Origin of the sequence: Streptomyces sp. NPDC007905 (assembly GCF_042959345.1) — a bacterium.
GTDB lineage: Bacteria > Actinomycetota > Actinomycetes > Streptomycetales > Streptomycetaceae > Streptomyces.
Map to the genome: position 1 here is coordinate 170,918 of NZ_JBIBKS010000003.1, position 356,493 is coordinate 527,410.

Here is a 356,493-nt window from a genome sequence, read left to right on the forward strand (position 1 = left end):
CCGATGACCTGCTGGGAGACGACGCCGACGGCGCGCCCCTCGTCGTCCACGGCCACGGCCCAGCCGGTCGGCGACAGGACGGCCCCGTCGAGCGCGGTGCGCAGCGAGTCCCTGCCGGGCACGAACGGCCGCCCGTACGGCAGCAGGCGGTCGGGGTCGATCTCCCCGGCGGTGAGGTCGTCCGGCTCGCCCCAGCCGAGGGGCTTGCCGGCGCCGTCGGTCACGAGGAGGTAGGGGGCCGCGCCACGGGAGGTGAGCTGCTCCGCGCCCGCGTCGAGGGCGACGACGGGAGCGGTCTGCAACTCCAGTTCGGTCGACGGGAAGAAGGAAAGCCGCCGGATGCCGCGGTCGGCACCGAGGAAGTCCTCCACGAAGGGGTCGGCGGGCGCGCTGAGCAGTTCGGCCGGCGGGGCGAACTGGGCGAGCCTGCCGCCGGTGCGCAGCACGGCGACCTTGGTGCCCAGTTTGATGGCCTCGTCGATGTCGTGGGTGACGAAGACGATCGTCTTGCCCAGCTCGCCCTGCAGGCGCAGCAGTTCGTCCTGCAGTCCCTTGCGCACGACCGGGTCGACCGCGGAGAAGGGCTCGTCCATCAGCAGCACGGGCGGGTCGGCGGCGAGCGCCCGGGCCACGCCGACGCGCTGCTGCTGACCGCCGGAGAGCTGGTACGGGTACCGCTTGGCGAGCGAGGCGTCGAGACCGACCCGCTCCATCAGCTCCGCGGCCCGCGCCCGCGCCTTCTGCTTGCCCCAGCCGAGCAGGCGGGGCACGGTGGCGATGTTGTCGAGGATGGTGCGGTGCTGGAAGAGACCGGCGTTCTGGATGACGTACCCCATCGACCGGCGCAGGGTGTTGACCGGCTGCTGCCGGATGTCCTTGCCGTCGAGGAGGATGCTGCCCTCGCTGGGCTCCACCATCCGGTTGATCATCCGCAGGGTCGTCGTCTTGCCGCAGCCGGAGGGGCCGACGAGGACGGTGATCGCGCGGTCCGGTATCTCCAGCGACAGCCGGTCGACGGCCACCGTGCCGTCCGGGTACCGCTTGGTGACTGAGTCTATCCGTATCAAAACGCCGCATATCCTTCGGGTTTGGCGAAGCCTGGGCCGTTGTCCGGAGAGTGTAGACCGCGAGTGTTTCCGCACTTCGGCGGGAGAGTCCCGGCCGGCCGGGCGTGACCGGACCGTGCCTGAGCTGTGGGTCGCCTGATTCTCGTGCGGCGCTCGGTGGGGGCTCGCAAACGCCCCGGACGCGGCACCGGTGATCGCTGTCGCGAACCGGGATCCGCTGTCCCTCACCCGGCCGGTGCGCACGCCTCATGACGACCCTCGCCCGACCGGTCCGGGCGGCGGCCGGGCCACGCCCTACAGGGCCTGGTGCGAAGGCGGCCGTGCCGGTGGCGTCCGCACACGGTGGGCGTCGGGCCGCTCCCCTCAGGATTCCGGCAGATCAGCCGTACGCAGCACCAGCAACTCCTGATGGCCCGGCCGCTCCACCCCGGACAGCCGCACCGCCATCCGCTCCACCATGTCCTCGAACAGCGTCCGTGCGTCCCGCCCGTTGGCGGGCTTCCGGCAGCACCTCCACGGGCCCGATGACCGCCTGGTACCCGGAGAGGGTCTTGCCGGTCCGGCGCATGACGGCGGCCGCGCCGCCCGCCAGCCGTACGGCGGCACGGGTCGGCTCGGCGCAGGTCGTGCCCTCGTCGAGGGTGGTGCCGATGCCGCCGGCGACGGTGCGCAGCGCCTCCAGCCGCATCGCGTCGCCCGCCGGCGCACCGGCCGCTTCCGCCCGACGGCGGCCGTCGGGAGACAGGGACGTGCGACGGGCCTGGATCCAGCGCGCCACACCCCTCGCCCTCACAGAGTCTCAAACCGGAGCGAGCCGGGCACCAGTCACTGGTGTCCCGGCCGCCCCTTGAGCCGCAGCGGTGTCAGGCCTCGTCGGGCTCGAGCCGCAGCGAGATGCTGTTGATGCAGTACCGCTGGTCGGTGGGGGTGGGGTAGCCCTCGCCCTCGAAGACATGGCCGAGGTGGGAGCCGCAGCGGGCGCAGCGGACCTCGGTGCGGACCATGCCGTGGGAGTGGTCCTCGACCAGTTGCACCGCGTCGGTGTCCTTCGGGTCGTAGAAGGACGGCCAGCCGCAGTGCGACTCGAACTTGGTGGTGGAGGTGAACAGCTCGGCACCGCAGGCGCGACAGGAGTAGACGCCCTTGGCCTTGGTGTCGGTGTACTCACCGGTGAAGGCCGGCTCGGTGGCGGCCTGGCGCAGCACGGCGTACTCCGCCGGCGTCAGCTCCGCGCGCCACTGCTCGTCCGGCTTCTCGACGTCGTACGACATGAGCCTCAGCCCCTTTACTGCTGCGACAGACGGTCCAGGATCTGCGGGCCCAGGACGGTCACGTCGCCCGCGCCCATGGTGAGAACGAGATCACCGGGCTTCGCCATTCCCGCGATCACCGCGGGGATCTCCGCCTTGTCGTGCACGGCGGTGACGTCGGCGCCCGCCGCGCGCGCGGCCTGGATGATCAGCTCGCTGGTCACCCCGGGGATCGGGTCCTCGCGGGCCGGGTAGATGTCGAGCACGACCGAGGCGTCGGCGAGGGCGAGCGAGTCGCCCATCTCCTTGCCCAGTTCCTGGGTACGGGAGAACAGGTGCGGCTGGAAGACGACGAGGATGCGGGAGTCGCCGGCGGCGGCGCGCATGGCCTCCAGGTCGGCGGTCATCTCCGTGGGGTGGTGGGCGTAGGAGTCGATCACCTGCACCCCGGCCGCCTCGCCCTTGAGCTGCAGGCGCCGCTTGACGCCGGTGTAGGCGGCCAGCGCGGGTGCCAGCTCCGCGGCGGGGACACCGAGGGCGGCACCGGCGGTGAGCGCGGCGACGGCGTTGAGGGCGTAGTGCCGGCCGGGCACGGAGACCGTGAAGGTCAGCTCCTGGCCGTCCAGCATCACGGTGACCCGGCTCTTCAGCCCCTGCGGAACGATGGACAGCACCCGCACGTCCGCGTCCTCGGCCTCACCGTACGTCACCGTCCGCACCGCGCCGGCCAGCCGCCGGGTCAGTTCGCGGGCGCCCGCGTGGTCGGCGCAGATCACCAGCGTGCCGCCGGGCACGATCCTCCCGGCGAAGGTCTCGAAGGACTCGTGGATCTCTTCGATCGAGGCGTAGTTGGCGTGGTGGTCCAGCTCGACGTTGAGGACGATGGCGACCTCGGGCGCGTACTTGTGGAAGCTGCGGTCCGACTCGTCGGCCTCGGCGACGAAGATGTCGCCCTCGCCGTGCAGCGCGTTCGAGCCGGGCGCGTCCAGGTCGCCGCCGATGGCGTACGACGGCCGCAGGCCCAGCTCGGAGAGGGAGACGGCCAGCATCGAGGTCGTGGTGGTCTTGCCGTGCGTGCCCGCGACGGCGATCGGCCGCTGCCCCTGCATCAGCGCGGCCAGCGCGTCGGAGCGGTGCACCACCGGGATCCCCAGCTCGGCGGCGCGGGCCAGCTCCGGGTTGTCCTCCCGGATCGCCGACGACACGACGACGCAGCTCGCGTCGTCGGCGAGGTGCTCGGCGGCGTGCCCGATGTGCACGGTCGCGCCGAGTGCCCGCAGCGCCTCGGCGGTCGCCGACTCCTTGGCGTCACTGCCGGCCACCTTGGCCCCACGCTGCGCCAGGATCTTGGCGATCCCCGACATCCCGGCGCCGCCGATGCCGATGAAGTGCGGTCGGTCCATGGCGGCAGGAAGGCCGGGTGCCATGCGTTTCTCCCCAGAGACGGTACGTGCGTGTGCTGAAGCAGGCCTAGCCTATGCGCTGGAACGGGATCACCCCGCAAGGAGCGCGGGGCGGCCGAGTCAGGGGCGCGGGGCGTATCGACACGCGGCTCCGCCGCGGGAGCGCGAGCAACCGCGACGGGCCCGCGCCCGTCGGCGCACCGCGCCCCGGCCGGCGCTCACGGCCTCCCCGGCGGGGGCTCTACGCCTTGCTGTGCGAGAACAACTTGAGCACAGGCACCCCCACCTTGTGCCGAGCCCGCGAGGCCCAGTCCCGGTGGAAGAACTCCTCCACGTAGTGAGGATCGGTCAGCACGATCACCTCATCGGCACCCACCTCGGCGACCAGCGCCTTGAGCGCGTCCAGCGGATGGTCCTCGATCAACCGGCCTTCCGCCTGGCTCCCGGCCCCCCGCAGGGCCTGCAGGGAGACCTCCAGCGCCTGCTGCCCGACACTCTTGGCCTCCTCCCCCTCGGGCGTCGTGCCCTCGCGGCGGGCCTCGTCCAGTTCGCCGAGCGCGATGTCGTCGATGGCCCGCAGCAGGCGGTCGGCCTGGTCGCCGCGCGGCTGGAGCAGGACGTGGAAGTGGACCGGCTCCTCCGCGTGCAAGGTGGTGACGAACTCCACGTCGGCGGACGTCAGGGCCTTCTCGATCATCAGAACGCTTGTGAACACCAGGCGCCTCTCTCCTCCGTGGGCCCCGGCCAGGCCCTGCGGAAACCATCCTGCCCCGTGATCGCACGGGTAGTGCCGGACCTAGTGTGCCCGCCGAAAGCTAACCGGAACGACTGATTCCGATGTGTTCAGGACCGACGGTAACGACTGAACAGAAATCCGTCCTCCTCCAGCAGGGACACCAGTTCGAAGCGGCGCGGAACGGTGACGGCGGGCCCCCCGGCGATGCGCTGCGCGTTCCCCGCCGTGAGCATCGGCGAGACGGTCAGGCACAGCTCGTCGAGCACCTCCGCGGCCACCAGCTGGCCGAGCAGCCGGGGCCCGCCCTCGGTGAGCAGCCGGACGTGGCCGAGGTCGGCGAGTGCGCGTACCGCGCGCGCCGGGTCGACCCCCATGCCCTCCCCGGCGACGACCACCCGCGCGCCGGCCTTCTCCGCTGCGGCGACCCGGTCCGGGGCCGCGGCGGCGCCGGTCAGGAGCAGGGTGGGCACCAGGGGCGAGGTGAACAGCGGGAGGGAGAAGTCCAGCTCCAGACCGGCGGTGACGATCGCGATCGCCGGGGCCTGGCCCTGGCCCGCGGCCGTCCGGGCCCCCGCGAACTCCGCACGCGCGCGTGCGGGGCGGTACCCCTCCTGCCGTACCGTTTCCGCGCCCACCACGATCACGTCCGCGAGGGCGCGGAGCGTGCCGAAGATGCGCATGTCGGCCGCGCTGGAGATGGGCTGGGAGTGCCCTTCGTGCTGGGCCGCGCCGTCGAGGGTCGAGACCATGTTGGCCCGCAGCCACGGCTGCGGGGCGCCGGCGCCGGGGGCCGGCTCCGGATAGGCGTAGGCGGCGGCCAGCTCGGCGAGGCTCCACTCACGGTTGACCACATCGGCACCGGCGGCCTCACCGGGCGCATCAGCGGCATCCGCACCAGCGCTCCCCCTCACCTCCCGTTCCTCCGGGCCCCCGCCAGAGGCCTGGGCTGCTGTTTCATAGGTCACAGGGAACAGGCGTCGCATGTCGTGCAGTCTGACACGGCGCTTAGCATGGGTAACCGTGTCGTCATCCACCGAAGCCCACGGTTCCAGCCCTCTGACCGACGCGGGCCCGCTGTCCCTGTGCGCCCGTGAGCCGCACGTCCCCGCGGACCGGCTCGTCGCCGAGATGGTGCCGCCGCCGCGCTTCGACTCGGTCCGCTTCGCCACGTACATCCCGGACCCGAACCAGCCCAGCCAGACCGAGGCCGTACGGGTGCTGGAGGGCTTCGCGGCCGGACTGGGCGGCGCGCACGCCTCCGGCGCCGGCAGGCGCGGGTTCCTCGGGTTCGGCAGGTCCAGGGCGCCCAAGGCCCCGGCCGGCCCCCGCGGTGTGTACCTGGACGGCGGTTACGGCGTCGGCAAGACCCATCTGCTCGCCTCCCTGTGGCACGCCACCCCGGCCGAGCCCGCGCTCAAGGCGTTCGGCACCTTCGTGGAGCTGACCAACCTGGTCGGCGCGCTCGGCTTCCAGAAGGCCGTGCAGACGCTTCAAGGCCACCGCCTGCTGTGCATCGACGAATTCGAGCTGGACGACCCGGGCGACACCGTGCTCGTCTCCACGCTGCTCGGCAAGCTGGTGGAGGCGGGCGTGGCGCTGGCCGCCACCTCCAACACGCTGCCCGGCAAGCTCGGCGAGGGCCGGTTCGCGGCCGCCGACTTCCTGCGCGAGATCCAGGGCCTGTCCGCCCACTTCCGCACCCTGCGCATCGACGGCGAGGACTACCGCCACCGCGGGCTGCCCGAGGCTCCGGCGCCGTTCACCGACGAAGAGGTGACGAAGGCGGCGTACGCCACCGCGGGCGCCTCGCTCGACGACTTCCCGCATCTGCTGGACCACCTGGCCAAGGTGCACCCGAGCCGGTACGGCGCCCTGACGGACGGTCTGAAGGCGGTGTGCCTCACCGATGTGCGGCCGGTGCCCGACCAGTCGACCGCGCTGCGGCTGGTGGTGCTGGCGGACCGCCTGTACGACCGTGAGGTGCCCGTGCTCGCCTCGGGACTGCCGTTCGACCGGCTGTTCAGCGAGGAGATGCTGAACGGCGGCTACCGCAAGAAGTACTTCCGCGCGATATCCCGGCTCACCGCGCTGGCCCGGGACGCGAAGGGGCTCGTCGGCTCGTAGCCGCTTCCCATTAGTCGATCAGCATTCACGGGTCAAGAGCCAGTTCGCGCCACACGACCCGCACTTTTCACGCTTCTTGCGCGCCCAACCGCCAGTTGACCCTGCAAAGGACTTTGCAGGGTTAACGTGTTTCTTGACCATCCATTGACCAAGGCTTGATGTGCACAAGAAGGCGTGAACTTCCGGGAGGAGGGCGCATGTTCCCAGGTACCGCGGCCCGGACGCTGCTCGCCCTGCTCACCGCCGCCCTGCTCGCCCTGCAACTGTTCGCGCCCGCGGGAACCTTCGCATCCGCGCACACACTCGGTCACGCCAAGGCCAAGGCCGTATCCGGAACGGCACTCACCCCGACAACCACGCGCAACGGAGCGGACACGCTCCGCGAGGGCGGCTGTTCGCAGGAGCCCGTGGGCGCCCGGCACCTCCGCGACCGGCAGCGTGGCTCCGCCTCCGGGCCGGCGGCGGAACGCCCGCTCATATCCCGGCAGGCGGCCGCTGCGCAGGTGCCGGCCCCGTCCGGTGCCCCGCACCACCGGACCACGAGATCCTCCAGAGCCCACTCCCCGGCAGCTCGCCAGGTCTTCCGCTGCTGAGAGACGGCTCCCCCCACACACACGAACGTCGTGCAAGCCCGACGCGCCAGTAAGGCGCGCCAGGAGGAGTCCACACATATGCAGCCCCTCATCGACAACGCCCGTACCTTCGGTCAGCGCCCTGAGGAGTTCGCCCAGCTCGCCGAAGGCCAGTCCCCGCAGGTGCTGTTCATCACCTGCTCCGATTCCCGGGTCGTCCCGGCCCTGATCACCGGCGCCCGCCCGGGCGAGCTCTTCGAGCTGCGCACCGCGGGCAACATCGTCCCGCCGTACGCCTCGCAGCACCCCACCGGCGAGGCCGCCACCATCGAGTACGCCGTGGAGGTGCTCGGCGTCCGCGACATCGTCGTCTGCGGCCACTCGCACTGCGGGGCCGTCGGCGCGCTGGTGCGCGGCGACGACCTGACCGCCGTACCCGCCGTGCGCGACTGGCTGGCGCACGCCACCCCGCGCCCGACCGGCGCGGCCGAGGACCCGGAGGTCGCCGAGGGCGTCCAGAGCCATGTCCTGACCCAACTGCTGCGGCTGCGCTCGTACCCGTGCATCGAGCGGAAGCTGGCGGAGGGCGCACTCGGTCTGCACGCCTGGTACTACGAGGTGCACACCGGCGCCGTACGGGCGCACCGCCCGCAGACCGACACCTTCGAAGCCCTGTGAGCGCGCCGATGCCCCGTACTCCCATATCCCGTTTCCCCCATGTGCGGCAGGACGTCACCGCCTCCCTCGTCGTCTTCCTGGTCGCGCTCCCGTTGTGCGTGGGCGTGGCCGTCGCCTCGGGGGTACCGGCCGAACTCGGCCTGGTCACCGGCATCGTGGGCGGTGTCGTCACCGGGCTGATGCGCGGCAGCAGCCTCCAGGTGTCGGGGCCGGCCGCCGGACTGACGGTGCTCGTCTTCGAGGCGGTCAAGGAGTTCGGGCTGCCGGCGCTCGGCGCGATCGTCCTCGCCACCGGACTGCTCCAGGTCCTCATGGGCGCGCTGAGGCTCGGCCGGTACTTCCGGGCCATCTCGGTCTCGGTCGTCGAGGGCATGCTGGCCGGAATCGGTCTGGTCCTGATAGCCGGTCAGCTGTACCCGGCCCTGGCGGCCAAGGCCCCCGACTCGGGCCTGGGCAGGATGGCCGGGCTGCCGGGGGCGTTCCTGGACGCCCTGGGCGACGGGAACGCGCTCGCCTCGCTCGCCCTGTGCGCGGGCACCGTCGCGGTGCTGGTGCTGTGGAAGCACGCACCGGCGAAGGCGCGTACGGTGCCCGGTCCGCTCGCCGCCGTCGGCCTCGCCACGCCGGCCGCGCTGGTGCTCGGCCTGCCGGTGGCCACCGTCGAGGTGAAGGGGCTGCTGGACTCCGTCCAGCCGCCGCCGATGAGCGCCTTCGCCGAGCTCGCGGGCGTCGGCGTGCTCGGCACAGTCGTCGCGTTCACGCTGATCGCGTCCGCCGAGTCGCTGTTCAGCGCGGCGGCCGTGGACCGGCTGCACGACGGACCGCGCACCGAGTACGACAAGGAACTGATCGCCCAGGGCGCGGGCAACACGCTCTGCGGGCTGCTCGGCGCGCTGCCGATGACCGCGGTGATCGTGCGCAGCGCGGCCAACGTGCAGGCGGGCGCCCGCACCAAGGCCTCCCGCGTCCTGCACGGCGTGTGGCTGCTCCTCTTCGCCGCCCTGCTGCCGGACGTGCTCGCCCGCATCCCGATCCCGGCCCTCGCGGGCATCCTGATCCACTCGGGTGCCAAGCTCGTGCCGGTCCGGGCGCTGGCCGTGCTGTGGCGCGAGCACCGGGGAGAGGCGTTCGTCCTGGCCGTCACCGCCGTGTCGATCGTGGCGGTCAGCATGTTCGAGGGCGTGCTCATCGGTCTCGCGCTGGCGGTCGTCAAGACGGCCTGGGAGGCCTCGCACCTGCGGCTGGAGGTCGTCGACAAGGGCGCGGGCCCCGTCGAGGCGTACCTGTCGGGCAACGCGACGTTCCTGCGGCTGCCGAAGATCCTCGACAGCCTGGAGGCGCTGCCCCAGGACCGCCCGGTCCGGCTCGACCTGTCCGGTCTGCACCACCTGGACCATGCCTGCCGCACGGCCCTGGAGAACTGGGCCGAGCGCCACAGCGCGGCAGGCACCGAGCCGGTGAGGGTGACGGCCCGGTCGGAGGAACCGGCAAGGGCGAGCGCAGCGTGACGACCGTCCACCGGCCGAGCCGTCGGGCACGCGCCGGCGCCTCGCTCGGCGGGTGGGCACAGGCCGGGTTCCCGCGGGCGGACCTCCTGTCGAGGTCGTAGTCCCCGGGCCGGGTGCCGACGCCCTTCGGCACCCCGGCCCGGCCCATGGCTTCCGCCCCAAGCCCGGCATATGGTTACAACGACAGACAAAGCAGGCCTCTGTGCGAGGAGGTCATCATGCTCCATGAGCTGCTGGGAGCCGCCGTGGCAGCGGGCTGCGTCGGCCTCGTGTACCTGGCGATGGCGGCGCGGGTGGTCAAGCAGTACGAGCGGGGCGTGCTGTTCCGGCTCGGACGGCTCGCGGGTGACGTACGCAATCCGGGCCTGACGCTGGTGATCCCGTTCGTGGACCGGCTGCACAAGATCAACATGCAGATCGTGACCATGCCGATCCCGGCCCAGGAGGGCATCACCCGCGACAACGTCACCGTGCGGGTGGACGCGGTCGTCTACTTCCGGGTGGTCGACGCGGCGAGCGCGCTGGTGAAGGTCGAGGACTACAAGTTCGCGGTCTCCCAGATGGCGCAGACCTCGCTGCGCTCGATCATCGGCAAGAGCGACCTGGACGACCTTCTCTCCAACCGGGAGAAGCTCAACCAGGGCCTGGAGCTGATGATCGACAGCCCGGCCGTCGGCTGGGGCATCCAGGTCGACCGGGTGGAGATCAAGGACGTGTCCCTGCCGGACACGATGAAGCGGTCCATGGCCCGCCAGGCCGAGGCCGACCGGGAGCGCCGGGCCCGGATCATCAACGCCGACGCCGAGCTGCAGGCCTCGAAGAAGCTCGCCGAGGCCGCCGAGCAGATGTCGCAGACCCCGGCCGCGCTCCAGCTGCGGCTGCTGCAGACGGTGATGGCGGTGGCGGCCGAGAAGAACTCGACGCTGGTGCTGCCCATCCCGGTGGAGCTGCTGCACTTCCTGGAGCGAGGCAATCAGCTGCCCGCGCCGCACGGTGACGGAGAGGCGCGGCCCGGATAGCGTCTCGGCGTGCGCAGACTCTGGATGGTTGCCGTGGCCGCGACGGCCGTCGTCGCGGGGTGCGGGGACGGGGGCGGCTCGGCCGCTGCGCCCTCCGGCCCGTCCCCCACCGCCACCGGCCGGCTCACGGTGACGAGTTCCGCCTACACCGACGGCGGCACGATCCCGAGGCGCTTCACCTGCGACGGCGAGAACGTCTCACCGCCGCTCGCTCTCAGCGGCGTACCCGCGCACACCGCTTCTCTTGCTCTCCTGCTGCAGGACCCGGACGCCCCGCGCGGCACCTTCACGCACTGGCTCGTCTGGGACATCGACCCGCACACCGGCCGCCTCGCCTCCGGTGGGCGCCCGCAGGGGGCGAGGCAGGGCCGCAACGGCTTCGGGAAGACCGGCTACGGCGGCCCCTGCCCGCCCCGCGGCGACCGCCCGCACCGCTACGTGCTCACCGTGTACGCCACCGACCGCAGCCCCGGCCTCGCACCCGACGCCGGCCCGGCCGACTTCCTGCGGGCCCTGTACGGTCACACCCTCGCGACGGGCACCCTCACCGGGCGGTACGGACGCCAGGGGTAGTGACCCGCAGGGGTGTTCACGGCTGATCGGTGGAGCATGCCGGAATTGCCGGGCGCGGCACGCCCATCCGTACGGACAGGGCACTGTCGCCTGGAGCCGGACTGATCCGCCGGGCGGACCCGGCGTGGCGTACGCCGTTCGGGGGGCGCACCATCGAGGGATCCGACGGGAAGGGGTGTGCCGTGTCGAAGCAGGGTGCCAAGGGCCTCCGGGAAGTCCTGCGGCTCCCGCCCGGTGAGGGTGTCGACCTGGCGTCGTACGACACACGGGCCACGCCCTGCGCTCCGAACGGCAAGGATGCGGCGCTCGCGGACAGCGCGCGCATGGGCAAGCGCCTGGGCCGCCTGCAGGAGCGCCTGTGGGCCGCGGGCACGGCCGGCGACCGGCGGCGGGTACTGCTGGTGCTGCAGGGCATGGACACCAGCGGCAAGGGCGGCACGGTCAAGCACGTCGTCGGCCAGTTCAACCCGTCCGGTTGCCGGATCAAGGCCTTCGAGGCCCCCACCGAGGAGGAGCGGGAACACGACTTCCTGTATCGGGTGCGGCGCGCGCTGCCGGAGCCCGGCGAGATCGGCATCTTCGACCGCTCGCACTACGAGGACGTCCTGATCGCGCGTGTCCGGCACCTCGCCGTGCCCGCCGAGATCGGCAGCCGCTACGGCCGGATCAACGACTTCGAGCGGTCCCTCGCCGAGGACGGCGTGACCCTGGTCAAGTGCTTCCTGCACATCTCCTACGACGAGCAGGGGCGCCGCCTGCTGCGCCGCCTGGACCGGCCCGGCAAACGCTGGAAGTTCAACCCGGGCGACATCGACGAGCGCGCCCTGTGGCCCGCCTACCAGGAGGCGTACGAGGCCGCCCTGGAGCACTGCGCGGCCCCGCACGCGCCCTGGTACCTGATCCCGGCGGACCGCAAGTGGTACCGCAACTGGGCGGTCAGCCGCCTGCTGCTGGAACATCTGAAGGCCCTCGATCCGCGGTACCCGAAGGGCGACTTCGATGTGGCCGAGTGCCGGGAGCGGCTGCTGAAGCGGACGTGAGGCGGGCCGGGCGGGGTACCCGGCGGCCATGCGCGAGATTCGGCAGGTCACCGATTCGTACTGGCTGCGGACCGCCCCGGGACCGGTCCACCCGGCCCTGACGGACGACCTCGACGTCGACGTGGCCGTCGTCGGCGCGGGCATGGCCGGGCTGAGCACCGCCCACCAGCTGGCCCGGGCCGGGCTGCGGGTGGCCGTGCTGGAGGCCGGGCGGGCGGCGGCCGGCGTCACCGGCTACACGACGGCCAAGCTGACCGCCCTGCACACCCTGGTCTACGACCGGCTCCGCCGTACCCGGGGCGCCGAGGGTGCCCGGCTGTACGCCCGCTCCCAGTCCGAGGCGATCGAGCACGCGGCCACGCTCGTGGACGAACTGGGCATCGCCTGCGAGTGGGAGACCCGGGACGCGTACACGTACGTCCGGGACCCGGAACGGGTGGACGAGGTGCGGGCGGAGGCGGAGGCAGCGCGGGAGGCGGGGCTGCCGGCCTCGTTCACGACGGAGACCGGGCTGCCGTTCCCGGTGGCGGGCGCGGTACGGGTGAGCGGACAGGCGCAGTTCCACCCGCTGAAGTACCTGCGGGCCCTCACCCACGACCTGCTCGCGCTCGGCGGACAGGTGTACGAGCACACACGGGTCGTCGGTCTGGCGGAAGGCGGCGAGCCCTGCCGGCTGACCACCGAGGCGGGCCACACGGTGACCGCACGGGACGTCGTCGTCGCCACCCACTACCCGGTCTTCGACCGCGCGCTGCTCTTCGCCCGTCTCTCCCCGCGCCGGGAACTGGTCGTCGCCGGGCCGCTCGCCGACGGCCCGGACCCGGAGGGCATGTACATCACGCCCGAGGAGAACACCCGCTCGGTGCGTACCGCGCCGTACGGGGACGACGGGCGGCGGCTGCTCGTCGTCACCGGCGAGCACTTCACGCCCGGCACCGGCGACACCGGCGCGGGCTTCGAGCGGCTCGCCGCCTGGGCCGAGAAGCACTTCCCCGGGGTGGCTCTCGAGTACGCCTGGGCCACGCAGGACAACGAGTCCACCGACACCGTGCCGCTGGTCGGCCCGTTCCACCCGGGCGCCCGGCACACCTATGTGGCGACCGGCTTCAACGGCTGGGGGCTGAGCGGCGGTGTCATGGCCGGGCTGCTGCTCACGGCCCTGATCACCGGCCGGGACTGCCCGTGGCGGGGGCTGTACGACCCGCGCCGACTGAAGTCGGTGGTGCGGGAGGCGCCGTCACTGCTCAAGACGCAGGCGGAGGTGGCCCGTCACTTCGTCGGCGACCGGCTCCGCCCACCGGCCTCCGTGGCCGACCTGGCGCCCGGCGAGGGTGCGGTGGTCCGCGCCGACGGCGAGCGGCTCGCCGTGCACCGTGACGAGGAGGGCACCCTGCACGCGGTCTCCGCCCGCTGCACCCACCTCGGCTGTCTGGTCGCCTTCAACCAGGCCGAACGCGCCTGGGAGTGCCCCTGCCACGGCTCGCGCTTCGACGTCGACGGCAACGTCCTGCAGGGGCCGGCGGTACGCCCCCTGGAGCGGCGCGACCTCTGAGGGGCCGCCGCGCGAGTGACCGTGACGCCGCGCCACGAGGCATATCACCCTATGAACAGTCATTCAGTTCTACCTTCGTACGGTGATCCCACTAGCACGCCGTATCACCGCCGTCTGCGCCCTGGGCGCGGCCCTCGCCGCCTGCGGTACCGCGGGCGCCCCCGGCCCCGCGCGGCCGGCCCACGCCCAGCCCGCCGCCCCCGCCTCCCCGTCCGCCTCACGGCCGCCCCTGCTCTCCCCGGGCCCGGGCGGTCTGACCCCGGTGTTCGAGCACGGCCCGCGCACCCTGGGCAAAACCGTCGCGCTGACCTTCGACGCCGACATGACCGCCGACCAGGGGCCCCGCGCCGCCTCGGGGGAACACTTCGACAACCCGGACCTCATCGGCACCCTGCGCACACTGAAGGTGCCGGCGACCATCTTCATGACCGGCCGGTGGGCCGAGCAGTACCCGGCCCAGGCCCGCTCCCTCGGCCACGACCCGCAGTTCGAGGTGGCCAACCACTCCTACAGCCACTACGCGTTCACCGGTGACTGCTACGGCCTGCCGACCGTCGGCGCCGACCGGATGCGCCAGGACGTCGAGCGGGCGTACGCCGCCCTCCGCAAGGCGGGTGTGCCCCACGCGCTGCCGTACTTCCGCTTCCCCGGCGGCTGTTACGACCGCCAGGCGCTGCGCGCGCTCAGCGGGGTCGGGGTCACCGCGGTGCAGTGGGACGTGGTGAGCGGGGACGCCTTCGCCACGGATGCCGACGCGGTCACCCGGCAGGTGCTGGAGGGCGTGAAGCCCGGATCGGTGGTCGTCATGCACTGCACCCACAGCGCCGCCCCGACGACCGAGCAGGTCGTCCGCGCGGTCGTGCCGGAGCTGCGCAGGCGGGGCTACCGGTTCGTGAAGGTCTCCGAGCTGATCGGCGAGACGAACGGCCACCGGTGACCGTCCTACGCTGGAGACATGACGGACCAGGACGACGAGGCCGACTCGACCTACTGCACGATCGCCGACGCGGCCCGGCCCCCGAAGGCCGACGGACCGCCGTACGCCGCGTGCGTGCTGTGCCAGGAGCCGACGGAGTACCCGGAGTCGTACAAGGGGATCACGCTGTGTCCGGTGTGCGAGTGGCAGGAGGCGCAGCGCACCGCCTGCTCGGGGTGACCGGCGGGCGGTGAGCACGGAGCGGGGCGGACGCTCCGGTGCCGTTCGCTCGCTCTGCGCGGCGGCCTTCCGGGCGGGTGAATCGATGCCGCCCGGTGCCCCTTAGGGTTGGCTGTTGTGAGCCAGGTTCCCACGCCCCCGGGTGACAGTCCCTTCCACTCCGAGCGAAATCCTCGTGACGAGGCGCCGCAGTTCGTGCTGCCCCTCGTCGTCCGCATCGAGCGGAGTGCTCCGCCTGCCCGCACGGATGCGCTGGAGACCGCCGCGCGTGCCGTGCTCCTGCTGCTCGGTGACGAGCGGACCACCGGGGACGGGGAGTGGGCCCAGGCCGTGCGGGACTGGGAGGATGCGCGGATCCGGAAGGTCGTGCGGCGGGCCCGCGGGGCCGAGTGGCGGCGGGCCGAGGCGCTGCCCGGGATCACGGTGACCGGCAAGTCCGCCGAGGTGCGGGTCTTCCCGCCGGTTCCGCTGGACGGGTGGCCCAAGGAGCTGGCCAGGCTGCAGGTGTCGGGGACGGAGCTGGACGATCCCGAGCCGCCCGTCGAGGCCGACCGCGGGGAGCCGGTGCTGTGGCTCAACCCCGAGCTGGAGATGTCGGCCGGCAAGGCGATGGCCCAGGCGGGGCACGGCGCCCAGCTGGCCTGGTGGGCGCTGTCCGACGATGCGCGTACCGCCTGGCGTGATGCGGGCTTCCCGCTGGCGGTGCGGTCCGCCGACCCCGCCGAGTGGAGCCGGCTGACCGGCGGCGGGCTGCCCCTGGTGCGGGACGCGGGCTTCACGGAGATCGCACCCGGCTCCTGCACGGTGGTCGCCGACCACCCCGCGCTGCGCTAGGGGTGCCGGATGACACGGCTCGACGGGCGGGTCGAACGGGGCAACCGGACCCGGCAGTTGGTGTTGCGCAGGACCGTGGACATCGCCTCCGTCGAGGGACTGGAGGCACTGACGGTCGGCCGGCTGGCCGCCGAGCTGGAACTGAGCAAGAGCGGGGTCTTCGCGCTGTTCGGTTCCAAGCAGGAGCTGCAGCTGGCCACCGTGCGGGAGGCGGCACGGATCTTCACCGAGCGGGTGGTCCGGCCCGCGAGCGAGGTGCCGGCCGGTGTCGGACGGGTCTGGCGGCTGTGCGAGCTGTGGCTCGAGTACTCACGGGGACGGGTGTTCCCGGGCGGCTGCTTCTTCTACGGGGTGATCGCCGAGTTCGACGCGCGGACCGGCCCGGTGCACGACGCCGTGGTCCGGGCCCAGCGCGAGTGGTCGGCCCGCGTGGAGCGCACCATCGAGGAGGCCCTTAGCGCCGGTGAGCTGCGTACGGGTACGGACGTCCAGCAACTCGCCTTCGAGCTGGTGGCGTTGCTGGAGACGGCGAACGCCCTGTCCGTACTGCACGACGAGGAGACCGCCTACCGCAGGGCCCGGGTGGGCATCGCGGAACGGCTGCGGGGCGTGGCCGTGGGAGAGGTACCGGTTCCCGAAATCCTTTGACAGGGGCGGCTTTTGAGGTTCGGCTCGAGCCGGTTAAACCTAGCACGATCGTTCGCACAGTTTTATGCTCGCCGCATGACGGTCACTGGTAGCGACATCGTGGAACTCGACCGCATCGCCGTGTACGAGGCCGTGCGGATGGTGGGGCTGGCTCAGGAGCCGGACTGGGAGCGGGACACCCCCTGCGCCGGATGGACGCTGCGGCGGCTCGTGGCGCACATGACCGCGCAGCACCTCGGCTTCGCGGCGGCGGCGCGGGGCGCGGGGCACCAGGCGGTGTCCTGGCGGGAGCCGGAGGACATGCGGGAGCCCGCCCGGGTGCACCGGGCGGCCGCCACCGCCGTACTCGCCGCCTTCGCCGAACCGGGCGTGGCCCAGCGGGAGTTCTCACTGCCGGAGCTGGGCGGGAGCTTCCCGGGCGGCCGGGCGATCGGCTTCCACTTCATCGACTACGTGGTGCACGCCTGGGACGTCGCCGCGGCCCTCGGGGTGCGCCTGGAGCTGCCGGAGCACGTTCTCCACGCCGCGCTCGCGGTGGCCCGGCGGGTGCCGGCCGACCCGGCCCGGCGCGGGCCGGGGTCCGCGTTCGCGCCCGCGCTCGACGTGCCGCCGGGGTCCGGCCCCCTGGACGAGGCGTTGCGCCTGCTGGGCAGGGTCCCGCAGGAGTGGCCCGTACGGCGGTGACAGCCGTGGGGGCGGGACGGGAAACCTCAAATGTTGCTCTGAAGGCGGGCCGGCGGGGATTCGGGGCCGACCGCCGGGGCCATACCCCCGTCATTCGGAGGAGGGGGTGGGGCCATGCGGCGACTGGGCACGGGAATCGGCTGGCGACCGGAGATCGCGGACGCCGTGGAGCGCATGCCGGGCATCGACTGGGTGGAGGTCGTCGCGGAGAACGTCTGCCCCGGCCACCTCCCGGAGTCGCTGCTGCGGCTGCGCGAGCGCGGCGTGACCGTGGTCCCGCACGGCCTCTCCCTCGGCCTCGGCGGCGCGCACCGGCCCGACGAGGACCGGCTGACGGCACTCGCGGAGCGGGCGGAGGCGCTGGGCGCGCCGCTGGTCACCGAACACATCGCGTTCGTACGGGCGGGCGGCGCGCTCACCGCCTCCCCGCGCCTGGAGGCGGGCCATCTGCTGCCCGTGCCCCGCACCCGGGACGCGCTGGACGTGCTCTGCGAGAACGTGCGGATCGCGCAGGAGGCGCTGCCGGTGCCGCTGGCCCTGGAGAACATCGCCGCGCTGTTCTCCTGGCCGGGCGAGGAGATGACCGAGGGGCGCTTCCTGGCCGAGCTGGTCGAGCGGACCGGGGTACGGCTGCTCATCGATGTGGCCAACCTGCACACCAACCAGGTCAACCGGGGCGAGGACCCGGCCGAGGCGCTGGCCGCGCTGCCCCTGGAGGCGCTCGCGTACGTCCATGTCGCGGGCGGCTTCGAGCGCGAGGGCGTCTGGCACGACAGCCACGCGCACCCCGTGCCGCGGCCGGTGCTGGAGATCCTGACCGATCTGGCGTCCCGGGTCGCGCCGCCCGGGGTGCTGCTGGAGCGGGACGACAACTTCCCCGAGCCTGCCGAGCTGGAACGGGAGCTGGGGGCGATCCGGGGGGCCGTGGAGGCGGGGCGGGGGTCCCGCGCGGGGCGTACGGCGCCGGGCGCCGCCGGACCCGGGGCGGGGGTCGTCGCCGTCCTGGCCCCGCCCGAGGCCCGGCAGCGGCTCGGCGTCGCCCAGGCGGCGGTGCTGTCCTCGCTGGTGGCCGGGACGCCGGTGCCGGAGGGGTTCGACCGGGTGCGGCTGGGGGTGCAGGCGCGGGCGCTCGCGGCGAAGCGGGCGGACGTGGTGGCGAAGGTGGCCCCCGAGTTGCCGGTGATCCTCGGGGAGGGGTACCGGGGGGCGTTCCTCGAGTATGCGCGGGTGCGGCCGATGAGCGGGGGGTACCGGCGGGATGCGCTGGACTTCGCGGGGCGTCTGCTGAAGGCCGGGAAGCCGGAGGACGCGCGGGCGCGGCGGGAGCTGCGGCAGTGGTGGCTGGACCGCGCGGGGCCGGTCCCCCGGTCCCGTGGGCGGGCGGTGTGGGCGAGGGTGCTGCCGCGGAGGGGGTGAGCGTGAGCGCCTCTGAGGGGCGCGGGGAATCGCGCGACCGGCTCCCACGAGCCTGCGGCTCGACGGTGCGACCGGCAACCCGGACCCGCGGCCCGGGGGCACCCACCCACCGGCGGTGTGCCCAGGCGCCCCCAACCGCGCAGTAATATGCCAAGCCCGTACGCGTAGCACCCCCGGCGTGCGGTGCAGGAGGCACCATGCGACCGCGACCCCCCATCAAGGGCCGAGGCATATTCAGCGGAACCGGGCTCATCGTCCTGGCCCTCGCGGCGACCGCCGCGGCGCTGCTCTTTCCGGTCTGGTCGTATGCCGACCGGCCGGACGCGACCGGCGTGAACGTGCTGAGCGCGCAGACCGTGACGACCCCGTACGGCCCGCTGTCCGCGCAGGACCGGGATTTCGTCACCAAGGTCAGGCTGGCGGGACTGTGGGAGCTGCCCGCAGGGCAGCTGGCGCAGCGGAAGGGGACCACGCAGGCCGTACGCGAGGCCGGCCGGCACCTGGTCGACGGGCACACCTCGCTCGACGCGCACGTGCGCACCGTGGCCTCCCAGCTCGGCGTGCCCCTGCCCAATGAGCCCAACGAGCAGCAGGGGCAGTGGCTCGCCACGCTGAACAGCGCGCGGGGCCAGGACTTCGACCGGATGTTCGCGGGCATTCTGCGGCTCGCGCACGGCCGGGTGTTCGCCCTGGTCGCCCAGGTCCGCGCCGGCACCCAGAACTCGCTGGTCCGCGACCTGGCCGACGACGCGAACGCGACCGTCCTGGACCACATCAGGGTCCTTGAGGCGACCGGATACGTCGACTTCTCCGCCCTGGCCCGGGACCTCGCCGCGTCCCCCTCCCCCGTGGCCACACCCCGGACCGTCGACCCGGCCTCCGTGGTCCCGGTGGCACCCTCGCCGTCCGCGACGTACTCCCTGCCGCCCGCCGCCTCCGGCCCGCTGCCGACGAGCGGCCGCTGACCTGCGGTAAAAGCGGAACGTCACATACCGACAACACTCGGTCCGGATGGTGAACAGGGCATGGCGTTTCCCGGGCCCCTGGCATAGAAACACGTCATGTTCTGGGTCCTTCTGCTGCTCCTGGCCTGGGCGTTCGCCGGCGTCGCGTGCACCCGGCTGTGCCTGGCCGCCGTCCGCGCGGCGGCCGTCGACGCGGGCGGCGCCACCGTGGAACGCGGGCACGATCTGACGCTGTACGAGGCGGCGTTCCTGTGCGGCGGTCCGGCGCGGGTCGCCGATGTGACCATGGTCTCCATGGCCCGGCAACGGCGGCTGCTGCTCGCGCACACCGGATGGGCCACGGTCGTGGACCCGCGGGGGCGCGACGAGATGGAGCGGTCCGTCATAGGGGCGATCGGGCCCGAGGGGCAGTCCCGGATCGCTCCGGTGCGGGCCGCCGCGGCCGGCGCCGAGGCCGTACGGCGGCTCGCCGACGGCCTGGTGCGCTCGGGACTCGCGGTGCCCGACGGCGAGCGTACGACCGTGGCGTCCGGCATCCGCCAGGTGCGCGCCGCCGCACTGGCCGTGCTCGCGCTGGGCCTGACCGCGCTGCTGATGCCCGCCCAGACCGGGATGCCGCGGCTCCTGGTCGCCCTGTGGTTCGCGCTGCCGCTCACGCTCACCCTGAGCTGCCTGGCCATCGCCCGGGTCGAGGTGCATCCCTGCTCGCGCTGGGCCTCCCCCGCCGGACAGCGGCTGCTCGGGGCGCTGACCCGGCGGCCGGCCCGCGACGGTGACGAGCGGTCCTTCCTCACCTCCGTGGCGGTACGCGGCATCCGCGCGATAGGCGAGCCGGAGCTGCGCGCGGCCTTCACCCACCGCGACCGGCCCTGGCGGGAGTGAGGGCGCGCATAGGGAGCATTGACCGCGACACACGCCGGGCGGTGCTTGCCCTCACCGGGCACCGAACGAAACATCCCTTGTGTGATAAACCGGGCCGTGGCAGCCGTGCCATCGCCGCGGTCCACCGAAGGGATACGCGATGAGAGCTGCCGCCCTGTACTCGGCCGCCGGGTCCTTGCTCGTGACCACCCTGGCCGCGGCCCCGGCGGGCGGCGCCCCCGGGGTGCCGGGCGCGGCCGAACCGCGCGGGGCCGCGGTGGCCGCCGCGCGCGCCCGCGCCGCCGGCGTGCACTTCGGTGCCTGCCCCGCCGAGCTGAACGCGCCGGCCGGCCTGCGGTGCGGCACGGTGAGCGTCCCGCTGGACTACGCGCACCCCGACGGCAAGCAGATCACGCTGACCGTCAGCCGGATGCGGGCCACCCACAAGGACCCGCACAACAGCAAGCGGAAGGTGCCCCGGCAGGGCGCCCTCGTCTACAACCCGGGCGGCCCCGGCGCCTCCGGCATGCCCTTCCCGCTGATCGGCACGCTGCCCGCGTGGAAGCGGATCGCCGCCGCCTACGACCTGGTCGGCTACGCCCCGCGCGGGGTGGACCGTTCGGCGCCGCTGTCGTGCGTCGACCCCAAGCACTTCTTCCGGGCGCCCACCCAGTCGCCGACGCACCCCTCGGAGCAGTACAAGCGGCAGCGCATCGCCGAGGCGAAGGCGTACGCGCGCGGCTGTGGCCGGCGCTCGGGCAGCAAACTGCGGTTCTACAACTCGCTCAACAACGCCCGCGACCTGGACGTCCTGCGGGCGGCGCTGGGCGAGGACCGGCTGAGCTTCGTCGGGGCCTCGTACGGCACCTACTTCGGCGCGGTCTACGCGACCCTGTTCCCCTCGCACGTGCGGCGGATGGTGCTGGACTCGGCGGTCAACCCGGACCCGGAGAAGGTCTGGTACCGCAACAACCTCGACCAGTCGGCCGCGTTCGAGGACCGCTGGGCGGACTTCCGCGAGTGGATCGCCCGGCACGACGACGTGTACCGGCTCGGCAACACCGCGGCGAAGGTCCAGCGCAGTTACGACACCGCGCGCGGCAGGCTGGCCGCGAAGGCCGCCGGCGGGAAGGTGGGCCCGGGACAGCTGCAGAACGTGTTCCTGACCGCCGGGTACTACGACGACTACTGGCCTAGCCGGGCCGCCGCGCTGTCGGCCTATCTGAAGGGCGACACCAACCCGCTGGTCCGGCTGGCCGCGCCGAGCCCGGAGACGGCCGCCGAGGCGGAGAACGGCAGCGCGGTCTACACGGCCGTCGAGTGCAACGACGCGGCCTGGCCCACGGACTGGAAGGTGTGGGACCGCGACAACACGCGGCTGGCGCGTGTGGCGCCCTTCGAGACCTGGGACAACGCGTGGATGAACCTGCCGTGCGCCTACTGGCCGGCGCGCCGGCAACGGCCGGTGGACGTGCGGACCGGACCCGGTGAGCTGCCTCCGGTGCTGATCCTGGCGGCCGAACGGGACGCGGCCACCTGGTACGCGGGCGCGCTGGAGATGAACCGGCGGCTGGCCGGCTCGGTGCTGGTGACCGAGCGGGACGCGGGCACGCACGGGATCGGGGGCGGCCCGAACCGGTGCGTCAACGCGTACCTGGACGCCTATCTGCTGGAGGGCCGCGTCCCGGGGCGGCGCGCGGCCTGCGCACCGCACCCGGAGCCGAAGCCCGAGGCCCCGGCCGGCGGTGCCCCCGGACACCCCCTGCGGGACCCCCTGAAGGGCAAGTCGGCCCAGGCGAGCCCGGTGAAGGGCAGGTCCGCCTAGGCGAGCCCGGCGACCAGCTCGGCCACCGACTTGCGGCGGCCGGTGAAGAACGGGACCTCTTCGCGGACGTGCATGCGGGCCTCGGAGGCGCGCAGGTGGCGCATGAGGTCGACGATGCGGTACAGCTCGTCGGCCTCGAAGGCCAGGATCCACTCGTAGTCGCCGAGCGAGAACGAGGCGACCGTGTTGGCGCGCACGTCCGGGTAGCCGCGGGCCATCTTGCCGTGGTCGGCGAGCATGCGGCGGCGGTCCTCGTCGGGCAGCAGGTACCAGTCGTAGGAGCGCACGAACGGGTAGACGCTCACGTAGTTGCGGGGCGTCTCGTCGGCGAGGAACGCCGGGATGTGCGAGCGGTTGAACTCGGCGGGGCGGTGCAGCGCCATGTTCGACCAGACCGGCTCCAGCGCGCGGCCCAGCCGGGTGCGGCGGAAGAGGTTGTACGCCTCCTGGAGCTGGTCGCTGGTCTCCGCGTGCCACCAGATCATGAGGTCGGCGTCGGCACGCAGTCCGGACACGTCGTAGGTGCCGCGGATCGTCACGTCCTTCGCGGCGAGCTGGTCGAACAGCTCCTGGACCTCGTCGGCGTAACCCGCGCGGTCCTCCGGCAGCACGTCCTTCAGCTTGAAGACCGACCACAGGGTGTAGCGGATGACCTCGTTGAGGTCCTTGGCCAGCTTGCCCTTGTTCGGGATCCTGCCGGACTCGGTGGTGGGGGCGTCGTCACTCATGGCCCCTATTCTCCCGCTCCGCCGTGCAGGCTCTGCACCGGGTCGGCCGTCAGCTCCTCGACACCGCGCAGGTCGCCGTCCAGCTGGTCCACCGCCGCGTACGCGCTCGCGATGCACGCGGGGATGCCGACGCCGTCGTACTGCGCGCCGCACACCGCGAGGCCGGGCAGTTCGGCGACGTGCTCGCGGATGCGTGCCACGCGCGCGTGGTGGCCCACCGGGTACTGGGGCAGGCCGTCGGTCCAGCGGGTGACGCGGGTCTCCAGGGGTACGGCGTCCAGGCCGGTGGCCTCGCGCAGATCGTGCCGGGAGACCTCCACGAGGCCGGCGTCGTCGCGACCGAGGACCTCCGTCTCGCCGTACCGGCCGACCGAGGTGCGCAGGACGACCACGTCGGGATCCTCCTCGGCGATCCAGCCCCACTTCTGGGAGGCGAACGTCGAGGCCTTGATGGTGCGCCCGTCGACGGGCGGCACCAGGAAGCCGCTGCCCCCGGGGAGGGCGAGGTCGGCACGGCGGTAGGCGAGGGTGACCAGGGCCATGGAGGCGTACTCGACGGCCGCGAGTTCACCCGCGGCCTCCGGCGCGTGCTCGCGCAGGAGGCCGGCGGCCACCGGGGCGGGGACGGCGAGGACGACGGCGTCCGCGTCCAGCACGCGGTCACCGGCCACGACGCGCCACCCGGCTGCCGGCGACCGGCTCGCGTCGCCCGGATCCGGCGTGCCGCCCCGGCGCAGCTCCCGCACCGGCATCCCGGTCAGGATCTCGCCCCCGCGCGCCCGCACCGACTCGGCGACCGCGAGCGGGAGCCTGCCGACGCCGCCCTCGATGCCCATGAACACCGGGCCGGTCTGCCGGGCCGCCGACGCCTTCGCCTGGATCTCGCGGACCGCCTCCGTCAGGGAGTCGTGGGTCCGCGCGGCCTGGAAGAGCTGCGGGACGGCCGAGCGCATCGAGATGCGGTACGCGTCGCCCGCGTACACCCCGCCCAGCAGGGGCTCGACCAGCCGGTCGACGACCTCGCGGCCGAGCCGCGCCGCCACGTACCGACCCACCGCCACGTCGTCGCCGACCTCGGTCCGGGGCAGTTCGGCGTCGCGCTCGATCCGGGCCATGCCCTCGTCGGACAGGAGGCCGGCAAGCGGCGCGGCGGTGCCGGGGACGCCCATCACATGGCCCTTGGGCATCGGGCGCAGGGCGCCACGGGTCCAGATCGAGGCGGTCGCGGTGGCCGGCGGCTGCAACTGCCCGGCGAGGCCCGCCTCGCGCGCGAGGGCCACCGCCTCGGGGCGGCGGGCGAGCATCGACTCGGCGCCCAGGTCCACCCGGACGCCCGCGATCTCGCCCGGCAGCAGCTTGCCGCCGACCCGGTCGCAGGCCTCCAGGACGGTCACGTGCATGCCACGCCCGAGCAGCCGGTGGGCGGCGGCCAGCCCGGCGATACCGGCTCCGACGACGACGACATGCCCCGTGCTCGTACCCGTTGCGCTCATGCACCCACTCTCCCAGACCCCACGGACACCCCCACCGCGGCCCGCTGTCCCGGACGAATCCGGACCGTGACCGCATCGGAACCGGCGACGGCCAACGCCCCGGGCCGCCCCGGCGTCGAAGGAGCGTCATCGGTCACCGTCACCGGGGGGTACCGCCCATGCGCACACCACGCTCCGTACGTTCCGCACGATCCGTCCGGGCCGTGGCCGGGATCCTGCTCGCCGTCTCCCTCGCGCTCGCCGGGTGCAGCGGCGCGGACGACTCGAGCGGCGGCTCCGCGAAGTCCGCCGCGGACGGCGCGGAAGAGCGGGCCGGCGGCACCGGCGGCACCGGCGGCAAGGCGGGTGACGCCGGCGGCAGGGCGGCCGACGCCAAGTCGGCCGCCAGGGCACCCGAGCCCACCCCGAGCGCCGTCATCCGCACCGCCTCCCTGACCGTCGAGGTCAAGGACGTGCCCAAGGCCCTGGACGAGGCTTGGACGACCGCCGGGAACGCGGGCGGCTACGTCGGCCGGGAGAGCACCGGCCGGGACGCCGGGGGCCACGAGCAGACCCGGGTCGTGCTGCGCGTGCCGACCGCAAGGTACGAGGAGGTACTCGCCGGCCTCCAGGGCTCGGGCAGGCTGGTCGAGCGGACGGCCAAGGCGGTGGACGCCACCGACCAGGTCGTGGACGTGGACAGCCGGATCAGGTCGCAGCGGACGAGCGTGGCCCGCATCCGGGCGCTGATGGACCGCGCGGCCAAGCTGGGCGACGTCGTCACCCTGGAAGGCGAGCTGAGCAGCCGGGAGGCGGACCTGGAGGCGCTGCTCGCCCAGCAGGCGTCCCTGAAGGACCGCACCAGCCTCGCCACGATCACCCTGTCGCTGACCGAGACGCCCGTGCGCAAGGCCGCCGGGGACGACACCCCGGGCTTCGTGGACGCCCTGTCGGGTGGCTGGCACGTGTTCGTCACGATGCTGCGCTGGATCACCCTGGCCCTCGGCGCGATCCTGCCGTTCGCCGCGCTCGCGGCGCTGTCGGCCCTGCTGTGGCTGCGGGTCGTACGCCCGCGCCTGCCGCGCCGCGATCCCGCCCGCGCGATGACGGCCGTGGGCCCGCTGCCGCAGGCCCGGCCCGCGCCGGCCTCACCCGGTGAGCCCGGCCGGGACTGAAGCGACCCCGGCCCGTAGCGTGTTCGCATGAGCGTGAGTGGTGGGCGGGGCGGCAGGGAACGGCTGGTCGTGATCGGCGGCGACGCCGCGGGGATGTCCGCGGCGTCGCAGGCGCGCCGGATGCGGGGGCCGGACGAACTCGAGATCGTGGCCTTCGAGCGCGGCCACTTCACCTCCTTCTCGGCGTGCGGGATCCCCTACTGGGTCGGCGGTGACGTGGCCGAGCGGGACCACCTGATCGCGCGCACGCCCGAGGAGCACCGCGCGCGGGACATCGACCTGCGGATGCGGACCGAGGTCACGGAGATCGACCTGGCGGGCGGTCGGGTGCGCGCGCGGGACGTCGACTCCGGGGAGGAGTCCTGGACGTCGTACGACAAACTCGTCATCGCCACCGGCTCCCGGCCGGTCCGCCCCGACATGCCGGGCGTGGACGCCACCGGGGTGCACGGGGTGCAGACCCTGGACGACGGTCAGGCCCTGCTGGACACGCTGACCTGCACGCATGGCCGTCGGGCGGTGGTCGTGGGAGCGGGCTACATCGGGGTCGAGATGGCCGAGGCGCTGATCAAGCGCGGCTTCGAGGTGACGGTCGTCAACCGCGGCAAGGAGCCCATGTCGACCCTCGACCCGGACATGGGCCGCCTGGTACACCGGGCCATGGAGGGCCTGGGCATCACCATGGTGGACGACACCGAGGTCACCAAGCTGCTCACGGACGGGGAGGGCCGGGTCCGCGCGGTGGCCACGGAGGATGCCGAGTTCCCGGCGGACATCGTCGTCCTCGGCATCGGGGTACGGCCCGGGACCGGCCTCGCGCGGGCGGCCGGCCTGCCCCTCGGCGTCCACGGCGGCCTGCTCACCGACCTCGCGATGCGGGTGCGCGGGCACGAGAACGTCTGGGCGGGCGGTGACTGCGTCGAGGTGCTGAACCTGGTCTCCGGCCAGGAGCAGTACGTCCCGCTCGGCACCCACGCCAACAAGCACGGCCAGGTCATCGGGACCAACGTGGGCGGCGGTTACGCCACTTTCCCGGGTGTGGTCGGCACTGCGGTCAGCAAGGTCTGCGACCTGGAGATCGCCCGCACCGGCCTGCGCGAGAAGGACGCCCACCGCGTGGGCCTCCAGTACGAGACCGTCACCATCGAGTCGACCAGCCGCGCCGGCTACTACCCGGGCGCCTCCCCCATGACGGTCAAGATGCTCGCCGAACGCCGCACGGGCCGCCTGCTGGGCATGCAGATCGTCGGCAGGGAGGGAGCGGGCAAACGCGTCGACATCGCGGCGGTGGCCCTCACGGCCGGCCTGACGGTGGAACAGATGACGTCCCTGGACCTGGGCTACGCCCCGCCCTTCTCACCGGTGTGGGACCCGGTTCTGGTGGCGGCGAGAAAGGCGACGGCGAAGGTACGCGCGGGCGGCTGGTAGGCGAGGGCCGGGTAGGCCGGGCCCGGCGGAGGGCCGGGTAGGCGAGGCCCGACAGACACCCGGGAAGGCAAGACCCGACAGACGCCCCGCGGAGGCGAGACCCGACAGAGGCCCGTGCGGCCCGGCCGGGCCCGGAAACGGGACGACGAGCCCGGTGACGGGGGCGGCGCAAAGGATGGCGGAACGGCGGGAGGCCCGCGCCGGGCCGGAGCAGGCGCTGGACGCGATCGAGCGCTCCCTGAACGACTTCGTCCGGGTCGCCGCCGAGGAGGGGTGCCACACGGAGGTGGACCGTACGAGTGCCAAGCCCGCCGCCGTCTTCGACGAGCGCGTCCACGGCGTGGCGGAGGAGGTCTGCCGCCGGCACACCGAGAACGGCGAGCCGCTGGTGTCCTACGCCGGGCGCGACGCCTCGGTGATCTCCACCCGGCTGCCCACCGCGATGCTGTTCGTGCCGTCCTCCGGGGGCTTCTCGCACTCCAACCGCGAACACACCGCCGACGAGCACCTGGTGCTCGGCGCCCAGGAACTGCTGGAGACCGTGGTGCGCACGGGCGAGGCGATGCTGCCGCGGCTGCTGTCCGGGGACCCGGTCGCCGCCCGACCGGCCGCCAGCCGACCGAGCCGAGACCCCGTCCGACCACGCCGAGGGCCGGACGGGGTCCGCACGTGTCGGGCCGCCCCGTACCCGGCCCGACGAGCCGTCACCGGCGGGCCCGCCTACGCCGTCCCGCTGAGCCGCGGCAGGGAGGCCACGGAGACGCTGGAGGCGACGGCGGCGGGCTGCTCCCCGGCCGGCTTGGCGTGTGCGGCGCCGGGCCGCACCGACCGCAGCCGGTGGCTCACGGCCTCGTCCAGCGTCACGGGCCGCTGCATCTGGGCGGCCAGCCGCCCCGCCTCCTGGCCGAGCCGCGCGACATCCTCCCAGGGAAGCCGTACGACCAGGGAGATCTCCGCCTCGCCGTCGGGCAGGGCATGCATCGGAGGAGTAACTCGTTCGCTCATCGCCTGATCCTCACGTCGGTTGACGTGAAATACGCACACCTGACCGGAGGCGTTCACCGATTCGCGCGCCGCATCGGGGGCAGTACTTCTGTGTGGTCATCCCCGTCCATGACGTGAACCCGGTGCGTCGGACCCCCTATGTGACGTACGCGCTCATCGCCGCCAACGTCCTCGTCTTCCTCACCACCCCCGGCATAGCCGGTTCCGTGGCCGGCGGAAGCGACCTGGCGCAGCTGTGTCATCTGCAGGCCTTCATGGACCACTACGCGGCGGTCCCCAGGGAGTTGATCCACCATCAGATGCCACGGGTGGTCCCGACGGGTGGCGTGGGCATCGGGCCGCACGGCCCGGGCTGCGTGGTGGCACCGCCCGGCTACCACAAGGACCCGGCCCTGTCCGTCTTCACGGCGATGTTCCTGCACGGCAGCTGGCTGCACCTGCTGGGCAACATGCTCTTCCTGCTCATCTTCGGCAACAACGTCGAGGACCGGATGGGCCACATCCGCTACTTCCTCTTCTACGTCGTCTGCGGCTTCGCGGCCGGTTACGGCTTCGCGCTGCTCAACGACGGCTCCGGCGACCCGCTGATCGGCGCGTCCGGGGCGATCGCCGGAGTTCTCGGCGCCTATCTGGTGCTGTACCCCAGAGCGAGGGTCTGGGTCCTCGTCCCGTTCCTGGTCTTCCTGCCGCTGCGGCTGCCCGCCTGGCTGGTGCTGGGCTTCTGGTTCGCGCTGCAGGCGGTGTACTCCTCCGGGCACGGTGTCTCGGGCGCCGGAACGGTGGCCTACGCGGCCCATGTGGTCGGCTTCGTGACGGGCATGCTGCTGGCCTGGCCCCTCAAGCCCGGCACCCCGCCCCCGCCGGAGCCGCGCCACCTGCTGTTCGGCAGGCAGGCCCGGCCCCGTCAGGTGTGGTGAACGGATCCGCTCAGCGGGCGCTGTGCGTGTGGACGTACTCCACGAGCCGGGTCAGCGCGTCCGGGTCCGTGTGGGGCAGCACACCGTGGCCGAGGTTGAACACGTGCCCCTCGAGACCGGCGGCCGCGTCCAGCACCTCGTGGGCCCTGACCTCGACGGTGTCCTTGTCGGTGAACAGGACGGTGGGGTCGAGGTTGCCCTGCAGCGCCTTGCCGGGGCCGACGCGGCGCACCGCCTCGTCCAGGGGGACACGCCAGTCGACGCCCACGACGTCCGCGCCGGCCTCGCCCATGAGCCTCAGCAGCTCACCGGTGCCGACGCCGAAGTGGATGCGCGGAACGCCGTATCCCGACACGGCCTCGAAGACCTTGGCCGAGGCGGGCATCACGGACTTGCGGTAGTCGGCCGGGGCCAGCGCGCCGACCCAGGAGTCGAAGAGCTGGACGGCCGAGGCGCCCGCCTCGATCTGCACCTTCAGGAAGGCCGCCGTGATGTCGGCGAGGCGGTCCAGCAGGTCGGCCCACAGCTCGGGGTCGCCGTACATCATCGCCTTGGCGTTCTCGTACGTGCGGGACGGACCGCCCTCGACCAGGTAGCTCGCGAGGGTGAAGGGCGCGCCCGCGAAACCGATCAGCGGGGTGGCGCCCAGCTCTGGGGTGAGCAGGCCGATCGCCTCGGTCACGTAGGTGACGTCCTCGGGGGTGAGGTCGCGCAGCCGGGCGAGATCGGCGCGGGTACGGATCGGCTGCTCGACGACCGGACCGACGCCGGGCTTGATGTCGAGGTCGAGGCCGATGGCCTTGAGCGGGACGACGATGTCGCTGAAGTAGATCGCCGCGTCCACGTCGTGGCGCCGCACCGGCTGCAGTGTGATCTCGGTGACCAGCTCCGGCCGCATGCAGGACTCGAGCATGGGGATGCCCTCGCGCACCTTGCGGTACTCCGGCAGCGAACGGCCGGCCTGGCGCATGAACCACACGGGGGTGTGCGGCACCGGCTCGCGCCTGCACGCCTTGAGGAAGGCGCTGTCGTACGTCGCTGTCGGCTGCTTGCCCGAAGGGGTGTCGTTCGCGGTCACGGGGCAAGTCTCGCACGGCCCCGGTCGGCGGAAGTCAGCCCGTCCGGCGATCGGGGACCAGGCCCGCGGGGCCGAAGCGGGGGCCCGGGGGCGGCGGCCGCCGGACAGCACGGCGACACCGGAGCGGGGTGTCTAGCAGAGCACCGAGCACCGCTTCCCCTTACCCTTCCCGCATGGCTGCGGCTCAGGGACGAATGTCGGACAGCGCTGACGGAACGGACGACGCGAAGGACACCGGGGAGGCGGACCGGCACTCCAGTACGTCGGGTCCGCCGGCGTTCCGTGCCGCGGTCGAAGCCCTGCGCGCCACCCGGCTGCGGCCGCAGGTCGAGGTGGAACCGACGCCCGCCCCGAAGCGGCTGGCGCCGTTCGCGTACGCGCTGGAGGCCGTGGTGGTCGACGGCGACCAGGACCTGGCCGACGGGCGGCTGGTGCTGCTGCACGACCCGGCCGGGCACGACGCCTGGCGCGGCACCTTCCGGCTGGTGACGCTGGTGCGCGCGGAGCTGGAGCCGGAGATGGCGGCCGATCCGCTGCTGCCCGAGGTGTGCTGGTCGTGGCTGACCGGCGCGCTGCAGGCGCGCGGGCTGACGTACGGCGAGCCGAGCGGCACCGTCACGCGTGCGGGCTCGCACTACTTCGGCGGCCTGGCGGAGCGCCCGCCCGCCTCGCAGATCGAGATCCGTGCCTCCTGGACGCCCCGCGAGGGCCTCGGCGGAGTGCCCGACACCGCCGCCCACCTGGCCTCCTGGTGCGATCTGCTGGCCCAGGTCGGCGGGCTGCCCCCGGCCGGTCCGGGCGACGCCTCGGTGGTCACCCTGCCGCAGCGCAGGGGTCCGCAGTCCCGGTGACGCGGTCCCCGATCGTTCCCGCGTAATCCTCCTGGACGTCTTGTTGACCATCTCTTTGTCGATACGGCCACTTTCCGAACTCGAATGGCATCAGCCCGAACCGACTCGATCTTCGGATGATCGATCGCGTGTCCGAATTGCACGGATTGTTACTCACTAGATCGTGATCATTCTCTAAAGGAGGACGGGTTTGCTGCCGAAGACGACTGTGACCTTGAAAGCACGGTTCGTCCCGGCTTCATCCCCACAAGCCGGCCCCGTCCCCCCACCCCAGGAGGCCTGGTGTCCGTTCTCCTCGAGCAGCCCGCAAGCCTGGTCGCCTACCGCCCGAACAAGCCGACCGCCATGGTGGTCGTGGCCGATCCGCGCGTCCGCTCCACCGTCACCCGCCATCTGTGGGCGCTCGGTGTGCGCGACGTGATCGAGGCCTCGTCCATCGCGGAGGCTCGTCCCCGCATCGGCAACCCCCGCGACATCTGCGTCGCCGACGTCCACCTGCCCGACGGCTCCGGCCTGACCCTGCTGTCCGAGACCCGCGCAGCGGGCTGGCCCAACGGGCTGGCGCTCTCCGCCGCCGACGACATCGGTGCCGTCCGCAACGCCCTGGCGGGCGGGGTCAAGGGCTACGTCGTCACCGGCACCCGTACGAACATCGGGCTCCCCGCCCGGCCCGGCGCCACCCCCCTCGGGGGCGCGGCCCGGATGCACCGCCGCCCCCCGGGTGCCCCGAGCCACCCGGGCGGCTACCGGGAGCTGTCCGGACGCGAGGTCGAGGTGCTGCGACTGGTCGCGGAGGGCCAGTCGAACAAGGCGATCGGCGTCTCGATGGGTCTGTCCGCCCTGACCGTGAAGAGCCACCTCGCCCGCATCGCCCGCAAGCTCGGCACGGGCGACCGGGCCGGCATGGTGGCCGTGGCCCTGCGCACCGGAATCATCCACTGACCCGCTGACCCACCCGCCCCGTTGACTCACTGCCTCCCCCCTTACCCCTGCCCCTGCCTCACTGATCAAGTGACCCCACTGACCCCACTGAGCCCACTGAGCCCGCTGAGCCCATCGAGCCCCTCCGCCGGACCGCCCGTTGAGCCGCTCGGCGGAATGCCCGGTTCACTCATGTGAACCGCACGTTTCACCGCCCTGACTGGTTTACGACCCTCCGGTGCCCGTCGACGGAACGTTCCGTCGACGGGCGCTGTCCACACACGGATACCCTTGACAGGTGACCGACGCCCAAGAGACCGCAGCAGACAGTTCCCTGCGCACCCCCGGAGGCACTCCTCCGGACGACGCCGGGTCTTCTGTGACCGGGGCGCCGACTCCGCTGCTCGAACCCCGCGAGGGCATTCCGCCCGTGATCGCCGACGAGGCCGCCCTCGCCGAGGTGATCGCCGCCTTCGCCGCCGGCACCGGCCCCGTCGCCGTCGACGCCGAGCGCGCCTCCGGCTACCGCTACGGACAGCGCGCCTATCTGGTGCAGCTGCGCCGCGAGGGCTCCGGCAGCGCGCTGATCGACCCCGTCGCCTGTCCCGACCTGTCCGGTCTCGGCGAGGCGCTGTCCGGTGTCGAGTGGGTGCTGCACGCCGCGACCCAGGACCTGCCCTGTCTGCGCGAGATAGGCATGGTGCCTACCGTCCTGTTCGACACCGAGCTGGCCGGCCGGCTCGCCGGCTTTCCCCGGGTCGGCCTCGGCGCCATGGTCGAGGGCGTCCTCGGCTTCGTCCTGGAGAAGGGGCACTCCGCCGTCGACTGGTCCACCCGGCCGCTGCCCGAGCCGTGGCTGCGCTACGCGGCCCTGGACGTGGAACTCCTCGTCGACCTGCGGGACGCCCTGGAGAAGGAGCTGGACCGGCAGGGCAAGCTCGAGTGGGCGCGCCAGGAGTTCGACGCGATCGCGGCCGCGCCGCCCGCCGAGCCCCGCAAGGATCCGTGGCGCCGTACGTCCGGCATGCACAAGGTGCGGCGGCGCCGGCAGCTGGCCGTCGTCCGGGAGCTGTGGCAGACCCGGGACCGTATCGCGCAGCGCAGGGATGTGTCGCCGGGGAAGGTGCTGAGCGACGCGGCGATCGTGGAGGCGGCGCTCGCCCTGCCGGCCAACGTGCACGCGCTGGCCGCGCTCAACGGGTTCGGGCATCGGACCGGACGGCGGCAGCTGGAGCAGTGGCAGGCGGCGGTCGACCGGGCCAAGGCCCTTCCGGACACCGCGCTGCCTCAGCCGGGACAGCCCGTCACCGGACCGCCGCCGCCCCGTGCGTGGGCGGACAAGGACCCTGCGGCCGCGGCCCGGCTGTCGGCTGCCCGGGCCGGGGTTTCGGCGCTGGCCGAGCAGCTCGCCATGCCCCAGGAGAACGTGATCTCTCCGGACACCGTTCGGCGGATCTGCTGGGAACCGCCCGCGGCCGCCGACGTGGCGGCCACGCTGGCGGGCTACGGCGCACGGCCGTGGCAGGTGGAACTGGTGACACCCGTGCTGGTTGAGGCGCTGTCGGCGACGGAGGCATGAAGCGGCTCACCCGGTCGCTCCTCGCGTGAAGCGTTGCGCAAGCGGAACAGGGACGTCGAGATCAGGCCAAGATCCTGGGAGGGCATGCAGCGGGGACGCGGGCGACCCGCTCCCTGCCGGCCCGGGACGACTCCCGGCCGTGCCGCCTGTCCCACCCCCTCGGGTGCCGCGCCGGTGCTGACTCCGACGGGGCCGACGGCACCGCCGGCGATGTGACGTTCACCGCTCCCCCCGGCAGGACTGGGCAGCTACGTTACTCATAAGTAGCATGGGTCCTGAGCGCGCGCTCAGCGCATCGCAGCAGTGCCATCCCGCACCTGGAGGAGAGCCATCGTGCCTCGTACCGTCAGGGACGTCGTCTTCGTCGACGGCGTCCGCACCCCGTTCGGCAAGGCGGGCCCGAAGGGCATTTACCACGAGACCCGGGCCGACGATCTCGTCGTGAAGGCGATCCGGGAGCTGCTGCGCCGCAATCCCGGCCTGGACCCGAAGAAGATCGACGAGGTCGCCATCGCCGCGACCACGCAGATCGGCGACCAGGGCCTGACCCTCGGCCGCACCGCCGGCATCCTCGCGGGCCTGCCGCAGTCGGTGCCCGGCTACTCGATCGACCGCATGTGCGCCGGCGCCCTGACCGCCGTGACGACCACCGCCGGCTCGATCGCCTTCGGTGCCTACGACGCCGTCATCGCCGGCGGCGTGGAGCACATGGGCCGCCACCCGATGGGCGAGGGCGTGGACCCGAACCCGCGGTTCGTGAGCGAGAAGCTGGTCGACGAGTCCGCCCTGTTCATGGGCATGACGGCGGAGAACCTGCACGACCGCTACCCGCAGATCACCAAGCTGCGCGCCGACGAGTACGCGGTGCGCTCGCAGGAGAAGGCCGCCAAGGCGTACGCCAACGGCAAGATCCAGCAGGACCTGGTGCCGATCTCGGTGCGCCGCACCAACCCCGAGGCCGGCGAGACGGGCTGGGGCCTGGTCACCGCCGACGAGCCGATGCGCCCGGGCACGACCCTGGAGAACCTGCAGGGTCTCAAGACGCCGTTCCGCGTCCACGGCCGGGTCACCGCGGGCAACGCGGCCGGCCTGAACGACGGTGCCACCGCCTCGATCATCGCGAGCGAGGACTTCGCCCGCGAGAACAACCTGCCGGTCAAGATGCGCCTGGTCTCCTACGCCTTCGCGGGCGTGGAGCCGGAGGTCATGGGCTACGGCCCGATCCCGGCCACGGAGAAGGCCCTCGCCAAGGCGGGCCTGTCCATCTCCGACATCGGCCTGTTCGAGATCAACGAGGCCTTCGCCGTCCAGGTCCTGGCCTTCCTGGACCACTACGGCATCGCGGACGACGACGAGCGCGTCAACCAGTACGGCGGCGCGATCGCCTTCGGTCACCCGCTCGCCTCCTCCGGCGTCCGTCTGATGACGCAGCTGGCCCGCCAGTTCGAGGAGCAGCCGCAGGTCCGCTACGGCCTGACCACCATGTGCGTCGGCTTCGGCATGGGCGCGACGGTCATCTGGGAGAACCCGCACTTCGACGGAGGCGACAAGTGAGCACCACCGCTGAACTCCTGAAGGGCGCGGCCGAGCTGTTCCCGGACGAGGTCGTCACGCAGGCGCACGTACGCCACCTCGACCTGCCGTTCGGTGCCGGGCGCTTCGCCCTGATCACGCTGGACAACGGCCTGGACCACACCAAGCCGACCACCTTCGGCCCGCAGTCGCTGGCGAACCTGAACACCGCCGTCGACCAGGTCGAGAAGGAGGCCGCCGACGGCGACATCGTCGGCGTCGGCGTCACCGGCAAGCCGTTCATCTTCGCGGTCGGCGCCGACCTCAAGGGCGTCGAGCTGCTGACAAAGCACGAGGACGCGCTGGCCATCGGCAAGGGCGGCCACGAGGTCTTCAAGCGCCTGTCGGCGCTGGCGGTCCCGACCTTCGCCTACTACAACGGCGCGGCGATGGGCGGCGGCGTCGAGGTCGGCCTGCACTGCGCCTACCGCACGGTGTCGAAGGCCATCCCGGCGTTCTCCCTGCCCGAGGTCTTCCTCGGCCTGGTCCCCGGCTGGGGCGGCTGCACGCTGCTGCCGAACCTGATCGGCGCCGACAAGGCCGTCTCGGTCATCATCGAGAACAGCCTCAACCAGAACAAGCAGCTCAAGGGGCAGCAGGTCTTCGACCTGGGCATCGCCGACGCCATCTTCGAGGGCGCCGACTTCCTGGAGCAGTCGCTGATCTGGACCGCCCAGGTACTCAAGGGCGACGTCGAGGTCGAGCGTCCGGTCATCGACCGCGGCGAGGCCTGGGACCAGGCCGTCGCCAAGGGCCGCTTCATCGCGGACTCCAAGGTGCACGGGGCCGCACCGGCCGCCTACCGCGCCCTGGACATCATCGCCGCCGTCAAGAACGGCGACCTGCAGCAGGGCTACGACGCCGAGGACCAGGCCCTCGCCGACCTGATCATGGGCGGCGAACTCCGCGCGGGCATCTACGCGTTCAACCTCGTCCAGAAGCGCGGCAAGCGTCCCGCCGGCGCTCCGGACAAGAACCTGGCCCGCCCGGTCACCAAGGTCGGCGTCGTCGGCGCCGGTCTGATGGCCTCGCAGCTCGCCCTGCTCTTCCTGCGCCGCCTGGAGGTGCCGGTCGTCCTGACCGACATCGACCAGGAGCGCGTCGACAAGGGTGTGGGCTACGTCCACGCCGAGATCGACAAGCTGCTCGGCAAGGGCCGGATCAACCAGGACAAGGCCAACCGCCTCAAGGCGCTGGTGACCGGTGTCCTGGACAAGGCCGAGGGCTTCTCGGACGCCGACTTCGTCATCGAGGCGGTCTTCGAGGAGATCGGCGTCAAGCAGCAGGTGTTCGCGGAGGTCGAGGCGGTCGCCCCGGCGCACGCCATCCTCGCCACCAACACCTCCTCCCTCTCGGTGTCCGAGATGGCGTCGAAGCTGAAGCACCCCGAGCGGGTCGTCGGCTTCCACTTCTTCAACCCGGTCGCGGTGCTTCCGCTGCTGGAGATCGTCCGCGGCGAGAAGACGGACGACGCCTCGCTGGCCACGGCGTTCGCCGTCGCCAAGAAGCTGAAGAAGACCGCGGTCCTCACCAAGGACGCTCCGGCGTTCGTCGTGAACCGCATCCTGACCCGCTTCATGGGCGAGATCCAGAACGTCATCGACGAGGGCACCCCGGTCGAGGTCGCCGAGAAGGCGATCGAGCCGCTCGGCCTGCCGATGTCCCCGCTGGTCCTGCTGGAGCTGGTCGGCCCGGCGATCGGCCTGCATGTCTCGGAGACCCTCAACCGGGCCTTCCCGGACCGCTTCACGGTCTCCCCGAACCTCGCCGCCGTCGTCAAGGCGGGCAAGCGCGGCTTCTACGTCTACGACAGCGGCAAGCCGGAGCTGGACCCGGAGGTCGCCGCGCTGCTGAAGCAGGGCGACAGCGTGCTGACGGAGGAGCAGGTCCGCGCCCGCGTCCTGGACGCGGTGGCCCAGGAGATCGGCCTGATGCTCGAGGAGGGCGTCGTCGCCGAGGCCCAGGACATCGACCTGTGCCTGATCACGGGTGCCGGCTGGCCCTTCCACCTGGGCGGCATCACGCCGTACCTGGACCGCGAGGGCGTCTCGGAGCGCGTGAACGGCAAGAGGTTCCTGGCTCCGGGCGTGGCGAGCGTCCCGGCGTAATCCGTTCCGTACGGTCGTACGATGCCCGGCGCACCGAGTGGTGTGCCGGGCATCGGCGTTTCAGTCGGCGGGCGGACGGGCGTCCTCGACATGGACGACGTGGAGTTCCGTGCCGTCCCGGTCGCGCTTGGACCGTCCATGGATCCCGACGGCCAGGTGCGAGGGGTCCTCGGACTCCTCGAGGGCGACGAAGGTGACGACGTCCGGGTGATGGCCCGTCACCAGCCAGCCCTCGCCGTTCTTGAGTTCGAGCACGCGGAAGTCGCCCGCCGGACCGCCCACGCTCACGGGGCCGAACTCGCGCAGGATGCCGGTGGCCCGATCGGCGAGCCCGCCCCCGGACTCTTCCAGCACCACACAGGTGCCGTGCTCGAAGAGCACCCACGATTTTCCGGAGCCGGTCAGGAGACGCCGCCAAGCGTTGATGAGTGTCTCGGTGTCCACAGCGGCCATCATCGCGCACTCAGAGCTGCCGCCACGCCTCCAGTGCCAGCCCCGGCTCGTCCTTCCGGCGGGTGAGCAGGAGCTGGCCGGTGGACGGTGACAGCGTTGCCGCGACCACCCGGTCGTTCTCGTCCGTCGCCAGGGACACCGACGCGTCCGCCGGCAGTTGCGGGCCCGACTCCGACCACCAGGCGCCCGCCGACTCCCGCTCGGTGGGATAGGCGGCGAAGGCCACGCGGCCGCTCGCCGAACGCTGGGCCAGCAGCGTGCAGTCGTGGCCGTCCAGGACGCAACGGACCGCCGTGACCGGGCCGGGGCCCGCCGAGGGGAGGAGGACGGCGGGCTTGCTGCCGGGGCGCCAGGCACACAGGTCGCCCGCGTCGTCGGTGTAGAAGACGGTCGTGCTGTCCGGTGACGTGGCCAGCGCGTGCAGGGTGCCGGGGCGGACCCCGGTCTCCAGGGACTCCCGGAGGACCGGCTGGGCGCCGGGTTCCTCCTGACGCCAGTACAGGACGGCGCCCGGGGCGGCCGCGTACAGCTCGACCCTGCCGGACTCCCCCGTCGCCGCCGCGAGGCCGTCCTGGACCTCCCGGCCCTTCAGGTCCCGCCAGGGCTCCCAGCCGCCCTTCTCCTTCTGCGCGAGCAGGCTCACCCCGCCGCCGCGGTCGCGTACGAAGACATGGGCCCGGCCCTGTGCGTCCACGGCGACGGCGGGCGTGCCGGTGCGGTCACCCTTCTTGTCCGGGTGGCCGATCGGGTTCCAGTCCAGCGCCGCGAGGCGCGGGCGGAAGTGGGTGGAGTGCACCAGGCCCGACTCGCCCTTCGTGGTGGGCCGCCAGGAGACCAGGTGGGCGTAGCCGTCGGTGCCCTGGCCGATGCCGAGGACGGGGTGGAGTCGCTGGTCGCCGCCCACCGTGCGCGGGTCCGTCCAGGGGCCGCCGGGACCGCGCTCCGCCCGGCACAGGACGGCGTCGCCCGACAGCTGGTAGACACTGAGCCGGCCGTCGCGGCCGCGTAGGAGCCAGTCGCCGTTCACCCGGTCACTCTAAGCCGCCGCCGGGTTCCGCCCCCGGTGGGGGCGCTGTGGGACCCTGGGCATATGAACGACTCCTTCGGCTCCCCGGACGCGGACGGCCCGCTGCTCGTGATCGTCGATGGCGCCAACGTCGTCGGGTCCCGGCCGGACGGCTGGTGGCGGGACCGCAGGGCCGCCGCGGAACGGCTGCGGGACCGGCTGGCCCGCGAGGGGCTGCCGGGTCGGGACGGCGCCGTGGAGATCGTGCTCGTCGTCGAGGGCGCTGCCCGTGGGGTGGAGTCCGTGCCGGGGGTACGGGTGGTCGCGGCGCCCGGCAGCGGGGACGACCGGATCGTGGAACTGACCGCGGAGAACTCCGCCCGGCCCCGCCTGGTCGTCACCGCCGACCGCGAACTGCGGCGCCGGGTCACCGAACTGGGCGCGGAGGTCACCGGCCCGCGCGCCGTCCTCGGCTGAGGGCCGGCCCCAGGTGTAGCGACCACGAACGTTGCCGGCGCCGGTCGGGCTTGAGCAGGGTGCGGCCCCGGTACCGGTCACCCCCCGTTCAGCGGCGCCGGGTCCGGGCGTACAGCACCGCCCCGTCCACTCTTCCCACCTCCTCGTACCGCGCGCCGAGCAGCCGGCTCAGGCTCGGGATGCGGTCGAGTGCGTACGGCTTGCCGCGGGAGTCGTCGACGACCAGGACGGGGGCGTGCGCGGCCATCTCCGCCCGGAAGACGGGCCAGGTGCCCTCGACCGCGTACTGCTCGCCGACTTGAGGGCCGTCGCGGCCGCCGCTGTAGTTGGTGAGCAGGCCCGCGGTGAGGTAGCGGGTGGCGGGGGTGCGGCCGGCCAGCCAGTACGTCTCGGGGTGTATGCCCCACACCAGGACGCGGTCGGCGGGCGCCGTGCGGTGGGCGAGGGCGGCCGCGAGGCGCTGGGCGTGGGCGAGTTCGGGGCGCGGGGCGAGCAGACCCCAGGTCAGGAACAGGGCGCAGCAGCAGACCGAGGTGAGGACGGCGGTCGTCAGCCGTTCCCGGGGCAGGATCCGCAGCGCGGCCGTGGCCAGCAGGGCCGCGGGCGGGGTGAGTTGCAGGTAGTAGTGGCCGAAGAAGTGGAAGCCGAGGGCGACGGCAGCGGCCGAGGAGGCAAGCCACAGCCACAGGTCGGTCGCTGCCGCGCGGGCGGTGCGCAGGGTCCGCAGCACCGGCGGGAGCAGGCCCGCGCACGCTACGGCGAGAAGCGCCGTGTTGGTCAGGCACCGGCCGAGGACGTGGAGTTCGGAGCCGGTGAAGGAGGCGTAGGCGGCGGAGCCGGTCACCGTCCAGAACAGGAAACCGGCGGGGTCCGTGGCCAGGGCCGCGCACCCGACCGGCACGGCGAGGCCGACCGCGAGCCGCAGCACGCCCGCACGCGGCGTGCCGGCGCCGTGCAGCAGCCACGCCACCGGCAGCAGCACCGCGCCACCGGTCTGCTTGGTGAGGAAGGCACAGGCGACGGCCGCCCCGGCCGCACCCCAGCGGCCGCGGTCCGCGCACCACAGGGCGGCGGCCGTGCAGGGCAGTATGAACACCTCGAAGGTGGCGGCCTGCGCGTCCTCCGGATTGAGCCCGACCGAGACCAGCAGGTACAGCACCCCCGCGGTGCGGCCCGCGGTGTCGCCCCAGCGGCGGCGGGCCAGGGAGGCCAGCAGTACGGCCGTCAGCGTCTGCGCGAGGACCGCCAGCACCCGGACCGGGGTGAGGGAGCCGGAGCCGCACACCGCGAACGCGGCCTCGTACAGCCAGGGCACCAGAGGCGGCTTGCGGTCCACGACCGTCTCGTACAGGTGGCCGCCCTGCGCGAGGAGGCGTGCCTGTACGGCGAGATAGCCCTCGTCGGGGTTCCACAGCGGCCGGGCGAAGGACGGGGCCCGGGTGACGCAGGCCAGGGCCGCGAGGGCGGGCAGCAGCCGCGCCCAGTACGCCGTTCGGGTGACCACGGTGCGTGCGGGGGCGAGCGGGAGGGCGAGCATGGTCGGCACGCTATCCGGCCACGCACTCCCAGCCGGGGCAGGACATACGGGACCGGAGGGAGTGTCAGGGATTAACGGGCGTTTCCGGGCGGCGGGCCCGGGACCTCACCCGCCGGCGCCTCGGCCTGCCGGGCGAGCCGGCTGTGCGTACGGCCGTAGAGGAAGTAGACCACGAAGCCGATCAACATCCAGACGACGAACCGGATCCAGGTCTCGGCGGGCAGGTTGAGCATCAGCCACAGCGTGGCGCACACGGACAGGATCGGGACGAACGGGACCCAGGGGGTACGGAAGGCGCGGGGCAGGTCGGGACGGGTCTTGCGGAGGATGATCACACTGATCGCGACGACGACGAACGCGAAGAGCGTGCCGATGTTCACCAATTCGGCCAGCTCGCTCAGGCTGGTGAAACCGGCGACGATCGCGATGACCACACCGAGCAGGATGGTCGGCCGGTGCGGGGTCTTGAAGCGCGGGTGGACGCGGGAGAAGAAGCGGGGCAGCAGTCCGTCGCGGCTCATGGCGAAGAAGACCCGGGTCTGGCCGAGCAGCAGGATCAGGCACACCGTGGTCAGGCCGATGGCGGCGCCGAAGCTGATCACGCCGGCGTACCAGGGGTGCCCGATGGACTTGAAGGCGTCGGCGAGCGGTGCCTCCACCGACAGCCGGGTGTACTTCTCCATGCCGGTGACGACGATGGAGACGGCGACGTAGAGCACGGTGCAGATGAGCAGCGAGCCGAGGATGCCGCGCGGCATGTCCCGCTGCGGGTTGCGGGTCTCCTCGGCGGCCGTGGCGACGATGTCGAAACCGATGAACGCGAAGAACACCACCGAGGCGGCGGTGAAGATGCCCATCACACCGAAGTTGGCGGGCGCCCAGCCGAACATCAGCTGGATGAGCGGGGCTTTGAGGTTGCCGCCCGCCGGCACCGCCTTCGCGGGAGGGATGAACGGCTGGTAGTTGCCACCCTTGATGAAGAAGGCACCGGCGATGATCACGAGGAGGACGACGGCCACCTTGATGGCGACGACGACCGAGGTGATCCGGGCGGACAGCTTCATGCCGAGCACGAGGATGCAGGTGAGCACCAGGACCAGGGCGGCGGCGAGGATATCGAAGCCGAAGCCGGAGGCGTTGTCCCGGCCGGCGAGGTAGTCCGGCAGGTGCCAGCCCGCGTTGTCCAGCAGCGAGCGGATGTAGCCGGCCCAGCCGACCGCCACCACCGCCGTGCCGAGCGCGAACTCCAGGACCAGGTCCCAGCCGATGATCCAGGCGGGCAGTTCGCCGAGCGAGGCGTACGAGAAGGTGTACGCGGAGCCCGCCACGGGGACCGTGGAGGCGAACTCGGCATAGCAGAGGGCGGCGAGCGCGCAGACCACGCCGGCCGCCACGAACGCCAGGGACACCGCCGGGCCGGCGTTGTTCTTGGCCACCTGTCCGGTGAGGACGAAGATGCCGGTGCCGATGATGACGCCGACGCCGAAGACGGTCAGGTCCAGGGCGGAAAGGGACTTCTTGAGCGAATGCTCCGGTTCCTCGGTGTCACGGATGGATTGCTCGACGTTCTTCGTCCTGAAGAGCGTGCTCACGTGCCTACCTCCCACGCTTGTGGGCCCCCGATATGGCTCAACATGATCGAGAGGGCCGGGGATGCGTATGCCCCGGCACAGGCAGGTTCACGCAAACGGGCCGGTTCCGCCACCGCAAGGAAGGGCGGAACCGGCCCGTCGGACCGCTTTTCGGCTAGTCGCGAGCGGACTCCACGGAGTCGACCTCGTCGGCCGTACGGTCGAACCGGCCGTCCAGCTTGGAGACCAGTCCGGTGACCTGGCGGGCGATGTCGGGTGCGGTCAGCCCGATCTCCGACATGACCTCGGCGCGCGAGGCGTGGTCGAGGAAGCGCGGCGGGATGCCGAAGTCGCGCAGCGGCACGTCCACTCCCGCGTCCCTGAGGGCCTGGGCGATCGCGGAGCCGACACCGCCGACGCGGCTGTTGTCCTCGACGGTGACGACGACCCGGTGGCGCTCGGCGAGCGGGGCCATCGCCTCGTCGACGGGCTTGACCCAGCGCGGGTCCACGACGGTGGTGGAGATGCCCTGCTTGTCGAGCAGGGCGGCGACCTCCAGGCACATCGGGGCGAGGGCGCCCACCGAGACCAGCAGCACGTCCGGCCGGTGGGTGCCCGGCTCGCGCAGCACGTCCATGCCGCCGACGCGGCCCACGGCCGGTACGGCGGGGCCCACCGCGCCCTTGGAGAAGCGCACCACGGTCGGCGCGTCCTCGACGGCGACGGCCTCGCGCAGTTGCGCCCGCACCTGCTCGGCGTCGCGCGGGGCGGCGAGCCGCAGCCCCGGCACGACCTGCAGGATCGACATGTCCCACATGCCGTTGTGCGAGGCGCCGTCGGTACCGGTGATGCCGGCCCGGTCCAGCACGAAGGTCACGCCGCACTTGTGCAGGGCCACGTCCATCAGGACCTGGTCGAAGGCGCGGTTGAGGAAGGTGGCGTAGACGGCGAAGACGGGGTGCACCCCGGCGTGGGCGAGGCCCGCCGCGGAGACCGCACCGTGCTGCTCGGCGATCCCGACGTCGTACACCCGTTCAGGGAACCGTTTGGCGAACCGGTCCAGGCCGACCGGCTGGAGCATGGCCGCGGTGATGGCGACAATGTCCTCGCGCTCCTCACCGAGCCTGACCATCTCCTCGCCGAACACGGAGGTCCAGTCGGCGCCGGAGGAGGCGATCGGCAGGCCGGTGTCCGGGTGGATCTTGCCGACGGCGTGGAAGCGGTCGGCCTCGTCCTGGAGGGCGGGCTGGTAGCCGCGGCCCTTCTCGGTGAGGCAGTGCACGATGACCGGGCCGCGGAACCTCTTCGCCCGGGCCAGCGCCGACTCCAGCGCCTCGATGTCGTGCCCGTCGATCGGGCCGACGTACTTCAGGCCCAGGTCCTCGAACATGCCCTGCGGGGCGATGAAGTCCTTCAGCCCCTTCTTGGCACCGTGCAGGGTCTCGTACAGCGGCTTTCCGACGACCGGGGTGCGGTCGAGAATGTCCTTGGTGCGGGCGAGGAAGCGCTCGTAGCCGTCGGTCGTGCGCAGGGTCGCCAGATGGTTGGCGAGCCCGCCGATGGTCGGGGCGTAGGAGCGCTCGTTGTCGTTGACGACGATGACGAGCGGGCGGTCCTTGGCTTCGGCGATGTTGTTCAGCGCCTCCCAGGCCATGCCGCCGGTGAGCGCGCCGTCACCGATCACGGCGACGACATGGCTGTCCCGCTTCTTCAGCTGGTTGGCCTTGGCGATGCCGTCGGCCCAGCCGAGGACCGTGGAGGCGTGGCTGTTCTCGATGACGTCGTGCTCGGACTCGGCCTGCGAGGGGTAGCCGGACAGGCCGCCCTTCATCTTCAGCCGGGCGAAGTCCTGCCGGCCGGTGAGCAGCTTGTGCACATAGGACTGGTGGCCCGTGTCCCACAGGACCTTGTCCTTCGGCGACTCGAAGACGCGGTGCAGGGCGATGGTGAGCTCGACCACGCCCAGGTTGGGGCCGAGGTGGCCGCCTGTCTTGGAGACGGCGTCGACGAGGAAGGTCCGGATCTCCTCTGCCAGCTGGTCCAGCTCCTCCAGGCTGAGCCGGTCCAGATCGCGCGGTCCCCTGATGCGGGTCAGCAGCGGCACCCGTGCCTCCTTGCAGTAGAGCTGATCGAGCTGTTGCCGGGCTTGTCGAGTCTAATGTTCCGGGTTTGTGGGACACGACAGTGCCCGGCACCTTTCAGGCGCCGGGCACTGTTCCGCCTCCGAGTCGCTACGCGCGACCGGCGGTCTTCTGCGTCTTGCGGGTGATGGAGTCGATGACGACGGTGGTCAGCAGGACCGCCGCGGTGATCATGTACTTCACCGGCTCCGCGATGGACTCCAGCTGCAGTCCGTACTGGATCGACACGATCACCAGCACACCGAGCAGGGCGTTCCACGTGCGGCCCCGGCCACCGAAGAGCGACGTGCCACCGATGACGGCCGCGGCGATCGCGTTCATCAGCAGGTCACCCGTACCGGCGCTCTGGTTGGCGGAGGCGATCTTCGAGGCCAGGAACAGGCCGCCGATCGCCGCGAACCCACCGGAGATGGCGAACACGGAGATCCGCACCGCCGTGACGTTGATACCCGCACGCCGGGACGCCTCCACGCTGCCACCGAGCGCGAAGATCTTGCGGCCGTACGGGGTGCGCCGCAGCACGAAGTCGGTGCCCACCAGGAAGGCGAGGAAGATCACCGTGGCCAGCGGCAGGCCCTTGTACTGGTTGTACATGTAGGCGCCGGCGAAGGAGGCCACCGCGAGCAGCGCCGTGCGCAGGACGGTGTCGCTGAGCGGCCGGGACGGGACACCCGCGGTCTCCCGGCGCCGGTTGCCCAGGAAGGAGCTGACGAAGAACAGGGCGACCACGACGACGGCCAGGCCGTAGGCGGCGGCCACGTCGGTGAAGGTGTAGGTGGTCAGCTTGCCGATCAGACCGTCGCTGTCGAGGTTGATCGTGCCGTCCTCGCCCAGCACCTTCAGCATGAAGCCCAGCCAGAACAGCAGACCGGCCAGGGTCACGGCGAAGGCGGGGGCGCCGAGGACCGCGAAGAAGAAGCCGTGCAGAGCGCCGATGGCGGCACCGACGGCGATGGCCACGAGCACGGCCAGCCACTCGGGCCAGCCCTGGTTGACCGTGAGGACGGCCGCGAGGGCGCTGGCCGCGCCGCTGACCGAGCCGACCGACAGGTCGATCTCGCCGAGCAGCAGCACGAAGACGATGCCGACGGAGATCATCCCCGTGCCGACCATCGTGACCGTGATGTTGCTGATGTTCTGCGCGGAGAGGAACTCGGAGTTCAGGACCTGGAAGATGATGCAGATGATCGCGAGGCCCAGGACGACGGGGAGGGAGCCCAGCTCACCCGCCTTGATCTTGCGCTTGAACTCGCTCCAGTAGCCCAGCAGGCCCTGCTCGCGCACCAGGAGGCGCGGGTCGACCGCGGTGACCGCGGCGGCCGCGGCCTCGGGGTTCACGACGGGCTTGCCGGGAGTCTTGTCCACGTTCGCGGAGGTCTTGTCGATACTCACTTGGAAACCTCCCCGTTCGTGCGCGCCGCACGGCGGGTCACGGCGTTGTCGGTGGCGCCGGTGATGGCGGAGATGATCTCCTCCTGCGAGGTCGTCTTGACCTCGAAGACGCCGTTGTTGCGGCCGAGGCGCAGGACGGCGACCTTGTCGGCCACCGCCTTCACGTCCGCCATGTTGTGGCTGATGAGGATGACGGCGTGACCGCGCTCGCGCAGGCGCTCCACGAGGTCGAGGACCTGGGCGGTCTGCTCGACACCGAGGGCGGCGGTGGGCTCGTCGAGGATGACCAGCTTGGGGTCACCGAGCATCGAACGGGCGATGGCCACGGTCTGGCGCTGACCGCCGGAGAGCGAGGCGATCGGGATGCGGACGCTCGGGATGCGGATCGAGAGCGTGGTGAGCAGCTCGCGGGAGCGGCGCTCCATCTCGACCTCGTCGAGGACGCCCCACTTCCGCAGCTCGCGGCCGAGGAACAGGTTGCCGACGACGTCGATGTTGTCGCACAGCGCGAGGTCCTGGTAGACCGTCGCGATGCCCAGGGCCTGGGCGTCGTGCGGCCTGCTGATCGACACGGGCTTGCCGTCCCACTCGATGGCGCCCTCATCGATGGGGTGCACGCCGGCGATCGTCTTGACCAGCGTGGACTTTCCGGCGCCGTTGTCGCCCACCAGGGCGACCACTTCACCGGCGTGGACCTCAAGCTCTACGTCGGTGAGCGCCTGAACGGCACCGAACCGCTTGGAGACCCCGCGCAACGCCAGCACGGGCGTAGCGGACACGTGAACCATCTCCTTCGCCGCCTGACCCGGCGGGAGGTTGTGCAGAAGTTTGGGGGGATTTTCCGTCCGGCGCCCCGCGCCGAGCTTGCGGGGCTGTCTGATTGCGCGGGGCACCGGAGGAGCCTTGGGCAGTCCGTCCGTTCCCGTACGGGCATTCAAGGACGAATGCCCGTACTTGGGAAGGGACTTGCTGCTTACTTGAGGCCGAGCTTGTCGCAGGCGGACTTGTACTTGCCCGTGCAGATCTCGGCGACCGTGTAGACGCCGTCCTTGATGACGGTGTCCTTGATGTTGTCCTTGGTCAGCGCGGTGACCGGGACCAGGACCGACGGGACGTCCTTGGCGGAGCCGGAGGAGACCTTGTCCTTGGCGACGGAGTCCAGGCTCTCGCCCTTGGCGAGCGCGACGGCCATCTCGGCGGCGGCGTCGGCCTCGGGGGCGTACGGCTTGTAGACGCTCATGTACTGCTCACCGGCGACGATGCGCTGCACACCGGCCAGCTCGGCGTCCTGGCCGGTGACCGGGACGTTCAGGCCCGCGGCCTTGAGCGCGGTGATGATACCGCCGGCCATGCCGTCGTTGGCGGAGTAGACGCCCGCGATCTTGCCCTTGCCGACCGCCGAGATCGCCGACTCCATCTCGGAGTTGGCGTTGTCCGGCGACCACTCCTTGGTGTCGTACTCCTTGGCGACGGTGACCTTGCCGTCGAGGACGGAGTGCGCGCCCTTCTTGAACTGGGCGGCGTTCGGGTCGGTGACCGAGCCGTTGACCATGACGATCTTGGAGGACTTGGTGGCCTTGCTGCCCAGCGCCTTCAGCAGGGCCTCGCCCTGGGTCTTGCCGACCTCCTCGTTGTCGAAGGAGGTGTAGGCGCTGATCGGGCCCTCGGCGAGGCGGTCGTAGGCGACGACCTTGATGCCGGCGTCCTTGGCCTTCTGCACGGAGTTCTGGATCGCCTTGGCGTCCACCGCGTCCAGGATCAGGACGTCCACCTTGTTGGTGATCATGGTGTCGACCTGCTGGGCCTGCAGGTTCGCGTCCTGGCGGGCGTTGTTGTACTGGAAGTCCGCCTTGCCGTTCGTCAGCTCCTTGATCTTCTTCTCGATCAGCGGCTTGTCGAACTTCTCGTAGCGGGCGGTCTTGTTCTCCGGAAGGAGGAGACCGACCTTGATGTTGTCGCCCTTCTTGGCGGACGCCGAAGAAGAGCTGTCACTGCCCTTGGACTCCTTGGCACTGCCACAGGCGGCCAGCGAGACGGCCATCGCACCAGCGGCAACAGCAACGGCGGCACGACGCATACGCGTGTTCACTCTGTTAAACCTCCCTGACGAGGCCGCGTCGTTGCGGCCGAGGTGGCTGGAAGTCAACTCGGCCACACGTGCGACGTCAAGAAGTAAATCCTTAACGAGATGGCAACGGTGCCATCCGTTCTCTAAGTGAAGGCAGGGTGCACCGTAGGCAAGACGCCGGCGACAGAACCGTCCAAGAGGGTCGAATCGCCCATCTCGCTGAGGGCGAGAGCGAGCGCTCCGAGTACCTCCGCACGGCCCCCAAGTGCTCCCGGGAGAACGGACAGTTGGCGCGCCGCACTGGGGATGGCGTAGCGGCCGACGGACTCCCTGATGGGCCCGAGGACGAGCTCTCCGGCCTCGGCGAGATCACCGCCCAGGACCACCCGGCTCGGGTTCAGAAGGTTGCAGAGGTTGGCCACTCCACTGCCGATGTGGCGGCCGACGTCGGCGATCACCCGACGACAGCCCGGGTCTCCGTCCCTGGCCAGCCGTACGACGCCCTCCATCGTCAGATCGGTGCCATGGCTGGGCTGGAGCAACGGAAGCACGTAGCGCGCGGCCGTGAAGGTCTCCAGGCAGCCACGGTTCCCGCAACGGCAGACCGGGCCGGATTCATCGAGTGTAATATGTCCGATTTCTCCAGCCGTGCCACCCGGGCCGCGATAGATCTTGCCGTCGATCACCAGGCCGGCGCCGACACCGCTGGCTACCTTGATGTAGGCAAGATCACGGACGCCCTTGCCGCTGCCCCAGACCAGCTCCCCGAGGGCGCCCAGGTTGGCGTCGTTGTCCACGTGCACGGGCACGCCGAGCCGCCCGCGCAGCTCCTCGGCGGGCTTGGTGCCGCCCCAGCCCGGCAGGATCGCGGTGGACCCCAGCGTCCCGGACTCCACGTCGATCGGACCGGGCACGCCGAGGCCGACGCCGGCCACCTTGGCCCGGTCGACGCCGGTCGCTGCGATCAGGCGATCGACCAGTTCCTCGGCCCGGTCGAAGCCCTGGGTGGAGGAGGCATCGACGTCCAGCGGCTCGGACTCCTCGGCCAGCACCTGGTGCGCGAGGTTCCCGATCGCGACGCGCAGGTGGGTGTGCCCGAAGTCGACGCCGATCACGATGCCCGCGTCCCCGCTGAGCGAGACGCTGCGGGCCCGCCGGCCGCCCGCCGAGGTGGGCGTGACCTCGACGGTCCCGCCCTCCTTCAGTTCCCGCACGATGTTGGAGACCGTAGCGGCGGACAGGCCGGTCGTCCGCGCGATCTCCGCCTGCGTGAGCGACCCGGCCAGCCGCACGGCCCGTACGACTCGTTCCAGGTTGGCTCGGTGCAGCGACGACTGCGACCCCGGAGTCTCCATCGACCCATCCACTCCCGCCATCGGCCGGGCGGCCCCTGCGCCGCCCGTGGCCCAGGTCACATCTGCGGAACCGGGCCACTTACAAGTTATGAACTCCAAGCTCGGCTGTACGGGTTACCGCAGTCAAGTCCTTGACGGAAATCGCTGTCACTTCACTCGTTCCGGTGCGGACGTCACCCGAACATGCCCGGGCCACCGGGAGCAGGGCGGAAACCGGTTCCGGCAGGCCTTCCGCCCGGGTACGCGGACTGCCGCGGCGGGGCGGAGGCGGGAGCGGGCGGTTCGTTCAGCCGCGGAATCCGGGATGCGGGTCGTGACCGGGTCGTGACCGGGTCGTAACCCGGTGGAACGCGCTCGATGTGCGAATCGCAGGTGCGAAGGGCCGTCCGGCGAAGACGGATGTGCGGCACGGCCGGGAGCGGGCCGGCCCCGGAGGGCCGTCCTCCCCCTGCGCCATGAGGTCGTCCTCGACCGCGGGAGCCACCCGGCTCAGCCACGTCTCCGCCTCGGCGGGTTCCAGGATCCGCTCCAGGCGGAGGGCCGGCGCCATACGGGTGAACACGCGCCCCGCACCCAGGCCGTAGGTGCCGTTCGGCGGGTGCACGGCGAGGACCCGCGTGCCGTCCACGGGAGCGATGTCGGCCGGGATCCCCTCGGGGTGGACGTAGGCGCCCCGGCCGTCGAAGAGCCGGAAGGCGCGGACCGCCGGGTCGGTGGGGCCGAGGTGCGGGTCGCCGTCCGTGGCCGCCGCCACCCAGGACCGGGCGGGACGGTCCCCGGCGAGCAGCCCCCGGCCGGGGTCCCCGATGAGCCGGTCGGCCCGGAGGATGTGCAGCTGGCCGTTGTCGCCGACGCCGCTCATGGTGAGGGAGTACGCCCGGCGGGTGCGGGGGTCGACGACGATCAGCGGTTCGTCGTCCAGCATGGCGGTGAGCGAGTCGGCCCAGGCGGCTCGCTGGGAGCGGTGGGCGACCAGGGCGGCCGCCTCGCGCAGCTCGGCCTTGACGCCGGCGGGGACGGCCCTACGGAAACGGGCGTCGGCCATGAGGGTGATCAGGGCCTTGAGCCAGTCCTCCATGTCGAACCAGGACATGGCGACCCGGGCCACGGCCCCCTCTTGCGACCGCCGGCGCCACCTCCTGCGCCGGAGCAGCGTGCGCAGCAGGTCCGGCGCGGACTCGCTGACCGGCTCCGGCAGCGGCCGTCCGGGTGCCGGCTTCGCCCCCAGCTCGGGCACGGCCGCGTTGCGGATCATGGCCTCCGCCGCGCGCCGGGGCATGACGTCGACCAGGGCCAGGGGCGACGCGCCCCACTCGACGCAGGCGCCCGCCAGGACCGCGGTCATGGCGAAGTCCCCGCTGAGCCCGGGCAGCCAGGAGCGAGGGCCTCCACGACGGCCGTCAGGGCGTCCGGATCCGCCGCCCGCGCCGCCTCCCCCAGCCGTGCCGGCGCGGGCCGGAAGGACCCGGCCTTCATCCCGGTGACGAGTTCCGCGACCAGGCGCGGTATGTCTGGCGTCGGTTCGCAGGGCACGGGCGGACGGTAGCAGGGGCCCGGCGGCCTACTTCAGCGCGCCCGCCGTCAGCCCCGCCACCACCTGGCGCTGGAAGACGATGTACGCCGCCAGGACCGGCAGCATCGCCATCACCAGGCCCGCGAAGAGGCCGGACCAGTCGCCCTTGTAGCCCTGGCTGACCGCCAGCTGGACCAGGCCCTGGGTGAGGACGCGCTTGTCGGGGTCGGTGTTGAGGACCGTGGGGAGCATGTACTGGTTCCACTGGCCCAGGAAGTTGAAGATGCCCACGCTGATCAAGCCCGGCTTGGCCATCGGCAGCATGATCTGGAAGAACGTACGGGTGTGCGAGGCGCCGTCGACGAAGGCCGCTTCCGCCACCGACGTGGGCAGCGTCCTGAAGAACGCCGTCAGGAAGAACACCGTGAACGGCAGCGAGTACGCGATGTAGACCAGGATCAGGCCGTGGATCGTGTTCAGCAGGCCCATGTTGTTCACGACGTAGAACAGCGGGACCAGCGCCAGCATGATCGGGAAGCTCATGCCACCGATGAAGAGGAAGTAGATGAAGCGGTTCCCGGGGAAGTCGAAGCGCGCCAGGACGTAGGCCGCCATGGAGCCGAGGACCAGGGTGCCGATGAGCGAGCCGCCCACCACCAGAACGGTGTTCAGGAAGTAGTCGCTCATGTTGGCGTCGGTCCACGCCCGCGCCCAGTTGTCGAAGTGCAGCTTGTCCGGCAGGGACCAGGGCGAGCCGAAGATGGAGCTGTCGTCCTTGAAGGACGTCATCACCGCCCACAGCAGCGGCATGACCACCATGATCGCCCAGATGACCAGGATGCCGTGGGAGAAGGCGTTGAGGACGCCGCCCTCCCTCTTCTGCCCGGAGGGCCGCGCGGCCGGCGCCACGTCGACCTTGGAGACGGTCGCTCCGGACTCGGCCGGCAGCGGCGCGGGGGTCTCGGTCGTCTTCATCGCTTCAGTACTCCAGCCGCTCGCGACGGCCCAGCCGCATCACGATCGCCGCGAAGGCGAGCGTGACGACGAGCAGGGCGACGCCGATGGTGGTGGCGTAGGCGGCCTGACCGTCCCGGAACGCCTTCTGGTAGACGTACAGGACCATCACGGTGGTCGAGTAGTCGGGACCGCCCGGCCCGGTCGTCATGATCTGTACGACCGCGAACGACTCGGCGCCGAGCGCGAGGATGCCCATGTAGACCCAGCCGGACTGCACGGTGTCCCACAGCAGCGGCAGGGTGACGCGGAAGAACGTGGTCAGGCGGCTCGCGCCGTCCAGCAGGGCCGCCTCGTACAGTTCGGCCGGGATCGACGCCATGCCCGCGGAGAACAGGACCACGAAGAAGCCGACCGTGGACCACACGAGCACCGCCATCACGCACCACAGCGCGAGGCTCGGGTCGCCCAGCCAGAGCGGCTGGACGCTGTCGAGGCCGATGCCGCGCAGCAGTGAGTTGATCGCGCCGCTGTCCGGGTTGTACGCGAAGGCGAACAGCAGCGACACGATCGCGATGGACAGGACCTGCGGGAAGAAGTAGACGATCTTGTAGAAGGAGGAGCCCCGGACCCCGGAGACCACGGGGCCGCCCCTTCTCCGCCGTCCGCCCACATTGATCATGAAGGCGAAGAACAGCGCCAGACTGATCGTCACCAGCGGGAGCACCAGGGCGAACAGCAGACTGTGCTGCAACGACTTCCAGAAGATGTCGTCGTGGAACATCCTCTTGTAGTTGTCGAAGCCGACCATCCTGAATTCGGGGCTCAGGCCGGTCCAGTCCGTGAACGAGTAATAGATGGACTGGATGAACGGCCACACCACGAAGAGCGCGTACAGTCCCAGGGGCAGTGCCAGAAACCCCACGATGAACCGGTACTTGCCGTGCTGCATCGCCACTCCGGTGCTGTAGAGGTGCTGGTTACTGGTGCTTGTAGTGCTTGATGGACGTGTCCTTCGCGGCCTCGTCGGCGAAGCCCTGGATCTTCTTGATGGCCTCGGCCGGGGTGAGACGGCCGGCCATCATCTCGCCGAGACCGGCCACACCGATCTTCTCCTTCTGCAGCTGCACATACCAGTCCTGGATGCGCGGATTCACTACGTTGGATCCTGCCTTGTCCAGCGCCGCCACACCCGACTTCAGACCCGGGGTGAGAGGGATCCCGGTGGTGCCGCCGTTGTACGCGGTCAGCGACTTCACCTTGGCGGTGAAGTTCTTCGAGGACGCCTCGGAGAGCATGATGCGCAGCTGCTCCATGCCGCCCTCGGCGTTCGCCGCCTTGGCCGGGACGATGAAGGGCTCACCGCCGGAGGCCCAGATGGTGCCGAACGGCAACTTGTCGGAGCTGTCGATACCGGTGGGCGCGGAGACCGCGAGGTTGAAGTCGGCGGGGATGACGTTGGCCGACTCGTTCTCCACCCAGGAGCCGTTCGGGATGAACAGCGCCTTGCCCTTGGCCCAGGCAGTCTGCGACTGGATGTGGTCCAGACCCGGGGTGCCCTTGAGGATGTAGCCCTTCTTGTACAGCTCGTAGTAGGCCTCGAAGCACGCCTTGACCGCCGGGTGCTTCCAGGCGTTCGGCTCCAGGTTGTCGATGGCGTCGAGCACCTCGCGGCCGCCGACCTTGCCGATCATGGGGTACAGCGAGAAGGGGATGTAGTACGGGTACTTGCCCGCGTACGTCCAGCCCGCCATGCCCTTCTTCTTGGCCTTCTCGCAGACCGCGAGCATCTCGTCCCACGTCTCGGGGTACGTGGCGTCCAGCGAGTCCAGGGCCTTCTGCGAGTACCAGACGCCGTAGACCGTGTAGGCGTAGTACAGGATCCAGACCGGCTTGCCGTCGAACTGGCCCATCTCCACGATGCCGGGGCGCAGCGTGTCGCGGACCTTCTTGCCGGGGTCGTCGTACGACGGCGCGTCCAGCAGCGGGGTGAGGTCCGCCAGCTGGTTCTTGCCGACGAGCACGCCCATGTCCATCTGCTCGGCGCCGGAGTTGTCGATGAGGTCCGGCGGGTTGCCCTGGTTGAAGCGGGGCTGCAGGGTGGACTGGATCTTCTGGGTGGCGGCGAACTTCACCGTGGCCTTGGGGAAGTCCTTCTGGTAGATCTTCACCGCGTCCTGGGCGTACTCCTTGCCGAAGCCGCCGTCGAAGAGGACGAACTCCATCTTGGCGCTCTCGTTGACGCCGAGCGGGTTCTTCGCGGTCTTCTTGCCCGCCTTCGCCTTGTCCTGTCCGTCGCCGCCGCTGCTCGCGCAGGCGGACAGCAGGCCCATTCCGGGGGCCGCCACCAAACCGAGCGCGGCCGAACGCTTGATCAGATCGCGGCGGCCGACACCTTCGCCACCGTGGTGCGCTGTGGATCCCATGCTCAAGTCCTCGCCTTCTCCAGGACTCAGGCGGTGAACCGGATCCTGCCCGGCACCGCGGTCGGGTAGTGCAGGGTCATGCGGGGAAACGCCGACAGGTATAGTCCACTTCCGGCCGACGGAGCAAGATCGAATGCAAGGTTGGCCATGGGTCTTTTCCGAGTTGAGACCTCTTGGAAATATGAGCGCCCGGTGAGCGCTCTGCGGGAAAAATTCCCGACATAGGACCCTGAATGCCGCACCCAACACCCTTGACATCATGGGCCACTTGACGCCCTACTGGTTCCTGCGTCCCGAAATTGACAACGTTGTCCAAAGCCGGCGCAGGGAGGGAATCCGTACATGCAGCGGAGAACTCGGCACAGATGCGGTCCGGCGGTCGTCCTCACGGCCGCCTTTGTCATGGCTGTCGGCGCACAGGGCGCGGCGGTCGCCCTGCCCGCGCAGGGACAGGCCCTCGACCGGGAGTTCGCATCCTCGTTCGAGGCGGGGGATCCGGCACCCGACTGGCTGAACACCGTCGACACCGGACCGGACGGCAGCAAGCGCGCCTCGGGCGTGGACGGCGGCTACAGCACGGGCATTCCGGGCAATGTCACCGACCATGTGACCGAGGTCCGGGCGAGCGGCGAGAACGCGGGCGCGGGCGAGGTGAAGGAGAACCTCGTCGACGGCGAGCCCGGCACCAAGTGGCTGACCTTCCAGCCCACCGGCTGGGTCGAGTTCGACCTCGACAAGCCCATCAAGCTGGTGACGTACGCGCTCACCTCGGCCAACGACGACGACGCGCGCGACCCGAAGGACTGGACGCTCCAGGGCTCGACGGACGGCAAGGACTGGAAGACGGTCGACTCCCGCTCGGGCGAGTCCTTCTCGGAGCGGTTCCGTACGCAGTCGTACGACCTCGCCCAGCCGGCCGAGTACCAGCACTTCCGGCTGGACGTGAGCAGGAACAACGGCGCCTCGGACATCCTGCAGATCGCCGACGTGCAGTTCTCGACCGGCGGCGGGGGCGGCCCGGTGCCGCAGGACATGCTGTCGCTGGTCGACAAGGGCCCGAGTGGTTCCCCGACGGCCAAGGCGCGGGCCGGTTTCACCGGAAAGCGGGCGCTGCGCTACGCCGGACGGCACACCGCGGCCGGCCGGGCGTACTCGTCCAACAAGGTCTTCGACGTGAACGTGAAGGTCGGCGCCGACACGCAGCTGTCGTACCGCATCTTCCCGTCGATGGCCGACGGCGACCGGGACTACGACGCCACCAACGTCTCCGTGGACCTGGCCTTCACCGACGGCACCTACCTGAGCGGCCTGGGCCCGACCGACCAGCACGGCTTCCCGCTGTCGCCGCGCGGGCAGGGCGCGGCGAAGGTGCTGTACGTCAACCAGTGGAACAACGTGGCCTCGCGGATCGGCTCGGTGGCAGCCGGCAAGACGGTCGACCGGATCCTGGTGGCGTACGACTCCCCGGACGGCCCCGCGAAGTTCCGGGGCTGGATAGACGACGTCTCGCTCGGGCAGGCGGCCCCTCAGACGCCGAAGGCACACCTGTCGGACTACGCGCTGACCACCCGCGGCACCAACTCGAGCGGCAGCTTCTCGCGCGGCAACAACTTCCCGGCGGCGGCCCTCCCGCACGGGTTCAACTTCTGGACGCCGGTGACGAACGCGTCCTCGCTGAGCTGGCTGTACGAGTACGCACGTGCGAACAACGACGACAATCTGCCCACGATCCAGGCGTTCAGCGCGAGCCACGAGCCCAGCCCCTGGATGGGCGACCGGCAGACCTTCCAGCTGATGCCCTCCGCCGCGTCCGGCACCCCGGACACCGGGCGTGAGGCCCGGGAGCTGGCCTTCCGGCACGAGAACGAGACCGCGCGGCCGTACTACTACGGTGTCCGGTTCGAGAACGGCCTGAAGGCCGAGATAGCACCGACCGACCACGCGGCGGCGCTGCGCTTCACCTACCCGGGCGACGACGCGAGCGTGCTGTTCGACAACGTCACCGAGCAGGCGGGCCTGACCCTGGACAAGGAGAACGGCGTCGTCACCGGCTACTCGGACGTGAAGTCGGGCCTGTCGACGGGGGCCACGCGGCTGTTCGTGTACGGCGTCTTCGACAAGCCGGTGACGGACGGCGGCTCCAGCGGGGTGAAGGGCTATCTGCGGTTCGACGCGGGCGCGGACCACACGGTCGGTCTGCGTCTGGCGACCTCGTTGATCAGCATCGACCAGGCCAAGGACAACCTGAGCCAAGAGATCCCCGACGGCACGTCCTTCGGCACCGTCGAGGCACGGGCCCAGCGGACCTGGGACAAGCTGCTCGGCAAGGTCGAGGTGCAGGGCGCGACCCCGGACCAGCTGACCACGCTGTACTCCAGCATGTACCGGCTGTACCTGTACCCGAACTCCGGCTTCGAGAAGGTGGGCGGAAAGTACCAGTACGCCTCGCCGTTCTCCCCCATGCCGGGCCCGGACACCCCGACGCACACGGGCGCGAAGATCGTCGACGGCGAGGTGTACGTCAACAACGGTTTTTGGGACACCTACCGCACCACCTGGCCGGCCTACTCGTTCCTGACCCCCTCTCAGGCGGGCGAGATGGTCGACGGGTTCGTGCAGCAGTACAAGGACGGCGGCTGGACCTCCCGCTGGTCCTCCCCCGGTTACGCCGACCTGATGACCGGCACCTCCTCGGACGTGGCGTTCGCCGACGCGTACGTCAAGGGTGTGGACTTCGACGCGAAGGCGGCGTACGAGGCGGCGGTCAAGAACGCGACGGTCGTCCCCCCGTCCTCGGGTGTGGGTCGCAAGGGCATGAGCACCTCGCCGTTCCTCGGTTACACCAGCACCGACACGCACGAGGGCCTGTCGTGGGCGATGGAGGGCTACGTCAACGACTACGGCATCGCCAGGATGGGCGAGGCGCTGTACAAGAAGACCGGCGAGAAGCGCTACCAGGAGGAGTCGCAGTACTTCCTCAACCGCGCTCGGGACTACGTCGACCTCTTCGACTCCAAGGCGGGCTTCTTCCAGGGCCGTGACGCCAAGGGGAACTGGCGCCTGGACTCCTCGAAGTACGACCCGCGCGTGTGGGGCTACGACTACACGGAGACCAACGGCTGGGGCTATGCCTTCACCGCGCCGCAGGACAGCCGGGGCCTGGCCAACCTGTACGGCGGCCGGCAGAGCCTCGCGGACAAGCTCGACGAGTACTTCGCCACCCCGGAGACCGCCTCGCCGGACTACGTCGGTTCGTACGGCGGTGTCATCCACGAGATGACCGAGGCACGGGACGTCCGGATGGGCATGTACGGCCACTCCAACCAGGTCGCGCACCACGTGATCTACATGTACGACGCGGCCGGCGAGCCCTGGAAGGCCCAGGCCGACGTCCGCGAGGCGCTGTCCCGCCTCTACACGGGCAGCGAGATCGGACAGGGCTACCACGGCGACGAGGACAACGGCGAGCAGTCGGCCTGGTATCTCTTCTCCTCGCTCGGCTTCTACCCGCTGGTCATGGGAAGCGGCGAGTACGCCATCGGCTCCCCGCTGTTCAAGAAGGCGACCGTGCACCTGGAGAACGGCCGGGACCTGGTGATCAAGGCCCCGCGCAACAGCGTGAAGAACGTGTACGTGCAGGGCGTGAAGGTCAACGGCCGCCCCTGGACGTCCACTTCGCTCCCCCACTCGCTGCTGGCCAAGGGCGGGGTGGTGGAGTTCTTCATGGGCTCCAAGCCCTCGACATGGGGCAGCGGCCGCAACGCGGCCCCGGTCTCCATCACCCAGGACGACAAGGTGCCGACGCCCCGCGCGGACGTGCTGAAGGGTGACGGCGCCCTGTTCGACAACACGTCGGAGACGAGCGCCACCGTCACCTCGGTGGACCTCCCGGTCGGTGCGGCCACTCGAGCCGTCCAGTACACGCTGACCTCGTCGGCCGACCACGCGTCGGCGCCGGCCGGATGGACCCTGCAGGGCTCCACGGACGGCACCGGCTGGAAGACCCTGGACCACCGCTCCGGGGAATCGTTCGCCTGGGACCGTCAGACCCGGGCGTTCACCATCGCCGCACCGGGCTCGTACACCAGGTACCGCCTGGTCCTCGACGGCCGGTCGACGCTGGCGGAGGTGGAGCTGCTGGCCTGACGCTCCGGGCACGAGGAAGGGGCGGGTCCCGCGGGGCCCGCCCCTTCGTCATGGGCGGCTCAGCCGGTGGCCAGGGTGAACACGTGCAGATCGGTGTTCTCCGGGAGCCGGACGCTCTTGATGCTCCTGCCCTCCGGCGCGCTGAACGGCTTGGTGGCGAAGACGTACGTCGCCACCGGGTCCTTGTCGGCGCCCGCGACGTTGCGGTACGCGGTCCTGGCGACGACCTGGTTGCCGTACTGGACGGTGCCGCCTCCGCCGCCGACGGTCCAGTCGGTGAAGGAGAGGTCCACGGTGTCGGTCGTGCCGTCGGTGTAGGTGACGGTCGCCTTGGTCTGCTGGTTGCCGTTGACCGCGCTGCCGATGAAGGACAACCGGGTGGCGGGGGTGGCGAGTTCGACCGTCCGACCGGCGGCCGTGGCGTTGTCGGGGCGGCCGGCCGGCGAGTTCGGCCAGGTGAAGGTGAGGCCGTCGAGCGTCCCCTGGCCGCCCGGGGTCAGGCCGGCCGCGGCGAGGGCCTGGCGGGAGTAGCTCCAGCCGCCGCCGTCGTAGTCGGCCTCGTCGTGCTCGCCCTCGTCGTCGGAGATGCCGGTGTTGTTGTAGGCGGCGAGGAGGGTGCCGGGAGCGGCCACGGTCAGCGAGACCGGCTGCTCGTAGGAGGTGTCGCCCGAGGTCACCGTGACCTTCACGGCGTAGAAGCCCTGGGTGGCGTCCTCGGCCGCGGTGAGGGTGATCTCCTGGGAGCCGTCGGTGACCGTGCCCTCGGCGGGCGTGGCCGTGACACCGGCCGGGGCCTGGACCCGGAAGCGCACCTCGGGTCCGCTGCCGCCGCTCAGCGCCAGCGCACGGATGCCGATCTCGGTGCTGTCGCCGGGTGCCACCGTGGCGGCGGTGGGGCCGACGCCGATCTGGTACGGCTGCTCGCCCTCCCGGAAGGACGGCGGCGGCGAGGCCGTGCCCCAGGTGCGGTTCGGGGTGGTGGCGAGGGTGTAGTCGAGGCGGCCGCCGTCGCGCACGAAGGAGGCGGGCAGCCAGGGCCGCGCGCTGCTACGGCCGTTGACCTTCAGGGACTGGACGTACGGCGCGTCGGCGGCCGCTCCGGTCGCGCGCACGGAGATGTCGTTGCCGTGCGGGCGGTCGATCTCGATCCGTTCGAACAGCGGTGAGGCGAGGACGAGTTCGGCGCGCGAGGGCACCTGGGGGTACATCCCGAGCGCGGAGAAGACGTACCAGGACGACATCGCGCCGAGGTCGTCGTTGCCCGGGATGCCGCCCGGTTCGGTCGACCAGAGCCGCCGCATGGCCGCGCGGACGGTCTCCTGCGTCTTGTAGGGAGCGCCCGCGTAGTCGTACAGGTAGGGCACGTTGATCGACGGCTCGTTGTCCAGCTCGGACTTGGTGCCGCCGTCGCCGGTGAAGGCCCAGCCGCCGTCGGCGGTGTGGAAGAAGTCGTCCAGCCGGGCCAGGGCCTGGTCCCGCCCGCCCAGCGCGGCGAAGAGCCCGGCCGGGTCGTGCTGGACCATCCAGGTGTACTGGGCGGCCGTGCCCTCCACGAACCCGTTGCCGGTGTCCGGGGTGAAGCCGGTGACCCAGCTGCCGTCGGCCTTGCGGTTGGCGATGTAGCCGCCGCTCGGGTCGGCCGCGACGTCGAAGTTGTTCTGCCACCACTGGGCCCGGCGGGCGAAGGCCGCCGCCGTGCCCTTCTCCCCCGCCGCCGCGGCCAGTTGGGCCAGGGAGAAGTCCGCGGTGGACATCTCCAGGGTCTCGGCGGCACCGCCCCAGGCGTTGGACACGCTGGGCATGTAGTGCAGTTGGAGGTACTTGTCGAGCGAGGGGCGCTGGCCCACCGACAGCACCGGCTTGCCGGCCGCGGACAGGTCCTGCCGCGTGGGCACGGTGGCCGCCTTGACCAGCGAGTCCAGGGCACCCTTCAGGTCGAAGCCGGTGCCGCCGAAGGCGTGGATGCCGGCCAGTGCCGTGGGTGAGGGGTCGCCGTTCATGACGTGGGTGCCGCTCGCACCGTGCAGCCAGCGGTCCCAGACGCCGCCGTTCTGCCCGGCGAGTTCGTACAGCGACTGAGCGACGTCGGAGCCCGTGCGCGGGTCGAGGAGCGTGAGCAGCTGCACCTGGTCGCGGTAGACGTCCCAGCCGGAGAAGGTGCCGTACTGGGCACGGTGGCCGCGGCCCACCCGGTGCGCCTTCCCGTCACTGCCCCGGTAGCGGCCGTCGGCGTCGCTGATGACGTTGGGGTGGAGCAGGGCGTGGTAGAGGGCGGTATAGAAGGTGGTGCGGTCGGTGTCCGTGCCGCCGCCGACGCGGACGGCGGCCAGCCGGTCGCGCCAGGCCCGCCGGGCCGCGGCCCGCACCGCCTCGAAGGAGCGGTCGGGCGGGTTCTCCGCCCCGAGGTTGGCCTCGGCGGCCTGCCGGCTGACGTAGGAGATGCCGACCTTGACGTTCACCGGGCCGGGGCCCGGCGCGAACCGCACGTACCCGCCGGCACCCTTGCCGGCGACGGGCCGCCCGCCGTGCGAGAAGCCGCCCGTGCCGCCGGACGCCTCCCGGGATCCCGGGCTCAGTGTGTCGTCCTGCCAGGTGCCGGTGGCCGTGAAGGCGCGGTCGAAGCGGGCGGTGAAGTACAGCGTGTAGTAGGAGCGCTGCCCCTCCGGGTCGAGGTAGCCGCAGAAGTTCCCCGAGGTGACCGAGCCGGAGATGGTGCGGGTCGCCGGGTCGATGATGATCGTCGAGTCCTCCGAGCCGACCTCGGAGCCGGCGGTGCGCACGAGGAGCGAGGCGGGCTTGTCCGCCGGGTAGGTGAAGCGGGCCGAGCCCGTGCGGGTGGTCGCGGTGAGGTCGGCGGTGACGCCGGAGACGAGACCCACCTTGTAGTGGCCGGGCTCGGCGGTCTCGTCGCCGTGGCTGAAGCCCGAGGCGTAGACGGCGTCCTTGGTGTCGCTCGCCGGGGAGGAGGTGACCTCGCCCGCGTACGGGAAGAACGGGATGTCGCCGCCGCCGCCCGCACAGCCCGTGCCGGACATGTGGGTCAGGCTGAAGCCGCGGATGCGGGTGGCGTCGTACTGGTAGCCGCCGGGCGCGGCGGTGCGGGTGGCGTCGCCTCTGGTGTTCTCCGGGCTCCAGGAGAGCATGCCGAAGGGCACGACGGCGCCCGGGAAGACGTTGCCGCCGTTCTTGGTGCCGATCAGCGGATCCACGTACGGGGTCGGATCCTTGACGAGCTCGGGTGGAGCTGCGGTCGCCGCGAGGGCCAGGGATGGGGGTCCCCCCGCTCGAGCGAGGCCCAGAGCGGGGGAAGTGCCGGTCGCGAGCAGCGCGGCCAGCAGCAGGGACGTGGGACGGAAACGCATGGCGCGGCCCTTCCTCCTGTCGGACGGGTCGCGCACCACTGGTCGCACAAGCCGCAGGGACAGTAGCGTGCGCCACCGGTAGCACGGAAGACCGCGTACGCCCGCGCATGCACACCCCGGGATCACCCCGTCGGGCCACCACAAGTGGGTTGACATCGTTGTCGGTTGAGGCGGTAAAGTCATGTACAGACCACTCGACAACGTTGTCGCGCCCACTCGGTCGAGGCCCGCCCAAGACCTCGACCTCACAAGCCAGCACCACCCGGGCAGGGACGCCACCCCCCTCCCCTGCCCGGCTCGCGGACCCGGTGAGCACGGCCACCGGGTCCGCCCAGAGCGACTCAACCGACCGGCTGACAAGGGGTGATGAGGTTTTTGGGAGCGCTCCCATACGGTCTTGGCCGACAAATGTGATGTCCATCGCTTGGACCGGCCATAGTCACCTGGAAACGCCGGTGTTAGAAATGTCGCATGTCGGACCGAATCGGCCGATCCGGGCACAACTCGTGTCGCTCGTTGATCGGCAAGATCCCGCGCAGTGTTGCCGGGCAGGTTTTCGTCCTGCAGGCGGCTCTGGTCGTGGTGCTCGTGGTCTGCGCCGTCTTCGCCCTTGTCCTGCAGTCGGAACGTGACACCGGCACGGAGGCCAGGCGCCGGTCCATAGCCGTCGCACAGACCTTCGCGCACTCTCCTGGCGTCGTGCAGGCGCTGCACTCGCCCGCGCCCTCCAAGGTGCTCCAGCCGCTCACCGAGGCGGGGCGCAAGACCGCCGGCGTCGACTTCATCGTGGTCATGGACACCAAGGGCATCCGCTACACGCACCCCATTCCGAGCAAGATCGGAAAGCGGTTCGTGGGCAAGATCGAGCCGTCGCTGGCCGGGAAGGTGTACACCGAGAGCGTCCACGGCCCACTCGGCCACGAGGTGCAGGCGACCGTCCCCATCTACGACTCCCACGGCAAGGTGACGGCCCTCGTCTCCGCCGGCCTGAAGGTCAAGAACGTGACCAACGAGGTGGACCGGCAGCTGCCGATCATCCTGGGCGCCGGTGCGGCCGCGCTCGTGGCGTCGACCAGCGGGACGGCACTGGTGGGCAGGCGGCTGCGGCGGCAGACCCACAGCCTGGCCCCGGACGAGATGACCCGCATGTACGAGCACCACGACACGGTGCTGCACTCGGTGCGGGAGGGAGTGCTCATCGTCGGAGGCAGCGGCCGGCTGCTGCTGGCCAACGACGAGGCCCGGCGGCTGCTGGAGCTCCCCCCGGAAGCCGAGGGACGAAACGTGCGGGAGCTGTCGGGCCTCGACCCCGAGATGATGGAACTGCTCGTCACCGGACGGGAGGCCACCGACGAGGTGCACTTCGCCGGAGGACGGCTACTGGCCGTCAACCAGCGGCCGACGGACCGTGCGGGAGGACCCCGGGGGACCGTGGTGACGCTCCGCGACTCCACCGAGCTGCAGGCCGTGTCCGGCAGGGCCGAGGTCACCCGGGAGCGGCTCGAGCTGCTGTACGACGCGGGACTGGGCATCGGCACCACCCTGGACGTGGTCCGCACGGCCGACGAGCTGGCACAGCTCGCCGTCCCCCGCTTCGCCGACTTCGTCACCGTGGACGTGGCCGACGCCGTGCTGCACGGCGAGGAACCGGCCCCCACGGCGACGGACATGCGGCGCGTCGCCGTGGGCGGCATCCGCGACGACCATCCGCTCTACGAGAAGGGCCGGCTGATCGACTTCCTGCCCTCCACCCCGCAGGCGCGCGGCTTCGACGCCGGCCGCTCCGAGCTGGTGACCGACCTGTCGACCTCGACGGGCTGGCAGGCACAGGACCCCGAGCGCACCCGGCAGATCCTGGACTTCGGCATCCACACGCTCATCTCCGCCCCGATCAAGGCCCGGGGCGTCGTGCTGGGCATGGCCAACTTCTGGCGTTCCAAGCGGGAGCCCTTCGACCAGGAGGAGCTGTCGCTGGCGGAGGAGCTGGTGGCCCGGGCGGCGGTCAGCATCGACAACGCCCGCCGGTACACCCGTGAGCACGCGCTGGCGGTCACCCTCCAGCGCAGCCTGCTGCCGCGGGCGCTGCCCGAGCAGAGCGCCCTCGACGTGGGCTACCGCTACCTGCCCGCCCAGTCGGGCGTCAGCGGGGACTGGTTCGACGTGATCCCGCTGCCGGGCAGCCGGGTGGCGCTGGCCGTCGGAGACGTGGTCGGTCACGGCCTGCACGCGGCCGCGACGATGGGCCGGCTGCGGACCGCGGTGCACAACTTCTCCACGCTCGACCTGCCGCCCGACGAACTGCTCAGTCATCTGGACGACCTGGTCGGCCGCATCGATCAGGACGAGGCCTGTCCTGAGACGGCCGGGGAGATCGTGGGCGCCACCTGTCTGTACGCGATCTACGATCCCGTGACGCGCCGCTGTGTCATGGCGCGTGCGGGGCATCTGGCACCGGCGCTGGTCCACCCCGACGGCAGCGTCACCTTCCCGGACGTGCCGGCCGGGCCGCCGCTGGGCCTCGGTGGCATGCCGTTCCGGACGGCCGAGCTGGACCTCCCCGAGGGCAGCCAGCTCGTCCTGTACACCGACGGGCTCATCGAGGACCGCACGCGTGACCTGGACGTGGGCATGGAGCTGCTGCGTGGGGCGCTGGCCGGTCACCCCGACCGGACGCCGGAGGAGAGCTGCCGGGCGGTACTGGACGAGCTGCTGCCCGAGCGGCCCGGGGACGACGTGGCTCTGCTGATCGCGCGCACCCGGGCGCTGCCGGCCGAGAACGTCGCCGACTGGGACGTGCCGCGCGACCCGGCCGCCGTGTCGGGGATGCGCGGCGCCGTGTCCGAAAAGCTCGAGGAGTGGGGCCTGGCCGAGCTGGGCTTCGGTATGGAGCTCGTCCTGAGCGAGCTGATCACCAACGCGATCCGCTACGCCTCCGAGCCGATCCATGTACGGCTGATCCGGGACCGCACGCTGATCTGCGAGGTGGCCGACGGCAGCAGCACCTCGCCGCATCTGCGGTACGCCGCGACGACCGACGAGGGCGGACGGGGTCTGTTCCTGGTCTCGCAGATGACCGAGCGCTGGGGCACCAGGTACACGCCCCAGGGGAAGGTGATCTGGGCCGAGGTGGCGCTGCCGGAGATCCCGGAGTTCCCCGCGGGCTGAGCGCGTCAGGCCGGGCTCCCCAGCGGCCGGGAGCGCCTCAGACCGGGCTCCCCAGCGGCCGGGAGCGCCTCAGACCGGGCTCCCCAGCGACCGGGAGCGCCTCAGACCGGGCTCCCTAGCGACCGGGAGCGCCTCAGACCGGGCTCCCTAGCGACCGGGAGCGCCTCAGACCGGGCTTCCGAGCGGCCGTGAAGCCCTGTGCGGGGTCGGGCACTCCGTCCGGCGGTGGTGCTCCGGCCACGGGCGTAGGCCGGCCCCGGGCGCCGGTCCGGCAAGGATCGTCGGCGCGCCGCGGGACGGCGACCCTCGTGATGGCGGACTGCACCGGTTGACTCGCGAAGGTGCCACGTTCGCGCCGCCGGCGGTCTGTGCGGCCCACCTGGGGTCCGTGCGGGTGATGCCCAGGGGAGGCTTCCGGACGGCCTCGCGGAACACAGGCGTGCAGGCGCTCGGCAGGGCCGTCGCCGCCGATCCGAGTGAGCGGGTGGTGCTGCTTGGCGACCTGAACGGCACCATGTGCGACCGCGTGTTCGACGGCATCACCTCGCAGACGCACTCGGCCCAGGACGCGGCCGGGCACGGCTTCGGCTTCGGCTTCACCTGGCCGGCGAAGTTCCCGGTGGTGCGGGTCGCCCAGATCCTGGTCCGCGGCGTGGAGCCGGACGGCTCGCGGGTGCCGCCGGCCACCGGCAGCGACCACCTGCGGGTGGCGGCCGCAATCAGCTGGTCATCGCGCGGAGCCGAGAGCTCTGGGAGGACAGGGCGAAGGGCCGCACCCCCCGGGGATGCGGCCCTCGACTGCCGTGCCGTAGCGCGTGCTGGTGTTACTTGCGGATCAGGCTGCGCAGCACGTACTGCATGATGCCGCCGTTGCGGTAGTAGTCGGCCTCACCGGGGGTGTCGATGCGGACGACCGCGTCGAACTCGACACCGGTGTCGGTGCTGACCTTGACCGTGCGCGGCGTGGTGCCGTCGTTCAGCTCGGTCACGCCGGAGATGGAGAAGGTCTCCTCGCCGGTCAGGCCGAGGGACTCCGCCGAGGCGCCCTCCGGGAACTGCAGCGGCAGGACGCCCATGCCGATGAGGTTCGAGCGGTGGATGCGCTCGTACGACTCGGCGATGACGGCCTTGACGCCGAGGAGCGCGGTGCCCTTGGCCGCCCAGTCGCGGGACGAGCCGGAGCCGTACTCCTTGCCGGCCAGGACGACCAGCGGGATGCCGGCGGCCTGGTAGTTCTGCGAGGCGTCGTAGATGAAGGAGACCGGGCCGCCCTCCTGCGTGAAGTCACGCGTGTAGCCGCCCTCGGTGCCCGGCGCGATCTGGTTGCGCAGGCGGATGTTGGCGAACGTGCCGCGGATCATGACCTCGTGGTTGCCTCGGCGGGAGCCGTAGGAGTTGAAGTCACGACGCTCCACACCGTGCTCGGTGAGGTACTTGCCCGCCGGGGTGTCGGCCTTGATGGCACCGGCCGGGGAGATGTGGTCGGTGGTGACCGAGTCGCCCAGCTTGGCGAGGACGCGGGCGCCGGCGATGTCGGTGACCGGGGTGGTCTCCATCGCCATGCCCTCGAAGTACGGGGGCTTGCGGACGTAGGTGGACTGCGGGTCCCACTCGAAGGTGTTGCCGGTCGGGACCGGCAGCGCCTGCCACTGGGCGTCGCCCGCGAAGACGTCCTGGTAGGACTTGTTGAACATGTCCTCGCCGATGGCGCTGGCGACGACCTCGTTGACCTCGGCCTCGGAGGGCCAGATGTCCTTCAGGTAGACCGGGTTGCCGTCCTGGTCGGTGCCCAGGGCGTCACGGGTGATGTCCACCTTCATGGAGCCCGCGATGGCGTACGCGACGACCAGCGGCGGGGAGGCCAGGTAGTTCATCTTGACGTCGGGGTTGATGCGGCCCTCGAAGTTGCGGTTGCCGGAGAGGACCGAGGTGACGGCGAGGTCGTGGTCGTTGACGGCCTTGGAGACCTCCTCCGGCAGCGGGCCGGAGTTGCCGATGCAGGTGGTGCAGCCGTAGCCGACGAGGTTGAAGCCCACCTTGTCGAGGTACGGGGTCAGGCCCGCCTTCTCGAAGTAGTCGGTGACGACCTTCGAACCCGGGGCGAGGGTGGTCTTGACCCACGGCTTGCGGGTGAGGCCCTTCTCGACCGCCTTCTTGGCGACGAGGGCGGCGCCGATCATGACGTACGGGTTGGAGGTGTTGGTGCAGGAGGTGATGGCCGCGACCGTCACCGCACCGTGGTCCAGCTCGTAGGTCGTGCCGTCGGGGGCGGTGACCCGGACCGGGTTGGACGGTACGGCACCGGTGCGCTGGCCGTGCTGCGGGGCGCCGGCGCCGTTCTCCTGGTGGCCGTAGGCCGGGGCGTCGGAGGCCGGGAAGGACTCGGCGCTCGCCTCGTCGACCGGGGAGGCGGCGGTGTCCGGCGACTGCGCGACGGGGGCCTCGACGTAGTTGAGGACGTCCTTGGCGAACTGCTGGGCGGCCTCGGCCAGGACGATGCGGTCCTGCGGGCGCTTCGGGCCGGCGATCGACGGGACGACCGTGGACAGGTCCAGCTCGAGCTTCTCGGAGAAGTCCGGCTCGGCCTTCGGGTCCAGCCACAGGCCCTGCTGCTTGGCGTAGGCCTCGACGAGCGCGACCTGCTGCTCGGAGCGGCCGGTCAGGCGCAGGTACTTCAGGGTCTCGTCGTCGATCGGGAAGATCGCGGCGGTGGAGCCGAACTCCGGCGACATGTTGCCGATGGTGGCGCGGTTGGCGAGCGAGGTGGCGGCGACGCCCTCGCCGTAGAACTCGACGAACTTGCCGACCACACCGTGCTTGCGGAGCATCTCGGTGATGGTGAGCACGAGGTCGGTGGCGGTGGTGCCGGCGGGCAGCTCGCCGGTCAGCTTGAAGCCGACGACGCGCGGGATGAGCATGGAGACCGGCTGGCCGAGCATCGCGGCCTCGGCCTCGATGCCGCCGACGCCCCAGCCGAGGACGCCGAGGCCGTTGACCATGGTGGTGTGCGAGTCGGTGCCGACCAGGGTGTCCGGGTAGGCCTTGCCGTCGCGGACCATCACCACACGGGCCAGGTGCTCGATGTTCACCTGGTGGACGATGCCGGTGCCCGGGGGTACGACCTTGAACTCGTCGAAAGCGGTCTGGCCCCAGCGCAGGAACTGGTAGCGCTCCTTGTTGCGGCCGTACTCCAGCTCGACGTTCTGCTTGAAGGCGTCGTTGGTGCCGAACTTGTCGGCGATGACGGAGTGGTCGATGACCAGCTCGGCCGGCGCCAGCGGGTTGATCTTCGCCGGGTCGCCGCCCAGCTCCTTCACGGCCTCGCGCATGGTCGCGAGGTCCACGACACAGGGAACGCCGGTGAAGTCCTGCATGATCACGCGGGCCGGCGTGAACTGGATCTCCTGACTGGGCTGGGCCTGGGAGTCCCAGGTGCCGAGGGCGCGGATGTGGTCGGCGGTGATGTTCGCGCCGTCCTCCGTGCGGAGCAGGTTCTCCAGCAGGACCTTGAGGCTGTACGGCAGCCGGGCCGAGCCCTCCACCTTGTCCAGCCGGAAGATCTCGTACGACTCGTCGCCCACCTGCAGCGTGCTGCGGGCGTCGAAGCTGTTCGCCGACACGACAGTCTCCTTCATTGATGTGCGCGTACCACCGTCAATCGTGCCGCCACACCGGCTTGGCCGATCCAGTGAGGGCAGGCTAAGTTAGGTAAGCCTTACCGATGTGGCGACCACGGCGCGCCTCGGCAGATATCTCGATGTCGAGATAACTCTAGTACATGGGGACCGGCTGGTCATGTCCGGCCGGGCCCGGTCCCGCCGTTTCCCGGTGGCGTCCGCCACAGCGGAGCCTCCCGCACAGGGCGGATCCGCGCACACCGGACACCACCTCGCGACCGGTCCGCCATCCCTGCGCGAGTACGGGGTATCCGAGTTGAGCGCAACCGGCCCGACCCCCACCGAAGGAGGCATCCATGCCGTTCACTTTCCGCAAGAGCTTCCGGATCCTGCCCGGCGTGCGACTGAACATCAACCGGCACTCCTGGTCGCTCACCACCGGCGGCAAGCACGGCCCGCGACACACCCACAGCAGCACCGGACGGCGTACGACATCAGTGGATTTGCCCGGACCTTTCGGATGGCGTCGCACCCGGACGACCAGGGACCGTTGACGGGGCATCACCCGAACGGACCCCCCAACGGGCGCCATCTCATATCTGAGATAACCTCAACCCCATGGCAGACGACTACCTCGTACGCATCGGCAAGCTCATCCGTGATGCCCGGCAACACCGTGGCTGGACACAGACGCAGCTCGCGGAGGCGCTCGGAACCAGCCAGAGCGCCGTCAATCGCATCGAGCGCGGCAACCAGAACATCAGCCTTGAGATGATCGCCCGAATCGGTGAAGCCCTGGACAGCGAGATCGTGTCGCTGGGCTACGCGGGCCCGATGCATCTGCGCGTGGTCGGCGGCCGTCGACTGTCCGGCGCCATCGATGTGAAGACCAGCAAGAACGCCTGCGTCGCCCTGCTGTGCGCCTCGCTGCTGAACAAGGGCCGCACGGTGCTGCGCCGGGTGGCCCGGATCGAGGAGGTGTACCGCCTGCTGGAGGTGCTCAACTCCATCGGCGTGCGCACCCGCTGGATCAACGACGGGGTGGACCTGGAGCTGGTCCCGCCCGCCGAGCTGGAGATGGCGGCCATCGACGCGGAGGCGGCCGTCCGCACCCGCTCGATCATCATGTTCCTCGGTCCACTGCTGCACCGCATGGAGCACTTCAAGCTGCCCTACGCCGGCGGCTGCGACCTCGGCACCCGGACCATCGAACCGCACATGATCGCGCTGCGCCGGTTCGGTCTGGACATCGCGGCCACCGAGGGCCAGTACCACGCGCGGGTGGACCGCACGGTCCGCCCCGACCGCCCGATCGTCCTGACCGAGCGCGGCGACACGGTGACCGAGAACGCGCTGCTCGCGGCGGCCCGCCACGACGGCGTGACGGTCATCCGCAACGCCTCCTCCAACTACATGGTCCAGGACCTGTGTTTCTTCCTGGAGGCGCTCGGCGTCAAGGTCGAGGGCATCGGCACCACCACGCTGACCGTGCACGGCGTGCCGAACATCGACGTCGACGTCGACTACTCCCCCTCCGAGGACCCGGTCGAGGCGATGAGCCTGCTGGCCGCCGCCGTGGTGACCGAGTCGGAGCTGACGGTGCGCCGGGTGCCGATCGAGTTCCTGGAGATCGAGCTGGCCGTCCTTGAGGAGATGGGCCTCGACCACGACCGCAGCCCCGAGTACTTCGCGGACAACGGCCGTACGCGCCTGGTGGACCTGACGGTCCGGCCCTCCAAGCTGGAGGCGCCGATCGACAAGATCCACCCCATGCCCTTCCCGGGCCTGAACATCGACAACGTCCCCTTCTTCGCGGCCATCGCGGCGGTCGCGCAGGGCCAGACGCTGATCCACGACTGGGTGTACGACAACCGCGCGATCTACCTGACGGACCTCAACCGCCTGGGCGGCCGCCTGCAGTTGCTGGACCCCCACCGCGTCCTGGTCGAGGGCCCGACCCGCTGGCGCGCCGCCGAGATGATGTGCCCGCCGGCCCTGCGCCCCGCCGTGGTCGTCCTGCTGGCGATGATGGCCGCCGAGGGCACCTCGGTCCTGCGCAACGTGTACGTCATCAACCGGGGTTACGAGGACCTCGCCGAGCGCCTGAACTCGATCGGGGCACAGATCGAGATCTTCCGGGACATCTGACGGCTCTGGGAAAAAGCAGCGTGAAAACCCTCCTGACCTGCGCAAATGCGGGGAAGAGGGAACTCGTAGGTGCCTCTGGGACTTGTCTGGACTTCTGGCCGGGCGCGGAGTCTTTGAGTGACATGCACGTCACGTGATCCGTCATCGGAAGGATGTCGACCTGAACGGGTCCCAGAAAATCCCTGGTCAGACTCGGTTTCTCGGCTTATCGTCCCTCGTGCAGACGCGCAGAGCGTCCAACGAGCGTCAAGGCCGAGAGTCCGTCCTGCTCAGGGCTGAGCAGATTGCGGCGACCAGCTCGCCCGGGGATCCGCCCCCATCCGCTCCGGACGCCAGCTCGCGGATCATGACCCTCGCAACGTCTCCGGCCGCCATAATGGAGTCATGCCCTCCAGCCCACAGCACCCCGCACCCGCCCCGAGGAACGTCTCGGGCGCGGACGCCGAGGACCTCGCGCGGTACCGGGAGAAGTTCCGCCGCCGTCTACCGGAGTCGCTGGACGAGCTGCACGGGCCGGCCAACGGTGTCGTGGAACTTCCGCTGCACATGGCCTGGTCCGGGATGACCTCATACGACTTGGACAAGCCGCGCCAGCGTATGGGCCTGTACCGCACCGTTCTGCACGAGGGCCTGCACGACGATCTGCCCCGCTACCTCAACCGGGATCTACTCCTCGACCTGTGGCCGGTGCTGCGCACCCTCGTCGGTCGTACCGTGCGGACCGTGTGGGAAGACGCCTTCCCCCAGCTCGCCTCCCGCACCCGGGCGGCTGCGTGACGGACATGCCGGAGCTGCACACGCGGCTCCTGGCGGATGTGATCGCGCTCGGTTCCCCGTATCCACTGGTTCTCACCGGTGGATACGCCGTGCGGGCACACCGCCTCGTGGACCGCCCCAGCCAGGACCTCGACGTCGCCACCGAGAACCCGGCGCCCATGGCCGACATCGCCGCCACGCTCCGCGCCGGCTTGGAAGCCCGCGGCTGGAAGGTGCACGCGCTGGAGACCGCTCCGCTGTCCGCCCGCTTCACCGTGTCCGACCCGGCCACCGGGCAGGAATGCGAAGTCGACATCCTCAAGGAGATCTTCTGGCGGCCGGTCGCCCAGAGCCCGTACGGGCCCGTCCTCGCGGAGGAGGACGTGATCGGGACCAAGGTCCGCGCCCTCGCCGACCGCGGAGCGCCCCGCGACCTGATCGACGTGTTCGCAGCCTCCCACCGCTGGACCAATACCGAGCTCGAGGAGTTCGGCCGCCGCCACGCCCGCGGCCGCTTCGAGCGCGAGGACCTGCAAGCGAACCTCACAGGCGCCGAGTGGACCGACGATGAAGCCTTCGCCGCCTATGGGCTCGATGACGCCACCATCACCGCTCTCCGCTCTTGGGCCGTGGAGTGGGCCGACGACCTGGCGGCCCGTCTCCTCGAAGAGGCCGATGATCCGGACATCGACTGATCACCTCCGGACCAGACCCCATCTACCAGCGGTCAGAGCGAGAGCGCAAAGGATGAGTACGCGGGAAAGCAGTCGGTCGCGGGCTTGTCCGACGACAAGCCCGCCGGGCAGGCCCTCGGTGTGCATCTGCCGGAGGCCGCCGCCCAGCCAGGCGCTCTGGCGGCGTACGGCCCGTTAGTTCTCGGCGCTGCTCTGATCCGCCCCGAGCATCCGGATGTGACGCCACACGTTCGCGTGGCTGCGCTGCGGCGGCGGTGGCTGCGATGGATGGCCGGCGACGGTCGCGGGTGTGCATGTCGTCACCGTCCGGCTCATCAGCGACAGGGGTGCAGGCCGACGTATCTGAAGAAACCACTTGCCCAGTGCGTAGCGCGTGAACGAGCCGGCTACCCCTCGGCGTCGACGCCGAGGCCGGAATGCCTCTCACTCCCCTCGGACAGGTTGCGCAGCATGCGCAGCACCGCCCTCTCGACGGGCCCGTGGGTGGCGGGGACGCCGTACGCGCCCTCGGCGCCGAGGCGGGGCAGCGCGGCGGCGACCGTGACGCCCTCCTCGTACAACTCGATCACCCGTGGGTTGATGTAGGAGGCACGGCAGACCGCGGGCGTGTTGCCGAGATACCCGGCCACCTCGCGCACCGCCCGGGCGGTGGCCCGGCGCCGGGCGCTCTCGCTACGGGCGACGGGGTGGGAGACGGCCAGTGCCACGGCGGCCATGACGGTGGCGTGCCAGGTGCGGAAGTCCTTGGCGGTGATCTCGAGGCCGGCCAGTTCCTTGAGATACGCATTGACGTCCTCGCCGGTCACGGCATGCCAGGAGCGCTGCTGCCAGTAGGCCAGGAGCCGGTCATCGCCGCCTCGGCGCCGCAGCAGCGCGATAAGGCAGCGGCAGGCGGCGGGGTCCGCGATGGTCTGGACGAGCTCCTTGCCGTGCTTGCCGGTGTAGGTGAACAGGACCGCACCCGCGTGGCAGCGGGAGTGTTCGCGGAGCAGCGTGGTGAGGCCGTAACTGTTGTTCAGTTCCGTGTAGCGGTCGCTGCCGATGCGGAAGAAACCCAGGTCGAGCAGACGTACCGCCGTGGCCAGGACCCGGTGCCGGGTCAGTCCGCGGTCATGCAGATGCCCCTCGACAGCCTCGCGTACCGCGGGCAAAGCATCGGCGACCTCGAGAACATGCTCGTGCTTGGCCTGCTCCTGCTCCGCGCGGAATTGCGGGTGGTACAGGTACTGGCGGCGGCCGGCGGCATCAGTACCGACGGCCTGCAGATGCCCATTGGCCCTGGTGCAGATCCACACGTCCCGCCAGGCCGGCGGTATGACCAGTTCCCGGATCCGAGCCAGCTCGGCCGGATCGCGCAGCGGCTCCCCTCGGGTGTCGAGGTAACGAAAGCCGCGTCCATGGCGCAGGCGGCGGAACCCGGGGTCGGTAGGACGGCAGTGGTAAAGACGCATCCAACCTCCTGAACGGACTCCGTTGCAGTGCCGGCCGTCCCGTGCACTGATGGTGCGCGGCAGCACCGTGCACACGTCGACGTGTCCTCCAGCCACAGCTCCCGGCCCGGGCTCGCGCTCAGCGCGCGGACGGCGTACTGCGACATGCCGTAGGCGTGGGTGTAACGGGTGACTCACCACCTCGACGACCGAGGAGACGTTCACCAGCGTTCCCCGCCCCTGTTCCCGCACTTACCCGAAGGGCTGTGCGGCAACCGTGCGCATGCTCCAGGCGTCCGCGTGCCTGCCCACCATCTGGTCCTCGTCCCCGAATCGGTGCCGGCCTTGTCCAGTTCCTTGGATTCCGGTGAGCTGTGTTGGAGCAGCCGGACGGAGGCGCCGAAGCCAGTCCAGGGCGACAGCCACCGCTGCCGGTGCGGTCACGGTGATTGCCTGTACGACGGCAGGGGCACCCGGTCGCTGTGGCGAAGCGACCGCGGATCCTGTTGACGGGGTGGTTCGGCTTTCTGGACGGGGAGGTGACCGCCGGGGACGTGCTGGCGCTGAACCGAGTGCAGGAGGCGCTCCGGCGGGCGGGGCTGGACCACGATGTCGCCTGGAGCCCCGGCTTCCGCCCCGAAGGACCGTCCTTGGCGCAGGTTCGTCCCGGGGACTACTCCCACCTGGTGTTCGTCTGCGGTCCCCTGCACGGTCCGCAGATCGAGGAGTTGCACCGGCGGTTCGCGCACTGCGTGCGGATCGCCGTGGGAACCTCCGTCATCGACGCCGGGAGCCCGGCCGTCGCCGGCTTCCACCGTGTGCTGGCGCGGGACGCTCCCGACACGGAGCCGACGCCGGACCTGGCGGCCGGCGCGCCCGCCCTCCCCGCGTGCCCCGTGGCCGGGGTCATCCTCACCCATGGCCAGCAGGAGTACGGAGCACGTCGGCGGCATGCGCGGGTCGCCGAAGAGGTGACACGCTGGCTGTCCGGCCTGGACTGCGCGCGCCTGGAGATAGAGACCCGGCTCGACGTGCGCGACTGGCGGCTGAGTGCGACAGCCGCCCAGTTGGAGTCGGTGCTCTCCCGCCTCGACTTGGTCGTCACCGATCGGCTGCACGGGATGGTGCTCGCCCTGCGGGCGGGAGTTCCGGCGGTGGCCGTCGACCCGGTCGAGGGCGGCGCGAAGGTGACAGCGCAGGCGCGCGCCTGCGGCTGGCCCGCGCTGGTGCCCGTCGAGCGCCTCGACGAATCCGTGCTGGATCAGTGGTGGGAATGGTGTGCGACCACCGGCCGCGGGCTCGCCCGCGAGATCGGCGCCGGATTCCGCCAGAGGGCGGTGGCGGACCGCGCCGATGAGCTTCTCCGGGCGCTGGGGCAGGGCGGCGGCGGTTATCGAGGGGTGACGGGGCACCCGCGTCTCATCCCCGGCGGCGCTTGACGAGGAGAGACAGTGACGACCGGCCCGCTCCGCGATGACGAGCAGCACATACTCTCCGAGATCGAACGCGCCCTGCGCCGCGACCGCCGCCTCGACCGGCAGCTGCGCACGCTGGGCCGGCGCCGTCGGCCCGTGCTGGCGTCGTGGCGCGCTATTACCGGCCCCGCCCATGGGCCGTCGCGGTGCTGCTGGTGGTGTCCGTCGCCCTCATGGCAGCCGGCATCACCTCGGAGCCGACGGTGATCTGGGCCTTCGCCGCCACCTGGCCCGTGACCCTTTACTCGGTGTTCCGGCTGCTGTGCCGGTGGACGGAACCGTGAGCGTGCCCGACGGGCCCGCCAGGCGCGCGACAGCCGGCGGCAGGAGGTGCTCGTGGTGCCCCGGCCCGAAAGCAGGAAGTACGACACCAAGTGGGCCAGGCTGCGCAAGGAGGCGGAACCGTCGGGAGTCCCTGACGCCAACGACGCCGCCAGGGACTTTCCGCAACGGTATCCGTAGGAGCGGAGTCGGCTGAAGCCACCGGTCGCACCCCCATGAGCGGGACCGCCCGGGACGCGGCCCCGCTCAGCCCGTGTACCGGCGAGCGGTCGACTGACGTTGGGGGTCCTCCAGGAGCCGTAGCCGGGACTCGACCTCCATCGGCAGCACCCGCCGTTCTCGCAGCACCCACGGCAGCGCGGCCGCGGCCTCGGCGAAGGCCCGCAGGGACACGGTGTCGCGCGGGACCGTGCGGGCCAGCTGCACGGTACGGCGCAGCGCGGGCCCGGCCGGGCGGCGCAGCCAGGTGAACCACAGCGTGTTGCGGATGCCGTGGGCCCGGCGCAGTGTGGGGTCTCTGACGACCGACGGTTGGTGATGAGCCGTCAGGTGGTCGGCGTACGTCAGCCACCAGCCGTCGGCGGCGAGGTCCGCGGCGAGCAGCTCCTCCTCGCCGCCGAGCCACAGCCGGGGATGGAAGCCGCCTGCGGCCCGGAAGGCGTCGGCGCGCAGCACAGTCGCCGCGGCCAGGAAGGAGCCGAGAGCCGGCCCTGGCAGCCAACTCGGCCCCGTGATGGGCGAGTTGCGCAGTTCGGTGACGATCGGATCTTCCGTGCCGTCCGGTTCGACGACGATGCGTGCCGTGACCGCGCCGACTGTGGCGTGCCGGTCGAGCAGGTCGGCGGCCCCGGAGAGGGCACCCGGCGCCCACCAGGAGTCGTCGTCGCAGAAGGCCACGTACGGCGTGTGCACGTGGCGCATGGCAAGGTTGCGGCCGATGGCGCCGAGGTTGCGGCCGGGGAGCAGCAGCTGTACCTCGGGATGGTGGCGGGCGACGGCGGCGGCGGTGCCGTCGGTGGAGCCGTTGTCGGTGACGATCACGCCGGGGCGTTCCGGCAGTTCGGCCAGGTGGTTGAGGGTGCGCAGCAGTTCGGGGCGTCGGTTGTGGGTGATGACGACGACGGTCGTGCGGGGGTCGGTCATACCGTTGCTCCCATGGCTGCGGCTGCGGTGTCAGGGTGCGAGCGGCCCGCTCGACCTACGGGGGCAGCGGCCTGCGCACCCGCAGTGCGGCGGGCAGACACGCGCGGGCCTCGCGCAGGGCGCGGCGGGCGTCGGGACCGTGGCGGCCCCTCGGCGGTCAGGTCGCGGGTTCTCCACTCATTGTCGTTCCGAGGCCAGAGGCCGACCGGCTGCGTCCAACGCTCCGGCGCGCCACGGGGCACGGATACCTGCCACGCGCGTGGCAGCGACCTCACGCCGGTCCGACGCTTGACTCCGGTGGCCGACGGGATCCCGGCCGGTCTTCCGGAAGACTCATCCCTTGTGCCTGCGATCGATCGCGCGGACGATCTCCGTCACGTTGTGGTACTCGCCGCCGTCCGGCAGCCGTCGCACGGCATCCAACGCCGCGTCCGGCGCGTGGTGCGCTTCCAGGACGTCCAGCACTGTCTGCCGGTCGGCCGGGAAAGCGGCTCGTTCGAGGTGGCGGGCCAGTTCGCTACGCAAGAATTCCGCTTCGGCATCCGCCTGAGTCTGCTCACGTTCCTCACCGGGCGGCGGCACCGGTCCGCCCGGGTCCACACGGACGTCGTCGTCCGCCGGCGGCTCGGGCTGGTACGCCTCCTCCACGTGAGTGGGCCGGCCGGACCGCAGATGACCTTCCATTTCGTGCTTCAGCTCGTCGTCCTTACGGGGACTGACGGGATTGCTGCCTCGCTCCACGTCCGACACCTTCCTCTTTCTTTCCGTACTCCGCCGTCAGACGGCAGTCGGCTCGTACGTCCAGCGCAGCAGTGCGCCCAGACCACCTGCCGGAACGTCCTCCGCGTCGTCCCCGTCGGCAGGAGGAACGATCAGTACGTCGGCGGCGGTGACGGCTGCCGCCCGGAGCAGTGCGTCGGCACGTACCGGGACCGGATCCGTCTCGCCCAGGATCCGTACGTCGCTTCGGCGCACCGCCACCTGGTCGGGCCGCTTGGCCACCGACTCGTCGTTCTGAGCGGGACCGAAATGGACGGTGGCCCACGGGCCGGCGCGGTCGGAGACCGGTTCCAGGAATGACAGCTGCACGCTTCCTCCTCCACTGGTCCCCGAGGCCGAGTGCCCGAAGGGCTACGCCGGACACACAGCAGGCCCCATGGAACATGGGCGTCATCAGTCACAGGAGCGCGCTTCCGGGTCCGGCGGTGTCCCTGGACTCTGCTGGGACGTCCCTGTTTGATGCGGGAGCCGCGGGGAACGGCAAGGGCCGTCGGGTGGCCGGCCCCGGTCCCCACACGGAGATTCCGCAGGTCAGAGCCGTGTCGGCCCCACTTCGTCCCCAAAGCGGTGATCGCTGTCGGGGCCCGTGCCGAACACCGGCAGGCGGACGGCCGGCGCGAAGGCAGGCGCGTAGGCGCATACTGGTCACAATGACAAAGCCATCTGCACCGAAGCGACACTTGCCCACCAGCCCCTTCAAGGCCCCGGTGGCGCCGCCCCCCAAGCAGTTCGCCGTGGGCGACCAGGTCACACACGACATGTACGGCCTCGGCCGCGTGATCGGCATCGAGGACGGAATCGCGGTACTCGTCGATTTCGGCTCGGTGCGCCAGCGGATCTTGAGTCCGTACACCAAGATGAGCAAGCTGTAGGACTGTTGTGCCCGGTCGCGGCACGCCGGCTCCGCTCATGGCCCGATTACGAATGGAAGACCTCTCATCGACCTGACCTCGCTGTTCTCCGCTCCGGAGGAGAAGTCCCGCTACGCCACCGCGGCATCGCCGCCTCCGGCGACGAACCCCTTCCAGGCCCCGGACTTCGGGGAGAACGAGACTTTCCTGTTCGAGGATGCGGGCGCATCCGTCTCGGACATGGGGACGGCTCACCACAGGGCAAGCTAGCTCCGACCCGTGACAGTGGCTTCGGCAGCCGGTCACGGGCCGTCTCGGTTTCCGTCCGCTTCGGTGAGGTTCACAGCCGTTCGGACAGGCCCCAGGGCAGGCTCCCCGCCCCGGGGCCCGGCATTACCCCCCTCGGGCCGCACTGTTCGAAAGGGTTGCCACCGCCGCTGGGAGCCCCCTGGGGCCTTTCCGGACTTCCGGCTGCACCAACGGGCGTGGGCGAGAAAGCACGCGTCTGCTCTCGGTCATTTCGTGGGCCAAGGCCTCGCCACGGGCACCCCTGGAAAAATACCCAGTAGGGTATGTGGCGCGGCGGCCCGCGCGAGGGCGTCTCGGTCCTCGTCGCTCCCCGTCGACCTCTCGATCCGCCGCGCTCTCCGCGGTCGACTGGACGTCGGCAGCGGTCGGCGCCGACGCGAAAGGGCCCGGCCATGACCGGCACCGCAGCGCAGCCCCGCAGAGTGGACCCACGCCGGCAACCGCCCGCGCGCGCCCTCGGGCCGCAGTCGTGAGCGCCTTGCCGTTACCGACCGCGTCGCCGCTGCTGGAGCGCATACGGCGCGGGCTCATCGGCGACGACGAGGTGCTGGACGGCCCGTACGGCCCGAAGCGGATCGTCTACGCCGACTACACCGCCTCCGGCCGCTCGCTCGACTTCGTCGAGGACTTCGTCCGTGAGCGGGTGCTGCCCGCCTACGGCAACACGCACACCGAGAGCTCCCGCACCGGACTGCAGACGACCCGGCTGCGCGAGGACGCCCGCCGGATCGTACGGGACGCGGTCGGCGGCACCGAGGACGACCTGGTGATCTTCTGTGGCTCGGGGGCCACCGCCGCGGTCAACAAACTGGTCGGCATCCTGGAACTGCGCCGCCCCGACCCGCCGCCCCCGGCCGAACGGCCCGTGGTGTTCGTGGGCCCGTACGAGCACCACTCCAACGAACTGCCCTGGCGCGAGTCCGTCGCCGACGTCGTGGTGATCGGCGAGGATCCCGACGGCCACATCGACCTCGGTGCGCTGCAGGCGGGGCTGCGCCGGTACGCCGGCCGCCCGCTGCGTATCGGCAGCTTCTCGGCCGCCTCGAACGTCACCGGCATCCTGACCGACACCGACCGCGTGGCCCGTCTGCTGCACGCGTACGGTGCCCTGTCCTTCTGGGACTACGCGGCCGCCGCCCCCTACGTTCCGATGCGGGTCGCGGCGAGCGGGCCGGGCGCGGGTGACCGGAAGGACGCCGTCTTCCTGTCCCCGCACAAGTTCGTCGGCGGCCCGCAGACTCCGGGTGTACTCGTCGTACGCCGGGACCTGATCCGCAACCGTGTGCCCACGGCGCCCGGCGGCGGCACGGTCACCTTCGTCGACCCCCTCGTCCATCGCTACCTCGACGACCCGGTGGCCCGCGAGGAGGGCGGCACCCCGGCGATCGTCGAATCCGTCCGCGCCGGGCTGGTCTTCACGCTCAAGCAGGCGGTCGGCACCGACACCATCCAGGCCGCCGAGGAACACCACTGGCGCCATGCGCTGGCCCGCTGGGACGCCCATCCCCGGCTGGAGATCCTCGGCAACCGATACGCCCGCCGGCTGTCCATCGTCTCCTTCCGCATCCGCCACGACGACGGCACCCATCTGCACCACAACTACGTCGTCGCCTTGCTCAACGACCTGTTCGGCATTCAGGCCCGTGGCGGCTGCTCCTGCGCGGGACCGTACGGCCACCGTCTGCTGGCGATCGACTCCGCCACCTCGCACGCCCTGCTCGACGAGGTCGCCCGCGGCTGCGACGGCATCAAACTCGGCTGGATCCGGCTCAACTTCAACTACTTCATCAGCGACACCGTCCGCGACTACCTCGTCGACGCCGTCGACCTGATCGCCACGCACGGCCACCGGCTCCTGCCCGACTACCGCTTCGACCCGCGCACGGGCCAGTGGCACCACCACGCCGTCACCGAGGATCACCTGCTGCGGCTGACCGAGGTGGGCTTCACCGCCGACGGACGGATCACCGGCCCGGCCTCCCACCGTCGCCGGCTCGGTGAGGAGGCGCTGGCCGGTCAGCTGGAGCAGGCGCGCGAGCTGCTGCGCTCCCGTCCGGGCCGGCTGGACGCGGGCCCCACCGGGCTGCCCGCCGACTTCGAGCGCATGCGCTGGTTCCCGCTGCCGCCGGTCTGCCTGGAGCGCACCACGAGCAGCCCGGGGACGATCCCGGCGAGGACCAGCACCCCCGCGGTGGGACGGACCTGCCGCTCCATGCTCCACGCGGCCCGGGTGGAGCAGGGCGCCGACCGCTCCAGGTCGTGGCCCGCGGCGGCCCAGGCGCCGGTGCCGCCGGCCAGGGTGGTGGTGCGGACGCCCTGCTCGGCCGGCCGCTTGCCGGCGTTCCCGGAGCGGGCTCCTGAGGCGCGCACGAGCAGGACGTCGCCGCGCTCGGCGGCGTGCCGGATCTCGGGCAGGGCGTGCCGGATCCGGTCCAGGGGGACGTTGAGGGCGCCGGGCGGACGGCCGGAGGCGTACTCACCGGGGGTGCGCACGTCGATGACGGTCAGCCCGGGCAGCCGGCCGCCGACCAGGTCGGTACGCAGGGTGACGGGGGCGAGGGGGCCGGTCATGGCAGTGTGATCCTCCATGGTCGACGCCGCCCCGAACCGGGACGTACAGTACCCCTAGGGGTATGGGTCGAGGAGCGATAGTGGAACTGGAACTCGCGGGTGCGGAGCTGAAGTCCGTCCTGAACCGTCTGCGCCGCGCGCAGGGCCAGATTTCCGGCGTGATCCGGATGATCGAGGAGGGCCGCGACTGCGAGGACGTGATCACGCAGCTGGCCGCCGCGTCACGGGCGCTCGACCGCGCCGGTTTCGCGCTCATCGCGACGGGACTGCAGCAGTGCCTCACCGACGTGGAGTCCGGCCGCAGGAACGGCGAGGATCCCGAGCAGATGCGGGCGCGTCTGGAGAGGCTCTTCCTGTCACTGGCGTGAGGGCTCGCGCGGGGCGGCGGGCGCCCGCGCATCAGACCAACGCGTCGATCATCATGAACGCGGTCACGGCCAGGAGCACGAGGGCGCAGATGCGCTGAAGCGCGCTCCCGGACCTCTTGGAGGCCAGGCGTCTGCCGTCCCACGCGCCGAGGATCGCCGCCCCGGCGAAGGGCGCGATGACGGCCCGGTCCAGCCCGTCGGCCGTACCGGCCCGCATCGCCGGCGCGGCCGGCGAGTCGACGGTGGTGGCCGGCAGGCTGGTGCCCACGGCGTCCCGCATCCGCAGGCCGAGCACGCTCGCCGGCGCGGGCACGGCGAGGAAGCCGCCGCCGGCGCCGAGGACACCGGTGACCGCGCCGAGCCCGCTCCCGCGGCCGCCGCCCTGCCCGGTCGCACCGGCACGACCGTGTCGGACGCGGGACGGGGCCACGGCATGCGCACCGCGCGTGTCGGACGCGGGACGGGGCCACGGCATGCGCACCGCGGCCACCCCCGCCACCACGGCGAAGGCGGCCGTCAGGGCGGCCGCGGGCAGCCGCCCGGCGAGCGCGCCGCCCAGCATCGCGGGGGCGGCCGGCCGCGTCCAGCAGGGAAGCGGCAACGGCGGCGCGCATCCCGCCCGCGCAGGTGCACCCCCACCTGGCCGTCGGGGACGGGGGTATGTCCAAGGGTCCCCGGTCGGCGGGCACGAAGGCGGCCTGGGGAGCGGCACGGCGAGCGGGACAAGTGCTTGGGCGGTCCGGCGCGGGCTCGACACGACACCCAGGGAGTTCCGGAGCTGGTTCCGGCACGCCGTCCAGGGGGCCGCCGCCTCACCCGGCCGGGGCCGGGACGGCGTCCCGCCACGGGATGCGGGTGGCGGCCAGGGTGACGATCAGGGCCGAGGCCGCGACCGTGGCCATGCCGAGGGTGAGGCCGCCGGCGCCCGCGACGAAGCCGATGAGGGCGGGGCCGGCCAGCAGTCCCGTCGTCCCCATCGCGGCGACCAGGGCCAGCCCGTCGGGGCCGCGTTCGGCGGCGGCGACGTACACGCAGGGGGTCACGGCGGCCGCGCCCAGCCCGACGCAGGCGAAGCCGAGCAGGGTGGGCACGACCCCGCCGGCCGGCAGGGCGAGGGCCAGGCCGAGGCCGGCCACGGCGCTGCCGGTGCGCACGACGCGTCCGTCGCCCCAGCGGCTGCGCCAGCGGTCCGCGCGGACGCGGGCCAGCAGCATCATGACCGAGACGACCGCGATGCCCATCGGCGCCACCGCCGAGGAGGCCTTGACGACGTCCTTCATGTAGAGCGTCGACCAGTCGTTCATGGCGCCCTCGGTGATGGTGCCGAACGCCATGGCACAGCCCATCAGCAGCGTCTTCCCGGAGGGCAGCGCCGGGCGGGCCCGCTTCCTCGGTGTGCCCGGGTCCGCCGCCCGGGGGGTTTCGTCGGTCAGCAGGCCCGGGCGGGCGTGGGCGAGGAGCAGCAGCGACAGCGCGGCGGCCACCGCGAAGTGGGCCGAAACGGACGGGGTGAGCGTGGTGAGGCCGGAGGCCAGGAGGGCGGCGGCCAGCAGACCCGCGCTGAACATCGCGTGCAGCTGGGACATGGCGGTGCGGCCGTACGCCGCCTCCAGGGCGGCGCCCTGGGCGTTCATGGCGACGTTCAGGCAACCGACGGCGACTCCGTCACCGCAGATGACCAGCAGGGCGAGCGGGTAGTTCGGCACCACCGAGAGGGCCGCCAGCAGCGCCGCGAGGCACAGGGCGGAGGCGAGGGACAGGCGCCGGGAGCCGAGCCTGCGCATCAGGTGGGCGACGAGCGGGAAGGAGGCCGCCGCGCCCGCGCCGCAGGCCATCAGCAACAGCCCCAGTTCGCCGGCGCCCAGATCCAGCCTGGTCTTCAGCGCGGGCAGCCGGACGGCCCAGGTGGCGTACTGGAAGCCCAGGAAGCAGAACAGGGCCGCGATCGCCCACTTGGCGCGGCGGAAACCCGTGTGGTCCGGCGTCGCGGCCATCAGCTCGCCTCCCGGTGGCCGGCGGTGACCTGGGCCGACATGTACACCGCGTCGCTGCCGTACCCCGCGGGCAGCCGGGCCTCGCGGTGGGCCCGGTAGCCGTTGGCCCGCCAGAAGGGCTCCTTGCCGCCGACGGCGATCAGCGAGAGGGTCCGGAAGCCGCGCGCCCCGGCCGCGTCCGTCAGATGGCGCACCAGTGCGCTGCCCAGGCCCCTGCGCCGCAGCGGCGCGCTGACGACCAGGTCGTGCAGGTGGAGGTTGGGCGAGTGGTGGACCACCCGTTCCGGGCGGGCCAGGTCGGGGTAGCGGAACATCGGGTAGGGCAGGGCCAGTACGTAGCCCGCGATCCGGCCGTCGAGGTCCAGGACGAAGCAGGTGCCCGCCGCGGCCCGGGACCGCAGCGCGGCCTCGCCCTCCGTCAGCGGGGTGTCCGCGTACGCCCCGGCCTCCAGGGCCGCGACCTGGGGCCAGTCGGCCTCGGTGAGGCCCCGTATGACGTCTCTTCTCATGTCGGCATTGGTCCTTCCGAGCCGCGTGCGCACACGCACGGCAGTGGGCTGATGCCGTTGAAGCCCTGTGTCGTGTAGCTGGTGGCGTAGGCGCCGGCGGACAGGATCCAGACCGGGTCGCCGGAGGCGACGGCCCCGGGGACGCGTACCGGGTGCCGGCCGCCGCCGTAGGCGTCGTCGCTGTCGCAGGTCGGGCCCGCGACGACGGCGCAGACGTACGCCGCGTCGCCCTGGTCCGCCTGGGCGGGGAAGATCAGCCGGTAGCTCAACTGGTCCATCTCGTACAGGCCGTTGAACCTGCCCACGCTCAGGTACAGCCAGCGGGCGTGCGTTCCGTCCGGCTGCGTCCGCTCGGTGAGCCGGTACACATGGGCGCGGACGGCGCCGTGGTCGGCGACCAGGTGCCGGCCCGGTTCCACGACGAAGCCGAGCGGGGCCGCCGTGAGGCCGCTCAGGCGTTCCATGCCCTCGCGGATCACGGTGAAGATCTTGTCCAGGGGCGGCTCCAGGGGGTTGCCGTACCGGTCGAGGCAGCCCAGCGCGGGCAGGCCGCCGCCGAGGTTGACGTGGTCCGGTACGATCCCCAGCCCGTTCAGCGTCCCGAGCACCCCGGCGAGGGAGTCGAGGGCCTGTTGCCAGGCCTCGCCGGTCATCTGCTGGGAGCCGACGTGCACGGACAGGCCCGCCGGGACGAGTCCGGACGCGGCGGCCGTGGTCAGCACCCGGACGGCGTCCTCGCCCGAGCAGCCGAACTTGCGGTTCAGGCCCCACAGGGCGCCGTCCCCGCTGGTGGCGAGGCGGCAGAACACCCGGGCGCCGGGGGCGTGTCCGGCGATGGCCGTCACGTCCTGCACGCTGTCGGTGGCGAAGGTGCGGACGCCGAGCCGGTGGGCCTCGGCGATGTCCGCGTCGGATTTGACGGTGTTGCCGTAGTGGATCCGGCTCGCGGGCACGCCGGTGCGCAGGGCCTGGACGATCTCGGCGGGACTCGCCGCGTCGAAGCCGGCGCCCCGGTCCGCGAGGCAGGTGAGCACCTCGTCCACCGGGCAGGCCTTCAGGGCGAAGCGGACCTGGACGCCGGGCAGCTCGGCCGCCAGACGGTCGTACTGGGCCGCGATGCCGTCGAGGTCGTAGACGATGCGGTCCGCCGGGGCGGCGGCCAGCGCGGCGGCCAGCCGCGCGCCGATCTCCACGGTCACCGGTCCTCGTGCCCGGGTACGGTGTACCGGGCCGCGTCGACCAGCGCGGGCCAGGCCTCGGTCAGCAGGGCGAAGTCCTCGATGTCGCGTCGGGCCTCGGCCAGCAACCGTGTCCGGCGCGCGGTCAGCCGCTCGGCGAACTCCTCGTACCGGCCGCCCAGTTTGCGGTAGGCGGTGTCGAGACGGTCCAGGCGCCACACGTTCTCGGCATGGTCCAGGCCGGTGCTCTCGCGCAGGAACTCCACGATCCTGTCGGCCCGTACGTGCTGCCGGTCGTCCAGGAGCCGGGCGCCCTCGGTGGCCATCCGGTCGTAGACGTGGTGGAAGTAGAGCATCGAGAGCAGGAACTTCACGAAGCGGGTCTGATAGGCCAGGAAGCCCGCGTCGGTGCGGCGTTCGGGGGTGTAGAAGTTCTCGATGTGCCGGTTGTGCAGGATGCCGGGGAGTGTGGCGTCGTGGACGAGGTGGATGAGGAAGTAGTCGCTGCCGATGGTGTCGGTGGCCGGGGGCAGCGGGACGCGATCGTAGACGTCGTGGTGGAAGGCGATGTTGCACATGTCGACCCGCATCGGGTCCACCAGGGTCAGCGTGGAGCGGTCGCCGGTGAAGGGCTCCGTCCCCGCTCCGGTGAAGGACTCCTCGACCAGCTGCCGCTTGGCCCGCGCCGGCCGGTCGGCGGGCGCCCACAGGCCGACGACCTCGTGGTAGAGATCCTCGTCCAGACGCCGTATCTCCCCTATGTCGACGGAGAGTTCGCCGATGAAGGAGGCGCCGGCCATCGACACCGGGCGGTGGGCGTGAGCCGGGTCGAGGTCCGTGCGGGTGACCGCGGCCGACGCCTCGGCGGCGGGTCTGCCCAGCCACGGCAGTTCGTGGTGGACCGGGAAGACCGGCTCGGAGCCGAGGAGTTGGTAGGTGCTGTCGGAGTCCCTGCGGTGCACCGAGTGGCAGCCGAGCGCGGCGGCCAGCAGGAAGGCGCGGTCGGTGCAGGAGCCGTAGGAGACGCCGGACGGGAGCAGGAGACCGAGCAGCCGGTCCGGGTCGGGCGGGCCGGCCCGCCGGATCACGTGGCGCAGGAAGGCGCGCTGCGGCTGTTCGCCGAGGTGGTGCACGGTGACGTTGGCCGCGCGGGGCAGCGCGGCCGCGACGCGGGCGTGCTCGGCGCGGGTGCGGTCCTCGCAGGAGTCGAGGATCAGGAGCTGGACGTCGGCGCCGAGGTGGGTGGCGGCGTGGACGGCTTCCCGGTGGATTGCGGTGATGGTGGCCGGGCAGGCCCGGTTCGTGGGCAGGGACAGGCAGATCCGGTTCACTGTGCCCCTTCCGCGGCGGCCCATGAGTCGAGGCCCAGCAGCTTCCGGCCGAGGCCGGTCAGCTCCGCGGGACCGTACCGGAGGGCCTCCGGCCGGCGCGCGTCACCGAGCAGGGTGGCGTTCCAGTCGGGCGTGCCGAGGGTGCGCCAGGACTCGACGCGCGACGTCCGCAGCTCCGTGTGCTCCTCCAGGGCGGGCATCATCGACAGGTACTGGACGGCCCTGACAGCGTTGTCGGAGTGGTTCGGTGCCACGCCGTGCGCCAGCAGCCCGTTGAAGATCAGCAGGTCACCGGCCTGGAGGTCGGGCCGGACCACGGGGAGATCGGCGCGGTCGATCGCGGGCCGGATCGGGTCGCGGCCGGCCGGCTGGGCGATGCGCCACTCCTCGAAGCGGCGGAACAGTTGCGGGGCGCACTGGAAGCCGCCGAGCTCGGGCCCGGTGTCGTTGAGGGCGATGATGCCCTGGACCCGCTGCGGCAGCACGGCGAGGGTGGTGTCGACGTCCCAGTGCAACTCGATGTCGAAGCCCTCGTCGGTGGGATCGATCAGGGAGCGCGAACGGGTGCGGACGTTGGGCGGGTTGAGGTTCAGCCGGTCGAGGGTGACCCACAGCTCCTCGCAGTCCCACACGTCCACGAAGGCGTCGTACACCCGCTGGTTCTGGCGGCTGTCCCAGATGAGCTGGTGGTGGTACGCCTCCACGAAGCCGTAGATGAACAGGTGCTGGTCGAGTTCGGAGCGGAACTCCGGTTGCTCGTACCAGGTTTCGGGGCGGTCGGGGTCGAGTCCCTGGAAGTCCCAGGCGAATTCGAGCAGGCTCTTGGCCTCGCCGGGGGTGATGGCCTCCCGGACGACGACATAGCCGTACGTCTGCCAGAAGGCGAAGTCCTCCTCGGACAGCACCCGCAGGGGCCGGGACTTCTCGAGGTGGCGCAGCGGTGTCGGGGCGAGGTAGGTCTCGCCGTCCGCGCTGAAGTAGGGGCGGTCGGACGCCGCCCGGTGGAGGTAAGGGGAGGGCTGGTGCATGCCGTCACTCCGTGGTGATCGAACAGAAGTGCTCCCTCAAGCTGGACTAGACCAATTGCGGGTGTCAACGACTACCGGTCGGTACCCCCGGGAAAGTGCCGCCCAAGTGCCGCAAGACTGCCGCCCTTTGGGCAAAGGAAACGGCCGGCGCCGGGCCTCGGGGAGGCGCTCGGTGCCGGCCGCGGGACGGGCCGTGCGGTTCAGCCCGCGACGACGGCCTCCGCCGCCGCCACACCGCAGACGCGGGCGGCGCCGTGGGTGGCGATGTGCAGGGCGCCGCGCGGCGGGGCCTGTGGTACGCCCATCTCGACCACCACGGTGTCCGGGCGGCCGGCGAGCAGGGCGTCCAGGGCGGACCCCATCCAGTCGTGCCGGTGCTCGTCGCGGACCACGGCGACGACCCGGCGGCCGCTCGCCGCCGCGAGCGCCTCCCGGCCCGCGTCGGGCCCGGTGAAGGTTCCGGCCGTGCTGCCCGGCAGCAGCCGCCGCAGCTCGGCGGCCACCCCCCAGGGAGTCTCGTCGCCGACTGCGATGTTCGGGGCCGGGTTGAACCGGGCGACGTAGACCGGCTCCGTCACCGGCGCGGCGCAGGCGCCCCGGGTCACCCTCAGCGCACGGCGGGCCGCGACCAGGCCGATCTGCGGTTCCGGTACGACGGCTTCGGCGCCGTGGCTCGCCTCGGCGGTCCACCGCGCCAGCGCCCGCACCCGGGCCGCCGCGTCGGCCAGTCGCTCCTCGGGCAGCTCGCCGGAGCGTACGGCGGCCACGAGCGCGTCCCGCAGGTTCAGCACGGTGGCCTCGTCGCTCAGACCGCCGCCGACGCAGATCGCGTCCGCGCCCGCCGCTATCGCGAGGACCACGCCGTGCTCCAGGCCGTACGTGCCGGAGATGGCCCGCATCTCCATGCCGTCCGTGACGATCAGGCCCCGGTAGCCGAGTTCGCCGCGCAGCAGATCGGTGAGGATCCGGCGGGAGAGGGTGCCGGGGCGGTCCGGGTCGAGGGCGGGGACGAGGATGTGCGCGCTCATGACGGCCCGGGTGCCGGCCGCGATGGCGGCGCGGAAGGGGGGCAGTTCGCGCTCGTACAGCGTCTGGGCGTCCACGTCGATGCGCGGGACGGCGTGATGGGAGTCGACGTTGGTGTCCCCGTGCCCGGGGAAGTGCTTGGTGCACGCGGCGACGCCCGTGGACTGCAGGCCCTCGACCCAGGCGGCGGTGTGCCGGGCCACCAGGTCGGTGTCCGCGCCGAAGGAGCGCACGCCGATGACGGGGTTGTCCGGGTTGGCGTTGACGTCGGCAGACGGCGCCCAGTCGAAATTGACGCCGCAGGCGGCCAGGCGCCGGCCCAGCTCGCGGGCCACGCCCCGGGTGAGGCCGGGGTCGTCGACGGCGCCCAGGGCGTGGTTGCCCGGGAAGGAGGAGCCGGTGCGGACGTCCAGGCGGGTGACGTCGCCGCTCTCCTCGTCGATGGCCACGAGCAGGTCGTCCCGCTCGGCGCGCAGCTCGGCGGTGAGCGCGGTGACCTGCTCCTCGGTGACGACGTTGCGGCCGAACAGGGCGACGGAGGCGAGCCCTTCGCCGAGGCGGCGGCGCACCCAGTCCGGTGCGCTGGTGCCGTCGAACCCCGGCTGCAGCACGGCGAGGGCGTCGCGGGTGAGGGTGTCGGAGCCAGTGGCAAGAGTTGTCATCGGCGGTGTCATCCCTTCACGGCGCCGTCGGTCAGACCGCTGACGGCCTTGCGTTGCAGGAGGATGAAGAGGATCAGGATCGGCAGCGCGAACAGGGACGAGGCGGCCATCGTGGCGCCCCAGTCGTCGCCGAAGGCGGTCTGGAACTGGGACAGCCACAGCGGCAGGGTCTGTTTCTCGTTGTCCTTGTTGAGGATCAGGACGAGCGGGAACTCGTTCCAGGCGGTGATGAAGCCGAACAGCGAGGTGGCCATGAGTCCGGGCGCCAGCAGCGGGAAGATCACCCTGCGGAAGGCCTGGATACGGGTGCAGCCGTCGACCATGGCCGACTCCTCCAGCTCCTTGGGCACGGCGGCGACATAGCCGCGCAGCGTCAGGATGGTCAGGGGGAGCACCATCATCGTGTAGAAGACGGTGAGCGGGACGAGGCTGTCGAGCATGTCGTTGTCGCGGACGATCATGTAGATGGCGATGATCATGACCTCCCAGGGGGCCATCTGCGCCAGCATGAAGGTCACGATGAGACCGCGCCGGCCCTTGAACCGCATCCGGGCGAGGGTGAAGGCGGCGAACAGGGCGATGACGAGCGAGAACACGACCGACAGGACTGTGACGGTGACGGAGTTGCCCACCAGGGTCCAGAAGTGGTCGGCGTCGATCGCCTTCTTGAAGTGACCGAAGGTGACGTCGGTCGGGAACCACACCGGGTCGTCGGAGATGATGTCGCCGGTCGGTTTGAAGGCCGTGGCGAACATCCAGTAGACGGGGAACACGAAGCCGACGAAGAGGACGACGGCGGTCGCGTTGGGCCAGATACGGCCGAAGACCGAGCGCTTCACAGCTCGTCCTCCTCTTGCTTGAGCACCATGCGCAGGTAGTACGAGGTGATGACGAGCAGAACCAGGACGGTCAGGAACGAGATGGCGGCGCCGACTCCGAAGTGCTGGTTGCCGACGCCCTCGACGTAGGCGTAGATCGGCAGGGTCTCGGTGAGGTGGTCGGGTCCGCCCTGGTTCATCGCGAAGATCTGCGCGAACGACTTGAAGACCCAGATGACCTCGAGGAAGGTCGTCGCGTAGAGGAACGGCCGCAGGAAGGGCAGGGTCACCGAGGTGAAGCTCTTCCATGCGTTCGCGCCGTCCAGGGACGCGGCCTCGTACAGCTCCTTGGGAATCGTGGTGGTGGCGGCGTAGAGGTTGATCGCCACGAACGGGATCGACTGCCAGACGATCAGCAGGGTGACCACGGCGAAGGTGGAGAGCTGGGTCTCGAGCCAGTTGTGGTCGGCCATGGAGTGCCGGCCGAGCTTGTCCAGCACCCAGTTGACGACGCCGAAGCGCTGGGCGAACAGCCACTGGTAGACCGTGGTGGCCGCGATGACGGGCATGGCCCAGGCGAGGACGAGCCCCGCCATCAGCAGCAGCCGCATCTTCTTGCCGAGCCGGGCCAGCAGCAGTCCGATCAGGGTGCCGAGCAGCATGATCAGGACGACGTTGGCGGCGGTGAAGACGACGGAGCGCTCGACGACGTGCCAGAACTCCGTCTCGGCCAGGACGTCGCGGTAGTTGCCGACACCGTTCCACTCGGTGAGGTGCTGGATGAGCTGCCGCGGGTTGAGGTTCTGGAACGACAGCATGCCGTTCTTGACCAGGGGCCAGCCGAGCAGGACCACTGTGGCCAGCAGCGCGGGCAGCAGGAGCAGATAGGGGGCGGTGGCACCGCGGCGGCCGGACGGGGAACCGGAGGTGCGGTCCTCACCCCCGAGCGGCGCCGGTGTCCGGGCCTTGCGGACAGCGGGCTCCCCGGCCGTGTCCGTGCCTTCGGTCTGCACTGACATGAGTTGCCATCTCTTCCGTGGCGGTACTGGCCGTACCGGCCGTACGAACGACTGAGCCGGGGGCGTCCGCCGACGCCCCCGGCGCGGGTCATCAGTTCTGCTGGGCCAGGCGCTTGTTGATCTCGCCCTCGACCTCCTTGGCGGCGGCAGCGGGAGCCTTGCCGTTGAGCACCGCGGTCATGTAGGACTTGATCGGGTTCGGCGTGTTCTCCACCGCGGCCCACTCGGGGATCAGCGGGGTGGTACCACCGGCCGCGGCACCCGGGGCGGCGGCCTCGGCGACGGCGTTGCCCTTGAGGTTGGTCTCCAGGGACTGCTTGTTCGGGATGACGCCGTTCAGCTTGGCCAGCTCGCCCTCGTACTGGTCGGAGAGGGCGATCTTCAGGAACTCCTTGGCCAGGGCCTGCTTCTTGCTGCCCTGGGCGACCGCCAGGTTGGAGCCGCCCAGGAAGACGCCCTCGGGCTTGCCGGCCGTCGCGCCGGGGATGGTGAAGTAGCCGAGGTCCTTCTCGATGGCCTTGTTGGCCTGGATCGCCGTGCCGGCCTCCCAGCCCATGCCGATGAAGGCGCCGGTCTTGCCCTTGGCGAACACCTGGGCCTGCTGCGGGGTGGCCTCGTCCTTGTCCTTGGGGGCCTTGGAGTAGGAGGCGTACTTCTTGTAGATCGTCATGGCCGCGGCGACCTTGGGGTCACCGAGGTTGGAGACGTACTTGTCGCCTTCCTTCTTCACCAGGTCGGCGCCCTGGCCGATGGTCAGGCCGTCGAAGAAGTACCAGTTCTGGCCGGGCAGGTAGAGCGGCTCGGCGTCGGTCTTCTTGCCGATGGTCTCCAGGTCCTGGAAGAACGCGTCCCGGGTCTTCGGGGTGTCCTTGATGCCGGCCTTGGCCCAGATCTTCTTGTTGTAGATGACGACGCGGTTGGCGAAGTACCAGGGAGCGGCGTACTGCTTGCCGTCGTAGACGGAGGACTGCGAGACCGACGGGGTCCAGTCCGAGCCAATCTGCTGCTTCAGGTCGCCCAGTTCGGCGAGGCCACCCGTGGCGGCGTAGGCCGGGGTCTGGGTGTTGCCGACCTCGAGGACGTCCGGCGGGTTGGACTCGGAGAGGGCGGTGGTGATCTTCTGCTGGATCCCGTCCCACTTCTGGACCTCGAACTTCAGCTTGGCGCCGGTCTTCTTCTCGAAGGCGGCCTGCACGTCCTTGGACCACTGGGGCGGCGCCGAGCCGTCCATCGTCCAGACCGTCAGCGTCTGACCCTTGAAGCTGTCCGGTCCCGCGTTCTTCCCCGTGTCCTTGCCGTCGTCGCCGCACGCCGAGACGGAGACCATCATGCCCGCGATCACGATCGCGGCAGCCAGCTTGCGCTTCACGCCACCCTCCTCAGGGATGCCACTTATCCCCCCACGCCCTCGGCGGTGACCTGCGTACGACGCTGTTGCACGTAGGGCTCGGGACCTGGCCACTAATGGTGTAGACCAGTACGGTGGAGCTTGGCCTAGACCTTTTGAGGTGTCAAGGGTGGTTCCGGAAGGCGATCCGGCCGTTACGAGAAAGTCACCGGGAGTGCCTCCGGCCCCTCGGCGGCGGCGCGCCTGCTGGACTAGACCTCCCGCATCAGTTGGACTAGACCATAGGGCAGTTGGTCGCTATAACGGGAGCCCCCACACCCTCGGCCGGGAAGGCAGGCATGGCCACCGACGTCAGCAGCGCCCAGCACCCCAAGGGGGCGCCCCGCCGCGCCGCGCGCGTGCCGAAGTACTACCGGATCAAACAGCAGGTGCTGGAGATCACGCAGGCGCTCGAGCCGGGCTCGGCCATGCCCGCGGAGCGGCTGCTCGCCGTCCGGTTCGGCACCTCGCGCACCACCATCAGGCAGGCGCTGCAGGAGCTGGTCGGGGAGGGCCGGCTCGACCGCATCCAGGGCAAGGGCACCTTCGTCGCCCAGCCCAAGCTGTACCGGACCCTCCAACTCACCTCGCACACCGAGGACATGCGCGCCCAGGGCCTGGAGCCGGCCTCGCAGGTCCTGGACATCGGCGAGGTCGCGGCGGCCGCGAAGCTCTCGGGCCTCCTCGGCATCGATGTCGGCGAACGCGTCCTGCGCATCGAGCGGCTGCGGCTGGCCAGCGGCGATCCGATGGCGATCGAGACGACCCACCTGTCGGCGCGGCGCTTTCCCGGGCTGCGCCGGTCACTGGCGACGTACCCGTCGCTGTACACGGCTCTCGCCGAGGTGTACGGCGTCCATCTCGTGGAGGCCGACGAGACGATCGAGACCTCGCTGTCGACGCCGCGCGAGGCCCACCTGCTCGCCACCGACGTGGGCCTGCCGATGCTGCTGCTGTCCCGGCACTCGCGGGACGCCGAGGGCACACCGGTGGAATGGGTGCGCTCGGTGTACCGGGGCTCCCGCTACAAGTTCGTCGCCGCGCTGCGCCGTCCGGTGGCGGGTTCGTCCGGCGGGCGCGTCCGGGAGAACGGGTGAGCGTTCCGCACCCCGCCGGGCCCGGGCCGAGCCTCGCCGTCGCGCTGGTGCGGGCGCGGGAGGCGGCCTGTCTCACGCAGGACGAGCTCGCGGTGCGGTCGGGGCTGAGCGTGCGGGCCATACGCAATCTGGAGACCGGGCGCACCGCCCGACCCCGCAGGCAGTCGCTCGTCCTGCTCGCCGAGGCGCTCGGGCTGTCACCCGGTGAGGTGCGGCAGCTGTTACGGCTGCCCCGGGGCGACCGGCCGGCCGCGTGGGCGGGGCGGGCCGTGCCGGCCGAACTGCCCGCGGCACCCCGCCGCCGCCTCGTCGGACGGGAGCGGCTCACCGAAGCGCTGACGGCCCGCCTCCCCGGACCCGGCGGACCCGCCGTCGTCGTGGGGCCCCCGGGCGCCGGAAAGACCGCGCTGGTCCTGCACACCGCCCACGCGGTGCGCGACCGGTTCCCGGACGGGCAGGTCTTCGTCGACCTGCACTCCGCGTCCGGCCTCCCCTTCACCTCGGACCTGCTGGTCCACCGCGTCCTGCGCTCCCTCGGCGACGCCTGCGCCGCGCGGGACCCGGAGGAGGCTCGCGCCCGGCTGCGGGACGCGCTCAGCAGCCGGCGGGTGCTCGTGGTCCTCGACAATGCCGTCTCCGAGGCGCAGGTCCGGCCGCTGCTCGTGGACGGCGGGCGCAGCGCCGTACTGGTGGCCGCGCGCCGTGAACTGTCCGCACTGCCGGAGCGGTTTTGCCGTCCGATCGGCCCACTGGACCCTGGGACCTCCTACCGGATGCTGGCCGATCTGGTGGGTGCCGCCCGTACCGGGGCGGAGCGGCCGGCGGCGCTGAGCATCGTGAAGTCCTGCGCGGGGCTGCCGCTGGCCCTGCACATCGCGGGCCTGTGGCTCACGGCGCGCCCGCACCGCTGTCTGGGCGACCTCGCGGACCGGCTGGCGGACGAGCGGGACCGGCTGCGCTCCCTGTGCGTCGGGGACCTGTCCCTGCTCGCCAGCGTGAGAGCCTACTACCGCTCACTGCCGCCCCCGTTACGCATCGCCCTTCGGCAACTGGCGGCCGTGCAGGGGGACTTCGGTTTTCACGAGATGACGACCCGGGTGACGCCGTCCCGGCGGCTTGCCGTGGACCTGCTCGAGGAGCTGCTGCACCGCCAGATGATCCGGGCCGGCGAACCGGACCGGGACGGGCGCATCCGCTACCGCCTGTACGACGCGGTACGCCTGTACGCGGCGCACAGCACCGCACTGCCCCGCACGCGGCACCTGCACGGCCTGTAGGGAACGTCGTACGACCTGCGCGCAGCCGCGCTTCAGTCCAGGAACGCCGTCTCGATCCAGCGGCGCACCGCCCGCGGACGCATCCGGTGCAGGCGGTCGACGGTGTCGGCCACCTGCTGCGAACCGCCCACCGAAAGGAACTTCTCCCGTACCAGGTCGGCGTGGCCCGCCCGGGTCTCGGGACCGGCGGCGCCCACCGGTATCAGCCGGGTGCGGGAGACCGTACGGCCGTCCGTCAGCCGTACGGTGACCCGGGCGCCGGTGGCCTTGGTGGACCGGGAGAAGTCCCGGTCGTCGGTCTGCAACGCGCCGATCAGGTCGACTAGTTCGTCCCCGCCGAAACCGCGCAGCCATGGCACGGCCAGCTCGCCGGCCTCGCGCACGGCCTCGCCGAAGGGCGCGTCGGACAGGAACAGTTCACGGGTCATCTCCGTGTCGTGCTCCAGCCGTATCCGCTTCGCCAGCGCCCAGCGGTCGGGGTCGTCCAGAGACGGCGGGGAGAAGTCGTCCACCGAGAACTCGCCGGTGAGCAGGGTGGTGGCGACCGGGTAGGGCACGTCCAGGACCAGTGCGCCCAGCGGGGAGCCGGGGCCGGTGACGTACTGGGCGGCCCGCTCCCCCGCGAACAGCGTGTACAGGGAGGCCTCCACGATCACTTCGGCCACGTCCTGCGGCCTGACGGCGCCGAGTTCCTTGTGGATCTCGGCGGCGCAGTCCACGGCCGCGTCGATGCCGGGGCCGCCGGGATGCATCTTGAACGACAGCGTGTCGGTGTGCCAGCGGTGGCCCAGCCCCTTGGCCACCGCCTGCGGCAGCGGCACGGTCGCGAACCGGGCCAGGAAGCCGTCGCTGTGCTCCATGATGTCCGGGGCACCGCGCAGCCCGGCGTACGCCGCGTCGCAGGCGTCCATCGCGGTGCGCACCGGGGTGAAGGTGTTGAACAGCCGGGCGTCGCTGGCCAGGAAGGCGCGCATCAGCGGCCAGTTGGGCATGGCGAAGGCCAGTCCGAAGGCGTTCTCGAAGAGGGTGGCGGGGGCCCGGTCGCAGTGCAGGCGGCCGGCGACCGCGCCGGCCAGGTGGGTGTGCACGGCGCTCTGCCCGCGCAGCGGGCCCAGGGTCGCGGAGGCGGTGATGCGGGCCGCGCACTCGTTGGCCACGACCACCGCGCTGAGCAGCGACGGTCCGTCCAGCTGGCGGGCGTAGGCGAAGGCGAGCGGGACCGCGACCGTGGAGTTGGACAGGTGTCCGGCGTACGCGGTGTCGTCCAGGTTGAGCCAGGAACCGAGGGCGGCGAAGACGCCCGCGGCCTGCCGCGGGTCGCGCTGCATGGGGTGCCCGAAGGCCGCCACCAGCTTTCTGCCGAGGGGGTGCTGGAGACCGGCCCGGATGGAGGCGATCTGCGACAGCACCTGGCTCGCGGCGAGCTTCAGCACCCGGCACGGGATGTGCTGCGGGCGCAAGGCGGCCGCCCAGTGCGAGAGTTCGCGCAGCGGGGTGTCGGCGGGCGCGCGGCCGCGGGCGGCCCTGGGCAGGGTGTGTGCCTGCTCGGCCCAGTCGGCGCACAGGGACCGGGCGACGCTCTCCCCGAGGACAGCGGTCATGAGGCGGCTACCTTCCTTGCCGTGCGTGCGTCGAGGGCGGGAACACGACTGCTCGGAACACGACTGCGGGAGCACCGGCGAGCCGGTGCTCCCGCGGTGAGTGCCGTGCTCAGGCGGCCGGGACCTTGTCCAGGAAGCCGTAGACGGCCTTGATCCTGCCCTCGTCGTCGGTGACCAGGACGTCGAAGCCGATGGCGATCGGCTCGGCACCCGGCTCGGTCACCAGGCCCCACTGGAAGCGGGCCTGGTTGTGGTGGGCGTCGACGGTGCCGTGCAGCTCGAAGGCGAGGCCCTTGAACTGGTCGCGGGCACCGGCCACCACGGCCGCGAAGCCCTCGTGACCCTCGACCGCCGCGAGCGGGTCGATGTACGGGGCGTCGGCGGTGAACAGCTCGGCGATGGCCGCGGCGCGCTTGTCGGCGTCCGCCTCGTTCCAGATGTCGAGGTAGCGGGAGACGGTGGTGGTCAGGTCGCTCATGCGGGCGTTCTCCTCTGTGACGTGCTGTGACTTGTTCTTCGGACAGGTGGCTTCGTACGGGCTTCAGGGGGTGGCCGGCGCCCAGACCGGGAGGGCTCCGGGGAGCACCTCGAAGGTGGCCGAGGCGCCGATGCCGTGCTGGTACTCGCCGTCGTGCTCCAGCGGCAGCCGGTGGCCGTCGGTGCGCTCGACGGTGATCCTGCGGCCGCGCGCGTACACGGTCGCCCGGTGGTCCATGTGCGCGGCGGTCAGGGTCAGTTCGGGTACGTCGGCCGCGGCGATCCCGCCGCCGATGACGCAGACGTCGAGCAGTCCGTCGTCGAGCAGCGAGTCCGGCAGCACCAGGAACCGGCCGCCGCGGTACCGGCCGCCGCCGACGTTGGCGAGGACCGTGGGGCCCTCGTGCACGACCCGGCCGTCGACGGTGACCCGGCCCGGGTACGGCTCGTAGCCGGCGGCCGTGTCGGCGAACGCGCGGGCGTAGCGCTCGCGTCCGGTCAGCGGCAGGCCCCGGGCGGTGATCAGCGCATCGGCGATCACGCCCGAACAGGCGCCCAGGTAGACGTAGTTGCGGGTCTCGGCGAGGCGGCCCAGATCCAGGCGGCGCAGGCGGGCGCTGCCACCTATGCCGTGGTCGGTCAGGATCGCCTTCAGGGACTCGCTCCAGGGCCGGTCGCCCCACAGCATCTTGTACCCGGAGTTGCCGGTGCCGCCGGGCACCACCGCGAGGGTGGCGTTCCCGGTGACGGGCACCAGGCCCTGCACGGCCTCGCGAACGGTGCCGTCGCCCCCGATCACGACGATCAGGTCGGGCGCCCCGGCCGGCCGCTGCAGGGCCCGGCGCACGGCGACGGTGGCATCACCCGGTCCCGTGGTGCGGTGCACCTCGGCGCGCTCCAGGTAGGAGGCGCACAACTGCCGTACTTCCTCGACCAGTTCGCGCGAGTGACTGCCGGATGCGGGGTTGCCAAGGACGAGTGCCCGGGTGGGAGCCGGGGCTGCGGTGTCTGCCATGTCGGGCGTACTCCTTCGTCGGACGGCACCGCAGGACCGGGCTGGTGCGCCCCGGCGTCGCGGCGATCCCCACTCTGCCGGGGGGCGCTGTCACGGGGCTGACGTGGTGCTGACGCGGTACGGGGGGTGGACGGGCCGGCCGGGAGGGAGGCGGGGTCGTGGTGGGGCACGGCCCTCCTGTCAGCCGGGTGGAGCGGCCGTCACCAGGTGACGGGGAGCTCCTCCAAGCCGTAGACGAGGGTGTTCTCGCGGAAGCGGACGTCCTCGACGGGGATGGCCAGGCGGAGCGTCGGGAAGCGGGCGAAGAGCCGGCTCAGGCACACCTCCAGCTCCATGCGGGCCAGCGAGGCGCCGGGGCACAGGTGTGCGCCGAAGCCGAAGGCGAGGTGGCCGGAGGCGTTGCGGTGGATGTCCAGGCGGCCCGGGTCGGGGTAGACCGATTCGTCGTGGTTGGCGCCAGGGATCGCCACGATCACGCCCTCGCCCTTGCGGATGTGCGCCCCGCTTAGCTCGACGTCGGCCACCGCGGCCCGCACCTGGTTGTCCTGCGAGATGGACCAGTAGCGCAGCAGTTCCTCGACGGCCGGCTTGAACAGGGCGGGTTCGGCGCGCAGTTCGGCCAGCTGGTCCGGGTCGCGCAGCAGGCTGAGGACGCTCAGGCTGATCTGGTGGGCGGAGGTCTCGTGCCCTGCCACCAGGAAGAACCGGGCCATGGCCACCAGTTCCTGGTGGCTCAGCTCCCCGCTCGCCACATAGCGGGTGGCCAGCCGGCTGATCAGGTCGTCCTTGGGGTCCGCGGTGCGCTGCGCGGCCAGCCGGTCCAGGAACTGGCTCATCTCCACGAACGCGCCGTACGTCTCCTCGGGCGTCGCGTCCTGGGAGAGGATGACCCGGCTCTGTTCGGTGAACGTCGCCTCGTCCTCCTCGGGGACGCCGAGCATCCGGGCGATGACCAGCGAGGGCAGCCGCACCGCGAAGTTCTCCACCAGGTCGACCGGGCGGGGGCCCCGCTCCAGCTCGTCCAGCAGCTGCTCGACGAGGAGTTCCACCTCGGGGCGCAGGGCACGGGTGCGGCGGGCGGTGAACTCGGTCATCGCCATGCGGCGCAGCCGGCCGTGCTCGGGGTCGTCCATGCGGTTGAACGACATCACGCCGGGCTCCGGCGGCAGCTGGATCCGGATCGGGAAGCCGGGCTTCTGGTCGTCCGCGCTGAAGCGGTTGTCGTTGAGCACCCGGCGAACGTCCGCGTGCCGGGTGACCAGCCACGCCTCGCCGCCGCGTATGCGCACCTTCAGCGGGGGCTCCTTGCGGAGGTCCTCGTACGCGTCCGGGGGGCCGTACGGGCAGGACCGGGGCATGGGCCAGGCTGGAAGGGGCTCGCAGGAGTCAGTCATGGTTTCCTCCGTTGGTCCGGCTGAAATGGGGCGGGTTGTTTCGGCCATCGTGGAGGAGGTGGCTGACCTGGTTCTGACGCACGGCTGACGGGCACGCGGAGGTTCCTGTTTCCGCGTGCCCGTCGTTCAGAGTTGCACTAATCGCCGTGCGTGTGAGGTCCGGTGGCGAGTGCCGGTGCCCGGGGGCCGGTGGCGCGGTCCCCCGCGCCCCTCAGCGTGTTTCCAGCGCCCCCACGCACCCGGCTCAGGACGCTTCCGTCCCGCGCGGCAGCGCCTGCACCAGTGCCGCCACCAGGACGCAGATTCCCGCCTGGACCAGCAGGCTGGTGCCGAAGGCGTGGGCGTAGGAGTGGGCGTCGACGCGGTGGCCGGCGACGCTGAAGAAGACCACGCCGATCACCGCGATGCCAATGGCATTGCCCATCTCCTGGGCGGTGGAGAAGACACCGGACGCGGCGGCCGCGTGGTGCGGGGCCACGCCCTCCAGGACCAGCGAGGTGAGCGGGGCGACGACGAAGCCCATGCCGAACCCGCCGAGCACCATGGCCGGAATGCACCAGGCGACGGAGCCGCTGGTGTCCAGGTGCCACACGGTCTCGGCCAGCGCCACGTCACCCGCCGCCAGCAGCACCGCCCCCAGGGCCAGAACCTGCTTGCCCAGCTTGGCCGCGGCCTTCGGCGCCTGCACCGAGCCGATGAAGAAGCCGAGGCCGAGCGGGATGAACAGCAGCCCGGACCGCAGCGCGGACTGGCCCCGGCCCTCCTGCAGGTACAGCGCGAGGACCAGGAAGAAGGAGGCCATCGCGGCGAAGAACACCAGCAGGGAGACCACGCCCACGCCGAACGCGCGGTCCTCGAACAGGCTCGGGTTGACCAGCGGCGACCTGCCGCGGGCGGCCTTGCGGCGCTGGGTGTACCAGAACGCGGCCAGCAGCGGCACGGCGGCGACCAGGCACTCCCAGGTCCAGGTGGGCCAGCCCTGCTCGCGGCCCTCGACCAGCGGCAGCACGACGGCGGTGAGTCCGGCGGTCACCAGGACCACACCGGTCAGGTCGAGTCCGGTGCGGCCGTCGGCCCGGGACTCGGGCACCACCTTGGGGGTCAGCAGCAGGACCACCGCGCCGATCGGCACGTTGATCAGGAAGATGGTCCGCCAGTCCCAGCCGAACACGTCCGCCTTGATCAGCAGGCCGCCGATCAGCTGGCCGAAGACGGCCGAGGCGCCGAGGGCCAGGCCGTAGGCGTTGAACGCGGCGACCCGGGCCTTGCCCGAGTAGGCCGTGGTCAGGATGCCGAGGACCTGCGGGATGACCAGCGCGGCCGCGGCGCCCTGCACCGCGCGCGCCGCGATCAGCTCGCCCATGTTGGGCGCGATGCCGCACGCCAGCGAGGCGAGCGTGAACAGGGCGAGGCCGATGGAGAAGATGCGCCGGCGACCGTAGAGGTCGCCGAGCCGCCCGCCGGTGATGAGCATGGCGGAGAGGCCGATGTTGAAGGTGGCGGCGACCAGCTGGATCTCGGCGCTGGTGGCGTGCATCCCCTGCTGCAGGGAGGGGATGGCCACGTTGACGATGAAGAAGTCGAGGTTGGTGATGAACAGGCCGGCCAGCACGACCAGGAGCGCGCCCCAGGCGGGTGCGCCCGCGGCCTCCTCGATGTCCGGTGGCGGTGCGGCCGAGGCCGCGCTGCCGGTCAGTTCCGCTTCGGTGGTCATGGACGACCCTCCTAGGTCGTTTCGCGCTGGTGGAATTGGGGCCGAGGGGGTGCGCGACGCACGGCAGGGCACGGGACGGCACCCGGTACGGCGCTCATCGGGTGACTGTCCCGCACCCTGCTGACACGGCGCTGACACGGCCTCGTTCGCTCAGCTCACGGCGGTGGCGACGACTCGCTGCAGACGGTGCGCGAAGTGCGCGGTGACGGCCTGGGCGTGGGTGTCGATGTAGAAGTGGCCGCCCTCGTACTCGTTGTGGCCCAGGTACGTGGGGGTGCGCCCGGCCCAGTGGGTCATGGCGTCCGGGGCCTCCTGGAGCGGGTCGCTGCGGCCGCCGTAGGAGGCGAGCGGGCAGCGGACGCCGGCGCCGTCGTCCTCGTACTGGGCGGCGACCCTGAGGTCGGCGCGGAGTGCGGGCACGACCAGGGCGAGCATCTCCGGGTTGTCGTAGATCTCGGCCGGGAACGACCCCAACCTCTTGATCCACTCGACCAGTTCGGGTTCCGGCATCCGGCTCTGCTCCTCCGTCGGCTGGAAGAAGCCCTCGGGCGACCAGCCGGACATCCCGACCATCGCCGGTACCGGGCCGCCCTCCTCCTCCATCCGGATCGCCAGCCGGAACGCCAGCTGGGCGCCGAGGCAGTGGCCGAAGAACGCGAACGGGCGCTCGTCGAGATCGTTGAGCACCGCCTCGTGCAGGGCGTCGAGCAGCGGCCAGAACTCCTCGTAGGTCGGCTCGTCCCGGCGGTTGTGACGGCCGGGCAGGGTGACGGCCTGCGGGGAGATGTCCGGCGGCAGCAGGCGTTCCCAGTCCCGGTAGATGATGGCGCCGCTGCCCGCATGGGGCAGCAGGAACAGCCGGATCGAGGCGTCGGGCGAGGGCTCCACGGGGTGGAACCAGTGCCCCTCGCTGGACATCTGCCGGCCGATGGTGCCGATGGCGGTGGTCACGACTGCGTACTCCCAACGGTGGTGGACGGGCCGAGGGCGCGTACCGCGGGCAGCAGCACCTCGGCGATCTCCTTCAACTGCGGCTCGGGGTCCAGGGATCCGATCCGTACGACCAGGTGCCGGGCACCGGCGCGGACGTAGTCGCCGAGCCACTCGGCGCACTTCTCGGCGCTGCCCCAGGCGTAGGCCTGGATGCCGCGCATCTGTTCCAGGGAGCGGCCGTAGTAGTGGCTGATGTAGTGCTCGAGTTCGGCCCGGGCCGCGCTCTCGTCGCCGTTGACCGTCACCGTGGCGTACAGCGCGGGGGTGACCGCGCGGCCCGCCTCCGCGGCGAGTTCGGCGATACGGCGGCGGGCGCGGGCGTAGGCGTCGACATCCGGGAGGAAGGGCAGCCAGCCGTCGTAGCGGGTCGCCGCGCGGGCGAGCACCTTGGGGGTGTCGCTGCCGGCCAGCCACAGGGGCGGTCCGCCGGGGACCGCGGGTGCGGGGAGCCGGTCCAGGTTCTCCGGCTGCCAGTACTTCCCCTGGAACTCGGTGGGTTCCCCCTCCTCGCCGGAGCGCCACGCCGTGCGCCACAGGGCGGTGATCTCGTCCAGGCGCCCGACCCGGCCCTGGAAGGAGGCGCCGACGGAGGCGAACTCCTCCTCGGTCTCGGCCATGGGGAAGCCCGAGCCGAGGCCGAGGATCAGCCGGTCGGCGGCGACATGGCTGAGGCTCGCGACCATGTTGGCGCCGATGAGGGGGTGGCGGAGGGCGGGGGTGAGGGCCGCGGTGCCGACGGTGATGCGCCGGGTCGCCGCCGCTGCGGCCGAGAGCACGACGAGGGGGTCGAGGCGGGGGCGGGCGGTCAGCGAGTCCCCGGCCCACAGGGAGTCGAACCCGAGGGCCTCGGCCTGCCGGGCGAAGTCCAGCAGGGGGGCGGCCGCGTAGGTGCCGTTGATGGCCTGCTCCCGGGTGGGGAGCAGGATGCCGATCCGCAGGGGCTCGGTGCTCATGGACAAGTCCCTCTCCAACATGGGCTTCGGGGATGACGTCATACGGTGCTCGCGAGCGGATCCCTGGCCGGTGCCGTCAGCTGATCCCGCACCGCGCGGCGCAGGATCTTGCCCGACGGGTTACGGGGCAGCGACTCGCTGAAGTGGTACGTGCCCGGGATCTTGTAGTCGGCGATCCGGCCCCGCAGGGACAGCAGGAGTTCGCGGGGTGTGGCGCTCGCGCCGGGCCTGAGCACCACCACCGCGTGCACGCTCTCCCCCCAGCGGTCGTCGGGAAGGCCGACGACGGCGGCGTCCGCGACGGCCGGGTGTGCGGCCAGTGCCTTCTCGACCTCGGCCGGGTAGATGTTCTGGCCGGCCACGATGATCGTGTCGTTGATGCGGTCGCACAGGTGGAGGTAGCCGTCCGCGTCCAGGTAGCCGGCGTCGCCCATGTGCAGCCACTCCCCCACCAGGGTGCGGGCGGTGGCCTCGGGCAGGTTCCAGTAGCCGAGCATCCGGGAGGGGGCGCGGACGCAGATCTGGCCGATGGCGCCGGGCGGGAGCGTCTCGCCGTCGGGGCCGATCACCTTGATCTCGTTCCCGGGGCAGGGCTTGCCGACGGAGGTGAGCACGGGGCTGCCGGGGTGGTGGGCCTCGGGTGGCAGGCAGACGGCCACGCTGCCGGTCTCGGTGCTCGCGTAGATCTGGGCGAACTCGCAGCGGTAGGTCTCCAGGCACTGCTTGAGCAGCGTCTCGGACATGGGCGCCGCACCGTAGGCGATCTTGCGCAGCGACGCGAACGCCTCGGGGCCCGCGCCGCGTTCGGCCGCCATCGCCTGCAGCATGGCCGGGGCGGCGAAGGTGGTGGTGACGCGGTGGGCGCGGATGAGGCGTACGGCCTCCTGCGGGTCGAACTGCGGCATGATCACGTTCGTGCCGCCGGCGTTGAAGGTGTGCAGGAACCAGCCGATGCCGGCCACGCCGAAGCCCGGCAGCGAGATCAGGGCCACGTCCTCGGGCAGCCAGTCGATCCAGTCCACGCCGTGCTCGCGGCTGGCGTGCGGCAGCGTGAAGAAGCTGCGGTGGGCGAGGACCGCGCCCTTGGGCAGGCCGGTGGTGCCGCTGGTGTAGATCTGGATGACCGCGTCGTCCGGACCGGTGCCGGGGGCGGGGTCGGTGTCGGGCTGGTCGGCGGCCCAGGCGAGCAGGCCCGCGCCGCGGGCGGGTTCGCCGTCGGCGTCGGTGCCGTCGACCCGGATCACCCGGTGCAGCCCGCGCAGCTGGTGCCGGACGGTGGCGACGGTGTCCCAGAACTCGTCGTCGACGAAGATCAGGGCGGCGCCGGAGTCGCGCAGGATGTGGTCGACCTCGCTCGGGGTGAGCCGCCAGTTGACCGGCACCAGGACGGCGCCCGCCTTGGCGCAGGCGATCATCACCAGGTAGTAGGTGGCCGACTCGCGGCCCAGGTAGGCGACCCGGTCGCCGCGCCCGACCCCGCTGGTGCGCAGGGCGTGTGCGGCGCGGTTGCTGTCGCGGTGCAGCTTCTCGTAGGTGGTGACCCGGCCCTCGCAGACGATCGCCGGGTGGTCCGGGCGGCTCCCGGCGTGGGCCCGGGCGGAGTGGTGGAGCGTCCAGCGCTCCCTCGGTATCTCAGTCATCGTGGTTTCCCGTCCCTTGCGTGACGTCACGCCGCCGGCACCGGGCCGAGCTGCCCGTCGACGAACTGGGCCAGCGCGCGGACCGTGGGGTGGTCGTGGGTGAGGGAGGCCGGCAGGGGCAGCCGGAAGGTCTGCTCCAGGGCGGCCTTGACCTGCTGGGCCATCAGGGAGTCCAGGCCCAGCGACACGAACTCGGTGGACACGTCCAGCTCGTCGCCCTCCTCCAGGTGCAGGACGGCGGCGACCTTCTCGCGGACCACACCGGTGACGGCGGCCAGGCGTTCGGCCCCGGGCAGCGCGGCCAGCGCCGTGAGGTCGAGGCCGGTGCCGTCGTCGTCGGGGGCCTGCCGGGCCAGCCGGTCGTAGAACAGGTCGCCGGTGACGCTGCCCGAGACGTAACGGTCCCAGTCGAACTCACCGACGATCCGCTGGGTGCGTGGCCTTCCCCACAGCCGGGCCAGGGTGTCCAGGGCCCGGGTCGGGGAGAAGAAGCGGACGCCGCTGCGTTCGATCTCCTGGCTGAGGTGCTCCTCCAGCCGGGCCGACATGCCGACCCGGGCCCAGGCGCCCCAGTTCACCGAGAGCCCCGGCACCCCGCGCCGGCCGCGCCACTCGGCGAGTGCGTCCAGCGCGGCGCTGGCGGCGGCGTAGTGGCCCTGCGTGGCGCCGCCGAGGACGGAGGCGATGGAGGAGTAGGTGACGAAGAACTCCAGCTCGGGGAAGGACTCCTCGGCGGCCTCGTGCAGCAGCCAGCCGCCGTAGGCCTTCGCCGCCAGCTGGGCATCGATCGACTCCCAGGTCAGCTCGGAGACCAGCTTCTTGTCGTAGGAGCCGGCGGCGTGCACGATCCCGCCGAGCGGGTACGGGCCGGCCGCGAGGTGCCGTACCAGGCGCTGGACGTCCTGCGAGCGGGAGATGTCGGCGCGTACGACGTCGATCTCGGCGTCGGCGGCGAGGTCCGCGAGGAACGGGGAGGCCTCGTCGGTGGCCCGGCCGCTGCGGCTGACCAGGGTCAGGTGCCGGGCGCCGAGGGCGACCAGTTTGCGCGCGGTGACCAGGCCGAGGCCGCCGAGACCGCCGGTGACCAGGTAGGTGCGGTCGGCCCGGAGGCCGGTGGGGCCCTCGTCGACGGGGCCGGTCCGCTCCTCGGCCGGGTCCTCCGGGAGCGTCACCCAGGCGCGCCCTGCGGGGTCGGACAGGGCGGTGCGCAGGGCCTCGCCGGTCTCGTCCAGCCGGAAGCGGGGCGCGGTGTCGTCGGAGCCGGTGGCGTGCACCACGGCCACCGCGGGGACGGTGAGCGTGGAGCGGAACGTGCCGTCGTGGCGGACGAGGACCTCGTCGCCGGCTGCGAAGCCGGTGCCTTCGGCGGCGGCGAGAACCGTGCCGCGGGCCAACCGGCCCAGCAGCGGCGCGGGTTCCTCCTGGGCCCCGTCCTCCTCCGCGCGCTCGGCGCGGCCGGTGTCCAGGGCGGTGCGGGCGTCCTCGGCGGTCAGGCCGACGGTGTGCACGCGGACCTGGACCTCCTGGGGCCCGGGCGCCCGGTCCGTGACCGCGGCGAGTGCCAGGTCGGACAGGTCGCCGGAGTCGGGGGCGCGCAGTTCGAAGCCGCCCTGCCAGGTGAGGGTCGAGTCACCGGCGAGCAGCCGGCGGACATAACGGCGGCCGGGGCGGTGGGCGACCTGGTACTCGCCGGACGGCTCGGACCGCCACTCGTCGGCGAGCGGGGCGAGGCCGCTGCCCGGGGCGAGGTCCACGAGGGTCGCCCGGTACTGCGGGTACTCGGTCAGCAGCACCCGGCCGAAGCCCCACAGGGTGGCCGCGCCGAGGTGGCCGCCGTCGCCGGCCGGGTCGCCGGGCAGCCACTGGGCGCCCTCGGTGACCAGCCAGAGCCGGGGCGGCCGGGGCGTGCCGGAGGCGTCCAACACGCCGATCAGTGCGAGGAGTTCGCGGTAGTTGTCCTCGCACTCCGCGCGCAGCCGGCCGACCGACATCGGGGCCGGGAGCTGCCGCCAGATCCGGCAGACGTCGGTGACGGTGGGGTCCTCCAGCGCCGCCTTGAGGTCCGTGAGGTCGGGCAGCCAGGTGACCTTCAGGCCGGGCTCGGCGGCCAGTTCGGCGGCCCGGACCGCGGACGGGTCGAGCAGGACGACGTGCCGGGCCGGCGCGTGCTCCTTGGCGGGCAGCGCCCGGCGCACCCAGTCGGGGCGGTGCAGGAACTGGCGGCGGCCACCGCGGCCCTCGGGCCGGGCCATGCGGACCCCGAGCAGCTCGGCGACCGGGTCCCCGTTCTCCAGCAGCAGCACGTCGGCCAGGCGCCGGTCCTGCTCGCCGCGGACCCGGGCGAGGACACGCAGGTTCTCGCCGCGCGGCTTGCGGAAGTGGCGTACGGAGGCGATCTCGCGCGGCACGAACACCGGGCCCTCGGGGTCGAGGACGACCAGGGCCTGGACGGCGGCCTCCAGCAGCTCCGCCGGGACGTGCTCGACGGCGGTGGCGTCGCGGCCGGTCAACTCGCCGGTGACCAGTGCCCCGGCAGGCAACGTCTGCCCTTCGAGGAGCGGCGTCCGGTGCGTGCTCTCGGCGTGCCGGCCGGAAGCCTGCGTACTGGACGTATTCGGGCTTTCGGCCGCTGCGGCGAGTGGGGGTGCCCCCTGCTCGAAGAGCTTGGGGGAGCGTGCCGGGCGTCGTGACGGGGCGAACGTTGTTTGTTGGGGCGCTGCGTCGGCGTGCCGGGCGGCGCGCAGCAGGAGCCGCATGCGGGGGCCCTGGGGGCGGCCGACGGAGGCGAGGTCGGTGTAGATGTCCTCGTCGTCGATCCGCTGCCCGGCCGGGGCGAGTGTTGCGTCCAGTTCGGCCAGCTCCGAGACGGGCACGAGGGGTTCGCGTTCCGCGGCGACCACGGCGGTGGCGTGCAGGTTCTCCTCGCCGCCGACGACCGTGAACACCTCCACCTCGGCGCCGCCGCCCGGCCGCGGCCGCCAGCGGGTGGTCAGCGCGGTCAGGGTCTCGGCGGGCAGCTCCAGCGGGGTGAGCAGCTTCAGGTCGCGGACGGCGGAGCGGGCGTGGCCCTGGACCGCGTCCTGCACGGCGAGCAGCAGGTCGACGTAGGCTCCGGCCGGCAGGACGGTACGGCCGCCGTCGGCGAGGTCGGCGAGCGCGCCGAGTTCCTCGGTGGTGAACTCCGCGTGGAACTCCCGTACTCCGCTGGCGAACCGCTCCTCGACGCCGAGCAGCAGGTGCCGTGCGGTGCCGTTCGCGGCGGACTTGCGGGGGGTGGCGGTGGGCAGCCAGTAGCGCTTGCGCTGGAAGGCGTAGGTCGGCAGGTCCACGCGGGCGGGCACGGGGTGGCCGGCGTGGTAGGCGGCGAAGGAGACGCCCAGCCCGGCCGCGTAGTAGTCGGCGAGGGCGGTGAGGGTGGTCGCGGTGGTGGTGTCGCGGCGGCGCAGGCTGGCCAGCCACAGGTGGTCCTCGACCGTGACGCTGCGCCGGGCGAGCGCGGTGAGCCCGGCCTGGGGCCCGATCTCGATCAGGGCGTGCCGGCCGCGTTTGGCGACGGCCCGGATGCCGTCGAGGAAGCGGACGGGTTCGCCGATGTGCCGCACCCAGTAGTCGGGGTCGCCGATCTCGCGGAACCGGGCCAGGCGTCCGGTGACGTTCGAGATGAGACTGATCTTCGGCTCGTGGAAGGTGATGCCGTCGAGGGCGGCGCGGAAGTCGTCGTAGACCTCGGCCATCAGCGGGGAGTGGAAGGCGTGCGAGACCTTGAGGCGGTCGACGCGGACGCCCTGGCCCTCCAGGATGGCGACGACCTCGTCCAGCGCGGCCGTCGCACCCGAGATCACCGTCTGGTCGGGGGCGTTGATCCCGGCCAGGGCCAGGTCGGCGTGGCCCTCCAGCAGGGGCGCGACCTCCTCGACGGGCGCGGCGACGGCGGCCATGCCGCCCTCGGTGCGCACGGCCTGCATCAGCCGGCCGCGGGCGGCGACCAGCCGTACCGCGTCGGGCAGGCTGAACAGGCCGGCCACGGCGGCGGCGACCGCCTCGCCGATGCTGTGCCCGATGAGCACGTTCGGGCGCACGCCCCAGGCCATCCACTGCTGGGCGAGCGCGTACTCCAGGGTGAACAGGGCGGGCTGGGTGTACTCGGTGCGGTCGATCGCCTCCGGATCGGCGGCGGTGCCGAGCAGCAGCTCGCGCACGGAGCGGTCCAGGTGCTGGGCGAACAGCAGGTCGCACGCGTCCACCTGGGCGCGGAAGACGGGCAGGGCCGCATAGAGGGCGGCGCCCATGCCGGCGTACTGGGAGCCCTGGCCGGTGAACATGAACGCGGTCTTGCGGATGCCGGAGGGCCCCTCGTGCTCGGCCTCGGCGGCCTTGTCCAGCAGCCGGACGAGCGCGGCGCGGTCGGCGACGGGGGCGGCGACGCGGTAGGGGTGGTGGGTGCGGGTGGTGTTGGCGCTGTGGCACAGCGCCGGCACGGAGAGGTCCGGCCGGTCGTCCAGCAACTGCCGGTAGCCTGCGGCGTGCTCCCGCAGGGCGGTGGCGTTCTTCGCGGACAGGGTGAACAGCGGCGCGGCACCGTCCTGTGCCCGCGGCTGCCCGGCCGGCTCGGGCGCCTGCTCCAGCACCACCGCGCCGATGGTCCCGGCGAACCCGAAGCTGTTGACGACCGCGCGCCTGACCTCGGCCTCCCACGGCTCGCAGGCGGTGGGGACCCGTACCGGGTAGAGGTCCCAGGGGATGCGTCCCGAGGGGGTGTTGAGGTTGATGTGCGGGTAGATCGTGCCGGAGCGCAGCTGGAGCACGGTCTTGATGACGCCGACGATGCCGGAGGCGGGCTCCATGTGGCCCAGGTTGGTCTTGACCGAACCGACCAGCACCGGCCGGTCCTTGGTGTGGGAGTCGACGAACACGTCGCCGATGGCGCCGAACTCGATGGGGTCGCCGAGCGGGGTGCCGGTGCCGTGCGCCTCGACGTACTGGATGTCCTCGGGCGCGAGGTGGGCGGCGGCCAGGGCGGTGCGGATGACCTTCTCCTGGGCGGGCCCGTTGGGCACGGTCAGGCCGGCGCTGTCGCCGTCCTGTCCGACGGCGGTGCCGCGCACCAGGGCGAGGATCCGGTCGCCGTCGCGCTCGGCGTCGGAGAGCCGCTTGAGGACGACGATCCCGCAGCCCTCGGCGCGCGCGTAGCCGTCGGCGGCCTCGTCGAAGGTCTTGCACTGGCCGTCCGGGGAGAGCATCTGGGCGTTGGAGAACATCACCGGGATGCGCGGGTGGTGCAGGGCGTTGACGCCGCCGCACAGCGCGATGTCGGTCTCGCCGGCCCGCAGGGCGTTCACGGCCAGGTGCAGCGCGACCAGGGAGGACGAGCAGGCGGTGTCGACGCTCATGCTCGGGCCGCGCCAGCCGAGGAAGTAGGAAAGGCGTCCCGACAGCGGGAACATGGTGATGCCGGAGGCCAGATGGCCGTCGAGCTCCTCGTACGGCAGCGAGTCGAGTTCGAGCGCGTAGTCGATGGAGCTGGCGCCGATGTACACGCCGCCGTTGCCGCGGCGCAGCGGTGCCGGGTCGATGCCCGCGTGCTCCAGCGCCTGCCAGGCGGTCTCCAGCAGCAGCCGCTGCTGGGGGTCCATGTAGCGGGCCTCCTTCGGGGAGATGTTGAAGAAGGCGGCGTCGAACAGGTCGATGCGGTCGAGGAACCCGCCGGCCGAGGCGCGGATCTTGCCCTTGTCGTCGGGGCCCTCGGGGGTGAACGCGTCGACGTCCCAGCGGTCCCGCGGGATCGGGACGATTCCGCTGCGGCCCTCCTTCAGGAAGGCGTCGAACTCGTCGGGCGAGCCGCTGCCGCCGGGGAACCGCAGACCGATTCCGACGATCGCGACCGGCTCGGGCGCCTGCTCTGATTCCGTACGCGGCATGGAGCGACTCCTCAAGCTTCCTGGATGGCCTGGGTCAGGTGGTCCACGAGGTGGGCGATCGTCGGCTCGTTGAAGAGCACGTTGACGTTGATCGACAGGTCCAGGAGCTGCTCCAGGCTCTGTCGTATCTCGGTCAGCCGCAGCGAGGTGAGGCCGAGATCGAAATAGCTGATGTCGAGGGGGAGATCCTCGGAATCGTCCATGAGAAGTACGGCCTTGAACTTCTCCAGGACGATTGACTCGATTTCTTCGGCGAGCTCACTGCGCGGCAGGTCGCGCAACCGCTCGATCGTGCTGTCGACAGGTGGCATGCGGTCATGCAAGCAGCGCCGGCTGACGCCCCACTGACGACCCGAGAGCGCTTCCTTGGCCGGATCGACGCGGTCAGTCACGCGTCAGCGCGGGGTCAGATTCCGCTGTCAGGCTCGCATTGCTTCAAGAAATCCACACGCCATATCCGAAAGGCTGAAGATGCTTCGCGAAGCCGCGCAGGAGGAGAGTGCTGAGGCACCTTCCGGATTGAAGAGTTACGACCTCTATATCGCGGGCAAGGACGTCGCCGGGGACGGCTGGGTCTACACCGTGAGCGGACGCTCCCTGCTGGAAGACGTGTTCACCAGCGTGAGCCTGAAGCGCTCCCTCGAACAGGACCCGGAGTCCGAGGCGGCCAAGCACCCCTACGTCGTCGGGCGCTGCGCGATCGCGGACGACGCCGCCATCGACCTGGCCACCCAGGCGGCCGCCACGGCCGCCCCCGACTGGGCGGCCGTACCGCTGGAGCGGCGGATGCGGCTGGGCACCCGGTTCCGCGAGGAACTGATCAAGCACCAGGACGAGTTCCTGCGCATGCTGGTCGCCGAGTCCCACCCCGTGAAGCTGGCCCGCTGGGAGCTGAGCTGCCTGCTGCAGATCTACGCCCCGGGCTCCCTGCGCTGGTACCTGAAGCAGATGCGGGTCGAGAAGGAGTACAACGGCCGCAAGCTGATCCTGCACCGCCAGCCGGACGGCGTGGTCGCCTTCAACCCGCCGCAGAACGCCCCGCTGCCGAGCGCCGCCCTGTGCGTGCTGGCGCTGATGGCCGGCAACGCCGTCGTGGTGCGGGCGCCCCGCAGCATCGCGCTGTCCACCATGTGGCTGCTGCGCGACATCGTCGCCCCGCTGCTGGAGGAGATCGACGCGCCGGCCGGTGTGCTCAACGCGGTGTGCTCCAACCCGAAGCAGACCATGGACCGCTGGATCGCCGACCCGCTGATCAACGACATCTTCTACATCGGCGGCAGCCAGGAGGGCCTGCGCTTCGAGCAGAGCTGCGTGGCGCACGGCAAGAAGCCGATCCTCGAACTCGCCGGCAACGACGGCATCGTGGTGTGGAAGGACGCCGACGTGAAGTGGGCGGCCGAGGCCATCACGGAGGCCTTCTACGGCTCGGGCCAGATCTGCATGGTGCCCAACTACGTGCTGGTGCACCCCGAGGTCGCCGAGGCGCTGATCGCCGAGGTGAAGGAGCAGGTCAAGGGCATCAAGCCGGGCCTGCCGGAGGAGGAGGACGTGCTGCTGTCGCCGGTCAGGCGCAGCGAGCGGTTCTTCCGGCTGCTGCGCCAGGCGCTGGACAACGGCGCCGAGCTGGTCACCGGCGGCAACCGCACCGAGGTCGACGGCACGGTGTCCGAGACGGGTGTGTTCCTGCAGCCGACGGTGGTGCGGGTGGACGGCCTGGACCGGGCGCGGACGTACGACGTGGTCCGGGAGGAGACGTTCTTCCCGCTGATCCCGATCGTGGTCCCCGAACGCGACAACGACGACGCGCTGCTGGAGGCGTTCCTGCAGTTCGTCAACAGCAACGACTACGGGCTGCGCAACTCGCTGTGGTCGCGCTCGGACCACGTCATCGAGACCTTCGTGCGCCGCGTGGTCAACGGCGGCCTGCTGAAGGTCAACGACTCCCACATCGGCTTCCTGCCGTACCTGCCCAGCCACGGCGGCACCGGCCGCACCGGCGGCGCCTTCGGCGAGGCCAACTACCCGATGCTCAAGACCTCCCACGTCCAGGGAGTCAGCATCGCCCGCGACGTGAGCCCGTACGACGCGGTCTTCGGCGCCTGACCCCCCGTCCACGTCCTCCGGAGGTTTCCCGTGCGTTCCCTCGATGCTGCCCGGACCGTCTGCGAGCGGTTCCACCCCGGACTGCTCAAGGAGCTGGAGCAGATTCCGTACACCGAGCGGGAGCGGCCCGGCAGCCCGGTGATCGACCTGTTCCGCATCCACGGCGGGGTCGGTCTGCTCATACCCGAGGCCTACGGCGGCCAGGGCGCCGCCCCGCTCGAGGCGCTGCGGGTCCAGCTGGCCCTGGGTGCCCTGTCGCCGTCGCTGGTCGCGGCCGTGTCCATGCACCACTTCACCGTCGCCATGCTGTACTCGCTGGCGGTCAAATCGGGCCGGCTCACCGGCGCGCAGACCGAGCTGCTGCACCGGATCGTGCCGGAGCAGCAGGTGATGGCCTCCGGCTGGGCCGAGGGCCGTACCGCGCAGAACATCCTGAAGCCGGCCGTGACCGCGCGTCCGGTGGAGGGCGGGTTCCTGCTGTCCGGCTCCAAGAAGCCGTGCAGCCTGTCCCGTTCGATGAGCCTGCTCACCGCGTCCATCGCCATCCACGGCGAGGACGGCGGCGAGCCGGAGCTGGCGCTCGCGCTGGTGCCCGCCGACGCGCCGGGCATGTCCGTGCACGCCTTCTGGGGCAACGACCTGCTGGCCGGCGCGGAGAGCGACGAGGTGCGCCTGGAGGACGTGTTCGTCCCGGCCGAGATGGTCGTCCGGGCCGGCGCAGATGACCCCACCCGCCTCGACGACCTGCAGTCCGCCGGGTTCGTCTGGTTCGAGATGCTGATCTCCGCCGGGTACGCGGGCAGTGCCGCCGCCCTGGTGGAGCAGGTGCTGGAGCGGCAGCGGGGCAGCGTCGAGGAGCGGGCCGCGCTCGCCGTCGACATGGAGGCCGCCCTCGCCCTGCTGGAGGGCGTGGCCCGCGGCACCGGCCCGGAGCCCGGCGACGAGGAGTCGGTGGCCCGTGTGCTGGTCGCACGGTACGCCGTGCAGAACGCGCTGCCGGACATCGTCGGGCGGGCCCTGGAGCTGCTCGGCGGCCTCGACTTCATCAGCAACCCGGCGAGCGCGCAGGCCGCTGCCGCCACTCGCGCCCTGGCCTTCCATCCGCCGTCCCGTATCGCCGCGGCCGAGCCCTTGCTCGCGTATGTCGGCGGGGGGCCGCTGGTCCTGGCGTAGAGCTCGGCCGGTTCGGCCGAGTGGGCGACCGCGGGCCGGCTGTGGCCGGTCGCGCGCACGCGGCGGCGGCCGCACATCGAGCACGGCCCCGCGCCCCTCCGGGGCGCTCCCCCACCCACCCTTTGGAGTGAGCGACACGTGACCGTCATGCAGGAGTCTCCGACGGCGACCGCCGCCGACACGGAGGCGGAGATCCTCAATCTGTACCGGGCCCACCTCAGCAAGGGCCGGGCCACACTCGCCGAGCTGTTCGGCAGCCACATGGAGGTGGCGTCCGAGGGCGCCTGGCTGACCACCAGCGACGGTGAGCGCTTCCTGAACGCCGGTGGCTACGGCGTGTTCATCATGGGCGCCCGCCACCCGATCGTGATCGAGGAGGTGGAGCGCCAGCTGCGTACCCACCCCACCGCGACCCGGATCCTGCTGGAGCCGACGGTGGCCCGCGCCGCGCAGGCCCTGGTGTCCGTGCTGCCGGCCGGTCTCGACCGCGTCCACTTCGCGCTGTCCGGCGCGGAGGCGGTGGAGACGGGTCTGAAGCTGGCCCGCGCGAACGGCCGCAAGCGGACGATCTCGATGCGCGGCGGCTACCACGGCAAGACCCTGGGTGCCCTGTCGGCGACCGCCAAGGACGTCTACCAGGCGCCGTTCCGCCCGCTCATTCCCGACTTCCAGCACCTGCCGTTCGGCGACGCCGACGCGCTGGAGGCCGAGCTGAGGGCCCACCCGGGCGAGGTCTGCGTGATCCTGGAGCCGGTCCAGGGCGAGGGCGGCGTCATCGTCCCGCCCAAGGGCTACCTGAAGCGGGTCGAGGAGCTGGTCCGCGAGTACGACGGCTTCCTGATCCTCGACGAGGTGCAGTCCGGCTTCGGGCGGCTCGGCGAGTGGTGGGGCGCCGACATCGAGGGCGTCGTCCCGGACGTTCTGCTCACCGGCAAGGCGCTCGGCGGCGGCGTGATGCCGGTGTCGGCGGCCGTCGCCACCCGCAAGGCGTTCCGCCCCTTCGACAAGGACCCCTACGTCCACACCGCCACCTTCTCCGGTCAGCCGGTGCTGATGGCCGCGGTGCAGGGCGCGATCCGGGCCGTCAAGGAGGAGCGCCTGGTCACCCGGGCCATGGACCTCGGCGCCCGGCTGCTGCCGCGGATCACGGAGGTGGCCCGCCGCAACATCCCCGAGCTGGTCGTGGACGTGCGCGGCCGGGGCCTGCTCATCGGCGTGGAGCTCGTGGAGGCCGGCCTGGCCGGCGAGCTGCTGATCGAGCTGTTCAACCACGGCGTGGTCGCCAACCACTCCATGAACGGCAGCTCGGTGGTGCGGTTCACCCCGCCCGCCGTGCTGGACGACACCGACGTGGACTTCCTCGTCAACTCCTTCGACCTGGCCACCCGCGACCTGATCAGGGGCGCGGCCAAGATGCCGGAAGGCGGTAACTGATCGTGCGGCACGTCGAACTCGATGCCCTGATACCCGCGGAGCAGGCCGAAACGGTCCTGCACGCCGTACGGCGCTGGGAGAAGTACCCGGACCTGGCGCCCCACGTGAACGCGACCACCGTGCACGCCTCCTACCCCGACCCCAAGGCCTCCTCCAGCTGGGAGCTGCACTTCCGCAGCGGCCTGCTGCGCTGGACCGAGGACGACACCGTGCTGCCGGACAGCGGTGAGATCCGCTTCGAGCAGTCCGACGGCGACTTCGACTCCTTCTCCGGGACCTGGTCGGTCCGGCAGTCCGGGGACGACGTGACCGTCCGCTTCGACGCCGACTTCGACTTCGGCATCCCGAGCCTGGAGGGCATCCTCGACCCCATCGCCGAGCGGGTGATCAAGGAGACCGTCGCCTGGGCGCTGACCGGCCTGTACCCGGCGGTGCGCATCCAGGGCGGCATCGAACTCACCGAGCCCGCCACGGTCGGCGCCCGGTAATCCGCCGAGGAGCTGACCATGGACCAGGCGAACCCCTTCGAGACACCCCGCACGTACTCGCTGCACCGCGCCGAGTACCTGGTGGGCCTCGCCGTCACCACCGGCCTGATCGTCTACCACTTCGGCGACATCCGCTGGCTGCCGGCGATCGGACTGTTCCTCTACATCGACCTGATCGGCTACGTCCCGGGCGCCCTCGCGTTCCGCAGGAGCGGTGGCCGGCCGATCCCCAAGGCGTACTACGTCCTCTACAACGTCATGCACAGCCTGATCACGCAGGGCGCGGTGGCCGCACTGTGGTGCTGGATGGTCAAGCCGGAGTGGGCGCTGCTGGTGCTGCCGTTCCATCTGTTCGGCGACCGCGGCCTGTTCGGCAACTTCATGAAGTCCTTCGCGCTGCCCTTCGAGCCGGTGCGCCAGGAGGGCTATCTGCGGCTGCTGGACGACCTGGGCCTGCCCCACCCGAAGCCGGTCGGGCACGTGCCGGACCCGGTCCCGGTCGGGCACGTTCCCGCCCGTGCCGTACGGGAGACGGAGGCCGTGCGATGACCACCGCGACCGACATACGCGCCGCCCGCCGCCCGGTCCGGCAGGACCCGGCCGAGCGCCGCCGTGCGCTGTACCACCTGGCCTCGCCGGTGTCGGTGCTCACCACCGGCCCCGAGGACCGGATGCACGGCACCACCGCCAGCACGGTGACCCTGGTCTCGCGCTCGCCCCTGCTGGTCGGGGTCGTCCTGCGGGCGGGTTCGTCCTTCGCCCGGCTGGCGGCCGCCGAGGGCCGGTTCGCCGTCAACGTGCTCGGCGGCGACCAGGCCGCCGTGGCCCGGCGGTTCGCGGACAGCGGCCGGCCGGACGGGGACGAGGCCTTCGCGGGCCTGGCCTGGACGGCGGACCGGTACGCGCACGCCCCGCTGATCGCGGGCGCGCTCGCCCACTACGTCTGCCGGTTCCACTCCGCGCACGCCGCGGGCGACAGCGAACTGCTGCTCGGCCACGTGGTGCGGGCCACCGCCGACGACGGGCTCCCCCTGTTCAGTTACGCCGGCGGGCTGTACGCCGGCTCCCTGCGCCCGGCGAAGGAGGCCGCCGCATCATGACCGCACCCGTAGCTCCCGAGGCGGACTGGGACAAGGCGCCCGGTCTGCTGGACGGCGCGAAGGAACTCACCCTCGGCCCCGAGGAGTGCGACCTCGCCTACTGGATCACCTCGGTGGCCCAGGGCACGCTGCGCGACCGCGGGGTGACCGGCCACCACGAGAGTGCCGTCACGCCCGACTTCCTGAAGGCACCCGGCCCGCTGCGCGAGGCGCTGGTGCTGGAGTTCGGTTTCCGGGCACTGGCGGAGGAGCTGGCCACCCGACTGCTCGGCCACTACGTCTCGATCGCACCCGGCATCCCCCAGATGGAGTTCTACGCCACCCAGTTGATCGACGAGGCCCGGCACGCGCGGGTCTTCCGGCAGCACCTGGTGGAGCTGGGCGTCCCGGCGGACACGCTGCTGAAGGACATCGAGGAGATGGCCCGGGACTACCGCAAGCGGGTCCTGGACCCGGTGGTGGACTTCACCCTGGACATCGTCCGCGACCAGGCCGACTTCCCCGGCGGGGTCGCCGTGTTCGCCATCATCATCGAGGGCGTGCTCGCCCCGGCCGCCGAGCTGAGCGAGCGCAAGTGGACCCCGCTGTCCCCGGCGACCGGCGAGATCTCGCGCGGCACCGCGATCGACGAGATCCGTCATCTCACCGTCGCCAGCACCATCCTGCGCGACCACCTGATCGAGCACCCGGAGTACAAGCCGCGGTTGCTGGAGATCCTGCGCTCGGGCGTGAAGCTGTGGGACGAGATCCCGGACCGGGAGTTCGTCATCCACCGCGAGGAGCTGTTCCAGGAGGGCATGCACCAGCACGCCGACCGGATCGGGGACTACGAGATCTGGCCGGGCGTGCGGCTGCTGGACACCACCGCCGAGCAGCGCTACGACATGGCCGAGCAGTGGACCGACGAGATGGCCGAGGTCCGCATGACGTACATGGGCCTGCCGGTCGAGGTGCTCGCCTCGGAGGCCGGCGCATGAGCACCGGCCGGGCCGCGGTCGTCACCGGCATCGGGTCGTACGTCCCGCCCAACGTGGTGACCAACGACGACCTGGCCGAACGGCTCGACACCTCCGACGCCTGGATCAGGTCGCGCACCGGGATCGCCGAGCGCAACGTCATCACCCCGGGCACCTCCACCGGCGATCTCGCGGTGGAGGCGGGCCTGAGGGCGCTGAAGTCGGCGGGCGACGAGCGGGTCGGGGCGGTGGTGCTGGCCACCACCACCCCCGACCAGCCCTGCCCGGCGACCGCGCCGCAGGTGGCCGCGCGGCTGGGGCTCGGGCAGGTGCCCGCCTTCGACGTGGCGGCCGTCTGCTCCGGGTTCCTGTACGGCCTGGCCTCGGCCGCGGGGCTCATCGCGGCCGGGATCGCCGACCGGGTGCTGCTGATCGCCGCGGACGCCTTCACCACGATCATCAACCCGGAGGACCGCACCACCGCGGTGATCTTCGCGGACGGGGCGGGCGCGGTGGTGCTGCGGGCCGGCGGCGCCGGGGAACACGGGGCGATCGGCCCGCTGGTGCTCGGCAGCGACGGCGAGCTGAGCCATCTGATCGAGGTACCGGCGGGCGGCTCCCGGCAGCGTTCCAGCGACCGGCCGGTCGACCCGGAGGACCACTACTTCCGGATGCTCGGCCGGGACACCTACCGGCACGCGGTGGAGCGCATGACCGCCGCGTCCAACGAGGCCGCCGAGCGCGCCGGATGGCGTCTCGACGACATCGACCGGTTCGTGGCGCACCAGGCCAACGCCCGGATCCTGGAGGCCGTCTCGGACCGGCTCGGCATCCCGGCCGAGCGGCAGCTGAGCAACATCGCACGGGTCGGCAACACCGGCGCCGCCTCGATTCCGCTGCTGCTCGCCGAGGCCACCGCCGAGGGCCGGCTCGCGGCGGGCCACCGAGTGCTGCTCACCGCGTTCGGCGGAGGCCTGTCCTGGGGCGCCGCCACCGTCGTCTGGCCGGAGCTGCAAACCATCTGACCGATCGTCAGCAACTCACATCGATCACTCATATCGATTCAGCGGTACGCGCGGCGCGTACACCCTCGAAAGGAACCGACATGCTGGAGCAGCTCAAGGAAATCCTGTCCAACAAGCTCAAGGTGTCGCCCGAGTCCATCACTGCGGAGGCAACCCGGGAGGACATAGAGCTGGACTCGCTGGCCGTGGTGGAGCTGTCGCTGCTGCTGAAGTCCGAGCTGGACCTGGACATCAGCGACGACGATCTCCTGGAGGCCGAGACCGTGGGCGACATGGTCCGGCTCATGGAGGAGCGGAGCGCGACGGTCTGATGGCCGGGATGGACATCGCCGTCACCGGGCTCGGCCTGGTCACCCCGGGTGGTATCGGGGTCGGGCCGAGCTGGGCGGCGGTCTGCGACGGCAGGCCGGCCGCCGCCCTGGATCCGGTGCTGGTCGACAACCCCGTACAGATCTCCTGCCGGGTGCCCGGTTTCGACCCCGAGACCCTGCTGAGTGCGCGGCGCGCGCACCGCCTGGACCGGTTCGTGCAGTTCGCGCTGGTCGCCGCGCACGAGGCGGTGGCCGACGCGGGCCTCGACCCGCAGACCTGGGACGGCGCGCGGGTGGGTGTGGTGCTGGGCTGCGCCGACGGCGGACCGGGCACGGTCGAGGAACAGCACCATGTGCTGCGCGAGCAGGGCGCCGACCGGGTGTCGCCGCTGCTGCTGCCCATGCAGCTGCCGAACATGCTGGCCGGGCAGACGGCCATCGAGTTCGGGGCGACCGGGCCCAACCTGGTGGTGGCCACCGCCTGCGCCTCGGGCGCGACCGCCATCGGCACCGCCCGGGACCTGCTCGCCCTCGGCCGCTGCGACATCGTCCTCGCGGGCGGCAGCGAGGCCATGATCACTCCGCTGGTCATGGCCGGCTTCGCACAGATGGGCGCGCTGTCCAAACGGCACGACGACCCAGCGGCCGCCTCCCGTCCGTTCGACGTGGACCGGGACGGCTTCGTCGCCGGGGAGGGCGCCGGGATCCTCGTGATGGAACGCGTCGCGGACGCCCGCGCCCGGGGCGCGCACATCCACGGCCGGATCATCGGGTACGGCGCCACCGCCGACGCCCACCACATGACCTCGCCGCACCCGGACGGCACCGGCATCGAGGCGGCCGTACGCGCGGCCCTCGCCGACGCGGGCGCCGACCCGGACGACGTGCAGCACGTCAATGCCCATGGGACTTCGACCCCGCTCAACGACCTGTCGGAGGCCCGCATGATCCAGCGGACCCTGCGCGGGGATCCTCTGGTCACCTCCACGAAGGGAGTCACCGGTCATCTGCTGGGCGCCGCCGGCGCGGTCGAGGCCGCGTTCGCCGTGCTGAGCGTCGAGCACGAGTTGATTCCGCCCGTCGCCAACCTGGTCATGCCCGATCCCCGGATCGAGATCAAGCTGGCCCAGACGGTCACCGGGATGCCCATCGACCTTGCTCTGAGCAACTCGCTGGGCTTCGGCGGGCAGAACACGGCGCTGGCGATCGCTCCCGCCTGACGTACGGCGCCAGAGCCAGACAGCCGTCCGCCGGTCCGCCGCGGGCGGCTGTCGCACGTTTCCCTCTCCCCAACCCCTTTGATCGGTTCAGGAGTCAGCCATGTCCACCAGTGGTTCCCCGCCCCAGTCCGGTCGGCTCGGTACCGGGCACATCCTCTTTCTGATCGTCGCCGCCGCGGCCCCGCTCTCCGCCATGGTCGGTACCGTTCCGCTCGCCTTCGCCTTCGGTAACGGCCCGGGCGTACCCGCGGCCTTCCTGTTCGCCGGGATCACCCTGCTGTGCTTCTCGGTCGGCTACGCGGTCAGCGCCCGCCGTACCGGAGGTTCCGGCGGTTTCTACGCCTCCGTCGCCGACGGGCTCGGCCGTCCGCCCGCGGTGGCCGCCGGCTATGTCGCGCTGCTCTCCTACAACTGCGCGACCGTCGGGCTGGCGGGCGCGCTCGGCTACTTCACCCAACTGGTGCTGGCCGCCCATGGCCTGACGGTGTCCTGGGAGTGGTGCGCGGCCGTCGGTCTGCTGCTGACGGCCGTGCTCGGCTACCGGGAGATCGCGCTCAGCGCCCGGGTGCTGGCCCTGCTGATGCTCGGCGAGATCGGCGTCCTGGCCGCCCTGGACGTGGCGATCCTGGCGCGGCACGGCCTGCACGCCCTGCCCGCCGCGTCCTTCTCCCCGCACATCGCGGCCGGGCACGGCGTCGGGGTCTCGCTGATGTTCGCGTTCGTCTCCTTCATCGGCTTCGAGTCGGCCGCCCTGTACGGCAAGGAGGCGAAGGACCCGCGGCGCAGTGTGCCCCGTGCCACCTACGCGGCCGTCACCCTGATCGCCGGTTTCTACGCCCTCACCAGCTGGCTGACGGTCGGCGCGGTCGGCAGCGACCGGGTGCGGGAGGTCGCGGGCAAGCAGATGGGCGATCTGTTCTTCGTCCTCGGCGACGACTTCCTCGGCAAGGCGGGCAGCACCGGGCTGCAGATCCTGCTCTGCACCAGCCTGTTCGCGGCGACGCTGGCCCTGCACAGCGCCGCCAACCGCTACGCCCAGGTCCTCGCCGAGGACGGCCTGCTGCCGGGCGCGCTGGCCGCGGAACACCCCAGGCACCGCTCCCCACACCGGGCAAGCCTCGCGCAGAGCGCGCTGACGGTGGTGGTCGTGGGCGGTTTCGCCGTGGCCGGTCTCGACCCGTACGCCGACCTGACCACCAGCATGCTCGGCCTCGGCACCCTGGGCATCGTCGCCCTGCAGGCGCTGGCCGCGCTGTCCGTGCTCGGGCTGCGGCTGCGCGGGGGCGGCCACTGGTGGCGGGAGACCCTCGCGCCGCTGCTGGGCTTCGTGGGCCTGGCCGCCTCGGTGTGGCTGGTGGTCGGCAACTTCGACATGCTCACCGGCTCCCCCTCCGAGGTGATCGCCGCCCTGCCCTGGCTGCTGCCGCTCGTCGCCCTGGGCGGCCTGCTGTACGCCGCCCGGCTGCGCTCCGCCCACCCCCTGCGCTATCGCCTGCTCGGCGCCCGGCACAACGCGGCCGCCGCCCCCGGCCTCTCCCCCGCCTCCCCCGCTCTGTCAGGAGACCGCCATGCATGATCCGAACGAGCTGATCGAGGCCGGCCCGGACGCCGTACGGCGTCTGGCCCGCCGCCGCTACGACCTCGACCTGGACTCCCTGAGCCGGGCACTGCGGGCCCGCTCGGCCACGCAGGCCGAGGTGACCCGGCTGCGCACCGAACTGAACCGCACCGCCAAGGCCCGCCGTTCCGGCCCGCCGACCGAGGCGGAGAAGGAGGTGGCCCGCGCGCTGCGCGCTCAGGTGCAGCAGGCGGAGGGCGCCGCGCGCACGGCCGCCGGCGAGCTGACCGGCCTGCTGCTGGGCGTTCCCAACCTGCCGCTGGACGCCGTACCGGACGGCGACTCGGAGAAGGAGGCGGTGGAGGTACGGCGCGGGGGACCCGCCCCGCGTCCGGCGGACGGCGCCCGGCACCACGCGGAGATCGGCGAGGCGCTCGGCATCCTCGACTCCTCCGCGGCAGCCAGGCTCTCCGGCGCCCGGTTCAGCGTCTCGCACGGTGCCGGGGCGCGTCTCGAGCGGGCCCTCGGCGACTTCTTCCTCGACCTGCACACCCGCGAGCACGGCTACACCGAGCAGTCGGTGCCGTTCCTGGTCGGCCGTGACACCATGACCGGCACCGGGCAACTGCCCAAGTTCGAGGAGGACCTGTTCCGCACCCAGGTCGGCGACCGTGAGCTGTTCCTGATCCCGACCGCCGAGGTGCCGCTGACCAACCTGGTGGCCGGACAGCTCCTGGACGCCCGGACGCTGCCGTACGCGTTCACCGCCCGCACCCCCTGCTTCCGCGCGGAGGCGGGGGCGTACGGCAGGGACACCCGGGGTGTGCTGCGGCTGCACCAGTTCGAGAAGGTGGAGCTGGTGCGGATCTGCGCGCCGGAGGTGGCGCAGGAGCAGCTGGAGCTGATGGTCGCGCATGCCGAGGAGTGCCTGCGCCGGCTGGAACTGTCCTTCCGTACGGTGCTGCTGCCCGCGGGCGACATGGGCTTCTCGGCACGGATGACGTACGACATCGAGGTGTGGCTGCCCGGCGGTGGCTCCTACCGGGAGATCTCCTCGGTGTCCGACTGCGGCACCTTCCAGGCCCGTCGCGCCGACATCCGGGTCAAGCGGGCCGACGGCCGCAAGACGCCGGCGGCCACGCTGAACGGCTCGGCCCTGCCGATCGGCCGCACGGTGGCCGCGCTGCTGGAGCAGGGAGTCCGGGACGACGGCTCCGTGGTGCTGCCCGAGGCCCTGGTGCCGTACACCGGGTTCCGGCGGATCCTGCCGGGCGGGAGCACCGAGTAACCACGCACGGAAACAGGCGCCGAACCACACCGCGACGAAGGGGCGGGAGCCGGGGATCAGGCCTCGGCTCCCGCCCCTTCGGTGATTCACGCACCCGTCATGTGCACCCCGCCGTCCACGTGGACGATCTCGCCCGTGGTGCGCGGGAAGAAGTCCGACAGCAGGGCGACGACCCCACGGGCGGCCGGGTCCGGGTCGGTGAGGTCCCAGCCGGCGGGGGCCCGTTCGGTCTCCCAGACGTCGGCCAGCTGCGAGAAGCCCGGGATGGACCTGGCGGCCATGGAGCGCAGCGGGCCGGCCGCGACGAGGTTGCAGCGGATGCCGCGGCCGCCGAGGTCGCGGGCCAGGTAGCGGCTGGTGGACTCCAGGGCGGCCTTGGCGACGCCCATCCAGTCGTAGTGCGGCCAGGCGACGGCCGCGTCGAAGGTGAGGCCCACGACCGAGCCACCGCGCCGCTCCAGCAGCGGCAGACAGGCCGTGGTGAGGGACTTCAGGGAGTACGCCGAGACGTGCACGGCCGTGGACACGTCGTCCCAGGTGCCGTCCAGGAACGAGAAGGCGCCCCGTGGGCCGTAGGCGATGGAGTGCACGACGCCGTCGAGGGAGTCGACGTGCTCGCCGATCCGCTCGGCGAGGCCGGCCAGGTGGTCCTGGTCGGTGACGTCCAGTTCGATCACCGGGGCGGGCTTGGGCAGCCGGGCCGCGACGCGCTCGATGAGGGTGAGCCGGCCGAAGCCGGTCAGCAGGACCTCGGCGCCCTCCTCCTGGGCGATCCGGGCCACATGGAAGGCGATGGAGGCCTCCGTGACGACCCCGGTCACCAGGATCCGCTTGCCTGCGAGGATGCCGCTCATGCCACCGACACCCCCTTGGGCAGGGCGCTGACCAGCGGGGAGTCATGGTCCTGGGGGCCGATGGCGCTGCCGCCGCCGGGCGAGCCGAGGCCGGCGAAGAAGGCGGCGTTGGAGGCCGCGTGGTCGTTCCCCCACTCCTCGGGCAGGTCGTCCTGGAAGTAGATGGCGTCGACCGGGCACACCGGTTCGCAGGCGCCGCAGTCCACGCATTCGTCCGGATGGATGTACAGGGCGCGTTGTCCCTCGTAGATGCAGTCCACGGGGCACTCGTCGATGCAGGAGCGGTCCTTGACGTCGACGCAGGGCAGTCCGATGACGTAGGCCATGCTCAACTCCTCGTATGGGCGGACGGGTTCACTTGACCGGGGTGCCGGTGGTTCGCTCGCCGAGGGTCAGCACGGTGACGGCCAGGACGGCCATGGCGGCGGCGATGACACCGAACAGGGCGCCGGTGCCGTGCGTGTCGAGCACCGGCAGCAGCACGAACGGCAGTGCCGCGGCGCTGAGTTTGGACAGCGAGTAGGCGGCGCCGGAGGCGGTGGCCCGGATGGCGGTGGGGTACTGCTCGGACAGGTACACGTGCGAGACGCTGGAGAAGACGTTGCTGAACAGCGTGTACGCGAAACCGCAGGCGACGATCGGCGCGGCCGAGTCCGCGTAGCCGAAGCCGAGTCCGGCCACCACCATCGCCGTCGCAGAGAGGGCGACCAGGGTGCGCCGCTCGACGCGGTCCACGACGGGCAGGGCGAGGGCGGAGCCCACCGGGTAGCCGAGGAAGGACAGCGCGGTGAAGCCGAGCCCGGCGACGATGCCGTAGCCCTTGGCGGCCACGATCTGCGGGGCGAGCGTGCCGAAGCCGTAGTAGCCGACGACCGAGAGCACGCAGAACAGCCAGAGGACGAGCGTGCGGCGGAGCATGCCGGGACGGAAGACGTCCCGCGGGCGGGAGTGCTCGGTGACCGGGTCCGTCTCGGCCGGCGCGGGATTCTCCAGCGGCACTCCGAGGCCCGCCGCCTCCGCCTCCATCCGGGCCACCAGCCGATCTGCCTCCGCGGTCCGGCCGGTCGCGGCCAGCCAGCGCGGGGACTCGATCAGCTGCCGGCGCACGCCCCACACCACGGCCGAGCCGAGCGCGCCGAGCACGAACAGCCAGCGCCAGCCGGCCACGCCCAGCGGGGTGAGCGGCACCAGCCACAGGGCGGCGAAGCCCACCGCGGGCACCCCGCAGAAGGCCAGGGTGTAGGCCCAGGCGATGAACCGGCCGCGCTTGTTCGCGGGCAGCACGTCGGCCAGGTAGCAGTCGGACAGCGCCTGTTCCGCGCCGATCCCGATACCGGCGAGGAAGCGGGTGACGATCAGCCACGTGGCGTTCGGGGAGAAGGCGCCGAGCAGCGAGAACAGCGAGTAGATGGCGAGGTTGACCAGGAAGGCCCGGCGCCGGCCGAACCGGTCGGCGATCCGGCCGAGCGTCAGGGAACCGATGAACTGGCCGACGAACACGGAGGCCAGGACGAGCTTGAGCGAGGCGGCGCCGAAGCCGAAGTCGCTCTGCAGCACCTTGCCGATGGTGCCCGACAGGTTGTTCTCGAAGGTGTCGAAGAACAGGCCGACGCCGATGACCGCGGTGAGTCTGCGGTGCAGGGGAGTGATCGGCATGCGGTCCAGGCGGACCCCGATCGGGGCGGGAGCGGTGACTCCGCCCGCCGCCGCAGTGGTCTGGGACATGGGGCTGGCTCCTTTGGGGACTCCTTGCGAACTCTTGCGTCGCTCCCGGGAAGGAACCGCCCGGGCCACCGGCGGGCCCGGGCGTGCGGCCCGGGGGCCGGGGTGTGGGGGGCGTGGGGGAAGTGGCGGTGCGGGCGAGGGGGCCGGCGGGGGTCAGGCCGCTTCCACGGCCCGCCGGCGGATCTGCTCCTCCACGTCACCGCGCCGCACGGGCGCGCTGACCTCGTGCAGGAAGGAGGCGACCTCGCGGTACGAGGCCCAGAACCCGACCTCGTGGTACGGCACCCCGCGCTCGGCGCAGTACGCGCGGGTCAGCTCCCGGGCGCGTGGCAGGCTCTTCTGCGGCATGGCCGGGAACAGATGGTGCTCCACCTGGTAGTTGAGGCCGCCGTAGAGGAAGTCGACCAGCCGGCTGGGCCGGATGTTGCGGGAGGTGAGGACCTGCCGCTCCAGCCAGTCCAGGGTCTCCTCCGCGCCGTCGCGGACCTCCATGCCCTTGTGGTTCGGGGCGAAGATCATCCCGAAGTAGACACCCAGGGAGGCGTGCTGGACCAGGACGAAGGCGATCGCGAGGCCCGGGGAGAGCACGGTGAACACGAGGGTGAGGTAGACGGCCGCGCGCAGCAGGATGAGGAACGTCTCCAGGACGGGCCGCTTGGTCTTGCCCTGGACGATCGACAGGACCGCCGTCCTGAGCATCTTGAAGCCCTCGAGCACCAGCAGCACGAAGAACAGCACGCTCTGGTAGCGCACGACGAACTTCTGGGTGCCCTTGCGGCTCGGGTACTGCTTGATGTCGAAGATGGCGGTGCGCCGGCCGATGTCCGGGTCCATGTCCAGGTGGTTGGGGTTGCTGTGGTGCCGGTTGTGGTGGTTGACCCACCAGCCGTAACTGACCCCGTTGACCAGGTTGGCGTGGATGTAGCCGACCGCGGAGGCGGCCTTCTTGCTGCGGAACATGGCCTTGTGGCCGGCGTCGTGCCACATGAACGCCGACTGGCCGCCGCACAGCCCCATCCACAGGGCCGTGAGGAGCTGCCACCAGGAGTCGCCCAGCTCGAAGAAGGCGGCGAACCCGATCAGCAGCAGGGTGGTGTTGAGGGCCAGCTTGCCCACGTAGTACCGGGGGTCGAGGTCGAGCAGGCCCTCGGCCTTGACCCGTTTGAGTAGTTCGGCGAAGGTCGCCGAGGCACCGGTGCGCTGCCCGGCGCCGGCGCCTGCACCGGCGGCCAGTGCGGCCCCGGCCTCTTGTATGTGCGGACGCTGCATGCGTTGCTCTCCTTGGGAGAAGTGCCCGGATCGGGCGGCGGCGCCGCTGCCCCGCGGACCTGCGGGCGCCGCGAGTCGACTTCAGCTCCCGCGCGGTCACCGTCGCGGGACAGGGTCCGGCGTCCGTCCGGCGGACCCGGGCGACGGGAGCACAGTGCGGTACTCCCGGGCCCGGACCGCCGGGCGAACGTGTGTCCAGCGTTCCGTGGAGCGCTGATGTGGCACTGATACCGGTCTGACCGGGTGTGCGGGGCCGCGCTCAGGCGGTCGCCTCGCCGCGCAGCCGCTCGTCGAGGGCGCGGACGACCGAGTCGGCGGCCTCGGCGACCGCCTCGTCGTCGGGGGCCCCGATGACGGCCATCAGCTGCTCGACCATGGCGTGCTGGAGTTCCTCGGTGGACTGGCTCATGTCGGCTCCTGTCGGTGAGTGGGGTCAGAAGGCGTTGCAGGCACGGAAGATGTGCGCGAAGCCCGGCAGCGAGGCCTGCGGGCCGTCGAAGGCGACGTACTCCGGAATCAGCACGTCGGGGGCCCACTTCTGCTTGTACGACAGCTGTGTCTGCGCCGGGTACAGGGCCGCGCCCTCGGCCCACAGGGCGTGCATCAGCCACTGGAACGCGGGGCTGTGGCCGTCGAGTTCGTGGCCGGCGTCCAGTCCGGTGAACGGTGTGAACCCGAAGTGCAGCCACTGGACGCCCTCGGCCCGGAAGACCTCGATGGCGTGCGCGTTGATCGCCTCCATCAGGCCCGGGGACCCCTCGGGGATGCGGCGGCTGAGGTCGTGCATCCAGCCGGCCCGGCTGCCGTAGACCGGCGAGTACGAGATGTAGGCGACCGGGGCGCCGTCGATGGTGCCGATGAACAGGCGGCGGTGCGCCTGGGCTTCGCCACCGATCTGGCCGACGAGGAACTCCAGTTGCTGGGCGCCGCCCTTGGAGCCGAGCCAGGCCCGGTCGATGGTGGCGATGGCATCCTGCACGTCGCCCGCGTCGACCTCCTGGATCGTGAGGCCGTTGCGGTGGGCGCGGGAGATCTTGTTGCGCAACTGCATGAACCTGGTGCCGCGCAGCGTGAACTCGGCGAGGCCCACCGCCCAGGAGGCGCCGAGCTGGTTGACGGTGAAGCCGAGCCGGGCGTAGCGCTCGGCGTCGGGGCGCTGGAGCTGGACGCCGACGAGGCCGAGGCCCTCGTCGCGGACGTACTGCCGGAAGGCCTCAAGGAGGGTGCCGTAGTCCTGCTCGGCGGCGAAGGGACCGCCGAACTGCACGGCCCAGCGGCCGGTGCGGCGGTAGACGACGACACCGTCCGTGCCCGGGACGGTGAAGGTACTGTTTCCGCTGTTGAGCGCCAGGAACGAACTCGGGTTCTCGCCTGCCGTGTGGGTGCGTATGGCGTCGAGAACCTGGGTGTGCGTGACAGTTTCGGTGGTGGTCGCGGTCATTCTCGTACCCCTTTCGGGAGCGTTTCCCATCGAAGGGAGTACAGCACCGAGAGGTTGCCCGGGAAAAGGGCCACAAGAAATTCATTGCCAGCGTCAGAAGCGTGTCAGCATTCCGTCAGCGGATGCTGCGACTGTTCTTCCCGTGAACGGCACGGGAAACCGGGGCCGGGAGCGAGGAGAGGTGCCCGGAGTGGCTGATCGGGGACCACGAGCACGCCTCTAGGTCGGGTCGGCGACGGCCCACGCAGGTTCGAATCCTGCCCTCTCCGCCACGGCCGGAATCACCGTCGAAGTCACCGTCGGACCGGAATTCCGTAAGCGGTGATCTCGAATTCGCTGATCCGGCGCACGGAATGAACTTTTCTCCGCCCGGTGCTGCGCCGAAGGCGCCGCAGGACCGGACGCCCCAGGAGCCGCCGGCCGCCCCCGTCCCGGCGGAGCAACCGCCCCGGCGGGCCGTCCAGAGAGCAGACGCCCGCCGGGGCGCGGCGCATTCGGCCCTTTGCCTTCGACCACGGCGCGACCGCAGAGAGAAACATCTTCGCCAGGAATTGTCATTCAAGGGGGAGAAGACATGCTGAGGTTCTCCATTCTCGGTGCACTGCAGATACTCACCGCCGTCGGCCCGGCGGACATCTCCGGCGATCTGCAGCGCACCCTGGTGCAGACGCTGCTGGTCAGCGAGGGACAGCCGGTGTCCGGGGAGAGCCTGGCCGAGGAGATGTGGGGGGACGCCGTCCCCGACAACCAGGCCAACGCGCTCCAGGCCCATGTCAGCCGGCTGCGCCGCAGACTGCGTGACCTGGAGCCGGACCGGCCGGCCTCCCGGGTGACCATCCACCCCTCGGGCTACCGGCTCGGCATCGGGGAAGGCGAGCTGGACGCGGCCGAGTTCATCAGGGCGGTGCGGCTGGCCGAGTCCGCGACGCCGGACGACGCGGCCCGCACCGCGCGGCTGCTCGGCGACGCGCTCGGGATGTGGCGGGGCCCCGTCTTCGGCGGGTTCGCCGGTGGGACCCTGTGCCAGCTGGCGGGCGCCCGCTACGAGGAGTACCGGATGCGCGCCATGGAGCTGCGCTTCGACGCCGAGCTGCGCCTGGGCCGCCATGCCGCGATGCTCGCCGAGCTGACCGAGGCGCACACCAACCACCCCCTGCGGGAACGCTTCTGCGAGCAGCTGATGATCGCCCTGTACGGCTCGGGCCGGCAGGCCGACGCCCTCGACGTCTTCCGCCGGATGCGCCGCCACCTCGACGACGAACTGGGGATACAGCCCTCCCCCGCCCTGCGCCGGGTCGAGCACGCGATCCTCTCCCACGACCCCGCCCTGACCGGTGACGCCCGCCTCCAACCGGTCTGACGGGCGGGCGAGCGAGCCCGCGTAAGCGCTCCGTCAGCCGCCGGTCAGCCCGGCTTGTCACGCTCGAGGGGCAAGCGGAATCAGCCCCCTACCTTCGGAGGCACCATGACCACGAGCCAGACCCCGGCGTACGCGGCGACGCATCCGCCCACCCGAGCCGCCGCGGCCCGCCCGTTACGGACCTTCCTCGCGCTGGACGCGGCCGTGACCGCCGCCAACGGCCTGATCTACCTGCTCGCGGCCGGACCGGTCGGCGATCTGCTCGGCCTCGGCACCGGACTCCTGCGCGGCATCGGCGTGTTCCTCACGGTGTACGGCGCCCTCGTGGCGCTGCTGGCGAGCCGCCCGGTGCCCGGCACGGCCGCCACCAAGGCGGTCGTCGAGGCCAACGCGCTGTGGGCGGTTGCCTCCGTCGCCACCGCCGTCTTCGGCTGGTTCGGCCCGAACACCGTCGGCACGGTGTGGACCGTGCTGCAGGCGGCCGTCGTGGCGGCGTTCGCCGTGCTCCAGACGAGCGGGCTGCGCCGGCTCCGCGACTGACATTCCGTCATTCCAGGGAAACAGGGGGAGACATGAGGTCCCAGGTCGAGGAACTGGCCGGCATACGCGAGCGCCTGCTCGCCGGCCCGAGCGAGAAGGCGACCGCCGCCCAGAAGGCCAAGGGCAAGCTCACCGTGCGCGAACGGATCGGCCTGCTCCTCGACGAGGGCTCGTTCCACGAGGTCGAGCCGCTGCGCCGGCACCGGGCGACCGGTTTCGGCCTGGAGGCGAAGAAGCCGTACACCGACGGTGTCGTCACCGGCTGGGGCACGGTGGAGGGCCGCACGGTCTTCGTCTACGCCCATGACTTCCGGATCTTCGGCGGCGCGCTGGGCGAGGCCCACGCCGCCAAGATCCACAAGATCATGGACATGGCCCTCGCGGCCGGTGCGCCCCTGGTCTCCCTGAACGACGGCGCGGGCGCCCGTATCCAGGAGGGCGTCACCGCCCTCGCGGGCTACGGCGGCATCTTCCGGCGCAACACGGCGGCCTCGGGTGTCATCCCGCAGATCTCCGTGATGCTCGGCCCGTGCGCCGGAGGTGCCGCCTACAGCCCCGCCCTCACGGACTTCGTCTTCATGGTCCGCGAGACGTCGCAGATGTTCATCACGGGCCCGGACGTGGTCAAGGCGGTGACGGGCGAGGAGATCACCCAGAACGGCCTGGGTGGCGCCGACGTCCACGCGGAGACCTCCGGCGTGTGTCACTTCGCGTACGACGACGAGGAGACCTGCCTGGAGGAGGTGCGCTACCTGCTCTCCCTGCTGCCCCGCAACAACCGCGAGAACCCGCCCCCGGTGCCCTGCGACGACCCGGCCGACCGGCGCTGCGACACGCTGGCCGATCTGGTGCCGGTCGACGGCAACCGGCCCTACGACATGACCCGGGTGATCGAGGAGATCGTCGACGACGGCGAGTACCTGGAGGTCCACCAGCGCTGGGCCCGCAACATCATCTGCGCGCTGGCCCGCCTCGACGGCCAGGTCGTCGGGATCGTCGCCAACCAGCCGCAGACCCTGGCCGGCGTCCTGGACATCGAGGCGTCCGAGAAGGCGGCCCGCTTCGTGCAGATGTGCGACGCGTTCAGCATCCCGATCGTCACCCTGCTGGACGTGCCCGGCTTCCTGCCCGGCGTCGGCCAGGAGCACGGCGGCATCATCCGCCACGGCGCGAAACTCCTGTACGCCTACTGCGACGCGACCGTGCCGAGGATTTCGCTGATCCTGCGCAAGGCGTACGGAGGTGCCTACATCGTCATGGACTCCCAGTCGATCGGCGCCGACCTCACCTACGCCTGGCCCACCAACGAGATCGCCGTGATGGGCGCGGAAGGCGCGGCGGGCGTCATCTTCCGCCGTCAGATCGCCGAGGCCGACGACCCGGAGGCCAAGCGTGCCGAGCTGGTCAAGGAGTACAAGGCCGAGCTGATGCACCCGTACTACGCGGCCGAGCGCGGCCTGGTGGACGACGTCATCGACCCGGCCGACACCCGCCGCGTCCTCATCGGCGCGCTGGCGATGCTGCGCACCAAGCACGCCGAGCGCCCCGCCCGCAAGCACGGCAATCCCCCTCAGTGACGGAGGTCCGCATGTCCCCCACGTCCCCCACGTCCCCCACGTCCCCCACGTCCCCCACGGCGGTGTGTCCCCCGATCCGTGTCGAGAAGGGCGAGGCCACCGAGGAGGAGCTGGCCGCCCTCGCGGTGCTGCTGCTCAGCCGCGGCGCCCTGGCCGGAGCCGGCGCCCCGGCCTCCCTTTCCGGGTCCCTCGGCTCCCCTGGCACCACCTCCTGGCGTCCCCACGCCTTCCACGCACCGCACAGCTGGCAGCGCTCCTGACGACCGCTGCCCACGCCCGGCGGCCCGGCACCCGTGGACGTGCCGGGCCGCTCGGCGTGGGGCTCAGTCCTGGACGAGGGTGATGTCCTGCTCCTGAAGCCCGTGGAAGACGGGCAGCAGTGCGATGCCCGAGACGCGCAGCTCCATGAGGGTGGCCTCGACGTGGGCCGGTCCGGCCCCGAGCGGGCCGGCCGAGACCTTGCCGGAGTTCTCCCAGCGGTGCTCGGCGCCGTCGCACAGCGCGCCGCTGCCGCCGATGCCGTGATCGACCCGGGGGTCTGCCTGGCTGACCGAGGAGCTGACGAAGACCGGTCCGGTGGCGGCGGTGCAGCGGTAGGTGCCGGAGAGGGTGACGGTGCCGTCGGCGGCGATGCGGCCGGTGGGGTCGACGGTGATGCTCTCGCCGGCGCGGGCCGTGGCCGGGCCGACGCCGGCACACAGCAGCGCGGCGGCGACCAGGCCGGTGACGAGGGCGGGGCGTACGGGCATGGGATGCCTCCCTGTTCCGTGGGGAGTGGGGGCCTCCACTGGTACCGGGCGGCCGTGCCGCCGGCCGTGATCGTCACCCCATTGGTGGCGCGTCTTGGAACGGTCCGGGAGTTGTCCGCATGGTGTCACGCTTCGCGGCGGGCGGTTCCGGCGCGTGCACAACGGGAGCATGGTCTGTTCATGCCCGGCGGCCGAGCCCGCCGGCCCCCGTCACATCAGCTGTGGAGGTGCGCCATGTGCTCCTACCAGACCTCGTGCACGGCTTTCGACGCCGGCGCCCCGCACACGGTGGCGGCCCACCCCGAACAGGGCTGGGCCCTGCTGTGCGACGGCTCGATCGTCTTCGACGACACCGGCGAGCTCCACCCGGACGGCAGCGTGGTCCCGCCGCACCGGGTGCCCGCCGAGCGTCTCGCCGTGGCGGCCTGAGGGACTACGGCAGCACGGCGAACCCGTCCAGCTCCACCAGCGCCTGCTCGTCCCACAGCCGGACGACCTCCACGACCGCCATCGCCGGATAGTCCCGGCCGGCCCGTTCCTTCCAGATGCGGCCCAGTCGGCGGGCGTGGGTGCGGTAGGCGGCGACGTCTGTGGCGTAGACGGTGACGCGGGCGAGGTCGGCGGGAGTGCCGCCGGCCGCGGTCAGGGCGGTGAGGAGGTTGGTGAGCGCCTTCTCGAACTGCTCGGGGAGCGTGGTGCCGGTGACCTTGCCGTCGGCGTCGAGGGCGGTCTGGCCCGCCAGGAACACCACGCGGGAGCCGGAGGCGGCGACGGCGTGGGAGAAGCCCGTGGGCGGGGACAGTTCCGGCGGGTTGATGCGCTCGGTCGTCACGGGCGGTCCTCCCGGGTGGCGGTCGCGTACAACTCCTTGGCGATGATGCCGCGTTGGACCTCACTGGCACCCTCGTAGACACGCGGGGCGCGCACCTCGCGGTAGAGGTGTTCGAGCAGGTGACCCCGCTCCAGCGCCCGGGCCCCGTGCAGTTGCACGGCCGCGTCGACGACGTACTGCGCGGTCTCGGTGGCCAGCAGCTTTGCCATCGCGGCTCGCTTGGGCACGTCGGGGGCCGTCTCGTCGTACGCCGTCGCCGCCGCGTACACCATCAGGCGGGCCGCGTCCGTGCGCAGGGCCATCTCGGCAACCTGGTGGGCGACGGCCTGAAGGTCCATCAGCTTGCCGCCGAAGGCGTCCCGCCCGGCGGTGTGGGCGACGGTCGCGTCGAGCGCCGCCTGGGCCATGCCGACGGCGAAGGCGCCGACGCTCGGGCGGAAGAGGTTGAGCGTGCCCATCGCGACCCTGAAACCGCGGTCGACCTCCCCGAGCACGTCTGCCTCCGTTGCGGGTACGGCGTCGAAGTCGAGGCTGCCGATGGGGTGCGGGGAGAGCATCTCCAGGGGGGAGCCGGTGAGGCCGGGCCGGTCGGCGGGCACGAGAAAGGCGGTCACCCCGCGGGCGCCGGCATCGGGGGTGGTCCGCGCGAAGACCGTGTAGAAGTCGGCCTCCGGGGCGTTGGAGATCCAGCACTTCTGTCCGGTGAGCCGCCAGCGCCCCGCCCCCTGCGGATCCGCCCGCAGCCCCAGCGCCGCCGCGTCCGACCCCGCCCCCGGCTCGCTGAGCGCGAACGCGGCCACCGCGGTGCCGTCGATCACCCCGGGCAGCCAGCGGTCCCGCTGGGCCGGGGTGCCGTGGGCGTGGACGGGGTGGGCGCCCAGACCCTGCAGGGCGAGGGCGGTCTCGGCCTCCGTGCAGGCGTAGGCGAGGGACTCCCGCATCAGGCAGAGGTCGAGGGCGCCGGCGGTGAAGAGGCGGGACAGCAGGCCCCGTCGGCCGAGTTCCGCGACCAGCGGCCGGTTGACCCGGCCCGGCTCGGCCTTCTCGGCGAGCGGGCGCAGCCGTTCGGCAGCCAGCAAGCGCAGCTCGGCACACCAGGCGGCTCGTTCCGGTCCGAGTGAGAATGCAGGCATCGCCGGTCCCCTCTCCCGTGCTGTCACCCGACCGTATCGCGGACCGTTGACTGTCGTCACCAACACGATACGCTCCTTGTGCGAGCCCACCACTAGGGCCTGTCCGACAAGCGCCGCGGGGCAGGCGGGAATTGTCCGGACAGGCCCTAGCCCACCAGGCAAGGGGGCGACATGCACGTCTCGGCCCACGTCGACACCTTCGCGCGTGACCACCTCCCGCCGCCGGACGAGTGGCCCGAGCTGTGCTTCGACCTCCCGGAGCTGTGCTACCCCGGACGGCTGAACTGCGCGGTGGAGCTGCTCGGCCGCGCCGACCCCGCCCGGCCCGTCTTCCACACCCCGGCCGGCCCCACCTGGACGTACGGCGACCTGCGCGCCCGCGTGGACCGGATCGCCCATGTCCTCACCGGCGAGCTGGGGGTCGTACCCGGCAACCGCGTCCTGCTGCGCGGCCCCACCACCCCGTGGCTCGCCGCCTGCTGGCTGGCCGTGCTGAAGGCGGGCGCGGTCGCGGTCACCGTGCTGGCCCAGCAGCGTCCGCACGAGCTGGCCACGGTGTGCGAGATCGCCCGGGTCCGGCACGCGCTGTGCGACATCCGGGCCGTGGACGACCTGGCGCAGGCCGAGATCCCGGGCCTGCGCATCACGACGTACGGCGGTGACGCGCCCGACGACCTGCTGCGCCGCCCGGCGCCCGGCACCCCGTACCCGGCGGTCGACACCGCCGCCGACGACGTGGCCCTGATCGCGTTCACCTCCGGCACCACGGGTCGCCCGAAAGGGTGCATGCACTTCCACCGGGATGTGCTGGCCATAGCCGACACCTTCTCCAGACATGTGCTGCGCCCCCACGAGGACGACGTCTTCGCCGGCAGCCCCCCACTCGGCTTCACCTTCGGCCTCGGCGGACTGGTGGTGTTCCCCCTGCGGGCCGGCGCCAGCGCCCTGCTCCTCGAACAGGCCGGTCCCCGGCAGCTGCTGCCCGCGATCGCCGAGCACCGGGTCTCCGTCCTGTTCACGGCGCCGACCGCCTACCGCGCGATGCTCGACGCACTGGACGGCCACGACACCTCGTCACTGCGGCGCTGCGTCTCCGCCGGTGAGAACCTGCCCGCGGCCACCTGGCGGGCCTGGCGGGAGCGCACCGGGCTGCGCCTCATCAACGGCATCGGCGCCACCGAGCTGCTGCACATCTTCATCTCCGCGGCCGACGAGCAGGCCAGGCCCGCCACGACGGGCGTCCCGGTTCCGGGCTGGCAGGCGCGCGTGCAGGACGCGGACGGCGCCCCGGTGCCCGACGGCGAGCCCGGCCTCCTCGCGGTCCGCGGCCCGGTGGGCTGCCGCTACCTCGCCGACCCGCGGCAGCGTGAGTACGTGCGCGGTGGCTGGAACGTCACCGGCGACACCTACGTCCGGGAGAGCGACGGCCATTTCCGCTATGTGGCCCGCGCCGACGACATGATCATCTCGGCGGGGTACAACATCGCCGGACCGGAGGTGGAGGACGCGCTGCTGCGCCATCCGGACGTGGTCGAAACGGCGGTCGTCGGCCGGCCCGACGAGGCACGTGGCCAGGTGGTGGTGGCGTACACGGTCCTGCGGGACGGGTCCCGGCGCGACCCGGAAGCGCTGCGCACCTTCCTCAAGTCCGAACTGGCGCCCTACAAGTGCCCGCGCGAGTTCGTCTTCCTCGACGCGCTGCCCCGCACGGCCACCGGCAAGCTGCAGCGGTTCCGGCTGCGCACCGGAGGTGACCGGCAGTGATACCGACGACCTAAAATGATCAATGTGTCCGAGCAGCACGCCCCCCGGTCCCTCATCGTCACGCTCTACGGCGCGTACGGCCGCTTCATGCCCGGCCCGGTGCCCGTCGCCGAGCTGATCCGGCTCCTGGCCGCGGTCGGCGTGGACGCGCCCTCCGTGCGCTCCTCCGTGTCCCGGCTCAAACGCCGCGGTCTGCTGCTGCCCGCCCGTACCGAGACCGGTGCCGCCGGGTACGAACTCTCCTCCGAGGCCCGCCAGTTGCTGGACGACGGCGACCGCCGCGTCTACCTCACCGCGCCACCCGAGGACAAGGGCTGGGTGCTCGCGGTGTTCTCGGTGCCCGAGTCGGAGCGGCAGAAGCGGCATGTGCTGCGCTCCCGGCTGGCCGGCCTGGGCTTCGGCACGGCGGCGCCGGGGGTGTGGATCGCGCCCGCCCGCCTGTACGAGGAGACCCGGCACACCCTGCGCCGCCTGCGCCTCGACCCGTACGTCGACCTCTTCCGCGGCGAGCACCTCGGCTTCGCCCCGACCCCTGAGGCCGTCGCCCGCTGGTGGGACCTCGCGGCCATCGCCAAGGAGCACGAGCGCTTCCTGGACGGGCACGCCCCCGTGCTGCACGCCTGGGAGCTCCGCACGGCCACCCCGCCCGAGGAGGCCTACCGCGACTACCTCCTGGCCCTCGACACCTGGCGCCACCTCCCCTACACCGACCCCGGCCTCCCCGCCCGCCTGCTGCCCCCCGACTGGCCGGGCGTCCGCTCGGCCGAGGTGTTCCGGGGGCTGCACGAGCGACTGCGGGACGCGGGGGCGGAGTTCGTGGGGGTGTGACGCGGGCCGGTACGGGTCAGGCGCCGAACCGGCAGTACAGCTGCGCCCCGGCCGCCTTCGCCCGGCTCGCCAGGCCGACGAACAGGCGCACGCTCTCCTCCGCTTCCGCGTAGTCGCAGGGCATCTCCTCGATGTCGCACCAAGCGAGCATCGGCACGGCGTCCTCCACGATCCCGGCGAGCGTGTCCCGCCAGGACTCCGGTATCTCCTCGAGGATCAGCCCGCTGTCCCAGGCGGTCCCGGCGAGGGGAAACGTCTCATGGGGACGGGGCACCTCGTCCGGGTCGGGCCACACCAGCCGCGGTTCCGCAGGACTGCCGGACGGTCGGCCCTCGGCGAACGAGACCAGCCGGCCCAGCACGATGTCCGCGTCCAGCCGCTTCACGTCGAACCAGTCCACCCCCGCATCGTCGCGCGGCCGCTCACCGAGCCAGTCCCCGCCCGGCCCGATCGCCCACTCCACGGCCGTGTTCCGGTCGGCCACCCAGAAGTACTCGAAGATCGTGCTCACGGTGTCTCCGTCCGCCTCACTGTCCTCACGGCTCGAGTACAGCAGACGGCACCGACGGCTCAGCCGTCCAGGGTCAACCGGGGTTTCGGGCTGTCCGTGCGGCCGGTCTGCGGGCGCCGGCTGCCCGCGCGGTAGGGGGCGGGCCAGACGACGCCGGGCCCCTCGTAGCCCTGCTCGGCCGCCGCGTGCAGCGTCCAGTGCGGGTCGTACAGGTGGGGGCGGGCGAGCGCGCACAGGTCCGCGCGCCCGGCCAGGATCAGGGAGTTGACGTCGTCCCACGAGGAGATCGCGCCGACCGCGATCACCGGGACGCGGACCTCGTGCCGGATCCGGTCGGCGAACGGTGTCTGGTACGACCGCCCGAACTCCGGCCGTTCCTCGGCCACCACCTGACCCGTCGACACGTCGATCGCGTCGGCGCCGTGCGCGGCGAAGGCCCGGGCGATCTCGACCGCGTCCTCGGCGGTGGTGCCGCCCTCGGCCCAGTCGGTGGCGGAGATGCGCACGGTCATGGGTCGCTCGCCCGGCCACACTCCGCGTACGGCGTCGAAGACCTCCAGCGGGAACCTCAGCCTTTTCTCCAGCGAGCCGCCGTAGGCGTCGGTGCGCTGGTTGGTGAGCGGGGAGAGGAAACCGGAGAGCAGATAGCCGTGCGCGCAGTGCAGTTCGAGCAGGTCGAAGCCGGCCCGGGCGGCCCGCCAGGCGGCCGCCGCGAACTGCTCGCGGATATCGGTCAGCTGGGCCCGCGAGAGCTCGCGCGGGGTCTGACTGCCCGGCCGGTACGGCAGCGGGGAGGCGGCCACCAGCGGCCAGTTGCCGTCGGGCAGCGGTTCGTCCATGCCCTCCCACATCAGCTTCGTGGAACCCTTGCGACCGCAGTGGCCGAGCTGCACCCCGATCGCCGTCCCGGGTGCCTGGGTGTGCACGAAGTCGGTGATCCGCTTCCAGACCTCGGCCTGGCGCCCGGTGTAGAGGCCGGCGCAGCCGGGGGTGATCCGGCCCTCCTCGCTGACGCACACCATCTCGGTCATCACCAGACCGGCCCCGCCGAGGGCGCGGGCGCCGAGGTGGACCAGGTGGAGGTCGCCGGGTACGCCGTCGACGGCCGAGTACAGGTCCATGGGCGACACCACGACCCGGTTGCGCAGGGTCAGGCCGTGCAGCCGGAACGGGGTGAACATCGGGGGCGTGCCGGGTGGGCAGCCGAACTCGCGCTCGACCGCCTCGGTGAAGTGGGCGTCGCGCAGCCGGAGGTTGTCGTGGGTGACACGGCGGCTGCGGGTGAGCAGGTTGAAGGCGAACTGGCGGGGCGGCTGGTCGAGGTGGCGCGGCAGGTTCTCGAACCACTCCAGGCTCGCCCGGGCGGCCCGCTGCGTGGAGGCGACGACGGGCCTGCGCTCCTCCTCGTAGGCCACCAACGCCGTGCAGACGTCCGGCTGTTCCTCGAGACAGGCGGCCAGCGCCAGCGCGTCCTCGACGGCGAGCTTGGTGCCGGAGCCGATGGAGAAGTGGGCGGTGTGGGCCGCGTCGCCGAGGAGGACGACGTTGCCGTGCGACCAGCGCTCGTTGACCACCGTACGGAAGGTGGTCCAGGCCGAGTTGTTCGAGCGCAGCGGCCGTCCGCCGAGCGCGTCGGCGAAGGTCTTGGCGCAGCGCTCGATGGACTCCGGCGTTTCGGCCTCGTCGAATCCCGCCGCCCGCCAGACCTCCTCGCGCATCTCGATGATGACGGTGGAGGCGTCGGGCGCATAGGGATAGCCGTGCAGTTGCATCGCGCCGTGCTCGGTCTCGGCGATCTCGAAACGGAAGGCGTCGAGGGCGAAGTCGGCGGCGAGCCAGATGTAGCGGCAGCGGTGTGCGGTCACCCGGGGGCGGAACACGTGGGCGTAGGTCTCGCGGGTGGTGCTGTGCACACCGTCCGCCGCGATGACGACGTCGTGGTCGTGCGAGAGCCGGTCGGTCCGCGGCGCCGCGGTGGAGAAACGCAGCTCCACGCCGAGTGAGCGGCAGCGGGCGTGCAGGATCTCCAGGAGGCGGCGCCTGCCCAGTGCGGCGAAGCCGTGTCCTTGGGAGGTGTGCCGGGTGCCCCGGTGCACGATGTCGATGTCGTCCCAGCGCACGAAGTCCTGCTGCAGGGCCTCGTAGACCACGGGGTCGGCGTGCTCGATGCCGCCCAGGGTCTCGTCGGAGAGGACCACCCCGAAGCCGAAGGTCTCGTCAGGGGCGTTGCGTTCCCAGAGGGTGATCTCCCTCGTGGGGTCGAGCCGCTTCAGCAGTGCGGCCGCGTAGAGGCCACCGGGGCCCCCGCCGATGATCGCCACGCGCATGAATTACCTCCCTCGCCACTTCGGTGGCCGCTTCGCCGTGAACGCCGCGTGGAACTCGGCGTAGTCCTCGCCGTTCATCAGGAGGGCCTGGGTCGAGGCGTCCAGCTCCACCGAGGCCGCCAGCGGCATGTCCAGTTCCGCCGTCAGCAGCGCCTTCGTCTGGGCGTACGCCAGAGCCGGACCGTCCGCCAGGCGGCGGGCCAGCTGGGAAGCGGCCTCGTCGGCCCGGCCCTCCTCCGTCAGCTCGCTGATCAGGCCGATGCGCTCGGCCTCGGGCGCCCGGACCGGCTCGCCGAGCATGAGCAGGCGCGTGGCGTGGCCCAGCCCGACCACCCGGGGCAGCAGGTAGGCCGCGCCCATGTCGCCGCCGGACAGGCCGACCCGGGTGAAGAGGAAGGCGAACCGGGCCGAGGGGTCCGCGACCCGGAAGTCGGCCGCGAGCGCCAGTACGGCACCGGCACCGGCCGCCACCCCGTGCACGGCGGCGATCACCGGGAACGGGCATTCCCGGATCGCCCGCACGACCTGCCCGGTCATCCGGTTGAAGTCGAGCAGCTGGGCGGTGTCCATGGACAGCGTGGCGCCGATGATCTCGTCCACGTCGCCGCCGGAGCAGAAGCCGCGTCCCGCGCCGGCCAGCACCAGGGCACGGACCGACCGCTCCCTGGACAGCTCGGCGAGGAGATCACGCAGGTCGGCGTAGGCGCCGAAGGTGAGGGCGTTGAGCTTGGCGGGGCGGTCGAGGGTGACGGTGGCGACCCCGTCGGCGTGCTGGACCCGCAGGTGCTCCCAGTCGGAGGTGCGGGGGGCGGAGCCGGTGAAAGGACTCATGACGTGCGGCCTCCTAGGGGGGCGGTGCCTCACGTAGCGCTACCCGAAAAAGCTATCACCTCTTTGTGACTGTCGTCATGACAGCGCGACAGCATCGTGCGGATGGCCGGGTCCCGTCACGCGCGTCACCGATCGTCCACAGCGTCGTAACAGTGGGCTCGGCCGGGCGAGGCGGGGCGTTCTCCCGGGTAGGCCGCCGGTACCGGGGCCGAGGGTCCCGCGCGGTGCCCGACGACGGTCCGAAGTGGCCGGGCCCGTACCATTCCTACAGTCGAAAGCAGGACAGCCTGCTCCATGAACGGACTCGCCTTGCACGAACGCCCCACCGAATCGGCTTCCTGGCGCATCGCGCTGCCCCACACCACCGCGGCGGTGCCCGTGGCGCGTGCCCTGGTCCGGACGGCCCTCTCCGAGGTGGGGCACGCGACCGACAGCGACACCGCCGAGCTGCTGACGGCGGAGCTGGTGGCCAACGCGGTGGAGCACACGGCCGGCCGGGGCCCGATAGAGCTGGTGGTGGAGGTGCTGCCGACCGGCTGCCGGGTCGAGGTGCACGACCCGGACCCGGCACCGCCCGGCCACCTCACGCGTCCCGTGATCGAGGAGCCCGACGTCTGGCAGGAGGGCGGGCGCGGCCTGCTGCTGATCCGCGCCCTCAGCTCGTCCTGCGGTCACCGCCCGACCGCCTCGGGCAAGGCGGTGTGGTTCAGACTGCCTGTGGTTCCCGCTCAGCGGCGTCCGGCGTGACCTCGGTGGCCGCCGTGCGGGCCAGCGTGGAGTGCCGGCGCCCGTAGGCGACGTACACGAGCAGTCCGATCGCGAGGAACACCGCGAACTGGATCCAGGTCTGCCGGCCGGTCTCGTACATCAGGTACAGGCAGAAGCCGACGCCCAGCAGCGGGCCGACGGGGTAGAGCGGCACCCGGAAGCTGCGGGCGAGGCCGGGTTCGCGGCGGCGCAGGGCGATCACGGCGATGTTGACGACGGCCATGACGGCGAGCGTGCCGATGGTGCACAGGTTCATCACGGCGTCCAGGGAGGCGAAGGCCGCCGGGACCGCGAAGACGACGGCGACGATGAGCGTGCCGGCCACCGGGGTGGAGGTCTTCGGCGACACCTTCTCGAAGACGCGCGGAATGAGGCCGTCCCGGGACATCGACATCAGGATGCGGGTCTGGCCGTACATCACGGCGAGGACCACGGAGGCGATGGCGACGACCGCGCCGAAGGCGACGACCCCGCCGCCGATGGTGGAGCCGGTGACCGCGTTGACAACGTACGACAGCGCGGCGGGCCGGCCGGCGACCTGGTCGCCGCCGATGGCGCCGATGGCGGCAAGCGCGACCGCGCAGTACAGCAGGGTGACCAGTCCCATGCAGACGAGGATCGCCACGGGGATGTCCCGGCGCGGGTTCTTCGCCTCCTCACCGGCCGTGGTGATCGCGTCGAAGCCGATGTAGGAGAAGAACGCGGCGGTGGTGCCCGCGCCGATGCCGCCGAGGCCGGCCGGGGAGAACGGGGTGAGGTTGCCGTCCTTGAAGGCGCTGTAGCCGACGACGCAGAAGGCCAGCAGGATGACGAGCTTCACGGCGGCCATGGCCGCGGTCGCCCGGGCGCTTTCGCGCACCCCGCGCACCAGCAGCACGGAGGCCATCGCGATGACGATCACCGCGGGAAGGTTCACGATGCCGCCGTCGCCCGGGCCGACGGACAGCGCGGCCGGGAGCTGGTGGCCGGTGATGTTGTGCAGGAGTTCGTTGACGTACTGGCTCCAGCCGACGGCCACCGCCGAGATCGAGACGCCGTACTCCAGCAGCAGGCACCAGCCGACCAGGAAGGCGGTGGTCTCGCCGAGGCCGGCGTAGGCGAAGGAGTACGAGGAGCCGGAGACCGGGATCGCGCCGCCCAGCTCGGCGAAGGAGAGGGCGGTGAAGACACAGGTGATCGCGGCGAGGACGAAGGAGACGACCACGGCGGGCCCCGCCTGGGCGACGGAGTCGGAGAGGCCGACGAAGATGCCGGTGCCGACGATGGCGCCGACGCCGAAGCAGATGAGCTGGAAGAGGCCCATCGTGCGCTTCAGGCCGTGGCCCTCGCGGTCGGCGCCGGATTCGGCGACGAGCAGGTGCGGGGACTTGATGCGGGGAGCGGGCATGCGGGTGGTGCTCGTTTCTGGTGGTGCGGGCGACCTTCCGGGGTCTGGAGGTCGCGGCGGCCCAGGCCGGGGTGGTGGCGGGCCGCCGGTCAGGATAAGGCCCGTCAGGCGAGGGTCGCGACCAGCACGGCCTTGATGGTGTGCAGCCGGTTCTCGGCCTCGTCGAAGACGACGGAGTGGGCCGACTCGAAGACCTCGTCCGTCACTTCCAGCGAGGTCAGGCCGTGGGTCTCGTAGATGTCCTGCCCGACCTTGGTGCCGAGGTCGTGGAGGGCCGGCAGGCAGTGCAGGAACTTCACGTCCGGGTTGCCGGTGGCGCGCAGGACGTCCATGGTGACGGCGTACGGGGCGAGGGCGGTGATCCGCTCGTCCCAGACCTCCTTGGGCTCGCCCATGGAGACCCACACGTCGGTGGCGACGAAGTCGGCGTCCGCGACGCCCTCGGTGATCTCCTCGGTGAGCGTGATCCGGGCACCGCTGGACTCGGCGAGCTCACGGGCGCGGTCGACGATCTCCTGGGCGGGCCAGTAGGACTTCGGCGCGACGATCCGTACGTCCATCCCGAGCAGGGCGCCGGTGACCAGGTAGGAGTTGCCCATGTTGAAGCGGGCGTCGCCGAGGTAGGCGAAGGCGGTCTCCTTCAGCGGCTTGGCGCTGTGCTCGGTCATGGTGAGCACGTCGGCGAGCATCTGGGTGGGATGCCAGTCGTCCGTGAGCCCGTTGTAGACGGGCACACCGGCGTGGGCGGCCAGCTCCTCGACGCCCGTCTGGCTGTCGCCCCGGTACTCGATGGCGTCGAACATGCGGCCGAGGACGCGGGCGGTGTCCTTCACGGACTCCTTGTGCCCGATCTGCGAGCCGGAGGGGTCGAGGTACGTCGTGCGGGCGCCCTGGTCGGCGGCGGCGACCTCGAACGCGCAGCGGGTACGCGTCGAGGTCTTCTCGAAGATCAGCGCGATGTTCCTGCCCCGCAGGTGCTGCGTCTCGGTCCCGGCCTTCTTGGCGGCCTTCAGCTCGGCGGCCAGCTCGACCAGACCGCGGAACTCCTCCTCGGTGAAGTCCAGCTCCTTGAGGAAGTGACGGCCGGCGAGGGCGGTCGGGACTGTCGCCATGGGGGCGCTCCAGGGGTACGGCTGCAGAGACCTTGGAATTCTATACGACGGTTAGCATGGCTATGCGGACTGAAGGCGTCCGATCGGTCACACCGCCTCGCGTTCGACGGGACAGCTCATACAGCGCGGACCACCCCTGCCCCTGCCGAGCTCACTGCCGGGGATCTCGATCACCTCGATGCCCTGCTTGCGCAGGTGGGTGTTGGTGGTGGCGTTGCGCTCGTAGGCGACGACGACACCCGGTTCGACGGCGAGCACGTTGCAGCCGTCGTCCCACTGCTCGCGCTCGGCCGCGTGCACGTCCTGGGTGGCGGTCAGCACCCGGACCTCGCCGAGCCCCAGGGCGGCGGCGATCGCGCGGTGCATGTGCTCGGGCGGATGGTCGGTGACCTTGAGCTCCCGCTCACCGACACCCGGTTCGATGGTGTACGAGCGCAGCATGCCGAGCCCGGCGTACTGGGTGAAGGTGTCGCCGTCGACCATGGTCATCACGGTGTCGAGGTGCATGAAGGCCCGCCGCTTGGGCATGTCGAGCGCGACGATCGTGCGCGCGGAGCCCGCCGCGAACAGCTTGTGCGCCAGCATCTCCACGGCCTGCGGAGTGGTGCGCTCACTCATGCCGATCAGGACGGCGCCGTTGCCGATCACCAGGACGTCACCGCCCTCGATGGTGGAGGGGTAGTCGGCCTGCCCCCGGGACCAGACACGGAACGTTTCCTCACGGAACAGCGGGTGGTGCCGGTAGATCGCCTCGAAGTGCACGGTCTCCCGCTGCCGCGCGGGCAGGCGCATGGCGTTGATGGCGACCCCGTCGTATATCCAGGCGGAGGTGTCGCGGGTGAAGAGGTGGTTGGGGAGGGGACCGAGCAGGAAGTCGTCGAGGTCCATCACATGGAACCGGACGGAGGTCGGCTCCGCGTGGGCCGCGAGGAACTCCCGCTTGGTCATGCCGCCGACCAGGGCCTCGGCCAGCTCGCGCGCGGGCAGCGTCTCGAAGGCGGCGCGCAGATGGTCGGTGGCGAGGGGGCCGTACTCCTTCTCGTCGAAGACCCGGTCGAGGACGAGGGACCGGGCCTCGGGGATCGCCAGGGTCTCGGTGAGCAGGTCACCGAAGAGGTGGACGGCGACCCCGCGGTCGCGCAGGACGTCGGCGAACCCGTCGTGCTCGGCGCGCGCCCGGCGCACCCACAGCACGTCGTCGAAGAGGAGGGCGTCCTTGTTGCTGGGCGTGAGCCTTTTGAGCTCGAGGTCGGGCCGGTGCAGTATCACGCGGCGCAGCCGCCCGGCCTCGGAGTCGACGTGGTATGCCATGCCTCCATCCTGGCCATCGATGCCCGCCTTCACGCGCTACTCGGCCGTTTCCGCCGCTTCCTGTTCTCGTCCCATTGACGCGAAGTGACCTCGCCGTTATCGTCTCAATGACGAAAGTGGCTCGCGGCACACACCCTGCACCACCGCTCGGCACGCTGCTCACCGAGACGGCCCGGCAGCACACGCCGGCCCTCCGCGTGATGGCTCCCCCGCGCTCGAATGAGCTCGCGCGGGAGGTACTCCATCGGCCGGAGCCGGAGGCGCCCTGGTGGCGGGTGGACCCGGGGCTTCGGCCTCCCTGTCGGTCACCGTGGAGTCCGGCCGGCCGATCGCGTTCGGCGACGGCAGCGACGGTGACGCGCCGCAGCTGACCTGGGGGCAGACGGTCCGGGTCGGGGTGTGCGGTCAGCGGCTCCGGCTGGTGGGTCGAGGCCTCAGATCGCGGTGCAGGGGACGGGCCAGCGCCGGATGCGCGGGGGCAGGGCCACCGCCCGGTCCGCGCTGACCCGCACCAGCCGCTCGGCGGCGAGCAGGTCGACGGCCTTCCGCTGGACGGCGTTCAGCGCGTCGAGGGGCGTGGGCTCCCTGAGCAGGTCGAAGGTGGCGAGCAGGTCGGGGTGGTCGAGGGTGAGCCTGACCGTGGTGCCGGGCTGTCTGCGGTCCATGACGGTGACGAAGCCGGGGCCGCGCCGGTGGTAGAGGATGCCGTCGGAGTAGCCCGTCGGCTCCTGCCCCGCCGGGTCCGGCGGTTCGGTCACCGCGACACCATCGGCGAGACGGACCGGCTCACCCCAGGTGGGGAGCGAGACGTAGGTGCCGCCGTCACGGAACAACAGGCCCAGCGACATGGTGTGTCGGACCCAGTGGTCGAGGGCGTCGGCGCAGATGTCGTGGCCGTCCTCCGTCAGCAGCCGGTGCAGGGCGGGTAACGTACGGCCGTCCTCCAGGCGGCGCAGGGCCCCGGCCTGCCAGCCGGTGAAGCGGTGGGTGGCGGCTGGGCGGCCCTGTCGGCGGTCGTGCACCAGCAGATCCTCGCCGGCCACCTCGAACAGCAGCCGCGAGTGCGCGTGCCCGGCCCGCCACGCGGCCACGGCCTCGCATAGCCGGCGCTCCGCCGGGCCCGTGATGCCCGCGTCCTCGGTGTCGAAGAGGTAGACCAGGTCGGCGAGTTCGTCCTCGGGCAGATCGTAGACGTGCTGGTACATCTCGGCCGGGCGGCGCTTGCCGAAACCGAGGGCGGGGTCGGTGAAGTGCGGGCTGAAACGCTCGAGCTGGATGCGGTGGGCACCGCTCGGCGGCTGGAGGTGGACCAGGGCGGGGAGCTGGTCGACGACCGCCGTGTAGTCGTCCGCCGTCTCGCCCGGAAAGCCGTAGAGGAGGTTCCAGGAGCAGGTCAGCGCGTGGTTCTCGCACTCGCGCAGGGTGCGCACGTTGCGGGCGCCGGTGACGCCCTTGTCCATGAGGTCGAGGACCCGGCTGCCCAGGCTCTCGATGCCGGGCTGGATGTGCACCGTACCGGACTCCCCGAGGAGCCGGAGCTGGCCGGGGGTGAGGTTGGACTTGACCTCGTAGTGCAGCCTGAGGTCCCAGCCGCTGTCGGCGACGCGGGGCAGGAAGTCACGGAAGTAGGCCATGTCGATGATGTTGTCGACGGTGACCACGTCGAGGATGCGGTGGCGGCGGACCAGCCGGTCGATCTCCGCCCACAGCCGCTCGCCCGGCTTGGCGCGGAAGGCCATCGCGGACCCGTTGAGCCCGCAGAAGGTGCAGTGGTGCTTCTCCCCCCACCAGCAGCCGCGGGCGCCCTCGACCACCAGCTTCGGGTGCACGTGCTCCTGCACCGGTGAGACGTCCAGGGCGGCCTGCCACTGGTCGTAGTCGGGCGAGGGGATGTCGGCGGGCGCCACGGTCCGTCTGGACTCGGTGTTGGCCCGCGACACGTGGCCGTCCCACCAGCACAGGCCGGCCACATCCGCCGGCGGGGTGCCCTCGTCCAAGTGCCGTAACAGGGCCGGGAAGGCGTACTCGGCCTCGCCGCGCACCACGTGGTCGACGAAGGGATGGTTGCGGTGCAGGGCGTGGCCCATCGGGCCGTCGCAGTTGCTGCCTCCGAAGACCACCGTCAGGTCGGGCCTGAGACGCTTGAGTTCGCGGGCGAGCGCGAGGGAGGACACGTTCTGCATGAACGTGGTGGTGAAGCCGACCACGTCCGGCCCGGCCGCCAGTATCTCCGTCGCACAGGCGGCGACGAACCCGGCGGCGTACGGGCGCATCGCGACAGCGGTGTCGATGAAGACGTCCCGGGCGGCCGCGTAGTCCCGCAGCCGGGCCAGGCCCCAGTCGGGGTCGTCGTACAGGACGCCGGAGAAGACCCAGTCGCCCAGGCCGTGGAAGATCGCGTCGCTGCCGACCGCCACACAGTCCCCCGGCCGCAGCCGGCCCCCCGAGCGCTCCAGCAGGAACTCCGCCCAGCGCAGCGAGCCGTGGAACTCGGTCACCTCGGCACCGGAACGCGCCTGCCGCACCAGGCGGTTCAGCAGGCCCAGCTGCAGCGAAGGGAGGTCGAGGGGATGCCAGGGCATCGCGACCAGGTGAACGCGCATGTTCAGCGGGTCGGCCGCTTCTCCAGGATCGCCGGCCGGCGGCTGGTGCTCCGCTCCTCGCGGACGACGACCTTCTTGATCTCCATGCCCGCCGCTTGCTCCGGCTTCTCGCTCCCCATGCCCAGCGCCCCCTCCGTGCGTACGAACACCCTTGTGCCGCACGGCTGTCCACCATATGGACAGAAGTGTGTGCGGCACAAGGGCGTTCTGTGCCCGTCTGCGGACGGACGGTCTGTGCCCGTCTACAGACGGGGGTCCACCGGCTCCGACTCCAGGGCCAGCACCCCGAACACCGCCTCGTGCACCCGCCACAGCGGCTCGCCGTCCGCGAGCCGGTCCAGGGCCTCCAGGCCGAGGGCGTACTCACGGATGGCCAGCGACCGCTTGTGGTTCAGGAACCGCTGCCGCAGCTTGGCCAGGTTGTCCGGCCGGGTGTACTCGGGGCCGTAGATGATCCGCAGGTACTCGCGGCCCCGGCACTTGATGCCGGGCTGCGCCAGCCGCCCCTGTGCGGTGCGCACCAGGGCGCCGAGCGGCTTGACGACCATGCCCTCGCCGCCCCGGACGGTCATCTCCAGCCACCAGTCGACACCGGCGCGGACCGACTCGGGGTCACCCGTGTCGACGTACAGGCGCCGGGTGGTCTGCAGCAGTCCGGTGCCGTCGTGCTCCACCAGCCGGTCGACCAGGGCCAGTTGCTCGTCGTGCGGCAGCGCGGCGAGGCTGCGCCCGCGGACGGCCAGGATCTGGAAGGGGGCGAGGCGGACCCCTTCCAGGCCGTCGGTCGTCCAGCAGTAGCGGCGGTAGGCGTCGGTGAACGCGGCCGCGTCCGCGGCGCGGCCGCGCTGCCGGTCCAGCAGCCCGCCCACGTCGGCTCCGCGGGCCGCTGCGGCCTCCAGCGCGGCGAGCGCACCCGGGAACACCGCGCCCGAGGCGGCGCCCACGGCCGCGTACTGGCTGCGCAGCAGACCCGAGGCCTTCAGCGACCACGGCATCAGCTCGGCGTCCAACAGGAGCCAGTCGGTGTCCAGTTCCTCCCACAGCCCCGCGTCCCCGACGGCCGAGCGCAGCCGGCCGAGGATCTCCTCGGTCACCTCCTCGTCGTCGAAGAACGGCCGCCCGGTCCGGGTGTACAGCGACCCCGTGGGCCCCTGCACGCCGAACCGCCCGCGTGCCGCTTCCGCGTCCCGGCACACCAGGGCAACGGCCCGCGAGCCCATGTGCTTCTCCTCGCACACGACCCGCGCGACCCCGTCCTGCGCGTACTGCGCGAACGCCTCCACCGGATGCTCAAGGTAGCTGTCCACCCGCGAGGTCGCCGTCGGCGCCATGGTCGGCGGCAGGTACGGCAGCAGGCGCGGGTCGACGGCGAAGCGGCTCATGACCTCCAGGGCCGCCGCCGCGTTCTCCTCGCGGACCGCGACCCGGCCGGCGTGCCGGGTCTCCACGGCCCTGCGTCCGTGCACGTCCGCGAGGTCCAGCGGCCGTCCGTCCTGTCCGCCGGGCGCCTCGCTGCGCAGCGGCCGCGCCGGCTCGTACCAGACCCGCTCGGCCGGTACGTCGACCAGCTCGCGCTCCGGCCAGCGCAGCGCGGTCAGCTTGCCGCCGAAGACCGCTCCGGTGTCCAGGCAGATGGTGTTGTTGAGCCAGGTGGCCTCCGGGACCGGGGTGTGTCCGTAGACCACGGCCGCGCGGCCCCGGTAGTCCTCCGCCCACGGGTAGCGCACCGGCAGCCCGAACTCGTCGGTCTCACCGGTGGTCTCGCCGTACAGGGCGTGCGAGCGCACCCGGCCGGAGGTCCGGCCGTGGTACTTCTCGGGCAGACCCGCGTGGCAGACCACGAGCCGGCCGCCGTCGAGGACGTAGTGGCTGACCAGCCCGTCCAGGAAGCGGCGCACCTCGGCCTTGAACTCCTCGCTCTCGCCCTCCATCTGCGCGATGGTCTCGGCGAGCCCGTGGGTGTGCTGCACCTTGCGGCCCTTGAGGTAACGGCCGTACTTGTTCTCGTGGTTGCCGGGCACGCACAGCGCGTTGCCCGCGGCGACCATGGACATCACCCGGCGCAGCACGCCCGGGGTGTCCGGGCCGCGGTCGACCAGGTCGCCCACGAACACGGCGGTACGGCCCTCGGGGTGCACGCCGTCGGTGTAGCCCAGCTTGGTGAGCAGCGACTCGAGTTCGGCCGAGCAGCCGTGGATGTCGCCGATGATGTCGAAGGGGCCGGTGAGATGGGTCAGGTCGTTGAAGCGCTTCTCGGTGACGACGCAGGCACCCTCGGCCTCCTCGACCCCGCGCAGCACGTGCACCTTGCGGAAGCCCTCGCGCTCCAGGTGCCTGAGCGAGCGGCGCAGCTCGCGGATGTGCCGCTGGATCACCCGGCGGGGCATGTCGGCGCGGTCGGTGCGGGCCGCGTTGCGCTCGGCGCACACCTCCTCCGGCACGTCGAGCACGATGGCGATGGGCAGCACGTCGTACTTCTTGGCCAGCTCGATCAGCTGCCGCCGGCTGTCCTGCTGCACGCTGGTGGCGTCGACGACGGTACGGCGGCCCGCGGCCAGCCGCTTGCCGGCGATGTAGTGCAGGACGTCGAAGGCGTCGCTGCTCGCGCTCTGGTCGTTCTCGTCGTCGCAGACGAGACCGCGGCAGAAGTCGGAGGAGATCACCTCGGTCGGCTTGAAGTGCCGGCGGGCGAAGGTCGACTTGCCGGAGCCGGAGGCTCCGACGAGGACGACCAGGGACAGGTCGGTGACGGGGAGGACACGTCCCGCGCGGGTCTCGGTCATGCTGCCTTCGCCTCCTTCGGGGTCTCGGTCTTCACGGTGAACACAGCCATTTGGGTGGGCGGCCCGACTTCGGGGTCGTTCGGTCCGACGGCGACGAACTCCACGTCGTAGCCGTGCCGTTCGGCGACCGTCGACGCCCAGGTGCGGAACTCCTCGCGAGTCCACTCGAAGCGGTGGTCGCCGTGCCTGACGTGTCCGGCGGGCAGGGTCTCCCAGCGGACGTTGTACTCGACGTTCGGGGTGGTCACGAGGACCGTGCGCGGGCGTGCGTGCCCGAACACGGCGTACTCCAGGGCGGGCAGCCGGGGCAGGTCGAGGTGCTCGATCACCTCGCTGAGCACGGCCGCGTCGTAGCCCTTGAGCCGGTTGTCGGTGTAGGCGAGCGAACCCTGGACGAGCTTCACCCGGGACGCCTGCCGCTCCCCCATGCGGTCCAGCTTCAGCCGCCGCGAGGCGATGGTGAGGGCCCGCACCGAGACGTCGACGCCGACCACCTCGGTGAACCGCACGTCCTTGAGCAGCTCCTGCACCAACTGGCCCTGACCGCAGCCCAGGTCGAGCACCCGCGCGGCGCCGGCCTCGCGCAGGGCGGCGAGGATCGCCTCCCTGCGCCGCACGGCGAGCGGTGCCGGCTTCTCCTCCGTCTCCGGCTCCTCCTCGACCGCGTTGTCGATCGCCTCGACCTCGCTGTCGTCGGCCTCGGCCAGGCGCACCAGTTCCAGCCGCTCCATCGCCTGCCGGGTCAGCGACCAGCGGCGGGAGAGATAGCGGCTGGTGATCAGCTTCTGCTCCGGGTGGGTGGGCAGCCAGCCCTCACCGGCGCGCAGCAGCTTGTCGACCTCGTCGGAGGAGACCCAGTAGTGCTTGGCGTCGTCGAGAACGGGCAGCAGGACGTACAGATGGCGCAGCGCCTCGGCGAGGGTCAGCGTCTCCGACTCCAGGACGAGCCGGACGTACCGCGAGTCGCCCCACTCGGGGAACTCGGTGTCGAGGGCGACCGGTTCGGCGCTCACCCCCCAGCCGAGCGGTGCGAAGAGCCGTCGTACGAGCTCCGGTCCGCCGCGGGCGGGCAGTGCGGGCACCTCGATGCGCAGCGGCAGGGGTGCGGCGGCCCGCTCCGGGCGGGCGTTGCACACGCCGCGCAGGGCACTGGAGAACACGGCGCTCAGGGCGACCGCGAGCAGCGAGGAGGCAGCGTAGGGGCGGTCGTTGACGTACTGCGCGAGTGCCGCGTCGGGTGCTCCACCGCGGCCCTTGCCCCTGCCCCGGCGGACCAGCGCGACCGTATCGACCTCCAGCAGGAGCGCGGCCGTGCAGCGCGCGGCGTCCGCCGCCGGGTAGAAGACGTGCGCGGTGCCGTAGGAGGTGGAGAACGTCTGCGCCTTGTCGGGGTGCTTGTGCAGCAGGAACCCGAGGTCGGTGGCCGGGAGGGCGGCGGTGCCGCTCGTCGATATCGTCAGGAACACATGCCCGAGTCTCCCGGTCCCACGGCCCGGTGACCACCGGTTTTCCCGCGGTGCCCCCGCAGCCTCATGACTCCTTGCCGATGATCGTCCGGGCGTTCTCGACGGCCCGCTCGTCCGCCGCGCGCATGTCGTCCAGATCCTTCCTGCGCCTGCTGATGACCGTCTTCTGAGTGCGGGCCTCGAGGTCGTGGGCGGTGGTGATGTAGTCGGTGTCGAGCTTGCACCGGGCGTCCGCGGCCGCCGTCCTCTTCTCGCGCTCCGACGGCTCCCCGGTCCGGAACCAGGCGGTGTCGAGCGATGCCTTGTCCGGGTCGGCGTAGCGGAAGCCCTTCTCCTTCATGCAGGCCGACCACGCGCGGTCGGCCCTTCTCCAGGCCGGGTCCTTCCGCGCCTCCTTGCGGGACTCGAACCAGAGGTCGAGGGCGAGCGAGTAGTAGCCGCTGAGCCTCACTCCGTCGACCTTCGTCGCCTTGGGCGGAGGGCCGTAGATCTTCCGCGCCGCCCGTCCCATGCAACCGCCGTCGGGGATGGGGTGCCCGTGGGCATGGTGGCTGTCGCCGGAGTCGAACGTGCCGGTGAGAGCGACGTACTGGTCGGCGGGCCACTCCTGGGGCTGGGAGGACTGTTCCGCATTCCGGTTGTGGTAGCCGTGCTCGGCCGCCCGGTCGGGATCGTCGACGCCGTAAGGGCTGTCGTCACCGGTCGTGCTGCGGCTCGTGAGGGTTCCCTGCCGGACCGGGTACGTCGACTCGACGGCCTTGGTGTCGAGCGTCGCGAACCCGGTGAAGCCGAGCCCGAGCATGCACCGCTTCGCGAGGATCCACTGTGCCTTGCCGATGGCCTTTCCTCCGTCCGACGACGGGTCCGGTAGGTAGGCGTGCAGCGGCAACGCCTCCATGGTGTTGAGGCGGCGGGCCCCGTCGGCGGCGTCGTCGTGGCCTGCGAACTGGCATGCCGACAGGGCCAACAGGCCGGTGAGAGCGAGAGGGAGCACTTTGCGCACCCGGCCATCCGATCAGGCCTGGATCATGTGCGCCGTGACGGAGCCCACAGTTCCGGCACACAGAGTCCACAGGTCGCGCACCTCGCCCCTGGTTCCTGTGATCTCCACCATGGCCCCCCGGGCCGGGACCTGGTGAAGTGATCCACCGTCAACTGACCACTGGCAGAAGGGGGAACCATGAGCATCAGCCGAGGAGGCGTCCGCAGCAGAGGCGTCGTCGCGGTGGCGGCCGGTGCCGTACTGGGCGCGGGGGTCCTCGCGGCCGCTCCGGCCCAGGCGGCTCCGGCGGCGCCACAGGTGTCGGCTCAGGGCGCGTACGCGATGAACGCGGCCACGGCCAAGCAGCTCTTCGGCAAGGCGCCGGACGTACAGCTGCGGACCGGTTCCACGACGAAGATCATGACGGCCCTCGTGGTGCTGTCGCAACGGAACGTGAACCTCGACAAGAAGGTGAGGATCAAGAAGGAGTACACGGACTACGTCATCGATCCGAGCACCGGCAACCAGCGGTACTCCAGCGCCAAGCTGATCCTGGGCGACTCGATGAAGGTCCGGGACCTGCTGTACGGGCTGCTGCTGCCGTCCGGTTGCGATGCGGCGTACGCCCTCGCGGACACGTACGGGTCGGGGTCGACGGCGGCACAGCGGACGAAGTCGTTCATCGGGAAGATGAACAGCAAGGCGCGCGAGCTGGGGCTGACGAACACCCACTTCGACTCGTTCGACGGGGTGTCCAACGGCAAGAACCACGCGTCACCGCGTGATCTGACCAAGCTGGCCGCGACCGCGTTGAAGAACAAGACGTTCAAGAAGGTGGTGGGCACCAAGGAGTACGACGACATGACGTCGTACCGGCCCGGGGGCGGAACGCACGCGATGGACCCCTGGGTGAACACGAACACGCTGCTCGGTTCCTACCGGGGCGCGATCGGCGTGAAGACCGGCTCGGGACCGGAGGCGAAGTTCTGCCTGGTGTTCGCGGCGACCCGGGGTGGCAGGACGGTCGTGGGAACCGTACTCGCGGACACGTCGGTGGACGAGCGGCTCAAGGACGCGAAGAAGATCCTCGACTACGGTTTCACCCAACGCTGACGAGGGGCCGGCGGGGACCGGCCGGGCAGGTGCCCGGCCGGCCCCGGCCAACCCCGTGCAGCGGCCCCCTCGGGCCGGAACGGGCCGCCGCACGCAGGTGGGGTATTACGGCAGCTGCGTCTGGACCTGGCTGGAGATCAGCTCCAGGTGGTCGAGATCGGTCAGGTCGAGGACCTGGAGGTAGATCCGCCGGGAACCGATCTCGGCGTAGCGGCCGATCTTGTCGACGACCTCGGCCGGGGAGCCGGCCAGACCGTTGGCCTTCAGCTCGTCCACCTCACGGCCGATCGCGGCCGCACGCCGGGCCACCTCCTGGTCGTCCTTGCCGACGCACACCACGAGCGCGTTGGAGTACGTCAGGTCGTCCGCTGCGCGGCCCGCTTCCTCGGCTGCCGCACGCACCCGGCCGAACTGCCGCTCGCTGTCCTCGACGGAGGCGAAGGGCATGTTGAACTCGTCGGCGTACCGGGCCGCGAGGCGCGGGGTGCGGGTCGCGCCGTGACCGCCGATGAGCACCGGGACCCGCTCCTGGGCGGGCTTGGGCAGCGCGGGCGAGTCGGTGAGGTCGTAGTAGGTGCCGTGAAAGTCGAAGGTCTCGCCGGCCTTGGTCGCCCACAGTCCGCTGATGATCTCCAGCTGTTCCTCCAGGCGGGCGAACTTCTCCTTCGGGAACGGGATGCCGTACGCCTTGTGCTCCTCCTCGAACCAGCCCGCGCCGAGGCCCAGTTCGACCCGGCCGCCGGACATCCGGTCGACCTGGGCCACCTGGATGGCGAGCACGCCGGGCAGCCGGAAGGTGCCGGCCGTCATCAGGGTGCCGAGGCGGATGCGCTTGGTCTCGCGGGCCAGTCCGGCCAGGGTGATCCAGGCGTCCGTGGGGCCGGGCAGGCCGTCCCCGGCGCCCATCCGCAGATAGTGGTCGGAGCGGAAGAAGGCGTCGAACCCGAGGTCCTCGGTGGCCTTCGCCACGGTGAGCAAGGTGTCGTAGGTGGCCCCCTGCTGGGGCTCGGTGAAGATTCGAAGGTCCATACACCTATCCTGCACGGCCCCGGTCCCGTCGACCTCCCTGGTGGCGCCGGGCACGGTCGTCCACGGTCGGGTGAAAATCGTCCCCCTGCGCGCGGGGGCCGCGCGGGCCAGTGACCGGCCCCGGCGTTGATCGTCGGCCCGTCGGAGCCGGACCGTCCGGCAGCCGCGGGGGCCGAGGGGGGCGTCATGTGGGAGGAGTCCGTACGTCGGCGGGGTGGCTGCGCAGGGCGGCCGAAAGGACTGCTGGAGCGGATGGAGGAGCTGGTGGCGGCATTGAACGCGGATCTGTCGGCCCTGGACGCGGATCTGCAGTCGGCCGGGGGTTCGGGGTGGGTGTCGGCCGATCGGGGCGAGCTCGGCCGACGAACCGCTGCACCGGGGCTGCGCCCCCGGGCCCCACTGGCGGCCTCACACGCCGGACGGACTGTCTTCCGCGCTCTCCGGTAACACCTCCTCCCGCGCCGCCAGCTTGCGCAGCATCTCCAGGACGCGGTCCCGGGACTCGTCCGCCGCGTCGATGGCCTCCATGCACTGCCAGTACGTCGTCTCGTCGGACGCGGCGCTCGCCATGCCGACCAGGGCTATGCCCACCTCGCCGAGCAGCCTGCCGAGGCACAGGAGGGTCTGCCGGGCGTCGTCCAGCTCGGTGAGCTGGGCGGCGCGCAGGTCGCCCGGGTCGAGTTCCGGAGGGTCCAGGACGCCGCAGCCCCGGCCCGCCAGCTCGGTCAGTCCCAGCGCCTCGCCCCGCAGTTCGGGCGGTCCGGACACCGCCAGGCGGCTGCCGATCGCCTGGGCCAGGGCCTGCGCCTGCCACACCTCCGCCATCATCTCGGGTATGTCGGCGCCTCCCGCCAGGGCACGCCTGCTCGTCGCAATGAGCCGCACCGCATCCATGCGCTGCCCCCGTCCGTCGCCGTGCGTCCCCGCACGCCCGCTTGAACTCCCTTGCTCACTACCCAGCGTGAGGGTCCAGGCAACGAAAAGCCAGAGTAAGTCGGAAAATTGTGGACAACAATTCGGATCCGATGGCGGGATTGACTCCGGAGGGTGATAACGGAGCGCAGGAGTCCGGACGTTGCGGCCACCGTCCGGGTCAGGGCGTGTCTTCCGTACCCGGGGCCGGGAAGCGGTGTTCGTTGCGGTCGATCTTGGCGGAGAGGGCGGTCAGCGGGTCGATGCCGAGGACCTCGCAGAGCTGGAGGAGGTAGGCGAGGACGTCGGCGACCTCGTCCGTGACCCGGTGGGCGGACTCGGGGTCGTCCATCACGCGGGCCGACTCCTCCGGTGTCAACCACTGGAAGATCTCGACCAGTTCCGAGGCCTCCACGCTGAGGGCGGCCACGAGGTTCTTGGGGGTGTGGTAGGGCTGCCAGTTGCGCGCCGCGGCGAACTCGGCCAGCCTGCGCTGGAGTCCGGCCAGGTCAGGGTGTTCCGTCACGGGTCAGGTGTACCACTGCGACACCCTCGGTCCCGGCGGCCCACGAGGGGTCGCTCACCGCGCCCACACAGCGGATGTGCCCGCGTTCGCCCATCCGTGCCGCCATCCGCAGCAGTGCCCGGCGCTGGCCCGGGTCGAGGCCACGGTCGAAGCCGTCGGCGAGCACGGTGAGGGTCCGCAGGGCGTCGGGCACCTCGCCCGGGGTGTCCACGTCCAGCACGCCGGGCCCCGTCAGCAGCACCAGCGCCAGTGCGACATAGCGCAGTTCGCCGTCGCCGAGCCGGGCCAGCTCGGTGCGGAAGCCGTCGCCCCGGTCGAGCAGCGCCCGGACGGTGCCGTCGGACTGCGGCTCGGCGACCAGGTCGGCCACCGGGCCGACGCAGCCGGCCCGCAGCGCCTCGACCAGCAGGGAGTGCCGGCGGCCGCACTCGAACCGGGTGCGCCACAGCACGTCGGCGAGGTTGTCGCAGCCCGGCATGAGCCGTCCGGTACCGGTGGGGACAGGGGTGCGCATGCACTCGGGGCGGGGGTCGCAGGGGAAGACGGAGCGCAGGGCGACGACCATCTGCTCGGCGGCGGCGAGGACATGCCGCTGCCCGTCGGTCTTGCCGGCCACCCGCAGCGGCAACAGGGCGGTGCCGAGCCGGTCGTCGGGCAGCGGGGCACGGGTGACCGGGGAGGAGCCCGCCGTGTGCCAGGCGGCCTGTACGGTCCGTCGGCCGGGGTCGCGCAGGGCCGTCTCCAACAGGACCACTCCCCGCGCCGTCAGCCGCTCGCCGACGATCCGCAGCTCCGGCTCGGCCTGTACGGCGACGTCGAGCCGGACCGGTCCCTCGGCACCGTCGGCGGTGCACCCGATCCGGAACCCCCGCCGCCCCTCGGCGTCGGGCCGCGCCCGCTCGGGCACACAGGCGACCGGTTCCGGGAACACCTCGGCGAGTGAGGCTCCTCCTCCGAGCCGCGCCAGCGCCTCGTACGCCCCGAGCGCGGTCGACTTCCCCGCCCCGCTGCCCCCGGCGAACAAGGTGACCGCCCCGAGAGGAAACGCGGCCCGCCGGTGACCGGCGAACGCGGACAGCCGCAACTCGGTGACACGGGCGCGTACGTCGACGGGGCCGGGGGCAACCGGCACTGGCACTGGCACTGGCACTGGCGGATCGGACTCGGGGGAACCTGCGTACGTGCTCCGGGCGAACTGCGCCCGTACAGCGGGCGCGGGGGACGCCGAGAGGTCGGGGGCCGCGGAGGACCCGGCGGAAGCGGAGGGCTCGGCGGACGCGGAGGACACGGCCATATGCGGACGGTAGGCCTCCACGGACCTGGTGAACCGTTTTGTCCACCGGACCTTCCTACGATCGGGGGACCGCCCGGCATGACGACGGGGGAAGGGCAGCCCGGCCGGAAGGGCGTGCGGACCCGAGGATCGGCTGGAGGAGCACGCCGACCGGGAGAGCGCCCGGGCCGCGCGACACCCCGACCGCAAGGACACGCAGACCCGGCGAACCGGCCACAGCAGCACCCCGACCAGGAAAACACCCACACCCGCGCGACACCCCGACCGCAAGGACACGCAGATCCGGCGAACCGGCCACAGCAGCCGGACCGGAAGGACCGCCGGCAGCGGAACCCCGGCCGAGACGCCGCGGCCTCAGCCCCCGGACACCCCCGCGCCCTCCATGAGCCCGCTGACCTCCGTGCCGGGCGGGGTGAGGAGGAACACGTTGCGGTCGACCCGGTGCATCCCGCTGCCCAGACCGAAGACGACGCCCGTGCTGAAGTCGAGGACGCGCTTGGCGACCTCGCCCTCCGCGCCGGACAGGTCGAGCAGCACCGGCGCCCCGGCCATCAGCGTCTCGGCGACTTCCCGGGCGTCCGCGAAGACGTTGACCCGCAGGACGACGAACCGGCGCCGCGTCTCGGTCTCCGCGTCCGGCAGTGAGCGGTGGTTCACCGCGGACGGCCAGGCGTCGCGGCCCCGCAGCGGCACGACCTGTGCGAGCCCTTCCCACTGTTCATCGGTGACGTCGTAACGGCTCACCGGCTCCCCCTGACCTGACTCGCACTCGATGCCTGCACCAGCCAATTCTTACGCCAAGTCACCCGTTCAGCCCAACAACGACACACTGCGCGACCGCCCCGGCAGCCGACTCCTCGCGGCACATGTACGAATACGCCCGCTTCTTACCTCCCTCACACCGGACTCTTCACCTCCCGCCACACCCTGCTCACCGGCTACGGTTAGCGTCCGGTGCCGTGCACTTGGCAGAAACACAGCAGGTGAGGCCTGGTCGGCGGACGCAGTCGGCGGTGTCCGCCGCTCCGGGGAGTCGCGCGGAAGACCCTCGGAGCCCGGCGCAGTGGCACCGTGTCCTGACACTGCTCGCCGACGTGAGCCTGTTCATCGGCACGCGCGCGGTGTGGACCCAGGCGGCCACGCACCGCGTCGCCCTCGCGGGAATCATCTCCGTCTGCTACGCCTCGATCCTGGTCAGCGGCGTGCTCGCCCTGACGGTCCGCCGGGCGCGCTCACTGGCCCGTGTGGACCTCGTCGTCCTGCTCACCGCGATCACCCTCACGCTGTGCACCTGGGCGCTGAACCACGCCGGCGGCGACGAGGCGGTCCTGACCACTCAGGCCACCCGGGAACTGGTCGCCGGGCACCCGGTGTACGGGCAGCCCTGGCCCTGGCTGTTCCACGGCAAGGGCGTCGCCCTGACGCCGACGGCGGACGGCGGTTACGACTTCACCTACGGCTATCCCCCGCTCGTCCCGCTGCTCACCGCACCCCTGCTGTGGCTGGGCCACGGTGGCGCCCCGGCGACCGCGGCGGCGACGCTCGCGCTGATCACCGGCGCGGCGCTGCTGTGGCGGCTGCTGCCGGTGCCGTGGCGCTCGGCGGCGACGATGCTCTGTCTGGGCTTCGGATTTCTGTCGACGTACGCCCGCCAGGGCTATCCGGCGATCCCCGCCATGGTGCTGCTGATCCCGGTGGTGGTGGGCTGGCCGCGCATCGGCAGCGGCGGCCGGCTCGGCACGTCGGGGATCGCGCGGGCCGCATGCCTGGGTGCCGCGTGCGCGGCCCAGCAACTGCCCTGGTTCGTGACCCCGTTCCTGCTGGCCGGCATCTACGCCGTACGCCGTGGCGAACTGGGCGGGCACGCGGCACGGCTGGTGGTGCTGCGGATCCTGGGGATCGCCGCGACGACGTGGCTGCTGATCAACACGTACTTCATCGTGCACGAGCCCGGCCCCTGGCTCGGCGGGATCGCCCTGCCGCTGACGCAGGGCGCGGTGCTGCACGGCCAGGGTCTGGTGGACATCTCCCTGTACTTCACGCACGGCAGCGACCGGCTCGACTGGTACGGCCACGCGAGCGTGCTGCTGGCCGCGGCCCTGCTGGCGTTGTTCGTGCTGTTCGTACGGCGGCTGGGCCCGGCGGCGACCGTGCTGCCCTGGTGCGCCTTCTACCTGGCGACCCGCTCCCAGGACGGCTACTACCTGATGATGACCCCGCTGTGGCTCGCGGCGGCGGTCACCGTGTCCCAGTCGGAGTTCGCGCACGCATGGCAGCCGCGCCCCCGGTGGCTGACGGGCCCGCGCCGCCGCCCCGCGCTGGTGGGCGTGGTGGTGCTGCTGGTCCTGCCCGCACTGGTGAGCGCGACCCTGGCGGTGTCGGGACGGCCGCCGTTGCGGACGGACATCACGGCGGCGCGGTGGACCACGGCGCACTCGCTGTCCGCGCTGACCCTGCGTGTGACCAACACCGGGAGCAGCCCGCTCACCCCCCACTACATGCTCACGACGGGCCAGGGCATGAGCAGGTACTGGTCCCTGGAGCGCGGGCCGGCCACGATCCCCGCGCACACCACGGCGACCGTCGAACTCCGGGCGCCCTCCGGCCGGTTCCCGCTGCCCGTCAAAAAGAGCGCCCACATCCGGCTGCGCGCCTTCACGGCGAGCCCGCAGACGCTCTCCACCCGGGACGTGAGTCCGGCCGAGCTGGGCCGGAAGGGCTGATGTCAGGCGGCCGCGCGCGTGAACCGCAGCGCGGCGGTCACCGTGGTCAGGCCGCGCATCATGCCCAGCTGGTTCCAGGTCACGCCGAAATCCTCGCGGTCCACGGGGAACTCGGCCTCCAGGGTGAGCGCCTCGGCCGTCGCCGAGGTCAGGCGCGCGGTGAGGGACAGCGGCCTGCTGATGCCCCGCACGGTCAGCCGGCCGGTGATCCGGACGTCGTCGCCGTCGAGGCGGTCGGCGCCGCGGACGGCGAAGGTGATCTCCGGGTGGTTGTCGGTGTCCAGGAGGTCGGCCGAGCGCAGGTGTGTGTCCCGCTTGGCGTTCTTGGTGTCCAGGGAGGCCACGTCCAGCGTCACGGTGCCGGTGGCCGAGCCGTCGGACCCGACCTCGCCCCGGCCGGTGACGGCGGTGAACGTGCCCTTGACGGTGACCAGGCCCCAGAAGGTCTTGTGCCGCAGGCCCACGGCGGACGCGGTCGGGTCGAGCTGCCAGAGGCCTGTTTCCACGGCGACGGTCATGGCCGTCCTCCTGTCCCTTGTTCAAATTTGGATGACCTCACGCTAGCCCAATATCCAAATTTGAACAACGGGTAGACTCGAAGCCATGGCCGCCCGCGACGAACCCCCCGCCGACCAGCCCCCTTGCCTCTCGGCAGCGGGCGGCGGACTGCTCCCGGGCGAGCTGCGGGCCTGGATGCTCCTGCTGGCCGCGACGGGCGGGGTGGAGCAGCGGCTGCGCTCGGCCGTGAAGGAGTCCCTCGACGTCTCGCACGACGAGTTCCTCATCCTGTGCCTGCTCGCCGAGCAGCCGCGGGGCGGCCTGCGCATGACCCGGATCGCCGAGCTCCTCGGCCGCCCGAAGACCCGGCTCACCTACCAGATCGCCTGCCTGCAGCGGGCCGGCCTGGTCACCCGCGAGTCCGTCTGCGGCGACAGACGGGGTGTCGAGGTCGCGCTCACCGACAAGGCCCGGCGACGGCTGCGCGAGGCCTCCGGCGCCTTGGCGGAGACGGTCAGGGAGGCCCTCGCCCGCTTCATCGGCCCCGAGCAGCGCGAGGCGCTGTTCGCACTGGTGCCCGGCCTCGTCGACCAACCGTAGGAAAACGGGCCCTTGGGCGCTGGGGAGGCCCAGGTCACAGCCACAAGGAGGGAAACGTCACAAGCCTCGCGCTGCACTCGATTGAGCGCACTGCCCTAGCATCCGAGCCATGACGGTCCTGCCTGACGACGGGCTCTCACTGGCCGCCGAGTTCCCTGACGCGACACACGAGCAGTGGCAACGCCTGGTCGAGGGTGTGCTGCGCAAGTCGGGCAAGGAAGTCTCGGGCGCGGCAGCTGAGGACGCCCTGTCCACGACACTCGAGGACGGGCTGCGCACCCGGCCCCTGTACACCGCGCGCGACAGCGCGCCCGACCCCGGCCTGCCCGGCTTCGCCCCGTATCTGCGCGGCGGCCGCCCCGAAGGCAACACCGCGGGCGGCTGGGACGTACGGCAGCGGCACGCGGCGCTCGCCGACGGTGCGGTCCTGGCGGACCTGGAGAACGGCGTCACCTCGCTCTGGCTGCTCGTGGGCCGGGGCGGTATCCCGGTGTCCGACCTCCCGCGCGCCCTCGACGGCGTCTACCTCGACCTGGCCCCGGTGGTCCTGGACGCCGGCCTCGACGTCGAGGCCGCCGCGGCCGAGCTGCTGCGGCTGTACGAGGAAAAGGGCGTCGACCCGAAGGCCGTGCGCGGCAATCTGGGCGCCGACCCGCTCGGACACGAGGCCCGCACCGGCACCCCGCAGGACTTCGGGCCCGTCGCCGCCCTCGCCGCGCGCTGCGCCGAGCAGTACCCGGGCCTGCGCACGCTGACCGTGGACGCGTTGCCATACCACGAGGCGGGCGGCTCGGCCGCGCAGGAGCTGGGCGCCTCCCTCGCCACCGGCGTGGCCTACCTGCGGGAGCTGACCGAGGCCGGCCTCACGGTCGCGGCGGCGTGCGCGCGGCTGGAGTTCCGGTACGCCGCCACCGCCGACCAGTTCCTGACCATCGCCAAGCTGCGCGCGGCGCGCCGGCTGTGGGCCCGGGTCGCCGAGGTGTCCGGTGCGCCGGGCGCGGGTGCCCAGGTGCAGCACGTGGTGACCTCGCCGGTGATGATGACGCGCCGCGACCCGTGGGTGAACATGCTCCGTACGACGGTCGCGACCCTCGCGGCCGGGGTGGGCGGCGCCGACTCCGTCACCGTGCTGCCGTTCGACCACGCCCTGGGCCTGCCGGACGCGTTCGCCCGCCGCATCGCCCGCAACACCTCCACGATCCTGGTGGAGGAGTCCCACCTGGGCCGCGTCATCGACCCGGCGGGGGGCTCCTGGTACGTCGAGCGGCTGACCGACGAACTCGCCGAGGCCGCTTGGGCGTACTTCCGGTCCATCGAGCGGGACGGCGGTCAGGCGGCCGTGCTGCGCTCCGGCCGGATCCGCACGGACCTGGCGACCACGTGGGCGGAGCGCTCCAAGAAGCTCGCCAAGCGGCGCGAACCCATCACCGGCGTCAGCGAGTTCCCGCTCCTGTCCGAGAAGCCGGTGGAGCGCGAGCCGGCGCCCGAGCCGCCGTCCGGCGGACTGCCCCGGGTGCGCCGCGACGAGGCGTACGAGGCCCTGCGCGCCCGCTCCGACGCCCACCTGGCGGCGACCGGCTCCCGTCCCAGGATCTTCCTGGCCACCCTCGGCTCGGCAGCCGAGTACACCGCGCGCTCGACCTTCGCCGCCAACCTCTTCCAGGCGGGCGGCATCGAACCGGTCAGCGAGGGCCGCTTCGAGGACAGCGGCGCCACCGAGGCCGTGCTGTGCTCCAGCGACGCCCTGTACGCCGAACAGGCCGCGCAGGCCGCCGAGTCGCTGCGCGCGGCCGGCGCCCGGCACGTGTTCCTCGCGGGCCGCCCGGCCGACCACTCCGGCATCGACGCCTACCTCTTCGCGGGCTGCGACGCCGTCGCCGTACTCTCCGCGACCCTCGACCGCATGGGAGTGTCCTGATGGGAATCCCCGACTTCTCCGGCATCGAGCTGGGGACGCCGGTCGCCGGCGGCAGTGCCGAGGAGTGGCGTACGGCCGTCAAGCACGCGACCGGCAGTGCAGAGCCGCTGTGGGAGACCCCGGAGGGCATCGGGGTCAAGCCGCTGTACACCGGCCGAGACCTGGAAGGCCTGGACTTCCTGGACACCTACCCGGGCATGGCGCCGTACCTGCGCGGCCCGTACCCGACGATGTACGTCAACCAGCCTTGGACGATCCGCCAGTACGCGGGCTTCTCCACCGCCGAGGAGTCCAACGCGTTCTACCGGCGCAACCTGGCGGCCGGCCAGAAGGGCCTGTCGGTCGCCTTCGACCTGCCCACGCACCGGGGTTACGACAGCGACCACCCGCGCGTGACCGGCGACGTCGGCATGGCGGGCGTGGCCATCGACTCCATCTACGACATGCGGCAGCTGTTCGACGGCATCCCGCTGGACAAGATGACCGTGTCGATGACGATGAACGGCGCGGTGCTGCCGATCCTGGCGCTGTACATCGTGGCGGCGGAGGAACAGGGCGTACCGCCCGAGAAGTTGGCCGGGACCATCCAGAACGACATCCTCAAGGAGTTCATGGTCCGCAACACCTACATCTATCCGCCGAAGCCGTCGATGCGGATCATCTCCGACATCTTCGCGTACACCTCGCAGCGGATGCCCCGCTACAACTCCATCTCCATCTCCGGCTACCACATCCAGGAGGCCGGTGCCACGGCCGACCTGGAGCTGGCGTACACCCTCGCCGACGGTGTGGAGTACATCCGCGCGGGACGGGAGGCGGGCCTGGACGTGGACGCGTTCGCGCCCCGGCTGTCGTTCTTCTGGGCGATCGGCATGAACTTCTTCATGGAGATCGCGAAGCTGCGGGCGGCGCGGCTGCTGTGGGCCAAGCTGGTCTCCCAGTTCGAGCCGAAGAACGCCAAGTCCCTGTCCCTGCGCACCCATTCGCAGACCTCGGGCTGGTCGCTGACCGCGCAGGACGTCTTCAACAACGTCACGCGGACGTGCGTGGAGGCGATGGCCGCGACCCAGGGCCACACCCAGTCGCTGCACACCAACGCCCTCGACGAGGCCCTGGCCCTGCCCACCGACTTCTCGGCCCGCATCGCCCGCAACACCCAGCTGCTCATCCAGCAGGAGTCCGGCACCACCCGGGTCATCGACCCCTGGGGCGGCAGCGCGTACGTGGAGCGGCTGACGTACGACCTCGCCCGCAAGGCCTGGGCGCACATCCAGGAGGTCGAGCAGGCGGGCGGCATGGCGCAGGCCATCGACGCGGGCATCCCCAAGCTGCGCGTGGAGGAGGCCGCCGCGCGCACCCAGGCCCGCATCGACTCCGGACGCCAGCCGGTGATCGGCGTCAACAAGTACCGTGTGGACAGCGACGAGCAGATCGAGGTCCTGAAGGTCGACAACTCCTCCGTGCGCGCCCAGCAGATCGAGAAGCTGCGCCGGCTGCGCGAGGAGCGGGACGAGACCGCCTGCCAGGACGCGCTGGACGCGCTGACCCGGGCGGCCGACGGCGACGGCAACCTGCTGGAGCTGGCCGTGCACGCGGCCCGCGCCAAGGCCACCGTGGGTGAGATCTCCGACGCCCTGGAGAAGGTGTACGGCCGGCACGCGAGCCAGATCCGTACGATCTCCGGCGTGTACCGCAACGAAACAGGGGAGTCCCCGTCCGTGGACCGCACCCGCGCCCTGGTGGACGCCTTCGAGGAGGCCGAGGGGCGCCGCCCGCGCATCCTGGTCGCCAAGATGGGCCAGGACGGCCACGACCGCGGCCAGAAGGTGATCGCCACCGGCTTCGCCGACCTCGGCTTCGACGTCGACGTCGGCCCGCTGTTCCAGACGCCGGAGGAGGTCGCCCGCCAGGCGGTCGAGGCGGACGTGCACGTGGTCGGAGTGTCCTCGCTGGCCGCCGGTCACCTCACCCTCGTACCGGCGCTGCGCGAGAAGCTCGCCGAGGAGGGCCGGGAGGACATCACGATCGTGGTCGGCGGGGTCATCCCGCCGCAGGACGTGCCGGTGCTGCTGGAGATGGGCGCGGCGGCCGTGTTCCTGCCCGGCACGGTGATCCCGGACGCGGCGTACGACCTGGTGAAGCGGCTGTCGGCCGACCTCGGCCACGACCTGTAGATCCCCATGGCAGCGATCGATCTTGACACGTATGTGAAGGGTGTGCTCGACGGCAGGCGGGCCCTGGTGGCCCGCGCCATCACGCTCGTCGAGTCCACCCGCCCCCAGCACCGGGTGCTGGCGCAGCAGTTGCTCACGGAGCTGCTTCCGCACAGCGGCCGGGCGCGGCGGATCGGGGTGAGCGGGGTGCCGGGCGTGGGCAAGTCGACGTTCATCGACGCGTTCGGCACGATGCTGACCTCGCTGGGCCACCGGGTCGCCGTCCTCGCGGTCGACCCCTCCTCGACCCGCACCGGCGGCTCGATCCTCGGCGACAAGACGAGGATGGAGCGGCTCGCGGTGGACCCGGCGGCCTTCGTCCGGCCCTCCCCCAGCGCGGGCACGCTGGGCGGGGTCGCGAAGGCCACCCGGGAGTCGATGGTGGTCATGGAGGCGGCGGGCTACGACGTGATCCTGGTCGAGACCGTCGGCGTGGGCCAGTCGGAGACGGCTGTCGCGAACATGGTCGACTCCTTCCTCCTGCTGACCCTGGCCCGCACCGGCGACCAGTTGCAGGGCATCAAGAAGGGCGTCCTGGAGCTGGCCGACGTGATCGCCGTCAACAAGGCGGACGGCCCGCACGAGCGCGACGCGAAGGCCGCCGCCCGTGAACTGTCGGGCGCGCTGCGCCTGATGCACGGCAGGGACGCGTTCTGGACTCCGCCGGTGCTGAGCTGCAGCGCCCGGGAGTCGATGGGCCTGGACGTGGTGTGGGACCGGCTGGAACAGCACCGCACCCTGCTCGACTCCACCGGCCGGCTCACCGCCAAGCGACGGGACCAGCAGGTCGACTGGACCTGGTCGATGGTCCGCGACGAACTCCTGGAGCGCCTGCACACGAACCCCGCGGTGCGCGAGACCGCCCCTGCCCTCGAACAGCGGGTGAAGGACGGCTCGTTGACGGCGACACTGGCGGCGGAACAGATCCTGCGGGCGTTCGAGGGCACCGGCCGGCCGGATTGATCACGAGCGTTCCGAGGGCACTCCGTCACGCAGTGCCGGCTCCCCCGGAGCGGCGTGGCGCGATGTGGAAGTCGAAGGCGAGCGTCCCGGGATCGAGGGCGGTGGCGCCGCCGTCGACGGTGAGGACCGCGCCGTTGACGTACGACGCCGCCGGGGACAGCAGCCAGTCGATCGCCTCCGCGATCTCACGCGGCTCACCGGGCCGCCCCATGGGCAGGAGCCTGGTCACCTCCTCGTAGGCGGCCTCCACGCCCCCGCCCCGCAGGTCCGCCTCCTCGGCGAAGCGCGCCATGCGCCGGTCGGCCATCTCGCTGCGCACCCAGCTGGGGCACACGACATTGGCACGCACGCCCTGGCGGCCATAGTCGACGGCGACGGAACGGCACAGCTGGAGCAGGGCCGCCTTCGAGGTGGCGTACGGGGCGTTGCTCGTGCCGTTGCGCAGCGCGGACACCGACGCCACGCCGACCACCGAACCGCGGCTCGCCAGCAGGTGCGGGATCGCCGCGCGCAGAAGCAGCAGCGGACCGGTGACGTTGGTGCGCATCACCTCGTCCCAGTCCGCCAACGACAGGTCACCCACCGCTCCTCCGCGCCCGATGCCCGCGTTGAGCACCAGCCCGTCGAGCCGTCCGTGCGCGGCCAGCGCCGCCCGCACGAGGCCCTCGGCCGCGTCGGGATCCCCCACGTCGGACGGATGCGCCAGTGCCCCCGTCTCCCGTTCGATCCGCCGCAGGGGGTCGGCGCGCCGACCGGAGACGACCACATGGTGCCCGCCCTCGCACAGCAGCCGGGCCGTGGCCTCCCCGATGCCCGTACCACCACCGGTCACGATGACAACCCGCTTGCCCGCCATTGCAGTTCAGGCCCTTTCCGCCGAGATCACCGAGCGCATCCGAGCCTAGGACCCGGCGATCCCCGGCAGGCGACTTCGAGCCAGGAGGTGTCCCCGGGCAGTCCGCCCCGGCCGTCGCGAGCGTCCCGGTGGCCGGGGGCGTCCCGGTGGCCGGCCCGGGCGCCGGTGTCCGGGCCGGCCGGCGAACGTCCGAGCAGGGGCCGGAACTTATCCGCCGCGTCGCTAGTTTCCACGTCGCTGTAGATACCGATGAGGCATCGGCTCGCCGCCCGGGCACACCGAGCCTCCGATGTGAGCACCTGGAGTTCTCATGGCCCTGTGGGACCGCATCAAGGAGTCCGCGTCGACGATGCAGACCCAGCTCGTGGCGAAGAAGAACGACCTCAAGAGCGGTGCGTTCCGCGACGCCGGCATGGCGATGTGCGCGCTCGTGGCGGCCGCCGACGGCACCGTCGACCCGGCCGAGCGGCAGCGCGTGGCCCAGCTGATCACCACCAACGAGGTTCTGCAGAACTTCCCCGCCGACGACCTGCGCCGCCGCTTCGAGGACAACCTGAACAAGCTGACCGCCGACTTCGCCTTCGGCAAGGTCAGCGTCCTGCAGGAGATCGCCAAGGCGAAGAAGAAGCCCGCGGAGGCGCGTGCCGTCATCCAGATCGGCATCGTCATCGGCGGCGCGGACGGCGACTTCGACAAGACCGAGCAGGCCGTCGTGCGCGAGGCCTGCTTCACCCTCGACCTGCCGCCGCACGAGTTCGACCTCTGAGCGGGGGCCGCAGGCGCGCAGGACGGGAGGCGCGCGGGGTCGGCACCGTGGAAGGACCGGCCCGGTGCTCCCCCCGAGCCACCCCAGCACGTTTCCTCGCCCAGGGCTCCAGGTTCCGGGGCTGGTACGGCCCCGGCTGGGTGCACCGGCCCTCGACTGGCTCACCGCCGCTCTCGCGGCGACCGCGGCCGTGACCGTACTCCGCGCGCCGCGGGTGCGCAGGATCTTCGGGTGCGTGGTGGAGCCGAGGACGGACTGGGCCTTTCGCCGTACACCGATCGGCGACAGCCGCTCCGGCTCGGCGGTCCGCAGCGTCTGACCCGAAGTCCGCGGCCCGGACCGGAGTCACTCTCCGGCCGATTGGTCCGACCAGGTCGGTGGGGTGAACAACACGCCCGGCAGCACCGCATGGCGGACGGTGCGCAGGGCGGTGTCGAACACCGAAGCGAGGAAACCGATCTGCGTGGGATGGAGCCTGTCCTGCGCCCTCGCCCTGGTTCCCGGAGGTACCAGGGCACGGCGGATGCGGGACAGTTCCGTGAGGATTCCGGCCGGTTCCAGCAGCGGGTCGAGCTGGATCCGTTCTCCCACCGACAGGAGGAGTCCCCGTACCACCAGCTCCAGTTCGGGGTTCTGTTCCACCTCGGCCCGGTACAGCCGGGCCCGCCCGAAGGCCACCACCCGCTCCAGTTCGGACGGTTCCATCAGGGCCCGGACACTGGACGCGGGGAGTCTGCTCCAGGGTCCGTCGGTGCGCCGCCCGTCGCCCAGCCAGGGTCTCAGCATGGGATCGATGTGGACGGCCCGCAGGGCGCGTTCCCCGATGTTGTACGCGAGGTCGACGGCGAACTTGGCCTCGTCCGGGTCGGCGGTGCCTTTGGCCGCGGCCAGCAATGTCGCCCCGAGCAGCGGCAGGAGGTCGACCTCCTTCTCCTCCCAGCGGTCCTTCATGCAGACGTCGGCCCAGTGGTGCAGCGCGTCGAGCGCGGCGTCCGACAGGTCTCCCGTACCGCCGGCGGCGAGGTGGTCCCACGCCGCCCGGACCACGCGCTCGCGGGCGGACACCTCTCCGCCGTCGTCGTCGATCACCAGGTCCGGGTCGATGCACAGCGCCCAGTAACGGTCGAAGCGAGGAGGCTGATTGCCCGCCGACATGACGACACTGGGCAGGTCGGGCACGGTTCCGCGCTGGTTCCGCGGGACGGTGCGCACCTGCATCGCGTGGTGCTCGGAGTGATCGGTCAACGCCTCGATCTCGCCGACGAGCCGCTCGTTCTCCCAGTGCTTCGACGACTTGCTGACGAAGGACACGACGAGGTCGTTGCTCTCCAACCGGGCCAGGTACTCGTACCGGCCGTGGGGTGCCCTGCGGGGCACTCCGCCGAGCACGACGAGGCGGACCGGCTGACCGATCCTCAGGTGCCTGAAGTGGCTGAGGGCCGATGCCGAGGACGTGCACGAGACGTGCCCGCCGGGGCGGATCTGGGCCCAGACCGGCCGCCCCGGCAGAACCAGGTTCTCCTGCAGCTGCGTGGTCGTCAGTTCCGCCCAGGCCGCGTGCGTCGCGGGCAGCCAGCGCAGAGCCCCCGACTCCATCTCCTGGCACAGCACGCCTGCCGGATTCGCGTCGCCGCCGCGCCCGGGTACCACGGCGAGCGGCAGGACCAGCCGCTCGGCTTCCTGCCGGACGCGCAGTCCGCTCGCCGGCGTCCCGTCGGATGTGCGGTGCAGCCACACCCTCCCGCTGTCGGCGCAGGGCCCCTCCGGTTCGGTCAGTGTGGCGGCCACCGTGTCGGCGGCCTCGGCGGGCAGACCGGGTACCAGCTGGTCGAGGTGGACGGCGAGCAGAGCCCCGCCGCTGCGCAGGACGAGTCGGCCGTCCGCCAGCCGGCCCGCGGCCCACGCCGGTACCTGCCACAGCGCCTCGGGGCCGGAAGGCAGCCGCGGCTGGGCCGAGCGGGACACCCTCAGGGTGCCGTCCGCCCCGACCTCCTCGACGGTCACGGGGAGCGCCCCCTCGACCATGGCGGGCACGGCTGCGGCCCGTTCCGGTTCCCCGGAGAGCTCCCGGCGGAGCCAGGCGTCGTCCGCCCAGCCTTCGTCGGCGAGGGCGACGGCGCGTCCGGGAACGCCGTGCACGAAGAGGACGCCGTCCGTGTCGCACCCCAGCAGGACGGCGTCTCCGCGCTCGGGGGCGCCAGACCAGTGGGCGAGGCGGTTGTCCGGAGTGAGACGCACCGTGCTGCCCTCGGCGTAGCGTGTCGCCGCCTCACGGGTGACCGGGTACTGCACCTCGCGGCCACCGCCGCCCAGACGCAGCGTGCCGGACTCCGGATCGGACCCGAGCACCGTCAGCACCGCCGGAACGTCGCCGAGAGCACCGCGCAGTCCCGGTTGCCAGTCGTGCAGGACGACACAGGCGGGCTCGGTCAGGCCCCGGTGATGGGCGGTGACCTTCACCATGTCACCCGCCCGGAAGAGATCCCAGCACAGCCCCTCCAGGGACTCCAGGACGCCGCTCTGCAGGGTGTGCATCAGCCCGCCCGGTACCTCGGTCAGACGGCCGGGCGACAACTCCAGCCACAATCCGTCGGCCCCGCCCGTCCGCGCGGAGTCCCGCACCGGGCCCGCGACGGGATACCGGTGCGCGTCGTCCGCCGTGCCCGGCGGGCGGGGCACGTTGTCGGTGACGGCCCGCCGGTCGGTGAGGTGACCGGCGGGGAAGCCGAAGCAGCGGCCCTGCCCGAGCGGATAACGCAGGGTGGGACCGGCGGCGGGGATCACCGGCGCCGCGAGGCCCTGGCGGTCCAGTTCCTCGCGCACCACCGACCGGGGAGACCCGTCGGGCCAATGCCCGGTACGGCTGTCGTGCGGCACGTCACGGGCCAAGGCGTGGCGTTCGGCGATCCACCCGGTGCCGCGGTCGGCGAAGGAGAGCTGCGCCGGGTCGATCGGCGTCGCCGGCCGTCCCCGCTCCTGTGCGTCGGGGACCACCGGGGTCAGACGCGCCTCCAGGGTGCCGGGTTCGACCGAGAGCCAGGCCACCGAGCTCTCCGCGGGTTCCGAGGCCTCGAGGACGAAGCCCTGTGGGTGGGTGCGCAGCCGCCCGGTCTTCGGATGCGGGTGCCGCATCACCCGGCCGATCCGGGCGAGCGTCGCGTCGTCGGTCTCGCCCGGGCTCGCGAAGAGTTCCGCGTTGGGCAGTCCGGAGACGATGAACAGCGGCTGGTTCATGTGGTGCGCCTCCGGCCGCTGTCCGCTCAGCAGGGGATTCTTGGGGAACACCACGGCCTCACGACCGTCGACGGCGTAGGCCGAGTCGCTGGGCAGTGCCACGCGGAGCCGGAAACGGTCGTCCTCGGTCCGGGTGACGCGCACCACGGTGCCCTGCTCCACGTCGTCCCACTCGGCGATGTCCGCGGGACCCAGGGCGACATGGATGCCCGCCCGCAGCTCCAGCCGCAGATCCGGCTCGTGTTGGGTGACCGTGGCGAAGCACGAGGGGTTGCGCGCGGTGAGGTGGCTGAGCAGCGCCTTGGCGGGCCGGGCCGGCGACTTGGTCACCCGACCTTCGAAGTTGCGGTCGTCCTGACGCCAGCGGCGCAGTTCGACCAGGTACGGCGTGCCCTTGAGGGCGCCCTGCCCGCCTTCGTCGACGATGCGGCGCAGCAGGTCCTCCCGGTGGGCGAAGGTGCGGCGGGTGACCCGGGCGATGAGTCGTTCCGGCTTGTCCACCGGGCCGAGTTCCAGCGCTAGGTCGAGAGTGACGTCGTTGCGGTGCCGTTGGATCCGCTCGGCCCACATGAAAACGTGCTGTCCCGTGCGGACGGCGTCCCGGGCCTTCGGATCGATCAGCGGCCGGACGTAGCGGAACTCGACTTCCAGGCCGTTGCTGCGGTCCCAGGCGTCCGTGTCCATCCTTCCGAGCACCCGGACGACATCGGGGCCCGAGGGGTAGTGACGCATGACGGCGGCGACGCTCCGGCGCGCCAGCCGGAGCCGGGGCGTCCACACCTCCTCCGGACTTTCACCCGTGCGCTCGTCGGCGGTGATCGTCCGGCTCAGGGATTCCACGCCGAGGATGTGCACGTCGTCGGACGCCCGGTCGAGGCGCACGGTCAGCCGGGAGATGATGCCGAGACCGGCGTCGCGGCGCAGACCGCGCTCGAGGGACCAGCGGATCGCGTTCCCGTGGAGGTTCAGCCAGAACCGGTCCTGGGCCTTGGCCTCGCCACCCCGCCGGTCCTTGGGGGTGATGGTGATCCGGGTGATCTCGTCGCCGTGGAAGAGCGGGAGTTCCCTGGCGCCGTGCAGCGGGCGGTCGTCCAGCTTCACGTCGTTCACGTGGACCCGGAGGGTACGCCCGAAACCCCACTCGAAGAGCAGCCACTCCGGCTGGGGACGCCCTCCCCGTGGCCGCTCCTGCCGTTCCGGACCTACGAAGTACAGGGATGTCTCCGTCTTCCGGCCTTCGACGATGCTCTGCACTTCCATGAACGTCTGCAGCCGCAGGGGCGGGACCCGGCGGAACGAGGCCGTGTAGGGAATGGTGCCCTCGGCCGGCGCGGGGACCGGCCGCACCACCACCCGTGCGTTGGTCCGGGAGTACGCCGCGCCCTCGACGTGCGGCCGCTCGTCCGGCTCGAGGGGCACCGGCGGCAGGCTGACGCGGCGCCTTCCCCCGTCGATCGGGACCGGGAGGAGCACGGCTTCCTTGTCGTTCAGCTCGGCGTTCCAGCCGGCCTGCTTCGTGACCAGCGGCCACGCCTTGTCGTGATCAACGTCCGTGTCGGCGGTGCGCGCCTCGGTGAGGACGAAGAGCCGGCGTACGTCGTACGACCTCGTGCCCGGCACCGGATTCAGCTGCAGGGCGACGGAATGGACCTGCCACGCCTGGTCGGTGTCGTAGGCCCGGTCGGTGACGCCCCAGGCCGAACGATCTCGGCCCAGCGTCACCTGAGCGCGGTGACGCGTGACGGGTTCCCTCGCGGCTTGCCCCACGAACTCGCTGCGGTCGAGGAAGGGGACACCCAAGGACACCTGGCCGGCATCGAGGTCGTCCGGGCCTCGTCTGCGCACCGGGGCCACGCGGGCCAGCATTCCGGGTTTGCCGTGCACCTGTCCGAGCGGACGTCGCTGCCCGGATGCCTCTTTCCCCAGGTAGGTGTAGTTGCGCTCCGGTTTTCCAGCGAGCTGCCACAGGCATCGGGCGAAGACACGGCGGCGGAGAACGGTGAAGGCCCAGTCACGGCCCGAGCGGACCGCCAGGACCTGGTCGCCGCTGTTGCGTCCGGCATCGGTGAAGGCGTCCCACGGGATGTGCACGTCGAGGACGTGGTCGCCCACTTTGAGCCACACCTGTGGCGACTGGCCCGAATACCGCGCGGGGGCCGACAGCAGCACACCGTCGAGGCAGTCCGCTCCCGCGAGCAACGTGCGGACCTCGGCGGCCGTCCGGCCCGGAACCTGGGCGAGCAGGTCGTCGGCGGAGACCGGCTGCCTCACCTGGCGGGGGTCGACCGCTCGGATATTCGCCTGGGTGACCCTGGTGACGATCGCGTCCCGGCCCCTGACCGCGCGTCGCCAGTCTTCCGTGTCCTTCGCAGGCCGCAGCATCACGGACTCCGCCTCGAGGGTGACCAGCACGTTCCCGTCGACGGTCCAGGCGTTGTACGAGCCATTGCGCGGTGGCGCCTTGACACCGCCACGCAACCGGACGACGTCACCCTTCCTCAGCCGGTGCAGTCTGCGGAACGCCTCCAGTGTCGCCTGCTGGCCATTGAGGTGCGGATTGTCCACTGCCTTGACGCGTGCCGTGCGCAGTCCGCGATCGTCCCAGTCGGTCACCGCCTGCTCGACGGAGTCCGTCAGGTGGGTCGGCATGTCCATCACGACGACGTCGGGGAAACCGGGGATGTCGTGCTCGATGCGCCATCCGCCGTCCTTCCTGATCACCTGGACGGTGTCCGAAAGGCACAGGTCGCGCCACCGCAGGTTCCGGGTGTCGAGGCCACCCACCGCGGCGTCGAAGCACTCGGTCACCGGCAGCCCGGCCGGTGGCCGGGTGATGAGGGCCAGGCGGGGCGGACCGTCGTCCTCGGCCTCGGCGACCTCCACCCAGCAGCGCAGTCCGACGGGGTCCTGCGCCTCGGCGATCTCGTCGTGCAACCGCCTCGCGGACTCCGGATCCCAGCAGCGGTCCGGAAGGAGGTACGTGGCTCCCGGGCGCAGGCAGAACCGCCAGGCGCCGGGTTCCGGATCGGTCTGCTCCATCAGGGTCAGCACCGCCACCGTCCCGCCTCCGTAGGGCAGTTCGGCGGCGAGGAACTCGGTGAAGCCACGGTCGACGGGGTGCCAGCCCTGCTCGTCGTACCGTGCCACGGTCTCGACGACCGGTACGGCTTCCTCGCCTGCCGCAGCGAATCCCCTGGTGAGGTCCGGGTCCCACTCGGAGAGTGGTCCGAAGTCCTCCCCGGTCCCGGCAGGGGCGTCCGCGAGGACAACGCCGGCCATCTCCTTGCCCGGGCGCGGCGTGACCCGCACCCGCCGTACGTCACCCGCCCGGTGCGTCACCGGAAGCTTCTGCGGCACTCCCTTGATCTCGATGCCGAGGGCCTGGGCGTGGTCGGGGCCCAGCTGGAACCGGACCGGGTCGCCGACCTCGGCCCCTTCGTAGGGGTATGCCTCCAGCGGCTGTCCGATACCGCAATTGACCAGCAGCCGCTCATCGTCCGCGGTCCGCCCGCACACCACTCCGATCAGGCTCGGGAACTTGCCCCCACGCGTCTTCTTGAGGACTTCGTCCCACCGGTCCGGCTCCCGGTACAGGTCGATGGTGTCCGGCTGGTCCGGTTCGACCGGCAGGTGGTGGAACACCGCCTCGCCCCTGCTCCGGTACGCGAGTTGGGCCACCACTGTGCGGGGGTCCGGGGCCCTGCCCTTGCGTCCCGATCCGGACAGGTGTCGCCCGGCAGTGCCGAGGGGTACCGTCTGCGACCCAAGGGCGGAGGTGAGGACGGACTTCTGCCAGGACTTCTCGACGAACTCGCGGTTGCGCCGGCTCTCCGGGGAGGCGTCCCGCGTCAGGGTCCTGACCAGCCAGTCCAGCTGGCGCCCGAGCGACTGCTCGGTCTCCCCGTACATGGCCCGCTCCCACACGTCCTGCGAGGCGCGGTCCGTGCCGACCCGGGCCAGCCGACCCTCGTAGGACAGGCTGAGCAGGCGGGTGCGCACGGTGGTGGCGGCATCGGGCGACAACCGCGACCCGACCAGCCGGCTGAAGAGCAATCGCTGGTCGGTGGGGGTGCGCAGGCCGAACTCCGTGAAGACGTCCAGCAGTTTGCCCAGCACCCGGGTGTCGTGCTCGCCGTCGTCGCGGATCACGTCGAAGATCTGCAGCATGTACCAGCGGGTCAGCCGCGCGAGGTCCTTGGGCGCGCGGACCTGGTCCATCCGGCCCACCCAGGCCTCGACGAGGTCGCCCAGCTCGTCCGGCCGGCTGTCCCGAGGCTTCGACAACGCCTGCATCAGCCGGACCGACGCCCCCGCGAGCGCGATCGCCGAGCCGTTCCGGGCCCTGGCGATCCATGTGTCGAAGGCTTTCAGATCCTCAGGAGTCTCCAGCTCGCCCGGGTCCGTGAGCAGAACCTCGTGGAAGGTCTGCGGCCTGCGGCCCATGTCGCAGTTCTCCGCCAGGCGGTCGCCTGTCACGTCCCGTCGAAGGAGCAGCCGCAGCAGCAGCAGCGCGTTGCCCACGTTCTCGCGGTGGGCCCAGGGATGGAGCCGGCGCGCGGCCTGGCTGAGCAGACGCTCGACGATCGCGGGTTCGTCGTCGAACCAGCGGCTCTGCGGGGTGCGGTCCAGTGGTCCGCTGGCACCCGAAAGTGCGTCCAGTACCGCCCGCACCAGCACGTTCAGTGCTCCTCCGTCCTGGTGGAGCAGCTGGGCCTGCCGGTAGAAGCGCTGGCTGGGGTTCCTCAGCGCCTCGGGGTCGGCACCGGCGACGGCACGATGGGCGAACACCGCGGGATGCAGTTCCGGGTAGACCCCGCGCAGGGCGTACATCCCCGTCCGGTAGGCGGAGAAGGCGAGTGGTACCAGCGCGGGCGCGACAGGAGAGTCCTTGTGCTGCTCGTCGCCATGGGCGACCTCCCGCATGTGCTGCCCGAGTCTTCCTTCGGTGAGGACCTCGGTGCCGTGCATCACCAGGTCGGCGAAGAAACGGGCCTCCTCGCCGGCGTGCCGCATCAGCCTGACCGCCGTCCGCAGGGACGACAGCAGCCGCAGGAGCACGACCTGGTCGTGCACGGCGGGGAAGCGGTCGCCTCCGCGCGCGGCGTCCCTGCCGGTGCGCGCCCGGTCCACCCAGGGCGAGAAGGCCCAGGCGGCCACGCCCGGGAGTTTCGGAGCGGCGAAGTGGCCGGTCCTGATGAGCTGCGGAGCGGGTGCGCCCTTGTGCTGCGCCGGCGCCGGCGCCACCGGACCGGTCCTGAGTTGCCACAGGTCGGTGAGCTGACGCGCCCAGACGCCGCGCTCCCTGTCCTCGACGGGACCGCTGAACCACACCGGATAGCGGGGCTGGCCGCCGGGCGCGCCCCACCGGTTGGCCAGGACCGCCGCGGCCGATGGGGGGTGCACACGGGCCGCGAGGTCCCAGAGGGCCTGCTGCCACAGGACCACGGACAGGGCGGCGGGCGCCGACTTGTCGCCGGGCATTCCGAGCCGGTCGAGGACTCGCTCCGCCGGTGTCCTGGGGCGGACGTCGCCGCTCAGCTTCCTCAGGCGGCGCAGGCCGTTGAAGATGACGGCGTCGGTGTCCAGAGCGGCCACGGTCTCTGCCGCGTCCCGGTCCGTCCCGAGGTGCAGCAGCCGTGCCGCGGCGGACATCAGGTCCGGCTCCAGATCGACCCAGCCGACAGCGGGTCTGCACAGCGACTTCAGCAGCCGGTTCCGCTCGGCCTGGCTGGAGGCGCCCTCACCGAGGGCGCGCAGGGCGAGCAGGAACGGCAACCGTCCGTACTCATGGTTCAGGGCACGGCGAGTCAGCTCCTCCAACGACGAACCGTCGCTGCGCAGCTGCGAGTTGATGACCTCGGCCGCCTCGGGGCGCTCGGCCAGGTGAGCGGTCGCGGCCAGCAGGAAAGTTTCCTGCGCATAGTGGGTGAGCTCACGGAACGGCTCCTCGGTGGTCCGGGGAGTGGCGTTGCGGCCCCACGTTTGTGCGGCGTCGCGCAACCGCGCGCTCGCGCGGGACGGGCTTTCCTCCGCACAGGCTTGGAACACCGCGGCGAGGGCCTCGGCCACCCGGCCACCGCCTCCCGTCTCGGCCACCGTCTTGAGCAGGTGCTCCATGCAGAGGTCCGCGGTGTCACCCCTGCCGGTGGCCGGCCTCAGCAGCCGGGGAACGACGTGCAGGGCGGTCCAGGGCTCGCAGCCCTCCAGGGAGTCCAGGGCGTCCGGGACCGTATCGCCCAGTTCGTCGGGCGCGTCCAGCACGTCCAGCACGGCCAGGTAGGAGTGGGCTGCGTGCGGAGTGTCACGCATCGCGGCGCAGAAGTACCAGTCCTCGATCATCGTGTTGCCTTGTCGGTCGCAGAGGAGGGTCGGAGGGTGGTCGGCGCGCGGCCCACCGCCTTCCGGATGTGTTCGGCCTGCCGGGCCGCGTCGAAGCTCGCCGGCGGCGGCTCCTCGCGGGCCAGCCCGAGGGCGTGGCGTTCCAGCCGCGGCAGCCGGAGCAGCAGGTGTACGGCCCAGGCGTCGACGCCGAAGGCGCGGAGGAGTGGCCAGGGAGCCGTGGTGGCGGGCAGTCGGCTCAGAACGTGTGCGGTCCGCCCCGGGAGCCCCGCGCGGGCCGCTGCCGGGGCACTGTCCGGGTGGACGGACAGCCAGTCCGCCAGGCCGTCCGCGTCGGGCGGCTCCTTGGCCCAGGCGGAGCAGTACTGGCGCACCAGGCGACGAACGGGAGGGGACAGGAGCGGGTCGTCCCAGGCGCGCAGGTCGGCGTCGGAGAGCTTCGAACGCTGCCCGAGAAGGGCCAGCGCGATCGCGTCGGCCCTTTCCGCGTCGACGCAGAGAGGCAGGTCACGGGGGCGGGGCACCTTCTGGTCCGCCCGGAGCGCCCCGATCCAGGCGCGGATGTCGTCGTCGTAGTCGGCGGCGACCGCCAGGGAGGCAGGACGGCCGGGCAGCCGGTCGTCGGCCGCCAGGCGCTCCAGCTCGTATCCGTACCGCACGGGGTCCTGGCGGCGGAGTGCGAGCAACGCCTGCTCGGTGACCGGCTGATCAGTGTCGTCGGCGACGGCCTCGGGGTTCCGGTCCTGGTACCGTCGGCCCGGGCGGTGGCGGCTCAGTGCGGTGACCGGCGTTCCCAGGCGGCGCTCCAGATCCTCCCGGACCCGGGCCAGGACGCTGAGCCCGTGGTCCTCGAGGACGGAGACCGGTCCTTGGAGGACCACGATGAACGGCCGGGCGAGGCTTCCCTTCGAGTCCACGAGGCGCGCCGTCCACCGGCTGATCGTCTCCTGCCAGTCGCTGGGGGACCACGAGGGCAGATGGGTGCGCAGGACCCATCCGTCGTCGGCCTTGCGCTTGGGCTCGCCCTCGGCGTCGGCCTCGGCGTCGGCGTCGGCGTGGTACTTGTCGAACCTGTCGCGGAAGTCGTTCCACTCCCCCCGGGTGCGGGTCGCGAGCGGCTCCCAGGAGGCCCTCGGCTTCGGCGGCTTCGCGTCGGTGGCGAACCAGCGGCGAGCGGGGAGATCAGCCTGCTTCAGCGGCGCGTCCCACGCCGTCTCCCAGTCGTTCAGGTCCTGCGCGAGATCGTGGCCGGGAACGTCGAGCAGGACACCGGCGAACGGTCGCCGCTCCAGGCCCCAGACGACGTCCAGGCGCACTCTCCGGCTGTCGGTCCCCCAGGTGTGCTCGACGACCTCTTCCCCGTTCTCGGTGGTCCTGCGGGTCGAGACCGTCCGATAGGCGTGCGGCGGACCGGACACCGGTGCCGGCGGGGCATCGCGCAGGCGCAGTCCGTTGCGGGCGGTGTAGAGGGCGGGGACACCCAGATGTCCGACGATGTCGGAGACCCGGGCGATCGCGCGCAGCCCTTCGGACATCGCGGAGTTGATCTCGCCGTCCCGCTTCAGGCCCGTGACGAGGCCGACCAGGAACTCTTGCCCGATCTCCTGCTCGACCGGCGCCTGCATGGCGACGACGGCGGGGATTCCCGCGGCCACCATGTGGTCCGCGGTGCTGCCCCAGCCCTGGAAGCCGTCGCCGGGGCCGGCGGTGTCGCACGACACCAGGACGACGAGCTGGGTGCCCGACTCCGCGAGGAGCGCGGCCAGTTCAGCGGCCGGGACGAAGTCCGGCGCGGGGGATCCGTGCAGGACGATGCCGCACTCACGGCCCCGGTCCGGGGACGGGGCGGTCCAACCGTGGGCGATGATGCACACGACGTGGGCGCTGGTCTCCAGCCGCTTGGTGAGGTGCTCGCGGGTGGCTGCCCTCAGCAGACCGGTCTGGCCTACGCTCTTCAGCAGCGCCTCGGCCACCTCGGCCGCCTCCAGGGCCCGGTCGACGTCGTCGAACTGGTGGGGATCGGCCGGTTCCGCGCGCTGCGGCGGTTCGGCGCCGGAATCGTCCAGGGCTTTCGCCGCCGTGACCACCAGAGATCGCGGTTCCTTCCTCTCTCCGGAGGCGACGGCGTGCTCCGACACCCGGGAGAGGACGCACTTTTCCGGGTTGCTGACGAGTTGGGCCTGTTTGCCGGATCCCGCTGGATCCGACGTCGAGTCGGGCAACCGCGTTCGGGTCAGTTCCCAGGGCAGACCGGCGAATCTGGGGTCCGTGCAGTGAATCCTCGCCTGTAACAGGGCCTCGGCTCGCAGCGCATCGAGGAAGGCCTCTTGGAGTGCCGTCTCGACGCCCTGGGGTAACAGCAAGGTGCGCAGGGCCCGGCCGATTCTCTGGCTGCCGACGTCCTCCCTGAAATCGGCGACCAACCTGCCGAGATCCTCGGCCCTTCCGTTTCCCGAGGCCGTGCCCCGTCGGCTGGTCAACGTGACCGACGCCGTCCAGATCTGCGTACCGCCCGGCCCGTGCTCGACGCTCGTGTCGCTGAGCGTCAGATCGACGACATGTGCTTCGACCACTTCGTCCTACCCCCGTGTTCGTTCATCAGCCCGCGAGGAGCAACACCACTGACTCGACAGCCAGTACGGCGGCGGCGAGCTGCCACTGGAACCTGCGCAGCCTGTCACTCGGGAAGGCCGAGGGGCGCGGTGCCGGGGCGCCACCGGTGGGTGCCGCGTTCGCCGACTGGGCGGCGTGCGCCACGGCCATCCACGCGATCTCACGCGCGGGGATCGCGAGACGTACGTAGGTGGCGGGCCAGGTGCCGTCACCCGACGCCTGGTCCTCGCGGAACAGCTCGACCGCTTTGAGGACCAGTTCCCGCCGGTCGACCTCGGGATGGGTGTTCATGGTGTGGAAGAACCCCGACACACGGTAGCCACCGCTCTTGAGCGCGACTACCACTTTGGCACGTTTACCGGCAGGGATTTCGTTGTACAGCAGTTCGTACCAGATGTCGTCGAAGCCCTGAATGCCGCCACTCGTCGGAGGACGGATCAGTCCGACGGCGAGGAGCGCCAGTGCCGTGGCGGCGAGGAGTTCCGCCGCGAGCCCGATCGCGGTGAGTTCCGGATGTGCCGCGACGTAGTGGGCCGAGTCGGTCGTCAGCCCGGTGGGGCTGGGCAGGCTTCCCGGCCGCAGTTCCCGTATGGCGATCAGGAGCGCGGCCGCGGCGGCCGTGGACAGCGCCCCCACCAGCACCACCCGGGCGGTCTCCACGAACGGGCTCTCCACTCGGGAGGGGGTTCGCCGACGGAGGCTCAGTTCGAAGGCCAGTCCCGGTACGACGAAGACCATGAAGACCAGGACCGCCGTGAAGGACGTGGGCAAATCCGACGTCACCCCGTGGAGTCGCCGGGCTGCTGCGCGGGCTGGGGCGGTGGAGGCGTCGCCGGGTTGGGGGCAGGCTCTGCGATCTCGAAGCGCGGCGACGTCTCGTTGTGCTGGAAGTCGTCCGTGGGAGGTTCGGCACGCACCACGCCGTAGTGGTCCTGGGACGGGTCGTCGGAGAGCCGGCTCGGCCGCGGGGGCACCGCAGGCGGCAGTTCGTCGTCCTCGTATGCCTCGTGGAAGGGGTCTGCGTCGGGCATGCTTCCTCACTGCGTCGGGAGGATCCTTATGACCAAATGACTCAATGCCGTGGCCAGTTGAGAGAAGGACAACATATCTCCCAGCACCGGCCCGTGTCCGGCGTGTGGGTCGACGCGGTGACGGTTCACGGCGCGGAAGCCCGGCGCGGCACCCCCGCCCGGTTCAAGGACGTTCCCGCCCCCCCGGCGGGGGCGCCGCCGGACGCCCGCCACGAGGCGCCGCCCGCGCATGCGTTCTCACGGGCCGTGTGCGCGAAGGTACGCAGGCCCCGGACAACCGCCTGCCCGCCGCCGGTCCGGCGCCTCCTCGCTATCGCGCGCGCCGGGCCTGTACGTAGTACAGCCAGGGCCGCACGTCGCCGTGCCCACTCACCTCGAAGCCCGCGTCCGTGATGAGACCGTCCAGCACGTCCACCCGGTTGTGCGCCATGGCGTGCCCCGCTCCGCCGTGCACCAGATGGCGGCCGAGCCGGCTCTTCGGTGGCCGGAACTCCACGACCAGCAGCCGGCCGCCGGGCCGCAGCACGCGGCGCATCTCGCGCAGCGCCGGGAGCCGGAGGTCCTCCGGCAGGTGGTGCAGCATCAGGCTGCTGACGACCGTGTCGAAGGACGCGTCGGGCAGGTCCAGGGACTCGGCGATGCCCTCCTGGTAGGTGCAGCAGGCGCTGCCGGTACGCCGCTTCCTGTTCCGGGCGTAGGCCAGGACCGGCGGTGAGGGGTCCACACCGGTCACCGTGCCGTCCGGGCCGACGCGTGCGGCCATGTGCCGGGTGAGGTAGCCGGTGCCGCAGCCGACGTCGAGGACGCGGTCCCCGCGGCCGGCGCCGCTCAGTTCGGCGAGACGGGTGAAGGCGCGGTCGCGGCGGCCGGCGAAGCAGACAGCGCCGAACAGTTCGTACGCGCGGGGGGTTGCGATGGTCACGCCGGGCGTGTCCGCGTGCGGTGCGCCCTGCATGAGGTGTCCGAGGGGCATGACCCTCCTCCATAACTTAGTCACGACTAAGTGCACTCGCTAACTTAGTCGCGACTAAGAAGGCGGGCAAGGGCGGCATACGATGGCCGATGTGACCGAACCCCGTTCCCGCACGCGCACCCGCCTGCCCGCCGCCGAGCGCCGCGCGTCGATCCTCGCCGCGGCCACGGAGGTGTTCTCCGAGACCGGCTACCAGCGCGGCAGGGTCTCCGACATCGCCCAGCGGGTCGGCGTCACCGAACCGGTCGTCTTCCAGAACTTCGGGTCCAAAGCCGCGCTGTACCGAGCGACCCTGGACCACGCCGTCGAGTCGGTCTCCGCGCTCCTGCATCAGGGCGCCGACACGGGCCGACCGGTCCCCGAGGTGCTGGCATCCTTCCTCGACCCGGCGCACATGGACCGCTTCCACCAGCCCGGCGCGCATGGTTTCCTCTTCGCGGACGCCACCGCCCTGGCCCACGACCCGGACCTCGGCGAGGCCCTGCGCCAGGTCCACCAGCACTTCGCGGACACGCTGGCCGACCTGCTCCGCCGCGGTCAGTCGGCCGGCGACGTCCGGGAGGACGTCGACCCGCACACCGCCGCCTGGTGGCTCGTCTCCCTCCTGGCGGGCCGTTCCTTCCGTGCGGCCGTCGTTGCCGATCGCGACCAGGTCGAGGCCGAGCTGACGGATCTGGCCCTGCGGTCGTTGCTGCCCCGGGAGGGCGGGTAACCGCAAGTCCCCCGCCCCGGCTCCGAGGAGGCACCCCGCCGTCTCACATGACGTACCGCGCGGCCCGGGTGCTGATGTGGAGGGCGTGTTCGAGCGGGCCACGGCGGAACAGACGGGTCCACAGGCTCGCCAGAAGCATGGCGGCCGCGATGAATCCGAGGAGTACCGGCAACGCGCTCATGGTGTCGCCGTCGATCGCGGGCACGTACCAGACGTCGGCGAAGAACCAGAGGACAACGATGTGCAGGACGTAGACGGTCAGCGCCATCCTGCCGACCGCCGCTACCGGTGCGGCCAGGCGGGTGAGCCGCGGCATCCGGTCGGCGACGGCGAGGCAGGCGACGAGCACCACCAGGGCGACACCCGTGTTGCCGAGGACGGAGAAGGTCGTCTGGCTGTGCGGTGCGGCCACGAGCAGCCAGGCGAGCGGGGTGTGGCCCTCGGGTGTGCCGACGGTGTCGGACCACCACGCCGAAGCCGGCGACCCACCGTCCGCGGCGGCCGCGATGGTGGTGAGAGCGCGCGGGAACATGCGCAGGGCCAGCCAGGAGCCGCCGTAGCCGAGCAGGGCGAGCGCCCCGCCGACGAGGATGAGGCGGGACCGGATGCCGGACCGGATGAGATCGAGTTTGGCGACCGCCATCCCCGCGAGCAGGAACGGCATCCAGGTGAGAACCGGATACTCCCCCGTGAACATCAGGTCGGTGATTCCGCCGGAGCCGCTGAGCCGGGCCACCGGGTCCCAGGCGGCGACGGCATCCGCCCAGTCCCCCGCCTCGATCGACTGCCGGATCACATAGAGGACCTGGGGCAGGATCAGTGCGCCGGCGGCGGCGGCGAGCGCGAGCGTCCCGGCCCGCAACCGGTACAGCGGGAGAACGGCCAGGAAGAGCAGCGCGTAGAAGCGGAGGATCACATTCACCTCGGTGTCCAGGGCGGTCAGGGCGTAGCCCAGCACCATGAGGACGGCGGCGCGGATCACGACACGGACCACGGCCTGCCGGCCGGGGCGCCCGGTCCGGGGATGCGGACGGCCCGTGATGATGACCAGCGAGAAGCCGGCGAGCAGCGCGAAGAGGGCGGAGGAGCGGCCGCGAGCCGTCTCCAGAAGGAACCCCACCGGCCCGCCCACGCTCACGTCGGGACCGACATGGACGGCGTACATCCCGAAGACCGCGAGCCCACGGGCCAGGTCGACACCGATCAGCCGCCCCGCCGCAGGCGCGTCCTCTGGGGCGGAAGAACGATCCGCCTCACGCTCGCACGGCACCTGTGTCCGCACGCCCGGCCATGCGCTCTGCGTCATGTCTCCAGCTTTCGCCGCACGCCCTCCGTGGCTCACCCGCCGTGTTTCCGAAGTCACCCCGCCGACCGGCCGAAGCCACCCCGCCGACCGGCCGAAGCCATCCGGGCCGACCGGCCGGGGCACGCCGCCAATCGGCGGGAATCGTCTGGGCCCCGCTGGGCGACCGCTCCCGGGGTGGTACGCATCGAACGAGGCATGCGACGAGCGGAGCGCACGTGATCCGGGTCCTGGTGGTCGACGACGAAGCCCTGGTCCGCACGGGCTTCACACACATCCTCACCACGGCGGACGACATCGAGGTCGTGGCGGCGGTCCCCGGCGGCCAGGCCGTCCGGACGGTGCGCGACTCACGCCCCGACGTCGTTCTGCTGGACATCCGGATGCCGGACGTGGACGGGCTCACCGTCCTGGCGGACCTGCGCCGCATGCCGGACCCCCCGGTCGTGGCCATGCTCACCACGTTCGACGCCGACGAATACGTGACGACCGCTCTGCGCTCGGGCGCCGCCGGTTTTCTGCTCAAGGACACCGACCCGGAGCAGCTCCCGTATCTGGTGCGCGCTCTGGCCGAGGGCGGGACGGTGCTGTCGTCCAAGGTCACCCGCACGGTGGTGGACGGCTATCTCGACAAGGGCGAGCGCGAACCCGCCGTACGTCTCGCGGCCCGGCTCACCGAGCGTGAGCGCACCGTCCTCGTGCTGATGGCGGACGGACTCGCCAACGCCGACATCGGCGAACGGATGCATTTGAGTGCCGGCACGGTCAAAGGCCACGTCAGCGCCGTGCTCAGCAAACTGGAGGTCAGCAGTCGCGTGCAGGCGGCGTTGATCGCCGAGCGCGCGGGCCTGCTGGGTCCAGCGCGGGACGAGGACGCCGGATGAAGCGCCGAGGGATGCCGCCGGCAGTGCTGGACGCCGTCCTGGTCCTGGTCGCGCTGGCGGACACCTGGGCCAACGTCGACTTCGGACAGCGAGCGGCCACGGCCTGCGCGCTGCTCGCCGCCTTCGCCCTCGCTCTGCGCCGCCGCCTGCCGCTGACGACCTTCGTGCTCACCCTCCCCACCGCCCTGGTCACCGATGCGGTCTTCGCCACGCTGGCCGCGCTGTACACGCTCTCCTCGCACAGCCGCCACCGCGTCCTGCTGGCCGGCTGCGCCCTGACGTACGCGATCATCGACTTCCTGCCCTGGCCGTGGACGACCCTGAGGGCCACCGAACTCGCCGGCACCCACAACGTCCTCCACCTCATCTACTCCGTGGCCACGGCAGCCGCCCCCGTCTTCCTGGGCCAACTCGTCCAGGCCCGCCGCGAACTCTCCCTCCGGCTCACCCAGATCACCGAGGCCCGCGAGACCGAACGGCTGCTGACCGCCCAGAGCGTCCTGGCGAAGGAGCGCGCGCAGCTCGCCCGGGAGATGCACGACGTGGTCTCCCACCAGGTCAGCCTCATCGCCGTACAGGCCGGAGCGCTCCAGGTGAGCAGCCGGGACACCGAGACCAGGAACGGCGCAGCCACAATCCGGCGGCTGAGCGTGCAGACCCTGGACGAACTGCGGCACATGGTCAGCGTGCTCCGCGCCTCCGGCAGCCGCGCCACGGAACTCACTCCCCAGCCGTCCCTCGCCGACCTGCAGCGACTGGTCTCCGGCAGCGGGATGGAAGCAGAACTGAAGACGGATCTGCCCGAAGACCTTCCCCCCACCGTCCAGCGCGCCGTCTACCGGACCGTCCAAGAGGCCCTGACCAACGTCCGTAAGCACGCACCGGGCGCCACGGCCACCGTCCGCATCCACCATGCGGACGGCAGCATCCGCGCCACGGTCACCAACACGGCGCCCACGCGGCCCCCGCTCCCCCTGCCCGGGGCCCACCACGGCCTCGTCGGCCTGCGCCAGCGCGCCGAACTCCTGGGTGGCACCATCACGGCCGGTCCCACCCCCGACGGCGGCTACGAGCTCCGCCTCGAACTGCCGACCGGTAACCCCCGGTGACCTCTGCGGGCCAAGGCACTACGCTCGCGGCGCCTCACCGAGAACGGGCCGCCTCGCGACGATCTCCACCGCGCTGCTCCGGTTCAAGGGCCCCTTCGGGGCGCACTGGGAGACCATCTCGGCCGGCGCGATCCTGGTGATCCTGCCGACCCTGCTGATCTTCCTCTTCCTCCAGCGCTACATCTCCAACGGCTTCGCGCAGGGGGCGGGCACGGAAAGCCTCACACCCTGCGGGAACGCGGCCGCACGGGCTCGTCCTCGCAAGGAGGGGCTCCAGCGCGTCGCTTCGGCGTCATGAGGTCGGGGGCTTCAGTCCGGCTCAGCGTGGTGCGGGCGCACCCGCACCCTGCCGCCCGTCCGGCGACGTGGCCTTGCCGCGGCGTTCGGGCCGCCAGGTCGCCACCAGCGCGCCGGCCAGCAGGAGCTCGGCGAGGTCTCCGCCGTAGTACATGATCTCCGCACCCTGCTGGACCTGGTCGACAGGAGCGTGAATGTCGACGAAGAACCCGCCGTACATGGCCTGTGCGACGAGGGAGTGCGTGGCGATCGCGATGCCCAGGTACACGAGGCGGACAGGCACGCCGGGCCGGACGGGCGCGGGGTCGGGACCGGCGATGAGGTAGGCGAACAGGCATCCCGACATGAGGAAGTGCGCGTGCAGGAACCAGTGCCCGGCGGTATGGGCCATGGCCGTGTTGTACAGCGGCGTGAAGTACAGCAGCCCCAGGCTTCCGGTACTCAGGGCGAGCGACACCGCGGGATGGGCCGCCACCCGGGCCGGCCGGCTGTGCAGCACCGTTGTCACCCGACGAGCCCGGGCTGTGGGCAGGGTGCGCAGCAGAAGGGTGACGGGCGCGGCCAGCACGAGGGCCGGCGGTGCGTACATGCCGATGAGCATGTGCTGGGCCATGTGCGCGCGGAAGTCGGAGTGCGCGGCCGGCGCCAGCGGCGGCAGCAGCGCGAGAGCGAGCAGGGCCAGTCCGGCGAGGAACGACGTCGAACGCCGGGCGCTCCAGCCCTGGACGGGGTTACGGCGTCGGGCGCGGCGCGCGGCGAGGAGGTAGCCGCCGGCCACGGCGAGCAGGAGCAGCGCGGTCAGCGCCGGCCCCAGTGAGCCGGTGGTCCCGCCGCCGTCGTGGTGGTGGTGCGTGGTGTCCATCAGGCGCGGCCGCCGACCGGTTCAGGCGCCGCGCGCGGCGGTCGGGTCGAAGGGCCGACCGCCGCGCTGGATGAAGTGGCCGCCGATCAGGAACAGGCCGCCCAGGACCAGGAATCCGGTGTCCCACCACGCCTGGTGGGGGCCGCCGTGGACGTGGTGGATGCCCAGGATCTGGTGGTCCAGGATGCCCTCGACGAGATTGAACAGGCCCCAGCCGGCGACTATCCAGCCCCACAGTGCCCGGGAGGTCCACACCGCCCGCCGGTCGTGCGTCACCCGCGAGTACAGGATCGCCAGGCCGAGTAGGACGGCGATCCAGCACACGGCGTGGAAGATGCCGTCCCACACGGTGTTCATCTCCAGCCCCGAGACGGTGTGCGGGTTGTAGTACTTCACTCCGATGCGGTCGTGATTGGTGCTGGTCAGCATGTGGTGCCATTGCAGAAGCTGGTGCAGGAGGATGCCGTCGACGAATCCTCCGAGGCCCACACCGAGAATGAGCCCGGGCAACTGCAGACTGTTCGGCACCGCAGTGAGCGGCCGGGCATTGCCCCGCTTCGCCATCACCGATCTCCGTCCCGCCGGCCGTGTGTGTCAGACCTTCCGGACACGGTTTCCCACCCGCCCCGCTTCAGTCACCCGATGCGGGCGGATTCAGCCGAGTCGCCCAGGCGCAGGCGATCCGGCAGCCCGGAACCGTTGCCGTCGGACCACCGGTGGGACGGCCGGCGGCCATGACCGATCGCTTCTCCGCGAGGGGAGCGAACGGTTGACTGCCCGTTCCCTGGCCGTCGGCGAAGTGGAGCCCTTGGGCCGGCGCACGGGGTCAGTGCCAACGTTCCCCGCTCCCGCCGTTGGACTCCGCCCGCATCCACGGTCGCGACCTGAGGGTGCCGCTGGAGGAAGGTTTTGCGGTACGGCGTCCTGATCGACGCCGGGCCATGGTGTCGGGCCGACGCGTTCCCGTGCAGCCGAAAGGCCGACGGGCGGGTGTCCGCAGAGGCCGTCGTCCGCCCGGCCAGTTCGGATACCGGGCTTGCGGATCGGCCACCCTCACCTGCCGCTCCCCTGCGGCGGGCGATTCACCAGTTCCTGGCGACAGAGCGGCGAGCGATCCAGGTGTCGCCCACACGGGCGTAGTCCATGGTCAGCTGCAAACGCCAGTCCGCGTGTGCGTCGCACACGGTTGCGTCCGTGATGATCCGGCCGACGAGGCGTGCCGTGTCGCCGTCGACCTTGACGGTCACGGTCTTCTCCTCGATCCCGTGGTAGGCGAACTGTCCGGCGCGCATCTGCGCCAGCCACTCGGCCTTCGGCTGCTCGTAGCCGGTGATGTGGGTGAGAGTGAAACCCTCGTCCAGCAGGGCGTCGAGTGCGCCGGTGTCACCGTCGGCCATCGCCTGCAGGTGGGCCCGGTAGGCGTCGATGACCTCCATACGCGTACTGACGTCGGCTGAGGCGTTCATGCTGGCTCCTGTCGTCGTGTCACTCTTGCAACGGGGGCGGGTCGCCCGGCGGGGAACTCGGCGCATGCCTGTCAGTGGATCATGATGGGTGATTCCGTCTCCTCGGCGTTCGCCGCGCCGCCACCGGAGGCAACCCACGCCGGAGTGCCGTAGCACACCGCCGATCTGCCGTCCCGGTACGTCCACGAGGATGATCCCCACGAGCGTCTGACACAGACGGAAGTCACGGTCACCTCGGCCCTGCTGCTCTTCGCCGGTCACGAGAGGACCGTCGGCCGCTCCGTCGCGGTCGCCGATCCGGCCGACATCTCCCTCCTGGTCACAGGGGCGCCCCGGAAACGGGCCTGGAAGTGGCTGTTCAACCGGACCGAGCACGCCGCGCTCCGGCCCCGGCCGGCCTTGGGCCGCCGGCACCTGCGTCGCCGCGCCGCCCGCTTCAGCACGCGTACGGCGCTGTGGCGACCGGCGGGCACCCGCCGCCTCCGTACGGGGGCCCGACGACCGCCGGGCCGACGGGTCGCTCCGGTCCCGATCGGCAGGGGCACGCGCCGGCCAAGGCACCACGAGCCCGATTCCACCCCTCGTAGGCGCCCCTGTCCTTCCGTCCTGCGCCGTGCGAAACGGGGCTGATCGGGTGACACTTGAGGTGTCCGTTCCGGTGTCACGTTCTGGCCGTTCCGTGAAGGAGGCAGACGGCATGACACATCCCTTCGAACCCTCAGGCACCGGCGCCGCAGGCAGCGCTGAGCCGCAGGGTCCCTCCCCGGAGAGCGAGGCTTTGGGCACCCTGGCGAACTACGGCTGGCAGATCCTGCTCACGCTGGGCCTGGCCTCGATCGCCCTGGGAGTCGTCGTCCTGGCCTGGCCCGGCGAGACGCTCCGCGTCGTCGGTCTGCTCTTCGGCATCTACCTGCTGCTCGGCGGCGTCTTCCAACTGGCCGCCGCCTTCGCCGCACACATCCCCGGGCATCTGCGGGCGCTGCACTTCATCACCGGCGCGCTCTTCCTTCTGCTGGGGCTGGTCTGCTTCCGGGGCACCCTGGAATCCATCCTGCTGCTCGCTCTCTGGATCGGCTTCGGCTGGCTGATCCGCGGCACCCTGATCACCGCCGCAGCCGTCTCCTCCCCGGACCTGCCGGCACGCGGCTGGCAGATTTTCCTGGGAACCATCACCCTGCTGGCCGGCATCGTCCTCATCGTCGCGCCGTTCGGCTCGATCGCCACACTGACCATGGTGGTGGCCATCATGGCCATCGTCCTGGGAGCGGTCGAGGTGTTCCACGCCGTCCAACTCCGCGCCGAGGCCGGCCGTCTCACCCGCGGTACCGCCGCCAGGAAACGGCCCCCGTTCCACTTCCGCCCGCATCCCCAGCACTGAGCGTTCCGGTCAGCGCAGAGACCCAGTCGGCCTGGCTCCTTCTTCACTGCGCTCGCGCGTACGACGACCTCGCGGCCGATCCGCTTGCCGGCGGTATCCCGGAACCGCGCTGCCTGGCCGAGAGCGTGCTACTCGGCTACGCCGTGGAAGGCATCGGCGGGTTCCATATCGAATCCGTCCACGGGGACGAGGTCTACCAGACCCTTCCGGCCTCTCGGTTCGACTATGACGGGGAGTTCCTCGCCAATGAGAGCGGGCTGCTCGACGTCAGCGACAGGGCGCACGACTTCCTGGAAGCAGACGTGGCCGAAGAAGACCTGTGGGACGAGCGGTTCAAGCCTTACACGGACGTCGAGCCCCGGGACATGACCCGCGGGTTCCGCTGCTGACGTTCGACCTCATTTCGCCCCCACCGCACGACGTCGAACGTCAGGAAATGGGGAACCAGATGGAGAGGCACTTGGCGATATCCGGTACATCGATGTTGTCCTGTGCGACTTCCTCGACGAACGGGCCGGCAACGGAGACGGGCGGCGGGACGGTACTGGCGCTCACGCCGTTGAACCGCAGGAAGACACGCATGGCGAGCCAGGCGGTGCGCTTGTTGCCGTCGATCAGCGCGCGATTGCGGGCGACGGAGTGCAGCAGTGCCGCAGCCTTCTCGTGCAGCGTGGGATACAACTCGGCTCCGAACAGGTTCGTCCGGGGTCGCTCGATCGCCGACACCAGAAGGCCCATGTCACGCACGCTGTGCTCGGTACCGTTGACCGTGCGGGCGATTGCCAGGATCTCGTCGATCTGGATGTGGCGCACGTCGGTCACTTCAGGTAGTCCAGGATCTCCGCGTCGCTGTCCATGAGCTCGGCCAGAACGTCGTCGACCTTCAGCTCGGCCCGGTTCTGGGCGTCACGGATGGCCTCAATGGCAAGTTCCTGCTTGCTGCGGCCCTCCCGACGAGCCCGCTCGGTGAGCTTCGCGTCAAGGTCGTCGGGGAGTCGGAGTGTCATCGCCATGCAGCCATGATACCGGACTGGTATCAAGACGGCGAGGTGATAGCAGCCACTCGGCCTCAGACCACGTCGCCGGGTTCTGCGGCCCGTACGGGCCTCGCTCTCGGCTCCAGGAAGCGTGAGGCCGAGACGGCAACTCGCACCGCCGCTGGGGAGACGAAGCGGGACGCACGTACCGGAGGCCCTGCCCGTGCCGATGGAACCGGTCCGCGCGGCCCGCGCCGGAGAGGTCCGGCAGGTTGAGATTCCCGCTTCGGGCGTCGCGCGAGCGTCGAGAATCTCCGGACGAGACCTTGACGGCGTCCTCCGATGCAGCGCCTCACCCACGAATGTGCAGGTCAGGAAGGCCCTCATCGTCGACGAACACACCGCCTTCACCGGCGGCGTCGGCATCGCGGAGGAATGGAGCGGCAATGCCCGCAACCCTGCCGAGTGGCGCGACACCCACGTCCAGGTGCGCGGCCCGGCCGTGGACGGCCTCGCCGCCGCGTTCGCGCAGAACTGGGCCGAGTGTCATGACGAACTCTTCGATGACCGCGACCGTTTCACGGAACACCCGCAGGTCGGCTCGTCGGTGGTGCAGGTCGTGCGCGGCTCCGCAAGCATCGGCTGACAGGACATGCAAACCCTCATCCGGGTCATGCTCACCTCCGCCGAGGAGCGCTTCCGGCTGGCCACCGCCTACTTCGCCCCTGACGCCTACTTCATCGACCTGCTGTGCCAGACCGCACGTCGCGGCGTGCATGTCGAGATCCTGCTGCATGGCCCCCGCACCGACCAGCGCGCACGCGCGGGTTCCATCGCGCGTGCGTGTCCCGCCCCCGACTGCAACACGCCTACCCTGCTGCCGTTTGGGACACCTATGGGCTGTATGGCTTCTTACGTACCAGGTCGCCTCACGTCCGGCATGCGCACGGGGCCCGGCCGTCATATCGGCCGGACCCCGTGATGAAGGCGCGCTGCGGGTCAGATCACCATCGGTACCAACGGCCTCGGCCGCCACCGGCGGTGGTGGAGCGCATGACGAAGCCGAGAAGCCACAGCACCAGGACGGCGACGGCGACCCACCAGAGGATCTTGATGGCGAAGCCGGCACCGAAGAGGAGCAGTGCAAGAAGCAGAACAAGCAGCAGGGGAACCATGTTTATCAACCTCCTGCACTCTCGTCTGCCCTGCAATTCCGTCGCCATTCACCGACTACGCTTTGTTTGTGAAAGGAACGCCGGGGCACAAGCGGGTTACCGCGACAGCGGCACACGAGCTATCAGGAGGTACTCTTCCATGACTGCCGGCGAGAAGGCCAAGGCAAAGAGCGAGCAGGCCGAGGGCAAGGCCAAGGAAGCCGTGGGAAGCGCCATCGGAAACGACCGTATGGCTGCTGAGGGGCAGGCTGAGAAGAGCACGGGTGATGCCCGTGAGGCCAAGGAAAAGGCGAAGGACGCGTTCAAGCACTAAACCTGCATTCTCCACCGAGAATTCGAAAGGGGCCTGCCCGGCCTGACTCCGGGAAGGCCCCTTCCGGCAGGTCCCCGGCGGACACGGGAACGTGCCGACGGCTCTGTTCACCACACGGTGGCTGAGAGAGGCAAGGGACCGTGGCCCCCTGTGACCGTCCGCTGACCAGAGCGGCTGCTCGAAAAGCGTGCCGGGCATGCGTACAGTGAGGGCCAAAGTGTCTCGGGCAGCAGGCACTTGGTGCGGTACCCGACACACGCGGCCGGGTGGTGTCGCACCGTATTGCTGGATGAGGCGGCCCGAGGACGGGGGTGAGAGCGTCCGCGTCATGGATGATGCAGACAGTCACACGGCTCGGTGGTGGGCGGCGCTGCGCCGGACGCCGGTGGCCGTCTGGAACGACGACGTCACGGACTGGGCCGCTGCGCTGACCTATTACGCGGTCCTGGCCCTGTTCCCCTTGCTGCTGGTGATCCTCTCGATCCTGGGTCTGACCATGCCCACGGCCAGGCCAGAGGTCATCGACCGCATGTCGCAGGCCGCTCCGGTCGCGTCCCGCGCTCTGCTGCGCGGCACCCTGCGGCAGATGGCCGGACAGTCGTCGGCGGCATGGACGTTGATCATCCTTGGAGGGGCGGGAGCCCTGTGGTCGGGGTCCAGCTATCTGAGCGTCTTCCGCCGGGCGTTGCACGCCATGCATCGGACCAGCGCGCACCGGCCGGTCTGGCGCACTGCTCCGCGTATCATCGCCACGGCCCTCGTCCTGATCTCCCTGCTTCTCGCGTCGACCCTCGCGCTGTTTCTCACTGGCAGCCTGGCCCGGCGTCTGGGCCGGGTGCTGTCTCTGGGCACCTGGCCCCAGGCCGCCTGGGACACACTGCGGTGGCCGGTCGTGGTCGCCGTCGCCGTCGCCCTGGTACTCGTCCTGTACCGTTCGGGCCCGCCGCCCTCCCGCCCTGTCGGGAAGATGGTGCCCGGCGGCACATTGGCGGTAGTGCTTCTGTTGGGGGTCTCACTCGGATTCGCCGTCTACACCTCCCATGTCAGCACCTATCACCGTCTGTACGGTTCACTGGCAGGCGTCGTGGTCTTCCTGGTCTGGCTATGGCTGTCCAACCTGTCCCTGCTGGTCGGCGCTCAGTTCAACGCAGAGCTGGCGAAGCCCGTGCACCGGGAATGAGCCGGTCTTCCAGCACCTGCGGCGGGACCGCCCGCAGCCTTCCCTTCGGCCGGTTCGCTCAGTACGGCACGCACGCGCCGACACCGCACGAACCGTGAGCAGGCCGCTCGGTTGACCTGTGGCGGTGTCTGCCCGCCGGCCGCGTGGGCGGTCGCGGCCTCCGGCCTCGCGCGGTGCGCCGCGTCTCGGGGTGGGAACGGTGCTCGGAGCGCCGTATCTGTCATCGGCCCGTACCCGATCGCGGCGAGTGTGGAGCGGACCGCACCACGCAGCCGCGGGGCCCCGCCCGATCGGCAGGACCTCGCAAAAGTGAGGCACTACACCCGACATCTCCCCCGCTCCGCAGGACGCCCGGCTGCCGTCCGGCTGCCGGGCCCCCGACCGTCAGACGGTGCTGAGCATGCCTTCACGCAGGCGGGCCAGGAGACGGGAGATCAGCCGGGAGACGTGCATCTGGGAGACACCGAGACGTTCACCGATCTGGGCCTGGGTGAGTTCCTCCACGAACCGCCAGTGGATGATCTTGCGGTCGCGTTCGTCGAGTTCGGCGATCATCGGGGCGAGGGCATGGAAGTCCTCGATCAGGCCGAGGGCGGCGTCCTCGTCACCGATGAAGTCCGCCAGCGCGGCCTCGCCGTCCTCACTGCCGCTGATCGCCGCGTCCAGGGAGGCGGACTTGTAGCCGTTGGAGGCCAGTTGGGCCTCGACGACCTCGTCCTCCGGAAGGCTCATCAGCTCGGAAAGCTCTTTCGTGGTCGGTGTCCGGCCCAGTCGGCTGCGCAGTTCCTCGTTGGCGCGGGCGAGTTGGACGCGGGCTTCCTGGAGCCGGCGCGGGACATGTACGGCCCAGGAGGTATCGCGGAAGAACCGCTTGATCTCGCCGACGATGTACGGCACGGCGAAGGAGGTGAACTCGACCTCGCGGGTCAGCTCGAAGCGGTCGATCGCCTTGATGAGTCCGATCATGCCGACCTGGACGATATCCTCCATCTCCTCCGGCCCGCGGCTGCGGAACCGGCCGGCCGCGTAGCGGACCAGGGACATGTTCATCTCGATCAGCGTGTTGCGCGCGTACTGATACTCGGGCGTTCCCTCCTCCAGGACGGCCAGCCGGTCGAAGAACGGCTTCGACAGCTCCCGCGCGTCCTTCGGCGCGACCTTGGAAGGGTCCGTGATCTCCGGCACATCCACCGTCTGCTCGGCGGTCAGCACGGTCGTCGTCGGCATCATGGCGCCCTCCCAGTCGATCAGCCTCGTCCTCGCCGGTCCATCGTCCGGCAGGCACGCGCCTACCCCGTCCGCCGATCGGCATTCCTCGAACTGTTGTCAGTCCCCGCCGGACTCTCCATGGCTGCGTACGATTTCCTTCACCTTGGCGACCGCGAAACCCCAGCCCTGCTCGACGGTCGGCTTGGCCGGGACGGCGATCTCGTCGGGGTTGGTGAGGACGTCCAGCAGGACCGGGCCCGGACTGCCCAAGGCGCGTCGCACGGCGCCCTCCACGTCGGCCGGGTCGGTCACACGGATGCCGGTGATGCCCATGGCCTCGGCTACGGCGGCGAAGTCGGGGTTGTCGAGCACGGTGCCGAACTCGGGCAGACCGGACTGCTCCTGTTCGAGTTTCACCATGCCCAGCCGGCGGTTGTCGAAGACGACGAGCTTGACGGGAAGGCGGTACGTCTTCAGGGTCATGAGGTCGCCAAGGAGCATGCTCAGTCCGCCGTCGCCGCAGAAGGCCACGACCTGCCGCTCGCGGTCCAGGCACTGGGCACCCAGGGCCTGGGGCATGGCGTTGGCCATCGAGCCGAGGTTGTAGGAGCCGATGAGGCGCCGCTCGCCGCGCATCTCGACGAAGCGCGAGAGCCACACGGTGGCCATGCCCGTGTCGGAGGTGAAGACGGCGTCATCGGCCGCGATCCGGTCGACGGCCGCGGCCAGCGCCTCGGGGCGGATGTCATGGGCCCGGTTGTCCAGCGCGGAGCGGATACGGCCCACCACGCCCTTGTCGTGCGACGGATCGGCGAGCCGGGCCTGACCGGTGCGCCACTGGTCGAAGCGTTCACGCGCCTTCTCCAGGTGAGAGCGGTCACGTGCGCCTTCGAACCCGGCGGGCGCGGCGGCGAGGTCGTCCAAGAGGTCGCGTACGGTGGCGCCGGTGTCTCCTACGAGCCCGACGTCGACCGGTACCCGGCGTCCGATATGGGTGGCCTCTGTGTCCACCTGGATGACGGTCCGGCCCTTGGGATACCAGTCCCGGTAGGGGAAGTCCGTGCCGAGCAGCAGCAGGGTGTCCGCGTCCTGGAGGGCCGCAGCGGCGGCGGGGTTGCCGATCAGCCCCGTCTGGCCGACCTGGAAGGGGTTGTCGTCGCCTTCGAAGCCCGCCTTGGCCTTGAGTGTGAGCACCATCGGTGCGGCCAGACGGTCGGCGAGGGTGAGGACGTCCTCGCGGGCGGCGCGGGCGCCCTCACCGACGAGCAGGGTGACCCGTTCGGAGCTGTCGAGGAGTTCCGCGGCGCGGTGGACGGCCGACCCGTCCGGCCGGCTCACCGGGGCGTTCAAGGAGAACCGGGCCGGCCGGTCGGCGGTCAGTTCCCGCTCGCCCAGGTCACCCGGCACGGTGAGGACCGCGACGCCCTTGCGGCCCAGTGCGTGGCGCACCGCCGTCTCCAGCATCTGCGGCAGCTGGTCGGGCGAGGTGATGGTCGCACGGAAGACGGCCGCGTCACTGAAGAGGGCGTCGTTGTCGACCTCCTGGAAGTAGTCGCTGCCGAGTTCGGCGAGGGGTACCTGGCCGGCTATCGCCAGGATCGGGGCGTGACTCTTGGCCGCGTCGTACAGCCCGTTGAGGAGGTGGACGGAACCGGGCCCGACCGTGCCCATGCACACGCCGAGGGTGCCGGTGAGCTGCGACTGGGCGCTCGCGGCGAAAGCCGCCGCCTCCTCGTGCCGGCAGCCCACCCATTCCAGGCCCTCGGTGGTGCGGATGGCGTCGGTGAGGGGATTGAGCGCGTCTCCCACGACGCCGAACACCTGGCGCACGCCGAGCTCGCTCAACGCGTCCACGATGACGCGGGCAACAGTACGGGCCACGTGAGTCCTCCGGTTCAGACGGTGAAGTGGTCGGGGTCGGCGGCGTTCCAGTCGGCCGCCCAAGAGGCCGGTGGCTCGGCGAGCAGCTGCCCGGGCTGGAGCCACTCATACAGCTCCTCGAAGGAGCGCTCGGTGCAGGGGTCGACGCGCCGGCGGAGCATGTGCGGACGCAGCTGCGCGGGATCGGTGACACCCATGGACGCCATGATCTGCAACGCGCTGGCCACGGTCGCTTCCTGGAAGCGCTGGACGCGCGTCGTCTTGTCGGGGACGTGGAGGGCGCGGGCGCGGCGGGGGTCCTGGGTGGTGACGCCGGTGGGGCAGGTGTTCGTGTGGCACCTCTGCGCCTGGATGCACCCGACGGCGAACATCATCGCCCGCGCAGCGTTGCCGTAGTCGGCACCCTGCACCATGCGTTTGACCAGGTCGGTCCCGGTGGCGATCTTGCCGCTCGCGCCGAGCCTGATCCGGTCGCGCAGGCCGGTGCCCACGAGGGCGTTGTGAACGGTGAGCAGCCCCTCGGTGAGCGGGGTACCCACATGGTCCGCGAACTCCAGCGGCGCCGCACCGGTCCCACCCTCGGCGCCGTCCACCACGATGAAATCAGGCGCCGTGCCCTCCTCAAGCATGGCCTTGCACACGGCCAGGAACTGCCGCCGCGAGCCCACACACAGCTTGAACCCGGCAGGCTTGCCACCGGACAACTCGCGCATGCGAGCGATGAAGCGCACGAGTTCGCGCGGGGTGGAGAACACCCGGTGGTACGGCGGGGAGACGACCGTCCGCCCCTCGGGCACGTCGCGGACCCGGGCGATCTCGGCGTTCACCTTGGCTCCCGGCAGAACACCGCCGATGCCGGGCTTCGCGCCCTGCGACAGCTTCAGGGACACGCACTTGACGTGATCGTGTGCGGCCTTGTCGGAGAACTCGGCTGGGTCGAAGTCGCCGTCGGGCGTGCGGCAACCGAAGTACCCGGTGCCGATCTCCCAAACGAGGTCGCCTCCCGGACGGAGGTGATACTCGGACAGCCCGCCCTCACCGGTGTCCTGGGCGAAACCCCCTGCCGCCGCGCCCCCGTTGAGTGCGAGGACGGCGTTGGCGGAGAGCGACCCGAAGCTCATCGCCGAGACGTTCAGCAGGGCCATGTCGTACGGACGGCTGCAGTCCGGTCCGCCGATCCTCACGCGCGGCGGGTCCTTCGGCACCGGGCACGGCGCCATCGACGGGACCAGGAACTCGTAACCGGGCTGGTACACGTCCCGCTCGGTGCCGTACGGCTCCTCCGCGTCGGTGCCCTTGGCGCGCTCGTAGACGATGCTGCGCACATCCCGGTCGAAGGGGCGCCCGTCATAGTTCCGCTCGATGAAGTACTGCTGCAGCTCCGGGCGTACGCGCTCCAGGAGGTAGCGGGCATGGCCGAGGACGGGATAGTTGCGCAGCACCGAGTGCCGACGCTGCACCAGGTCCCAGGCGCCCAGCACCCCCGTGAACATGAGCGGAACGGCCGCGAACCACCAGTAGGGCGAGATCCCGAGCGCCGCGGCCAAAGCCCCGAGAGCGGCCACGAGAGTCATGAGGACGATTCCAACGCGTGTCACACCTGGCGCATTGCCCGGTTGTCGATTGCCATGCGCGACAGCCGGGCACTGGACGCTCCCAGTCGCCGTGGCCGCCGGACGGGCCGCGAGCCCCCGGCCACGCTCGTCAGGGTGGTGGACCGCATGGGGCTTCTCAACCCCCTCGCCCTCAGCGCCGCGCCCACACGGGAACACGCCATCAGCCCCAGCCCGTACCGCATGGGCAAGACCCTCCCCGACACCCTCGGCCCCGACGCCGCCCTCACCGCCGGACGCGAACAGATCCTCGCCGACCCCACCGCCGTACCCCCGGGGCACGTAGCGCCGGAACGCGACGGGCGGCCCACCGGACCGAGCGCGGTCGACACTGATCTGACAGACCATCAGAGCGAGCGTCATCCGAGCGTCAAGACAACCTGCCGCCGCGCTGGCCTGCACCGAACGAGGCACAGCCGCCGTTCCCGTAGTGCTCGCAAAACAGCAGGTCAGTGACGCTCAGGCGCATCGGACGTGGTTCACGTCAGGCATTTCGGGAAACAGATCGAGCGCACCGGCCGCGCCTGAGGAATCTACAAGAGCCCGCAGGTCAGAGCCCCTTTGTAGCAGGCTCGAGAATCGCCACGCACTCCACGTGATGCGTCATCGGAAACAGATCGAACGCCCGAAGCGTCCGCACCCGGTACCCGCCCTCCCGGAAGTACCCCAGGTCACGGGCCAGCGCGGCGGGATCGCAGGCGACGTAGGCGATGCGGCGGGCGCCGAGGGAGGAGAGGTGCTGGACCGTCTTGCGGCCCGCGCCCGCGCGGGGCGGGTCGAGGACGATGAGGTCGACCTCCGTGATGCCCGTGCGCGGCAGGACCGACTCGACCTTGCCCTGCTCGATGCGCACGCGGGGGAAGTCGGCCAGGTTGTGCCGCGCGTCCTCCACCGCGCGCTTGCCGGACTCGATGCCGAGGACCGCGCCCTTCTCGCCGAGGCGGTCGGCGAGGGCGCCGGCGAAGAGGCCCACACCGCAGTAGAGGTCGAGGGCCATGTCGCCCTTGCGGGGCAGCAGGCCCTGCATGACGGCCTTGACCAGGGTGTCGGCGGCCTTCGGATGGACCTGCCAGAAGCCGCCGCTGCCGACGCGGTAGGTGCGGTCGTCGGCGCGCTCGCGCACGAACCCGCGGCCGTGGACGCGGTGGACACCGCCGTCGTTCTCGTCGACGCGCATCACCGAGACGGGCCTGTCGAGCTCGACGAGTGGCAGCCGCGCGCCGGGCCGCGGCTCCAGGATCACCATGCGGTCCTGGGAACCCGTCGCGGCGATCGCCTCGACGGAAACCATGCCGGACCAGTCCCGTTCCTCGATGCCGAGTTCGCTGACACCGGCCGCGGCGATCATGCAGTGGTCGATCGGTTCGACCTCGTGCGAGCGGTGGCGGCGCAGTCCGGCGTTGCCGTCGGCGTCCACCGCGTACTGCACGCGCGTGCGCCACTGCGGGACCTGACCGGCGGGCAGCTTGTCGCCGTCGGCCGGCACGACCGTGCCGTCCCAGCCGGCCTCCTCGGGCGTGAGGCCCGCGAGCCGCTTGAGCTGCTCGGCGATCACCTCGCCCTTCAGCCGGCGCTGGGCGCCCGGCTTGGCGTGCTGCCAGTCGCAGCCGCCGCAGCGGCCGGGCCCGGCGTAGGGGCAGGGGGCCTCGATGCGGTCCTTGGAGGGTTCGAGGATCTCCACCGCGTCCGCGCGCAGGAAGCGGGCTCCCTCCTCGCCCTCGGTCACCCGGGCCACCACCCGCTCGCCGGGCAGCGTGTGCCGGACGAACAGCACCTGGCCCTCGGCGGTACGGGCGATGCAGTGGCCGCCGTGGGCGACGGGGCCGATCTCGACTTCGTACTCCTCGCCCACCAGAGACTTGGTCGGTTCTGTCTGCATGGTGGGGTGACTCCAGATCGGGAAGGAACGCGGCAACGGAAGAGGCCGCAGAGCGGTGGGCCTGACAACAGCCCACCAGTCTACGGCCTCGCCCTGGCGCCTCAGTCCTTGGCGGCGGACTCCTTCGGACGCTCCACCGCCGGACCACGCCGGACCGCTCCCGGCGCGCTCCACTCCTGCCGCTTGCGGGCCCGCTGCTTGGCCGCCTCGGAGGACTGCAGCTGGTAGGGCACCGAGGTCACCATGACGCCCGGTGTGAACAGCAGGCGTCCCTTCAGGCGCAAGGCGCTCTGGTTGTGCAGCAGGTGCTCGTACCAGTGGCCGACCACGTACTCGGGGATGATCACGGAGACCGCGTCGCGCGGCGACTCCTTGCGCAGGCTCTTGACGTACTCGATGATCGGCCGCGTGATCTCGCGGTAGGGCGAGTCGAGGACCTTCAGCGGTACGTCGATCCCGCGCCGCTCCCACTCCTCGCGCAGCGCCTTGGTCTCCACCGGGTCGACGTTGACGGTGAGCGCCTCCAGGGTGTCCGAGCGCATCAGCTTGGCGTAGGCCAGGGCACGGAGCGTGGGCCGGTGGATCTTCGAGATCAGCACCACCGAGTGCACCCTGGACGGACGCACGCTGTCGTCGGACGGCCCCTCGGGAGCCGCGATCTCCTCGGCGACCCGGTCGTAGTGCTTCCGGATCGCGGTCATCGTCGCGTAGAAGATGCACATGCCCAGCAGGGCGACCCAGGCGCCGTGCGTGAACTTGGTGACCAGCACGACGACCAGCACCAGGCCGGTGAAGAAGGCACCGAAGGCGTTGATCGCGCGGGAGCGGACCATGTGGCTGCGCTTGGCCGGGTCCTCCTCGACCGCCAGGTGGCGGTTCCAGTGCCGGACCATGCCGGTCTGGCTGAGTGTGAAGGACACGAACACGCCGACGATGTAGAGCTGGATCAGGCGCGTGGAGTCGGCGCCGTAGATGACCACCAGCAGCATCGCCGTGCCCGCGAGCAGCACGATGCCGTTGGAGAAGGCGAGCCGGTCGCCACGGGTGTGCAGCTGGCGCGGCAGGTAGCGGTCCTGGGCGAGGATCGAGCCGAGCAGCGGGAAGCCGTTGTACGCCGTGTTCGCCGCGAGGAACAGCACCAGCGCGGTGGCGGCGGCGAGGACGACGAACAGGAAGCTGCCCTTGCCGAACACCGCCTCGGCGACCTGGGAGATCACCGGGTTCTGGACGTAGCCGGAGCCGAGCGGGCTGCCGTTGTGGATCAGGTCGGTGGCCGGGTTCTCGGCCATGCGGACGTTGGTCGACATGGCGAGGGCGATGATGCCGCAGAACATCGTCACGGCCAGCAGGCCCATCATCGCGAGCGTGGTCGCCGCGTTCTTCGACTTGGGCTTGCGGAAGGCCGGGACGCCGTTGGAGATCGCCTCCACGCCGGTGAGCGCGGCACAGCCGGAGGAGAAGGCCCGTAGCAGCAGGAAGACGAGGGCGAAGCCGGCGAGGCCCTGGTGTTCGGCCTTGATGTGGTAGTCGGCCGTCGGCGCCCGCATGGTGTCGCCGAGGACCATGCCCCGGAAGGCACCCCACGCGATCATGATGAAGACGCCGCCGACGAAGACGTAGGTCGGGATCGCGAAGAGCTTGCCCGACTCCTTCACGCCCCGCAGGTTCATCAGCGTCAGCAGGACGATCACGGCCACCGCGCAGAGCACCTTGTGCTGGACGACGAAGGGGATCGCGGAGCCGAGGTTCTCGATGCCGGAGGCGATGGAGACGGCGACGGTCAGGACGTAGTCGACGAGCAGCGCGCTGGCCACGGTCAGACCGGCCTTGGGACCGAGGTTGGTGGTCGCCACCTCGTAGTCACCGCCGCCGCTCGGGTAGGCGTGCACGTTCTGGCGGTACGAGGCGACCACCGTGAACATCAGCACGACGACCGCGACCGCGATCCAGGGGCTGAAGTGGTACGCCGACACGCCCGCGATGGACAAGACCAGCAGGACCTCCCCCGGCGCGTAGGCGACGGAGGACAGCGGGTCGGAGGCGAAGACGGGGAGTGCGATGCGCTTCGGCAGGAGCGTTTCGCCCAGCCGGTCACTGCGCAGGGCGCGCCCGATCAGAATCCGTTTGGGCACGTCGGTCAGTTTGGACACGACAGTGGATGGTAGGCCTTCGAACAGGCAACCGCCCACCCGGCATCCCGGTTCTGCCTCACGAGTGAAATCCGGGACGCCCGGAACTGCGGATTCCGTGGTCCGCGCGACCTGCGTGCCTAGATGGCAGACCCCGCCTGTCATCGCACTTCGGAGGTCCCATGCCCGCGACCGCAGAGCTGATCGGGGCCACGGTCGCCCTCGTCGGCCTCGGAATCCTGACGCTGTTCAGCGTGCGCAGCATCACTCGCCGCTCGGAGCCGTCGGCGAGTCACCGCTGAGCGGCGCGCGATCAGCGGCGCCGCTGGTCACCGCCGGTGATCGCGGGAAACCCCGGCACAGGGGTGCCCGCCCCCAACCTCGCGTGTGTAGCTTTGGGCGTCGGTCTGAGACCCTGATGCTGAGCAGTAGCTTTTGGACACCGGAAGGACGGTCGTGCACATCGTCATCATGGGCTGCGGAAGAGTGGGCTCCGCTCTTGCCCAGACCCTGGAGCAACAGGGACACACGGTCGCCGTGATCGACCAGGACCCCACCGCCTTCCGCCGGCTGGGCCCGGGATTCGGGGGCCGCAGGGTCACCGGGGTCGGCTTCGACCAGGACACCCTGCGCGAGGCGGGCATCGAGGAGGCCGGCGCCTTCGCCGCCGTCTCCAGTGGCGACAATTCCAACATCATCTCCGCGCGCGTGGCACGCGAGATGTTCGGCGTGGAGAACGTGGCCGCCCGGATCTACGACCCGCGCCGCGCCGAGGTCTACCAGCGCCTGGGCATCCCCACCGTCGCCACGGTCCGCTGGACCGCCGACCAGATGCTGCGCCGCCTGCTCCCCTCGGGCGCGGAGCCGCTGTGGCGCGACCCCACCGGCGGGGTGCAGCTCGCCGAGGTGCACGCCTCCCCCAAGTGGGTCGGCCACAAGATCAGCAAGATGCAGGACGAGACGGGCGTCCGCGTGGCGTTCCTGACCCGCCTGGGCGAGGCCATCCTGCCCACCTCGCAGACGGTGCTGCAGGAGGGCGACCTCGTCCATGTGATGATGCGCGCGGTCGACGTCGAGAAGGTCGAGGCGGCCTTCGCCGAGGGCCCGGAAGAGGAGGGCGGTCACTGATGAGGGTCGCCATTGCCGGAGCCGGCGCCGTCGGCCGCTCGATCGCGGGCGAGCTGCTGGAGAACGGCCACGAGGTCCTGCTCATCGACAAGGCTCCGACCGCCATCTCGGTGGAGCGGGTGCCGCAGGCGGAGTGGCTGCTGGCCGACGCCTGTGAGATCACCTCCCTGGACGAGGCGGCGCTGCAGCGCTGCAACGTGGTGATCGCCGCGACCGGCGACGACAAGGTCAACCTGGTCGTCTCGCTGCTCGCCAAGACGGAGTACGGCGTTCCGCGCGTCGTCGCCCGGGTGAACAACCCGAAGAACGAGTGGCTGTTCAACGAGGCGTGGGGCGTCGACGTGGCCGTGTCCACGCCGCGTCTGATGTCCGCCCTGGTCGAGGAGGCGGTGAGCGTCGGCGACCTGGTCCGGCTGCTCCGCTTCAGCCACGGCGACGCCAACCTCGTCGAGCTGACGCTGCCCGAGGAGTCGGCCCTGGCCGGCACCCAGGTCGGCGACGTGGAGTGGCCGCAGGACACGTCCCTGGTCACGATCATCCGCGGCACCCGCGTCCTGACCCCGTCCAAGGAGGACTCCCTGGAGCCGGGCGACGAACTCCTCTTCGTGGCCGCGCAGGCCCGGGAGGAGCAGCTGGAGGAGCTGCTGTCGGTGCGGCGGGAAGAAGCCTGACGCCCCCGGCGGTGCGACGGTGAAGGGCGCCCTTGGCAACAAGGGCGCCCTTTGTCCACGGCCCGGCCGGCGTTCGAGGACGAGGCCGTTCAGGCCGAGGCGGGTACGCGGGGCACAGCTCCGAGGTACGCCGGCACGCGCGTGGGGTCAGACCTCACGCCGGTGCCTTCCCGCTGCGGCCTGCCTCTCCTTCTCCGCCTTCTCCTCGGCCTCCATCTCCGCGAACACGTCGATCGGCGCGGGCGCCTTCGCGAGGAAGACCCAGGTGAGCCAGACCGCCAGCAGGAACGGCGGGATCTTCAGCGCGACCAGCACCCAGCCGAGCTGCGCCGTGTCGGCCCACCAGTACAGCGGGAAGAGGATCGCGCACTTGGCGAGCAGGATCAGGCCCCAGGCCCAACTGGCCTTGGCGTAGGCCTTCTTGCGGCCGGGGTTGCGGGTGCGCCAGGAGAGGTTCTCCTTGAAGACCGGGCCGAGGATGAGGCCGATCAGGGGGACTCCGGCGAGGGTCGTGATGATGTAGGCCAGCGCCAGACCCAGCGTGTAGAGCATGCCGGGGAGGTAGAAGTCCTTGGCGTTGCCCGTGAACATCGCGAAGACGACACCGAAGGCCACGCCGAAGACGCCGCTGAAGGCGTGCTTGACGGTGTCCTTCCTGGCCAGCCGGACCACGACCAGCACCAGGGACACGGCCAGCGCGGCGATCGCCGAGATGTGCAGGTCCTTGTTGATCGTGAAGATCGCGACGAAGAGGAGACCGGGCAGCACCGTCTCGACCATGCCGCGGACACCACCGAACGCCTCGAACAGCGCGGCCTCGGTGACCGCGCGGGCGTCGCGGGCCTCGTCCGGCTGAGTCTGTTCGGTGTCTTCGGTCGGCTTGTCGAGGGACGTCACCGGCTACTCCCGTCCGAGGGGTCGCAGTTCGTATTTCGGGTTGAAGAGCACCCGGCGGCCCCGGCTCATCGAGATCCGGCCCGATGCGATCAGCTTGCGCCCCGGTTCTATGCCCACGATGGAGCGCCTGCCGAGCCACACCACGTCCAGCGCGGCGGAGCCGTCGAACAGCTCGGCCTCCAGGGCCGGGACTCCGGCGCGCGGTCGCAGTGTGACCGTGCGCAAGGTACCAGTTACGGTGACGATCTGCCGGTCACGGCAGTCACCGATCCTGGTGCACCCCGCGGTCTCGGCGTCTTCCCGCAGCTCCTCGGACTCCAGGTCCTCCTGCGACGAGGAGAGCCGGTCGAGCATCCGCCGGAACCGGCCGACCGGCTTTTCGGAACGAGGGACAGCTGTCATATCCGAAGCGTACCGGGATCCACCGACAGGACCGTACGGCAGCTCACGTCTCGAACCGGGACCCCACCCCCGGCCAACCCCGCGGCTCACTTCTCGAACCGGTACCCCATCCCCGGCTCCGTGATGCCGCATCCCCCGGGGGGCAACCCCCGGACCCCCGGCCGACCCCCCGGCTCACTTCTCGAACCGGTACCCCATCCCCGGCTCCGTGATGAAGTGCTTCGGGTGTGACGGGTCCGCCTCCAGCTTCCTGCGCAGCTGGGCCATGTACACGCGCAGGTAGTTGGTCTCCGTACCGTACGACGGCCCCCACACCTCCTGCAGGAGCTGCTTCTGGCTGACCAGGCGCCCGGTGCTGCGGACCAGCACTTCCAGCAGGTGCCACTCGGTCGGGGTGAGCCGGACGTCCTTGCCGGAACGGTTGACCTTCTTCGCGGCCAGGTCGACGGTGAAGCCCTCCGTCTCCACGGTCGTCACATCGTCCTCGCCGGGCCCGACCGGCTCTGCCCGGCGTACGGCCGCCCGCAGCCGGGCCAGCAGTTCGTCCATGCCGAAGGGCTTGGTGACGTAGTCGTCGGCGCCCGCGTCCAGCGCCTGGACCTTCTCGTCCGAGGAGTGGCGGGCGGACAGGACCAGGATCGGCACCCGGGTCCAGCCGCGCAGCCCCTTTATCACCTCGACGCCGTCCATGTCCGGCAGGCCCAGGTCGAGGACGACCGCGTCGGGGTGACGGGAGGCGGCGAGGTCGAGGGCGGTCCTGCCGTCGGCCGCCGCGTCGACCTCGTACTTGCGCGCCTTGAGGTTGATCACGAGGGCGCGCACGATCTGCGGCTCGTCGTCGACCACGAGCACCCGGGTCATGAGGCCTGCCTTTCCGGTTCTGTGCTGTGCTCCCCGAGAGGGAGGGGCTCGGGACCCGATCCTGCCGCGCGGAGGCTGAGCACCATGGTGAGCCCGCCGCCCGGCGTGTCCTCGGCGTCCAGGGTGCCGCCCATGGCCTCGGCGAAGCCGCGGGCGACGGCGAGGCCGAGGCCGACCCCGGCACCGCGCGGGGCGTCGCCGTAACGCTGGAAGGGTTCGAAGATCCGGTCCTTCGCCTCGTCCGGCACGCCGGGCCCGCGGTCCACGACACGCACCTCGACCCGGTCGCTCATGGCGCTGGCGGACACCAGGACGCGCAGTCCGGGCGGGCTGTACTTGACGGCGTTCTCCACCAGGTTGGCCACCGACCGCTCCAGCAGCCCGGGGTCGACGGCGACCATGGGCAGCGTCTCGGGGACGTCCAGCTCGACGCTGTCCTCGGGTACGCCGCCGAGCGCCATCGGGACCACCTCGTCCACGTCGATCTCGCGGATGAGCGGGGTGACGGTGCCGGTCTGCAGGCGGGACATGTCGAGGAGGTTGCCCACGAGGTGGTCCAGCCGGTCGGCGCCCTCCTCGATGCCCTGCAGCAGCTCCGCCCTGTCCTCCTCGGACCAGGCCACGTCGTCGGAGCGCAGGGAGGAGACCGCGGCCTTGATCCCGGCGAGCGGGGTGCGCAGATCGTGGCTGACGGCGGCGAGCAGGGCGGTACGGATGCGATTGCCCTCGGCCAGCTCCTTGGCCTGGTCCGCCTCCTCCTGAAGACGTCTGCGGTCCAGGGCGACGGCGGCCTGGGCGGCGAAGGCGGCGAGCACCCGGCGGTCCTCTGCGGGCAGTACCCGGCCGGTCAGCGCGAGAGCCATGTGGTCGCCGACCGGCATGTCGACGTCGGCGTCCTCGGGCCGCACCAGCGGCGGCCCGAACCCGGCGCGGCCGGCGCAGGTCCACGGCTCGACGTCGCTCCTGCGCTCCAGCAGGGCCGCCGACTCCATGGCGAAGGTCTCCCGGACCCGCTCCAACAGCTCCTCCGGGCCGGTCTCGCCGCGCAGCACGTTGCCGGCGAGGAAGGAGAGGATCTCGGACTCGGCGCGCAGCCGGGCGGCCTGTTGGGTGCGCCGGGCGGCGAGGTCCACCACCGAGGCCACCGACATGCCGACGCCGAAGAAGATCGCGATGGCCACGATGTTCTTGGGGTCGGCGATCGTCAGCCGGTGCAGGGGCGGGGTGTAGAAGTAGTTCAGCAGCAGGGAGCCGAAGGCCGCCGAGGCCAGGGCGGGCAGCAGGCCGCCGAGCAGGGCCGCGGCGACCGTCACCGCCAGGAACAGCAGCATGTCGTTGGCGAGGCCGAGGTCGACGGTGTTCAGCAGCACCGCGAGGACCGCCGGTCCGGCCAGGCCCACCAGCCAGCCCGAGGTGATCCGGGCCCGGCCGAGCCGCCCACCGCGGGCGACGGGCAGTCCCCGGCCCTTGGCGACCTCCTCGTGGGTGACGATGTGGACGTCGAGGTCGGGGCCGGAGTCCCGGGCGACCGTGGCGCCGACGCCGGGCCCGAAGACGTACTGCCAGGCCTTGCGGCGCGAGGAACCGAGCACGATCTGGGTGGCGTTGACACCGCGCGCGAAGTCGAGCAGGGAGGCCGGTAGTCGTGTGTGGGCGACCAGCGCGGTGGCCCTCTCGGTGCGCACGACGGCCCGGAGCAGCTCCGTCACCGCATGGGCGGTCTCGGCGTCCGGCCGGCCGGTGGGCTCGTCGGCGATGAGGAGGGCGGGGCGGTTGGCGAGGGCGCGGGCGATCGCCACGCGCTGCTTGCTGGCCGCAGGACAGCTCACCCGGCCCTGGAAGCCGAGCGCCTGCCGCAGCCGCTCGGCGAGGTCGGTGCCGTAGAGGTCCTGCCCCTGGATGCGGCTGGTCTCGGCGACGTGCACGCACGCATGCGAAAGGGCCGCGCCCCTGGGGTGCGGCCCTTTCGTCGTCCCGTTCTCAGCGGACCTCGGTGATCTCCGGTCCCCGCTGCAGCTGGCCCATGCCGCCGGAGAAGCGCGAGCCCTCCACCTCCTCCTGCTGGACGCCCTCGGGGACCATCTGGGCGTCGTTCGGCAGCTTGAGGACGATCGGGTCGCGGGGCGCCATCGGTCCTTCGCCGCGGACCACGACCGTGTCCCGGAAGATCTGCTCCAGCAGGCCGGCGGCCTGCGGCTGCACGGCGCCCTGGCCGGAGATCACACCGCGCAGGAACCAGCGCGGGCCGTCCACGCCGACGAACCGCACGACCTGGAAACCGCCGGTGCCGTCCGGCAGCTGCACCGGTACCTGGGCGCGCAGCTCCCAGCCCAGCGGACCCTCGACCTCGTCGACGATGCCGCCCTGCTGGGTGATGCCGCCCGCGATCTCCTCGCGGACCTCGCCCCAGATGCCCTCGCGCTTGGGCGCGGCGAAGGCCTGGAGCTGGATGGCGCTGTCGCGCAGCACGACGGTCGCCGCGACGATCGCGTCACCGGCGACCTCGACCCGCAGTTCCATGCCGTCGACGCCCGGCACGAACAGACCGCCGAGGTCGACACGGCCCTCGCCCGGGTCGCGCACCTCGCTGCTGTCCCACGGCCCGTCGGGCCGGGGCCCGGGCTCCAGCCGGACGCGCTCGCGCTCGGTCTCCTCTTCGTCCGCCTCGGTGTCGACGCTGTCGACGACCTGCTCGGCCTCGCCGGCCGCGTCCTCGGCGGCACCCTTCTTCTTGCGACGTCCGAACACGTCACTGTCCTTCCCGGTCGGATACGACCGAAGCGTATCGATTCCCACCCGTCCGACCGCCCGTGGCGGCCTGACCGCTTGTGCCGCTTTCGCCACCCACCGCGGCATGGCCGCCGGTGGACCCGAAGCCCCCCTCGGCCCGCGCCGAATCGGGAAGTTCCGCCACCTCCTGGAAGCGGACCCTCTCGACCTGCTGGACGACCAGTCGGGCAATCCGGTCGAAGCGCTCGAACCGCACGGACTCGCGCGGGTCGAGATTCACCACGATCACCTTGATCTCCCCACGGTACCCGGCATCAACCGTCCCCGGGGCATTCACGAGGGCGACACCGCAGCGGGCGGCGAGCCCCGACCGGGGGTGCACGAAGGCCGCGTACCCCTCCGGGAGGGCGATCGACACGCCCGTGGGCAGCACGGCCCGCTCACCGGGCTTCAGTTCACAGGCCTCGGTGGTGCGCAGATCGGCTCCGGCGTCCCCCGGGTGTTCGTACGCCGGAAGCGGCACGTCCGGATCGATGCGGCGGATCAGCACGTTCAGGGGGTCCCGGCCGACGGGGCTCGTGGGACTGCCGGGAGTCACGGGTTCACCTCGAAGGCGCGAGCGCGCCGGAACCGGTCCGGGTCGCTCATGGCGGCCCGGATCTCTTCCGTGCGGCCGTGGTCGATGAAGTGGTCGACCTTCACCTCGATGAAGAGGGCCTCGGCGCGCACGGCGACGGGCCCCTCGGGGCCGCCGATCCGCCCGGTGGCGGTGGAGTAGATCTTCCGCCCGGCCACGGCGGTGACCTCCGCCTCCAGGTGCAGCGTGGTGCCCACCGGAACGGGCCGCACGAAGTCCGTCTCCAGCCGGCCGGTGACGGCGATGGTCCGCAGCAGCCAGTTCAGCGAGCCCAGGGTCTCGTCGAGCGCGGTGGCCAGCACTCCGCCGTGCGCGAGCCCCGGGGCGCCCTGGTGGGCGGGCTGGACGGTGAACTCGGCGGTCAGCGAGACGCCCTCTCCGGCGCGCGCCTCCAGGTGCAGCCCGTGCGGCTGCTGGTGTCCACAGCCGAAGCAGTGTTCGTAGTGGGCGCCGAGAAGCTCGCCGGGGGCGGGAGCGTCGGGGTGCCGTACCGGTTTCACCGCGTCGGCGGGAGGCTGAAGAGCTGCGGAACTACCACTCACGACCGCAGACCTTACCCGCGCGTCGGCGGGATGCGGACACCGTGCCAAGCTTGGCTCCATGCAGCTCTCCGCCACCCCCTACGAAGAACGCCTCACCGCCCCCCGCTCGTGGTGGCTGATCAGCTTCCTCGTGGGTGTCTCGTTCGCCCTGATACTGCTCCCCTTCGGCACTCTGCCGCTGCTCGGCGGCCTGGTCGGCGGTACGGCGGCGTCCGCGGTGGTGGGCAGCGCCTACGGCTCCCCGCGCATCCGTGTCGTGGGCGACTCCCTGATCGCGGGCGAGGCGAAGATCCCGGTGTCGGCGCTCGGCACGTCGGAGGTCCTGGACGCGGAGGCGGCCCGCGCCTGGCGGACGTACAAGGCCGACACCCGCGCCTTCCTGCTGCTGCGCGCGTACATCCCCACGGCCCTGCGGGTGGAGGTCACGGACCCGGCGGACCCGACGCCGTACCTGTACCTGTCGACGCGGGAACCGGAGCGGCTGGCGGCGGCGATCGAGGCGGCCCGGGACGAGCAGGCGTAGCCCCTCTTCCGCAGGTCAGTTCCCGAGTTCCTCGGGGAGGTCGCTCAGCTTCAGCGGGTGCTCGGGCTTCTCCAGCGGCGGGAGCTCGGTCAGCGCTTCCCACGGCACCTGGGTCTTCCGCAGATCCGTCCGGATCCGCGCGGCGAGTCTCTTGGTGTCCCGGCGGTTCATGACCGCCCCCACCGCCGCGCCCAGCATGAACGGCATGAGGTTGGGCAGGTCCCGGACCATCCGCTTCGTGATCTGCTGGCGCAGCTCGCGTTTCATCTGGCCGCCGAGCGCCGCGTCGACGGTCGCCGGTTTCGTCATGTTGATCCCGCGCTCCCTCGACCAGGAGGAGAGATACGCGGTACTGCGGGCCTTCAGGTTCCCCGGCGGGCGTACGCCGTACACCTCGTGCAGCTCGGCGACCAACTTAAGCTCGATCGCCGCGACTCCGGTGATCTCCGCGGCCAGCTCGGTGGGCATGGCCGGCGGCACCGGCAGCATCGCCGCCGCCCCGATCCCGGCCCCGACCGTCGAGGTCCCGGCCGCCGCGCCCGCCACGAGCTTGTCGGCGAGTCGCTCCGGGTCCAGGCCCGGGAACTGCCTGCGCAGCGTGGCGAGGTCGCGTACGGGGATACGCGGGGCGATCTCGATGATCCGGTCCGCGAGGTACGCCAGCCCCGTCCGAGCCCGGCTGCCGCCCCTACGGGCGCCTTCCCGGGCCAGATGCCTGGCCTTGTCCCGGATCACCGCGGCCCGTCGCCGGGCGACGGCCGCGGGCTGCTCCGCCGACGTCGGCAGGCCGCCCGGACCGGACGCCGACTCGAGCGAGGCTCCCGTACCGGCTGAGCCCCGCTCGTCGTCACGCGCGCCGTGCGGGCCGTCGTGCGGCCCCTTGTCCGCTCCCCACGGGGGGAAGCGGCGCTTCCGTGGAGGGGTCGAGCCAGTCACGGCCGACCCGTCCTCAGTCGCAGTCGCGGCAGATCGGCTGACCGTTCTTCTCCCTGGCCAGCTGACTGCGGTGATGCACCAGGAAGCAGCTCATGCAGGTGAACTCGTCCTGCTGCTTGGGCAGCACACGGACGGCCAGCTCCTCGTTCGAGAGGTCGGCGCCCGGGAGCTCGAGGCCCTCAGCGGCCTCGAACTCGTCGACGTCCACCGCGGAGGTGGACTTGTCGTTCCGGCGAGCCTTCAGCTCTTCGAGACTGTCCGAGTCGACGTCGTCGTCGGTCTTGCGTGGAGTGTCGTAATCGGTTGCCATGGTCACTCTCCCCCTCTGGGTGTCTGCGGTGTCTCCAGCGCACGTAACGCGTGAGAGGCCGGACTTGTGCCCGACCTGAGGCGGAGATTTTGCCTCACATCAAGGTCTGTTACTCAATCGACACCCAACCCGATTCCTCAAGAGTGATCGGCTTGGATGGCGGTGAGGACCGTACACGGTTCGAATGCCGCACCTCAAAGGCGCCTCACCGTGTACTTCCCGTGATCAAGAGCCCTGAAAACAAGGATTTTCCGGCTTTGCGGACCCTGTCATGATCACGGAGAGTGCAGGGCCGGAAATCCGCCCATGTGATTGATCACACAGGGGCAACCCCGAACAGTGGTCAGAAATTCCGCGCAAAGCGAACGTCCTCCGCGTGTGTCGACTCTGATCACACCGGCAGGGTGACGCGCATCACCAGACCACCTCCCTCGCGGGGCTGCGCCACGATGTGGCCGCCGTGGGCCCGGGCCACGGACCGGGCGATGGACAGGCCCAGTCCGACGCCCTTGTCGCTGCCCGTGCGCTCCGTACGGAGCCGCCTGAAGGGCTCGAAGAGGTTGTCGATCTCGTACGCCGGCACCACCGGCCCGGTGTTCGACACGGTCAGCACCGCCTGCGCGTGCTCGATCTCGGTGGTGACCTCGACCCAACCGCCCTCCCGTCGCCCGCCACCGCCCTTGTTCTGAAGCGCTTCGCGCTGCCCCTCCTCATTGGGCACGTTGTAGCGCACCGCGTTCTGCACCAGGTTCAGGGCGATCCGCTCCAGCAGCACACCGTTGCCCTGCACCACGGCGGGCCTGCGATCACCGCGGATCTTGACGCCCTTGGCCTCCGCCTCGCCGTGCACCTGGTCGATGGCCTGCCCGGCCACCTCGGCCAGGTCGACCGGTTTGCGCTCGACGATCTGGTTGTCGCTGCGGGCGAGCAGCAGCAGGCCCTCCACCAGCTGCTCGCTGCGCTCGTTGGTGGCCAGCAGCGTCTTGCCGAGCTGCTGCAGCTCCACCGGGGCGTTCGGATCGGACAGGTGCACTTCCAGGAGCGTGCGGTTGATCGCGAGCGGTGTGCGCAGCTCGTGGGAGGCGTTGCCGACGAAGCGCTGCTGGGCGGTGAAGGCCCGCTGGAGGCGCTCCAGCATGTCGTCGAAGGTGTCCGCCAGCTCCTTCAGCTCGTCGTCCGGTCCGTCCAGCTCGATCCGGCGGGACAGGTCCGAGCCGGCCACCTGACGGGCGGTGCGGGTGATCCGGCCGAGCGGGGACAGCACACGGCCGGCCATCGCGTAGCCGAACGCGAAGGCGATCACGGCCAGGCCCAGCAGGGCCAGCAGCGAGCGGCTGAGCAGGTTGTCCAGGGCCGCCTGGCGCTGTTGGTCCACGCAGTGCGCGATCGCGTCCTTGAAGTCCCCGAGGGGCAGGCTGGTGGTGTTGATCGCGGGGCAGTTGTCGCTGGAGACCTGCAGCTTCTGGAAGCTGACGATCTTGAACAGCGGCTGGTTGCCGGTGTTGATCGCCTGCGCGGCGAGCAGGTAGATGATCGACAGCAGGAGGATGCCGGCGATCAGGAACATGCCGCCGTACAGCAGCGTGAGCCGTATCCGGATGGTCGGGCGCAGCCACGGGAAGGGGGGCTGCGGCCTGCGGGGGTCCCAGGTGGGTTTCGGTGGCGCCTGGGGCGGCGCGGGTGTCGTGGCCACGGCGGATCAGATCCGGTAGCCGGAGCCGGGCACGGTGACGATCACGGGCGGCTCGCCGAGCTTGCGGCGCAGCGTCATGACGGTCACGCGCACGACATTGGTGAAGGGGTCGGTGTTCTCGTCCCAGGCCTTCTCCAGCAACTGCTCGGCCGAGACGACCGCGCCCTCGCTGCGCATCAGCACCTCCAGGACCGCGAACTCCTTGGGCGCGAGCTGGACCTCCTTGCCGTCGCGGAAGACCTCGCGGCGGTTGGGGTCGAGCTTGATGCCGGCGCGCTCCAGGACCGGCGGCAGGGGCACGCTCGTACGGCGTCCGAGGGCCCGCACCCGCGCGATCAGCTCGCTGAACGCGAACGGCTTGGGAAGATAGTCGTCGGCGCCGATCTCCAGGCCCTCGACACGGTCGCTGACGTCACCGGAGGCGGTGAGCATGAGCACGCGCGTGGGCATGCCCAGTTCCACGATCTTGCGGCAGACGTCGTCGCCGTGCACGAGCGGGAGGTCGCGGTCGAGGACCACCACGTCGTAGTCGTTGACGCCGATGCGCTCCAGGGCGGCCGCACCGTCGTACACGACGTCGACGGCCATGGCCTCCCGGCGCAGTCCGGTGGCCACCGCATCGGCGAGCAGTTGCTCGTCCTCGACGACGAGTACGCGCACGTCGCTTGTCCTTCCTGTGTCCACCCGCGTAGCGCGCCGTGAGCGCGCGCGGGCAGGGGTGTCCGTGGGATGTGACCTCCATCCTGCCCTTTTCGGCCATAAGTCGGCTGTAAGGCGGTGTCCGGGGGCAGGGATCCGGCTGTCGGCCCGGGATTACGGGATTTTTTCGGGGGGTTGAGGTTTCCGTGGAGGGGAGCGGGGGGAGGACGGCTTTACACCCCGCGATCACGCTCTGCACGTGCCGCAACACCATGCGGTACATCGCGATCCGCTTCCGCAGAGTGGGCGTGGGTGTCCGGCACAGTCGCCGCCCAGCAGGGCAGTGCTGGGCACCTGCGTAAGACGTGATCGCCCCTTCCGAACGGCACACCCCCGTGCCACCGACCCACGACCCAGGACGAGGGGGCGCAGCATGGACGCATTCACCGCAGGACTTCTGCAGCGCATAAGGGCGACCGAGTCCGACCTGTCGCGGGCTCGTGACGAGGGCGACGACTTCCTCGTCGAGGTGGAGCAGGCCGAGCTCGACGACCTGCGCCGCCTCGCCGCCGAACACGGTGTGGAAGTCGGCGCGTCACGCGTCTGATCGGCCCGAAGCGCACGAGCAGGACCCCCGGCGAATCCAGCGCCGGGGGTCCTGCTCGTTGCGTAGGGGCGACGAGGATGGCCCAGCGGGCGACGTGGGCGCTGGACGTCCCCACCTCCTGCCTGCGCCGACGCCGCCGACGGCCGTGCCGGCGGCTCAGTCGTGCCAGGCTCCGAAGTCCTCCAGCAGCCGCTGGAGCGGCTCGAAGACGCCCGGGGTCCCCGCCACCGTCAGGACCCGTGAGGGGCGCTCTCCAGGCCGTCCACCGGTCAGGGCACCGGCCTCCCGGGCGATCAGGTCACCCGCCGCCACGTCCCACGCGTTCAGTCCCCGCTCGTAGTACCCGTCCAGCCGGCCGCAGGCCACATCGCACAGGTCGACCGCGGCCGAGCCGCTGCGCCGGATGTCGCGCAGCAGCGGGATGAGCCGGCCGGCCACCGCGGCCTGGTGGGCGCGGACCTCGGCGACGTAGTTGAAGCCGGTGGAGACCAGCGCCTGGTCCAGCGGGGGCGCGGGGCGGCACGACAGCTCGCGCTCGCCCTCCCACGCGCCGGTCGCCCAGGCACCGCCGCCGCGCACCGCGTGGTACGTCTCGCCGCGCATCGGGGCCGCGACGACCCCGGCGACGGTCGCGCCGTCCTGCTCGGCCGCGATGGACACGGCCCAGGTCGGCAGCCCGTACAGGTAGTTGACGGTGCCGTCGAGCGGGTCGATCACCCAGCGGACGCCGCTGGTGCCCTCCACACAGGCGCCCTCCTCACCGAGGAAGCCGTCCTGCGGGCGCTCTCCGGAGATCAGGTCGGTGATCAGCTTTTCCGCCGCGATGTCCATCTCGGTGACGACGTCGATCGGGCTGGACTTGGTCCTGGCCACCTCCAGGTCGGCCGGGCGGCCGTCCCGGAGCAGGTCGCCGGCGCGTCGGGCGGCCTCCTCGGCCAGGTCGAGCAGGTCCCTGTGCAGGGCGTCGGTCACGGGTCTCCTCACGCGTAGGGGCTGTCGGCGCCCGCGGCGGCCGGGCGGGGGGCACGGGCGGGGCAGCAGCCGACCGGGCAGAGGTTGCGGGCGGGGCCGAGTGCGCCCAGGGCGCACGGTGCGACCTCCTGCCCCCGCTCCAGGCCTGCCCGCTCCATGATCAGGTCACGGACGGCGGCGGCGAACCGCGGGTCGGCGCCCACGGTGGCCGAGCGGCGGACCGGCAGCCCCAGTTCCTCCGCCTTGGCCGTGGCCTCCGTGTCGAGGTCGTAGAGGACCTCCATGTGGTCGGAGACGAAGCCGATGGGGGCCATGACGACGGCCGGGACGCCCGCCGCGTGCTGCTCCTCCAAGTGGTCGCAGACGTCCGGCTCCAGCCAGGGGATGTGCGGTGCGCCCGAGCGGGACTGGTAGACCAGCCGCCAGGGGTGGTCGACGCCGGTGCGTTCGCGGACGGCGTCGGCGATCAGCTGGGCCACGTCCAGATGCTGCTCGACGTACGCGCCGCCCTCCCCGTGTGCCTCGACCGGGCCGGAGGTGTCGGCCGCGGCGGTCGGGATGGAGTGGGTGGTGAAGGCGATGTGGGCGCCCTCGCGTACGTCCTCGGGGAGGTCGGCGAGGGAGCGCAGCACGCCGTCGATCATGGGCTCGACGAAGCCGGGGTGGTTGAAGTAGTGCCGCAGCTTGTCGATCTTCGGCAGCTCCAGTCCCTCGGCCTCCAGGGTGGCCAGCGCGTCGGCGAGGTTCTCGCGGTACTGGCGGCAGCCCGAGTAGGAGGCGTAGGCACTGGTGGCCAGCACCAGGATGCGGCGGCGGCCGTCGGCGACCATCTCGCGCAGGGTGTCCGTCAGATACGGCGCCCAGTTGCGGTTGCCCCAGTAGACCGGCAGGTCCAGGCCGTGCTCGGCGAAGTCCTTGCGCAGGGCGTCCAGCAGGGCGCGGTTCTGGTCGTTGATGGGGCTGACCCCGCCGAAGAGGAAGTAGTGCTGCCCGACTTCCTTGAGGCGTTCCTTGGGGATGCCACGCCCGCGCGTGACGTTCTCCAGGAACGGGACCACGTCGTCGGGGCCTTCGGGGCCGCCGAAGGAGAGCAGAAGCAGGGCGTCGTAGGGAGTGGCATCGAGCGCGTCTGGCATGTCTCGATCCTGCCACCCGCCAAGGACAGCAGGGCAACAGCGGGGTGAAGAGTCGGATTACGGGCGGTTCAGTCCAGTTTTTCCCGCCGCATTACGGCTGTGATCAGGATGCCCTGATTCGTAAGCTGTATCAGCCGCATTCGCGCCTTACTGAGCCGCTTCGGAGACCACGTGCCCAGCCCCTACCGCGCCCTGTTCGCCGAGCCCGGCACCAAGCGCTTCTCCGCCGCGGGCTTCCTCGGCCGGATGCCGCTGTCGATGATGGGCATCGGCGTGGTCACGATGGTGTCGCAGCTCACCGGGCGCTACGGCCTCGCGGGCGCGCTCTCGGCCACCCTCGCGCTGTCCGCCGCCGCGATCGGGCCGCAGATGTCCCGGCTGGTGGACCGGCACGGTCAGCGCCGGGTGCTGCGCCCCGCGACCCTGGTGGCGCTCGCGGCGGCGTCCGGACTGCTGCTCGCCGCGCACCGGCGGTGGCCGGACTGGGTGCTGTTCGTCTGCGCCGCCGGCATCGGCTCGGTGCCGAGCCTGGGCGCGATGATCCGGGCCCGCTGGGCTGCCCTGTACCGGGGTACGCCGAAGCTGCACACCGCCTACTCGTTCGAATCGGTGGTCGACGAGGTCTGCTTCATCTTCGGGCCGATCATCTCCATCGGCCTGTCCACGGCCTGGTTCCCGGAGGCGGGTCCCCTGCTGGCCGCCTGTTTCCTGGCCGCCGGCGTCTTCTGGCTGACCGCCCAGCGGGCCACCGAGCCGGAACCGCACCCGCGCGCCGACCACGGGGGCGGCAGCGCGCTGCGCTCGGCCGGGCTCCAGGTGCTGGTGGCCACCTTCGTGGCCACGGGGGCGATCTTCGGGTCGGTCGACGTGGTCACCGTCGCCTTCGCCGACGAGCGCGGCCACAAGGGTGCCGCGAGCGTCGTGCTGGCGCTGTACGCGGCCGGCTCCTGCGTGGCCGGCGTGGTCTTCGGGCTGCTGCGGTTCGCGGGAGCGCCGGAACGTCGCTGGCTGCGGGGCGTGGGGGCGATGGCCGTGAGTATGATCCCCCTCCTACTGGTCGGAAACCTGCCGCTTCTGGCCGTGGCGCTGTTCGTTGCGGGGCTGTCCATCGCACCGACGATGATCACGACGATGTCCCTCATCGAAGAGCACGTACCTCGCGCGAAGCTCACCGAGGGCATGACCTGGGTGAGCACCGGTCTCGCGGTCGGTGTCGCGCTCGGCTCCTCCGTGGCCGGCTGGGTGATCGACGCAGCCGGTGCGCGTGCCGGGTACGGGGTTCCGGCCGTGTCCGGGGCCGTCGCGGTCGCGGTGGGTTTCCTCGGGTACCGCCGGCTCCGCAGGCCGGCCGCGGGTCGGGGAGGCACCGTTGAGCACCACAGCGAGCGCAAGGAACGGCACCTGGCGTAACTGGGGCGGCAATGTCGCCGCCCGCCCCGCCCGGCAGGTCGCGCCGGCCTCGGTGGAGGAGCTGGCGGCCGCGGTGCGCCGGGCCGCCGAGGACGGCCTGAAGGTGAAGGCGGGGGGCACCGGGCACTCCTTCACGTCCATCGCCGCCACCGACGGTGTGCTGATCCGCCCTCAACTCCTGACCGGCATCCGCGCCATCGACCGCAGCGCCATGACCGTCACGGTCGAGGGCGGCACCCCGCTCAAGAGACTCAACGCGGCGCTGGCGCGCGACGGTCTGTCGCTCACCAACATGGGCGACATCATGGAGCAGACCGTCTCCGGCGCCACCAGCACCGGCACGCACGGCACGGGCCGCGAGTCGGCCTCGATCGCCGCGCAGATCAAGGGGCTCGAACTGGTCGCGGCGGACGGCTCGGTGCTCACCTGCTCCGAGAAGGAGAACCCCGAGATATTCGCGGCCGCACGAATAGGCCTCGGCGCGCTCGGCATCGTCACCGCGATCACGTTCGCCGTGGAGCCGTTGTTCCTGCTCAGCGCCCGTGAGGAGCCGATGGCCCTCGACCGGGTGCTGGCCGAGTTCGACCAACTGTGGGCCGAGAACGAGCACTTCGAGTTCTACTGGTTCCCGCACACCGTCAACACCAACACCAAGCGCAACAACCGCAGCGCGGGCCCCGAGCAGCCGATGGGGCAGCTGGCCGGGTGGTTCGAGGACGAGTTCCTGTCCAACGGCGTCTTCCAGGTGGCCCAGTGGGTCGGACGCGCAGCCCCCGCGACCATTCCGGCGATCGCACGGATCTCCAGCAAGGCCCTGTCCGCGCGGACGTACACGGACATCCCCTACAAGGTCTTCACCTCACCGCGCCGGGTGCGGTTCGTGGAGATGGAGTACGCCGTTCCGCGCGCGGCCCTGGTCGACACGCTGCGCGAACTGAAGGCCATGGTCGACCGCTCCGGTCTGCGCGTCAGCTTCCCGGTCGAGGTGCGCACCGCCCCGGCCGACGACATCACCCTGTCCACCGCCTCCGGCCGGGACAGCGCCTACATCGCCGTCCACATGTTCCGGGGCACCCCGTACCAGGCGTACTTCACTGCCGCCGAGCGCATCTTCACGGCGCACGAGGGCCGGCCGCACTGGGGCAAGGTGCACACACGGGACGCGGAGTACTTCGCCCGGGTGTACCCGCGCTTCGGCGAGTTCACGGCACTGCGGGACCGGCTCGACCCGGAACGGCTGTTCCAGAACGACTACTTGCGGAGGGTTCTGGGGGCGTAGGCGTCACCGACCGTCGGGCGCGTACCGCCGCTGAAGCCTCTGCCGGACACCATGCGCCGAGACCGTACACCCCGGAGTTCGCAGTTCAACCGGCCACACCAGAAGGGGACGTACACACGAAACCATTAATTCCGTTTCTGGGGATTGCGTGAAGTTCGCCACGTTCGTGATCACCAGAACCGGTTGCGGACGGCCAAGTCGCACCCCTTGCCAGAAGTTGGACGGCGCGCCCATCCACGCACATGGTCCAAATGGAGTACTGTTGCGAGCCCTGGGTCCGGTCTCCCACCAGGGTGTCCGCGGCCTCGCAGGACCGCCGGGAGGGGGCTAGTTGCACAGGGTGACGGAGTTTGTTACTTAGCGTTGCGAACAGGTAACCGTGCCATAACGGCGATCCAGGGCCCGTGCCCGACACGCCGGGCAACTCGGCAAGGTTGTGGCAGGCTGCACCCGGGCAGGCCACACTCGACTAGCGGAAGCAGCGACGCACGTGACGTCGGCAGGCACCACCCGGGAGGTCCCCATGCCCGAACTGCGTGTCGTGGCCGTCTCGAATGACGGCACACGGCTGGTGCTGAAGGCTGCCGACTCTACGGAGTACACGCTTCCGATCGACGAACGCCTGCGCGCCGCCGTGCGCGGCGACCGGCCCCGCCTCGGCCAGATCGAGATCGAGGTGGAGAGCCATCTCCGCCCCCGAGACATCCAGGCGCGTATACGTGCGGGTGCCACCGCGGAAGAGGTGGCCCAGCTCGCCGGCATCCCCGTCGACCGGGTACGGCGCTTCGAGGGTCCGGTGCTGGCCGAGCGTGCCTTCATGGCCGAGCGTGCCCGCAAGACCCCGGTGCGCCGCCCCGGGGAGAACTCCGGCCCGCTGCTCGGCGAGGCCGTCCAGGAGCGGCTGCTGCTGCGCGGAGCCGAGAAGGACACCGTGCAGTGGGACTCCTGGCGCCGCGACGACGGCAGCTGGGAGGTCCTCCTCGTCTACCTGGTCGCCGGCGAACCGCACTCGGCGAGCTGGACCTACGACCCGCCCCGGCGGCTCGTCCAGGCCGTGGACGACGAGGCGCGCTCGCTGATCGGTGAGTCCGACGACCTCGCCGTACCGGAGCCGAGTTTCCCGTTCGTCCCGCGCATCGCCCGGTTGCCGCGCGACCGTTCGATGGACCGGGCCCTTGAGCGGGGGGACCGGGAGCGGCCGAGCCTGCCGGCGCAGTCGTCCGAGCCCGCCGAGGAGAGCACGGGCGAACGCGATTCGCTGACCAGCCTGCTGGAGGCGGTGCCGAGTTTCCGGGGCGACATGGTCGTGCCGGAACGGCCGTCGGAGGCCATGGAGGAGCCCGCCGAGGAACCCGAGGCGGAGGAGCCTCCGGCGCCTGCGGCCTCGGCCGGTTCCGCCTACGCGGACGTCCTCATGCCCCGCTCGGTGGGCAGCCACCGCGACCGGCTCATCGGCGCCACCGACCGCCAGGCGGAGGCCGACGGCGTCCGTCCCGGCCGCCGGGCCGCGGTCCCGAGCTGGGACGAGATCGTGTTCGGGACGCGGCGCAAGAAGCAGGAGTAAACCGGTCGTACGGCCGTATGAAGTGGGGGCACGCGTGCGTGCCCCCACTTTGTCCGCTCGCCTACTGCGGGTCCGGCCCCACCGCGACCGGACGGGACGGGTCCGCCGACCACTCCGACCAGGAACCGACGTACAGTGCCGCCGGGATGCCCGCCACCGCCAGGGCCAGCACCTCGTGGGCGCCCGAGACACCCGAGCCGCAGTAGACACCCACCGGCGCCTCCTCGGACACACCCAGGGCCTTGAAGCGGTCCCGCAGGTCCGCCGCGGGCAGGAAACGGCCGTCCGGGCCCACGTTCTCGGTCGTCGGCGCGGACACCGCACCCGGGATGTGCCCGCCGACCCGGTCGATCGGCTCCACCTCGCCGCGGTACCGCTCCCCCGCGCGCGCGTCGAGCAGCACTCCCGAGCGGGCCAGCGCGGCGGCCCCGTCCGCGTCGAGCAACCCGGCCGCGCCCGGCGCCGGTTCGAAGTCCCCCTCGGCCGGAGCGTGCGCCTGCGTCGACAGCTCGCCCCGCCAGGACGGCAACCCGCCGTCGAGGACCCGCACGTCCGGGTGACCCGTCCAGCGCAGCAACCACCACGCGCGCGCGGCGGCCCAGCCCTGCCCGCCGTCGTAGACGACGACCGGCCGGGCGGCCGACACGCCCGCGCGGCGCATGGCCGCGCCGAACTCCGCGAGGTCGGGCAGCGGATGCCGGCCGTGTTCCCCGGCGGCCGAGGCCAGCTCCCGGTCCAGGTCGACGAAGACCGCGCCCGGGATGTGCCCGGCCGCGTACTCGGCCCGGCCGTCGAAGGCCGGGGCGCCCGCCGCCTTCGCCGTGCTCAGCTGCCAGCGCACGTCCAGCAGCACCGGCGGGGCCTGTCCGGCCAGGTCATGGGCAAGTTCGGTTGCGGTGATGATGGCTCTCATGACGTCCATCCTTACGCCAGGGGTGGCCGCGGCGTCCAGGTCCGGCTACTCTGCTCGGCCGGACAGGCTCGATCACGAGGCGTATGGGATCGGGCACACGCTGTACAACTGCCGGACAACCGTCGGCCATCGTCAGGAAGCGGCGAGAGACGGCACATCAGGCATCCTCCCGAAGGTGGCGCCGGGTGATCGGCGCGGCCCGGTCAAGCAGCACCTCGGGGGATGCGGGTACCGGTACGGGCGTGCACGCGCAGCGGCACACCCCTTCCGGGGAGCGAAAGCGACACGGCCACCGTGAGGGGCCGGGGAGAGAGTGATCGATGACCGAGGCACGGGAGTCGGCCGGCCCACACGCGCGTCGCGCGCCCGGCTCGCCCTGCTGGGTGAGCCTGATGGCGCACGGGCTGGCCGCGACCGAGGAGTTCTACGGGGCCCTGTTCGGCTGGGAGTTCCGGCCGGGGCCGCAGCAGCTCGGCCCGTATGTGCGGGCACTGCTCGACGGGAACGAGGTGGCGGGCATCGGCCAGCTGCCGCCGGACCACCGGCTGCCGGTCGCCTGGACCCCCTACTTCGCCTCGGACGACGTGGACCGGACGGCCGACCAGGTGCGGCTGTGCGGCGGCACGGTGGCCGTCGGACCGCTGGACGCGGCCGAGGCCGGGCGGATGGCCATCGCCTCCGACACCTCCGGCGCGGTGTTCGGCATCTGGCAGGGGCCGGCGCACCTCGGCGCGGCGATCAGCGGCGGCCCGGGCACTCCCGCCTGGAACGAGCTGCTCACCTTCGAGACCGAAAGCGTCGCCAAGTTCTACGAGACCGTGTTCGGGTACGGGGAGGAACCGGTCGTGTCCGCCGACTTCGACTACATGACCCTGGACCTCGCGGGCCGTCCGGTGGCCGGCCTGCACGGCGTGGGCCATGCGCTGCCGCGGGACCGCGGTTCCCACTGGCTGACGTACTTCGAGGTCGCGGACGTCGACGCGACGCTGCGCCAGGTCGCCGAGCTGGGGGGCCGCGTACTCGGGCCGGCCCACGACAGCGAGCACGGGCGGGTCGCCATGGTGGCGGACCCGGAGGGGGCGGTGTTCTCGGTGATCCAGAACCCGCATTGATCCGCTTCGGCCGGCCTCAGGCCGTGGACACCGGCAGGACGTCCGGGGACAGGGCCGCCGCACGGGCCGACGCGGCGGTCATCCGGCGGCGGTGGTGGCGGCGGCACAGCACCTCGTAGCCGACCTCGCCCGCGGACTGGTTGACGTCGCCGACGACCACCTGGGCGCCCTCGACGACCATCTCGCCGCCTATCGTGCGGGCGTTGTGCGTGGCCCGGGCCCCGCACCAGCACAGCGCCTCGACCTGCAGCACCTCGATGCGGTCGGCCAGCTCCACCAGCCGCTGGGAGCCCGGGAAGAGCTTGGAGCGGAAATCGGTGGTGATCCCGAAGGCGTACACGTCCATGCCGAGGTCGTCCACCACGCGGGCGAGCTGGTCGATCTGCCCGGGCGCGAGGAACTGCGCCTCGTCCGCGATCACATAGTCCGCGCGGCCGCCCTGGGAGAGGTGCTCGACGATGTAGCCGTACAGGTCCTGGCCGTCCTCGACCTCCACCGCGTCGGTGACCAGGCCCAGCCGGGAGGACAGCTTGCCCTCGCCGGCCCGGTCGTCCCGGGTGAAGATCATGCCGACGAGGCCGCGCGCGGAGCGGTTGTGCTCTATCTGCAGAGCCAGCGTGGACTTCCCGCAGTCCATCGTTCCGGAGAAGAACACCAGCTCGGGCATGAGGAGTTGAGCACCTTTCGGCGAGTGGTCGGGGCAGGGAGCTTCAGGAGCGTACTTCGAGCAGCGGGACCAGCTGCTCCGCCGGGGTCATCGAGCCGTGGTTGCCGACCAGCGCCGACTCCTTGGGCTCCCGCTCGGAGGCGATGATCAGGACGTCGTCGTGCGCGGCCGCGACCACGTCCCCGATGCGCGGATACACGCGCTCGTCGCACGCACCGGGCCGCCCGAACCAGCCCGCCGCGATCGCCTCCTCCCGCGAGGCCACCCAGAACTGCTCGCCGAGCACCTCGCGCCAGACGGTCAGGACGTCGTTCTCGGCGCCCGGCACCGCGTACACGTGCCGCGCCCGCCCCTCCCCGCCGAGCAGGGCGACGCCGGCACGCAGCTCCCAGTCCTCGTCGAAGTCGATGCGGTGCTGCTCGTCGAACGGGACGTCGACCATGCCGTGGTCGGCGGTGACGTACAGCGCGCTGCGCGGCGGCAGCTGCTCGGCGAGGCGCTGGGCGAGCCGGTCGACGTACATGAGCTGTCCGCGCCAGGTGTCGGAGGCGACGCCGTAGCGGTGTCCGGCGCCGTCCAGCTCGGCGTAGTACGTGTACACCAAGGAGCGGTCACCGGCCGCCAGTTGCTCGGCCGCGAGGTCCATGCGGTCCTCGCCGGTCAGCCGCCCGTGGAAGGTGCCGCCGCTGAGCGCGACCTTGGTGAGCGGGGTGTGCTCGAAGGCGGGCGAGGACACCTGGGCGGCGTGCACGCCGGCCTCGTGGGCCAGCTGGAAGACCGTGGGGTACGGCTGCCAGGGGCGCGGGGCGGTCCACGGCTGCCAGCGGAGCTGGTTCATCAGCTCGCCGGTGGCCGGGTTGCGGACGGCGTAGCCGGGCAGGCCGTGGGCACCCGGCGGCAGGCCGGTGCCGACGGAGGCCAGGGAGGTCGCGGTGGTCGCCGGGTAGCCGGTGGTGAGCGGGCGTCCCGAGCCGCCGCGCGAGCTGCCGAGCAGCGAGGTCAGGAAGGGCGCCTCGTCGGGGTGCGCCCTGAGCTGCTCCCAGCCGAGCCCGTCGATCAGGAAGACACAGACCCGGTCGGCCGGGGTCAGTTCCGTGATCGTGGCGGTCGTGCCGGGGACGCCGAGGCCGGCGGCCAGCGTGGGCAGCAGGTCGGCGAGCGAGCCGCTGCCGTACTCGGGCAGCGGAGCCGTGTCCAGGGCGAGCGGTTCGGGGTGGTCCCAAGGGGAAGGCTGGGCCATCAGCTCGTGATGTCCGCGGTCGCCTCGGAGATGGACTGTGCGAAGGCGAGCGCCTGGCGCACCGTCTCCGGCCCGTCCCCGGCCTCGCTGACACGCAGGCTGAGGTCGTCTGCCGTGGAGCTGCCCGTGTAGCCGTGGTCGGCCTCGCAGTTGGGGTCGCCGCAGGCGGCGGGCTCCAGGTCGATGCGGTTGACCGCGCCCCAGCCGATGGTCAGTACGACCTCGCGGGGCAGCGTGCCCGGCGTGTACTGCTCCGGGTTCGCGACGACCCGGCTGACCACGACCGACGAGATCCGGCCGAGCTTCACGGACTCCGTGGACGTCGTGGCGTACGGCGTCGGGGAGGTGCTGTCGGCGGCCTGCTCGTCGGTGTGGCTGACGATGAAGCGGTTGCCGGTGAGGACCAGGACGGTCACATGCCGGCGCACTTCGTTCTGGTCGAACGTGGTCTCCTGATGGACCAGGTACGACCGGATGGGCTCGCCGCCCACAGCGGCCTCCACCGCCTCGGCCACGAGGGCCGGGTAGTAGCCGCTGCGCTCGATCGCCACGCGCAGCCCCTGGGTCGTCGTACTGGTCTTGGCCATGGCGTCCATCCTAATCCGTGGGCAAGGGGGGTCCCGGCCAGTCGCGGGCACCGGAGGCGGCCTCCGCGCCCACGCGCGCAGGCCGCTTGACGAGCCCCGGCCGGATGTCCAGCCGGTCGGCGGCGACCGGACAGGAGACGGGTTCCCGGCCGCCGGCGTCCGCTTCGAACGCGACGACGACGGGCGGTGCTTCACCCGGGGCCCGCGCGAGACGTGCCATCTCCTCGGCCGTGGGCGCGCGGAAGTCGGGGTCCTGGAAGCTCGGCGGACAGCAGACGAAGACGGGGTCCACGAAGGCCGGCTCCAGGCCGTGGTGGTAGGTGAGGTCGTGGCCTGCTGCCAGGCGCAGCCGCCCGCCGTCCCGGACCATCACTTGCCAGTCCCGCCGGCTGCCCTCGGGCAGCCGGCGTCCGGCGATCTCCATGCGGCCCCCTCCCCTGCTCAGTACGCCGGCAGCGTGCGCGGGCCGAGATCGTCGCGGGCGGGCGGCGGCGCGAGCCGTACGGTGGCGCCGAGGACGCTCGCGCCCGCCTGGGCGACGACGACCGGTTCCAGGGTGACGGCGACGACCTCGGGGTGGTCGTCCACGAGCCGGGACACCCGCAGCAGCAGTTCCTCCAGCGCGGGTGTGTCCACGGGCGTGGAGCCGCGCCATCCGAACAGCAGGGGTGCCGTCCGAATGGACCGCACCAGCGAGGCCGCCTCCCGGTCGGTGACCGGGACCAGCCGGTGCGCCATGTCCCCGAGCAGCTGCGAGGCGGCACCGGCGAGTCCGAAGGACAGCACGGCCCCGGCCGCCGGATCGATCACGGCTCGTACGACCGTGTCGACGCCTCGGGGAGCCATGCCCTGCACGACGGGCCGCAGATCCTCGGGCTTCCCGAACAGTTCGGTCAGTTCGGCATAGGCGCGGCGCAGTTGCTCCTCGTCCGCCAGGTCCAGCCGTACGCCACCAAGGTCGGCCCGGTGCCGCAGGTGCGGGGCGGTGGCCTTGAGGGCCACGGGGTAGCCGAGGGTGCGGGCGGCCTCGGCGGCGGCGTCCGGGGTGGGGGCGGGCAGCGCGTGGCGGACGTGGATGCCGTACTTGTCCAGCAGCTCGCAGGTCTCCTCCGCCCCGATCGTGAGTCCCTGCCCGCGCTCGAGCAGCCCTCCGATCAGCTCGGCGGCCCCCTTCTCGTCGATGTCCTCGTACTCCGGCACCTTCCCGGGGTTGACGGCCTCCCGCCGCCACTGCGCGTACTTCACGGCTTCGGAGAGCGCGCGCACGGCACGTTCGGCGGCGGGGTAGGCGGGGATGAGGCGGGGGGCGGTGCCTTCGGGGCTTTCGGGGGCGGCCTTCTCAGGTGCCCGCGCCGCAGTGGGCGGTCGTTTCGCAGCGCGCTGGGGGTCCCCCCGCTCGAGCGAGGCCGGGAGTGGGGGCGATAGGGCACCGCCTGCGGCGCCCGGGGCCCCGCCACCGGCCTGGGGTGCGGTACTCGCCGCGGCCGACAACGCCTCCGCAAGCCCCCCGAGCTCCACGTGCACCACCAGCACGGGCTTGCCCGGCATCCCGGCGGCAGCCGACCGCAGCGCCTCCGCGAGCTCGGCGTCCCCCGGCGAACCTTCGCCAATGGCAGGTATGGCGGTGACCACGACGGCGTCGCACGTCTCGTCCGCCAGGGCCCGCGACAGCGCCCGGTGGAAGTCCTCCGCCGTCGCCCCGGTCGTCAGGTCCAGCGGACGCGACGGCCGCAGCCCCTCCGCGAGACAGCGGTCGTACGTCAGCACCCCCAGCGACTCGGAGTTCCCGAGGATCGTCACCCGGGGCCCCGCCGGGAGCGGCTGCCGTGCCAGCAGCAGGCCCGCGTCGACCAGTTCGGTGATCGTGTCCACCCGGATCACCCCGGCCTGCCGCAGCAGCGCGGAGACGGTCTCGCGCGGCAGCCGGGTCGCCCGAACCGCGTGCCCCTGCGGCGCCGAACCGACCCCCTGCACCACGACCAGCGGCTTCGCCGCCGCCGTGCGCCGGGCGAGGCGGGTGAACTTGCGCGGGTTGCCGATGGACTCCAGGTACATCAGGACGACATCGGTCTGCGGATCGTCGTACCAGTACTGGAGGACGTCGTTGCCGGAGACGTCCGCCCGGTTCCCGGCGGACACGAACGTGGAGACGCCGGTGACCCCGGTGATCCCTCCCCCGCGCCGGTGCAGCCGGGACAGCAGTGCGATGCCGATGGCCCCGGACTGCGCGAACAGGCCGATCCGCCCCGGCCTGGGCATCTCGGGGGCGAGCGAGGCGTTCAGCCGGACGTCGGGCGCGGTGTTGATGACGCCGAAGGCGTTCGGACCGATGATCCGCATGCCGTACGCGCGCGCGAGCTGGACCAGGGCCCGCTGCCGCTCATGTCCCTCGGGCCCGCTCTCCGCGTACCCGGCGGACAGCACCACCAGCCCCTGCACCCCGTGTTCGCCGCACTCGGCGACCACGGCGGGCACACGCTCGGCCGGGACGGCGACGACGGCGAGGTCCACCGGATCCTCGATGTCCCGCACCGAGCGGTAGGCGGGCACTGCGTCGACCTCCTTGAGGTCCTCGGGGAAGGCCTTGTTCACGGCGTACAGGCGGCCGGGGTGGCCGGCGTCCCGGATGTTCCCGAGGACGCTGCGGCCCACCCCGCCCGGCGCGCGGCCGACGCCGACGACCGCCACGGAGCCGGGGGCCAGCAGCCGCCGTACCGAGCGGGCCTCGGCGCGCTGCTCCCGCGCCCGCTGCACGGCGAGGGACCGGTCGGTGGGTTCGAGGTCGAACTCCAGACGTACGACGCCGTCTTCGAAGCTGCGCTTCTGGGTGTACCCGGCATCCGTGAACACCTTGATCATCTTGGTGTTGGTGGGCAGCACCTCGGCGGCGAAGCGGCGGATGCCGCGCTCGCGGGCGACGGCCGCGATGTGCTCCAGGAGGGCGGAGGCGACCCCTCGGCCCTGGTGGGCGTCCTGCACCAGGAAGGCGACCTCGGCCTCGTCCGCGGGCGCGGACGCGGGCATGCCGTCGGCGCCGATGCGGTCGTAGCGTACGGTGGCGATGAACTCGCCCCCGATGGTGGCCGCGAGTCCCACCCGGTCCACGAAGTCGTGGTGTGTGAAGCGGTGGACGTCCTTGGCGGAGAGCCTGGGGTACGGCGCGAAGAAGCGGTAGTACTTCGACTCGTCCGAGACCTGCTCGTAGAAGCTGACCAGGCGGTCGGCGTCATCAACGGCGATGGGCCGGATGCGCGCGGTACCCCCGTCGCGCAGCACCACGTCCGCCTCCCAGTGGGCGGGGTACTCGTGCCGGTCCTGCCGGTCCGCCGGGCTCTGCATGGGCCCCAGAGTACGGCTCGCGTCCGACAACGGCGCGAGGCAGTCTGTGGAGGACGGAAGTCGGACCGAGGCCGCGGTCCGACGACACGCCGGAGCGGGACGAAGGACCGCTCCGGGCACGCTTCACGATATGGGAAACTGGTCTAGACAACTCTGAACACCGAAGGGCAGCAACACATGGCTGAGCGCCGCGTCAACGTCGGCTGGGCCGAGGGCCTCCATGCCCGCCCCGCCTCCATCTTCGTCCGAGCCGCCACGGCCGCAGGCGTCCCGGTGACGATCGCCAAGGCCGGGGGCAACCCCGTCAACGCGGCCTCCATGCTGGCCGTCCTGGGCCTGGGCGCCCAGGGCGGCGAGGAGATCGTCCTCGCCTCCGACGCCGAGGGCGCCGATGCCGCCCTGGACCGTCTGGCCAAGCTGGTCTCCGAGGGCCTCGAAGAGCTCCCCGAGACCGTCTGAGCGGTACCGGGAGGCCGCGTCATCCTTTGCGGGTGACGCGGCTTCCGCGTTTTCGGCAGCCGCCGGAGGAATTCACGGCGGGCACGGATGAATTCATCCGGGCACGGGATGGCACGCGACGGTGAATTGTGATGGCACGCCAGAAAAAGGGCAGCGGGAATTCACGTCCACCGAATATCACTTCTTTGTATACGGCGCCCGTGTTAATGCCGCAGGCCCGACATGTTTACGGCGTGTTGCGAGTTCCTCACACGCTCCGTCCGGTCGCCTCCCGAGGCGAACCGCAGCCGGTGCGCGGTCGTCGAGCGCTCGCAGTGCAGCGCCGTGATCGCCCGTGCACGCTCCCCGTCGCCGCGCGCCACCGCGTCCACGATGGCGCCGTGCTCGGCCCAGGACTCCACCGGATTCGGCGATGCCTCGACCGCGTACATCCAGGCGATCTTGTGCCGCAGCTGGGTCAGCATCGAGGTCAGTGAGTGGCTGCCGGAGGCCTGCGCGAGCGTCTCGTGGAACCAGCCGCCCAGCGAGCGCAGATCCTCGCTGCTGCCCCGTCTCGCCCGTTCCTGGCCCAGCCGGACCAGTCCCCGCAGCACCTTCAGATGGGCCTCGGTGCGCCGCTGGGCGGCCCGGGAGGCGCCGAGCGGCTCCAGGAGCATGCGCATCTCCAGCAGGTCGGCTGCCTCCTGCTCGGTCGGCTCGGCCACGCACGCGCCCGCGTGCCGCCGGGTCACCACGAAGCCCTCCGCCTCCAGGGTGCGCAGGGCCTCGCGGACGGGGACACGCGAGACGCCGTAGCGGCGGGCCAGGACTTCCTCGGTGAGGCGGCTGCCGCGCTCGTAGACACCGGCCACGATGTCGTCCCGGATCGCCGTGCACACCGAGTGCGCCGGAATACGCATGACCGACCTCCGTCTTAATCCCCGTGAAACGTCGACGATGGACGTGTGTTCCGTGACTCTATTCCAATGAGCCGGAATTTCCGACGGCAGGCCTGAATCCATGGATATTTTTTGGACAGCGGATGCGGCGGGCAGGGCGAAAAACGGCGAAAGCCCCGGCTGGTGAGCCGGGGCTTCGGGATGCCGTGCGGTGGAGGGTCAGACGTCCACGCCGTGCTTGCGCAGATAGGTGACCGGGTCGACGTCCGACCCGTACTCGGGGGTCGTACGGGCCTCGAAGTGCAGATGCGGCCCGGTGACATTGCCCGTCGCGCCGGACAGGCCGATCTGGAGGCCCGGGGTGACCTTCTGGCCCACGGTGACGCCGATGGACGACAGGTGGCCGTACTGGGTGTACATGCCGTCGGCCATCCGGATCACGATCTGGTTGCCGTACGCGCCGCCCCAGCCGGTCGAGACGACCGTGCCGGAGCCGACCGCGTGGACGGGCGTGCCGCTCGCCGCGTGGAAGTCGATGCCGGTGTGGGAACCGGAGGACCACAGGGAGCCGCCGGTCTTGTAGCCCGTGGAGACGTACGAGTGCACGATCGGGGCGACGAAGGCGTTCAGGCGCTTGCGCTCGGCCGCGCGGGCGGCGCGCACCTTGGCCTCACGCTCCTTCTCGGCCCGCTCGGCGGCCGCCTTGACCGCGGCCTCCTCGGCCGCCTTCCGGTCGGCGGCCTGCTTCTGGGCGGCGGCCTGCTCGTCGATCTGCTCGGCGACGTCGTCGCTCACGGTGATCACAGGGGTGAGACCGGTCTGCTCGACGGAGTTCTCCGCGGCGAGCGCGGGGGTGGCCGCGAGGGTGCCGATGACACCGGTGGTGGTGAGGGCCGCGATGCCGGCCGCCTGAGCCGTGGTGCGCTTGACCCGGCCGGGCTTGCGGTGCTTCCCGGTGGCGCACATGAACGCCATGAAGTGGCTGGTCCTTTCCTTCCCTCTCGCCTACCGGGTTAGCTGACGGGTTCGGAGCAGGAAGGTCTCCTACGGACCCCCTCGCTCACGCGCGGGCGTCCGATTCACCCCAGGGACTGTGGTTGGGTCCCCGGCTCCCCTGGCTCGCGCCGTACGGGGACTCGGCGATGACTGTCCGGTGCCGCGGGCGCGGCGCACTGCCTGACGAACAGCCTCGAAGACGCTACGGTGAGCGACTTTCGATTCCCAAACGGATCCGGGCTTTTGTAGCGCATCCCACAGGCCAGACAGGCAACGTCTGCCCCAATTCGGACATCTGGAGGGGGCTCCGCACGGCAACTGCGAAGGGTCCTGACGACCCGTCGGTCGCCAGGGCCCCACGCGCGCGTGCGCGGCTTCGCTCCTACTCGGCCGCCACGACGGTGACTTCGCCGATGCCGAGCGCCTCGACCGGCGCCTTGATCTGGGCCGCGTCACCGACGAGCACGGTCACCAGCCGGTCCACCGGGAAGGCGTTGATGACCGCGGCGGTGGCCTCCACGGTGCCGGTGGCGGCGAGCTGCTGATAGAGCGTCGCCTGGAAGTCGTCCGGCAGGTGTTGCTCGACCTGGTCCGCCAGGGTGCTCGCGACGGCCGCCGCGGTCTCGTACTTCAGCGGCGCCACCCCGACGAGGTTCTGCACGGCGACATCGCGCTCGGCGTCGGTCAGGCCCTCCGCCGCGAGCGTGCGCAGCACCGTCCACAGGTCCTGCAGCGCGGGACCGGTGTTCGGGGTGTCCACGGAGCCGCTGATGGCGAGCATCGCGGCACCGGTGCCCTCCGGCGCGGACCTGAGGACCTGCCCGAAGGCGCGCACGCCGTACGTGTAGCCCTTCTCCTCGCGCAGGACGCGGTCCAGGCGGGAGGTGAGGGTGCCGCCGAGGCAGTACGTGCCGAGCACCTGGGCGGCCCACACGCGGTCGTGCCGGTCGGGGCCGATCCGGCCGATCAGCAGCTGCGTCTGGACGGCGCCGGGCCGGTCGACGATGACGACGCGACCGGTGTCGTCGGCGGTCACCGGCGGCACGGGCCGCGGCTGACCCGGCGTGCCGGACCATGCGCCGAGGGTGTCGGTGAGCAGCGCGTCCAGCTCGGTGCCGGCGAGGTCGCCGACCACGACCACGGTGGCCGTGGCGGGCCGGACATGGCGGTCGTAGAAGGCGCGTACGGCCTCCGCGTCGATCTTCTCGACCGTCTCCTCCGTGCCCTGGCGCGGGCGCGACATGCGCGAGGTCTCCGGGAACAGCTCCTTGGAGAGTTCCTTCGCGGCCCGGCGGGAGGGGTTGGCCAGCTCGTGCGGGATCTCGTCCAGGCGGTTGCGGACCAGCCGCTCGACCTCGCTCTCGGCGAAGGCGGGCGCGCGCAGGGCGTCGGCGAGCAGACCGAGGCCCTTGGCCAGGCGAGAGGCCGGGACCTCCAGGCTGAGGCGGACGCCGGGGTGGTCGGCGTGCGCGTCGAGCGTGGCGCCGGCCCGCTCCAGCTCGGCGGCGAACTCCTCCGCCGAGTGCTTGTCGGTGCCCTCGGAGAAGGCCCGCGCCATGATCGTGGCGACGCCGTCCAGGCCGGCCGGTTCGGTCTCCAGGGGCGCGTCCAGCAGCACCTCTACGGCGACGACCTGCTGACCGGGACGGTGGCAGCGCAGAACGGTCAGGCCGTTGTCCAGCGTGTCGCGTTCGGGGGCCGGGAACGCCCAGGGCTTGGCCGCACCCGGCTGCGGCTGGGGGTGGAAGTCCATCGTGGCGAGCTCGGTCACTTGGCCGTCTCCTCGTTGTCGTTACCGGCCTCTACCGTGGCCTCCGATTCCGGGTCCTCGGGGACGTCGGCGTCCTCGACGGCCTCGGGCGACTTCGGCTCGTAGACGAGGACCGCGCGGTTGTCGGGGCGCAGGCGGGCCTTGGCGACCTCCTGGACCTCCTCCGGGCTGACCTCCAGGACACGCTGGACGGCGGTCAGGGCGAGCTGCGGGTCGCCGAACAGGACGGCGTACCGGCACAGTTCGTCGGCGCGGCCGGCTACCGTGCCGAGCCGGTCCAGCCACTCGCGCTCCAACTGGGCCTGGGCGCGCTCCATCTCCTCGGGCGTGGGGCCCTCCTCGGCGAACCGGGCGAGCTCCTCGTCGATCGCGGCCTCGATCACCGGCACCTCGACGTCGCCGGAGGTCTTCACGTCCAGCCAGCCGAGCGAGGGCGCGCCGGCCAGGCGCAGCAGGCCGAAGCCGGCCGTGACGGCCGTACGGTCGCGGCGCACGAGCCGGTTGTACAGGCGGGAGGACTCGCCGCCGCCGAGGATGGTCAGGGCCACGTCGGCGGCGTCCGCGTCACGGGTGCCGTCGTGCGGGAGCCGGTAGGCGGCCATCAGAGCGCGCGCCGGGACCTCCTCCACGACGACCTCGCGCAGCTGCTCCCCGATGATCTCCGGCAGGGAGCCGTCGCGGGGCGCGGGCTTGCCGTCGTGGCCGGGGATGGACCCGAAGTACTTCTCGATCCAGGCGAGGGTCTGCTGGGGGTCGATGTCGCCGACCACGGAGAGCACCGCGTTGTTCGGCGCGTAGTAGGTGCGGAAGAACTGGCGCGCGTCCTCCAGGGTGGCCGCGTCCAGGTCCGCCATCGAGCCGATCGGCGTGTGGTGGTAGGGGTGGCCCTCCGGGTAGGTGAGGGCGGTCAGCTTCTCGAAGGCGGTGCCGTAGGGCACGTTGTCGTAGCGCTGGCGGCGCTCGTTCTTGACGACGTCCCGCTGGTTCTCCATGGACTCGTCGTCCAGGGCGGCGAGCAGGGAGCCCATGCGGTCGGCCTCCAGCCAGAGGGCGAGCTCCAGCTGGTGGGCGGGCATGGTCTCGAAGTAGTTGGTGCGCTCGAAGCTGGTGGTGCCGTTCAGCGAGCCGCCGGCGCCCTGCACCAGCTCGAAGTGGCCGTTGCCCTTGACCTGCGCCGACCCCTGGAACATCAGGTGCTCGAAAAGGTGAGCAAGGCCGGTGCGTCCCTGGACTTCGTGGCGGGAGCCGACGTCGTACCAGAGGCAGACCGCCGCCACCGGGGTCAGGTGGTCCTCGGAAAGCACCACGCGCAGACCGTTGGCCAGGCGGTGCTCGGTCGCTGTCAGGCCCCCGGAGCCTGCCTCGGCTGTGGTCGTGTGACCCATGGGCATGTACGTCCCTTCGCGAGCGGAGGCGGTCGTCGAAACCGCGGTCTTCCTGCCGTTCCTGCCACTGTATGCAAAGCGTGCGGGGCCTCGGCGAAGTTCCCGCGGGACGTACGCCCACAGCGGATCGCGTAGCCTGCGTCGCGCGTGCCGCGGGGCGGCCCCGGGGGCGGCCCTCCCGTGCCGGGCCGGTCCGGTGGGACCGGGTCGTGGCACGGCTTGTCAGTGCGTCGGTCCACAATGGTCCGCGTCAGATCCGTCAAACGCTTCAGCAAGAGCGAGCCGGAGGGGCGCGTCGGTGTCGGGAGAGCGAGCGCGCGGAGGCCCGAAGGGCTGAGCACGGTCGCTCTCCCGCCACCGACGCGAGTGCCCCGTAGGCGAGCGACAAGATCAGAAGGAGCCAGGCAGCGATGGCCCGCCGCAGCACGAAGACCCCGCCGCCCGACGATTCGTACGAGGAGCGGATCCTCGACATCGACGTCGTGGACGAGATGCGTGGCTCCTACCTCGAGTACGCGTACTCGGTCATCTACTCGCGCGCCCTGCCGGACGCCCGTGACGGCCTGAAGCCGGTGCACCGCCGGATCGTCTACCAGATGAACGAGATGGGCCTGCGCCCCGAGCGCGGCTACGTGAAGTGCGCCCGTGTCGTCGGCGAGGTCATGGGCAAGCTGCACCCGCACGGCGACGCCTCGATCTACGACGCCCTGGTGCGCATGGCCCAGCCGTTCTCGATGCGCGTCCCGCTGGTCGACGGCCACGGCAACTTCGGCTCGCTGGGCAACGACGACCCGCCCGCCGCCATGCGGTACACCGAGTGCCGCATGGCCGAGGCGGCGAGCCTGATGACCGAGTCGATCGACGAGGACACGGTCGACTTCACGCCCAACTACGACGGCCAGGAGCAGGAGCCGGTGGCGCTGCCCGCCGCCTTCCCGAACCTGCTGGTCAACGGCTCCTCCGGCATCGCGGTCGGCATGGCGACGAACATGCCGCCGCACAACCTGCGCGAGGTCATCGCGGCGGCCCGCCACCTGATCAGGCACCCGAACGCGGACCTGGACGCGCTGATGAAGCACGTGCCGGGCCCCGACCTGCCCACGGGCGGCCGGATCGTCGGCCTGGACGGAATCCGGGACGCGTACGCGTCCGGCCGCGGCACCTTCAAGATGCGCGCGACGGTGTCGGTCGAGGCGGTGACCGCCCGCCGCAAGGGCCTGGTGATCACCGAACTGCCCTTCGCGGTCGGCCCCGAGAAGGTCATCGCGAAGATCAAGGACCTGGTCAACGCGAAGAAGGTCCAGGGCATCGCGGACGTCAAGGACCTCACCGACCGCGCGCACGGCCTGCGCCTGGTCATCGAGATCAAGAACGGCTTCGTGCCGGAGGCGATCCTGGAGCAGCTGTACAAGCTGACCCCGATGGAGGAGTCCTTCGGCATCAACAACGTGGCCCTGGTGGACGGCCAGCCGCTCACCCTGGGGCTGAAGGAGCTGCTGGAGGTCTACCTGGACCACCGCTTCGACGTGGTGCGGCGCCGCAGCGAGTTCCGCCGCGGCAAGCGCCGCGACCGGCTGCACCTGGTCGAGGGCCTGCTGACCGCGCTGGTCGACATCGACGAGGTCATCCGGCTGATCCGCTCCAGCGAGAACTCCGCGCAGGCCAAGCAGCGCCTGATCGAGCGCTTCTCGCTGAGCGAGGTCCAGACGCAGTACATCCTCGACACGCCGCTGCGCCGGCTCACCAAGTACGACCGCATCGAGCTGGAGGCGGAGAAGGAGAAGCTCACCGCGGAGATCGAGGAGCTGACCCGGATCCTGGAGTCGGACGTGGAGCTGCGCAAGCTGGTCTCGGCCGAACTGGCCGCCGTGGCCAAGAAGTTCGGCACCGACCGGCGCACGGTCCTGCTGGAGTCCGCCGGCGCGCCGGTGGCCGCCGTACCGCTCCAGGTCGCCGACGACCCGTGCCGGGTGCTGCTGTCCTCCACGGGCCTGCTGGCCCGTACGGCGGACAACGAACCGCTCCCGCAGGACACCGGCGCCAAGCGGGTCAAGCACGACGTGATCGTCTCGGCTGTTCCGGCGACCGCGCGGGGCGAGATCGGCGCGGTAACCTCGGCCGGCCGCCTGCTGCGGATCAACGTGGTCGACCTGCCGCAGCTGCCCGCGGCCGCGACGCCGCCGAACCTCTCCGGAGGGGCGCCGCTCGCGGAGTTCGTCTCCCTGGAGGACGACGAGACGGTGGTCTGCCTGACCACCCTGGACGAGTCGTCCCCGGGCCTGGCGCTGGGCACCGAGCAGGGTGTCGTCAAGCGTGTCGTGCCCGACTATCCGTCCAACAAGGACGAACTGGAGGTCATCACGCTCAAGGAGGGCGACCGGATCGTCGGCGCGGTGGAGCTGCGCACCGGCGAGGAGGACCTGGTGTTCATCACGGACGACGCCCAGTTGCTGCGCTTCCAGGCCTCCATCGTCCGTCCGCAGGGGCGCCCGGCCGGGGGTATGGCGGGCATCAAGCTCACCGAGGGCGCCAAGGTCATCTCCTTCACGGCCGTCGACCCGGCGGCCGACGCGATCGTCTTCACGGTGGCGGGCTCCCGTGGCACGCTGGACGACTCCGTGCAGACGACGGCCAAGCTGACCCCGTTCGACCAGTACCCGCGCAAGGGCCGGGCCACCGGCGGTGTGCGCTGCCAGCGGTTCCTGAAGGGCGAGGACTGCCTTTCCCTGGGCTGGGCGGGCCCCTCCCCGGCCCTCGCGGCGCAGAAGAACGGCACCCCGGCGGAGCTGCCGGAGCCGGACCCGCGCCGCGACGGCTCCGGCACGTCGCTGCCGAAGACGGTGTCGGTGGTCGCGGGACCGGTGTTCTAGGCCTCGCAGGCCGCCGCGTCGGGCTCCTCCTCGGAGCCCTGTACATGGCGCAGGACGCCCCACATGCCGTGCTCGTCGGCGTGTGGGGCGTCGTTCTCACACGCCTCCAGCTCCTTGCCGAGAGCGTCCGCGTCGATGCCGCGGCCGATCAGGACGAGCTGGGTGAGGCGGGCGTCGGCCGGGGCCCAGCGCTCGGGGTAGAAGCGCAGGAAGCGCCCGACGACGTGTACGGCGTACCGGTTGCCCGTGTCGTGCGGCCCGAAGTCGATGTACCCCTTGACGCGGTACAGCCCCTCGGGACGGCTGTCCAGGAACCGCATGAGCCGGCGCGGCTCCATCGGCACGTCGGAGACGAAGGACAGGCTGTCGTAGCCCGTGTGCAGATGGCCGTCGTGCTCGCCGTCGCCGTGTTCGTGCAGGTCGTCGAAGGACAGCTGCCCGATGCGCTCCTCGCTCGGCCTGCAGTCGAAGAGGAACTCCGGGTCGATGCGGCCGTAGGTCGCGGGGACGACGGCGGCACGGTCGGTGAGCGAGCGGACGAGGTCGAGGACGCGGTCGGTGTCCGGTACCCGGTCGAGCTTGTTGACCACCACGAGGTCGGCCAGGGCGAGGTGCCGGTCGATCTCGGGGTGGTTCTCGCGCGTGCCGTCGAACTCCGCGGCGTCGACGACTTCGACGAGGCCGCCGTAGACGATGCCGGGATGCTCACTGGCGAGCACCATGCGGACCAGTTCCTGCGGCTCGGCGAGTCCACTGGCCTCGATGACGATGACGTCGATGCCGGCGGTGGGCGCGGCGAGCCGGTCCAGGTACACGTCGAGTTCGCTCGCGTCGACGGCACAGCACAGGCAGCCGTTGCCGAGCGAGACGGTCGAGTCACCGAGGGCGCCCGCGACGGCCATCGCGTCGATCTCGATGGCGCCGAAGTCGTTGACGATCGCCCCGATGCGGCTGCCACCGCTGCGGTGCAGCAGGTGGTTGAGGAGCGTGGTCTTCCCGGAACCGAGGAATCCGGCGAGTACGACGACCGGGATCTGCTGCGGACTGCGGCTGTGTGCCGTGCTGTTCGTCAGGCTGTTCCCCAACGGGCGACCTCTCTCACGCGGACGCGTACGCCGGCTCGCGGCTCGGCGCACGGACGAGGATTGACTGCGCGACCAGGATACGAGCGGGAAGAATCGCGGCGAAGTGAACGATTGTTAGCACTCCTTGCGGGGCAGACGTTGGACAGGCGCCGGGCGTGCGGCCCTCGCGTCCCACCGTGCGCCTTCTTCGCCTCCCCGCCGATCAGAGCCGCTCGGCACTGCGGGAGGCGGCAGGCGCCGCCCACCGCTCGCCGGTCCTCTCCTGTCTCCCCACGCTCCGACGACCGGCGGACGGCCGCCTGATTTTCGGGGGTTGACATGGCCACACAGAAATTTGGTGTCCGGGGGCCGGCCTGCCTGGCAGCCGCCCTCACGCTCTCGGTGGCCGGCACCGTGACCTCGTTCCTCGTCTACCACCGCGCCGTGGATGCCCTGTCCCGCGCCCGCGCCGAAGCCCTGCGCCGTCTGGACGCCCTCGAGGAGCAGCGCCGGGAGGCCTCCCGGCGCACGGACCACGTCGAATACCAGCGCGCTCACCGGCAACTCCTCCTCGCGGCCATGCGGGACCCCGCTCTGCTCCCGGTCCTGGACACCTATGAGGGTGCGCTGCCACCGGAGGTTCAGAAGCAGTACCTGTACGCCAACGCGCTCTACGTCCATGCCCTGCACGGCTACCGGATCGGGCTGCTCAGCCGGGGCGAACTGCGCGGGTACGTCCGTGTCCTCTTCCAGAGCCCGACGGCGCGGGCGTACTGGGAGGCCACCCGTCACCACCGGGCCAGCCTTCGCGAGGGTTCCGAGGAGGCCGAGATCGGCCGGATGACCGACGAACTGCTCGAGGAACTGGACGAGGCCGACACGGACGAGTGGTGGGTCGTGGGCGGCGCGGGCGACTGACACGACGTCACCGTCACGCGCTCGCCGCGAAAATCACTCACTCAGAGGGGACGGTCCAGCCCCCGCGCGCGATCTTCGCAGGCTAGTTTGTCCCCGCTGCCCCGGCGCACACCCCGACCGCCGTCCCGGCAGGCGTTCGACGCCCGTACCGCCCCCGACACACCCTCCTGGCGGCGGTACGGGCACAGCAACTGTCCACGACCAAGCAAGGACCGGGATCCACTTGAAGATCGTGCGCCGCCTCGGTGCCTCACCTCGCGAGAGAGGGAGCGTGAACGGGCAGACCTGCCCGGACATTTTCGAACTGCAGGACGGGAACTTCGCGGTGATCGGTACGGACCGTACGGAGGCCCTCGACCCCGAGCTGCCGCCCGACGCCGCCCGCGGCGGCCACGAACGAATCGTAGTGATCAGCCGCGAAACGCTCGTTCGAGCGAAGGCCGACATTCCGGACGCGTAGGGCGGCAACCGGGGAGCCCCCTCGCGCACGACAGCCCCGCTCGACCGGGGCCACGGGTTCCGAGCAAGGGCTCCCCCGGCGGGTCCCACGAGGGCGCGCGCGTCTGCTCGCACCTCAGGCGACCGCAGGCACCGCCACCGGCGGCTCCGGGCCCACGTACCTCGCGACCGGCCTGATGATCTTCGTGTCCTCCGACTGTTCCAGGATGTTGGCACTCCAGCCCACCACCCGGGCCGCCGCGAAGGTCGGGGTGAACATCTCGCGGGGCAGGCCGCACAGTTCCATGACGACGCCCGCGTAGAACTCGACGTTCGTGTGCAGTTCGCGGCCGGGCTTCAGCTCGGCGAGAATCGCCTCGACCTGCCGCTCGACCTCCACGGCGAAGGCGACGCGCGGGCCCCCGAAGTCCAGGGCGATCTCGCGCAGCATCCGCGAACGGGGGTCCTCCGTACGGTAGACGGCGTGCCCGAAGCCCATGATGCGGTCGCCCGCGAGCACCCGCTGCCGTATCCAGGAGTCGATGCGGTCCGGCGTTCCGATCGCGTCCAGGGTGTCGAGCGCGCGGCTGGGCGCCCCGCCGTGCAGCGGACCGGACAGCGCACCCACGGCCCCGACCAGGCAGGCGGCCACGTCGGCTCCCGTGGACGCGACGACACGCGCGGTGAAGGTTGATGGATTGAATCCGTGGTCAATGGTGGAGATCAGGTACTGCTCGACCGCACGGGCCCGCCGCGGGTCCGGCTCCTCACCCGTGAGCATGTACAGGTAGTTGGCCGCGTAGGACAGGTCTTCGCGCGGCTCCACCGGGTCGAGGCCCTGCCCGAGCCGGTACAGCGCGGTGAGGAGAGTCGGTACGGCCGCGCAGGCGGCCACGGTGTCCGCGCGGCGCCGGCCCGCGTCGATGTCGTACACCGGCCTGAACCCCTGCGCCGCGCCCAGCAGCGACAGTGCCGTACGCATCCCGGCCAGCGGACCCGGGATGCGGCTCGCGGCCGCGACAGCGGGCAGGGCCGCCCGGACCTCCTCGGGCAGCCGGCGCAGTCCGGCGGTCTCGGCGACGAAGGCGGCACGGCGCCCCGCGTCCGGGAGTGCGCCGTGGACGAGGAGATGCCAGACGTCCTCGAAGCCGCGGGTCCGCGCGAGTTCGACGGCCGAGTACTGACGGTAGTGGTAGAAGCCCTCGAGCCCCCGTACGTCCCCGATCCGGGTGTCGGTGACGACGACCCCCGCGAGGCCGCGCGGTACGTCGACACGGGGTGCGGTCCTGCTGATGGACATGTTGTTCCTCCCTGGACTTGACCCGACTGTCCATGCTTGATTCTCTTCCTGTCAACATTGATTAATCAATATGTAGGGATCAAGTTGTATAGAGGCGACTACGGTGACCTCCATGCGCGATCACGAACCCGCCCCCGGCCGTCCCGGGCGAAGGCTGACCACCAAGGAGACCGCCGAGGTGCTCGGCGTGAAGCCGGAGACGGTGTACGCCTACGTGAGCCGCGGCCTGCTCAGCAGCAGACGCGAACCCGGCAGCCGCGCCAGCACCTTCGACGCGAAGGAGGTCGAGGTCCTCGCCCGGCGCAACCGGCGGGAGGCCGCGGGGAGTCCGGGCACGGGCGGCGACCTGTCCGTGCGCACCCGTATCACGCTGATCGACAAAGACCGGTACTACTTCCGTGGTGTCGACGCCACCGAGCTGGCCGCCCGCCACTCCTACGAGGAGGTCGCGGAGTGGCTGTGGACGGGCCGGCTGACCCCGGGCATGACCTTCACCGCGCCCGAGGCCACCGTCGAGGTGGCCCGCCATGCCGTGAACGCCCTGCCCGAGCACACCTCGCCCACCGACCGGCTGCGGGTGGCCGCGATCGCGGCGGCGGCCGGGGACCCGCTGCGTTTCGACCTGTCCGAGCAGGCCGTGCTCAGTACGGCGCGCCTCCTCATCCCGACCCTCGTCGCCGCACTGCCGCCCGTCCTGCGTGCCCCGAGGGACGACGGCCCGCTGGCCCACCGCCTGTGGGGCCGGCTGACCGGCCGCCCCGCCGACGAGGAATCGCTGCGCGTCCTGGACACCGCCCTCGCGCTGCTCATCGACCACGATCTGGCCGCCTCCACGCTCGCCGTCCGGGTCGCCGCCTCGGCACGCGCGCACGCCTACGCGGCCGTCTCGGCCGGGCTCGGTGTCCTGGAGGGCCCGCTGCACGGTGCCGCCAGCGGCCTGGCCCACCGGATGCTGCTCGATGTCCTCGACCAGGGCACCGCGGTCCCGGTGATCGCGGACGAGCTGCGTGCGGGGCGCCGCATCCCCGGACTCGGACACCGGCTCTACGCGGGCGAAGACCCGCGCGCGGGGGTGCTGTTCGGCCTCCTGGAGCAGGTCCCGCGCGCGGAGCCCGCCCTGCTCGCGGCCCGCGACGTCGTCGCCACGACCGCGCGCCACGCCCCGCTGCACGCCAACGTCGACCTGGCCCTGGCCGTCTTCACCGCCTCCTGCGGCATGCCCGCCACGGCCGGCGAGACCATCTTCGCCGTGGCTCGTACGGCCGGCTGGATCGCCCACGCCCTGGAGGAGTACGGCGAGCGTCCGCTGCGTATGCGCCCCGTCGGTCACTACGTCGGTCCGCGTCCTCCGCAACCCCTCCCGGCGTAGGACACGGGCACGGCCGGAAGTCTCCCTGCGCAGAGTCAGGTTAGGCTCACCTCTGTGAGTAGGTGTGCGACCGTCTCCCGGAGCCTCGACGAGCCCGTTGCCGGCACGGCTGCCACGGCGACGACCTGGCTGCTGCTGGAACAGCCCGGCCCGTGGGGTGCCAAGGCGCTCACTTCGAGCCATCTCGACCCCACGCTGGGCCGTGCCCTGGAGGCCGCCGCCGAGGGGACCGGCGTCCGCGTCGCGCTCATCCGGCGCCCCGGCCGCCACGCGGACCCCGGCACGCCCGCGCCCCGGCACGTGTACGCGGCCCACACCGTCCCCGGAAACGTGTGGCTGCACAGCGCCACCACCTGCGACCCGCACCGGCTGCTCGGCCTCGACTTCGCCGCTCTCGGCGCGGGCGACCACCGGTCCTTCGGCGTGGCACTCGGCGGGCGGCCGCACACGGGCGACCCGCTCGCGCTCGTGTGCACCAACGGCAAGCGGGACCGCTGCTGCGCCCTGCTGGGCCGCCCGCTCGCCGCCGAGCTGACCGCGTCCGGTGTGCGGGGCGTCTGGGAGGTCACCCATCTGGGTGGTCATCGCTTCTCGCCCACGGTGCTCGTCCTGCCCTACGGCTACGCGTACGGCCGCGCGGAGGCGCACACGGTCAGGGAGGCCCTGCACGGCGTCCAGGAGGGGCGTGTGGTGGTCGAGGCGTGCCGCGGATGCTCCGCCTGGGAACGGCCCGGTCAGGCCGCCGAGCTGGCCGTGCGCTCGGCGGTGGGAGAGTACCGGGCGGGCGCGCTGAGCGTCGTACGGACCGAGGGCAGGGCACCTCGCTGGGAGGTCACCGTCGCCCACGCCGACCGCCGCCGGTGGCGTGTCACGGTGGCACAGGGCGCGTCCCTGCCGCCGCGTCCGGAGAGCTGCGGCGCGGCGGTTCTCGGGGCGCCGGCGCGCATGCACGTGGTGGCGGTGCGCGAGCTGCGGACGACGGCGCTGGCGAGCTGAGCCCGGCCTCTCCCGCACCGGGTTCCTTCAACAAATGGTCAAGAGATCCGTGCCACACCCCCTTCGGCGACCGCTGTCCGCGCACGTAACGTCGTGGGCATGAGCCGCACTCCCCCCGCACGCCGCCTGCGCCTCGGTCTGCCCCGTCGGGTGTTCTCGCAGGTGCTGCTGATGCAGGTGGCGATCGCCGCGGGGGTCGCGGTGCTCGCGACCGGGCTCTTCCTGGCGCCGCTGAGCAAACAGCTGGACCAGGAGGCGATGCGCCGGGCACTGGCCATCGCGCAGACCACGGCACAGGACCCGCAGATCGCCGAGGGCGTCCGGAACACCCCGCCGACCAGGAACGGCCCGGTGCAGAAGGAGGCCGAGCGGATCCGGAAGGCCACGCACGCCGAGTACATCGTGGTGCTGGACCGGAACTGGGTGCGCTGGTCGCACCCCACGCCCTCGCAGATCGGCCACATCGTCTCCACCAGCCCCGAGGACGCCCTGGCCGGCAAGCAGGTCATGGAGATCGACAAGGGCACCCTGGGCCGCTCGGCCCGCGGCAAGGTGCCCCTGTACGACGCCGACCACCGGATCATCGGGGCGGTCTCGGTCGGCATCGCGTACGACAGCGTGCGCGCCCGGCTGATCAGCGCGATACCCGGACTGTTCGCATACGCGGGCGGTGCCCTCGCGGTGGGCGCGCTGGCCGCCTGGCTGATCTCGCGCCGGGTACAACGGCAGACCCGGGACCTGGCCTTCTCCGACATCTCGGCACTGCTCGCCGAGCGCGAGGCGATGCTGCACGGCATCCGGGAGGGCGTGGTCGCCCTCGACCGCGGCGGCCGCATCCGCCTGCTCAACGACGAGGCACGGCGGCTGCTGGGCATCGGCGACGAGGCCGTCGGCAAGTCCCCCGACGAGGCGCTCGGCGAGGGGCGTACGACGGACCTCCTGGCCGGGCGGGTGACCGGTACAGACCTGCTGACCGTGCGCGGCCAGCGCGTCCTGGTCGCCAACCGGATGCCCACGGACGACGGCGGTGCCGTGGCCACCCTGCGCGACCGCACCGAGCTGGAGCAGCTGGGCCGCGAACTCGATTCCACGCGCGGCCTGATCGACGCCCTGCGCGCCCAGGATCACGAGCACGCCAACCGCATGCACACCCTGCTCGGCCTGCTGGAGCTGGAGATGTACGACGACGCCGTGGAGTTCGTCGACGAGGTCGTCGGGGACCACCGGGCCACCGCCGAACAGGTCACCGAGAAGATCCAGGACCCGCTGCTCGCCGCCCTGCTGGTCGGCAAGGCGACCGTGGCGGCCGAACGCGGTGTCGCCCTGTGGGTGTCGGAACGCACCCGGCTCCCGGACCGGCTGATCGATCCCCGAGGGCTCGTCACGGTCGTCGGCAACCTCGTGGACAACGCGCTCGACGCGGTCGCGGGCACTCCGCACGCGCGCGTGGAGGTCGAGTTGCGCACCGAGGGACGTACGGTCGTCCTCCGCGTGCACGACACCGGCCCCGGGATCCCGGAGAACCAGCGGGAGTTGATCTTCACGGAGGGATGGTCCACCAAGAAGCCGCCCGCGCACGGTAAGCGGGGCCTGGGGCTCTCCCTGGTGCGCCGGCTCGCCGAACGGCAGGGCGGGAGCGCGACGGTGGGCGCGGCGGACGGCGGCGGCGCGGAGTTCACCGTCGTGCTGCCGGAGGCGCTGACCGAGCCGGAGCTGGAACCGGCCCGCACCGGATCCGTGGAACCGGCACCTGGGAATGTCCCCGCCGCCGAGGAGGAGGCGCGATGATCGAGGTCCTGGTCGTGGACGACGACGTGCGGGTCGCCCGGGTCAACGCCGCCTACGTGGAGAAGGTGCCCGGCTTCCACGTGGCCGGCGAGGCGCACAACGCGGCCGAGGCACTGTGCCGGTTGGGGGCGCTGCCGCGGCTCGACCTGGTCCTCATGGACCACTACCTGCCCGACGACACCGGGCTCGCGGTCGTCCAGGAGATGCGCAGGCGCGGCCACCAGACCGACGTGATCATGGTGACGGCCGCGCGGGACGTGTCGACCGTCCAGGCGGCCATGCGGCACGGGGCCCTGCAGTACCTGGTGAAGCCGTTCGCCTTCGCCGGGCTGCGGGCCAAGCTGGAGGCGTACGCCGAGCTGCGCCGCACGCTGGACGGCGGCGGCGAGGCCGAACAGGCCGAGATCGACCGCATCTTCGGCGCCCTGTCCGCGCCATGGGAGCCGGGGCTGCCCAAGGGGCACTCCCCATCCACCGCCGAGCTGGTGCGCCAGTCCCTGATGAGCGCCGACGGGCCGCTGTCCGCCCAGGAGATCGCCGAGCGGACCGGGCTGAGCCGCCAGACCGCCCAGCGCTATCTCAAGCTCCTGGAGCGCGCCGGGCGGGCCCTGCTGACCCTCAAGTACGGCGACGCGGGCCGCCCGGAACACCGTTACGTGTGGGCGACCCGCGCCTGAGCGGGGCGGTGCCTTACTTGGCAGCCTCGACGAACTCGGTCGTATAGGTCTTGCTCAGGTCCACCTTGGCGTTCTTGATGTTGGGATTGAACGCCTTGAGGACCTTCTCGACGGTCTCGGGGCCGTTCGCGGGCATCACGCCGTCCTTGGTGAACATCGGCAGTGTGCTCTTGATCGCCTCGGCGTAGAGCGTCTTGTCGCCCTGGGAGAAGTCGGCGGGCATCTTGGCCGCGATCTCGTCGGCGCTGTGGGTGGACATCCAGTTGAGCGTCTTGACGAATGCGTTGGCCAACTTCTGGACGGTGTCCTTGTGTCCGTTCACCCAGTCCGTCTGCATGTACAGACTGGACGACGGGTAGGGGCCACCGAGCGCCTTCAGCGAGCCCTCGGGCGTCCGCATGTCGAGCAGGACCTTGCCCGCCTTCTTGTCCAGGATCGTGGCGACGGTCGGATCGGTCGTCATACCGGCGTCGATCGAGCCCTGCTGCAGCGCTGAGATGAAGGTCGGCCCCGCACCGACGGCGACCGGACTGAACTCGCTGATCTTCACGCCGTTCTTGACGGCGAGGTACTTGGTGAGGAAGTCGGTCGAGGATCCGAGACCGGTGATGCCGAGCTTCTTGCCCTTGAAGTCCTTCGGCGAGGTGATGTCGCCCGCCTTCTTGGTGGAGACGACCTCCACCTCGCCGGGGGCGTGCGAGAACTGCACCACGGACTCCACCGACTTGCCCTTCGTCTGCAGGTCGAGGGTGTGGTCGTAGAAACCGACCGCTCCCTGGACCTGGCCGGAGACGAGCGCGGTCTCGGCCTGGACACCGGCGGGCTCACTGAGGAGTTCCACGTCGAGGCCCTCGGAGTCGAAGTAGCCCAGCCGCTGGGTGAGCATCGCCGGCAGATAGATGACCTTGTCCAGGCCGCCGACCATGATCTTGACCTTCGTGCCCTTGCCGTCGCCCTTGCTTCCGGCGTCGGCCGAGTCATTGGCGCAGGCGGTGAGCGAGGAGAGGGCGAGCAGGCCGGAGGCGGCGAGCGAGGCGTATCTGGCGGTCTTGAGCATGGCGGTTCACGTCCTTGTGAGAGGAAGGTACGGGGAAAGGGGGGTGTCTTGGAGCGGTTGGCCTCGGGGCGGCGCCGGGCGGGCCGGACTCAGTGGTCGGAGTTCGACGGCTTCCACCGGAAGATCCGGTGCTCGGCGAAGGTCAGCAGGCCCTCGGCGACGAGTGCGACGGCCGCGAGGATGACCATCGCGGCATAGACGCCGGCGGCGTTGAAGGTGCCCTGGGACTGGGCGACGAGCATGCCGATGCCCTTGGTGGCGCCGATGTACTCGCCGACGATGGCGCCGATGAGGGCGAAGCCGAAGCTGACGTGGAGGCTGGTGAAGATCCAGGAGGTGGCCGACGGGATGGCCACCTGGAGGGTCACCCGGCGGTCGCTCGCGCCCAGGATGCGGGCGTTGGACACCAGGTTGCGGTCGACCTCGCGGGCGCCCTGGAAGGCGTTGAAGAACACCGGGAAGAAGACCAGCACCACGGCCGAAGCGACCTTGGAGGCGGGGCCCAGCCCGAACCAGATCACGAAGATCGGGGCCAGGACGATCCTGGGGATGGAGTTGAGCACCTTGATGTATGGACCAAGGACATCGGCGAGAAAGGTGATCCGCCCCAGAGCGATACCGAAGACCACACCGGCGACGACACCGATGACCCAGCCGAGCAGCGCCTCCTGGAGCGTGGCCCAGATCTGCTCGCCCAGCGAGCCCTGAGCCGTTCCGTGCATCACCCAGGTGCTGATCTGGTCCCAGATCTGCGAGGGCATCGAGAAGTTGAACGGGTCGATGATCTTGGTTCGGGAGAGCCCCTCCCACAGACCGAGCACTGCCACCAGGACGAGCACCCGTGCGGTGTTGACGACCACCTTGCGCCTGCGGGCGGCCTGCGCCCGCGACTGCGCGCGGCCCGGAGTCTTCACCGTGTCGACGACCGGCGTGCTGATGACCTCAGGCGACATTGGCGGCACCTCTCTCGCGGGTGATGCGGACCTCTTCGCCGAGGGACTCCCAGATCTCGCGGTAGATCTCGATGAACCGCGGCTCCAGGCGCACCGACTCGACCTTGCGCGGCCGGGGCAGGTCGATGTCGAAGACCTGCTTGACGGTCGCGGGCCCGGCCGTCATCACGACGACCTTGTCGGCCAGCGCGATGGACTCCTCCAGGTCGTGGGTGACGAAGACGACGGAGGCACCCGTGCCCTCCCACAGCTCCAGCAGTTCGTCCGACATCAGCGCCCGGGTCTGCACGTCGAGCGCCGAGAACGGCTCGTCCATCAGCAGGATCTCGGGGTCGTTGACGAAGGTGGCGGCGAGGGCGACGCGCTTGCGCTGGCCACCGGAGAGCTGGTGCGGATAGCGGTCCTCGAAGGCCGCGAGACCGACACGGGCCAGCCACTCGCGGGCCTTCTGCTTGGCCTCGGCCCTGGACACGCCCCGGAAGCGCGGGCCGGCCATGACGTTGGACAGGACCGTGCGCCAGGGGAAGGTGGCGTCCTGCTGGAAGACGAAGCCGACCTTGTCGCCGACCCCGTCGACCGGCTCCCCGGCCACCAGCACCTCGCCCTCGGTGGGCTCCTCCAGGCCGCTGACCAGGGTCAGTGTGGTGGACTTCCCACAGCCGGTCGGCCCGACGACGGCCACGAACTCGCCGCGTCCGACGGTGAGATCCAGATCCCGGACGGCCGTGTGCAGACCCCCCGACGGAGTCCTGAAGGTCTTGCTCGCGCCCCGTAGCTCGATGGCGGGGCTGGTGTCTGCGCTCATGGGCCGGGACGGTAGGTGTGGCCCCGGCCACAGCAGCAGTCTTGTGAGCACAAGCCGTTCTTTTGCTCGCAAGAGCCTGTTGTGCTCATTTTGCTCGCGCTACAACTGCGGAGCACGAAACACGGGCTTAACGCTCGCCGGCCTTGAAGGAGAGGCCTGATGATTGACGTCCTGGTCGTGGACGACGACTTCCGCGTCGCTGAGATAAACGCCAAGTACGTGGGAAAGGTTCCCGGCTTCCGAGTGACCGCCCGTGCGCACAGCGCCGCCCAGGCCCTGGCCGCCGTCCAACGCGGCGCCGTCGACCTGGTGCTGCTGGACCACTACCTGCCGGACGGGACCGGCCTCGAACTCGTCCACCGCATGCGCGAGCAGGGCCACGGCACTGACGTCATCATGATCACGGCGGCCAGCGATGTGACGACCGTGCAGCAGGCGATGCGCCTGGGCGCCCTGCACTACCTGGTCAAACCCTTCACCTTCGTCGCCCTGCGCAGCCGGCTGGACTCCTACGCGGCCCTGCGCCGCACCGTCGACCGGGTGGGCGGCCGGGGTCTGACGGGCCAGGAACAGGTCGACCGCATCTTCGGCGCCCTGCGCACCTCCCCCGCTCCGTCCGCGCCGGGTCTGCCCAGCGGCCACTCGGAACCCACCACGGACCTCATCTGCGGCATCCTGCATCGCGCGGACCACCCGCTGTCGGCCCACGAGGTCGCCGCCAGAACCGGCCTGAGCCGCTCCACGGCCCAGCGCTACCTCCGCCACCTGGAACAGGCGGGCCGCCTGCGCCTCTCCCTGAAGTACGGCGACACCGGCCGCCCGGAACACCGGTACGCCTGGATGGCGCCGTAGCGCGGCCGGGCGTCCGACGGCCAGGACACGGCCGTCGGGCGGTGCCGACTAAACGGCTCCCGCCCCGGTCAGAGACCGCACTTCGGTCTCGGCGTACTTGGCCTCGTCCGCGACCTCGTCCGAGGTGACCGTGCCGAGCCAGCCGGCGAGGAAGCCGAGCGGGATGGAGACGATGCCCGGGTTCTGCAGGGGGAAGTACTGGAAGTCGACGTCCGGGAAGAGCGAGTCCGGGCTGCCCGACACCACCGGAGACAGCAGCACCAGACCGAGCGCGGGAACCAGACCGCCGTATACGGCCCACACCGCGCCGCGCGTCGTGAAGGAGCGCCAGAACAGCGAGTACAGCAGCACCGGCAGGTTCGCCGACGCGGCCACGGCGAAGGCGAGGCCGACCAGGAAGGCGACATTGAGGTCGCGGGCCAGCAGGCCCAGTGCGATCGCGGCGACGCCGATACCGGCCGCCGCGACGCGCGCCACCGCCACCTCGCTGCGCACCTTGGCATGCGGCCGCCGCAGCGAGGCGTAGAGGTCATGCGCCACGGACACCGAGGAGGCGAGCGTGATCCCGGCGACCACCGCGAGGATCGTGGCAAAGGCGACCGCGGCGACGACCGCGAACAGAACCGTTCCGCCCGTGGAACCGGCGCCACCGCCGAGTTCGAAGGCGAGCAGCGGTACCGCCGTGTTCCCTGCCGCGTTCGAGCGGCGCACGGCATCCGGTCCCACCACGGCGGCGGCCCCGAAGCCGAGAACGATCGTCATCAGGTAGAAGCCACCCATCAGCCCGATGGACCACACCGCCGAGCGGCGAGCCGCCCGCGCGGTCGGCACGGTGTAGAAGCGGGACAGGATGTGCGGCAGCCCCGCCGTGCCCAGCACCAGCGCGAGCCCCAGGCTGATGAAGTCGAGGCGGGCGGTCCAACTCCCTCCGTACTTCAGTCCCGGCGCCAGGAACGCGCTCGCCTGGCCGCTGCGCTCCGCGGCCGTGAGCAGCAGCCTGTCGAAGTCGCCGTGGAACCGCACCAGCACCAGCGCGGTCAGCGCCACCGTTCCGCCGAGCAGCAGGACCGCCTTCACGATCTGAATCCATGTGGTGGCCCTCATGCCCCCCAACGACACATAGATCACCATCAGGGTGCCCACCCCGATGACCGTCCAGGCCTGGGCGGCCCCGCTCGTCCGCCCCAGCAACAGCGCCACCAGGCTGCCCGCGCCCACCATTTGCGCGACCAGATACAGAACGGACACCGTGACCGAGGAAGTTCCCGCCGCGATCCGCGCCGGCCGCTCGCTCATCCGCGCGGCGACCACATCTGCCAGGGTGAACCGGCCGCAGTTGCGCACCAGTTCCGCCACCAGGAACAGCACGACCAGCCAGGCAACGAGGAAGCCCACCACATACAGCATCCCGTCGTAGCCGTACAGGGCGATGAGCCCGGTGACCCCGAGGAAGGAGGCGGCGGACATGTAGTCACCGGCGAGGGCAAAACCATTCTCCATCGGGGAGAAGAGCCGCCCGCCGGCGTAGAACTCCTCGGCCGAACCCTGCCGCCTGCGACTCACCCACGTCGTGATCCCCAGCGTGACGGCCACGAACCCGCTGAACAGCAGCAGCGCCAGCGTCTGTTGTCCACCGGTCACAGGGTGCCTCCCCGGGCTCCGCGCGTCAGTTCCTGGGTGTCCCAGCGCAGCTCGAGCGCGGCCCGGTCCCGGCGCAGCCGCGCATGCCGGGCGTAGGCCCAGGTGAGCAGGAACGTGGTGAGGAACTGCCCGAGTCCCGCCAGCATCGCCACGTTAACCGCCCCCGCCACGGGGCGGGCCATGAGTCCGGGCGCGGTCGTCGCGGCGACCACGTACCCCACGTACCAGACGAGGAAAGCGGCGACCCCTGGTACGACGAACCTCCGGTACCTGCCTCGCACCTCCTGGAAGGCCTCGCTGCGCTGCACCGCGACGTACACGTCACGAGCGCGCACGTCCGCTCCGTCCCGCTCCCCGCGCGCAGCCGGAACGGCCGGTGCCGGCATGCCGGCGCCGTCCAGCTCGCCCCAGCCGGAGGACAGCGCGTCGTACCAAGGGTCCTCGTACCTCACGTCGCGGGAAGCCTCGCCGGGCTCTTCCTGGCTCTCGGCCGAACTCCCGGAACCGTCCCCTGCCCCAGGGGCACGACCATTGCTTGACTGCATGCCCAAGGATGGACAGATCGGGAAGATCCCTGACTCTTCTTCCCCCGGCTCTTCACCCCAAAAGGTGACTCACTTCGCGGGTGGCCTCACCAGTCCCTTCCCGTAGGCGTACCGCACCGCCTGCGCCCGGTCCTTGAGGCCCGTCTTGGCGAAGAGGTTGTTGATGTGCGTCTTCACGGTCGCGGTGGAGACATGCAACTTGCGGGCGATCTCCTGGTTGTTCAGCCCCTCGGCGATCAGTACCAGGACCTCGGTCTCCCGCGCCGTCAGCCCGTCGGGAGCCTCCGCCGCGGCCGGTCCGGGCTCGAGCTCGGGCTGGGACAGCCGTTCCAGCAGCCGGCGCTGGACGCTCGGCGACAGTCCCGCGTCCCCCGACAGGACACTCTCCACGGCGCGTACGATCTCGTCGCCGCCCGCGTCCTTGGTGAGATATCCCCGGGCTCCCGCGCGCAGCGCGGGGAACAGCGACTCGTCGTCCGCGTACGTGGTGAGCACCACGACCTGGGTCCCCGGGTATTCCGCACGGATCCGGCGCGTGGCCTCCACGCCGTCGCAGCGGGGCATCCGCAGGTCCATCAGGACCACGTCCGGCGCGAGTTCCCCGACCAGCCGTACGGCCTCCTCGCCGTCACCCGCGGAACCCACGACCTCAACGCCGGGCAGCAGCCCGAGCAGCATCACGATGCCTTCCCTGACCACGGTCTGGTCGTCGGCGACCACCACCCGCGCGGGCTTCTTCTCCTCCTCCGGCTCCGTCATACAGGCACCTTCAGCGTCACCACGAACCCCTCCTCGCCCGGCCCCGCGTCGAGCGAGCCGCCCAGCAGTTCGGCGCGCTCCCGCATCCCCCGCAGACCGTACCCGGCGCCGGCCCCCGTCAGTTCGCCCGGCCGGCCACCCGAGTCACGTACGTCCAGCGTCACTTGGTGCTCGCCGTAGTCGAGCCGCAGGCGCACCTTGGCGCCATTGGCGTGCTTGCGCACGTTCGTCAGCGCCTCCTGCGCCACCCGGCGCACGGCCTGGGACGCCTCGGCCGGTAGCGGCCTGCGCTCACCCGAGACGGTGACCTGGGCACCGTCGGCCGCGCTGACGAGTTCGGACAGGAAGTCCTCCAGCGGGGTGAGCTCGCCCCGCAGCGCGGACAGTGCCTGCCGGGTCTCGGCGAGGCCGTCGCGGGCCATGCCGCGGGCGGCCACCACCCGCTCCAGGATCTGCTCCCGGTCGGCGCCGCGCTCGACCAGCAGCCGGGCCGCCTCGAGGTGCACCAACTGTGCCGAGAGGCTGTGGGCCAGCACGTCGTGGATCTCCCGGGCGATTCTGGCCCGCTCGGCCAGCGCCGCAGACTCGGCCTCGGCGGCTCTTGCGGCCCGCTCCTGGGCGAGCAGCCGCTGCGCGCTGCCCCGGGCCTCCGCGTCCAGCCGCAGCACGTACCCGGCGAGGGTCATGCCCGCCACCGTGGCGGCCGTGGTCAGCCACACGTCGTTGTTGAACGCGGAGTACGAGGCCAGCGCGACCGACGTCACGGGCAGGGCGGCCCCGAGAGGCAGCCGTTCCAGGGCGGAGATCCCGCAGCCGCACCAGATCACCAGAGCCAGTCCTCTGAACCCCGTGGCCTGGGCCGCGACCGCGATGCCCAGAAGTACGCCCATGAGAGCCAGGGAAGACACGAGCCGGTGCTCGTAGGTGGTGCGGAAGAACGCCCAGGAGACGAGAGCGGCCAGCAGGACCGCCGCCGCGGCCGCCAGTGCTCCCCAGATGCCGACGTGCTTCTGGCTGAACGCACCCCACAGGAGCAGGGCGAGCACCACGAGCCTGATGGCCCAGGCGAGGAGGCGCCGGGGCCGAGGGGTTCCCGCACGGCCGAGCGCCTCCCGCGACGGCCAGCGCGTCCAGGCGTTCTCCGTCACACGCGCTCCTTCCACGCCGAACGCATGTCGTCACCGTACGCCGGAGCCGTGCGGCTCCCGGAACCGAGGGATTGGGCCCGCCAGGTCAGGATTCCGCCACGGACCAGCAGGGTGCCGGCGAGGCCGACCATCAGGGCCGAGCTGTCCTGGTGCACGCCGGACACCACGCCGAGGGCGAAGACGCCGGCCCGCAGGGCTATGCCGACGAGCCACACCGCGACGCTGGCCTTGGTGCTCTTCGTCCACACGACACCGTCCGGGGCCGTCCAGACCCGGGTGGTCCAGGCCCAGCCGGCACCCGTGGCCAGGCCGATGAGCACCTCCACGGCGAGCAGCACGACGGACTCCGTGCGGTGGTGGGCGTCGAGTATGCCGGGCTCGCGCAGTGCCACGACCATGAGGATGACGGGCAGCAGCCACCAGCGCCGGTCGGTGTCGAGTGCGCGGGCACGGAACTGGCGCACGATCACTACGGCGACGACCGCCACGATCACCAACGCGTTGACGAGCCCGGACATCGCAGCCTCCGTGAGCGGAAGGGTGGTGTCGGAAGCGAGCGCTGCCGACGCCTTCGAACTTACGGAAATTCGCAGGTCAGGAGATCGGAGCGGGGGTGGATCGCGGGTGGAACCCCACGCCCTGGCCGCCTCCACCCGTGGGTGGAGAAACCTGCGGTGAGACGTGCGGGCCGCCTGACCGCCGGTGCTCGGTTGCCATGCCGACCGGAACTCCTGCCGGGACTCAGAAGTCGGGCGACGGCCTGGACGAGGGCATGGAGAGGGGGGAGGGTACGGCGAGGGGGGCCGGGACCGGTGGACGCCAGGTCGGCACGGCGAGCCGGGGCCGAGGCCGATGAGTCGGGAGGCCAATGAGTCACTCCCTGAAGCGGCACGGCGAGACGGCCTTCGTCGAGCGGATCGGAGCGGCCACGGGCCCGGGGCGGTGCAAGGGGCGGCGGCCGGTACCACCCATGCAGGCTGCGGCTCGTCGGGAGTACGCCCTGTCCGTTCGCCTCTGTCCGTTCGCCTCCCGGCGACTCAGCGCATCCCGCGCCCGGCACCGTACGCGCTCGGGCTCCCCAGCTTCGGCGCCCGACCCCTTCCGGCCCGATCGACCTGGCCCCACAACCGGGCCGCGAGGCGAAAGCGCCCTGCTCAACGCCGTACCACGGGCCGCTGTCCCCGGCACGTCCCGGCCGGGCAGCTGTCGATCCCCACCCCACCGACCAGAACGCCGGCCGACCGGTCCGCTCCCAGGGAGCGGACCGGTCATACGAAGTCCTGCGCGGGGCACCACGCAGCGGCTACGCGTCGATGCGTGACCGGTCCAGGGTCGCCGCCGAGCTGGAGATGAACTCCTTGCGCGGCGCCACATCGTTGCCCATCAGCAGGTCGAAGACCTGTTCGGCGGCCTCCAGATCGGAGAGGTTGATCCGGCGCAGGGTGCGGTGGCGCGGGTCCATCGTGGTCTCGGCCAGCTGGTCGGCGTCCATCTCACCCAGACCCTTGTAGCGCTGGATGGAGTCCTTGTACCGGATGCCCTTGCTCTGGAACTCCATGAGCTTGTCGCGCAGGTCGCGGTCGGAGTACGTGTAGACGTACTTGTCCTGGCCCTTCTTCGGCTGGACGAGCTCGATGCGGTGCAGCGGCGGCACCGCGGCGAAGACCCGTCCCGCCTCGACCATGGGCCGCATGTAGCGCTGGAACAGCGTCAGCAGCAGACACCGGATGTGGGAACCGTCCACATCGGCGTCGGTCATCATGATGATCTTGCCGTAGCGGGCCGCGTCGATGTCGAAGGTACGGCCCGAGCCCGCTCCTATGACCTGGATGATCGAGCCGCACTCGGCGTTCTTGAGCATGTCGGTCACCGACGACCGCTGCACGTTGAGGATCTTGCCGCGGATCGGCAGCAGCGCCTGGAACTCGGAGTTCCGGGCCAGCTTCGCCGTACCGAGCGCGGAGTCGCCCTCGACGATGAACAGCTCGCTGCGGTCGACGTCGTCGCTACGGCAGTCGGCGAGCTTGGCCGGCAGGGACGAGGACTCCAGAGCGGTCTTGCGCCGCTGGGCGTCCTTGTGCTGGCGGGCCGCGACACGGGTACGGGCGGCGGCGACCACCTTCTCCATGACGACCCGGGCCTGGGCGGCGGCGTCCCGCTTGGTGCTGGTCAGGAAGGCCTTGAGCTCCTTGGAGATCACGTTGAACACGATGCGGCGGGCCGCCGACGTGCCGAGCACCTCCTTGGTCTGCCCCTCGAACTGCGGCTCGGCCAGCCGCACGGTGACGACCGCGGTCATGCCCTCCAGGGCGTCGTCCTTGACGACGTCGTCCTCCGCGACGCGCAGCAGCTTCTTGGCGCGCAGCATCTCGTTCATCGTCTTGGTGATGGCCTGCTCGAAACCGGCCACATGGGTGCCGCCCTTGGGCGTGGCGATGATGTTGACGAAGGAGCGCAGGGTGGTGTCGTAGCCGGTGCCCCAGCGCAGCGCCACATCCACGCCCAACTCACGCGTGACCTCGGTGGGGGTCATCTGGCCGTGGTCGTCCAGGACCGGGACGGTCTCCTTGAAGGTGCCGTGACCCGAGAAGCGGAGGACGTCGCAGACCGGCTTGTCGTTCGCCAGGTACTCGCAGAACTCGCTGATGCCGCCGTCGAAGCGGAAGGACTCCTCGCCCTTGCTGCCGCCCTCGCCGAGTCCGAGCTCGTCACGGACGACGATGGTCAGGCCCGGCACCAGGAAGGCAGTCTGCCGGGCCCGCTGGTGCAGCGTCTCCAGGGAGAGCTTGGCGTCCTTCAGGAAGATCTGCCGGTCGGCCCAGTACCGCACACGCGTGCCGGTACGGGTCCTGGGGATCTTCTTGGCCTTGGCCAGACCGCTCTTGGCCTCGAACTTCGCGTCCGGACCGTCCCCCCGGAAGGCACCCGGCACACCGCGCCGGAAGCTGATGGCGTGTGTGTGGCCGCCACGGTCCACCTCGACGTCGAGGCGGGCCGAGAGCGCGTTCACCACGGACGCGCCGACGCCGTGCAGACCGCCGGAGGCGGCGTAGGAGCCGCCTCCGAACTTGCCGCCGGCGTGGAGCTTGGTCATGACGACCTCGACACCGGACAGGCCCGTCTTGGGCTCGACGTCCACGGGGATGCCGCGGCCGTTGTCCCGCACCTCCACGGAGCCGTCGTCGTGGAGGATCACGTCGATGTGGTCGCCGTAGCCGCCGAGGGCCTCGTCCACGGAGTTGTCGATGATCTCCCACAGGCAGTGCATCAGACCGCGGCTGTCGGTCGAGCCGATGTACATGCCCGGGCGCTTGCGCACGGCCTCGAGGCCCTCGAGGACGAGCAGGTGCCGCGCGGTGTAGTTGGAACCGTCCCGGTCTGCTCCTGCCAGCAGCGCTGTGGACGGCACGGACGTATCGGCGGTCACGCGGTTCGCTCCTCGCTGAATTTCAGGTGACCCCCTTGTGGGTAAGGGGGCGGCTTCGGTCGCCGCTCAGAGGGTACCGAGGCCTGGTAGAGCCGGTGTAACGCCACCCTCGTCGGAAACTCAGCCTAGTCCAGACTCGTATGCCTGTTCGATCCCTCGATGGAGTGAAGTACATATCACGTTCCCTTGGGGGCATGAACCATTTAGGCTCCGGGCACGTCCTCATGAACAACCGGCAACCCAGCCGGGAGGATCTGACATCGAAGACCGCGCGAACCCGTAAGCACACCAGACACGCAATACGGCACATTCGCCGCCAACCGGCAGCAGACAGCCGCCCCGAAAGATTTTTTCGAGGAAAAGCCACGAGCGGGAACGTTTTCGGGCTGGTTGGATGTTGACCCTGGTACGACAGCTCGTCGAGCTAGAGAAGAGGCGACGTGACTACTGTTCTGACCCCCGCGAGCCCGTTGACGGCCGCCGATCGCTGCGACCGCTGTGGCGCCCAGGCATACCTGCGCGTCGTCCTGCTCAGCGGCGGAGAACTGCTCTTCTGCGCCCACCACGGTCGCAAGTTCGAGCCGGAACTCAAGAAGATCGCCGCTGAAATACAGGACGAGACGGAGCGGCTTACGTCCGTTCCCGGCACCACTGCGGAAGAAGAGCGCTGAATCTCGCACACCCGACGAGCCAGCCCCGGCACAGGCCGGTGAACGGGCGGCCGCTCCCGAAAGAGGAGCGGCCGCCCGTGCTCATGCCCCCAGGCAGCCTCAGGGGCCTCCGGAAGGCCTCTGCGGGCCCGCTGGAGCCGCTCCCAGGGTGCGCAGGACGTCGGACACGCGCGTGTAGACGCCGGGGCTGCCCGGCCGCCCACAGCCGCTGCCCCAGGACACGAGTCCGATCAGCCGGCCTGAGGCCACCAGAGGGCCTCCGCTGTCGCCCTGGCAGGCGTCCGGTCCGCCCGTGACCTCTCCGGCGCAGAGCATGGAGTCGGCCCGGTAGGCGCCCTCCGGGCCGCCCGGATAGGCGCGGGCACAGAGATCGTCGGCCAGCACGCGTACATGTGCGGCGTGGAGCTGGTGCGCGTAGGCACCACCGCCGGTCGTGTCGCCCCACCCTGCGACCAGGGCCGGGGTACCTGCCGTGTACGCCGGGTCATCCGCCGGTGCCATGGCCACGACGGCACTCTGCGGCAGCGGCTTGGCGAGCGTGAGCACGCCGAAGTCGCCGGAGTTGGCCGCGGCGTCGTACCGCGGATTGACGCGGGCGTCCCGTACGGCGATCTCCTCACCCGCGCTGGAGAGCAGGTCGGTACGACCCGCTATGACCTTGAGGTCGCTCACACGGTTCGGAGGCGCCCCCAGGACCTCCTCGCCCAGACAGTGGGCCGCGGTGAGCACGGTGGTCCGGGTGACCGCCACGCCGCCGCAGAACTGCCCCGCTCGCGTACCGCCGAACCGGTCACGGCTGGACAGGGCCACGGTCCACGGGGCCTGGGAGACGTCGATCGGAAAACCTCCGACGACCACGCTGTCGGCGGCCACCGGGGCCGCTCCGACCAGGGGTATGGCGGTCATCGTGGCCGCCAGGGCGAGCGGCCGGATCAGTGCCCGGCCAACGGTACGGCGCATGCATGCTCCTCACTCCGAGGTGGTACTGGGACACCCAGAGTCATCCACGGCGCGGCTGCGCGCAGCACGAAGGCCCGGCTCCCGCGAGGGGAACCGGGCCTTCGTCGTTCTGGACCGGGACCTAGTCGAGGTAGTCGCGCAGCACCTGCGAACGCGACGGGTGGCGCAGCTTCGACATGGTCTTGGACTCGATCTGGCGGATGCGCTCACGCGTCACGCCGTAGACCTTGCCGATCTCGTCGAGGGTCTTCGGCTGACCGTCGGTGAGACCGAACCGCATGGAGACGACGCCGGCCTCGCGCTCGGACAGGGTGTCCAGAACGGAGTGCAGCTGCTCCTGCAGAAGCGTGAAGCTGACGGCGTCGGCGGGGACGACGGCCTCGGAGTCCTCGATGAGGTCACCGAACTCGCTGTCGCCGTCCTCACCCAGCGGGGTGTGCAGCGAGATGGGTTCGCGGCCGTACTTCTGGACCTCGATGACCTTCTCCGGGGTCATGTCGAGTTCCTTGGCCAGCTCCTCCGGGGTGGGCTCGCGGCCCAGGTCCTGGAGCATCTGGCGCTGCACGCGCGCGAGCTTGTTGATGACCTCGACCATGTGCACCGGGATACGGATGGTGCGGGCCTGGTCGGCCATGGCGCGGGTGATCGCCTGACGGATCCACCAGGTCGCGTACGTGGAGAACTTGTAGCCCTTGGTGTAGTCGAACTTCTCGACCGCGCGGATCAGACCGAGGTTGCCCTCCTGGATGAGGTCCAGGAAGAGCATGCCGCGGCCTGTGTAGCGCTTGGCCAGGGAGACCACCAGACGGAGGTTGGCCTCCAGGAGGTGGTTCTTGGCGCGCCGGCCGTCCTCGGCGATGATCTCCAGCTCACGCTTCAGCTTCGGGGCGAGCTTGTCGGAGTTCGCCAGCTTGTCCTCGGCGAACAGACCGGCCTCGATGCGCTTGGCGAGCTCGACCTCCTGCTCGGCGTTGAGCAGAGGGACCTTGCCGATCTGCTTGAGGTAGTCCTTGACCGGGTCGGCGGTGGCACCGGCTGCGGCGACCTGCTGGGCCGGAGCGTCGTCCTCGTCCTCGTCGGACAGGACGAACCCCGCGCTCTCGGCAACCTCGGGCTCGTCGGCGACCTTGGTCTCCTCGAGGACCTCTTCCTCGGGGATCTCGGCGTCGTCCTTCTTGGCCGTGGTCTTCTTGGCGGCCGCCTTCTTGGCGACGGTCTTCTTCGCGGCCGCCTTCTTGGCGGTCGTCTTCTTGGCTGCCGCCTTCTTGGCGGGCGTGGGTTCCTCGGCGGGATCGTCGGTGGCCGGGGCGGCGGGCACGACCGGAGCATCCGTGGTGGCGGTGGCCTTCCTGGTGGTCACCGTCTTCGCCGCGACCGTCTTGGTGGCGGTGCGCTTCGCCGGGCTCTTCGCTGCGACGCTCTTTCGGGTGCGCTTGGGCTCTGCTGCACTGACCATCAGCGTCACACCCTCTTCCTCAAGGATCTGGTTGAGGCTGCGCAGTACGTTCTTCCACTGAGTGGCCGGAATCTGGTCAGCTTCGAAGGCCCGACGCACATCGTCGCCGGCGATCTGCCCCTCAGCCTTTCCCCGCTCAATGAGCGCCATGACAGAGACGGACTCGGCGATCTCCGGCGGGAGCGTACGGGATGTGCTGGCCGACACGAACAACCTCTCGGAACGTTGGAAAACGACTTCCGGCCCCGTCCACAGCGGACAGGAGCCGACCACCGGCCTGGAGACGGGCCGACGGAGCGGGCGGGGGCCGGGAAGATGCACAGCGCCTGTTATGGCGTCCGTATTCCCTCCGCGGCTGTCACCTCTTAGGTCATCGCGCTGCTCCCACGAGCGTTACGCCCAATCTGCGTGGCCCGAGTCACACCCCATAAGCGGTCGAAAGCGGTCAGACATGGGCATAAGAGATCACTGATGGCTCGACCGCGGCTGCTTCGCCGACCATGACGCCCCGCCGCGCCGCCGGGCCCCGCCGGACTCCCAAGGATCCGACGGGGCCCGGCGACGGCCGGTTCCCGGGGCCGGCGCCGCCACGAGAACCACGAGAACGCGGCACACTGGCGACCGCACCGCCTTAGGTACGGGTCAGTGCTCGCGCGGTGCAGGAACCACGCGCTCCACCTCGGGATGGGTGGTGAGAAGCTGACGCATGGCCGCCTCCGCCGCAGTGCCGTCACCGGTGCCGAGCGCGTCCACGATCCGCGCGTGCAGCGCGATGGAGGCCTCGTTCGGCCGGTCACAGGCCGTTACCGGCCCGCCGGAGACCTGGAGGGCTGCCGAGACGATCCCGGAGAGGTGCTCCAGCATGCGGTTGCCCGCGATCTGGATCAGCATCGTGTGGAGCTCGGTGTCGGCGCGCGAGAAGGTCAGCGCGTCGCCCTGCGCCATGGCGTGACTCATGATCTCGACCATGTCGGACAGACGCTGCTGCACCTCCTCGCGTCCGTGCCCGGCGGCGAGGCGGGCGGCGAGCGGCTCGATCGTCCAGCGCAGCTCGCTGAGCTCGCGGCGCTGGTCGTCGCGCTGCGGCCCGAAGGCCCGCCATTCGATGATGTCCGGATCCAGGAGGTTCCAGTCGCTGACGGGACGCACGCGCGTGCCGACGTTCGGGCGGGCGCTGACGAGGCCCTTGGCCTCCAGGACGCGGAGGGACTCACGGACGACGGTACGGGAGACCTCGAAGCGCTGGCCGATCTCCTCGGGCACCAGCGGGCGGTCGGCCCCCAGGTCGCCGGAGACGATCATCTGACCCAGCTGTTGTACGAGTTGGCCGTGCAGGCCGCGCCCGCGGCTGCCCGCGGCACGCCGGCCCACGCGGCCCAGCTCGGGCTCCGCCCCGTCCCAGACGGGCGCTCCGAGGCGGTCGGTCGCCGGGGCGTCGGCGTAGGGGTAGCGGTCGAGTTCGCCCGGGCCGACCAGACCTGAGTCTGCGGAGCGGGCGGCGGTCATCATGGTGTGCGCAAGGGTACTCACGGATCCTTTGTCGGCGTCGCCTCCAACTCCCTTGAGGTCTTTGGTGAAAAGCACACGAAAGGGTGATCGCTCACCGCATCGCAATTGACGCCTTATCGAAAAGAAACGGGCGTTCCCCGGGGAGTTGTGTGCACGGCTGGACCGGAAGCGTACGGAAGGTCGTCATCGAGCCCTGGCACGGAGCGCGGTGACCAGGTAGGCGCACAGCAGCGCGGTCAGCGACAACGTCAGTGCCCCCCCTTCGGGTTGGGCGACGACCCGGGCCGTGGCGAGCAGGTACCGCTCCCCTCCGAAAGGCCACTGCAGCAGGAACACCTCCCGCATCCGCACCGGCAAGCCGGCCGCCATCCGCACGCTGGGGCCCGCCAGAGCCTTGTGCACCAGGGGAACCACGAGGACGGGTACGGTGAGAACCGCGGCGAGGCCCGCCGTGGTGGACCGGAAGACGCCGGCCGCGAGGACACCGGCCCACGCACAGCCGATCACCAGCCCGACCCAACTCGCGGCCAGGGAAAGCCAGTCCGAGGGAACTTGTGTCAGCTCCCGTCCGTAGACGAGATAGAGCACTTCGGCGTCACAGCCCACGGTGAGGACGGCCAGCATCAGGGCGGTGGCTCCGGAGACGAGGAGTTTCGCGGTGAGCAGCCCCAGTCGGCGGGGCACGGTCCCGCGGTCCGCCGCCAGCGCGGGGTGGCGGAACTCGTCTCCGAAGGCCAGCGCACCGAGCAGTCCCGCAGCGAGCGCCGCGGGCGGCAGCGGCAGTTCCCGCGGCCACGCGGCGAGCAGCCTCGCCTGTGGCGTGTGCCCGAGCCGCGCCAGGACCACGGCGGTGAGCGCGGACAGTACCAGCACGGCCCCGCAGGTGAGGGAGCCGGTGCCGACTCCAGCGGCGCGCCGGAGTTCGTAGCGCAGGGGGCGCAGGGGGCTGGAGGCGGGGCGGACGGAGATGGGGGGCGGGAGGGGGGACAGAGTGTCGAGGTCAGGGGCCGCCTCGGCACGCGCGCGTGAGGGCTTCCCGGCCTGGGGTTGGCGCTTGGCGGATTTCCGGGCACCCGGATTCCGTGCACCCGGGACAGTCGCGCCGGGAGCAGTCGTACCGGCCGCAGGCGTGCTGACGGTGCCGCCGCCCGGGTCCGCGGAGGCCTCCGAGAGGTCGCCCTCCGGCGCCGCGCCTGCGGAACGGGGGTCACCGGCGGTCGCAGGCGCGCCGGACGGAACGACCTCGGCATCACGGCCCGCTCCGTCCGCGGCGCCGGCCGACGTACGGTCGACTCCTGTTCCCCCGGCCGGACTGCCGTTGACGATCTTCGCACGGCCCGGCATGGAGTCGTGGCCGTGGACTCCCCCGACCGAAGGCCGCCCGCCGTCGGCGTCTGTCCCCGCCTCCGGCGCCGAGACCCCGGACACCGCCGGCTTCTGGTCCCCGGACGGGAGACCGGGCACCGTCTGCGCACGCCGCGCGGCCCACCCTTCCGTCGAAGAGCCGGACGCGGCTCGCACCCGCCCCTGTGGCGAGCGCTCCGTTACGGCCTGTTCCCGCCCGGCAGTCACGGCCTCGTCGACCGTGCTCACCTCGTTTCGGGGCCCCGCTTCCGCGCTGCCCCCCAAGTCCCCCACCTCATCGGCGAGTTGGTGGATGAGAATGCCGTGCCGGAAGGCCGTCTCGCCGACGTCGGCGGTCGTACTGCCGTACACGGAAAGGCGATTGCCGCCCTCCCGTACGACCTCGACGGAACGCTGCGCGGTGCGGGCCTCCTTGGTGAGCAGGGCCGCCAGGCGGGCCGCGTGGGGGCTTCGGACGGCCACGCGCGGACGCAGCCGGGTCCGCGCGAACTTCCTGGCCTCCAGGTCGGCGACGAGTCTGCCGCCGTCGAGGGTGACGACCCGGTCGGCCGTGCGCGCGGCCTCCTTGGAGTCGGCCGTCGTGAACAGCACCGTGCCGCCCTGAGCCGCGTGTGCGCGCAGCATGCCGTGCAGCCAGCGCGCCTCGCGGGCCGAGAGACCGTTGGTGGGGTCGTCCAGCACGAGCGTGTGCGGGTCGGGGAGGAGGGCGCAGGCCAGTCCGAGTCTGCGGTCCATGCCGCGTGACAGGGTGCCGAGGCGTTCCCCGCGGAGGCTGACGAGGCCGACCACTTCGAGGACCTCGTCGGCCCGCCGGACGGGAACTCCCGTCGCCGCGCACAGCATGCGCAGATGCCCGCGGACCGAGCGGGCCGGGTGGCCGGGTACGTCACCGAGGAGCACGCCGACTTCCCGGGACGGGTGGGCGATCCGGTGCAGGGGCCGGCCCCTGAAGTAGGTGATGCCGCGGCCCTGTTGCAGTTCGAGCATCAGCCTGAGCGCCGTCGTCTTGCCGGCGCCCGCAGGTCCGAGGAGCGCGGTGACCCGACCGGCGTGTGCCTCGAAGGAGACGTCGTCGACGGCGGGCGGGTGCGCCTTGCGGGGGTTGCTGGTCAGTCCGAAGGCCTGGATCACCTACAGCAAGATAGCGCGCGGTGTCCGGTTTTTCGGGTATCACCTGATCTGTTCTTGGGTGGCGCGCAAGTCGAAGGGGACCTTCATCCGCCATTCGAGGGACCGGACCTCGGTACACCAGGCGCAGTCCCGTTCTCCCCGCAGCCGATCGGCGCAGGCGTCAGACCTCGGGACGGAGCATCGGAGGGTTGAGCAGGGTGGCGCCACCGGCTCGGAAGAGCTGGGCCGGCCGGCCGCCCTGGCGGGTGGTCGTACCGCCCGTCGGAACCAGGAATCCCGGCGTCCCGGTCACCTTGCGGTGGAAGTTGCGTGGATCGAGGGCCACGCCCCACACCGCTTCGTACACCCGGCGCAGCTCTCCGACGGTGAACTCCGGAGGGCAGAACGCGGTGGCCAGCGACGAGTACTCGATCTTGGAACGGGCCCGCTCCACGCCGTCGGCGAGGATCTGGGCGTGGTCGAAGGCGAGCGGTGCCACGGGTTCGCCGTCGCGGCCGTAGCCGCCCTGGTGCAGCAGTTCCTCGACCGGTGCCCAGCGCGCGTTGCTCGCGTCGCCGCCGGCCCGGGGCGCGGGCAGGTCCGGGGCGAGGGCGAGGTGCGCGACGCTGACGACCCGCATCCGGGGGTCCCGCTTCGGGTCGCCGTAGGTGGCGAGCTGTTCCAGGTGGGCGCCGTTGTCCTGGGCCGGAACCGACGGGTCGTGCGCACGCAGCCCGGTCTCCTCGGCCAGCTCACGCGCTGCCGCCTGGGTCAGATCCTCATCAGCCCGTACGAAGCCACCGGGCAGCGCCCAACGCCCCTGGAACGGCGGCTCGCCCCTGCGTACCGCCAGCGCGCACAAGGCATGGCGGCGCACGGTCAGCACGACCAGGTCCACGGTGACGGCGAAGGGCGGAAAGGCTGACGGGTCGTAGGGCATGCGGCGATCATAGTCGTCTGCCTGACGATAAACACTCCCTTCGTCGGCCGCACAGGTGGCGGATCCGCTTCATTCCGGTATGGAGGGCAGCGTGGGCTTCCTTTCGTCCCCAGTGGCATCGTTCGAGGTCACACTCCCAGTCGCAGGTCTTCCGCCGCCTCCTCGACCATGGCGAGTCCGAGCCGGCTGACCCGCACGGCGAAGGGAGCTCCCGCGACACGCAGCCCGGTCAGGCCGATCTCCCCGAGGGGGGCGCTCCGCACCGGGCGCAAGGTGACGGTCCGGGCGGGTGCGTCGGGGCGGATGCCTGCGAGCGCGGTGATTAGCAGGACCGCGGCGGCAGCGGCGGTCGCGGCCGGACGGCAGGCCGCCGGGTGCGGGAGGGGAGCGCTCCCGGCAGAGCGCCGCTCCCCCGCGAACATCTCGGGCAGCCGATGCCCGAAGTACTCCGCTGCGTCCAGCAGCCCCGTGAGCAGACCGCCCGCCTCCTTCTCGTGGCCGGCGGGCGGGGCGCTCCCCCGGCGGAGCCCACTCCGGTCGGACGGTGGCTTCAGGCGGCTCGGGCGGCAGACGCGGCTGAGGGCGCCCCGAACGGCGTCGGTACTGCGGTGCCATGCGCATGGGACGAGGATCGCCCGCCGTTGACGCGGCGCGGCCGCCCTCGTCCTTCCCTGCGTCCTTTCGTGCCCGTTCATGACACATTCCAGCGTGCTCTGGGCAGCCACCCGCACGTCCTGGTGTCGGGCGTCGTCGCTCGCTCGGCGTTCACCCGTCCCCCTCGGGCTCCCGCTGACTCGCCGCCGTGGCGCCACGGGTGGGGCCGTCATCGGCACGCGTGCGCACACCGCCCGGCCTCGCGCCGCCCGGACGGGTCGGCCCGGTGGCCGGAGGTTGAGGGTGGGAGCCGGCCGGCCGCCGCCGTGCGGTTCCCCCTCGAGGTGGCCGGGGACCGTCGTCGCCGCCCTCCCCGGCCCGCGTTCGGCGACGGCGCCGAGGGCCACCGGTCCCCGCAGCCCGCTCGGCATCCCGGCCGTCCGTCCGGGCGGCTGCTGCGGGGTCTGTGACGACCGTGTCCGAAGGTGTGCAGGGGGCAGTTTCGGCTTCCAAGGCCGCCTGCTCCACGCTCTCCGTCTGCACATGCCCCGCGCGTTCCGTGCGCAGGCAGCGGCGGATCGACTCGGGGTCGAGCCCTTCGTTGCAGGCCTGGTGCAGGAGGCGGGCGAAGAGGTAGTCGGGGTCCGCGCCCAGCGCCATCGCGAGGGCCTCCCGTGCCTCCAGCTCGTCGCCGGTGGACCAGGCGACCCAGCCCGCCAGGGTCAGCGGGGCGGCGGCGTGCTCGCCGTACGGCCCGACGCAGCGGCGGGCCAGCGCGCGCCAGAGCCTCAGGGCCGCACCGGCGTCCTCACCCTCCATCCTCGCTGCCGCCCGGTCGCGGGTCGTGCGGTCCTGGAGCCCGAGGATCAGGGTCGCCGCCTCGTCGTGGCCGAGCAGTTCGTCGTCGCGAAGGTCGGACGGGTGCGCACCGGGCACCGGCGGTGCCGCGGCGAACCTGCGGATGATCCGCTCGGCCAGGCCGAGGGTCTCCTCAGCCACACCCTGGCGGGCCGCGTCGTCCAGGATGCGGGGCACCAGGGCCATGCCGGCCGCGTCCAGGGCGACCTCCTGCTCGAGGGCCGCACTGGTCTCCCAGGGCTGCAGCCTGGCCCGCAACTCACGGAGCGTGCCTCGCACCTGGATCCCCGCGTAGGTGGCCGCGGCGGCCAGCACCGACGTGCCCGGCAGGCCCATCGGTGTTCCGTCGTCGGGGCAGCAGCCCTGGATCGGGCAGCAGTAGGACCAGAAACGGCCGTCCGAGATGCACAGGGCCTCGATCACCGGCACGTCGAGGGTGCCGCACTCCGTGCGCAGCAGACCGATGAGCGGTTCGAGCCGGAGCATGACGTCCCGGCCCGTCTCGCCCCGGCCGGGTTCCTGGCAGACATAGGCGACCATCTGCTCGGGCCGGGCGCCGCGTCGCTCGCTGCCGGTCACCAGCCCCTGGGCCAGCTGTCGTACGGCCGCCTCCCAGTCCTCCGTGCCCAGGGGGATGCCCAGCCGGGCCCGCCCGCCGAACCGGCCGCGGCCTTCCCGGTCGTGCAGGGCGACCAGCACGATGCTGTCCTCGGGTCGGTAGCCGAGCAGGTAGGGCAGGGCGTCGGCCAGCTCGGCCGGGGTCCGCAGAGTGACCTGGGGGTCGTGCGCGGACCGCTCGTCCAGTGGCCCTCGGCCCATGAAATCGCCGTTTTCGAGGGGTCCGGTCGTTTCGCCGTGATTCGTCATGCCCAGACGATCTCGCGGAGCTTGAGATTCCGCTTGAGCCTGTGGATAACTCGAATCAGGGACACGACAAGACCGGGAGCCGTCGTCGGGTTTCCCCCACAGCGGCACCGCCGCGGGCGTTCCGCTCCAGCCACGCCCGCCCGATTGTCAGTCCCGTCCTGTTGTATGGGACGCATGGAGCACACGAGCAACGCGGATCTCCGGGCGCAGGCGGACGCCGTCCTCGCCCGGCTCGTCGGGGACGCCACGGGCGCGGCCCGGCTGCGCGAGGATCAGTGGCGGGCGATCGAGGCGCTGGTCGCCGACCGGCGCCGGGCCCTGGTCGTGCAGCGAACGGGGTGGGGCAAGTCCGCGGTGTACTTCGTGGCGACCTCGCTGCTGCGGGCCAGAGGCAGCGGACCCACGGTGATCGTCTCGCCGCTGCTCGCGCTCATGCGCAATCAGGTGGACGCCGCGGCCCGCGCCGGCATCCACGCCCGGACCATCAACTCCGCCAACACGGAGGACTGGGAGGCCGTCCAGAGCGAGATCGCGGCCGGAGAGGTCGACGTGCTGCTCGTCAGCCCGGAGCGCCTGAACAACCCCGACTTCCGCGACCAGGTCCTGCCCAAGCTCTCCGCGGCGACCGGACTGCTCGTCGTGGACGAGGCCCACTGCATCTCCGACTGGGGCCACGACTTCCGCCCGGACTACCGCCGGCTGCGCACCATGCTCGGCGACCTCCCGCCCGGAGTCCCGGTGCTGGCGACCACCGCCACGGCCAACGCGCGCGTGACCACCGACGTCGCCGAGCAGCTCGGCACCGGCGGTGCCTCGGACGCCCTGGTGCTGCGCGGCCCGCTGGACCGGGAGAGCCTGAGCCTCGGCGTGCTGCGGCTGCCCGACGCCGCGCACCGGATGGCCTGGCTCGCCGACCATCTCGACGACCTGCCGGGCTCCGGCATCGTCTACACCCTCACCGTGGCCGCCGCCGAGGAGGTCACCGCCTTCCTCCGGCAGCGCGGGCACGCCGTCGCCTCGTACACGGGCAAGACGGAGAACGCCGACCGGCAGCAGGCCGAGGACGATCTGCTCGCCAACCGGGTCAAGGCCCTGATCGCCACCTCCGCGCTCGGTATGGGCTTCGACAAGCCGGACCTGGGCTTCGTCGTGCACCTCGGTTCGCCGTCCTCGCCCATCGCGTACTACCAGCAGGTCGGCCGCGCAGGCCGTGGCGTCGAGCACGCCGAGGTACTGCTGCTGCCCGGCAAGGAGGACGAGGCGATCTGGGAGTACTTCGCCTCGCTCGCCTTCCCCTCCGAGGACCTGGTGCGCCGCACCCTGGACGTCCTCGCCCGGGCGGACCGCCCGCTGTCGCTGCCGGCGCTGGAGCCCCTGGTGGAGCTGCGTCGCTCCCGGCTGGAGACGATGCTGAAGGTCCTGGACGTGGACGGAGCGGTCAAGCGCGTCAAGGGCGGCTGGATCGCGACCGGACAGCCATGGTCGTACGACGCCGAGCGGTACGCCTGGGTGGCCCGCCAGCGCAAGGCCGAGCAACAGGCGATGCGCGAGTACGCGTCCGCCACGGACTGCCGGATGGAGTTCCTCCAGCACCAGTTGGACGACGACGGTGCCAAGCCCTGCGGCCGCTGCGACAACTGTGCGGGGCCGCGCTTCACCGCCGACACGACCACGGCGGCACTGGACGCCGCCCGTGTCGACCTGGGCCGTGCCGGGGTCGAGGTGGAGCCCCGCCGCATGTGGCCGACCGGCCTCCCGACGATCGGCATCGACCTCAAGGGACGCATTCCGGTCGGCGAACTGGCCTCCCCCGGGCGGGCTCTGGGCCGGTTGTCGGACATCGGCTGGGGCAACCGGCTGCGGCCCCTTGTCGCGCCCCAGGCTCCGGACGCGCCCGTACCGGACGACGTGGCGCGAGCCGTGGTGGACGTGCTCGCCGACTGGGCCAAGGGTCCCGGCGGCTGGGCCTCCACAGTGGCCGATCCCCAGCCAAGGCCCGTGGGTGTAGTCACCGTCGCCTCGCGCACCCGGCCGACGCTGATCCACTCCCTGGGCGCCCGTATCGCCGAGATTGGCCGACTGCCGCTGCTCGGCTCGCTGGAGTACGCCGGTGACGCGCCACGGGTGCCGCGGAGCAACAGCGCCCAGCGTCTCAAGGCCCTCGACGGCGCGTTGACGGTGCCGCCCGCCCTCACCTCGGCGCTCGCCGAGGCCCGCGGGCCGATCCTGCTCGTGGACGACTTCACGGAGACGGGATGGACGCTCGCGGTCGCCGCGCGCCTGCTCAGACGGGCCGGCGCCGACGCGGTGCTGCCCCTGGTGCTGGCCGTGCAGGGCTGACCGTCCACTGCGCGCGGTGCGCGGGCGCCGGCCAGGGCGCATGAACGTGCCGTGGCCGAACGCCCAGGGGTCATCGGCGGCCCTTGTGGGTAGGGATATAAGCCACGCACCACCAGATAGCAGTCGGTGGCCCCAATTGCTCGTTGCCGCATCCAAGTTCGACAGGAAGAATTGAAGTCCGCTCCCCGCACGGTTCGTCCGTGATCCGGTTGGGCTTTGCTGCGGTGCGCGCTCCCCCGAATCCGACCTCGCCCGCAGTGTGGGCGCGTAGCCGAAGGGAGGAACGTGACCTTCGGATTCGCCTCGTCCTCGGCGGCCTCGTTGTCGACGCCCGCGTCCGCCGCTTCCGCCAGTCGCCTGCTCGAGCCCGCGGAGTGGGCAACCGCCGGAATCCCCCTGCTGCGCAACCCCCGTGAGGTCGTCAGCGGGCTGCACGCCCGCCATCGCCCCGAGCCGTCGATGGCGGTCGTGGCCGTCCTGGATCCCGACGAACGGCTGTGCGCCAGCGCCTCGTTCACAAAGCGTCCGGTGCCGGCCGACGGCTGGATGTTCCGCAACACGCTGCTCGCCCAGCTGCGCCGGGTCATTCCGCACGACCTGCGTCGCCGCACCCCGGTGCGCACCGCCGTGCTGCTCTACTGCCGCGAGGGCGACGCGCGTTGGACCGAGGAGGACGGCGCCTGGATGTGGGGGCTGCGCGACGCCTGCACCCTGCACGGGCTGCGCTGCGGGGCCTACATCACGCTGACCGGGGACGGCTGGCACGTGCTCGGCGAGGGGCGCGGCGGGCGCCGGCCGAACGCCCACTCGGAGCCGGAACCCTTCGCCCTGTCGGAAGGCCCGTCCCTCGCTCCCCGCAGCGGCGGCCCGGTCTCCGAGGTCCTGCGCCGGGCAGCCGCTCGCTGAGGGCTCGGCTCAGGGGTTTCGGGGACGACCCCGGCACGATCTGCGCGGTGAACCTGTGCCACCGGCCGGGACGCTTGTGCGGGAAGTCCCCGGATGCGGCGCCGCGTACCAGTCACGCGACACCAGCGCTCGCACGCGGCACGCAACGGCCGGTACGACACCCGGACACGGGCCTTCGTGCGCGGCCCCGCCCGGCGCGGCTCACCGCCCACGCAGACGGCCGCGGGCACGCTCCGGGCTTACGGCACTGATGACGCCACTTGAACTCGTGCTCCGCAGGACGCCGTCCGCCAGGCTCCCGACGCCTGCCAGACGGCCGTTCCACAAGGAGGAACGGCCACTGCCAGCCATCCGGGCATACCGAAAGCCGCACGGTGCGGCTGCCCTCGGCGCCTCCCCTTCGTCACCTCGACGTCGGGAGCGGAACGTGACTCAGACGCCCGCGCCCAGCACCGAGTTGATCTGCTGCGGGTCGCCGCAGACGATCAGCAGCGCACCGGCCCGGGAGTGAGCCAGCGAGAGTGCGGTGGCGGCAGCGGCGGCAGGGCCTCCGTTGACGGCCACGACAACCACGGGGCGCGACGCGGCACGAGAGGCGACGGCGGCGTCCGCATAGAAGACGTCGTCACCGGTGTCATGCTGCGCCCAGTAGGAGGCTTCGCCGAAGGAGAGCTCGTGCTCGGCCCACGGGTGCTGGGCACCGGTGGTGATCACCAGCACCTCTCCGGGGGCACGGCCCGAGTCCAGGAGCAGATCCACCGACTCCTCGGCGGCATCGAGGGCACCCTCGGCCGAGGCCGGGATCAGCTGGATCTGCGGGGTCGCCGCCGTGGCGGCGGGAGCGGCCGGGCCCGACGGGCCTGGCTTGGACGGAGCCACGTCACGCGGCATGCGCTGCACCGGCGGCGTGGGCCGCAGGGGGCCGGGACGACCGGGGCGGGACGGAGCCGCGGGACGGGGGCCGGGTACGGGGCGGGGGGTCGGCGCGGTACGGCCACTGGCCGGCGTGGCGCGGGGACCCTGGGCACTCTCGTGAATCTGAGGCTCCTCGGGAATGAGAGGCATGAGCTGATATTTATCAAACGTTGGCGCGGTACGGATGACCGGGTGGCACATCAGTGCGAGCGGAACCGTCAGAAATCGAAGCCGAGCTGCCCCTCGATTTCCGGAACGCTTCCGTCCACCCAGCTGCGGACCTTCTTGAGGTGCCGCCACTGGGGCAGCGCATCAAGATACGCCCACGACAAGCGGTGGTACGGGGTGGGCCCCCGCTCCGCCAGTGCGGCCTTGTGCACGGGTGACGGATACCCGGCGTTGTCCGCAAATCCGAAGTCTGCATGGTCGAGACCCAGTTCGGCCATCATTTTGTCGCGCTGAACCTTGGCGATCACCGACGCCGCCGCAACGGCCACGCACGACTGGTCACCCTTGATCACCGTGCGCACCTTCCACGGGGCACCGAGGTAGTCGTGCTTCCCGTCGAGGATCACGGCGTCGGGGCGCACCGGCAGGGCGTCCAAGGCACGGACGGCGGCGAGCCGCAGCGCGGCGGTCATCCCCCGGTCGTCGATCTCCTCGGGGGAAGCATGCCCCAGGGCATAGGCGGTCACCCACGACCGCAGTATGTCGGCCAGTTCCGTACGGCGCTTGATGGTCAGCAGCTTGGAGTCGGTCAGACCCATGGGCGGCCGGCGAAGCCCGGTGATCGCCGCGCAGACGGTGACGGGTCCGGCCCAGGCGCCCCGCCCCACCTCGTCGACACCGGCAATGACCTTCGCTCCGGTCGTGGCGCGCAAGGAGCGCTCGACGGTGTGGGTGGGCGGTTCGTACGGCATGGCGCCCTTAGGGTACGCCGCCGGGATCCTCGAGCGACACCCCGGTTCCCCGGACAGCGCCGAGGTCACCGGCGGACGGGATCAGGCGCCGTGCGGCCGCAGCAGCGGAAGCATCAGATGGTCAACCATCTCCTCGAGATCGCGATCACTCCATTCGCTGCCGCGCATCTTCGATCAGTACGTCATCATTGCTGGAATGGCGTCGCAGACGTAGCCGTTGGCCGTGTCGGACCACACCTCTCCTCGTCGTATTCCACGGGTGATGACCTCCCGCAGCAGCTTGATGGTCGGCTCCACGACATCCTCGAAGATCACGCCATGGAAGCGCTCCACCTGGGCCAGATCGCATTCGTGAATCACGGCACGCAACGCGAAACCCGGGCGCGAGTACACGGCGTCCCGTGCGCGACGACACAGGGCCCGCAGGTCCTCGCGGACACTGCCGAGGTCGGGCACCCCATCGATGCGGGGCAGCCCGGCCTCGAGCGCGTCGGCGACCAGGTCCTCTTTGGGGGGCCGGCGACGGTAGACCGCGGCCTTACCGGTCTGACCGCCGGCCGCGACACCCTCCATCGTCAGGCCGTTCCAGCCGACCGTGCCGAGCTGCTCCAGAGCGGCGTCCAGGATCGCGCGCTCGAACACCGCACCGTACCGCGCCGACGAGGGGAAGCCGTCCGAGCAGGGGCGGCCGTCCGGCGCGAGGTAACCATCTGTGTTTCTCCAGCTTGCAAGGGGAAGCGGGGGTTCCGGGGCGAGGGTGCGCCACAACGCGCTCAAGTTCAGCACCACAGACCTCACTTGGCCGGTCAGCGCCTACACACTCACCATCGGCGGTCTGCTGCTCCTCACCTTCGGCGGTCTGCTGCTCCTAGGCGCGCGGGCCGGTGACATCCTCGGCCGACGCCGGGTGTTCATCACCGGCATCCTGCTGTTCACCTTCGCCTCGCTGCTGGGCGGCCGCGCCCAGGAACCCTGGCAGCTGCTGGCCGCACGCGCCCTGCAGGGCGTGGGCGGAGCGATCGCATCGCCCACATCGCTCGCGTTGATCACCACCACCTTCCCCGAAGGTCCCGAACGCAACCGGGTGTTCGGCGTGTTCGCCGCCGTGTCGGCGGGCGGCGGTGCCATCGGGCTGCTCGCGGGCGGCATGCTGACCGACTGGCTCGACTGGCGGTGGGTGCTGCTCGTCAACGTGCCCATCGGTCTGCTGATCGCCTCGCTCACGCCGCTGTACATCAGCGAGTCCGAGCGGCACCCGGGTCGGTTCGACATCGCGGGTGCGCTGACGTCGACGGCGGGCACGGCCTCGCTGGTGTACGGGTTCATCCGTGCCTCGGAGGACGGCTGGCGGGACGGGCTCACCCTCGGCTCGTTGGGCGCGGCCGTGGTGCTTTTGCCGGCCTTCGTCTTCACCGAACTGCGGGCGAAGGAACCGATCATCCCGCTCAGGATGTTCGCCGACCGCAACCGCTCGGGTACGTTCGTGATCATGCTTTCCTGGCAGCGGCGATGTTCGGCATGTTCTTCTACATCGTGCTGTTCGTCCAGAACGTGCTCGGCTGCAGCCCCATCAAGGCCGGCTTGGCCTTCCTCCCGGTGACGGTCGTGATCGCGGTCGGCGGGGGGGTGTCGCAGCGGTTCCTGCCCACGCTCGGCCCCAAGCCGTTCATGATGGCCGGTTCGACGCTCGTGGCGACCGGGCTGGTCTGGCAGACCTTCATCAGCCCCGACAGCTCCTACGTCGGCGGAGCGCTGGGCCCGATGCTGGTGTTCGGCATCGGCATGGGCCTGAACTTCGTGACGGCCACCGTCACGGCAGTCGCCGGGGTCGCCCAGCACGAGGCGGGTGCCGCCTCGGGGCTGCTCAACGCCACACAGCAGGTGGGCGGTTCGCTGAGCCTGTCCATTCTGACCACCGTGTTCGGCTCCGCGAGCACGGACGAGGCGAAGAAGCAGCTGCCGAGGTTCCTCGCGCGGGGTAGGCCGGAGCAGAAGGCGCAGTTCGCCAAGACGCACCAGCTGCCCGCGCCCTGGGGGCGCGATGTGCTCGCCCACGGCATCTCGGTCGCCTTCGTACCGGCCGCCGCGATGGCGGTACTCGCGTTCCTCACCGTCTGACTGGTGATCAAGATCCGTAAGAGCGACCTCGAAGCCCTCGCGGGCACGGCGGGCCCGGGGGTCGGCTGATCCGACCGGGGCGGCGAAGAGTCGCGGCCGGCCGGACCACTGCCGAAGGGCAGACGGCACACGCCCGGGGCCGGCCGGCCGCGCCGCCGTGACGAGCATGGCGACGACCACGGCCAAGGGGAGCAACGGCACGACCAACACGACCAGCACAGCGACAACGACCGACACCGCCCACACCCCCTGCACCCCTTGTCCGCGTCTGCCCGAACGAGCCCTGATGCGACTCGAGACGGACGACGGATACCCGGACAACGGGCGGCCGTCACACAGAGTTCCCGACGAGCACGGAGAGTTTCCCACCGAACCGCCACCGTGCTGCGGTGAATCCTCACCACAGCTCAGGCCCCACGCCGGACCTGGGCCGAGGAGACCCTCAGTGGCCTGTGGGCACCCAGTCCGGCAGCGCCTCGGTCCGCTCCACCCAGTCCGCGGGCGGCTGCCCCGCCTTGCCGGACGCGAGCACACCTCCCACGATCGCGCAGTTCGTGTCCACGTCCCCGCCGGCCTGCGCGGTCGTCCAGAACGCCGTGTCGAAATCGGCGAGGGAGCGCGCGGCCGACCACAGAGCGAAGGGGACGGTGTCGTGGGCGCTCGTACGGCGTCCGCAGCCGAGGACGGCCGCGACCGTGCCCGCGTCGCCGTAGTCGAGCATGTCCCGGGCACGGCGCAGTCCGGCACCGACGGCGCTCTTCGGCACGAGGGCGATGACGCCGTCGAGCAGCGCCTCCGGACTGGGCGGACCGTCCGGCGCGGCGGCCAGCGCTGCGGCCGCGGCGACGGCCATCGCACCCACCACGGCCTCACGGTGCTGGTGCGTGGGGTACGCCGAGATCTCCGCCTGATGGGTGGCCTGCTCCGGATCGTCCGCGTACCAGGCGCCCAGGGGCGCGATGCGCATCGCCGCACCGTTGCCCCAGGAGCCCTGTCCGTTGAAGAGGCCCGCGGCCAGCTCGCGCCAGTCCTGCCCCTCCCGGACGAGGCGGAGCAACCGGTTGACCGCTGGGCCGTAACCCCGGTCGAAGTCGTGGTGCTCGGCGAAGGAGCGGGCCAGCGCGTCCTGGTCCAGGCGCTGGTGGGCGGCCAGGACGGCCACCACCGAGCAGGCCATCTCCGTGTCGTCCGTCCACTGCCAGGAGCCCGTGGGCAGCTCGCGGCGCTTGAGCAGGGGGTAGTTCACCGGAACGAAGAACTGCGAGCCCAGCGCGTCCCCCACCGCAAGTCCGCGCAGGCTGGCCAGGGCGCGGTCCAGGCGCCCGAGAGAAGAGGTGTCAGCGGTCATCGCCCTGCCACTCTATCCCGCTGACCCAGTGCGGCACCGGATCCCGCCAGCGCTCGAAGGGCCGGTCGAGGGTGTACTTGCCGTCCTCCCCGAGAACGAGCATCCGCATCTCGGCGTTCCCGGGGTTGGACAGCGACTCGAATTCCGAGACCGTCCAGTGGAACCAGCGCATGCAGAACAGCCGCATCGCGAGTCCGTGCGTCACCAGGAGCACGTTCGGCGGATGGTCCGGGGCCTCGAAGCTGCGGAACAGGCTCTCCAGGAAGCCGCCGACCCGGTCGTACACGTCGGCGCCGGACTCCCCCTGCGGGAACCGGAAAAAGAAGTGGCCGTAGGCGTCCCGGTACGCCTTCTGCAGGCGCACGTCGTCGCGGTCCTGCCAGTTCCCCCAGTCCTGCTCGCGCAGCCTGGGCTCCTCCCGTACGCGTATCAGGTCGGGGTCGAGGTGGAAGGCGCGCAGGGTCTCGTGCGTACGGCGGTATGGGGACACGTACACGCTCACGCGCTCCCGGCCGAAGACTTCCCGGAGTTTCTTTCCGGTCTCCTCGGCCTGCCGCCAGCCACGTTCGGTCAGCGCGAGAGCGTGGTCGGGCTCCCGCTCGTAGACGGAGTCATCAACATTGCCCGTTGACTCGCCGTGCCGGACAAGGACGATGCGCCGTGGTCGTGCCATGCCAAAACCCTAGTTCGATCGGGGGACGGTCGAGCACTCCGGCGGGCTCCATACGGCGTAGGTCACACGAATCCCGCACGGTGAAGCGCTCTCTGGCAGGAGATCCGAGCGTTGGGTTTTCCAACTGTCCTGGCCGCCCGGCGTCCGCGCCGCCCTCAGACCGTCCAGGAGGGCTCCAGTTCCACGATGTCACCCGAGAGAGCCGCGATGTCCGCCTCCGTCTGGGCGCGCAGGGCGAGGCGCTCCACCCGCTCGGTGCGGTACTTGCCGTGCTCGGCCGCCGCCCGCCACATGGACAGGACCAGGAACTCATGCTCGGGCGCCTCGGCGAACATGCCCCGGATCATGCCGGGCGAGCCGGCCATCGCGGGGTTCCAGACCTTTTCCTGCATGAGGGTGAAGTGCTCGACGCGGTCCTCGTGGACCCGGCAGAGGGCCACGCGGATCAGGTCCGTGTCGGTGAACCGCGGCTCGAAGCCGGTCTTCACGTCGAAGCGGTACTCGAACAGCTTGACCTGGGCGTCCTTGAACGTGCCGGACTGGGCGGCCGCCAGACGGTCGTGGGAACGGGCCATGAAGGAGTCGTAGAAGGCGCGGCTCTCCCAGAAGGCGAAGACGTGCGCCACCCCGGGCCGCTGCCGGCTCCAGCCTCCGCCCTGTCCCCGAAAACCCGGCTCCCCCGGAAGCCCCGCCCATTTCCGCTGCCCCCGCTCGAAGCCGCGGCGGTCCACCACGGTGCAGCGAATCCACTTGACCAGCACCGCGCCATCGTAAGGCCACCGGGCGTGGCGTCGGTCACGCTCCGGCGGAGATCGCCCGCGCATGCGCCCTCGCGCACGTGGCACGATGAAGCAAGGAGCCTTGACTCCAGGGGAGTTGGGGAAGAGAGATCTTCAGGGGGGAAGGGGAGCCCGGTGACTCGCTTCAGCAAGGGAATCCGCAAGGTCGAGGTCGCGCTCAAGTGGGACCCCAGTCCGACGGGTCAGCCGCCCACCGATCTCGACATCGTCGCCGCGACCTTCGTCTCGGGCGACCCGTACGGGTGGCCGGCCTATCTGGTGCACTTCGACAGCCGCTCGCCGGACGGCACGATCTTCCTCAACCGCGACAGCACGGACGGCAGGGGCTTCGGCTGGGACGAGGTCATGACGCTCGAACTCGACCGGCTCGACGGCAGGTACGCGCGCGTGGTGGTCGGAGTCGTCATCCAGCAGGGCCCCGGCGGCAAGACCTTCGTCAACGTGCTCAATCCGGCCATGCGCATCCGTGAGGGCTACGCCGTGCTCGCCGAGGACGACTTCGGCTCGGTCCTCGGCGCCACGGCGGCCACGATCGCGGAGTTCGTGCGGGACGAGTCCGGCGGGTGGACCTTCCATGCCGGTGTCCACGGCTTCGACGACGATCCGTCCACCTTCACCCGGGTCATGGGCAGGGCGCACCCGTCCTGACGCTCAGGCCGTGTAGGGGGCCACGATCGCGAGTGTCCGCGCCAGTTCCTCCAGGACGGCCTCGCGGTGTGTGAGGGAGCACGGAGGCTCGTCCGTGTTGCGCCTGCTCAGCCCACGGTGGGCCAGGACGTGGAGCATCCGCAGCGTGCGCATGGTGTTGGAGGCCCAGGCGGGCACCGCGCCGGGCTCGCCGGTCCGGAACGCCTCGGCGACCGGTGACAGCCAACGCACCGAGTCGGCCTCGCGGAGGTCCGGGTGGCTGAGGATCTGCGCGAGCGCGTAGGCGAGGCGGTCGTCCTCCTGGGCGTCGAAGAGGTGCTCGGTCGGCGCCAGCAGCCGGGCCGTGGCCAACTGGGCGCGTGGCTGGGGTGGCTGGCCGGAATGCCGCGCGAGCACCGCCAGGAGGTCCGCTCCATGGGCCACGGCGTGCCACCCAGCCCAGGACCGGGTCGTGGCCTCGCAGATCCATTACCGCGGGGTACCACTCCGCGAAGGCGTGCCACCACTGCGGCTGCCAGTCGCCGGCCTCCACGATCCGGGCGAGGACGAGCGGCGCGAAGCTGCGGGCCTGCACGGCCGGATCCTTCAGATGAAGGGTCATACGGTCACCGAGCCGACCGCGCTCGTCGGGGTGGAGCGCCGGTGTCCAGCGGAGGGCCGCGAGGTACGCGCCGTCGTCGCGCACCGCGGGGTCGGGTGAACGAAGATCGTCGGACAAGGCGTCGAGGGCCACCTCCCCGGTCCGCCTCCGAGAGGTCGCGGATGTCGGTGTCGTACCTGAACGTCATGGGTAAGGGGCGCCGGCAGTGGCCGGCGCCCCTTACTTCAGGTTCCGCGTGTCGTCAGCTGCAGCCGCTGGTCGAGCCGCAGCCCTCGCAGATGTAGCAGGAACCGGCCCGCTGCATCTTCGTACCGCAGGAGAAGCAGAGCGGGGCGTCGGCCTGGATGCCCAGTTGCATCTCCACCAGCTCGGCGCTGGTGTGCGCCTGCTTCGGGTCGGGCTTGGCCACCTCGGCCTCCGCCTTCGGGGTGGCGACGGCCTTCAGCTCCTGGGCGCGCGGCGCCGACTGGGCCAGGCCCTCGACGTCGACCTCGTCCTCGGACGGCTCGTAGGAACCGGTCTCCAGGTGGCGCTGGCGCTCCTCGGCGGAGTGGATACCGAGGGCGGACCGGGTCTCGAAGGGCAGGAAGTCCAGAGCCAGGCGGCGGAAGATGTAGTCGACGATCGACTGCGCCATCCGCACGTCCGGGTCGTCCGTCATGCCGGCCGGCTCGAAGCGCATGTTGGTGAACTTCGAGACGTACGTCTCCAGGGGCACGCCGTACTGGAGGCCGACGGAGACCGCGATGGAGAAGGCGTCCATCATGCCCGCGAGGGTCGAGCCCTGCTTGGACATCTTCAGGAAGACCTCGCCGAGGCCGTCGTCCGGGTAGGAGTTGGCGGTCATGTAGCCCTCGGCGCCGCCGACGGTGAAGGACGTGGTGATACCGGGACGGCCCTTCGGGAGGCGCTTGCGGACCGGACGGTACTCGACCACCTTCTCGACCGCGGTACGGATCGTGTCCTCGGCCTTCTCGGTGATCTCGGCCTTCTCGTCCTTCTTCTTGGCGGAGAGCGGCTGTCCGACCTTGCAGTTGTCGCGGTAGATGGCGAGCGCCTTGACGCCCAGCTTCCACGCCTCGTAGTAGATCTCCTCGACCTCCTCGACGGTCGCCGTCTCCGGCATGTTGACCGTCTTGGAGATGGCACCGGAGATCCAGGGCTGGATCGCGGCCATCATGCGGACGTGGCCCATCGGGGAGATGGCGCGCTCGCCCATGGCGCAGTCGAACACCTCGTAGTGCTCGTGCTTGAGGCCGGGGGCGTCGATCACGTTGCCGTTCTCGGCGATGTGGGCGACGATCGCCTCGATCTGCTCCTCCTGGTAGCCCAGGCGGCGCAGGGCCTGCGGGACGGTGCCGTTCACGATCTGCATCGAGCCGCCGCCGACCAGCTTCTTGAACTTCACCAGCGCGAGGTCGGGCTCGACACCGGTGGTGTCGCAGGACATCGCCAGGCCGATGGTGCCGGTCGGGGCGAGAACGGACGCCTGTGAGTTACGGAAACCGTTCTGCTCACCGAGGCGCAGCACGTCCTGCCAGGCCTCGGTGGCGGCCGCCCACACCGGGGTGTCCAGGTCGTCCATGCGGACGGCCGTGCCGTTGGCGTCGGAGTGCTGCTTCATGACGCGCTTGTGGCCGTCGGCGTTGCGGGCGTAACCGTCGTACGGGCCGACGACCGCGGCCAGCTCGGCGGAGCGGCGGTAGGCCGTACCCGTCATCAGGGAGGTGATGGCGCCGGCCAGGGCGCGGCCGCCGTTGGAGTCGTACGCGTGGCCGGTCGCCATCAGCAGGGCGCCGAGGTTGGCGTAGCCGATGCCGAGCTGACGGAACGCGCGCGTGTTCTCGCCGATCTTCTGGGTCGGGAAGTCCGCGAAGCAGATCGAGATGTCCATCGCGGTGATGACCAGCTCGACGACCTTCTGGAAGCGCTCGGTCTCGAAGGACTGGGTGCCCTTGCCGTCGTCCTTGAGGAACTTCATCAGGTTCAGCGAAGCCAGGTTGCAGGACGTGTTGTCCAGGTGCATGTACTCGCTGCACGGGTTCGACGCGGTGATCCGGCCGGACTCGGGGCAGGTGTGCCAGTTGTTGATGGTGTCGTCGTACTGGATGCCCGGGTCGGCGCAGGCCCACGCGGCCTCGGCGATCTTGCGGAAGAGCGTCTTGGCGTCGACCTCCTCGATGACCTCACCCGTCATGCGGGAGCGCAGCCCGAACTGTCCGCCCCCTTCGACCGCCTTCATGAACTCGTCGTTCACACGGACCGAGTTGTTGGCGTTCTGGTACTGGACGGAGGTGATGTCGTCGCCACCCAGGTCCATGTCGAAGCCCGCGTCGCGCAGGACGCGGATCTTCTCCTCTTCCTTGACCTTGGTCTCGATGAAGTCCTCGATGTCGGGGTGGTCGACGTCGAGCACGACCATCTTGGCGGCACGGCGGGTGGCACCACCGGACTTGATGGTGCCGGCGGAGGCGTCGGCGCCGCGCATGAAGGAGACCGGACCGGAGGCGTTGCCGCCGGAGGAGAGCAGCTCCTTGGAGGAGCGGATGCGGGAGAGGTTCAGGCCGGCACCGGAGCCGCCCTTGAAGATCATGCCCTCTTCCTTGTACCAGTCGAGGATCGACTCCATGGAGTCGTCGACGGACAGGATGAAACAGGCGGAGACCTGCTGGGGCTGCGGGGTACCGACGTTGAACCACACGGGGCTGTTGAAGCTGAAGATCTGGTGCAGGAGGGCGTACGCCAGCTCGTGCTCGAAGATCTCGGCGTCGGCGGGCGAGGCGAAGTACTTGTAGTCCTCCCCGGCCTTCCGGTACGTCTTCACGATGCGGTCGATCAGCTGCTTGAGGCTGACCTCGCGCTGCGGGGTGCCGACGGCACCGCGGAAGTACTTGCTGGTGACGATGTTGACCGCGTTCACCGACCAGGAGTCGGGGAACTCGACGCCACGCTGCTCGAAGTTGACCGAGCCGTCGCGCCAGTTGGTCATGACGACGTCACGGCGCTCCCAGGTCACCTCGTCGTACGGGTGCACGCCGGGGGTGGTGTGGATGCGCTCGATGCGCAGTCCCTTGCCGGCCTTGGCGCCCTTCGCTCGGGAACCTCGTGCCGGACCGCTCGCCGTCTCTGTCATGCCGCCTCCCTGTACGGGCAAAAACGCCCTGAAGTGCCACGATGTTCCCGTAGCACGGTGTTCTGTCTTGTGTCGCGGGCACCCTCACGCTGCCGCCCGCAACAGGTCTTGGTCGCCGCCTCCCGGCCGGAACCCGGGTCTCCGTCCGGTTTCCGGGCCGCCGGTCAGTCGGCGGCGTGGACGGGCATGGGGACCTGAGTGGTCCCTCCGCACCCGTGATCGTCTTCCTGGCTCCCCGCTGCCGCGTCTTCGTCGTCCGTGGCGGGGTCCCGCGTCGCTTCCCTCAGCTCCGCGATGGCGGCCTCGAAGTCCTCGAGCGAGTCGAACGCCCGGTATACGGAGGCGAATCGCAGAAAGGCGACGAGGTCGAGCTCCTGCAAGGGGCCGAGTATGGCCAGACCCACGTCGTGGGTGGTCAGCTCGGCGCTTCCGGTGGCCCGCACCGCCTCCTCGACCCGCTGGCCGAGCTGGGCGAGGGCGTCCTCGGTGACAGGCCGCCCCTGGCATGCCTTGCGCACGCCGTTGATGACCTTGGTACGGCTGAAAGGCTCAGTGACTCCGGACCGCTTGACCACCATCAGCGAGCACGTCTCCACGGTCGTGAAACGACGGGAGCAGTCGGGGCACTGGCGGCGCCTGCGGATCGACGTGCCGTCGTCGGTCGTACGACTGTCGACCACACGGCTGTCGGGGTGCCTGCAGAAGGGGCAGTGCATGATCTCCAACCCTCCTCACAGCAGACTCAATAGCCTCGCTGGGCCACATGGGCCCCTCGAAGCAGCCCTAAGCATAGGCGATCGCCGAGGCCCGGAAGACCCGGGGGGCACCGTCAAACACAACTTGTGGGCCGCTGTAGCCATCCAACCACTAGATGTGGGGATTGGCTCATACACCGAGGCAGACTCGCGTGTCGCCGTGGCCGGACAGGCCCCGCTCACCTGGGAATACCCGGTGGAACACGCGGGCGCACAGCCGTACCGCCGGGGCACGTGCGGAGATAGCGTGGGCGCCGCACGGAGGACGCGTAGAACTCCGGCACGGAAGGGACCCGCATCCCGGTTGACGGGGTTCCGGATGGCAGACTGGGGAACAACCCACGAGGTGATCCACCCCGGCGGTGAAGAGTACAACAATGGGCGCTTTTGTCCGCCAGAGGTCGCGTTAGCCATACACCCGGACACACGATCACGTCAGGTGAATCGCACTTTTTCACTCGAACGTGTGTTTGGCGCAACCTTTCGAAAGCAACTACCGTTGTGCAGCAGGGAGACCATCGAGAGGGGCCGACGTGACCACCACCGCAGACAGTGCCACCATCACTGCCCAGGACCGCTCCCAGGGCCGAGTCGAGCCGGTACATGCGATGAACGAAGCCACGAATCCCGAGGGGCACAAGCGCTCCCTGCCGGGCCGACCTCCAGGCATCCGGGCGGACAGCTCCGGACTCACCGACCGGCAGCGCCGGGTGATCGAGGTCATCAGGGACTCCGTGCAGCGGCGCGGCTACCCGCCGTCGATGCGTGAGATCGGCCAGGCCGTCGGCCTCTCCAGCACGTCCTCGGTCGCGCACCAGCTCATGGCGCTGGAGCGCAAGGGCTTCCTGCGCCGTGACCCGCACCGCCCGCGCGCGTACGAGGTGCGCGGTTCCGACCAGGCCGTGACGGTGCAGCCCACGGACACCGCGGGCAAGCCTGCCGCGTCGTACGTCCCGCTGGTCGGCCGTATCGCCGCCGGTGGCCCGATCCTCGCGGAGGAGTCGGTCGAGGACGTGTTCCCGCTGCCCCGGCAGCTCGTCGGTGACGGCGAACTCTTCGTTCTGAAGGTCGTCGGTGACTCCATGATCGAGGCCGCGATCTGCGACGGCGACTGGGTCACCGTCCGCCGTCAGCCGGTCGCCGAGAACGGCGACATCGTGGCGGCCATGCTCGACGGCGAGGCCACCGTCAAGCGCTTCAAGCGCGAGGACGGCCACGTCTGGCTCCTCCCGCACAACTCGGCCTACGAGCCGATCCCCGGCGACGACGCGACCATCCTGGGCAAGGTCGTCGCAGTGCTGCGGCGCGTGTGACGGCTGCGGCGGGCGGGCCGGACGGCCCTCCCCCCTGACCGGGCCCCGGAACCCCTGCGCCGGTTCCGGGGCCCTGTGCTTTTCGGCTCGGCCCGCGGCCGCCGCCCTCCCACCTGGATCGTTGGATCGCCCCGGTGGGAGGGGCCTTACCGGGCTTCCGCCTCCTTCGCCGTCGCGTCGATGGCCGCGAGCGACCTGCGCACCTGGTGGCGGTCCGTGGTGTACCAGAAGTCGGGCAGCGAAGCCTTGAGATACCCGCCGTAGCGCGCGGTCGCGAGCCGCTGGTCCAGTACGGCGACCACACCGCGGTCCCCGGAGGCCCGTACCAGACGGCCGGCGCCCTGGGCCATGAGCAGGGCCGCATGGGTCGCGGCCACCGCCATGAAGCCGTTGCCTCCGGCCTCCTCCACCGCCTTCTGGCGTGCGCTCATCAGCGGGTCGTCGGGGCGCGGGAACGGAATCTTGTCCATGACGACCAGCTGGCAGCTGGCACCCGGGACGTCGACACCCTGCCACAGCGACAGCGTGCCGAAAAGGCAGGTCCTGGGGTCCGCCGCGAAGTTCTTGATGAGCTCACCGAGGGTCTCCTCGCCCTGGAGCAGGATCGGGAACTCGGGGATCCGGGAGCGCAGCTCCTCGGCGGCGAGCTGGGCGGCCCGCATGGAGGAGAACAGTCCCAGCGTGCGCCCGCCGGCGGCCTGGATCAGCTCGGTGAGCTCGTCGAGCATGTCGGAGCGCTCGCCGTCCCGAGCGGGGCGCGCGAGGTGCTTGGCGACGTACAGGATGCCCTGCTTGCGGTAGTCGAAGGGCGAGCCGACGTCGATGCCCTTCCACTGCGGCAGGTCCTCACCCTCCGCGCCCTCCGGACCCAGTCCCAGGGAGGCGCCGACGCCGTTGAAGTCGCCGCCCAGCTTGAGCGTGGCCGAGGTGAGCACGACGCTGCGGTCCGCGAAGAGCTTCTCCCTGAGCAGTCCGGAGACCGACATGGGGGCGACACACAGGGAGGCGCCGAAGCGGTCGTGGCGCTCGTACCAGACGACGTCCCACTCCGAGCCGTTCAGGACCCGCTCGGTCACGTCGTGCACCGTCTCCACCGAGGCCAGTGCCTGCTTGCGCACCGCGTCCTCGTCCTGAACGGACTTGTCCCGGGTCGAGCCGATCGCGGTGATGACCGTACGGGCGGCGTCCCGCAGCGCCATCAGGGCGTAGCCGAGGTCCTCCGGGATCTCCTCGAGGCGGCCCGGCAGCGCCAGCTCCATCACCCGCTCGAAGCCCTCGGCGGCGGTCTGGAGCTGGTCTGCGGCCTTCTCGTTGACGAGCTTGGCGGCCCGGCGCACGGCGCGGTTGACCTGTCCGGGCGTGAGTTCGCCGGTGGCGACACCGGTGACACGGGAGACGAGTTCGTGCGCCTCGTCCACGATCAGCACCTCGTGCTGCGGCAGTACGGGGGCGCCCTCGATCGCGTCGATGGCGAGGAGTGCGTGGTTCGTGACGACGACGTCGGCGAGCTTGGCGCGCTCGCGGGCCATCTCCGCGAAGCACTCGGCGCCATAGGCACACTTCGACGCGCCCAGGCACTCCCGCGAGGACACCGAGACCTGCGCCCAGGCGCGGTCGGAGACTCCCGGTGTGAGGCCGTCGCGGTCACCGGTCTCGGTCTCGTCGGCCCAGTCCCGCAGGCGCAGCAGATCCTGGCCCAGCTTGCTGGTGGGCGCGGCGGCCTCGAACTGGTCGAAGAGTCCGTCCTCCTCGTCCTGCGGCATGCCCTCGTGCAGGCGGTGCAGGCACAGGTAGTTCGACCTGCCCTTGAGCATGGCGAACTCCGGGCGGCGGCGCAGCTGCGGGTGCAGGGCCTCGACGGTGCGCGGCAGGTCGCGTTCCACGAGCTGGCGTTGCAGCGCGAGTGTGGCCGTGGCGACGACCACACGCTCCCCGTGCGCGAGCGCGGGCACGAGGTAGCCCAGCGACTTTCCGGTTCCGGTGCCGGCCTGGACCAGCAGGTGGGCTCCGTCGTCGATCGCCTCGGCGACCGCTTCGGCCATGGTCACCTGGCCGGGGCGCTCCGTACCGCCGACGGCTGCGACAGCGGCATGCAGGAGTTCGGGGAGAGAGGGCTTCGTCATAGCCCGACCACCCTACGGCCCGGCACTGACAAACGGGCGATCAAGGCGGGGACGAGGGGTGGGATCACTGCCGGGACTCCTGGGACGGGACGGGGACGACCGGCCGGTGCGGATGAGCCGGACCAGGTCCGGGGCGGCCTCTTCAATCTTCGCGAGCGGACCGGGGAACCGGATCGAGCTTCGCGAGCGGACCGGGGAACCGGATCGAGCCGTCGAACGTACAACATGTGAACGCTCCGTGACGGTGCGCTACATCAGACCGCGCAGGACTCGGTCCCGGATCATGAGGGCGGCCCGCTTGGCGGACAGGTCGACCTCTGCCGCGAACCGAAAGCCGGCGCTCAGGAATGCGGCCACGGAGGGGGTGTTGTGAAGACCGGGTTCCGCGACGACACGAGCGCAGGCGGGCCGACGGTCCAGGACCAGATCGGCCACGATTCTGAGCAGGGCGGATCCGAGTCCCCGCCCTCGGTCGGCCGCATCACCGATGAGGAGGTGGATCCCGGTGTCGTGCGGACGCGCCGGATAGTGGAGGGCCAGTGGATCCAGGTCCGCCCGGTAGATCTCCCAGTAGCTCATGGGGGTGCCGTCCAGCACGCCCAGGCACGGCACGCTGCGTCCGTCGCCGTCGAGTTGAGCGCGCAGGTGGCTCTCCGTCTCGCCGGCGGGTCCGGCCAGCTCCCAGAACGGGGCCACTGCGGGGTCGTTCATCCAGCGATGGACGAGCGGCAGGTCGTGCTCGACGCGTACCGGCACCAGCTCGAAGCTGCCCACGGGGGTGTGGGCCGGTCCCCAGGTGGCGATGTGGTCGAGCAGGTCGTCCCCGATGTCGGCCGGGTACCCCTTGCCTCGGCCGGGCCCCGCGGCGGCGAAGAGCGCGACGAATTCGTCGGGCAGACGCAGGTCCAGCGTGTCCTCGCCGTCCCCGAAGGATGCGGTGTCCCCGGTGTCTGCCGTGCCCTCGGTGTCTCTGGGGCGGGAGCAGCCCGGGTGGAGGGGGACGGAGCCGGGGCCGGCGCTCGCGTCGGTGGGAGGCACGGTGCGCTCCTCTCAGGAGACAAAGGGGGTCATGATCCCCGTGACGAAGGAAGACGGAGGAAGACAGGCGGTGTGTTCAGGAGTGAAGGGGGTTGGCGATGGTGACGTAGACGGACTGGGTGTCGACCGGGCCGACGAGTTCGTCGAGGCCGTGCAGCCGGGTCAGCAGATTGGCCTTGCAGCGCAGGACGGGTGAGTCGAGCAGGAGTCCGGGCAGCGAGGTGCGCAGTGGGGCGGGGCCCGAGGCGACGTCGGTGAGGAAGCGGCGGAACGCCGCGAGGAGCAGTCGCTCGTCGGCGAGACGCTGGGAGCCGAACGCGCCGATCAGGCCGAGCACGTTGTTGATGGCGAGGTAGTAGGCGAAGCGTTCGTCGGTCACCTCGTCGGAGACGAACGTGTCGCTGTGCTCGCCGATGCCGGGCAGTCGCGCGTCGAGTTCGGGCCGCCGGGACTCGCGGAAGTAGTAGCCCTGGTTGTCGCGGTAGCGGCCGCCGAGGGGCCAGCCGTCGCGGTCGAGCAGGAGCAGGGTGTTCTGCTGGTGGGCCTCGAGGGCGATTCCGGCCTCGCCGTCCAGCCACAGCACGGGACGGACGACCTGCTCGAGGTAGCGCAGGAACCACTCCGCGGCGACGGCTCCGACGGACCGGCCGGTGTGTGCGGCAAGCTGCGCGACGAGCTGCGCCAGGCGGGACCGGTGGGGCCGCGCGCCCTGGGTCGGTGAGGCGTGGGTGCCGGGTTCGGCGAGGGGCCGGGGCGAGACGAGACCGGCGACGCAGCTGACGTCGTCGGCCGGGGCGAACGGGTTGTGCCTGATCACGACGTCGAGACCGGGCACGGGCCGGCCGTCCGGGTCGTCGACGGCGAGCCAGGCCGGGTCACGGACGATGTCGAAGCCGGGGTGTACGGCCTGCCACTGCTTGAACAGGCCGCTGCGCAGCAGCCGGTGCACCTCGACTCCGCGATGGAGTTCCTTGCGCAGGTTCTCGCGTCGGGAGTTGGTGATGCGCAGGCCCAGCGACAGCTTGAGCATCGCGGGGACGCCGGGCCGGTGAACGGTGCGTACGGAGGAGGTCGGATGCCAGGGCGAGCCGAGGGGGCCCAGGTCGCGGAGCGCTCCGGAGTCGAGCAGGGCCGTGATCGCCTCGCGGTGCCGGACCTCGCGCGCCTGCCAGGGGTGCAGGGGGAGGGCGGCGTATCCGTCGGGCAGGGGCAGGACGGTTCCGGCGAGTCGCCAGGTGAGCTGGTCAGCGGGGACGGGGCGGCCGCGCTCGGTCCAGGCCGAGTCGGTCGCGAGCAGGGAGGGGGCGACAGCCATCCAGTGCAGGGGGAAGGAGCCGCGCAACTCGGGTGAGTACATCCGGGCCTCGGCCTCGGTCAGGCCTTCCCGGCTCTTCGGGGTCGGGTGCAGGGGGTGGCCGAGGAGGAGGGCCTGCTCGGCGCCGAGGAAGAGGTCGGGGCCGTCGGCCGGGTGTGCGCGCCGGTCGCGGATGAAGGCCGCCGTGCGGCGCACGGAGTCGGCCACCCTGGCGACGAGGTCGGCGCCGCCGTGGGCGGGCTTCGGGGCGCTGCCGGTGCTGTCCGCGCCGCCGGGCGTCTCTCTGGCCAGCAGGGCCGCGAGGGTGACCGCGTCGACGGGCGGGGCCGCTTCGGGTGCGCCGGCGAGCATGGGGGGTCCGAAGCGGTGCCACCCGGTCGGGGACCAGTGGTGGACCGGTGTGATCAGTGCCGTGCCGCTGCTGGGCAGCTGGATGCGGAGGGTGCTGGTGGTGGGGGCCGCGAGGTTCGTCTCCCGTACCCAGCAACGGAGGAGGTTCTCCACGGCGGCCGCCTGGGCGGCGGTGTGGGGGTCGGCATCGTCCAGCGGGTCGGCGCCGGAAACTTCGGGCAGCGTGGTGTCCGGGGTCCGTCTCTTCTGCTGGGGAACCGACTCGGCGAGCGGCACGGGAGAGGGCTGGGTGCCGGAGTCTCCCTGTTCGTCGGGGCCTCCGGAACGGCCGTCGGGTGTGGGGGTGGCGTTCAAGACGGCTCCTCGGGGCTGGGCTGGGGTCTTGCGGGGTTGTTCGCGTGGGGTCTCGTCCGCTCGGTCCTATGTCCTCGTCGAGGGGGCGGCTCGACCGTCCCGGTGGACACGGTGCGCGTCGGGGTGTGCGCTCCGGCTTCGGCGGCGGAGCAGCCTGTGTGCGGCTGCTAGCCGGTGCGTCGGGCAGGGCCGTCCGGATGTCGCCGGCCGCGGCTGCGGTCCTGCTGAGCGCACGCCGCCGCTGCCACCGCGTCGGAGAGGCGGTGCAGTACGGCTGCCGCCTGCTCGTCGCTGATGGTCAGCGGAGGAAGGAGCCGCACGACGCCGGCGTGGCGACCGCCGAGTTCCACGATGAGGCCGCGATCGAGGCACTCCCGTTGGACGGCCGCGGCCAGTTCGGGGTCGGCGGGGCGAGGGGGGCGAGCGGCTTCCGGTCCGTTCGTCGCGACGCCGGACCCGCCGGCGGGGCCTTCGCCCGGCCCGGTCCCCTCGCCCTCCGGGTCCACCAGTTCGACCCCGATCATCAGACCGCGTCCCCGGACGTCACCCACGCAGGGGAACGCCGCCTGCAGTTGCCGCAGTTGGGACAGCATCCGGGAGCCGAGGGCGGCGGCTCGCTCGGCGAGGCCGTTCTCGCGGACGTGGGCCAGGGTGGCCGTGCCGGCGGCCATGGCGAGCTGGTTGCCGCGGAAGGTGCCCGCGTGGGCGCCGGGCTGCCAGACGTCGAGGTCGTCGCGGTAGACGATCACGGCCAGCGGGAGGCTGCCGCCGATGGCCTTGGACAGGACCATGACGTCGGGCGTGACGCCGCTGTGCCCGACGCCCCAGAAGGCGCCGGTCCGGCCGACGCCGGTCTGGATCTCGTCGGCGATCAGCGGGATGGACCGGTCGGCCGTGATCTGCCGCATGCGGCGCAGCCAGTCGTCCGGCGCCGGGATCACTCCTCCCTCGCCCTGGACGGGTTCGACGATCATCCCGGCGGGCGTCGGTACGCCGGACTTGGGGTCGTCGAGGAGGGACTCGGTCCAGCGGGCGGCGAGTTCGGCGCCGAGCGGGCCGCCCACGCCGAAGGGACAGCGGTAGTCCTGCGGATACGGCAGGCGGGCAACCCGTACGTCACCGGCGCCGCCGGAGGCGGCCAGGGCGGCGGCCGTCATGCCGTGGTAGGCGCCGGTGAAGGCGAGCATGCCGGTACGCCCGGTCGCAGCCCGGACCAGTTTGAAGGCGGCCTCGACCGCGTCGGTGCCGGCCGGTCCGCAGAACTGGACGCGGGCGCGGTCGGCGAGCCCCGGCGGCAGGGTGCGGAACAGCTCGGTGACGAAGGCGTCCTTGACGGGGGTCGCCAGGTCGAGGACGGAGAGCGGGGCGCCGGAGTCGAGGACGCGGCGGATGGCCTCCAGCACGACCGGGTGGTTGTGACCGAGGGCGAGGGTGCCGGCGCCGGAGAGGCAGTCCAGATAGCGGCGGCCGTCGGCGCCCTCGATGGTGAGCCCCCGTGCCCGCACGGGCACGATGGGCAGGGCCCGTGCGTAGGTGCGCGCCGCGGATTCGCGCGCCGACTGGCGCCGCAGGATCCCCTCGTGCACCACACGCGCTCCCCCGTACGCACCTCCAGCCACCGACTCGGTCAAGGCCACGGCTCGCTGTCCTCCCCGCTGTCCAGAGGCGAGTTGATCCACGGGGACCGGGCACAGGCAGCAGGCCCCCCACCCCTACCAACCGTGGACCGGCCTGCGGGTTACGGGTTGCCTCAAGATCCTTGCCGTGACGGAACTGTTGCCCTTCCGTCGGAAGTCCCCCACAGCGAGCGCATAGTGTGTGGTCCCGTTCCCAAAGGGCCGTGAGGCCGGCGCGAACTCCCCATGGGTTCGCGGCCGGTGCCGGGGCCCGAGCGCCGAGTTCCTTTCCAGCAGGGGGAGTCAAGACCATGCGATCCATACGGCCGTCGTTCACCGTTCGCCGAGGGAGGGGCGCATCCCGCAGAACCTCCCCCGCGTTGGCGACGGTCGCCCTCGTTTCGGCGCTGGCGCTGACCGCCACCGCCTGCAACGGCGGCGGTGACGACAACGCCGACGGCAAGCCGACCGCCACCGCGACGGCGACCGGCACCGGTGACGGAAAGATCAAAATCCCGGACGACATCAGGAACAGGCTCAAAGAGCACGGGATCGACATCGACAAGTGGAAGAACGGCGCCTGGAAGAACTGGGACAGGGACGACTGGCTGCGCGAGGCCAACGACTTCGTCAACCCGATCATCAAGGGTCTGTGGGACCCGAACCGGATGCGGGACGCCAACGACCCGGACAAGGGTGTCGACGACAACGACATCTCCGGTGACCAGGGGGTGACGGACCCGACGCCGGCGCCGGTGAAGGCGCAGGCGGTCAGGCCCCCTTACCACACCAACGCGGCCCCGTTCGGCAAGGTGTTCTTCGACTCCCCCGAGGGCACGATGGTCTGCTCGGCGACGGTCGTGGAGGATCCGGCGCACCCGGGCAAGTCCAACCTCATCTGGACGGCGGGCCACTGCGTGCACGCCGGCAAGAGCGGCGGCTGGTACCGCAACATCGCCTTCGTGCCCTCGTACAACAACGCGGGTGAGTCGGCCGCCCAGCTGCAGGACGCGACCAGGGACGAGGTCGCGCCGTACGGCGTCTGGTGGGCCGATGCGGCGAAGACCTCCCAGCAGTGGATCGACCAAGGTGGTGAGACCGGCGGCAACGGGGCGTCGTACGACTTCGCGGTCATCCATGTGACGCCGGAGCAGGGCAACGCCGGCAAGTCGCTCGAGGAGACGGTCGGTGGCGCACTTGCGGTGAACTTCAACGCCCCGGCCGTGCCGAAGGTGCGCAGCATCACGGCGTCCGGCTACCCGGCGGCGGCTCCCTACGACGGTCAGCTGCTGTACCAGTGCCAGGACAAGCCGGGCCGGCTGTCGATCCAGAAGACGGACCCGACGATGTACCGGATCGGCTGCACGATGACCGGCGGCTCCTCCGGCGGCGGCTGGGTGGAGACGGGCTCGGACGGCAAGCCGGCGCTGGTGTCCAACACATCCATCGGCCCGGTGTCCTCGGGCTGGCTGGCGGGTCCCCGTCTGGGTGATGTGGCCAAGGGCGTGTACCAGTCGGTGAGCAAGAAGTTCGCCGGACAGTAACGGCCGGCACGGCCCGGGCACGGGCGACGGCGAGACCTCTCACGGGAAGCTTCACCCGCCTCGCCGCCGTCCGCGGCTCATCCGGCGGCGGCTGGTTCCGCATGGTGAACGGCGGGAGCGGGCCGGTGTCGGACACCTCCGTCGGTCCGGCCGCCAACACCTGGCTCGCCCGGCCCCCGGCTCGGCGAGGAGGCCGAGGCGCTCTGCCGGAACATGAGCAGGACGTACGGCGGGCCGGGACCCGGCCGGCTGAGGCATGACGAAGGCCCGCCACCCGGAAGGGGTGGCGGGCCTTGCCGTCCTGAGTGGTCAGGCCGCGGAAGCCGGCGTGTACGGCGCCAGGTCCGCCGCCAGCTCCTCGTGCACCCGGACCTTGAGGAGGGTGCCCTCCGCGGTGTGCTCCTCGGAGATCACCTCGCCCTCGGTGTGGGCGCGGGCGACGAGCTTGCCGTGCGTGTACGGCACGAGCGCCTCGATCTCGACCGAGGGCCGGGGCAGGTCGTTGTCGATCAGCGCGAGCAGCTCCTCGAGGCCCTGGCCGGTACGGGCCGACACCGCGATGGAGCGCTTCTCGACCCGCAGCAGCCGCTGGAGGACCAGCGGGTCCGCCGCGTCCGCCTTGTTGACCACGACGATCTCGGGCACGTCGGTGGCGCCGACGTCCCGGATCACCTCGCGCACGGCGGCGAGCTGCTCCTCCGGGTTCGGGTGCGAACCGTCCACCACGTGCAGGATCAGGTCGGAGTTTCCGACCTCCTCCATGGTGGAGCGGAACGCCTCGACCAGGTGGTGCGGCAGGTGCCGGACGAAGCCGACGGTGTCGGTGAGGGTGTACAGCCGGCCGCTCGGCGTCTCCGCGCGGCGGACGGTCGGGTCCAGGGTCGCGAACAGGGCGTTCTCGACCAGGACACCGGCGCCGGTGAGGCGGTTGAGCAGGGAGGACTTGCCGGCGTTGGTGTAGCCCGCGATGGCGACGGACGGCACCTTGTTGCGTCGGCGTTCCTGGCGTTTGATCTCGCGGCCGGTCTTCATGTCCGCGATCTCCCGGCGCATCTTCGCCATCTTCTCGCGGATCCGTCGCCGGTCCGTCTCGATCTTGGTCTCACCGGGGCCTCGGGTGGCAAGACCACCGCGACCGCCACCCATCTGGCGGGACAGCGACTGACCCCAGCCTCGCAGCCTCGGCAGCATGTACTGCATCTGCGCGAGCGCGACCTGCGCCTTGCCCTCCCGGGACTTGGCGTGCTGGGCGAAGATGTCGAGGATCAGGGCCGTACGGTCGATGACCTTGACCTTGACCACGTCCTCGAGCTGGATCAGCTGACCCGGGCTGAGCTCACCGTCGCAGATGACGGTGTCCGCGCCCGTCTCGAGCACGACGTCACGCAGCTCGGCGGCCTTGCCGGAGCCGATGTAGGTGGCCGCGTCGGGCTTGTCGCGGCGCTGGATCACGCCGTCGAGCACGAGTGCGCCCGCGGTCTCCGCGAGAGCGGCCAGCTCCGCGAGGGAATTCTCCGCGTCCTGCGCGGTCCCCGTGGTCCACACTCCGACGAGCACGACCCGCTCCAGGCGGAGCTGCCGGTACTCGACCTCGGTGACGTCCTCCAGCTCGGTGGAGAGCCCCGCCACACGGCGCAGTGCCGCGCGCTCGGAGCGGTCGAACTGGTCACCGTCCCGCCCGCCGTCGATCTCGGAGCTCCAGGCGACGTCCTCTTCCATCAGGGCATCGGCCCGAAGAGCTTCGGGATAGGTGTGCGCGAGGCGCTTGGTGTCCTGGGAAGGGGAAGAAGAGGAGGTCATTGGATCCTTACGTCGATGGGAATGCCGATTCGGCGGTGACGGAATCGGCGCTCGTTCTGTACAACGCACGGGTACCCCGGGAGATTCCCGTGTCCCGTGCCGCGCCGACCTCAAGATGGTCGCACGGCACGGCCCGTCTCGTCACCGCCTTATTCCGGAGCCTGGCCCTTGGCGACCCTGGTCGGTTTCATGGCCTTCCAGTCGGGGTGGCCGGGCATCGGCGGGGTCTTCTCGCCGTACAGCCAGTCCTTGAAGAAGCCGTTCAGGTCGCGGCCGCCGACGGTCGAGGCGAGGCGGACGAAGTCGGCGGTGGTGGCGGTGGAGTCCCGGTACTCCCTGACCCACATCTTCTCCAGGCGCTCGAAGGCCTGCCGGCCGATCTCCTGGCGCAAGGCGTAGAGCACCAGTGCCGCGCCGTCGTAGATGTTGGGACGGAAGATGCCGATCTTCTGGCCCGGTTGGGGCGGCTTCGGAAGGGCGGGCGGGCCGCCTTCGGCACGCCAGCGGTCGGAGGCGCCGTAGGCGGCCTTCATGCGGTCCTCCATCGGCCGGTGCGCCTTCTCCTCCGTGTAGAGGGCCTCGTACCAGGTGGCGTGTCCCTCGTTCAGCCAGACGTCGGACCAGGTGCGGGGGCTGACACTGTCGCCGAACCACTGGTGGGACAGCTCGTGCACCATGATCGAATCGAGGTACCACGCGGGATAGGCGGGCTCGGTGAACAGGTCCTTCTCGAAGAGGGAGAGGGTCTGCGTCTCCAGTTCGAACCCGGTCGACGCCTGGGCCATGAGCACGCCGTACGTTTCGAACGGGAACGGACCGACCTTGCTCTCCATCCAGGCGATCTGGTCGGGCGTCTTCGCCAGCCAGGGTTCGAGGGCCTTGCGGTCGGCGCTGGGCACGACGTCCCGGACCGGCAGTCCGTGCGGTCCCTGGCGGTGCAGGACGGCGGAGCGGCCGATGGACACCTGGGCGAGTTCGGTGGCCATGGGGTGCTGGGTGCGATAGGTCCAGGTGGTCGAGCCGCGGACCCGGTCCGCTCCCACGGGCACCCCGTTGGCGACGGCCGTGTAGCCGTTCGGGGCGGTGATCCGGATGGTGAACCTCGCCTTGTCGGACGGGTGGTCGTTGCACGGGAAGACCAGGTGGGCGGCGTCGGCCTGGTTGGCCATGGCGAGGCCGTCGGAGGTGCGCACCCAGCCGCCGTCCTGGTCCTTGGCGGCGACGGGGTCGCTGGTGTGCTTCACGGTGATCCGCATCCAGCTCCCCTTGCGCAGGCGGCTGTCCGGCGTGACGACCAGGTCCTCGCCCGCGCTGGTGAAGCCGGCGGGCCGGCCGTCCACCTCGACGGACTCGACCTTGCCGTGCGCGAAGTCGAGGTTGACGCGCTCCAGGTCGGTGGTGGTCCAGGCGTCGATGGTGGTGACGGCCTGCAACGGCTTGTCGTTGGCGCCGGAGTACGTGAAGGAGAGGTCGTACGCCGCCACGTCGTATCCCGGGTTGCCGAGGTACGGGTAGAGACGGTCGCCGACGCCCAGCGGGTCGGCGGGCGCGGCGGCGGCGAGGAGGCAGACGGAGACGGCGGAGGCGAGCAGAGCCGCCTTCCGGCGGCCAAGGGGCCGGTGGTGCGGGCGCGGGCGGAGGGTGAGCGGCATGCATCACCGCTACCAGCGCGCGCGTGCGCCAAGGCGGCGACGCGCGCCCGGCCCACCCGAACGGGTTGGCCCGGGGACGCCGTCTTCAGGAAGCGCGGCTCCTCTTCGGGAATGGCCGCGCTTCAGGATGCTCGGCCCCGCTTCAGGAGGTCGGCGCCTGGTGCTGGGCTCTGCTCACGTCGTACACCCCGGGCACGTCGCGCATCGCCCGCATGAGGGCCGGGAGGTGCGTCGCGTCGGGGAGCTGGAGGGTGTACGTGTGGCGGACCCGCTGCTGGCTGGGCGGTTCCACGGTCGCGGAGACGATCTCGGCGCCCTCCAGGGCGATCGCCTCCGTGAGGTCGGCGAGCAGATGCGGGCGGCCGAACGATTCAGCGACCAGCGTGACCCGGCACTCGGTGGTGTCCCCCCAGCGCACACCGATCTCCGCGCGCCCCCGGCTCTTCATGTGCGCCACCGCGGCACACTGCGCACGGTGCACGGTGATCACTCCCCCGCGCACGGCGAAGCCCGTGATCTCGTCGGGCGGTACGGGCGTACAGCACCCGGCGAGGCGTACGGCGGCCCCGGGCCGGTCCACCTGGACGTCGGCGCCGCGGGGACGGGCGATGGGGGCGCCCTCGGGCCCGGCGGACCGGACGGCCGCGCCACTCGCCCCGGCCGCGCCGCTCTCCGCGCCCGCGGTGCTCCGGGGTGTCCCGTCGGCCCCGGTCTCCCCGCCCCCGCCCGGGTGCGTCGCCAGCCACCGCTGGATGGCGATGCGGGCGGCCGGGGTGTGGGCGTGCTCCAGCCACTCGCGGGAGGGCTCGGAGGCAGGGTCCTGGCCCATGAGGAGCTGGACCGTGTCGCCGTCCCGCAACACCGTGCTGAGGGTCGCCAGGCGGCCGTTGACGCGGGCGCCGATGCAGGCGTGGGCGTCCTCGCCGTACTGCGCGTAGGCGGCGTCCACACAGCTGGCGCCCTCGGGCAGGCCCAGGGTGCCGCCGTCGGGCCGGAAGACGGTGATCTCGCGGTCCTGCGCGAGGTCCTCGCGCAGGGTGGACCAGAAGGTGTCGGGATCGGGCGCGGCCTGCTGCCAGTCGAGGAGGCGGGAGAGCCAGCCGGGACGGGTGGGGTCGGCGCGCTCGCCGTCGGCGGGGTCGTCGGACCCCGGGGCGTACGGGTTGCCGAGGGCGATGACTCCGGCCTCGGCGACCTTGTGCATCTGGTGGGTGCGGATGAGGACCTCGGCGACCTGGCCGTCCGCGCGGGCCACGGCGGTGTGCAGGGACTGGTAGAGGTTGAACTTGGGTACGGCGATGAAGTCCTTGAACTCCGAGACGACCGGCGTCATACAGGTGTGCAGTTCGCCGAGGACGCCGTAGCAGTCCGCGTCCTCGCCCACGAGCACGAGCAGGCGGCCGAAGTCGGCGCCGCGCAGCTCCCCCCGCTTGCGTGACACGCGGTGGACGGAGACGAAGTGGCGGGGCCGGATGAGGACTTCGGCCTGGATGTCGGCCTCGCGCAGCACCCCGCGGACCTCCTCGGCGATCTCCGCGAGGGGGTCGTCGGCGCGGGCGGCGTTCCGGGCGATCAGTTCCCGGGTGTGTTTGTACTCCTCCGGGTGGAGGATGGCGAAGACGAGGTCCTCCAGTTCGGTCTTGAGGGCCTGCACGCCGAGGCGTTCGGCGAGCGGGATGAGGACGTCCCGGGTGACCTTGGCGATCCGCGCCTGTTTCTCGGGGCGCATCACCCCGAGGGTGCGCATGTTGTGCAGGCGGTCGGCGAGTTTGATCGACATCACGCGCACGTCGCTGCCCGTGGCGACGAGCATCTTGCGGAAGGTCTCGGGCTCGGCGGCCGCCCCGTAGTCGACCTTCTCCAGCTTGGTGACGCCGTCGACCAGATAACGCACTTCCTCACCGAACTGTTCCCGCACCTGGTCCAGCGTCACGTCGGTGTCCTCGACGGTGTCGTGGAGCAGAGAGGCCGTCAAGGTGGTGGTCTCCGCGCCGAGTTCCGCGAGGATCAGGGTCACGGCCAGCGGGTGCGTGATGTACGGCTCGCCGCTCTTGCGCATCTGGCCGCGGTGCGAGGACTCGGCCAGGACGTAGGCGCGGTGCAGGGGTTCGAGGTCGGCGTCGGGGTGGTGGGCGCGGTGCGCCTCGACGACATGGCTGATGGCGTCGGGCAGCTTGCCGCGGGCCGCGGGGCCGAGCAGCGCGGCCCGGCCGAGGCGGCGCAGGTCGATCCGGGCCCGGGACTTCTTGCGGACCGCTGCGGGCGCTGTGGGCGCTACCGGGCCAGGGGTCGCAGGGTTCGTGGCCTCCGCACTCATGGGCACCTCCGGCTCGTGGACCGGCGGACGGGGCCCCAGGGCATACGCGGCTCAGGGTTTGGCGACGTTCCCCCGTCCGTGCCGGTGCTTGATGCTACCGAGCCCACCACGTGCGACTGACCGCCTCTCGCCGAGCGTGAAACGGATCACCCATTCGAGCGACGCAGAGGAGGTTTAGGGTTTGCGCCACCTGCCCTGTACTCGCCCGCGGTTTCGAACGACCCCGGCCTCCGGAAATCACCGGCACGGGCGCCCGGAGCCGTCCCGCCCCATGTTTCGCCAGGTCAGCGGAGCACGTTTTCCAGCCACTCGGCGTGGATCTCGCCCTCGGCGACGATCACGGCGGGGCCGGTCATCTCGATCTCGCCGTCGGGCCGCTCGGTGATGACCAGGCGCCCGCCGGGCAGGTCCACGGTGTACGTCGCCGGCGTGCCGGTGACGGCCGGGTCGGCGCCGTCACGCCGGGCGGCGGCCACGGCGACCGCGCACGCGCCCGTGCCGCAGGAGCGGGTCTCGCCGGAGCCGCGCTCGTGCACACGCATCGCGACGTGGCGGGGGCCGCGGTCGACCACGAACTCCACGTTGACCCCGTCGGGGTAGGCGGCGGCCGGGCTCAACGGCGGCGGGGTGAACAGGTTGCCGGCGTGCGCGAGGTCCTCGACGAAGGCGACGGCGTGCGGGTTGCCCATGTTCACGTTCCGCGCGGGCCAGCTGCGCTCGCCGACGCTCACCGTGACGTCCCCTTCGGGGAGCCGGGCGCTGCCCATGCCGACGGTGATGTCCCCGTCCTTGGCGATGTGGACCGTCTTCACGCCCGCGCGCGTGGCGATCGCGAGGTCACCTTCGCCCACATGCCCGGCGTGCTGGAGGTAGCGCGCGAACACACGCACTCCGTTGCCGCACATCTCCGCGATCGAGCCGTCGCCGTTGCGGTAGTCCATGAACCACTCCGCCTCGGTGGCCATCTCCCGGGCCTCCGGATGCGCGGCGGACCGCACGACGTGCAGCACCCCGTCGCCACCGATGCCGGCGCGGCGGTCGCACAGGACTGCGACGGCGGCCGGGGTCAGGTCGAGGGTGTTCTCGGGGTCCGGGACGATCACGAAGTCGTTCTCGGTGCCGTGACCCTTGAGGAAGGCGATCCGCGTGCTCATTCCTCGATCGTACGGGGTCGCCACGACAGCGCCGTGGGGGCGGGAGCAGGGCCCAGCGCAGCCGGGTCGACGGAAGCAGGGCCCAGCGCAGCCGGGCCGGCGGGAGCAGGGCCTAGCTAGCGCAGCCGCGCCACCCGCCACACGGCGAGCACGACCACGAGGGCCACCAGCAGCACGTAGGCGAGTACGACCCGCCAGTCGGGTCGGCGTCCGGAGCCGCGCGGGGGCAGGCCCGGCCAGGTGTAGCCCACACGGCGGGCCGCCATCATGCCCCAGCCCGCCGCACAGGAGCAGATCAGCAGGCCCAGCATGGCGATGACCGCGCCGCTGTCGCCGAAGTCGAAGGCGAGCGGGAAGGCGAACATCAGGGAGCCGCCCGCGGCCAGGGCCACGATGGGCGCGAGCTGCCAGATGCGCAGCCGCCGCTGGGGGCGCAGCTCGACCTCGACCTCCGGACCGCCCACGTACATCTCCTCGGGCGCCGGGCCGTCGGCGGTCACACCGCCGGGGGTCTCGTCGGGCCCGTCGTCGGCCAGGTCGGTCAGGTCGGTCAGAGGGTCCTCGCTGTGTACCGGTTCGCCACTCCCGGTGGTGACATGCTCGGCACTTTGTGCGGTGTCGCGAGGGCCGGCTTCCATCGCCACGCGCCCTCCCAACTAGGACTCCACTTGGTCGATCGAAGCTCGATGATGGCACGGAGTCAGAGGCAGCGTTGACCGGCGGCGCATCCCGATGCCATGACGTGATCAGGCTGTGACCGGTCGTTCGATCAACGTCAGAGCCAGCCGCGGAAGTTCCGCGCGGTCCGCAGCGGCCCCACTCAGCCAGTGCACCCGGGGATCGCGCCTGAACCATGAGTCCTGGCGGCGCGCGAAGCGCTTGGTGGCGCGCACGGTCTCGGCCCGCGCTTCCGCTTCGGTGCACTCCCCGGCGAGCGCCGCGAGCACCTGCTGGTAGCCCAGCGCGCGCGATGCCGTGCGGCCCTCGCGCAGTCCCCGCCCCTCCAGGGCCCGCACCTCGTCCACGAGCCCCGCCTCCCACATCAGGTCGACGCGGCGCGCGATGCGCTCGTCGAGCTCGGGGCGGGCGACGTCGACGCCGATCTGGACGGTGTCGTAGACGGAGTCGTGGCCGGGGAGGTTGGCGGTGAAGGGCTGTCCGGTGATCTCGATCACTTCCAGGGCGCGGACGATACGGCGACCGTTGCTGGGCAGGATCGCGCGGGCGGCATCGGGGTCGGCGGCGGCCAGTCGCGCGTGCAGCGCACCGGAGCCGCGCAGCGCCAGCTCCTCCTCCAGGCGGGCCCTGACCTCGGGGTCGGTGCCGGGGAACTCCAGGTTGTCGACGGCTCCGCGGACGTACAGGCCGGAGCCACCGACCAGGATCGGCCAGCGGCCCTCGGCGAGCAGTGCGTCGATCCGGGCGCGGGCCAGTTTCTGGTACTCGGCGACGGAGGCGGTGACCGTCACGTCCCAGAGGTCCAGCAGGTGGTGCGCGATGCCGCCGCGTTCCTCGGGCGTCAGCTTGGCGGTGCCGATGTCCATCCCTCGGTAGAGCTGCATGGAGTCGGCGTTGACGACCTCCCCACCGAGTCGCTGGGCCAGGTAGACGCCGAGATCGGACTTTCCGGCCGCTGTGGGGCCGACGACGGCGATGACGCGGGGGGCGGGGGGTGCGCTGCTCACCGCACCAGTCTCGCAAACCTCACGGCCACGCCTCGAACGAGTTACGTGACGGCACGCGTCCCGGGTCGTTGCACCGACGTGCCGCCCAGTCGATCTTTCCCGAGGCCGTGACCCGGGTGGCGCAAACGGACGCACCGTGTGACGCGGGATTTCGCCCGCACGAGTAATGTATGGAGTGGATATGGGCGTTTTTGCACGGATCCTCGGCAGGTCGAAGACGACACCGAAGGCGTCGGCCGCCGAGGCACAGGTCGGCACCGAGCCGGGAGAGACCCCGACGGAGGAAACGGCTCAGGCAGCGGAGGCGAAGGGGTCGGCCGAGGAAGGGCGCGAGGCCGTGGCGGCGGAGCCCGAGGCCGCCGAGGCCGGAGCGCCCGAGGGCGCCGAGATCCCCAAGCAGCAGTCCGCTGACGAGGCAGCCGACAGCGAGGCCGGTGAGGGCGCCCGCACGTGACTGTCCCCGTGAGGGAAGGTGGACCATGCGTCTTTTGGACAACGTGAAGGCCAAGCTCGCGCCGGCCAAGGACAAGATGTCGGACTTCGCGCGCCGGCACGAGGACAAGGTCCAGCACGGCATCGAGAAGGCCGCGAAGGCCGTGGACGAGCGCACCAAGCACAAGTACAGCGACAAAATCCACGCGGGCACGGGCAAGGCGAAGCACGCGATGGACCGCCTTGCGCACATGGAGGCTCCGCACACCGGCGACGCCACTCCGCCCGCTCGGCCCGAGGGCCCGCCGCCGACCTCCTGAACGGCACGCGGATCGCCGGACGGCCGTGGAGCACTGCGCCTCCCGGCCGTCCGCCGTTTCACGTCCGGCGCGGAACCGAGGCCGGCTACGACCAGGTGGCGACCAGGTATCCCACGCCGTAAGGCGCGTCGTCGTACAGGAGTGAGCCGCTCAGGCCCGCGTTCTCGGCCGCGCCGGCGAGGACCTGCCAGGGCGCGCGCCCGGAGGCTTTCAACTCCTGCGCCAGTTCGACGTCCAGCGCCTTCACGGCGGCCACGTCCGCCGCCCCCAGCGCACGCGCGACCTCGGCGTCGAAGGGCGCCGCCCGCTCGTCGAGGTAGCCCGGTGCCTTGAGCGTGCGGCAGGCGCTGGCGTCTCCCATCACCAGCAGCGCCACCCGTCCGGCCCGGGCGCCGATCTCCCTGCCGGCCTCGATGCACCGCTCGGGCTCGAGGGGTTCTCCGACGCCGAGTCCCTCGATCGGGGCATCCACCCAGCCGGTGCGCTCCAGCAGCCAGGCGCCGACGGCCAGCGACGGCGGCAGCTCGCGCTCGGAGGCGGTGTCGGGGGCGGGGCCTAGCCGTACGTCCACCTCGACGCCGAAACCGCGGAAGGTCCCCGGGGTGCCCTGCGGATGCCATCCCCGCCCGCTGCGCTCGGCGGGCCCGACGACCACGAGGACGTCGGGGCGGGCGGCGGCGAGCACGCCGAGCGCGTCGGTGCACGCCGCGCGCGCGGCGTGCATCTCGGGTGCGGCGCCCGCGGCGACCTCGGGCACGAGCAGCGGCGGGCAGGGGCAGACGGCGGCGGCGACAAGCATGATCGGCAGGGTAACGCCGCACGAGGACGGCGCGTCACCCGACGCCCACCAGCACCGAGCACCGAGCACCGAGCACCGAGCACCGAGCACCGAGCACCGAGCACCGAGGGAGTTTGGTCCGAGCCGCAGCCCCCGGTGGTCGTCTCAGTCGCAGCCGCAGCCGCTCGTCGCGGCGGGGAGCGGCGCCGGGATGCCGATCTTCGGCAGGCCGAGCATCACACCCGCCGGCTTGGCGGCCTCGGCGGCGTTGCGCTTCTCCCACGCATCGCCCGCGCGCGTGCGACGCACGTCGAGGACGGGGCCTTCGGCGAGGAGGTGGTGCGGGGCGGCGTACGTCACCTCGACGGTGACGACGTCACCGGGGCGGACCTCCTGCTCCGGCTTGGTGAAGTGGACCAGGCGGTTGTCGGCGGCGCGGCCGGAGAGGCGGTGGGTGGCGCCGTCCTTGCGGCCCTCGCCCTCGGCGACCATCAGCTCCAGGGTGCGGCCGACCTGCTTCTTGTTCTCCTCCCAGGAGATCTCCTCCTGGAGGGCGACGAGCCGCTCGTAACGCGCCTGGACGACCGCCTTGGGGATCTGGTTCTCCATGGTCGCGGCCGGGGTGCCGGGCCGCTTGGAGTACTGGAAGGTGAACGCCTGCGCGAACCGCGCCTCGCGCACCACGTGCAGCGTCTGCTCGAAGTCCTCCTCCGTCTCGCCGGGGAAGCCCACGATGATGTCGGTGGTGATCGCGGCGTGCGGGATGGCCGCCCGTACCTTCTCGATGATCCCGAGGTAACGGTCCTGCCGGTAGGAGCGGCGCATCGCCTTCAGGACGGTGTCCGAACCCGACTGGAGCGGCATGTGCAGCTGCGGCATCACGTTCGGAGTCTCCGCCATGGCGGCGATGACGTCGTCCGTGAAGTCACGGGGGTGCGGGGATGTGAAGCGGACGCGCTCCAGGCCCTCGATGGTCCCGCAGGCGCGCAGCAGCTTGCTGAACGCCTCGCGGTCACCGATGTCCGAGCCGTAGGCGTTGACGTTCTGGCCGAGCAGCGTGATCTCGGAGACGCCCTCGGCGACCAGCGCCTCGACCTCGGCGAGGATGTCGCCGGGGCGGCGGTCCTTCTCCTTGCCGCGCAGGGCCGGGACGATGCAGAAGGTGCAGGTGTTGTTGCAGCCGACGGAGATCGACACCCAGGCCGCGTAGGCGCTCTCGCGCCGTGTCGGCAGCGTCGAGGGGAACGCCTCGAGCGACTCGGCGATCTCGACCTGCGCCTCCTCCTGGATGCGGGCGCGCTCCAGCAGGACGGGCAGCTTGCCGATGTTGTGCGTGCCGAAGACGACGTCCACCCAGGGCGCCTTCTTCACGATGGTGTCCCGGTCCTTCTGCGCCAGGCACCCGCCGACGGCGATCTGCATCCCGGGCCGGCTCGCCTTCTTCGGCGCGAGCCGCCCGAGGTTGCCGTAGAGCCGGTTGTCGGCGTTCTCCCGCACGGCGCACGTGTTGAAGACGACGACGTCCGCGTCCCCGTCCGACCCTTCGGGGGCCCGCACGTAGCCGGCCTCCTCGAGCAGCCCGGACAATCGCTCGGAGTCGTGGACGTTCATCTGGCACCCGTAGGTTCGGATCTCGTACGTCATAGTGCTCTGAACGTCCACTGCGGGGCTCCGGTCGCTGCTGCTGCTCATGTGTCAAGGGTAGGCGGTCCCGGGGTGAGCCCCTGCCGCGAAGTCCAGGGCAGCGGCGAACCCCGGACCCGGCACTTGTCGAGATCGAGATCGGGTCCGCGCTCGCGTTCGGGAGCGCCGTACAGGGCGAGCTGCGGTCGGTCAGGGCGGCCCGGGCAGGCCACGCCCGACTCGGTGCGTGGTGCCCGGCCGCCTAGGCTGGTGGTGGGGTGAGCGACCGTGCGTTCTGTGAGTTCTGTGCCCCAGGCGCCCGAGGATCTCGTGCGGGCCATGAAGGCCGCAGGGATCAGGGACCGGCGTCTGCTCGATGCCGTGCGGACGACGCCCCGCGCGGCATTCGTCCCGGCTGCCCAGTCGGCCGCCGCCTACCGGGACGTGCCCGTGGCGATCGGGCAGGGACAGGTCACCACGCAGCCGTCGTTGTCCGCCCTGATGATCGAGAGCCTCGGTCTGGACGGGAGCGAGCACGTTCTCGAGGTCGGCACCGGTCTGGGCTTCCAGACCGCGCTGCTCGCCCGGCTGGCCGCCGACGTGGTCAGCATCGAGATGCGACCGGACATCGCCCGGCAGGCCCGCGCGCGTCTCGCGCGGCAGGGCGTACGGAACGTGGAGCTGCGGGTCGGCGACGGCAGCGGGGGCGTTCCCGACCGCGCTCCGTACGACGCGGTCCTCGTGTCGGCCGCGTTCCCGGAGGTGCCGGCGCCGCTGGTGGCGCAGGTGCGGCCGGGCGGCCGCCTGGTGCAGCCGATCGGGCCCGGCGGGCGCGAGCAGGTGGTGTGCTTCGAGCGCACCGCCTCGGGGCTGGAGCGGTCGCGGGTGCTGACCGCGGCCTGCTTCGTGCGGCTGCGGGGACGACACGGCTTCCCGCCGGACGATGTGGGATCCCCCTGAACAAGGACAAGGACAAGGCAACAAGGGTGAGGACGAGGACAACACGGCTTCCCGTTCCTTCCGACGTCTGTCTCGCCCTCCACGTCTACTCGTCCGCGACGCGTACGACCGCCAGCGTGATGTTGTCCGGGCCGCCCGCCGCGATGGCCGCCTTCCACAGTTCGAAGGCCGCCCGGCCGTCGTCGTGCGTCCGCATCACGTCGTCGAGCACGTCCGTCGGCAGCGGGTCGGTCAGGCCGTCGGTGCAGATGAGGTAGCGGTCGCCGGGCGACAGGGACACGGCGGTCACATGGGCGTGGATGGCACGGTAGGCGCGGGTACCGCCTAGACACTGGGTGACGACGGACGTGGTGCGTCGCCCGGGCTCGGGCGGGGGGCTGTCGTCGAGGCTCACCTGGCGCAGGCCGATACGAGGAGCGGCGAAGACCCGGCTGTCGCCCACGTTGAACACCAGCACGGAGCCGGGCTGTACGACGGCGCCGGCCACCGTCGTGCCCATGGCGGCGAGCTCGCTCCCCCGGTCGTCGCCCGCGGCCTGGTACACGGCGCGATTGCAGGCGTTCAGCGCGTCGTGGACGGCGGCCTCGTCGGCCAGAGCGGGACCGATCGCCGCGATACGCCGGACGACGAGTGCACTGGCCACGTCGCCGCCGGGATGCCCGCCGAGCCCGTCGGCGACGGCCACGACGAGCGGCGCCCCGAGCGGGAAGACCAGGGTCTGCGGATTCTCGGTCACCGTGGCGCACAGGGTCCACGGTCCGATGACGAGGCTGTCCTCGTTCCGCTCACGGAGCAGCCCGGGATGGCTCAGCGCGCTCACCGCCACGTACCGCATCGAACGCCACCGCCTTCCCGCATCGGGCACACCTCCGGAGGCCGGCCGGTCGACGATCGCGCGGGCCGGTCGACGCTCGCGCAGGCCGGCCGACGCTCGAGGACAACGGCCGACGTCACGCGGGCCAGTCGACAGCCGCGGCGGCCGGTCGACTGCGGTCCACGCGTAACGGCACTTCGGCGACGGCCCCTTGCGGATCCGCTGCCGGGTCGAAGGTCGTCGCCCGGACGACGATGGCTCCCCGCGCGTGCTCGGCACGTTCCTCGACGTCACGTCATCGGCGCGCGACGGACAACGCCACCCTCATCCAGTTGTACACCTGCTCACCGGCGCGGAGCACGCGCTTGACCTTGCCCCTGGGGGCGGGGTTTAGCGTGCCGGTGAGGTGAACGACATGAAGATCAGTGAGCTCGCGCGCCAGGCCGGCGTGACGACCAAGGCAGTGCGGTACTACGAGTCGCTGGGGTTGATCACTCCCGAGCGTCTCGCCAACGGCTACCGCGACTACACCGGGGACGACGTACGACTCGTGCGGGAGATCAGGACCCTCCAGCAGCTGGGGATCCCCGTCGAGCGCACCCGGCCCTTCCTCGAGTGCCTGGCGACCGGACGTGCACACGCCGACGACTGCCCGGCCTCGCTGGCGAGCTACCGGGAGGCCATCGACCAGCTCACCGAGCGCATCGAAGCACTGACCGCCCGCCGCGCGACACTGATCGCCCACCTCAACGCCGCCGCCCACCGGGGCAGCGGCGTCGCACCGCCCGGGGAGGGCAGGTCACGGGGCGAGGACTACCTGACGCTGCCCGCGGACCTGCCGGCCCCCGAGGCCGACGGCGCCGCGGACCACCTGCCCGGCACGAAGGCACCGGGGATCGCCCTGTTCGACACGGCGGGCAGGGCCGTCCGGCTGGACGCGCTCGGACCCCGTCGCACCGTGATCTACGTCTACCCCCTCACCGGACGCCCCGGCACCGATCTGCCGGAGGGCTGGAGCTCCATCCCCGGGGCCCGCGGCTGCACCGCCGAGGCGTGCGGCTTCCGTGACCACTTCCAGGAGCTGCTGGAAGCCGGCGCCGGCCGGGTGTTCGGGTTGTCCAGCCAGGACACCGACTACCAGAGCGAGGTCGTGGAGCGGCTCGGGCTGCCGTTCGACATGCTCTCCGACCCGGTCCTCGGCCTGGCCGACGCGCTGGGACTGCCCACGTTCGAGGCCGGGGGGATGCGGCTGTTCAAGCGGCTCACGCTGATCGTCCGTGACGGCGTGATCGAGCACGTCTTCCATCCGGTCTTCCCACCGAACGAGCACGCCGGGCAGGTCCTGGACTGGCTGCGCGCCAACCCCCTGTAGGAGACAGACCCCACGCTCGTGCCGGGAACCCGAGCGCCTCGGCCAGGTCGACGCGGCGCATTCGACCGCCGGGCGCCTACCCGAGGCGCAACAGAATCGGGGAGTCGGCCAGGCTCACCCCGTGCAGCCCGCACAGCCAGGGCCTACGCGTCGCTGGCCGGGACCGGTCGGCGGCGGCTGAAGGAGGTATGGGCAACGGCCGAGGAGACCGCCGCCGAGATCTTCAGCGGTCCCGTGTGGGACGACGGCGAGACAGGGCTGCTGTCCGCTCTGCCGACCCGCCTCGGCGGCACGGGACTCGCGGGCCACGGCGGCGCGGCGCACTGACCTCTCCCTTCCGCCGAGAACGGGTCATGGCCGGCGGGCCGCCCCTTCCGGCGGGCACGGGTCGCGGCCGGCCTCTCCCGCCCGACGGGAAGCTCATGGCCTGCCGTCTTCCGCCCAACCCGAGGCTCACGCCCGGCCGCCTTCCGCCCAACCCGAGGCTCAGGCCCCGCCGCCTTCCGCCCGACGGGCACAAGTCGCGGCCGGCCGTCTCCCTTCCGACGGGCACAGCTCACCGCCGACCGTCTCCCCCCAAGGGCACAGGTCGCGGCGGGCCGTGATCCAGCCATCGCGCGGCCCGAAATCGCCGTAAGCCAGGTCACGTTGGGATGTGGCCGGATTGTGAGAGACCCGCGCCCCGGGCCATGGCATGCTCATGACCCACCACCGAGTTACCGGCCGGTTCTACCCATTGGTAGCCCGACCGTCGGTGCTTCCTTCTCACCACCCCCCACTTCCCACAGGACCGACCTTGCGCAGACGCACGAGGCACAGGCGTGCCCTCCTGCCCGCCTTCGCCGTGACCGCCCTCCTCCTCGCCGCCGGCTGCTCCTCGAACGCGCCGCACGCCGACCAGCCGGCCGTAGGCCACGGCCAGGACGTCCGGGCCACCGACGCGCCCACCGGCGGCACGGACCACTCGCTCACCGTCGCCGCGGCCCCCGCCGCCACCGCGACCGCGACCGCCACGACCGGACCGGCCGGTTCGGGCCGGCGGGCCCACCGGACCACCCTCGCCGTCAGCTCGTACGACAGCCGGACCCGACGCGCCGTCATCTCCGAGTCACCGTCGAACAGCGGGCCTTCGCGGAACCCGGGGACCCCTTCCCCCACCACGTCGGCGGCGCCGCACCAGGCCGCCGTGGGGGACGTCATCGCCAGCGCCCCGGCGCCCGGGGCCCCGCACGGGCTGCTCGCCCGGGTCACCGAGGTGCTCGGCGAGACCGACCGGGGCACTCAGGTGCAGACCGAACCGGCGACGCTCAACGCGCTGCTGGGCGACGACACGGCGAAGGGCACCGTGCCGGTCGACCCGTCCGCCTTCACCGTCGAAAAGCTGCTGCCCGACGTGAAGGTCTCCTGGTCCAAGGCGGGTGACGTGCACGTCGGGCCGAAGGGCGCGACCGTGCCCCTCGGCAGCCTCCGGCTCGACGTCGGCGCCCAGGTGCCGACGTCGCAGGGTGCCCCGGCCTCGGCCACCGCCTCGGTGTCCGGGTTCGTGCAGGTGGCCCCCCAGGTCGACTTCACCTACGGCGGCACCGGGACCGACGCGGCGCCCGGCTCGGCCTACTTGGGTGTGTCCGGCGACTGGGCCTCCGGGTGGGCCGTGAAGGGCCGGGCCGCCGCGGCCACCGGCACGCCGCTGCGGATTCCGTTCGCCAAGCTGCACGCCGACCCCGTCCTGCAGGTCGGCCCGGTCCCCGTCGTCGTCAACCTCGACCTGACCTGCTACGTACAGATCAGCGGCGACGGACACGTCACCGTCGACGTCGAGCAGAGCCTAAAGGGCGACTTCAAGGCGGGCGGTACCTTCGGCCCCACCAAGGGGTGGACGCCAGTCAGCTCCGCGGACATGACGAGCACACCCGTACGGGCCTCCCTGACCACCGCCGGGAACGTGAAGACGGCCCTCGGCGCCGAAGCGTCCGTCGGCCTCTACGGCACCATCGGCGTCACCGCCGACCTGGCACCGTACGTCCGCGGTGAGGCCTCCGGGACGGTGACCGTCTCCTCCGACGCCCCCGGGACGAAGACCGAGGGCGCCTGGGGTGTGTACGGCGGCGTCGACCTGTCGGGCACCCTGCGGCTCCAGCTCTCCGTTTTCGGGACGCCGGTACTGCAGCGGAGCGTTCCGCTGGGGTCCCTGCACCGCGAGTGGAAGCTGGCGGGCGGCTCACTGCCCTCGTAGGCGTCGGGCGGCCGCACCGCAGGGAGCGTTGAGGGCGACCCACGGCCGTCGCAGACGTACGACGGGCCACACACCGGGGGCGGCAGCCGGCGGACGGCCCCGCCGCCCCTCGTGGGCCTCAGGCGCCGCCAGGTATCCAGCCCTGGCGGCGCAGGACCGCCGACACGTCCGGTGCCCGGTAGTGCTCGCCCTTGAGGACCTTGCCGTCGGCACGGCGGGCGACCTCGCCTTCGGGCCCCAGCTTGCTCATGTTGGCGCGGTGGATCTCGGCGATCACCTCGTCCAGATCGATCCCGTGGACCAGAGCGGTGCCGTACGCCACGTACACCACGTCCGCCAGCTCGTGCGCGAGCCGGTCCAGCGGTCCCTCGACCGACACCTCGGCGACTTCGGCCGCCTCCTCGGCGAGCAGTTCCCCGCGATGCGCGGCCAGTTCGGGCACCACCTCCGTCGGCGTGGTGCGGGCGTCCAGGCCGAAGGCGGTGTGGAATTCGCGGACGAGGCGGGCGGGCGAAGAGCTCATACGGCGACTTTAACGGCCGCCACCGACAGCGCCTGCGCGCTCGGCGGGGCCCGGCAACGGCCCCACCCTGGCCGACCCCGCCCGCGGCCTGGCAGGATCGCCCGCATGTCCAAGGTGTTCCCCCGTATCAGCAGGCCCCGGGCGCTGCGGAGTGCGGCCGTCGGCATCGTGGCCCTCGGGCTGCTGCTGTGGTGGCTGCTGCCGTTGGGCGAGAAGCCGCCGAGCGGGACGATCGTCTTCAGTACGGGCACGCCGCGCGGGGTCTACCAGGAGTACGGCGAGCGGCTGCGCACCGAGCTGGGCAGGGACATGCCCGGCCTGGAGGTGAAGCTGCTGAACAGCGCCGGTTCGCAGGAGAACGTTCAGCGCGTGGCGTCCGGGGAGGCCGACTTCACGATCGCGGCGGCCGACGCGGTCGAGACGTACGAACTGCGGCATCCCGGTGACGGGGCCCGGCTGCGCGGTGTGGCCCGGCTCTACGACGACTATGTGCAGCTCGTCGTGCCGCGCGACTCGAAGGTTCGCAGCGTCGCGGACCTGCGGCACAAGCGGGTGGCCATCGGACTGCCCGACTCCGGGGTGCGGCTGATCGCGAACCGGGTGCTGCGGGCCGCGGGCATCGACCCGCGCAAGGACATCACGCCGCTGGCGGACGGCATAGACACCGGCCCCGACCGGCTGCGACGGGGCAGTATCGACGCCTTCTTCTGGTCGGGCGGGCTGCCCACCAAGGGGCTGGTCGAGCTGGCCGCGAAGTCCGCCTTCAGGTTCGTGCCGATCGACGGCGGCCTCGTCACCAAGCTGCACGCCGGCGGGGAGGTGGCCCGCTACTACCGCGCCACCAGCATCCCCGAGTCGGCGTACTCCGCCGTTCAGCGAGGGTCGGCGGTGCCGACCATCGCGGTGTCCAACCTGCTGATGACCCGCAAGGACATGGATCCCCGGCTGACCGAGTGGCTGACCCGCACGGTGATCAAGAGCCGGGACGGCATCGGCGCCCACGTCCACTCCGCCCAGCTCGTCGACGTGCGCACCGCGATCTACACCGACCCGCTGCCCCTGCAGGAAGGCGCCCGGCGCTACTACCGGTCGGTCAAGCCCTGACCGGTGCTTTCGGGATCACGCCGGCCGGAAGGCACCCTTAGGCGACGCCGGCCGGAAGACACCCTTAAGCGATCTCCGCGTGCCTCGGCACCGCCACCGTCACCCGCAGTCCCCCCGGTTCGTGGTGCGCGTAGGTGAGGGAGCCGCCGCCCGCCGCGAGCAGGGCGCGGGTGATGGACAGGCCCAGGCCCGAGCCCTTGACGTTCTGGTGGCGGCCGCTGCGCCAGAAGCGGTCGCCCACGCGCGCGAGTTCCTCGTCGGTGAGGCCGGGCCCGGTGTCGGTGACCACGACCGTCGAGGTGTCGCCGTTGGAGGCGACGACGACGTCCACCGTGCCGCCCTCGGGGGTGAACTTCACGGCGTTGTCGATCACCGCGTCCAGCGCGCTGGACAGGGTGATCGGGTCGGCCCAGGCGGTGGTGGGCGGGCAGTCGCCGGCGAGCCGGACACCCTTGGCGTCGGCGGCCGGCGACCAGGCGGCCACCCGCTCCGCGGCCAGGGCCCCGATGTCGGTCAGCCTGAGGTCGGCCTCGGCGTGCTCGGCCAGCGCCAGGTCGAGCAGGTCGTCCAGGACCTGCGTGAGGCGCTTGCCCTCGGTGCGGACCGAGGCGATCTCCTCGTTGCCCTCGGGGAGTTCGAGGGCGAGCAGTTCGATGCGCAGCAGCAGCGCCGAGAGCGGGTTGCGCAGCTGGTGCGAGGCGTCCGCGACGAAGGCGCGCTGCTGCTCCAGCACGTCCTCGACGTTGTCCGCCATCTCGTTGAACGACCGGGCCAGCCGTCTGAGTTCCGGCGGCCCGCCGCCGACCGCGACGCGGGACTTCAGGCGCCCGGTGGCTATGTCGTGGGTGGTGGCGTCCAGGATCCGTACCGGCCTGAGCACCCAGCCGGTCAGCCGGAGCGCGGCGCCGACGGCGAGCAGCATCGCGGCGATCTCGCCGGCCCCGATGAACAGCCAGCCGCGCAGGATCCGCGAACGCATCTGCCCGGTGGGCGAGTCGGTGACCACGACCGCCACGACGTCCCCGTCCCGGATCACCGGCGAGGCGACGATCAGCCGGCTGCGCTGCCAGGGCCACACCTGCCGAGGGTCGTGGCTGCGGCGGCTCAGCAGCGCCTCGCCGAACGCCTCCCGGACCTCCCCCGTCCGCGGGACGAACCAGTCGCCCGGGGCGTTGGCCATGGCCGAACCGTTGAGGTAGAAGACGCCCGCGCGGATGCCGTAGACGCCGTAGTAGCTGTCCAGTTCCCGGCGGAGCGTCTCCTGGCGCTCGTCCGGGGCGTTACGCCGGGATCCGCTGGGCCCTTCGGTGACGAACTGGGCGAGCGCGGCGAAGCGCGCGGTGTCGTCGATCCGGTCGACGACGACCCGCTGCTGCTGGGCGGCGGCCACGCTGACGGCGAGCGGGACGCCGAGGGCGAGGAGTACGGCCGCCATCAGGACGATGAGCAGCGGCAGGAGCCGTGTGCGCACCCGTCCCCCGCTACGCGGCCGGGGCGACGAGCCGGTAGCCGACGCCCCGTACGGTCTCGATCAGCGCGGGCATGCGCAGCTTGGCGCGCAGGGAGGCGACGTGCACTTCCAGGGTGCGGCCCGTGCCCTCCCAGCTGGTGCGCCACACCTCACTGATGATCTGCTCCCGCCGGAAGACGACCCCGGGGCGCTGGGCGAGCAGCGCGAGCAGGTCGAACTCCTTGCGGGTCAGTTGGACGACCGAACCGTCCACGCTGACCTGGCGGGTCGGCAGTTCGATGTGCACGGCGCCGAGCCGCAGCGCGGTCTCGGCGCCCGCTGCCGCGTCCTCGTGGGCGGTGCGCCGGCTGACGGCGTGGATCCGGGCGAGCAGTTCCCCGGTGTCGTACGGCTTCACCACGTAGTCGTCGGCGCCCAGGTTGAGTCCGTGGATGCGGGAGCGGACGTCGGAGCGCGCGGTGACCATGATCACGGGGGTGCTGGTGCGCTTGCGGATCTTGCCGCAGACCTCGTAGCCGTCCTGGTCGGGCAGGCCCAGGTCGAGCAGGACCACACCGAATCCGGCGCCCTCGGGGACGAGCGCCTGGAGGGCCTCCTCGCCGCTGCGGGCGTGGGTGACGTCGAAGCCGTGCCGCGCGAGGACCGCGGACAGTGCGGCGGCGACGTGGTTGTCGTCCTCGACGAGCAGCAGTCTCATCCCGGCCCCCTCCGGTTCAGCGTGGTCGTGCGGTCTTGGTTCTCGTTCGCTTGCTTGTTACCTCACGTGCACGCGCGCGTGCACCATGGCAGTGACGCCGATGGATAAGGACGGCGTCAAGCGGGTTCCGGTTGCCTGCGGCTTCCGTTACCCGGCCGATACGCGCGCTGGGCCAAGTGCTACGACACGTGTCGGTTTGCTATCGGATCGTGATGCTCAGATTCCCCTCAGATGTGATGACGCTGGTCACCGGCCATCACTACTGTCCACCGAAACCGAGGAGGACGGAGCCCGAGAGCGATGACCAAAGTATCGGTGGCCAAGGAAGACGTGGCCGCGTCCGGCGAACTGGTCGTCCTGAAGAGCGTCAACAAGCACTTCGGCGCGTTGCACGTGCTCCAGGACATCGACCTGACGATCTCCCGCGGTGAGGTCGTCGTGGTCATCGGACCCTCCGGGTCCGGCAAGTCGACCCTGTGCCGCACCATCAACCGCCTGGAGACCATCGACTCGGGCGCCATCACGATCGACGGCAAGGCGCTGCCCCACGAGGGCAAGGAGCTGGCCAGGCTGCGCGCCGACGTCGGGATGGTCTTCCAGTCCTTCAACCTCTTCGCGCACAAGACCGTGCTCGAGAACGTGATGCTGGGCCAGCTCAAGGTCCGCAGGACGGACAAGAAGCAGGCCGAGGAGAAGGCGCGGGCGCTGCTCGACCGCGTCGGCGTCGGCACCCAGGCCGACAAGTACCCCGCGCAGCTGTCCGGTGGTCAGCAGCAGCGTGTCGCCATCGCCCGGGCGCTGGCGATGGGCCCGAAGGTCATGCTCTTCGACGAGCCGACCTCGGCGCTGGATCCCGAGATGATCAACGAGGTCCTGGAGGTCATGCAGCAGCTCGCCCGCGAGGGCATGACCATGATCGTCGTCACCCACGAGATGGGCTTCGCGCGTTCGGCCGCGAACCGGGTCGTCTTCATGGCCGACGGCCGCATCGTCGAGCAGGCCTCGCCCGACCAGTTCTTCAGCAATCCGCGCAGCGACCGGGCCAAGGACTTCCTGTCGAAGATCCTGCACCACTGACGGCACCGAGCCCGGCGCCCCGGCCGCCCCGGGGCCACCCGTCCCTCACGGCCCTCGTTCCTTCACCACGCAAAGGATGTTCATCATGAAGCTCCGCAAGGTCACCGCCGCCTCGGCCGTCGTGCTCGCCCTTGCCGTGTCCGCGACCGCGTGCGGCGGCGACAAGAAGGACGACGGCGGCTCCTCCGGCGGTGGCAAAAAGATCACCGTCGGCATCAAGTTCGACCAGCCCGGCATCGGCCAGAAGACCCCGCAGGGCTACTCCGGCTTCGACGTCGACGTGGCCACCTACGTCGCCAAGAAGCTCGGTTACAGCGCCGACCAGATCGAGTGGAAGGAGTCGAAGAGCGCCGACCGCGAGACCATGCTGCAGCGCGGTGACGTCGACTTCATCGCCGCGTCCTACTCGATCACCCCGGAGCGTCAGCAGAAGGTCGACTTCGCCGGCCCGTACCTGCTGGCCCACCAGGACGTGCTGATCCGCGCGGACGACAGCTCCATCAAGTCGGCCGGCGACCTGAACAAGAAGAAGCTGTGTTCGGTGACCGGCTCGACGTCGGCCCAGAACGTCAAGGACAAGCTGGCCCCCAAGGCGCAGCTGCAGCAGTACCCGACGTACTCGGCGTGCCTGACCGGTCTGCAGAGCAAGGCGATCGACGCGCTGACCACGGACGACTCGATCCTCGCCGGTTACGCCGCCCAGGCCCAGTTCAAGGGCAAGTTCAAGCTTGGCGGCCTGAAGATGACCAATGAGAACTACGGCATCGGCGTCAAGAAGGGCAGCGACCTGAAGGCCAAGATCAACAAGGCCCTCGAGTCGATGGTCTCCGACGGTTCGTGGCAGAAGGCCGTGGACAAGAACTTCGGCCCGGCCGGCTACAAGAACGAGCCCGCCCCGAAGATCGGCGACATCAAGAGCTGAGGCCCGGCGGGTGCGCCGTCCGTGAGGGCGGCGCACCCGGGCGTCCCTACACGCGGAAGCACGGGAGATCGTGTTCGACTTTCTTGACAAGTACGACGTGCTGGGAGCCTTCTGGACGACAGTGCAGCTGACGCTGCTGTCGGCCGCGGGCTCCCTGGTCTGGGGCACTCTGCTGGCCGCCATGCGGGTGGGCCCGGTGCCGCTGATGCGCGGTTTCGGCACCGCCTACGTGAACATCGTGCGGAACATCCCGCTCACGGTGATCATCCTCTTCGCCTCGCTCGGCCTGAAGGACACGCTGCGCATCACCCTGGGGTCGGACCAGGTCGACACGTCCAACTTCCGGCTGGCTGTGCTCGGACTGGCCGTCTACACGTCGGCCTTCGTCTGTGAGGCGATCCGATCCGGCATCAACACGGTGCCGGTCGGGCAGGCCGAGGCGGCCCGCGCCATCGGCCTGAGCTTCACGCAGGTCCTGGCCCTGGTCGTACTGCCGCAGGCCTTCCGTGCGGCCGTGGGGCCGCTGACCAACGTGCTGATCGCGTTGACGAAGAACACCACCGTGGCGGCCGCGATCGGCGTGGCGGAAGCGGCACTCCTGATGAAGAAGATGGTGGAGAACGAGGCACAGCTACTGCTGATCTCCGCCGTCATCGCCTTCGGATTCTGCTGTCTGACGCTCCCGACCGGTCTGATCCTCGGCTGGGTGGGCAAGAAGGTGGCGGTGAAGCGATGAGTTCGGTCCTGTACGACGCCCAGGGCCCGCGGGCCAAGCGGCGCAACATCCTGTACACGGCGGGCTTCCTCGTCGTCCTCGCGGCCGTCCTGTGGTGGGTGTACAAGGGTCTCGACGACAAGGGCCAGCTGGAGTGGGTCCTCTGGAAGCCGTTCTTCAGCGGCACCGAGGCCTACTCGACGTACATCTGGCCCGGTCTGCAGAACACCCTGAAGGCCGCGGCCCTGGCCATGGTCATCGCCCTCCCGCTCGGCGCGGTGCTCGGCATCGCCCGGCTCTCGGACCACGTGTGGGTGCGTGTTCCGGTCGCGACGGTGGTGGAGTTCTTCCGGGCGATCCCGGTGCTGGTCCTGATGATCTTCGGGCTCGCCCTGTTCGCCGCGTACACCGACGTCAGTTCGGACGACCGTCCCCTGTACGCGGTCGTCACCGGCCTGGTGCTGTACAACGCGTCCGTGCTCGCGGAGATCGTCCGCGCGGGCATCCTCGCGCTGCCGAAGGGCCAGTCCGAGGCGGCCATGGCGATCGGCCTGCGCAAGAACCAGGTCATGCGGCTCATCCTGCTGCCGCAGTCGGTCACCGCCATGCTGCCGGCGATCGTCAGCCAGCTGGTCGTCATCGTGAAGGACACGGCGCTCGGCGGCGCGGTCCTGACCTTCCCCGAACTCCTCTCCTCGGCCAACACGATGAGCGGCTACTACGGCGCCAACACCATCGCCTCCTTCACGATCATCGCGGTGATCTACGTGGTCATCAACTTCTCGCTGACCACGTTCGCGAGCTGGCTGGAGCGACGGCTGCGGCAGCGGAAGAAGTCGACCGGCGCGGTGCTCGGCGTCGACGACACAGTGAACATCGCCGGCGCTGCAGGGACGGGAATCGCGGCCTGACGCCGGATCAAACCCGACTGCGTCATCCGGAGGCAGTGGCATGATCGCCACTGCCTCCGGTCGCTTGACGCAAACTCCGCCAATGGGTTGCATACGTTCTGTGATCGTGCACCCCGCTTCACCTTCCTGTTCACCTGCGACCGTCAGGACACCGCTGCGGGCAGGGGGCACCGCGTCGTGGACCCGGTGATCGTCGTCGGAGCGGGGCCCGTCGGGCTCACGCTCGCCCTGGCGCTGGCCCGTCAGGAGGTGCCGTCCGTCGTCCTGGACGAGGGGCCCGGCAAGGACGAACCACGCCCGGCCCGCACCGCCGTGCTGCGCGAGGACACGGCCGCCCTCGTGGAGCGGCTGACCGGAGTCGCGCTCGGTGACCACGGCGTGCGATGGACCGGATGGCGGTCGGTGCGGCGCAAGCAGGTGATGAGCGAGATCACCTTCGACGAGGGCGATCCCGGCCCGCTGCACATCGCCCAGCACGTCCTCACGGGTGCCCTGCGCGCGGCCGTGGCGGACGAGCCACTGGTCAGGATCACCGTGGACAGCCGGCTCGACGCGATCGAGCAGGAGCGTTCCGGCATCACCGCGCACACCCGTGGCCCCAAGGGCACCTGGTGGCGTGGCAGTTACCTGGTGGGCTGCGACGGTCCGCGCTCGACCGTGCGCAAGCTGCAGGACATCCGCTTCCCGGGCCGTACGGCGGTGGAGCGGCACGCGGTCGCCGCACTGCGCGCGGAACTTCCGTGGGAGGGCCGTGCGTTGCTCCATCGGATGCCGCCGTGGCGGTCGTCCGGGCCCTCGGCCGGGGAGGTGACCGCCCGCCCCCTCCCGGACGGCGTGTGGCGTCTGGACTGGCTGCTGCCACCGGGCAAGGACCTGGTCACGCCCGACATCCTGGTGGCCCGGATCCGCGAGACCCTCGCGGGCTGGACGGACGGCTCCACACCGGCGTACGACCTCCTCGACACCGGTGTCCACACGGTGCACCACCGGCTGGCCCGGCGCTGGCGCGCCGGCCGGGTCTTCCTCGCCGGGGACGCGGCCCACCTGCTCGGCGCGCTCGGCACCCAGGGCCTCGACGAGGGCCTCAGGGACGCCGACAACCTGGCCTGGAAGCTGGCCTCGGCCTGGCACCACGGGCACCACGAGGCACTGCTCGACAGTTACCAGACCGAGCGGCGCGCGGTGGTCGCCGCCCGGCTGCGCGCCGCCGACCAGGTGCTGCCGGTGCTCCGGGGCTCGGGCGCGCTGCGCCACATCGTCCCCGGCGCGACCCGGGGCCACGAGGCGCTGCTCACGGACGGTCACCTGGGACGCGGCACGGTGGGTGCGCCGGGGGCGTACACCGACTCGCCACTCGCACCCCGGCACCTGGAGGGCGAGATCCCGGTCGAGACCCTGCCCGGCGCACCGGTCACCGATGTCCGGGTCACAGCGGAGGACGGTTCCTTCGTAAAACTGCGCGACCGGCTGGGCCGGGGGTCCCTCCTCGTCGTACTGATCGCGCCGGGCACGGGCGTGTGGGACCGCAAGCACTGGGTGTCCGCCGGGGTCATGCCCCGGCTCGCGGCCGCCGTGACGGCGCTTCCGCACCCGGCCGAGCTGCTGGTCGCCGAGGAGTACCCGGGTGCGCCGGCGCACAGCGTGCTGCTCGTGCGCCCCGACGGCCACCTGGTCACCGCGCTGAGCGGGGTGCGTCCGGCCGATCTGTACGCGGCGGCGGAGGCGACCGTGGGCGGCGCCGTGAAGGAGGCGGAGGCCGGCTCCGGCGCGCGCTGACCGTGGGCCCCGTCACCCTCCGTCCACATGGTGAAGGTGAATTGACCGGAGTGCGGCACCGTGCTGTACTCCGGATCGTGACCGACACCTGTGTGCGCCTGTGGCGGAGGGTCCATATGGACCTCGTCCGCTATGCGGGCTGCGTGTGTCGCCCGTCCTGCTGAATTCGCTCCCTTCCTTCCTTTCCGGGCGCCGCCGTGCGCCCGTTCGGCGAACCCCTTCAGGACGGTGCACGTGTCTGTCTCTCCCTCTGCGTCCCCTGCTGCCGACACCGGTGCCGCCGGCTCGGCGCCGACCCAGGCGGACCTCCTCGACTTCCTGCGGCGCACGGCCGCCGACACCGAGCTGATCGCCTCGCTCCCGCTCGACCCCGAGGGCCGCACCTGGGTGCGGCTGGAGGGCCCCGGCGGCAGCGAGGCCTGGCTGATCGGCTGGCCGCCCGGCACCGGCACCGGCTGGCACGACCACGCCGACTCGGTCGGCGCCTTCCTCACGGCGTCGGGTGAACTCACGGAGTACTCGCTGGCGGCCCGGTTGCCCACCGACGGCTGGAAGACCCTGGAACTCGCCGAGGGCGTGGACCGCGAGCGCCGGCTGCCCGCCGGACAGGGCCGTGCCTTCGGCCGTCACCATGTGCACGAGGTGCTCAACGAGTCCCGCGACCGCCACGCGGTCTCCGTCCACGCCTACTATCCGCCGTTGCCGCGGATCCGTCGCTACAGTCGCTCGGGCCAGGTCCTGCACCTGGAGCAGGTCGAGCGCCCGGAGGACTGGCAGTGAGCGGCACGAACACACGGCCGATCGGCATCGACGACCTGCTGGAGCGGGTCCGCGCGGGCTACCGGCGCATCGAGGCACAGCAGGCACACGAGGCGGCGCGCACCGGTGAGGCCCTGCTGGTCGACATCCGGTACGCGGCCCTGCGCGAGCGGGACGGGCTGATCCCCGGCGCCCTCGTCATCGAGCGCAACGAACTGGAGTGGCGTCTCGACCCCCAGGGCAGCCACCGAGTCCCCGAGGCCTCCGGCCACGATCTGCGCGTCGTCGTCATCTGCAACGAGGGCTACGCCTCCAGCCTGGCCGCCGCCTCCCTCCACCAACTGGGCCTGCACCGCGCGACCGACCTGGTGGGCGGCTTCCAGGCGTGGCGGGCAGCCGGACTGCCGGTGGAGCCGGTGAAGGACTGACGGGGACTCAGCGGGAGGCGGTGGTTCTTCGTCGGCGGTCCTACTCCTTCGCCGTGGCCACCGTCACCGCCCGCACCCGGAGCGCCGCGCGCCCCGGAAGGGCGCTGGACACGAGCGCGAGGAGGGCGGCGACCGCCAACACCGTGACGTAGAGCAGGGGTGCGACCGTGGGGGCGGCGCGACCGGTCATGCCCAGGCTGAACGCGGTGAGTACGGCGAGGGTGATGCCGCTGCCGAGTGCGGTGGCGAGGAGCAGCACGGCCAGCACCTCGGTGCGCAGCACGCGCAGCACCTGGCGGCGGGTCGCTCCGGCAAGGCGGAGCAGGGCGAACTCCCGGACACGCTCAGCGACCGACATGGCGAGCGTGTTGACGGCCGCGATGGCGGTGAAGGCCAGGACGAGCCCCATGGCCAGGTAGTTGACCTCCGCGTTCGCCTGCTGCCGGTCGGCCTGGAGGGAGTCCGCGGCAGTCGGCGAAAGAATCTGCAGACCTGGGAACTCACGCAGCGTAGTCAGGAGTTGTGTCTTTGTACGGGTCGTGCTGACGAGGACGGAGGAGGCGAGCGGGTTGTCGACGTGGTGGGCCACGAGGTCGTGGGCGAGGGTGAGGTCGCCGAAGCCGAGACCCCGGGCGTAGACGGCGGCGACGGTGAGCGTGGCGGGCGTGCCGTCGCCGAGCGTGAGTTTCAGGGTGCTTCCGAGCTTCAAGTGGTGCTGGTCCGCGGCCAGTTCACTGACGGCGACGGCGCCGGGGGCGAGACCGCCGAGGGAGCCCGCGGTGACCTTCGGGTCCCAGGTACGGGTCAGACCGGCCGGGGTGACGCCCTGGGCGGAGTATGTGTCGAGGCCGATACGAACGGTCGTGCGGACCACTTCGGTAGCGGTGTCGTGCTGGTCACGCAGCCGCCGTGCGGCCTCACCGGGGACGCCAGGCCCCTGGGCGGCGACGACCCAGTCGGCGGTCACACCCGCGCGCGCCTGCGCCCGGGCGGCGTCGCCGAGGGTCGACTGCACGAACAGCACGGTGCAGGTCATGCCGATGAGCAGGGTGAGGGGGGTGACGACTGAGGCCATCCGGGTGGCGTTGCCGCGCAGGTGGCGGTGGCGAGGCGGCCGCCGTGACCGGTGAGCCGCAGTGGACCGGCGAGCAGCAGCGCGGCCGCCTTGACCAGCAGCGGGCCGAGCAGGGCGACGGAGGTGGACAGGACGACGACGGCGAGGTAGGTCACGGGGGTCGAAGCGGGCTCGGTACGCAGGGAGGTGAGGACGGCGACGAGGACGATCCCACCGGCGAGGAGCAGCAGACCGGCGGCGATACGCCCCCGGGCCGGACGGGCGCGCTCGGTCCTGGATTCCGCCAGGGCTTCCGCCGGGCGGATCCCGGCGATCCTGCGGGAGGCGATCCGGGCTGCCGTCCAGGCGCCGAGCAGGGTGGCGGCGAGGGCGGCGAGCGGCGGGAAGACGCTGACGGTGTGCTGGAGCGTGACGGGAACGGCGCCCAGGGCGACGAACCTGGAGTGCAGCCAGCCACCCAGCGGCAGCCCGAGCAACGCACCGGCGGTGCCCGCCGCCGTTCCGATGATCAGTGCCTCCCGGCCCAGCAGCGTGCGGATCTGTCCGGGCGTGGCGGCGATGGCTCGGAGCAGGGCGAGTTCGCGGTGGCGCTGCTGGACGGTGAGCGCGAAGGTGCCGACGACCACGAGTACCGCCACCAGCAGCGAGGTACCGCCCATCGCGCCGCCCATGCCGACCAGCCGGGTCCGGGCCGCTGCCGCGTCCAGGAACTCCACGGGGCCGCGGGCGGCGCCGGTGCTGACCTGCGCGGTGGTGCCGTGCAGCGCCCGCACCACGGCCTGCCGCACCGTCTCCTGGTCGGCGCCCTCGGCCGGGAGCACGCCGAACGTGGTGACCTGCCCCGGATGCGCGGCCAGCCGCCGGGCCTCGGCGGTGGAGAAGAACAGGGACGTCTGGTGGGGTACGGGCGTGGCCGGTGTGGCGACACCGGTGATGCGGTAGGCGCGCGGGGACCGCGTGGACTGCACCGTGAGGCGGTCGCCGGGCCGGAGACGGGCGCGTGCGGCGAGGTCGTGGTCGATGACGAGGTCACCGGCGGCCCTGGGTGCGCTGCCCTCGGTCAGCCGGTAGGGCGTCAGCGCGGCGGAGTCCCAGGCGTGCCCGTAGGCGGTACGGCCGCCGGTGCCAACCGGGGTCAGGGGCTGCGCGAGGAAGGTCAGTTCGGGAACGACACGGGCGACGCCGGGGGTGCGGGCGAGGGTTGCTCCCAAGTCGGCGGAGAGCCAGGCGCGTTCAGCGATGGGCTTCGCCTTGTGCTTGACCTTGGTCTTGCCCTTCTTGTGCTTCACGGTGGTGTGGTGGACGTACTGGTCGGCGGAGACCACGACGGGAGCGGCGGCATAGCGCTCGGTGCGGATCATGCCGCGCAGGCCGGTCTCGAGGAGGGTGCCGCAGGCGGTGATCAGGGCGGCCGCGCACATCAGGGCGAGGAAGGCGCCGAGGAAGCCCGCCTTGCGGGCGCGGACGGTCTGGAAGGCGTATCGCAGCATCATCGGGGCGGGCTCTCTTCTGTGGTGCGTCTCGGAGTCCGTGCGCCTGCCGGCCCAGGCGTGGGCCGTGTTCCGGGGCGTGGGTACACCGTCGCCCGCGCAGGGGTCCGAAAGCACTGCGGTGGGCCGCCGTCCTGAGCGGGGGGGGGTTAACCCGACCTACTCCCGCTCGCACAGCATGCCCATGTCAAACCTCGAGCCGCCCGACGCCTGTGAGCCACCGGTCCCGTGACGGTGAGCCACTGTCCCGGACCACAGGGAGGCATCGGCCGGGCGGTCGCTCCGGGCCGGGCGCCCGGCCGTCAGAGGCCCTCGCCCTCGAGGAACTCCGTGTCCTCGCCCTCTTGCTCCAGGGCCTGCCGGACGACGCGGAGGGCCAGGCCCTCGGGGTAGCCCTTGCGGGCGAGCATGCCGGCGAGGCGCCGGAGCCGCTTGTCTCGGTCGAGGCCACGGGTGGCCCGCAGCTTGCGGGCGACCAGTTCGCGGGCGGTCGCCTCCTCCTGCTCGGAGTCGAGCTGCGCGACGGCCTCGTCGATCAGGGTGGAGTCGACGCCCTTGGTGCGCAGTTCCTGGGCCAGTGCGCGACGGGCGAGCCCCCGGCCGTGGTGCCGGGACTCCACCCAGGCATCCGCGAACGCGCCGTCGTCGATGAGTCCGACCTCCTCGAACCGGGACAGCACCTCGTCGGCCACGTCCTCGGGGATGTCCCGCTTGCACAAGGCGTCCGCGAGCTGCTTGCGGGTGCGCGGGGTCCCGGTGAGCAGACGCAGACAGATCGCCCGCGCCCGCTCAGCCGGGTCCCCTGAAGACTCCCCCCGCTCGGCCCTCGACGAGGAAGGGGCGCCTTCGCCCTCACCGGACGGCTCTCCGAAGCCGCCCCTCCGGCGCCCGCGTCGCCGGCCGCCGCGCGGTCCGGCGGCACCCCGGCCGCGGCCGGGCGAGCCTTCCCCGTGAGGCTCGTCGCCCGGATGCGTGACGCCGTCGCCGTGCCCGTCGCCCCCGTGACCGTCGTCGCCGGCCGTGGCGGCGCCCGGGTAGCCCCCGGCACCCCTCCCCCGTGGGGCACCGGGGGTGGCGTACTCGTGCTCGGCCCAGTCGGTTCGTCGTGTCACGGTCAGCTCTTGGCTGCGGCAGCCTTGGGCTTGGTCGCCTTGGCGGCCGCGGGCGCCGTCTTGGCGGCGTCGTCGGCCGCGGTGGCGACCGCAGCGTCCGCGCCCGGCTCGGCGGCGGGCTCCTCCGGCCGGACACCCACGCCCAGCTTCTCCTTGATCTTCTTCTCGATCTCGTTGGCCAGGTCGGGGTTGTCCTTGAGGAAGTTGCGCGCGTTCTCCTTGCCCTGGCCGAGCTGGTCGCCCTCGTACGTGTACCAGGCGCCGGCCTTGCGGACGAAGCCGTGCTCCACGCCCATGTCGATCAGACCGCCCTCGCGGCTGATGCCCTGGCCGTAGAGGATGTCGAACTCGGCCTGCTTGAAGGGCGGGGCGACCTTGTTCTTGACGACCTTGCAGCGGGTGCGGTTGCCCACCGCCTCCGTGCCGTCCTTCAGTGTCTCGATGCGGCGGATGTCGATGCGCACCGAGGCGTAGAACTTCAGCGCGCGGCCACCGGTCGTGGTCTCCGGAGAGCCGAACATCACGCCGATCTTCTCGCGGAGCTGGTTGATGAAGATCGCGGTGGTCTTGGACTGGTTGAGCGCGCTGGTGATCTTCCGCAGTGCCTGGCTCATCAGCCGGGCCTGGAGGCCGACGTGGCTGTCACCCATCTCGCCCTCGATCTCCGCGCGCGGGACGAGCGCGGCGACGGAGTCGATGACGATCAGGTCCAGGGCACCGGAGCGGACCAGCATGTCCACGATCTCCAGCGCCTGCTCGCCGTTGTCCGGCTGGGAGAGGATCAGGTTGTCGATGTCGACGCCGAGCTTGCGCGCGTACTCGGGGTCGAGGGCGTGCTCGGCGTCCACGAAGGCGACCTGGCCGCCGGCCTTCTGGGCGTTGGCCACGGCGTGCAGGGTCAGGGTCGTCTTACCGGAGGACTCCGGGCCGTAGATCTCCACGACACGACCACGCGGCAGGCCTCCGACGCCGAGGGCGACGTCGAGTGCGGTCGACCCGGTCGGGATGACCTCGATGGGCTCATTCGACCGCTCGCCCATGCGCATGACCGCGCCCTTGCCGAATTGCCGTTCAATCTGTGCGAGCGCGGCGTCGAGCGCCTTCTCGCGGTCGGTTCCTGCCATGGGTTCCACCCGATTTGCTTGAGTCGATCGCTTCACGTCAAAGACGCTAACGCCTGCCACTGACAATGCGCCCCGACGTCGGCCCGGCCTGTGGATAACCAGGGGACATCTCAACCGAAATCATGCTGAAGTCCCCGTCGAGAGCCTCGCCTGAGCCTCCATAAGAATGGATGTTCGATTTCCGTGTCAAGCGCACCACAGGGCACCGGAAACTCTCCCTCCCCGCGCCCGGGGGCCTACTCCCGGCGGCGTACGACGGGTGCCTTCGGCCGGACGACGACCGCACGGGGGCGTTCCCCGGAGCCTGGGCCCATGAAGAATCCGCGCCGCGCCGAGCGCCTGTGCCACGTGACCGGTCTGCTCCTCGTTCTCTCCGGTCTCGCGCACCTGCTGGTGTTCGCGGTCGACGGCGGCCCCTGGGACGGCCCCGTCTCCTGGCGCAAGCCCGTCACCTTCGGACTCTCCTTCGGTGTGACCCTGATCGCGATCACCTGGGTCACGTCGTACTTGCGGGTGGGGCCGCGGCTGCGCACCGTCCTGCTCGCTGTCTTCGCCGCGGAACTGCGTGGTGGAGGTCGGCGGCGTCGCCCTTCAGGCGTGGCGCCGGGTGGCCTCGCATCTCGACATGGAGACCCCCTTCGACACGGCGGTGTCCATGACGCTCGCGGTGGGCGGCGGAGTCCTGGTGGCGCTGCTCACCGTCTTCGCCGTGGCGTCCTTCCGGCCCCGGCCGGCGGGCCCCGCCGGCATGCCGCTCGCGGTGCGCACGGGGTTCGCGATCCTGCTCGTGGCACTGGCCTCGGGCGCGGCGATGATCGCGCGCGGCGTCGTACTGACGCGGACCGGCCACCAGGAGGTCGCCTATCACTCGACGGCCGCGCTCAAGCCGCTGCACGGGGTGAGCCTGCACGCGGTCCTGGTCCTGCCGCTGCTGGCCCTGCTGCTGTCCCGCACCTCCTGGGGTGAGCGGACGCGGTGGCGGATCGTGGCCGTGGCGACGGGCTGTTACGCGGCGGCCGTCGCGGGCGCCGGGGTGTGGGCGGTCCTGACGTACTGAAAGCGACCCCGGACACCACGTCCCTAGGAGGACTCCTCCGGACCGGGCTGCCGTGCCCACAACCGGCGTATGCGCGAGACCGCCCCAGGGCCGCCCGGGCCCCGCGAGCGGTGCCCCTGCACCCGGGGATCGTCCATGACGGCGTACCGCTTCACGTAGGCCCCCAGGAAGGCCTGCAGCGTGGCGACCGCCGGGATGGCGATCAGCGCGCCGACCGCGCCCAGCAGCGCGGTGCCCGCGATCACCGAGCCGAAGGCGACCGCCGGGTGGATGTCGACGGTCTTCGAGGTCAGCTTGGGCTGCAGCATGTAGTTCTCGAACTGCTGGTAGATCACGACGAAGACCAGCACCCACACCGCGTACCAGGGGTTCACGGTGAACGCGATCAGCATGGGCAGCGCGCCCGCGAGATAGGTGCCGATTGTCGGGATGAACTGCGACACGAGGCCCACCCAGACACCGAGCACGGGCGCGTACGGCACGCCGAGGGCCTGGAGCAGGATGTAGTGCGCTATCCCGGAGATGAGCGCCATCAGGCCGCGCGAGTAGAGGTAGCCGCCCGTCTTGTCGACGGCGATCTCCCAGGCGCGCAGCACCTCCGCCTGGCGCGCCGGCGGCAGGACGGAGCACAGGGCGCGGCGCAGCCGGGGACCGTCGGCGGCGAAGTAGAACGAGAACAGCGCGACGGTGAGCAGCTGGAAGAGACCGCCGAGCACCTGGGCGGACACGTCGAGCACTCCGGCCGCGCTGTTCTGCGCGTACTTGCGCAGCCAGCCGGAGTGCAGCAGCCCCTCCTGGACGTCCACGCGCCTGAGGTCCGTGTGGAAGGTGTGGTTGATCCAGTGGATGACGGAGTCCAGGTACGCCGGGAAGCCCTCGACCATCTTGATGATCTGGCCGGCCAGCATCGAGCCGAGCAGCGTGATGAAGCCGGCGGTGACGATCGCCAGCCCGAGGAAGACCAAGAAGGTGGCGACGCCTCTGCGCATGCCGTGAGCGGACATCCAGCTCACCGCGGGCTCGATGGCGAGGGCGAGGAAGAACGCGATCAGTATGTTGATCAGCAGTCCGGTCAGCTGGTGGAAGGCCCAACTGCCGAGCTGGAAGGCGGCGATGAGCGAGAGCGCGAGCACCATGGCGCGCGGCAGCCAGCGCGGCATGCGGCGCCCGCCCGGCGCGGCGGCGCCGTCGGCCGGGGGCCGGGGGGGCGGCGTCGTAACGGTCGGGGATGCTGCGTGCCGGGCGGCCGGCTCGTTGTCGTCAGTGGGTGCCACGGGCCAAGTCTCACCCACGTCACCGACAGCCCGCTGCCAGCCCGGTATCTTCGCGGCCGGTCAGCGTCGCTCCCCGGGCACGTCCATGACCGAGCAGACCACGCGCCACACGTCCCTGGCATCCCAGCCGGCGTCCAGTGCCTCGTTCACCGTGCGCCCGCCGAGCTCCGTCATCACATGATCGCGCGCGAAGGTGTCGGCGTACCCCGGACCGAAGTGTTCCGCCATCCGCTGCCAGAAGACCGTCAACCGCATGACTCCAGTATCCCGCCCCTGGGGGTGGGCCCCGCCGGAGGACCGCTTGCCGAGACCGCTTTCCGTCCTACGGTCTGTCGCATGGCCGAAACAGGAGTTTCCCCACTCCCCCCTACGCCCCCGGCGCGCTCCCCGCTCTTCCGCGCCGAACAGTTCGTCTGGCTCACCGCACGCGTGCTGGAGCAGCGGCTCTTCGCTCACCACTTCCTGAACGGCGCGGCCGATCCGGTGGAGACCGCGCTGGACGCCTATCGCAATGAGGACGGCGGGTACGGCCACGCGCTCGAACCCGATCTGCGCGGCCCCGTGAGCCAGCCCCTGCACACCGCTCGCGCGCTGCGTGTGCTGGACGCCGTCGGGCGCTGCGGCGGGCAGCGGGTGGAGCGTGTGTGCCGCTATCTGACCTCCGTCTCCACCGCGGACGGCGCCCTGCCGGCCATCCATCCCAGCCAGCGCGGGTATCCGGTGGCGCCGTTCGTCCCGGTCGTGGAGGACCCTCCCAGCGACCTGCTGGCCACCGGGCCCGTGGTGGGCCTGCTGCACCGCAACGAGGTCTGGCACGCCTGGCTGTTCCGGGCCACCGACTTCTGCTGGCAGGCCGTGGAGTCCCTGGAGAGGTCCCACCCCTACGAGGTGGAGGCCGCCGTGGCCTTCCTGGACTCCGCCCCCGACCGACCGCGCGCGGAGGCCGCCGCCGACCGTCTCGGCCGCCTGGTGCGCGAGCAGCGGCTGGTGGCACTGGACCCCGGTCGCCTCGACGACTACCCGGTCGCCCCCGGCTACGCCCCCGGCGAGCACCACTTCCCGCACGACTTCGCGCAGAGCCCGCAGTCGCTCGCGCGCGCGTGGTTCACGGACGAGGAGATGGCGCGCTCCCTGGACTTCCTGGCCGCCGAGCAGCAGCAGGACGGTGGCTGGCCGATCCGCTGGCGCCAGTGGGCACCGGTTCCCGCGCTGGAGGCGCGCCCCATGGTGACGATCGAGGCCCTGTGCACCCTCAGGGCGTACGGCCGCTTCGTGGGCTGAGCCCGCTCGGCCCGGCTGAGCCGGGCGGACCCCTGCCGCGCTCACCCGCCGATCGCCCGCACCCCCGCCGTCACCACCACGGCCGCCGCGACGACCAGCAGGAACGGTGCGCGCAGCACCAGCGCCACAGCGGCCGCGCCGAGCCCCGCGGCCCTGGCGTCCAGTACGAGCGCGTGCCCGTCGGCGAACGTCTGCTGGGCGGTGAGCGCGGCCAGGAGGGCGACGGGCAGCAGGGCGGCGAGCCGCCGGACCAACGGCCGCTCCACGGCGCCGGCGGGCACGAGCAGTCCGGCGAGCTTGACGGCGTAGCAGCCGAGCGCGGTCACGCCGATCGCGAGCCAGGTGTTCATCGACCCTTCTCCGATTCGCCGGGCCCGCCAGAGCTGTCCCTCATGTTCGTTACATCCTTTATGTCATGTCGGGTGCGACCGCTGCGCCGGCCTTCGGCGATCAGCGCGGCCGGCGCCGCCAGCGCCGCCACCAGGACCGGTACGCCGGCCGGCAGGACGGGCAGCAGGCCGAGGCCCAGCAGGACCGCGAGGCCCGCGACCGCGCGTTCGGTCGGCGTCTTGAGCATCGGGGCGAGCAGGGCCAGGAAGACGGCGGGGCCGGCCGCGTCCAGGCCCCATGCGTCGGTGTCCCCGATGGCCTTCGCGCCCAGCGCGCCGAGCAGCGTGGTGAGGTTCCACAGCAGGTACAGGCTGAGCCCGGTGACGGTGAAGCCGATCCGCGCGGCCCGCCGGCTCGGCTGGGCCAGGGTCACCGCTGTGGTCTCGTCGATCACCCACTGGGCGGCCAGCGGCCGCACCGCGCGCGGGAGGGCCAGCAACTGCGAAAGGCGCAGCCCGTAGAAGGCGTTGCGCACGCCCAGGAAGAAGGCGCCGGCGGCGGCCGTGAACGGGTTGCCGCCGGCGGCGAGCGCGCCCACCAGGGCGAACTGGGAGGCGCCGGTGAACACCAGGAGGCTGAGCGCGCAGGTCTGGAGGAGCCCCAGTCCGCTGCCGGCCGAGGTCACCCCGAAGGCGAACCCGGAGAGCCCGACGGCGACGCCGACGCCCAGGGCGTCCCGTACGACCGCGGCGTCCGGCTTGCGCGTGCCGTCGGCGGCCATGTCCGCGAGTGCTGTCTGTTGTGCCACGTCTCGGACGGTACGGGCGGCCGTCAGCCCGGGTCTTGTACGTTCTTGCGCTCGCGTTGATAGGCGCCCGGGGGCACCCCGACGATCCGGGTGAAGTGCCGGTTGAGGTGCGGCTGGTCGGTGAAGCCGACGGCGACGGCCGCTTCGGCGGGTGCCGTCCCCGCGTCCAGCAGCAGTCGCGCGCGCCGCACCCGGGCGTCGGTCAGCCAGGTGTGCGGCGGCATCCCGTAGGCGTCACGGAACGCCCGCAGCAGGGCGAACGGGCTGGTTCCCAGGTCGGCGGCGAGGCGCTCCAGGGTCGGCGGTTCGGCGATCCGCTCTTCCAGTACCGCACGCGCGCGTGCGGCGATCCGCGCCCCGGCCGTCCGCGTCCGCCGTTGCGGCAGCGGCCCGCCGTTGAGCCGCAGCAGCCTGGTCACGGCCACGCGCAGCAGGGTGTCGGCGGCCAGTGCGTTGCCTTCCTCGGCGGCACGGAGCACCTGGTGGACCAGGCGGACGGTGTACGGATCGTCGAGGACCGGGCTGACGAAGCCGGGCGTTCCGCGCAGAGCGGTGGTCTCGGCCGCGATCCCGGCCACCACCTCAGGCGACGGATAGACCGCGCCGTACCGCCAGCCCTCGGGCACGCCGGCCCGGCCGGTGTGCGCAGTGTCCGGATTGACCAGCGCGAGGGCTCCCGCGCCGACGGAGACGTCGGAGCCGCGGTGGTGGAAGACCTCGACGCCGTCGGCGATGGCCGCGATCACGAAGTTCTCGTGGGTGTGCCGGACGAAGGTCTTGTGGATGTATCGGGCACGCAGCAGGTCGACGCCGGGCAGCTCCTCGTACCGCCAGTGCCGCGCCCGCTCCGCTGAACCCGCCATACGCCCATTCTCCGCCACGCCCGCGGGCCCACGACGGCCGGCAGACCTGCCCCCGTCCCGTCTGCCCAGGTCAGAGCGATTGTCAGTGGCCGGGTGCAGGATAGAAGGCATGGTCAGCTCCGCACACCAAGCCCTCGACGGCTTCTCGCCCGCGACCCGCGCCTGGTTCACGGGGGCGTTCTCCGCGCCCACCGCGGCCCAGGCGGGCGCGTGGCAGGCCATCCGGGAGGGCTCGGACGTGCTGGTGGTCGCCCCCACCGGCTCGGGCAAGACGCTGGCCGCGTTCCTCGCCGCCCTGGACCAGCTGGCCTCGGCTCCTCCCCCGGCCGACCCGAAGAAGCGCTGCCGGGTGCTGTACGTGTCCCCGCTGAAGGCCCTCGCGGTCGACGTGGAGCGCAACCTGCGCAGCCCCCTGACCGGTATCCGCCACGAGTCCGTGCGCCTGGGCCTGCCCGAGCCCGAGGTCAAGGTGGGCATCCGCTCCGGCGACACCCCGCCAGCCGAGCGGCGCGCCCTGTCCACGCGCCCGCCGGACATCCTGATCACCACCCCCGAGTCGCTGTTCCTGATGCTGACGTCGGCCACCCGTGACGCGCTGACGGGCGTGGAGACGGTGATCCTGGACGAGGTGCACGCGGTCGCGGGCACCAAGCGCGGCGCCCACCTCGCACTGTCCCTGGAGCGCCTGGACGAGCTGCTGCCGAGGCCGGCGCGCAGGATCGGCCTGTCGGCGACCGTGCGCCCGGTGGACGAGGTGGCCCGGTATCTCTCACCGCGCCGCAAGGTGGAGATCGTCCAGCCGGAGTCCGGCAAGGAGTTCGACCTCTCCGTCGTCGTCCCGGTCGAGGACATGGGCGAGCTGGGCGGCGCCCCCGCGGCCGACGGGGCCGAGGGGGCGGAGCGGCCGTCGATCTGGCCCCATGTGGAGGAGCGGATCGCCGACCTGGTCCAGGCCCACCGCTCCACGATCGTGTTCGCCAACTCGCGGCGGCTGGCCGAGCGGCTGTGCAACCGGCTCAACGAGATCGCCTACGAGCGGGCGACCGGCGAGACCCTGGACGAGCACCACTCCCCGGCCGAGCTGATGGGCGGCTCGGGCGCGGCCCAGGGAGCACCACCCGTGATCGCCCGCGCGCACCACGGCTCGGTCTCCAAGGAGCAGCGCTCCCTCGTGGAGGAGGACCTCAAGGCGGGCCGTCTGCCCGCGGTGGTTGCCACGTCCAGCCTGGAGCTGGGCATCGACATGGGTGCGGTCGACCTCGTCGTGCAGGTCGAGTCCCCGCCCTCGGTGGCGTCCGGGCTCCAGCGCGTCGGACGCGCGGGGCACCAGGTCGGCGCCGTCTCCACCGGCGTGGTCTTCCCCAAGTACCGGGGCGACCTGGTCCAGGCGGCCGTGGTCACCGAGCGGATGCGCTCGGGCGCCATCGAGTCCCTGAAGGTCCCCGCGAACCCGCTGGACGTACTCGCCCAGCAACTCGTGGCCATGACGGCGCTGGACACCTGGCAGTTCGACGACCTGCTCGCCGCGGTCCGCCGCGCGGCCCCCTTCGCCTCGCTGCCCGAGTCGGCGTTCACGGCGACCCTGGACATGCTCGCGGGTCGTTACCCGTCCGATGCGTTCGCGGAGCTGCGCCCGCGCGTGGTGTGGGACCGCGTGGCCGGCACGATCACCGGCCGCCCGGGCGCCCAGCGCCTCGCCGTCACCTCCGGCGGCACGATCCCCGACCGCGGACTCTTCGGGGTCTTCCTCGCCGGTTCCGACCCCAAGAAGGGCGGCGGCCGGGTCGGTGAGCTGGACGAGGAGATGGTGTACGAGTCCCGGGTGGGCGACGTCTTCACGCTCGGCACGAGTTCCTGGCGCATCGAGGACATCACGCGCGACCGCGTCCTGGTCTCCCCGGCGCCGGGCGTGCCGGGGAGGCTGCCCTTCTGGAAGGGCGACCAGCTGGGCCGCCCGCTGGAGCTGGGGCGCGCAGTGGGCGCGTTCCTGCGCGAGGTGGGCGCGCTCTCCAAGGACGACGCCCGGCTGCGGCTGCTCGCCGCGGGCCTTGACGCGTGGGCGGCGGACAACGTGCTGTCCTACCTGGACGAGCAGCGTGAGGCCTGCGGCCATGTCCCGGACGACCGCACGATCGTGGTCGAGCGCTTCCGCGACGAGCTGGGCGACTGGCGGGTCGTCGTCCACTCCCCGTTCGGCGCCCAGGTCCACGCCCCCTGGGCCCTCGCGCTCGGCGCCCGCCTCTCCGAGCGGTACGGCATGGACGCGCAGGTCATGCACGCCGACGACGGCATCGTGCTGCGGCTGCCCGACGCCGACCTGATGGGCCTGGACCTGCTCGACCAGGAGCCTGCGAGGGCCGGCACCGAGTACGACAGCGAGCAGGCGCCGGTGGGCGCGGCGGACGTCGCCTTCGACAAGGGCGAGGTCGACCGGATCGTCACCGACCAGGTCGGCAGCTCCGCCCTGTTCGCCTCCCGGTTCCGTGAATGCGCGGCCCGCGCGCTGCTGCTGCCGCGCCGCAACCCCGGCAAGCGCACCCCCTTGTGGCAGCAGCGCCAGCGTGCGGCCCAGCTGCTGCAGGTGGCGAGCGAGTTCGGCTCGTTCCCGATCGTCCTGGAGGCGGTCCGCGAGTGCCTCCAGGACGTCTTCGACGTCCCCGGCCTCGTGGAACTGATGGGCGACCTCGAGTCCCGCAAGGTCCGCCTGGTCGAGGTCACCACCCCGGAGCCGTCCCCCTTCGCCCGCTCCCTGCTGTTCGGGTACGTCGCCCAGTTCCTCTACGAGGGCGACTCCCCGCTCGCCGAGCGCCGCGCCGCCGCGCTGTCCCTGGACTCCCGGCTGCTGGCCGAGCTGCTGGGCCAGGCGGAGCTGCGCGAGCTGCTCGACGCGGAGGTGCTGACCGAGCTGGAGCGCGAACTCCAGTGGCTGACGGAGGACCGCCGGGTCAAGGACGTGGAGGGCGTGGCCGACGTACTGCGGATGCTCGGCCCGCTGACCGACGCCGAGCTGGCGGAGCGGGGCGCCGACCCGCAGTGGGCCCGGGAGCTGGCCGCGGCCCGCCGGGCCATCAAGGTCCGCGTCGCCGGCGAAGACCACTGGGCGGCCGTCGAGGACGCGGGCCGCCTGCGCGACGCACTCGGCACGGCGCTCCCGGTCGGCGTCCCCGAGGCGTTCACCGAACCGGTGAAGGACCCGCTCGGCGACCTCCTGGCGCGCTACGCCCGCACGCACGGCCCGTTCACGTCGGCCACCGCGGCGGCCCGCTTCGGCCTCGGCGTGGCGGTCACCGAGGGCGCCCTGCAGCGGCTGGCCGCGAACGGCCGCGTCGTCCAGGGCGAGTTCCACCCGGCGGGCATCGGCCAGGAGTGGTGCGACGCGGCCGTACTGCGCCGGCTGCGCCGCCGTTCCCTGGCCGCGCTGCGGCACGAGCTGGAGCCGGTGCCACCGGCCGCGCTGGCGCAGTTCCTGCCGCAGTGGCAGCACATCGGCAAGGGCCACGGACTGCGCGGCATCGACGGACTGGTGCGCGCCATCGAGCAGTTGCAGGGCGCCTCCGTGCCCGCCTCGGCGCTGGAGAAGCTGGTCCTGCCCTCCCGCGTGGCGAACTACACGCCCTCGATGCTCGACGAACTCACGGCTGCGGGCGAGGTGGTGTGGGCCGGAGCGGGCGCCCTGCCCGGTAAGGACGGCTGGGTCTCCCTGTACCTCGCGGACGCGGCTCCCCTGCTCCTGCCGCCGCCGCATCCCCTGGAGCCGACCGCGCTCCACCAGTCCGTCCTGGACGCTCTCTCCGGTGGTTACGGCCTGTTCTTCCGGCAGATCGCCGACCACGTCCGCGCCACCACCCACCCCGACGTCACCGACCCCCAACTGGCCGACGCCCTCTGGGACCTGGCGTGGTCGGGGCGGCTCACCAACGACACCCTCGCCCCGATGCGCTCCCTGCTGGGCTCCGGCCGCACGGCGGGCTCGACGGCCCACCGCGCCAAGCGCACCGTCCCACGCGGCCGCTACGGCTCCCTGACGGCCGCCGCCCGCGCCGCCTCGCGCACCGGCCCGCCCACGGTGGCCGGCCGCTGGTCCCTGCTCCCCGCGCCCGAACCGGACGCCACCGTGCGCGCCCACGCGCTGGCCCGCACCCTGCTCGACCGGCACGGCGTGGTCACCCGCGGAGCGGTCGCCGCGGAGGGCGTCGAGGGCGGCTTCTCCGCGGTGTACCGCGTGCTGTCCGCCTTCGAGGAGAGCGGTCAGGCGAGGCGCGGTTACGTCGTCGAGGGCCTGGGAGCGGCCCAGTTCGCGATGGACGGCGCGGTCGACCGTCTCCGCGCGGTGTCCAACGCCCGTGAACGCGGCGAGGGCCTGGCCGCCCCGGGCCTCCCGAACGGCTTCGGCGGCGGTGACGGACACCCGCCGCCCCTCCTCGACGGCGGCCACACGACTCCGAACGTCTTCGACCAGGCCGACAGCGGCCTCGCCCACCCAGGCCTCGACGGCGACTTCACCTGGCCGCCGGAGGACCGCGGCGACTTCGGCAGCCCGCCGAAGCGGCACGCGGGCGACTACGTCTCCCCCCGCGACCTGGCTCCGTCCGCCGACCCCTTCGCCTCTCCCGGCTACGGCGGCCCCCGGGGCGGTGGCTCCGGTTCCCCCTACGGCTCACCGGCGAGCCGCGGTTTCGGCGACCGAGGTACGCGCTCGTCGTCCCCCGACCCCCGCGCCGTCGTCCTCGCGGCGGCCGATCCCGCCAACGCCTACGGCGCCGCCCTGCCCTGGCCCGAGCCGCCGACCGGGGCCGGGCACAAGCCGGGCCGCAAGGCGGGTTCGCTGGTCGTGCTGGTGGAGGGCGAGCTGACGCTGTACATGGAGCGCGGCGGCAAGACGCTGCTGGCCTGGCCCTCCGCCCCGGACGCCGCCGCCACCGACGACCCACGCCTGCGGATGGCCACGGAGGCCCTGGCCGCGGCCGCCCGCGCGGGTTCCCTCGGCACGGTCACGGTGGAGCGGGTCAACGGCGCCCAGTCCCTGACCTCCCCCATGGGCACCCTGCTGGAGGCGGCAGGCTTCATCGCGACTCCGCGCGGCCTGCGCCTGAGGGCATGAACACGGCGCCCCCGGAGCGGACCGACGCGCACCACCCCACCGTGGCACCCTTGACGCATGCCCGAAGGTGACACGGTCTGGCAGGCCGCGCGGCGGCTGCACGAGGCCCTCGCGGGCAAGGTGCTGACGCGCAGCGACTTCCGGGTGCCGAAGTACGCGACGGTCGACCTCACCGGCCGTACGGTCCTGGGCACGATCCCCCGCGGCAAGCACCTGCTCACCCGCTTCGAGGGGGACCTGACCCTCCACACGCACCTGCGCATGGAGGGCTCCTGGAAGGTGTACGGCACGGACGAGCGCTGGCGCGGGGGCCCGGGGCACCAGATCCGTGCGATCCTCGGCACCGCCGAGCGCACGGCTGTCGGCTACCGCCTCCAGGTGCTGGAGTTCCTGCGCACCGGCGAGGAGGAGCGCGTCGTCGGCCACCTCGGCCCCGATCTGCTCGGCCCGGACTGGGACCCCGAGCGCGCCCTCGCCAACCTGCTCGCGGACCCCGCCCGCCCCCTCGGCGAGGCCCTGCTCGACCAGCGCAATCTCGCCGGGATCGGCAACATCTACAAGAGCGAGCTGTGCTTCCTGCTCGGCGTGACCCCCTGGCTGCCGGTCGGAGCCCTGCCCGCGGAACGCGCCGCCAAGCTGCCCGCTCTCGCCAAGAAGCTCCTGGAGACCAACCGCGACCGCCCGGTCCGCCAGACCACGGGCCTGCACCGGCAGGACCTGTTCGTCTACGGCCGCGCACCCCGCCCCTGCCTGCGGTGCCGCACCCGGGTCCGCGTCGCCGACCAGGGCGACGGATCCCAGGAGCGCCCCACCTACTGGTGCCCGGCCTGCCAGACGGGCCCCGCACCGGCGCCGGGAGAAGCGCAGAAATGGCGTGAGCGCTATCCCCGCCGGCCTTCCCCGTCCAACTAATTGACGACCCGTCAGAAACGCTCGTACGGTCCCTGTATGTCTCTCACGGCGTACGACCTCACCGGACGCACCGCGTTCGTCACCGGAGCCGCCGGCGGCATCGGGCGGGCCTCCGCCGTCCTGCTCGCCACGGCGGGAGCCACGGTGCACTGCGCCGACCGGGACCCGGACGGCCTGCACGGCACGGCCAAGCTGATCGAGGACCGCGGCGGCACGGCCCGTACGCACGTCCTCGACGTCACCGACCGGACCGGACTCCGGCAGGCCGTCCGTTCCTGCGGGCGCCTGGACGTGATGGCGGCGATCGCCGGGATCATGCACAACAGCCTCGTCCTCGACACCCGCGACGAGGACCTGGACCGGGTTGTGAACGTCAACTTCAAGGGCGTGCTGTACGCCTGCCAGGAGGCGGCCCGGTCGATGCTCGCCCATGACACCCGGGGCAGCATCGTCACCATGACCTCCGGCGCGGTCGACACCGGCGGCCCCGGGCTGCTCTGCTACGGCGCGGCCAAGGCGGCCGTGGTCCAGCTGACGAAGACGCTGGCCACCGAGGTCGGCCGGCACGGCATCCGGGTCAACGCGGTCGCACCGGGCTGGATCCGGACCCCCATGACCGACCGCCACGACCAGGAGGCGCAGGCGCACACCGAGGCTCTGATGGCCCGGATGTCCCCGCTGGGCCGGGTCGGGGAGCCGGACGACGTCGCGCACACGGTGCTGTACCTGGCGTCGGACGCGTCGGCGTTCATGACGGGTCAGATTCTCCGCCCGAACGGGGGCGTGGCGATGCCCTGGTAGCGTCCGCCGGCCGCCAGGCGGCCGCCCACCGCCCCGTTTCCAGCGCCCCCGCCGCCCCCTTCTTGGGCACGCAGTGCACCGGCAGCACGCTCAGCCCCCACCCCCCGACGGCGACGGCCCCTTCGATCACCCCGGAGCCCGTCCCCAGGGCGATCCGGAGCACCGCCCACCACCACACGGCCCCCAGCCCGAGTACGGCCCCCCTGCGCACCACACGCCTCACCATGGCCGTCACCTCCAGCCGGACGCTAGAACGCCACGAGACCCGCGCGGGAGGCGCACCGAGGGCTCACTGGTGCAAGACCGGCCCCCTACGCGTTCTCCGCCTGGAACATCCAGTGGTGCTTCTCGAGGTCCGCCGTGATCCCGATGAAGATGTCCTGGGACACCGGGTCCGCCTCACCGGTCGCGTTCACCCGCTCCCGCATCCGGACGATCACCGCGCCGAGGGCGTCCACCAGCGCCCGGACCGCGTCCGTGTCCTTGACCCAGCCGGCCGGAGTGGTCCCGATGCCGCTGCTGGAGGCCACCGTGGCCGCGCGCCCGTCGGGCGGGACGCCGAGCGCGGACGCCCGCTCGGCCACCGTGTCGGAGTGGGTGCGCGCCGAGTCGACGACCTCGTCGAGCTGCAGGTGGATGGACCGGAAGCGGGGTCCGACGACGTTCCAGTGGATCTGCTTCGCGACCAGCGAGAGATCCACCAGGTCGACCAGGGCGCCCTGCAGGGCATCAGACACGGTATTCAGATCGTCGTCGGTCAATCGGCTCTTCACGACGTACATCCGCTTCCTCCGATGGTTCGGCGCCGTCACGTCCCTCCACCATGACGGCCCCACCGAGTACCGGCAAATGGACGAAAAGAGACACACCTCACGCATACGGACAACACGAAAGCCCCGGCCGGGCTCCTCAGGGAGACCTGGGGAGCCCCGGCGGGGGCTTCGTACGTATCGGGTCGTCAGGCCGCGCAGACGGACGTCACGCGGCGACCACGTCCACCGCCTCGGCGGGCGCCTTGATGGTCACCCGTTCCGGGGGCACGCCGGTCACCGACACGGAACCCAGCATCGGACGGACCGACGTGGGCACGGGCTCGGTGGCCCTGGCGGACTGGGCCAGCTCGGCGAGCGCCAGCTCGTCGCTGACTTCACGCATCAGTTCCGACATCCGTACGTCCAGCGCGTCGCAGATGGCGGAGAGCAGCTCGGAGGAAGCCTCCTTCTGCCCCCGCTCCACCTCGGAGAGATAGCCGAGTGAGACTCGGGCGGACGAGGAGACTTCGCGCAGAGTACGGCCCTGGCGTTGGCGCTGCCGACGCAGCACGTCACCAAGCAGGCGACGGAGCAGAATCATCGGTGGCTCCCTCCTCGGACCGCGTAGCCGCATCCTTCTCGCCCCACCGTACCGCCTCGCGCCGCGGCCGTGCGGGGAGCGATGTCGTGTTCACTCTGGGCTGCAAACATCAAAACCCCCCGTTCCGTTCCGTATCCTGTGCCCGCTCATTCCCAGTCTGTTCGCCCGCAAGCTCTCTCAGAAGCAGTGCGAGTACGCTCCGTACACTCTCCATACGAATTTCCGCACGGTGACCGTTCAACCGCAGGGCCTTCACTTTTCCGCCACCGGCAGAACCGGAGCCGGGCCGAAGCGGCCCGTCGACGGCCACGAAAACCGTTCCGACGGGCTTTCCGTCCTGCGGGTCGGGCCCGGCGACACCAGTGGTCGCGATGCCCCAGTCGGCTCTCAGGGCCTTCCGCACTCCGGCCGCCATCTGGGCCGCGACCTGCGGATCCACCGCTCCCTGCTCCGCCAGCAGGGTGGCGTCGACTGCCAGCAGTTCCTGCTTCAGCTCGGTGGCGTAGGCAGTGACCGAGCCCCGGAAGACCTTGGACGCCCCGGGGACGGCCGTGATCTCCGCTGCGACGAGACCACCGGTGAGCGACTCCGCTACGGCGAGGCTCTCGCCTCTCACGGTCAGTAGTCGCACCAGTTCGGTGGCCGTGGAACTCACGCTTCCTTCTCCTCCAACGCCGCCGCGCGCTCGGCGATTCCCTGCCGGCGCAGGACAATGGCTTGTCTCACGTAGTCGAGGCCGGTGACGACGGTGAGCACGACCGCCACGGCCATCACCCAGAACCTCATGGTGGCCAGCCATCCCGTCAGTGCCAGGACGTACATCCCCACGGCCACGCCCTGGGTGAGCGTCTTGAGCTTGCCGCCCCGGCTCGCGGGGATCACTCCGTAGCGAATGACCAGAAAACGCAGCAGCGTGATGCCGAGTTCCCGGCCGAGGATGACGGCCGTCACCCACCACGGCAGATCACCCAGGGCCGACAGGCAGATGAGCGCCGCGCCCATGATCGCCTTGTCGGCGATGGGGTCGGCGATCTTCCCGAAGTCGGTGACCAGGTTGTAGGTGCGTGCCAGATGCCCGTCGAACAGGTCGGTGATCATGGCGACGGCGAAGGCCGCCCAGGCGAGCGAGCGCCAGGCGGGGTCGTAGCCGCCGCCCGCCAGCATCAGCGCCACGAATCCGGGCACGAGCAGCAGCCGCAGCATCGTCAGCAGATTGGCGACGTTCCACACGCTGGCCTGGTTGACGGCCGCGGCGGCCAGCTTCCCACCGCGTGCGGGCCGCGCGTCCTCCAGGTCGGCAGCGGCACCGGCGGGGCCAGAAACAGATCCGGAGGCCTCGGTAGCAGCGCCGTCGGCCGCGGCGGCGGGACCGCGGGCGCCCTGCGCGCCGGAGGAGCCGCCCGCGGCGGATGCCGGGACTCCGGTCATCTGCCCGCCTCCTCACTACACGCGAATGAGCCCGTCAGCGGCTCGGCGACCAGGTCGACACCTTCCGTACCGACCACCTTCGCCTCGACCATACGTCCGACGTTCAGGCCCGCGCCGCTCGTGAGCAGCACCTGTCCGTCCGTCTCCGGTGCCTGGTGCCCGGCACGGCCGTACACGCCCTCCTCCTCGTCCACGGACTCCACCAGAACGCGCACGGTCTGACCGACGCGCTCCTCCGCCCGCTGGGAGACGAGTTCCTCGGCGAGCCGGGAGATGTGGGCGAGGCGCTCGGCGACGACGTCCTCGTCGAGCTTGTTGTCGTACGTCGCCGCCTCCGTGCCCTCCTCGTCGGAGTAGCCGAAGACACCGATGGCGTCCAGGCGGGCGCCGGTCAGGAAGCGCTCCAGTTCGGCCAGGTCGGACTCGCTCTCGCCGGGGAAGCCGACGATGAAGTTGGAGCGCACACCGGCCTGCGGAGCCTTGCTCCGGATGGTGTCGAGCAGCTCCAGGAAGCGGTCGGTGTCGCCGAAGCGGCGCATGGCGCGCAGCACGTCAGGCGCGGAGTGCTGGAAGGACAGGTCGAAGTAGGGGGCGACCTTCGGGGTGGAGGTGAGGACGTCGATCAGGCCCGGGCGCATCTCGGCCGGCTGCAGGTAGCTCACGCGCACGCGCTCGATGCCGTCGACCTCTGCCAGCTCGGGCAGCAGGGACTCCAGCAGGCGGATGTCGCCCAGGTCCTTGCCGTAGGAGGTGTTGTTCTCGGAGACCAGCATGATCTCCTTCACACCCTGTTCGGCCAGCCAGCGCGTCTCGTTCAGCACGTCGCTCGGGCGGCGGGAGATGAAGGAGCCGCGGAAGGACGGGATGGCGCAGAACGAGCAGCGCCGGTCGCAGCCGGAGGCGAGCTTCACCGAGGCGACCGGGGAGCCGTCCAGGCGGCGGCGCAGGGGCGCGCGCGGACCGGAGGCGGGCGCGAGCCCCTCCGGGAGGTCGGCGGGGGCGTGGCCGGGCAGCGCGACGGACGCGGCCGACTCCTGGCGTTCGGCCGGGCTGATCGGCAGCAGCTTGCGGCGGTCGCGCGGGGTGTGGGCGGCGTGGATGCCGCCGGACAGGATGGTCTGCAGGCGGTCGGAGATGTCGGCGTAGTCGTCGAAGCCGAGCACGCCGTCGGCCTCGGGCAGCGCCTCGGCGAGCTCCTTGCCGTACCGCTCGGCCATGCAGCCCACCGCCACGACGGCCTGGGTTCTGCCGTGGTCCTTGAGGTCGTTGGCCTCCAGCAGGGCGTCGACGGAGTCCTTCTTGGCGGCTTCCACGAAGCCACAGGTGTTGACCACGGCGACATCGGCGTCCGCGGCGTCCTCGACGAGCTGCCAGCCGTCCGCCTCCAAACGGCCTGCAAGCTCCTCCGAGTCCACCTCGTTACGGGCGCAGCCGAGAGTGACAAGTGCGACGGTACGGCGTTCAGGCATGGGCTCAAGACTACTTTGTCTCACTGACGGCCCACGTCGACGGGGTTGGCCGATCTTGGCCAACCCCGTCACATCCGCTCTGCCGAGGAACCGCTCATCCGGCCTCGGGGTCGCCCTTGGTGTAGGTGAGACGCTCCACGGCGCCCGGCCGGAAGTTGTCCTCGATCTTCTTGCCGTTCACGTACAGCTGGATAGCGCCGGCGTCGCCGAGGATGAGGTTGATCTTGGAGTTGTCCTGGAAGGTCTTGGACTCGCCCTTCTTCAGCAGACCGTCGAAGAGCATCCGGCCGTTGTGGTCCTTGGCAGAGATCCAGCTGCGCCCGCCCGCCGCGCTGACCTGGACGGTGACCTTGTCCTGCGGCGCGGCCGCGATGGCGCTGTCGGACGCCTCCGAGGTCGGCGGGACGGGCTTGTCCTTCTTGGGCGTGGGCGAGGCGGACTTGGCGGGGGTGGTGGTGACGCCTTCGGCGACCTGCGACTTGGCGTCGTTTCCGCTGTCGCCGCCCTTGAACGCGGTGAACCCGACGAAGCCGACGACGGCGACGATCGCGGCGACCATGGCCGCGGTCCAGTTGGGCCCGCGGCGCTCCGGGCGAATACGTTCCGCCTCGAACAGGGGCGCGGCCGGCGTCGGCGCGGGCCGCCCGCCGTGCTCGGCGTCGTACTGCGCGATCAGCGGTGCGGGGTCGAGGTGCACGGCCCTGGCCAGCGTGCGGATGTGCCCGCGGGCGTACACGTCACCGCCACAGGGGGCGAAGTCGTCCGCCTCGATGGCGTGCACGATGGCGATACGGACACGAGTGGCGCTGCTGACGTCGTCGACGGTGAGCCCGGCCGTGATGCGCGCCTGCTGCAGGGCGCGCCCCACGGAGGGACGGGCTTCCTCGGACACGTATTGGAACGGACGCTCGTCTTCAGGGGAGTTGCCGATGGACACGGGGGCGCCTTTCGAGCGTTTGAGCCACCTGTGCTGGAGGTTCAGTCTAGGGCGGGTGCGAAAGGGTGGGGCAACCGGGCGGTGGGACTTGTACGCCAATCGGAAGGGCCGGTCATTCCGACGGCGGGACAGACACATACCCCAGGATGGGATCCGTAGCTGTCCTTTCGCTCAACTTGACGTACGACAAAGGGAAACGGTTGCTCGCCGCTCTCTAACGGGTGGATCACGACGGTGCCGCCACCCGGCGTAACCCGACACGCCGGAGGGCGCCGTCCTACCCGTCAGACTCCCCGCGAATCAGCGCGAGCACGCCGTCCAGCTCGTCGGGCTTCACCAGAACGTCACGCGCCTTCGAACCCTCGCTGGGCCCGACGATGCTCCGGGACTCCATGAGGTCCATCAGTCGCCCCGCCTTGGCGAAGCCGACGCGCAGCTTGCGCTGGAGCATGGACGTCGAACCGAACTGGGTGGAGACCACCAGCTCGGCCGCCTGGCACAGCAGGTCGAGGTCGTCGCCGATGTCCTCGTCGATCTCCTTCTTCTGCTTGGTGCCCACGGTGACGTCGTCCCGGAAGACGGGCGCCATCTGGTCCTTGCAGTGCTGGACGACGACCGCGACCTCCTCCTCGGTCACGAACGCGCCCTGCATCCGGGTCGGCTTGTTGGCGCCCATCGGCAGGAACAGTCCGTCGCCCTTGCCGATCAGCTTCTCGGCGCCGGGCTGGTCGAGGATGACCCGGGAGTCGGCGAGCGAGGAGGTGGCGAACGCCAGCCGCGAGGGCACGTTGGCCTTGATGAGGCCGGTGACCACGTCGACCGAGGGGCGCTGGGTGGCGAGCACCAGGTGGATGCCGGCCGCGCGCGCGAGCTGCGTGATGCGCACGATCGCGTCCTCGACGTCCCGCGGGGCGACCATCATGAGGTCGGCCAGCTCGTCCACGATCACCAGCAGGTACGGGTACGGCTGCAGCTCCCGCTCGCTGCCCTCCGGCGGCTTCACCTTGCCCTCGCGGACCGCGCGGTTGAAGTCGTCGATGTGCCGGTAGCCGTACGCCGCCAGGTCGTCGTAGCGCAGGTCCATCTCGCGCACGACCCACTGCAGGGCCTCGGCGGCCCGCTTGGGGTTGGTGATGATCGGCGTGATCAGGTGCGGGATGCCCTCGTAGGCGGTCAGCTCGACCCGCTTGGGGTCGACCAGGATCATCCGGACGTCCTCGGGGGTCGCCCGCATCATCACCGAGGTGATCAGGCAGTTGATGCAGGACGACTTGCCGGAGCCGGTGGCGCCGGCGACCAGCATGTGCGGCATCTTCGCCAGCGAGTGCATCACGTAGCCGCCCTCGACGTCCTTGCCGAAGGCCACGAGCATGGGGTCGTCGTCCTCGGCGGACTCCGCGAGGCGCAGCACGTCGCCGAGGTTGACCATCTCCCGGTCGGTGTTCGGGATCTCGATGCCGACCGCGGACTTGCCGGGGATGGGGCTGATGATCCGCACGTCGGGGCTGGCGACGGCGTACGCGATGTTCTTGGTCAGCGCGGTGATCCGCTCGACCTTCACGGCGGGGCCGAGCTGGACCTCGTAGCGGGTGACGGTCGGGCCCCGGGTGAACCCGGTGACGCCGGCGTCCACCTTGAACTCGGAGAAGACGTTGCGCAGGGCGTCGACGATCACGTCGTTCGCCTCGCTGCGCGCCTTCCCGGGCCCCCCGCGCGTGAGGAGGTTCAGCGACGGCAGCGCATAGGTGACGTCGCCGGAGAGCTGGAGCTGCTCCGCGCGCGCGGGCAGCTCGCGAGGCGCCGCGGGGGGCGCCTTCGTGAGGTCGGGGACGTTCTCGACCTTCAGCTTCTCCTGGCTGGGGCGGGCGGCCGGGGCCGGCACCGGTGCAGGCGCGGGTACCGGTGTGGTCTCCTCGCGCTCCCCCGCGCTCACGCCCTGGGTGAGGTCGGCGACGAGCGGGGACGGCGGCATGCCGTGCAGCACGGCACCGTCGAGCGCGGCCGCGGCGGCCGCCGCGACGTCCACGGCGTCCATCTGCCGCTGCAGATCGGGCTGCGGCACCGCGGAGCGCCTGGGGCGGCCGCGACGCTGCGAGAGGGCCTCCTGCTCGGCGCCGTCGGGGTCGTACGCCTGGGGGGCGCTCTGGCGCCTGCGGGGGCGCCCGGGCAGCGCCTCGCGCCACTGTTCGTCGTACCGCTCGTCGTCCTCGGAGGGCTCGTACTCCTCCGGGTCGGGCAGCAGGCCCAGGCGTACGCCGAGCGCGCGCAGCCGATGCGGGATGGCGTTGACGGGGGTGGCGGTCACCACGAGCAGCCCGAAGATCGTCAGCAGTACCAGCAGCGGTACGGCGAGCACCTCGCTCATGGTGTACGTCAGCGGGGTCGCCGCCGCCCAGCCGATGAGGCCGCCGGCGTCCCTTATGGCCTGCATCCCCGCGCTGCGGGCGGGCGAGCCGCAGGCGATGTGGACCTGGCCGAGCACGCCGATGACGAGCGCGGACAGGCCGATCACGATCCGGCCGTTGGCCTCCGGCTGCTCCGGGTGCCGGACGAACCGTACGGCGATCACCGCGAGCAGTATCGGCACCAGCAGGTCGAGCCGGCCGAAGGCGCCGGTGACCAGGATCTCCACCAGGTCGCCGACGGGACCGCGCAGATCGGCCCATGTGCCGGCGGCGACGATCAGCGCAATGCCGAACAGCAGCAGCGCGACGCCGTCCTTGCGGTGTGCCGGGTCGAGGTTCTTCGCGCCCTGCCCTATGCCTCGGAAGACGGCGCCGACGGCGTGCGCCAGGCCGAGCCAGAGGGCGCGCACCAGCCGGTACACGCCCCCCGTCGGACTCGGTGCCGGCCTGGGCGGCACAACCTTCTTCGCCGGGGCCTTCTTGACCGGCGCTTTCCTGGCCGGGGTCTTCTTCGCGGCGGCCTTCCTCGCCGGAGCCTTCGCGGGAGCGGCCGCCTTCTTGGCGGGCTTCTTGGCTGCGGAGGGACGTGGGGCCATGGGTGTGAGGTTACCGGGGGAGACGGCAGCGGACACGTGTGCCCACTGCTTCACCCGTTCGTGTCGCCCTTGCCGGGGCGCGGAACTGACGCGCGCTCATGGACAACTGTGCTCCTTGCCGACGTCAGTTCTGCGTCTGTACCGACGCGCTGCCGCCGCCCGTGCCCGGCTCCAGGGCGTCGAGCGCGCGGCGCAACCCCGTGAGTTTGCGTTCGAGATGGGCGGCGGTGGCCACCGCGGCCGCGTCCGCCGACTCGTCGTCCAGCTGCTTGGACAGCGCCTCCGCCTGCTCCTCCACCGCCGCGAGCCGCGCCGACAGCTCCGCGAGCAGCCCCGCCGACTCCTTGCCGCCGACCGCGCCCTTGCCGCCGCCCTCCAACTGCAGCCGCAGCAGCGCCGCCTGCTCCCGCAGCTGGCAGTTCTTCATGTACAGCTCGACGAAGACCGAGACCTTCGCGCGCAGCACCCACGGGTCGAACGGCTTGGAGATGTAGTCGACCGCGCCCGCCGCGTAACCCCGGAAGGTGTGGTGGGGACCGTGGTTGATCGCGGTCAGGAAGATGATCGGGATGTCCCGGGTCCGCTCCCGCCGCTTGATGTGCGCGGCGGTCTCGAAACCGTCCATGCCCGGCATCTGGACATCCAGCAGAATGACCGCGAAATCGTCCGTGAGCAGTGCTTTGAGCGCTTCCTCCCCGGACGATGCCCGCACCAGCGTCTGATCGAGCGCAGAGAGGATGGCCTCCAGCGCCAGCAGATTCTCCGGCCGGTCATCGACCAGGAGGATCTTGGCCTTCTGCACCATGGCCTGTCCTCCTCGCCCCGGCGGTACACCGGGCGCCGCCCCAGGGGACGACTCCCTTTCGCCGCCCGTCCTTGTGCCGGTCATCGTAGCCGCACCCCGCCTGTCGCCACACCCTGTCACCGCGATGTCACTGTGCACACAACGGAAACGCCGCAGGAGACGGGAGGGTTCCCGGAATCCGGGATTCCCACACATCCTCCGCCCTTCCGATCCGACAACTCCGTGGCCGCTCCAGCAGTTCCCGCAGCGTCCACATCCGCGCCGGTCGCCCGTCACTCCTCGCGCATCCACTGCCTCATGACCGCCAGCAGATGGTCCGGGTCGACGGGCTTCGTCACATAATCCGAGGCGCCCGACTCGATCGCCTTCTCCCGGTCGCCCTTCATCGCCTTCGCGGTCAGCGCGATGATCGGCAGCCCGGCGAACTGCGGCATCCGACGGATCGCCGTGGTCGTCGCGTACCCGTCCATCTCGGGCATCATGATGTCCATCAGCACGACCGCCACGTCGTCGTGCTGCTCGAGCACCTCGATGCCCTCACGGCCGTTCTCGGCGTACAGCACCGACAGCCCGTGCTGTTCCAGGACGCTGGTCAGCGCGAACACGTTGCGGATGTCGTCGTCGACGATCAGCACCTTCTCGCCGCCGAACCGCACCGCCCGGGCCGACTGCGGGGCGCTCGCCTGCTCCGCGATCGTCGTCCACTGCTCGGGCCGCTGCTCGGACTCCGGCAGGCTCCTGCGGCGCCGCCTGAAGAGCGCGGCGGCGCCGTTCTGTGTCTCCTGGTACGACTTCACCTCCGCCGGCGTCTCGATCTCCACGGCGGACAGCTCGGAGGACAGCCGGGCCTCGGAGGCGACCAGGTCACCGGCCTCCAGTGCGGGCACGGACTGCTGGTAGCCCTGCGGCGGGAGTTCGATCGGGTGCAACGGCAGGTACAGCGTGAACGTCGAGCCGCGGCCCGGTTCGCTCTGCGCGTGGATCTCACCGCCGAGCAGTTGCGCGATCTCCCTCGAGATCGACAGGCCGAGGCCGGTGCCGCCGTACTTGCGACTGGTCGTGCCGTCCGCCTGCTTGAAGGCCTCGAAGATCACGCGCATCTTGCTGGCCGCGATGCCGATGCCCGTGTCGGTCACCGAGAAGGCGATCAGGTCGGCCCGCGGGTCGGTGAGCGAACCGGCCTCCAGCAACTGCTCCCGGATGGTCTGCGGCACATCCGCGCCGGCGGGGCGGATCACCAGCTCCACCGACCCGGAGTCGGTGAACTTCACCGCGTTGGACAGCAGGTTGCGCAGCACCTGCAGCAGCCGCTGCTCGTCGGTGTGCAGGGTCGCGGGCAGCTCCGGGGAGACCCGTACCGACAGGTCAAGGCCCTTCTCCGCGGTCAGCGGCCGGAAGGTGGCCTCCACGTAGTCCACGAGCTGGACGAGCGCGATACGCGTCGGGGAGACGTCCATCTTGCCCGCCTCGACCTTCGACAGGTCGAGGATGTCGTTGATCAGCTGGAGCAGGTCGGAGCCCGCGCCGTGGATGGTCTCGGCGAACTCGACCTGCTTCGGGGACAGGTTGCCCTCGGCGTTGTCGGCGAGCAGCTTGGCCAGGATCAGCAGGGAGTTGAGCGGTGTGCGCAGCTCGTGCGACATGTTCGCCAGGAACTCGCTCTTGTAGCGCATCGACACCGCGAGCTGCTCGGCGCGCTCCTCCAGGACCTGCCGGGCCTCCTCGATCTCGGTGTTCTTCACCTCGATGTCCCGGTTCTGCCGGGCCAGCAGCTCGGCCTTCTCCTCCAGCTCGGCGTTGGACGCCTGCAGCGCCTTCTGCCGGTTCTCCAACTCGGCGGAGCGCTCGCGCAGTTGCTCGGTCAGCTCCTGCGACTGCTTCAGCAGCTGCTCGGTCTTGGTGTTGACCGAGATCGTGTTGACGCTGGTCGCGATCATCTCGGCGATCTGGTTGAGGAAGTCCTTCTGGATCTGCGTGAACGGCGTGAAGGACGCCAGCTCGATCACCCCGAGCACCGTGCCCTCGAAGAGCACCGGCAGCACGATCACCTGCGCGGGCGGCGCCTCACCGAGCCCGGAGGAGATCTTCAGGTAGCCGCTGGGCGCGTTCTCCACCAGGATCGTGCGCCTCTCCTCGGCGGCCGTGCCGATGAGCGCCTCCCCGGGCCGGAACGACGTCGGCATGGAGCCCATCGAGTAGCCGTACGAGCCGAGCATCCGCAGTTCGTACGGGTCCTCCGCGTCGCCGCCGAGGTCCTGGCCCTCCATGAGCGGCATCGCCACGAAGAACGCCCCGTGCTGCGCGGAGACCACCGGCGTCAGCTCGCTCATGATCAGCGAGGCCACGTCCTCGAGGTCCCGGCGGCCCTGCATCAGCGCGGAGATGCGGGCGAGGTTGCCCTTGAGCCAGTCCTGCTCCTTGTTGGCGATCGTGGTGTCACGCAGGTTGGCGATCATCTTGTTGATGTAGTCCTGCAGTTCCTGGATCTCGCCGGACGCATCGACGTCGATCTTCAGGTTCAGGTCACCGCGGGTCACCGCGGTCGCCACGCGCGCGATGGCGCGCACCTGCCGCGTCAGGTTCCCGGCCATCTCGTTCACCGACTCGGTGAGGTCCCGCCAGGTGCCGTCGACGTCACGCACGCGTGCCTGACCACCGAGCTGCCCCTCGGTGCCCACCTCGCGGGCGACCCGGGTGACCTCCTCGGCGAAGCTGGACAGCTGATCGACCATCGTGTTGATCGTCGTCTTCAGCTCGAGGATCTCACCCCGGGCGTCGATGTCGATCTTCTTCGTCAGGTCACCCTTGGCGATGGCCGTGGTGACCATGGCGATGTTGCGCACCTGACCGGTCAGGTTGGACGCCATCTGGTTCACGGACTCGGTGAGGTCCTTCCACGTACCGGCCACACCCGGAACGTGCGCCTGGCCGCCCAGGATGCCGTCCGTGCCCACTTCACGGGCCACCTTGGTGACCTGGTCGGCGAACGAACTCAGCGTCTTCACCATCGTGTTGATGGTGTCGGCGAGCTGCGCCACCTCGCCGCGCGCCTCGATGGTGACCTGACGTGTCAGATCACCGTTGGCGACGGCCGCGGCCACCTGGGAGATGTTCCGCACCTGCATGGTCAGGTTGTTGGCCATCAGGTTGACGTTGTTGCTGAGGTCCTTCCAGATGCCCGTGACGCCCGGCACGTGCGCCTGCCCGCCCAGGATGCCCTCGGTGCCCACCTCACGGGCCACCCGGGTCACCTGCTCGGCGAAGCTCGACAGCTGATCGACCATGGTGTTGACCGTCGTGACGAGCTCGAGGATCTCACCCTTCGCGTCAACGGTGATCTTCTTCGACAGGTCGCCCTTGGCGACCGCGGTCGTGACCTCGGCGATGTTGCGCACCTGGATGGTCAGGTTGTTCGCCATGAAGTTCACGGACTGCGTGAGGTCCTTCCAGGTGCCGGAGACACCCTGGACCTCGGCCTGACCGCCGAGGATGCCCTCCGTGCCCACCTCGCGGGCCACACGCGTGACCTCCTGCGCGAAGGACGACAACTGGTCGACCATCGTGTTCAGGGTGTTCTTCAGCTCCAGGATCTCCCCGCGCGCGTCCACGGTGATCTTCTGGGAGAGGTCACCGCGGGCCACGGCGGTGGCGACCTGGGCGATGTTGCGCACCTGGGCCGTGAGGTTGCCGGCCATGCCGTTGACGGAGTCCGTCAGGTCCCGCCACACACCGGCGACGCCCGGCACCTGCGCCTGACCGCCCAGCCGGCCCTCGGTGCCCACGTCCCGGGCGACCCGGGTCACCTGGTCGGCGAACGCGGAGAGCTGGTCGACCATCGTGTTGATGGTGTTCTTCAGCTCGAGGATCTCCCCGCGCGCGTCGACGTCGATCTTCTGCGAGAGGTCGCCGCGCGCCACGGCCGTCGTCACCTGGGCGATCTGCCGCACCTGGGAGGTGAGATTGCCGGCCATGAAGTTGACGGAGTCCGTCAACTCCTTCCAGGTGCCCGACACACCGTCCACCCGCGCCTGTCCACCGAGGCGGCCCTCGGTGCCCACGTCCCGGGCCATCCGCGTGACCTGGTCGGCGAAGCTCGACAGCTGGTCCACCATCGTGTTCACGGTGTTCTTCAGCTGGAGCATCTCGCCGGAGACGTCGACGGTGACCTTCTGCGACAGATCGCCGTTGGCCACCGCTGTCGTCACCTGGGCGATGTTGCGCACCTGACCGGTCAGGTTGCGGAACGCGGTGTTGACGGAGTCGGTCAGGTCCTTCCACGTACCGGCCGCGCCCGGCACCTGGGCCTGCCCGCCCAGCTCACCCTCGACACCGACCTCGCGCGCGACCCGGGTCACCTCGGCACCGAACGCCGACAGCTGGTCGACCATGCCGTTGACGGTGTTCTTCAATTCCAGCATCTCGCCGGCCACGTCCACGGTGACCTTCTGCGACAGATCGCCACTGGCCACCGCGGTCGTCACGGCGGCGATGTCCCGCACCTGCGTGGTCAGGTTCCGGAACACCGTGTTGACGGAGTCCGTGAGGTCCTTCCAGGTCCCGGCGACGCCCGGCACCGTCGCCTGACCGCCCAGCCGGCCCTCGGCACCGACCTCGTTGGCCACGCGCGTGACCTCGTCCGCGAAGATCCGCAGCGTCTCGGTCATCTTGTTGATCGTCTCTGCCAGCTGCGCGACCTCGCCACGCGCCGGAACGGTCACCTTCTGCGACAGATCACCATTGGCCACCGCGGTGGTGACCTGGGCGATGCCACGCACCTGTGCCGTCAAGTTGCCGGCCATCAGGTTCACCGAATCGGTGAGTTCCTTCCAGGTGCCGTCGACACCCGGAACGTGGGCCTGGCCACCGAGGATGCCGTCGGTGCCGACCTCACGCGCGACCCGCGTCACCTCCGAGGAGAAGGCGGAGAGCTGGTCCACCATCGTGTTGACGGTGTTCTTCAGCTCCAGCATCTCACCGGCGACATGAACGGTGACCTTCCGTGACAGGTCACCCTTGGCGACGGCGGTGGTCACCAGCGCGATGTCCCGCACCTGGGCCGTCAGCCGGGAGGCCATCGTGTTGACGGAGTCCGTGAGGTCCTTCCACGAACCGGAGAGCCCGCGCACCCGGGCCTGCCCGCCGAGCTTGCCCTCCGTACCGACCTCACTGGCGACGCGGGTGACCTCGTCGGTGAAGGTCGACAGCTGGTCGACCAGGTTGTTGACGGTACGGCCGACCTTGAGGAACTCGCCCCGCAGCGGATGCCCGGTGCCGTCCGGAGCCTGGGTACGCAGGTCCATGCGCGGCGAGAGATCGCCCTCGGCGACCGCCGTCAGAACCCGGCTGACCTCCGACACGGGCCATACGAGATCGTCGACCAGCGCGTTGGAGTTGTCGATGGCGGACGCCCAGGAGCCCTCACAGGCGCCCGTGTCCAGCCGCTCCGTGAGTTTTCCCTCACGTCCCACCATGCGCCGCACCCGCGACAGCTCACCGGTCAGATGCAGATTGCGGTCGGCCACCTCGTTGAAGACCGCCGCGATCTCCGACATCACGCCGTCCCCGGACACCGTGAGCCGCTTGCGGAAGTTGCCGTCACGCATCGACACAAGGGCCGCGAGCAGCCGGTTCAGGGCAGCCGTGTCCACGGCGGTGGTACCGCCGTTCCTGCCCAGGGACGGTCCGCCTTTCGCGCGCGTCTTCGTGCCCCGCGTCGCTGCGCCAGACTCCACTGTGTCCCTCCCGAAGGGGTAGACCGTCACTGCTGTGCTCGGCCGAGAAGGCCCCGGTGCGCCGATCCCCCGGCTTACCGGTTACTTCCGCGTACTCGTTACTGCTCGGTATTTCTGCCAGACGCGATCCGGCTACACCAGGGGCTGCTGCCCGCCGTACACGGAACACACGCAGCATGACCGGACCTTCATCAGAAGCTTGCCCAGTGTTTCACCCTGGCCGAACCAGGCCATAACAGTTCGGCAGCTTCGCACATCGTCCGCACACCCTTGGGGCGTAAACACCGGCGACCGGCATCCGCTCGGGCGGTGAAGGTAAGTAACCTTGCATGCGGCTGTCCAGCCGCACCGGTCCCACCGGCCTGGGCGGTGGCACGAGAACGAGCGGGCATCGGAGGGGCGGCCGCAGACCATGACCACCGGAGTGATCCCCGGGGAACTTCCCCCGGAGCCACGGCCGACGGGCGAGCGGATGCCGCAGCAGCGGCGCGAGCCGGCCGGCCACGCAGCCCAGCACGTCGACAACCGGCCGAGGAGTTCTGTGATCACCGCGCGCGCGGCCGCCAGCTTCGAGCCCGTCGGGCGATCGGTCGCGACCGCCCGGTCCTTCGTCCGCGACACCCTGCAGGGCTGGGGCTTTGCCGACATCGTCGACGACGCGGTGGTCCTCACCAGCGAACTGGTGACCAACGCGGTGGTGCACGCGGGCACGCACGCGGACGTGCTGTGCCTGCGCACCGAGGACGGCGTGCGCATCGAGGTCTCGGACCGCTATCCGGAGCGCGAGGTCCCCGTCCAGGGCTCCCCGGCCGCCATGGGCAGCCCGGACCGCGAGGGAGGCCGCGGCCTGCAGCTCTGCGCGGCCCTGGCCGCCCGCTGGGGCGTGGACTACACCCCCACGCACAAGAACGTCTGGTTCCAGCTCGACCTGCCCGAACGTCCGGTCGGCACCCGCGCCGCCGGGCCCTCCCTGCCCGCCGACCTCCTCCCCCTCGCCGACGGCCGGGTCCGCGTCGCGGTCCTCCAGATCGACCGGAAGGGGTCCATCAACGCCTGGAACGAGGACGCGGAGGAACTGTTCGGCTACCCGGCGAACGAGGTCATCGGCAAGCCCCTCACCGACCTCGCCGCCTGGCCGCACACCCCGGGCACCGGCACCGGCGTCGCCGAGGCACTCCGGCTCTCGCGCTGGGAGGGCAGTTACGGCATCCGCGGCGCCGACGGCCGGGTGGCCCGGGTCTACGCCTCTCACCTCCGGGTCCGCGACACCGGCGGCGAACCCTCCACCGTGTGCCTCCTGGTACGGGACCACGAACGAGCCGTCCTGCAGACTCCGCTGCGTGGGCCCGCAAGCGACCAGGGAGCCGGCTCCGACGGCCAGAGCACCGACCCCTTCGAGGTGTTCATCGGTTCCCCCGCCCCGGACGACCTCGACGGCCTGCTGCAGCGCACGGTGGAGCGGGCCCGCGACATGCTGGACAGCGACTCCGCGTTCCTGCTCCTCGCCACCGACGACGAAACGGAGCTTGAGGTCCGGGCCTCCACCGGCCTGCCCTCCGCCCGCCAGCGCTTCGCCCGCGTCCCCGTGGAGGCGGGCCCGGGCCGCTACGGCTCCGCCCGCATGCCGGCCGTCCACGACGACCTCAACGCCGTACCCGGCGCCGTACCGCTGCTCTCCGGCACCGGCATGCGCTCGGTCGTCACGGTCCCGCTGAAGGTCGAGGGCCGGCTCACGGGCTCCCTCGGCGTCGCGGCCGAGGCGCCCGGCCGGTACTCCAACGAGGAAGCGCTGCGCCTGCAGTTCGCCGCCGACCGCATCGCCCTGGCCGTGGAGTCGGCCCGCCTGGGCGAACTGGAGCGGCTGCGCCGCGGCTCCCTCAGCTTCCTGGTCGAAGCCTCCGACCTGCTGGCCGGCACCCTGGACCGGGACCAGACCCTGGCCTTGATGGCCCAGATGACGGTCCCCACCCTGGCCACCTGGTGCGCCGTCTACACCATCGCCGACCAGGCCTCCGAGCCCTACCTCTCGTACGTCCTGCACGAGGACGAGGAACTCATCGACGGCATCAAGTCGCTGCTGTCGAAGATCTCCCCGCCCGATCCGGTGCCGACGCCCGGCGCCCGCGTCTGGACGACCCCCGGCGAGGTCGCCCACCAGGCGGCCCTGCGCAGCTCGATGCGCAGCCTCGGCCTGGCCGGCGGCCCAACCCACAGCCTCGCCTCGGGCATCGGCCCGACGCTCGCGACGGCCTCCGCGGTCGGCGGCGAGACGGTCGTCCTGCCGCTCGTCGCACGCAACCGCGTGATCGGCATGCTGACCCTCGGCAAGCCCGCGGACGAGCACTTCCGGCAGGAAATCCTGGAACTGGCCGAGGACTTGTCCCGCCGGGCCGCCCTCGCCCTGGACAACGCCCGCCTGTACTCGGAACGCACCGCCATCAGCCAGGCCCTGCAGCGCAGCCTGCTCCCGCCCGGCCTGCCGCAGATCGACGGCGTCGAGGTAGAGGTCATCTACCGCGCGGCCGGCGAGGGCAACGAGGTCGGTGGCGACTTCTACGACCTCTTCCCCATCGGCAACGGCGCCTACGGCTTCGCCATCGGCGACGTCTGCGGTACGGGCCCGAACGCGGCGGCCGTCACGGGCCTGGCCCGGCACGCGCTGCGTCTGCTGGCCCGCGAGGGCCTGTCGGGCCCGGCGGTCCTCGAGCGCCTGAACTCCGCGATCCTCGACGAGGGCGACCGCAGCCGCTTCCTGACGCTGCTGTACGGTGAGCTGCGGCCGCAGGAGGACGGCAGCGCCGAGCTGAAGGTGGTCTGCGCCGGCCACCCGCTCCCCCTGCGACTCCGGCAGGACGGCACGGTGGTGGCGGCGGCCGAACCCCAGCCGCTGCTCGGCGTCATCGACGACCTGGAGCTGTACGAGGAGACGGTCACCCTCGACCCCGGTGACGTCCTCCTCTGCGTCACGGACGGTGTCACGGAACGGCGTGAGGGCACCCGCATGCTGGGCGACGACGGCCTCGCCGACGTCCTCACCACGTGCACGGGTCTCACCGCGGGCGCGGTCGCGGCACGCATCATGCGCGCCGTGGAACGCTTCGCGTCCGACGCCCCCTCCGACGACATGGCGATTCTGGCGATGCGGGTCCCGGGACTTCAGCACGACTGAGGTTCCCGGGCCCGCCCGGGCACACGAAGAAGGCCCCGCCCGAAGGGCGAGGCCTCTTTTCCGGAGCCCCCAAACGGAATCGAACCGTTGACCTTCTCCTTACCATGGAGACGCTCTGCCGACTGAGCTATAGGGGCCTGTCGCTTTCGAGGTTTACCTCGCGGCGACAAGAAAACCATACCCTGAACAGGCCCGCTTTCCCAAACTCGTTCGGTCACCGCTCAGAAAGCAGGCTGAAGCAGTCCCCCGAGAGCGTTGCACGCGGACACGATCCGCTGCATCTCCCGCTTGGTCAGCGAGGCGTCCACGGGAAGCGCGAGCGTCTCGTCCGCGGCCCGTTCGGTTTCCGGCAGCGCCACACAACGCCGGAACTCGGGCAGCCGGTGTACGGGCGTCTTCACGGGAACCCGGCACTCAACTCCCTTGGCGCGCAGGGCCCGCGCGAAGGCGTCGCGGTCCGGCCGGCCGTTGCCCGGCACCCGCACCACATACTGCTGGTAGGCGTGCGTCTCACCGCCGTCGGGGGTGCGCACGCCCTTCAGCTTGGCGTCGAGGTAGGCGGCCCGCTGCCTGCGCTGCGCCATTTCGTCGTACGGAGCCTCGGACTCTCCCTGCTCCAGCACGAGCAGCCCGTGCCGCTGGCCCACCCCGTGCAACCGCGCGATGTCGGCGCGCCGTCCGAAGCGGTGAACGACAACCACGGCCGCGGTACGAGGAGTTACGGCCGCTTCCACAGCGGACGGGTCCAGGCAGTAGGTGACCGGGTCTATGTCGGCGAACACCGGGAGCGCACCCACCAGACTCACGGCCTCGGCCACCTCGACGTTCCCGAAGGCCGGTACGACGACCTCGTGGCCGACTCCGACGCCGGCAGCCTTGAGCATTGCAGCAGTACCCATGGGTGCGATGCTGAGTGCGCAACGTGAACTTGAAGTTACGCATACCAAAAAAGGGTTGGACTCCGAACCGAAGTTCGGGGTCCAACCCTTTCAAAGATTGTTCGGCGGCGTCCTACTCTCCCACAGGGTCCCCCCTGCAGTACCATCGGCGCTGTGAGGCTTAGCTTCCGGGTTCGGAATGTAACCGGGCGTTTCCCTCACGCTATGACCACCGAAACACTATGAAACTCTCAACCGGAACGCCATCACATGGCGACATGGTCGTGGTTTCAGAACCAACACAGTGAACGCGAGCATCAATGGACAAGCCCTCGGCCTATTAGTACCAGTCAACTCCACCCGTTACCGGGCTTCCATATCTGGCCTATCAACC

General features: G+C 71.4%; 288 protein-coding genes, 2 tRNA genes, 2 rRNA genes, 14 pseudogenes and 1 riboswitch (1 of these 307 running past the window's edge). Of the genes and pseudogenes, 124 read left to right on the forward strand and 182 right to left on the reverse strand.

What is annotated here, in order from left to right:
• The 6 genes from ACFZDC_RS07185 to ACFZDC_RS07210 all read right to left on the reverse strand — a co-directional run.
• On the reverse strand, nucleotides 1–1,067 hold the 5' portion of the coding sequence (locus ACFZDC_RS07185) for an ATP-binding cassette domain-containing protein (protein WP_391321009.1). 64 nt of this gene lie to the left of the window's left edge; the window shows 1,067 of its 1,131 coding nt (coding positions 1–1,067); it begins with the start codon at nucleotides 1,065–1,067; its stop codon lies beyond the left edge, outside the window.
• A 363-nt stretch (nucleotides 1,068–1,430) separates the two neighbouring features.
• Nucleotides 1,431–1,526, reverse strand: a complete 96-nt coding sequence (locus tag ACFZDC_RS07190) for a hypothetical protein (RefSeq protein ID WP_391321011.1) — start codon at nucleotides 1,524–1,526, stop codon at nucleotides 1,431–1,433.
• Nucleotides 1,527–1,930: 404 nt separating this feature from the next.
• Nucleotides 1,931–2,338 carry a peptide-methionine (R)-S-oxide reductase MsrB gene (gene msrB / locus ACFZDC_RS07195; protein ID WP_391321014.1) on the reverse strand — a complete coding sequence of 136 codons (408 nt, stop codon included), beginning with the start codon at nucleotides 2,336–2,338 and terminating at the stop codon, nucleotides 1,931–1,933.
• A 14-nt stretch (nucleotides 2,339–2,352) separates the two neighbouring features.
• Nucleotides 2,353–3,744: a UDP-N-acetylmuramate--L-alanine ligase gene (gene murC, locus ACFZDC_RS07200; protein ID WP_391321016.1), complete on the reverse strand. Its 1,392-nt coding sequence runs from the start codon at nucleotides 3,742–3,744 to the stop codon at nucleotides 2,353–2,355.
• Nucleotides 3,745–3,961: 217 nt separating this feature from the next.
• On the reverse strand, nucleotides 3,962–4,435 hold the full coding sequence (locus tag ACFZDC_RS07205) for an indole-3-glycerol phosphate synthase (protein WP_391321018.1): 474 nt from the start codon (nucleotides 4,433–4,435) through the stop codon (nucleotides 3,962–3,964).
• 128 nt (nucleotides 4,436–4,563) lie between these two features.
• Nucleotides 4,564–5,439, reverse strand: coding sequence for a dihydrofolate reductase family protein (locus ACFZDC_RS07210; RefSeq protein WP_391321020.1), 876 nt, complete (start codon nucleotides 5,437–5,439; stop codon nucleotides 4,564–4,566).
• 37 nt (nucleotides 5,440–5,476) lie between these two features.
• Between ACFZDC_RS07210 and zapE the strand changes: the two genes are divergently transcribed.
• From zapE to ACFZDC_RS07295, 17 genes are all read left to right on the forward strand, one after another.
• Nucleotides 5,477–6,580 carry a cell division protein ZapE gene (zapE, locus tag ACFZDC_RS07215; protein WP_391321021.1) on the forward strand — a complete coding sequence of 368 codons (1,104 nt, stop codon included), beginning with the start codon at nucleotides 5,477–5,479 and terminating at the stop codon, nucleotides 6,578–6,580.
• 197 nt (nucleotides 6,581–6,777) lie between these two features.
• A complete protein-coding gene (locus ACFZDC_RS07220; RefSeq protein ID WP_391321023.1) occupies nucleotides 6,778–7,173 on the forward strand; it encodes a hypothetical protein in 396 nt (131 codons plus the stop codon).
• Between the two features lie 78 nt (nucleotides 7,174–7,251).
• Nucleotides 7,252–7,830, forward strand: coding sequence for a carbonic anhydrase (locus ACFZDC_RS07225; RefSeq protein WP_391321025.1), 579 nt, complete (start codon nucleotides 7,252–7,254; stop codon nucleotides 7,828–7,830).
• 8 nt (nucleotides 7,831–7,838) lie between these two features.
• On the forward strand, nucleotides 7,839–9,338 hold the full coding sequence (locus ACFZDC_RS07230) for a SulP family inorganic anion transporter (RefSeq protein WP_391321027.1): 1,500 nt from the start codon (nucleotides 7,839–7,841) through the stop codon (nucleotides 9,336–9,338).
• Nucleotides 9,339–9,556: 218 nt separating this feature from the next.
• Nucleotides 9,557–10,357 carry an SPFH domain-containing protein gene (locus tag ACFZDC_RS07235; protein WP_391321029.1) on the forward strand — a complete coding sequence of 267 codons (801 nt, stop codon included), beginning with the start codon at nucleotides 9,557–9,559 and terminating at the stop codon, nucleotides 10,355–10,357.
• A 9-nt stretch (nucleotides 10,358–10,366) separates the two neighbouring features.
• Nucleotides 10,367–10,930 carry a YbhB/YbcL family Raf kinase inhibitor-like protein gene (locus ACFZDC_RS07240; RefSeq protein WP_391321031.1) on the forward strand — a complete coding sequence of 188 codons (564 nt, stop codon included), beginning with the start codon at nucleotides 10,367–10,369 and terminating at the stop codon, nucleotides 10,928–10,930.
• 182 nt (nucleotides 10,931–11,112) lie between these two features.
• Nucleotides 11,113–11,970: a PPK2 family polyphosphate kinase gene (locus ACFZDC_RS07245; protein WP_391321034.1), complete on the forward strand. Its 858-nt coding sequence runs from the start codon at nucleotides 11,113–11,115 to the stop codon at nucleotides 11,968–11,970.
• 28 nt (nucleotides 11,971–11,998) lie between these two features.
• Nucleotides 11,999–13,522, forward strand: coding sequence for an FAD-dependent oxidoreductase (locus ACFZDC_RS07250; protein ID WP_391321036.1), 1,524 nt, complete (start codon nucleotides 11,999–12,001; stop codon nucleotides 13,520–13,522).
• Nucleotides 13,523–13,604: 82 nt separating this feature from the next.
• Nucleotides 13,605–14,459 (forward strand): polysaccharide deacetylase family protein, encoded by an 855-nt coding sequence (locus ACFZDC_RS07255; RefSeq protein WP_391321038.1) that lies wholly within the window; start codon nucleotides 13,605–13,607, stop codon nucleotides 14,457–14,459.
• 18 nt (nucleotides 14,460–14,477) lie between these two features.
• Nucleotides 14,478–14,678, forward strand: a complete 201-nt coding sequence (locus tag ACFZDC_RS07260; RefSeq protein ID WP_391321040.1) for a hypothetical protein — start codon at nucleotides 14,478–14,480, stop codon at nucleotides 14,676–14,678.
• A gap of 117 nt (nucleotides 14,679–14,795) precedes the next feature.
• Nucleotides 14,796–15,512, forward strand: a complete 717-nt coding sequence (locus tag ACFZDC_RS07265) for a peptidyl-tRNA hydrolase (RefSeq protein ID WP_391321042.1) — start codon at nucleotides 14,796–14,798, stop codon at nucleotides 15,510–15,512.
• Between the two features lie 9 nt (nucleotides 15,513–15,521).
• Nucleotides 15,522–16,160, forward strand: a complete 639-nt coding sequence (locus tag ACFZDC_RS07270; RefSeq protein ID WP_391321044.1) for a TetR family transcriptional regulator C-terminal domain-containing protein — start codon at nucleotides 15,522–15,524, stop codon at nucleotides 16,158–16,160.
• A 75-nt stretch (nucleotides 16,161–16,235) separates the two neighbouring features.
• Nucleotides 16,236–16,844, forward strand: coding sequence for a TIGR03086 family metal-binding protein (locus tag ACFZDC_RS07275; RefSeq protein ID WP_391321046.1), 609 nt, complete (start codon nucleotides 16,236–16,238; stop codon nucleotides 16,842–16,844).
• A gap of 114 nt (nucleotides 16,845–16,958) precedes the next feature.
• A complete protein-coding gene (locus ACFZDC_RS07280) occupies nucleotides 16,959–18,260 on the forward strand; it encodes a DUF692 family multinuclear iron-containing protein (RefSeq protein WP_391321047.1) in 1,302 nt (433 codons plus the stop codon).
• A 197-nt stretch (nucleotides 18,261–18,457) separates the two neighbouring features.
• Nucleotides 18,458–19,225, forward strand: coding sequence for a DUF4142 domain-containing protein (locus ACFZDC_RS07285; RefSeq protein WP_391321048.1), 768 nt, complete (start codon nucleotides 18,458–18,460; stop codon nucleotides 19,223–19,225).
• A gap of 96 nt (nucleotides 19,226–19,321) precedes the next feature.
• On the forward strand, nucleotides 19,322–20,107 hold the full coding sequence (locus tag ACFZDC_RS07290; RefSeq protein WP_391321050.1) for a TIGR04222 domain-containing membrane protein: 786 nt from the start codon (nucleotides 19,322–19,324) through the stop codon (nucleotides 20,105–20,107).
• 139 nt (nucleotides 20,108–20,246) lie between these two features.
• Nucleotides 20,247–21,911 (forward strand): alpha/beta fold hydrolase, encoded by a 1,665-nt coding sequence (locus ACFZDC_RS07295; RefSeq protein ID WP_391321051.1) that lies wholly within the window; start codon nucleotides 20,247–20,249, stop codon nucleotides 21,909–21,911.
• Here ACFZDC_RS07295 and hemQ read toward each other — a convergent pair.
• Both hemQ and hemG read right to left on the reverse strand, forming a co-directional pair.
• Nucleotides 21,908–22,639 carry a hydrogen peroxide-dependent heme synthase gene (gene hemQ, locus ACFZDC_RS07300; RefSeq protein ID WP_391321053.1) on the reverse strand — a complete coding sequence of 244 codons (732 nt, stop codon included), beginning with the start codon at nucleotides 22,637–22,639 and terminating at the stop codon, nucleotides 21,908–21,910. The genes ACFZDC_RS07295 and hemQ overlap by 4 nt on opposite strands.
• A gap of 5 nt (nucleotides 22,640–22,644) precedes the next feature.
• On the reverse strand, nucleotides 22,645–24,132 hold the full coding sequence (gene hemG, locus ACFZDC_RS07305; protein ID WP_391321055.1) for a protoporphyrinogen oxidase: 1,488 nt from the start codon (nucleotides 24,130–24,132) through the stop codon (nucleotides 22,645–22,647).
• Between the two features lie 158 nt (nucleotides 24,133–24,290).
• Here hemG and ACFZDC_RS07310 point away from each other — a divergent pair, with 158 nt between their 5' ends.
• From ACFZDC_RS07310 to ACFZDC_RS07320, 3 genes and pseudogenes are all read left to right on the forward strand, one after another.
• Nucleotides 24,291–25,286: a DUF4349 domain-containing protein gene (locus ACFZDC_RS07310; protein ID WP_391321057.1), complete on the forward strand. Its 996-nt coding sequence runs from the start codon at nucleotides 24,291–24,293 to the stop codon at nucleotides 25,284–25,286.
• A gap of 27 nt (nucleotides 25,287–25,313) precedes the next feature.
• The gene (locus tag ACFZDC_RS07315; protein WP_391321059.1) at nucleotides 25,314–26,714 is read left to right on the forward strand and encodes an FAD-dependent oxidoreductase; all 1,401 of its coding nucleotides are present in this window, start codon (nucleotides 25,314–25,316) and stop codon (nucleotides 26,712–26,714) included.
• A 175-nt stretch (nucleotides 26,715–26,889) separates the two neighbouring features.
• Nucleotides 26,890–27,246, forward strand: a pseudogene (locus ACFZDC_RS07320) (M20/M25/M40 family metallo-hydrolase); the annotation flags it as partial.
• Between the two features lie 188 nt (nucleotides 27,247–27,434).
• On the opposite strand, the gene ACFZDC_RS07325 reads toward ACFZDC_RS07320, so the two are convergent.
• Nucleotides 27,435–27,719, reverse strand: a complete 285-nt coding sequence (locus ACFZDC_RS07325; RefSeq protein WP_391321558.1) for a hypothetical protein — start codon at nucleotides 27,717–27,719, stop codon at nucleotides 27,435–27,437.
• Nucleotides 27,720–27,811: 92 nt separating this feature from the next.
• Between ACFZDC_RS07325 and ACFZDC_RS07330 the strand changes: the two genes are divergently transcribed.
• Nucleotides 27,812–28,636: a rhomboid family intramembrane serine protease gene (locus ACFZDC_RS07330; protein WP_391321061.1), complete on the forward strand. Its 825-nt coding sequence runs from the start codon at nucleotides 27,812–27,814 to the stop codon at nucleotides 28,634–28,636.
• Between the two features lie 10 nt (nucleotides 28,637–28,646).
• Here the strand turns inward: ACFZDC_RS07330 and hemE are convergent, their stop codons facing one another.
• Entirely contained in the window at nucleotides 28,647–29,714 is a 1,068-nt protein-coding gene (hemE, locus tag ACFZDC_RS07335) for a uroporphyrinogen decarboxylase (protein ID WP_391321063.1), read from the reverse strand.
• Nucleotides 29,715–29,887: 173 nt separating this feature from the next.
• On the opposite strand from hemE, the gene ACFZDC_RS07340 reads away from it, so the two are divergent.
• The 5 genes from ACFZDC_RS07340 to ACFZDC_RS07360 all read left to right on the forward strand — a co-directional run bounded on the left by ACFZDC_RS07340 (nucleotide 29,888) and on the right by ACFZDC_RS07360 (nucleotide 36,745).
• Nucleotides 29,888–30,565 (forward strand): DUF3000 family protein, encoded by a 678-nt coding sequence (locus ACFZDC_RS07340; protein ID WP_391321065.1) that lies wholly within the window; start codon nucleotides 29,888–29,890, stop codon nucleotides 30,563–30,565.
• A 282-nt stretch (nucleotides 30,566–30,847) separates the two neighbouring features.
• Entirely contained in the window at nucleotides 30,848–31,507 is a 660-nt protein-coding gene (locus ACFZDC_RS07345; RefSeq protein WP_391321066.1) for a LuxR C-terminal-related transcriptional regulator, read from the forward strand.
• Nucleotides 31,508–31,784: 277 nt separating this feature from the next.
• Nucleotides 31,785–33,065 carry an HRDC domain-containing protein gene (locus ACFZDC_RS07350; RefSeq protein ID WP_391321068.1) on the forward strand — a complete coding sequence of 427 codons (1,281 nt, stop codon included), beginning with the start codon at nucleotides 31,785–31,787 and terminating at the stop codon, nucleotides 33,063–33,065.
• A 333-nt stretch (nucleotides 33,066–33,398) separates the two neighbouring features.
• Entirely contained in the window at nucleotides 33,399–34,619 is a 1,221-nt protein-coding gene (locus tag ACFZDC_RS07355; protein WP_391321070.1) for an acetyl-CoA C-acyltransferase, read from the forward strand.
• A complete protein-coding gene (locus ACFZDC_RS07360; RefSeq protein ID WP_391321072.1) occupies nucleotides 34,616–36,745 on the forward strand; it encodes a 3-hydroxyacyl-CoA dehydrogenase NAD-binding domain-containing protein in 2,130 nt (709 codons plus the stop codon). The genes ACFZDC_RS07355 and ACFZDC_RS07360 overlap by 4 nt, the downstream gene beginning before the upstream one ends.
• Before the next feature lie 60 nt (nucleotides 36,746–36,805).
• Here ACFZDC_RS07360 and ACFZDC_RS07365 read toward each other — a convergent pair whose 3' ends face one another.
• Together ACFZDC_RS07365 and ACFZDC_RS07370 are read right to left on the reverse strand one after the other, a co-directional pair.
• On the reverse strand, nucleotides 36,806–37,198 hold the full coding sequence (locus ACFZDC_RS07365) for a hypothetical protein (RefSeq protein WP_391321560.1): 393 nt from the start codon (nucleotides 37,196–37,198) through the stop codon (nucleotides 36,806–36,808).
• Nucleotides 37,199–37,208: 10 nt separating this feature from the next.
• The gene (locus ACFZDC_RS07370; protein ID WP_391321074.1) at nucleotides 37,209–38,225 is read right to left on the reverse strand and encodes a hypothetical protein; all 1,017 of its coding nucleotides are present in this window, start codon (nucleotides 38,223–38,225) and stop codon (nucleotides 37,209–37,211) included.
• 63 nt (nucleotides 38,226–38,288) lie between these two features.
• Between ACFZDC_RS07370 and ACFZDC_RS07375 the strand changes: the two genes are divergently transcribed.
• Complete coding sequence (locus ACFZDC_RS07375) at nucleotides 38,289–38,681, forward strand: NTP pyrophosphohydrolase (RefSeq protein ID WP_391321076.1); 393 nt, start codon at nucleotides 38,289–38,291, stop codon at nucleotides 38,679–38,681.
• Nucleotides 38,682–38,769: 88 nt separating this feature from the next.
• Here ACFZDC_RS07375 and ACFZDC_RS07380 read toward each other — a convergent pair whose 3' ends face one another.
• The 11 genes from ACFZDC_RS07380 to ngcE form a co-directional block, all read right to left on the reverse strand.
• The gene (locus ACFZDC_RS07380) at nucleotides 38,770–40,218 is read right to left on the reverse strand and encodes a glycosyltransferase family 39 protein (RefSeq protein WP_391321078.1); all 1,449 of its coding nucleotides are present in this window, start codon (nucleotides 40,216–40,218) and stop codon (nucleotides 38,770–38,772) included.
• Nucleotides 40,219–40,289: 71 nt separating this feature from the next.
• Nucleotides 40,290–41,810: an amino acid permease gene (locus ACFZDC_RS07385; protein ID WP_391321080.1), complete on the reverse strand. Its 1,521-nt coding sequence runs from the start codon at nucleotides 41,808–41,810 to the stop codon at nucleotides 40,290–40,292.
• A 154-nt stretch (nucleotides 41,811–41,964) separates the two neighbouring features.
• Nucleotides 41,965–43,893: a 1-deoxy-D-xylulose-5-phosphate synthase gene (gene dxs, locus ACFZDC_RS07390; protein WP_391321082.1), complete on the reverse strand. Its 1,929-nt coding sequence runs from the start codon at nucleotides 43,891–43,893 to the stop codon at nucleotides 41,965–41,967.
• Between the two features lie 127 nt (nucleotides 43,894–44,020).
• Nucleotides 44,021–45,322 (reverse strand): sugar ABC transporter permease, encoded by a 1,302-nt coding sequence (locus ACFZDC_RS07395; protein WP_391321084.1) that lies wholly within the window; start codon nucleotides 45,320–45,322, stop codon nucleotides 44,021–44,023.
• Nucleotides 45,319–46,110 (reverse strand): ATP-binding cassette domain-containing protein, encoded by a 792-nt coding sequence (locus tag ACFZDC_RS07400; protein WP_391321086.1) that lies wholly within the window; start codon nucleotides 46,108–46,110, stop codon nucleotides 45,319–45,321. Before ACFZDC_RS07400 ends, ACFZDC_RS07395 begins: the two co-directional genes overlap by 4 nt.
• A 185-nt stretch (nucleotides 46,111–46,295) precedes the next feature.
• Nucleotides 46,296–47,399 carry a substrate-binding domain-containing protein gene (locus ACFZDC_RS07405; protein WP_391321562.1) on the reverse strand — a complete coding sequence of 368 codons (1,104 nt, stop codon included), beginning with the start codon at nucleotides 47,397–47,399 and terminating at the stop codon, nucleotides 46,296–46,298.
• A gap of 134 nt (nucleotides 47,400–47,533) precedes the next feature.
• Nucleotides 47,534–48,745 (reverse strand): ROK family protein, encoded by a 1,212-nt coding sequence (locus ACFZDC_RS07410; RefSeq protein ID WP_391321088.1) that lies wholly within the window; start codon nucleotides 48,743–48,745, stop codon nucleotides 47,534–47,536.
• A gap of 286 nt (nucleotides 48,746–49,031) precedes the next feature.
• A complete protein-coding gene (locus ACFZDC_RS07415; protein WP_391321090.1) occupies nucleotides 49,032–50,090 on the reverse strand; it encodes a hypothetical protein in 1,059 nt (352 codons plus the stop codon).
• Nucleotides 50,091–50,306: 216 nt separating this feature from the next.
• Nucleotides 50,307–51,233 (reverse strand): ABC transporter permease subunit, encoded by a 927-nt coding sequence (locus ACFZDC_RS07420; protein ID WP_391321092.1) that lies wholly within the window; start codon nucleotides 51,231–51,233, stop codon nucleotides 50,307–50,309.
• Between the two features lie 4 nt (nucleotides 51,234–51,237).
• Nucleotides 51,238–52,164: an ABC transporter permease subunit gene (locus ACFZDC_RS07425; RefSeq protein ID WP_391321564.1), complete on the reverse strand. Its 927-nt coding sequence runs from the start codon at nucleotides 52,162–52,164 to the stop codon at nucleotides 51,238–51,240.
• Nucleotides 52,165–52,192: 28 nt separating this feature from the next.
• On the reverse strand, nucleotides 52,193–53,638 hold the full coding sequence (ngcE, locus tag ACFZDC_RS07430) for an N-acetylglucosamine/diacetylchitobiose ABC transporter substrate-binding protein (RefSeq protein ID WP_391321094.1): 1,446 nt from the start codon (nucleotides 53,636–53,638) through the stop codon (nucleotides 52,193–52,195).
• 402 nt (nucleotides 53,639–54,040) lie between these two features.
• Here ngcE and ACFZDC_RS07435 point away from each other — a divergent pair, with 402 nt between their 5' ends.
• Nucleotides 54,041–57,784 (forward strand): GH92 family glycosyl hydrolase, encoded by a 3,744-nt coding sequence (locus ACFZDC_RS07435; protein WP_391321096.1) that lies wholly within the window; start codon nucleotides 54,041–54,043, stop codon nucleotides 57,782–57,784.
• A gap of 59 nt (nucleotides 57,785–57,843) precedes the next feature.
• Here ACFZDC_RS07435 and ACFZDC_RS07440 read toward each other — a convergent pair whose 3' ends face one another.
• A complete protein-coding gene (locus ACFZDC_RS07440) occupies nucleotides 57,844–61,146 on the reverse strand; it encodes a GH92 family glycosyl hydrolase (protein WP_391321098.1) in 3,303 nt (1,100 codons plus the stop codon).
• Nucleotides 61,147–61,617: 471 nt separating this feature from the next.
• Here ACFZDC_RS07440 and ACFZDC_RS07445 point away from each other — a divergent pair, with 471 nt between their 5' ends.
• Entirely contained in the window at nucleotides 61,618–64,311 is a 2,694-nt protein-coding gene (locus tag ACFZDC_RS07445; protein WP_391321100.1) for a SpoIIE family protein phosphatase, read from the forward strand.
• 283 nt (nucleotides 64,312–64,594) lie between these two features.
• Nucleotides 64,595–65,038, forward strand: a pseudogene (locus tag ACFZDC_RS07450) (endonuclease/exonuclease/phosphatase family protein); the annotation flags it as partial.
• A gap of 97 nt (nucleotides 65,039–65,135) precedes the next feature.
• Here ACFZDC_RS07450 and ACFZDC_RS07455 read toward each other — a convergent pair.
• Nucleotides 65,136–67,931 carry an aconitate hydratase AcnA gene (locus tag ACFZDC_RS07455; protein WP_391321103.1) on the reverse strand — a complete coding sequence of 932 codons (2,796 nt, stop codon included), beginning with the start codon at nucleotides 67,929–67,931 and terminating at the stop codon, nucleotides 65,136–65,138.
• Nucleotides 67,932–68,284: 353 nt separating this feature from the next.
• On the opposite strand from ACFZDC_RS07455, the gene ACFZDC_RS07460 reads away from it, so the two are divergent.
• From ACFZDC_RS07460 to ACFZDC_RS07475, 4 genes are all read left to right on the forward strand, one after another.
• Nucleotides 68,285–68,482, forward strand: coding sequence for a DUF4236 domain-containing protein (locus tag ACFZDC_RS07460; RefSeq protein ID WP_391321105.1), 198 nt, complete (start codon nucleotides 68,285–68,287; stop codon nucleotides 68,480–68,482).
• Between the two features lie 64 nt (nucleotides 68,483–68,546).
• Entirely contained in the window at nucleotides 68,547–70,076 is a 1,530-nt protein-coding gene (locus ACFZDC_RS07465; RefSeq protein ID WP_391321106.1) for a UDP-N-acetylglucosamine 1-carboxyvinyltransferase, read from the forward strand.
• A 384-nt stretch (nucleotides 70,077–70,460) separates the two neighbouring features.
• Complete coding sequence (locus ACFZDC_RS07470) at nucleotides 70,461–70,853, forward strand: hypothetical protein (protein WP_358641571.1); 393 nt, start codon at nucleotides 70,461–70,463, stop codon at nucleotides 70,851–70,853.
• A 5-nt stretch (nucleotides 70,854–70,858) separates the two neighbouring features.
• Nucleotides 70,859–71,527 carry a nucleotidyl transferase AbiEii/AbiGii toxin family protein gene (locus tag ACFZDC_RS07475; protein WP_391321566.1) on the forward strand — a complete coding sequence of 223 codons (669 nt, stop codon included), beginning with the start codon at nucleotides 70,859–70,861 and terminating at the stop codon, nucleotides 71,525–71,527.
• A gap of 386 nt (nucleotides 71,528–71,913) precedes the next feature.
• Here ACFZDC_RS07475 and ACFZDC_RS07480 read toward each other — a convergent pair whose 3' ends face one another.
• Complete coding sequence (locus ACFZDC_RS07480) at nucleotides 71,914–72,978, reverse strand: DNA topoisomerase IB (RefSeq protein ID WP_391321109.1); 1,065 nt, start codon at nucleotides 72,976–72,978, stop codon at nucleotides 71,914–71,916.
• Nucleotides 72,979–73,439: 461 nt separating this feature from the next.
• Here ACFZDC_RS07480 and ACFZDC_RS07485 point away from each other — a divergent pair, with 461 nt between their 5' ends.
• Complete coding sequence (locus tag ACFZDC_RS07485) at nucleotides 73,440–74,396, forward strand: polysaccharide pyruvyl transferase family protein (RefSeq protein ID WP_391321111.1); 957 nt, start codon at nucleotides 73,440–73,442, stop codon at nucleotides 74,394–74,396.
• A 143-nt stretch (nucleotides 74,397–74,539) separates the two neighbouring features.
• On the forward strand, nucleotides 74,540–74,716 hold the full coding sequence (locus tag ACFZDC_RS07490; RefSeq protein ID WP_391321113.1) for a hypothetical protein: 177 nt from the start codon (nucleotides 74,540–74,542) through the stop codon (nucleotides 74,714–74,716).
• 244 nt (nucleotides 74,717–74,960) lie between these two features.
• Here the strand turns inward: ACFZDC_RS07490 and ACFZDC_RS07495 are convergent, their stop codons facing one another.
• From ACFZDC_RS07495 to ACFZDC_RS07505, 3 genes are all read right to left on the reverse strand, one after another.
• Nucleotides 74,961–75,857, reverse strand: coding sequence for a glycosyltransferase (locus ACFZDC_RS07495; RefSeq protein ID WP_391321115.1), 897 nt, complete (start codon nucleotides 75,855–75,857; stop codon nucleotides 74,961–74,963).
• Nucleotides 75,858–76,190: 333 nt separating this feature from the next.
• The gene (locus tag ACFZDC_RS07500) at nucleotides 76,191–76,505 is read right to left on the reverse strand and encodes a DUF2795 domain-containing protein (protein ID WP_391321117.1); all 315 of its coding nucleotides are present in this window, start codon (nucleotides 76,503–76,505) and stop codon (nucleotides 76,191–76,193) included.
• 129 nt (nucleotides 76,506–76,634) lie between these two features.
• Nucleotides 76,635–76,946: a hypothetical protein gene (locus tag ACFZDC_RS07505; protein ID WP_391321118.1), complete on the reverse strand. Its 312-nt coding sequence runs from the start codon at nucleotides 76,944–76,946 to the stop codon at nucleotides 76,635–76,637.
• Nucleotides 76,947–77,287: 341 nt separating this feature from the next.
• Here ACFZDC_RS07505 and ACFZDC_RS07510 point away from each other — a divergent pair, with 341 nt between their 5' ends.
• Together ACFZDC_RS07510 and ACFZDC_RS07515 are read left to right on the forward strand one after the other, a co-directional pair.
• Nucleotides 77,288–77,509 carry a hypothetical protein gene (locus tag ACFZDC_RS07510; protein WP_391321120.1) on the forward strand — a complete coding sequence of 74 codons (222 nt, stop codon included), beginning with the start codon at nucleotides 77,288–77,290 and terminating at the stop codon, nucleotides 77,507–77,509.
• 832 nt (nucleotides 77,510–78,341) lie between these two features.
• Nucleotides 78,342–79,466: pseudogene (locus ACFZDC_RS07515) on the forward strand (aminotransferase class V-fold PLP-dependent enzyme); the annotation flags it as partial.
• Nucleotides 79,467–79,942: 476 nt separating this feature from the next.
• On the opposite strand, the pseudogene ACFZDC_RS07520 reads toward ACFZDC_RS07515, so the two are convergent.
• Nucleotides 79,943–80,368: pseudogene (locus tag ACFZDC_RS07520) on the reverse strand (rhodanese-like domain-containing protein); the annotation flags it as partial.
• 80 nt (nucleotides 80,369–80,448) lie between these two features.
• Between ACFZDC_RS07520 and ACFZDC_RS07525 the strand changes: the two are divergent.
• Nucleotides 80,449–80,736, forward strand: a complete 288-nt coding sequence (locus ACFZDC_RS07525) for a metal-sensing transcriptional repressor (RefSeq protein WP_391321122.1) — start codon at nucleotides 80,449–80,451, stop codon at nucleotides 80,734–80,736.
• 31 nt (nucleotides 80,737–80,767) lie between these two features.
• Here the strand turns inward: ACFZDC_RS07525 and ACFZDC_RS07530 are convergent, their stop codons facing one another.
• The 10 genes from ACFZDC_RS07530 to ACFZDC_RS07575 all read right to left on the reverse strand — a co-directional run bounded on the left by ACFZDC_RS07530 (nucleotide 80,768) and on the right by ACFZDC_RS07575 (nucleotide 91,670).
• Complete coding sequence (locus ACFZDC_RS07530; protein ID WP_391321124.1) at nucleotides 80,768–81,337, reverse strand: TSUP family transporter; 570 nt, start codon at nucleotides 81,335–81,337, stop codon at nucleotides 80,768–80,770.
• Nucleotides 81,338–81,548: 211 nt separating this feature from the next.
• On the reverse strand, nucleotides 81,549–82,730 hold the full coding sequence (locus ACFZDC_RS07535) for an MFS transporter (protein ID WP_391321126.1): 1,182 nt from the start codon (nucleotides 82,728–82,730) through the stop codon (nucleotides 81,549–81,551).
• The gene (locus ACFZDC_RS07540; protein WP_391321128.1) at nucleotides 82,730–83,239 is read right to left on the reverse strand and encodes a GNAT family N-acetyltransferase; all 510 of its coding nucleotides are present in this window, start codon (nucleotides 83,237–83,239) and stop codon (nucleotides 82,730–82,732) included. Before ACFZDC_RS07540 ends, ACFZDC_RS07535 begins: the two co-directional genes overlap by 1 nt.
• Nucleotides 83,236–84,438 carry a type III PLP-dependent enzyme gene (locus ACFZDC_RS07545; protein WP_391321130.1) on the reverse strand — a complete coding sequence of 401 codons (1,203 nt, stop codon included), beginning with the start codon at nucleotides 84,436–84,438 and terminating at the stop codon, nucleotides 83,236–83,238. Before ACFZDC_RS07545 ends, ACFZDC_RS07540 begins: the two co-directional genes overlap by 4 nt.
• Entirely contained in the window at nucleotides 84,435–85,748 is a 1,314-nt protein-coding gene (locus ACFZDC_RS07550; RefSeq protein ID WP_391321132.1) for a DUF6271 family protein, read from the reverse strand. Before ACFZDC_RS07550 ends, ACFZDC_RS07545 begins: the two co-directional genes overlap by 4 nt.
• Nucleotides 85,745–86,776, reverse strand: coding sequence for a phytanoyl-CoA dioxygenase family protein (locus ACFZDC_RS07555; RefSeq protein WP_391321134.1), 1,032 nt, complete (start codon nucleotides 86,774–86,776; stop codon nucleotides 85,745–85,747). The genes ACFZDC_RS07550 and ACFZDC_RS07555 overlap by 4 nt, the downstream gene beginning before the upstream one ends.
• A 200-nt stretch (nucleotides 86,777–86,976) precedes the next feature.
• Nucleotides 86,977–88,464, reverse strand: a complete 1,488-nt coding sequence (locus ACFZDC_RS07560) for a glycoside hydrolase family 3 N-terminal domain-containing protein (RefSeq protein WP_391321136.1) — start codon at nucleotides 88,462–88,464, stop codon at nucleotides 86,977–86,979.
• 8 nt (nucleotides 88,465–88,472) lie between these two features.
• Entirely contained in the window at nucleotides 88,473–89,303 is an 831-nt protein-coding gene (locus ACFZDC_RS07565; RefSeq protein ID WP_391321138.1) for an ABC transporter permease subunit, read from the reverse strand.
• The gene (locus ACFZDC_RS07570; RefSeq protein ID WP_391321141.1) at nucleotides 89,300–90,301 is read right to left on the reverse strand and encodes an ABC transporter permease subunit; all 1,002 of its coding nucleotides are present in this window, start codon (nucleotides 90,299–90,301) and stop codon (nucleotides 89,300–89,302) included. The genes ACFZDC_RS07565 and ACFZDC_RS07570 overlap by 4 nt, the downstream gene beginning before the upstream one ends.
• Nucleotides 90,302–90,392: 91 nt before the next feature.
• Complete coding sequence (locus ACFZDC_RS07575; protein ID WP_391321143.1) at nucleotides 90,393–91,670, reverse strand: extracellular solute-binding protein; 1,278 nt, start codon at nucleotides 91,668–91,670, stop codon at nucleotides 90,393–90,395.
• A 317-nt stretch (nucleotides 91,671–91,987) separates the two neighbouring features.
• On the opposite strand from ACFZDC_RS07575, the gene ACFZDC_RS07580 reads away from it, so the two are divergent.
• Both ACFZDC_RS07580 and ACFZDC_RS07585 read left to right on the forward strand, forming a co-directional pair.
• The gene (locus ACFZDC_RS07580; protein WP_391321145.1) at nucleotides 91,988–92,785 is read left to right on the forward strand and encodes a UTRA domain-containing protein; all 798 of its coding nucleotides are present in this window, start codon (nucleotides 91,988–91,990) and stop codon (nucleotides 92,783–92,785) included.
• Nucleotides 92,782–94,062 (forward strand): NB-ARC domain-containing protein, encoded by a 1,281-nt coding sequence (locus tag ACFZDC_RS07585; protein WP_391321147.1) that lies wholly within the window; start codon nucleotides 92,782–92,784, stop codon nucleotides 94,060–94,062. The genes ACFZDC_RS07580 and ACFZDC_RS07585 overlap by 4 nt, the downstream gene beginning before the upstream one ends.
• A 32-nt stretch (nucleotides 94,063–94,094) precedes the next feature.
• On the opposite strand, the gene ACFZDC_RS07590 is transcribed toward ACFZDC_RS07585, so the two are convergent.
• From ACFZDC_RS07590 to ACFZDC_RS07635, 10 genes are all read right to left on the reverse strand, one after another.
• A complete protein-coding gene (locus ACFZDC_RS07590) occupies nucleotides 94,095–95,663 on the reverse strand; it encodes an MmgE/PrpD family protein (protein WP_391321149.1) in 1,569 nt (522 codons plus the stop codon).
• 109 nt (nucleotides 95,664–95,772) lie between these two features.
• Complete coding sequence (locus ACFZDC_RS07595; RefSeq protein ID WP_391321151.1) at nucleotides 95,773–96,141, reverse strand: nuclear transport factor 2 family protein; 369 nt, start codon at nucleotides 96,139–96,141, stop codon at nucleotides 95,773–95,775.
• Between the two features lie 63 nt (nucleotides 96,142–96,204).
• Nucleotides 96,205–97,155 carry a diacylglycerol kinase family protein gene (locus tag ACFZDC_RS07600; protein ID WP_391321153.1) on the reverse strand — a complete coding sequence of 317 codons (951 nt, stop codon included), beginning with the start codon at nucleotides 97,153–97,155 and terminating at the stop codon, nucleotides 96,205–96,207.
• A 200-nt stretch (nucleotides 97,156–97,355) separates the two neighbouring features.
• Nucleotides 97,356–98,549, reverse strand: coding sequence for a cytochrome P450 (locus ACFZDC_RS07605; protein WP_391321155.1), 1,194 nt, complete (start codon nucleotides 98,547–98,549; stop codon nucleotides 97,356–97,358).
• A gap of 244 nt (nucleotides 98,550–98,793) precedes the next feature.
• On the reverse strand, nucleotides 98,794–100,263 hold the full coding sequence (locus ACFZDC_RS07610) for an MFS transporter (protein WP_391321157.1): 1,470 nt from the start codon (nucleotides 100,261–100,263) through the stop codon (nucleotides 98,794–98,796).
• A gap of 150 nt (nucleotides 100,264–100,413) precedes the next feature.
• Nucleotides 100,414–101,181, reverse strand: a complete 768-nt coding sequence (locus ACFZDC_RS07615; RefSeq protein WP_391321569.1) for a thioesterase domain-containing protein — start codon at nucleotides 101,179–101,181, stop codon at nucleotides 100,414–100,416.
• Nucleotides 101,182–101,210: 29 nt separating this feature from the next.
• Entirely contained in the window at nucleotides 101,211–102,209 is a 999-nt protein-coding gene (locus tag ACFZDC_RS07620) for an LLM class flavin-dependent oxidoreductase (RefSeq protein ID WP_391321159.1), read from the reverse strand.
• 38 nt (nucleotides 102,210–102,247) lie between these two features.
• Nucleotides 102,248–103,849: a long-chain-fatty-acid--CoA ligase gene (locus ACFZDC_RS07625; protein ID WP_391321162.1), complete on the reverse strand. Its 1,602-nt coding sequence runs from the start codon at nucleotides 103,847–103,849 to the stop codon at nucleotides 102,248–102,250.
• 26 nt (nucleotides 103,850–103,875) lie between these two features.
• Nucleotides 103,876–109,767, reverse strand: a complete 5,892-nt coding sequence (locus ACFZDC_RS07630; protein WP_391321164.1) for an SDR family oxidoreductase — start codon at nucleotides 109,765–109,767, stop codon at nucleotides 103,876–103,878.
• A gap of 11 nt (nucleotides 109,768–109,778) precedes the next feature.
• Nucleotides 109,779–110,159, reverse strand: coding sequence for a phosphopantetheine-binding protein (locus tag ACFZDC_RS07635; protein WP_391321166.1), 381 nt, complete (start codon nucleotides 110,157–110,159; stop codon nucleotides 109,779–109,781).
• 79 nt (nucleotides 110,160–110,238) lie between these two features.
• On the opposite strand from ACFZDC_RS07635, the gene ACFZDC_RS07640 reads away from it, so the two are divergent.
• From ACFZDC_RS07640 to serS, 12 genes are all read left to right on the forward strand, one after another.
• Nucleotides 110,239–111,870 carry an aldehyde dehydrogenase family protein gene (locus ACFZDC_RS07640; protein WP_391321168.1) on the forward strand — a complete coding sequence of 544 codons (1,632 nt, stop codon included), beginning with the start codon at nucleotides 110,239–110,241 and terminating at the stop codon, nucleotides 111,868–111,870.
• Nucleotides 111,871–111,900: 30 nt separating this feature from the next.
• Nucleotides 111,901–113,043, forward strand: a complete 1,143-nt coding sequence (locus tag ACFZDC_RS07645) for an acyl-CoA dehydrogenase family protein (RefSeq protein ID WP_391321170.1) — start codon at nucleotides 111,901–111,903, stop codon at nucleotides 113,041–113,043.
• Between the two features lie 138 nt (nucleotides 113,044–113,181).
• Nucleotides 113,182–114,477 (forward strand): aminotransferase class III-fold pyridoxal phosphate-dependent enzyme, encoded by a 1,296-nt coding sequence (locus tag ACFZDC_RS07650; RefSeq protein WP_391321172.1) that lies wholly within the window; start codon nucleotides 113,182–113,184, stop codon nucleotides 114,475–114,477.
• Nucleotides 114,478–114,479: 2 nt separating this feature from the next.
• Entirely contained in the window at nucleotides 114,480–114,965 is a 486-nt protein-coding gene (locus tag ACFZDC_RS07655; RefSeq protein WP_391321174.1) for an SRPBCC family protein, read from the forward strand.
• 18 nt (nucleotides 114,966–114,983) lie between these two features.
• Entirely contained in the window at nucleotides 114,984–115,514 is a 531-nt protein-coding gene (locus ACFZDC_RS07660) for a hypothetical protein (RefSeq protein WP_391321176.1), read from the forward strand.
• Nucleotides 115,511–116,065, forward strand: a complete 555-nt coding sequence (locus ACFZDC_RS07665) for a flavin reductase (RefSeq protein WP_391321178.1) — start codon at nucleotides 115,511–115,513, stop codon at nucleotides 116,063–116,065. The genes ACFZDC_RS07660 and ACFZDC_RS07665 overlap by 4 nt, the downstream gene beginning before the upstream one ends.
• The gene (locus ACFZDC_RS07670) at nucleotides 116,062–117,042 is read left to right on the forward strand and encodes a VlmB-like protein (RefSeq protein ID WP_391321180.1); all 981 of its coding nucleotides are present in this window, start codon (nucleotides 116,062–116,064) and stop codon (nucleotides 117,040–117,042) included. The genes ACFZDC_RS07665 and ACFZDC_RS07670 overlap by 4 nt, the downstream gene beginning before the upstream one ends.
• Entirely contained in the window at nucleotides 117,039–118,046 is a 1,008-nt protein-coding gene (locus ACFZDC_RS07675; protein ID WP_391321182.1) for a beta-ketoacyl-ACP synthase 3, read from the forward strand. The genes ACFZDC_RS07670 and ACFZDC_RS07675 overlap by 4 nt, the downstream gene beginning before the upstream one ends.
• Nucleotides 118,047–118,126: 80 nt before the next feature.
• Nucleotides 118,127–118,357, forward strand: coding sequence for a phosphopantetheine-binding protein (locus ACFZDC_RS07680; protein WP_391321185.1), 231 nt, complete (start codon nucleotides 118,127–118,129; stop codon nucleotides 118,355–118,357).
• A complete protein-coding gene (locus ACFZDC_RS07685; protein ID WP_391321187.1) occupies nucleotides 118,357–119,577 on the forward strand; it encodes a beta-ketoacyl-ACP synthase II in 1,221 nt (406 codons plus the stop codon). Before ACFZDC_RS07680 ends, ACFZDC_RS07685 begins: the two co-directional genes overlap by 1 nt.
• A 100-nt stretch (nucleotides 119,578–119,677) precedes the next feature.
• Nucleotides 119,678–121,153, forward strand: a complete 1,476-nt coding sequence (locus ACFZDC_RS07690; RefSeq protein ID WP_391321189.1) for an amino acid permease — start codon at nucleotides 119,678–119,680, stop codon at nucleotides 121,151–121,153.
• A complete protein-coding gene (gene serS / locus ACFZDC_RS07695) occupies nucleotides 121,146–122,423 on the forward strand; it encodes a serine--tRNA ligase (RefSeq protein WP_391321191.1) in 1,278 nt (425 codons plus the stop codon). The genes ACFZDC_RS07690 and serS overlap by 8 nt, the downstream gene beginning before the upstream one ends.
• Nucleotides 122,424–122,509: 86 nt before the next feature.
• On the opposite strand, the gene fabI is transcribed toward serS, so the two are convergent.
• The 6 genes from fabI to ACFZDC_RS07725 all read right to left on the reverse strand — a co-directional run bounded on the left by fabI (nucleotide 122,510) and on the right by ACFZDC_RS07725 (nucleotide 127,712).
• On the reverse strand, nucleotides 122,510–123,277 hold the full coding sequence (gene fabI / locus ACFZDC_RS07700; protein ID WP_391321193.1) for an enoyl-ACP reductase FabI: 768 nt from the start codon (nucleotides 123,275–123,277) through the stop codon (nucleotides 122,510–122,512).
• Nucleotides 123,274–123,603, reverse strand: a complete 330-nt coding sequence (fdxA, locus tag ACFZDC_RS07705; protein ID WP_391321194.1) for a ferredoxin — start codon at nucleotides 123,601–123,603, stop codon at nucleotides 123,274–123,276. Before fdxA ends, fabI begins: the two co-directional genes overlap by 4 nt.
• A 28-nt stretch (nucleotides 123,604–123,631) precedes the next feature.
• The gene (locus ACFZDC_RS07710) at nucleotides 123,632–125,002 is read right to left on the reverse strand and encodes an MFS transporter (RefSeq protein WP_391321196.1); all 1,371 of its coding nucleotides are present in this window, start codon (nucleotides 125,000–125,002) and stop codon (nucleotides 123,632–123,634) included.
• Between the two features lie 153 nt (nucleotides 125,003–125,155).
• Nucleotides 125,156–126,271 carry a fatty acid desaturase gene (locus tag ACFZDC_RS07715; RefSeq protein ID WP_391321198.1) on the reverse strand — a complete coding sequence of 372 codons (1,116 nt, stop codon included), beginning with the start codon at nucleotides 126,269–126,271 and terminating at the stop codon, nucleotides 125,156–125,158.
• Nucleotides 126,272–126,530: 259 nt separating this feature from the next.
• Nucleotides 126,531–126,680, reverse strand: a complete 150-nt coding sequence (locus ACFZDC_RS07720) for a hypothetical protein (RefSeq protein WP_391321200.1) — start codon at nucleotides 126,678–126,680, stop codon at nucleotides 126,531–126,533.
• A 24-nt stretch (nucleotides 126,681–126,704) separates the two neighbouring features.
• Nucleotides 126,705–127,712, reverse strand: coding sequence for a phosphatidylglycerol lysyltransferase domain-containing protein (locus tag ACFZDC_RS07725; protein ID WP_391321201.1), 1,008 nt, complete (start codon nucleotides 127,710–127,712; stop codon nucleotides 126,705–126,707).
• A gap of 175 nt (nucleotides 127,713–127,887) precedes the next feature.
• On the opposite strand from ACFZDC_RS07725, the gene ACFZDC_RS07730 reads away from it, so the two are divergent.
• The 5 genes from ACFZDC_RS07730 (at nucleotide 127,888) to ACFZDC_RS07750 (ending at nucleotide 131,449) form a co-directional block, all read left to right on the forward strand.
• Nucleotides 127,888–127,984 (forward strand) — tRNA-OTHER (locus ACFZDC_RS07730).
• Between the two features lie 302 nt (nucleotides 127,985–128,286).
• Nucleotides 128,287–129,072: a BTAD domain-containing putative transcriptional regulator gene (locus tag ACFZDC_RS07735; protein WP_391321203.1), complete on the forward strand. Its 786-nt coding sequence runs from the start codon at nucleotides 128,287–128,289 to the stop codon at nucleotides 129,070–129,072.
• A 105-nt stretch (nucleotides 129,073–129,177) separates the two neighbouring features.
• Nucleotides 129,178–129,612 (forward strand): hypothetical protein, encoded by a 435-nt coding sequence (locus ACFZDC_RS07740; RefSeq protein ID WP_391321205.1) that lies wholly within the window; start codon nucleotides 129,178–129,180, stop codon nucleotides 129,610–129,612.
• Between the two features lie 32 nt (nucleotides 129,613–129,644).
• The gene (locus tag ACFZDC_RS07745) at nucleotides 129,645–131,189 is read left to right on the forward strand and encodes a carboxyl transferase domain-containing protein (RefSeq protein WP_391321207.1); all 1,545 of its coding nucleotides are present in this window, start codon (nucleotides 129,645–129,647) and stop codon (nucleotides 131,187–131,189) included.
• Between the two features lie 11 nt (nucleotides 131,190–131,200).
• Nucleotides 131,201–131,449, forward strand: a complete 249-nt coding sequence (locus tag ACFZDC_RS07750; RefSeq protein ID WP_391321209.1) for an acyl-CoA carboxylase epsilon subunit — start codon at nucleotides 131,201–131,203, stop codon at nucleotides 131,447–131,449.
• A 63-nt stretch (nucleotides 131,450–131,512) separates the two neighbouring features.
• On the opposite strand, the gene ACFZDC_RS07755 is transcribed toward ACFZDC_RS07750, so the two are convergent.
• A complete protein-coding gene (locus tag ACFZDC_RS07755; RefSeq protein ID WP_391321211.1) occupies nucleotides 131,513–131,938 on the reverse strand; it encodes a DUF6299 family protein in 426 nt (141 codons plus the stop codon).
• A gap of 234 nt (nucleotides 131,939–132,172) precedes the next feature.
• Here ACFZDC_RS07755 and ACFZDC_RS07760 point away from each other — a divergent pair, with 234 nt between their 5' ends.
• Nucleotides 132,173–132,367: a DUF5999 family protein gene (locus ACFZDC_RS07760; RefSeq protein WP_391321213.1), complete on the forward strand. Its 195-nt coding sequence runs from the start codon at nucleotides 132,173–132,175 to the stop codon at nucleotides 132,365–132,367.
• A gap of 4 nt (nucleotides 132,368–132,371) precedes the next feature.
• Here the strand turns inward: ACFZDC_RS07760 and ACFZDC_RS07765 are convergent, their stop codons facing one another.
• Together ACFZDC_RS07765 and ACFZDC_RS07770 are read right to left on the reverse strand one after the other, a co-directional pair.
• A complete protein-coding gene (locus ACFZDC_RS07765; protein ID WP_391321215.1) occupies nucleotides 132,372–132,770 on the reverse strand; it encodes a Rid family hydrolase in 399 nt (132 codons plus the stop codon).
• Complete coding sequence (locus ACFZDC_RS07770; RefSeq protein WP_391321217.1) at nucleotides 132,767–133,903, reverse strand: acyl-CoA dehydrogenase family protein; 1,137 nt, start codon at nucleotides 133,901–133,903, stop codon at nucleotides 132,767–132,769. Before ACFZDC_RS07770 ends, ACFZDC_RS07765 begins: the two co-directional genes overlap by 4 nt.
• Before the next feature lie 171 nt (nucleotides 133,904–134,074).
• Here ACFZDC_RS07770 and ACFZDC_RS07775 point away from each other — a divergent pair, with 171 nt between their 5' ends.
• Together ACFZDC_RS07775 and ACFZDC_RS07780 are read left to right on the forward strand one after the other, a co-directional pair.
• Nucleotides 134,075–135,667 (forward strand): AMP-binding protein, encoded by a 1,593-nt coding sequence (locus ACFZDC_RS07775; RefSeq protein ID WP_391321218.1) that lies wholly within the window; start codon nucleotides 134,075–134,077, stop codon nucleotides 135,665–135,667.
• Between the two features lie 15 nt (nucleotides 135,668–135,682).
• Entirely contained in the window at nucleotides 135,683–136,495 is an 813-nt protein-coding gene (locus ACFZDC_RS07780) for a PaaX family transcriptional regulator C-terminal domain-containing protein (protein ID WP_391321220.1), read from the forward strand.
• Nucleotides 136,496–136,511: 16 nt separating this feature from the next.
• On the opposite strand, the gene ACFZDC_RS07785 is transcribed toward ACFZDC_RS07780, so the two are convergent.
• From ACFZDC_RS07785 to ACFZDC_RS07795, 3 genes are read right to left on the reverse strand one after another with little or no spacing between them, the layout of a single operon-like run.
• Nucleotides 136,512–137,006 (reverse strand): hypothetical protein, encoded by a 495-nt coding sequence (locus ACFZDC_RS07785; RefSeq protein WP_391321222.1) that lies wholly within the window; start codon nucleotides 137,004–137,006, stop codon nucleotides 136,512–136,514.
• Between the two features lie 59 nt (nucleotides 137,007–137,065).
• Nucleotides 137,066–139,333 carry a bifunctional salicylyl-CoA 5-hydroxylase/oxidoreductase gene (locus tag ACFZDC_RS07790; RefSeq protein ID WP_391321224.1) on the reverse strand — a complete coding sequence of 756 codons (2,268 nt, stop codon included), beginning with the start codon at nucleotides 139,331–139,333 and terminating at the stop codon, nucleotides 137,066–137,068.
• A gap of 3 nt (nucleotides 139,334–139,336) precedes the next feature.
• Nucleotides 139,337–140,164 (reverse strand): enoyl-CoA hydratase family protein, encoded by an 828-nt coding sequence (locus ACFZDC_RS07795; RefSeq protein WP_391321226.1) that lies wholly within the window; start codon nucleotides 140,162–140,164, stop codon nucleotides 139,337–139,339.
• 294 nt (nucleotides 140,165–140,458) lie between these two features.
• Here ACFZDC_RS07795 and ACFZDC_RS07800 point away from each other — a divergent pair, with 294 nt between their 5' ends.
• Nucleotides 140,459–140,911, forward strand: a complete 453-nt coding sequence (locus ACFZDC_RS07800; RefSeq protein WP_391321228.1) for an ATP-binding protein — start codon at nucleotides 140,459–140,461, stop codon at nucleotides 140,909–140,911.
• Here the strand turns inward: ACFZDC_RS07800 and ACFZDC_RS07805 are convergent.
• The 3 genes from ACFZDC_RS07805 to ACFZDC_RS07815 form a co-directional block, all read right to left on the reverse strand.
• Nucleotides 140,871–142,319, reverse strand: coding sequence for an amino acid permease (locus tag ACFZDC_RS07805; RefSeq protein ID WP_391321230.1), 1,449 nt, complete (start codon nucleotides 142,317–142,319; stop codon nucleotides 140,871–140,873). The genes ACFZDC_RS07800 and ACFZDC_RS07805 overlap by 41 nt on opposite strands.
• 104 nt (nucleotides 142,320–142,423) lie before the next feature.
• Nucleotides 142,424–143,431 (reverse strand): ornithine carbamoyltransferase, encoded by a 1,008-nt coding sequence (gene argF / locus ACFZDC_RS07810; protein WP_391321232.1) that lies wholly within the window; start codon nucleotides 143,429–143,431, stop codon nucleotides 142,424–142,426.
• 87 nt (nucleotides 143,432–143,518) lie between these two features.
• Nucleotides 143,519–144,742: an arginine deiminase gene (locus ACFZDC_RS07815; protein ID WP_391321234.1), complete on the reverse strand. Its 1,224-nt coding sequence runs from the start codon at nucleotides 144,740–144,742 to the stop codon at nucleotides 143,519–143,521.
• Nucleotides 144,743–144,983: 241 nt separating this feature from the next.
• Between ACFZDC_RS07815 and ACFZDC_RS07820 the strand changes: the two are divergent.
• Nucleotides 144,984–145,247 (forward strand): annotated as a pseudogene (locus ACFZDC_RS07820) (hypothetical protein); the annotation flags it as partial.
• Here the strand turns inward: ACFZDC_RS07820 and ACFZDC_RS07825 are convergent.
• From ACFZDC_RS07825 to ACFZDC_RS07845, 5 genes are all read right to left on the reverse strand, one after another.
• On the reverse strand, nucleotides 145,177–147,345 hold the full coding sequence (locus ACFZDC_RS07825; RefSeq protein WP_391321235.1) for a RiPP maturation radical SAM C-methyltransferase: 2,169 nt from the start codon (nucleotides 147,343–147,345) through the stop codon (nucleotides 145,177–145,179). The pseudogene ACFZDC_RS07820 and the gene ACFZDC_RS07825 overlap by 71 nt on opposite strands.
• 2 nt (nucleotides 147,346–147,347) lie before the next feature.
• Nucleotides 147,348–147,494 (reverse strand): hypothetical protein, encoded by a 147-nt coding sequence (locus tag ACFZDC_RS07830; protein WP_391321237.1) that lies wholly within the window; start codon nucleotides 147,492–147,494, stop codon nucleotides 147,348–147,350.
• Nucleotides 147,495–147,587: 93 nt separating this feature from the next.
• The gene (locus tag ACFZDC_RS07835) at nucleotides 147,588–150,128 is read right to left on the reverse strand and encodes a polynucleotide kinase-phosphatase (RefSeq protein WP_391321239.1); all 2,541 of its coding nucleotides are present in this window, start codon (nucleotides 150,126–150,128) and stop codon (nucleotides 147,588–147,590) included.
• Nucleotides 150,125–151,594, reverse strand: a complete 1,470-nt coding sequence (locus tag ACFZDC_RS07840) for a 3' terminal RNA ribose 2'-O-methyltransferase Hen1 (protein WP_391321241.1) — start codon at nucleotides 151,592–151,594, stop codon at nucleotides 150,125–150,127. The genes ACFZDC_RS07835 and ACFZDC_RS07840 overlap by 4 nt, the downstream gene beginning before the upstream one ends.
• A 64-nt stretch (nucleotides 151,595–151,658) precedes the next feature.
• The gene (locus ACFZDC_RS07845; protein ID WP_391321243.1) at nucleotides 151,659–152,588 is read right to left on the reverse strand and encodes a hypothetical protein; all 930 of its coding nucleotides are present in this window, start codon (nucleotides 152,586–152,588) and stop codon (nucleotides 151,659–151,661) included.
• Nucleotides 152,589–152,774: 186 nt separating this feature from the next.
• On the opposite strand from ACFZDC_RS07845, the gene ACFZDC_RS07850 reads away from it, so the two are divergent.
• Entirely contained in the window at nucleotides 152,775–153,689 is a 915-nt protein-coding gene (locus tag ACFZDC_RS07850; RefSeq protein ID WP_391321244.1) for a serine hydrolase, read from the forward strand.
• Between the two features lie 105 nt (nucleotides 153,690–153,794).
• Here the strand turns inward: ACFZDC_RS07850 and ACFZDC_RS07855 are convergent, their stop codons facing one another.
• The 5 genes from ACFZDC_RS07855 to ACFZDC_RS07875 all read right to left on the reverse strand — a co-directional run bounded on the left by ACFZDC_RS07855 (nucleotide 153,795) and on the right by ACFZDC_RS07875 (nucleotide 158,194).
• A complete protein-coding gene (locus ACFZDC_RS07855) occupies nucleotides 153,795–154,718 on the reverse strand; it encodes a TIGR03560 family F420-dependent LLM class oxidoreductase (protein WP_391321246.1) in 924 nt (307 codons plus the stop codon).
• A gap of 408 nt (nucleotides 154,719–155,126) precedes the next feature.
• Entirely contained in the window at nucleotides 155,127–155,612 is a 486-nt protein-coding gene (locus ACFZDC_RS07860; RefSeq protein WP_391321248.1) for a DUF6099 family protein, read from the reverse strand.
• Between the two features lie 199 nt (nucleotides 155,613–155,811).
• Complete coding sequence (locus ACFZDC_RS07865; protein WP_391321250.1) at nucleotides 155,812–156,156, reverse strand: MazG-like family protein; 345 nt, start codon at nucleotides 156,154–156,156, stop codon at nucleotides 155,812–155,814.
• Nucleotides 156,140–157,450 carry an ATP-binding protein gene (locus ACFZDC_RS07870; RefSeq protein ID WP_391321252.1) on the reverse strand — a complete coding sequence of 437 codons (1,311 nt, stop codon included), beginning with the start codon at nucleotides 157,448–157,450 and terminating at the stop codon, nucleotides 156,140–156,142. The genes ACFZDC_RS07865 and ACFZDC_RS07870 overlap by 17 nt, the downstream gene beginning before the upstream one ends.
• 354 nt (nucleotides 157,451–157,804) lie before the next feature.
• A complete protein-coding gene (locus ACFZDC_RS07875) occupies nucleotides 157,805–158,194 on the reverse strand; it encodes a cell division protein SepF (RefSeq protein ID WP_391321254.1) in 390 nt (129 codons plus the stop codon).
• 269 nt (nucleotides 158,195–158,463) lie between these two features.
• Between ACFZDC_RS07875 and ACFZDC_RS07880 the strand changes: the two genes are divergently transcribed.
• Nucleotides 158,464–160,173, forward strand: coding sequence for a hypothetical protein (locus ACFZDC_RS07880; protein WP_391321256.1), 1,710 nt, complete (start codon nucleotides 158,464–158,466; stop codon nucleotides 160,171–160,173).
• 2 nt (nucleotides 160,174–160,175) lie between these two features.
• Here ACFZDC_RS07880 and ACFZDC_RS07885 read toward each other — a convergent pair whose 3' ends face one another.
• Nucleotides 160,176–160,691, reverse strand: a complete 516-nt coding sequence (locus tag ACFZDC_RS07885; protein WP_391321258.1) for a YceI family protein — start codon at nucleotides 160,689–160,691, stop codon at nucleotides 160,176–160,178.
• 85 nt (nucleotides 160,692–160,776) lie between these two features.
• Here ACFZDC_RS07885 and ACFZDC_RS07890 point away from each other — a divergent pair, with 85 nt between their 5' ends.
• From ACFZDC_RS07890 to meaB, 4 genes are all read left to right on the forward strand, one after another.
• The gene (locus tag ACFZDC_RS07890; protein WP_391321260.1) at nucleotides 160,777–161,271 is read left to right on the forward strand and encodes a MarR family transcriptional regulator; all 495 of its coding nucleotides are present in this window, start codon (nucleotides 160,777–160,779) and stop codon (nucleotides 161,269–161,271) included.
• A gap of 109 nt (nucleotides 161,272–161,380) precedes the next feature.
• Nucleotides 161,381–163,189, forward strand: a complete 1,809-nt coding sequence (locus ACFZDC_RS07895) for a methylmalonyl-CoA mutase family protein (protein ID WP_391321262.1) — start codon at nucleotides 161,381–161,383, stop codon at nucleotides 163,187–163,189.
• On the forward strand, nucleotides 163,189–165,363 hold the full coding sequence (scpA, locus tag ACFZDC_RS07900; protein ID WP_391321264.1) for a methylmalonyl-CoA mutase: 2,175 nt from the start codon (nucleotides 163,189–163,191) through the stop codon (nucleotides 165,361–165,363). The genes ACFZDC_RS07895 and scpA overlap by 1 nt, the downstream gene beginning before the upstream one ends.
• 6 nt (nucleotides 165,364–165,369) lie before the next feature.
• Nucleotides 165,370–166,365, forward strand: a complete 996-nt coding sequence (gene meaB, locus ACFZDC_RS07905; protein WP_391321266.1) for a methylmalonyl Co-A mutase-associated GTPase MeaB — start codon at nucleotides 165,370–165,372, stop codon at nucleotides 166,363–166,365.
• Between the two features lie 25 nt (nucleotides 166,366–166,390).
• On the opposite strand, the gene ACFZDC_RS07910 is transcribed toward meaB, so the two are convergent.
• On the reverse strand, nucleotides 166,391–167,221 hold the full coding sequence (locus ACFZDC_RS07910; RefSeq protein WP_391321268.1) for an SDR family oxidoreductase: 831 nt from the start codon (nucleotides 167,219–167,221) through the stop codon (nucleotides 166,391–166,393).
• A gap of 310 nt (nucleotides 167,222–167,531) precedes the next feature.
• Between ACFZDC_RS07910 and ACFZDC_RS07915 the strand changes: the two genes are divergently transcribed.
• Together ACFZDC_RS07915 and ACFZDC_RS07920 are read left to right on the forward strand one after the other, a co-directional pair.
• On the forward strand, nucleotides 167,532–167,987 hold the full coding sequence (locus ACFZDC_RS07915) for a TerB family tellurite resistance protein (RefSeq protein ID WP_391321270.1): 456 nt from the start codon (nucleotides 167,532–167,534) through the stop codon (nucleotides 167,985–167,987).
• Nucleotides 167,988–168,051: 64 nt separating this feature from the next.
• Entirely contained in the window at nucleotides 168,052–168,306 is a 255-nt protein-coding gene (locus tag ACFZDC_RS07920; protein WP_391321272.1) for a hypothetical protein, read from the forward strand.
• Between the two features lie 26 nt (nucleotides 168,307–168,332).
• Here ACFZDC_RS07920 and ACFZDC_RS07925 read toward each other — a convergent pair whose 3' ends face one another.
• The 5 genes from ACFZDC_RS07925 to ACFZDC_RS07945 all read right to left on the reverse strand — a co-directional run bounded on the left by ACFZDC_RS07925 (nucleotide 168,333) and on the right by ACFZDC_RS07945 (nucleotide 182,177).
• Nucleotides 168,333–177,560 (reverse strand): hypothetical protein, encoded by a 9,228-nt coding sequence (locus ACFZDC_RS07925; protein ID WP_391321274.1) that lies wholly within the window; start codon nucleotides 177,558–177,560, stop codon nucleotides 168,333–168,335.
• Nucleotides 177,557–180,133 carry a CHAT domain-containing protein gene (locus ACFZDC_RS07930; protein ID WP_391321276.1) on the reverse strand — a complete coding sequence of 859 codons (2,577 nt, stop codon included), beginning with the start codon at nucleotides 180,131–180,133 and terminating at the stop codon, nucleotides 177,557–177,559. Before ACFZDC_RS07930 ends, ACFZDC_RS07925 begins: the two co-directional genes overlap by 4 nt.
• A gap of 25 nt (nucleotides 180,134–180,158) precedes the next feature.
• Nucleotides 180,159–180,944, reverse strand: a complete 786-nt coding sequence (locus ACFZDC_RS07935; RefSeq protein ID WP_391321278.1) for a DUF6338 family protein — start codon at nucleotides 180,942–180,944, stop codon at nucleotides 180,159–180,161.
• Between the two features lie 8 nt (nucleotides 180,945–180,952).
• Nucleotides 180,953–181,204 (reverse strand): hypothetical protein, encoded by a 252-nt coding sequence (locus tag ACFZDC_RS07940; protein ID WP_391321280.1) that lies wholly within the window; start codon nucleotides 181,202–181,204, stop codon nucleotides 180,953–180,955.
• A 310-nt stretch (nucleotides 181,205–181,514) separates the two neighbouring features.
• The gene (locus tag ACFZDC_RS07945) at nucleotides 181,515–182,177 is read right to left on the reverse strand and encodes a methyltransferase domain-containing protein (RefSeq protein ID WP_391321282.1); all 663 of its coding nucleotides are present in this window, start codon (nucleotides 182,175–182,177) and stop codon (nucleotides 181,515–181,517) included.
• Nucleotides 182,178–182,268: 91 nt separating this feature from the next.
• Here ACFZDC_RS07945 and ACFZDC_RS07950 point away from each other — a divergent pair, with 91 nt between their 5' ends.
• Nucleotides 182,269–182,889, forward strand: a complete 621-nt coding sequence (locus ACFZDC_RS07950) for a TetR family transcriptional regulator (RefSeq protein WP_391321284.1) — start codon at nucleotides 182,269–182,271, stop codon at nucleotides 182,887–182,889.
• 43 nt (nucleotides 182,890–182,932) lie between these two features.
• Here the strand turns inward: ACFZDC_RS07950 and ACFZDC_RS07955 are convergent, their stop codons facing one another.
• Nucleotides 182,933–184,195 carry a DUF418 domain-containing protein gene (locus ACFZDC_RS07955; protein ID WP_391321286.1) on the reverse strand — a complete coding sequence of 421 codons (1,263 nt, stop codon included), beginning with the start codon at nucleotides 184,193–184,195 and terminating at the stop codon, nucleotides 182,933–182,935.
• A gap of 215 nt (nucleotides 184,196–184,410) precedes the next feature.
• Here ACFZDC_RS07955 and ACFZDC_RS07960 point away from each other — a divergent pair, with 215 nt between their 5' ends.
• The 3 genes and pseudogenes from ACFZDC_RS07960 to ACFZDC_RS07970 all read left to right on the forward strand — a co-directional run.
• Entirely contained in the window at nucleotides 184,411–185,076 is a 666-nt protein-coding gene (locus tag ACFZDC_RS07960) for a response regulator (protein WP_391321287.1), read from the forward strand.
• Nucleotides 185,073–186,185 carry a histidine kinase gene (locus ACFZDC_RS07965; RefSeq protein ID WP_391321289.1) on the forward strand — a complete coding sequence of 371 codons (1,113 nt, stop codon included), beginning with the start codon at nucleotides 185,073–185,075 and terminating at the stop codon, nucleotides 186,183–186,185. Before ACFZDC_RS07960 ends, ACFZDC_RS07965 begins: the two co-directional genes overlap by 4 nt.
• Nucleotides 186,186–186,237: 52 nt before the next feature.
• A pseudogene (locus ACFZDC_RS07970) lies at nucleotides 186,238–186,393 on the forward strand (carbohydrate ABC transporter permease); the annotation flags it as partial.
• A 111-nt stretch (nucleotides 186,394–186,504) separates the two neighbouring features.
• Here ACFZDC_RS07970 and ACFZDC_RS07975 read toward each other — a convergent pair.
• The 3 genes from ACFZDC_RS07975 to ACFZDC_RS07985 form a co-directional block, all read right to left on the reverse strand.
• The gene (locus ACFZDC_RS07975; RefSeq protein WP_391321291.1) at nucleotides 186,505–187,344 is read right to left on the reverse strand and encodes a cytochrome c oxidase assembly protein; all 840 of its coding nucleotides are present in this window, start codon (nucleotides 187,342–187,344) and stop codon (nucleotides 186,505–186,507) included.
• 21 nt (nucleotides 187,345–187,365) lie between these two features.
• Nucleotides 187,366–187,908 carry a DUF2243 domain-containing protein gene (locus ACFZDC_RS07980; RefSeq protein ID WP_391321293.1) on the reverse strand — a complete coding sequence of 181 codons (543 nt, stop codon included), beginning with the start codon at nucleotides 187,906–187,908 and terminating at the stop codon, nucleotides 187,366–187,368.
• Nucleotides 187,909–188,426: 518 nt separating this feature from the next.
• A complete protein-coding gene (locus tag ACFZDC_RS07985) occupies nucleotides 188,427–188,810 on the reverse strand; it encodes a DUF4440 domain-containing protein (protein WP_391321295.1) in 384 nt (127 codons plus the stop codon).
• Nucleotides 188,811–189,507: 697 nt separating this feature from the next.
• On the opposite strand from ACFZDC_RS07985, the gene ACFZDC_RS07990 reads away from it, so the two are divergent.
• Both ACFZDC_RS07990 and ACFZDC_RS07995 read left to right on the forward strand, forming a co-directional pair.
• The gene (locus ACFZDC_RS07990; RefSeq protein ID WP_391321296.1) at nucleotides 189,508–190,188 is read left to right on the forward strand and encodes a DUF308 domain-containing protein; all 681 of its coding nucleotides are present in this window, start codon (nucleotides 189,508–189,510) and stop codon (nucleotides 190,186–190,188) included.
• Between the two features lie 143 nt (nucleotides 190,189–190,331).
• Nucleotides 190,332–190,577 (forward strand): hypothetical protein, encoded by a 246-nt coding sequence (locus tag ACFZDC_RS07995; RefSeq protein ID WP_391321298.1) that lies wholly within the window; start codon nucleotides 190,332–190,334, stop codon nucleotides 190,575–190,577.
• Between the two features lie 40 nt (nucleotides 190,578–190,617).
• On the opposite strand, the gene ACFZDC_RS08000 is transcribed toward ACFZDC_RS07995, so the two are convergent.
• Nucleotides 190,618–191,010, reverse strand: coding sequence for a Fic family protein (locus ACFZDC_RS08000; RefSeq protein ID WP_391321300.1), 393 nt, complete (start codon nucleotides 191,008–191,010; stop codon nucleotides 190,618–190,620).
• Nucleotides 191,007–191,201, reverse strand: a complete 195-nt coding sequence (locus ACFZDC_RS08005) for a ribbon-helix-helix protein, CopG family (protein WP_037672007.1) — start codon at nucleotides 191,199–191,201, stop codon at nucleotides 191,007–191,009. The genes ACFZDC_RS08000 and ACFZDC_RS08005 overlap by 4 nt, the downstream gene beginning before the upstream one ends.
• A gap of 337 nt (nucleotides 191,202–191,538) precedes the next feature.
• Between ACFZDC_RS08005 and ACFZDC_RS08010 the strand changes: the two are divergent.
• Nucleotides 191,539–191,985, forward strand: a pseudogene (locus tag ACFZDC_RS08010) (phosphatidylserine/phosphatidylglycerophosphate/cardiolipin synthase family protein); the annotation flags it as partial.
• 184 nt (nucleotides 191,986–192,169) lie between these two features.
• On the opposite strand, the gene ACFZDC_RS08015 reads toward ACFZDC_RS08010, so the two are convergent.
• Complete coding sequence (locus ACFZDC_RS08015; protein WP_037952753.1) at nucleotides 192,170–192,340, reverse strand: hypothetical protein; 171 nt, start codon at nucleotides 192,338–192,340, stop codon at nucleotides 192,170–192,172.
• Between the two features lie 139 nt (nucleotides 192,341–192,479).
• On the opposite strand from ACFZDC_RS08015, the gene ACFZDC_RS08020 reads away from it, so the two are divergent.
• Nucleotides 192,480–192,653, forward strand: a complete 174-nt coding sequence (locus ACFZDC_RS08020) for a CsbD family protein (RefSeq protein ID WP_079133780.1) — start codon at nucleotides 192,480–192,482, stop codon at nucleotides 192,651–192,653.
• 328 nt (nucleotides 192,654–192,981) lie between these two features.
• Nucleotides 192,982–193,833: a YhjD/YihY/BrkB family envelope integrity protein gene (locus tag ACFZDC_RS08025; RefSeq protein ID WP_391321302.1), complete on the forward strand. Its 852-nt coding sequence runs from the start codon at nucleotides 192,982–192,984 to the stop codon at nucleotides 193,831–193,833.
• 384 nt (nucleotides 193,834–194,217) lie between these two features.
• Here ACFZDC_RS08025 and ACFZDC_RS08030 read toward each other — a convergent pair whose 3' ends face one another.
• The 5 genes from ACFZDC_RS08030 to ACFZDC_RS08050 all read right to left on the reverse strand — a co-directional run bounded on the left by ACFZDC_RS08030 (nucleotide 194,218) and on the right by ACFZDC_RS08050 (nucleotide 202,565).
• The gene (locus ACFZDC_RS08030) at nucleotides 194,218–195,063 is read right to left on the reverse strand and encodes a SigB/SigF/SigG family RNA polymerase sigma factor (protein WP_391321304.1); all 846 of its coding nucleotides are present in this window, start codon (nucleotides 195,061–195,063) and stop codon (nucleotides 194,218–194,220) included.
• A 96-nt stretch (nucleotides 195,064–195,159) separates the two neighbouring features.
• The gene (locus ACFZDC_RS08035) at nucleotides 195,160–196,923 is read right to left on the reverse strand and encodes a thiamine pyrophosphate-dependent enzyme (protein WP_391321306.1); all 1,764 of its coding nucleotides are present in this window, start codon (nucleotides 196,921–196,923) and stop codon (nucleotides 195,160–195,162) included.
• 14 nt (nucleotides 196,924–196,937) lie between these two features.
• Entirely contained in the window at nucleotides 196,938–198,497 is a 1,560-nt protein-coding gene (locus tag ACFZDC_RS08040; protein ID WP_391321308.1) for a glutamate synthase-related protein, read from the reverse strand.
• 589 nt (nucleotides 198,498–199,086) lie between these two features.
• A complete protein-coding gene (locus tag ACFZDC_RS08045; RefSeq protein ID WP_391321310.1) occupies nucleotides 199,087–200,415 on the reverse strand; it encodes a TRAM domain-containing protein in 1,329 nt (442 codons plus the stop codon).
• A gap of 101 nt (nucleotides 200,416–200,516) precedes the next feature.
• Nucleotides 200,517–202,565 (reverse strand): amino acid permease, encoded by a 2,049-nt coding sequence (locus ACFZDC_RS08050; protein WP_391321312.1) that lies wholly within the window; start codon nucleotides 202,563–202,565, stop codon nucleotides 200,517–200,519.
• A gap of 435 nt (nucleotides 202,566–203,000) precedes the next feature.
• Between ACFZDC_RS08050 and ACFZDC_RS08055 the strand changes: the two genes are divergently transcribed.
• On the forward strand, nucleotides 203,001–203,672 hold the full coding sequence (locus tag ACFZDC_RS08055; RefSeq protein ID WP_391321314.1) for an NAD-binding protein: 672 nt from the start codon (nucleotides 203,001–203,003) through the stop codon (nucleotides 203,670–203,672).
• Nucleotides 203,672–204,343, forward strand: coding sequence for an NAD-binding protein (locus tag ACFZDC_RS08060; RefSeq protein WP_391321316.1), 672 nt, complete (start codon nucleotides 203,672–203,674; stop codon nucleotides 204,341–204,343). Before ACFZDC_RS08055 ends, ACFZDC_RS08060 begins: the two co-directional genes overlap by 1 nt.
• A 147-nt stretch (nucleotides 204,344–204,490) precedes the next feature.
• Here ACFZDC_RS08060 and ACFZDC_RS08065 read toward each other — a convergent pair whose 3' ends face one another.
• The 7 genes and pseudogenes from ACFZDC_RS08065 to ACFZDC_RS08095 form a co-directional block, all read right to left on the reverse strand.
• Nucleotides 204,491–205,240: a DUF3159 domain-containing protein gene (locus ACFZDC_RS08065; protein WP_391321318.1), complete on the reverse strand. Its 750-nt coding sequence runs from the start codon at nucleotides 205,238–205,240 to the stop codon at nucleotides 204,491–204,493.
• A gap of 3 nt (nucleotides 205,241–205,243) precedes the next feature.
• Nucleotides 205,244–205,642 (reverse strand): OB-fold nucleic acid binding domain-containing protein, encoded by a 399-nt coding sequence (locus tag ACFZDC_RS08070; protein WP_391321320.1) that lies wholly within the window; start codon nucleotides 205,640–205,642, stop codon nucleotides 205,244–205,246.
• A 174-nt stretch (nucleotides 205,643–205,816) separates the two neighbouring features.
• Nucleotides 205,817–206,503, reverse strand: coding sequence for a response regulator (locus ACFZDC_RS08075; RefSeq protein ID WP_391321321.1), 687 nt, complete (start codon nucleotides 206,501–206,503; stop codon nucleotides 205,817–205,819).
• A pseudogene (locus ACFZDC_RS08080) lies at nucleotides 206,500–208,143 on the reverse strand (ATP-binding protein); the annotation flags it as partial. The gene ACFZDC_RS08075 and the pseudogene ACFZDC_RS08080, both read right to left, overlap by 4 nt.
• Nucleotides 208,144–208,483: 340 nt before the next feature.
• Nucleotides 208,484–209,251: a DUF3710 domain-containing protein gene (locus tag ACFZDC_RS08085; RefSeq protein WP_391321323.1), complete on the reverse strand. Its 768-nt coding sequence runs from the start codon at nucleotides 209,249–209,251 to the stop codon at nucleotides 208,484–208,486.
• 1 nt (nucleotide 209,252) lies between these two features.
• The gene (gene dut / locus ACFZDC_RS08090; protein ID WP_391321325.1) at nucleotides 209,253–209,831 is read right to left on the reverse strand and encodes a dUTP diphosphatase; all 579 of its coding nucleotides are present in this window, start codon (nucleotides 209,829–209,831) and stop codon (nucleotides 209,253–209,255) included.
• Nucleotides 209,828–210,412, reverse strand: a complete 585-nt coding sequence (locus tag ACFZDC_RS08095) for a hotdog domain-containing protein (RefSeq protein ID WP_391321327.1) — start codon at nucleotides 210,410–210,412, stop codon at nucleotides 209,828–209,830. The genes dut and ACFZDC_RS08095 overlap by 4 nt, the downstream gene beginning before the upstream one ends.
• A 58-nt stretch (nucleotides 210,413–210,470) precedes the next feature.
• Here ACFZDC_RS08095 and ACFZDC_RS08100 point away from each other — a divergent pair, with 58 nt between their 5' ends.
• Nucleotides 210,471–210,935 carry a DUF3093 family protein gene (locus ACFZDC_RS08100; RefSeq protein ID WP_391321329.1) on the forward strand — a complete coding sequence of 155 codons (465 nt, stop codon included), beginning with the start codon at nucleotides 210,471–210,473 and terminating at the stop codon, nucleotides 210,933–210,935.
• Nucleotides 210,936–210,950: 15 nt separating this feature from the next.
• On the opposite strand, the gene ACFZDC_RS08105 is transcribed toward ACFZDC_RS08100, so the two are convergent.
• From ACFZDC_RS08105 to ACFZDC_RS08120, 4 genes are all read right to left on the reverse strand, one after another.
• Nucleotides 210,951–211,871 (reverse strand): hypothetical protein, encoded by a 921-nt coding sequence (locus ACFZDC_RS08105; RefSeq protein ID WP_391321331.1) that lies wholly within the window; start codon nucleotides 211,869–211,871, stop codon nucleotides 210,951–210,953.
• A gap of 13 nt (nucleotides 211,872–211,884) precedes the next feature.
• Complete coding sequence (locus tag ACFZDC_RS08110) at nucleotides 211,885–212,181, reverse strand: DUF4193 domain-containing protein (RefSeq protein WP_005481602.1); 297 nt, start codon at nucleotides 212,179–212,181, stop codon at nucleotides 211,885–211,887.
• A 391-nt stretch (nucleotides 212,182–212,572) separates the two neighbouring features.
• On the reverse strand, nucleotides 212,573–213,874 hold the full coding sequence (locus ACFZDC_RS08115; RefSeq protein ID WP_391321333.1) for an ATP-binding protein: 1,302 nt from the start codon (nucleotides 213,872–213,874) through the stop codon (nucleotides 212,573–212,575).
• 6 nt (nucleotides 213,875–213,880) lie between these two features.
• A complete protein-coding gene (locus ACFZDC_RS08120) occupies nucleotides 213,881–214,534 on the reverse strand; it encodes a response regulator transcription factor (RefSeq protein WP_003993508.1) in 654 nt (217 codons plus the stop codon).
• A 412-nt stretch (nucleotides 214,535–214,946) separates the two neighbouring features.
• Between ACFZDC_RS08120 and ACFZDC_RS08125 the strand changes: the two genes are divergently transcribed.
• Nucleotides 214,947–215,120 carry a hypothetical protein gene (locus ACFZDC_RS08125; protein WP_023546087.1) on the forward strand — a complete coding sequence of 58 codons (174 nt, stop codon included), beginning with the start codon at nucleotides 214,947–214,949 and terminating at the stop codon, nucleotides 215,118–215,120.
• 156 nt (nucleotides 215,121–215,276) lie between these two features.
• Here ACFZDC_RS08125 and ACFZDC_RS08130 read toward each other — a convergent pair whose 3' ends face one another.
• Both ACFZDC_RS08130 and ACFZDC_RS08135 read right to left on the reverse strand, forming a co-directional pair.
• Nucleotides 215,277–216,092: an inositol monophosphatase family protein gene (locus tag ACFZDC_RS08130; protein WP_391321336.1), complete on the reverse strand. Its 816-nt coding sequence runs from the start codon at nucleotides 216,090–216,092 to the stop codon at nucleotides 215,277–215,279.
• Between the two features lie 8 nt (nucleotides 216,093–216,100).
• Nucleotides 216,101–217,228, reverse strand: coding sequence for a ferrochelatase (locus ACFZDC_RS08135; RefSeq protein WP_391321338.1), 1,128 nt, complete (start codon nucleotides 217,226–217,228; stop codon nucleotides 216,101–216,103).
• Nucleotides 217,229–217,399: 171 nt separating this feature from the next.
• On the opposite strand from ACFZDC_RS08135, the gene ACFZDC_RS08140 reads away from it, so the two are divergent.
• The 3 genes from ACFZDC_RS08140 (at nucleotide 217,400) to sepH (ending at nucleotide 221,481) form a co-directional block, all read left to right on the forward strand.
• The gene (locus ACFZDC_RS08140) at nucleotides 217,400–218,638 is read left to right on the forward strand and encodes an MFS transporter (protein ID WP_391321340.1); all 1,239 of its coding nucleotides are present in this window, start codon (nucleotides 217,400–217,402) and stop codon (nucleotides 218,636–218,638) included.
• The gene (locus ACFZDC_RS08145; protein WP_391321342.1) at nucleotides 218,598–219,917 is read left to right on the forward strand and encodes a D-arabinono-1,4-lactone oxidase; all 1,320 of its coding nucleotides are present in this window, start codon (nucleotides 218,598–218,600) and stop codon (nucleotides 219,915–219,917) included. Before ACFZDC_RS08140 ends, ACFZDC_RS08145 begins: the two co-directional genes overlap by 41 nt.
• A gap of 523 nt (nucleotides 219,918–220,440) precedes the next feature.
• Nucleotides 220,441–221,481 carry a septation protein SepH gene (gene sepH, locus ACFZDC_RS08150; RefSeq protein ID WP_391321344.1) on the forward strand — a complete coding sequence of 347 codons (1,041 nt, stop codon included), beginning with the start codon at nucleotides 220,441–220,443 and terminating at the stop codon, nucleotides 221,479–221,481.
• Nucleotides 221,482–221,542: 61 nt separating this feature from the next.
• Here sepH and ACFZDC_RS08155 read toward each other — a convergent pair whose 3' ends face one another.
• A complete protein-coding gene (locus ACFZDC_RS08155) occupies nucleotides 221,543–222,394 on the reverse strand; it encodes a rhodanese-like domain-containing protein (protein WP_391321346.1) in 852 nt (283 codons plus the stop codon).
• Nucleotides 222,395–222,714: 320 nt separating this feature from the next.
• Between ACFZDC_RS08155 and ACFZDC_RS08160 the strand changes: the two genes are divergently transcribed.
• Entirely contained in the window at nucleotides 222,715–223,506 is a 792-nt protein-coding gene (locus tag ACFZDC_RS08160; protein WP_391321348.1) for a VOC family protein, read from the forward strand.
• 16 nt (nucleotides 223,507–223,522) lie between these two features.
• Here the strand turns inward: ACFZDC_RS08160 and ACFZDC_RS08165 are convergent, their stop codons facing one another.
• Genes ACFZDC_RS08165 through ACFZDC_RS08185 form a run of 5 tightly spaced genes read right to left on the reverse strand, consistent with a single transcriptional unit; the run spans nucleotide 223,523 to nucleotide 229,339 of the window.
• Nucleotides 223,523–224,173 (reverse strand): thymidine kinase, encoded by a 651-nt coding sequence (locus tag ACFZDC_RS08165; protein ID WP_391321350.1) that lies wholly within the window; start codon nucleotides 224,171–224,173, stop codon nucleotides 223,523–223,525.
• Between the two features lie 43 nt (nucleotides 224,174–224,216).
• Complete coding sequence (locus ACFZDC_RS08170) at nucleotides 224,217–225,413, reverse strand: alkaline phosphatase family protein (RefSeq protein ID WP_391321352.1); 1,197 nt, start codon at nucleotides 225,411–225,413, stop codon at nucleotides 224,217–224,219.
• Nucleotides 225,413–226,000 carry a DUF5998 family protein gene (locus ACFZDC_RS08175; protein ID WP_391321355.1) on the reverse strand — a complete coding sequence of 196 codons (588 nt, stop codon included), beginning with the start codon at nucleotides 225,998–226,000 and terminating at the stop codon, nucleotides 225,413–225,415. The genes ACFZDC_RS08170 and ACFZDC_RS08175 overlap by 1 nt, the downstream gene beginning before the upstream one ends.
• A gap of 10 nt (nucleotides 226,001–226,010) precedes the next feature.
• Nucleotides 226,011–226,424: a hypothetical protein gene (locus ACFZDC_RS08180; RefSeq protein WP_391321357.1), complete on the reverse strand. Its 414-nt coding sequence runs from the start codon at nucleotides 226,422–226,424 to the stop codon at nucleotides 226,011–226,013.
• Between the two features lie 17 nt (nucleotides 226,425–226,441).
• Nucleotides 226,442–229,339: a GNAT family N-acetyltransferase gene (locus ACFZDC_RS08185; RefSeq protein ID WP_391321359.1), complete on the reverse strand. Its 2,898-nt coding sequence runs from the start codon at nucleotides 229,337–229,339 to the stop codon at nucleotides 226,442–226,444.
• A 177-nt stretch (nucleotides 229,340–229,516) separates the two neighbouring features.
• On the opposite strand from ACFZDC_RS08185, the gene ACFZDC_RS08190 reads away from it, so the two are divergent.
• A complete protein-coding gene (locus ACFZDC_RS08190) occupies nucleotides 229,517–229,798 on the forward strand; it encodes an HPr family phosphocarrier protein (protein WP_014675499.1) in 282 nt (93 codons plus the stop codon).
• 203 nt (nucleotides 229,799–230,001) lie between these two features.
• Here the strand turns inward: ACFZDC_RS08190 and ACFZDC_RS08195 are convergent, their stop codons facing one another.
• The 4 genes from ACFZDC_RS08195 to ACFZDC_RS08210 all read right to left on the reverse strand — a co-directional run bounded on the left by ACFZDC_RS08195 (nucleotide 230,002) and on the right by ACFZDC_RS08210 (nucleotide 234,834).
• Nucleotides 230,002–230,697: an FCD domain-containing protein gene (locus ACFZDC_RS08195; RefSeq protein ID WP_391321361.1), complete on the reverse strand. Its 696-nt coding sequence runs from the start codon at nucleotides 230,695–230,697 to the stop codon at nucleotides 230,002–230,004.
• A 198-nt stretch (nucleotides 230,698–230,895) separates the two neighbouring features.
• The gene (locus ACFZDC_RS08200; RefSeq protein WP_391321363.1) at nucleotides 230,896–231,651 is read right to left on the reverse strand and encodes a peptidoglycan DD-metalloendopeptidase family protein; all 756 of its coding nucleotides are present in this window, start codon (nucleotides 231,649–231,651) and stop codon (nucleotides 230,896–230,898) included.
• 12 nt (nucleotides 231,652–231,663) lie between these two features.
• A riboswitch (cyclic di-AMP (ydaO/yuaA leader) is annotated at nucleotides 231,664–231,828 on the reverse strand.
• Between the two features lie 226 nt (nucleotides 231,829–232,054).
• Complete coding sequence (locus ACFZDC_RS08205; protein ID WP_391321365.1) at nucleotides 232,055–233,443, reverse strand: insulinase family protein; 1,389 nt, start codon at nucleotides 233,441–233,443, stop codon at nucleotides 232,055–232,057.
• Nucleotides 233,440–234,834, reverse strand: coding sequence for an insulinase family protein (locus tag ACFZDC_RS08210; protein WP_391321367.1), 1,395 nt, complete (start codon nucleotides 234,832–234,834; stop codon nucleotides 233,440–233,442). Before ACFZDC_RS08210 ends, ACFZDC_RS08205 begins: the two co-directional genes overlap by 4 nt.
• Before the next feature lie 404 nt (nucleotides 234,835–235,238).
• Here ACFZDC_RS08210 and ACFZDC_RS08215 point away from each other — a divergent pair, with 404 nt between their 5' ends.
• Nucleotides 235,239–237,698, forward strand: a complete 2,460-nt coding sequence (locus ACFZDC_RS08215; RefSeq protein WP_391321369.1) for a DNA topoisomerase (ATP-hydrolyzing) — start codon at nucleotides 235,239–235,241, stop codon at nucleotides 237,696–237,698.
• On the opposite strand, the gene ACFZDC_RS08220 is transcribed toward ACFZDC_RS08215, so the two are convergent.
• The gene (locus ACFZDC_RS08220; protein WP_391321571.1) at nucleotides 237,695–238,771 is read right to left on the reverse strand and encodes a GTP-binding protein; all 1,077 of its coding nucleotides are present in this window, start codon (nucleotides 238,769–238,771) and stop codon (nucleotides 237,695–237,697) included. The two genes, ACFZDC_RS08215 and ACFZDC_RS08220, sit on opposite strands and share 4 nt — an antisense overlap.
• A gap of 330 nt (nucleotides 238,772–239,101) precedes the next feature.
• Between ACFZDC_RS08220 and ACFZDC_RS08225 the strand changes: the two genes are divergently transcribed.
• The gene (locus tag ACFZDC_RS08225) at nucleotides 239,102–239,680 is read left to right on the forward strand and encodes a DUF6082 family protein (RefSeq protein WP_391321371.1); all 579 of its coding nucleotides are present in this window, start codon (nucleotides 239,102–239,104) and stop codon (nucleotides 239,678–239,680) included.
• 223 nt (nucleotides 239,681–239,903) lie between these two features.
• On the forward strand, nucleotides 239,904–240,140 hold the full coding sequence (locus tag ACFZDC_RS08230; RefSeq protein ID WP_391321373.1) for a hypothetical protein: 237 nt from the start codon (nucleotides 239,904–239,906) through the stop codon (nucleotides 240,138–240,140).
• A 114-nt stretch (nucleotides 240,141–240,254) separates the two neighbouring features.
• Here the strand turns inward: ACFZDC_RS08230 and ACFZDC_RS08235 are convergent, their stop codons facing one another.
• Nucleotides 240,255–241,418 carry a citrate synthase gene (locus ACFZDC_RS08235; RefSeq protein ID WP_391321375.1) on the reverse strand — a complete coding sequence of 388 codons (1,164 nt, stop codon included), beginning with the start codon at nucleotides 241,416–241,418 and terminating at the stop codon, nucleotides 240,255–240,257.
• A 112-nt stretch (nucleotides 241,419–241,530) separates the two neighbouring features.
• Here ACFZDC_RS08235 and ACFZDC_RS08240 point away from each other — a divergent pair, with 112 nt between their 5' ends.
• The 4 genes from ACFZDC_RS08240 to ACFZDC_RS08255 all read left to right on the forward strand — a co-directional run bounded on the left by ACFZDC_RS08240 (nucleotide 241,531) and on the right by ACFZDC_RS08255 (nucleotide 246,248).
• Entirely contained in the window at nucleotides 241,531–242,787 is a 1,257-nt protein-coding gene (locus tag ACFZDC_RS08240; RefSeq protein WP_391321377.1) for a citrate/2-methylcitrate synthase, read from the forward strand.
• A 54-nt stretch (nucleotides 242,788–242,841) separates the two neighbouring features.
• Nucleotides 242,842–243,783 carry a sucrase ferredoxin gene (locus ACFZDC_RS08245; protein WP_391321380.1) on the forward strand — a complete coding sequence of 314 codons (942 nt, stop codon included), beginning with the start codon at nucleotides 242,842–242,844 and terminating at the stop codon, nucleotides 243,781–243,783.
• Between the two features lie 99 nt (nucleotides 243,784–243,882).
• The gene (locus ACFZDC_RS08250; protein WP_391321382.1) at nucleotides 243,883–245,571 is read left to right on the forward strand and encodes an ATP-binding protein; all 1,689 of its coding nucleotides are present in this window, start codon (nucleotides 243,883–243,885) and stop codon (nucleotides 245,569–245,571) included.
• On the forward strand, nucleotides 245,568–246,248 hold the full coding sequence (locus ACFZDC_RS08255; RefSeq protein WP_391321384.1) for a response regulator: 681 nt from the start codon (nucleotides 245,568–245,570) through the stop codon (nucleotides 246,246–246,248). The genes ACFZDC_RS08250 and ACFZDC_RS08255 overlap by 4 nt, the downstream gene beginning before the upstream one ends.
• A 13-nt stretch (nucleotides 246,249–246,261) precedes the next feature.
• On the opposite strand, the gene ACFZDC_RS08260 is transcribed toward ACFZDC_RS08255, so the two are convergent.
• The 3 genes from ACFZDC_RS08260 to ACFZDC_RS08270 form a co-directional block, all read right to left on the reverse strand.
• Nucleotides 246,262–247,305 (reverse strand): ABC transporter substrate-binding protein, encoded by a 1,044-nt coding sequence (locus tag ACFZDC_RS08260; protein WP_391321386.1) that lies wholly within the window; start codon nucleotides 247,303–247,305, stop codon nucleotides 246,262–246,264.
• Nucleotides 247,306–247,394: 89 nt separating this feature from the next.
• The gene (locus tag ACFZDC_RS08265) at nucleotides 247,395–248,258 is read right to left on the reverse strand and encodes an ABC transporter permease subunit (protein ID WP_391321388.1); all 864 of its coding nucleotides are present in this window, start codon (nucleotides 248,256–248,258) and stop codon (nucleotides 247,395–247,397) included.
• A complete protein-coding gene (locus tag ACFZDC_RS08270; RefSeq protein WP_391321390.1) occupies nucleotides 248,248–249,063 on the reverse strand; it encodes an ATP-binding cassette domain-containing protein in 816 nt (271 codons plus the stop codon). Before ACFZDC_RS08270 ends, ACFZDC_RS08265 begins: the two co-directional genes overlap by 11 nt.
• A 159-nt stretch (nucleotides 249,064–249,222) precedes the next feature.
• Here ACFZDC_RS08270 and ACFZDC_RS08275 point away from each other — a divergent pair, with 159 nt between their 5' ends.
• Complete coding sequence (locus ACFZDC_RS08275) at nucleotides 249,223–249,915, forward strand: response regulator (protein ID WP_391321392.1); 693 nt, start codon at nucleotides 249,223–249,225, stop codon at nucleotides 249,913–249,915.
• A gap of 48 nt (nucleotides 249,916–249,963) precedes the next feature.
• Here ACFZDC_RS08275 and ACFZDC_RS08280 read toward each other — a convergent pair whose 3' ends face one another.
• The 6 genes from ACFZDC_RS08280 to ACFZDC_RS08305 all read right to left on the reverse strand — a co-directional run bounded on the left by ACFZDC_RS08280 (nucleotide 249,964) and on the right by ACFZDC_RS08305 (nucleotide 257,435).
• Nucleotides 249,964–251,556, reverse strand: coding sequence for a cation acetate symporter (locus ACFZDC_RS08280; RefSeq protein WP_391321394.1), 1,593 nt, complete (start codon nucleotides 251,554–251,556; stop codon nucleotides 249,964–249,966).
• The gene (locus tag ACFZDC_RS08285; RefSeq protein WP_391321396.1) at nucleotides 251,553–252,101 is read right to left on the reverse strand and encodes a DUF485 domain-containing protein; all 549 of its coding nucleotides are present in this window, start codon (nucleotides 252,099–252,101) and stop codon (nucleotides 251,553–251,555) included. Before ACFZDC_RS08285 ends, ACFZDC_RS08280 begins: the two co-directional genes overlap by 4 nt.
• Before the next feature lie 69 nt (nucleotides 252,102–252,170).
• Nucleotides 252,171–252,860, reverse strand: a complete 690-nt coding sequence (locus ACFZDC_RS08290) for a response regulator (protein ID WP_391321398.1) — start codon at nucleotides 252,858–252,860, stop codon at nucleotides 252,171–252,173.
• Entirely contained in the window at nucleotides 252,857–254,008 is a 1,152-nt protein-coding gene (locus ACFZDC_RS08295) for a histidine kinase (RefSeq protein ID WP_391321400.1), read from the reverse strand. Before ACFZDC_RS08295 ends, ACFZDC_RS08290 begins: the two co-directional genes overlap by 4 nt.
• On the reverse strand, nucleotides 254,005–254,526 hold the full coding sequence (locus ACFZDC_RS08300) for a DUF1453 domain-containing protein (protein ID WP_391321402.1): 522 nt from the start codon (nucleotides 254,524–254,526) through the stop codon (nucleotides 254,005–254,007). The genes ACFZDC_RS08295 and ACFZDC_RS08300 overlap by 4 nt, the downstream gene beginning before the upstream one ends.
• Before the next feature lie 785 nt (nucleotides 254,527–255,311).
• Nucleotides 255,312–257,435 (reverse strand): DNA gyrase subunit B, encoded by a 2,124-nt coding sequence (locus ACFZDC_RS08305; protein WP_391321404.1) that lies wholly within the window; start codon nucleotides 257,433–257,435, stop codon nucleotides 255,312–255,314.
• A 440-nt stretch (nucleotides 257,436–257,875) separates the two neighbouring features.
• On the opposite strand from ACFZDC_RS08305, the gene ACFZDC_RS08310 reads away from it, so the two are divergent.
• Nucleotides 257,876–258,106, forward strand: coding sequence for a hypothetical protein (locus ACFZDC_RS08310; protein WP_391321406.1), 231 nt, complete (start codon nucleotides 257,876–257,878; stop codon nucleotides 258,104–258,106).
• Nucleotides 258,107–258,205: 99 nt separating this feature from the next.
• Here the strand turns inward: ACFZDC_RS08310 and ACFZDC_RS08315 are convergent, their stop codons facing one another.
• From ACFZDC_RS08315 to ACFZDC_RS08345, 7 genes and pseudogenes are all read right to left on the reverse strand, one after another.
• Nucleotides 258,206–259,066, reverse strand: coding sequence for a trypsin-like serine protease (locus ACFZDC_RS08315; protein WP_391321408.1), 861 nt, complete (start codon nucleotides 259,064–259,066; stop codon nucleotides 258,206–258,208).
• A 121-nt stretch (nucleotides 259,067–259,187) separates the two neighbouring features.
• Nucleotides 259,188–260,729, reverse strand: a complete 1,542-nt coding sequence (locus tag ACFZDC_RS08320; protein ID WP_391321410.1) for an RNA polymerase sigma factor — start codon at nucleotides 260,727–260,729, stop codon at nucleotides 259,188–259,190.
• A gap of 435 nt (nucleotides 260,730–261,164) precedes the next feature.
• On the reverse strand, nucleotides 261,165–262,052 hold the full coding sequence (locus ACFZDC_RS08325; RefSeq protein ID WP_391321412.1) for an FCD domain-containing protein: 888 nt from the start codon (nucleotides 262,050–262,052) through the stop codon (nucleotides 261,165–261,167).
• A 162-nt stretch (nucleotides 262,053–262,214) separates the two neighbouring features.
• Entirely contained in the window at nucleotides 262,215–264,527 is a 2,313-nt protein-coding gene (locus ACFZDC_RS08330) for an ATP-binding cassette domain-containing protein (protein ID WP_391321414.1), read from the reverse strand.
• Between the two features lie 160 nt (nucleotides 264,528–264,687).
• Entirely contained in the window at nucleotides 264,688–265,446 is a 759-nt protein-coding gene (locus ACFZDC_RS08335) for an NUDIX domain-containing protein (protein ID WP_391321416.1), read from the reverse strand.
• A gap of 128 nt (nucleotides 265,447–265,574) precedes the next feature.
• Nucleotides 265,575–265,949, reverse strand: a pseudogene (locus ACFZDC_RS08340) (glycogen debranching protein); the annotation flags it as partial.
• 262 nt (nucleotides 265,950–266,211) lie between these two features.
• Nucleotides 266,212–267,765: a DUF4192 family protein gene (locus ACFZDC_RS08345; protein WP_391321417.1), complete on the reverse strand. Its 1,554-nt coding sequence runs from the start codon at nucleotides 267,763–267,765 to the stop codon at nucleotides 266,212–266,214.
• Nucleotides 267,766–267,939: 174 nt separating this feature from the next.
• On the opposite strand from ACFZDC_RS08345, the gene ACFZDC_RS08350 reads away from it, so the two are divergent.
• Together ACFZDC_RS08350 and ACFZDC_RS08355 are read left to right on the forward strand one after the other, a co-directional pair.
• Nucleotides 267,940–270,105 (forward strand): RecQ family ATP-dependent DNA helicase, encoded by a 2,166-nt coding sequence (locus ACFZDC_RS08350; RefSeq protein ID WP_391321419.1) that lies wholly within the window; start codon nucleotides 267,940–267,942, stop codon nucleotides 270,103–270,105.
• Between the two features lie 285 nt (nucleotides 270,106–270,390).
• On the forward strand, nucleotides 270,391–271,011 hold the full coding sequence (locus ACFZDC_RS08355; RefSeq protein WP_391321421.1) for a hypothetical protein: 621 nt from the start codon (nucleotides 270,391–270,393) through the stop codon (nucleotides 271,009–271,011).
• A 432-nt stretch (nucleotides 271,012–271,443) separates the two neighbouring features.
• Here the strand turns inward: ACFZDC_RS08355 and ACFZDC_RS08360 are convergent, their stop codons facing one another.
• The 3 genes and pseudogenes from ACFZDC_RS08360 to ACFZDC_RS08370 form a co-directional block, all read right to left on the reverse strand.
• Nucleotides 271,444–272,076 (reverse strand): hypothetical protein, encoded by a 633-nt coding sequence (locus ACFZDC_RS08360; RefSeq protein WP_391321423.1) that lies wholly within the window; start codon nucleotides 272,074–272,076, stop codon nucleotides 271,444–271,446.
• Nucleotides 272,077–272,144: 68 nt separating this feature from the next.
• Nucleotides 272,145–272,846, reverse strand: coding sequence for a ribonuclease HII (locus ACFZDC_RS08365; protein WP_391321425.1), 702 nt, complete (start codon nucleotides 272,844–272,846; stop codon nucleotides 272,145–272,147).
• 81 nt (nucleotides 272,847–272,927) lie between these two features.
• Nucleotides 272,928–273,556: pseudogene (locus ACFZDC_RS08370) on the reverse strand (TetR/AcrR family transcriptional regulator).
• A 56-nt stretch (nucleotides 273,557–273,612) separates the two neighbouring features.
• Here ACFZDC_RS08370 and ACFZDC_RS08375 point away from each other — a divergent pair.
• Nucleotides 273,613–275,033, forward strand: a pseudogene (locus ACFZDC_RS08375) (MFS transporter); the annotation flags it as partial.
• Nucleotides 275,034–275,406: 373 nt separating this feature from the next.
• Here ACFZDC_RS08375 and ACFZDC_RS08380 read toward each other — a convergent pair.
• The 3 genes from ACFZDC_RS08380 to ACFZDC_RS08390 form a co-directional block, all read right to left on the reverse strand.
• Entirely contained in the window at nucleotides 275,407–276,312 is a 906-nt protein-coding gene (locus tag ACFZDC_RS08380; protein WP_391321426.1) for an ADP-ribosylglycohydrolase family protein, read from the reverse strand.
• Entirely contained in the window at nucleotides 276,302–276,985 is a 684-nt protein-coding gene (locus tag ACFZDC_RS08385; protein WP_391321428.1) for a histidine phosphatase family protein, read from the reverse strand. Before ACFZDC_RS08385 ends, ACFZDC_RS08380 begins: the two co-directional genes overlap by 11 nt.
• A 155-nt stretch (nucleotides 276,986–277,140) precedes the next feature.
• Complete coding sequence (locus tag ACFZDC_RS08390; RefSeq protein ID WP_391321430.1) at nucleotides 277,141–277,746, reverse strand: DUF4937 domain-containing protein; 606 nt, start codon at nucleotides 277,744–277,746, stop codon at nucleotides 277,141–277,143.
• Between the two features lie 153 nt (nucleotides 277,747–277,899).
• Here ACFZDC_RS08390 and ACFZDC_RS08395 point away from each other — a divergent pair, with 153 nt between their 5' ends.
• A complete protein-coding gene (locus ACFZDC_RS08395; protein WP_391321432.1) occupies nucleotides 277,900–278,433 on the forward strand; it encodes a TerD family protein in 534 nt (177 codons plus the stop codon).
• A 3-nt stretch (nucleotides 278,434–278,436) separates the two neighbouring features.
• Here ACFZDC_RS08395 and ACFZDC_RS08400 read toward each other — a convergent pair whose 3' ends face one another.
• From ACFZDC_RS08400 to nrdR, 4 genes and pseudogenes are all read right to left on the reverse strand, one after another.
• Entirely contained in the window at nucleotides 278,437–278,856 is a 420-nt protein-coding gene (locus ACFZDC_RS08400; RefSeq protein WP_391321434.1) for a DUF2785 domain-containing protein, read from the reverse strand.
• A 64-nt stretch (nucleotides 278,857–278,920) separates the two neighbouring features.
• A pseudogene (locus tag ACFZDC_RS08405) lies at nucleotides 278,921–279,034 on the reverse strand (hypothetical protein); the annotation flags it as partial.
• Nucleotides 279,035–279,275: 241 nt separating this feature from the next.
• A complete protein-coding gene (locus tag ACFZDC_RS08410) occupies nucleotides 279,276–282,167 on the reverse strand; it encodes a vitamin B12-dependent ribonucleotide reductase (protein WP_391321436.1) in 2,892 nt (963 codons plus the stop codon).
• 164 nt (nucleotides 282,168–282,331) lie between these two features.
• Nucleotides 282,332–282,883 (reverse strand): transcriptional regulator NrdR, encoded by a 552-nt coding sequence (nrdR, locus tag ACFZDC_RS08415; RefSeq protein ID WP_391321438.1) that lies wholly within the window; start codon nucleotides 282,881–282,883, stop codon nucleotides 282,332–282,334.
• A gap of 572 nt (nucleotides 282,884–283,455) precedes the next feature.
• Between nrdR and lexA the strand changes: the two genes are divergently transcribed.
• Complete coding sequence (lexA, locus tag ACFZDC_RS08420) at nucleotides 283,456–284,235, forward strand: transcriptional repressor LexA (RefSeq protein ID WP_333772146.1); 780 nt, start codon at nucleotides 283,456–283,458, stop codon at nucleotides 284,233–284,235.
• Nucleotides 284,236–284,381: 146 nt separating this feature from the next.
• Here lexA and ACFZDC_RS08425 read toward each other — a convergent pair whose 3' ends face one another.
• The 4 genes from ACFZDC_RS08425 to ACFZDC_RS08440 all read right to left on the reverse strand — a co-directional run bounded on the left by ACFZDC_RS08425 (nucleotide 284,382) and on the right by ACFZDC_RS08440 (nucleotide 291,053).
• On the reverse strand, nucleotides 284,382–286,358 hold the full coding sequence (locus tag ACFZDC_RS08425; protein WP_391321441.1) for a helicase C-terminal domain-containing protein: 1,977 nt from the start codon (nucleotides 286,356–286,358) through the stop codon (nucleotides 284,382–284,384).
• Nucleotides 286,359–286,607: 249 nt separating this feature from the next.
• Nucleotides 286,608–287,396 carry a GNAT family N-acetyltransferase gene (locus tag ACFZDC_RS08430; RefSeq protein ID WP_391321443.1) on the reverse strand — a complete coding sequence of 263 codons (789 nt, stop codon included), beginning with the start codon at nucleotides 287,394–287,396 and terminating at the stop codon, nucleotides 286,608–286,610.
• 76 nt (nucleotides 287,397–287,472) lie between these two features.
• The gene (locus ACFZDC_RS08435; protein WP_391321445.1) at nucleotides 287,473–289,416 is read right to left on the reverse strand and encodes an IucA/IucC family protein; all 1,944 of its coding nucleotides are present in this window, start codon (nucleotides 289,414–289,416) and stop codon (nucleotides 287,473–287,475) included.
• A gap of 167 nt (nucleotides 289,417–289,583) precedes the next feature.
• Complete coding sequence (locus ACFZDC_RS08440) at nucleotides 289,584–291,053, reverse strand: diaminobutyrate--2-oxoglutarate transaminase family protein (protein WP_391321447.1); 1,470 nt, start codon at nucleotides 291,051–291,053, stop codon at nucleotides 289,584–289,586.
• 290 nt (nucleotides 291,054–291,343) lie between these two features.
• Between ACFZDC_RS08440 and ACFZDC_RS08445 the strand changes: the two genes are divergently transcribed.
• A complete protein-coding gene (locus ACFZDC_RS08445; protein WP_391321449.1) occupies nucleotides 291,344–292,576 on the forward strand; it encodes a trypsin-like serine peptidase in 1,233 nt (410 codons plus the stop codon).
• A 309-nt stretch (nucleotides 292,577–292,885) separates the two neighbouring features.
• Here ACFZDC_RS08445 and hflX read toward each other — a convergent pair whose 3' ends face one another.
• From hflX to miaA, 6 genes are all read right to left on the reverse strand, one after another.
• Complete coding sequence (gene hflX, locus ACFZDC_RS08450) at nucleotides 292,886–294,376, reverse strand: GTPase HflX (RefSeq protein ID WP_391321451.1); 1,491 nt, start codon at nucleotides 294,374–294,376, stop codon at nucleotides 292,886–292,888.
• Between the two features lie 149 nt (nucleotides 294,377–294,525).
• Nucleotides 294,526–296,028, reverse strand: a complete 1,503-nt coding sequence (locus tag ACFZDC_RS08455) for a M1 family aminopeptidase (protein ID WP_391321453.1) — start codon at nucleotides 296,026–296,028, stop codon at nucleotides 294,526–294,528.
• Nucleotides 296,029–296,170: 142 nt separating this feature from the next.
• Complete coding sequence (locus ACFZDC_RS08460) at nucleotides 296,171–298,345, reverse strand: HD domain-containing protein (protein ID WP_391321456.1); 2,175 nt, start codon at nucleotides 298,343–298,345, stop codon at nucleotides 296,171–296,173.
• Between the two features lie 284 nt (nucleotides 298,346–298,629).
• Nucleotides 298,630–299,499: a diaminopimelate epimerase gene (dapF, locus tag ACFZDC_RS08465; protein WP_391321458.1), complete on the reverse strand. Its 870-nt coding sequence runs from the start codon at nucleotides 299,497–299,499 to the stop codon at nucleotides 298,630–298,632.
• A gap of 116 nt (nucleotides 299,500–299,615) precedes the next feature.
• Complete coding sequence (locus ACFZDC_RS08470) at nucleotides 299,616–300,137, reverse strand: hypothetical protein (protein WP_391321573.1); 522 nt, start codon at nucleotides 300,135–300,137, stop codon at nucleotides 299,616–299,618.
• Nucleotides 300,138–300,245: 108 nt separating this feature from the next.
• Nucleotides 300,246–301,184, reverse strand: a complete 939-nt coding sequence (gene miaA / locus ACFZDC_RS08475) for a tRNA (adenosine(37)-N6)-dimethylallyltransferase MiaA (protein ID WP_391321460.1) — start codon at nucleotides 301,182–301,184, stop codon at nucleotides 300,246–300,248.
• Nucleotides 301,185–301,365: 181 nt separating this feature from the next.
• On the opposite strand from miaA, the gene ACFZDC_RS08480 reads away from it, so the two are divergent.
• Nucleotides 301,366–301,638, forward strand: a complete 273-nt coding sequence (locus tag ACFZDC_RS08480) for a hypothetical protein (RefSeq protein WP_391321462.1) — start codon at nucleotides 301,366–301,368, stop codon at nucleotides 301,636–301,638.
• 25 nt (nucleotides 301,639–301,663) lie between these two features.
• Nucleotides 301,664–301,936 (forward strand): Rv0909 family putative TA system antitoxin, encoded by a 273-nt coding sequence (locus ACFZDC_RS08485; protein WP_391321464.1) that lies wholly within the window; start codon nucleotides 301,664–301,666, stop codon nucleotides 301,934–301,936.
• An 85-nt stretch (nucleotides 301,937–302,021) separates the two neighbouring features.
• On the opposite strand, the gene ACFZDC_RS08490 is transcribed toward ACFZDC_RS08485, so the two are convergent.
• Entirely contained in the window at nucleotides 302,022–302,735 is a 714-nt protein-coding gene (locus tag ACFZDC_RS08490) for a class III extradiol dioxygenase subunit B-like domain-containing protein (protein WP_391321467.1), read from the reverse strand.
• 144 nt (nucleotides 302,736–302,879) lie between these two features.
• Entirely contained in the window at nucleotides 302,880–304,406 is a 1,527-nt protein-coding gene (miaB, locus tag ACFZDC_RS08495) for a tRNA (N6-isopentenyl adenosine(37)-C2)-methylthiotransferase MiaB (RefSeq protein WP_391321468.1), read from the reverse strand.
• Nucleotides 304,407–304,634: 228 nt separating this feature from the next.
• On the opposite strand from miaB, the gene ACFZDC_RS08500 reads away from it, so the two are divergent.
• Complete coding sequence (locus ACFZDC_RS08500) at nucleotides 304,635–305,297, forward strand: protein-L-isoaspartate(D-aspartate) O-methyltransferase (protein WP_391321470.1); 663 nt, start codon at nucleotides 304,635–304,637, stop codon at nucleotides 305,295–305,297.
• Nucleotides 305,298–305,382: 85 nt separating this feature from the next.
• Here ACFZDC_RS08500 and ACFZDC_RS08505 read toward each other — a convergent pair whose 3' ends face one another.
• Complete coding sequence (locus tag ACFZDC_RS08505; RefSeq protein ID WP_391321472.1) at nucleotides 305,383–306,132, reverse strand: protein phosphatase 2C domain-containing protein; 750 nt, start codon at nucleotides 306,130–306,132, stop codon at nucleotides 305,383–305,385.
• Nucleotides 306,133–306,526: 394 nt separating this feature from the next.
• Here ACFZDC_RS08505 and ACFZDC_RS08510 point away from each other — a divergent pair, with 394 nt between their 5' ends.
• Together ACFZDC_RS08510 and ACFZDC_RS08515 are read left to right on the forward strand one after the other, a co-directional pair.
• Nucleotides 306,527–307,483, forward strand: coding sequence for a MerR family transcriptional regulator (locus ACFZDC_RS08510; protein WP_391321474.1), 957 nt, complete (start codon nucleotides 306,527–306,529; stop codon nucleotides 307,481–307,483).
• A gap of 796 nt (nucleotides 307,484–308,279) precedes the next feature.
• Complete coding sequence (locus ACFZDC_RS08515; RefSeq protein WP_391321476.1) at nucleotides 308,280–309,716, forward strand: hypothetical protein; 1,437 nt, start codon at nucleotides 308,280–308,282, stop codon at nucleotides 309,714–309,716.
• 118 nt (nucleotides 309,717–309,834) lie between these two features.
• On the opposite strand, the gene ACFZDC_RS08520 is transcribed toward ACFZDC_RS08515, so the two are convergent.
• A complete protein-coding gene (locus tag ACFZDC_RS08520; protein WP_391321478.1) occupies nucleotides 309,835–310,239 on the reverse strand; it encodes a MazG nucleotide pyrophosphohydrolase domain-containing protein in 405 nt (134 codons plus the stop codon).
• A gap of 105 nt (nucleotides 310,240–310,344) precedes the next feature.
• Between ACFZDC_RS08520 and ACFZDC_RS08525 the strand changes: the two genes are divergently transcribed.
• Nucleotides 310,345–311,343, forward strand: a complete 999-nt coding sequence (locus ACFZDC_RS08525; protein WP_391321480.1) for a TAXI family TRAP transporter solute-binding subunit — start codon at nucleotides 310,345–310,347, stop codon at nucleotides 311,341–311,343.
• A 64-nt stretch (nucleotides 311,344–311,407) separates the two neighbouring features.
• Here the strand turns inward: ACFZDC_RS08525 and ACFZDC_RS08530 are convergent, their stop codons facing one another.
• Both ACFZDC_RS08530 and ACFZDC_RS08535 read right to left on the reverse strand, forming a co-directional pair.
• Nucleotides 311,408–312,814: an ATP-binding protein gene (locus tag ACFZDC_RS08530; protein WP_391321482.1), complete on the reverse strand. Its 1,407-nt coding sequence runs from the start codon at nucleotides 312,812–312,814 to the stop codon at nucleotides 311,408–311,410.
• 10 nt (nucleotides 312,815–312,824) lie between these two features.
• Nucleotides 312,825–313,511, reverse strand: a complete 687-nt coding sequence (locus ACFZDC_RS08535; RefSeq protein ID WP_391321484.1) for a response regulator — start codon at nucleotides 313,509–313,511, stop codon at nucleotides 312,825–312,827.
• Nucleotides 313,512–313,811: 300 nt separating this feature from the next.
• Between ACFZDC_RS08535 and ACFZDC_RS08540 the strand changes: the two genes are divergently transcribed.
• The 8 genes from ACFZDC_RS08540 to ACFZDC_RS08575 all read left to right on the forward strand — a co-directional run bounded on the left by ACFZDC_RS08540 (nucleotide 313,812) and on the right by ACFZDC_RS08575 (nucleotide 320,099).
• A complete protein-coding gene (locus ACFZDC_RS08540; protein ID WP_391321486.1) occupies nucleotides 313,812–314,588 on the forward strand; it encodes an ATP-binding cassette domain-containing protein in 777 nt (258 codons plus the stop codon).
• An 85-nt stretch (nucleotides 314,589–314,673) separates the two neighbouring features.
• Nucleotides 314,674–315,510 carry a transporter substrate-binding domain-containing protein gene (locus ACFZDC_RS08545; protein ID WP_391321488.1) on the forward strand — a complete coding sequence of 279 codons (837 nt, stop codon included), beginning with the start codon at nucleotides 314,674–314,676 and terminating at the stop codon, nucleotides 315,508–315,510.
• 70 nt (nucleotides 315,511–315,580) lie between these two features.
• On the forward strand, nucleotides 315,581–316,246 hold the full coding sequence (locus ACFZDC_RS08550; protein ID WP_391321490.1) for an ABC transporter permease subunit: 666 nt from the start codon (nucleotides 315,581–315,583) through the stop codon (nucleotides 316,244–316,246).
• Entirely contained in the window at nucleotides 316,243–317,136 is an 894-nt protein-coding gene (locus ACFZDC_RS08555) for an ABC transporter permease subunit (protein WP_391321492.1), read from the forward strand. Before ACFZDC_RS08550 ends, ACFZDC_RS08555 begins: the two co-directional genes overlap by 4 nt.
• A gap of 177 nt (nucleotides 317,137–317,313) precedes the next feature.
• Nucleotides 317,314–318,912 (forward strand): FAD-dependent monooxygenase, encoded by a 1,599-nt coding sequence (locus ACFZDC_RS08560; protein WP_391321494.1) that lies wholly within the window; start codon nucleotides 317,314–317,316, stop codon nucleotides 318,910–318,912.
• Between the two features lie 92 nt (nucleotides 318,913–319,004).
• On the forward strand, nucleotides 319,005–319,076 hold the full coding sequence (locus ACFZDC_RS08565; protein WP_309544753.1) for a putative leader peptide: 72 nt from the start codon (nucleotides 319,005–319,007) through the stop codon (nucleotides 319,074–319,076).
• A 70-nt stretch (nucleotides 319,077–319,146) separates the two neighbouring features.
• Entirely contained in the window at nucleotides 319,147–319,692 is a 546-nt protein-coding gene (locus tag ACFZDC_RS08570; RefSeq protein WP_391321496.1) for a cysteine dioxygenase, read from the forward strand.
• Complete coding sequence (locus ACFZDC_RS08575) at nucleotides 319,689–320,099, forward strand: rhodanese-like domain-containing protein (RefSeq protein ID WP_391321498.1); 411 nt, start codon at nucleotides 319,689–319,691, stop codon at nucleotides 320,097–320,099. The genes ACFZDC_RS08570 and ACFZDC_RS08575 overlap by 4 nt, the downstream gene beginning before the upstream one ends.
• A gap of 40 nt (nucleotides 320,100–320,139) precedes the next feature.
• Here the strand turns inward: ACFZDC_RS08575 and ACFZDC_RS08580 are convergent.
• The 3 genes and pseudogenes from ACFZDC_RS08580 to recA all read right to left on the reverse strand — a co-directional run bounded on the left by ACFZDC_RS08580 (nucleotide 320,140) and on the right by recA (nucleotide 324,900).
• A pseudogene (locus tag ACFZDC_RS08580) lies at nucleotides 320,140–322,667 on the reverse strand (ABC transporter permease).
• 299 nt (nucleotides 322,668–322,966) lie between these two features.
• Nucleotides 322,967–323,776, reverse strand: coding sequence for a recombination regulator RecX (gene recX, locus ACFZDC_RS08585; RefSeq protein ID WP_391321500.1), 810 nt, complete (start codon nucleotides 323,774–323,776; stop codon nucleotides 322,967–322,969).
• A 2-nt stretch (nucleotides 323,777–323,778) separates the two neighbouring features.
• A complete protein-coding gene (gene recA, locus ACFZDC_RS08590; RefSeq protein ID WP_391321502.1) occupies nucleotides 323,779–324,900 on the reverse strand; it encodes a recombinase RecA in 1,122 nt (373 codons plus the stop codon).
• Between the two features lie 312 nt (nucleotides 324,901–325,212).
• On the opposite strand from recA, the pseudogene ACFZDC_RS08595 reads away from it, so the two are divergent.
• Nucleotides 325,213–325,957, forward strand: a pseudogene (locus ACFZDC_RS08595) (hypothetical protein).
• A gap of 23 nt (nucleotides 325,958–325,980) precedes the next feature.
• Here the strand turns inward: ACFZDC_RS08595 and ACFZDC_RS08600 are convergent.
• On the reverse strand, nucleotides 325,981–327,231 hold the full coding sequence (locus ACFZDC_RS08600; protein WP_391321504.1) for an AI-2E family transporter: 1,251 nt from the start codon (nucleotides 327,229–327,231) through the stop codon (nucleotides 325,981–325,983).
• A 60-nt stretch (nucleotides 327,232–327,291) separates the two neighbouring features.
• Complete coding sequence (locus ACFZDC_RS08605; protein WP_391321506.1) at nucleotides 327,292–327,486, reverse strand: DUF3046 domain-containing protein; 195 nt, start codon at nucleotides 327,484–327,486, stop codon at nucleotides 327,292–327,294.
• Nucleotides 327,487–327,567: 81 nt separating this feature from the next.
• Here ACFZDC_RS08605 and ACFZDC_RS08610 point away from each other — a divergent pair, with 81 nt between their 5' ends.
• Nucleotides 327,568–328,512, forward strand: a complete 945-nt coding sequence (locus ACFZDC_RS08610; protein WP_391321508.1) for a hypothetical protein — start codon at nucleotides 327,568–327,570, stop codon at nucleotides 328,510–328,512.
• 41 nt (nucleotides 328,513–328,553) lie between these two features.
• Here ACFZDC_RS08610 and ACFZDC_RS08615 read toward each other — a convergent pair whose 3' ends face one another.
• Genes ACFZDC_RS08615 through ACFZDC_RS08625 form a run of 3 tightly spaced genes read right to left on the reverse strand, consistent with a single transcriptional unit; the run spans nucleotide 328,554 to nucleotide 330,513 of the window.
• Nucleotides 328,554–328,862, reverse strand: a complete 309-nt coding sequence (locus ACFZDC_RS08615) for an AzlD domain-containing protein (RefSeq protein ID WP_391321510.1) — start codon at nucleotides 328,860–328,862, stop codon at nucleotides 328,554–328,556.
• Entirely contained in the window at nucleotides 328,859–329,650 is a 792-nt protein-coding gene (locus ACFZDC_RS08620; protein WP_391321512.1) for an AzlC family ABC transporter permease, read from the reverse strand. Before ACFZDC_RS08620 ends, ACFZDC_RS08615 begins: the two co-directional genes overlap by 4 nt.
• A 23-nt stretch (nucleotides 329,651–329,673) precedes the next feature.
• On the reverse strand, nucleotides 329,674–330,513 hold the full coding sequence (locus ACFZDC_RS08625; protein WP_391321515.1) for an AraC family ligand binding domain-containing protein: 840 nt from the start codon (nucleotides 330,511–330,513) through the stop codon (nucleotides 329,674–329,676).
• Between the two features lie 109 nt (nucleotides 330,514–330,622).
• Between ACFZDC_RS08625 and ACFZDC_RS08630 the strand changes: the two genes are divergently transcribed.
• Genes ACFZDC_RS08630 through ACFZDC_RS08640 form a run of 3 tightly spaced genes read left to right on the forward strand, consistent with a single transcriptional unit; the run spans nucleotide 330,623 to nucleotide 337,327 of the window.
• A complete protein-coding gene (locus ACFZDC_RS08630; RefSeq protein WP_391321517.1) occupies nucleotides 330,623–335,614 on the forward strand; it encodes an ATP-dependent helicase in 4,992 nt (1,663 codons plus the stop codon).
• 57 nt (nucleotides 335,615–335,671) lie between these two features.
• On the forward strand, nucleotides 335,672–336,526 hold the full coding sequence (locus tag ACFZDC_RS08635) for a DNA-formamidopyrimidine glycosylase family protein (protein WP_391321519.1): 855 nt from the start codon (nucleotides 335,672–335,674) through the stop codon (nucleotides 336,524–336,526).
• A 36-nt stretch (nucleotides 336,527–336,562) separates the two neighbouring features.
• On the forward strand, nucleotides 336,563–337,327 hold the full coding sequence (locus tag ACFZDC_RS08640) for an SDR family oxidoreductase (RefSeq protein ID WP_391321521.1): 765 nt from the start codon (nucleotides 336,563–336,565) through the stop codon (nucleotides 337,325–337,327).
• A gap of 311 nt (nucleotides 337,328–337,638) precedes the next feature.
• Here the strand turns inward: ACFZDC_RS08640 and ACFZDC_RS08645 are convergent, their stop codons facing one another.
• The 9 genes from ACFZDC_RS08645 to ACFZDC_RS08685 all read right to left on the reverse strand — a co-directional run bounded on the left by ACFZDC_RS08645 (nucleotide 337,639) and on the right by ACFZDC_RS08685 (nucleotide 352,052).
• A complete protein-coding gene (locus tag ACFZDC_RS08645; RefSeq protein ID WP_391321524.1) occupies nucleotides 337,639–338,109 on the reverse strand; it encodes a ferritin-like domain-containing protein in 471 nt (156 codons plus the stop codon).
• Between the two features lie 196 nt (nucleotides 338,110–338,305).
• Nucleotides 338,306–338,680: a helix-turn-helix domain-containing protein gene (locus ACFZDC_RS08650; protein ID WP_391321526.1), complete on the reverse strand. Its 375-nt coding sequence runs from the start codon at nucleotides 338,678–338,680 to the stop codon at nucleotides 338,306–338,308.
• A 109-nt stretch (nucleotides 338,681–338,789) separates the two neighbouring features.
• Complete coding sequence (locus ACFZDC_RS08655) at nucleotides 338,790–339,335, reverse strand: nicotinamide-nucleotide amidohydrolase family protein (RefSeq protein ID WP_391321528.1); 546 nt, start codon at nucleotides 339,333–339,335, stop codon at nucleotides 338,790–338,792.
• The gene (pgsA, locus tag ACFZDC_RS08660) at nucleotides 339,332–340,108 is read right to left on the reverse strand and encodes a CDP-diacylglycerol--glycerol-3-phosphate 3-phosphatidyltransferase (protein ID WP_391321530.1); all 777 of its coding nucleotides are present in this window, start codon (nucleotides 340,106–340,108) and stop codon (nucleotides 339,332–339,334) included. The genes ACFZDC_RS08655 and pgsA overlap by 4 nt, the downstream gene beginning before the upstream one ends.
• The gene (gene rimO, locus ACFZDC_RS08665; RefSeq protein WP_391321532.1) at nucleotides 340,105–341,577 is read right to left on the reverse strand and encodes a 30S ribosomal protein S12 methylthiotransferase RimO; all 1,473 of its coding nucleotides are present in this window, start codon (nucleotides 341,575–341,577) and stop codon (nucleotides 340,105–340,107) included. Before rimO ends, pgsA begins: the two co-directional genes overlap by 4 nt.
• Nucleotides 341,578–341,671: 94 nt before the next feature.
• Nucleotides 341,672–342,514: a RodZ domain-containing protein gene (locus tag ACFZDC_RS08670; protein ID WP_391321534.1), complete on the reverse strand. Its 843-nt coding sequence runs from the start codon at nucleotides 342,512–342,514 to the stop codon at nucleotides 341,672–341,674.
• A 277-nt stretch (nucleotides 342,515–342,791) separates the two neighbouring features.
• Nucleotides 342,792–345,515: a DNA translocase FtsK gene (locus ACFZDC_RS08675; protein ID WP_391321536.1), complete on the reverse strand. Its 2,724-nt coding sequence runs from the start codon at nucleotides 345,513–345,515 to the stop codon at nucleotides 342,792–342,794.
• A 124-nt stretch (nucleotides 345,516–345,639) separates the two neighbouring features.
• A complete protein-coding gene (locus ACFZDC_RS08680) occupies nucleotides 345,640–346,320 on the reverse strand; it encodes a response regulator (RefSeq protein WP_391321539.1) in 681 nt (226 codons plus the stop codon).
• 272 nt (nucleotides 346,321–346,592) lie between these two features.
• Complete coding sequence (locus ACFZDC_RS08685; protein ID WP_391321541.1) at nucleotides 346,593–352,052, reverse strand: HAMP domain-containing protein; 5,460 nt, start codon at nucleotides 352,050–352,052, stop codon at nucleotides 346,593–346,595.
• Nucleotides 352,053–352,464: 412 nt separating this feature from the next.
• Here ACFZDC_RS08685 and ACFZDC_RS08690 point away from each other — a divergent pair, with 412 nt between their 5' ends.
• Nucleotides 352,465–355,221: a SpoIIE family protein phosphatase gene (locus ACFZDC_RS08690; RefSeq protein ID WP_391321542.1), complete on the forward strand. Its 2,757-nt coding sequence runs from the start codon at nucleotides 352,465–352,467 to the stop codon at nucleotides 355,219–355,221.
• A gap of 64 nt (nucleotides 355,222–355,285) precedes the next feature.
• On the opposite strand, the gene ACFZDC_RS08695 is transcribed toward ACFZDC_RS08690, so the two are convergent.
• From ACFZDC_RS08695 to ACFZDC_RS08710, 4 genes are all read right to left on the reverse strand, one after another.
• Nucleotides 355,286–355,358 (reverse strand) — tRNA-Thr (locus ACFZDC_RS08695).
• A gap of 84 nt (nucleotides 355,359–355,442) precedes the next feature.
• Nucleotides 355,443–356,105 (reverse strand): DegT/DnrJ/EryC1/StrS family aminotransferase, encoded by a 663-nt coding sequence (locus ACFZDC_RS08700; RefSeq protein ID WP_391321574.1) that lies wholly within the window; start codon nucleotides 356,103–356,105, stop codon nucleotides 355,443–355,445.
• A 114-nt stretch (nucleotides 356,106–356,219) separates the two neighbouring features.
• A 5S ribosomal RNA gene (gene rrf / locus ACFZDC_RS08705) occupies nucleotides 356,220–356,336 on the reverse strand.
• A gap of 83 nt (nucleotides 356,337–356,419) precedes the next feature.
• Nucleotides 356,420–356,493 (reverse strand): 23S ribosomal RNA (locus tag ACFZDC_RS08710); the annotation flags it as partial.

What these genes read in the sequence shown, in the direction of transcription:
- ACFZDC_RS07190 (WP_391321011.1), bottom strand. Translation starts at nt 1,526, where the DNA reads ATGGTGGAGCGGATGGCGGTGCGGCTGTCCGGGGTGGAGCGGCCGGGC.
- msrB (WP_391321014.1), bottom strand. Translation starts at nt 2,338, where the DNA reads ATGTCGTACGACGTCGAGAAGCCGGACGAGCAGTGGCGCGCGGAGCTG.
- murC (WP_391321016.1), bottom strand. Translation starts at nt 3,744, where the DNA reads ATGGCACCCGGCCTTCCTGCCGCCATGGACCGACCGCACTTCATCGGC.
- ACFZDC_RS07210 (WP_391321020.1), bottom strand. Translation starts at nt 5,439, where the DNA reads ATGCGACGCCTGTTCCCTGTGACCTATGAAACAGCAGCCCAGGCCTCT.
- ACFZDC_RS07220 (WP_391321023.1), top strand. Translation starts at nt 6,778, where the DNA reads ATGTTCCCAGGTACCGCGGCCCGGACGCTGCTCGCCCTGCTCACCGCC.
- ACFZDC_RS07225 (WP_391321025.1), top strand. Translation starts at nt 7,252, where the DNA reads ATGCAGCCCCTCATCGACAACGCCCGTACCTTCGGTCAGCGCCCTGAG.
- ACFZDC_RS07230 (WP_391321027.1), top strand. Translation starts at nt 7,839, where the DNA reads ATGCCCCGTACTCCCATATCCCGTTTCCCCCATGTGCGGCAGGACGTC.
- ACFZDC_RS07235 (WP_391321029.1), top strand. Translation starts at nt 9,557, where the DNA reads ATGCTCCATGAGCTGCTGGGAGCCGCCGTGGCAGCGGGCTGCGTCGGC.
- ACFZDC_RS07250 (WP_391321036.1), top strand. Translation starts at nt 11,999, where the DNA reads ATGCGCGAGATTCGGCAGGTCACCGATTCGTACTGGCTGCGGACCGCC.
- ACFZDC_RS07260 (WP_391321040.1), top strand. Translation starts at nt 14,478, where the DNA reads ATGACGGACCAGGACGACGAGGCCGACTCGACCTACTGCACGATCGCC.
- ACFZDC_RS07270 (WP_391321044.1), top strand. Translation starts at nt 15,522, where the DNA reads ATGACACGGCTCGACGGGCGGGTCGAACGGGGCAACCGGACCCGGCAG.
- ACFZDC_RS07275 (WP_391321046.1), top strand. Translation starts at nt 16,236, where the DNA reads ATGACGGTCACTGGTAGCGACATCGTGGAACTCGACCGCATCGCCGTG.
- ACFZDC_RS07280 (WP_391321047.1), top strand. Translation starts at nt 16,959, where the DNA reads ATGCGGCGACTGGGCACGGGAATCGGCTGGCGACCGGAGATCGCGGAC.
- ACFZDC_RS07285 (WP_391321048.1), top strand. Translation starts at nt 18,458, where the DNA reads ATGCGACCGCGACCCCCCATCAAGGGCCGAGGCATATTCAGCGGAACC.
- ACFZDC_RS07290 (WP_391321050.1), top strand. Translation starts at nt 19,322, where the DNA reads ATGTTCTGGGTCCTTCTGCTGCTCCTGGCCTGGGCGTTCGCCGGCGTC.
- ACFZDC_RS07295 (WP_391321051.1), top strand. Translation starts at nt 20,247, where the DNA reads ATGAGAGCTGCCGCCCTGTACTCGGCCGCCGGGTCCTTGCTCGTGACC.
- hemQ (WP_391321053.1), bottom strand. Translation starts at nt 22,639, where the DNA reads ATGAGTGACGACGCCCCCACCACCGAGTCCGGCAGGATCCCGAACAAG.
- hemG (WP_391321055.1), bottom strand. Translation starts at nt 24,132, where the DNA reads ATGAGCGCAACGGGTACGAGCACGGGGCATGTCGTCGTCGTCGGAGCC.
- ACFZDC_RS07310 (WP_391321057.1), top strand. Translation starts at nt 24,291, where the DNA reads ATGCGCACACCACGCTCCGTACGTTCCGCACGATCCGTCCGGGCCGTG.
- ACFZDC_RS07315 (WP_391321059.1), top strand. Translation starts at nt 25,314, where the DNA reads ATGAGCGTGAGTGGTGGGCGGGGCGGCAGGGAACGGCTGGTCGTGATC.
- ACFZDC_RS07325 (WP_391321558.1), bottom strand. Translation starts at nt 27,719, where the DNA reads ATGAGCGAACGAGTTACTCCTCCGATGCATGCCCTGCCCGACGGCGAG.
- ACFZDC_RS07340 (WP_391321065.1), top strand. Translation starts at nt 29,888, where the DNA reads ATGGCTGCGGCTCAGGGACGAATGTCGGACAGCGCTGACGGAACGGAC.
- ACFZDC_RS07365 (WP_391321560.1), bottom strand. Translation starts at nt 37,198, where the DNA reads ATGGCCGCTGTGGACACCGAGACACTCATCAACGCTTGGCGGCGTCTC.
- ACFZDC_RS07375 (WP_391321076.1), top strand. Translation starts at nt 38,289, where the DNA reads ATGAACGACTCCTTCGGCTCCCCGGACGCGGACGGCCCGCTGCTCGTG.
- ACFZDC_RS07380 (WP_391321078.1), bottom strand. Translation starts at nt 40,218, where the DNA reads ATGCTCGCCCTCCCGCTCGCCCCCGCACGCACCGTGGTCACCCGAACG.
- ACFZDC_RS07400 (WP_391321086.1), bottom strand. Translation starts at nt 46,110, where the DNA reads ATGGTTCACGTGTCCGCTACGCCCGTGCTGGCGTTGCGCGGGGTCTCC.
- ACFZDC_RS07405 (WP_391321562.1), bottom strand. Translation starts at nt 47,399, where the DNA reads ATGCGTCGTGCCGCCGTTGCTGTTGCCGCTGGTGCGATGGCCGTCTCG.
- ACFZDC_RS07410 (WP_391321088.1), bottom strand. Translation starts at nt 48,745, where the DNA reads ATGGAGACTCCGGGGTCGCAGTCGTCGCTGCACCGAGCCAACCTGGAA.
- ACFZDC_RS07415 (WP_391321090.1), bottom strand. Translation starts at nt 50,090, where the DNA reads ATGACCGCGGTCCTGGCGGGCGCCTGCGTCGAGTGGGGCGCGTCGCCC.
- ACFZDC_RS07420 (WP_391321092.1), bottom strand. Translation starts at nt 51,233, where the DNA reads ATGAAGACGACCGAGACCCCCGCGCCGCTGCCGGCCGAGTCCGGAGCG.
- ACFZDC_RS07425 (WP_391321564.1), bottom strand. Translation starts at nt 52,164, where the DNA reads ATGCAGCACGGCAAGTACCGGTTCATCGTGGGGTTTCTGGCACTGCCC.
- ngcE (WP_391321094.1), bottom strand. Translation starts at nt 53,638, where the DNA reads ATGGGATCCACAGCGCACCACGGTGGCGAAGGTGTCGGCCGCCGCGAT.
- ACFZDC_RS07435 (WP_391321096.1), top strand. Translation starts at nt 54,041, where the DNA reads ATGGCTGTCGGCGCACAGGGCGCGGCGGTCGCCCTGCCCGCGCAGGGA.
- ACFZDC_RS07440 (WP_391321098.1), bottom strand. Translation starts at nt 61,146, where the DNA reads ATGCGTTTCCGTCCCACGTCCCTGCTGCTGGCCGCGCTGCTCGCGACC.
- ACFZDC_RS07445 (WP_391321100.1), top strand. Translation starts at nt 61,618, where the DNA reads ATGTCGGACCGAATCGGCCGATCCGGGCACAACTCGTGTCGCTCGTTG.
- ACFZDC_RS07460 (WP_391321105.1), top strand. Translation starts at nt 68,285, where the DNA reads ATGCCGTTCACTTTCCGCAAGAGCTTCCGGATCCTGCCCGGCGTGCGA.
- ACFZDC_RS07465 (WP_391321106.1), top strand. Translation starts at nt 68,547, where the DNA reads ATGGCAGACGACTACCTCGTACGCATCGGCAAGCTCATCCGTGATGCC.
- ACFZDC_RS07470 (WP_358641571.1), top strand. Translation starts at nt 70,461, where the DNA reads ATGCCCTCCAGCCCACAGCACCCCGCACCCGCCCCGAGGAACGTCTCG.
- ACFZDC_RS07475 (WP_391321566.1), top strand. Translation starts at nt 70,859, where the DNA reads ATGCCGGAGCTGCACACGCGGCTCCTGGCGGATGTGATCGCGCTCGGT.
- ACFZDC_RS07480 (WP_391321109.1), bottom strand. Translation starts at nt 72,978, where the DNA reads ATGCGTCTTTACCACTGCCGTCCTACCGACCCCGGGTTCCGCCGCCTG.
- ACFZDC_RS07495 (WP_391321115.1), bottom strand. Translation starts at nt 75,857, where the DNA reads ATGACCGACCCCCGCACGACCGTCGTCGTCATCACCCACAACCGACGC.
- ACFZDC_RS07510 (WP_391321120.1), top strand. Translation starts at nt 77,288, where the DNA reads ATGACAAAGCCATCTGCACCGAAGCGACACTTGCCCACCAGCCCCTTC.
- ACFZDC_RS07535 (WP_391321126.1), bottom strand. Translation starts at nt 82,730, where the DNA reads ATGGCCGCGACGCCGGACCACACGGGTTTCCGCCGCGCCAAGTGGGCG.
- ACFZDC_RS07540 (WP_391321128.1), bottom strand. Translation starts at nt 83,239, where the DNA reads ATGAGAAGAGACGTCATACGGGGCCTCACCGAGGCCGACTGGCCCCAG.
- ACFZDC_RS07555 (WP_391321134.1), bottom strand. Translation starts at nt 86,776, where the DNA reads ATGCACCAGCCCTCCCCTTACCTCCACCGGGCGGCGTCCGACCGCCCC.
- ACFZDC_RS07560 (WP_391321136.1), bottom strand. Translation starts at nt 88,464, where the DNA reads ATGACAACTCTTGCCACTGGCTCCGACACCCTCACCCGCGACGCCCTC.
- ACFZDC_RS07570 (WP_391321141.1), bottom strand. Translation starts at nt 90,301, where the DNA reads ATGTCAGTGCAGACCGAAGGCACGGACACGGCCGGGGAGCCCGCTGTC.
- ACFZDC_RS07580 (WP_391321145.1), top strand. Translation starts at nt 91,988, where the DNA reads ATGGCCACCGACGTCAGCAGCGCCCAGCACCCCAAGGGGGCGCCCCGC.
- ACFZDC_RS07590 (WP_391321149.1), bottom strand. Translation starts at nt 95,663, where the DNA reads ATGACCGCTGTCCTCGGGGAGAGCGTCGCCCGGTCCCTGTGCGCCGAC.
- ACFZDC_RS07595 (WP_391321151.1), bottom strand. Translation starts at nt 96,141, where the DNA reads ATGAGCGACCTGACCACCACCGTCTCCCGCTACCTCGACATCTGGAAC.
- ACFZDC_RS07600 (WP_391321153.1), bottom strand. Translation starts at nt 97,155, where the DNA reads ATGGCAGACACCGCAGCCCCGGCTCCCACCCGGGCACTCGTCCTTGGC.
- ACFZDC_RS07605 (WP_391321155.1), bottom strand. Translation starts at nt 98,549, where the DNA reads ATGACTGACTCCTGCGAGCCCCTTCCAGCCTGGCCCATGCCCCGGTCC.
- ACFZDC_RS07610 (WP_391321157.1), bottom strand. Translation starts at nt 100,263, where the DNA reads ATGACCACCGAAGCGGAACTGACCGGCAGCGCGGCCTCGGCCGCACCG.
- ACFZDC_RS07615 (WP_391321569.1), bottom strand. Translation starts at nt 101,181, where the DNA reads ATGTCCAGCGAGGGGCACTGGTTCCACCCCGTGGAGCCCTCGCCCGAC.
- ACFZDC_RS07620 (WP_391321159.1), bottom strand. Translation starts at nt 102,209, where the DNA reads ATGAGCACCGAGCCCCTGCGGATCGGCATCCTGCTCCCCACCCGGGAG.
- ACFZDC_RS07625 (WP_391321162.1), bottom strand. Translation starts at nt 103,849, where the DNA reads ATGACTGAGATACCGAGGGAGCGCTGGACGCTCCACCACTCCGCCCGG.
- ACFZDC_RS07630 (WP_391321164.1), bottom strand. Translation starts at nt 109,767, where the DNA reads ATGCCGCGTACGGAATCAGAGCAGGCGCCCGAGCCGGTCGCGATCGTC.
- ACFZDC_RS07640 (WP_391321168.1), top strand. Translation starts at nt 110,239, where the DNA reads ATGCTTCGCGAAGCCGCGCAGGAGGAGAGTGCTGAGGCACCTTCCGGA.
- ACFZDC_RS07660 (WP_391321176.1), top strand. Translation starts at nt 114,984, where the DNA reads ATGGACCAGGCGAACCCCTTCGAGACACCCCGCACGTACTCGCTGCAC.
- ACFZDC_RS07665 (WP_391321178.1), top strand. Translation starts at nt 115,511, where the DNA reads ATGACCACCGCGACCGACATACGCGCCGCCCGCCGCCCGGTCCGGCAG.
- ACFZDC_RS07670 (WP_391321180.1), top strand. Translation starts at nt 116,062, where the DNA reads ATGACCGCACCCGTAGCTCCCGAGGCGGACTGGGACAAGGCGCCCGGT.
- ACFZDC_RS07675 (WP_391321182.1), top strand. Translation starts at nt 117,039, where the DNA reads ATGAGCACCGGCCGGGCCGCGGTCGTCACCGGCATCGGGTCGTACGTC.
- ACFZDC_RS07680 (WP_391321185.1), top strand. Translation starts at nt 118,127, where the DNA reads ATGCTGGAGCAGCTCAAGGAAATCCTGTCCAACAAGCTCAAGGTGTCG.
- ACFZDC_RS07685 (WP_391321187.1), top strand. Translation starts at nt 118,357, where the DNA reads ATGGCCGGGATGGACATCGCCGTCACCGGGCTCGGCCTGGTCACCCCG.
- ACFZDC_RS07690 (WP_391321189.1), top strand. Translation starts at nt 119,678, where the DNA reads ATGTCCACCAGTGGTTCCCCGCCCCAGTCCGGTCGGCTCGGTACCGGG.
- serS (WP_391321191.1), top strand. Translation starts at nt 121,146, where the DNA reads ATGCATGATCCGAACGAGCTGATCGAGGCCGGCCCGGACGCCGTACGG.
- fabI (WP_391321193.1), bottom strand. Translation starts at nt 123,277, where the DNA reads ATGAGCGGCATCCTCGCAGGCAAGCGGATCCTGGTGACCGGGGTCGTC.
- fdxA (WP_391321194.1), bottom strand. Translation starts at nt 123,603, where the DNA reads ATGGCCTACGTCATCGGACTGCCCTGCGTCGACGTCAAGGACCGCTCC.
- ACFZDC_RS07710 (WP_391321196.1), bottom strand. Translation starts at nt 125,002, where the DNA reads ATGTCCCAGACCACTGCGGCGGCGGGCGGAGTCACCGCTCCCGCCCCG.
- ACFZDC_RS07715 (WP_391321198.1), bottom strand. Translation starts at nt 126,271, where the DNA reads ATGCAGCGTCCGCACATACAAGAGGCCGGGGCCGCACTGGCCGCCGGT.
- ACFZDC_RS07720 (WP_391321200.1), bottom strand. Translation starts at nt 126,680, where the DNA reads ATGAGCCAGTCCACCGAGGAACTCCAGCACGCCATGGTCGAGCAGCTG.
- ACFZDC_RS07725 (WP_391321201.1), bottom strand. Translation starts at nt 127,712, where the DNA reads ATGACCGCGACCACCACCGAAACTGTCACGCACACCCAGGTTCTCGAC.
- ACFZDC_RS07735 (WP_391321203.1), top strand. Translation starts at nt 128,287, where the DNA reads ATGCTGAGGTTCTCCATTCTCGGTGCACTGCAGATACTCACCGCCGTC.
- ACFZDC_RS07740 (WP_391321205.1), top strand. Translation starts at nt 129,178, where the DNA reads ATGACCACGAGCCAGACCCCGGCGTACGCGGCGACGCATCCGCCCACC.
- ACFZDC_RS07745 (WP_391321207.1), top strand. Translation starts at nt 129,645, where the DNA reads ATGAGGTCCCAGGTCGAGGAACTGGCCGGCATACGCGAGCGCCTGCTC.
- ACFZDC_RS07750 (WP_391321209.1), top strand. Translation starts at nt 131,201, where the DNA reads ATGTCCCCCACGTCCCCCACGTCCCCCACGTCCCCCACGTCCCCCACG.
- ACFZDC_RS07755 (WP_391321211.1), bottom strand. Translation starts at nt 131,938, where the DNA reads ATGCCCGTACGCCCCGCCCTCGTCACCGGCCTGGTCGCCGCCGCGCTG.
- ACFZDC_RS07760 (WP_391321213.1), top strand. Translation starts at nt 132,173, where the DNA reads ATGTGCTCCTACCAGACCTCGTGCACGGCTTTCGACGCCGGCGCCCCG.
- ACFZDC_RS07770 (WP_391321217.1), bottom strand. Translation starts at nt 133,903, where the DNA reads ATGCCTGCATTCTCACTCGGACCGGAACGAGCCGCCTGGTGTGCCGAG.
- ACFZDC_RS07775 (WP_391321218.1), top strand. Translation starts at nt 134,075, where the DNA reads ATGCACGTCTCGGCCCACGTCGACACCTTCGCGCGTGACCACCTCCCG.
- ACFZDC_RS07780 (WP_391321220.1), top strand. Translation starts at nt 135,683, where the DNA reads ATGATCAATGTGTCCGAGCAGCACGCCCCCCGGTCCCTCATCGTCACG.
- ACFZDC_RS07790 (WP_391321224.1), bottom strand. Translation starts at nt 139,333, where the DNA reads ATGCGCGTGGCGATCATCGGCGGGGGCCCCGGTGGCCTCTACGCGGCC.
- ACFZDC_RS07795 (WP_391321226.1), bottom strand. Translation starts at nt 140,164, where the DNA reads ATGAGTCCTTTCACCGGCTCCGCCCCCCGCACCTCCGACTGGGAGCAC.
- ACFZDC_RS07800 (WP_391321228.1), top strand. Translation starts at nt 140,459, where the DNA reads ATGAACGGACTCGCCTTGCACGAACGCCCCACCGAATCGGCTTCCTGG.
- ACFZDC_RS07805 (WP_391321230.1), bottom strand. Translation starts at nt 142,319, where the DNA reads ATGCCCGCTCCCCGCATCAAGTCCCCGCACCTGCTCGTCGCCGAATCC.
- argF (WP_391321232.1), bottom strand. Translation starts at nt 143,431, where the DNA reads ATGGCGACAGTCCCGACCGCCCTCGCCGGCCGTCACTTCCTCAAGGAG.
- ACFZDC_RS07815 (WP_391321234.1), bottom strand. Translation starts at nt 144,742, where the DNA reads ATGGCATACCACGTCGACTCCGAGGCCGGGCGGCTGCGCCGCGTGATA.
- ACFZDC_RS07825 (WP_391321235.1), bottom strand. Translation starts at nt 147,345, where the DNA reads ATGCGCGTTCACCTGGTCGCGATGCCCTGGCATCCCCTCGACCTCCCT.
- ACFZDC_RS07835 (WP_391321239.1), bottom strand. Translation starts at nt 150,128, where the DNA reads ATGACCGAGACCCGCGCGGGACGTGTCCTCCCCGTCACCGACCTGTCC.
- ACFZDC_RS07850 (WP_391321244.1), top strand. Translation starts at nt 152,775, where the DNA reads ATGAGCATCAGCCGAGGAGGCGTCCGCAGCAGAGGCGTCGTCGCGGTG.
- ACFZDC_RS07855 (WP_391321246.1), bottom strand. Translation starts at nt 154,718, where the DNA reads ATGGACCTTCGAATCTTCACCGAGCCCCAGCAGGGGGCCACCTACGAC.
- ACFZDC_RS07860 (WP_391321248.1), bottom strand. Translation starts at nt 155,612, where the DNA reads ATGGATGCGGTGCGGCTCATTGCGACGAGCAGGCGTGCCCTGGCGGGA.
- ACFZDC_RS07870 (WP_391321252.1), bottom strand. Translation starts at nt 157,450, where the DNA reads ATGGCCGTGTCCTCCGCGTCCGCCGAGCCCTCCGCTTCCGCCGGGTCC.
- ACFZDC_RS07885 (WP_391321258.1), bottom strand. Translation starts at nt 160,691, where the DNA reads ATGACCGTCGCCGTGGAAACAGGCCTCTGGCAGCTCGACCCGACCGCG.
- ACFZDC_RS07890 (WP_391321260.1), top strand. Translation starts at nt 160,777, where the DNA reads ATGGCCGCCCGCGACGAACCCCCCGCCGACCAGCCCCCTTGCCTCTCG.
- ACFZDC_RS07895 (WP_391321262.1), top strand. Translation starts at nt 161,381, where the DNA reads ATGACGGTCCTGCCTGACGACGGGCTCTCACTGGCCGCCGAGTTCCCT.
- scpA (WP_391321264.1), top strand. Translation starts at nt 163,189, where the DNA reads ATGGGAATCCCCGACTTCTCCGGCATCGAGCTGGGGACGCCGGTCGCC.
- meaB (WP_391321266.1), top strand. Translation starts at nt 165,370, where the DNA reads ATGGCAGCGATCGATCTTGACACGTATGTGAAGGGTGTGCTCGACGGC.
- ACFZDC_RS07910 (WP_391321268.1), bottom strand. Translation starts at nt 167,221, where the DNA reads ATGGCGGGCAAGCGGGTTGTCATCGTGACCGGTGGTGGTACGGGCATC.
- ACFZDC_RS07915 (WP_391321270.1), top strand. Translation starts at nt 167,532, where the DNA reads ATGGCCCTGTGGGACCGCATCAAGGAGTCCGCGTCGACGATGCAGACC.
- ACFZDC_RS07925 (WP_391321274.1), bottom strand. Translation starts at nt 177,560, where the DNA reads ATGATCGAGGACTGGTACTTCTGCGCCGCGATGCGTGACACTCCGCAC.
- ACFZDC_RS07940 (WP_391321280.1), bottom strand. Translation starts at nt 181,204, where the DNA reads ATGCCCGACGCAGACCCCTTCCACGAGGCATACGAGGACGACGAACTG.
- ACFZDC_RS07945 (WP_391321282.1), bottom strand. Translation starts at nt 182,177, where the DNA reads ATGCCCCTCGGACACCTCATGCAGGGCGCACCGCACGCGGACACGCCC.
- ACFZDC_RS07955 (WP_391321286.1), bottom strand. Translation starts at nt 184,195, where the DNA reads ATGACGCAGAGCGCATGGCCGGGCGTGCGGACACAGGTGCCGTGCGAG.
- ACFZDC_RS07965 (WP_391321289.1), top strand. Translation starts at nt 185,073, where the DNA reads ATGAAGCGCCGAGGGATGCCGCCGGCAGTGCTGGACGCCGTCCTGGTC.
- ACFZDC_RS07975 (WP_391321291.1), bottom strand. Translation starts at nt 187,344, where the DNA reads ATGGACACCACGCACCACCACCACGACGGCGGCGGGACCACCGGCTCA.
- ACFZDC_RS07980 (WP_391321293.1), bottom strand. Translation starts at nt 187,908, where the DNA reads ATGGCGAAGCGGGGCAATGCCCGGCCGCTCACTGCGGTGCCGAACAGT.
- ACFZDC_RS07985 (WP_391321295.1), bottom strand. Translation starts at nt 188,810, where the DNA reads ATGAACGCCTCAGCCGACGTCAGTACGCGTATGGAGGTCATCGACGCC.
- ACFZDC_RS07990 (WP_391321296.1), top strand. Translation starts at nt 189,508, where the DNA reads ATGACACATCCCTTCGAACCCTCAGGCACCGGCGCCGCAGGCAGCGCT.
- ACFZDC_RS08005 (WP_037672007.1), bottom strand. Translation starts at nt 191,201, where the DNA reads ATGGCGATGACACTCCGACTCCCCGACGACCTTGACGCGAAGCTCACC.
- ACFZDC_RS08015 (WP_037952753.1), bottom strand. Translation starts at nt 192,340, where the DNA reads ATGGTTCCCCTGCTGCTTGTTCTGCTTCTTGCACTGCTCCTCTTCGGT.
- ACFZDC_RS08020 (WP_079133780.1), top strand. Translation starts at nt 192,480, where the DNA reads ATGACTGCCGGCGAGAAGGCCAAGGCAAAGAGCGAGCAGGCCGAGGGC.
- ACFZDC_RS08025 (WP_391321302.1), top strand. Translation starts at nt 192,982, where the DNA reads ATGGATGATGCAGACAGTCACACGGCTCGGTGGTGGGCGGCGCTGCGC.
- ACFZDC_RS08030 (WP_391321304.1), bottom strand. Translation starts at nt 195,063, where the DNA reads ATGATGCCGACGACGACCGTGCTGACCGCCGAGCAGACGGTGGATGTG.
- ACFZDC_RS08040 (WP_391321308.1), bottom strand. Translation starts at nt 198,497, where the DNA reads ATGACTCTCGTGGCCGCTCTCGGGGCTTTGGCCGCGGCGCTCGGGATC.
- ACFZDC_RS08045 (WP_391321310.1), bottom strand. Translation starts at nt 200,415, where the DNA reads ATGCAGACAGAACCGACCAAGTCTCTGGTGGGCGAGGAGTACGAAGTC.
- ACFZDC_RS08060 (WP_391321316.1), top strand. Translation starts at nt 203,672, where the DNA reads ATGAGGGTCGCCATTGCCGGAGCCGGCGCCGTCGGCCGCTCGATCGCG.
- ACFZDC_RS08070 (WP_391321320.1), bottom strand. Translation starts at nt 205,642, where the DNA reads ATGACAGCTGTCCCTCGTTCCGAAAAGCCGGTCGGCCGGTTCCGGCGG.
- ACFZDC_RS08075 (WP_391321321.1), bottom strand. Translation starts at nt 206,503, where the DNA reads ATGACCCGGGTGCTCGTGGTCGACGACGAGCCGCAGATCGTGCGCGCC.
- ACFZDC_RS08100 (WP_391321329.1), top strand. Translation starts at nt 210,471, where the DNA reads ATGCAGCTCTCCGCCACCCCCTACGAAGAACGCCTCACCGCCCCCCGC.
- ACFZDC_RS08110 (WP_005481602.1), bottom strand. Translation starts at nt 212,181, where the DNA reads ATGGCAACCGATTACGACACTCCACGCAAGACCGACGACGACGTCGAC.
- ACFZDC_RS08125 (WP_023546087.1), top strand. Translation starts at nt 214,947, where the DNA reads ATGGACGCATTCACCGCAGGACTTCTGCAGCGCATAAGGGCGACCGAG.
- ACFZDC_RS08135 (WP_391321338.1), bottom strand. Translation starts at nt 217,228, where the DNA reads ATGCCAGACGCGCTCGATGCCACTCCCTACGACGCCCTGCTTCTGCTC.
- sepH (WP_391321344.1), top strand. Translation starts at nt 220,441, where the DNA reads ATGCCCGAACTGCGTGTCGTGGCCGTCTCGAATGACGGCACACGGCTG.
- ACFZDC_RS08155 (WP_391321346.1), bottom strand. Translation starts at nt 222,394, where the DNA reads ATGAGAGCCATCATCACCGCAACCGAACTTGCCCATGACCTGGCCGGA.
- ACFZDC_RS08160 (WP_391321348.1), top strand. Translation starts at nt 222,715, where the DNA reads ATGACCGAGGCACGGGAGTCGGCCGGCCCACACGCGCGTCGCGCGCCC.
- ACFZDC_RS08165 (WP_391321350.1), bottom strand. Translation starts at nt 224,173, where the DNA reads ATGCCCGAGCTGGTGTTCTTCTCCGGAACGATGGACTGCGGGAAGTCC.
- ACFZDC_RS08170 (WP_391321352.1), bottom strand. Translation starts at nt 225,413, where the DNA reads ATGGCCCAGCCTTCCCCTTGGGACCACCCCGAACCGCTCGCCCTGGAC.
- ACFZDC_RS08175 (WP_391321355.1), bottom strand. Translation starts at nt 226,000, where the DNA reads ATGGCCAAGACCAGTACGACGACCCAGGGGCTGCGCGTGGCGATCGAG.
- ACFZDC_RS08180 (WP_391321357.1), bottom strand. Translation starts at nt 226,424, where the DNA reads ATGGAGATCGCCGGACGCCGGCTGCCCGAGGGCAGCCGGCGGGACTGG.
- ACFZDC_RS08185 (WP_391321359.1), bottom strand. Translation starts at nt 229,339, where the DNA reads ATGCAGAGCCCGGCGGACCGGCAGGACCGGCACGAGTACCCCGCCCAC.
- ACFZDC_RS08190 (WP_014675499.1), top strand. Translation starts at nt 229,517, where the DNA reads ATGGCTGAGCGCCGCGTCAACGTCGGCTGGGCCGAGGGCCTCCATGCC.
- ACFZDC_RS08195 (WP_391321361.1), bottom strand. Translation starts at nt 230,697, where the DNA reads ATGCGTATTCCGGCGCACTCGGTGTGCACGGCGATCCGGGACGACATC.
- ACFZDC_RS08200 (WP_391321363.1), bottom strand. Translation starts at nt 231,651, where the DNA reads ATGGCGTTCATGTGCGCCACCGGGAAGCACCGCAAGCCCGGCCGGGTC.
- ACFZDC_RS08210 (WP_391321367.1), bottom strand. Translation starts at nt 234,834, where the DNA reads ATGCCCATGGGTCACACGACCACAGCCGAGGCAGGCTCCGGGGGCCTG.
- ACFZDC_RS08215 (WP_391321369.1), top strand. Translation starts at nt 235,239, where the DNA reads ATGGCCCGCCGCAGCACGAAGACCCCGCCGCCCGACGATTCGTACGAG.
- ACFZDC_RS08225 (WP_391321371.1), top strand. Translation starts at nt 239,102, where the DNA reads ATGGCCACACAGAAATTTGGTGTCCGGGGGCCGGCCTGCCTGGCAGCC.
- ACFZDC_RS08235 (WP_391321375.1), bottom strand. Translation starts at nt 241,418, where the DNA reads ATGTCCATCAGCAGGACCGCACCCCGTGTCGACGTACCGCGCGGCCTC.
- ACFZDC_RS08240 (WP_391321377.1), top strand. Translation starts at nt 241,531, where the DNA reads ATGCGCGATCACGAACCCGCCCCCGGCCGTCCCGGGCGAAGGCTGACC.
- ACFZDC_RS08250 (WP_391321382.1), top strand. Translation starts at nt 243,883, where the DNA reads ATGAGCCGCACTCCCCCCGCACGCCGCCTGCGCCTCGGTCTGCCCCGT.
- ACFZDC_RS08255 (WP_391321384.1), top strand. Translation starts at nt 245,568, where the DNA reads ATGATCGAGGTCCTGGTCGTGGACGACGACGTGCGGGTCGCCCGGGTC.
- ACFZDC_RS08260 (WP_391321386.1), bottom strand. Translation starts at nt 247,305, where the DNA reads ATGCTCAAGACCGCCAGATACGCCTCGCTCGCCGCCTCCGGCCTGCTC.
- ACFZDC_RS08265 (WP_391321388.1), bottom strand. Translation starts at nt 248,258, where the DNA reads ATGTCGCCTGAGGTCATCAGCACGCCGGTCGTCGACACGGTGAAGACT.
- ACFZDC_RS08270 (WP_391321390.1), bottom strand. Translation starts at nt 249,063, where the DNA reads ATGAGCGCAGACACCAGCCCCGCCATCGAGCTACGGGGCGCGAGCAAG.
- ACFZDC_RS08275 (WP_391321392.1), top strand. Translation starts at nt 249,223, where the DNA reads ATGATTGACGTCCTGGTCGTGGACGACGACTTCCGCGTCGCTGAGATA.
- ACFZDC_RS08285 (WP_391321396.1), bottom strand. Translation starts at nt 252,101, where the DNA reads ATGCAGTCAAGCAATGGTCGTGCCCCTGGGGCAGGGGACGGTTCCGGG.
- ACFZDC_RS08290 (WP_391321398.1), bottom strand. Translation starts at nt 252,860, where the DNA reads ATGACGGAGCCGGAGGAGGAGAAGAAGCCCGCGCGGGTGGTGGTCGCC.
- ACFZDC_RS08300 (WP_391321402.1), bottom strand. Translation starts at nt 254,526, where the DNA reads ATGTCCGGGCTCGTCAACGCGTTGGTGATCGTGGCGGTCGTCGCCGTA.
- ACFZDC_RS08315 (WP_391321408.1), bottom strand. Translation starts at nt 259,066, where the DNA reads ATGCGCCGTACCGTTGGCCGGGCACTGATCCGGCCGCTCGCCCTGGCG.
- ACFZDC_RS08335 (WP_391321416.1), bottom strand. Translation starts at nt 265,446, where the DNA reads ATGCCCTACGACCCGTCAGCCTTTCCGCCCTTCGCCGTCACCGTGGAC.
- ACFZDC_RS08345 (WP_391321417.1), bottom strand. Translation starts at nt 267,765, where the DNA reads ATGACGAATCACGGCGAAACGACCGGACCCCTCGAAAACGGCGATTTC.
- ACFZDC_RS08350 (WP_391321419.1), top strand. Translation starts at nt 267,940, where the DNA reads ATGGAGCACACGAGCAACGCGGATCTCCGGGCGCAGGCGGACGCCGTC.
- ACFZDC_RS08360 (WP_391321423.1), bottom strand. Translation starts at nt 272,076, where the DNA reads ATGCCTCTCATTCCCGAGGAGCCTCAGATTCACGAGAGTGCCCAGGGT.
- ACFZDC_RS08365 (WP_391321425.1), bottom strand. Translation starts at nt 272,846, where the DNA reads ATGCCGTACGAACCGCCCACCCACACCGTCGAGCGCTCCTTGCGCGCC.
- ACFZDC_RS08380 (WP_391321426.1), bottom strand. Translation starts at nt 276,312, where the DNA reads ATGACCGCTGACACCTCTTCTCTCGGGCGCCTGGACCGCGCCCTGGCC.
- ACFZDC_RS08385 (WP_391321428.1), bottom strand. Translation starts at nt 276,985, where the DNA reads ATGGCACGACCACGGCGCATCGTCCTTGTCCGGCACGGCGAGTCAACG.
- ACFZDC_RS08410 (WP_391321436.1), bottom strand. Translation starts at nt 282,167, where the DNA reads ATGACAGAGACGGCGAGCGGTCCGGCACGAGGTTCCCGAGCGAAGGGC.
- nrdR (WP_391321438.1), bottom strand. Translation starts at nt 282,883, where the DNA reads ATGCACTGCCCCTTCTGCAGGCACCCCGACAGCCGTGTGGTCGACAGT.
- ACFZDC_RS08425 (WP_391321441.1), bottom strand. Translation starts at nt 286,358, where the DNA reads ATGACGAAGCCCTCTCTCCCCGAACTCCTGCATGCCGCTGTCGCAGCC.
- ACFZDC_RS08445 (WP_391321449.1), top strand. Translation starts at nt 291,344, where the DNA reads ATGCGATCCATACGGCCGTCGTTCACCGTTCGCCGAGGGAGGGGCGCA.
- hflX (WP_391321451.1), bottom strand. Translation starts at nt 294,376, where the DNA reads ATGACCTCCTCTTCTTCCCCTTCCCAGGACACCAAGCGCCTCGCGCAC.
- ACFZDC_RS08455 (WP_391321453.1), bottom strand. Translation starts at nt 296,028, where the DNA reads ATGCCGCTCACCCTCCGCCCGCGCCCGCACCACCGGCCCCTTGGCCGC.
- ACFZDC_RS08460 (WP_391321456.1), bottom strand. Translation starts at nt 298,345, where the DNA reads ATGAGTGCGGAGGCCACGAACCCTGCGACCCCTGGCCCGGTAGCGCCC.
- dapF (WP_391321458.1), bottom strand. Translation starts at nt 299,499, where the DNA reads ATGAGCACGCGGATCGCCTTCCTCAAGGGTCACGGCACCGAGAACGAC.
- ACFZDC_RS08470 (WP_391321573.1), bottom strand. Translation starts at nt 300,137, where the DNA reads ATGGAAGCCGGCCCTCGCGACACCGCACAAAGTGCCGAGCATGTCACC.
- ACFZDC_RS08480 (WP_391321462.1), top strand. Translation starts at nt 301,366, where the DNA reads ATGGGCGTTTTTGCACGGATCCTCGGCAGGTCGAAGACGACACCGAAG.
- ACFZDC_RS08485 (WP_391321464.1), top strand. Translation starts at nt 301,664, where the DNA reads ATGCGTCTTTTGGACAACGTGAAGGCCAAGCTCGCGCCGGCCAAGGAC.
- ACFZDC_RS08490 (WP_391321467.1), bottom strand. Translation starts at nt 302,735, where the DNA reads ATGCTTGTCGCCGCCGCCGTCTGCCCCTGCCCGCCGCTGCTCGTGCCC.
- miaB (WP_391321468.1), bottom strand. Translation starts at nt 304,406, where the DNA reads ATGAGCAGCAGCAGCGACCGGAGCCCCGCAGTGGACGTTCAGAGCACT.
- ACFZDC_RS08505 (WP_391321472.1), bottom strand. Translation starts at nt 306,132, where the DNA reads ATGCGGTACGTGGCGGTGAGCGCGCTGAGCCATCCCGGGCTGCTCCGT.
- ACFZDC_RS08510 (WP_391321474.1), top strand. Translation starts at nt 306,527, where the DNA reads ATGAAGATCAGTGAGCTCGCGCGCCAGGCCGGCGTGACGACCAAGGCA.
- ACFZDC_RS08520 (WP_391321478.1), bottom strand. Translation starts at nt 310,239, where the DNA reads ATGAGCTCTTCGCCCGCCCGCCTCGTCCGCGAATTCCACACCGCCTTC.
- ACFZDC_RS08525 (WP_391321480.1), top strand. Translation starts at nt 310,345, where the DNA reads ATGTCCAAGGTGTTCCCCCGTATCAGCAGGCCCCGGGCGCTGCGGAGT.
- ACFZDC_RS08535 (WP_391321484.1), bottom strand. Translation starts at nt 313,511, where the DNA reads ATGAGACTGCTGCTCGTCGAGGACGACAACCACGTCGCCGCCGCACTG.
- ACFZDC_RS08540 (WP_391321486.1), top strand. Translation starts at nt 313,812, where the DNA reads ATGACCAAAGTATCGGTGGCCAAGGAAGACGTGGCCGCGTCCGGCGAA.
- ACFZDC_RS08545 (WP_391321488.1), top strand. Translation starts at nt 314,674, where the DNA reads ATGAAGCTCCGCAAGGTCACCGCCGCCTCGGCCGTCGTGCTCGCCCTT.
- ACFZDC_RS08555 (WP_391321492.1), top strand. Translation starts at nt 316,243, where the DNA reads ATGAGTTCGGTCCTGTACGACGCCCAGGGCCCGCGGGCCAAGCGGCGC.
- recA (WP_391321502.1), bottom strand. Translation starts at nt 324,900, where the DNA reads ATGGCAGGAACCGACCGCGAGAAGGCGCTCGACGCCGCGCTCGCACAG.
- ACFZDC_RS08605 (WP_391321506.1), bottom strand. Translation starts at nt 327,486, where the DNA reads ATGCGGTTGACGGTCTTCTGGCAGCGGATGGCGGAACACTTCGGTCCG.
- ACFZDC_RS08610 (WP_391321508.1), top strand. Translation starts at nt 327,568, where the DNA reads ATGGCCGAAACAGGAGTTTCCCCACTCCCCCCTACGCCCCCGGCGCGC.
- ACFZDC_RS08615 (WP_391321510.1), bottom strand. Translation starts at nt 328,862, where the DNA reads ATGAACACCTGGCTCGCGATCGGCGTGACCGCGCTCGGCTGCTACGCC.
- ACFZDC_RS08625 (WP_391321515.1), bottom strand. Translation starts at nt 330,513, where the DNA reads ATGGCGGGTTCAGCGGAGCGGGCGCGGCACTGGCGGTACGAGGAGCTG.
- ACFZDC_RS08630 (WP_391321517.1), top strand. Translation starts at nt 330,623, where the DNA reads ATGGTCAGCTCCGCACACCAAGCCCTCGACGGCTTCTCGCCCGCGACC.
- ACFZDC_RS08635 (WP_391321519.1), top strand. Translation starts at nt 335,672, where the DNA reads ATGCCCGAAGGTGACACGGTCTGGCAGGCCGCGCGGCGGCTGCACGAG.
- ACFZDC_RS08640 (WP_391321521.1), top strand. Translation starts at nt 336,563, where the DNA reads ATGTCTCTCACGGCGTACGACCTCACCGGACGCACCGCGTTCGTCACC.
- ACFZDC_RS08645 (WP_391321524.1), bottom strand. Translation starts at nt 338,109, where the DNA reads ATGTACGTCGTGAAGAGCCGATTGACCGACGACGATCTGAATACCGTG.
- ACFZDC_RS08650 (WP_391321526.1), bottom strand. Translation starts at nt 338,680, where the DNA reads ATGATTCTGCTCCGTCGCCTGCTTGGTGACGTGCTGCGTCGGCAGCGC.
- pgsA (WP_391321530.1), bottom strand. Translation starts at nt 340,108, where the DNA reads ATGACCGGAGTCCCGGCATCCGCCGCGGGCGGCTCCTCCGGCGCGCAG.
- rimO (WP_391321532.1), bottom strand. Translation starts at nt 341,577, where the DNA reads ATGCCTGAACGCCGTACCGTCGCACTTGTCACTCTCGGCTGCGCCCGT.
- ACFZDC_RS08675 (WP_391321536.1), bottom strand. Translation starts at nt 345,515, where the DNA reads ATGGCCCCACGTCCCTCCGCAGCCAAGAAGCCCGCCAAGAAGGCGGCC.
- ACFZDC_RS08680 (WP_391321539.1), bottom strand. Translation starts at nt 346,320, where the DNA reads ATGGTGCAGAAGGCCAAGATCCTCCTGGTCGATGACCGGCCGGAGAAT.
- ACFZDC_RS08690 (WP_391321542.1), top strand. Translation starts at nt 352,465, where the DNA reads ATGACCACCGGAGTGATCCCCGGGGAACTTCCCCCGGAGCCACGGCCG.
- ACFZDC_RS08700 (WP_391321574.1), bottom strand. Translation starts at nt 356,105, where the DNA reads ATGCTCAAGGCTGCCGGCGTCGGAGTCGGCCACGAGGTCGTCGTACCG.